Raw genomic sequence first — 461,373 nt, 5'->3', positions numbered from 1 at the left:
GTTCTACGCCGACTCCCGCTACGGCGAATTCTGGGTGGGGGCGCGCCCCAGCCTGGAAGAGGTCTCCACCGCCACGGGGCTGCGCACCGCGCACATCGACACGCTGCGCGACGCCCTGGCCAAGGACGCCGGCCAGGTGCGCCTGCGCGTCGTGCGGGGCGTGGACACTGCGGTCCAGACCATGGTCGACGAGGTCCGCATCCAGGCGGGCCTGCCCGCCGGTGAGGACGCGCGCGCCGACGACGAGAAGTTGGAGGAGCACCTCTCCGAGATCCGCCTGTGCAAGGACGCGTGGGAGATCGCTCAGCTGCGCAAGGCAGTCGACGTCACCCGCGCCGGATTCGACGACATCATCCGGGCCCTGCCCAGGGCGGTTGGCCACCACCGCGGCGAGCGCGTCATCGAAGGAGCCTTCGGTGCCGTGGCCCGCGAGGAGGGCAACGGCCTGGGCTACGACACCATTGCCGCCTCCGGCGATCACGCGAACACGCTGCACTGGATCGACAATGACGGTGAGGTGCGCGAAGGCGACCTGGTCCTGGTCGACGCCGGCGTCGAGGTCGACTCCCTGTACACCGCGGACATCACCCGGACCCTGCCGGTCAACGGCACCTTCACCGAGGTACAGGCCCGCGTCTACCAGGCGGTCCTGGACGCGTGCGAGGCTGCCCTGGCCCGCGCCAATGAGCCGGGCTGCCGCTTCCGCGACATCAACGACGCCGCCATGAAGCTGATCGCCACACGACTGGAGGAATGGGGGCTGCTTCCGGTCAGTGCCGAGGAGTCCCTCGCACCCGAGGGCCAGCAGCACCGCAGGTGGATGCCGCACGGCACCAGCCACCACCTGGGTCTTGACGTGCACGACTGTGCTCAGGCCCGCGCTGAGATGTACATGGATGCCCTGTTGGAGCCGGGCATGTGCTTCACCATCGAGCCGGGCCTGTACTTCCGGGCCGACGACATGCTGCTGCCCGAGGAATTGCGCGGCATGGGCGTGCGCATCGAAGACGACTGCGTGGTCAACCAGGACGGCTCCGTCACACGCATCTCCGAGGACATTCCGCGCACGATCGCCGACGTCGAGGCGTGGATCGCCCAGGTCCAGCAGCGCTGAGGCCACAGGGGCGGGGCGAGGGGTGATCGGCCTCCCGCCCCGCCCTCGTCAGGAGTTGTCCGGGGTCGAGGGCTCTGCGCCGCCCTGGCCCGAAGCGGACGGGCCGCTCTGCCCGCTCGGAGCCTGCTGGCTCTGCTGGACGCGGACGCCGAAACGCGGCTGCTCGTCCGGACGCGACCCGTACTCGGTGGGGCCGGAGGGCTCCGGACGCACCCTCTTGGGCACCAGGCGCATCTGGTTGCCCCGAGTGCCCTGGAGCAGCTGGAAAGCCTGGTCGACGTCGGCTGAGGCCAGCACCGCGTACCTGGAGGCGACGACCTGCGACTGGGAGACGAAGTCCCTCTCGCCACCCGTTGCCGCGTAGCCGAGCGCCGCCAGAGCGATCCCGCCCAGCGCGCCCGCCACCATTCCGACCAGCATCCACAGTGTGGCCGACTGGCCCTGCACGCCGAAGGAGAGCATGAGGCCCAGCAGGCCGCCCCACAGGGCGCCGGGGCTGGCCCCGCCCAAGGCGGCGCGACTCATCGTCAGGCGTCCAGTCACCCTTTCGACCATGTGCAGGTCGGTGCCGACGATGGTGATCGCCTTGACGTCGAAGAACGAGTCCGACAGGTGGTCGACCGCCGCCTGCGCATCGCGGTAGGTGCGGTAGGACGCGACCTCGACTCCCGTGGGCAGTTCCGGGCTCCTGTGGGCGGGTCCTGAGGTGCGACGTGCCACGGGGCGACCTTTCTTCCATCGGTGGGGCCGCGCCGGGTGAACGGCCACTCGACGGACCGACACGCGGCTGGGGCTCGGCCTGCACCGGTTCCTCCAACTCTCAGATCAGCCTAGGCTGTTCCCGTGAGCAGTGCACCAAAGAGCGTGGCGACGACCGGGCGGCGAGTATTCATCGGCAAGCTCGCCGGCACCGGTGTCTTCGACCCGCTCGGGGACCGCGTCGGCAAGATCCACGACGTCGTCGTCGCCTTCCGCCTGTCGACGGTGGCCAATGTCATCGGATTCGTCGTCGAGGTCGGGCCCCGCAAACGCATCTTCCTGCCGCTGACCCGCGTCACCGCAATCGAGCCCGGATCGGTCATCACCACCGGCCTGCTCAACATGCGCACCTTCACCCAGCGTCCGATCGAGACCCTGGTGTTGACCGAACTCTTCGACCGGGTCGTCCACCTCAACGACGGGTCCGGGCAGGTGCGTGTCCTCGACGTCGCGATGGAGCAGCGGCGCCCTCGTGACTGGGTGATCCAGACCCTGCACGTCCAGCGGGTGCGCACCTCCTCCCTCGGTTTCCTGCGCGGAGGCGAGACCCTGACGGTCGGCCTGGCGGAGGTCACCGGTCTGCTGAAAGCCGATTCCAACCAGGCCGCCACCGCATTGCTGCTCCAGATGGAGGACATGAAGCCCGCCGACCTGGCCGACTTCATCCACGACCTGCCCCTTGACCGCCAGATCGCCGTGGCCCGTTCCCTGAGCGACTCGCGCCTCGCCGACGCCCTGGAGGAGCTGCCCGAGGACGACCGGGTCGCCATCGTCTCGCGCCTGGAGGCCGGACGCGCCGCAGACGTCCTGGACGTCATGCAACCGGACGACGCCGCCGACCTCGTCGCCGAACTGCCACAGGAGCACGCGCAGAAACTCCTCGGACTCATGGAACCCGAAGAGGCCGCCGACGTGCGACGGCTCCTGGCTTACGCCGACTCCACCGCCGGTGGCCTCATGACCACCGAGCCCGTCATCCTGCCCCCTGACGCCACTGTCGCCCAGATGCTCGCCTCCGTGCGCCGCGAGGACATTTCCGTGGCACTGGCCTCGGCGGCCTTCGTCACGCGACCGCCTTCGGAGACCCCCACCGGCAAGTACTTGGGGATGGTCCACATCCAACGCGCCCTGCGCGAGCCCCCGCAGACGCTTCTGGGCACCATCGTCGACACCGACATCGAGAAGGTGGCCCCCGACACCCACGTGGCCACGGTGGTGCGACTGCTGGCCACCTACAACCTCACGGTCCTTCCCGTCGTCGACCAGGACGGGCACTTGGTCGGGGCGGTCTCGGCCGACGACGTCCTGGACGAGCTGCTGCCCGACGACTGGCGCAACCTCGAGGACGAGGACACCGACCGCATCATGGCCAGGAGCATCTATGGCTGAGCGTCTGGACACTCCCCGCGAGCGCAGCAGCGGCCTGCGTCTGCCCTTCCCCCGCTTCTCCCAGGAGGGTTTCGGACGCTTCGCGGAGGCCACCGCGCGTTTCATGGGCTCGCCCGCCTTCATCCTGTACATGACGATCTTCGTCATCGTGTGGATCACGGCCAATGTCATTCTGGTCGCCGTCGCGCACTCCTACGCGTGGGACCCCTACCCTTTCATCCTGTTGAACCTCGCCTTCTCGACCCAGGCGTCCTACTCGGCGCCCCTCATCCTGCTGGCCCAGAACCGTCAGGACGACCGTGACCGGGTCCAGGCCGAGCAGGATCGCCAGCGCGCCGAACGCAACCTGACCGACACCGAGTACCTCACGCGTGAGATCGCCGGCCTGCGCCTGGCCTTGCAGGACATGGCCACCCGCGACTTCGTGCGTTCCGAGTTGCGCGGGCTGCTGGAGGACATGCGTGAGGAGATCGCCACCCAGTCCGCTTCTGCGGACGATTGCGAGGGCGAGGATGCGCCCGGGCACGAGGGCGAGGACGCCGGCCACGATCAGTCGGTCTTTGAACCCTCCGCCGACGCCAAGTCCTGAGTCCGGCTCGCCCATGGACGCACTCGGCACCGCCTTGGCCTCCACCACCGCGCGCGCGTGCAGGAAACCGCCTTCGCCACGGCACGGGCGTGCGCCCTCGTCCCTGCCCGAAGGCCACCCCGGTGACGTGATCCACCCGGTCTAGGATGGGCGCATGTCTGTCTCCGAGAAGCTCGTCCTCGACGCCCTGTCCACCGTCCAGGACCCCGAGATCCACCGCCCCATCACCGACCTGGACATGGTCGACGGGGTTCGCATCGACGGAGGCGCCGTCCACGTCAAGATCCTGCTGACCACCGCCGGATGCCCGCTTCGCAACACGATCCAGGCTTCCGTCCAGCAGGCGGTGGGCGCCGTCGAGGGCGTGGAGTCCGTGCACGTCGAGATGGGGGCCATGGACGACGCCCAACGCAAGGCCCTGCGCAAGAAGCTCAACGGCGGGCGCCCCGAACGGGAGATCCCCTTCGCCCAACCCCACTCCCTCACGCGCGTCATTGCGGTGACCTCGGGAAAGGGCGGGGTCGGCAAGTCGTCGATGACGGCGAACCTGGCGGCGGCCCTGGCCGCCCAGGGCCTGAAGGTCGGTGTCATGGACGCCGACATCTACGGCTTCTCCATCCCCCGCATGCTCGGCACCACCCACGACCCGCAGGTCGTCGACGGCATGATCATCCCGCCGATCGGCGCAGGCGGCGTCAAGGTCGTCTCCATCGGCATGTTCGTCCCCGACGGCCAGGCCGTCATCTGGCGCGGGCCGATGCTTCACCGCGCCCTGCAGCAGTTCCTGGCCGACGTCTACTGGGGCGACCTGGACGTGCTGCTCATCGACATGCCCCCGGGCACGGGTGACGTGGCCATCTCCATCGCACAGTTGCTGCCCAACGCGCAGATCCTTGTCGTGACGACCCCGCAGGTCGCGGCCGCCGAAGTGGCCGAACGCGCCGGCTCGATCGCCAGTCAGACCCATCAGAGGGTCATCGGCGTGGTCGAGAACATGTCCTACCTGCCGCAGCCGGACGGCTCCCGCCTGGAGATCTTCGGCGCCGGCGGCGGCGAGTCGGTGTCCCGGCGTCTGACCGCCCATCTGGGCTACGAGGTGCCGTTGCTCGCCCAAGTGCCCCTGGACATCGCCCTTCGCGAAGGCGGGGACCGGGGCGAACCGGTGTCCGTTTCCGAAGGGCCTGCGGCCGAAGTCCTCTCGGGTCTGGCGAAGACCTTGGGGCAGTCGGCGCGCGGCCTCGTGGGGCGCCCTCTCGGCGTCTCACCGGTCCAAAACTGAGGGCAGCGACCGGCATCTCCGGCCCATGCGTGCGTGGCCGACTCCGTCGCCTGCCGTCCCGCAGCCACGGTCCTCGTCCAATGCCGTCGCGCAACCACGCCCGACCTCGTCCCGTGTCGGGGTGGCCCGCGGCCACCGAAGTGCCTCGGGGATACCCTTGTGGGAAGTGGCTCGCGCAGGATGCGGGCAGGCTCTGCACGTGACGGGGAGGCGTGATGGCGGCGGACAAGGCTCAGTCGTGGGTGTACTCGGAGGACTTCGTTGCCGAGAGCGAGCTCATCACCTCAGCCCGTGAGATCGCTGTCGACTTGGGAGCCGCCCCCGTCTCCACAGGTACGGGTGCCGCGCTGCGGATGCTTGCGGCGGTTTCGGGTGCGCGCGCGGTCCTCGAGATCGGCACCGGCGCCGGCGTTTCCGGCCTGTGGCTTCTCGACGGCATGCCGGCCGACGGGGTGCTGACCACCATCGACCACGAGGTCGAGTTCCAGAAGCACGCCAGGCGGGCCTACATGGCTGCCGGGGTGTCGACCCAGCGCACACGTCTCATTGCAGGTCGCGCGCTGGACGTGCTGCCGCGGATGGCGGCCGGCGGCTACGACATGATGGTCATTGACGGCGATGTCATGGAGGCGCCGGACTACGTGGAACACGCGTTGCGTGTGGTGCGCCCGGGAGGAGTCATCGCCCTGGTCCACGCTCTGTGGCACGACCAAGTGGCCGATCCGGCGCGCAGGGACTCCGAGACTGTCGTGTGTCGTGAGCTCATCCGCTTCCTGCGTTCGTCAGGAAGGTTCGTCCCGACCCTGCTTCCCGTGGGCGACGGCTTGGCGGTCGCCATCAAACGCTGACCTCACCCCCTGTTCCTGCCCCGCCCCTCATCGCGAGATTCGGCGTAGTTGAATTGACGGACGAATCTCGTGGGAAGGGGGAGGGGGACGAAAGCGAGGACCCCGCTGAGCCTGGGGCCAACGGGGTCCGGTGGTTGGACGGGCAGATCAGACTGCGGCGGCAAGGGCCTCGGAGAGTTCCTTCGCCTCGTCAGGGGTGAGCTCGATGACCAGACGACCGCCGCCCTCGCTGGGGATGCGCATGACGATGCCGCGCCCTTCCTTCGTCGCCTCGAGCGGTCCGTCGCCGGTCCTGGGCTTCATGGCTGCCATGTGTTGCACTCCTCCTGTGCGGGGTCGCCGCGCACCCACGCGCGACGATGGACACACCAATTCTACCCGGTACCCAAGTACCTGTACCCGGTAGGTGACCCGCGTCTCACCGCGAGCACACCAGATGCCTCCCGCTCGGGTCACACGCCACCACCCGGAGGACGCCGCCTTCCCCGCCGCCACGAGGGCGGCGACGGTCACCGAGCCAGGACCCTCCTGACAGCCTCCTGCGGGTCGTCAACGACCTGCAGCAGAGCATGGTCGCCGGGCGAAATCGTGCCCGCCTTCGTCATGGTCCCGCGGATCCAGTCGACCAGCCCGCTCCAGTAGTGCGAGCCGACCAAGACGATCGGGAAGGAGTCGACCTTGTGGGTCTGGACCAGCGTGAGCGCCTCGAAAAGCTCATCCATGGTCCCGAACCCGCCGGGCATGACGACGAATCCACGCGAGTACTTGACGAACATCGTCTTGCGGGCGAAGAAGTACCGGAAGTTGATCCCGCGGTTCACCCACTGGTTGAGTCCCTGCTCATGCGGCAACTCGATGCCCAGGCCCACCGACGTGCCGCCGGCCTCCCACGCGCCACGATTTGCGGCCTCCATCGCCCCGGGCCCACCGCCCGTGATGACCGCGTAGCCCTCCTCGACCAGCATCCGCCCGATCTGAAAGGCCTTCTCGTAGTCGGGATCGCCCTGAGGGGTGCGCGCCGACCCGAAGACCGAGATTGCCGGACCGACCTCGGCCAAAGCGCCGAAGCCTTCGATGAACTCCGCCTGGATGCGCAAAACCCTCCACGGGTCCTCGTGCAGCCAGTCCGCACCCACCTGGGTACGAAGCAAAGAAGTGTCGGAGGTCTCCGACGGGATCTGCTCTCCGCGCAGGATCACAGGGCCCCTGCGGTAGCTGCCATTGCCGCCCGCCCGCGGGGCGGGGGTCTGGGTGGGTTCAACGCTCACTGTGTCTCCATTTCCCGTGCTCACTGCGCGCCCGACCAGTGGATCAAGGCTCGCGCAGGTGACCGTAGCAGGATGCGCGGTCCTGGGCGTGCGCCGGCGACCTGCGATTCGGTCCGGCCACCACTAGTGTGGTCCGTATGTCCGACTCTGCCGCCCTCGCCGCCGACATCGACCCCCTCGACCTTGCCGCCGACGCCGCCCGCGTCGTGCGCGAACGCACCGGAGTCCCCACCCACGAGGTCGCCCTCGTCCTCGGGTCCGGCTGGTCGGGTGCCGCCGACCTTCTGGGCGAGGTCGTCGCCACAGTGCCCGCACACGAGGTCCCCGGATTTCGCCCCCCTGCGGTCGCCGGTCACGTCGCCACTATTCGCAGCATCCGGCTGGCGGGCTGCCAGGCCCACGCGCTGGTCCTTGGCGCCCGTACCCACTACTACGAGGGGCACGGGGTCCGCGCTGTCGCCCACGCGGTGCGCACCGCCGCCGCCTGCGGGGCCCGCACCGTGGTCCTGACCAACGGCTGCGGCTCGGTGAACCCCGCATGGGGTCCCGGACAGGTCGTGCTGCTGCGCGACCACATCAACCTCACAGCGGCCTCGCCCCTGGAGGGCGCGACCTTCGTCGACTTGACGGACCTGTACTCCTCCCGCCTGCGCGCCATCGCCCACGAAGTTGACCCGACCCTGCCCGAAGGCGTGTACGCCCAGTTCACGGGCCCTCACTACGAGACCCCGGCCGAAGTCCGCATGGCCGGGATCCTCGGGGCGGACCTGGTGGGCATGTCGACCGCCCTGGAGGCGATCGCCGCCCGCCATGCCGGCATGGAAGTCCTGGGAATGTCGCTGGTGACGAACCTGGCGGCGGGCGTCGGCCAGTCGGCGCTCTCGCACGAGGAGGTCCTGGAGGCCGGGCGTGACAACGGCGAGAGGATCTCGAAGCTGCTGGCGGCCGTGGTCGGACGGATCATCTCCAGCCGATGAGCACTCCCCCGTCGCCCCTTCCTCACGGCCAAGGGTCTTCACGCTCGGCCGCGACGGACCCCCACACGACGGGATCCGACACCATGGGAGGGGCGCCCGACGACACCGTCTCGACGAGGGCCTCCGCCGTGCGCGCCGGCATCACCGTCGGCTTGTCGGCGGTCTTCGCCGCGGTCCTTGTCCTGGCCGTCACAGGCGTCATGGTGATGCGCAGCGGCCAAGGTGACAATGCGATGAGCGCCTCCACCGCTCCAACCCCGGATGGTCCCGCTTCGACCCCACCCCCTGCCACCAGCGACTCCGTGTCGACGCAGGTGACGGGGCCTTTGCTGGACCCGGACTGGAGCGAGGGCGGACACAGGGAATGGTCCATTCCGGCGCAGGACGACACCGCATTCCTGGCTCGCGGCAACTTCCTGCTGACCATCGACCCCGCCGAACCGAAGTCGACCCTCAAAGGCTGGGACATCTCGGGCAGCAGACCTCGGCTCCTGTGGGCCACCGAGCAGCTCCTGTCCTCCAGCAGCTGGGACGACGAGAAGACTCGGGCGGTGGCCTTCGGAAACCACGTGATCCTGGGTGGGCAAACCGTCAACATCACCAACGGTTGGGTCACGACCAGCCCGTGGGGGGATGCCGGCATCAAAGTGGTCACCGACGACACGCTGGTGACCGACGACCACAAAGGCACCCTGCGTGGGTGGAACCCTGCGCTGGAGCCCACGTGGAGCGCAACGATTCCGATCACCTCCACCTACAGCAGCAACCGCTTCGACCCTTTGCTCGCCGAAGGGCACGCCTATGTGGGCTTCCTGCCATTCGCCTCCGCAACAGCACCCTTCATCCTCGAAGTCGACACCGGCACCATCACCCTGGTTTCCGGGCCGGGCACCGGGCACCTGGCGACCAGCGAAAGCACGATGTACTTCCAGAGGCTCGTGGACGGCTGGTCCTTGGTCGACACCAGCAGCAAACCCTTCACCGTGTTCATCACCGATCCCCGCGGGAAGGTTGAGCAGTCCTACTCGATCAACGTCAAGGATTGGCGCGACATCGACCCGTTGATGAACGAGAACGTCCCGCCGTCCAAGCCCGCCTGGAAGGACCTGCAGACCGAGTTCGACAGCTCGGGCTTCGACGTCGAGGTCGTCTTCGACCCGGAAAAGTGCGACACGGTCACCGTTGACCGCATGACGGCGTTGAATGCCCCTGACGGGGCGTTCCTGGACCTGGACAAGAAGCCCTGCTCCCTGGCTCACCCACGGTTGACGGGCGACTCCACGCTTTTGGCATTCACCACGGATCCGTCCGCGTACTCCTCGAGCTTCAGGACCCTCACGGCGTTGCTCGAGGTCAGCACCGGACGATTCGTCGACTACGACTTGGGTGCGGGCATCCAAGGGGCCGGCACGGCCCAGATCGCCCGTTCGAATCTGCTGGTGGTCAAGAGTTCCGACAACGAGATCGTCGGCATTGGAGCCAGCGCACACCCGTGAGTCCGCGCCGCCCTCGGGCCCGGACGGCCCTCGTCCTTTCCTGGGGTCCGCCTCGGAGGAACTCACGCGGCCGGGGCCACGACCAGCTGAACTCTGCGCCAGTGTCCCAGCGCGGGCACGGGTGTGCCATCCGGCTCGGTCAGGACCGAGCTCGCCACCCGGTGCACATGCCCGGTGGAGGGCTCGTAGATGCTCAGATGGGCGGCGTCTTCGTCTGATTCCGGCCCGAGGACCAGAACGACGTGCCTGGGCACGAGGCGTGACCACCACTGCCCTGCGTCGCCGGAGTAGAGGAAGACGTCCTGGCCGGCTCGCACGCATCGTTGGACGGCGGCCATCGCCGCTGCTCCCCACGGGAGGATGACATGGCGGGCACCGGTGGCGCGCTCGGCAAGTGCGGCCAGTGCCCAAGGGGACGTGCCCAGGGCTCGTGGCCACGGCAGACCCGTGCGAGAGGCCAGCCGGTGCAGAAGCGCTTGGCGCCTGGCCACCGACTCCAGTGGTGCTCCCAAGTAGTCGGGGTCGCGCCCTGCGCGCGCTGCGACCACTGCAAGCGAGGCGATGCCGCAGGTCGTGGGGTTGGTCTGGACGGGCATGTGGGCGGCGGGAAAGCGTCTGGGAGCGGCTGGAGGGGTGCGGGGCTCAGTCACGGGAACAGCCTTGCGTCACAAGTGCCTCGCCGCAAGTGCACGGGCCCGCAACTCCCGCTTCGCACACAATGTGCGTTTTGGGGCCACCGAGCAGAAGACGAAAGTAGCGGGATTCCGGGGATTTGGACATCCAGCGGCCGGGGCCGCCACCTCCATTGCGTGCGAAACGCCGGGCAGAGGGCGATGACCCCCCGACCCCGCCTGCGGCTGCCCCTTCGAAGAGTCGAAGGGGCAGCCCCACGTCCTGAGCGGGACACCTCGCGCGATGGAAATCGGTCGCGAAAGCGACCGGAGCTCACTTCTCTTCGGCGGCGGCTTCCTCAGCGGCAGCAGAGCGAGCCTTGGCGGCCTCTTCGGCCAGCTCGACGGCGTGGGCCATCTCGGCGGCAGCAGCTGCAGCGGCCTCTTCCTCCGCCTTCTCGGCGGCGGCGGCCTCGGCCTTGTTCATCAGAACCAGGTCCACGTGCAGCAGGGCGCGGCTGACCGGGTGGCGCTGGACCTCGCGGATCTGGGCCAGGTGGGCCTTGCCGTCCAGCTTGACCTCGACGATGGCATGACGGTGGTCGCGCACGATGAGGAACAGCTCATGGCCGGGCAGGTCAATGTGACGGGTCTCGATGCCGTGTCCGTACAGGGCGCCGGGAACCAGGCCTGCGCGACGGGCGCGGCGGGCAGCGCCCTTGCCGAACTCGTCACGGGGCTGCGCAACGATGACCGGGGTCTCGCTCATGGGAATCTCCTGGAGGTGAAAGGGTTCGATTGTCGACGCACCGGCGCGCCAGAACCCTCGCATCCGCCTGGGGAACGAAGGAGCCCTGTCGATGACGGCGCACGGCCCCACCCTTCGAACGGGATGATCCCGCCCGCTACACGTGAGGCCGTCGCCCTCGCCGGAGCAACCCCGCAAGACTACCCTGCGGGTGTCGCCTCAGGCCACTCCGTCGAACAGGGATGTGACGGATCCGTCCTCGAAGACTTCGCGGATGGCCGTGGCCAGCAGTGGCGCGATCGGCAGGATCGTCAGCGTCGGGAAACGCTTCTGCGGGGTGATCGGCAGCGTGTCGGTCACAACCACTTCGGTGGCACCGCATTCGGCCAAGCGACGGGTGGCGGGGTCGGAGAGAATCCCGTGGGTGGCCGCCACGATCACGGACTCGGCGCCCGCGTTGTACAGGACCTTCACGGCTTCGGTGATGGTGCCGGCCGTGTCGATCATGTCATCGACCAGGACGCACTGCTTGCCGGCGACCTCGCCGACGACACGGTTGGCCACCGCCACGTTGGGACGGGTGGTATCGCGCGTCTTGTGGACGAATGCCAGCGGGCAGCCGCCCAACTTCGCCGACCACTTCTCCGCCACGCGAATGCGTCCGGCGTCGGGAGAGACCATGACGACATTGGACAGGTCCACGCGGGTGCGCACGTAGTCCACCAGGACCGGCATGGCCCACAGGTGGTCGACGGGGCCGTCGAAGAAACCCTGTTCCTGGGAGGCGTGCAGATCGACGCTCATCACACGGTCGGCGCCGGCGGTCTTGAACATGTCTGCGACCAGGCGGGCGGAGATGGGCTCACGTCCCTGGTGCTTCTTGTCCTGGCGGGCGTAGGGGTAGAAGGGGGCCACTGCGGTGATCCGCTTTGCGGAGGCACGCTTGGCGGCGTCGATCATGAGCAGCTGTTCCATGAGCCACTTGTTGATGGGCACGGTGTGTGACTGCAGGACGAAGACGTCGGCGCCGCGCATGGACTCGGCAAAACGCACGTAGATCTCGCCGCTGGCGAAGTCGTAGGCGGTGGTGGGCGAGACGCCGCAACCCAGTGCCTCACCGACCTGGTCGGCCAGCTCGAGATGAGCCCTTCCCGAGACGAGGATCAGACGCTTCTCTCCGCTGGTCACCAGACCGGTCATGCCAGGTTCCTTCCCTACTGGTTCGACTCGGGGGGCGGTCAGTCCCTGTCGGACTCACCCAGGACGCTGAAAGGCGTTCCCATGGTATCCCCTGCCACGACCGCCCCCGCACCCCACACTGCCGGGAGGTGAGCCCCATCACCGACGCGCACGTCATCCAGGGTCGTTCCGGGACCGATCTCACAGCGCGCGCCGATCTCGGTGGAGCCACGCAGGTAGGTGGCCGGACGGATGACCGTGTCGGCACCGATGGTCACGTCCACGTCGATCCACGTCGAGGACGGGTCCTCGATGGTGACGCCGGCACGCATGTGCTTCTCGCAGATTCGGCGGTTGAATTCGGCTCCGAGCTGCGCCAGCTGCACCCGGTCGTTGCAGCCCTGGGCCTCCCACGCGTCTTCGAGGACCACGGCACCGGCGGTACGGCCGGCAGGAGCCGCTGCCGCCAGGACATCGGTGAGGTAGACCTCTCCTTGCGCATTGTCGGTGCCGACCCCGGCCAGGGTCCGGGCCAGGAACTCGCCGTCGAAGGCGTAGACGCCGGCGTTGACCTCGGTGATGGCCCTCTGGGCCTCGGTGGCGTCCTTCTGCTCGACGATGGCGATGACCTGCCCGTCCTGGTCACGCACGATGCGGCCGTAGCCGGTCGGGTCGGAGGTGATGGAAGTCAGGACGGTGACCGCGTGGGCGGCACCCTCATGGGTCTCGACCAGGGCGCGCAGGGTCCCGGCCGAGAGCATGGGGACGTCGCCGGAGGTCACGACCACTGTTCCGCCGACCGGCCCGACCTTGGCGGACAGCGCCTCCAGGGCACACAGGACGGCGCGGCCGGTGCCGGGCACGTCATCCTGGTCGGCGACGAATGTGCGGGGCACGACTCGCAGGGCCTCGGCGACCACCGTGTCACGCTCGTGGCGCACCACTGCGACCAGGTGCTCGGGTTCCAGGGCGTCGGCGGCGCGCAGGGCGTGACCGATCATGGACAGGCCGGCGACCGGGTGGACGACCTTCGGCAGGGCGGACTTCATACGGGTGCCCTGCCCCGCTGCCAGGACGATCACTGCTGCTGGACGGGTCATGGTTCCTCCCGGCGTGGTGCCTGTGGGTCCGGACGAGGGCGGGGCGCTCGCCTGCAGCTCCGCCTCCAGGATTCGAACCCGGACAAAGGGCACCAAAAACCCCTGTGCTGCCATTACACCAAGGCGGAAGGTCGTCTTGATTGTGCCACATCTTCGACTCCCCTCGTCCACGTGGGCGCGCGTGGGATCGCAAGTGGGGTGTCCGTCACCCGTGTCGGCCCCTGCGGTGACCGTGCCATTCGTGCCCGCCGGGCGTGCGGGTGCCCAGCGACGGGTTACGGTTTCACCATGGCCGAAAAGCGCACGAGGATGACCGCCTTCGACCGCCGCGAGCAACTGGTGAGCGTCGGGCGTGCCCTGTTCGCCTCGAAGGGCTTCGACGCGACCAGTGTCGAAGAGATCGCCTCACGTGCGAAGGTCTCCAAGCCCGTCGTCTACGAGCACTTCGGCGGCAAGGAGGGTCTGTACGCGGTGGTCGTCGACCGTGAGGTCCAAGCCCTCATGGGCTCCTTGGAGGCGTCGCTGTCCGCGCCGGCCGGGCCCCGGGCGATCCTGGAGTCCGCGGCACTGTCACTGCTCACGTACATCGAGACGCGCACGGACGGTTTCCGCGTCCTCGTGCGTGACGCGCCCTCGGACCGGACCAGTGGCAGCTTCTCCTCGGTGATCGGCGACGTGGCCGTCAAGGTCGAGCACCTGTTGGCACGCCAGTTCGAAGCCTCTGAGATGGACCCGAAGTGGGCCCCCCTGTACGCGCAGATGCTGGTGGGCCTCATCTCCCAGGTCGGGCAGTGGTGGCTGGACGAGCGTCGCATGGACAAGGAGACGGTGGCCGCACACGTGGTGAACCTCGTGTGGAACGGGATGCGGAACCTGCGGACCTCGCCTTCGCTCATCAAAGCGACGCCACGGACCTGACTGGGGTCATGGAGGCGACTACGGTTGCCCCATGACCATTTCTGACACCTCTGCGATCGAGTCGTGGATCGCCGACGATCCCGACGCCACCACTGCCTCCGAACTGCGCGCTCTCCTGGACGCCGCCACTGGCGGCGACGCCGCCGCCGAAGCCGACCTGGCCGACCGTTTCAACGGCCAGCTCACCTTCGGTACTGCGGGACTTCGCGGCCACTTGGGCGGGGGCCCCAACCGGATGAACCGGGCTGTCGTCATCCGCGCAGCCGCAGGTCTGGTGGACGTCCTGAAGCGCCGCACCGGCGGTGACTTCACCCTGGTCATCGGCCACGACGCCCGCCACGGCTCCCACCAGTTCGCCCTGGACACTGCGGCAGTGGCCGTGGCGGCCGGCGGCCGCGCCCTGGTCCTGCCGCGCGCCCTTCCCACCCCTGTTGCCGCCTTCGCCCTGCGCCACCTGGAGGCGGATGCGGCTGTGGTCGTCACCGCCTCGCACAACCCGCCCGAGGACAACGGGTACAAGGTCTACCTGGGCGGCAAGGTGGTGACCGACTCCGGCCAGGGCACCCAGATCGTCCCTCCTTTCGATTCGGAGATCTTCGAGGCGATCCAGAAGGTTCCGTCGGTGGCCTCGGTGCCGCGCGCGGAGTCCGGCTGGGAGGTCCTGGGCGAGGACTTGGTGGAGGCGTACCTGGACCAGGTGACCTCCCTGGTCCCCTCCCCTGCTCCCGAGGGTGCCGACGCCCTGCGAATCGTGCTGACCTCGATGCACGGGGTGGGTGGCGAGACGATGCTGCGCGCCCTGCACATGCGCGGCTTCCACGACGTGCACGTGGTGGCCGAGCAGCACGAGCCGGACCCGGAGTTTCCCACCGTGCGTTTCCCGAACCCGGAGGAGCCGGGAGCGCTGGACCTGTCCTACGCATTGGCGCGCAAGGTCGACGCGGATCTCATCCTGGCCAACGATCCGGATGCCGACCGGTGTTCCGCCGCCGTCCCGGATGCCTCCAGCCCCACCGGTTGGCGTCAGCTGACCGGGGACGAGGTCGGGTCGCTGCTGGGCGAACAGACTGCGCGCCTGCACGAGGGCGACTCCTCCGCCGTTCTGGCCAACTCGATCGTGTCCTCACGCCAGCTTGCCCGCATCGCGGCCGCGCACGGGGTGTCGCACGCCTACACCTTGACCGGCTTCAAGTGGATCTCGCGGGTGCCGGGTCTGGTCTTCGGCTACGAGGAGGCGCTGGGCTACTGCGTGGACCCCGAGCACGTGCGTGACAAGGACGGGATCTCCGCCTGCCTTCGCCTTGCCGCATTCGCCGCGACCTGCAAGGCCCACGGGCGCACCATGACCGACGAGTTGGACGCCCTGGCCCTGACCCATGGCCTGCATGCGACGGCTCCCTTGACGATCCGCGTCGAGGACCTGTCGATCATCGCCACCGGCATGGCGAATTTGCGCGCCAATGGCATCGCTTCGATGGCGGGTTCGCCGGTGGTCGAGTCGATCGACCTGGCATCCGGTTCCGACTCGCTTCCGCCCACTGACGGCCTCTTGTTCCGCACCGAAGCCGGCGACCAGGTGGTGGCGCGGCCTTCGGGCACCGAGCCCAAGCTCAAGTGCTACCTGGAGGTCATCGTCCCGGTCGAGGGCGGCGACGTCGCCGCAGCGCGCAGGGTTGCCGCCGAGCGCCTGGAGGCCATCAAGGCCGACGTGCGCACCGCCCTGGGGGTCTGAGACACGCAGCAGTGCCGCCGTCCTCTGTGAGGGCGGCGGCACTGTCATGTCCGGCCTCGCGGGCCCTTCGTCCGGTCCCGGAGGACGAAGGGAGCCGTCAGAGTCGAAGCGGGTCGGAGCTCAGTCCTCCAGGCCGTCGAGGATCGCGCGCGAAGCCGACAGGCCTAGGCGGTTGGCCCCGGCCTCGATCATCGCCAAAGCGGTCTCGGCGTCACGGATGCCGCCGGAGGCCTTGACCCCCAGGCGGTCCCCCACGGTCCGACGCATGAGTGCAACCGCGTGGGTCGAGGCGCCCCCCGCCTTGTGGAAGCCGGTGGAGGTCTTGACGAAGTCGGCTCCGGCGGCTTCGGAGGCCTTGCAGGCGGCGACGATCTCGTCGTCGGTCAGCGCTGCGGACTCAATGATGACCTTGAGCAGAGCGCCCGCGCAGGCCTCACGCACGGCGCGGATGTCGGCCTCGACACCCTCCCAGTCGCCCTGCTTGGCCAGGGCCAGGTTGATGACCATGTCGACCTCGTCAACTCCGTCGGCAACGGCGCGGGCCGCCTCGGCGGCCTTGACCTCGCTGGTGTGGGCGCCGGAGGGGAAGCCGCACACGCAGGCGACCTTGAGGCCCTCGGTGGCCGCGACGGGAAGCATCGAGGGCGACACGCACACGGAGAAGGTGCCGAGCTCGGCCCCTTCTGCGACCAGGGCGGCAACCTGCTCGGCAGTCGCTTCGGGAGCGAGCAGGGTGTGGTCGATGAGGGCAGCGACCTCGGAACGGCTGGGCATGTGTGTCTCCTTCTGTGTGTCCAATCGGGTGCAGGGCCTTGCGGTGGCCCCGAAGTTGTGCGCGGGTCAGTTCGCCGTGATGCGCTCCAACACCACCGAGCCTCTCGGTTCGGAGGCGTCAGGGCCGATCTCGATGGCGCCGACCAGTGCCTGGCGGGCGCGTTCGAAGCGCTCCGGGGTGCATGTGTGCAGTCGCAGCAGTGGGTCCCCGGCTCGCACGGTCTGCCCCGGCTTTGCCAGGATCTCGATGCCGGCTTCAGCCTGCACCGGGTCCTCCTTGCGGGTGCGCCCGGCCCCCAACCTCCACGAGGCGACGCCGACCGCCAAGGCGTCCAGGCGGGTCAGGACGCCGTTGCCCTCGGCACGGATCTCCTCGGTGTGAGGGGCCACCGGAAGGGCCGCGTCCGGGTCGCCGCCCTGGGCGCGGACCATGTCGCGCCACCGGTCCATGGCGCGCCCGTCCTTGAGGGCGGCCTCCGGGTCGGCGTCGGGCCGGCCCGCCATGCGCAGCATCTCGCGGGCCAGGGCCAGGGTGAGTTCGACGACGTCCTCGGGGCCCCCACCGGCCAGGACTTCGACGGATTCGCGAACCTCCAGGGCATTGCCGACGGTCAGGCCCAGCGGCACGTCCATGTCGGTGAGCAGAGCGACGGTTTCCACGCCTGCGTCGGTACCCAGGTCGACCATGGTGCGTGCCAGTTCGCCGGCACGTTCCCCGTCCTTCATGAAGGCGCCTGATCCGACCTTGACGTCCAGGACCAGCGCGCCCGTGCCCTCGGCGATCTTCTTCGACATGATCGAGGAGGCGATGAGGGGCACGCACTCCACCGTCGAAGTCGTGTCACGCAGTGCGTAGAGTTTGCGGTCCGCAGGGGCAAGCCCCGTGCCGGCCGCGCAGATGACTGCTCCGGGGCCGGTGCCCAGGATGTCCATGATCTCGTCGTTGGACAGGTGGGCCCTCCAGCCGGCAATGGCTTCCATCTTGTCCAGGGTGCCGCCCGTGTGACCGAGGCCCCGACCCGACAGCTGGGGCACGGCCACGTCGAACACGGCGACCAGTGGTGCCAAGGGCAGGGTGATCTTGTCGCCCACGCCGCCGGTCGAGTGCTTGTCGGCCGTGGGGCGGGGCAGGGACGAGAAGTCCATCCTCTCACCCGATCGGATCATCGCATCGGTCCAGCGGGCGATCTCGGCCCGGTCCATGCCGTTGAGGAAGACGGCCATGGCCAGGGCCGACATCTGCTCGTCTGCAACGACTCCGCGCGTGTAGGCGTCGATCACCCAGTCGATCTGGTCCTCGCTCAGGCGCTTGCGGTCCCTCTTGGTCGCGATGACGTCCACCGCGTCGAAAGGTTCGGTTCCCATCTCTTCTCCTTTTGCCCACCCGCCGTGGGCTGGTGCATTTCGTCGACGAGGGCGGCAGCGCCCCGTGGGCCGGGTCGGGGCAGACGAAGTCCCCGTCCGCTCACGCAGGGTCTGCCCCGGTCACCGACTCCAGGTCGCCCCGCCCGAAGCCTCCGGGCAGGACCTCGTCCATGGTCATGATTCCGCTCGGCATGGCCAGCAGTGTGCGGGGTGTCGAGTGTTCGAAGAGCAGCTGCCGGCACCGCCCGCACGGGGCGCAGGGTTTGCGGTCGCCGTCCACGCAGGCGAAGGCGACGATCCGCCCCCCTCCCCCGCGCACCAGGTCGGAGACCAAGCCGCATTCCGCGCACAGGGTGACCCCGTAGCCCGCGTTCTCCACATTGCATCCGCTGACCAGGCGGCCGTCGTCGACCAAGGCGGCCGCGCCCACCCGGAAGTGCGAGTAGGGGGCGTATGCGGCTTCCATCGCCTCGCACGCCGCCTCGTGAAGGCGCTGCCAAGTGGCGGCGTCGACCTCGTCGCTCGCGGGCGGCACGCCCTTGGAGGGGCAGCGGCCACCCTGGTCGGAAGCGAACGCGCCCGGGTCGGGGTCGCCCGCGCCGCCCTCGTCGGGGCAGACGGATCCGCCGATCACGGGTACGGCACCCCCTCTGCGGCCGGCGCGCGGACCGCGCCGACGAAGCCCGCCACGGCCAGGATCGTCACCAGGTAGGGGATCATCAGCAGGAACTCGGTGGGCACCGTGGCGCCGACGGCCTGCATGACATTGCCCATGTTCGTCGCGAAACCGAAGAGCAGGGCCGCGAAAAGGGCTCCCTTCGGGTTCCACCTGCCCAGGATCATCGCGGCAAGGGCGATGAAACCATTGCCGGCCGACATGTCCTTGGTGAACGCCAGACCCTCGCCGATGGTGAAGAATGCGCCGCCCAGGCCCGCGATCGCGCCTGCGAGCAGCGTGTTCTGCCAGCGCATGGCGTTGACTTTGATGCCCACCGTGTCCGCAGCCTTGGGGTGCTCACCGCAGGCGCGGGTGTGCAGGCCCCACTTGGAGCGGAACAGGGCGACCTGCAATCCGATGACCGTCGCGTACATGAGGTAGACGAGGATCGACTGGTTGAACAGGACCGGGCCGATGACCGGGATGTCCTTGAGCAGCGGAATGCCGATCGGCCCCAGGCTCAGCGACTGGTTGAGTTCCGGGGCGTTCTTCAACTGCGTCGAGTAGACGAATGAGGTCACGCCCAGCACCAGCATGTTCAACACGACGCCGACGACGATGTGGTCGGCCCGGTACTTGACGGTGAACAGTGCCAGCAGCACGGAGACGAGCATGCCCGCAACCGGTGCCGCCAAAAGACCAACCCACGCGCTGCCCGCCGCGGAGGCGGCGATGGCCGCCAGGAAGGCGCCGAAGAGCAGCTGACCTTCGATGGCAATGTTGATGATGCCGGTGCGTTCACACACGACACCCGCCAAGGACCCGAAGACCAGGGGCGTGGCGAAGGCCAGGCCGCCGGCCAGCAACGAAACCACGGGCAGGACGGAGGTCTCCTTGCCGGCAACGGTCCACAGGAGGAACGCGGTGACCAGGGCGGCGCCGACGACACCCATCCACAGTCCGTTGGCGACCTTTCGCGCCAGGGCGCGCCGGATGATCTCCTCGGTGGCGATGACCGAGGCGACCAGCAGTGCGAAACTCACCGGACCTGCCGGAACGGAGACCTCGCCGGTCTCGAACCATGTGGTGGCCCCCGAGAAGGACACGCGTGAGGCGCCGCTGACGGTGAAGGCCATGGCCATCGTGCACACGGTCATGGCGCCGGCGACGATCGGGTCACGCCACTGGACGGGCGCAATGATGTCAGTGGTCGCCTGCTCCGGGGCGACCGGAGCGGTGGAGGTGGCGGTGGCCGGGCTCATGCCTGCTCCCCTTCCTTGGAGGCCGCAGCCTTGGCGGTACGGGCGTTGGAGGCGGCGTCGGCTGCCAGTTTCTCGCGGCGCATGCGAATGGCTTCGGATGCGGCGATGAGCAGCACGATGACCGCCTGGGTGATCTGGACGATGTCCACGGGGATCTGGGCCTTGGAAGCCTGCATGACCGAGCCCGCTGCGGCCAAGCCGCCGAAGAGCAGACCCGCCAGGACCACACCGAAGGGCGTCGACTTGCCCAGCAGGGCCACGGTGATCGCGTCGAAGCCGTAGGAGCCCGCCACCGAGTTGGTCACGACCTTCTCGGTGCCCAGTACCGGCGCGGTGGCCGCAAGGCCGGCCAGGGCGCCGGAGATCACCAGGGTCATCATGAGTGTGCGAGGCACGTTGATGCCGGCCGTGCGCGCCGCCTGCGGGTTCGCGCCGGCCGCGCGCAGCTCGAAGCCGAGGGTCGAGCGCTTGAGAAGCCACCAGACGAAGACCGCTGCCAGCAAGGCGATGATGAACCCGAGGTGCAGGCGGAAATTGGGGCCCAGGATCTGCGGGTACTGGGCGGTGGCCAAGGTCCGCTGGGACTTCGAGGGATAACCGCCCTCGCCGTAGAAGAGCTGCAGGTTGAGCAGCCACCCGAGGAACAGGCTGGCCACCGAGTTCAACATGATGGTGACGATCACCTCGTTGGCCTGCAGTTTGGCGCGCAGGATGCCCGGGATGAAGCCCCACAGCGCACCGCCGATCAAAGCGCCCAGGATTGCCAGGATCATGTGGGCCACCGGCGGCAGGTGGTAGTGGAATCCGATGAATCCGCCCAGCGCGGCGCCCATCATCAGCTGCCCTTGGACACCGATGTTGAACATTCCGGCGGTGAAGGACACGGCAATGGCCAGGCCCGCGATGATGAGCGGCACCGAGCGGGTCATCGTGTCCGTGAGGGGACGGATCGCCGTCATGAAGTCCGGCTGGGTCCAGTCGTACAGGGCCCCTCGCACCAGCGAGATGAAGAAGCCGCTGAAGGAATTCCAGAACGCTGCGAGGAAGTCACTGGGCCGGGCGAAGAAGTAGCCTGCGGTCTCCTGGACGCGCGGATCAAAGAAGGCGACGACCAGCGCACCGATGACCAGGGCCACCAGGATGGCTCCCGCAATGGTCGAGGTCGACGGGTTGAAGAAACGTCGCAGCAGCATGGTGACCCAGCTGGGTCCTTCTGCCGCATGGCGGCCACGCGTGGGCGCAGCCCCGGTGTCCGTGGATGTGGACGGAGTGCTCATTCGGCGGCCTCCTCGGTGGTGACGGGGGTCTGTGCTTCGGCAGGCGCGTTCGTGGCGCGGCCTGCCTGCTCCTGGGCTTCGGCCAATGGCACGCCGGCCATCATGAGGCCGAGGACGTCGCGTGGGGTGTCGGCCGGGACGATGCCGACCACACGTCCGCGGTACATGACGGCGATCCGGTCAGCCAGTGCGACGACCTCGTCCAATTCCGTCGACACGACCAGGACGGCCGTGCCCTTGTCGCGTTCGGCGACGATGCGCTTGTAGACGAACTCGATGGATCCCACGTCCAGGCCGCGGGTGGGTTGGGAGACGACGAGGACCTTGAGGTCCTTGGAGAGTTCACGCGAGAGGATCGCCTTTTGCGCGTTGCCGCCCGACAGGGTCGAGATCGGGTCGTCCACGGAGGTCACGCGCACGTCGAATTGTTCGCGCAGCTGCTCGGCGTGAGTGCCCACCGCCTTGAGGTCCATCGACGGGCCCTTGGAGAAGGGCGCCAGGTGGTACTGGTCGAGGATCATGTTTTCCGCGATGGAGAAGGAGGCGATCATGCCGTCCTCGCTGCGGTCCTCGGGCACGTAGCCCAGGCCCGAGTCCAGGCGCTTGCGGATCGTCAGACCCGACAGGTCCTGGCCGTTGACCTCCACCGATCCGGTGTTCGGCTTGATGGAGCCCAGGACGACCTCGCACAGCTCTGTCTGGCCGTTGCCCTGGACACCGGCCACGCACAGGATCTCGCCACTGCGCACCTGCAGGTCGACGTGGTCCAGCGCGGTGTGACCGGCCTCGTCGAGGACCGAGACGTCCGTGAAGGCCAGCAGTACCGACCCGGGGGTGGCGTCGTCCTTGGTGACCCCCAGGTCCACGGCGCGGCCCACCATGAGGGAGGCCAGTTCCGTCTCCGTCGAGGTCGGGGACGCTTCACCGACGACCTTGCCGCGACGAATGACCGTGATGCGGTCCGCGACTGCGCGCACTTCGCGCAGCTTGTGGGTGATGAAGACGATGGAGGTGCCTGCGGACTTGAGCTCCCTCATGATCTCGATGAGCTCGTCGGTCTCCTGCGGCGTGAGCACGGCTGTGGGCTCGTCCAGGATGAGGACCTTCGCGTCGCGGGACAGGGCCTTGATGATCTCGACCCGCTGCTGGGCTCCCACGGGCAGGTCCTCGATCAGGGCGTCGGGGTCGATGTCGAATCCGAATCGGGCCGACAGGTCGATGACCTTCTTGCGGGCGGTGGCCGTGTCGAGCAGCCCGAAGGTGGTCGGCTCGTAGCCCAGGGCCACCGACTCGGTGACGGTGAAGACAGGGACCAGCATGAAGTGCTGGTGGACCATGCCGATTCCGGCGGCAACCGCGTCGCCGGGTCCTTTGAAGGTGACGGGTTGGCCGTCGATGAGGATCCTGCCTCCGTCAGGCTGGTAGAGGCCGTACAGGACGTTCATCAACGTTGATTTGCCTGCGCCGTTCTCTCCCAGCAGGGCGTGGATCTGACCAGGTTCGACGACGAGGTCGATGTGGTCGTTCGCCACGAGCGGGCCGAAGACCTTGGTGATCCCTTCCAGCTCCAGTTTCACATGTGCTCCTCACGGATTGAGCCGGCTGCCGGCGGCGGCGGCGTCGCTGACGGGCGGCTTGTGTGACGGGTTCGGGGGGCCATTGTATCCACGCTGACAGTGCCCCTCATGCAACTGAGGCGCAGGACCGTACGGTCCTGCGCCTCAGTGATTGCCAGGCGTGGGCTGTCGGGTCTCAGCCCTTGTTGCTCGGGGTGTTGACCGACTCGACCTTGAGCTTGCCGGACTTGATGTCCTCGGTCAGCTTCTCGATTTCGCTCTTGAGCTCAGCGGAGACCTTGGCGTCGAAGTCGTGGAAGGGGGCGATGCCGACGCCGCCGTTGGCCAGGGTGCCGACATAGGCCTCGTTGGTGAAGGTGCCTTCCTTGACGGCCTTGACGGCCTCGAAGACCGAGGCGCCGATCTCCTTCATGACCGAGGTCATGACGAACTGCTTGAACTCGGGCTGGGTGAGGTAGCCGTCGGAGTCGACCCACACGACGGACGCCTTGCCGGTCTCCTTGGCCACCGTCAGGGTGCCGCCACCGACCGGGCCGGCGACGGGCATGATGATGTCGGCGCCCTGCTCGACCAGCTGCTGGGAGAGCTGCTTGCCCTTGGCGACGTCCTCGAAGGAGTCGGCGGACATGCCCTCCTGCTTGGCCTTGTCCCAGCCGATGAGTTTGACGGCCGTGCCGTGGGCTTCGTTGTACTTGGCGACGCCGTCGGCGAAGCCGTCGGAGAAGATCGCGGTGGAGGGGATCTTCTTGCCGAGGAAGGTGCCCACGGTGCCGGAGGTGGTGGTGCCCGCAGCAGCGTAGCCTGCGAGGAACCCTGCCTCGGCAGTGTTGAAGAGCAGAGCCTTGGAGTTGGCGGGGTTGTCGGCGAAGGCGGCGTCGACCAGTGCGAACTTGACGTTCGGGTTGGCCAAGGCGGCCTCGTTCATCGAGTTGGCCATGAGGAAGCCGACGCCGATGATGAGGTTGCAGCCCTCCTGGATCTGGGCGGCGATGTTGGGCTGGAAGTCGGCGTCCGACTTCGACTCGGAGTAGGCGACCTCGACTCCCAGCTCGGCCTTTGCCTTCTCCAGGCCTTCCTTGCCGGACTGGTTGAAGGACTTGTCGTCGAAGCCACCCGCGTCGGAGACCATGCAGGCCTTGACGGAGCCGCCAGCTGCGGCGCCCGAGGCCATGGACTCGCCCGAAGCCATGGTGTCGCCGCCGGCAGCTCCGGAGGTGGCGGCGTCGGGGGCTGCGCCACATGCGCTGAGGGCGAGGGCGGTGGCCGCAACGACAGTTGCGATCTTGACGGAGCTCTTCACGGTGTAGTCCTCCTGGAGGGAAACTCGGTCATCAGGGTTGCCGGGAACGGTTCCCGACACTGCCCCGATCGTAGCCGCGCCTTGGCTCGAGCCCCGCCCTCGTGACCCTTTTGCAACCCACGCAGCCACCTCCTTGGGCGGGCGGCACTGGACCCCGGGCACTCGGACGCGCCCGCGAGAGGATTCCTCGACATCGAGGGATCGCGTATCTTGTGGGCATGAGCGAGGAACGCCACGGGCGCCCGAGCGCGGGGGCGGCCCACCTTGGACGCGCGGACGAGGTGGATCGGATCATTGCCTCGTGGGCGACACAGCGCCCCGACCTCGACACCGCGCCGATGCTGGTCCTGTCGCGGGTCACACGTCTGGCGCGGCACCTGGACCTCACTCGCCGCAAAGCCTTTGCCGACCATGGGCTGGAGCCGTGGGAGTTCGATGTCTTGTCGGCCTTGCGTCGCGCGGGGTCTCCTTTTTCGCTGACTCCTGGGGCTCTCATGGGGGAGCTGCTCGTCTCGTCGGGCACGATGACGAACCGGATCGACCGCCTGGAGGCGAAGGGGCTGGTGCTGCGATCGCGCGAGTCGGAGGATCGGCGAAGCGTTCTCGTGGTGCTGACCTCCGCAGGTCAGGAAGTCGTCGACGGGGCGTTGGAGACGCTGCTCGACTGCGAACGCGTGATCCTTTCGGAACTCGACGCAGGTGAACTCGACCTCCTCGCCTCCCTGTTGCGTCCCCTGCTGCTCCCCTTCGAAACCCCCTCCCCCGCCATTCCGTGAGATTCGTCCGTCACCTGGTCAAACTCGTCCGTCATCTCACGGGGATTCGGAGAGGGATTCGGACAGGTCCAGCCAGCGTTCTTCAAGGTCGGCCAACTCGGCCCGATGTCGCGACAACTCCCGGGTGTGCTCCTGCAGACCCACGTAGTCGCTCGGATCATGGGCCGCCATACGGGCGTGGACGCGATCCACGGCGGCCTGCACCTTCTCCATCCGCCGTTCGACGGCGGCCAACTCCTTGTGCGCGACGTGCCGCTGGGCTCCGGTCAGGGCCGAGCCACCAGCAACGGCTCTGTCCTCACTGCCCGCAACCCCGGTCCTACCGAAGGTGCCGGACGCGCGCAGCTCCAGGTACTGCTCCACCCCGCCAGGAAGGTCACGCAGCGCCCCGTCCCCCAGTAGCGCCACCTGGTGGTCGGTCACTCGTTCCAACAGGTAGCGGTCGTGGCTGACGACCACCAGCGTGCCCGGGAAGGAGTCGAGCAGATCCTCCATGGCAGCCAAGGTGTCGGTGTCGAGGTCGTTGGTGGGCTCGTCCAACAGCAGCACATTCGGCTCGCCCATGAGCAGACGCATGAGTTGCAGCCGACGGCGTTCCCCGCCGGAGACCTCCCCCACCCGCGTCCACGCGCGCTGGCGAGTGAAACCCATGCGTTCAGTCATCTGGGCGGCAGTGACCTCCTTGCCGCCGACACCCACCACGAGGGCCACGTCGGCGACGGCTTCGACCACCCGCATGTGTGCCAGTGCATCCAACTCGTGGGTGTCCTGCGACAGGGTGGCCACCCTGACGGTCTTGCCGCGCCTGACCCGCCCTCGTGTGGGCGCAAGGTCCCCGCGCAGAAGGTTCAGCAGGGTCGTCTTGCCCGCACCGTTGACGCCGACGATCCCCACCCGCTCCGCCGGGGCCAAGCGCCACGTGATGTCTCGCAGGATCTCACGAGGCACCCCGTCCGGGCCCTCGAAGGAAACGCTGACGCCTTCGAGGTCCAGGACGTCCTTGCCCAGGCGCGCGGTGGCCGTCTTCACCAATTCGACCGTGTCACGTGGTGGCGGCACGTCGGCGATGAGGGCTTCGGCGGCGGCGATGTGGAACTTCGGTTTCGAAGTGCGCGCCGGAGCCCCTCGCCGCAGCCACGCGAGCTCCTTGGTGAGCAGGTTGGCGCGCTTGGCGGCCGCAACGTCTGCTTGGCGCACTCGTTCGGCGCGGGCCAGCGTGTAGGCGGCGTAGGACCCGTCGTAGACCTCGACGTGTCCGGGCACCTGTGGCCTGTCGCCGCCGGGGTCGACGCCGGGCACGACTTCCCAGATGTGTTCGCACACGGCGTCCAGGAACCATCGGTCGTGGGTGACGGCGAGCAGCGCCCCGGAGGCACCGGGCCTGGCGAAACGCGCATTCAGGTGGGCGGCCAGCCAGGCGACGCCCTCGACATCCAAGTGGTTGGTGGGCTCGTCCAGGCACACGACCTCCGCGTCGGCCGCGAGTACCCGGGCCAAGGCCACGCGCCGACGCTGCCCGCCGGAAAGCGTGGCGACGGGAGTGCCCATGTCGATTCCGCCGAGCAGACCCGCATGGATGTCGCGCACACGCGGGTCGGAGGCCCATTCGAACTCGGCCTTGCCGGGGTGGACCGCCTCGGCCACCGTGTGCCCCGCATCCAAGGTGTCTGCCTGGTCGAGGATGGTGACCTGCACCCCGTCGCGCGTGGTCAGCGCCCCCTTGTCCGGCTTCTGGGTACCCGCGACCAGGCGCAGCAGGGTGGACTTGCCGGCTCCGTTGGGCCCCAGGATCCCCACGCGGGAGCCGTCTTCCAGGGACACGCCCACCCCTGCGAGCAGGTGCCGAGAGCCAGCCAGGGCGCCCATGTCCTGGGTACCGAGAAGATGGGCCATCAGTCGATTCCTCCGACTGTCTCGATGCGCGCGCCGGCCACGGGTCCGCGCGTGATGACGGTGCGCTTCACATGGGGGGCCTGCGACAGTGCCTCGGCAAGGTCGCGGGCGGCGTCCCGGTCTGCGGCCAGGGCGGCGATCGTCGGGCCGGACCCTGACACGAGGGCCCCGAGAGCCCCGGCCTCACGCGCAGCCGCCAAGGTGGTGGCCAGTTCCGGCCGCAGTCCCAGTGCCGCATCCTGCAGGTCATTGACGAGGGCGCCCGCGAGTTGAGCGCTGGTGCCGGTCAGTGTGGCGACCTCCTCCGCCCCGGGTTCGTCGAGCGGGTACCAGCCGCCGGCCGGTCCACCGTCGGCGTCGAGTCTGGCGAAGACTGCGGGGGTGGACAGTCCCCCGTGGGCAAGGGCGAGCACCCAGTGGTGGGCGGGGGCGTCCTCGTCCCCGGGGGTGAGCAGACGCATGTGGTCCCCGCGTCCGGTGCCCAGGCACACTCCCCCGACCAGACATGCGGGGACATCGGCGCCCAGCGTGCGGCCGATCGCCTGGAGGCGGGCGAGGTCCAGGCCCAGGCCCCACACGTCGTTGCAGGCGACGAGGGCGGCCGCCGCATCGGCGGAGCCACCTGCCATCCCTCCCGCCACCGGCACGTACTTGTCGACCTCGATGACCAGCCCTGCGGCGGTGGCGGCCCACGGGCCGCTCATGGCCAGGCGCTGCATGACCTTCGCGGCGCGTACGGCCAGGTGGGCTTCGGGTTCCACGGCGGCCATGACCTCGGTGGTGACCCGGTCGACCTCACCCGTGGGCAGGCGGGCGGTGGTGGACACACGGATGCCCGGAGTGCGCGAGGTCCGCACTCGCACGTGTTCTCGCAGGTCCAGGGCTTCGAAGACGGTGACCAGAGGGTGATGGCCGTCGCCGGTGGGGCGGCCCGCGTGAAGGGTCAGGTTGACCTTTCCGGGGGCGCTGGCGTGGACTTCACGCATCATTGCTCCTTGACGGTGCGGGATCCGGTGGGTGGGGGCAATTGGCCGCAAGCGCGCATGGTCAGGATCTGGCGGCCCAGCGCCACGAAGTCGTCGATGGCCAAGGTTTCTCCGCGAGCACCGGGGTCGATCCCGGCGGCCTCCAGCAGGGCCTGTGCCGCTGCGGAGCCCCCCGCCCACGTGCGCAGGGCGGCACGCAGGGTCTTGCGCCGCTGGCCGAAGGCGACGTCGCACACGTCGAAGGTGGCCAGTCGCAGGGCTTCGTCTCCGCGCGGCAGCGGCCTGCGGTGCAGGCGCACAAGCGCCGAGTCGACCCCGGGCACCGGCCAGAACACTGTGCGTCCGATGGTGCCCGCCCGTTCGACGTGACCGTACCAGGCGGCTTTGACGGAGGGGACCCCGTAGGTGCGTGAACCGGGGGCGGCAGCCAGGCGGTCGGCAACCTCCGCCTGGACCATGACCAGGACGTCGGTCAGGCTCGGCAGGTGCTCGAGCATGGAGAGCAGGACGGGAACCGCGACGTTGTACGGCAGGTTGGCGACGAGTTTCGTGGGGGCGGGCCAAGCCCGGGAGGTCCCGTCAGTATCATTCGGTTCGAGGTCGGCCGGACCGGTCACCGTCATCGCGTCGCGCAGGACCACTCGTAACCGGTCTGCGGCTTCGGGCATTCGCGCCCGGACGGTCTCGGGCAGGGCACGCGCCAGGGGCGGGTCGATCTCGACTGCACGCACGCGGGCACCGACTTCCAGGAGGGCCAGTGTCAGGGAGCCGAGGCCCGGTCCCACCTCGACGACCTCGTCCCCAGCCTCCACCGCCCCGGCCCGCACGATGCGTCTGACGGTTCCCGCGTCGTGGACGAAGTTCTGGCCGAGCACCTTGGTGGGGCGGATGCCGAGGGCCTCGGCGATGGCCTTGACCTCCAGGGGGCCCAGCAGTCCCGACTCGGATGGGGTGGCGCCCTCGGGCAGCGAGGGGTCCAGGCGGGTGCGGGTGGGGTCGCCGTGGCGCCGGTCCGCGGCGCGGTGGGGCGAGGGTCGGTGGGACCGGGAGGAGTTCGCGGGGCTCACGTGGAAATCCTAGACGAGGGCGGGCCCACGCCCATGCGCGGGCCCACGCCCATGCCGATGCGGGGGTGTCGGGGATCATTGGATCCCCGACACCCCCGCTGGTCGAGACGACCTTTCGATGTCGATGTGGATGTGGATGAGCGTGCCGGAGCCCGAGTCGGCGCCGGTGTCGGCCCCGGTGTCAGTGGGCGAAGACCGTCCGCGAGCGCGTCACCAGGGCGGTCAGGCCGGTCAGCACAGCGGTGGTGACGACGATCGCGCCGATCAGGGGTCCCACATTCGACAGGGCGGCCTCGGCGACGGCGCCCACCGCGGTGGAGCCGGCGTACATGGCCTGGGTGACGAATGCCTGGGGCAGGACCAGCGAGACGGCCTTGGCCAAGGACGAGGAGCCCGAGCCCGCGGTGGCCCCGAAGGCGATGATGCTCAGGCCCAGGCACACCGCCACCGGGGCGGCGAAGGACTTGAAGAGCATCGACAGCAGGGACTGCAGCAGGACCAGCGGCACTGAGGCGACCACGACCAACGCGGCGTTGACGACGAAGGACAGGGGCAGGGCGCCCTCCAGACCGACGACCTTGCCGAAGGCCCAGGTCATGACCACCAGGGTTGCCTGGATCGCGGCCACCGGCACCAGGATCACGGCGGCTTTGGTCAGGACCAGCGCCAGGCGCGAGTGACCCGAGGTCAGTGCCACGTTCCACGTGGAGCTGCGGTGCTCGGGGCGCCACACGGCGGCGGTGACCATGGCGACTCCGATGGAGTAGAAGAGCATTCCGTAGAACAAGGTGACCTGACTGGTCATCGAGTCCCAGCCGTTCGTCAAGGTCCCACTGTTCATCCAGTAGTTGACGCCACCGGAGATGACGGCGAGCAGGGGCAGGATGGGGACGAAGACCCACACCATGGAGCGGCGGAGTTTGAGGAGTTCTGCGCGGATCATGTCACATCACCTTTCGATCAGGTCCAAGCGGCGGGTGAGGAACCATGCCGCGCCGGCGGCCAGGGCCAGCATGAGGAAGAAGAACACGTGGTCGGGGGCTGCATAGGTGACGGAGAAGGCGTCCTCGCCACCGTTCATCTGCACGGGAGCAATGACTGCGTAGTGTCCCCAGGGGATGACGCGGGCGAACGGGGCGGGGGCCAGGAGGAGGAACATGGCGGCGAAACCTCCGAGCAGTCCCACGCCGACCGAGACCAGCTGGTTCTCGAAGCGGGAGCTGAGCCACACGTGGATGACGGCCAGGGCCAGGTCGAGCAGCCACAGCATGACGAAGTATCCGATCCAGATGGCCACGTCCAGAGGGACGGAGATTCCTGAGAGGATTCCCAGGCCGACTGTGCTTCCCATCTGCAGGGCGCAGGCCAGGCCGAGGACGCCTGCCAGGACGACCAGCTTGACGCGGCACAGGAATCCCGGGCGCAACCCCACTCCGGCGTTGAAGATCCAACCGCCGCCCGTGTTCTCAACGTCGACCTGCCGACTGACCAGGACGGCCACGAGGATCGGGTGGATGAGGGCGTTGACCATGGTGACGAGCATGAGTTCGGAGGCCCAGGGGAAGGCCGCGGGGTCGTCGGCGATGGCGCGGGCGTGTTCTCCGAAGAGGCCGATTCCCGAAAAGAGGACGGCGGCGCCGACCAGGACGGACATGATGGGCAGGGTGCGCAGGCGTTTCATCTTGGCGAACTCCAAGCGCACGGCGGTGGCGAAACCGGGGGTGCGTGTACGGGTGCTCATCACAGGGTTCCTTCCCGGCCGGTGATGTCCATGAAGACGTCTTCGAGGGATTGGGCGACGCGGCGGACCTCGTGCAGGGGGATTCCGTGCTGGACCAGGCGGGCCACCATGTCGGCCACGTCGTGTTCGTTCAGGCCCGGGACCAGGATTCCGTCGGGGGTGGGCACGCCCCGCAGGCCGAGGGCCAGGGCTTCGCGGACGTGGGAGGTGACCACGAGGACGTCGGGCACGGAGTGGGTGAAGAGCTCGCGGCGGGTGCCCTGGAAGAGCAGCTTCCCTCCGGAGAGGATGCCCAGGACCGAGGCCATCTTGTCGATCTCGTCCAGGAGGTGGCTGGAGACCATGACGGAGACGCCTTCGTCGGCCAGGTGGATCAGCAGTTCGCGGATCTCTTCGATGCCTGCGGGGTCGAGGCCGTTGGTGGGCTCGTCCAGGACCAGCAGCTGCGGGTTGCGGGCCAGAGCCATGGCGATTCCGAGGCGCTGCTTCATGCCCATGGAGTAGGTGCGCTGCAGACGATCCTTGTGGGGGGTGAGTTTGACCAGTTCGAGTGCGCGGGCCACCTGTGAGTCCTCCAGGCCGAGCATCTGTTGGACGATGCGCATGTTCTCGGCTCCGGTGAGGTGTCCGTATCCCGGCGGGTACTCGATCATGGAGCCGATGGCGGGCATGACCTCGGCGCGGACCCGCTCGTCGACGGGGCGACCGAAGAGGTTCACTCGGCCGCGGGTGGGGCGCAGCAGCCCGAGGATCATCTTCATGGTCGTCGACTTGCCGGAGCCGTTGGGGCCGAGGAACCCATAGACGCATCCGGCGGGAACCGCCAGGTCCAGGGAGTCGACGACGGTGCGGGAGCCGAAGGTCTTGGTCAGGTCGTGGGTGGCGACGACCAGGTCGCCTCCGGTGCGGGTCGGGGCTGGGGCGCCGATGACCTGAGCGAAGTTGCGGGGGGCGGTGGCCAGGCCACCGGTGGAGTTCATGTCGTTGTGTGCCATGACTCAACGATCCCCCTCGAACCCACCCGGCCACATCGTGCCGTGGGATGGTTCCCTGGTCGGGGTCTTCCGGGGTGGTGTCATACCTGGGGATGACGAGGGTGCTGTCACCCTGTCCTACCGTGGACGCATGTCCTCCACTTCGCTCGACTGGCGGCGTTGGCTGCCCCGGCCCGCTGACCTGCTGCTCGGGTTGGTCTTTGCCGCCTTGGGCATGCAGAATCCCGCGACCTTCGGTGATCCGTCCTTGGCTTCCCTCCACCTGGTGTTGACCGGCGTGTGCTCACTGGCGGTCCTGTGGCGCCAGAAGGCCCCGGCGGTGACGGTCGGGGTCCTGGCGGCGGCCTTGGCACTGCACGTCGTGTGGTCCCCTCAGTTGACGCTCTTTTCGGTGATCGCGACCTTCACCGTCGCATGGACCGTCTCCAGTCGTTTCGATCCCCCGTGGCGCTGGCCGCTGGTGGCGTTGATCTACGTGGGCACGGTGGTGGACGTGGTCGTCTCCCTGGTCCGATTGGGCCAGCCGCCACTGGGGGTGCGGACGTGGATCCTGCTGGCGTGGGACTTCGCAGCCGTCACCGTGGCGGTCCTGGCGGGCGATCGACGTCGTGCCGCGCGTACGAGGGCGGAGTTGGCGCGCGAACGCATGACGATGCTTGAGTCCCAGCAGTCCACCTTGGCCCAATTGGCCGTGGCCAAGGAACGCACACGTATTGCGCGCGAAGTCCACGACCTTCTGGGGCACACGTTGACCGCCATCACCGCGCAGGCGGACGGGGCGCGGTACGTGTTGCGTCGCGACCCGGACAGAGCCGAGGAGGCCATGGGGACCATTGCGCGCATTGCCCGCGAGGGCGTGGGCGACGTGCGCGCCCTGGTGGATCTGCTTCGCGAGGACGGGGAGTCGGAGTCGACCTCGCCCTCGTCCAGGACGACCACGAATCGGGAATCCCTGACCCCGGCCTTGTCGAGGGGGACTTCGGACCTGCAAGCCCGGACCCCGACCCCGACCTCGTCCCTTGAGGAGGCGAGCACGCAGGAGCATTCCTTCCAGGGCAAGAAGCCCACGACCCAGCCCGCTCCCCCCGAGGTTGCGGGCGCCCCGGCGGCCCTTGGCTCTTCCGCCTCCGACATTCCCGCCCCGCCGGAAGGATTCCCACCTCCTGCCCACAACCACCTGCCTTTCGGCGAGGACCTGGCACACACCGTCCTGACCTGCGGCGTTCCCGTGGAACTGTCGATCCGCGTGACTCCCGGCGCAGAGCCCTCGGGCAGCGACGCGGACGCTCTGCGCGCCATCGCCCGCGAGGCCCTGACCAATGCGATCCGCCACGGTCACCCGCCGATCTCCGTGACTCTGCGGTGCGAGGGCGGAAGCTGCATCCTGCGCGTGGACAATGCGCTGCCCCGCGCCGATGCCGGGGCACATGGGGCGCAGGAGCGGACCCGTACGGGACTGGGATGCTCCTCCATGGCGGCACGCGCCCGCCAGATCGGCGCAGACTTTTCCTGTGGAGCGGTGGAGCATGGATGGAGGACGGAAGTGGTGAAGCAATGATCACCTTGGGTTTGGTCGATGACGAACCGTTGTTCTGCGCGGGTCTGGCAATGATCCTCGACTCGCAGGTGGACATGGAGGTCCGCTGGCAGGCCCTGGACGGCGAGCAGGCGCTGGCGCGGCAGCGCAGCGAGCCCGTGGACGTGGTGCTCATGGACATACAGATGCCGAACATGGACGGGCTGAGCGCGACCCGCGCCTTTGTGGCGGAGGGGCTTGCGGGTCGCGTGGTGGTGCTCACCACCTTCGACACTGACGAGTTCGTCCTGGGGGCCATCGAGGCCGGGGCATGCGGTTTCCTGTTGAAGACCACTCCCCCGGACCGTCTGGTCGAAGCCGTGCGCACCGTGTGTGCAGGCGATGCAGTGATCTCACCGGGGCCGACGCGTCGTCTGCTCACCGCGGTGCGCTCAAGCGACCTGGGCCCCGGCGCTCCCGCCGGTGCCGGTGGCCTTTCCGGGGTTGCAGCGGCTGCCGGATCGGTGTCCACTCACGCCGGCGGGGTCCCGGAGGCGCAGCTCTCGCCCGAGGATGCGCGGAGCCTGGAGGCGCTCACCGAACGCGAAGTGGAGATCCTTGCCCTTGTCGCCAACGGCCTGACGAATCAGGAGATCTGCGACGAGTTGTGGCTGTCGATGCCCACGGTGAAGACGCATGTGAGTCGCCTGCTGGCCAAGACCTTGTCGCGTGACCGGGTACAACTGGTGCTCTTCGCCCTTCGCACAGGGGTGTGCGACCCCTCACGGGTGCTTTCCGCCGGGCATGACTGAGCGGCGTGGCCGCCGGATGCTGACCGGCGCAACGGCCGGGTGGGTTCGTCAGTACCAGCCCACCGAGTCCGAGTGGCCCAAAGCCGCACACGGGGTGCCGTAGCGTCCGGCAATGTAACCCAAGCCCCACGTGATCTGCGTGGCCGGGTTGGTCCGCCAGTCGTCACCGGCCGAAGCCATCTTCGAGCCGGGCAGGGACTGTGGGATGCCGTAAGCGCCCGAGGAGGGGTTCTCTGCGTAGGGGTTCCATCCGGACTCACGCTGCCACAGGACCACCAGGCACTGGAACTCGGAGTCGGACCAGCCGCGGGCAGCGACCATGCCCTTGGCGATGGCCTTGGGGTCCGAACCGGAGTAGTCGCCGGCTGCCTGCGGAGCGGGGGTGGGCGCGGTCGGCGTCTGCCCGTTGTTGGACTCGGCAGCGGCCGGTGTCCCGCCGGTGGCTGCGCGGATCTCCTCCGCACTGGACAGGGTGCCCAGTGCCGCCCGGTAGCGCACCGAGACGGTGCCGTCTTCCTCGGTCTTCTCCTCAAGGGTGGCCTTGGGGTCGATTCCGGCCTCGACCAGCGCCTTCGCAGTGGCCTCCTTCGTGCCGGTCTCGACGACCTGCTTCACGGGGGCGGTCTCGGTGGTGGTGGCCACGACGGCGCGGACGGTCTCCTTGCCGTCGACCGTCTCATGCCAGACGGTGGTGGCGGTGGTGCCTGCCTTGCCGACGGTGGTGACCTGCTTCTCGCCCTCGAACATGGAGTCGCTGGTCTTGGACTCCTCGGTGAAGGCCACCGGCGCCTTTTCGACCACCGTTCCGCGCTGCACCTTGGCAACCCGGATGGTCATGGTGCCCTTCTCGACGCCGACCTTGACCCGGTCGATCGGCGAGACCTCGACCCCGGCGTCGGCCAGGACCTGGCGCACGTCACGTCCGGGGGCTGCGGTGATCTGGCTGATCTTGCCCGCCACCGTCAGGGGCACCCGCCGCGCGGAGTCGACCAGGGGGATCGGGGCCGAGCGTTCGGCTGAGCGGTCCGCCGCCAGGACCACTTGGCCGCCCAGGACTGCGGCATCCCCGAGGATCGCTTCGGCCGATCCTGCGGTGGACCACACCGTGTGCGAGGCCCCGTCGACGGCCACCTGGTAGGGGTGGGCGGTGCGCACGACAACGGTGTCTCCGTCGCTGAGGTCAGCGTGCATCTCCGGCTGGACCAGGTCGTGTGGACCGACCTCGACCCCTGCTGCGGCCAACACTCCGGCGGTGGTCCCGTTCCACGTGGTCACGGGCACGCTGACGCCGTCGACCTCGAGGGTCACCCGGTCGTGGGCTCGGACCACTCCTGCTCCGGCAATGGCGAGCACCGCCACGGTGAAAAGGCTTGCGGTCGACAGGACGACGCGTCGCGACGGGGTGAGGTTGAGGCTCCGGGGCATGCGTTCTTCTTCCGTTGTCTGGCGTGGGGCGCGTCCGGGGACGGCCTTGTCGAGTCTAACCACGCGGTGGTTGCCGAGAACAGGCACAAGTCATGAAGCCCGGCACCGCGGTGGCGAAGGAGGGGGCGTGACCTCACCCACACGCGCCACGTCACCTCGGTGGACGCCGGCGGCCGCAGGTGAGGTCCGCCGACCCGTCAGAGCAGTCCGAGTTTTGCGGCGCAGCCGGGCCACTGCCCCCAACCGGCGCGGGACTGGAGGATCTGGGCGCGCATGGTCTGCTCGGCCGCAGAGGCTTCCGAGGGCCGTCCACTGCCGCCAACGGATTCCCACGTCGACTGAGTGAACTGGTACATGCCGTAGAAGCCGTTGCCCGTGTTCGTCGTCGGATCGCCGCCCGACTCGCACTGGGCGAGCGCCGCCCACACGTCACTGCCGACGTCACTGGGGGCGGGCGCGGGCTGAGTGCCCGACCCGGAGCCGTTGGCAGTGCCCGAAGTGTTCGCCTCGGCCTGCTGGGGCTTCTCCTTGGTGCCCACGGCAATGATCTTCGACTTCGGCTCGGTGCGGGTGCTTCCCAGTGTCGCCTGCACGGTCACCTTGCCGCCGACGGTCTCCCGGTAGACGGAGGTGACCACGGTTCCGTCAACGCCCTCCTGGAGCACCTCAGTGGTGCCCTTGTCCATGTCGGCGTTCTCACGCTCCTCGGTCTGGAAGGCCAAGGGCTCTGTCTTGTTCTCGACTGCCCGGGTCACGCGGGTGACCTCGAGGACCAGCGCCCCGCCCTCGTTGAGGAAGGCGACACGGTCGATTGGTGAAGCCTTCACCTTGCCTTTGGCCAGAAGCTGTTCGGCAGTGTCGGTCACGGCCGCCTCGACGGGCACGTCCTTGCCGTCCACTCGCACCATGACCTTTCCGTCACCTGAGGTCAGGGGCAGTTCGGCGCGGATCTGTGAGCGGTTGGCCGGCATGGCGACCTTCGTCTTCCCAGCGGCGGCGTCAGCGATGACGTCCTTGACCGAGTCGGCGGTGGACCATGCGGTGACCGATGCTCCGTCGACCATCAGGGTGTAGGGCGAGGCCGTGTGCACGACGACGGTCGAACCGTCGACCACCGCCTGGTCCAGTGCCGGGGCCACCTGGTCGTGGGCGCCCACTTGCACGCCTCCGGCGGCCAGGGCGGAGTTCACGTCGGTGAGGAATCCTGAGACGGGAAGGGCAACTCCGTCGACCTCGATGGTCACCTCCCGGTGCGCAAACGCCAGGGCCGTGCCCGCGACACCGATGACGGCAGCAGCGCCCAGTGCACTGGCAGCGATGATGATGCGTCGGGTCGACGTGGACTTCTTCATGGGTTTCCTGACTCCGTTCGAAGCGTGGCTGATGGGCGCTCCCGCGAGAGTCTCGCGGATTGCGCGCCGAAGGGCTCGCGCTCTGACCACGTCAACGGTAACGAATGGATAACAGTCACGCCGAGGTTCGTGAGTGACCTCACAGGCTCCTCGGCGTGGTGGAAGTCGGGGTGCCTCGCGGCCTCACCACATCCCGTACACGGCATCTGTGTTGGCGCTGAGCTGGGCACATGCGGCGCCCTCGTCGATGCCCCACAGTTGGGCGATCGCCCGGACGGTGTGCGCCATGACATAGGAGGCGTTCGGCGAGCCGCGGTGGGGTGCGGGGGTCAGGTACGGGGCGTCCGTCTCGACCAGGACGAGGTCGCGCGGCATTGCCTTCAGGGCCTCGCGCAGCTCCCCGTTGCCGGGGTAGGTGATGGGGCCGGCGAATGACGCGTACCAGCCGTTGGCCGCCAGTTCGCCTGCCATTTCGGCCCCTCCCGAGAAGCAGTGGAAGACGATCGGCTGATCCGGGTGCGCGTCGGTCCGCAGGATCGCCAGGGTTTCGGCGTGGGCGTCACGGTCGTGGATCTGCAGGGGAAGATCGGCCTCGCGCGCCAGGGCAAGGTGCGCCCGGAAGGATGCCTTCTGGGCATGGCGTCCAGGTCCGGCGGTGCGGTGGTGATCCAATCCGGTTTCGCCCACTGCGACCACTGCGGGGTGGTGGAGCCGGGAGGCGACCTCGTTGATGGCCTCGTCCAGGCTCATGGTGTGGTGGGCCTGTGGAATCGGGGTGAGCCCGTCGGGCGAGGGGTCGGCGTGACCGGCGTGCAGTGCCGCCTCGTTGGGGTGGATCGCCAGGGCCACGCGGACCTGTGGGTGCTCGGCGGCCAGGGCGATCATCGGGTCGAAGTCGGGGACTTCGCAGGCGCAGGAGACGATCCGGGTGATGCCTGCGGCCCTGGCCCTTTCCAGTTGGTCCTCCAGTGGCAGCCGCACCCCGTCGGCTCGGGGGATCTGCATCTCGTGGACGGGCAGGTGGGTGTGGTTGTCGATGACGGTGCCCGCCAAGGGCTCCGGCGCCTCGGGCCACGTCCTGGTCTTGCGCTTGCTCACCCCCGAACCCTACCCTCCCCCTCCTCCGCGAGATTCGTCCGTCGTTCGGTGAGATTCGTCCGTCCCTCCACGAGATTCGTCCTGGATTCCGCGAGATTCGTCGGCCATCTTTCGCATGTGCCGGCTCGGCGGACGATGTGCCACAGGGGAACAGAGGATTCTCCCTGGGCCGGATTCTTCGCTTGAAACGCCTCTCTCGACCAGAAAATGGAGGCCGGGGTGGGGCGAAATCGGGCAAGAGGGGAACTTCGCGACATTCGCCTCGTCGAGTCGGACGGCTCGGTCATGGCCCCAGCCCGTGACATGCGCAGGCGTCGACCTCGTCGGAGCGAAGGACGAATCTCACCGAACGACGGACGAATCTCACGAGGTGACGGACGAATCTCGCGGGGGAAGGGGGACGAGGGCGGGGTGGGAAGCACGGAAGTCGTTGACCGGAGCGCCGCTGGCGTAACCGAGGGCGAAACCTGTGATGAGGGCGTAGTGCTTCGGCAATTCGAACTCCGCCTCCAGAGGAGTGCGCCACAGGGCAAGCGACCCCAGCGCACACGAGTCGACCCCTCGCGCCTTGGCCGAGAGGAACAGCGTTTGCAGCATGATCCCGGCATCCATCGCCGAAACCGGCAGCATCTTCGTGTGGACCAGGACGAACCCGATCACCGGGGCGCCGAAGGCCCGGAAGTTCGCCCTCTCGGCCTCGATACGCCCCTCGCGATCCCCACGGGCGATGCCCAGATGCGCGTAGAGCGCCCGCCCGACCTGGTCCGCACGCTTCTTCAGCTCCGGCGGATAGGGGCGCCACAGTGGAAAGTCGCCATCCGGCATGGCGCCCTTGGCCAGCACCGACAGGGCTGCCAGGCGGCCGCCGCGGCGCATCGGCACCACCTTCTCAAAGGCCGCCAAGTACCCTGCCCGCACCCTCTGGGCCACCTCCCCCGTGGCCAGGACCAACTCGTAGGGGCGGGTGTTCGACCAGGAGGGAGTCTGCGCCGCATCAACGAGGATTTCATCCAGCACCTCCTGGGGCACCGGGTCCGGCAGGAAGTCACGCATGCTCCGCCGCGCTTGGGCAAGGTGTCGGAAGTCGTGGGCTGTCGTCATCGGGAACTCCTTCGTCTCCTGGTGCCAGTGCGGACCCACCCGGTCCATGTGCCAGTGTGCCGCCGCTTCACTCGCTCCTCAAGGCCTCCACCGGATCGGCTTTTGCCGCAGCACCTGCAGGCAGCAGGCCCGCCGCCAAGGTCAGCAGCACGGAGATCCCGATGAGGACCACCCCGGCGAGCACCGGCAGTTGGGCGATCCCGGCCACCCCGAGTTGCTGTTCGACGATGATGTTCGTCGGAATGGTCGCCAGAGCCGTGAAGGCGACGCCGATGGCACCGGCCAACAGGCCCACCAGGAAGGTCTCGGCGTTGAACACGGAGCGCACGTCCCCCTTCGAAGCGCCGATGGAGCGCAGGATGCCGATCTCCTTCTTGCGTTCCAGCACGGAGATGTAGGTGATGATCCCGATCATGATCGAGGACACGACCAAGGAGATCGCGACGAAGGCGATGAGCATCGACGAAATCATGTTGACGATCTGCGTCACCGACGTCATGAGCGTGCCCACCAGGTCGGAGTAGGTGATCGCCTTCTTGTCCCTCCCGCTGTCGCGCATCTGCGTGTTGTAGGAGTCGAGGATCGCCTTGACGGCGTCCTTGTCCTCGAAGGACCTCGGATAGATGTCGATGTTCGAGGGGTCGGAGAGGTCTCCCCATCCGAGTTTGGTCAGGTTCGACTCGTAGCTCTCGGTGGATGCGGACATCATCTGCGTGATGTAGGAAGCCAGGTCCTTGGCGTCCATTTTCGAGGTGAAGGCCTGCGCGAAGGCCTTCTGGTCGATCTTCATCGCCGAGGACATGTTCTGCGCCATCGAGCTCATGGTCGACTCGATCCGGGCGGAGATCTGCTCTTGAAGAATTCCCATCATCTGGGTCATGTAGCCGGTCATGGCGCTCTGCAATTGGGTGGAGATCGCCGATCCGATGGTGGCGGCCACCTGCGAGCCGACCTGGGTGGCCAGTTGGGTGGCGATCTGTCCGGCGATCTCCTGGCCCACCTGGGTGCCCACGGTGACCAGGGCGGGGTCCTGGCCCAAGGCGGTGACCAGATTCGACGTGAGTTTGTCCTGGTTGATGACCCGCGGATCCATGAGGGTGGCGCGCAGGCGTTCACGGACCTCGGGTTGGGAGAAGTACTCGATGGCCAAGGTGGCGCTGTCCTTGCCCGCCCCGGCGTGGGCGGACTGGTACTGGATGAATTCGCGCAGGAGTTGTTGGGTGAGGCCACCGATGATCTGCCCGGCTTCGGGTGTGAGAGCCCCGTCGGCCAGCGCCTTGGAAAGGATCCGGTCCCACTTGACATTGGCGAGCTGCGGGAATTGCTTTTGCAGTGAGGCGGTGTCGATGCCACTGAGGTCCATTGCCGACAGGTCGATCTGCCCCAGCCCCGACAGGTCCAGGCTCTCAATGTCCAGGGGAGGCATCTCCAGGCCGACACCTTGCAGGGCCGACAGGTCGATTCCGGACAGGTCGAGCCGGGACATGGAGGCGGCCAACGCGGATTCGTCGAAGGAGAACGCGGCCTGGATCTTCTTCTCGTCGATGGAGAACAGGGAGGCCATGTCGAATCCGGACATGGGTGAGTCGGCGGGATCCGCGAAGGCCTTCCCGTTGAAGACGTTCGTCTTCGGGTTGGCGATCTGTTGGCGGACGATCTGCGAGGACGCTGCCTCCCTCATGACCTCTCGGACGAGGTCCTGCGTGTAGTAGAGGCCCGACCTCAGGGGGGAGGCGTCGGTGTCGGCCTTGACCTGTACGACCCCGGTGACGTGCAGGGGTCGGCCCTTCGCGACGAGGGCGTCGATGTGGGCGGCGTCATCACTGCGGTCGGTCCACACCTTGGTGGCCGCGTTCCACGTGTACATGTCGTGGGCGTGGACCAGGCGGAATTCGACGCCCATGAGTTCGTCGTAGTCGTAGGTGCGTCCGCTCTGGGCAGTCTCGCCCGACTGGCCGCCCTCGTCGCCCGAGGACTGCCCGCCCTGGCCCGACTGCATTGCGACAGAGGGGGCCGAGGGTGCCGCGCCCACGGACTGCCCCGCGTCCAGGGCCCGGGAGCCACCCGGATCCAGACGCTGCACCATCTTGTCGATCTCCGCCGTGTCGCGCAGACCCATGTTGAACTCGAGGACGTCGAAGAGCCTGCCGTCCTTTGGCAGGACCAGGACGAGTTCGTCAGGCCCCTCGGGCCAGTGCCCGGCCTTGACGTCGTAGTCGGAGGAGTACACCGCCGGGTCGACGGGTAACTGCGCGAAGGAGTCCGTGCGCAGGTTTGCGCGGAACATGCGTGGCACAGAGGACGGCAGCGATGCGGCATTGACCAGGGTGGACGGGTTCACCTGCTTGGTCCCCCTACCGGTGTCCGGCAGGTGGATGAGCGGGGTGACGTCGTACTCGTACTCGATTGCGCGCACGTGGTCGCGGATCTGCCCGCCGTTGGCGTCCAGGTAGGTCTTCAGCGAGGCGAGGTCGTTGGAGGAGACTGCCCCCAGGGCGCGCTCCAGAGTCGCCCTGGTGGACACTGCGCCGTCCGAGCCACCGACTCCGCCGGCGCCGCCCCCACCACTGCCGGTCTGGTCCGCGCCGCCTGCCCCACCACTGCCGCCCGCGGCGGCGCCATCGGAAGCGGGTGCGTCGCGGGTGCCGCTGTCGGCGTCCTGCATGATGCCCATGACGGCGGTCAGGTCCATGCCGGTGCGCTGGATGCTCAGCGGATAGGCGGTGAGCATCTCCTCCTCGGTGCGGTCGATGTAGGCGTTGACACCATTGGCCAGCGCGAGGATCGCCGCGATCCCGATGATGCCGATGGACCCCGCGAAGGAGGTCATCAGCGTCCGGCCCTTCTTCGTCATGAGGTTCGTGAAGGACAGGGAAAGCGCGGTCAGGAGGCTCATCGACGCACGGCGGGTCGGGCGGGCTTCACGCAGCTCCTCGGTGCCGGGGGTGAAAGGCGCGGAGTCACGGAGCACCCGCCCGTCGGCCAGTTCGACGATGCGAGTGGCGTAGGCGTGGGCCAGGTCCGGGTTGTGGGTGACCATGATGACCAGTCGGTCACGCGCAACCTCTTTGAGCAGGTCCATGACCTGCACGGAGGTCTGGGAGTCGAGGGCGCCGGTGGGTTCGTCGGCCAGGAGGATCTCCGGGTCGTTGACCAGGGCGCGGGCGATGGCCACACGCTGCATCTGGCCGCCGGAGAGTTGGCCGGGTTTCTTGTGGACGTGGTCGGCCAGCCCCACCTCGTCGAGGGCCGCGAGCGCCCTGCGTCTGCGTTCGCCCCGCCCGACTCCGGACAGGGTCAGTGCCAGCTCGACGTTGGCCAGCACCGACTGGTGCGGGATGAGGTTGTAGGACTGGAAGACGAAGCCGATGCGGTTGTTGCGGTAGGTGTCCCAGTCGCGGTCGCGGTAGTCCTTGGTGGAGATGCCATCGATGACCAGGTCACCTGAGTCGAATCGATCCAGGCCGCCGATGATGTTGAGCATCGTCGTCTTGCCGGAGCCGGACTGGCCCAGGACTGCGACGAATTCGTTGTCCCGGAATGCGAGGCGGACCCCGTCCAGCGCCACCTGGGTGAGGCTGGCCGTGCGGTAGGCCTTGGTGATCTCTCGCAGTTCCAGCACGCTGTTCTCCTGGAGACGGGGGCAGGGTCTCCAGTGTGCGCCGATCGGCGGGCCCGGGCCACCGGGGTCACCCCTGAGCGGACCCTGGTTGCGGGCGCGCCCTTCCGATGACGAGGGCGGGGCGCGGCGGGTCATCGGCCTCGCACACGCCCCGCCCCTGCGGTCCGATCGTCGTTTCAGCGCGCCAGGTACTCGGCGTACTCCTTGGCGGCGGCATCCAAAGTGGCATCGTCAGCGCCCATGGCACCGGCGACGATGAAGGGCTGCTCCCAGACCATGCCGGTCAGCGCACACACGGCCTCGAAGGGGGCCAGCAGGTGTTCCATCGTGTGGCCGTAGACGCCCTCGGGCTGGTAGTTCTCGGCCGGGGCCCCAGTGGTGACGGCAACCATGAGCTTCTTGCCCTGCAGGGCGTTGCCGGTGGAACCGTAGGCCCACCCGTAGGCAAAGACGTCGTCCTGCCACTGCTTGAGCAGCCCGGGGGCCGAGTACCAGTGGAAGGGGAACTGCCAGACCAGGCGGTCGGCGGCGGCGACGGCCTCCTGCTCGGCTGCCACGTCGATGTGGCCGTCCGGGTACAGGGCACGCAGGTCGCGCACGACCACGTCGGGCAGGTCGGTCAAGGCGGCAATCATGCGCGCGTTGGCGCGGGAAGCGGGCATGTCGGGGTGGTCGAGAACGACGAGAGTGGTCACCGGATTTCCTTTCAATCATTTCACGGCGTCTTGGAGCCTACTCCGGCACCTTCCAGGCGTGGCACCCCATGCGTGTCATCGTGTGCACCCCGCCGCTGACGAGGGGCGCTCTCAGCTGAGCAGGCGCTCCCTGTACTGGCGTGCCGCCCAGTCCAGCGCGGCATCTGCAATGACCAGGGTCCCGGTGACGGTGAATGGGTCCAGCCACTTCATGCCCACCAGTGGGGTGATTGCCCGGTACTGGGCGAAGAGCTCGTGCAGGGTGGTCCGGTAGGCGCCGTCCATGGCGTAGCTCTGCGCGGGTGAGCCGACGGTGCAGGCGATGAGCAGCTCCTTGCCGACCAGCCCCATGCCGGTTGACCCGTAGGCCCACCCGTAGCTGAGGACCACGTCCTGCCATTCCTTCATGAGGGCCGGCCCGGAGTACCAGTGCAGGGGGAACTGCCAGACGACCCGGTCGGCGGCTTCGATGGCGGCCTGCTCCGCAGGAACGTCGATCTTCCAGTCCGGGTAGAGGCCGTAGATGTCGCGGATGACGATGCCTTCGATGTCCTGGACCTCGCGCGCCAGCCGCGCGTTCACGCGGGATGTGGACATGTCCGGATGGAAGATGTTGATGACGGTCTTCACGGGAGGATCCCTTCGGAGGCGATGCGTTCTCCTCGACCTTACGAAACTGAACTCGACTTTGTATGAGAAGTGAGGGCTGGACTTCATTGACCCGATCACACTGCCGGCGCCTGGTGTCACCTGTCAGGTGGATTTCCCCGCTCCTGGATGAACGTGATGTCTCAGTTCCCGCTGTGGTACCAGGCCACGGCCAATTGCGTGCGATTGCGCAGACCGAGTTTGGCCAGGATCGCAGAAATGTGGTTGCGCACAGTGCCTTCGCTCATGAACAGGCGCTCGGCGACCTCCGCATTGACCAGTCCGTCGGCGACGGCTTCGACGACCTCGTACTCACGGTCGGTCAGGCTCGCGAACACGGTCGCCCGTCGTGACCGACCCGCGCCCGTCCCCGCACCGGGCGCCAGCTTCGCCGTGCGCTCCAACAGATGGCCCTCCAGAACACTGACCCCCGCCATGACGCCCCGCAGGGCAGGCGCGATCTGCGCGATGTCCTGCTTGACGAGGTACCCGCGAGCCCCCAGCTTGAGGGCGCGGAAGATGTAGTCGTCGTCGGAGAAGGTCGTCAGGAAGACGATTCGTGCCTCCGGATGCGCCGCCAGGATCTGTTCGGCAGCCGTCAGCCCGTCACCACCCGGCATCTGCACGTCCATGAGCAACACATCCGGGCGCAGTTGGTCGTACTTCGCCACCGCATCCGGACCGCTGTTGCCCACGCCGACGACCTCGACATCGGCCTCGACGGACAAGATGGTCACCAGCGACTGGGACACCAGGGCGTCGTCGTCGACCACCAGGACCTTCATGCATTCTCCTTCGGGATCGTCACATGGATGGTGAAGCGGGGCGAGGGAGTGATCCGCAGGGATCCTCCCAGGGCCTCCACGCGATCGCGCATGGAGCGCATGCCCAGACCGGCGCCCTCTCGCACTTCCCAGGCGGTCGGGGTTCCAGGGGCGGGCAGACCGTCATTCGTGACGATCATCCGCCAGAACGCAGGGTAGTCGTCGAGACGGATCCAGGCGTTGTCTGCGCGAGCGTGCTTGGCGGCGTTGGTCAGTGCTTCACGGGCGATGGCGTTGAAGCAGCGGATGATCGGGGACGGCGGCTGTGCCTCCAAGCCGGAATCGATGTGGACGTGTGGGACGGCGCTGTCGCGGGCCAGGACGTGCAAGGTGGTGGACAGGTCCTCGCCCTCGTCGGACAGGGCGTGGACGCTGCGGCGCATGGCCTCCAGCGATTCCTCGACACCGGTGGCGATCTCTCCCAGTTCCGCAACGACCTGCGGCTGGCCCCGGTGGATGACCTCCAGGGCACGGGTGCGAAACAGCAGGCCGGTCAGGCGGTGTCCGACCCCGTCGTGCATGTCGCGCGCAATACGCGTGCGTTCCGCCAGGGCACTGGCACGGACTTCACGGTCCTGGGCCTCCAGCAAACGCGAATGCGTGTCCTTCAGGTGGGACAGTTGTTCGGCCAATTCGTCGCGGACTCGGTGGACGTCCCTTTGCAGCTGTGCGCTGCGCCGGCATCGATGGGCCAGCAGCAGGCCGACCAGGACGGTCGCCGCCTCCTCGCAGACCTGGATGTGGTCACCCCCACGACCAACGCATTGACGTGGGGAAGGAACGGAACCGCCAGCAGCACACTCCGGACGTCCCGGTCGGATCCCACGTCCTTGGCCAAGTCGTATGCGACCAGGGGAATGCCGATCATGGCCACGGGCAGGACAAGGGCCACTGCGCTCCATGCGATGACGGCCACCACGCGCCACTTGGGCGTCAGCAGAGCGTCGCAGGCCGCCGAAATGGTGATCGCACACAGCAGTGTCGCCACCGTCAGCGCATCGACGGGCCCGTGGGAAAGCAACAGCGTCAGGCACACCACCAGCAGCGCCGCTTTGTCCACCATCACATCCACGCCCCCATTGTCTGACAAGCCACGGCCGCCAGCAGCCCTGACAGAAGTCACGGGGGCGCCTGATGGTGGTGACAGCGCACACTTCCGGTCGACATGCGTCAACGGCCAACATGGGCGCCATCGACGCTATGGAAGGAGCGGCCATGTCGGACGCGAATCTGCAAGCACCGCCTCTGGCGGTCCAGGTCAAGGGCCTGGTCAAGCGCTACGGCGAACTGGTCGCCGTGGACACCCTTTCCCTGGACATCGAACGCGGCGAAATCCTGGGCCTGCTGGGCCCCAACGGTTCCGGCAAGACCACGACGATCAACTGCATCCTGCAGTTGCTCACCTACGACAAGGGTGACATCCGGGTCTTCGGCCAGCCGATGCGGGCCGGCGCCTACGACCTCAAGGCACGTATCGGCGTGGTGCCGCAGGACGTCGCCGTCTTCGACGAGCTCACCGTGCGGGAGAACATCGACGCCTTCTGCGCCCTGTACGTCAGTGACTCGGCTCGACGTCGACACCTCGTGGATGCGGCCATTGAATTCGTCGGCCTGGAAAAGTTCACGAAGTTCCGCCCGAAGAAGCTCTCCGGCGGCCTGCTGCGCCGCCTGAACATTGCCTGCGGAATCGCCCATCAGCCGGAGCTCATCTTCTTGGACGAGCCGACGGTTGCCGTGGACCCGCAGAGCCGCAACGCCATCCTGGACGGCATCAAACGCCTGAACGAGCAGGGGGCGACGATCGTCTACACCAGCCACTACATGGAGGAGGTCGAGGAATTGTGCCACCGCATCTTCATCGTCGACCACGGCACGCAGGTGGCGGCGGGCACCGCCAGTGAACTCAAGGCGATGATCGGCACGGGAGAGAGGATCCGCATCGAGGTCCTCTCCCCCAGCCCCGTGCCGGATCCCCTGGTGGGCGCCATCGAAGCACTGGAGCACGTCCGCAAGGCCTCCGTCGACGGTTCCGACTTGCTCATCGAGTGCTTGTCCGGCGCCCACAACCTCAGCGACGTCCTGGAGGTGCTGCATGGAACGGGGGTGACCATGGGCCGGGTGACCTCCGAGCCTCCGACCCTGAACGAGGTCTTCCTGGAGATCACCGGGCGACAGTTGAGGGACGAGGCCTGACATGCGTGCCGTCTTCTCATACGAGTTCTTGCGACTGAACAGGACGGGAGCGGTCCTGGTCTGGGCACTGTTGTTCCCTTTGATCCTCACCTTCATCTTCATGACGATGTTCGCGAACATCGGCAAGACAGTGACCATCGGCCCACAGCCCCTGGGCGTGGTCGACGATGCGGCGTGGCAGGCCGAACCGGGTCTGGGGCAGGTCATGTCGATCTTCGCGGACAAGGACGGGGAGTACCACTTCGCCAACCTCATGTCCTACGACACCGTTGACGAGGTCGACGCAGCCGCCAGGTCCGGCACCACCATTGGTTACGTGGTCGCCGAGGACGGTGTTCCCGTCCTGCACCTGACCAGCGAAGGCAATTCGAAGACGGCGGCCATCGCCCTGCGGCGCGCCTTGGACGTCTACACGCAGACCGCCGCCGAGCACAAGGCCCTGGTCCTGTCCGGGGCATCGCCCCAGCAACTTGCCGTTGCCAAGGACAAGGAGACCTTCACCGAGAGACTCCAGGTGACCCCACCCGGCGCCGACTCCAGTGCGCGCTACTACTTCGCCCTGTTGGCGCTCAGTGCAGGCATGGGCATGTCCATCCCCCTGCGAGCCGTCAACGGTCTCATGGCGCCCAGCGGCGCGTTGGGCGCCAGACGCACCATGGCGGCAGTGCCCCGGTGGAAGACGACCGTCGCAACCTTGGCAGCGGCCTGGGTGGGCGCCTTCCTGTACACGACTCCGGTGTTCCTGGTCATGCGGTTCATCGCGGGCACCCACTTCGGAAGCCACTGGTACCTGGGGTTCGTCGTGATCGCAGCCTCGTCCTTCATGGCTGCCGGGGCGGGCGCCCTGATGGGGACATTCCCCAAGATGTCGGGGACCGCGGTGGCAATCATCACGACTCCCCTGTCGCTGCTGACGGGCCTGTACGGCCCGCCCACGATGAGGATCGCGGATGCCGTCGAAACTCACGCCCCTGTCCTGGCGTGGATCAACCCCCTGTGGCAGGCGACCCACGCCTTCTACGGGCTGCTGTACTACGACACCTTGCGCCCCTTCGCGACCAGTTGCCTGGTCCTGGTGGGCATGGGCGCCCTGTTCCTGGCCCTTGCCCTGGTGCGCATGAGGAGGATGAGCCATGACCACTTGTAAGACTGCCCTGAAGATCGCGGCCGCACACTGGAGGTACGGCCTGGTCTACCTGGTGGCACTCAGCATGTTCGGCGTCCTGTCGGGCTTGGCAAATGCCAATACGGACGACCCGACACAGCTCAAGGAGCACCACACCGTCGTGTCCGTCATCGACAGGGACGAGTCCACGATCTCGAAGGCCCTGCGCGCCCACGTGGAGAACTCCGGTGAGGTCGCGCCCCTGCAGGACGACCGGGTGGCCATGCAGGACGCGGTGGCCAAGGCCCGCACCGAATTCATCCTGGTGATCCCGAAGGGTTTCGGCGACTCCCTGCAAAATGCTGCGACAACCGGAGCCGCCAAACCGACGTTGCAGACCATCGTCAGCCCTGACTCGGCGTACGGGCGCTTGGAAGAACTGACCGTGAACACGTGGGTGGAGCACGCCAAGGACAACCTGCGTGTGGGCGCCAGCGCCCAGGCGGCCGCCGACGCTGCGGACCAGTCGACCTCGGCCACGTCCAAGGCGGTCCTCATCGCCAGCCGCGCCGGCGCCCTGCCGGATTCCTTCGTGGTCATGGCGAAGATGTCGACCTATCCGTTGTTGGCGTTCTCGGTGGTCATGATCGCGACCATGATGGCCTCGCTCAGCCGCCGGGCGACGCGCTCGCGTCTGTTGGCCTCGCCCCAGACGGCACGTGGACGCAGCGTGGGCCTGCTGGCCGCGTGCCTGGTGGTCGGCCTGGTCGGCTGGACGTGGATCGTGGGCCTGTCCACCATCCTCTTCGCCTCGGGGCACGTGAGCGCGGCCAATGTTGCTCTGCTGGGAATCGTCGCCTTGTCCTTGGGTGCGTACACCCTGGTGGGCGTGTCGATCGGATTCCTGCTGGGCCAGTTGGGCACCAGTGTGGAGGCGGCCAATGCGGTGGCGAACATCGGCGGAATGCTTCTCGCATTCTTGTCGGGTGCGTGGGTTCCTGCGGACTTGCTCCCGGCCCCGGTGATCACGGCGTCGAAGCTGACGCCCGCGTTCTGGGCGACCAGCGCGATCCAGGGGGCCCAGGACGCGATCGACGCATCCACCCGGGTGCTGGCTCCGTTGCTGGTCGATTGTGGGATCACCGCGCTGTTCGCCGTCGCCATTGCGGTGGTGGGCATGGCGTTGGGCCGCAGCAGGGGGCGCGCTTCCTTGTGATGCCACTTGACGAGGGCGCCGGGCTGGTCGACCGCATGCGGCACGCATCCCACGACGCCTGCCGCCGCTGACCTCACGCCGCCTGGCGGCTGCGGTGGAAGGTCCAGCCGGCGCCCTGGACGCGGTGCATGAGGAAGCCGACTCCTGTCAGTGCCAGCGCCGCGCCCAATCCCGTGTAGAAGAACGCGAAGAACCATCCGGGGACCATGCCTGTGGCTCTCAAGCCGAATCCCAGGGCGATCATCACGCTCATGACGATCCAGCCGCGAAGGTCCAGGAATCGCCACGGGGCGTGACGTTCGGCCTCCAGGGCGCGGATCCGCGCCGCATTGCGCACGAGGAGTCGACCGAACATCGTGTGGAATGCGGTGAAAACCGCCACCCCTGCCGCGATGAGACCCAGGACCACGAGGATCGAGGAGGAGTTGACCGAGCGTGTGGCGCCCACGCCTATCGCCATGACGTTGGCACCGGCGACGACCCACACGATTCCGGCGACCAGCAGCAGGGACTTCCTGTCGACACGGCAGTCGAGGGCGCCCTCCGCCACTGCCAGTGCCAGGGCGATGACGGCAACGACAGCCACTGCGGCGACTGTGACCGCGGTGTCGGACAGGGCGATGACGGGGATGCCCAGCAGCATCCCGATGACGTACGGGACCAGCCAGAACAGCCAGACGACCACGCTGAAGCGGTGGAAGCCCGCGACCCATTGGCGCTTCCTGCGCCACAGGATGACGCCTGCCCAGATGGTGTGCAGGGCCATGAGGGCCAGTGCCGCCACTCCGGAGGCCGCGTGCAGGGGGCTGGCCGAGGTGCCTTGGGCACCTGCCACAGCGGACATGATCGTGGTGCCCACGCCATCGAACAGCAGGCCGAGGACGAAAAGGACGAGGTGTCGCGGATGAAGGGTTCCTGTGCGGCGCTGTGCGAAGACTCCGATGGTGTACATGACCAGTGCTGTGGTGATGGCTGTGGCGGCGCAGGCAACCATGGGTGTCATCGTTGGACTCCTTCCGCGGAGTGAATTGCGGTACCGGTGTGGCGCGAGGTGTTGGCCCCTGTCGGGGCGTTGCCGCTGGTCGTTGCCACTGGGTACAGGGCATTTTCGATCAGGGCGATGAGGGTTTGGCTGGAGGATCCTTGACGAAGGGCAGCGATCAGATGGTCCGTGACCATGTCGCACAGCGCCTCGGGTGACAGTGGACCGACCAGTCGAGAGCGGTCGACCTGCGGGTCCGCGGCCAGGACCTGCAACAGGCCTATGGAGATGTGGGCGAAGTGTCGGGCTTCTGCTTGGTGCCCGATCAGCCGTTCCTCGTAGGGAAGGCGTTGGATCTCCTCCAGCCAGGTCCGCCGGTAGGTGGCCAGGACCTTGTGCATGGCACCTTCCAGGCGTCGCAGGTAGGCGACGAAGCCTTCGCCGGGTCGCATGTGGCAGAAGTCGGCGACGACTGCCTCGGTGAAGTGGTGGCCGATGACGGCGTTGGTCAGGTCCGTCTTGGAGGGGAAGTGGGTGTAGACGGATCCCACGGCGATCCCGCAGGCGGAGGCGAGTTTGCGCACGGACAATTGGGACAGCCCTTCCTCCTGGGCGATCCGGTAGGCGTGGTCGACCAGGGCCTCGCGGTCGATCATTCGCTTGGGCATCTTGCCTCCCCCTGTCCCGCGCACACGGGGCCGCACCGAAGTGCAACTGAACACTGTTCAGTGAACACTGTTCACTCCCTGTCGTCAACCGATGCCGCCGACCCGACCTTGCCCGCTTCCTGGAGGAGAACGAGAACTCCTTCTTCCAGGACCATGAGCTGCACTACTTCCGCGCGATCGCTGGTCGTCTGGAGAAGCTGCGCGACCAGGCCATGCAGATGCGGGACCTGCACAAGATGCACCTGGACGTCCAGCAGAACCACATCATGACGGTGCTGACGGTGGCCACGGCGATCTTCGTGCCATTGACCTTGATCGTGGACTGGTATGGCATGAACTTCACTCACATGCCGAAGCTGGACACGTGGTGGGGCCACCCGGCGGTGGCGGTTCTGAGAGCCCTGGTCGCCTTGGGGTCACTGGCGTGGCCCAAGCGCCGAAAGTGGCTGTGACATGAGGAAATAGTTGACGGGGACGACAAGGGGCAACGAGGGCGCTGTGTCGCCACCCGATGTCGAAGCGCCGCCACCGACGTTGATGCGCTCCCACCGACGTTGCGACGTCGGTAGGAAGACAGCAACACCGGTAGCAATACAGCAATGTCGATCGCGCCTTGCAGTCCGCGATGATCTCGACCTCCAGCGGCCGCCCTGAGCTCCGAACCACGAACCACCACTCGCCGCCAAGTGTGCATCGTCGCCACACACAAAGACGCCCGCCAGTGCTGGCGGGCGTCGGGCACTGGCTGGCGGGAGACAACCAGGCGGGGTGATACCCATGATAGCCGATTCTGCCGCATGTTCAGCTCAAATGAGACAATGATCGCAGCGATGGCACCTAGGAGGAGTAGGCATGTGCGATGTGTCGCGAGGCGAGAGGTTGATTGCCTACATCGATGGGTTCAACTTGTACCACGGTCTTCATGATCAAGCGCACTGCAAGTACCTGTGGCTCGACGTCGTGGAGCTGGTACGACGCATGCGGCCGGCGGCAGACCTGACCAAGGTCTACTACTTCACCTCCAGCGTTCTGGACGATCCCCCGGCAGCAAGTCGACAGGCGCACCACATCGACGCGATGAAACGCAAGCATCCCGATGTTCTCCAGGTCGTCCAAGGGCGATACCAGAGAAAGACTCGCAAATGCCACAATTGTGAGTTGGAGTATGTGACCTACGAGGAGAAGGAGACGGATGTGAACATTGCCGTTCAGCTGGTTTCCGACGCACTTCAGGGCAACATGGACATGGCACTGATCATCTCCGCAGACAGTGACATGGCACCGGCGATCAGAACTGTACGGCGCCTGAACAGCACTGTCACTCTGGTGGCTGCCTTCCCGCCGAACCGTCATTCCAATGAACTCAAATCCTTGCTCCCGAGCTCGTTCTCGATTGGCGAGAACAAGATCCGGCAGAGTCAACTGCCGGACCAGTTCACGGTTGACGGCATCCAGTTCAGGCGGCCTGCGGAGTGGGTACACGACCCAACTTGGACCTCACCAAGAAAACGGCGAGCGCGACAGCATGGGCAGTGATCGCTTGGAAGCGCTGAAACCTTCGGCCATCACTCGGCACGACCTGCAAACCTGCCATTTGAGATCCAGAGATTATTGGCGGCGGCGCTCCTACCGACGTTGCGGTATTCGTACCGACGTTGCGACGTCGGTAGCAGGACAGCAATGTCGGCACCAGGACAGTGTTCTGGGTTCCAAGGCTCGACAGTCCACCCGTCAGTCCAAGAGTTTCGCCTAGGCGGCCCCGACCTCGCCCTCCGGGCCGGCGCGATCCCGATCCAGCAGGCACGGGACCGTCCCCATGAAGCCAGTGGACGGACGTGAAGCGAACCCGGACCGGTGGGAGTCGGTGGTGGACCGGCAGGGTTGCCACCTCGGACTCGATCCTCTCGACCGGTCGATTCATGAAGGGGTCGAGCAGTTGGTTGGCAAGAGGCTCCCCGGCCCGCCGGCACCCGTGCGGGTCGTCCAGACACGCGATGAATCCGCGGATGAAACCCTCGGGTCACTGAAGATACGGAGCCGGCGGGCCGCGCGCGTCGACCTCGTCGACCAGTTCATCTGCCACCTGGGCGGCGCAGGCCTGCGCGAGGCTGCGCACATCCGGGTGATGCAGGTCGAAGGTCGACTTGTCCATGTCGACTTCCTTGACCAGTGCGGTCACCGTGAACTTCATGGCGGGCCCCTGGGCCGGCAGCAAGGCGAATGCGCTCATGAGGTTGCGTTCACTGCGTTGCCAGCGAAGGTCACCGTCGCGTCTGGTCGAGCGCACGGCCCTCAAGACTTCCTCACGCGCGTGCATCGCCGCATCGCAGACCTCAATGCGGCACATGGCACCGACATCGGCTTGGTCACGAACTCTGCCAGCCCCTACAGGTTGTCCTGGCGGGCCCTTCGGGCGCGCGCCGCATGTCCAGCCGACCGCGCCACCGTCCGCAGCAGCCTCCATTCATGGCGACCATTGCACGGCTTCGTGCTGGCGGGCGATCCGGACCATGCCCAGTCCAGGCTGCGAAGCGTCGTCGACGAGGTCACCAGCGCTCTTCAGGTCAGGTCCCGACCTGTCATGCCTTCACCTCGACACTCCTGCACGACGATTCGCATGAGCCGACCTGCACAGACATCCACCTGGAAGACACAAGGCGTGACACTTTGCGCGCGCAAGCCCTGGAGGATCGAGGCCTGGGTGAGAAAATGGTCGGCACAGGACCCGCGCGCCACGAAGACGCCGCACCCGGACGCAATGTGTGCCCATCATTCTCAGGAGGACAAGTCATGCTCACCGTCACCTTGAACACGGGCGCCGTGATGCCGATGCTCGGATACGGTGTGTTCCAGACCCCGCCAGACGAGACCGCTCGGTGTGTGCGAGATGCCCTGGAAGTGGGGTACCGCCTGATCGACACGGCACAGTCCTACGGCAACGAGGCCGGCGTCGGCCAAGGTGTCTCCGACAGCGGAATCGCACGTGAGGACGTTTTCCTCACGACGAAGATCTCGCCGTCGAACATGAATCACGATCGCGCGGCCGCCTCGCTCGAGCAGAGCTTCAAGGACCTTCGAACCGACTACATCGACCTGGTTCTGCTGCACCAGCCCATCGGCGACTACCCCGGGGCGTACAGGGCTCTGGAAGAAGCCGTCGATGCCGGACAGGTACGTGCGATCGGAGTCTCGAACTTCTACCCCGAGCGCCTGATCGACATCGCCCTGCTCACACGGATTCCGCCGGCCGTCAACCAAGTCGAGACGCATCCTTTCCGCCAGGAATCCGCGGCACACGAGCAGATGACATCCTTGAAGATCATCCACGAGGCGTGGGCCCCCTTCGCCGAGGGACGGGGAGGAATCTTCACGCATCCGACACTCACCCGGATCGGAGCGGCTCACGGGAAGACCGCCGGTCAGGTCGCCCTGCGCGCCCTCATGCAGCAGGGCGTCGTCGTCATCCCGAAGTCCGTTCGTCGAGAACGCATGGTGGAAAACTTCGACGTCTTCGACTTCGTCTTGGACGAGGCCGAGATGCAGGCCTTCGCATCGATCGATGACGGGGCGTTCCCACGCATCTTCGACCACCACGACCCCGGGATGATCCAGTGGCTGGTGGAGGAACGCGTGAAGAACTCGGCGCTGGGAGGCGGCCACCTGTTCTGAGGTGGGCACGAGGTCCGCCTCTGTGGCACGGCGAATGTGCCTCCTCCGATTCCGGCACATGGCCTCCAGGACACCTCCGGCCCTTCCACGCCCCGAAGGCGCCACCACACGCGAAGCCACGTGTGGCCTTTGAAGCGAAAACGACGGAGCCGCACCGGTTTTCGCCGCCTGCCGGTTGGGCCGGTCGGTGCGGTTGATAGGGTCGCTTCGACGCGACACCTTCAGGAGGCTCCTTTGATCACCGCAGTCCTGTTCGACTTCGACGGCCTGTTGGTCGACTCGGAGTCCGTGTTCTTCACCATCTACCGGAACCTTCTGGCCGACCACGGGCACGACTTCACGACGGCCGACTACCTGTCAGCCCACGCGGGAACCCCGATTCCGGAGATCGTCAGCGCATTCCAAAGGATCTACCACCTGCCGCTTTCACATGAGGAGGCGTGCAAGAGGATCGAGGCCGAGGAATTGCGTGTGCGCACCCAGGGGATTGCCCTGAAGCCGGGCGCCGTCGAACTGCTCGACCACCTGCGACTCAAGGGCCTCGCGGTGGCGGTGGCCTCTTCCTCGCCGCGCACGCGCGTGTGGTCGATGCTTGAAGCGCATGGGATTGCGGAGCATTTCCGTACCAGCGCGCATGGCGAGGAAGTCACCCGCAGCAAACCCGACCCGGAGATCTTCCTGCTTGCCGCAAGTCGGCTGGGCGTCCCGCCGGAGAACTGTCTGGTCCTGGAGGATTCAGAGATGGGCATCGAGGCCGGCCACGCCGCCGGCATGACCGTCGTGTGCGTGCCCGACATGAAGACCCCAGACCGGGCCCACCGGGCCTTGACCGCGGCGGTCCTGCCCAGCCTGCGCGACGTCATTTCCTTCCTTGACGAGGGCGGGGCTGGAAGTTCTCCCTCACCCGATCCGGGAAGGTCTGCTGCGCGCGGGTGAGTTCGCGGCGCGCGCCACGCCATGGCCGGTCCGACCTCCACGGGAGGATCTGGGGGGTGGAACACCAGTCCCATGTCGAGACCGAGGATGACCGGGCGGTGACGGTGGTCTTGGTGACGGCTCGGAGGCCGAGGGCGACTTGGATTGCCTGGAGCGCCGACGGCTGCAGCCTGCTGGGCGCGACCGCGGCCCGGAAACCCTCAGGACCTGGCGCTGGCAGACTCCTCGGCGGCCCGACCCGGGACTCCGTAGGGGAACCACTCGGGCATGGGCAAGACCCCCGGGGTGTGGGAGTGAGCAGTCAAAGCATGGGTCGGGATCTGGAAAGCCCTGTCCAAGAAGGGACCGACCACTTCGGCCAAGTCACTGGGCCGCTCGTCCGAAACGAAAAGGACCTCCGGATGCAACTTCTCCGACTCCACCAGGTCCAGGATCGGGCGCGAATCCTCCCACTCGGACTCCACCCAGTACACCGTCCAGTCCGGCCCCAAAGGACCGCGTGCCGACAGGACCAGACGCAGTACCTTGCACCCGGGCGGCAGGGCAGTGACCACGTCCTCGTCAAGATCGATCATGATGCGCGGCCCCGACACGGCGGTCAGTAGTTCCGCAGGGATGTCGCGAGGATCCAAGGCACGACCCACCCACGCGGGCACGTCTTCGTGGACGCGGGCAGGACTCGGGCGTCCCCACCGCGCAAGCCACTCGACGAAACGCCACGTGCTGATCTGCGCACGCACGTCCAGGGCCTCGGGCACCGCCCAACGGAAACGGCACACGGCAAGGAACCAGTCGACCGGCTCGACCTCGCCCAGCAGCAGTCCCTCACGCAGGTACAAGGCGCGCTCCATCACCCGGTCACGCACGGGGTCGGCAGCCAACTTACGGGCCTTGCGAAGCCGCCGGTGGAAGCGGTTCTGGGCGGCCGCGAAATCATCCCCGTCGCGCCACTGGTCACCCGGCCAGTTGTGCAGGCGAACGACCTCGCGACGCAGGGAGAATCGTTCGCCCTGGAGCCCACGCCGCTCCAGCACTGCGTCCCAGGCCACCACCATCGACAGGGCCCGCTCGAATGCGGCAATGACCGGCAAATGAGGAATCACCTGCAAGGACTCTGCCGCCTCGGCGGTGGCTTCCCGCCAGGCGCGGAACTGGGCCAATGTCACCGGAGTTCCCTGGACCTGCTTCCACCGGGCATCCTTGCGGCGCTCCAGAGCCGCCTCGATCCATCCGTCCAGCGCCTCACGGAGTTTTCGACGTGGCACCGTGCGGGCATGAGGAGCCTCCGCGTCGACCCCAGCGGCCAAGTCTTCGATCCGGGCGATTGCGCGCATGAGGATGTCGACGTCTGGAATCTTCACGCCCTTACGGCTGGCAGCCGAGACCGGGTCCAGGAACTGGCCCAGCACCCACCCGACGTCCGGGGACTTTGCGGCGTCGGCGGCGGCCCGGGTGGCGGCAAGCAGCGGGGCGTTGATCCGCGCGACCACGTCCAGGGCCCGCAGTTCCTCGCCGGTGAGTTTGCGCCCATCGGGGGCGCGTTTGCCCGCACCGTGCATGGCGAACTTCGTCCACTGGGACCGCAAGGAATCCGAGGGACGCGCAGAACTCATGGACGCATTGTCCCCCACCCGCGCCAACGTCGGGGCCGAGTTCCGGCGCAGGTACGATTGGCACGTGACCCAGATTGCGCCCCGTCCCGTCCTCGTCGTCGACTTCGGAGCCCAGTACGCCCAGCTGATCGCCCGGCGCGTACGCGAAGCCTCCGTCTACTCCGAGATCGTCCCGCACACCATGCCCGTCGCCGACGTGCTGGCGAAGGATCCGGCGGCGATCATCCTTTCCGGCGGCCCTTCCTCCGTCTACGAGGACGGCGCCCCCTCCATCGACCCGTCGATCTTCGAGGCGGGCGTGCCGGTTCTGGGAATCTGCTACGGCTTCCAGACCATGGCCCAGGCCCTTGGCGGGGCTGTCGGGCGCACGGGCACCCGCGAGTACGGGCACACCGACGCCACGGTTGCCGCGGACTCGTGCCTCTTCGGTGGGACCCCCGCCAACCAGGTCGTGTGGATGAGCCATGGCGACGCCGTCCAAGCCGCCCCCGCCGGATTCGCTGTGACCGCATCGACCGCGCAAACGCCAGTGGCCGCCTTCGAGGACCGCTCACGGCGTCTCTTCGGCCTGCAATGGCACCCCGAGGTCCTGCACTCGGCGCACGGCCAGGCGGCGCTGAAGAACTTCCTGTACGAGGGCGCCGGCCTTGAACCCACGTGGACCGCCAGCTCCATCGTCGACGAGCAGGTCGCAGCCATCCGCGCCCAGGTCGGCGACGCGCAAGTCATCTGCGCACTGTCGGGCGGAGTGGACTCCTCTGTGGCGGCCGCACTGGTGCACAAGGCCGTCGGCGACCAACTGACCTGCTTCTTCATCGACCACGGCCTGTTGCGCGCCGGAGAGCGCGAACAGGTCGAGGGCGACTACGCGCGCGGGATGGGCATCCGCGTCATCACCTGCGACGAGTCGCAGCGTTTCCTCTCCGCCTTGGCGGGCGTCACCGAACCCGAGGCCAAGCGCAAGATCATCGGCCGCGAATTCATCCGTTCCTTCGAGTCCGCACAGAAGCAGGTCATCGAGCAGGTGGGCGCCGAAGGCGGGGAGGTGAAGTTCCTGGTCCAGGGGACCCTGTACCCGGATGTTGTCGAATCTGGCGGCGGCGAGGGTGCGGCCAACATCAAGAGCCACCACAATGTCGGTGGCCTGCCCGAGGACATGACCTTCGAATTGGTTGAGCCGCTGCGCACCCTGTTCAAGGACGAGGTCCGTGCAGTTGGACGCGAACTGGGATTGCCCGAATACTTGGTCAATCGCCAGCCCTTCCCCGGACCGGGCCTGGGCATCCGCATCATCGGCGAGGTCACCGAGGAACGTCTGGACGTGCTGCGGGCGGCAGACCTGATTGCCCGCGAGGAACTCACTGCGGCCGGCCTGGACTCCGAGATCTGGCAGTGCCCGGTGGTGCTGCTGGCCGACGTGCGTTCGGTCGGCGTCCAAGGCGACGGGCGCACGTACGGGCACCCGATCGTCCTGCGGCCCGTGTCATCCGAGGACGCGATGACAGCCGACTGGACGCGCCTGCCCTACGACGTACTGGCCCGGATCTCGACACGGATCACCAACACCGTGCCGGAAGTCAACCGCGTGGTCCTGGACGTCACGTCGAAGCCGCCGGCAACGATCGAGTGGGAGTGAAACTGCGGCCCTGTCACGGGGGCGAGAGCGGCGCAGGCCGTGGAGTCGGGTCCCGGTAAGGGCTCGCGTTGTGCCACCAGGGGTCACCGCCGGCGGGGAAAGCGTGGCGTGGGACTGCCTGGAGCGTCCGGATTGAAGGTTCCTGCGGTTCAGGCGATTGGGATTCCTCCCGCACAGGGGTCGTGCAATGATCCGGTTAACACTGCGACCACGGCAACATGACCACCCGGACACGATCGTGCATTCGTGGATCGTCGACCAGGAAGGGAGAACAGTATGGTGCTCTTCGGGGGTAGGTTGGAGCCGTTGACGTGTGCGATTGGGTTCCTCAATGCGCCTGCTGGTGAGGTTGCGTTGGCGTTGCAGGGGTTCATTGATCGTCTGCCCACGTTGGCAAAGGGCAGGGTTGCTCCGGTGTCGGGCAGCCTGGAGCAGTGTCTTCTCCAGTTGCAGCCGTTGACCATTGGCTATCGTCCTCGGATCTTGTTGGCCCCGACCCGGGCGCCGGGGTGGACGGCCATCTTCGACGCCCATGCTCTCGGGCAGGGCGTGGGCGATAGGACTGCGATGCTTGCCGGCACGATCATGAAGACTCGGGGCTATTTCTTCTGCTCGATTCGTCCGAAGAAGGAGGCGCCGGGTCAGCTCGGAGGGTGCCAGTTCCGTGTGCTGGGGCCTGAGGAGTTTTTGGGGTTCGTGCGGTCGGTGGATCTGATCGAGAACACTCCCGGTCATTGGTATTTCGAGGCCGGTGGGCCTGTGCAGTCTTTCGAGGACGAGGCCGCTTACCGGCGTCGGCGCAAGAGCGAGCGTTTGACCCAGCAGATGTTGGTCGACTACGCGGCTGCGGTGGGGCTTCGCCCGTGGGAGGAGGACTTCTACACCGGGCCCTACTGGATTGCCAGCAATGATCTCACGGCCACGGCGAAGTGCTCCTACACACTGGAACAAGCCCGCCAAAGACTCGGACTGCCCACCGAGTGAGTGGGGAAGGTCGAGCGAAGGGGTCGAGGTACCAAGCCTCTGGAAGTTGTGCATTGGTGGCTTGAGACCACCGATCTCTGACGAGGGGGGCGGACTGCAGCCCACCAATGAAGTGATGGCGATCATGTCTCGGTGACGCTCGGCCCGCCGGTGTCCCAAGGCACCGCACTTCCCCAAGGCATCCGAATCGCAATGTCAGCGCCGATTCCACGTGTTCCACAGGGACGCGTACTCGCCGCCCAGGGCCACCAGTTCATCGTGTGTGCCCAGCTCCACGATCCGCCCCTCCAACATGACGGCGATCCGGTCCGCATCATGCGCCGTGTGCAGCCGGTGCGCGATTGCCACGACCGTCCGCCCTTCCAACGCCCGGCCCAGCGAGGCCTCCACCGTTCGCGCCGCCGTCGGATCCATCAACGAGGTCGCCTCGTCCAACACCACCGTGTGCGGGTCCAAGAGCAGCAGTCGCGCCAGCGCCAGTTGTTGCGCCTGCGACGGGCTGAGCTCCAGGCCGTCGGAGCCGACCTTCGTGGTCGCGCCCTCGTCAAGGGCGGCGACCCACTCCCCGGCTCCCACCGACTCCAGAGCCGCGAGCACTTCCTGGTCAGAGGCATCCGCGCGGGCGATCCGCAGGTTGTCGGCGATCGACCCGACGAACACGTGATGTTCCTGGGTGACCAGGGCGACCTCGCTACGCAGGGCGGTCTCGTCCAAGTCGACCAGCGGCACACCCCCGACCTCGACCGAGCCCGACGAGGGCGGGTGAATCCCCGCAATCAGACGCCCCAGCGTGGACTTTCCCGCACCCGAAGGGCCGACGATCGCCAAGGTCTCCCCCGCCACCAGGTCCAGGTCGACCTCGTGGAGCACCGGGTGTCCGTCCCGGTAGGCGTATCCGACGCTGCGTGCCCGCATGTGGGAGTCAGCCGGCGTCCGGCCCGAGGCCGAACGGTCGCGCTCGACCAGTTCCACGCCGGCAATGCGCCCCAGCGACACCCAGCCCGTCTGGAACTCGCTGGTCCAGTACGTGGCCTCGGACACGGCGTCGACCAGGCCTGCGGACAGCAGAACCACCGTCGAGACGGCACCCACACTGGTCCACCCGGCGCCCACCTGCAAAGCGCCCAGGGCGATCGCCGCGACTGTCGCCCCGTGCAGGGCGGTCATGAGCATGCCGGCCATGAACATTCGTGCCCACGCCCCGTATGACTCCATGCGCCAGATCTCGTCCACCAGGGACAACAGGTGCCCCATCCGCACGCGCCCCATCCCCAGGGCTCGCACCGACTCGGCACCGTCGATCGACTCCGCGACAATGCCCGACAGGCGGGCAAAACGCGCAGAACTCGACCGGTAGACGGGCACCGTGCGACGCAGGTACCAGACGATGATCGGCCAGGCCAGCAGCACTTGGGCCACGAGCATCCACCCCAGTTCGGGTGCCACCACCAGCGAGGTGATGATGCTGGTGGCCCCCGTCACCACCAAGTACAGGATCCGGTATGTGCCACGTTTGACCAGGAAGTCCAACGCCGGCACGTCATGAGTGGTGCGCCCCAGCAGGTCGCCGGTTCCCGCCTCCTCGACCACGGACAGGGGCAGCGCCATCGCCGAAGCCACCAGACGCTCCCTCATCTGGGCGAACACGTGCTCACCCAACGCCATGGCCTTGTACTCCGACAACCAGCCCGCCACCACCGAGACCGCCACCAGCGTCAGAACCAACGCAATGATCCGCGCGGCATCGGAGGAGGCGGACAGGGTCCCGGCCAGTGCCCCGTCGACCACTTGGCCGATGATGACGGGCAGCAAGGCCAGCGCCCCGGAGGCCAACAATTGCAGGACGACCACCAGGGCCACACTGCCCCTGTTGGCACTGAACAGGCCGACCAGGTAGGCGCGAACCGTCCGGTCGTCGGCGATGGGCAGCCTCATCCGCGACCTCCTTCGGTCACGGCGACCACTGTGCCGTCGGCCCCAAGAGCGACCACACGGTCACAGTGCTCCAGGATCAGCGGCGAGGAGGTCACCACCACCGTCGTACGTCCACGGCGGGCCTTCGGCAGGCGGGAGCCGATGCGAGCCTCTGTGTGGGCATCCAGGGCGGATGTGGGGTCGACCAGCAACAGCACATCCGGGTCGGCTGCAAGCGCCCGGGCCAGGGCCACCCGCTGACGCTGACCTCCGGACAGGTTGCGTCCCTTCTCGGTGAGCATCCCGGAAAGTCCCCCCAACGAGTCGAGGGCGTCGCCCGCGTCAGCCGCCCTCAGGGCGTCAAGCAGCACGTGGGTGTCGCCGACCTCGGGCGTGGGGGCGGGGGCTCCGACCTTCGAAGGGTCGCGGACTTCGATGGGCACCACGTCGTGGACGCGGCGCGGCGGGGGGACGGGGGCCGCAGCGCCCAGCAGGTTGTCGCGCAGAGTCCCTTCGAACAGGTGTCCGGCCGAGGCCAGCAAGTGGATGTGCCGACGCACTTCGCCCTCGTCAATGTCCTGCACGGGGATGCCGTTGGCGGCGGCCCCTGCTTGGTCCCCCACGAAGCGGGACAGGACTTGCGCGCCTGCCTCCGGTGTGGGGGCGACCAGTCCGGTGAGCAGCCCGGGCGTGGGGGCGAAGGAGCTGATCCCGTCGACGAGGGTGACGTCCTTCCAGTCGCGCACGGTTTCGTTGGCGGTGTCCGACTCGACAAGGGCGGGGTCCCGCTCGTCGAGGGCGAGGGCGGCAACCGGGCCGCCCGCTTCGACGATCGCGCTGATCTTGCGCATCGACACCCGCGCCTTCACGTAGGTCTTGACCGTCTGGGTCACGGTGCGCATGGGGGAGACGAGGGCGTTCATCCAGGCGACGAAGGCGACCAGGTCGCCGCCGGTGATGGCGCCTGCGGCCACAAGTTGGGCGCCGTGCAGGATCACTGCCCCGTTGATGAGCAGCGGTCCGCTCTGGCTGATGGCGCTGATCAGGGCACTGATGCGGGCGGCCCTGATCGACTGGTCGCGCACCGCGTGTGAGCGGCTGCGGTAGGCGTCGACGAATGCGCCCTCGCCGCCCACGCCCCGCAGGACGCGAAGGCCGGCGACGGCGTCCGTGGTGATGGTGCTCAATTCGCCGTCCGCGTCGCGCGCACGGCTCTGACGTCCTTCGAGGGCAGGAGCCAGCACCGTCGTGATGACCAGCAGCAGTGGTAGTCCGACAAGGACCATCAGACCCAAGGACCAGCTGCGCACCACCATCAGCGCGCCCACGACCAGCACGGTCACCATGGCGCCCAGGGCATTCGGGATCCAGGCGGCCAGCGTTCCGACGACCGTGGTGTCGTGGTCGACGGCGGTGACGACGTCTCCGGGTGAGATGCGTCGGCGGATCTCGCGGCCGCGTAGGGACAGGCTGCGGCCAAGAGAACGGGCCAGTGACATCATGGAGCGGTCCCATGAGTTCGATTCGAAGACCTCGAACAGAGCCCATCCGATGACCAGCATGACCACGGAGGCGGTGAGCCACAGCAGGTCGGGCACGGCTGCTTCGGGTCCGCCCGTGCCGAGTGCGTCCAGGGCGCGTCCGGTGAACAGGGGGACCAGGGTCGAACCTGCGGTCAACGGGATCTGGAGGAGGCAGGCCAGCGCGAGCACCGGTCCGACCGGCCACGCCAAGGCGCGAACAGCAGCCTTCGGGCCTCCGTGGATGTCGGGGATCGAGCGCGGAAGGTCAGCGAAGGGCCATGGGACCGGCTGCGGCATGGGGACCAACACGACCTGCTGATCGGTCGGTTCATGGGCGCTCATTCGCCTCATTCAAACACAGCCCCTCCCTCCCCGCGAGATTCGTCCGTCCATCCGCGAGATTCGTCCGCCGACTCGACAACCTCGACGAGGCCGAGTCTTGGCGTCAGTGGGCGAAGTGACGCACCCCTGTGAAGTACATGGTGATTCCCGCGGCATTGGCGGCGTCGATCGACTCCTGGTCGCGCACCGAACCTCCGGGTTGGACCACCGCCTTCACACCCGCGTCGATGAGCACCTGCAGCCCATCGGCAAAGGGGAAGAATGCATCCGAGGCTGCCACCGCCCCCTCGGTACGACGCTCCGGCGCAGCCGCCAGGACGTCCTCGGCACGCGCACCGCCCGCAGAATCGATCGCCGACGCACCCGCGTCCCCCGTGGAGCGCCCGCCCAAGGTGTTGGCCCGCTCCACCGCCAACTTGCAGGAGTCCACACGATTGACCTGTCCCATGCCGACTCCCACCGAGGCGCCGTCACGTGCCACCAGGATCGCGTTGGAGCGCACCGCGCGCACCGAACGCCACGCGAACTCCAAGTCAGCCAAAGTGGCAGCGTCGGCCGGCGAGCCCGCCGCCAGCGTCCAGGTCTCCGCAGAGTCGCCCTCGGCGTCCACGCCATCACACTCCTGGACCAGGAAACCACCGCTGACCTGCTTGAACTCGTATCCGCTGCGCTCCGGCGGCGTCACCAGCAGCACCCGCAGGTTCTTCTTTGAGCGCAGGACCTCCAACGCCTCGGGCGCGTAGGCCGGCGCGATGACGACCTCGGTGAAGATCGGGACGATCTGTCGGGCAAGTTCCTCACTCACCTCGCGGTTGACCGCGATGACGCCGCCGAAGGCCGAAACCGGGTCACAGGCGTGCGCCTTTCGGTGGGCCTCGGCGATGTCATCAGCCACCGCGATGCCGCACGGGTTGGCGTGCTTGATGATCGCCACACACGGGCGCTCATGGTCGTAGGCGGCGCGCAGCGCCGCATCACCATCGGTGTAGTTGTTGAAGGACATGGGCTTGCCGTTGAGCAGCAGTGCATGTGCGACACCAGGGCCCATGGGCTTCTCAGGCTCCCCCTCGCGCCCCTCCCACGACTCCTCCTCGTCGATCTCCGCGAATTCGCCGTACACGGCCGCCCCCTGGTGCGGGTTCTCGCCGTAACGCAAAATCTCCAAGCGTTCGAAGACGTCACTGACCAGCTCGGGGAACGCTGCCCCACCCTCGTCCTCGTCGACGCCCTCGCCCTGGCCGGAACGTTCCCCCACGCGCAAGGGAAGATCCCCGAAGGTCGCGTCGATGACGACACCCTCGCCCCACCGGCCCTCGGGCTCCTGGTCGCCATCAGAAGCCCCGAAGACGCCCTGCAGCATCTGGGTGAACAGGTCATCCTCGACGCCCAGCTGCTCCGCGCAGGCGTCGTCGAACTCTTCGAGCAGGTCCTCGCGGCCCAGCTCCTTGGCAAACCATCCGGCGATCGCCATGTCGTACGTGGCCGTGTGCAAGAAGGCTTCCGCAGCCAAGTTCTGCCGGACGGCCAAGCACAGGCCCTCACCCTTGGCGGCCTCGGCGACCTCGTCATAACGGTCCGGCGAGGTCACCACAGCCACCGATGGATGGTTCTTCGCGGCAGCGCGCACCATTGAGGGGCCTCCGATGTCGATCTGCTCGACGCACTCGTCGAATTCGGCACCCGAGTCAACCGTGGCCTTGAAGGGGTACAGGTTGCACACGACCAGATCGAAGGCCTCGATGTCCAGGTCTGTCAGCTGCTGACGATGATCGGCTTTGCGTTGGTCAGCCAGGATTCCGGCGTGGACCTTCGGGTGCAGGGTCTTCACGCGTCCTTCGAGGACCTCCGGGAAACCGGTGAGGTCACCGACCGGGGTCACGGGAACTCCTGCGGCGGCAATGCGTTCGGCGGTGGAGCCCGTCGAGACGATCTGCACGCCGGCTTCGTGCAAGCCAGCGGCGAATTCCTCCAGTCCGGTCTTGTCGTGGACGGAGATGAGGGCTCGGCGGATCGGGCGGATGTCGACGGGTTCGAGGTTGTCCAGGCGGACGCTCATGGGGTTCTCCAGGTGGATGCGTTCCGTGCCCCGGCGCCCAGGCGGGCGACGCCACGGGGGCCTGATCCGGCCGCTCCCCGGTGGTGACCACCCTCGCCAGTTGCGACCGTCGCCCAGTCTAGTCGCCCGATTTCGGGAACGAGGGCGGGGCAGGCGCACGCAAACCCGACTTCTGCGGAGCACCCCCACGGCGAGCGGAACGCGAGTGCCCCGGGTCAGCGGGCACCCCGACCCTTTCCCACCCGCGAGCGCCTTCCCCGGATCGACCATCCGCCGCGCACCATCGCGCCGACCGTGTCGACCAACTGCGCGCGTTCAGCGACCTTGATGCGTTCCAGCAGTGTGGCCGCGTCGTCGTCGTACATGACCGGGACGACACACTGGGCCAGGATCACGCCGGTGTCGACGCCCTCGTCGACGACGAACAAGGTGGCACCGGCGACCTTCACCCCGGCGTCGACGGCCTCGGCAGGGGCGCGCACTCCGGGGAATGCGGGCAGCAGTGAATTGTGGGTGTTGAGGATGCGCCCCGGGAAGGCCCTGAGCATCGCCGGTCCCAGCAGCTTGAGGTAGCCGGCGCACACGACCAGGTCGGGGTTGTGCCGGGCGACAAGGTCTGCCAACTCGCGGTCCCACACGTGCCGGTCCGCGCCCCGCTCCAGCGGGTGGACGAAGGTGTCGATGCCGTGCTCCTGCGCCCAGTCGATGCCGGGACACGGCCTGTCGGCACCGACGGCGACCACGGCGGCTCCCCACGCCGGATCGCCGCTTGCCGCCACCAGGTCACGCATGTTCGAGCCCGCACCGGAGACCAGGACCACCAGGCGCGCTCCTGGCCCGAGGGGCGGCACGTGGGTCTCGGTGTTCACGCCGTCCTGGCCGCCCTGCCGGGTCGTCTGTGTGGTCACGGAACCTCCTTGGAGGCGGTCTCGGGCGGGGTGGCCGATGGTTCAGCGTCAAGAGCCATGGCACGTAGGCGTGGGAAGCGGCGTTTGGCGGTGGCGGCGCCGGTGTCCACTTCGGCGCCGCTTGTGGTGTCGCCACCCGTTCCTGGGCGAGGCGCCAGCGGAGTCGGGCGTCCTCCGTCGCTCATTGGTCGCGGTGTTCCTTCCTCGTCGATCCGGGCCGCATCGCCCTGACCACCCCAAGCCGTTTCACCTTGGTCGGCCCACACGGCCCCGCCCTCGTCATCCCAGTCGCCCTCGTCCAGGTGACGCAGGCCGGTACCCGAACGCCACCCTGCGATCCACTCGCCCACCGTCTCGACGGTCCACGGGTGCGAGGCAAGTGTGACCAGCGCGGCGGTCACTGCGACCTCGACGGTGACGGCCGTGGCGAAGTGGACCGGGTCCGGGCCCATCAGCGACAGGCGACCCCCACCCAGGGAGATGGTCGTGGTGGCTGCCCACACCCACATTGCCGGCCAGACCAGCACCACCGCCAACATCCAGGCGCGCACCTCGTCCAGGACGTCCTCGGCCAGCGTGCGCAGGCGGGCGAACACACCAATGAGGATGCCCAGCAGGAGCGGCACCAGGACGAGGGCCCATCCGGGCGCCACCGCCGGCACCGCTCCGAGCAGTGGGACGACGGGGATCGGCGCGACGGGCGCCGCGGTCAGGCCGTGCCACGCGTCCGTCCCGAGCAGGAAACCTGGCCCGGCCAGCCACGACAAGGCCCATGCAGCGGCGCTCGGCGCCAGGAAGACCTGGGCGATGATGCTCATGACGGTCTCCAACTGGGTGGAGGTGAGCAGCAGTTCGTGGATGTCGACGATGCGCTGCCACCCCGTCCACACGGCCACACCTGCTGTGGCGGCGCCCAGCGCCGCCGCAGAGAGGATGACGGCCAGTGCGCGCCGGCCTCCCGAGGCCAGCCATTCGGGCACACGCTCATGCAGGGGTGGGGAGGCCGTGTGGGAGCCGATGGCCCACACGACCGCCACCGCGGACATGACCAAGGCGCCCGGTGCGCCGGTCCACCAGGTGGCGTGTTCGGACAGGGCTGCCGCCAGGCCCAGCGCGGTGACGGTGAATCCGGGGATGGCGAACCAGTGGGATGCGGTCGAGAATCGTCGACCGGCGGCCAGCAGCGCCCGCAGGATCAACAGGACGACCACGCTGCCCAGGGTGGGGACCACCCGGTACGAGGCGCTGCCCACGTCGAATGAGCCGCCGAGCATGCTCACCCACACATCTGTTCCCGCCCGCAGCGCCTGGTCCCAGGTGGTCGAACTCAGCCACGGGTTCGACACCACCGACAGGTAGGCGAGCAATGTCGGCACGACCGCCAGGCCCCAGCCGATGAGAGCGGCCTCGACGCCGGAGAGGATGCCGCGCCCCCACCCGTCGGGCAGTCCCAGACGCACGGTCCGGCGTCGGGTGGGCCCTTCCTCCACGACTGTCGTGGAAGAGGGCGACGCCGCCCGGGTGGTGCCTGTGTCGGCGGGCGGGTCGGGTCTGGCGGTGGTGCGGGGCTCAGTCATCGTGCTCATCCTCCCTCACCCGGGCCGCTCTCGCCCGGAGCCATGCCGCGCCCCCGTCTCGTGGAAGTCGACGGGCCCGTGTCCGAACTCGACACATCCCGCCCCAGTGTGGACGGGCCGACGGACGAATCTGGCGGAACGACCGACGAATCTGGCGGGGAGAAGTTGGGACTTGTGAATGCATGTGTGACCATGGTCCTAGGTGATAGCGTCGCCACTGGATGGCGCTGCTGCCCTCCACACTTCCGAGCGTGGCCTTCACGAATGTGCGCGCCACCCTGACAGAGAACGTCCCTTCCCCCACCGACACTGCGCCCCCGTGGTGCCCCAGCCAAGGAACCCACATGTCAGACCTGACTTTCCAGGCCATCGCGATGATCATCTACCTCGTCGCCATGGTCATGATCGGCCTCTTCGCCTACAACCGCACGAAGAGCCTGGACGACTACATGCTCGGCGGGCGTGACCTTGGCCCCGGGGTCGCCGCGCTGTCCGCCGGAGCCGCCGACATGTCCGGATGGCTTCTCATGGGCCTTCCCGGCGCCCTGTACGCCACAGGACTCATCGAAGGATGGATCGCCGTCGGCCTGACGGTGGGCGCCTGGCTCAACTGGAAGTACACGGCCCCCCGCCTGCGCGCCTACTCGCAGATCGCCTCCAATGCGATCACCGTGCCCTCGTTCCTGGGCTCGCGCCTGCGCGACACCTCCAATGTCGTGCGCATCGTCGCCGGCCTGGTCATCACCGTCTTCTTCACCTTCTACGTCTCCTCCGGCATGGTGGCGGGCGGCTCCTTCTTCGAAGCCTCCTTCGGCATGGACTACCACGTCGGCATGGTCCTCATCGCCGGCACCACCGTCCTGTACACCCTGGTCGGAGGCTTCCTGGCCGTCTCATGGACCGACGTGGTCCAGGGGGTCATGATGCTGATGGCCCTGATCCTGGTGCCCATCGTCGGCATCATGCACGTCGGTGGATTCGGCAACCTCATCGAAGCGGTCAACACGGTCGACCCCGCGCTGCTCTCCCTCACCCACGGAGAAGCGGCCCTGTCCTGGGCGGCAGTCCTCGGCATCGTCTCCGCCGTGGCATGGGGGCTCGGCTACTTCGGACAACCCCACATCATCGTCCGCTTCATGGCCCTGCGCTCCACCGCAGAGGCCAAGCAGGGCCGGCGCATCGGAATCGGCTGGATGTTGCTGTCCGTCATCGGTGCCGGAATGACGGCCTTCGTCGGCGTGGCCGTCTACCAGCACGACAATGCCAAGCTGGCCAACCCCGAAGGCGTCTTCATCGCCCTGGGACAATTCCTCTTCCACCCCCTCATCGCGGGCTTCATGCTCGCCGCCATCCTGGCGGCCATCATGTCGACCATCTCCAGCCAGCTGCTGGTGGTCTCCTCCGCACTGGTCGAGGACATCTACCGCATCTTCTCCAAGCGCACGCTCTCCGGCGCTGACGGCGTCCTGGCAGGACGCATCGCCGTCGGTGTCATCTCGGTGATCGCCGCCGCACTGGCGTGGCCACGCTCGGATTCGATCCTGGGCCTGGTGGCCTTCGCATGGGCGGGCTTCGGCGCTTCCTTCGGCCCGATCGTCATCCTGGCCCTGTACTGGCGCAAACTCACCGCCCAAGGCGCCATCTGCGGCATGGTCGCCGGCGCCGTGGTGGTCGGCATCTGGGGCAACATTTCCGGCGGACCGGCAGGTATCTTCGACCTGTACGAAATCGTCCCCGGATTCCTCCTCAACCTCGCAGTTGCCTACGGGGTCTCCAAGGCAACCTACACTCCGAACCCGGACATCGACGCCGAGTTCGACCAGACAGTCGCCCAGACCAAGGGCATCTGACCCCCGCCCCCGGGCACCCGGTCCACCACCCATCGGGCCGGGTGCCCGACACGACCCATCGACAGGCCCACACACGCACGACCTGCCGCACCACAAATCCTCCGGAGCCGAAACGAAGGGAAAGTCACAATGACCACCTCCGCCACGAGCGACCCCTCCCCCACCACCCCCACGGACTTCCAGGCCGTCGTCGACCGCGCCGTGGCCACCGCCAGCAGGTGGGCGGAGGCCTCCAACAAGTTCCCCATCGACCCTGCGGCGAAGCTCCTGGCCGGCGTCCTCGACGACGAGGGAGGCCTCGACTACACCGTCTCCTTCGTCGACGGCGTGGTGCGCCCCGAGGACGTCGACGTGGCCGGACGCCACCTCACCGAGATCGGCGACCTCAACCCGAGGTTCCTGCCCTGGTTCCTGCGCACGCCCGCCCTCGTCGGAGGCAAGGCCAGCCGATTCGCCCCCAAACTCACCGTCCCGGTGGCCCGCAAGGTCTTCGCGCGCCTGGTCGGCGACCTCGTGGTGGATGTCACCGACGCCAAACTGGGGCCCGCCATCTCCCGACTCAAGGCCGACGGCGCACGCCTGAACGTCAACCTGCTGGGCGAGGCCGTCCTGGGCGACACCGAGGCCGCCAAGCGCCTGGCCGACACCCGCCGGCTGCTCGAACGCCCCGACATCGACTACGTCTCGCTGAAGGTTTCGGCCGTCACCGGCCCCCACAACCCCTGGGGGTACGAGCAGGTCGTCGAACACGCCGTCAACCAGCTGCTTCCCCTGTACCAGTACGCAGCCGCCGCCGGGAACAAGTTCATCAACCTGGACATGGAGGAGTACCGAGACCTGCACCTGACCATCGACGTCTTCAAGCGGATTCTTGATCGCGACGAGCTGCTCGGCCTGGAAGCCGGCATCGTCTTGCAGACCTACCTGCCGGACGCGCTGGACGCCATGAAGGATCTTCAGGAATGGGCCGCCGCCCGCCGAGCCCGAGGTGGCCAGCGCATCAAGGTTCGCGTGGTCAAGGGAGCGAACCTGGCGATGGAGCGCGTGGACGCCTTGATGCACGGCTGGCCGATGACCACGTGGGAGTCCAAGCAGGCCACCGACGCCAACTACGTGCGCATGCTCGACTGGGCGATGACTCCCCAGCGCGTGGAAAACGTGCGCCTGGGCGTCGCCGGGCACAACCTGTTCACCGTGGCCGCCGCCTGGGAGCTGGCGGGCGAGCGCGGGGTGCGCGAGGGCGTCGAGATCGAGATGCTCTCCGGCATGGCCACCCAGCAGGCTGCAGCCGTGCGCGAGGACGTGGGCAACCTGCTGCTCTACGTTCCCGTGGTCAACCCGGAGGAGTACGACGTGGCCATCGCCTACCTGGTGCGCCGCCTGGAGGAGAACGCCGCGGACGAAAACTTCATGGCGTCCATCTTCGACATCGGCACCAACCCCGCCTCCTTCGACAAGGAGAAGCAGCGTTTCCTCGATGCGGTCGACCAGATGCGCAGTGAGGGGTTCTCACGCGTGGGCCCGAACCGTCTCCAGGACCGGAGCGCCGAGACGCCGGAGGACCTTGCCGCCCCGCTCAAGGACCGGGGCGGCCACTGGCGCTTCGACAACACCGCCGACTCCGACCCCTCCTTGCCCGCCAACCGAGCGTGGGCCGGCGCCATCGCCGCGCGGATCCCGACGTCCACGTTGGGGGTGGACTCGATCACGAAGGCGACCGTCTCCACGAAGTCGGCGCTGGTCAAGGTCGTCGACACGGTTCACGAGGCCGCCGAGGCGTGGGCGGCCCTGCCTGCCGGCGAGCGGGCCGAGATCCTGCACCGGGCCGGCGTGGAGATGGGCCGACGCCGCGCGGACCTCATCGAGGTGGCGGGCTCGGAGCTGGGCAAGTCGCTGGACCAGGCGGATGTGGAGGTTTCCGAGGCCATCGACTTCGCCCACTACTACGCAGAGCAGGCGCTTGCCCTGGAGAAGCTGGACGGCGCCGAGTTCACTGCGGTTCGAGTGACCCTGGTGACTCCGCCGTGGAACTTCCCCATTGCGATTCCTGCCGGAGGCGTGCTGGCCGCCTTGGCGGCCGGCTCCGGCGTGATTCTCAAGCCGGCGTCCGTGGCCAAGCGCTGCGGCGCCCTGGTGGCCGAGTGCCTGTGGGCGGCCGGTGTGCCCAAGGAGGTCCTGGCGCTGGTCAGCGTGGGAGAGCGTTCACTGGGCAAGCAGCTGGTCACCCATCCGAAGGTGGGCCGTGTGGTCCTCACGGGCGGCGCGGAGACCGCCGAGCTCTTCCGTTCCTGGGACCCGACGCTGCGCATCATGGCGGAGACCTCCGGCAAGAACGCCATTGTCATCACGCCTTCGGCGGACCTGGACCTGGCGGTCAAGGACGTCGTGTACTCCGCATTCGGGCACGCGGGCCAGAAGTGCTCGGCCTGCTCCTACGTGATCCTGGTGGGGTCGGTCGGTTTCTCGCGTCGGGTCCACGACCAGCTGTTGGACGCGGTGCGTTCACTTCATGTCGCGTGGGCGGATGACCTGTCGGCGCAGATGGGCCCCCTGTCGACCCCGCCGGGAGACAAGCTGTTCAAGGGTCTGACCTCATTGGAGGCGGGCCAGAAGTGGGAGCTGCAGCCCAAGCCCTTGGACGACACGCAGCGACTGTGGAGCCCCGGCATCCGATCCGGTGTGCAGGTCGGCTCCGAGTACCACCTGGTGGAGTACTTCGGTCCAATCCTGGGCGTCATGAGGGTCGACACATTGGAAGAGGCGATCGCCGCCCAGAACATGACCGACTACGGGTTGACGGCCGGCCTGCATTCACTGGACCCGGACGAGATCAACCTGTGGTTGGAGAAGGTCCAGGCCGGCAACGTCTACATCAACCGGGGAATCACCGGCGCGATCGTGCGTCGCCAGCCCTTCGGCGGGTGGAAGCGTTCTGTCGTCGGCGAGGGTGCGAAGGCGGGTGGTCCGAACTACCTGTTGGGCTTCGGCGAGGTCACCTCGGCGCCCCTGTCGACCTCCGAGCCGGTGACGGTGTCGAAGCCGCAGCTCAAGGCGCTGTTGGATGCGGCTGCTGCGACGCTGTCGGGCGATGCGATGGCCTCGCTCAGAGCAGCGGCAGCGGCCGACGAGCGCGCATGCGCCCAGGAGTTCGACGTCTTGCACGATCCGAGCGCCATTCCGGTCGAGCGGAACCTGCTGCGCTACGTACCCACCGCGGTGACGATCCGCGCTGGGGCCGACGCCGAGCTCGGGCAGGTCCTGCGGGTGATCTCGGCCGGCCTTGCAACCGGATCCTTCGTGGGTTCGGGCACCGGGGCGCTGCGCTCGATCCCCGGCGGCGGGGTGACGGAGGCGACACTGACGGTGTCGACGGCCAATCCGTTGCCGGGCGCGGTCGATGCGACTCTGCGCGGCATGGGAGTGGTCATCCGTCAGGAGTCGGCCGAGCAGTTCCACGCCGGTCTCAAGGCCTCGGCCAAGGGGTTGGACGAGCGGATCAGGGTCATTGGCGAGGACGGGGACGCAGTGCGTCGCGCGGTCGAGGGCTCGATCGACGTGGCCGTGTGGGACTCACCGGTGACGAATGCCGGTCGGGTCGAGATCCTGCCCTTCGTCCATGAGCAGGCCGTGTCGATCACCAACCACCGCTTCGGCAATCGCACGCCGTTGACCACGAAGGTGCTGATGGGCTGAGCCCGGCGGCGGGCAACGGTTGGGGTGGCCGGCGAGGACCGACCACCCCAACCGCCGTCAAAGCACCTGACGAACCGGCCGGCTGCCCGCCCCCGCACCGCCCGGCCGCTCCCTGAGTGCCTGCCAGTTCCCCATGCACGACCCCACGGGAAGCATCAGGCGAGTTCAGCCAGGGCCGCGATGTCGATTTTCTTCATCTGTTGCATGCGCGCCATGGCTCCGGGCGCCTGAAGCAGTTCATGGATGTTGTTCGGAGCGACCTGCCAGCTGAGTCCGAAACCGTCCTGCATCCATCCACAGACCTCCGTGTCCGGGTCGGCGCTCATGGTCCACACATGGTCGACCTGTTCCTGCCCCACTGCCTTGACCAGCATTGACGAGCCCATGTTCAACGGCATGTCCAGCTCCACACCCGTGTCCATGTAGGCCACGTGGGTTCCCCCGAGCAGGGCCTCGGAGAACATGACCCGCACGTCCGGACCCGGTTCGGCGCCCACAGCGCCGACCTCGCGCTCACCACCGACTCCGGCCACTCCGGCCCGACTCCCCTGCCCGGGGTAGGGCGCCGCATGCCCCAACCCGGTCATCTCCGGGGCGACACCGGCGAAGACCTGGGCATGATCGGCCCTGGCGCGCAGTGCGGTGGCGGTCTCGAGGCGGTCGAACATGAGGCTCGGAGTGAGGAACGGGCGCGGTTCACCCGCCGGATCGGTGAGCATGAGCTGCCAATGAACACCGAAACGGTCCTTGACCCAGCCGTACAGGGGCGAGTGCGGGTAGGCCTGGAGCGGCATGAGCACTTCTCCCCCATCCGACAGCCCTTGCCAGACACTGCGCAGGTACTCGTCGGCACCCGGCAGCACGCCCGGGTCGAAATTGGTGAGCAGGCTGAGGGCGCCGGTCGGGCGAAGGGATCCTCCGCCGTCGAGAAGGTTGAGGGTGCTTCCGTGGATCGTGAGGTCAGCGGCGACGATCGCTCCCGCCGGGTCCGGCTGGAGGATCCCTTCGACGCGCGAGTCCGTGAACAGGGCACGGTAGGTCTCCAGGGCGTCAGCGATCCGGTCTCCGATGCAGAAGCTGGGCATCACCTGGATCTTCGTGGTGTCGGACTGCGGCATTGACGGGTAGGTGGTCATGGTCGCCTCTTCTCGTTCTGGGCAGCTCGCTGATTGTCGGCCGCAGGGTGAGTGCGCGGGGGCGGTGTCCGCCCCTGTGCGCCCCACAGTGTCCCACAACCAGGGCCACGCCCCGGGCAAGGGGTACAGGCCATCGACCCGTGGGGGCCGTCTCACAGGCGTCAACCCAACTTGGCCAGCTCCTCGCGCGCCAACAGCGCGGTCTGCGAAGGGGTCCGGCCCACGCGCACACCGACAGCCTCCAAGGCTTCGGCCTTGGCGGAAGCCGTGCCCGCCGAGCCTGACACGATCGCGCCCGCATGCCCCATGGTCCTGCCTTCAGGAGCAGTGAAGCCTGCGACGTATCCGACGACCGGTTTGGTCATGTTCTCGCTGATCCACTTGGCTGCGCGCTCCTCGGCATCGCCGCCGATCTCGCCGATCATGACGACCAGGTCGGTGTCGGGGTCCTTCTCGAAGGCCTCCAGGGCATCGATGTGCGTGGTGCCGACGACCGGGTCGCCCCCGATGCCGATGCAGGTGGTGAAGCCGATGTCACGCAGCTCGAACATCATCTGGTAGGTGAGTGTGCCCGACTTGGACACCAGTCCGATTCGGCCCGGGCCGGTGATGTCGGCCGGAGTGATGCCCACGTTGGACTGGCCGGGGCTGATGATGCCCGGGCAGTTCGGGCCGATCAGGCGAGTGCCCTTGGCCAGGGCTCGGGCGACCACTGCCGTCGAGTCGGCCACGGGAATGCCTTCAGTGATGACGACGACCAATTCGATCCCGGCCTCGATGGCCTCCAGTGCCGCGTCCTTGGCGAAGGCCGGTGGGACGAAGATGACGGAGACATTGGCGCCGGTGGCGGCGCGCGCCTCGGCCACCGTGCCGTGGACGGGCACCTCGACGGGGCCATTGACCACACGGTCGGCGGCCGGACCGTAGCCCTCCACCTGGAAGGTGACGGAGGTTCCGGCCTTGCGCGGGTTGACGCCGGCGACCACCTTCGTGCCGGCGGAGAGCATGCGGGTGGTGTGCTTGACGCCCTCGGACCCGGTCATGCCCTGGACGATGACGCGCGAGTCGGCGTTGAGGAAGATCGACATGTCAGTTCTCCTGTTCCTTGTCGCGGGTCACTTGGCGGCCAGTTCGGCGGCGAGGCGCGCGGCGCCGTCCATGGTGTCGGACATGTGGACCAGCGGGTGGGCGGCTGCGGCCAGGATGGCGCGACCTTCCTCGACCTTGTTGCCGTCGAGGCGCACGACCAGCGGCTTCGTGGCCGCCTCCCCCAGGGTTTCGAGGGCGCCGACCACACCTTTTGCCACCTGGTCGCATGCGGTGATGCCGCCGAAGACGTTGACGAAGCAGCAGGTGACCTGGTCGTCGCCGAGGATGATCTCCAGGCCCTTGGCCATGACCTCGGCCGAGGCGCCGCCTCCGATGTCCAGGAAGTTGGCGGGTTTGACGCCCAGGTCCTGTCCGCTCAGGGCGACGACGTCCAGGGTGGACATGACCAGTCCGGCGCCGTTGCCGATGATTCCGACCTGCCCTTCCAGGCGCACATAGTTCAGACCTGCGGCTTTGGCCATGGCCTCGCGCGGGTCCTCGGTGCGGGTGTCGACCAGGGTCTCATGCGCGCTGTGCCGGAAGCGCGCGTTGTCGTCCAGGGAGATCTTGCCGTCCAGGGCAAGGACGTCGCCCGTGTCGGTGGTGACCAGCGGGTTGACTTCGACCAAGGTGGCGTCCTCGTCCCGGTAGGTTTCCCACAGGAGGACGAGGACGGGGGCGATGCGTCCAGCCAGGTCGGTGTCGAATGCCGCCTGGTCCAGGATGGTCAGCGCGACGTCGTGGTCGATGCCGACGTCCGGGTCGAGGCCGTACTTGACCAGGGCCTCGGGGCGTTCGACGGCGAGCGTCTCGATGTCCATGCCGCCTTCCTTGGAACACATGGCCAAGTGCTGGCGGTTGGCGCGGTCCAGGAGGATCGAGAAGTAGTATTCCTCGGCGATTTCGGCGCCGGCGGCAATGAGGATGGTGTGGACCGTGTGCCCCTTGATGTCCATGCCGAGGATCGCCTCGGCCTTCTCGCGAGCCTCGGCGGGGGTCCGGGCCAGTTTGACGCCGCCGGCCTTTCCGCGGCCACCGGTCTTGACCTGCGCCTTGACGACCAGCAGATCCGTTGCGGCGAGCAGCTCGGCTGCGGCCTTTTCGGCCTCGTCGACGGTGGTGGCGCAGATGCCGGGAAGGACAGGAACGCCGTGCTGGGAGAACATTTCCCGTGCCTGGTACTCGTAGAGGTCCACCTCGTGTCCCTTCATGGGTCGTTCTGGGTTCGGCGACGTCACGCAGAACTGCTCGACGTCGAGACATCCAGAGTCAGGCTACCGCCCCGATGGGCCGTTCGTCCCGGTTCCGGGCAGGGGCGTTTCACGCAGGGCGCCCCGCCTCGCGCCCCGAGACGCCCCCTCAGATCTTCTCCATTGGTGCCATGCGCACCAGCAAGCGCTTCTCGCCTGCGGAGAAGGCGACCTTGACGACCATCCGGGGTCCGCCGCCCTCGACCCCCAGGACGGTTCCTTGGCCCAGGGTCCGGTGCAGGACACGGTCGCCGGGCGCCAAGGACAGAAGACCCTCACCTGCCTCGCCAGTGGAGGATCCTCCGCCGGCAGCGCCAGCCCCTGTGCCGTCGGCGCCATTTCCCTTCGGGGAGGAAGGCGAAGTCAAGGGCGAAACTGCCGCCTTGTTCACCTCGGAGGCTCGCGGCGCCAGACCGAAACCCGACTTCATGGACGTGCTGCCGGTGCGCCTGCCGGTGCCGGCGCCGATGACGGCACCGGTGTCTTCCTCCCCCCAGGGGTCGCGTCCGGTGGAGCGCACACTCCACCCACCGGCCCCACTCGACGATCCGCGGCCGTAGGAACTGCCGTGTCCCCCGGAGTAGCCGTGGCCGGCGCGCGCGCGGTCCATGGCGGTGGCTTCGCGCCGGACCTCCACCAGTTCTACGGGGATGTCGTCGAGGAAGCGCGAAGGTGGCATCTCCACCGGGGTTCCCCATGCGCTGCGCAGCGCGGCCCGCGTGAGGTAGAGACGCTGGCGGGCGCGCGTGATGGCGACATACGCCAGGCGGCGCTCCTCGGCCAGTTCGCTGGCCTGGCCAAGGCTGCGCTGGTGGGGGAAGGTGCCGTCCTCCATGCCGGTGACGAATACCGTGGGGAACTCAAGGCCCTTGGCGGTGTGCACGGTCATGAGGGTCACTTGTCCGCTGCGTGCGTCCTCGGCGGGCACCTGGTCGGAGTCGGCCACCAGGGCGACGCGTTCGAGGAAGTCCACCAGGGTCGACTCCGGTGCTGCGGTGACGAAGTCCTTGGCGACGGTGTGGAGTTCGGCGAGGTTCTCCACCCGGGAGGCGTCCTGCGGGTCCTCGCTGCGTCGCAGCTCCGCGAGGTAGCCGGTGCGGTCGAGGATCTCTTCGAGGACGTCGGCTGCCGCTCCCCCGCCTTGGTCCAGTGTGCGGCAGACCTCCAGCAGGCCCCAGAAGGCGGCGACGGACTTTTGCGCCCGGGGTGAAAGCCCCAGGACCTCGAAGGCGGTACCTTCCTCCTCGTTCTCGCCAGGGCGCGGTTGCACCTGCTCGCCGGTGGCGTCACTGATGCCTTCGCCGAGCGGACGCCCCTGTGCGATCCACACGTGCCGCAGCGCCTGCCCGAAGGAGATCCCGTGACTGTCGGCGTGGGCCACCAGGGCTTGTTCCGCCTTAGCGCCGATGCCGCGGCGCGGGACGTTGAGGATGCGGCGCAGGGCCACCGTGTCGTCGGGGTTGGAGACGGCCTGCAGGTAGGCCAGTGCGTCCTTGATCTCACGCCTCTCGTAGAAGCGTGTGCCCCCCACCACCCGGTAGGGGATGCCTTGGCGGACCAGCAGTTCTTCAAGTGCGCGCGACTGGGAGTTGGTCCGGTAGAAGACGGCGATGTCACCCCAGTCGGAGTCGTGTGCGGCCAGGCGGTCGATCTCGGAGACGACGAAACGCGCCTCGTCCCTGTCGGAGTCGGCGGCGTCCATGACGATCAGTGCCCCGTCGCCGGAGGCGGTCCACAGGTTCTTCGGGCGGCGCCCCTCGTTGCGGGCGATGACGGCATTGGCGGCGGACAGGATGTTCTGGGTGGAGCGGTAGTTCTGTTCCAGCAGGATGGTGCGTGCTCCGGTGAAGTCGCGTTCGAATTCCTCGATGTTTCGGATGGTGGCGCCGCGGAAGGCGTAGATGGACTGGTCGGAGTCGCCCACGACGGTCAGTTCGGCCGGGGCCACCCCGTCAGCCCCGGTGCCGACAAGCTGCCTGACCAGCACGTACTGGGCGTGGTTCGTGTCCTGGTACTCGTCGACCAGGACGTGACGGAATCGCCGGTGGTAGTGCTCGGCCACGGCGGGGTTGTCCTGCAGCAGCTGCACGGTGCGCATGATGAGGTCGTCGAAGTCCAGGGCGTTGGCCTGCCAGAGGCGCTTCTGGTATTCGACGTAGGCGGAGGCCACGACCTTCGACACGGGGTCGTTCGGGGCGCAGTCCGCGTACTGGGCAGGGCCCACCAGTTCGTTCTTGAGGTCCGAGATGCGCGCGGCGACCAGTTTGACGCTGAATCGTTTGACGTCGACGTCGGCGGCCTTGAGGACCATCTGGATCAGGCGCTGCGAGTCCTGCGCGTCGTAGATGGTGAAGGTGCTGGTCAGGCCGGCCGCCCGGTGTTCACTTCGCAGGATGCGCACGCAGGCGCTGTGGAAGGTCGACACCCACATGCGGCCGGCATTGGGGCCGACCAGCGCTGCGACTCTCTCGCGCATCTCGGCGGCGGCCTTGTTGGTGAAGGTGATTGCCAGGATCTGGCCCGCGCGGGCACGCCCGGTGGCCAGCAGGTGGGCGATGCGGTGGGTCAGGACGCGGGTCTTTCCCGATCCTGCGCCGGCCATGATGAGCAGAGGTGCTCCTTGGTGGATGACGGCCTCACGTTGTCGGTCGTTGAGCCCCTTGAGCAGGTCCTCCGGATCCGCTCCGGCGGCTCGTCCCCCGTGCGGGTGGTGTCCGTGGGATGAGGGCGGGGCCTCGCTGCGCGCCGAGGTGGCCCCGGGCAGGCCGTAGGCGGTTTCGTCGAGCACGGGCAGGGTGTCGGAGACGCCCTCGTCCTCGTCGAAGGCGGGCGCGTCGGCGGGCACGTACCCGTCCTCGTCCCACACGGGCAGGCCGAGGTCGGGCAGCGCAGTGAAGTCCTCGTTCATCAGGACAACCCTAGCGCCGGGCGCCCACACCTCCGGGTGCCGATCATGATCGACGGATTTCGGTTTCCTCCGGGTCGGCCGGCGGAGAACTCCCTGAACCGCGCAGTCAACGCTTCTTGTACAGGCCCTTGGTGGCGTACACCGGCTCGGAAGTCACCTGGATGCCCAGGGAGCGGAAGATCCCCTCGTCCACCGAACCCAGGATCGTCGAGGCGTGCACATCGCACCCACGCAGCTCTCCCAGCGACTCCAGGGCCTTGCGGGCGTTCGCGTCGCCGTTGGCCGACACCGCCAAAGCGATGAGCACCTCGTCGGAGTGCAGGCGCGGGTTCTTCGAACCCAGGTGGGTCGTCTTGAGGCGCTGGATGGGTTCGATCGATTCGGGCGCCAACAGGTTGACCTCCGGGTCGATGCCTGCGACGACCTTGAGGGCGTTGAGCAGCATGGACGAGGAGTTGCCCAGCAGGGCCGAGGTCTTGCCGGTGATGATGCGCCCGTCCGCCAATTCGATTGCCGAGGCCGGGGCCTTGGTCGACTTGGCCAGTTTCCTGCAGGGCACCACCGTGGGCCGGTCCTCCACCGTGATGCCCAGGGAGGTCATGAGCAGGGCGATGCGTTCGGACTGTGTGGGCTCGGCAAGCTCCTTCTTCTCCTGGACCAGCGCCCGGTAATAGCGACGGATGACTTCTTGTTTCGAAGCCTCACGGCAGGCCTCGTCGTCGCAGATGGACAGTCCCGCCATGTTCACGCCCATGTCGGTGGGACTCTGGTAGGGGGATTCGCCGAGAATCTCGGTGAACAGCCGGGACAGCACCGGGAAGATCTCGACGTCGCGGTTGTAGTTCACCGTCTGCTCGCCATGGGCGGCCAGGTGGAAGGGGTCGATCATGTTGACGTCGTCCAGGTCGGCGGTGGCGGCTTCGTAGGCGACGTTGACGGGGTGGTCCAACGGCAGGTTCCAGATGGGGAAGGTCTCCCACTTGGCGTAGCCGGAGCGGATTCCTCGCTTGTGGTCGTGGTACATCTGCGACAGGCAGGTCGCCATCTTGCCCGAGCCGGGACCCGGAGCGGTGACGACGATCAGGTCCCTGCTGGTCTCGATGTAGTCGTTGCGCCCGTAACCCTGGTCGGAGACAATGCGTGCCACGTCATTGGGGTATCCGGGGATCGGGTAGTGGCGGTGGACGCGGATGCCCAGGCGTTCGAACTTGCGTTTGACGGACTTGGCTTCGCGGTTGTCGTCCGCCCACTGGGTGATGACCACGCTGCCGACCAGCAGGCCACGGTCCCGGAAGGCGTCGATGTGGCGCAGGACCTCGTCCTCGTAGGAGGTCCCCAGGTCGGCGCGGACCTTGCGCCTCTGGAAGTCGCGGGCGTTGACGGCGACGATGATCTCGACCTCGTCGGCCAGTTCGGCCAGCATGACGACCTTGTTGTCGGGGGTGAATCCGGGCAGCACCCTGGAGGCGTGCATGTCGTCGACCAGTTTGCCGCCGAACTCCAGGTAGAGCTTTCCGCCGAACTGGGTGCGGCGCTGTGCGATGTGCTGCGCCTGCAACTCGAGGTACTTCCGGCGGTCGAATCCGATCCTGCGCACGTGCACTCTCCGTCCCTGCGGGGACCTCTCCCCGCACGGACCTCGATCCTATCGCGCACCGGAATGCACCCCAGCGAATCGCCACGGCCCGGTCATGTATGAGTCAACACATTTCCCTGTAGATGTCACGAAAGCGTGCCCCCGGCTTTCCGAGCCACGACCGGAACACGCCGCTCCCACACCCTCGGCCCCGCCGCCCGACGACCCCGTCAGACGATGTGCCTCTGCATCGCCCAGCGGGTCAACTCATTGCGGTTGGACAACTGAAGTTTGCGCAGCACGGCGGAGACGTGCGTCTCGACGGTCTTGATCGAGATGAACAGTTCCGAGGCCACTTCCTTGTACGTGTACCCTCGGGCGATCAGACGCATGACCTCTTGCTCGCGAATCGACAGCAGGTCCAATTCGTCGTCGGCGGCGGCCACCATCGCCGTGCCGAAGGCATCCAGGACGAAACCGGCCAGGCGCGGGCTGAATGCCGCATCACCGCCCGCCACACGCCCAATGGCTTCGACCAGGTCCGGGGTGGAGATCGACTTGGTGACGTACCCGCGAGCGCCCGCACGGATGACGGCGACGACGTCCTCGGCGGCATCCGAGACGGACAGGGCCAGGAATCGCAGGCCCTCGACGTCCTGGCAGCGGCTGGCGACCTCGGCCCCTCCCCCACCCATTCCGCCGGGCAGGTGCACGTCGAGCAGGGCGACATCGGGACGCAGCTCATGGCAGGCGGCAACGGCGCCGTCGACGTCAGCGGCTTCTCCGACGACGACAAGGTCAGCGCCTGAGCCTTCGATCTCGGCGCGCACGCCCGCGCGCACCATCGGGTGGTCGTCGATGACGAGGATCCTCACGGTCATGGTCATACCTCCTGTGTGGCGACGGGGGGTTTCTGGTGGGCGGGAGCCCCTCCGGTGGGGGCAGGTCCGAAGGATGCAGATCCCACAGGACTCGAGTATGCGGTCGGTGCGGCCCCGGGCGCCGATTCGGCGCGTCCGGGCGCCGCCAAGGACAGGTGGACCTCGGTACCGGGGTCCAGGCGCCTGATGGTGGCGCATCCACCGGCCCTTCCCATTCGCCCGATGATCGACCCGCGTACTCCGTGACGGTCCTCGGGAATCGTGGCGATGTCGAAGCCGGGCCCGCGGTCCTTCACATAGGCGTCCACTGCCCCGTGGCGCGCTTCGACGTACACGGTGACGGGCGGGGCGCCGTGTCGCACCGCGTTCTTCGCGGCTTCTGCAGTGGCGGCGACGAGGGCGAGTTCGGCGGGTCCCGGTTCGACGTCGCCGACAGTGACCAATTCGACGGGCACTCCGTGCGTGCTCTCCACCTGGTCCAGGGCCTCGCGCAGTGCCTGGGCAAGGGAGGTGGCGGCCTCGTGCCTGCCGGTGTACAGCCAGGCCCGGAGTTCACGCTCCTGGGCCAGCGCCAGTGCGCGCACACGCGAGGGCTCCTCGGCGCCGGCACGAATCAGGGTCAGGGTCTGCAGCACGGAGTCATGCAGGTGGGCGGCGATTTCGGCGCGTTCGGCGTCGCGGACCTGTTGGACGCGTGAGGCGTTGCGTTCTCGACTGGCGCGCAACCACAGGGGCATGACGGCCACCATCATTCCGCCGATGAGGACTCCGCCGACCACGCCTCCGCGCAGCAGGGCGTCGGCCGGGTCGCCGCCGAAGACCAGCAGTGCCAGACCGCCGAGGACCGAGATGAGACCCGCAGCCACGGAGGCGACGAAGTCCGGCGACTTCATGTCCAGGGCACGTCCCGCCTGGCTCCACACCAGGAGGATGCCGAAGACCAGCAGAACCGCGGACAGGATGTCGCGCTGGTTGCCGGCGGACAGTCGCAGCAGGGCGAAGAGCAGCGCCGCCAGCACCAGCGCCGCCACCCCCGCCGTGAGCAGCCGGTTGCGTTCGGTGATCCGCTCACGTTCGGAGTCCCGAGTCCGAAGGCCCGCACCCAGCAGGCCCGCTTCGGCCCGGCGTTCCTCATAGCGGTCGGCGGGGACCATGATCCACAGCCACAGGTAGAGCAGCACCGAGATGCCCAGAGCCAGTCCTGTCACGACGAAGGCTCCACGTATCCATGTGGCGGACACGCCCAGGTGCCGCGCCAGGCCCGCACAGACTCCCGCCGCCCACGGAGTGGCCATGTCCGGGGAACCTGCCGTCGCCCTCCGCAGGGGAGGGCGGGAGTGTCGCGGTTCGGGGCGGACCCAGTCATTGGCCGGGTCGGCAGTGGCGGCGAGGGCGGTGCGGGGAGCGGTGTAGAGGGGCACGTGGGTGCCAGACCCTGTCAGCGGCGGGGGTTGCGGGGTTGCCTCAGGTGAGGAGGGCGGAGCCGACGCCATTTCGGGGGCAGGACCCCAATGCGGTGCCTCCGAGGCGCCATTCGCCTCTGGTTCCACAGCACGGCCATTCGCTTCCATGGTCCCCATCCTCCCACCCTCGGCGCCCTCGTCCCCGAGGTCCACGGGTCCAATCAGGGGGCGATCAGGGGGACACCCCATGTCGCCGGGGCGCCTCCTGCGGGCACAGTGGTGACATGGACACGAACACTGCGCACCCTGGCGCTTCCGACTGGCGCACGCAAGGCGGCCCGGCCGCTGCAGGGCCGGCCCACTCCGCGGCCCCCCCGCCCCAGGCGGGTGCCGCACCCGCCGACCCGAACTTCCACGCCCACACGCCCCACGCATCGCAGGGCCCCCGCCCCACTGGATTCTTCAACTCGCTGCGATACTCGGGCTGGTACCGATCCGAGCACCGGGTCTTCGGTGGAGTGTGCACCGGCATCGCCGAACACTTCGGATGGGATCCGATCCTGGTCCGTGGCCTCACGGTGATTCTCACACTGGTCCTGTCCCCGGTCGCCATCCTCTACGCGCTGGGGTGGATATTGCTGCCCGCCCAGCGTGACGGGCGGATCGCCCTCGAAACCCTCACGCACGGGGACTTCGAGGCCTCGCACCTGGGAGCCGCGATTCTCCTGCTGGCCGGACTCACGGGGACGACCTCGTTCCTGTCGGCAACCCTGTCCTCGGGCGGGCTCCTGCTGCTGCCCGGCGCATTCGTCCTGGCCGTCCTCGTCGTGGTGGGCGTCGCCCTCTACTTCGCCTTCGACGGCGGTTCACGCACCCCTGTTCCCACTCCCTCGCCCCCCCTCGGAGGTACTGTGCCCCCCACCCAGCGCCCAGCGGGCCCCGTCGGCGCCATGCCGGCGCACAACCCGAACACACACCCCGCGCCCGCAGCCCACGGGGCGGCGCCCATGGCCGGACCCGCCCATCCGGTTCCCGGCGGCCCCACTGCCCCTGGCGCACCGGCCCCGGGTGCCGCCGCCATGCGCGGCGCATCCGGCGTGTACGGTGCACCCGCCATGCACACCATGCCCGCCGTGCCCCCCGTCCACCGGGGCGTCCCGGGACCGCAGGCCTGGGCGACTGCCCCAGGGCCGGCCGCCCCGACGCCGGTCGCCTGGGTCCCGCCGCGGCCGGCCATCGTGACCCCGCGAGTGGTCCCGACCTCGTGGAACCTGGCGGTCACAGGTCTGGTCGTACTGCTCATCGCCCTCACCTTCCTCGGCGTCCGCCTCTCGGTCGACCAATTGAACGCCGGCATGGGCCCATTGGCGCCCTTCGGGTGGAACCTGCCCGGCCAGTTGATCCTGGTCGGCGGTGGCCTGTGCCTGCTGGTCGTCGCCGTGGCAATGCTGATCGCCGCAGTCAAGGACCGTGGGGCAGGTTGGCTGATCGCCCTGTCGGTCTTCGGCATGATGCTGGCCGGATCCACATTGCTCATCGGTGCGGGCTCTTTGCAGTCCCCGCACTTCGTCGAGACCGGCGGCCTGCACGACTTCGAGTCCGCCATCACCTCCCGCGTCGACGCCGACTGGACGGATGAAGAGATCCACACCGCAGTCGTCACCGACGACCTGGTTCTGGACCTGTCGACCGCCCCCAGTGACCTTGACAGGGAGATCACGATCCGTGGCGCCGCAGTCGACAATCTGCGCGTGTTCACCCGCGTGAGCATGCCGGTGCGAATCGTGGCGCACACGGTCGTCGACTCTGTCACCATCACCGACTCCGATGGCGTCACTGCTTCCAGGGCGAACGAGGTCGCCGCCACCCCGAACGGGGCCACCGTGTGGCATTCGGCCACCTGGCGCGAGGGCCGGGGGATCACCGTCCACGTGTGGCCCTTCGTTGATTCGCTGGACGTGACCCTGATCGGCGACGAGGAGGCCTCACCCGCCCCCTTGACCGACGCGCCGTCCGAACCGACCACCCCTGACCGGACCCGACCTGGTCACACGGACCAGTCCCAGTCGACTCGCACGACCTCGCGTGGCGATGCTGCGCAGTCCACCGGACGCTGAAGGAGGAACACACGATGAGCACCAAGAAGACCCCCGATCCGACCACCGAGGACTCCGTGCGCACAGAGGCCGCCACCACGGAACTGCACGTGGACGCGACCACGGAGTTGGCGTCCATGGGGCACGACGAGACGCCGGTCGTCGAAGCGAGCAGCGAAATGGCATCGGCCGCACCCGATCGAACGCCCCTCACCGAGGCGACACCAGCGGCAAGTGCAGGCGCAACCACCGAAACTGCTTCTTCGGCCGCCTCCTCGTCCGCAGCCATGCCGGCGGCACCCGCCCCTGCTTCGGCCCCCTCCACCGTCAAGGTCGAGGCACCGGTGTCCCGACCGGAAGCCCCCGCACGCGGCATCCGCGTGGGCCAGGCCCTGTGGGCATCGGTCGTCCTGCTGACCGGGCTGCTGCTCATCGGCACGGCTTTCCTGCAGCACGTCGACCTGCCGATGATCCTCATCTCCATGGTCGCAGCCTTGGGTGTGGGCCTGATCGTCCTGGCCCTGTTCGTCGGACGTGCGAAGAAGGGCTGAGCCGAGTCACTTCCCTGACCCTTGCAGTCTGCTCGGCATCACGCTTCCAGGACGCCAGGAGCCCCCTCCCGCAGCGGGAGGGGGCTCCGATTCGTGAGGCGCAGTGCGCCGCTCACCTCTGGCGGCGTCGAGAGGCCACCCTCAAGATGGCGCCGCCGGCGATCAGGGTCAGGCACAGGCCCACCGTCAACACCGACTCGGCACCGGTCTCAGCCAGGATGCCCTTGCCACTGGGCTTCGACGTCGACTTCGGATCAGTCGGCTTGCTCGGATCAGCGGGCTTGTTCGGATCGGCCGCAACCGAACGGATGGTCAGCGGGATCTCCGTGGTGCCACTGGTGGGCGTTTGGACCACCAGGCGGTGGGCGCCGACCGGGAAGTCGGTCGGGACCTTCCACACCAAGGACGCGGTGCCATCGGGCCCGGCCTCGACCGTGCCGATGACCACCGGATCGGAGTGGACCGAGACCGTCGCCGTCTCACCAGGCTTCATCCCGGAGATCCGCACCACCAGCTCCTTGCCCACGGTCACGGTGACGGGCTCGGCTGTCACCTTCAGGCCCGGCGCCGGGTCGGGATTCGGCTTCGGGTCCGGGTTGGGCTTGGGGTCGGGATTCGGCTTCGGATCCGGGTTCGGCTGGGGATCCGGGTTCGGCGGGGTGGCAGGCTTCATGGCCACGCGCAGCGGCGCCGAGTCGACTGTTCCGGCCCTGTTCTTGGCCACCAGGCGGTGCAGGACGGCCTGCGTGTCCTCCGAGGCAGTGACGGTCAACGTCGCACCGGTCTTGCCATCGAGGTTGGTCCAGTCGTCCTCGCCGCCGGAGACCGGGCGGGTCTGCCACTGCAGTTCGGGTGCAGGGAAACCCTTGACGGTGGCCGAGAGCTCGACTTCGGTGTCCTTGTCCACCGTGACCTTCTGCCAGGCGCCGTCGTCCGCCGGTTCCACGACGGCGCCGCCGGCCTTGGCGCTGATCGCCGAGACCGTGGGCGGGTCGTTGACCGTCAGTGCCACTGGATCCGAGGTGTCACTGCCCGCCGAGTTGGTCGCCACCACGCGGACGGCGGCGTCATCGTCCTCGACTGCGACGGTCATGGTGAAGGCCTGACCGGTCTGGTCGGCGACATCGACCCAGGTGCCACCCTTCTGCTTCTGCCACTGCAGGGTCGGAGCGGGTTGTCCGTCGGCAGTGGCGGTGAAGGTCACCGTCGTTCCGGGGCGCACGGTGGCGCGCCCGTCCTTCAGCACGAAGTCGGACTCGGGATCGCCCGTGGCCGAGATCGACACGCTCGGCTCAGTGGGGGCCTCGATGACCTCGACCTCGGCCAGGTTCAACTCCGTGAGGGAGCCGGGCAGGGCCACGCGAACCCAGCGGGCTTCGAATCCGCCGAAGTCGACGGTCGACGGGTAGGCACCCTTGCCCTCGACCTTGATGACCTTGTAGGTGTCTCCGTCCTTGACTCCTGCGGCCGCGCGGGCGGCCAAGTCGTCCATGGACATCTCGTCGGGCAACTTGTCGGCCGAGGCGATGACGTAGAAGTCGCGCAAACGTTCGGAGCAGGGTACGCCGGAGCAGTCGTCGCTCTCAGCGCGGTTGAACACGTTCACCGTGCCCACTGCGTAGGTGTCCTCCAGGTCGACCTCCCACCAGGGGTTGTCCTGAGGGGCGGTGCCGGACACGGACGAGTTCTCCCATTCACCGTCGGTGTTGCCGTCGTTGGCGCGCGAGGCCGCTCCGCCCAACCAGCCCTCGGAGGACTGGCGTGCGGGCTTCTTCAGCGCCAGGTTCACCACCGGCTCGGTGACGGTCAGCAGGGCTTCGGACGAGGTCGCCTTGCCTTCCGCATTCGTGGCCTCGACGTAGAACTTGACGCCGTCATCGGCCTTCGTCGAGGTGATGGTGTACGAGGTCGAGGTTTCGCCCTTGATGGCGCTCTTCGTACCGTCGCGTCCCACCCGGTACCACTGGTAGGTGGGGCGAGGACGTCCGGAGGCGCTTGCCGTGAAGGTCGCCTCGTCGCCCTCGACCACGGTGGCGTCCTGCGGTTGCACGGTGAATTGCGGAGCCACTTGGGCAATGCCGTCCTTGTAGCCGGTGATCTTGATCGAACCGAACTTCAGACCCAGCCCATCAGTGTAGTAGACGGGCTTGGCCTGCTTGATGCTCACGCGGGTGACCTGATTGGGCAGCAGGGTGAAACCGGAGAGCGGGCCTTGCGAGAGCTCGGCCCCGGTGACTTCCACGGTCTTGTCGCCGAAGGTCACGGCATAGGTGGTGTCGGCCTTGAGGCCCTCGACTCCGGAGAACTCGACCTCGACGTCACGGTAGGTGACGCCGGCGCGGTCCACCACCCACGCGTCGGCGAAACTCTTGGCTTGGCCGGTGCCGGTGGTGCGCAGGGCGATGTTCTTGGCCTCGACGGTGCCGGCTCCCTGGGTCAGTTCAAGCGTCTGGGTGGGAACCATGCGCGGTTCGCCCTCCAGGTCGACACGGACCACGGAACGCAACTTGTCGGGGGCGTCCCCCTTGAGCGTGACGGTGAGGTCCAGGCCGTTGCGCGTGTGGTCAAGAGCAGTGCCGACTCCGTCGATGGTGACAGAGGTGACCTTGTTGGCCAAGCCCTTCAGGGTCAGCTGGGCCCCCTCCTTCCACGAGGTCGGGAACAGGAACAGCGAATTGCCCTTGCCGGTGACCGCACCCCAGGACTGGTTCGGGAACCACGTGGCGCGGGCCCCGTCGATGGCGTCGGGGTGGCGGGTGTGCCACGCCGCCAACTCGTCCAGAACCTTCTGGTCGAAGGGGTCGAAGGAGCCGTCACCCTTGGGGCCGATGTTGAAGGCGAAGTTGCCGTCGTTGGAGACGACCTTGACCAGGTCGTTGATGGCGGCTCTGGCGTTGGGAAGGATCCGGTCCTCGGCGCGGTTGGCGCGCCCGTCGACACAGTAGGACCAGCAGGCCGGGAAGATGGAGCGGATCGACTCCCAGGGACCCAATGTGAAGGAGCCGTGGACCGCGTTGTCGCCGCCGACCTCGAAGTCACCCTTCTTGTTCCACACGCGCGAGTTGACCACGGTGGTCTCGGGCTGCAGTTCGTGGACCTTGTCGGCCATCTTCTGCGACTGTTCGGCGGTGGGGCCGCCCATGTCGAACCAGAACTCGGCAATCGGACCGTAGTTGGTCATCAGCTCGGTGATCTGGGCCAGGTTGTACTGCAGGTGTTCGTCGGTGATCGGGTTCTGGTTGCCCCACGGCTCTGGCTCGTGCTTCTCCCAGTCGATGATGGAGAAGTAGAAGGCGAGCTTCATGTCGACCTTCGCACATTCGTCCGCCAGCTGCTTCATCGGGTCCTTGCCGAAGGCAGTCTGCTTGACCACGTTGTAGTCGGTGGTCTTGGTGTCCCACATGGCGAAGCCGTCGTGATGCTTGGAGGTGATCATCACGTACTTCATGCCGGCCTTCTTGGCGGTGCGGCACACGTGCGCGGCGTCCCACTTGTCCGCGGTCATCTTCGACGCCTGTGCCAGGTAGTCGCTGCGCGGGATCTTCTCCCATGCCTTGATCTGCTCGGGGTAGCCCATGTGCTGGGGCTTGCCCTTGTACATGCCTTCGTACATCGAGTAGACGCCCCAGTGCATGAACAGGCCGAATTGCAGGTTCTGCCAGGCGGCGATGCGCGGGTTGGACGAGGTCTCCACCAGTGCCGGGGTTCCCTGGACGTCGCCGACGGCCAGGTCGGCCGTCGACGGGGAGGCCAGCGCCGGCGAAAGGGCTCCTCCCGAAATGAGCAGTGCCGCTGTGGCGGCACCACCCAGGATTCGTCGCGCGAGCATACGGCGAATCTCCTTCCGTGTCTGTGCGATGGGTGCGGACGTCAGCGTCCGTCAGGGGCCTCTCCTGCGAAGCCCTCGTACATGCTATGTGTGGGCCTCGGACACGAATTCACACTTCGCAGGTCAACGCCACCCGGATGTGCCCACGACGATCCTCGCCATCGGCCGGCATGCGACCTTGGACCTAAAACGCAATCAACTTTCCGGTCAATTTACCAGGTCAGAGGCCATTCGCACCACCCCGTGGCCTCGATGGAGGGAGCGCGCCCTCAGGCCCCGGTGACGTCGTCGGGGACCATGTCGGCGTATCGTGCCAACTCCTCTTCGACGATGGACTCATCCAGCTTGGTGAACACCGGAGTCGGCTTGGCAATGGGAGTGCCCACCACCACGTCGCGACGCGCCCACGCGGGGAAGCCGGAGTAGTCGCCGGTGATGATCGGGTAGCCGCTGCGCCCCTCGAAGGCGGCGGGCAGCACCTGCGGGTCCAGCTCCTCGACCTCTTCGATGCGGGGCATTGGGGCCACGTCGCCCGCACCACCCATGACGGCGTCCACCGCATTGGCGGCGTGCGGCAGGAAGGGGCTGAGCATGAGGTTCAGGTCGGACACCGCCTGGGCCAGGACCCACAGGACGGTCGCCAGGCGTTGCTGCTGCTCAGGAGCCTTGAGCTTGAAGGGCTCGGTGTCGGTGACGTACTTGTTCGCCTCACCCACCAGGCGCATCGCCGCAGCCAAGGCGGCCTTTTGACGGTGGTGACGAATGAGGTCCCCGACCTCGTCGAATCCGGCGGACAGGGCGTCCAGCAGGACGCGGTCGATTTCCTCCAACTCGCCCGGGGCGGGCACTTGGCCGAACTTCTTGGCGATCATTGACGCAGTGCGATTGACCAGGTTGCCCCATCCGGCCACCAGCTCACCATTGGTGCGGCGCACGAACTCGGCCCACGTGAAGTCGGCGTCGGAGGTCTCCGGACCGGCCGCGCTGATGAAGTAGCGCAGCGCGTCGGCCTGGTAGCGCGAGAGGAAATCGCGCACGTAGATGACGATGCCGTGGCTGGAGGAGAACTTCTTGCCCTCCATGGTCAAGAACTCGCTGGAGACGACCTCGGTGGGCAGGTTGAGTGTGCCCAAGGTGCCGGGCTCGCCGCCCTTGGAGCCGCCGCCGTTGTAGCCCAGCATCTCCGCCGGCCAGATCTGCGAGTGGAAGACGATGTTGTCCTTGCCCATGAAGTAGTAGGACAGGGCCTCCGGGTCGTTCCACCACTTGCGCCACGCCTCGGGCTCGCCGCTGCGGCGCGCCCATTCAATGGAGGCCGACAGGTAGCCGATGACGGCATCGAACCACACGTACAGGCGCTTGGTGGGCTGGTCCTCCCAGCCGGGCACCGGGATGCCCCAGTCGATGTCGCGGGTCATGGCGCGCGGGCGGATGTCGTCGAGGAAATTCTTGGAGAACTTGATGACATTGGGCCGCCACGTACCGGACTTCTCGCGCTCGTCCAGCCACTGCGACAGGGCCTGGGCCAAGGCCGGCAGGTCCAGGAACCAGTGGGTGGATTCGACGAACTCCGGGGTCTCTCCATTGATTCGCGAGTGCGGGTCGATCAGGTCGGTGGGGTCCAGCTGGTTGCCGCAGGCGTCGCACTGGTCACCGCGCGCGCCGGGGGTGGAGCAGATGGGGCAGGTGCCTTCGATGTAGCGGTCGGGCAGGGTACGTCCTGTCGAGGGCGAGATCGCGGCCCGCGTGACCTGCTGGATCATGTACCCGTTGTCGCGGACGACTTCGAACATCTCCTGGACCACCGCATAGTGGTTGCCCGCAGTGGTGCGGGTGAACAGGTCGTAGGACAGGCCCAGGTTGACCAGGTCTTCGACGATGAGTCGGTTGTTGCGATCGGCCAGTTCGCGGGCTGTGACTCCCTCGCCGTCGGCCGCCACCAGGATGGGGGTGCCGTGTTCGTCGGTGCCGGAGACCATGAGGACCTCGTGTCCCGCCATGCGCATGTAGCGCGAGAAGACGTCAGAGGGGACGCCGAATCCGGCGACGTGTCCGATGTGGCGGGGGCCGTTGGCGTAGGGCCATGCGACGGCGGAGAGGATGCGGCTCATGGGGTCCCATCCTAGTCGCGCTCCGACAACCATTGACGAGGGCGGGGCCACCTGCGCCCTGCGCACTCGCGGGAGCACCTGCGGCGGTCGCGCCGCGTGCTACACGCCGGCAGGAGGCGGATCGGGTCACCCGCGACGTCGACTGTGAGGCACTGGAGGTCGCCCCTTTGCGAGGACGCCCGCACAGGACATGGGGGCGGCACGCGACTAGCGTGGGAGGCGGGGCCCGCCCCGGCCCCCGCCGGGGCGGGAAAACCCTTCCGCCCACCCGGTCCCGAGCCGCCACCGAGGAGCAACGCATGGCACGCGCACTCATCGTCGTCGACGTCCAGCCGACCTTTTGCGAAGGTGGAGCACTGCCCGTGTCCGGAGGCAACGCCAGCGCCCGACGCATCGCCTCCTACGTGGCCGCACACCGGGGCGACTACGATCTGCTGGTCACCACCCAGGACTGGCACGTGGACCCGGGCGAGCACTTCTCCGCCACCCCGGACTACGTCGACACCTGGCCCCCGCATGGCGTGGCGGACACCACCGAGGCCGAGTTGCACCCGGCTCTTGCAGACCTCGGGGCGGATGTCACCGTGAAGAAGGGACAGTACAGCGCCGCCTACTCGGGATTCGAGGGAACGACCCAGGACGGGACCACACTGGCAGAGGCCCTGCGCAGCGCCGGTGTCACCTGCGTCGACGTCGTGGGCCTGGCCCAGTCGCACTGCGTGTGCGAAACCGCCCTGGATGCTGCGGCGGAAGGCTTCCGCGTGCGCGTCCTGTCGGACCTCACCGAGCCGGTCTCCCCCGAGACCGGGGCAGCGGCCTCGATGCGCCTGGCGGAGGCCGGGATTGCCGAAGTCCTGTCGACCTCACGCGAAGGCCTGTCATGAGCGTGGCCACACCACTGGCGCCGACCCCTGCCGCACCCGCAGGTCTTCGCCACCGACCCGCAGGCCCCCATGACTGATCGGAGCAGAAGAGATGAGTGAATCGATGCCCCCCTACGGCGCTCCCGTGCCCCCGATGGGCGCGCAACGACCCGTCAAACGCGGCCCGGGACCGATGATCCTCATCGTCGCCGGCATCATCGTGGCCGTCGTCGCCTCGGTGGTCATGGCCCTGGGTCTGACGAACTTCCTCTCGGCGATGCCGAGTACGGACCTCACACGCCTGTCCACCACCGAATCCACCCAGATGAAACTCAAGGCATCGACCCTCTACGCCATCTACGCGCCTCGGAGCAGATCGGCCCAGGCCGATGCCGAATGCACCGCCGTGTCGCCGGGCGGCCTGGAGATCGTCGCAAGCGACCCCTCGGGTTCGATGACCGTGAACGGTCGTGCACAGATTCTCGAATTCACCTCCCAGGAGGCCGGCCGGTACACGATCACATGCACTGTGGCCTCCTCCTACAAGTCGACCTTGGAGATCGGTGAGGGATCGCAGCTGTCCGGGTTCGTCGGCGGGATCTTCGGGTTCGTCGGAGGAATCCTCTTCGGCATCTTCGGTTGGATCGCCGCCGTGCTCATGGTCATCGGTGGCCTCGTGTGGAAGGCGGTCCGCGCCTGATGGAGGCGGGCCCTTTGGCCGGTGCCCGTCGTCACTGACGCGCACCCGCTTGCCGCGGGCCGCATCGGGCAAAGTCACATTTCCTTGTCCCGCCGGGCCAGCGCCGCCTTGTACAGGTCGTTCTTGCGCGCCCCGGTGGCTTCGGCCACCTCGGCGGCCGCCTCTTTCAGGCGCATGCCTTCCGCGACCAGCGCCAGGACGGCACCCACATGGTCCTGGGCATCGCACACTCCTCGCGCTCCTTCGACAACGATGGTGATCTCCCCCAGCACTTCGCCGCGGGTTTGGGCCATGAGCTGGGTGAGTTCACCCCGCAGCACTTCCTCGTGGGTCTTGGTCAGCTCTCGGCAGACGACGGCCCTGCGGTGGCCTCCGAGCACGTCAGCCATGCGGACCAGCGTCTCGTTCAGTCGCTTGGCCGCCTCGAAGAAGATCAAGGTGTGGGGCATCGACGCAACGGAGGTCAGGTGACGGCGGGCCTCCCCGTCCTTGCGCGGCAGGAATCCCTCGAAGCTGAACCGGTCGCTGGGAAGCCCTGACACCGCCAACGCGGTGACCGGCGCGGAAGGTCCCGGAAGCGCCGAGACCGGCACTGCGACCTCGACGGCTCGGCACACGACCCTGTAGCCGGGGTCGGAGACGGTGGGCATTCCGGCGTCCGAGACGATGAGGACCCGCGCTCCGCCCTCGGCCATGGAGACCACTTGGGCGGCACGCTCGCCCTCGTTGTGGTCGTGAAGACTCAGCAGTCTGCCATTGATGCGCACGTCGAGGCGTTTGGCCAGGGCCAACAGACGCCTGGTGTCCTCGGCGGCCACGACCTGGGCCTCTCCAAGGGCGCGCACGAAGCGCGGAGAGGCATCTCGGATGTCCCCGATGGGGGTTGCGGCCAGCAGAATCGAACCCGGAGGCTGGACGTGGCGGTCGTCATTTTCCACCCGCCCATTGTCACATCTCGCGGGAGCGGGCCCGCACGTGGAACGGGACCGACCCCGAAGGGTCGACCCCGTCATGGAAAGCCCTGGAAGGGGCTCGTCGGATCAGGCGATCACTCGCCGATCTTCTCGTCGATTGCGGTGCGCGCGGCGTCGATCTGCTCGTCGAAGCGGCCACCGGTCACCTGCTTGGCGGCGTCGGCCGCCATGTCGAGGGCCTTGTCAGTGGAAGCCTCGTCGCGCAGAACGCCTTCGACGGCGCCCTGTGCCTGCTTGGTGATGTCATCGAGGTTCATGCGGGTCCTCCCCTTCTCTGGGTTGCAGTATCCCAGCAATGGTACAGGCACTTCCCGGGCAACGAGTGACCTGCACGGCCGAGCCCGCACCGGCCGAGGTCCCCCTTGTTTTCGGATGCCCGAAAGGTGTAGCCTCCGGATTATTCGGGCACCCGAAACTTTGGGTGGTCGATGTTGAAAAGCACCGCCGACGAACAGGAACGGGAGACCACACGTGACCCCCTCACGCATCGCACTGACAACCGGCGCATTCTGCGTCGCCTCGACACTGGCACTGACCGGATGTCACACCGGCGGCGCCGGCGCGCAAAGCGGGGGGAATTCCGAGGCGGCCAACACCGTGAAAATCGTCGCCACCACCACGCAGATCTGCGACTACGTCACCCAGATCGCCGCCGACAATTCCTCCACACCGACTCTCGCCCTCGTCAAGAACACCGCCGAGGGCACCACCGAGACCTTCGGAGCGGACCCGTCTTCGGCAGCCTCGACGATCGACCTGACATGCCTGCTCGCCCCCAACGCCTCGGCGCACGAGCACGAACTGACCCCCAAGCAGGCCACGGCGATGGCCGAAGCAGACCTGCTCCTGGTCAACGGAGTCGACCTCGAACACTTCCTCGACGCCGCCGTGGAATCCTCCGGGTTCAAGGGGATCATGGGGGTGACCTCCGGCGTCCTGTCCTCCAAGGACCGTGACGACCTTGACGCACAACTCAAGGCGGAGCAGAACCTGCCCTACAAGGTCGCTCGCGGCTCCAAGACGATCGAAGTCAGCCCGTGGCCCTTCCCGCCCGAGGACGGTGAATCCCAGGCCGAGTTCCGCTTCGACCCGCACGTGTGGACCGACCCGAAGAATGCGGCGGTCCAGGTGGAAAACATCGGAGAGTTCCTCTCCATGACCTCCGAGAAGAACAAGGCGCTCTTCGAATCACAGGTGAGCGCCTACAAGAAGAAGCTCAGTGACCTCGACGCATGGGCCGCCGCGTCGATCGACTCGATCCCGGAACAGCACAAGGTGCTGTTCACCTCCCATGACGCCTTCGGCTACTTCTCCGCCTCCTACGGAGTGAAATTCATCGGCGCCGCCCTGTCGGACTTCAACCACCAGCAGGACGCCACTGCCGATCACATCACCAAAGCCGCAGCCGAAGTGAAGAAGTCGGGAGCCACCGCCCTCTTCGCCGAGAACTCGAACAACTCCAAGTCGATCGAGGCGGTCGCCCGCGCGGCAGGGGTCAAGGCCGTCATCGGCGACGACGCCCTGTACGGCGACTCCTTGGGCCCCAAGGGCTCCGAAGGAGAGACCTACACCGGCTCGATCATCCACAACGTGACCACCCTGGTCACCGCATGGGGCGGCACCCTGGCGCCCCAGCCCGATTCCTTGAAGTGAGCACTGCCATGCCCCGCCCAGTCCTGTCCTTCACCGATGCGGCCCTCGGATACGCCGGGACGCCCGTGGTCCGGCAGTTGCACTTCGACATCCACGAGGGCGAGGCCGTCGCCCTCGTCGGACCGAACGGCTCTGGAAAGACGACCCTGCTGCGGGCCGTCCTCGGGGCCGTCAGGGTGTTGGAGGGCACCGTGGACCTGGGCGACACGCGGATCGGGTACGTCCCCCAGTCCGTCGACGTCGACCTCACCTTCCCGGTGACGGTGCGCGAAGTCGTGACCATGGGACTTGTCGCCAGACTCGGGTGGTGGGGACGCCTTGGGCGTCACGGACGGGCCAAGGTCGGCCAGGCCCTCGAAAGGGTGGGCCTGGCCGACCGCGCCGATCGACGATTCGGCGAGCTCTCGGGCGGGCAGCGCCAACGGGTCCTCTTGGCAAGGGCCCAGGTCGGCGACCCGGGGCTGGTCCTTCTGGACGAACCCTTCAATGGGTTGGACGAGCCGAACCGGGCCGCCCTGCTCGACCAGATCCAACAGATGAAGGCGGAAGGGGTCGCCTTCTTGGCGTCCACTCACGACTTCGACCTTGCCAGGCACGCATGCGACCACGCGCTGCTCCTGGCAGGGCGGCAGGTCGCTTTCGGCGGTGTCGAGCAGGTTCTGGCTCCGGAGGTGCTCGCCCTGGCCTACGGGGGGCACGCCGGCGACGAGGTGGTTCGCGAGCACTCGCTCACGGTGGCCCGCCTCGCCAGCGTCGACCTCACCGATTCTGCTCCCGCCTCCCCCACGCTTGCCGCCCTGGGCCCCACGGGTCCTGCCCCCACGGAAGCCGGCCCGGCCGCTCGCCAGCCGGCAGGACGCGCCTCATGACCTCTCTGCTCCTGGAGGCCCTGGAAGCGCTGAGGAATGCACTTGCCGGCGTTCCCGGCTTCGTCACTGTGGCATCGACCCCATACTTCTTCCGCCCCTTCCTCTTGCTCGTCACGCTGGGGATGACCGCGGGCCTGGTCGGGACCATCGTCAATCTGCGGCGTGTGGAGTTCAATGCGGAGGCAATGGTCCACTCCGTCTTCCCCGGCATTGTCGGCGGCGCACTGTGGGGAGGACTCGAAGGCATCCTGCCCGGCGCTGCGCTGGTCAGCATCCTCGTCGTTGCGGCACTCACATGGACAATGCGCTCAGGAGGAGCAAGTGAGAGCGCCACCGCAGTGGTCCTCACCTCGTTCTTCGCCGTCGGCATCGTCCTGTCACTGCGGGTCGGGGACAGCTCGGGACAGCTGGAGGCGCTCATGTTCGGCCGCATGCTGGAGGTCACCGATGCGCGGCTCCTCCAGGCCCTTGCGGCCTGCTCGGTCGGCATGGTTCTCGCGGCGCTGACATGGCGAGCCCAGGTCTTCGTCGCCTTCGACCCCGACGGGGCTCGCGCCTGCGGGATCCGCGTGACGCTGGTCGACTTGGCCTTGAACACGGCGATCGCCGCGGTGGTGGTCTCGGCCGCATCGGCGGTCGGAGTGCTGCTGGTCATCGGCTACATGGTGGTGCCGGGGGCCGCAGCGCGGCTGTTGTCGTCCTCGCCGCGGACCATGGCGTTGCTCGCAATCCTGGCAGGAGTGGCCGGCGGCTGGCTCGGCCTGTGGCTGGCAACCCTGCCCTCCGCCCGGCTGGTGTCGCCCCAGGCGAGTGTGGCCCTCATGGTCCTGGCCTCCTTTCCCGTGGCCCTGGCCGCTCAGCAGATCCTCCAATTCATTCGACGTCGAGGGCGCTCCCACGCGCGGCCCACCACCCCGCGTGCCGAGGAGGCGCTCAGCGCATGACACCGGTACTGCTGGACATTCTTCGTCTTCCGATCCTCGAGGTCGTGGCGGTCGGCGCCCTGTGTGGGCTGGTCGGTGCCTTGGCCGTCATGCGTGGGCGAGTCTTCTTCGCCGAATCCGTGACTCACGGGACTTTCCCGGGGGCCGTCCTGGGCGTGGTCGTTGGAGCCGCACTTGGGGCCGACCAGCAGTCGCTGTCGGTGTGGCTCTTCGCCGGAGCATTCGCCATGTGCGTGCCCCTTGCGTGGCTCATGCGAGGACTTTCGCGCATCCGGGGCATTTCTCCGCAGGCAGCCGCCGGCATCGTCCTGACTTTCGGATTCGCGTTGGGCTACTTCCTGGCCAAGTGGTTCGCTCCTTTGCCCTTGCAGATCACCTCCTTCCTCACGGGGTCATTGCTGCACGTGAATGTGGCTGATGTCGCGGCCGCCGCCACGGTGCTCGCCCTCGCCACTGCGCTGGTGGTCTTTCGCGGACGTCACTTGGTCGCGCTGAGTTTCGACGAGGACGGATTTCGCGCTCACGGCGGCAGGGTGGAACTGGCCGAGGGCGCCATCCTCGCCCTGGTCGTGTTGACCACGGTGGTCGTCATCCCCGCAGTGGGCACGGTACTGTCCCTGGCTCTGCTGGCCGCTCCTGCGGCCAGTCTCAAGCCGTGGGCGCCTTCGGCACTCAGCCTCGTGGTGTGGTCGCCGCTCCTGGGCGCCGGCCTCGGCTTGCTCGGCCTGGGAGTTGCCGTCATCGCTGACCTGTCCGCCGGCGGCACCATTGCCGTCCTGGCCGGAATCACCTACCTGGGCGCCACAGGAGCCCACCGATTCCGCCTGCGCATCGCCCGCTGAGCGCTGCACTCGCCGCCCGCTCAACCCGCGAGATTCGTCCGCCATCTCGTGATGATTCGGCCATCGTCTCGCCGGCTTCGTCACTCTGGGTGTACTGGACGGAATCCGGAAAACTCCCCACGCGGCGCGTCAAGCGGCCGAAAGGAATCGGAGGGGAAGTCAATTCCCGGCCTTGAGGCAACTAGACCTGGATCGGAACGCTGAAGACGACCGACCACCGCTCGGCCGATCTGTTCACAGTGAAGGTTCCTCCCAAGGTCTCGATCCGACGCTGTGCCCCGTCCAGACCAACCTTCGAGGACAGCTCCGAGCTGGTGGGCACATCGGAACTGATCGCGTTGACGCACATGCATTCGACGGTACGCCCATCGCACTCAACGACCAGCGAGACCGTGGAAGACGGGGAGGCGTACTTCGAGGCATTGGTGATGAGCTCGCCAATGACCCTCACCAACTGCTGATGCACACCCGGGGTGATCATCGGGTTGTCCAAGAGCTCAATGCCTTCCTCGACCAGCGTTGCGCCGCGATCGGCGAGTGAGGCCCGGGACCCCGCGATGGTCTCGGAAAGGCGCGGCGGCGGGGAGGATGCCAGGAGCAGGAGTGCGTCATCCCCCTTTGCGGTGCTCATTGCCTTGAGACCTTGCCGCAACTGCCGTAGGGCGGTGCGGACCGGGAGGATGACGGTGGCCAGCTCTCGTTGGAGGAGATCGTCATCGGGATGCGCCAGCCGGCTCTGCTCGGCGAGCATGACCGCATGGCTCAGGTCGCGGACCACGGTGTCATGGAGCTCGGAGACCACCAGGCGCCGCTGCTGCTCCAATCTCTCCCGGCGATTCCGCTCGCTCGTGGTGACCATGTGGCGATGACGCCGAACGATCTCAGCGCCGACGAGGCAAGGGGTGGCGACGATCCCCGTCAAGATGAGGCCAACGTGGGCGCCAGGGGGCGAAAACGCCATGTGCATGTAGACGACGAAGGCGAGGCCATGGGCCCCAGCCGCCAGATAGGGCACCCAGCGCGGGTATCCCCTGGCGAGGAGGAGCGTGCAGATGAACAAGGGAGTGGAGAGGGCCGCCAAGGCAATTGGCTCCACTCCGAACAAGGCCGTCCAGCCGAGGACCATGCTTGCGCTGAGGCCGGCAGCAGGGTGCAGTGAGGACAGGGGGAGGCATGCCACGAGGAGCGCAGTGAGCCCCAGACCCCGTGGCTGCCAGGAGTCGACCATGACCGGAGAGATGACGAACAGGAACAGAGCGATCCCCGCCTGCATCAGATGCGCTTGCCTCGTGGGCCGCCACACGGGGAAGGTCAGCTCATCGCTTCTGTGAGGACACATGGTGGCACCTCTCGGAGGGGGGGAACGTGATGGTTAAAATTCTCCCATGCATGATGACGCCATCCCCTCTGCGCAAGCCGACATCCGCGATGAGAGGTGCCAAGTGGTGGTCGTCGACGACGATCCGATGGTCCTGCAAGCCCTACGGGCCTACCTGAAAGAGGATGACAGGATCGAGGTGCTCCGCACCTTCAACTCGGCCAAGCAGGCGCTGGCCTTCCTCCGGCACCACCAGGTGCATGTGCTCATCACCGATGTGCGCATGCCGGGTACGGATGGACTGGAGCTCCTCACCACCGTGAAACAGGAGATGCCGGAAACCGCCGTCATCATGCTCACCTCATTCGATGACGATGAGGCCATGAGAACGTCGCTGGACCAACGAGCCAACGGCTTCCTTCTCAAGGACTCCTCCCCCGAGGAGGTGATTCGCGCCGTCCACGCCGCCCGCGACGGCGGCACGACCATCTCCCCGGCCACCGCCTCCCGCCTCGTTGCCCACCACCTGCGCCCCATGGCAGCGCCCCGCCCCGGCATCACCCAAGCCGAGACCGAGGTTCTCGCCCTCCTCTGCGAGGGGTGCTCCAACGCGGAGATCGCGGAGAAACTCTGCCTCTCCGAGGCCACCGTCAAGACCCACATCTCGCATGTCATGAAGAAGTACGGCGTGAACTCCCGGCTGAAGCTCGTCGTGGCCGTGCACCAAGAGGAGATGCGACCTGCCGCCCGAGTCGCTGATGACACCTGAAGCGGATGCCTGACGGCCTTCTGCGCTGCAGCGACATTCGACGGTGTTGCCGCAGCGCAGAAGGAATGGTGCCATTGTCGTCGAGCGCTTGTGTGCTTTGAACCCTCAGTCCTCGGCCAGCGCCGCAACCGGTGCCACCGCGCTCGCCCGGCCTGCTGGGACGAGCGCGGCCGACACGGCGACGAGCAGTGTCACACCAAAGATGCCCGCGAGCGCGACCAGAGGGAGTACGAGGGTGATCCCGCCGTCTTTCAACGCTGCCAAGGTGTCCGCTGCGCCCAGGGCGCTTCCCGCGATGAGCCCCAGGGTTCCGCCGACCACGGCGAGGAGCACTCCTTCGGTGATGATGAGGCGCTTGATCTCCGATCGACTCGAACCGGTGGCGCGCAGGACACCGATCTCACGTGTGCGTTCCAGGACTGAGACATCGATGGTGTTGGCCATGCCGGACAAGGAGATGATGAAGGCCGCTCCGATGACGAGGCACACGATGAAGATCATGCGGTTGATGTTCTCCTCGACTTGTGCCCGGGCCGCCGCGCTTCCCACGACCATGAGGTCCTGTCCCCGGGAAGCCTCCCGGATCGCCTTCTCTGTCGCGCCGGAGGAGTCTTCGCTCGTGCGGATCCACATCATCGAGTCCGTGGGTGTGCCCGCCGTGAGGCGTTGCGCCGTGGCGGGGGTGATCGCCGCGCCCCAGCCCTCACGCACTCGTGCCGTCAGCGTGGACTGGCCGCCGGGTCCGGTGAGGGTGACTTGCGTGCCGTCGGGAATGTGATAGATGTCGCCCACGATGAGTGTGTCATCGGACAGGTCCTCCAGCCCGAGGGTGGATCGAACGACGGTGGCGGCCTGCACTTTGTCGATGCTGACGACGTAGAGCTTCTCCTGCTGTTCTCCCAAGTTCCTGGTCACCTCGATCGAGGGGACGGTGAGCGTTTTCTCAACCCCGTTGACGGATGCAATGGTGGAGGTGAGGCCCTTGACGTCCGTGCTCGGCGTGATGCCGTGGATCTGCACGTCGACGGGCGACCCCCGGTGCACCAGTTCGTCAAAGGACCCGCGCAGGGAGAACAGGCCGACGAAGAGCGCTGAGCCCACCAGCACGCAGACGAAGAACGTGGACGTCGTCGCTGCGGAACGACCGGAGTCGGCAATGAGGTTGCGGATGGCCAAGTGGAGGATCGGAAATCGTCCTGGCGAACCGAGGTTTCCGACGAGTTGGGCGATCGCTGTCGTGAGGAAGGGCAGCATCGCCAGGAAGCCGGCGACGGTCAGGGCGCTTCCGCCGGCTGCGAGGGGCAGCTGCCCTCCTGTGGCCCCCAGTGCGGCGAGGATCCCTCCGACGAGGACGATGACCGCCCCGACGGCTGCGACCCATCGGTGCTTGCGTGCCGCCTGTTTCACGTCGGCGCTCTGTCCGGTCAGGGCCACCAGTGGTGAGATGCGTGTGGCCCTGCGGGCGGGACGCAGTACTGCGATGAGTGCGGTCAAGGATCCCAGCCCGATGGCGAGGGCCACTGAGAGCGGGGAGATCGTCAAGTGCTCTGCGACCAGGTCGGCGAAGACTCCCGAGCGGATCAGGATCGCGGCACTGCCGACTCCGAGCCCGGCCCCGAGGACGGAGCTGATCACTCCGGTCAACAGGCCCGTGCGCACGATGGCGAGCAGCACTTGCCCCCGGCTGGCGCCGACGCAGCGCAGGAGCCCGATGGTGCGGGTCTGTCTTGCCACGAGAGTGGTGAAGGTGGTGGCGATGACGATCATGGCGACGATCGCGCACACCGGGGCCAGCAGGTTGAGGACTGTTGCAATGGTTGTGCTCCCCTCCTCGTTGCTCGCGCGCTGGAAGATCTCCTCATCAGCGGTCTGCACCAATGCCGAGGGCTGGACCGCCTCCACCGCTGCGGCCACTTTCTCGCGCAGATCAGCAGGGCTGTTGCCCGGTGAACCGGTCACATACAGGTAGCGGTAGTCTCGCTCCCCTCCGAGCGCCACGATCTGATCGGTGGTGGCGTAGACGGTTCCGGTTCCAGCGAGGTGGGAATCTGCGCCCGGGGAGATGACGCCGACGACGGACGAGGCCGCGCGCGTGGTCTCCTCGGGGGTTTTGGTGCGGATCGTGTCACCGACGCCAAGCCCCTGTTGCTCGGCCAGGTCGGTACTGACGAGGACTTCACCGGTTGCGGATGGGAGCCGACCGCTGGTCAGGGTCGTGTGCTCGGTGAGAACGGGCACGTCCTGGACCACGACGGTACCGCCGATCGAGTTCGCCAACTGTGGGGGCAGATCGAGTTTGAGGTGAGACCAGTGCGAGCCTCGGACGGAGGAGACACCGTCGATCCCGGAGATCCGCGACACGAGGGCCTCGTCCAGCCCTCCTTCGGTGCTGCTGGGCAGACGCTGGTCGGTGACGACGGCATCCGCGTCTCCCACGGACAGGCGGGCCTGCGACTGCATCTGGGTGCGGAATGAGCCGGAGACGACGAGGGCGAAAGCGATGAGGGCGGCACTCATCATCACTGCGACGAATGCGGCGATGGCGCGCCTCACGTCGAAGATGGCGGGCATCAGCAGCCTCCCGTTCCCGTGACACGGGCGTGGGCGCCGACGTGGCGCGACACGGGGGCGTCGTCAATGACATGGCCGTCGCGCAACCTGATGATGCGCGTGGTCGTTGCTGCCGCGTCCTCGTCGTGAGTGACCATGACGATGGTCTGGCCCAAGGTTTCGCACATGCGGGCGAGGGTCTCCAGGAGGTTGGCGGCAGAGGCGGTGTCCAGGGCACCGGTGGGCTCGTCGGCGAAGATGACATCGGGACGGCCCACCAGGGCGCGGGCAACGGCAACACGCTGCTGCTGTCCACCGGAGAGTTCGTTGGGCTTGTGCGTCAGGCGGTCGCCGATGCCCAGGGTGGTGATGACTGCCTCGAACCAGGCCTTGTCCGGCTTGCGGTGTGCCAGTCGCATGGGCAGCAGGATGTTGTCCTCGGCGGTCAGTGAGGGCAACAGGTTGAAGGACTGGAAGATGAAGCCGAGTTTGTCGCGGCGCACTTGGGTGAGGCGCTTGTCGTTCATGGCGGCCAGATCGATCCCGGTGATGAGGATCTGGCCGGAGGTGGGGGAATCCAGGCCGGCCAGGCAGTGCAGCAGGGTGGACTTGCCGGAGCCGGAGGGGCCCATGATGGCGGCGAACTCGCCTTTTCGGATGGTCAGGCTGACGCCGTCGAGGGCGACGACCCGGGCCTCGCCTTGGCCGTACACCTTCGTCACGCCCCGGGCCTCGATGACGTGGTCTGTTCCTGTGGCGCTGTGCCACCATTCGGTAACGCTCATGTGGCGTTCAACTCCTCGATCAGGTGGAGGATCGGACAACTACGAACGTTAGAGACATTCCTGAACTGCGGGAATACTGCGAACGAGGGGTTTTGCGTCCTGATCTCCGTCTTTCGATGGAGGCTGCAGCACCATTGGTCGGAGCGCTCCTGGGTCTGGCGGGCCGGGGTGGTGGAGCGCATTCATGTGGCAGGTGGATGGGTGAGGCGAGAGCGGGTGGAGGCGATCGTCCTGCTCGCCAGTCGCGCGTCGGTTGGCGGCTCGAGCAAGTGTTCGTCTCCCCTGGAGCCGCCACTCTCCGCCAGATACGACCTTTTCCCGTGAGTGCCGTACGTGATTCGCTCGTCACGGGTCCCATCGCGCGCGTCCTTGGGCTCGGCGATCCTTCTCGCTCCGGGCCGACTCCCTTGGCGCAGAAGGGGCGGCGGCGCACAGGATCTCGTTTGGCTGTTCCAAGACCGGGTTGCGGTGCTTCAACGCACCAGGCCCGGCCGACTTGGGGACCGCAGGGGCATTGGGGTCTTCGCCCCGTTCGTCTTTTGCGATCCGGCGATGCACACGCGACTTGGTGCAGACGAGAGCCATGACCACTTGCGCCCGCAATCGCTTCGGTGCCGCCGGCGCGAAGCGGCGACAGAACGGGTCGGAGGAGTTCGGCCGCGAAGAAGGTCGATGGCGCCGGACTCCACTTCTGCGACAGTGGGGCGCCAGGAGGTCGAGGGGGTGGCCTTGGGCGATCGACACGACGACTGTGCCACACGTCCACACGGGCCCGGGTGGGATGGAACCATCGCCTGCCACCGACCCCTCCAGTGCGCCTGCGTGGTAGAGGTGGGCGGGTTTGTGTCAGCGGCTGCGGCGCTTGAGGGTGAGGGTGGCTCCACCGAGCAGGGCGATGAGCAGTGCGATGGGGGCCAGGTTCTGTGCGCCGGTGTGGGCCAGTGTCGAACTGGTCTTGGCCGGGGTGGTTGCCGGAGCCTTGGTCTGGGGCTTGGCAGGTGCGGTGGGCGCCGGGTTCGGGCTCGGCGAGGGCGCCGGGTTCGGAGCGGGCGCCGGATTCGGGCCGGGAGCCGGGTTCGGGGCGGGGGCGCAGGACAGGCCGGCGGGGTCCACGAAGGTGCCGGTGACGGGTTGGGCCGACAGGAGGATGAAACGTGTCTTGCCGGCGCCGGCCATGGCCGCGTCGTAGGTCGCGGGGTCTTCTTCGCCGTCCTTGTCGAAGTAGTAGAGCTTGGCGCTGAAGTCCTTGCCGTAGTAGTCGGCGGGCTTCTGGTTCTTGGCGGTGAGGTAGTCCTCGATCTTCAGGGAACCACCATCGGCAAGGATCTTCGCCACATCGGCCTTGGGCAGGTGGAAGTCCTGTCCGCCAATGCTCACGACCAGACGGTAGTTGTCCTGACGGTCCTTGTCCCATGCGGTCAGCGTGGCCGTGTTGGCCTTCGCATCGCAGGTGGCGGGGGTGAAGGTCAGGGTCGGAACCACCACGGGGCCACGAGCGCTGAGAGTGTGGCGATCGAGCTTGATGAAGCGTTCCTTGGTCTGTCCGGCAATCACTGAGGCAAGATCGACATACAGTGTGGTCGCGTACTCGCCAGCCTGGTCGAAGTAGTAGACGTCGACGCTGGCGCTCTTGCCGTAGTACTTCTTCGCCTCGTCGGCGCCGATGAGCTCTTCAAGGGTCGTGGTGCCGCCATTGGCGAGGATCTGCTGGGACTTGGCCTTGGGCACAGCCACGGACTGTCCGTCAAGGGTGACGATGAAGCGGTAGTTTGCGTTTGCGGCGCCATCGCCTCCGCTGACCTGGATCTTGTTCGTGCCCGCAACTCGCGTCATCGTGACGACGGGGGCGGCAGGAAGGGTTTGCTTGCAGGCCGTGTCGGGATCCACCAGGGCCGCCTGAGTGTCAGCCAGCTTGATGAAGCGAGTCTTTCCCAGACCAGCGGCCTCGGCGTCGTAGGAGGCAGGAGGCTCTGTCCGGTCCTTGTCGAAGTAGTAGAGCTTGAGGCTCACGGTCTTGCCGTAGAAGTCGGCGGGATTCCTACCGGCCAGGGTCAGGTATTCCTCGACGGGCTTGGTATCGTCGACCAAGAAGGTCGACGTCATTGCCTTGGGAACGAACAGTTGCGTGCCGTCGCCGAAGAAAAGGGCGACTCGCATGTTCTCCATTTCCGCAGCAGACAGTGCGCCGGCACCCGCCACGGTGAGGATGTTGCGCGGAGCATGGCAGGTCGCACCGGTGAAGGTCACCACCGGCGCGGTCGGCACTGCCGCATGGGCGGCAACAGGGACCAGCGCACCTGCAGCCAGGGCGAGCACCAGGCCCCCCTGCACGACGGAACGGAATTTCACGAACAGACTCCTCTGAAGGAGATCCATTGATGGGCTCTCGAAGTCTATCGAACACCTCCTGGACAACCATCGACCACTACAAGAATTCAGGCGCACCAAAAGCCGGACATTCATTCAGGCATTCAGGCATCAAAAGAAGCAAAAGGCGAATTGTCAGAGCCCGCGAAAAACGTTGGAAGTAAGGGGGCGACGAACAGTGCGTCTTGTTCGTGGCATTTCGCGTGCGCATGGCACCACCAGAAGATCGCCTGATGCACCGGGGCGGGTTCATGAGTGGTTTCCGGCCGGCAACACCTGCAAGAGGGTGCACCAAGGCGCTGGGGCCGACACCCGCACATGGACGGTCGCAGTGCGGATCAGTGGCACAGCCAGCAGGTGGAGGTCACGGGAAACCCCTGGCCGGGCCAGGAGCCCGTCGCGGTCCCGATCAGGGCAAAAGGAGGGAAGGTACAGCACTGGACCTTGGAGTGGGGCCACACCTTCGTGCCGTGGACGTCGGCAGGATGCGTACCTGCCGACGTCCGTCCTGGCTGGGGTTTGGTGTTGTTGTGTGGGTGTGGTTGTGGGGGCCCGGAGCGTGTGCTCTGGGCCCCCATGTTGGGTGGTTGTGTTGCGGTGGTGTCCTACTCTCCCACATCCTGTCGGGTGCAGTACCATCGGCGCTGTGGGGCTTAGCTTCCGGGTTCGGAATGGGTGCCGGGCGTTTCCCCCACGCCATGACCGCCGCAATGGTGTCAACCGTGTTCCACGCCCCCTGGTGTTGGGGGGTGTGGGTTGGTCGTGGTTTGTACAGTGGTTGTGAGCGGTGTTGTCCCGTGTCCCCCCACCGGGGTGGGGGTGTTGTTTAGTGTTGGCCAATTAGTACCAGTCGGCTCGCGAGCACCTTGCGGTGCTTCCACCTCTGGCCTATCAACCCCATAGTCTGTGGGGGGCCTTCACAGGAACAGGGTTCCTGTTGGAAACCTCATCTTGGAGCAGGCTTCCCGCTTAGATGCTTTCAGCGGTTATCCCTTCCGAACGTAGCCAACCAGCCGTGCACCTGGCGGTACAACTGGCACACCAGAGGTTCGTCCATCCCGGTCCTCTCGTACTGGGGACAGATCTCCACAAGTTTCCTACGCGCACAGAGGATAGGGACCGAACTGTCTCACGACGTTCTGAACCCAGCTCGCGTACCGCTTTAATGGGCGAACAGCCCAACCCTTGGGACCAACTCCAGCCCCAGGATGCGACGAGCCGACATCGAGGTGCCAAACCATGCCGTCGATATGGACTCTTGGGCAAGATCAGCCTGTTATCCCCGGGGTACCTTTTATCCGTTGAGCGACCACGCACCCACGTGCCATGGCCGGATCACTAGTTCCTGCTTTCGCACCTGCTCGACCCGTCGGTCTCACAGTCAAGCTCCCTTGTGCACTTGCACTCGCCACCTGATTACCAACCAGGCTGAGGGAACCTTTGAGCGCCTCCGTTACTCTTTAGGAGGCAACCGCCCCAGTTAAACTACCCACCAGGCACTGTCCCCAACCCGGATCACGGGCCGAGGTTAGATGACCGCTTGAACCAGAATGGTATTTCAACGACGACTCCACCCCGGCTGGCGCCGGAGCTTCACAGTCTCCCACCTATCCTACACAAGCACAAGCGGACACCAATACCAAGCTGTAGTAAAGGTCCCGGGGTCTTTCCGTCCTTCTGCGCGAAACGAGCATCTTTACTCGTACTGCAATTTCGCCGAGTTCACGGTCGAGACAGCGGAGAAGTCGTTACGCCATTCGTGCAGGTCGGAACTTACCCGACAAGGAATTTCGCTACCTTAGGATGGTTATAGTTACCACCGCCGTTTACTGGGGCTTGAATTCAGACCTTCACACGCCGAAACGTGTTGAGTCTTCCTCTTGACCTTCCAGCACCGGGCAGGCGTCAGTGCGTATACATCGTCTTACGACTTCGCACGCACCTGTGTTTTTGATAAACAGTCGCTTCTCCCAATTCTCTGCGACCCCCCACCGCCGGCCCACGCGCTGGTGATGGACGGTTGGGGGTCCTCCTTCTCCCGAAGTTACGGAGGAATTTTGCCGAGTTCCTTGACCGTGATTCACTCGAACGCCTCGGTATACTCTACCTGACCACCTGAGTCGGTTTGGGGTACGGGCGGACACCACCCTCACGTCGAGGCTTTTCTAGACAGCATAGGATCACCACCAGTACCCCCAAGCGGGGTCCCCCATCAGGCCTCACCCACAAGCCTGCCGGATTTGCCTGGCAGACGGGCCACACCCTTGGACACGGTAAACCATCACCGCGCGGCAGCTACCTTCCTGCGTCACCCCTGTTAACACGCTTGCCTACACACCACCAGGATCCCACGACCCCACCACACCCCGCGTCCCGAAGGACACCAAGAGCACAGCGGAGCAGGTGGTTAGCACAATGGCTTCAACACTTGTCGGTTGGTGTCCGGTACCAGAATATCAACTGGTCATCCATCGACTACGCCTGTCGGCCTCGCCTTAGGACCCGACTAACCCAGGGCGGATGAACCTGGCCCTGGAACCCTTGGTCAATCGGCGCTGGGGATTCCCACCCCAGAATCGCTACTCATGCCTGCATTCTCACTCCCACACGCTCCACCCACCGTCACCAGCAGGCTTCACCGCACGCAGGACGCTCCCCTACCCACCCACACCACCACAGGCAACTACGCTGCCCAGGCGCCACGTGTGGGTGCCACAGCTTCGGCGGTACGCTTGAGCCCCGCTACATTGTCGGCGCAGAACCACTTGACCAGTGAGCTATTACGCACTCTTTCAAGGATGGCTGCTTCTAAGCCAACCTCCTGGTTGTCAACGCGATTCCACATCCTTTCCCACTTAGCGCACGCTTAGGGGCCTTAGCTGATGATCTGGGCTGTTTCCCTCTCGACGACGAAGCTTATCCCCCGCCGTCTCACTGCCATGCTCGACCTCACCGGCATTCGGAGTTTGGCTGACGTCAGTAACCCGCGAGGGCCCATCGGCCATCCAGTAGCTCTACCTCCGGAAGGCAACACACGACGCTGCACCTAAATGCATTTCGGGGAGAACCAGCTATCACGGAGTTTGATTGGCCTTTCACCCCTACCCACAGCTCATCCCCCAAGTTTTCAACCCTGGTGGGTTCGGTCCTCCACGACGTCTTACCATCGCTTCAACCTGGCCATGGGTAGATCACCCCGCTTCGGGTCCAGAACACGCGACACACGCCATATTTCAGACTCGCTTTCGCTACGCATACCCCACACGGGTTAAGCACGCCACGTGCCACTGACTCGCAGGCTCATTCTTCAAAAGGCACGCCATCACCCCACAAGGCTCTGACGGCTTACAGGCACCCGGTTTCAGGCACTATTTCACTCCCCTCCCGGGGTACTTTTCACCATTCCCTCACGGTACTATGCACTATCGGTCACCAAGTAGTATTCAGGCTTACCAGGTGGTCCTGGCAGATTCACACGAGATTTCACGAGTCCCGCACTACTCGGGCACCCAACCCACACCACACGCGCCACGTCCAGCTACACGACTGTCACGCACTACGGTCACCCATCCCAGAGTGTTCACCTCCACGACACGCGCAATGCCCGCCCCCGGCAGAAGACGGAACAGCTGAGCCCCACAACACCGCACACGCAACGCCCGCCGACTATCACACGCACACGGTTTAGCCATCCTCCGCTTTCGCTCGCCACTACTCACGGAATATCTTCTCCTACGGGTACTGAGATGTTTCACTTCCCCGCGTTCCCCCCACCACCCTATGAACTTCAGATGATGGTAACCAGGCACAACCCCGGCTGGGTTCCCCCATTCGGACACCCTCGGATCAACGCTCGCTCGCCAACTCCCCGAGGCATATCGCAGGCCGCAACGTCCTTCATCAGCTCTTGGTGCCAAGGCATCCACCGAATGCCCACAAAAACTAAACAAAACCACAGAACAAAAAGATGCTCACAACCACTATACAAAACACAAACAACCCACCACACGCCCACACGACCACCAACAGCAGCCCCACAAGCACGAGCACACACGCCCAACAGGTGTTGAACGTGAACCCGACAGCGTGTCCGCCCACCCATACCTGCAACCCAAACGCACCCACACCCACCACCACACAGGCAGCGACCAAGCATGAGCACAAGAAACCATCCCACACACAAACGCGCGCAGGACAGCCCCCAACACGGGCTCCCTAGAAAGGAGGTGATCCAGCCGCACCTTCCGGTACGGCTACCTTGTTACGACTTCGTCCCAATCGCCAATCCCACCTTCGACCACTCCCCCCAAACGGTTGGGCCATGAGCTTCGGGTGTTACCAACTTTCGTGACGTGACGGGCGGTGTGTACAAGGCCCGAGAACGTATTCACCGCAGCGTTGCTGATCTGCGATTACTAGCGACTCCACCTTCATGGGGTCGAGTTGCAGACCCCAATCCGAACTGAGACCGGCTTTAAGGGATTCGCTCCACCTCACAGTATCGCAACCCTCTGTACCAGCCATTGTAGCATGCGTGAAGCCCAAGACATAAGGGGCATGATGATTTGACGTCATCCCCACCTTCCTCCGAGTTAACCCCGGCAGTCCCCCACGAGTCCCCACCACAACGTGCTGGCAACATAGGGCAAGGGTTGCGCTCGTTGCGGGACTTAACCCAACATCTCACGACACGAGCTGACGACAACCATGCACCACCTGCACACCACCCCGAAGGCCACCACATCTCTGCAGTGTCGCGGTGCATGTCAAGCCTTGGTAAGGTTCTTCGCGTTGCATCGAATTAATCCGCATGCTCCGCCGCTTGTGCGGGCCCCCGTCAATTCCTTTGAGTTTTAGCCTTGCGGCCGTACTCCCCAGGCGGGGCACTTAAAGCGTTAGCTACGGCGCAGAAACCACGGGTGGCCCCCACACCTAGTGCCCAACGTTTACAGCATGGACTACCAGGGTATCTAATCCTGTTCGCTCCCCACGCTTTCGCTCCTCAGCGTCAGTAACGGCCCAGAGACCCGCCTTCGCCACCGGTGTTCCTCCTGATATCTGCGCATTCCACCGCTACACCAGGAATTCCAGTCTCCCCTACCGCACTCAAGCCAGCCCGTACCCACCGCACGCCCCCAGTTAAGCCAGAGGATTTCACGGCAGACGCGACAAGCCGCCTACAAGCCCTTTACGCCCAATAATTCCGGACAACGCTCGCGCCCTACGTATTACCGCGGCTGCTGGCACGTAGTTAGCCGGCGCTTCTTTACCCACTACCCTCAACTAGAACAAAAACTAGCCTTGACCATGGGCGAAAGAGGTTCACAACCCGAAGGCCTCCATCCCTCACGCGGCGTCGCTGCATCAGGCTTGCGCCCATTGTGCAAAATTCCCCACTGCTGCCTCCCGTAGGAGTCTGGGCCGTATCTCAGTCCCAATGTGACCGGTCACCCTCTCAGGCCGGTTACCCGTCAAAGCCTTGGTAAGCCATCACCCCACCAACAAGCTGATAGGCCGCGAGCCCATCCCCCACCAGAAAAAACCCTTTCCACCCCACCCCATGCGAGGCAAAGTGAATACCCGGTATTAGCAGCCGTTTCCGACCGTTATCCCAAAGAAGAGGGCAGGTTACTCACGTGTTACTCACCCGTTCGCCACTAACCACCCCAAGCAAGCTCAGAGCAGCCCGTTCGACTTGCATGTGTTAAGCACGCCGCCAGCGTTCGTCCTGAGCCAGGATCAAACTCTCCGAACAAAAACACTCGGAAAACCCCACCAACCAACCCCCCAAAACAAGAAAGCCAGCCAACAGGAATCCCAACCAAAAAACAACTCAAAACAAAAAACAGGCATAAACAAACAAACACGCTATCGAGTTCACAAACAACAACCACACAACCGAATCAGCAACTCACAAGCGCTTCTCCGAAAGGCGATCCGTCACCTCCGGGCCGTTCAGGCCGTCTCGGCGACAGGTGAAAACATTACGCAGGTCGGCAGGTGCGGTCAAATCGCGAAGGGGTGACCCTGCTCACTGGCCCGGAAAGGGCGCGATTCCGCCGATTCGATCGTTGTCGGCCGACGCACGTACTGCGATCGAAGTACGGAGATCGACAGAACCACCCGCCGGAACACCACCGGAGACTCCATGAGCGACACCAGAATGTGACACACACGCTTTCCACGGTGTGCCCGCAAGGGCAGGAAATGTATGACGTGGATGAATGCTGCAGAGACTGAACGAGGGCGCCGCGATGCAGGTGCACCGCTGCGCCCTCGTGAAGACGGAAAGGTCATCCCCTGCCGAAGAGCCCTTTGATCCATGACCTGGCGGCCGTGGGGCGCCCAGCCCGGGCTTTGGCGATCTCTTCGCGGGAGTGAGTGCCCCCGCACCACTGCCCGCTGGGGACTCCTGCTTTGACCGCGTCGACATGGCGGCCGCAGCCGGCCCATGTCGTCTTGCCGCAGACCTTGCACGTGACTGCTCTGCACATCGTCATTCCTCCTTGCTGCTCTTCAGCCTTCGAGCAGCCCCTGTTCGCGCCCCTCGGCCCACGCCTGCAGGGTGAGCATGCCGCCCGACAGTGAGACGCTTTCGAGCCCGGCCGCCGCGAGCATCCGATGGGCCAAGTAGGAGCGAACCCCTGACTTGCAGTGCACGGCGACCGGGCGCCCGATGGCGGCGCGGCGCACTTCCTCCATGCGTTCGCGCAGCTGGGTGTGCGGGACCAGCAGGGCGCCCGGAATGCGCGGGCCGGCCTCGGACTCCGCCACCGTGCGCACGTCGAGGATCAGGTGGGTTTTGCGCACGTCGGCCAATTGCCACGGGTACCACAGGGTCAATGTCCCGTCCAGGACGTTCTGGGCCGCGGTTCCGGCCATCATGACAGCGTCCTTGGCGGCGCCGAAGGGCGGCGCGTAGCACAGGTCCAGGTCGGCCAGATCCCCCACGTGCAGGCCCGCCCGCATGGCGGTGGACAGGACGTCGATGCGCCGGTCGACGCCGTCGCGACCGACACCTTGGGCACCCAGGATCCGGCCCTCCTGGTCGAAGTGCAGGACCAGGGCCATCATCTCGGCCCCCGGAAAATACGTGACGTGCTGGTTGGGGTGCAGGTGGATGGTGCGGTGCTCAATCCCCGCACGCTCCAACTCCCGCTTGGAGGCGCCGGTCATCGCCACCTGCAATTCGCCGATGCGCACGATGGCGGTCCCCAAGGGCTTGGGCAGTTCGCGCGCGCTGGCGGCGCCCACCTGCGGGGTCTTCCACGAGGTCGACGCTTGCGCTGCGGGCGCGGTGTCTCCATCCGCCCCCTGTCCGCAAGCGGCCGTTGTGAAGGCGATGACATCCTCGGCCACCAGGCGGCCCGCTCGATTCGCGGGTCCGGCCAGTTGCACGGGGCGCACGGAGGCGGTGACGAAGTGGGTCTGGTTCACCGCATCGCCGATGGCCCAGATTCCTTCGACGTCGGTTCGCCCGCGACCGTCAATGACGAACGCCCCGTTCTGGAGTGCGACACCGGCGGATGCCGCCAGCGCGGTCTCGGCTCGGGCACCCACGGAGACGACGATGACCTGGGCCTCCCAGGTGCGCCCGTCGGCCAGGACCAGGGTGTCGGCGTCGGCTCCGGGTCGGATCTCGGCAAGAGGAGCGTTTTCGACGACCTCGATGCCCAGGCGCCGCAGTTCGGCGCGCGCCAGGGAGGCCATTTCGGCGTCCAAAGGCGGCAGGACGTGGTCGCTGCCTTCGAGCAGTGTGACCTCCAGGCCCGCAAGGCGCAGGTTTTCGGCGGCTTCGATCCCGATGCATCCTCCACCGACGACCACTGCCCGCGTGGCACCGCGCACGGCGGCCTTGAGGCGGACGGCGTCCTCGACGACACGAAGTTCGTGGACGCGAGGCGAGTCGATTCCGGGGATGGGTGGGCGGGCGGCGGTTGCGCCGGGGGAAAGGACGAGGGCGTCCCACCCGATCGTGTGCTTCCCTGCGGCGTTGCGGACGAGGACGGTGCGCGCCTGCGGGTCCACGGAAAGGACCTCGTGTCCCGTGCGCACGTCGAGGTCGAGGGAGGCCCGCAGGGATGCGGGCGTCTGGACGCGCAGTGAGGCCTCGTCGGGGATCTCTCCGCCCACGTGGTAGGGCAGGCCACAGCTGGCGACGGACACGTCCGGGCCCTTGTCGAGGACGATGATCGAGGCGTTCTCGTCGAGTCTGCGCAGGCGCGCGGCGCAGCTCATTCCTCCGGCGACACCTCCGACGATGACGACCTGCATGGGGCCTCCTGGGTCTCATGTGACGGGATCTCCGCCGACATCAGCACTATACCCCTGGGGGTATACAATCGTGCAAGAGCACGGAAGAGGAGTTCTTGGACATGGGACGAACATCCAGGCCGCACGATCACCAGGGCGAGGTCCCGCCCTCGTCGAAGGGCACCACGAACGCCCTCGCCTCACCGCACGCACCGGAACAGGCCCGGGAAACCCGACGCAAGGTCATCAACCGTCTCAAGCGGGCGCGCGGACAACTCGACGGAGTCATCCGCGCCGTCGAAGAGGGCCGCGACTGCAAGGACGTCGTCACCCAACTGGCTGCCGCGACCTCCGCGCTGCAACGGGCCGGCTTCACCGTCATCTCCAGCGCCATGCGCGAGTGCCTCACCGACGACGACCCCGCCCACGACGTCAACGACCTGGAGAAACTCTTCCTCTGCCTGAGTTGAGGACTGGACCACCACCGGGCAACCGGCCGCCACGGTGCCACCGGCCATTCCTCCACGGCCGCCTCCAACGGCATCACCGACAAGCCCGGCCTCTGGCACTGCTCCGATCGAGCCGGCGCCATGCGGACACCGGCCTTGACGGCTCCGCCGCTTCGCCGGGTCGAAGATCGGCGCCTCACAGGTGAAGCGACTCAGCGTTGGACGCGAGCGTTGCCCTCCCACACGCCCCACACCTGCGCCTCGTCGGCGGGAGCCGCGTAGTCGTGGACACTGGTGGCAGCAAGGGCGCCGGTGGCCCACCCGAAGTGGGCGCACTCTCGCGTGGTCCACCCGCGCAGGATGCCGTACAGGACACCACCGATCGACGCGTCGCCTCCACCGATGCGGTCCAGGACGTCAATGTCACGCAAAGGAACCACCTCGAGCAGGCCCTGGCCCCACAGGATCATGCCCCACCTGTGGTGGTTCGCCGAGACGACCTCGCGCAAAGAGGTTCCCACCCACGTGGCCTTCGGGTAGGCGGCGCGGACGCGTTCGATCATGCCGGCGAACTGGTCGATCTGAGCGTCGATTCCACTGCCGCCCACCTCAGGGCCCTCGATGCCCAGGCACAACTGGAAGTCCTCTTCGTTGCCGTAGAGGATGTCGCAGTGCTCGGCGATGGCGTGGAATGCGGCCGAAAGCTCCTCTTCGCGCCCCTTCCAGAACGAGGCGCGGTAGTTGAGGTCGAAACTCACCGCCGTCCCGTGCTCGGCAGCCACACGCGCCAGTTCCACGCACAGGCGACCGGTTTCGGGCGACAGGGAGGCGATCAGACCCGACATGTGCACGATCTTGACCCCGTCGCGTTCGAACAGGGCCTCCAGGTCGAAGTCGGTGGCCGCCAGAGTGCGCCCGACCTCGCCCGCACGGTCGTTCCACACACGCGGGGCGCGTCCGCCGAAGCCGGAGTCCGCAATGTTGAACTGGTGGCGGTACCCCCACGCATCTCCCTGCGGGACCTCGCGGCCTTCGACCTCCATGCCGCGTGCTCGCAGATTCGCCTTGATGAAGGCCGCGATGGGCGATCCCTCCACGAAGTTGGTGAGCACCTTGGTCGGGAGCCCCAAGTGGGAGGCGATCGAGGCGACGTTGGTCTCCGCGGAGGTCGCCTGCAGGAGGAAGAAGTGGTCGCAGGTGTGGGTGGCCTGACGGTTGTCCGGCGTCAGTCGGACCCCCATCGAGGTGGGCACCACCAGGGACCATCGTGCGTCAGCGCGTAGTTCCATCTCCGATCCTTTCCGTCCTTGCCCGGCTCAGGCCTCGACCTCGGGGCGGCCTTCGACGGCCCACAGGGTGTGGAAGGCACCCGGTGCGTCGACACGGCCGTAGGTGTGCGCTCCGAAGAAATCCCGCTGCCCCTGGATGAGGGCTGCAGGCAGGCGGTCGGATCGCAGCGCGTCGTAGTACGACAGGCAGGAGGAGAACACGGGTGCAGGCACCCCGTGCTGAGCCGATGCCACGACCACACGCCTCCAGGACGGCAGTGCCGCGACGATCCGGTCGCGGAACACCGCGGCGGAGATGAGCAGCGGCAGAGCCGGATCGGCTTCGAAGGCCGCCGTGATCTCGCTGAGGAAACGCGCACGTATGATGCAGCCGCCACGCCAGATGCGCGCAATCGCCCCGAGGTCCAGGTCCCACCCGTATTCGGCGGCGGCAGCCTGGATCTCGTTGAGACCCTGCGTGTAGGCGATGAGCTTGGAGGCGTACAGCGCTTGGCGGACGTCCTCGACGAATGTGTCACGGTCAACCGGGTCGGTCGCCGGGATCTGCCCCGGGAGGTCCCGGGCCGCCTGCCGCTGGAGCGGAGAGGCGGACAGTGCTCGGGCGAAGGTGGCCTCACCGATGCCTGTGACCGGCACACCCAGGTCCAGCGCAGTCTGAGTGGTCCATGCGCCCGTGCCCTTCTGGCCTGCGGCGTCCACGACGACGTCGACGAAAGGCTTGCCCGTACGCGCATCGACCTGACGCAGGACCTCCACGGTGATCTCCATCAGATACGAGTCCAACTCGCCGCGGTTCCATGTCGCGAAGACCTCGGCGATCTCGGCCGGTTCCAGTCCCGCCACGCGACGCAGCAGGTCGTAGGCCTCGCCGATGACCTGCATGTCGGCGTACTCGATGCCGTTGTGCACCATCTTCACGAAGTGGCCTGCCCCGTCGGGGCCGATGTGCGTACAGCACGGAGTGTCCTCCACCTTGGCGCTGATCGTTTCGAACACGGGGCCCAGTCGCCCGTAGGCCTCCACCGGACCGCCGGGCATGATCGAAGGACCCCACAGGGCGCCCTCTTCACCTCCCGAAACGCCCACGCCCACGAAGTGCACTCCGCGTTCGCGCAGTGCTGCCTCCCGGCGTCGGGTGTCGTGGAACAGGGTGTTGCCGCAGTCGACGATGATGTCGCCCTCGTCCATGCGTGACGCCAGTTCTTCGATGACGGCGTCGGTGGCGGCACCGGCCTTGACCATGATGATGGCCACGCGAGGGCGTTGCAGGCAGGCGACGAAGTCATCCATGGTCTCGGCAGGGACGAAAACGCCCTCACTGCCGTGGTCGGCGAAGACCTGTTCGGTCTTGTCGGCACTGCGGTTGTGGATGGCCACGGTGTGGCCGTTGCGCGCAAGGTTCCGGGCGAGGTTGCGGCCCATGACGCCCATGCCGGTGACGCCGACGTCGGCGCTTGCCCGAGCTGGGGTGGAGATCGACATCGAATCCTCCTTCATTCGTACGTGAAGCCAGACTGCCCGCCGGGCACGCCGGCGGACGCGGGTTGCCGCCAGTTGCACGAACGAGGGCGCCGCCTGTGGCAACTCATGGAAACCGAGCGCCCGGCAGGCACCCCGATGAAACCCTTGAATCGTTCGCAGCCGTGCAATGAGGCAAATGAGGCAAGGAGAACCCCCTGGTGGATCTGTCCGCACCCCCCTTCAACCTGGCCCCAGAGGACATCGACTGGGTCAATGACACCATCGCATCGATGAGCGACGAAGAGAAGATCGGCCAGCTCTTCGTCAACATGGGCTCGAAGCGCACCGAGGAGTACTTGACCGGCATCCTCGACCGCTTCCACATCGGCGCCGTACGATACAACCCCGGCATCGCCGAAGAAGTGTGGGAACAGAACCACATCCTGCAGACCTCCTCGAAGATTCCACTGCTCATCGCCGCCAACACCGAAGCCGGCGGCAACGGCGCCTGCACCGACGGCACCTACGTCGGATGGGAAGTGAAGATCGGTGCCACCGCCGACCCGTCGTGGGCCTACGAGATGGGGCGGGTCAGCGGCGTCGAGGCCAGTGCGATCGGCTGCAACTGGTCCTTCGCGCCGATCGTCGACCTGGTGCGCAACTGGCGCAACCCGATCGTGTGCACCCGCACCTGGGGCGACGACCCGGACCTGGTCCTGGAAATGTCCAAGGCGTACATGCGGGGAATCATGGAGTCCGGAATCCTGCCGACCGCCAAGCACTTCCCGGGTGACGGCATCGACGAACGCGACCACCACCTCTCCTCCAGCGTGAATTCCCTGAGCTGCGAGGAATGGGACGCCACCTTCGGCAAGGTCTACAGGGGACTCATCGACGAAGGACTGCCCTCGATCATGGTCGGCCACATCATGCAGCCCGCCTACCAGCGCTTCTTCAGCCCCGAGACCACCGACGAGGACCTGCTGCCCGCCACCTTGTCCAAGGAGCTGGTCACCGACCTGCTGCGTGGCCGCCTCGGCTTCAACGGCCTGGTGGTCACGGACGCCTCGCACATGGTGGGTCTGACCGGACGCATGTCGCGCAAGGACCTGCTGCCCCGCGCCATCGCCGCAGGTTGCGACCTGTTCCTGTTCTTCAATGACCCGGATGAGGACTTCGAGTGGATGCTGCAGGGCCACCGGGACGGCGTCATCACCGAGGAGCGGCTCACGCAGGCCCTGCAACGCATCCTCGGACTCAAGGCGCGCCTCAAATTGCACTCGACCCCGCGTGAACAGATCCTCGCCCCCAAGGAAGAGGCCATGGCACGCATTGGATTGGCGGAGAATCTCGCGCTGGCACCGGCCGTGTCGGACCGCGCGGTGACCCTGGTCAAGTCGCGGGAGGAAGGGCTGTTGCCCCTGTCGCCCCAACGGCACCGCCGCATCCTCGTCGTCCCCGTCAGCGGACCCGAGAACCCCATCAGTCGCGCCTTCGGTGGTGGCGGAGGCGCCACGCACCCCGCCGATGTCGTCGCGCGTTTGCTCGGCGAACGCGGCTACGAGGTCACTGTCCACGAATCCCTGCTGAGCGTGCTCGCCGAACTCTCGCCCGAGGAACAGGCGGCACGAGTACGCGACATCTACGCAGGCAAGGCGCCGATCGCCACTCTGACCGACTCCTACGACCTCGTCCTGCTGGTGGCCAAGGTCGACGGAATGATGCAGCCCGCCCAACGTGTGGCATGGCCGGCGACCAAAGGCACTGTGGACATCCCGTGGTACGTCCACGAACTTCCGGTCGTCTACGTGGCCACCGGCGGCCCCTTCGACATGGCCGACGTCCCCCAGGTGCGGACATTCATCAACGCCTACGACGACAAGGAACACACCCTGGTCGCCGTGCTGGACAAGCTCGAAGGACGGTCGCAGTTCACAGGTGTTTCCCCGGTGGACGCGTACTGCGGCTTCCCGGACGCAAGGGTGTGAGGAACAGACCATGACCATCACATCCCACACAGCCACCCAAGCGCTCATCGACTTCGTCCCCACGAAGTCCTTCTTCGTCGGAATCGACTCCGACGGTTGCGCGATGGACGCCATGGACATCAAGCACCAGGAGTGCTTCACCCCCGCCTACATCAAGTACTTCGACCTGCAGGCGGCATCGACTCTGGTGCGGCAGACGGCGCTGTTCGTCAACTTGTACTCGACGACACGTGGCCGGAATCGCTGGCTAGCCCTGGCGCGCCTGTTCGACCTGCTGCGAGAGCGTCCCGAGGTCGCCGCCCGCGGCGTGAAGATCCCCGACGGAGATGAACTCAAACGCTTCATCGGCTCGGGGCTGCCCCTGTCGGACGCCGGCATCGCCCAATTCGCCGCCGCGAATCCCTCCGAAGAGATCGAACGGTGCGTGACCTGGGGCCACGGCGTCAATGAGCTCATCGCCTGGATGGTGCGCGGCTGCGCCCCCTTCCCCGGCGTGCGTGAGGCCATGGAGGCCATGCAGACCGACGTCGACTGCATGACGGTGTCAGCCACGCCGGGCGAAGCCCTTGCCCGCGAGTGGGGCGAACACGACCTCGCCAAGTACGTGAAGGTCATCGCCGGCCAGGAGATGGGCTCGAAGGCGGAGCACCTGCGTCTGGCCGCCAAGGGCAAGTACGAGGACGACCACATCCTGCTCATCGGTGACGCCCCGGGCGACCGGGATGCGGCCTTCGGCGAAGGTGTTCTCTTCTACCCCATCAATCCCGGAGGGGAAGCGGCCTCGTGGAAGCGCTTCCGTGAGGAGGCGTTGCCGCGTTTCCTCGCCGGGACCTACAGGGGTGCCTACCAGGACGCCCTCGTCACCGAATTCGAAGCCCTGCTGCCTGCGGACCCGCCCTGGCGCACGGACTGCCCCACGACGACCTCCAAGGAAAGGACACTGCGATGACGTGGTTCTCGCACACGGGCAAAGGCATCGACCGGGCCACCATCAAAGGGTTGTTGGAACGCACCGTCGAGGAGTCGCAACGGCGCCTCGGAATCGACAGGTTGGATCGCGTGCTGTTGCTGCCTCCCGACATCACTCGCGCCCACGCCGGCCTGGGATGGATGACCGAGCACCTCTACCACCATGTGGAAGCCATGGGCGCCCAAGTGCACGTCATCCCCACCCTGGGCCAGCACGTTCCGCACACGCCCGAGCAGAACCGGTGGATGTTCGGCTCGATCCCCGAGGAACGCATCCACGCCCACGACTGGAAGGACGGCGTCGTCCACGTGGGTACGGTGCCGGGCTCGTACCTGGCGCAGGTCTCCGGTGGCCTGGTCGACTGGGACATGCCGGTGGACCTCAACACGATGCTCATGACCGAGCACTGGGACCTGGTCATCAACTTGGGGCACGTGGTGCCCCACGAGGTCCTGGGTTTTGCCAACCACAACAAGAACTACTTCATCGGCCTGGGCGGCAAGCGGACGCTGGGCGCTTCACACATGCTCTCGGCCGTCCACGGCATCGAGAACAACCTGGGGAATCTGCTGACCCCGGCGCGCAAGTGCTTCAACAAGGCCGAGGACGAGTTCCTGGGTGGCCTCCCCGACGTGTACGTGCAGGTGGTCATGGCCTACGACGAGGGCGGCCATCTGGAACACACGGGAATCTATGTCGGTGACGACCTGGAGACCTACCTGGATGCGGCAAAGGCCAGCCGCGCGCAGAACATCACTGTCTTCGACGAACCCGTCCACAAGATCGTGGCCGTCATGCAGGGCGATGAGTTCCACGCCACGTGGGTGGCGAACAAGGCGATCTACCGCACCCGCATGGCCATCGCGGACGGCGGCGAGCTGCTCATCATCGCCCCGGGCGTGGAGCGCTTCGGCGAGCAACCCGAGGTCGAGGCGCTGATTCGCAAGTACGGGTACATCGGTCAGAAGGAGGTCATCGACCTCTTCAGGACCCAGGAGGACATGCAGGACATTCCTCACGGCACCGCGCACCTGCCGCACAGCTCCCCCGAGGGGCGTTTCACGGTGCGCTACGCGCCGGGGCACCTGAGCCGTGAGGACATCGAAGGCGTGGGTTTCGCGTACATGGACTGTGACGAGGCTCTGCGTCGATACGACCCGGAGGTGATGCAGGACGGGTGGAACACAATGCCCGATGGCGAGGTCGTGTTCTTCATCTCGACCCCCTCCGCAGGCCTGTGGGCCACGAAGGAGAAGTTGGGCACCCGTTTGGAGCAGTGATTCCCAGGGCGGCGGCGCCGCATTGGGCACAAGGCCACGCCCTCGACGTCAGGGACGCCCCTCCCTTGGCCGGGATTCGTCATGAACGGCATGACGGACGAATCTCACGAAGAAGGGGGGGCGGGGGGAGGGCGCGGCGCCGCCGTCAATCCTCTCGGAGCCCCTTGGCCGCCCGGGCAAAGCCCGACGCGTAGTCACCATCGGGCAGCACCAGGGTCTGGTAGGCGTGGTAGATCTCCGGCATACCGGTCCAGGTGCGTTCCGAGAGTTGATTGCGGCTGTCCAGTTCTTCGCGCCAGTGCCCTGGAGAGGCGATGAGATGCTCACGCGCGTAGTCCCACAAGACCCTCTCCCACGCATCGCAGTCGATCTGCGCATCAAGGGAGAGTTCACGCGCGGCCGCGCGGAGCACGACCAGGGCATTGATCGCCTCACACACCACCCAGTGCATGCGCTCGTGGGCGACCGGGCGCCCGTCGAAGTCCGTCGTGTACACGAAGCCGGGAGCACCATCCACCGCCCAGCCATCGGCAAGCGCCTGCCTGATCAGCGCAATCTCCCGCGAAAGGTCAGCCCTACCCGTCCCGTGCCGCTGCTTGGTCACATGGGCCTGGATCGACAGTCGCGCCCACTCGAAGGCATGACCCACGGTGGCGCCGTAAGGACGGAACGGGTCCGCCGGCCGGTCACGGTTGTATTCGGGCTGCGGCTGCCAAGTACTCGTGTAGTGCTCGAGAATCCGCCAGATCCTGCCGGCAGCCCCCTCCAGGACGAAGTCGCAGACGGCCACGGCACGGTCGAGGAATCGGGTGTCCCCTGTCGCGTCATGGACGGCGAGCATCGATTCGACCGTGTGCATGTTCGCATTGATGCCACGGTAGGGCTCGAAGGACGTCCAGTTCCGACTGGCGCTTTCCCGGACTCGACCGTGTTCGGGCTCCCACCAGTACCGCTCGGTCGTGGACACCGCCTCCTCCAAGAGGTCTGCGGCCTCGGGGTGCCCCGCTTGAAGAGCGCCGGCGGCCGCCAGGACCACGAATGCGTGGGAGTAGGCCTCCTTCACGGTGTCCGCCGGGGTCAGGGGGCCGTGCCCCTGCGTGTCGACCGCGCGGAACCACCCCCCGAATTCGTCGTCGTGAAGCGAGTGCGTCAGTGCACCCATCCCGTGGTCGAGCAGTTCCCACGCCCGGGTGTTTCCTCGCAGGACCTCGCAGGCGAACACGTGGGTGAAACGCCCGTTGATCCACAATTCACAGCCGTGGTCGCCCTGGTGACGTCCGTGAGCATCGAGGTAGCCGAAACCTCCCGGAAGGACGGCATTCGTTGCGAAGGAGACGAGGGCGTCGCGTTCACGATGACGCCACTGCGGATCCACTGCGCTCATCCCTTCACCGCGCCTTCCTCGACTCCGCGGAAGAAGTATTTCTGCATCGACGCGAAGATGATGATGATGGGGACGAGGGCGATGATCGTGCCGGCCGCGACGACACGCGGATTCTCCGAGAACGAGGACTTCAGGTACTGCATTCCGACGGTGAGCGTGTAGTTCTCGGGATCGGAGAGCACCACCAAAGGCCACAGGTAGTCGTCCCAGGCGCCGATGAAGGAGAAGAGGGCGACCACCGAGGCCATGCCGCGCACATTGGGCCAGACGACGTAGCGCAGACGCTGCCAGGTGTTCGTCCCGTCGATGATCGCCGCATCGATGAGGGCGCGCGGAATCATTCGTGCCGACACTGCCATGAGCAGGACGTTCATCGTTCCGACGGCTCCTGGCAGCCACACCCCGACCAGCGAGTTGTCGACTCCGAGGGACTTGACCGTCAGGTACTGGGAGGTCAGGGTGACTTCGCCCGGAAGGATCAGTGTGGACAGGAGGATCGCGATGGCGATCTTCTTGCCTCGGAACTCCATGTGGGCCAACGCGTAGCCGCCAAGGGTCCCGAAGACGACATTGGAGATGACGCTGGCAATCGCCACCAGCACCGAGTGCCATGCGTAGGACAGAATCGGAATGCGGTCCGCAACCGTGCCGAAGTTGGCCAAGGTCGGCTCACTGGGAATGAGCTGCGGAGGGAATTGGTAGATGTCGTCCCCTGGTCCCTTGAGCGCCGTGGAGAGCTCCCAGATGAACGGGCCCACGGAAATGACCAGCAGGAGGACCAGGAGCACGTACTTTGCGATGACCAGCCCCGGGGTGACGTGCTCGTAAGGGGCCGAACCGCGTTGGTACCACTTCTCCTGATGGATTCGAGGAGCTCTCGATGCCCTCGTGCCATCGGCGCCACCTGCGGCCAGGGTGCTCATCGTGTCTCTCCCTTCCGTGAGTGCCCGCCGTCCGAGTGCCGGGCTCGCCCTCGTCCCGCTGCCGAAGCGGCAAGGACTGCCGCCTCGCCGGGGGCCTCCTCCCCTGCGGAGGCCGAACGCTGCTTCCAGCGTTTGCGCATCTTGGCCAGACGCTCACGCCCGTCGAGATTGAAGTAGGCGACGACGAGAAGAGGCACGAGGGTCAGCAGGAACAACACCACGGACATGGCCGACGCATAGCCCAGGTCTCCGTTGAGGCCCTGACCGACCCTCTTGATGAGCATGACGATGGACTGGTCCAGGCCACCCGGACCTCCTGTGCCGTTGGAGAGCACGTAGATTTCCGAGAAGACGCGTATGGCCGAGGCGCAGATCAACGCGGCGACGAGGATCATGGCGCTCCGGATGGAGGGGATGACGATGGAGAAGAGCCTCCGCCACCATCCCGCCCCATCCAGAGCGGCGGCTTCCTGGATCTGCGTACCCATGTTGGCCAGTGCAGCCAGGTACACCACCATGTAGTACCCCAGCCCCTTCCACACGGTCAGGGCGATGGCGCATCCGAGCAGCTTCCACCTGTCGATGAGGAAGTGGATCGGCGCGTCCGTCAGCCCCATTGCCTGCAATGACTCGTTGATGATGCCCTTGGAGTCGAACAACCAGGACCAGATGATTCCCGCCACGACGATCGATGCGACGACCGGGAAGTAGGAGGTGGTCCGGAAGAATCCGATTCCGGGGATCTTCTTCACGACCAGAAGTGCAATCAGAAGGGGCAGGATCGTCAGCAGAGGCACGCACGCGGCTGCATAGAGCAGCGAAATGAGCAGGGCCTCCCGGAACTGCGGGTCAGCGAAAAGCCGTTCGTAGTTCGCCCACCCGACAATCGTCACCTCTTGAAGAGGTCGAGCATCAGTGAACGACAGGAAGATCGTGTTCGCGAAGGGCCACAGGCCGAACACCACGACCCAGAGCACTGCTGGTCCGATCAGCAGGTAGGGCGTGTACGAACGATAGGATTTCATGACCCGCTCCGACTCACTTCGTCACAAGTTGGTTGCACTGTTGGACGGCGGTGTCCAGTGCTTCCTTGGCGCTGCGCTGTCCTGTGATGGCTGCCGACACCTGCTGGACGATGATGGTCTCCATCTGGTTCGACACCTCGAGGGGCCCGAGGAGCTCTGCCTTCTGGACGGTGTCACCGGCGACCTTGAGGGCTTCCTTCATCAGCGCCGAATCCTCCGCGGATGCGAAGTCTGCGGCGTTCTTGTTTCCCTCCACGGTGCCGGGCAGGAAGCCCTTGGCGATCTTGACGAAAGCCACCTGGTTCTCGTTGTTGGTCACGTACTTGGCGAAAGCCAGTGCGGCGGCGGGGGCCTTCGACTTGGCGGACACGGAGATGCCCTGGACCAGCAGCTGCGGGGTTTCCCACGGGTTCGTCACCTTCGTCTTGTCGGTCAGTGACGGAGCATTGTCCGCGATTGCCCCGACGAAGGACGGAGTGGACTGGATGTTGCCGAGAACCCCCTTGTAGTAGGCCTCGTTCTTGGCGGCGCCGTTGTCAGAGGCAGTGATGAGTTCCGGAGGGAGTGCGCCCTTGGCGTACAGGTCGGCGTAGCGTTCGACGAGTTTCACGGCTTCGTCCGTGTTGAAGACGAACTCACGCTTGTCGGCGTCCCAGACCGGGATGCCGCGGGCGGCGAAGGTTCCGATGGAGGGCACCGAGTGGAGCAGGGCCACACCCTTGGCCCCTGCCTTCTCCGCTGCCGCGTAGTAGGACGCTTCATCCGTGGGGATCTCGGTGATACCCGCCTTTGCGAGGGCGTCCATGTTCCAGTAGTTGAACATGGTGCCCAGGTACCACGGGTAGCCGTAGGAGCCTTCGAGACCCGCGTCCGTGTACTGGTAGGCCGCAAGACCGCCTTCGACGTAGTCCTTGAGCACGGCCGAGTCGGCCGCGCGCAGGTCCAGGAGCTGACCGGTCTTGGCCAACTGGTATCCGAATTGCGGGGGCACGTTCACGACATCGGGCAGTTCACCGGCATTGGCCTGCTGGAGAAGCTTCTCCTCGTAGCCTTCGCCGGGCTGGTCCAGCCACTTGACCTTGACTTTCGGGTTCTCCTTCTCGAATTCCGCAATGAGTTTCTCGAAGTACGGCGTGAACTTCTCGTTCTTCAGACTCCAGGTCTGGAACGTGATCTCTCCGGCGACTTCACCGGAGGCCGCTGCCGAAGCAGGGGTTTCGGTCGAGGTGGTGGGGCCACCACCTGTGCAGGCTGCCAGGCCGAAAATCATTGCCCCGGCGGCCACGAGTGCAACAAGAGGACGTCCTCGTGTCATTTTCCTTCCCTTTCTTGGGTCACGGCCGAGAAGGCGGAGTGGACGGCAGCTTTGCCGTGCAGGCCTCCCAGCGGCCAACAACGACAGGCGAAGGCCAGGATGGGATCTTTCGCGAGTCGCACAATGGAGACGGTGCTCAAAGCGTCGGGCTCGTCGCACCAGATGGAGAACACTGCTCCTTCGACATTGCGCAGACGGGTGTGTCCGACGCGGTCGAGGAAGAGCGAGGGTTCGAAGTTGTCCCACACCGAGTCGAATGTGGGAAGCAGGTGGAGCTGGTCGCGGCGCAGGACGAAGTACAGGGCATCCGCGTCCCAGTTGACCATGTCGTGGTCGGACAGTTCGCAAGGAGCGGCCATGTGCTGCCCCCATCGCGTCCAGTGGTGCAGCAGCGCGCGCCGATCCAGGTCGACGACACGACGGCCTCGGATCCCGTCGTTCCACACGCCTGAGCGCACGCCTTTGGCGGCAAGACGTTCGACGGTTCGGTTGACGAAATCGATCCACAGGTCGTTCTCGGCCGCGTCCGGGCCGAATCGTTCCTGCGCCGCCGCATGCAGGGCGGGAACTCCCACGCCGAGGTCGAGGAATTCGTCTCCGCCAATGGTGACCTCCTCGGCGCCGAAGAGTTCGACGGCCTCGTCGAGGATGTCCCATGCGAAGGCGATGGCCTCAGGATTGAGGATGTCGAGGGCGCCGCGGATCGGCGTCCCGTCCTGGTCCCGCAATTGCGCCCACTCATTTCCTTCCAAGGCCCTGCCCAAATGCCCGGGCATGTCGATCGAAGGGATGACGGTGATCCCCAGGCGTTGGCCTTCCTCGATGAATCCGCGGATGTCCTCCCGTGAGAAATGGGCTTCGGACATGATCTCGGGGTGGCGCTGGGAGGGAAGGCGGCATCCTTCGTTCTCGGAGAGGTGGAGGTTCATGACGTTCAGCCGCCCCCACGCCATGATGTGCAGCAGGTCGTGGATGTGCTGCGGTTCGAAGAAGTGGCGGGCGGAATCGACGTGCAGTCCTCGACGCGCGTAAGGCGGGTCGAACTCGCCCTGGGTGACGGGCGCGCCGGCCGCCTTCTCGGCGAGAACCTGGGCCGCTCCCCACACCAGACCCGCCTGGGTCGGTGCCGTCACACGGATTCCTGTCACGTCGGCGCAATCGCCGGCCCCTTCGGGCAGACGGGTCACCGTGTACGTGGCCTGCCCGGGCGCGATGAACACGTCGATGCCGGCTTCTTCGGCGGCCGAGAGAGGATCGGGGATCATTGGACCTCCAGGGTGAGTGGTGTGCCTGTTTCGATCGCGGTGGCCCAGGAGTCGAAGAGGGCGCCGTCGGGTGACACTGCACGACGTGCTCCGGGATCGGTGGGAGCGGGAATGGCAAGGGCGTTGGCACCACTGGCCGCAGGCGCGACCTCGGGGTGCTTGACCCAGTCGCGTAGAGCCCGGCCGGCCGGCGTGAGGTGCCCGTCGGCGTCGAAGAGTCCCAGCCCGTACTCGACCTCGGGGAATCTGGTGAGCGAGGGGGAGACGTTTGCCGAGCACCACCAGGTCACCATGCGGTTCTGTGGGACGCAGGACGCATGGGAGAGGGTCTTGCGTACGAAGTCGGGGACCTCGTCCTGGCTGACGTAGGTCAGGGGGGCTCCGATCTCCTGCAGCCACAGTGGCTTGCCCGGAGCCCATGCGTGCGCCACTTCGAGCAGGTAACGGGCGAACAGGGCTAGGCGGGGATGGTCCTTGCCGTGGTGCCGCCCCACTGTGCCGAAGACCCAGGAGTGCACGGTGACCAGGTCGCCCATGGCGATGAGGTCCGGGGTGAAGGGGTGGGTCGGGTCGAAGAAGACGTCGTCGTCGTAGGAGAAGGTGTGGCGGCCGTGGGGCCACTGCGAACGCATCGCCTCGAACATGGCCGTCAGCCAGGATGCGGCCTGCGCGGTGGTCAGCGGCGCGGCCTCGGGGTGCCTGTGGGCGGCGAATTGGACGATTTCGTTGCCCACCGAGAGTCCGGTGGCACCCGGGACGTCGCTCAGACACTGGGCGAACGCCGTCATGAGTCGGGATTCGGCCTCGATGACCTCCGGGTCGGTGAAGATGTTCGATGCGTGCCATGTCCTGGTCCATGCCGGCAGGAAGTCGAAGCTGGACAGGTGCCCCTGCAGGACGTCGACGCTGACTCCGAGCCCGCGTTCGGAGGCCTCACACGCCAGTGTCCGCACGTCCATCAGGGCGGACTCCCTGATGAGGCCAGGATTGGGCTGGACGAGCTCCCACAGGGGGAAGATCCGGATGTGGTCCAGTCCCAGTTCGACGAGGTCGTCCAGGTCTTCGCGCACCTGGTCCACGTCGAAGTCCAGCCAGGAGTGGAACCAGCCTCGGCGGGGCACGTAGTTTGCCCCCACGCTGATGTCACTCACGGTCTCCCCTGTCGATCCGAATGGTGATGATCTGGAAGGGGCTCAATTCGACACAATGGTGTCCGCCTCCCAGGTCTGTCAGTTCGGGTTCGGCCTCCGACTCCCGGTACAGGAGGTCGACGAGGCGGACGCGGGCGTCGGCCTCGGTGTGCAGGTGAACGGTGGAGGATCCACCTCGGGCCTCGTACAGGCGCAGGGCGAGGGAGTTGTCGGTGTGGGGGATGACGCACACCGACTCCACGACGGCTCCGTCCACCGTGAAAGGTGCGGCAACACTGCGCTGCGCCCCGTCGAGGAATCGTTGCCGCAGGTTGAGGTGTTGTCCGTCGGCGACTGCATCCAGGGTGGTGGCCCCCGGGTGCAGGCGGAAGTTCCACTCGAAGGACCCCTGGTCCTGTTCCGGGTCGGGAAAGCGCGCGGACTTGACCAATGTCGCGCGCACGAGGGTCCAGGTTCCACGTCGCCGACCCGAGGTCCCGTCCTGGTGGAGGTGTCGGGTGAGGTCCCACCCGTAGGTGGCGTCATTGGCGATGCTGAGGGCGGCCGTGGCGTGCGCCAGACGCAGCCAACGGTGGGCGCTGACTTCGAAACGGCAGGCGTCCCATGAGGTGTTTTCGTGGATGGGGCGCCTCAAGTGCCCGAATTGGGTTTCGAATTGCGCGTGATCGGTGTGGATGTCCACGGGGAAGGCGAGTTTGCACAGGTGTTCGTGCTCGTGCCAGTCCGCATGGACATGCAGGTCGATGGATTCGGCGTCGGAGTCGAGGATCCAGGCCAAGCGCAATTCGGAGTTGCGGAAGTGGGATGCGGCGCGCACGACGATGCGGTCGGGTCCCTGCTCGATGCCGCATGGTTCGAGGTCGAGGACCTGTCGGGTGCCCTTGTAGAAGGGGTCGATGTCCCACGCGTCCCACATGTTGGGGAAGTCTTGGAAGACTTCGAAGACGCCGGCGCGACCACCGGGCGGGACGAGTTCGGCACCGTCCTTTCCTCGTAGGGACACGAGGGCGCCCGATTCGTCGAAGCGTGCCGTGACCCGGCCATTGGACGCCGTCCTGGTCTCCGGGTCGAAGGTGAGGGCCGCGCTGGCCGTGCCGGTGCGCTGGGCGTCGGCGGCGAAGGGGGCGACTCCGCGCTCGGGAAAGGCCGAAGCGTTGGCCAGATGGGCCTCGTGCGGGCGCGGGGCGTCAGGTGGGTTCACGTGGACTGCGTCGGCCCCGGTCAGAGCGCGCAGGGAGCGGGTGATGACCTCCTCGCACGTGCCAAGGACCCGGCGGTGGAGTCCTGCCGCTTCCTCATTCACCCAGGCGATGGAGGTGCCCGGAAGGATGTCGTGGAATTGGGTGAGGAGCAGGTCCTGCCAGGCCTTGCGCAACTCCTCGTGCGGGTAGTCGACCAGACCTGCGTGGGCCGCCAGGGCGGCCCAGTGTTCGGCCTCGCGGATCACGGACTCACAGCGACGATTCCCCTGTTTGATGGCGATCTGGCTGGTCAGGGTCCCCCGGTGCAGTTCCAGATAGAGTTCGCCGACCCACACGGGCGGATCGGGGTATTCGGCGATCGCCCGGTCGAAGAACTGCTGGGGGGTTTCGTGTTCGATGCGGGGCGCCCCGGCAAGGTTGGCGAATCGCGTGATGCGTTCACCCATGTCCCTGGTGGGGCCTCCGCCGCCGTCACCGTAGCCGTACGGCAGCAGTGAGGCCGAGGCACATCCCTTGTCCTGGAAATTCGTCTGGGCGTGGTGGAGTTGTTCTGCGGTGATCTCCGAACCGTAGGTGTCGACGGGCGGGAAGTGAGTGAAGATCCTGGTTCCGTCGATCCCTTCCCACAAGAAGGTGTGGTGCGGGAACTTGTCGACCTGGTTCCACGAGATCTTCTGGGTGAGGAATCGGCAGATGCCGGCTTCGCGCGCAATCTGCGGAAGGGCCGCCGAGTATCCGAAGGAGTCCGGCAGCCACATTTCCTTGCAGGTGAAGTCCAACTTCTCCCGGAACCAGCGCTCGCCCTCGACGAATTGACGGGCCAGGGCCTCCCCGCCGGGCAGCTGGCCGTCCGCCTCCACCCACATGGAGCCGACCGGAACGATCCGTCCCCGCGCGACGTGCCTCTTGACCCGCTCGAAGAGCTCCGGGTCCTCTTCCTCCAGCCACGCCACGTGTTGGGCCGCAGGCAGGGCGAAGATCATGTCGGCCCCGTCGTCGAGAAGACGGACGACGTTGGCCAGGGTGCGGTTGACCTTGCGTCTGGTTTCACGCAGGGGCCACAGCCATCCGGAGTCGATGTGTGCATGTCCCACTGCCGACAGGTGGTGGGCCGAGGGGGATGCAGGTTCGGCCAGCAGTGGCGCCAGGACGGCGCGCGCTGCTGCCGCGGTGTTCGGGATGTCCTGGAGGTCGAGGACGTCGATGGCGTGGGACAGGGCGAGGAGGATCTGCCATCCGCGCGCGTCCAGGTCTTCTTGGACGGCGATCAATTCGCTCAGGACAGTCATGTCCCAGAACAGGGCGTCGACTTCCGCGTGGCGGACCACCAGGTCGGCCCGAGTCAGGGCGTAGGCCTCTTTGGAGGTCGCCGTGGTCTTGTGCCCCTGGTAGGTGACCTGGAATGGAGGAACGTCGAGCAGAAGCGGATTGGCAGCTGCTTCCACGGTGAATCGGAAGGGCGTTTCATCCTCGGCGGGTGCAGGTAGAGGAACCCACGTGTTGCGCGGATTGAGTGCTTTGACGGTGCGTCCGTCCTCGTCGCGGACCAGTCCCTCACATTGGAATCCCGGCGAGTGGTCCTGCCACCCGAGGTCGATGCGGGCCTCCAAGGTGTCGCCGGGGGCAAGGGCGACCTGCTCACTGGAGGGGATCTGCGCGGTGAAGAGCATCCACGTGGTCTGCCAAGGCGCTCCCCAGGTGTCGCCGACGGCAATGGGGGTGAATTCGTCGAGGGGAACGAGGGCGTAGGGAATCGGTTCGCCGATGACGCCTGCTTCAAGGGGGACGCGCCAAGCGGACACGTCCAACGCGCCGATCACACTCACCGTGGCCGGTGCGAGCTTTTCTCGCAGGGTACGTTCGACACGCTTGTGCAAGATTGAACGGTTGTGATGCATGTCTTCTTCGACCTTTCACGCTCTGCACCAAGGGTAGGCACTAAACCGATTTAGCGCAAGTGCTTCCGAAGAACTCCTGTCGACTATCATGTGTGTGTCGGTTGCACGCACCCCGGGCGCTTCCACCCGCCCCCGGCGCACCCCGACAGATCACCTCATGAACACCGACACGCGCGCCCTCGGCGCCCGACCGTTCAGCACATCACTACCGACAAAAGGCCTGCGGTGAAGAAGACCACGATCAAGGACATCGCCGAGAAGGCCGGGGTCTCCCCCACCGCGGTCTCCTTCACCCTCAACGGGCGTCCAGGGGTCGGCCAGGAGACACGCGAGCGGATCCTCACGGTCGCCCACGAGGCCGGCTGGACACCCAGTCCGCGCGCCCAGGCCCTGTCCCGCGCCCGCGCTGACGCCATCGGATTGGTCATCACCCGACCCGACGACTCCTACGCCTCGGAAGGCTTCTACTTCCACTTCCTCATCGGCCTGCAGAGCGAGCTTGCCACCGCGAACATGGACCTGGTCATGCGGCACGCCTCCTGCCTGGAGGAGGAGATGCAGTTGTACAGGGAGTGGAGTTCGTCCGGACGCGTGGACGGTGTGGTCCTGGTCGAACCGGTCGTCGGGGATCCCCGCTTCGACCTCGTCAAGGACCTTGACCTGCCCGCAGTCGTCGTCGGTCTCGACGCGCCGGGACTGCCCAGCGTCATCACCGCGGACGATGCCCTGATCCGGAGCATTGTCGAACACCTCGTCGCGCAGGGGGCGCGCCGAATCGGTTACGTCTCGGGGGACGCAAGCTTCATCCACACGGTTTCGCGCTGTGCAGCCCTGCACGCCTACGCCGACGAGCACCCACAGGTCCGGGTGTTCGTCTCAGAGGGCACGGACTTCACCGAAACAGCGGGCCGCAGCGCCGCTTCTTCGCTGCTCGAAAAAGATGTCGACGCTTTGATCTTCGACAACGAGATCCTCACCCTGGGTGGACTGGCGGCCACCAATGGGAGCGCTCACGCCGACGTCCTGTTGTTCTCCTGCCAGGACTCGCCACTGTGCCGCGCGACCACGCCTGCGATCTCCGCGGTCGCCACCAGCGCAAGCCGCCTGAGCGCCGATGCAGGTCGCCTCGTCCTCGCCCGCCTGCGCGGTCAGAACCCGGCCTCGATCGTCGAACCGGTGCCGACCCTCGTCCTGCGGGACTCCACCCTGCACGGCCTTCCCCGGCGCCTCCGAGCCGACACCTGAGCGCCCGTTCGCGGGCACGCCGCCGGTCTCATGTGCGGCCCCCACACCCGACACGTGGGCCAAGGCAAATGGGGCGGTGGCCGCTCCTGCCGGAGCGGCCACCGCCTTCGCGAACCCCGGTCCCCCGCCGCTGGAACGAGCCATCCGGGCACCCACCGGGTCGGCTCCCGGCACAAGGGGCGTCAGCTCCCGTGCAGGAGCGGCAGAGCGCACATGAAGGGTGTCGGATCAGGATTGGGCGGGTGCGGGGGCCTGGGCCTCGGCGGCCTCTTTGCGGGCCCGGAGGATCTCGACGTTGTCCAGGACCTTCTTGCGGCCCAAGGGGAACCAGAACCACATGATGACTGCCGTGATCGCGTACAGGATGCCCGGGATCAGCAAGAACAACATGTAGATGCCTGAGACGGCCTCGGGGGACTGGGCCTGGCCCGCCTTGGCGGCCTCGGCGCTGTAGCCGACGGCGCTGACCGCCCAGCCGACGATGTAGCCGGCCAAAGCCTGACCAAGTTTGCGCGACCAGGAGTAGATCGCGTAGATCGTGCCGTCGTCACGTTGTCCGGTGGCCACGTCCTGGGCGTCGAGGACGTCGGTGATGACCGCCCACACGAGGATGTTGTACATGCCCACGCCGATGGAGATGATGAAGAAGGCGGCGATGAAGACGAAGGGGTTGGTGATCCTGAGGATCCAGCAGATGATCGCGACCACGGCGGCGATTGCCAAGGTGACCGCGATGGTCTCCTTCTTGCCGACCTTGGCCGCCAGCCAGGAGGCGACGAGAGCCAGGATGAACACCGGAGCCACCGAGATGATCTGGGCGAGCGACATGAGGTCACCGCGCTGGAAGTAGTCCTTCCACAGGTAGGTGGTGGTCGTGCCCGCGATCTGGCTGCCCACCAGGAAGACGATGGCACCCGCCACAAGCGAGATCAGCGCACGGTTCCTGCCCAAGGTGCCCAGCATCTGGACGAATCCGATGCGCTCCGCAGGTCCGGCGACCTTGGCTTCGATGCGTTCCTGGACGTTGCTCCAACACAGGACGTAGCAGACGACGGCCAGGACGCCGCAGACCACCGCGGCAATGGCCATGCGCGTCGGGTCGATCCTGTTGTCGACGATGACGATCTGAGGCAGGACCGCCGAGATGATGAGGTAGGCCAGGTTTGCGCCGAGGGAGCGGAACACCGACAGGGAAGCGCGCTGACCCGGGTCGTCGGTGACCACCGCGGCCATGGAGCCGTAGGGGATGTTGATCGAGGTGTAGAAGACCGAGCCCCACAGCAGGTAGGTCACGCACATGTAGGCGATGCGCACCCCGTAGGAGGCCTCCGCCATGAAGGGCATGAACATCGACGCGCCCGCCAGGGCCACCGGGATGGACATGCGCAGGAGCCACGGGCGGAAACGGCCGCCCCCACTGGGTTTGAGGACGTCCACCACGCGCCCCATGCCCACGTCGGTGAAGGCGTCGACGATGCGCGCCACGAGGAAGAGGAGGCCGACATGGGCGGCCTCGATGCCCATGATGTCCGTGTAGAACACCATGAAGAACATCATCTGGAGGATGAAGGTGAAGTCGTTGCCGAAGTCACCGAACATGTAGCCGATCTTGTCGCGCCATCCGAAAGGACGGATGGCCTTGCTTGCCTGGATGTTGGTCATCTCTGGTCTCCCTTGACCTCGTGGGACCTCGACCGTCGCACGCCGTTGTGGAGCCTGCGCGTCGATGGGGTCGTTGACGGCCTGCCGCCTTCGGAGGCCTTGGCCAGATTCTTTCCAGAACACACACCCCCTGTAGCACCGTTGCCATGAGTTGCCTCACAATGCGCATGAAGGTCTGCAACAGGTGGCAACAGCCTGGAACGCCCACCCCGTCGTGCTCGAATGGGTGCGTAGGGAACACACCGCAATGACCTCGGCAAAGGAGCTGAGAATGCTACGACCACGCCCGTCCTCCTCCCGCACGATCCACTGCCTCGACGGGATCTGGGACTTCGCACTGGCCACCGACTCCGACGACATTGCCTGGCTGACCGAGGGGATCACCGATCCCCGCCCCATGCCCGTCCCGTCCTCGTTCAACGACGTCACCGTCGACACCGCCATCCACGACCACGTGGGTCCGGTCCGCTACCAGAGGAGCGTCACCGTCCCGCGCACGCTGCCCGACGAGCGCCTGGTCCTGCACTTCGGTTCGGTCACCCACGGCGCAGTCGTCTGGGTCGACGAGGTCGAAGTCGCCCGCCACCAAGGCGGATACCTGCCCTTAGAGGCCGATGTGACCGACCTGGTCGCCGGAAGGACCCACTTCCGCCTGTCCGTGAGCGTCGACAACCGCCTCTCGTGGACGACCATCCCACCCGGCTGGGTCGACACGACCGACGCCGGCCATCAGGTCCAGCGCTACTTCCACGACTTCTACAACTACGCGGGCATCCACCGCAGCGTGCAGCTGTGCACCCGCCCCGCCGTGCACGTCGAGAACGTCCGGGTGAGCACCGACATCGACGGGAGCACCGGTGTGGTCCACTACGAGGTCGACGCCCCAGGTGCACGCGAGGTCCGGGTGAACGTCCTGGCCCCCGCTGGAAGCGTGGTGGCCACGTGCGAGGGCACCACCGGGACGGTGCGCATCGACGACGCCGTCCTGTGGGAGCCCGGCAAGGGCGGCATGCACACCCTTGAGATCCACGCCGACCAGGACGTGTACCCGCAGCCCTTCGGCATCCGCACCGTCGAGGTCCGGGACGGGAAGTTCCTCATCAACGGCCGGCCCTTCCACTTCCGCGGCTACGGTTGCCACGAGGACCGGCCGATCCGCGGCAAGGGCCACGACCACGTCCTCATGTTCCACGACTTCGAGCTCATGGCCTGGCAGGGCGCCAACTCCTTCCGCACCTCCCACTACCCCTACGACGAGGAGGTCCTGGACCACGCGGACCGTGTGGGCATGGTCGTCATCGACGAGACCGCTGCCGTCGGCCTGAACACCGGAATCGCCGGTGGAATCTTCGGAGGCAAGAACTTCCCGACCTTCACCCCGAACACCGTCAGCACCCAGACACGCCAGGTCCACGCCGATCACATCCGGGAACTCATCGCCCGCGACCGCAACCACCCCTGCGTGGTCATGTGGTCCATCGCCAACGAGCCCGAGTCGCACACGCCCGAGGCGCACGAGTACTTCTCGCCCCTGGCGGCGCTGGCCCGCGAAGCCGACCCCACCCGACCTGTCGGATACGTGAATGTGCAGATCGGCGGGCCTGAGGCCGAGACCCTCATCGACGACTTCGACGTGGTCATGCTCAACCGCTATTACGGCTGGTACTGGGACAACGGCGACTTGGCGTCGGCCGAGAAGCACCTGCGCGAGGAAATCGCCGGGTGGATCCGCCGCGCCCCCGGCAAACCGATCATCTTCACCGAGTACGGCCCGGACACGATGCCCGGCCTGCACGACATGCACCGCCGCCCGTGGTCGGAGGAGTACCAGGTGGACATGTTGGACATGTTCCACCGGGTCTTCGACGACGTGGACGAGGTCGTGGGTGAACAGATGTGGAACTTCGCGGACTTCCAGACCACGCCGGGCATCATGCGCGTGGGCGGGAACAAGAAAGGCATGTTCACCCGCGAACGTCAACCCAAGGCGGCGGCCTGGAAGGTCCGCGAGCGCTGGACGCGGATGAGGGACGAATCGGGTCGCTGAGACCCCTGGACGGAGACGAGGACGATGGAGAGCACAACCGAGACGACTCGGCTGGAGCGGGCGGAGGTCACAGGGCGGGCCGGAGGTGTTGCGCCCAGCGGCGCCTCCGCCGGCGGGCGGGTCGAACCCGGAGGCGGGGCGGTGGACAGCGCGCGTGCCACGACGGTGGACCTGTGGGCGCCGCTGCCGGGCGAGCTGGCCGCACGGGCCGAGGCAGTTCGAGAGGCCTTCGCCCGGGTCGGCGCGCGCACCGCAGCCGTGGCCTTTTCGGGTGGGGTCGATTCCTCGGTCCTGGCGGCCCTGACGGCCAGGGCACTGGGCCGGGAGAACACCGTTCTGGCCCTTGCGGTCTCTCCCTCGTTGTCCAGACGTCACCATGACCTGGCCAGGGCGCAGGCCGACCAACTCGGCCTGCGCCTGGTCGAGGTCCACACCCGCGAGTTCGACAACCCGTCCTACCGGGCCAACACCGCCTCCCGCTGCTACTTCTGCAAGTCGGAGACCTACGACAGGATCACCCTGGAGGTCCTCCGCTCCGACGGACTCGACATCCTGGTGACCGGCACGAATGCGGACGACGCCCTGGCGGCGGACCGCCCTGGCACCAGGGCAGCGGCCGAACGGCGGGTCATCGCCCCGCTCCAGATTGCCGGGATCACGAAGTCGCAGGTCCGCGCCATCGCCGCGCAACTCGGGCTCAACAGCGCCGACCTGCCCTCCAGCCCCTGCCTGGCCTCACGCATCCCCCACGGCACACCTGTCGACGCCGCATCCCTGAGGGCCGTCGACACCGCCGAGGACGCGGTCCTGGCCGCAGGGTTCACCACCTGCCGAGTGCGCCACCACGGAGAGGTTGCCCGCGTCGAGGTTCCCGTCGACGAGTTCCACCTGCTGCTGGAGGAAGGAGTGCGTGAGAGGGTCCTGAGGGCCGTGCGCGCGGCGGGCTTCCGCTTCGTCAGCCTTGACCTGGACGGCATCCAGTCGGGCGCCTTCACCCTGCACGTCCTGAATTCGGGTCGGAGCGCCTGATGGAACTGAACCTGGACTTCGACCGACACGCACGGCGCGGATACGCCGAAGCCGTCTACTGCGAGTCGAAGACGCCCGAGCAGTGTCAACACGCGGCCCGCCAATGGGCAGAGCGGGCGCGACGGGTCGGAGACGACTCGGCCCTGGGAACACTGCTCTTCACCAGGGCCGACGACACTCACGCCCGTGCCGTCCTCGCCGAATTGCCCGACGCGCTCCACGACCCGGTGGCCCGTATGCTCGCCTGGCCGCCCACTCCGCCCGAGCCGACAGGGGGCCGTGTCCTTGTCGTGTGTGCGGGCACCTCCGACCTGCCGGTGGCCAGGGAGGCGGCAATGACCGCCCGCCACCTCGGTCGCCGGGTCGAAACCCTGAACGACGTGGGGGTCGCTGGCCTTCACCGGATCCTCGCCCGACGTGAGGCCCTCGAAACCGCCGATGTCATCGTCGTGGTCGCCGGTATGGAGGGCGCTCTGGTGCCCGTCGTGGCGGGACTGGTCAAGGCGCCGGTGGTCGCCGTGCCGACCTCAGTGGGATACGGGGCGACCTTTGGCGGGGTGACGGCGCTGTTGTCGATGCTGAGCTCCTGCGCCCCCGGGGTCGGTGTGGTCAACATCGACAACGGGTACGGGGCCGGGCACCTGGCGGCCCAGATCGCGGCTGTCGGCGCCCTTTCGGGAGGCGCCAATGACTGAGCAGCCCCCCACCTCCGGCCCCTCACCATCGGATGAGGGCGATACCCTCGACACACCGGATCCGCAGGCGAACCAACGCCGGGTCACGATCTACGACGTGGCCCACGAGGTCGGGGTCTCGCCCTCGACCGTGTCCCGCGCCTTCGCGAGGCCCGGCCGGGTCAACGCCGACACGGCAGAGAGAATCCGACTGGCCGCCGAACGCCTCGGGTACCGAACCAGCGTCATCCCCCGCTCCGAACGCGACGAAGCCACGAAGATCCTCGCCTTCGTCGCCGCCGACGCCACGAACCCGGTCTACACGCACATGATGCGCTCCTTCCAGAACGAAGCCCACGAGGCCGGGTACTCGACGATCCTCCTGGACTCGCAGGAGAACAGCGTCCTGGAGCAGGACCTGATCAACCGGATCGTCCCCGTGGTCGACGGGGTCGCACTGGTGGCCTCACGCCTGTCCGACTCCGCCATCGCCCAGGTCGCCAAGGTCACCCCGCTGGTGGCGGTCAACAGGGTCGTCCAGGGCACCACCTCCGTGGTCCCCGACACGCGCGGCGGCCTGCGCCGAGCCGTCCAGTACCTGGAGTCCCTGGGGCACGAACGCCTCACCTACCTGGCGGGCCCGGAAGCCTCCTGGATGGACGGCACCCGGTGGCGGGCCGTCACCGAAGCGTGCAAGTCCTTCGACATGCCCGTGCGTCGCATCGGACCGTGCGTACCCTCCGTGCGCGGCGGACTGGAAGCCTCCCAACGTTGGCGGGACAACCCGACCACAGCCGTCATGGCCTTCAACGACATCATGGCCATCGGCTTCATGAAAGGCGTGCAGGCCCTGGGCATGCGCGTCCCCGATGACGTCTCGGTGGTCGGCATCGACAACTCGATCTCGGCCGTGCTCAACACGCCGACCCTGACCAGCGTGGCCACCAGCGCCACGGAGATCGGCCAGAGCGCGGCATGCACCCTCATCCACCAAGTGACCCGTCGCAGCGCCCGCCTCAACCAGACCTTCGTCGTTCCCGTGACTCTTGTCCAACGCGACTCGGTGTCGTACCCACACTCGCCGGTGCAACCGGTGGGACAGCACCCCCACTTCTGAGGAGACTCCATGAAGCCCCTGGCCCTGCACCCTGACCGGCTCCTGCCGGCAGACCCCGGCACACGCACCATCGCACGCGAACTCTTCGAACTGGTCGACAAGCTGCCGATCATCTCCCCCCACGGGCACGTGCCCGCAGAGTGGCTGGCCGACAACCTGCCCTTCACCGACCCCACAAGTCTGCTCCTGACCCCCGACCACTACACGAATCGGATGCTGCACTCGGCAGCCGGAGTTGAACTGGAAGAGCTCGGGGTGGGTGTGGGAGGCCCCCTGGACGCCGACGCGTCACGGCGCGCCTTCCGCCTGCTGTGCGAGAACTGGCACGTCTTTCGCGGCACCCCCGTCCAGACGTGGTTCGAGTCCGTCTTCCACGACGTCTTCGGCATCCGGGTGCGACCCGGCGCGGAAAGCGCCGACCTGATCCACGACACCATCGCCGAACGCCTGGCGGACCCCGCGTACCGCCCTCGGGCCTTGTACGAGCGCTTCCGCATCGAAACCCTGGCCACCACCGACGACCCGTGCTCGGACCTGGCGGCCCACCGGAAGCTACGTGAGGACCCCACCTGGAAGGGGCGTGTGGTGCCCACCTTCCGCCCCGACGCCTATCTTGAGCCGGCCCGCAGCGACTGGCGCGACCTCACCCGGGCGCTCGGCCGTGCCGCCGACGTCGACATCGTCGACTACCCCAGCCACCTGGAAGCCATGCGACGCAGGCGCGCCCACTTCAAGGAACTCGGTGCCGTGTCGACCGACCACTCCCACGTGGACGCCACCTGCGAGCGCCTGGGCGAAGCCCAGGTGGCCACCCTCTTCGCGCGTGCCCTGGCGGGCACCATCACCTGGTCGGACTCGCAGTTGCTGCGCGCCCACATGCTCAACGACCAGGCGGCCCTGGCCGTCCAGGACGGGCTGGTCATGACCCTGCATCCGGCAGTTGCCCGCAACCACGACAGCTCCGCCTCGACCCGCTACGGCGCCGATGTCGGTGCGGACGTGCCCACCAGCGTCGAATTCACCCGCTCCCTGCGGCCGATGCTCGACGCCTACGGAAACTCGGATGGCTTCCACCTGGTGGTCTTCACAATGGACGAGACGGTCTACTCCCGCGAGCTGGCGCCGCTGGCGGGCTGGTACAGGGGCCTGTTCATCGGAGCCCCCTGGTGGTTCATCGACGAGACCGACGCGATCATGCGCTACCGCCGCTCCGTCACCGGATACGCGGGATTCGCCAAGACCTCCGGGTTCATCGACGACACCCGCGCCTTCTGCTCGATCCCCGTGCGCCACGATGTCTCACGCCGAGTCGACTGCGCCTTCCTGGCCGGCCTGGTCGCCGAACACCGCCTCGCCATGGACGAGGCCGCTGAGACCGCCGTGGCCCTGGTCACCACCCAACCGAAGAAGGTGTTCAAGCTGTGAAACGACTCAATCGCGCCACCCATGGTCGCCCCGCAGCCCCCGTGAGGATCATCCACCTGGGCTTGGGCAATTTCACCCGCGCCCACCAGGCCTGGTACACCGAGCACTGCCGCGACGCCGACCAGTGGGGCATCGCCGCCTTCACGGGCCGCCGTCCCACGGCCGCCGAGCTGCTGGCACCCCAGGACGGCCTGTACACGCTGGTGACCAAGGGGGCCGACATGGACACTTTCGAGGTGATCTCCTCCCTGTCCGCCGTCCACCCGGCCAGCGACACGTCGGCCCTGCTCGGCTACTTCGCGGCTCCCGCGACGGCGATCGTCACCTCCACCGTGACCGAGGCCGGCTATCGTCGTCGCGCGGACGGGTCCCTGGACGTGGACGCCACGGACGTGGCCGCCGACGTGGCGGACCTGCGCGATCAACTGGCGAAGGAGGGTGCGAGCGTCGAATCCCTGTCCTCATGTGCGCTGGCGAGTACGCCGGTGCGTGTGGCCGCCGGAGTCCTGGTGCGCCGCGAGGCGGATGCGGGGCCGCTGACCGTCCTGCCCTGTGACAATCTTTGCGACAACGGCAGCGCTTTCCGCCGGGTCGTCCTCGACGCGCTCACGCAGGTCGCACCCGATGCCCTGGACTGGGTGGAGGCGAATGTGTCGTGGGCCAGTTCGATGGTCGACCGCATCACGCCGGCCACCACCGACGACGACGTGGCGGCCGTGTCCGCCCTGGGCTATCAGGACTCCTCCCCTGTCCCCACAGAGCCCTTCGCCGAGTGGGTCATCAGTGGCGACTTCCCTGCCGGCCACCCGGACTGGGCGGGCGCAGGAGTCACCTTCGTCGACGATGTGGCCCCGTACGAGGAACGCAAACTGTGGATGCTCAACGGCGCGCATTCGCTGCTTGCCTATGCGGGTTCCGCCTTGGGCTGCCGGACGGTGGCCGAGGCGATCGTCCAGCCGACACTGCGTGAGTGGGTCGAACAGTGGTGGCAGGATGCGGGTGCGTGCGTGTCCGTGCCGTGGGAGGCCTACAGGCAGTCGCTGCTGGAGCGCTTCACGAACCCGAGGGTGCGTCACCTGTTGGCGCAGATCGCGGCAGACGGTTCCGTGAAGATCCCCGTGCGATGCCTGCCGGTGCTGCGTGCCCGCCTCGCCCAGGGGGCCACCCCCGCGGGTGCGGTGCGGCTGCTGGCCGCCTGGATCGCGCACCTGCGTGGTGTGGGCGCCCCGGTCAAGGACGTGGCGGCCGAGCAGGTCACCGCACTGGTCGGTGGAACGGTGGCTGAGGACGTCTCCAGTGTCCTGCACTTCCTGGCACCTGACGTGGCAGGTGAGGACAGGGTCGTTTCCCTGGTGGTCGCAGCCTGTGAGGAGATCCTCCAGAAGGCGCGCTGAGAGCGCCTCGCTCCGCTCCTCACTTGGCAATGGCCAGCAGCGCCTCCTCGGCCTCCTTGGTCCACAGGCCGTCGTTGAGCTTGGCGGCGACCTCCGGGAAGTCCTCGGCAAGGTCGGCCACCGGGGTCAGGCCCAGGTCGTGCAGCATCGGGAAGACCATGATCTTGCCGCCCGAGGTGCGGTTCATGACCGCTCCGATGGCGTCGCCGAAGCCCGCCATGCCGGTCACGGCCCACAGGGAGATCGTCGTGTCGATGATGCCGGCCTCGATCTTGCGCAGGACCGTGCGCATGTCGGACACGTCGGAGCCCGAGGTGCCCAACATGAAGATCTTGCGTTCGATGATGCCCTGCAGGTCGAAGTCACCGAAGGTGCCGGCCGCGATTCCCGCGAAGGCGTTGAGAATTCCACCCTCGGCACAGATGTCCACCGCCTGTGAAACCAGCGCCGGCACGGGAACCAGGCAGGTGACGTAGGTGTAGCCGTACTCCAGCGGCTGCGTTCCGGTGTTGATGATGTCCAAGGGCACGCCGTTCTTCTCGGCGGTGGCGCCGACGACCTCCTTGAGGTTGGCCAGACGCTCGTCCGACAGATCGGTGCCCACCACCGACAGCCCCGGAACACCGCAGGTCACTGCGCGCATCGCGTGCATGACCCCCATCGGGCCGGCCGCCCCGATGAATGCGCACTTGTCGCCCTTGCGAAGGTCCCCGTTGGCGGGGATCCACGCGTACCCTTCCACCGGGTCGGAGCCGGTGGTGCCACAAAAGCGCGTGAAGTCGTAGTGGACGCGCCCGATGTCAAGGCTCACCTTGCCGTCGATGCGCGCCCCACCCAGGACCACGCACATGACCGAACGCGAACCCAGCAGCAGCGCAGCCTTCTCAATGGCCCGCGCATCGGCGCCGAAGAAGACGATGTCGTCGAACTCCTGCCCCTCGACCTCGCCCAGGGCGTCGACCGCCACACGGACGACCTCGGCGGGAGTGTGTTCGGCGGTCAGGGCGTCCACGCAACCCTCGCCGACGACCAGCAGGCGGCCACCGTCGGCCACGTGGTTGCGTTCGGCCCACGCGTAGGAGCCTTCGACAGTGGCCCACGGCTCGATGAGGCCGACTGCAGCGGCCGAGGGCCCCTCACTCACGTGAATGAGGAACTCCTCGCCGTCGGGGGAGACGACACAGCGTTCGTCGACGACGACGTACTCCTGCAGGGCTCCGTCGAAGTTGTAGCCGAAGGCGCCATTGGACTTGGCGGTGCGCAGGTGCTTCCAGTCGGCCTGGACCAGCAGGCGGTCACCGACCTTGAAGTGGGTGACCGACTCGCCGACCTCGACCACGCGCACGACGGGCTCATGACCGGGGGTCACGGGGGCGCTGCCCGGGTGGTAGCTGGGGATCTGCGTCAGCGCCTCGGGGGCGATTCCGGCGATGACGTCGGACTTGCGCGGGTGGGAGTCGAACTGGTGCAGCAGCTTCGTGTCGGAGAAGCAGATGCCGCAGGCCTCGACCTTGAGCATCATCTGGTGCGGGCCGACCGGGTCGATGGCCTTGGAGGTGTTGACGACGAACTCCTCCTTGCCGACGATCTGGATCGCGTGCTGGCTCTCGGGGTACTCGGTCATTTCGTCTCCTTCGGTGAAGAGAAGTCTGGGGGTGGTGGGAACCGCGGGTGGTGGACTGTGGCTTCCGGGCCGGGACCGCCGGCAGTGCCCGGCCGGGTTTCGAACCCGGACCCACGTGCCCGGGCGAGTGGGCGGGGTCGGAGGAGAGGGGATGCGGGCGGGCAGGGGCCCTGCGCCCGCCGCAAGGAGGATTCAGTTCATCATGACCTGACCGCCGGTGACGGGCACCGCCTGCCCGGTCTCGTAAGCCTGCTCGACGATGTAGTAGATCGCCCGCAGCACGTCGATGCCGGTGGCTCCGCGACGCATCAGCACCTTCGACTCGTAGAACTCCTTGACCTCCGCCACGGTCTTCGCGCCGGGCACCTTCCCGGAGTTCAGGTACTGGACGAACAGTCCCTTTTCCGGGTCCGACCACAGGGGCCCGTCGTAGAAGTTGCCGGGGCAGATGGCGTTGACCTTGATGCCGTGTTCGACCAGCTCCAAGGCGAAGGACTGGACCAGGCCGATGCCTCCGAACTTCGAGCCCGCGTAGGCGGCGTTCTTGTTGGACCCGACCAGTCCGGACTTGGAGTTGATCTGGATGATGTCGGTCAGCCACGCCGGAGCCGCCTCGTGCTGGCGGGCGATGAGGCCACCCAAGTGCTTGGTCACCAGGAAGAAGGCCACGTAGTTGATGTCGGTCGACAGGCGGAATGCGCGGGAGTCCTGTTCCAGGACGGAGCCTGCACGCACGATGCCCGCGTTGGAGACGACCAGGTCCAGGGCACCTGTGGTCCTCTCGACCTCGGCGGCCATGGCGGCCACGGAGTCCTCGTCGGCCACATTGACGGCGATCGGGTGGGTGACCTCGGCACCCAGCTCCTGGCACTTTGCGGCGGCACCCTCGGCGTTGAGGTCCGCGATGTACACGAAGCATCCCTGCTCGACCAGGCCCTTGGCGATCTCTGCGCCGAATCCTTGGGCGCCGCCGGTGACCAGTGCGACGCGTCCGGAGATCTCGCGTTCGCCGCGCTCGGTGACGCTGACCTCGTAGGTCTCCTCGCCTGCCGCGACGACGACCGGCAGGTCGAGTCCGACAAGGGTGGCCGGGTCCACGGCTGCCAGGTCGCGATCCAGCGTCAGGGTCGGGGTCTTGTCGGTCGCGCGAACAATCACCGGGCGGGCCAGTGCGGCAAGGAACAATCCCCTCACCACGGGTGCGTTGCTCATCGGAGTCCTTTCACTTGTCTTTCGCGAGGGCGGAGCCGCCCTGGCAGGTCATGGGGTCCGGGCGGGCGTCAGGCCCGCGGTGCGGTGGCGGCCAGTTCCTCGACGGAGGCGCCGTCGGCGTAGCAACGGCCGATCGGGGCGTAGTCGGCGATGCGGGCGGCGAGGACCTGCGGAGTCGGGCGTCCCTGTCCCAGGAGGTGCAGGGACGGGTCGACACTGGACAGGGCCTCGTGTGCGACCAGCGCCCACGTGGCCTCGTTGAGGTCGGCGAATTCGGGGCGGCGCAACTCGGGGCAGTTGAATTTCTGGCGCGGCTGGTTGATGTCGACACCGGAGATCTCCAGCATGCCGAACTTCTGGGCCAGTTCGTGGACGCGGCGCAGCTGCTCGGGGGTGTTGCGCGGCGGCATGTAGGTGACCGCACGCAGGCCGCGGTCGGCGCAGGCGGCGAAGAGTTCGTCGAGGAATTCGTCCTCGAACTTCTCGGCCCTCTTGTCTCCGGTGGGCGATGCCGACACGTCACCCAGGTAGGCGTAGGTGGCGATGGCTCCCACCTGGTCGGCGAAGTCGACGACCTCTTCAGTGGTGGGGCATTCGACGGTGGGCTGGATGTAGACGCGGTCCAGGTATTCGGCCTTGAGGAGGCCCAGCAGGTCGTACATGAGGTGCGGGTTGTCCGGGTCCGACAGGACTCCTTCGAGGGCGGGTGGGACGGTCAGTCCCATGCCGGCAAGGCCGCTGACCAGCGCCGGGCCGCGGCCGAAGCCCGCGATCAGGGCGTCCGCGGTGGCGGCCAGCAGGTGACGTTCGGTGATTCCGCCGCCGTTGGCGTACTGGGAGCGGTCGACCATGTCGGTCTGCGGGTCGAAGGGAGCCACGCCCACACCTTCGAGGATCTCATTGAGGGCTGCGGCCATGGCCAAGGTGCGCTCCAGGCGGGCGGCGCGCTTGGGGGCAAGCCACTGGGCGACGGCCTGGCGCGCTTGGGCGGGCACGCCCTGGACGGTCATGTAGGCGATACCTGCAGAGTCCGGGTTGTTGAGTTTGCGCGAGCCCAGGGGGCCTTCCGGGTCGAAGAAGGCGCGGCATTCGAAGCCGGTGACACTGCCCATGCCGAGCATGCGGGTGGCGGCGCTCATCTCGGCGGCTGCGGCGATGGAGTCGTGGTCGACGGAGCCGACGACCCGCAGGCCCGCCCGACGGGCGTTGAGGGCCGCCCCGGCCGGCGTGTAGGGGCTGAAGGAGTAGCAGGTGTGGATGTGGTTGTTCGACTCGGGCGCCCACTCCGGGAAGGTCTCGGTGGATGCGACGGAGCGCAGCGCCTCCAGGCGCTCCTCGGGGGTGAGGGTGGGGTCGTTGGCGGCTTCCGTCATTGGAGTCTTCCTTCCGGTTTCAGGGCTTGGAGTGTCGCGGCGCCTTCGACGCGAATGCGGGGCGGGTGCTGGCCCTGGTCGAAAGGCGGGAACGAGGGAAGGTGGCCGCCCTCGCCGATGGCCGAGGGCGGGCCCGTGGGCCGGGACTGCAGGAGGAGGGGAGTCCCGGCCCACGGGGTAAGGGCTCAGATGCCCAGTCGGTTGCGTCGAGCCTGCTCCGCCTCGGTCTGGTTGATCGAGGGGACGTGGCCCGGCAGCGGGACGATGCGCTCGTGGATGGCGTCGACCATCCACTCGGGTTGCGGGAAGAAGTACGACTCCAACTCGGGGCCGGGGGTGATGCCGTTGCGAGAGCCGACCACCACCACCGGGGCGTCGAGGGCGTCGAAGGCCTGGGCCTGGACGTTCGTCGCAACCGTGTGCAGGAAGTTGCCGCGCTCGACGGCATCGGAGGACAGAAGCAGGCGGCCCGTCTTCTTGACCGCGGCGATCAGCGTGTCGTAGTTGAGCGGAGCGATGAAGCGCAGGTCGATGACCTCGGCGCTCATGCCGTACTTCTCCTGGAGGATGTCGGCCGCTTCGAGGGCCCGGTACACGGTCGCGCCGATGGTGGCGATCGTGATGTCGGTGCCTTCGCGGCGGATGGCCGGCTCACCCTCGGGGGTCTCGTAGTAGCCGGTGGGCACGCCGCCGGGCTCGAAGTCCTCACCCTTGTCGTACAGCAGCTGGGACTCGAAGAAGACGACCGGGTCGGTGCCGCGCAGCGCCAGGTTGAGCATGCCCTTGGCGTCGGTCGGCGTGGTCGGGAAGTAGACCTTCAGACCCGGGATGTGGGCGGTCAGGGCCGTCCAGTCCTGGGAGTGCTGGGCGCCGTACTTGTTGCCCACCGACACGCGCAGGACCAGCGGCATCTTCAGCAGGCCCGCGGACATCGACTGCCACTTGGCCATCTGGTTGAAGACCTCGTCACCGGCGCGGCCAAGGAAGTCGCAGTACATGAGCTCGACCACCGCGCGCCCGCCGGCCATCGCGTAGCCGACGCCGGCGCCGACGATGGAGGCTTCGGCGATGGGGCTGTTGAACAGGCGACGGTAGGGCAGGGCCTCCGTCAGACCGCGGTAGACGGCGAATGCGCCGCCCCAGTCGCGGTTCTCCTCGCCCCAGGCGGCCATCGTCGGGTCGATGGAGAAGCGGTGGACGAGGGCTTCGAAGAGACCGTCGCGGAACTGGAACATCTTCATCTTCGACACCGGTTTGCCGTCGGCGTCGACCGAGGTGCGGATCTTCTTCTCCAGGGCCTTGATGCGCGGGTTGGCCTCCAGGTCGATCTCGGCTTCGCCCTCTTCCATGGCTTCGACGGGTGTGTCGGAGAACATGACGGTCTCGATGTAACCGTCTGCCACGCGGGGGCACTTTTCCTCGTCGGTGGCCAGACGCAGGACCTTGACCAGTTTGTCCGTGAAGGAGGCGGTGTACTCGTCGATGTCGTGCTGGGTGGTGACGCCGCTGGAGATCAGCAGGTCGGAGTAGGTCTTGATGCAGTCGACCTCTTCCCACAGGGCGACCTCGTCCTTGTCGCGGTAGCTGGAGGCGTCCGAGGGCGAGTGGCCGGAGAAGCGGTAGGTGAGGGTGTCCATGAGGACCGGGCCGCGGCCTTCTTCGAGGATCTTCTTCTTGCGGGACACGGCGTCGGCCACGGCCAGCGGGTTGATGCCGTCGACGCGCTCGGCGTGCATGGCCTCGGGGTTCAGTCCTGCGCCCACGCGGGCCAGGACCTCGTAGCCCATGGTCTCGCCGAAGGTCTGGCCGCCCATGCCGTAGAAGTTGTTGAAGAAGTTGAACAGGATCGGCGGGTAGCCACCGTCCTCCTCACGCCACAGGGTGGCGAACTGGTCCATGGTCGCGAAGTTCATGGCCTCCCACACGGGGCCGCAGGCCATGGCGGCGTCGCCGATGTTCGACACGACGATGCCGGGCTTGCGGTTGATGCGCTTGAACAGGGCCGCCCCATTGGCCACCGGGGCCGAGCCGCCGACGATCGCATTGTTCGGGTAGGAGCCGAAGGGCAGGAAGAAGGTGTGCATCGAGCCACCCAGGCCACGGTTGAAGCCGGCCTTGCGGGCAAAGATCTCCGCCAGGGCGCCGAAGAGAATGAAGTTCTCCGTCAGGTCCAGGGTGTCGCCGTGCTCGATCTTCTCGGCGAAGGACAGGGTTTCTCCGTCCAGGAAGCCCTTCATGATGGATTCGAGCTGTTCGGCGGGGATCTGACGCATGGCCGAGTAGCACTTGGCCAGGATCTCGCCGTGGGAGCGGTGCGAGCCGAAGATCTGGTCGTCGGGGGTCAGGACGAAGGACTGGCCGACGTAGGCGGCCTCCTGGCCGATGCCCAGGTGGGCGGGGCCCCGGTGGTTGTATGCGACGCCCTGCCATTCACCGGTCTTCTTGATCGAGTCGAGCATCGACTCGAAGGTGCGCACGACGATCATGTCCTGCAGCATGCGGAACAGGCCGTCCTTGCCGTAGCGGCCGATCTCGGCTCCCAGGTTGAACTCGTAGGTGTTCAGCGGGATTTCCGGCAGCGTGAGGCGGCCGCGCGCCCGGACCTGCGCGGGATCGACGATGAGGGACTTGGTCATTCTTCTTCTCTCCTAGAAGTGGAATGGTGAAACTCGTGGGTGGTGTGCAGCCTGTCGGCGGCGTTCAGAGCTTGACGGCCCAGGCGGCCTCCCGGATGACTTCGGAGACGGTCGGGTGGGGGAAGACGACTTGGCGCAGGTCCTCCACCGTCAGTTCCATTTCGAGGACGGCCTGGGCACCCCAGATCATCTCGGCCGCGTAGGCGCCCAGCACGTGCACGCCAAGCACTTGGTGGGTGAGGGGATCGACGACGATCTTCGCCGAGCCGGGGGCCTTGAATCCGTTCTCTGCGATGAAGCGACCGGACATCTGGGCCGGAACCTTGGCGACCAGGACCTCGCGTCCCTCCCTCTTGGCCTGGGACTCGGTCAGACCCACGCCTGCGGCCTCGGGCATGCAGTAGACGGCCCACGGGACCGTGTGCCAACGCATGACCTCGCCACGCCTGTGCGCCTCGGGGTCCGAGATGTTCGCGGCGGCGATCTCACCCATCCGGTAGGCGGCGTGGGCCAGCAGCGAACGGCCCGTGACGTCTCCGATGGCCCACACATTCGGCAGGTTGGTGCGCATGCGGTCATCGACCACGATGCCACGGTTGATCTCCAGTCCGGCCTCTTCGGCTCCCCACCCTGCGGTGGCTGGGCGGCGGCCGACCGCCATGAGGACCACGTCGGCCTCCAGGGTCGTGGACTGCCCGTTCTTGGAGTAGGTGACCGAGGCCCCGTCCAGGGACTCGACCTTGCAGCCGAGCTCGAAGGTGACGTCGGACATGGCCTTGCGCAGCTGGGCGGCCATGTCGTCATCCATGAAGGGCAGGATCTCCGGCGCCATTTCGATGACGGTGACCTCGGAGCCCAAGGTCGAGAACAGTGAGGCGAACTCGACGCCGATGACGCCGCCGCCGATGACGGCCAGGCGTGCGGGGACCTGGTCCAGGGAGAGGATGCCGGTGGAGTCGACCACGGCCGGGTTGTCGGCTGCGCCGGGAAGGGGCGGCATGGCGGGTACGGAGCCGGTGGCGACGATGACGTGGTCGCCGGTGTAGGTGGTGCCTGCGGCGGTGACCTTTCCGGGGCCGTCGAGGTGGCCGCGGGCGTTGACCACGGTGACGCCGGCCTTGCGTTCGGCCGCGCCGACCCCGCCGACCAGGCCACTGACCACCTGGTCCTTCCAGGCCTGCATACGCGCCCAGTCGAAGGTCACGCCGGTGGCGTCCACACCGAACTGGCCGGCCTCCTTGGCGTGCAGGTAGTTCTTCGCACCGTTGAGCAGGGTCTTGGTGGGGATGCAGCCGACATTGAGGCAGGTGCCGCCCAGGGCGACCTCCTCGATCAGCAGCACCTTCTTGCCCGCGTGGCCCAGGCGCTCGGCAGCCAGGTAGCCGCCGGGGCCGGCACCCAGGACGATGACGTCGAAGCGGGTCTCACTCATGTGTGTCTCCTCGGGTTGTGTGTGCCGGTCTCAGGCCAGGACCGTGACGTCGATGTTCTCGATGGCCGCAGCCAGGTCCTTGAGGAAGCGGGCGCCGTCGGCACCGTCGATGACCTGGTGGTCGATGGTCAGCGAGAAGTTGATGCGCTGTTCGATGCCGACTGAGCCATCCGCTTCGAGCTTGGCGCGCGGGGTGATTGCTCCGACGCCGAGGATGCACACCTCAGGACGGTTGATGACGGGTGTGAAGGTTTCCACCCCGAAGGATCCGACATTCGACACGGTGAAGGTCGACCCGCCCAGGTACTCGGGGGCCAGCGACCCGTCGATGGCACCGGCGGCCAGGCGTTTGGCTTCGGCGGCGAAGTGCTTGAGGGACAGGGCCTGGGCGCTGCGGATGACGGGGACCAGCAGACCGCGCGGGGTGTCGGCGGCGAAACCCAGGTGGACCTGCTCGAAGCGAGTGACCTTGCCGTCGACCAGGTGGGCGTTGAAGGCGGGGTGCTTGAGCAGGGTCTTGGCCACGGCGAAGCACACCAGGTCGTTCAGGGTCACGCGGCTGAGCCCCAAGGACTCGTCGGAGTTCTTGAGCTTCTTGCGCAGCGCCAGCAGGGCGTCGGCCTTGGCCGTGCTGTTGAGTGTGAACTGTGCGGACTCGGCCAGGGAGGCCATCATGCGCTGGGCGACGACCTTGCGGATGCCCTTGAGGGGTTCGGTGCTGGTCGCACCGGGGAAGTCAGCGGCGGGTGCGGTCACGGCGGTGACCGGGGCAAGCGGAGCACTCACCTGCGCGGCGGGTGCGGCACCGGCCGAGGCGATGTCGCCGGTGGTCACACGGCCGCCGATTCCGGTGCCCGCGGCAGCGGTGCCACCAGTGGCCTGCGCCGCGTGCGTCAGGGCCGGGCCTGCGGCGATCACGGCCTGCACATCTCGTTCAATGACTCTACCGTGGGGGCCTGACCCTTCGGTGATCGACGAGGCGTCCACCCCCGAGGAGGAGGCGAGAGTGCGGGCGCGCGGGGAGATGGCCCCGTCGGAGGCCGTGGTGGCAAAGCCGGGTGCGGGGGTCGTCTCGACGGGGGAGGCCGCCTCGACGGTGGGGGCATCAGCGGAGGCGGCGTCGCCCTCGTGCGTGGATCCGCCGGGGACGAGGGCGGAGATGTCCTCACCGGGCTCGCCGACGATGACGAGGGGATCCTTGACGGGGACTTCGTCGCCTTCGGCCCACAGCAGGGCGAGGATCGTTCCGGCCTCAGTGCTGGGGACGTCCATCGTGGCCTTGTCGGTCTCGATGGAGCACAGGGTCTGCTCCACCGCCACGGTGTCGCCCACAGCGACCTCCCACGACATGATGATGCAGGACTCGACGGAGTTGCCCAGCTGGGGCATCACGACGATGGCGGCCATTTGTCATTTCCTCCTAGACGATGCGCATTCGGGTTCGCGCGGTCAGTTCTTCCCTGAAGGTCGCCACCAGGGCGTCATCGGTGATGATGCCGGTGATCTGGTCGATCTCCATGAAACTCACGAAGCCGGCTCGTCCCGCCTTGGAAGAGTCGGCCAGCAGCCAGGTCTCCTCCGCGCGTGAGCGCATGAGGGACCCGACCTGTCCACCTTCGACGAGTTGGGTGGTGAGCCCGCGTTCGACGCTGAAACCGTCGGTGCCGAGGAAGGCGATGCGGGCGTTGAAGGCGTTGATGGAGCGCTCGGCGACGGGCCCGACCAGGGACTCCGACTCGGGGCGGAACTGGCCGCCGGTCAGGGTGAGGATGAGGTTCGGGTTGGAGCGCGCGTTGGCGAAGACCAGCACCGAGTTGGTGACCACGTGGACATTGCGCTTGCCGGTGAGGTGTTTGACGATCAAGGCGCAGGTGGTCCCGGCTTCGATCATGATGTGGTCGTCGTCGCGGACCATGTCGGCGGCGGCCTTGGCAATGCGTTCCTTTTCATCCAGGCGGTCGTTCTGGCGCAGGTGGATGTTGCGGAAGGCCGTCGGGCGCGCGCCGCCGTGGGTGCGGGTGAGGTATCCGCCCTCTTCGAGGTCCTTCAAGGTGGTGCGCACGGTCACCAGTGACACGCCGAGATCGTCCGCCAGTCCCGAGACCGAGACCTCGCCTTCGGCGGCAAGGCGATCGAGGATGAAGTCCGCCCGTTCCTGGCGCCCCATTGTCGATCACCCCCTTGCGATCCCTGAGAACCGGTGTCGGTTCTTCTTCGGTTACACACAGAGTAGTCAATCAAACGAAAGCTCGCAAGGATCCTCGGGGCCGGGTGAAGGCGGTGCCCCAGCATGGCCCGCAGGTCGGACGACAGGGGAAAGTCCCCGACTTTCTGCGCTTTTCATCCCAGATCTGTCGAGGAACCCCCAAGCCACTCGGTTCACCTTGTCACCTCCGACCAATTCGAAAGTTCTCGAAGGAATCCGAAACCCCCGACGAAAGTCCCAGCGCCCCGCCGCTCACCCCCGATGTCGAGACTCGCCCCGAATCGCTTGAAGGACGAATCTCGTCGATCGACGGACGAATCTCACGCAGGGACGGAGGAATCTCAGGAGGGGCTGTGGCCGTTTGCCAGCAGGCTTCGAAGGTCTTCCGGTCGCTGGAACCGGCGGGACCGAACTGGTCCTCCTCTTTCGACAACTGGGCCATGAACTCGTCCAAGGTCGTCGACTCCGGCACGGTCCCCGCCTGCTTCAGGCACGCCAGGACCTGCTGTTCGATGGACATGTCCGAGGTCTGCGCACCAGTGGCATGCAGACGCGCGTAGGCCGCATTGACCCACGTGTTCTCGCGGTCCTGACACTCGATGACCGCCGGGGCGACCCCCACGGGCCGGAACCCGTCGGGTGCATTTCCGGTGACCTGCTCGTCCGACCCGCCCTTGCCGTCACACCGCGAACTGCTCGGCGAATCCTCCACCTTGCCCGGCTGGGACGAGGACGCCTGGTCGACCCGCACACTGACCTGAGCCCCGTTGAACTCGACCTCCACCTGGGCGCCTCGCGACTTCGCGCAGGCCACGAAACGCGTGTTGACCTCCTTCCAGTCGGACTCGCTGATCTGGCCCGAACTCAGTGCCCTCTCCAGGACCTCCTTTTGGAAGGGCCCGATGTCCTGCGCCAGCCCCGCTTTGACGATCTCCTCGAAGGTGCCGTTCGACCCAGCGGGTCCCCCGGTGGCTCCTCCCCCACCGGCCACCTCCCCGCCCTGGGTACCACCCGAGGGCGCGCCGGGAGCCGACGACTCCGCAGGCGAACCCCCCGCACACCCGGCGGCGAGCGCCGCCGACACCACCGCCGCGGCGGCCACCATCGGCACAGGCCTCCTCGCCCACCCCGCACGCCCACGACGCGCGACGTGGACCGACATGTCATGTCCCATGACCTCTCCTTTCCTTCGACGCCCGTGGGGCGCCCCTGTCATCTGGACTTGAACCACGTGAAGATGCGACGCTCCCTGACCAGCGCCGCCGCCACCAGCGTTCCGACCAGCGCCCCGGCGACGCCCATGAGTGGGTTCATGCACGCATGAAGAGCCAGGACCTGGGCCGTCTCTGCCGCCCGCCCTCGTGTGAGGGCCAGTGCGACGGGCACGGCAGGCGCCGCCCCCACCCCCGCCCACACGAGGGTCTGCATCGCCAGGCATGCCATCTGGTCGAGTCGCCGCACCCCCACGTGCAGGGCGGAGGCCAGCTCCAGGCGCCGCATCCATGTGGCCGCACCCGCCAGGACCAGCGCGACGGCGAAAGCGACCAGAGGCAGTCGCGCGGTGGGTCGCGCAAGGAAGTCGCGGGCGGGAACGGTGGGCAGTCCCAGGGTTGAGTTGTGCTGCCTGGTGACCACGTCCGCGTCGGGCACCGGCAAGTCCGCCGAAATCGCCCACAGCAGCGCTGCCGCGGTGGAAGCAGCGACCGGGTGGGCGTCCATCCAGCATTCGTCGAATCCGTGATCTGCGGGGACGAGGGCGATGGCGGCCCATCCCATTCCTGGAGGCCGGCCGTCCTCGGGGTAGGAGTAGGTGCCTCCCACCAGCGCCGTTCCTTGCGAGGTCGGCACCTGCTGGCCGATGCCGACCCCGAGGGTCCGGGCGAGGCCGGTCGGCACCAGCAGGCCCGTGCGGCTCTGGCCGGTGGACGCGGGAAGCATGGTGGCAAATGCGGGGGACGCCTCGTACAGGGTCAGGGGGTTGGAGGGCAGGACCCCCAAGGTGAGGGGCTCCTTGACCTTGCGCAGGGCGCCTGCGGCCCTGACCCCCGGCAGGTGCGTGAGGCCGTCACACACGCGGGCGTCGATTCCTTGGGGGACTTCGACGATCCTGATGGAGGCCCCCACCGAGCGGAAGGTGACCACGGCGTCCACCACCGCTCCCATTGCCCGAAGGTCGGCCACCGTGCACGTCACGGCAACCGCAGCGACCCCCACGGCCAGGAGCACAGCCCGCGCGGTGCCACTGGCGAGGTCGCGCCCGGCTTCACGCAGGATCTCGCGTAGTCGCATGCTCCCCTTCACACGCCCACGCAGGCGCCCTGCCCGGCGTTTGGCCCCCCGCCCCTTCATGCGCTCCGCCGAGGGCCGGGTCCGTCGCCCTTTCACGGCACCCACCCGCCCAGGTCCACGACCTCATCGCACACGGCGGCCGTCCGGGCGTCGTGTGTGGCCACGACGACGATGACCCCCGGTTCGGCCAGGCGAGACAGCGCCGCGTCGACCGCCCGGGCGGTGCGCCCGTCCAACTGCGCGGTGGGCTCGTCGACAAGCAGCAGGTCTGGGGCTGCTGCCATGCCGCGCGCCAACATGAGGCGTTGGGCCTCGCCGCCCGACAGGGTGTGGAAGGGGCGCTCCGCCACATGCGCCAGCCCGACCCTCTCCAGCAGCTCCCGTGCCCGAAGGTCGGCTTCGGAGCGCCTGAGGCCGCGCGCCAGGAAGGGCAGACTCACGTGGTCCAGGCAGGCGCGCCGCTCCGCCGGCCCCACGCACACGGATCGGCACGCCCTGGCACATGTCTTCCTGCCGGCGCACGTCGTCGACGAGGGCGGCCAAGTCGACCTGGTCGTGGGTGGAGATCGAACGCCCACCCAACCTGGACAAGGCCAGAAGCGAGGAAACCAGCCCTTCGAGGTACCGGTTCGCCAACAGGACCTCGTCGATGTCGGGGCGAAGGTCCTCGGGGATGCGGCCCTGGCGCCCCGCCACCTGCAATGTGGTGCGCACGGTGGTCAAGGGGGTCCGCAACTCGTGGGCGGCGTTGGAGACGAAGGACTCCTGGCGGGCGAAGGCATCCTCCAGTCGAGCCACCATCACGTTGACGCCTTCTGCCAGGTGACGGACCTCGTCCTCGGGTCCGTCGGTGGCAAGGCGCCGGGACAGGTTCCTTTCGGTGATTGACGCGGTGGCGCGGGCCAAGGCGTCGATGCGCGCCATGACGGCACGCGTGACCATGTGGGCGGCCAGGATGGTGCAGATGACGAAGACTGCCAGCAGCAGCGCCGACCACAGTTGGAGGCGGGCCAGGATGGTGGCCGAAAATGGGGTGGAGGCCAGCCAGAAGCGCCATTCCTCGCGGGTCTCCAGGCCACCGCCGGTTCCAGTGGTGAGGACCCGGCTGGCAGGGCCGGAATACGCCCCTGCCCCCAGTGCTCCGCCGGACTGCGCCTCGCCCGTCCCGTGGGGCCCCGGGGGCGGGCCATCAGGGGAAGCGGACACCACCACGGGGTTCTCGCTGCGCACCAAGGTGATGTGTTCGACCAGCAGGTTCTGCAGGATCATGTACTGGGCCAACAGCAGCAGCGCCCCCGCAAGGACGAAAATGCCGGAGATGACAAGGACCAGTTGGCGCCTGAGTCCCAGGCGCACCCACCAGGCGCCGAGGGCCCGCCTCACGGCTGCGCCACCCTGTAGCCCACTCCGTGGACGGTGGTGATCCTGTGGGCCCCGATCTTGCGGCGAAGGGAGTGGATGACGGTCTTGACCACGGCTTCGCCCGTCGGGTCGTCCTCGCCCCAGGCGGCGTCGAAGAGGCCGACGGGGCTGACCGTGGCGCCGCCGGCGCGCATGAGTTCGGCAAGGACCTGGAACTCCTTGGGACGCAGATGGATCTCGGTCCCGGCCACCCACGTCCGGTGCGAGGCGATGTCGATGCGCAGGTCTGCGCAGGTCAGGCCACCACCGGTGTCGGTCAGGCGGCGTCCCAAGGCCCGCAGCCGCGCCAGCAGCACGTCGAAGTCGAAGGGTTTGCTCAGGTAGTCGTCCGCCCCCAGGTCCAGGCCCCGCACGACGTCTTCGGACGAGGACGCCGCGGTGAGCATGAGGATGCGGGTGCGCGAGCCGGAGTCACGCAGGCTCCGGGCGACGAAGTCTCCGTGCAGGATGGGCAGGTCACGGTCCAGGACGACGATGTCGAAGATACGGCGCTCCAGGGTGGTCAGGGCGCTGGCACCGTCGTGGACCACCTCGACCTCGAACCCCTCGCCCACCAGGCCACGCTGCAGGGCGTTGGCCAGCGGGACCTCGTCCTCGACCAGCAGGATCCGCATTGCCTCCATGCCTGCGCTGCCCATGTCCCTCCTCCGGTGCCGGGGGCTTCCCGGTCCCATCGACGACGTTCCTCAGGACGATCCTCGCGCATCCCGGGTGGCAGCGCAGTGACATCACTCGCCGGGCTGGCGCACTCCCACTGTCAGCAGCAGGTTGCCGTACAGGCGCTGCTCGCCGGTGGCGACGATGATGCCCACGTCCTCGCTGCGGGCGGCGTCGTAGAAGTCGAAGCGCGAGAGCTCGCCGAATTCGGTGTCGGGCAGCAGGGCGCGGAACTCGTCGTGGATCGGGATCTCGACCTGCTCGGCGTCAGGCGCGGGCACCATGATCTCCGCCTTCTCGATCGGGCAGACCTGCTTGAGGACCTCGGTGATCTGGATGACGTCGAGCATTCCCGGCGCGAAGTTCAACGAGATGAGTTCCGCGCGCGGCCCCACGCCGGTGGTGTGCGGGTAGTTGGCGTCGGCCAGGAGGATCTTCGAGCCGTGGCCGGCGGCCGCCAGGGCGCGCAGGAACTGCGGGTGGGTCATGGGTCCGTAGATCATCGGAGTGTTCCTTTCATTGCGGTGTGCTCGCCCCGCAGGGTCGGGACGGTTCGGGTCAGTCTGGCAGATCGGGTCCACTCGGATCGGGTGAATGGAAATCTGCCGAGGTGAGGGGGCGGATGGGGACGGTGTGGACGAGGGCGGCGCACTCCGCCTTCACAAGGAGGAACTGGAGCGAATCACCAGCTCCGGTTCGATGACGACGTCCTGACCGGGGCCACCCTCGATCATCTGCCGGGCAAGGCGCACCGCCGTGCGCCCCACCCGGTCGAAGGGCTGGCGGATGGTGGTCAAAGGCGGGGCGAAACAGTCGGCGCCGTCCATGTCGTCGAAGCCGACCACCTTGACGTCGCCCGGGATGGACGCTCCACGCTCGTGGATGAGGCGCATTGCTCCCAACGCCAACTGGTCGTTGGCGGCGAAGAGCCCTTGGGGCAGCTGGTCCAGTGAGGTCATCGCGTCGTAGCCGTCGCGGGCGTTCCACGAGTCAGCGGACAGGACCCGTGCTTCAATGCCGGCCTCCCGGCAGGCCTGTTCGAATCCTTCGCGCCGCGTGCCCGAATCCCCCCACGAGGTGGGTCCGGCCAAGTGGACCATGGAATCGACTCCTGCGCGCAGCAGGTGTTCGGTTGCCAGGCGGGACCCGCGCACGTTGTCCACGCTGACGGTGGAGATCCGATCCAGGTTCCTCTCCGAGGCCAACAGCAACACCGTGGGGACGGTGCGCCCCAGTTCGACCGCCATGTCGACGGTGGGCCCCTGGCCGCCGAGGATCACCACGGCGTCCACGTCGAAGGGGGCGATGCGCGAATCGATGACCCCGTCACGCACCCACAGATTCGACATGGACACGTGGAAACCCGCGTCGGCCGCTGCGGAGACCACGGAGAGCAGGGAGCGCCCGTGCCCGTGGAACATGGGGGCCGCCAGGGCCACGTGGAGCACGCCCGTGCGCTTGGCCGACAGGGAGCGGGCCGCGTAGTTCGGCCGATAGTCAACCTCTTTGAGCAGTGCGGTGATCCTTCGGCGTGTGGCGTCGGAGACCTCCGGGTCGCCGCGCACCACACGTGAGACCGTGTTGGTGGAGACCCCGGCAAGTGCTGCGACGTCCGCCTGCGAGACCCTCTTGCTCTTACTGGACATCCGGCGCGTGGACATGGGTCTTTGCCGTTCGGGCGATGACGTCGGGACGTCTGGCGGGATCGAGGTGTCCGAGGGTCTCCAGTTGGGCAAGCAGCGACCCGAGGATCGACGCTTCAACCGGTCCGGCCACGACTCGCATCCCGGCGGCTCGCGCCGTGAGGTCGCACAGCAGGTGGTTGCGTGAGCCGCCGCCGACAAGGTTCAGCTGGTCGGGGCGGGTGCCGGTGATCTTGGCCAAGTCGTCGATGCCGCGCGCGTAGCGGGCCGCGAAGGACTCGATGACCAGGCGCACGTATTCGGCCTCCGAGGACGGGGCAGGGGCTCCGGCCTCGGCAAGGAAAGCGTCGACCTTCTCGACCATGTTGCCGGGCTCGGCGAAGAAGGGGCGATCCGGGTCCAGCAGGACCGATGGCGTGGGGCACTGGCGGGCGGCGGCCACCAATTCGTCGGTGTCGGTGGGGTTGCCTTCGCGTTCCCATTGGCGCTGGAGCTCCTGGAGGATCCACATGCCGGTGATGTTGAACAGAGGACGCACTCCCCCGTCGGAGCGCGACTCGTTGGTCAACCCCAACTCGAAGGCCGCGTCGCTGGTCAGGGCGTGGTCCTCCATGGCCCCCAGTACCGACCAGGATCCACACGACAACCACCAGGCGGCGACGCCCTCGTCAATGGGCAGGGCGTGGACGGCACAGGCCGTGTCGTGGGCTCCGCCACGCACGACCGTGAGGTGCTCCAGGCCCTCCACGGTGCACGGGCCGACGACGGTCAGGTCCGAGTTCAGATCCCCCACCCACCTGCGCTCCAGGCCAAGGCGCTCGAAGACCTGGTTGGACCAGCGCGGGGATCCGGGCTCGCACAGGCCCGAGGAGGAGCAGATGGAACGCGACCACCCCTTGACGCCGCTGAGTTTCCACGCGAAGTAGTCGGGCAGCAGCAGGACCGTGTCGATGCGCTCTGCCAGTTCGGGCTCCTCGACCGTCAGAGCCACCAGCTGGTTGGCGGTGTTGATGGTGGCGGGAGCGATACCGGTCAGGGTGAAGAACTCGCGGTCGTCCAGGCGCCGACGGAAGGCGTCGTGGGTGCGTTCGGTGCGTTCGTCGCGGTAGGCGCGTACGGGCCCGACCAGCTGGTCGTCGGCGTCCAGGGCGGCAAAATCCACGCCCCAGGTGTCCACGGAGACCGAGACCGCGTCGTCGAAGCGCTCGACCGCGGCGCGAAGGCCGGTGACGACCTCGTTCCACATGGTCTCGACGTCCCAGACCAGGCGGCCGTCGCGGCGCTGGGCCTCGTGCTTGAAACGGTGGACCTCCGTGATCTCGATGTGGTCCGCGTCGAGCGTGCCCGCCAGGACTCGCCCGGAGGAGGATCCGAGGTCAACTGCCAGTGCGGTGGTCATGTCCCTTGCCTTCTGTCTCGGTGGGTCGGTGTTCTGGTGGACCGGGGGCGCCCTCGTCCCCTGGGGACGAGGGCGGGGGTGCGGGGGCGGGCCCGAGCGGCCCGCCCCCGGCTGCCGCCTCAGCGGTACAGAGGCCCGAAGGTCTCGCAGGCGCGGTAGTCGGCGCCCTCGGGATCGGCGGTGCCGAACAGCGACCACGCCTTGGGACGGAAGACGCGATCCTCGGGAACGTTGTGCATGTTCACAGGGATGCGCAGCATCGAGGCCAAGGTGATGAGCTGGCCTCCGATGTGTCCGTAGGAGATCGCACCGTGGTTGGCGCCCCAGTTGTTCATCACGTCGTAGACGCTCTTGAACGCGCCTTCGCCGGTGAGGTTGGGGACGAACCACGTGGTGGGCCACTCGGGGTTGGTGCGTTCCTCGATGGTGGAGGCGACCTCGTCGGGCAGCTCGACGGTCCAGCCTTCGGCGATCTGCATGACGGGCTTGCCGGCCACGATGTTGATGCGGCACATGGTCACGGGCATCTCACCGGCGGTGCGGAAGTGGGTGGAGAATCCGCCTCCGCGGAAGTAGCCGGTCGAGGCCGGGTGGAAGGTGGTGGCATCCAGGGTGGCCTTGATGTCTTCATCGGTGACCTCCCACCACGGCTTGATGACGTTCTCGCCGTCACGCCTGGCCTGGCCGGCCCCGTCCAGGGTGGTCGAGCCGGAGTTGCGCAGGTCCAGCAGACCCACGGAGGCGCGGCCCTCGGGCTTCCAGCCGGTGACACGCTCGATGGCTTCGGGGCTCCAGTAGGTGCGCACGTCGGAGAAGATCTGCGGCGTGTTGGTCAGCAGGTGGCCGAAGAGCATCGATGCGCCGTTGAGGGAGTCGTTCTCGGTGGCAAGGACGTTGGGCTGGCGCTTGCCGTTCCAGTCGAAGTTGGTGTTGAGCATCGTCTCCATGACGTCGCCGTTGGGGAAGTGGTCGGTCCACTGACGCTGTCCTTGGAAACCTGCGGCGATGGCACCGTGTCCGCCGGCCTCTTCCTCGAAGCCCATCTCGGCAAGCTTCGGGTTGCCCTGCATGAGGTCGCGTCCGATCAGCGTCATCTTCGTGACGAACTGCCACCACTGGTCGAACTTGTCCGGGAACTGCCATTCCTCGGGGTTCCAGTCCTTGCCCTGGTGCAGGTTCTCGCGGATCCAGGCGTAGGCCTTCTCGTACTCGTCGTGGTCGTAGATGCCCTCGGCGATGCGGCGGGTGAACTCGGACATGTCGATGTACTCGTTGCGCATGCCCAGGTAGGCGCCGAAGAAGTGCGGGTCGACGACGGAGCCCGCGATGCCCATGGACACCGAACCCATCGACAGGTAGGAGCGGCCACGCATCTGCGCGACGGCCAGGCCGGCGGCGGCGTAGTCGATGAGGCGGGTGCGCACGTCCTCGGGGATGGAGTTGTCGTCGCCGTCCTGGACGTCCTTGCCGTAGATGCCGAAGGCGGGGATGCCGATCTGCGCGTGGCCGGCCAGTGCGGCGGCCAGGTAGACGGCTCCGGGGCGTTCGGTGCCGTTGAAGCCCCAGATGGCGTGGGGCATGGTCGGGTCCATGTCGGTGGTCTCGGTGCCGTAGCACCAGCAGGGGGTCACGGTGATGGTCAGGCCCACGTTGTTGGCCTTGAACTTCTCGGCGCAGGCCTGGGCCTCGTGGACGCGGCCGATGGTCGTGTCGGCGATGACGCATTCGACGGGCCGGCCGTCGGGGTACTTCAGGGTGGAGGAGAGCAGCTCGGCAACGGCGGTCGCCATGCCCATGGTCTGCTCCTCGAGGCTTTCGCGCACGCCCTTGCGGCGACCGTCGATGGTGGGTCGGATTCCGATGCGGGGGTGATTCGTCATGTCCCTCTCAATTCCTCGTTGTCATTGGTTCGGGGGGCGGTTCGCCCCTCGGATCGGTGTGTGGGTCGGGGTGGGGCGGGCTGCGGTGCCCGCCCCACCCCGCCGGTGGGTCACTCGTAGAGATTCGGCTTGATCTCGTCGGAGTCGATGTTGGTCTTGTCGAACCAGGCGTAGCCCGAGTCGACGATCTTGGGCAGGGTCTGTCCGTTGATCGCCTGGATGGCGGCCTTGACGGTGGTGTAACCCATCTTCACCGGGGCCTGGGTGACGGCGCCGGCCTGGGTGCCGTCCTTGATCGCGGCGATCTGGGTCTTGCCGGAGTCGAAGCCGATCACGGTCAGCCCCGGCTTCTTGACCTCGTTCTGGGCTTGGATCACGCCGGAGGCTGCGGCCTCGTTGGAGCCGTAGATGCCGACGATGTCCGAGTTGGCCTGGATGATGGACTTTGCGGTGTCAGCGGCCTTGCTGACGTCACCAGCGTACTGCGGGTCGAGCAGCTTGATCTCGGGAGCGTTCTCCTTGATGTAGTCGATGAAGCCCTGGCAGCGCTGCTTGCCGGTCTGCGAGGTCTGGTCGTGGCACACCAAGCCGACGGTGCCCTTGCCCTTGAGAGCGTCGACCATGTGCTTGGCGGCTTCCTGGGCGGCGGCGTAGTTGTCGGTCTGGACGGTGGTCAGCGGGATGTCGGAGTCGACGCCGGAGTCGAAGGCGATGACGGGGATGTTCGCGGCCTTGACCTTCTGCAGGACGGGCTCGGCGGCGCCGGAGTCCAGGGCGGCGAAGCCGATGGCGGCGGGCTTGGAGTCGAGGGCCGCCTGCAGCTGGTCGAGCTGCTGGGTCACCTTGGTCTCGTCGTCGGGGCCGACGAACTGGACCTTGTAGCCGTACTCCTTGCCCGCCTGCTCGGCGCCTTCCTTGACGGCCTGCCAGAAGCGGTGCTGGAAGCCCTTGGAGACCAGGTAGATGGTCTGGGTGCCGTCGCCCTTCTTGACCTCACCGGTCAGCTCGGTGGCGGCGGACTCGGGTGCATCGGCCGACATGGCGGTATCGGTCTTGCCCGACTCGCCGCCGGCGGCGGGGGTTGTGCTCGTCGAGCAGGCGGCAAGGCCCAGGGCCATGGTGCCGGCAGCGGCAACGGCGACGATACGTCCGATGGAGCGCATGAGTTTCCTTTCGTGTGGGCGTGGGGACGGGCGTCCCCGCACTCGTGGTGTGGACGGGTGTCCGTGTCCTTCGGTGGTCCTCCGGACGGTCGGGTTCGGGGTGCGACGCGGGGCCGCGGGGATCTTCGACGAGGGCGGGGCCGGTCGCTGCCCGGGAGGACCCGGGACCCGACCGTCGGCCGCCCCCGACCTCGTCGACGTGTCAGACTGCGGCGGCGCGTGCCCGACGGATGTTGTCGACGAAGACCGCCAGGAGGACGACGATGCCGGTGACGACCAGCTGCCATTCGGCGGCCACACCCATCATCGTCAGGCCCTTCTTCAGCGTCTCCATGAGCAGGGCACCGATCAGGGTGCCGAAGATCGAGGCGCGACCGCCGGCCAGCGAGGTGCCGCCGATGACCACTGCCGCGATGACGTTGAGTTCGAAGCCGACGCCCTCGGCGGGCTGGACGAAGCCGAAGCGCGCGGAGTAGAGGATGGCGCCGAAGGCCATGAAGATGCCGGCCACCATGTAGATCATGGTCTTCCAGTAGCGCACGTTGACGCCGGACAGGCGGGTGGCTTCCTCGTTGGAACCGATGGCCAGGGAGTAGCGGCCCAGCAGGGTCTTGTTCATGAGGAACGCGGCCAGCACGGTCAGCACGATGAAGATGAGGGCCGCGTTGGAGATGCCCAGGGCGGGGATCAGTTGGCCGGTGGACAGGAAGATGTAGCCGGGGTTCTTGATGGAGATCGTCTGGGAGCCGGAGATGATCAGGGACAGACCGCGGGCCACCATCATCATGGCCAGGGTGGCGATGAAGGGCGGCAGGCCCAGGACCGACACGTTGACGCCGTTGATGAGGCCCACCAGGGCGCCGAAGGCGATGATGAGGACCAGGCCGGCGCCCAGGGGCAGGTTGAGCCAGTCTGCCGACAGGAAGACGCCCGCCATGACGGCGACCAGGGTCATGCCGGTGCCGACGGACAGGTCGATGCCGGAGGTGGCGATGATGAAGGTGGCGCCCAGTGCCATGACGCCCATGTAGGCGGCCTGCAGGAGGATGTCGGTGAAGATCGACCACTGTGCGAAGTTGGGCGCCCAGATCATGAAGAAGACGTAGATGACGACCAACGCCAGCATGACGAAGATCAGCTGCATCTGGGACTTGACGGCGGTGACCAGGGAGTTCTGGGGGGCCGCCTGGGTTGCTGCGTTGCTCACGCGAGGGCTCCGTTCGCTTCGGCCTGACCGACGGTGGCCAGTTCCATGATGTTTTCCTGGGTGGCTTCCTCATTGGTGAGGGTGCCGATGATTCGGCCGTGCGCCATGACGGCGATCCTGTGGGACAGGCGCAGGACCTCGGGAAGTTCTGAGGAGATCACGATGATCGCCTTGCCCTGGGAGGCCAGGTTCTCCAGCAGTTCGTAGATCTCGTCCTTGGCGCCCACGTCGATGCCACGGGTGGGCTCGTCGAAGATGAGGACGTCGCAGTCCCGGATGAGCCACTTGGCGATGATGACCTTCTGCTGGTTTCCGCCGGAAAGGTTGCGCATCATCTGGTGGATCGAGGGGGTGCGGGTGCGCAGGCGCTCGACGTAGAACTGGGTCTCCTGGGCGATCTTGGCGCCGTTGAGCACCGTGCCGGAGGAGAAGCGTTCCATGGAGGTCAGGACCGAGTTGAACTTGACGTCCTGGTCCAGCAGGCAGCCGTAGCGCTTGCGGTCCTCGGACAGGTAGCCGATGCCAGCGCGGACGGCGTCGCGGGCGTTGCGGATGTTGACCTTCGTGCCGTGCACCTCGATCTCGCCGTGGACACGCGGGTCGGCGCCGAAGATGCACCGGGCGACCTCGGTGCGGCCGGCACCCATGAGGCCGGCGAATCCGAAGATCTCACCCTTGTGGACCTCGAAGGAGACGTCCTTGAGCAGCTTCTGGGTGGAAAGCCCGGTGACCTTCAGGGCGACCTCGTCGCTGGAGGTGGTGATCTTGGGGCGGGCGTCGGCGGGGACCTCGCGGCCCACCATCATCGAGATGATCTCGCGCATCTCGACGTCCTTGGTGGTCACCGTGCCCACGTACTGGCCGTCGCGAAGGACGGAGACGCGGTCGGTGATCTCCTCGATTTCGGGCATGCGGTGGGAGATGTAGATGAGCCCCGTCTCTGTGGTGACGAAGTCCCGGATGAGGCCGAACAGGGTTTCGGTCTCCTGTGTGGTCAGGGCAGCAGTGGGCTCGTCCATGACCAGGATGCGAGCGTCGTAGGACAGGGCTCGGGCGATCTCGACCATCTGCAGGCGGGCCACGGACAGGTCGCGGCACATGGCATTCGGGTCGATCTCCATGCCCAGGCGCTCGAAGAGTTCGCGGGCGTCCTGCACCAGCTTGCGGTCGTTGATGTAGGTTCCCGAGTGGGATCCCGGACGCCCGATGTACAGGTTCTGGGCGACCGTGAGATCGGGAATGATGTTGAGCTCCTGGTGGATGATGCTCAGGCCCAGGTCGCGGGCGTGGGTCGGTCCCTTGACCTCGACCTTCTCGCCCTGCAGCCAGATCTCACCACCCGGATCCGCAGTGTAGATGCCGGTGAGAACCTTCATCAGAGTGGACTTGCCGGCTCCGTTCTCACCGCAGAGCCCCAGGACTTCTCCTGCGTGAAGATCCATGTCGACGTCGGACAACGCCTTCACACCGGGGAAGGTCTTGGAGATCCCCTTCAACTCCAGTAGTTTCGTCACTTCTCACCCCTTGGGTAACCAGGAACGTCGTCGTGCCTGTGGTGATCGCCCGGACGTCGTTAGCGCTAACGAACCGGCTGCGCGAACGCCTCCTTGCGAACGTGACGTCTACGGTACCCCACCACGAAGAGCGCCCCGCACCACGAGGGGCCCACTGTTACGGAACTGTTATCGGGAAAGCCCCGAGGGTCGCCCACCTGGACCAAGTGGAAGTGTTTGCACAGTTCAAAGGCAATCCAGTGGTCCGATTCGCCGATGTCGGAAGCTTGAGACGGACCCACTCCCCCACCGATGGGCGTCGATCCGGGATGGGGCCCCTGTCCCTTTCGCCTGCTGACGAGGCGGGGCGGGAACGCTCGGAACTGCGAATTTCGGGTTCACGGTCCGGTAACGTTCACGGAATTGTCGGAACTCCCCGCCACGAGGGCGTGGGCGGACCCGGTGGCAGGTGGCACTCCATCGGGCCCCAGCCCGTCGGAGAAGACCACGGCATCGATCATTGGCCTGCGTGCGGCCGGCAAAGTGCGTGCCACCAGTACCCATGAGTTCTTCACCAGATCGCACACCAGGTCAGGCTCCAATGCGATCGAGTCCTCGTCGTCCTCCGGCACCTGGGAGTCCGTGGCCATGCCCTCGTCCCCCGAGGTGGAGGACTCAGGACCCACCGTTGCGCCCGCATCTGCATCCCGGTCCTCGGCCCACAGGGTGATCCAGTGCTTCTTGTTCATGTGGTAGCCCTCCGTGATGTCGGGGCAGGCGGCCACCAGGGCCCGGGCATCCTCTGGCGCGCACTTGAGGTTGACCAGACGGCGCCCTCGTAGTGAACCCAATACGACGAAGATCTTCCCGCTCACCCGCCAGGCCGCCCATCCGGGGCCGAACGGCTGGTCGACGGTGGCCCACTGGAGTTCCTCCGCACTCGACTCGACCAATTCCACCAAGGTGCGCGCATCCATGATGATCCCCTTTCCACTGGCGATCCTCGCACGGGGCAGCCACGACTGGCCCTGTCGGGACCGCCACTGTGCAAGACTGGATCACCACGCAGACGGGGATGCCGCTCATGGCATCCACTTCGACAACCGCCCACAGGAAGGACCAGCAGCCATGGCAACCCCCCACATCGCCGCAGAGCCCGGAGACTTCGCGCCCGCAGTCCTCATGCCCGGTGACCCGAAGCGCGCCAAGCGCATTGCGGACCTGATCCTCACCGACGCCCGCCAGGTCAACGACGTGCGCGGAATGCTGGGATTCACAGGCACGGTCAACGGCAAGCCGCTGTCCGTCATGGGCTCGGGCATGGGTCAGCCGTCCTTCTCGATCTACGCCACCGAGCTGTTCAGCCAGTTCGGTGTCGAACGCATCATCCGCGTGGGCACCGCCGGCGGCATCGCTCCGCAGGTCAGCGTGGGTGATGTCATCGTGGCCACCGGCGCGCACACGGACTCGGCCATGAACCAGCTGCGCATTCCCGGCGTGAACTTCTCCGCAGTGGCCGACTTCCGTCTGGCCAGCACCGCCTGGCAGACCGGCTTGGCCGCCAAGGAGGCGGGCCGGATCACCGGTACCGTTCACGCCGGCACCGTGATCTCACGTGACCACTTCTACTTCACTCCGGAGGGCCAGACCGAGAAGCTGGCGAAGTACGGGGTACTGGGCGTGGAGATGGAGGCCGCCGCACTGTACGGCGTGGCCGCCGAATACGGCAAGCAAGCCTTGGCCGTCCTGACGGTCTCGGACCACCTCTTCGACCACTCCAAGGACATGAGCGCCGAAGAACGCGAAACCCTGTTCCAGGCCTCCCTGGAACTGGCGGTCGCCGCAGCACTGTCCTGACGCCCGGTCCCCCTCGCCCACCCTTTCTCCGTGAGATTCGTCCCTCGTTCCGCGAGATTCGTCCGTCGAGCAACATGGCAGGCGCATGCAAGCCCGAATCAGCGCCGGACTCTCGGGAGAGGGAACGACCTTCACTCGGGGCGGCGGCGGTTTCGCGCGAGGTGCTGCCGTCGCGGCTGAAACCGCGGTGGCAGCACCGGCATGGGGGCAGAACTCATTGACGAGGGCGGCGTGGCATTGATCCTCGACGTTCACGAGGTCGGTGAAATCGCTTTCGGGACAGTCGCTCATCAAAGTGGCAGCATCGTTGGCCATCGTTTCGAGTTGGTCGAGACACCGGGCCCGGATGTCCATTTTGCGTCTGCCCAAGGTGTGCGACGCTGCGCAGTTGACGTTTCACGTCCCTGCAGTGGTTCCCGGTGGCCCGGCCTCGACCCCGCCCAGCTCCTCGGCCAATGGAAACGAGTCGGAAACGCCGCGCATTCCGGCCGCTGTCCCGAAACGCTCGCACGACCCGAGGAGGCGGGAATTGTCGCGCTTGTCCCAGATTCGTTCTCTACTTCTTGGAGTAGATCTCACCACGCCATTTCGCCTGATCGGGAATTGAAATTGCCCCGTCGTCACCAACGATGCCCATGAGAGAGCCTTTTTTGGCGACACCGATCAGGGTGATGTTCGAACCGGACAGCGACCACGAGCAGTCTTTACTCACCTCGAGGTCCAACCCCTTTTCAGGGTCGTAGTCGTCGGTGTACCCGCATTTTCCTCCAGATTCGAGAATCAGCACCGTGTCACCTGCGGTGCCGTAGTACGTCCCCTCAATCGAGGGGCCTGAAGAGCAAGCCGCCAATGCAGAGCCTCCGCACAGGAGAAGAGCGACGACAATGGCACGTTTGATGGAGGATCGAGGTTCTGTGAAGGTGTGGAACATACGGAAAGTAGTATTACTACTTGCACTTTCCCGCAGCGCGATTGGACGCTCCGCGCAGCAGCGAAGGATGGTGCGCCGGCGCGCTCGGCGCGATGACTCACCAGCAGGTGCCAGGGCCTCGCGCGGCACATCCAGGGAACACCTAAACCCTTGAGGCGCGGCCCGCGGGTCCGTTCACGTCAAGAGTGCGACAGCCTTGGCTCGGGGCGGTACGAAGCGTGAGTTCGCGTTGCTCGTCAGGGCTTCGCGAGGACCACGTCCTTGCCGTCCAAGGCCGAGGCCGACGAGCAGATCCCTGCCCACCAAGCTGGCGCAACCCTGCGCGGGCCGACCAAGCAACTCCGCGCCCCCTCCCGACCACAGCCGGGTTGCCTGCCCGAGGTGGACGCATCGGAGCGAGCGCCACACTGACGCACTGACGAACATCACGGGTGATTGCGCCGACGCAGCGAGGAGCGCAGGTCGCCCATGATGAACTCGATGCGCCTGCAACCAACGTCGCCACCTTCGCCAGCACCACCGGACTCGACCGGTTCATCGACCTCGGCGACCAAGTCCAGCTGCACTGACGGGAAACGTTGACCGACCCCCCAGCGGATGCTCAAGCTTGAAAGGTGACCCAAAAGTCACCTATGATCCTCGATGTGACCGCTTCTGACGACGACACAGTGCTTCTCGCCCTGTCCCATCCGGGACGGCGGGCACTGCTGGACGCCCTGCACGAACGTGACGGCCAGAGCGTGACCGATCTTGGGCAAGCCCTGCCGAAGTTGGGTCGACATGCAGTTCTGAAGCACTTGGGCATCTTGGAAGATGCCGGACTGGTCACCTCCCACAAGGCAGGGCGAACCCGCCTCTGCTATCTCAATGCCACCCCCCTGGTCGCCTTGGCGCAACGTTGGCTTGACGACTACGCCCTCGGCTGGGGGCAGGCACTGACTCGCCTCAAGAACGCGTCCGAACGGAGACCCGAAACCATGACCACCGCACCCCTGCACCGCCACGCCATCGTCATCGACGCCACGCCCGAACGTGTCTGGACCGCTCTCACCCAGGAGTGCGCCTCGTGGTTCTTCGCCACCACACTCAACTCGTCACTGGAACAGGGCAGCGACTACACCTACACCTACCCAGACGGTCGAGTGGCCGCCGAGGGCAAGATCATCGTCGCCGACACCAACAGGCGTCTTGAGATGATCTTCTCGCCGACCTGGGATGACGCGGTGACAGCGGAAGCCCCGTTCCGCATGGTGTGGTCACTCACCGCCCAAGGTGGCGCCACCTTGCTCACTGTCGAACACCACGACCTCGACCCGTCCACTGAGACTGCGCAACAGGTTGGGCCCGGCAGCCTGTTCCTCATCTCCAACATCAAGACTTGGATCGAGACCGGCCAGCCCATGCGCAGCTGAGCTTCGCATTCGACGACCACCACGCCATTCCCGCCTTTGGGGCCCAACCGCATTGGTTGGGCCCCAGCTCCACCTTTCAGAGGATCGGGCCTCACGCCAATGCGGCGCTCACACCACCGTCGCTTGATCGTCGACCACTTTGCGTCAGACCAGTACCAACCACCTTGCGAGGTCGCCACCGGTCGGTCCGGTTCGGCTCCGCGCCCAAGCGATCGATCCGGACGACCTGGCCACAATGCGGCGCGGATTCGACCTTGCCTTGTCTGCTTTCAGGTTCGACCGGTGGAAGCACGATGAGTGACCTCACCAACCTGAGCGCTTGAAGGAGGAGGCGCGCCATTGTTGAACCATTGCGCCTCGACAACGTGATCGCACACGTCCCGGACGAGCACGCAGCTACTGCGTGGCGTCACGAGCACATCGGGCTGAGACCATTCCTGGCCAGCGCGGCCACCGCGATGCTCCAACTCCCACGACCACGGCCCTGGCACGGTCCTCGAACATGCCCCTGACGCCATCGGAAAAGCAGCATGTGCTCCGAGGTCGCTGACGCTCGCAGCCCGGTCCGTCGGTTCGATCAACCCACACGAGCGGGACCATGTTTGATTTGGTGATCTGTGTCCTGACGACTCTGCCGCTGTTGCGCCACTGGATGTGCACTTCGAAGGATGACAGCCTGCCGGGGATCATGCAGTGGCACACGATTGTGGGGACGGTGATGACGATCGTGTTGATCGTGTCCGTGCCGGCGTCGCTCGTCCCGGTGGTCGTGTGGGGATTGGGCACGAACTCCCACAACCCGAATCGAAACCATCGACGACAGCAAGGGTTTGAGCCTTGAGTAGGTGGTGGAGCCCATGGGGTATGTGTCAAACTCATCCCCACAGGCGATCGTCTACTGATGGCAGGTCGTCCTGGATGCGGAGGAACTCATCTCACGGAAGAGTGATGATCATCTCAACGTATAGAAAGCACCCTTATGAGCGGCGGCTCAGGCGCAACTACCGGCGCGTCAACTAGGTGCGGGGCGGGAGGCTCAAGCGGCGCCCCTTGGTCCGCCGCTACATCACCCGGCACCTCGCGGCGGATAACGCCGCGAACATCCCGTTCCAGATGCAAGAGCAACCCAAGGACACCGAGAACAACCACCCGCAGAAGGCAGGTCCGCGCTACCTCCTTGCGGCCAGCAATTTGCTGCCGGTGCCGACCGGGTAAAACGTGGTGAGGCGAGAGGCGAAAGCAGCACTTCCGCGCTTCGCCAAGGCGAGCGGCATCAGCGTCGCCCCGAGCGCCTCCGGTTAGGACCCCTTCCGACACTACACCAACATGCTGGCAGCTACGATGGCCTTGCTGAAGGTGGGAGTTGATGGGCACCAAGCTAGATTCGTCGGCAAGCACTACTCTTGTTCGCGGGGCCCACGCCTCCTCTTCCAAGAGGCTATGCGCGGTGTCATCGACTCGGGCGACGAACTGCTGCTCGCGCCGTTATCCATGGGCGAAGCCGTGGTGCAGGACGCCGTGGGCAAGTGCCTGCCGACGTCGAAAGTCGCTACCGCCCTCACCCTGTGGCGCGAAGGGCGAATCTCACCCAGTTCTATTGAAATGTGCAGAGAATTTGCCTACGCGCAACGTGTGATAGCCTAAAAATGTTCTGCTTTAAGCAGATACCGAAGCTAGATACAATTTAGTCATTTTACCTAACATGAGGGAGAGACATGGGCCGTAGAGTCTTAACCGTCTACGAACTAAGCTTCCATGAGAAGTTCAAGCACAAGCCTGCCTCCTTCGCTCCCGCTGATCTGGATGGCGAGGATCTGCTCGACATCTTCGAGACCTGGGTCGCCAGCCTGACACCAGCAAACACCCATAACGAGGACCGTCAGACCTGGGTGAGCATCGCCGATGCTTCGCGCTACGCACCGCGGGTTCTCCTGCTAGATCTGCACGTTGGCGCCTATGGCGAGGCAGGCGAACTCGTGGACGTCGACACGGGCGAGCCGGTGGGAACCATTGACGACAACCATGCGCCTACCGGCAGCAACCGAGCCTTGCTCTTCGTGCCGGAGACAGGCGAGCGCGCGTACTTCCTGTCGGAAGAGTCCTCGCGTGGCCAAGCCGGGGGTCGTATCCGTGAACTCTTCCGCTCCTACTTCAGCAAGTACACCGACAAGATCACAATGGTGATGTCCGCCGTCACCGAAGGTGAAGTGTGGGCCGAGGCAGCACATCTGACCGAGGTTGAGGTGCGAGTCGAAGGCAGGAGCGTTGACGTCGCGGACGGCCCAGACGTGAAGGTAGGAAGGGTCTCGTACGTGGCTCGCCCTGAGCGTCGGAAGCGCTTCCCGGGCAAGCTCCTCAAGAGACTCAAGGATGAGAAGGTCCTCAAGCGCATCATCGCGGTCGACGATCTTCCGCAGGACCGCACGATCTGGGTGACCATGGAACACGACGGACGAACCAAGAAGTTCGAGCTGGGCACGGAGGGCGCCCCCGCCATCAGGGAGCTACTCAACGCCCCGTCCGAACCGACACTGGAGACGGGCGAGCTGGTGAGCCGCTGCGCCGACCGCGTGACGGGCCTCTGCAAACGACACCACACGTCGTGGGACGCGTCGTGGAGTAGACCGACCAAGCAACCACGGGGAGAGTGAGCAGGGTGGGCAGGGCATCCCTATGGAGAGTGCCAGCCGACCATTTTAGAACACTCTACGACAACCGCGTCAGGCGACCTGATTGGTGGAGCATCACGACGCAGGCACTCTTGCCTCTGGCCGCAGGTGTTGTGACATGGAAGCTGGAAGCAAAGATCACGGACGTAAGCGGTGCAGTTTCGGGCATCTCGATCATCGCCGGCCTGCTGTTCGCAATGGCCGTTTTTCTTTTCCAGTTTCGCATCACGTTGGACAGTGACAAGCGCCTGGGCGAGGATGACTTCGCGTTGGTTGACGAGTGCATGGCTAACACACTCTGGGCCATTCTCTGGGGGATGACGCTGGCGGTCTACCTTATCGTCTGCGACGCCGGAAAGTGGATCGGGAACGATTCTTGGGGACCCACGCTCACCGGGATCGCAGTTGGAAGCACACTCCACTTCCTGCTCGTGATCGGCATGTGTCTCAAGCGGCTCCGCCGGGCGTACGAGCGTATCGCGATGAGGCGCCAGTGAGCAGATAACGCTCCCAACGAACGACAGTGAGATTTTTCACTGAGGTGGGTGGTCGCGGTGAGGTGTGGCTTGGAGTGAAGAGAAGAGGGAGTCGTCATAGGCGAAGGCATGTCAAGCCCCGAGAGGCGCAGTAACAGGCAGGACGCATGGAACTGGACCAGATCTCACTCTTTGTCGGCCTCGACGTAGGCAAAAGCGAACACTGGGCTCATGCCCTGTGCCGTGCGGGCAAGAGACTCCTAAACGAGGCTTCGCCCAACAACGAAACCAAACTATGTTGGCCCTCCCAGGACCAAACTAAGCACGGCACAGTCTTGGTGGTGGTAGACCAGCCAGCCACCATTGGAGCCTTGACTGCGATGGTGGCCCAAGGTGAAGCGCCCTGGGTTTCGTTCCGTGGTTAGACGGTCGCGGGTGCGGTCGTCATGGGGTGAGTGTAGGACGCTTCGACTTCCGCGGGGGTGCGGTAGCCGAGAGCTTCGTGCAAGCGGTCATGGTTCCACCAGTGGACCCAGCCCATGGTGGCGATTTCGACCGCCTCGGTGGACTCCCAGATCCTCCGCTGGGAGTGGATCAATTCGGCCTTGAACAGGCCATTGACGGTCTCTGCGAGGGCGTTGTCGTAGGAGTCGCCGACGGTGCCGATTGATGCGGTGACGCCGGCGGTGATCAACGCGGCTGAGTAGGCCAGGGAGACGTATTGGGCTCCGCGGTCGCTGTGGTGGATCACCCCGCTCTCGCTGCGGACTGCGCCGCTGGTCAGCAGGGCATGTTCGAGCGCCAGCAGGGGCAGGCCCTCGGTGTGGAGGGTCGCAGCCACCGCCCAGCCGACGATCTTGCGGGTGCACACGTCGGTGATGAACGCGACGTAGCAGAACCCGGCGAGGATCCGCACGTAGGTGATGTCAGCGACCCACAGGCGGTTGGGCTGCTCCGCGGTGAAGCGCCGTTCGACGAGGTCCGGGCGGGCATCAGGCACCTGGGCAGGTCGTGTGGTGACTGGTTTCCGGCCCCGCCGCACCCCCCGCAGGCCAGCTGCTCGCATCAGGCGGGCGACCTGGTCACGGCCTACGTCCCAGCCGGCGCGGCGCATTGCGTGGTGCATCTTCCGCACCCCGTAGACGCTGTAGTTCTCGCTGTGGATCCGCCGGATCTCCGGCAGGAGGGCCTCATCCCGCAGCGCCCTGGCCGAGGCTGGACGCGCCTTGGCGGCCCGGTAGTCGCGGGACGTGATGAACCCACACTCCGTCGCGCTGAGCACGCGGCAGATGGCCTCGACCCCGAACTGATCACGGTGCTCGTCGATGAACCGGATCATCTCGTCGTGGGGCGGTCGAGTTCCGCGGCGAAAATAGCTGAGGCTGCTTTGAGGATCTCGTTGGCGCGCTGGGCTTCAGCCAGCTCCCGGCGCAGGCGCCGGTTCTCCTCCTCGAGTGACTCGCCACGACCGGTGACTGGTTCGGTGGGGCCGTAGCGGTTGCACCAGATCCGTAAGGTCTCCAGGCCGACCCCCAGCTGGGGCGCGATGGCACGGATCGACTCTGCGCGCGGGCCTCCCTCGCGCGCCTGACGTTCGTAGACCAGCCGCACGGCGCGGTCACGCAGCTCGGGACTGAACTTCTTGGGCATACTCCGATTCTCCTTGCTGAGACTCGGAACAAAACCCAGGACGCTTCAGTCGCTGTCCATGTCGTGGCCGGCGCGTTTCATGGCGTGTCACATTTTGTGCACCTAGTAGGTGCTGTGCCTGTCCGCGTGGATCTCCTTCAGCGCGGGGATGGGGCACTGTCCTGACGATGCCGGGTGCAGACAGGACGGGTTTTGGTCGCACGGCATCCGCGATCCGCACGCGGTGATGAACCTCCTTTGAGGATGATGACTCGGCATGCTGGAGATAAGCTTGGCCTCGAAGCGATCGTGGTGCGTGTCGATGACACGCAATCATTTCCCGGCTCAGGGGTCGAGTTCGGAGGCGCAAAAGCCGAGGCGGCCTTGAATAGTTCATTGACCTGATAGGGCTCGGCATTTTCCCTGTGGAGGCGCATGATTGCCTGTGCGAGTGTCCCGTCGTCATGGTGGTCATTCACGGCTGGGGCATGACACCAGCGACGCAGGGCCTCGTGACATGCCTCGAGTTTTCTTGGCAGTCAGTTGGATCGCTCTGGTCGAAGACGTCGTTTCATCAGGGGTCAAACGATCATTCACCAAACGGGCTACTCAGTACTTGAATTCCTCTAAAGTCTCTTCTCTCTTCGACACAAAACCGTCCTTTTCAGGTTTCACCTCGAAATAAACCAAGACGGTTCAATCGCCAACCAAGCCTTCTTCAACAATCTTCATGTCCAGATGGACGACCAGATCGACGGCAAACAAAGTGAGCCCTTCAACATCTTCTTCTCCCCAGCCGTACAACAGCTCACAACCGCAAGGCAGCAAGGTTTTGAAACAGGAACTCAAAGCGGACAGTTCACTGGTTTGAACAACGACCAACTGGTGGAGTCCAAGGCGCACGTGTCGAACGCATCCCCTGCTCGACCACCTGCTCCTTGCGACGCTGACGGCAGCGGCGTAGCCTCGGACGAGCGACACATTACGCATGTCACTAACGCCACATGAGGGCGCTGCGATTGTCCCGCACCGCTCACGAGCGCGAAAATAGAGGGGCAACCACATACCGCGTCGCTCCTTTGCGAGCCTCTGGGCAGGGGAAAGCGACGGTCCCGTTGGGATAAGCCGGACTGCAATGTCTACCCTGACTGAACGTCGCAAGCGCAGCTGTTACCCGACCGAACCCCTGCGGGAGAGCCATCCGATACGTCTCTCTAAGAAAACAACCTGAAACGCTTCGAGCGCCATCAACTTGCTGGTCACGTTGTGCGCGTTCTTCCCCAAAGGACGCGCAACCATGCCCAGTTTGCATGACGAGAACCAGCTGCTCTCCCTTTCAAAAGCCACCGATCTTGGATAGGGCGGCTACTCCACTCTCCGTAAGCTCATCGCCGAGAACCGACTGCCCGCTGTGCGCCTCGATCGACGCGTGAAGGTGCGCCGAGCCGATCTCGAAGCACTCGTCCATCCGACGAGCACCGATGCGCTTGATCACCACATCAAGGCTCTCGTCGACACCGCTCCGCGACTGTCCGATGACCAGATCGTTCGCCTCCGCCTCGCTGAGAACGAGAGGTGTTAGCTCAAGGGTACTCGCGCTTATCGCACGATCCAGACGCTCACCCCTGTGGTGATCGCGAGATGCATCTTGGAGCGCGAGCTGTCCCATACGGGTCTTCTCGGTAAGTCCGAGGCGACGGCAGCGTTAGTGACATACATGGATCACGGTCCCGACAAAGGACTGTACGTGCTGGCTAAGTGTGAGATCCGTCGTCTAGCTCGCGAGTACAACTACTCTATCTCACCGGGAGACTTGAACTCGGTCGCGGATTTCGTGCGTGACTCGGTTCAGCTCATCACCCCCAGCGCGGACGGTGATGTCGTCACACTCGCTAACAGTCTGTTCGACATTCGAATGAAAGAGCTGCATCCCTTCTCCCACTGGATCGTGCTCACATCGAAGGCCTTTGTCGCCTTCAACGAGAATGCGACCTCGCGCCCTGTGATCGACGGCTGGAGCGTTGACGAGTGGATCCGTGAGCTGGCGAACGACGACCCCGAGGTCGAGCACCTGTTCTGGCAGATTATTTCTGCACTCTTTCGCCCAGGTCATGGGTTCGACAAGGCGGTGCTCTTGTACTCGCCGACAGGCTCGAACGGCAAGGGCACGTTTGTCGAGCTGTTGCGGAACCTCATCGGAGCTGAAAGAGCCGCAACTCTCTCTATCTCGGATTTCGGTGGCCCGTTTCTCCCCGAGATGCTGAGAGGCGCCTTCTGCGTGCTCTCGGACGAGAACGAGGTGGGCGACTTCCTTCGTCGAACCGGGGTCTTCAAGGCGTGGGTGACGCACGACTGGATCCGGCTCAACGTGAAATACGGCGCATGACCAACATCAAGGGGCGAGGACTTGCTCGGCGACATCAGGGTCGAGAACGATGCCGCGCTTCAGTTCGCCGAGGAGTTCCTCCCACAGTTCCGGTGGGACCTGTTGCCGTAGAAGTTCCTCCATGCGATGTATGCGGCGTGGATGAAGAACGAGGTGCCCTCGGGGCACGCCGTCGGATCAAGGGAGTTCAACAAGCGCATGAGCGCTTATGTGGACGCGACTCCTGAGTGCGGCTGGAAGATCCCACGAGGCGACGATGGTAAGCAGAAGACCATTCGTACGCACAACAAGATCCTCGGTGAGGAGCCCCTGGCCGTCGAGTACGACCTGTCGGACTGGTTCGACATGCAGCCGGTGGGACGCTCGATCCGCAAGATCGAGATCCCTCGCAACATGCCGGTCTCGACCCGTGGACTGCTGCGCGCCAACGTCGTCCTCACTGACGACTAAACCGACGAGGACGATCCTCGCGAGTCACAACCGCAGCCGACGACGAACACGCTCGCTCTGTCGAGCGCGTTGACGGCTGCGATCTCACGCGACCCTGACGAGATCGCACGTGAGAGCAACGCGGCAGCAGCGGCGTTCATTACCAGGCAATCGGTCTGACCAAGTACACGAAGTGAAAGGAACGCCATCATGTCGAATCTCGACCAGGAGATCGCAGACGCGCTGGCGAAGGTCGAGCGTCGTCGCAAGAAGAAGCGCGTCGCCGAGGAGAAGGAGCGTGCGCGTTTCGCCGAGGCGGTCATGGCGGTACTCGACGAGATCGAGAATGTCAACGAGGTGATGGTCGGTGAGCTCCTCGAACGAGCGCAAGTGAAGGCCGCCGAGCGAGTCGCGAAGCGTCGTCGCGCTGCCGCTAAGGCAGCGGCGTCTCGCCGTGAGGCGGTCAGCGAAGCGTTGAACGAGTCCGTTCCTCAGCCTGTTTGGGGTGAGGAGCGATGACGGTGTTCGACGCGAGCTTGCTGGGGGGATCCAAGGGGGCGGGCACCGACCCCCTTGGCCAGCACGATGAGGCGTCAGCCGAATCGTCTGCTGGCCGTAGCGCGGTACCACCTAAAAGCTCGTCCCGGAACGGGGCGAGCGATAAGGATGCGCGCTACCAGCCGGAGGTCACCACCACGGACGGGCTCGCAGAGCGGGTTCGTGGTGGTGACCTCAGGATCGCGAGACGCCAGTCTCGCGACACCCGGGTGACTGTGCGGTTCTCCGATGAGGAGCGCACACAACTCGCCCGGGTCGCGCGGCGCTACGGCCTCTCGGAGTCGGGGGCGATCCGTGCCGCCGTCGACATGCTCGACGGCTCGGCCCCACCGAAGGCGATCAATCGCGATGTCTTGCGGTTGATCGGCGAGGTCAACGCCGTGGGCGTCAATGTCAACCAGCTCACCTGTCAAGGGTGGGCCGGGACGGCTCCGGCGGTCGCGCATCTCGACGAGGCGACGACCGCCCTGCTGCGTGTCGCGAAGGAGTTGGCGTAGTGAGTATTACGAAACAGACAACGACGACACGAGCAGCAGCCGCGATCATTTACGCCCACTACGGGAGACCGGCGAACGTCAAGCAGTCACGTGCGGCTGCGTGGCGTTCGGACTTCGGCTCGCCCTTGGACGCCATCGTGAAGATCGAGTCGATGCTCAAGGGCACAGGTCGCAAGAACCAGGCCTTGATGGTCATCCAGTCATTCTCGGCTGACGAGCTCGATCCGTGTGATCCGAGCACGCCGCAGACCGTGTGCGACGCGGCCTACGCTCTCGCGAAGGAGGTCGCACCGAACGCGCCGTGCGATGTCGTGGTTCACCTCGACTCTGACGGGGGTAACCCCCACGCACACGTCACCATCGCCAACGTCGACCTTGTGACCGGCAAGGCCGCGAGAGAGAACGGTCTGGCGCACTGGGTGCTCAAGAAGGCCAACGACAAAATCATGCGTGAGATGGGACTCCAGGTCCTTGAGCCCCACGAGCTCGCACACGATGTGAACCGGTCACGCTCCGGTGCGAGCGCCCAGGGTCTCACCGTCGACGAGCTCGACAAGAGCACATGGAGAGAGTTCCTCGCAGATCGCGTCGACGAGGCGCTGCTCGATCCGCGCTCGGTGGACTTCGAGACCCTGCGTGAGGTCGCCCGCGAGCTGGGCGTCTCGGTCGAAAAGAAGACGAGCGCCAAGAGCGAGGCCGAGGGCCGCGACCCGTCCGTCACCTATGCGCTGATAGACGAGTCCGGCGAGGTCCGTCGCTTCGGCAGATCGAAGGCCGCGTGTACGGCTCGCAGGCTCAGCGCTGACTACTCGTGGGCATCGGTCCACAACACCATGAACCAACGCATGATGAGAGAAGAGGAAATGGAAGATGTCCAGAGCCTTGGACAAGCAGACAGCGAGCTCGACGCCGCCCTCGCAGACCTTCGAGAAGTTGAGCAGGATCGAGGAGTCGCTCCTCGCCTTGGTCGAGTCGCAGAAGACCCTGAGCAAGCGGTTGACGAGCGTCGAGCAGGAGATGATCACTCGTACGAACGCGTTGAAATCATCGATGCAGACCTCGGAGGTCTTGCTGCCCGACTCGCTGACGAGCGACGTGAACGCGATCAAAGAGACGCTGAACAAGCAGAGCGCGACGCTGCGAGCGCTCGGCGAGACCGTCAGCGACAAGCGCGTCGTGAAAACGAGCGACGGCTCCGAAGTGAGCGCCTCCGTGCTACAAGCGCACTCGATGATGAAGACTCTCGAAGCATCCCAGAAGCGGATGACTTCGAGCTTGGATAAACTCGCCGCCTCGGTGAAGTCCAAGAGTCGCGTCACGCTCGACACCGAGAGCGTCGCTGTGGTGATGTCCCGTCGTGTGGACGAGCACTTCCAGAAGGCCGTGCAGGAGCCCGTGGATGCCCTCAGGAGCGATCTTCAGGGGCTCCGTGAGGAGATGACCACGCTCGGCTCTGACAAGCTCTCAGAGGTGCGTACGGCGGTCGAGCACTCGCTCAGCGAGCTCAGTGAAGCCCGACGGAATATCGAGGCCATCGAGCACAGGGTTACATTCGTCGGCATCTCGCGCCTCGCCCTCGCGGTACTGCCTCTGTTCATCTCGCTGCTCCTCGTCGGCGGCCTCGTCTGGGGCATCGGGAGCGTGTTCGGCATCGGCCCGCTGTTCGACTGGGCATGGGCCTCATTCGCTGCCGCCTCGGCATGGTGAGCGAAGGCTCTGATCGCCGCAGCGACGCGCGGTGTGGCAGTGCTCTTCGTCGGGCTTGTCCTGCGGGTGAGCCAGTGGGTCTACGAGGAACTCAGGTAAAGAAGGAGGTGATAACCATGATGCAACCGGTGATCGGCAAGGGCATCAAGCTCGGCAAGTCGCGTCTGACCGAGGACCGATCGAAGCTCACTAAGCGTCGCGACGGCAAGGTCCGTGAGGGAGAGTCGGTCGCGGCGTACCAGCGCCGCGTCCTCGGGCAGATCGAGAGCCTGGACTGGGCCTCGGAGGGTGGTCATGAAGCCGAGATCCGAGAGAGAACAAGACCCCGGTCACCGAAGAGGTGACCGGGACCTTCTTTGGGCGATAGGCGGTCACGAAAGAACCGCAGCAGCAGCGAGCGCTTACTGGGCGATTCCGTGGGCGAAGAGAGGTGCTTTGCTGGGCAGGAATGAACCATGGCGGAAGCTCGGTTAATGGCGGGCCAAAGATGGGCGCTAAGTGACCGTCTGTGCGGCTGATGACGACTCCAGCGCCCGGTAGATCGTCTGGCGAAGCTCTCCTGAGATGTCAGAGCTGGTCTGAGATGCGCAGCCGCTTGCCGAGCGCCTTAACCACCTTCTCCAGCGTCCCGGTGGAGATGTTCACGCCCGTCTCGACGCGTGCGATGGTCGGACGCGAGACGTGGGCTCGGCGTGCGAGCTCGGTCTGGCTCCATCCAAGGGCGCGCCTGGCGTCGCGCACGTCCTGGCCGACGCCGCGAGCGGGGTTGGGTGCACGGCTCATGACGGGGCTCCAATGACGGGTGCGATGGCACGTTCGGCGCGCACGCGCAGGGCGTGACCATAGGCGCTCATGCCGTCCCAGTCGACGACATCCTCGCCCGAGGCGTCGGTGACGACGGGAACCATGATTCGGGTCTTCTCCAGGCGAGCCATTGACACTCCATAGCCCCAGGAGAACTTGCCCATCGCGTTGCGCATCGTGGTCACGAGGAAGAGACCGCTGTCGGCATCGAGGTTCTCGTGCCTGAAGATGAGGAAGTTCTGAGCCGTGTAGAAGGGCGCTGGCTGGTAGAACGTCGACTGCGTCTTGAGCGTCACCGTGATGCAGTTGCCAGCCTCCGGGCGCGAGGTCTGGTCGGCGACGACCGCTGAAACAGAGTTCCCGCCGAGGGTCTGGCTGAGGTAGAGATTGCGGCCCGTGCCGTCGGCAAGGTGAACCTTGTCGTACCACGCCCTGGATGCCGTCATCGAGTCGAACACATCCGTGATGAACATGGGCTCGAACGTCAGTTCCGGGAGTGTGTCGTCGTCAGTGCGGCGAGTCTGGCGAGCGGTGTGTGTGTGTGTGTGTGAGGACGTGATCGAGCAGCTCCGCACCGAGCCGGTCCATGCCGTCCCAGTCAGCCTCAACAGTGCCGTCGGCGTTCGTGATAGCCGGAATCGCGACGGTCTGACGATTAAGCCGTTGCAAGTTTAGCTTCGTGCCATAGGAGTACTTGTTGACACATTCACGTTGAATGATCGCAGCACATACAAGAAGTGCCGGATGCGACACGTGCGGGATACGCGGCTCTAGCGCAATCACATCGTCCGACGCAAAGAACGGCGCCGACTGTAGGCGCGTTTGCCCTACTGAGCCGTTATACACGAGAGTAAGCCAACCACCAGGAAACAGTGGCTTGACGCTGGAGAAGTCCGTAATGCTGTTGAAAGATTCGGAGCCTCCAACGAAAGGGGTCTTTCCCGGCTCTCGATGTGCTGCGATAAGTCTCTTACCCTTATGAGGGCGGAATAAATCTACAATCAACATTGGCTGGAAGTCGAGGGTTTCGAGGACGCTCATTCGCCGGTCTCCTCGTCGCTGGACGGGCTCACGGACGGCGTGATGAGGTCGCCGCGCCCGTGGGCGTGCATGTCGACCTGCCAGGTCACGTAGTCGGCGACGGTGGCGAGAAAGTCCTCGTAGGTGGGTGGCTGGTCGTTGAAGTAGAAGTAGCTGTGCTGCCACTCGTCCTCGGCGGTGACCTCGGAGCGGACGATGAAGCTGGTGTCGTCTTGGACGTCTCCGCGCAGCACCTCCAGCAGGTGCTTGCGACGTGAGGCGACGGTGCCGTCGTCGACGAGGCCACGGTGTGGGGCGACAACCCATCCGTCCTTCTCGAAGTTCACGAAGCGGACCACGTGGTGGTCGGGGTGCTTGCGGCCTGCGGTGAAGATCGCGATGACGGTGTGGGGCGTGTGCCCGGAGTTGGTGAAGGTCATCGGGTTCATCGTGATGGCGGTCTCCAGCGTGTTGTGCTCAAGGATGTAGCGCTTGCGGGCCTTGTCCTCCTTGGTCTTGCCGACCATGGCGGACTGGGGAACGATGACGGCGAGCTTTCCGCCGGGGTTGAGGAACTCCAGGGCTCGCTGGATGAAGGCCAGCTCGGACAGGTTGCGTGTGCTCCTGTCCTTGGCCTGGGAGTACGGCGGGTTGAGTAGAACCTTGGTGAATCCGTGGCCGAAGGCGATACTGCCGTCGGGCAGCTTCACGTCCCCGCGCATCTCGGCCATGGGTGCCTCGAAGATGGAGTCGCGGCGGAAGTTCGCCTTGCCGTCGCCGCGCAGGATCATGTTCGTCGTACCGATGGCGAACAGCTTGTCTTGCAGCTCGATGCCGTAGAGCCTGTTCTTGCGGATGTCCTCACGGAGTGCGGTGTTGTCCCCGGCGTCGTCAAACATGCGCTGCATGGCGGCAATAAGGAAGGACGCCGTGCCTGCGGTGGGGTCGAGCACGTAGTCGGTCGCGTTGACGTCGATCAGCTCTGCCATGAGCGTGGTGACGTGCTCGGGGGTGAGGACAATACCCAGACCCGATCCGTCGCCGCCGCCGTAGGAGATGAACTCGTGGTAGAAGTTGCCGAGCACGTCGAAGGCGGTCATGGAGGGGTCGGTGACGACGTGGTAGACGTCGTTGGCCAGGATGCGCGCCATCCACTTCAGCGGTGACTCACCCAGGTCGCGGTGGGCACGGTTTAGCTGGGGTGCGGTCTTGATGAAGGAGAACTGGTCGAGAAGGGTTCCGATCTTGGCCTGCGGCATGAGCGCCTCGGACTTCATGTACTGCTCGGCTGCGTCGTAGATGATGCGCCCGTCCCAGACCTGGTAGTTGTTGCCCGGCGAGATACTCTGGAGACGGTCAAGGTCGAAGTAGGGGTACTGGAACGCGAGGAGGATTGCGGAGACGAGCGGCGCCTTGCGGTCATTCTCAACGGAGCCGTAGTTGCGCATCCCCTCGTGCAGGCGCTCAGCAGCGGCACGAACATCGTCGAGCTGGACCTCCGCGCGCGGGCGCTGCCCGCGGACCTGGACGGCGTAGTACTCGCCGATCTCCTTCTCAGAGAACACGTCGAGGTTGTCGAGGTCGTCAAGGTGCTTGACGAAGCCGGGAGCGAGGTAGGACACGGCGATCTCGTGGTGGACCTCGCCACCGCCAACACCCACGGCGAAGATGCCCTTGTCGAACGGGATGCCGTTGGCGAGCATGGTCTTCGCGTAGTGGATCGCACCGTTGAGCGCGTAGTCGGCACGGTAGGGATGCTCGGTGGTCGGGTCACCGTCGACGAGGTAGCGCGTGCGCTGGACATCCTTCTTGTCCTCGACCACGACAACGAAGCCACCTGAGACGAAGACGAACTCAGGCTTGCCTTCGGCATTGCCGGAGACCGACTTCGACCCTCCCTTGAGGGCGTCGCGCTTCCACTGCGGACCGCCGTCCTGCTCCCAAGGACGCTCGAAACCGATCTCGCGCAGCATGTCGCGGACGATCTGGTCCGTCACCTTCTCGTTCGCCATGTTCATCCTCTCTCCGCGGGCTTGTTTCTACCTCAGATTGTATCAGATATGTTGCATTGAGAATAGAGCGACACGACCTGTAGAGACGTGGTTTTGCCTGAGAAACGAACCCCCTGGAGGTCGGTGCGACCTCCAGGGGGTTCGTTTGTGAGAGTTCAGTGGGCACGGAAGATGAAGAGGCCTCCGTCGGGGGCGTCGGCGATCGTGTAGTCGAATCTCTCGTTTCACCACCAAGTGTCGAGGTCAAATGCCTCAATCAGCGTAAGAAGAAGAGGTGCTCGGCCAAGACCGTGCGCAAGGACGAAATCGAGCTAAGGGTCGAGGAGATCACCGCCTCATTCGTCGCCGAACCCGAGCTGCTGGCCTCACTCGCTGTTGATCTGGCCGACCACTACCATGCAGACCCACGGGCGCGGTGAGGAGATCCTCAAGGCGCTTGAAGCCCGGCGCAGTGACATGGAGGGCAAGCTTGCCAACTTCGCCAAGGCCATCTCGCAGGGCATCTTTAATGACACCATCGCCGAGGCTATGCGTGCACTTGAAGAGCAAAAGCGTGAACTTGACGCTGCCATCCAGGCCGAGCATGTGAAGGCGACGCTGTTCGAGGACAAGGCTTCAATCAGCGCGTTCTACAAGAGGTTCGCGCAGGCCACCATCGACACCCCCGAGATCAGAAAGCAACTCTTCAGGTACATCGTGGACAAGATGTACATTGGGCGCGACCAGATCGGCATCGCCTCGTACTACCACGACAGCGCAGCACCGATTGAGTTCGAAGACCTCGAAGAGGTGCTCCTCCGTGGCATAGAGCGGGGGAAGTGCGAACCTACGCTCAAAAGCGAGAGTTCGACACTTCCCCCCCGGAGTGGAGCTAAGGGGATTCGAACCCCTGACCTTCTCATTGCGAACGAGACGCGCTACCAACTGCGCCATAGCCCCAAGTGGAACGACGACAGTCTAGCACTGGGTCGTCCCCGAGTGGGAATCAGCCCCGAGAGGCCTGCCTCACTGGGCCCGACGCGCGTCCAGCACGGCGTCCAGATCCAGCGCCACGGCCTGCGAGGCGACCACGTCGATGGTGCTCATTGCGCCGGTGCCGGGGACTTGGGCCTCGACAGGGCGGGCGGGGACTCGAACGTCGACCTTCGGAATGCCCCGCAAGTCGGTGTCGGAGTGCACCCGGCGCCCGGCGACGCGGCCGCGCCTGGCGTAGGTGGGGGCAGGCACGGGGGTGACGGACCAGGTGAGACGCTCGACGCGAGGGGTCGCTCCTGTCGGCAGCGCGCCACTGGTGCCGGTGGCGGCCAGCGGGGCCTCGACCTCCTCCGGCTGCAAGGCGCCGACCTCGTCATCGACGCGTGCGGCCGCGCCCTCGTCCGCCAAGGCCCCCTCGCCATGGCCGCTCACGGGCGCGGACTGCTCACGCAGCACCGGCACGGCCACAGACTCGGGGATCTCGACAGCGGAGGAGGAAACCGGAGGCTTCCTGCGCGCCTGCTCCTTGGCGGCGGCACGCAAGGTACGCAGTTCCTCAAGCTCGGAACGCCCAACCGCCTCGGAACGAACGGCGGCCACCCGGGAAGTCCCCAGGACTGCCGCCAGCGGCACGATCCCGGCGAAGACCCACGGCCACGTCACCGCAGCGGTGGCCGGCACCGCGATCGCAAGGCCCACGGTGAGGACGGCGAAGATCGCGGCCAGCAGCATCCGCCGCTGCCCGGAGGCGGACTCGCGGGACAGTCTGGCCGCACGGCGAGCCCGCAGCGCAGAGATCTCGCGTACGGCGGAGCCGGCAGGGGTGGCGGGGCGAACGGTGCGGGTGCGGGCGGCTCGTGCGGTCCTGCCATTTCCCTGGTGCTGTGCCATGGTCTCCCCATCGTCTGCGTGCATGCGGACTGCGTCGGGCAGGAGGACCGGACGGTCTTCCCGATACGACATGTCGGCCTGGTCCTCCTGCGCGCCCAGGAGGCGCATGTGCGGGGAGAACCTGTCGATCTCCCGCGACTGCGTGATCGCCGTGCGCCTGGCGACCATCTGAGGGGCCATGAGCGCGACGACGACGATCATCGCTGCAATGACGAATCCCCCGTACTCCACCCCTCCACGCTAAGGGGTCGGGCACACCCGTGCGCGTCGGGTTCCGGCGTGTTGGGCATTCAAATAAAAGAGACACGTATTCTCGTTCATCACATTCACATCAGGTGTCACAGACACCCCACAAGCCACGCATTTTTTGATCACATACAGGTCACAATCAGATCACATACAGGTTGCGATCAGGATGTGTTGACGCCCCGTGCCCGCAGCAACCGCTGCAGCCACCCCCCTGGCGGCATCGACTCCACGTCAGCCGCAAAAGCCACATGATCTGCCCACTGCCCGGCGATGTGCAGGTAGCGCACACGCAGACCCTCCTCACGCAACCCCAACCTGCGGCACAGGCCAAGGGAGCGTTGGTTCTCCGGCCGCACGCACACTTCCACCCGGTGCAGATCCAGTTCACCGATGGCCAGGTCCAACATCATCGCCGCGCAGGTCGCGCCAAGGCCGCGCCCGGCCACCTCCGAGGTCACCCAGTACCCCAGGGAACACATGTGCGCCGCACCCCGCTGGACCCCACTCAAAGTGAATTGCCCGCAGATGCGCCCATCCAGCTGCACCATCATGGCCAGTGCCTCACCCGCCACCTGCTTGCGGTCGGTCAGGCGGATGTACTCCGACATGGACGGCAGGCCCTCGGACCTGCTGGGGGGCAAGGTGGCCTCCCAAGGTCCCAGCCACACGTGGTCGGCGCGCCGCACGTCATCGACCCGGGCGTGGTCGCCTCCCAAGGTCGGTCGCATGACCAGCTCCCTCGGATCCTCCAGGCCGGGCAGGTGACGCACCAGAGCGCGCGCCACCGGCGCCTCCTCGACCAGGACCAGGGAGTCCACCGGTCGCGACCACAGGTGGCGGGGCCTGCCCCACAGGCGGGAGAGCAGGGACATCAGTCCAGGACCATGCACTGCACGGTGTCGCCCACGCGGACATTCGTCACGTCCTCGGGAACGACGGCCAGGGCATTCGACTCCGCCAAGGCGGACAGCAGCAGCGAGGCCGGCGGACCCATGACCTTCGCCGTGTACCCACTCTGGGGCCCTCCCGACAGGCGCACGCGCACGAACTCGCGGCGCCCCTGCGGGGAGTACCAACCTCGGTCGACCTTCGCCTTGACACTGGGGCGGGACAGCACCGTCCACCCTTGCATGTGTCGCAGGGCGGGGCGCACGTAGACCTCGAAGCAGACCTGCGCGGAGACGGGGTCGCCGGGCAGGCAGAAGACGGGGGTGCCGCAGCGCCCGTCCTCGCCCCCGACAGTACCCACACCCATGACATGTCCGGGCCAGGCGCCGACGTTGTCGAAGCGGACGGTACCCAGTGAGCCCAGGACCTCGCGCACGGTGTCGCCGGCTCCGTAGGAGATTCCGCCGGTGGTGAGCACCAGGTCGGCGCGCACCAGCTGGTCCTCGATGGTCTCGCGCAGCACCTGGCGTTCGTCGGGCACCGCGGAGACGCGGAAGGTCTGGGCGCCGCAGTCGGCGACGGCGCTGGACAGAGCGTGGCCGTTGGCGTCGAAAACGGTTCCCGGGCGGGCGGGTCTTCCGGGTTCGACGATTTCATCGCCGATGGACAGGATGACCACGCGGGGCCTGGGGTGCACGACCACGCGGGATCGTCCCACGCCGGCCAGCAGTGCCACTTGGCGGGCGCCCACTCGGGTGCCGCGGCGCAGGACGACCCTGCCTTCGGAGACGTCCTCGGCCTTGCGGCGAATGTTCTCTCCGGGGGCGGGGCGGGTCCAGGCGCTCAGGCGCGCCAGCCCGTGGTCGGTGAACTCCAGGGAGAGCACGGCGTCGGCTCCGGCGGGTACCGGGGCGCCGGAGGCGATGCGGATGGCGGTCCCAGGAACCAGGGCGTAGGGCCGCACGTCACCGGCGCAGATCTCTTCGGTGACGTCCAGTTCGACGGGTTGGTCGGGACGGGCTCCGTCGAGGTCGCTGGTGAGCACCGCGTAGCCGTCGCAGGCGGCCAGGTCGGCCACCGGCAGGTCGAAGGGTGCGGTGACGTCCTCGGCGAGGACGCATCCGACGGCGTCGGCCAGCTGGACCTCCAGCGGAGGCTGTTGGTCGACGGCGGCCAGGCAGTCCTGGTAGAAGTCTGCGACAGTGCGCATGGGATTCTCCTGCGTGGGGGCGAGGGCGGGTTCGAGGCCAACCCTCGCCGAAAGGTCATGCCTCGGCGGTCTCGGTGCGGGCCAGTTCGGTGTGGAGGAACTCTCGCAGGGCCGGACCGAGCTTCGGGTGCTCCAGGGCCAGGGCGACATTGGCTTCGAGGTAGCCGAGCTTGTCGCCGGTGTCGAAGCGACGGTCTTCGACGACGACTCCGTACAGACCGCCACCCTGGTCGGCCGGTCGATCGATGAGGCGCGCAAAGGCGTCGGTGAGCTGGTACTCGCCGCCTGCGCCCGGCTCGATGACTTCCAGTTCGTCGAAGATCGCCGGGTCGAAGACGTAGCGGCCGACCACGGCGTATTCGCTCATGACCTCGTCCAACGGCGGCTTTTCGACGACCTTGTCGATGCGCATGAGGTTGCCTTCGGGAACATCCACCCCCTCGGGCACGGCAATGGTGGTCACCGAGGTGGAGGCGTAGGCGGTGGCCTGCTCGGGGGTGACGCGCAGCAGGGCGACCACGGAGCCGCCGATGGCTTCGCGCACGGCGATCAGCTGCTTGAGCAGGACCGAGTCGGGGTGCATGAGGTCGTCGGGCAGCATGACGGCGAAGGGCGCATCGCCCACGTGGCGCTTGGCCTGCAGGACTGCGTGCCCAAGGCCCAGCGGGTGTCCTTGGCGCACGGAGTGGGTGCGGGCCAGGCCGAGATATTCGGTGGCCAGAGAAAGCAGTTCGTCCTTGCCGGCCTTTTCCAGGTCGCCTTCCAGGCCCGGGTCCGCGTCGAAGTGGGCTTCGATGGCTTCCTTGCCGGTTCGGGTGACGAAGAGCATGTCGTCGATGCCCGCGTCGGTGGCCTCACGCACGACGTACTCGATGGCGGGCCTGTCGACGACGGGCAGCATCTCCTTGGGCACTGCCTTGGTGGCGGGAAGGAATCGGGTGCCGCGGCCCGCGGAGGGGACGACGGCATGGCGCACGGGCTGGTGTGTGTCTGTCATGATGGCCACACTATCGGGTCTGGTGGGCGGGAAGGGAGCCGGCAGTGGGCAAGGCGCGGATCCGGCGGGAGCTGCGGGCGGCTCGGCGCGTGCGCCGGGGCCTTGTCGGAATCTCGCGGACGCCGTGGCCCTTGCCCGCCGCCTTCGGCGAGGAGACCCTTGGTCTGCTGGCAAGCTGGAGGCAGGTGCTGGCCACACTGGGACCGGCGATTCCGCCCGCCTCAGCCGTTTCGGCCGATCCCCCCTCCCCTTTCGTCCCGGCTCCCACTGCATCGTCGGCCCCGCGCAGTGGCCTCACGGCCGCCCTCTTCTGGCCCACCCTCGTTGAACCTGATGTCCGCGGGATCGTGGCGAGGGCGGGCAGGTGTCTGCTTCCTGTTCTCACCGACGAGGGCGGGGCGGCGCTGGCCGATCCCATGTGGGGATGGTGTGATCTGTCGGATGCGGGGTTGGTGGGGCCAAGGGCTTCCTCGCAGCTCCACTCCCCCGACCCGCACCTGCCCTTGCAGCCCTCCGCTGCCAGGCTCCCCCCGTCGGTGTTGGCATGCGCGGATGTGGTTCTGGCGCCCGCCCTGGCGGTGGACGCCTCGGGGACCCGTCTGGGGCAAGGAGGCGGGTGGTACGACCGAGCGCTGCTCCATGTGCGCGAGGGCGTTCCCGTGGTGGCGGCCGTCTTCGACGAGGAGGTCCTGCCCGCCGGCACCATTCCGCGAGAGACTCATGACCGTTCGGTGAATGCAGTCATCACTCCGACCCGCGTACTTTTGTTGGACTGAAGTCCGACCTGCCCGCCCAATCACTCTCGCTTTGAACAGGCGTAAATTGCATCGACAAAGATACTCACGCGGCACGCTCCACACGCGAGGCCCATACACCAACTGAGACTTTTGACACCAATTTCTCCAGATCTATACCATGCATGTGCAACCAATGTCAAGGAGGACTCTGATGTCTCACCGCAGCCATTTCCTCAGGACCTGCTTCGCGACCTTCGGTCTCGCTGCCATCGTCACAAGCGTGTCGGCATCGCCCGCATTGTCCACTCCGACCGTTCCGGAGACCTCTCCCGCACCCCCCCACCCCCTCTTCGGCGGAGTATTGGCACGGCGAGGCTCCCCCGGAGCTTGAAGACCTGGCCACTCAACTGCATGACCTGGTCAATGAGAACCCGGATCTGTTCGCCGGTGTCGCGGCTGCTTGGGACCGGCAAAGCGTGAATCTGTACATCGCGGACGACGAGGCCCTGGCAAAGACGCCGGAAATCAACTCATTGGTGCAGGCCCATTCCGAGGTCGTCAACGTCATTCGAAAGCAGTTCTCGCGGACCGAGTTGCTCAACTTCCAGGACCAGGCGATGGAAGCACTGGTCGGCAAGGGGTTGCGCGCAGCGTCAATCGACCCCGTGAACAATCAAGTGGAACTCGACATGCCTGCGGAGGTCGCACGTCGAATCGCCAACGAGGCGTCTAACCACCCCCTCCTCAGCAATCCTTCGGCATATGCGTTCGTCGACCACGGAGACGCAGTCGAAGACCTTGGAGGACTCGATGGCCGCCCATGGCATTTGATGGCGAGCCACTGTGCCGGAACCACGTTCTTGGCGCCGCCTGTCTTCACGGACCCTGCCGACCACTCAAGCACCGGCGATGCGTCAGCCTGTGGTGCGCAGGAGTGGACCAGTGGGCCATGGCGCGCTCAAGCGGGGTGACGACCGAGCACATCCGTCGCCACATCGTGCGAGGCACTGACACGCCGAGCACCTACCTCAACCAACCGACAGTCGGCTTGTTGCCAGAGCCGCCTCACGACTCGAATCCGGATGGAGTTGCCGACTGTGGGGGGCGGAACGGCGGCGTACTCAAATGGAATCCGAACATCAGGGTGCTCTCATGAGAAAGATGTTGAAGCGTGCGCTCGGCCTCACCACACTTGCCGGACTCGGTGTCACCGGCTGTGCAGGAGGCGCACTACCGGCACCGCAGCTGCCTCCGACGTCGGAGACGGTCATGTCCTCGGCCCTGTTCTACCCCTTGACGCGAATCGACGCCGGGGCGACGGAGATCTGTCCGATCGACGACCACGGTCGCTTGATCGTCTTCTCCGAATCGGTGACGGGCCCACCCGATGGCACATCCATCACGGCCGGAAAGGTGACCATTGCCGTGGGTGAAACCTTCGTGGCCTCCCCGTTTGAGGAACTTGGCCAGAAAGTGACTTGCAACGGAACCGAGTACCAAGCGATTCACATCCTGCTGCCGGGCGTGGATCGGATGCTCGACGTCAATTCACTGGAGAGTCAGTAGCGGCCATCCGGGCCACAGAACAGACGAACCCCGCACCAATGGGTGCGGGGTTCGTCGCAAGCGGCATTCGGGCCGAAGTCGCGCGAGTGCTGGTGGAGCCTCGCGCAGCGCCCTCGGCCGGCCCGCCCTGAGTGCCCAAGACGGAGTCTCAGGACCGGGACGCGCTCAGTTCTGGCGTGCCAGCAGGTCGCGGATCTCGGTGAGCAGCTTGGCTTCGTCGGTGGGCTCTGCAGCGTCCTCTTCGGCGTCCTCTTCCTTCTTGCGCATCTCCTTGAACTTGTTCATCGGGACGACCACGGCGAAGTAGACGGCGAAGGCGACCAGCAGGAAGTTGACGATCGCGGTGAGGATGGTGCCCGGCTGGACCTGGGAATCATTGATGACGAAGGCGCCGACCTCGTCGAAGGAGGGCTTGCCGATGACACCGCCGATGATGGCCATGATGACGTCGGTGATGGCCTTGACGATGGGCGAGAACGCACCACCGATGATGACGGCGACAGCCAGGTCAATGGCGTTTCCGCGCGAGATGAATTCCTTGAATCCCTGGATCATGGGGAGAGTCTCCTGTTCACGTGCCTGGCGTGCCGGCGTCTCGCGAGCGGAGAACCAGGCTGAGAGTTCCAGTCCCGGCTTGTCCCAGGACCTCTTCAGTGTCGGCGTCACGAACCACCAGTTCAAGACGCACACCCGGGGACTCGCGCCATGTGGTCGAGTCCACCGTCGAAGAAGAGGCTATTTGAACATCCTCGGAAATCAAAGAAGCTATACAGGCGACTTCGTCACACGCGCGTGGCGCAGCCCACAAATCGACAGTGTCGCCCGCCTCGACCTGCGGCATCCGAATCGGATCCACCACCACACTCAGACGGGTCCACCCCGGCTGCAGATCGCGCCCCGCCGGGGACCCGCGTAGCAGGGACTCCGACAACACCGTGCCTTGGGTGACCGCCACCCCGTCCCAATGCTGTGGCAATGACTGCAACGAGTCCAGGGCGTCGGCAGGTACCGAGTCGGCATCGACCGCCCTGACCTCGACGGCTCCTGCGGTGAGGGCGCCCGCCGCCAAGGGGCGCGCGGCAACCAGGACGCGGCATTCGTCACCGGGCAGTGCCCACAGGGCGACAGCAGTGACCAAGGCGGCCACCGCGAGCCCCAGGACTGCTCGACGCAGAACCGGCCAAGGCACAGGATTCTTCTTCACGGTCCCAATTCATCACCGCAGGAGCCGCCACACCAGAGGCCGCAGGACAGCCTGTGGACATTGGGCAGGGCCTGCCTGCCGACTGTGGACGAGGCCCCACCACCGCCTCCTGGCTGTGGACGCAGGTTCCGCACCATCGGGAGTTGTGGACACCCGTCCCGCCACGGAGCAGCCCGATCACAGGTGCGCGTGCCAATGCGGCGGAACCTCGGCCACCAGACGCGCATCATTGCCCACGCCCTCGACGGGCGAGGCCTCCCCGCCCTCGTCAAGGGGGCTCGGCCCCTCCTCCCAGGAAGGGGGCAGCCCCTTGTCCAGGAGGCGCTGGTCGACCTCGCTCACATGCACCGCCCGCCGACGAGGGCGCCTGGAGCGGCCCTGCGATTCCGACAAAGGCTGCTCAGGCATCGGGGCCGCTCCCCCGGGCCGCGAGAATCCGACGCACGACATTGCCCAACACCGCATCGGTCTGGACGCCGCGACGCGACAAACCGAGGGCACGCCGCAGCTCCTCGACGAACTCCACAGGTGAACGCTCAACCCCGTCGGAAGCCACCCACAGGGCCAGTTCATCCAACTGGTCGTCCCCGTAGGCCGCCAAGGGCAGGCCGCGAGCCACGCTGGGACGGGGTCCGCGCAGGTGTTCGGGGTGGGCCCGCTCGCGGGCAGCCTCGTCCTTGGCGATCCGGGTACGCAAGGCGTCCGCGCGCTCGCGATGAGCCCCGGTCTCCGCCGCGTCATCCGGGCCGGCCAAGGAAGCACCGTCTTCGGCGACCGCGACAGCAGAGCCGCCCTGATCTGCGCTCCGGTCCTCGTCGACGGCGCCCTCCTCCTGGGCGGACAGCCGGGGTTCGACAGCCTCGGTACCGTCGTCGACCTCGTCATCCTCGACCACGACCGGCACCTCGACCGGCGGGGCTGCGGGCCCGTGGGCCTCATCGACGGCGTCCAGAACCGTCTGGACGATCGCTTCGGCCTCCTTGGCCGGATCGATGAACACCGGAAGGGACAACACCATGTGGACCTTCCACCCCTGGGCCTCCAACATCGCGGGGCGCAGACGATCCCTGACGCGCAGCGACGGCTCGGCCACGTAGGTCTCGTCATCCGTCAGGACGGCGACCAACAGGCGGCCCGGGACCTCCGGGTGACCGATGGCCAATGGAATGCGTACTCCCCCCTGGATCCCCACATTGGGTACGACGTCCAGGCCCATGCCGTACAGTCGCTCGGCCAGGTCCACCAGCAGTCGGTCCGGGGCGGTCTCCAGGACCGGCCAGGCGTCCTCGCCCTCGCCCGACTGGCCTTCGGCGATCTCCAGAAGGTCGACCAGCAGCTGCGCCCCTTCGACGGTGATGCGTGAACGGTCGATCTCTCCGGCCCGCAGTGAAGACACCAAGGTGAGGTCCCCGCGGACCGTGCCAAGGGCCCCTGCCAGCAGTTCCAGGCCGCCGGGTGCGGAGATCTCGCCGAAGTCGTGCAGGACACGACCATGCGGGGTCTTGGCGAAGCCGACGGAGATGACCACGCGGTCACGACTCAGCCGCTTGGCGTCCCGCGGCCCCACCACGGTGAAGGGTTCAAGGTTCGCCGAGGAGAAGAACGAGGCCAACGCGGGCTGCCCGACAAGGGCCCGGTCAATGGCCTTGCGGATCCGGTCGGCGTGACGTTCATTCAGGGCAATGACCGCCAAGGAACGTTCGGGCTGTTCGACCGCGTGGGCCAGGACTTCTTCGACGACCTGGTCGACCTCCTGCGAGGTTGACTCCACGCATGAGGCACCGGGCGCCGGCATACCCGACCCCTCGGACCACACGGCCGTCACAGGAGCATTGACAGAGGTCCACGGCACGGGCACCCCCGTGTGGGCAATCCCGTGGCGCGACAGCAGCAGCGCCACCTGGTCGTTCAAACGGTCGGGGGTCACCTCTGCGCGAAGGCGCGGCAACAGTCCCGCAAGCGCCTCCACCGGCCCGCCGGGACGGGCACCGGACACGTCGGCCAGCAGCACCACCTGACGGGCGCGGGCAATGATCGGCACCAGCTCGGCCAAGGGGAGCCGGTCGACGTCGTCCAGGACCAGCAGGTCCACGCGGCGCACTGCCGGCAGCATCCACGGGACGATTGTCGGCACGGTCAGGCTGACCGGGACCATGTGTGCCGTCAGCGCGCTGCGCGAGTGCAGGTCTGGGGCCGACAGGTGGCGGCCCAGCAACACTTCGAGGTCCAGTCGGTGCTCGGGGTTGCGGGCAAGGATCTCGGCGCGAATCCGCCGCAGGGAGTCGATGGCCTTGGGGGTGAGCGAATGCACCTGTTCCAGGTCCAGGCGCCGCCCTTCCTCCAGGGTGTCCTCCAGGTGCAGGGGATCGAAGCCGCCCAGCGCGGGCTCCTCGGCGATCATGAGGCCCAGGACGGAGGCCCACCAGGCCAAGTCCAGTTCTGCGTCGAGAACTTCGGCATCAACCCTCCTGCCCCGCAGGTCCTGGACCAGGTCGTCCAGGCCGGCTTTGGACAGTTGGGTGAGCACGGCGATGCGGGCGGGCAGGGCGCGGGCGGCGTCAGTGTCGGCGGCAAGCCGGTCGAACAGGCGCGCCAGGTCGGCCACGGGCGTACGAGGCAGGTCCGGGTGCGAGGTCGCGAAGGCCGGCGCCAGTTTGTCCAGGTCTTCGCGCACGGAGCGGGTGACCTCAAGGATCTCGTCCATGCGTTGGGGCAGGGTCGGCCACCCGTCGGAGTCGCAGTGTTCGCGCCACAGTTCACGACGCTCCTGGACGACCGACAGGGCTGCGTGCAGGTCCTTCACATGGGCCCCGGGGCGCACCAGGTCCTGGGCCTGCTTGACCAGGCGGACCCTCAGGCCACGAGGCATGGTGATGCCGTGTTCCTTGCGCCATTGGCGTGAGGCGGCGGCGATCGCCATGTCGGCGGCAGGGCGTTCGAAGACGCGCGGCTGGAAGGTGTCGAGGACGTCGCGCACACCCTCGAACATCTCCAACTGTTCCTCCCACTGGCGCAGGGTGTGCGCGGGCCGCACACCGGTCTCGCTGGCCACCGAGTTCATGTGGACGCGCAGGACCGGCAGGGTCTCGGCGGCCAGTCGACTGACCCGTCGCAGGACCTCCTCGACCTGCTCGGCGGAGTTGATGACGATGCCCTTCCACGCACTGTGGTCCGCCAGCACGGAGAACAGTCCCAACGAGTGCGCGCGGTGCAGCAGGGTGCGGGCGCGTTCACCCTGGTCGGAGGCGATGTCCAGAAGGACGTTCTCCCGCAGGCGGACTCGCGTGCGCGGCGCCGGGTGGCTGCTGGTCAGGTCGGTGAGGACCTGCAGGGCGTCGAAGGCGCTGACGCCGAATTCGCGGAAGGGCGCGTGGAGTTGGGCCGTGTGGTCGGCCAGGATCCGGCGGACCTCCACCAGTCGTGTGCGCATGGCGTCGGTGGCCTCGCGGTCCGTGACTGAGGAGTTGTCCTCCAGGGCCGCACGCAGACGCTCCGCCAGGACGCTCGCGGACTGGGCGGAAGAATCGATCCGGGCGCCGATTTCGTCCAAGCCCAGGTCACGCAGGCGCTGTTCGGCGCGAGTGGTCCTGGAAGGGTTTCCTGCCACATGCAAAGCGGTGCGACCCCGCGAAGCGGCATCAGCCAGGATCGCCCCGAGGACACTGGTCTCGTCCGCACCGCCTGGAACGTCGACCACCAGGCTGTGACCCGCGGAAACGGCCTCCACCACGTCCTGCTGACGCGGATCCAGGTCACCCGCGCCGATCTCCGCCCACGGATCACGGTCACCGGGGACAGGCTCGGGCAGGGCGACCTGCAGGTCCTCGCGCGCAACCCGGTCCCCGGCAAGAGCGCGCACGAGGGGCGAGGCCAACAGGGGCGCCGGGTCGCCGAGCTCGCGCAGCAGGGTGCCGGCGGGGTGTTCGAAGATGCCCAGGATGAGGTCCTCGACCAGGTCGAATCGTTCGAGGACGGCTGCGGCCTCACGCACGTGGGCCAGGGCCCGCGAGGCGGAGAAGCCGTGGACGGAGCGGGCGTCCGCGAGGATCTGGTGCAGATCCAGGGTGACGCCGCATTCGGCCAGGGCAGCGGTCAGTGCGGGCGCCAGGACGGTGCCGGGACGCAGGGTGACCACGACGTCCCCGTCCACACGTTCCAAGGCCACAGGACGCAGGAACGTGGGTGAGGACACGCGGCGTCCGTCCTGGGTCCATGCGGCCCGCCCGATCGCCAGGTGCACCGGGCCGATGCCGTGGCGGGCCGTGAGGTCTTCGGCGCGAAGAATGACGGTGTGCGCACGTTCGAGCGCGCGCGCATGCGCCCGGGGTTCGCGCACAAGGTTCGACAGTCGCGTGGGGTGGTCGGCGTAGAGCTGGGCGAGGCCCCCGGGGTGTGCGGAGGTGATGGTGAGCCTGGGCGCGTCGGAGTCGGTGGATGCGCGTGCGACCTCTTCGAGTTCGGCCCTCCAGCGGACGATGGCTTCTTCCAGGACGGGGTCGACGGGCGCCGGAGCGTCCTGCTGGGCGGGACCCGGGGTGAAGCGCATGCGTGTGCGCGAATCGGCTCGACGTTGGAAGAAATTGGCCACGGTGCCACGGTACTTGCGGGCCCGCCTCCGGGTCCCGTGAAGCGCCGGGTCATGTGGAGATTCCTTGCGCATCCGGCCCCGGGGGCGCAACCTTCCAGGTGAGGAGGGCGGGGCCGGTGAGCTGAGTCGAGGACGCTGCGGGTCCGCAGCCCAAGGCCGAGGATGTCAAGTGAGTGCCCCCGAGACGATTCGAACGTCCGACACCCGCTTTAGGAGAGCGGTGCTCTATCCCCTGAGCTACGAGGGCGCGACCTCCCGGTCATGGCGCCGCTGGCGGCGCTCCGTGGAAGTGCAGGGGCAAGCCTATCATCCGCGACGAAGCCCCGGACGGCGGCGTCCGGGGCCATACGTCGAGGCAGTGGGGTCAGCGACGTTCCCACGATCCTGCGGGGGCCGCCTCGGTGTCCTTGTGGCGCGAGGGCACGATCATCACAGGGCACGTCGAGTGGTGCAGAACCGTCTGGGAGGTGGATCCGAGCAAGACTCCGGCAAAGCCTCCACGCCCGCGTGTGCCGACGACCACAAGGTCGACTGCGGTGGAGAACTCGATGAGCAGCGAGGCCGGGGAGCCGTCCAGCGCGTGGCGTGCAACCTCGATGTCGCGGCCCTCAAGCGCGGCGTCCACCGCGCGCCCAAGGCCCTCACGCACGTCACGCAGAAGGGCCGTGCGGTCGACCTGGGTGGGCAGCCACGACATCATCGTGCCGGCGGAGGCGATCGGCACCGCCGAGACGGCTGTCAGGCGGGCGCCCCACGCTTCGGCTTCCTCCACTGAACGGCGCAGGGCGGCCGAAGCCACCTCCGAGCCGTCGACGCCGACGACGATGCGTTCGATGGGGGTGAACTTCTTGCCTGAGGTGTGCTTGGGGACAACCACCACCGGGCACGTCGAGTGCGCAGGCAGGGCGGAGGACACGGTGCCCAACAATCGGTCCGTGAATCCGCCGCCGCCGCGTGAGCCGACGACCACCAGGTCGACTTCCTTGGACATCTCCACGAGGATGCCCGCCGGATCGCCCGGCTCGGTGGAGCCCGAGACCTTCTCCAAGCCGCGTCGCCTGGCGTGCTCGACGGCCTCCTGGACGACCTGCTCTGCGCCGCGTTTGAGGGCCTCGTCATCCAGGACGGTGATCCCTCCGTCGAGGGCGGCGGCGGAGTAGGAGGCCAGTGCGTAGGTGCACAGCACGTGCACGCGCGCTCCGGTGGCTTTGGCCCTGTCGGCGGCCCAGGACGTTGCGGTCAACGACTCGGTGGAACCGTCGACGCCGACCAGGATTACTTCGGTGGAACCCATGGCATCCTCCTCGTGAAGTGAGTCACCTCATTGTGCCCCATGTGGACCTCATCTGGACGGATGTCGACCCACCGAGTTCCGTCCCACCTGCCGAAGTGGCTCGCCTTGCGGCCTTGTGCACACGAAAGAGCCCGGCGGGTCCCTTCGGGGTCCCGCCGGGCTGCTTCCGGCAAAGCCGGCGTGTCGCCTCAGTGCGCGATGCGGATGAAGGCGTCGTAGCCCCAGATCGGCTGGATCTTGGAGACGTCACCCGGGGTGGTGGCCTCGATGACCATGCCGTTGCCGGCGTAGATGCCGACGTGGCCGTAGGCGTGCCAGACGAGGTCGCCGGGCTGGGCCTGGTTGATGTCGTAGATCATCGTTCCGGCGTATCCCTGCTCACCCGAGGTGCGCGGGATGGAGATGCCGGCCTGGGCGTAGACGTACTGCGTGAAGCCGGAGCAGTCGAAGCCGGCGGGGGTGGTTCCGCCCCACACGTAGGGGATGCCCAGCAGGGACATGGCGATCGCGACGATGTCATTGCCTGCGGCGTTGATCGCGGCCTGACGATCAGCGGCTTCCGTCCCGGAGGCCGCCTGGGCACCACCGTTCTGGCCGGCCTGCTCGGCGGTGTTGTCCGTGGCGATGTCCGCACGGACGTCGTCACGGGAGGCGGGCTCAGCCTGGATCGGGGCCGAGACGACCTCTTCGGCGGGAGCCTCGGCAACGACGGCAAGATCCTCGGCGGGGGTCCACGCGACGTCCGGGACGGACACGGTGGTGGGGACCACGGAGGCCTTGATGGTGGAGGGGGCGGTGGACAGGTCACCTGCAGCAACGGGACCGGCGGCGTTCGCTGCGCCGCTGACCACTGCGGTCAGTGCCAGGCCGGTGACCGAAGCGACGGCCACGGGGCGGGTTCCCATGTTGGTGAGCGTTCCGGTGAGCTCGGCGGCCGGGGCGATCGGGCGACGGACCCGGCGGTGACGAGCCTTGTACTTCACGTTCGACACGAAGTCTTCTCCTTGTTGAGCCTACGAGGTCAGCTGTCGGATTCGGACAGGAGAGTCCGGCCCGGTTTCCCGGACTTCACCCCAAGGTCCTTGCGGACCGGTATTTGGTTCCCCCGCGTCAGGCCGGTTCTTCCCCTTGGTCCTCGTGGCCTGACTTCGGTGTCCGAGGAGGGGTGGTCGAGTTCGACCGAGCACAACGATACAACGAGTGGTACCCGGATGTCACGTACGGGTAACGACGAATTCGAGGTTCGTGTCACCAAAGCGTGACAGACGCCTCATTGCAGGTCAACGAACATGTGTGGGCTGAGAGACATCGGAATGTGAGCGCTCTCATGACCTGCACTTCCGTCCTGGGCGACCGGGGTCACACGCACCTCCGTTCCCTGCGCTTCGACCTCCACGAGGGCGCCGGGCTTGAGCCCCAGAGTCTCAAAATCCGAGATGATGTCGGCCTCGGCCTGGATGGGCTCTCCGATGCGCACCAAGGTCCCCCGCACGGGACCGTCGGCGCGCACGGCCACCTCGACCGAGCGACCACGCACATGGAGGTCCGACCCGGGTATCGGGTTGCCGTAAGGGTCGCTGGTCGGGGAGGACATGATCTTGCCCAGGCGCTCCTCCACCTGCTCCGACATCACGTGCTCCCACCGGCATGCCTCTTCGTGGACCTCGGCCCAGTCCAGGCCGATGACGTCCAGCAGCAGGCGCTCGGCCAGACGGTGCTTGCGCATGACATCCGTGGCCAGGGCGCGTCCCCGGTCCGTCAGTTCCAGCCGCCTGTCCCCCAGGACGTGCAGCAGGCCGTCGCGTTCCATGCGAGCCACCGTCTGCGAGACGGTCGGACCGGAATGACCCAGGCGTTCGACGATCCGCGCACGCAGCGGGGTGACGCCGTCCTCTTCCATCTCCAGGACAGTCTTGAGGTACATCTCTGTGGTGTCGATCAGGTCGCCCATGGTCCCTTCCCTGCACGATGGAGCCGTTCACACGTGATGTTGCACAGAATATGGTCAGGCTGTCCTCATTTCGCGAACACCGACGTGCCAGAAGCGCTTTCGGCGCCCTCGTGCCGATCCTGGTGCTGACGGGGCACGGACGCCCTCGGCCCCGGCGCGACGAATCCGCTCACAGAGTGTCACCGAATTCACTCGGGATCGCACGCGCGGTAGATTCCCCACATGGCGCCGACGATCCCCCCTTCGCTTCTTCCCGCCGACGGTCGTTTCGGCAGCGGCCCCTCACGTGTCCGCCCCGAACAGCTCCAGGCGATCGTCGACTGCGGCCTCATGGGGACCTCCCACCGGCAGACACCCGTCAAGAACCTCGTTGCCTCCCTGCGTGAGGGCGTCGCGGAACTCTTCGCCCTGCCACAGGGCTGGCAGGTGGTTCTGGGCAACGGTGGCGCCACCACCTTCTGGGCCGTGGCCGCGACCTCACTGGTGCGAAGGCGCGCCGCCCACGCGGTCTTCGGCGAATTCGGGGCAAAATTCGCCGCCGAGACCGCCCGCGCCCCACATCTGGCCCCGTCGATCCTCGTCGAAGCACCAGTCGGCGGCCTCGCCCTGCTCACGGGCGAGGAGGGCGCCGACGACGAGCACGGACCCGTCGACGTCTTCGCCCACCCGCATCACGAGACCTCCACCGGGGTGTTGTCCCCCATCCGCCAATTGGGCACCGCTGAAACCCTCACCCTGGTGGACGCCACCTCGGTGGCAGGGGGTGTGCAGGTGGACGTGGGCCTGTGCGACGTCTACTACTTCTCACCCCAGAAGTGCTTCGCCTCCGACGGCGGCCTGTGGATCGCACTGGTCTCCCCCGCCGCCCAGGAGCGCGCACGAGAGCTGCACGCCGCCACCGACCGGTGGATGCCGCAGATCCTGGACCTGTCGATCGCCCTGGACAACTCCGTGAAGGACCAGACCCTGAACACTCCGGCCCTGGCCACGCTGGTCATGATGGACAACCAGGTCCGCTGGATGCTCGACCGCGGGGGTCTGGCCGGCATGGAGGCGCGCTCACGGGCCGCCTCCGGCGTCCTCTACGACTGGGCCGAAGCCTCCCCCGTCGCCCGCCCCTTCGTCGAGGAGGCCGCCCACCGCTCCCCCGTGGTGGTCACCATCGACTTCGACGAGCAGGTGGACGCCGCCGAGTTGGCGCGCAACCTGCGGGCCAATGGCATCGTCGACGTGGAGCCCTACCGGGGCCTGGGCCGCAACCAGTTGCGGGTGGCCACCTTCCCCGTCACCGACGAGGCCGATACCCGCGCCCTGGTCGCCTGCCTCGACTGGGCGCTCGAACACTCCCTGTGAAGGCGCCGCTCAGGTGCGGGAGTCCCCTGGCTTCTCGGGAGCACCGGCGTCACTCTGGTCCCCGGGGTTCTCAGGGGCCGGCGCCCCGCCCTCGTCCCAGGGTCTCCCGGGGTCAGAGGCCCTGCCCCGGCCGCCCGTGCCCTGCTCCGAGGGAAGGGAGAAGGGAGCGTCCTGGGCCAACTCCTGCCTGAGGTGGTCGGCGCGGGTCAGGCCCGAGGCGTCGTCGATGACCACCCGGCGGGCCCGGCGGTCCCACCGCAGTCGCAGGTTCCAACGCCGGGCGGCCCACACGGCGGCTGCCACCGCGACCACCATGGACGAGATCGCGCCGACCAGCAGCGACCAGCGGGCGCCGAAGGTCTCTCCGATCCACCCGACCAAGGGCGACCCGAGTGGTGTGGTCCCCAGGAACACCATCGTGTACAGGGCCAGGACGCGGCCCCGGAAGGCTTCGGGGGTGGAGATCTGGACGAAGGCATTGGCGCTGGTCACCAACGTCAGTGTGCACAGCCCCAGGGGGATGCTGATGAGCGCGAAACTCCAGTACGTGGGTGAGAGCGCCAAGGCGAACTGGACCAGTCCGAAGAATCCTGCGGCCATGACCACCGTGCGCAGGCGCGGCACCTGCCGCCGCGCCGCCAGCAGGGCGCCGGTGACCGAGCCGACCGCCATGATCGACGCCAGGGCGCCGTATTCGCCCGCCGCCTTGCCGAAGACCTCTGTGGCCATCATGGCGGATGTCAGCTGGAAGTTCAGGCCGAGTCCCGACACGACGGTGATGACCACCATGACCATGAGGATGTCGGGGCGGGCGCGCACGTAGCGCATGCCCTCGACGATCTGTCCCTTGGCGCGGGCAAGCCTTTCGTGCGGCATCAAGGTGGTGGCGTCGATGATCGCCAACATCGTCACCGGCACCATGAGGATCGCCCCGTTGGCGACGAACACCCAGCCGGTGCCCACCCAGTCGATGACCACCCCCGCCAGGCCCGGGCCGATGATGCGCGCGATGTTGAAGGCCGTGGAGTTCAAGCCGATGGCGTTGGGCAGCAGTTCGTCGGGCACCAATTCGGAGACGAATGCCTGCCGGGCGGGCGCCTCGATGGAGGAAGCGGTGCCGCCGATGAAGGCCAGGACGTACACGTGCCAGATCTGCGCGACCCCGGTGAGCACCAGGACGCCCAGGACCAGCGCCAATACGGCGGTGACCACCTGACAGGCCTGGACGACCCTTCGGCGGTCCGCCCGGTCCGCCAACAGGCCCGCCCACGGGGTGAACAGGACGAACGGCAGGAACTGCAATGCGGTGACGATGCCGACCTGGGTGCCCGAGTGGTGGGAGAGCTGGGTGAGGACCAGCCAGTCCTGCGCGACCCGTTGCATCCATGTGGCAGAGGAGGCCATGACGTTGCCGATGATCCACAGACGGAAGTTCGGGTTCGCCAAGGAGCGGAAGGTCGTGGACACACTCACCTCCTGCGGCGTGGGACGGCGGTCACCGGGACGGGTTCCGGCGGTTTCAGCCTACCGCTCGGTGGGTTGACGAGGGTGCGGCACCCGGCAGATTGACGAGGGCGCAGCGCCCGCCGGTCGGCTCTGCCCGCCCACCGGCGTGGCCACTCGGGTGAGCATCCCGCACACCTCAGCCCAGAAGAGCCGACTGAATGGGGCCAAGGACGAAGTAGAGGATGAAGAGGAGCGTGACCAGCCACATGAGCGGGTGGATCCGTCGGGCCCCGCCCTGCGCCACCTGGATGACCGTGTAGGACACGAAGCCCATGCCGATGCCCACGGTGATCGAGTAGGCGAAGGGCATGAAGGCGATCGTGAGGAACGCCGGGATGGCGATCTCCGGCTTGGTCCACTCGATGTCCATGACCTGCATCATCATGAGGAAGCCGACGAAGACCAGCGCCGTGGAGGCGGCCTCTGTGGGCACCAGGGCCACGGCAGGGGCAAGGAAGGTCGAGAGCAGGAAGAGCACGCCGGTGACCACCGAGGCGAGACCGGTTTTCGCGCCCTCGCCCACACCTGCCGAGGACTCGATGTACGAGGTGTTCGAGGACACACCGCCCAGGCCGCCGGCGACCGCCGCCAGCGAGTCGACCAGCAGGATCTCGCGCGAACGCGGCGGGTTGCCGTGCCCGTCGAGCAACTTGGCCTCACCGCCGATGGCCACCATGGTGCCCATCGTGTCGAAGAAGTCGGCCAGCATCAGCGAGAAGATCAGCAAGATGACGGCCAGCGGGCCGAGTTTGGTGAAAGCGCCCAACATGTCGACCTGCCCCAAGGACCCGAAGCTGGGCAGGGAGACGATGTTGCCGGACAGTTCGGGAACGGTCTGTCCCCACCCGGTGGGGTTGACGACCTTGCCGGTCTCGTCCTTCATGGCGGGGACGTGGGCGAAGGCCTGGATGACCATGGCCAGCACGGTCGAGGAGAGCAGCCCGATGAGGATTGCGCCCTTGACCTTGCGCACGTACAGGACGATGGTCAACAGCAGTCCGAAGACGAAGACGAGGGCGGGCCAACCTGCCAGTGAGCCGTTGATGCCCAGCTGGACGGGGGTTCCGCCCGGGCGGATGATGCCGGCGTCGACCAGGCCGACGAAGGCGATGAACAGGCCGATGCCCACCGAGATGGCGGTCTTGAGCTGCAAGGGGACGGCCTTGAAAACCGCTTCGCGGAAGCCGGTGAGAACCAGGACCGTGATGAGCAGACCCTCCCAGACGATGAGCCCCATGGCCTCCTGGTAGGTCAGCTTCGAGCCGAGCACCAGCGTGAAGGCGACGACGGCGTTCAGGCCCATACCGGCGGCCAGTGCCAGCGGGAAGTTGGCGACAGCTCCCATGAGGATCGTGACGATGCCGGCGACCAGGGCGGTACCTGCGGCGATGTCGGGGAATCCGAAGGAAGGGTTCTCACCCAAGGCATTGGACAGGATGATCGGGTTGACGACAAGGATGTAGGCCATCGCGAAGAAGGTGACGAAGCCGCCACGGATCTCCTGGGCAATGGTGGAGCCCCGCTCGGTGACGTGGAAGAACGCGTCCACGGGGTTCGAGGGAGTCACAGGTGCAGATGCGGATGGGGGGCGTGCAGCGCTCCGGGATTGCGTGGAACGCCTTCTACTCTTTGAGCTCACCTCGAAATCCTGCGCTGGGCGAGCACTTCGGCGCAACAATGCGCACCATGTGGGCACTACAACTTGTGGTCGGGTCACCAGGCGGGCCCGCGTGAGGAGCCGGTCGTGTCCCTCTCACCCGGCGGCTCAGTCGGTCGAAGCGACCGACTGGTCGCGTGCCCCCTCCGGTGCGTCCTCCGGAGGGGCCTGCGTGTGGGCGGCACCCGCAAGGCCCTCGGAGCCGTCCGGGGCCGGGTGGGAGGCGTCAAGGGCCTCGGCCTCCATCGCCCCGTCGTCGATGCGCGAGGGACGCACGATCCACTCCGAACCCTGCTTGGGGGCGTCGGTCTCCGAATGCGCCCCACAGGCGTGGTCCAAACTGACCACGCGGCCGTCATCCTGGGCCCACTCGTTGGCGCACACGCCGAACAGGGTTCGTATGGTGCCGCTCATCTTCATCAGGAAACCGCAGGTCGAGCACGTGTGCTTCGGCACCCGGCCGGCGCCCGGCCCCTGCTCGGAGCCGTACCACCTGTTGACGGCCTGCTCGATGCCCTCCGCGGACAGCACTCGCGCCCGCCCCAGGCCCATCTCCTTGATCTCGGGCAGGTCCGGGTCCTCGCCGGTGTCCTCGAAGCCGGAGTCCAGGCGCTCATCCACGGCCTTGTAGGGCAGCTGGTCGGAACGCCCGAAGTCGCCGGGTCGGAGGCGCTGCTCCCACGGCACCCATTCGGGCGCCAGCAAGGCACCGTCGGAGGGCACCAGGTCGACCTCGCACACACTGACCTGACGTCCGCGCGGCACGCGGGCCAAGGACACTGCCCAGGCCCACCCGACGTAGCCGGGATCCGTGCACTCGAAGAGGTGGGTTCCCAATCGCTCGGCGTCCATGCGGAATGCCACGGGCTCTCCCACGTGTCCGGGGCGCGCGACCTGCTCGGCGGCCCGCCTGGCCACCTCCACCGCACCGGCCAGGGTCGCGTCCTTGCGGATCGACGAGGACTCAGGCATCGAAGTCCTCGGCGACGGCCCGGAGCACCTTGGCTATCTTCGACGCATTGTCCGGGTACTTGCCGGCGCGCAGAGGACGCGAGGAGGCGTCGAGCAACTTGATGAGGTCCTCGATGACGGGGACCATCGCCTCGGGTTTGCGTCGCTGGTTGCGAGCAACGGAGGGCGAGTCGGCCAGGAAACGCACCGAAAGTGCCTGCGGACCCTTGCGGCCGTCAGCCACTCCGTACTCGACACGGGCCCCCTTTCGGGGATTGGGCACGTCCGCGGGCAAGGCGGAGGCGTGCAGGAAGACTTGGGCACCGTCGTCGCCGGCGATGAAACCGAAGCCACGATCCACGTCGAAGAACTTCACCCTTCCGGTGGGCACAGTGCACTCCTTTCCACATGAGGGGCCAAAAGCCGGTTCCCCCAGTGTAGTGGGCCATCCAGCGGGGCGTCGCCCGCCCTCGTGACGAGGGCGCCCCGCCCCGGTGGCGGATGAGGGGGCAGGCGGACCACCCCCTCAGGCGGTGATCACAGGTAGTCGAAGGGGTTGAAGTCGTCGACGTCGATGATGTGGATGCGTGGCAGCTTCACCTGGAAGGCGTCGACGTCGTACTCCAGGTCGAGGATCTGCAGGCCCTTGTCCTTGAGTTCCTGCAATTGGCTGGAGACGAACTCGCGAAAGCCCATCACGGCCACGTTGCGGCCAGCGTCCAACAGGGCCTCGACCTGGGGGACGAAGTCGCCGTCGTGGCTGGCCAGGATGACCGACCCGGACTCCAGTTCGGCGATGGCCTCCAGGGTCCGCTGCACACCCACGTCGACGACCTTCATGTCCTCAGGGCCTGCCAGGGGGATCACGTCGTAGTTCATCGCGGTCAGCGCCTGCACGAATCCCATGGGCAGGAAGCCCGAGGAACCGTTGAGGAAGAACAATCCCTTGGCGCTGCTGCCCCACTGACGGGCGGCGGCAGCCATCACGCGGTCCCAGCGCGGGCGCTCCTCAGGGGCGGGTCTGCGGTCCAGGACCGACAGGCCCAAGGTGGCGTCGATGTTCTCACCGTCGATGACCAGGTACGTCTTTTCTCCATATGGCGTTTCCATACCCCAAGGCTATGTCCTCCAAGCTGCGGACATGGGCAAGGGGAGGGGATGAATTCCCCTCCCCCCGACCCAAGCGGTGACCTCACGGGCTCACTTGACGTCCTCGTCCACCCAGTCGAAGGTCCGCGTCACGGCCTTCTTCCACAGGCGGTAGGTGCGGTCGCGTTCGGCGCGATCCATCGACGGCGTCCAGCGCTTGTCCTCCTGCCAGTTGGCGATGACGTCGTCGGTGCCGTTCCAGAAGCCCACCGCGATGCCCGCCGCGTAGGCGACGCCCAGAGCGGTGGTCTCGGCGACGACCGGGCGGATGACGTCCACGCCGGAGATGTCCGCCTGGAACTGCATGACCAGGTCGTCCACCGTCATGCCGCCGTCGACCTTGAGTTCCTTGAGCGGAACACCGGCGTCGGCATTCATCGCCTCGATGAGTTCTGCCGACTGGAAGGCCGTGGACTCCTCCACCGCTCGGGCGATGTGCGCCTTGGTCACGTAGCGGGTCAGCCCCACGATGGCGCCGCGGGCGTCGTCACGCCAGTAGGGGGCGAACAGGCCGGAGAAAGCCGGGACGAAGTACACGCCACCGTTGTCCTCGACCGTGCTGGCGAGCTCGCCGATCTCGGAGGACTTGACGATGATGCCCAGGTTGTCACGCAGCCACTGGACCAGCGAGCCCGCAACGGCCACGGAACCTTCAAGGGCGTACACGGGCTTCTCGTCACCCAGCTTGTACAGCACCGTGGTCAGCAGGCCGTTGGTGGAGAAGACCGGTTCCTCGCCGGTGTTCATCAGCGTGAAGCAGCCGGTGCCGTAGGTGTTCTTCGCCATGCCCACCTCGAAGCAGGCCTGGCCGAAGGTCGCGGCCTGCTGGTCGCCGAGGATGCCGGAGATCGGCACGCCGGCCAGAAGACCGTTGGAGCGGCCGTGGCCGTAGATCTCGGAGGAGGACTTGATCTCGGGCAGCATCGACATGGGGATGCCGAAGTCGGCACAGATGTCCTCACGCCACTGCAGGGTGCGCACGTCCATGAGCAGGGTGCGCGAGGCGTTGGTGACGTCGGTGGCGTGCACGCCACCGTTGACGCCGCCGGTGAGGTTCCACAGGACCCACGTGTCGGGGGTGCCGAAGAGCAGGTCGCCGGCCTCGGCGCGCTCGCGGGCGCCCTCGACATTGTCGAGGATCCACTTGACCTTCGTGGCCGAGGGGTAGGTGGAGATGTTCTCGCCGGTGATCTGGCGGTAACGCTCGGTGCCCAGGGGGTCGCCGGCGGCGATCTCACGGGCGATGTCACCGGTGCGCACGTCCTGCCAGACGAGGGCGTTGTACACGGGCTCGCCGGTGTTCCTGTCCCAGACGATCGTCGTCTCACGCTGGTTCGTGATGCCGACGGCGGCCAGGTGGTCCTTGTTGATCTCCGCCTTCTGGAGGGCTTCGGCGACGACCGAGCGGACCGACTCCCAGATTTCGACGGGGTCGTGCTCCACCCAGCCCGGATTCGGGAAGATCTGGGTGAATTCCTTCTGGCCGACCGAGACGATCTCGCCCGAGTGGTTGAAGACGATGGCGCGGCTGGAGGTCGTTCCCTGGTCGATCGCCAGGACGAACTTCTCTTCAGACATGTGACGGTGTTTCCCTTCTGTTCACTTCTTCGTGAGGTGGGGACGAGGACGGGGCAGGAGACCCTCGTGTCCCGTCCTCGTCAAGGCACGGACGCGACTCAGGCCAGGCCGGAGGTGAAGACGATGACGGTGCCCAGGACGGCGCCGAGGATCGGGCCGACGACGGGGACCCACGAGTAGCTCCAGTCGGAACCGCCCTTGCCCTTGATGGGCAGGATGGCGTGGGCGATTCGGGGGCTGAGGTCACGCGCGGGGTTGATGGCGTATCCGGTCGGGCCACCCAGGGAGGTGCCGATGACGACGATGATCAGGGCGACACCCAGCGGGCCGACGGCGGTTTCGGTGTAGCCGGAGACGTAGATCCAGATGATGAGGACGGCGGTGCCGATGGCCTCGGTGACGACGTTCCATCCGTAGGCGCGGATCTCGGGTCCGGTGGAGAAGACTCCGAGTTTGAGGGCCGGGTCGCAGTCCTCGTCGAAGTGCTTCTTGAAGGTCAGCCAGCACAGGATCGCGCCGACGAAGGCTCCCAGGAACTGGGCGACGATGTAGATGGCGACATTCGCTCCGGTCACGGCCACGCCGGTGGCAAGTTCGACCTCGGGCTTGAACATGTGGCCGACCACCTTGGCGATGGTCACGGCCGGGTTGAGGTGACCACCTGTGGGGTAGGCGACGTAGACGCCGGCCAGGACGGCCAGGCCCCACCCCCAGTTGATCATGAGCCAGCCGCCGCCCTTGCCCTTGGACTTGGGCAGGAGCTGCGTGGCGACAACGCCGCCACCGAGCAGGAGGAGGATCGCGGTTCCGAGGAACTCGGAGATGAAGATCCGGCCCAGGCTCGGCGCCGCTTCAGCTGCGGCAGCGGGGAGAAGTGTTGCGAGCACTGTGATCTGCCTTTCTCGACGCATCATTGCGTCGGATCAGGAATGTGGTGGTTCGAGCACCGTGCGGTGCCTCGTCGGGCGCGTGCGCGACCGGTGAAAATGCGTCTCGAATGGGCGGGACGTGCGCATTCAGTATCCCGTCGTCATGACGGTTGTCATGACGATTGGGCGATCGTGCACGTTGACCCAGCGACACTTGAACATATGACCATTGAGCGGTGACCTGCGCCTGCTTCCCGTCGGCACGGCCTCTGACCACCCGGGGTTCGGGCGATGCCGGACCCTGCGACGCGCACCCCGACCAGCCCCGTGTCAGAATCGAAGTGATGACCATGCGTGACGAACAGGCCCACGAAGCGGCCTCGATGTACTACCTCCAGGGCCAGACCATGGAGGCGATCGCCAAGCACTTCAGCATCTCCCGGTCCTCCGTCTCCCGACTGCTGGCATACGCCCGCGAGACCGGACTGGTGACGATCCGCGTGGCCCCCGCCCCCGGCAGGCACTCGACCCTGGCCGGCCGGATCAGCGACATGTTCGGCATCACCACCCACGTCACCCCGGTCAGCAGCATCCACACCGAAGTCAACCGACTGCACAACGTCGCCCTCGTCGCCGCACAACGACTGGTCGACCTCATGAAACCGGGAACCACACTGGGCATCGCCTGGGGAAACACGACCACCGAGGTCACCCTGTGTCTGCCCCACGTGCCCTTCCCCGGATCCTCCGTGGTCCAACTCAACGGAGCCGCCACCGCAACCGAATCCGGCGTCCTGTACGCCGACGCCCTCATTTCACGTGCAGCCGCCGCCTTCAGAGCCCGCACCATCCACTTCCCCGTCCCCGCCTTCTTCGACTACGCCTCCACGAAGGAGGCCATGTGGCGTGAACGGGCCATCCGCCGCGTCCTCGACACCATCGCCTCCTGCGACATCGCCCTGTTCGGAGTGGGATCGCTGTCCGCAGCCCTGCCCTCCCACGTGTACTCCGGCGGCTTCCTGGCGCCCGGGGAGATCGCCAAGGCCCAGGAGGACGGAGTCGTCGGAGACGTGTGCACCGTCCTCATCCGCAAGGACGGGTCCACCGACATGGAGCTCAACAGCCGCGCCTCCGGTCCGCCCACCGAGATCCTGCGCAAGATCCCGCACCGCGTGTGCGTGGTCGCCGGAGCCTCCAAGGCGCTGCCGCTGCTGGGGGCCCTGCGCGCAGGAGTGGTCACCGACCTCGTCCTGGACGACGGTGCCGCACGCGCCCTGCTGGACCTTGCCGCCACCAAGGGCTCCAGCGCGCGCACAATGGAACGATGATGACCGAAACCGTGTCGATCCGCCCCGCCAAACCTGCGGATGCGCGGGCGATCGCGGACCTGGTCCACCCCTACGCATTGCGACGCATCCTCGTGTCCAAGGAACTCATCGACTACTTCGAGGACATCCAGGAATTCCTGGTCGCCGTGGAACCCACCACCGGACGCCTCATCGGCTGCGGTGCCCTGCACGTCATGTGGGACGACATCGCCGAAGTGCGAACCCTTGCCGTGACCCCCGACCACCTGCACTCGGGCCTGGGACACAGGCTGCTCACCTCCCTGCTGGCCCGGGCCCGCCAACTGGAACTCCAAAGGGTCTTCTGCCTCACCTTCGAGGTCGACTTCTTCGCCCGCCACGGATTCGAGGTCATCGAAGGGACCCCTGTGGGCCAGGACGTGTACGCGCAGATGTTGCGCTCCCACGACGACGGTGTGAAGGAATTCCTCGACCTGGCGGCCTACAAACCCAACACATTGGGCAACACGCGCATGCTCATGGACCTCACCCGGAACTGAGGCGCGCCCGGGTGCTCGACGCAGTGTCGATTGCGCGCCGCGGACCCGCCTTCGTCCCCGCCCTGGAGGCCCTCGGGTCCGCCCAACCCGTATTTTGCAACTTGGACGATCCGGAATCCGTGTGTCAGCCACCCTCCCAAGACCTTGAGATTGCTTGCCGACCTGCCCCGACGGCGCCACGGGTCTAGGTTTGAGGCAACCGCCTCCGCGCGGGCAATGCCGCCCAGGAAGGAACTGCCGATGAGAATCGCACTGTTCGCCACCTGCATCGGGGACACCATGTTCCCGCAAGCGCCGATGGCCACCGTTCACCTGCTCGAACGCCTTGGTCACGAGGTCGTCTTCCCCGACTCGCAGGGATGCTGCGCACAGATGCACGTCAACACGGGGTACTTCCCCGAGGCCATCCCGCTGGTGAAGAACCACGTGAAGACCTTCGAGCCGGTGCTCGACGGCGAATGGGACGCGATCGTGGTGCCCTCCGGTTCATGCACCGGATCCCTTCGCCACCAGCAGGAAATGGTCGCCAAAGCGCAGGGAATGCCCGGAATGGCGCGACGTGCGGCGCTCATTGCCGAACACACCTTCGACCTGTCCGAACTGCTGGTCGACCTCATGGGAATCACCGACGTGGGCGCCTACTTCCCCCACCGGGTCACCTACCACCCGACCTGCCACTCCCTGCGCATTGCCCGCGTGGGCGACAAGCCCCGGCGTCTGCTCCAGGCGGTGGAGGCCATCGACCTGGTCGACCTGCCCGAAGCCGAGTCCTGTTGCGGCTTCGGCGGCACCTTCTCCGTGAAGAACCACGAGACCTCCTCGGCGATGCTCACCGACAAGATGGCGAACGTCTTGTCGACCAAGGCCGAGATCCTCACCGCCGGTGACTATTCCTGCCTCATGCACATCGCGGGCGGACTCTCACGGGCCCGCGCGGGTGTGCGCGCCATGCACCTCGCGGAAATCCTCGCCGGCACCCGAGACGAACCTTGGGAAGCACCCACCACCACGACGCGACTGGGGGCATGACGACAATGGCCACCAATGACACGACGACCTCGTCGACCATCACCGAAGGACCCCGCGGCTGGGCGCCGTCGGTACCCACCCCTGAAGACCCCCTGAAGTGGGGCGACAACTTCCCCACAGCCGCTGCGCGAACCCTGCGCAACACGCAGATGCGCCGCAACCTTGGCCACGCCACCCGCACGATCCGCGACAAGCGGGCCATGCGTGTGGCCGAAATGCCCGACTGGGAGCAGCTGCGCCTGGCCGGATCCGCCATCAAGAACCGGGCCATGAGCCATCTGCCCGAGCTGCTCGAACAGATGGAGGCCAATGTCATCGCCCGGGGCGGACACGTCCACTGGGCCTCCACCGGCGAAGAGGCGTGCCGCATCGCCCACTCCATCGCCGCGCTCAAGGGCGCCACCGAAGTGGTCAAGGTCAAGTCCATGGTCTCCCAGGAGATCGGCCTCAACGAGTACTTCGCCGAGCGCGGCATCAACGCCTGGGAGACCGACCTGGCCGAGATGATCGTCCAGCTCTCCGAGGACATGCCCAGCCACATCGTGGTTCCCGCCATCCACCGCAATCGCTCCGAAGTGCGCGCCATCTTCAAGGCACGTATGGAGGACGCACCCGAGGACCTCAGCGACGAGCCGCCGGTGCTCACCGCGGCCGCCCGCGCGCACCTGCGCAAGAAGTTCCTTTCGGCCAAGGTGGCGATCTCCGGGGCGAACATGATGATCGCCGAGTCCGGGACGCTGGTCGTCGTCGAATCCGAAGGCAACGGCCGCATGTGTCTGACCGTGCCCGAGACCCTGGTGTCCATCGTCGGCATCGAGAAGATCGTCCCCACCTACCAGGACTTCGAGGTCATCGCCCAGTTGCTGCCGCGCAGCGCCACCGGCGAGCGCATGAACCCCTACACCTCGCTGTGGACGGGAGTCACCCCCGGGGACGGACCCCAGGAGTTCCACCTGATCCTGCTGGACAACGGGCGCTCGAAAGTCCTGGCGGACCCGATCGGACGGCAGGCACTGCACTGCATCCGCTGCGGATCCTGCATGAATGTCTGCCCGGTCTACGAGCACGTGGGCGGACACGCCTACCAGAGCGTCTACCCCGGGCCGATCGGCGCGATCCTCACTCCCCAACTGCGTGGCGCCTTCGACCACCACGACCCGGCGGCCTCGCTGCCATTCGCCTCCTCCCTGTGCAATGCGTGCTTCGACGCCTGTCCCATGCGGATCAACATCCCGGACGTGCTGGTCGAGCTGCGTCACCGCGCAGTCGAGGCCCAGCGCGGCGGCATCCCGAGCTTCTGGGACGTGGCGATGAAGGCGGCGTCGGTGCCGATGTCGAAAGGCTCGCGCATGGGCATGGCCGGCAAGGTCCTGCCTCTGGCGCGCGTCATGGCCGGTCCAGGACAGCGTTTCGTCAACCTGCCGTGGCCGGCGACCGCCTGGTCCGCCACGCGTGACGTGCCGGCCCCACCGGGACAGACCTTCCGCGCGTGGATGGCTGAACGTGACAAGACCGGTTCTGCCCCGAGTGGGCGTGGTGCTTCCGGGCGCGGTGGAGCCTGTGGCTGCTGCGGTCAAGGAGGAAAGTGATGAGCGACGACAAGCGGAAGATCCTGGCGGCCCTGCGTCAGTCCCTGTCCACGTCCCAACATGCGGCGCCCCCGGACACGGTCGAGCGGCTCTACCGGCGCGAAGGCGAGGACGCTCCCGGTTCCGCGCCGGTCCTGGCCGAGTTCGTCGCCGCACTTGAGGACTACTCCGCCGAGGTCGCCCAGGTTCCGGCCTCCGGCGTGGCCGAAGCCGTCGCCACATTCCTTGACGAGGCCGATGCCCGTTCGGTCGTCGTCCCGCACGGCCTGGACGCGTCCTGGGTCAAGGCGGCGGGCGCCTCCGGTCGCGAGTTGCTCACCGATTCGGTGGAGACCCCTGTGGACAAGATGCGCCTGGCCGAGGTCGACGCCGTGGTCACCGCATCTCGGACGGCGGTTTCCCTGTCGGGTGCCATCGCCCTGGACGGCGAGGCAGACCAGGGCAGGCGCATCATCACGCTGCTGCCCGACGTGCATGTGTGTGTCGTCGACGCCTCCACGGTCCAACCGACGGTTCCCCAGGCGGTCAAGATCCTCGGCGAGCATCCACAGCGTCCGACCACGTGGTTGGCGGGAGGTTCGGCCACGTCGGACATCGAGCTGGTGCGAGTCAACGGGGTCCACGGGCCGCGGCGCCTGCGGGTCGTCCTGGTCACCGATCGGTGAACATCGCAGGAGGGCCCTCGCCCGAGCCCCTGCGCGCCCGCGTCATCGTCCTGGCCGGGCCGTCAGGCTCCGGGAAGACCTCCCTGTCGACCCGCACGGGGATTCGCTCCCTGTCGCTGGACCACTTCTACAAGGACGACACGGCGCCGGACATGCCGCGTTACCCGTCGGGCCTCATCGATTGGGACGACCCCGCCTCGTGGTGGGCGGAGGAGGCTTTCGAGGCGCTGGTGGAGATCTGCCGCACCGGTTCGGCGCAGGTGCCGCTGTACGACATTCCGTCGAACAGGCGCACTGCGGTGCGCACCTGGGCCCTTGACGAGGGCGAGAAGGTGTTCATCGCGGAGGGCATCTTCGCAAGCCAATTGGTCGGGCGCCTGCGCGATGCGGGGGTCCTGGCCGATGCCCTGTGCATTGCGCGTTCGCCCTTGCGCAACATGTGGTTCCGCCTGCTGCGCGACTTGGGCGAGGGGCGAAAGGCCGCTCATGTCCTGTTGTGGCGCGGGGTCGTGCTTGCCACGAAGGAGCCGGCGCTGCTGCGCCAGTGGCAGGCCGATGGCTGCCGTCCCGTGCACTCCCTGGACGAGGCCGCCCAAGTCCTGCACACCCTGGCCACCTGACCTCCTCCCCTCTTCCGCGAGACTCGTCCGCCATTCCGTGAGATTCGGCCGTCGATCACCCTGTCGGGGAATCTGCGCACCACACGACCACGAGGGCGGGTCCCACGAAGGACGAGGATGAGAACGGGCCCGGCGGAGGGGCGTTTCCCCTCCGCCGGGCCCTCCCGACTGGCGCGTCAGGCGATGACGCCTGTGCAGACCTTGGCGCCTGCCTCAGCACGGCCGGTCGTCACGGACACATCCTTGATCTGCTTGCGCTTGGAGAAGACCACAGGAGTGATCGGGTCCCGCCCCGACTCACGCACTGCCGCGACGTCCACGCGTATGACGGGCTGCCCCGCCTCCAGCTGGTCGCCATCGGAGGCCAGAGCCTCGAAACCCTTGCCGCCCATTTCGACCGTCTCCAGTCCGATGTGGACCAGCAACTCGACGCCCTCGTCGCTGACCATGCCGAATGCGTGGAGGGTCCTGAAGACCTTGACCAAGCGACCCGACACGGGGGCGCACACCTCAACGGTGGTGGCGTCGGCAGCAGGGATGACGGCGAAACCCTCACCCAGCATTCCCTGTGCGAACACGGGGTCCGGCACGTCACGCACCGCGACGACCTCGCCCGAGAAGGGCACGGACACGGTGAGCTTCTTCTTTCCGAAACCGAACACGGCGACTCCTCCGGTGTCGACTCAGACGGCCTGCTCGCCGCGCAACTCGACAGAGCTGGAGGCAAGGACGCGGGCCACCTCGTCGTAGACGAACTGGACCTGTGTGCCGACGACGACCTGCACCGACTTCTGCGACGGGCGGATGATTCCGGCCACACCAGCCTGCTTGATGACGCTCTCCTTGACCAGCGCATGGTCCTTGACCGTCACGCGAAGGCGGGTCGCGCAGTAGTCGATCGCCTCGATGTTCGCCGCGCCACCCAGGCCCTGGAGAATCTGCAGGGCCGAGTCCGAAGGTTCGACGCCCTCGGCCAACTCGGCGCCCTCGTCGTCGTCCTCACCGCGACCAGGGGTCTTCAGGTTGAGGATCGGGATGAGGAAGTAGAAGACCGTGAAGTAGATGACGGCCCACACCAGGCCCTGGACCAGCAGCATCCACCACTGATTGGCCACAGGGTTGCTCGAGGACAGGAACATGTCGAAGGCGCCGGCGGAGAAACCGAAGCCCGCGGTCCAGTGCATGGCGGCGGACACCGCCACCGAGATTCCGGTGAGGACGGCGTGCACCAGGTACAGCACCGGGACCACGAACATGAAGGAGAACTCGAGGGGTTCGGTCACACCGGTGAGGAACGAGGCCAGCGCTCCGGCCAGCATCAGCGAGCCGACAATCCTCTTGCGCTTGGAGTCGGCACGCAGGTACATGGCCAAGGCCGCAGCCGGCAGGCCGAACATCATCACCGGGAAGAAGCCGGCCTGGTACATGCCGACATAGCCCTGGACCAGGCACTGGGAGCCGTCCCACACACCCGGGCAGGTGGCGGCGTCGGTGGCGGCCTTGGCGGCCTCAATGGTCTTGCCGCCGGCCAGGAAGTCACCGATGTCGTTGATGCCGATGACGTCGAACCAGAAGATCTGGTTCAGGGCGTGGTGCAGACCGGAGGGGATCAGGAGTCGGTTGAAGAAGCCGTAGATGCCGGCGCCGATGGCGCCCTGTCCGACGATCCACTGACCGAAGTGGAAGAGCAGCGAGTACAGGAACGGCCACACGAAGTAGAGGATGCCGGACAGGATCATCGAGAAGAACGAGGTGAGGATCGGCACCAGGTGGCGCCCGGAGAAGAAGGCCAGCGCGTCGGGCAGCTTCGTCTTGTGGAAGTTGTTGTAGACCCATGCGGCCAGGACACCCACGAGGATACCGATTAGGGGGTTGCCGCTGTTGATCTTGCTCCACCCCTCGGCGGCCCAGGCCAACTTCTCCGGTTCGGCAAGCTCTTCCAGGTTCAGACCGCGGTATCCGGCGACGGCCTTCTCACTGAGCAGTGCGGTGACGGTGCTGTAGCCGATGAAGCCCGACAGGGCGGCAGCACCGTTGGAGTCCTTTGCCAGGCCGAAGGCGATGGCCATGGCGAAGATCCATCCGAGGTAGTCGAGGACTGCGCCGCCGGCCTTGATGAGGATGGCGGCAATGATGCTCTTCTCGCCCCAGCCCTCAGGGTCGATGAGGTAGCCGATGCCCAGCAGCAGGGCGGCGACGGGCAGAACCGCCACCGCGCCCATGAGGGCCTTCCCCAGCTTCTGGAGCGGGGCCATGATCGCGTCCATGTGGACTCTCCTTCGAGTTGCGATGCAGGTGTGTTTTCAGGGATTGCGGCGGGCCAGGTCCTGGCGCCAACCGTGCAGGAAGACGGCCGTGTGGGCCGCCTCCCCGTTCTTGAGGGCCACAGGCGTGTTCTGGTCGCCCACAAGAAGTTCGAGGATCGCTTCGGCCTGCTCGTACTCGTCATGCAGGTCACGGCGAATGGACATGAAGGCGGCGTTCGCGCGCAACTCGGCCTTGCCGGCCCTGTCGGCCAGCCGTGCCAAGTGGGCGGTGAGCTCGCGCCGCGAGGTCTCGTCGATGGGCGAGGACGGCCCCACCAGGCGGCGTCGTACGGTTTCGGCGAGGTCGGCCAAGGCGTTGGCCTGGCTCAGGGGTTGTTTGACGGGCGCTCCGGTGGATGCGGCACGCAGGTGCAGGGTGACGAAGGCGGCCTCGTCAATGGGCAGATCCAGGCCGAGGCGCGAATTCACGTGGCGCAGGAGGACTTCGGCGGCGACGAACTCTCGGGGGAAGCGAGCGCTGATCTCCGCCAGCAGGGGGTTCTCGATGGTCTCACCCTCCCTCAGGCGCGCCACGGCGAAGGCCAAGTGGTCGGTGAGCATGAGGTAGACGGAGGGGTGCAGGTTTCCGAGCTGCTCCTCGGCCAGTTCCAGGCCGCCGGAGATGGCGGCCAGCAGGTCGGGACTGATGGAGCTGAGCAGGTTGACGTACTGCATGTGGTCCGGGCCCACGGCCACGTACTGTTCCTGGACGAGGTCGGGGGTGATGCGGTCGCCCGCCTTGCGCCCGAATCCAATGCCTTTGCCGACGAGGATCGTGGGGATGTCGGATCCGTCGGCCACAGCGGCCACGGCATTGTTGTTGAGGGCGTGCGTGACCCGATAGGTGTGCGCCACCTCGTGCGCGCGTTCCTCGGTCACCTGTGCTCCTCCTCGAGCGGGCCTGACGTCGGCGTGTCCAGCCGGCGTCTTCCCCCGGTGATGCCTGCCGCACAGTGACACCCGAAGATCAGAAGATCGGTATCACTGTAAAGCATGTTCGGACGCGTTCACGCCAAATGCGAGGTCGATACCGGAACTGGGGTGCTTCAGGCGAAGCCGAACAGGGGTGGGAAGGCCAGAGCCACGATGCCCGCCCAAGCGCCGAAGACCGGCAGGGCCAGCGACTGCCAACGCTCCAGTGGGCGCGCGGAACCGCCCCGCAGGACCTGCAGGTATCCGACCAGTGCCCCCACCAGGTGCACGAGCAGCAGCAGGTTGAGCACCAGGGCTGCAAGCTTGTTGGGCGAGGCCCCGTATTCCCACAGGCGCCCGGACATGGCCCACAGCAGCAGGACGTCCACGACGATTCCGGCCAGGACCAGGACGACCTGCATGAGGTCCAGGGCTCGCGGTCGCGCGTCATGGGGCCGGGCCGACACGGTGAACAGGACGATGGCTTCGACGACGATCAGCAGTGCGTCGAATGCGATGAGGACCGACCGGTCCACGTCGACGGGGTTGCCGGTGACGGCGACGACCACGAGGTAGCTGACCAGGACCAGCGTCATGACAGGTGTGAAGAGTGCGGTCAGGACCGGGGCGACGTTTTCGGTGGCGGCCTTCTTGAGTTTGACCAGCCATGCGCACACGAGGATCGCTCCGACGGCGCAGGTGACGTAGATCCAGCTGAGGACGTCGGCCAGGCCGTCGGAGGCGCGGATGCCGATGGCTTCGAACATGGCGATGAGAAGGGCCAGGACGACTCCTCCTCCCAGGGCCGTCAGGACGTAGAAGATGATTCCTTCTCCGAGGAATCGCACCCATTCCATCCACGCGTCGAGGTCGCGCCAGCGCGCCCCCAGGTGCACGGTCCCCACGGCGACCAGGATGAGGACCGGCAGGTGGGTCGCGGTGAGTACAAGGGTTTGGCCGGCGCCGACCGTCGGGTACAGGGTGGCTGCCAAGGCTCCTGCGACGAGGAGGAGGCCGGGCAGGAGTGGGGCGAAGCGGTCGCGGCTGCGTGCGGTGAGTCCGAGGAACATGGACAGTGCCGCCAGGGGGATCAGGGTGGCGCCACGTTGGACGGCCTCTCCGGGAAGGCGCAGTGGGTCGACGGCGAGGGCGTGGGTGAGGAGGCCGGCCACCAGGCCGATGCCGAGGGCGAGGGCGAGGTGCCATGGCGGGTTCGCTGCGCCCAGGGCGTCTGCGGCGGTGACGGATGCCTGGTTCCATGCGCGTTCGGGGTGGGCATGGAGGTATTCCTCGGCGACGACTCCTCCGTTGCCGAGGCGGTGGCGTGCGACGAGCATTGCTTCATCCGGGCTGAGGCCCAAGTGTGTGAGGTCTTCGTATTGGCTGCGCAGGTGGTCTTCGAGTTCGTCGAGGTCCCGTGCGGACAGACCACGTGTGCGTGAGAGTTCGTCACGCCAAGCTCGGATGCCTGCGGTGAGGGTGTCATCAGCAGTGTGCACGGCGTTCCACTTCCGTTCCGCCCTCGGGGACGAGGCCCTTGAGGGTGCGTGTGACGAGGTCGAGGGCGTGGGTGCGTCCGTGGAGTTCGGCGGCGCCGGCCTCGGTGAGGGCGTAGTACTTGCGGCGGCGGCCGTTGTCGGCGGTGCCCCAGCGGCTGGTGATGAGGCCTTGGGCTTCGAGACGGTGGAGCAGGGGGTAGAGCATTCCTTCGCTCCAGTCGAGCTGTCCTTTCGAGGCGTGCTTGATGCGCCGCAGGATGGAGTAGCCGTACTCTTCACCACCTGCGAGGACACCGAGGACCATTGGGGTCGCCGCTGCCGCGACGAGGTCCTTGTTGACTCTCATCGCCACCCCCCTTCACCTAGAACTACAAGGTAGTGGACACCTTACGCCTCTAGGTGTGTACTGTCATCCCCAAGGACGCGGCCACTGAGACCCCACAGCGCACGGACGCCGCCCGAGGCTCTGCCCCGGGCGGCGTCGGCGTCCGCAGGTTCGGGCCTCAGAGCCGCTTGACCAGCGGGAAGGTGATGGTTTCGCGAATGCCCTGGCCGGTCAGGGCCATGAGCAGACGGTCAAGGCCCATGCCCATTCCACCGGCCGGAGGCATTCCGTACTCCATGGCCATCAGGAAGTCCTCGTCCAGGACCATGGCCTCCGGGTCGCCATTGGCGGCAGCCAGGGCCTGGGCCTCGAAACGCTGACGCTGGATGACCGGGTCCACCAGCTCCGAATAGGCCGTAGCCAGCTCGAAGCCGCGCACGTACAGGTCCCACTTCTCCACCAGGCCCTTCTTCGAGCGGTGACCTCGGGTCAGCGGGCTGGAATCCTCCGGGTAGTCGCGAACGAAGGTCGGCTCCCACAGGTCATCGCCCACGGCGGCCTCGAAGATCACCTCGGCTACCTTGCCCGGACCCCAGTGGTCGGCCACGTCCTCGCCCAGCTCCTCGGCGATCCTCACCAGCTCGTCCAGGGGGGTCTCCACGGTGAACTCGCGGCCGAGCTTGTCGGCGGTGGCCTCGAACATGGAGATCTCACGCCACGTGCCCGACAGGTCGTAGGTGGTGCCGTCGGCCAGGGTGACCACCTCGGTGCCCAGCGCGTCACGGGCCGCTTTCTGGATGAACTCGCGGGTGCGGGTGGCCATCGTGTCGTAGCTGCCGTAGGCCTCGTAGGCCTCCAGCATCGTGAATTCGGGGCTGTGCGAGGAGTCCGCCCCTTCGTTGCGGAAGTTCCGGTTGATCTCGAAGACCTTGTCCACGCCGCCGACAACCGCACGCTTGAGGAACAGCTCGGGCGCAATGCGCAGGAACAGTTCCGTGTCGTAGGCGTTCATGTGGGTCGAGAAGGGCCGGGCCGCCGCACCGCCGTGCAGGTTCTGCAGCATCGGCGTCTCGATCTCGATGAACCCGGCCTCGTCGAAGTAACTGCGCAAGGACTTCACCACGGCGGCACGCATGCGCACCATGTCTCGGGCCGCGGGCCGCACGATCATGTCCAGGTAACGGCGGCGGATGCGCATGTCCTCCGACAAGGACATCTCAGTGCCGTCCTCGGCCGTGTAGGTCTTGGGCAGCGGGCGCACCGACTTGGCGGCGAGCTTCCATGCGGGCACGGCCTCACCCTCGTCAACACCGGGAGTGAACAGACCCGCAGGGGCCACACCCGGGCAGGCCATGATCGACAGTTCTCCGCGGCGCGAACTGATGACCCGCCCGTGGACGAAGAGGTGGTCACCCAGGTCGACGTCCGCCTTGTAGGCCGCCAAGGATTCCTCGCCGACCTCGGCCAAGGAGAGCATCACCTGGATGCGCCGGCCGGCTCCGTCCTGCAGGGTCGCGAAGCAGAGCTTGCCGCCGTTGCGCGCCAGCATGACACGTCCGGCCAAGCCCACCTGGTCGGTGGTCTCCTCACCGGCTTCCAGGTGCCCGTAGGTGGCGCGCACCTGGGCGATGGTGGTCGTGATGGGCAGGACGACCGGGTAGGCCTCCTGTCCGGATGCCAGCAGGCGTTCACGCTTTTCTTCACGCACACGCACCTGTTCGGGGGTTTCGTCGGCCTCGGCGGTCATGTCGATGTCAGGATTCGGGGTCACGTCACTCACGTGGGCGAGTCTAGTCGGGCGGCCGCATCGACCGGCGCCCGAGCCCCGCGGACCCGCTCACACCGGCGCCCGACGCAACCGTTGACAGCGACGCAAGGTCGCAGTGTTCGATGGAGACATGAAGGTCAAGGAGATGGCCGACCTGGCCGGAACGACGACTCGCACCGTGCGGCACTACCACCATCTTGGGCTGCTGCCCGTGCCGCCCACGCGCGGGATGCCACGCGACTACGGCATCGAACACCTGGCCCGTCTCATGCGCATCCGGTGGCTGGCCGAGTCCGGCATGTCCCTGGAACGGATCGGCCACCTCCTGGCCCAGGAGGCGCACAAGGAAGAGGCGCCCTCGTCCCCTGGCGGGCCCTCCGACGAGGACGGGGCCGCCGCCGCGCACCCGAAGCAGCAGGAGCGGGCCACCTCACGAGCAGACAGCGACCGGAGCGCGTTGGACGACCTGGAAGCCACCTTGTCCGAGATCGACCAGCGCATCGCCCTGCTGCGCCGACAGAGACGCCGGGTCGACCAACTGGTCCAGCGGGTCCGCCGCGGTGAGGACCTCAGCGGTCTGCCCGGCGCCGTCGAAGACTTCTACCGGGACATCATGGGGCGCGTGAGACGCCCCGGCGCGCACCGCCTGGTCCGGGACAAGAAGCACATCGGCACTTTCCTCATGACCAGCGGCCTGTTGCCCACGACCGCCCTGGCCCTGTTCCTCGACGAATTCGGCGAGGACGAGCGCGCACTGTGCGCCGAGCTCTTGGACCGTTTCGACGCCCTGACGGACCTGCCGCCCAACGACCCCACGTGCACGCACGCCGGGCGGGCCCTGGCTGAGGAGGTCGGGCAACTGATCGCCCGACACGCCGCCAGCGGCCTGGACATGGTCCGGATGCTGCCGGGCGGGCGCTTGGGCACACGCATGTGGTCACGCTACGGGAACCTCATGACCCTGACATTCCGTCACCCCGCCCAGAGGGCGCTGGCCGCCAGCATCCTCGCCCACATCGCCACGGACCCCCACTTGGCGCCCGGAATCGCCCCCGACCTGCGAAAGGAATGGACACGTGAGCACCAATCCCATTGAAGTGAGCGGCCTTGTCAAGCGCTTCGGCAAGGTCGCGGCACTGGACGGACTGGACTTGGCCGTCTCCCCCGGTCAGGTCCACGGGTTCCTGGGCCCCAACGGCGCCGGCAAGTCCACCACCATCCGCGTGCTGCTGGGAATGCACCGGGCCGACGCCGGCCGGGTGAGGGTGCTCGGCAAGGAGCCGTGGACCCACGCCTCAGCCGTCAACACCGACGTGGCCTCCGTGGCGGGGGACGTGGCCCTGTGGCCCAGCCTGACCGGAGGGCAGGTGCTGGACACGCTGGCGGGCCTTCGCGGCAGACGCGATCGCGCCCGCGAGGACGAACTGATCCAACGTTTCGACCTTGACCCCTCCAAGAGGATCCGCACCTATTCGAAGGGCAACCGGCAAAAGGTCGCGCTGGTCGCTGCTCTGGCGGCGCCCGTGGAGCTGCTGGTCCTGGACGAACCCACGGCGGGCCTGGACCCACTGATGGAGCGGGTCTTCCAAGAGGTGGTCCACGAACTCACCGCCTGCGGTACGACGATCCTGCTGTCCAGTCACATCCTGGCGGAGGTCCAGCGCCTGTGTTCGGCGGTGACGATCGTCAAGGACGGGCGCACCGTGGAGTCCGGGGACCTTGCCCGCCTGCGTGCCCTCTCGCGCACGCGGGTGCGCCTTGGCGGAGCGGCCGAGGTCCTGCGCCTGGTTTCAGACGAGGCCGCCGCCCGGGGGCTGCCCGCCGATCAGGACGAGGGCGCCCTTCGTTTCGAGGTCGACCCCGCACAGGTGCCCACGGTGTTGGAACTGGTGGTCGCGCACGGCCTCGGTGACGTCCTGGTCGAACCGGCCACCCTGGAGGACCTGTTCCTGCAGCACTACTCGGCGGATTCGGCCTCGGCCCGCTCGCAGAATCCGCTCTCGTCCTCGTCGCTGGGGGCGGCCTCGCCGGACCCGGCCTCGTCGCCGGTGCCCGCGAGCACACCCACCCCGGAGGCCCGCCATGCACGCCGGTGATCTGCGTGGTCTCGTCCGCGCCCTGCGTCTGCTCATGCGCCGCCACTGGTGGCACGCGCTGGCGTGGGCCCTGCCCCTGTGGGCGGTCATGGCCTCGGTCGGCCCCTCCTACGAGTCCCTGTACCCCGATCCGGCCTCGCGCGCATTCCTGGTGCGCGAGGCGCAGAACTCGCCTGCGATGACGATGCTCATGGGTGAGCTGACCATGCCGGGCGCCGTCGGCCAGCTGATCGTGTGGAAGCCCGGCACCTACGTCATCGTGAGCGTCATCGTCATGGCGATCGTCCACACGGCGGGCATGGCGCGGCGTGACGAGCAGGACGGCCTGACCGAGACCCTGCTGGCGGCGGGGGCGGGCAGGTGGACCCCGTTCATGGCAGCCGCCATGTGGATGGGCGCGATGGTGGCCTTCGTGGCCGTGGGCGTGGGGGCGAGCCTGAGCGTCTCGGCGGTGGCTCTCACCTCCCTCACGGCCTTGGGCGCCTGGACCTTCGCCGGCGTGGTCGCGGCGGTCGGCTGGACCTTCGTCGCCCTGACGCTGCTGGTCGCCCAGTTCCTGCGCGACCCGAATGCCGTTCGCGGAACCACCTTCGCCCTCTTCGGCCTCCAGTGGCTCATCAGAATCATCGCTTCGCAGGTTGAGATGCCCCGGCTGCGCTGGTTGTCCCCGATGGCCTGGCGTGACCTGGTCGACCCTTACGGGGCCGACCGGCCTGCTGCGATCGTCGTGGGAACACTGTCGGCCCTGGTCCTGTTGGGTGCCGCCACGCTGGCCCACTCCCGTCGGGAACTGCTCGGCGCCCTGCTGCCGGACCGTTCCGGCAGCGGCGCCCGGTGGAACCTTCGCCGCCCGTGGGGGCTGCGCGCCAGGCTCGGTTGGCGCCACCTGGCGTGGTGGTCGCTGGTCGCCTGCGGGGTGTCCGCCTTCTTCGGGTCCATGACAGGCTCCATGCGGGAGATTCTCTACGAGTCCCCGGAGACGGCCGCCTACCTGGAGGCTTTGGGCGGGACCACGGCGGATGTCGTCGCCACCTTCATGCAGCTGCTCACCCTGCTCACCGTGCTCATGGCCCTGGTGGGGGCGATCCAGCGGGCCGGGTGGCTGGCGGCGGACGAGATGCGCGGCCTGGTGGGCGCCACCTTGGCGCAGGGGGTTTCACGCACTCGCCTGTACGTGGCCCATGTCCTGGACACCTTGGTTGTCGGCGCCTTGCTGCTGCTTCTGGCCGGAGTGGGATTGGCGGCCGCCACCGCACATTCACTGCCGAGCGACCATGCCGCCGAACGCGCCGCCGTGTACACGCTGAGCCAAGGGCCGGGCGTCCTGGCGGCCATCGGCGTGACCTGCGCGTTGGGGGCCCTGTGGCCGCGTCTGACCTCATTGGCGTGGCTGAGCCTGGCCTGGGCCGCGGCGGTCTCCTTCATCGGGGAGCTGTTGGACCTGCCCGAATGGTTGAGGAAGCTCACCTACTTGGGTCTGGTGATCGACGTGGTCGGCCCGGTGGAGACCTCCGACTGGGTGCCGCTGCTCATCCAGGCCCTGGTGGGATTCGGCGGGATCGCCGTCGGCTGGTGGGCCTTCACCAGGTGCGACCTCGTGGGGGCGTGACCAGGCCGGGCACACAACTTGGGCGTGACACGCCGAGGCCGATTCCTTGAACATGACGTGACGTCACAGTGTTCGCTGGCGTCATGCGTATCCAAGAGATGGCCGACCTCGCCGGAACGACTCCACGCACGATCCGCCACTACCACGCCCTCGGCCTGCTTCCCGTCCCCACCAACGCGGGAGTCCACCGCCGATACGGGCTGGAACACCTCGCGCGCCTGCTGCGCATCCGGTGGCTGGCCGATTCCGGCCTGAGCCTGGAGCGGATCGGACAGATCCTGCCCGAAGGGCCCGGCGGCGGGCAGGCGGACATTCTCACCGACCTGCGCGCCACCCGGGAGGAGATCCTCCACCGCATCGAACACCTGCACCACCAGCATCAACGCATCGAACGCCTCATTGCCCGCGTCGAGGACGGCGAAGACCTCTCCCCCTTGCCCCAAGTGCTGGAAGACTTCTACACGGACATGGAGCGCCGCTTCACGGATCTCGGAGCCGCCCACGTCCTGCGCCAGGAAAAGCACATGATGACCCTGCTGGCCACCACCGGGATGATCCCGGCCGGCGTCGGCGCCCTCGTCGAAGAACTCGACGAGGAGGACCGCGCCGCCACCGCGGAACTCATCACGCGATTCAGCGACCTGGCGCACCTGCCGCCGAACGAGCCCGCCAACCGCCGGCGCGAGATCGCCATCGCCGACGGACTGTGGCAGCTGGTCGCACGCCACCGGCACGCTGTCGCGGACCTGCTCCGGACACTGCCCACCGGCATCCGAGGTCGCCTCCTGTGGTCGCGCATCGGCGTCCTCAGCACCATCGGCTACCCCCACCCCTCCCAGCGGGCCCTCGTCGGCGACATGGTCGAACGCCTGGACGCCGACCCGACGCTCGGGCCGCTGATCCGTCGCGTCCTCGGAAAGGAGGATTCATGATGACAGCGCAGACTACGGCCCATCCGATCGAAGTGAGGGGCCTGACGAAGCGTTTCGGGTCCCTCAGCGCCGTCGACCACCTGGACCTGACCGTGCGGGCCGGGAGCGTCCACGGGTTCCTCGGCCCCAACGGTGCCGGAAAGTCCACGACGATCCGCGTCCTGCTGGGCATGTACCGCCGAGACGGCGGGCAGGTGAGCGTCCTGGGCCGGGACCCGGCCGCCCACGCCGCCGCCATCAACCGGAACCTCGCCTACCTGCCCGGAGACGTGGCCCTGTGGCCGAACCTCACAGGCGGGCAGGTGTTGGACGCCATCGGCGCGCTACGGGGTCGGCGCGACCGCCGGCGCGAACGCGAGCTGGTCGAACGCTTCAACCTGGACCCGACGAAGAAGGTGCGCACCTACTCCAAGGGCAATCGCCAGAAGGTCGCCCTGATCGCGGCACTGGCCGCCCCGGTGGACCTGTTCGTCCTGGACGAGCCCACCTCGGGCCTGGACCCGCTGTATGGAGAGGGTCTTCACCGAGGTGGTGTCCACGCTGCGTGAGCGCGGCGCATCCGTGCTGCTGTCCAGCCACATCCTGGCCGAGGTCCAGGAACTGTGCACGCGGGTGACGATCATCAAGGACGGGCGCGTGGTCGAGGACGGGGACCTGGAGCACCTGCGATCCTTGGCGGAGACCCGCATCCGCCTGTGCGTTCCGGAGGCTCGGACGCGCGCAGAGCTGCGGTCGCGTCTGGCGTCCCTGGGCATTGCCGTGCGTGAGGACGGCGAGCACCTGTCGGCCCAGGTGGGGGCGGACGCGGTTCCCATCGTCCTGGGGCTTGCCGTCAGGGAGAGGCTCAGTGACGTGCGTGCGGAGGCCGCCAGTTTGGAGGACCTCTTCCTGCGGCACTACGAGGGCGTGGCGGCCTCGTCGATCGCCTCGCCCGGACCTGCCGAACCGGACGCGGAGTGTCCACGATGAGCGGCCCCGCGACGCCCTCGCCGCTGGCGGGGGTGGGTTCCCTGCTGGCGCTGGCCGCCAGACGCCGCTGGAAGATCGCCCTGGCCTGGATGGTCCCCATGTGGGCTCTGGTGGGGATCATGCCCGGCTCCTACCAGGACTTCTACCCGGCGTTGGCCGACCGCTCGGTGATGATGGACCAGATGCGCCACTCCCCCGGCAGTCGCGTCCTGTACGGCGCCATTCCCGAGCCGGGAACCATCGGGCAACTCACCCAGTGGGAGGCGGGCACCTACATCATGTGGTGCACGGCGATCATGGCCCTTCTGGCGGCCACGGCGCTGAGCCGAGGCGACGAGCAGAGCGGCCTGGTGGAGTTGGCCCGCGGGTCGGGCGCCGGGCGGTGGGCGCCGCCCGTTGCCGCCCTGGCGTGGGTGTGGGGCGCGGTGGCTCTGCTGGCTGCGGGCGTCGGCGGGGTGCTGGTGTGCCAGCGCGCCCAGGTCGCGGAACTCACCTCATCGGGCGCGCTGGCTATGGCCGGAGTCATCTGGGCGGTCGGATGGTTCTTCGCGGGCGTCGGATTGTTGTGCGCCCAGCTTTTCGGCGAGGTCGGTGCCGCACGCACCGCCGGGTTCGCCGTCTTCGGTGCCGCCTGGCTGCTGCGAGTCGTTGCCGACGAGGGCGAAACCCCGTGGTTGCGCTGGCTCACCCCCTTCGGCTGGCGCGACTTGGTGGGCCCCTACAGCGGCGACCACCTGGAGGCGGTGGCCGTCGCGGTGGCGGCCGGCTGCACCCTGGTCGCAGTGGCCTTTGCACTGGATGCGCGACGCGAACTGCTGGCCGGGTGCCTACCCTCCCGGGCGCGTACCCCTCGGCGCCTGCGGGTCCGCGGCTTCTTCACCCTGACCCAGCGGCTTCGCCGAGGTCACACGCTTGCGTGGACGGTGGTTGCCGCATCGACCTCCGCCGTCTTCGCGTTGATGTCCAGCCAGTTGGATGCGATCCTGCACGACAGTGAGGGGACCGTGGCCTGGGTGCGTCAGATGGCGGGCGAGGGCGACACGGTGGTCCAGTTCCTGACACTCATGACTCTGGTGTCGGTGCTGCTGGTGAGCATTGCGGCCGTTTCGCGGGTCATGGCCCTGGCAGGAGCCGAACGCCGGGGTCTGACCGAGGTCGTTCTTTCCGCAGGGTTGTCCCGCAACAGTGTCTTCGTGTCAACTGTGCTGGACGCCGGCGTGCTGGCCGCCTGGCTGCTGGTCGTGTCGGGCGGAGCATTGTCCCTGGTGACCAGCACCCAGCTGAGCGACCAGCATGCGGCGGGCCGGGCCCTGGCCTTTACAGTGACCCAAGGAGTCGGGGTGGCGGCAGCCATTGCCGTGGCCGCCGCCCTGCTGGGCCTCTCTCCCCGCCTGACCTCCCTGGTGTGGGGCGCCTTGGCGTGGAGCATGTTCGCCCGCACCTTCGGAGCCTTCGTGGATCTGCCGCAATGGGCCAGGGATGTGTCCTTCCTGGGCCATGTGCACGACCCGTGGGGTGAGGTTTCGGCGACGCCGATGCTGGTCCAGGCGGCGCTCGCCCTGGGGTGCGTGGTTGTCGGCTGGTGGGCGTACCGGTGTCGCGATGTGCCGAGGGCGTGAGAGTGCGACGATGAGGGCATGAGTGCTGACAACCCCGAGGGCGCCCAGGCCCAGCCCCGGTCGCGGGCCACGACGACGGGCCGGCCCGTCCAACGCTGGGCGCTGATCGCCACATGGACCGCTTTCCTCAGCGCACTGCCGTCAGTTGCGTGGCGACTGGCGATGCTGGCAGGGGCTCCGACCGGGTTCGCCGGCACCGAGACCTACCGCCAGTCCTCCAGCGCCCTCCTCTACGTCCTGGGCTTGGACGTCATCCAGGTCTGTGGGGCCATTGCGTGCCTGGGCCTGGTGCGCCCGTGGGGTGAGAGAGTCCCCGCCTGGGTGCCCGGCATTGGCGGACGCGAGATCCCTCGCCTGCTGCCACTCATCGTCGGCGGCGTCGGAAACCTCATCCTGTACAGGGTCATCTGGCGCCTGGCCATCCACTTCACCCTCGTGTGGACCGGAGTCGAGCAGGGGTGGACGCCCACCGACGGAATGAATGCCACCCAGACCACGGTGATCGCCCTGTGTTACGCGCCGATGCTCGCCTGGCCCGCGGCTCTGAGCATCGCCCTCGTCGGATACGCGCTGCGCAGAAGGAGGCGTCTCCCGGCCCACCCCGCCCCGGACGCGGGGGCGTGAAAGGCGCGCGACCGATGGCCCTCAGGACGCGATGGGGGCTGTGAAGGCCAGGAAGAGCAGCGGCCCCACACCCAGGGCGATGTTCACGATCCAGTGCGCCACGAGGATCGGCGCCAACCGCCCCTGCTTGTGGACGATGATCCCGGCGGTGATTCCCCATGCGACGAACATCAGCAGATGCGCCAACGCACCCGCCGGATTCGCCGCAAAAGCCATGTGCTGGACGCCGAAGAGGACGCCTTGGACGACTACTGCCGCGGCCGCACCCGTGCGAGGCGCAAGCCCTGATTGCAGCCAGCCGCGGTAGATCATCTCCTCCACTGGGGCGTTGACCAGGAAGACCACGGCGTTGACCAGTGCCAACACTGCCAGTGCCGCCCCAGTGACCGGCAGTTCCGGGATGGCGAAGACCTGCTCGAAGTGGCCGAACATGGACGTTCCGTACAGGGCGAACATGAGGGTCATCAGGGTTGCGATCATCGGCACGTAGGCGACCACGAGCCACAGGAGGCCCCATGCGATGTCCCGCATGACCTGGCCGCGGCGGAAGCCGAAGTACTCCCACACGCCGACCCCGTGCTTTCGCAGCACCCGCCACAGCACCGCCGCGCACACGATGTTGACCAGCGGGAAGTAGAGGTACTGCGAGGGCGGGAGGGACGCAGCCTTGCCCGAAAGGGTCAATGCTCCCCACGTTGCGGCAAGCAGCACCGCCATCAGTCCCAAGCGCAGCACCACGTGGCGGAAGGGATTCTCGTGCACTTCGCGCTGCAGGGACTCCATGCGGCCGAGCCTATCGGCTCATGGTCAGGAGCGAGAGCCGCTCGAACGCAGACCCAACTGGCGGGCACGCTCGGACTGTTCGGGCACGGCACCCGCGTCACGGCCCGCCTCGACCAGGCGGTTGTCGGCGTCGACGAAGGCCACACTCGGCTGCCAGGCGCGCACCCGGGACTCGGGCACCTGGCAGTAGGCCATGATGATGACCAGGTCCCCGACCTCGACCAGGTGGGCCGCCGCCCCGTTGAGTTGGACGACTCCCGAGCCGCGCGGGCCGGCGATCGTGTAGGTGGTCAGGCGATTGCCGTTGTCGATGTCGGCGATGTCGACCTGTTGCCCCGGGGCGATGTCTGCGGCGTCGAGCAGGTCCTCGTCGATGGTCACGGAGCCGACGTAGTGCAGGTCGGCGGCGGTGACCTTGGCGCGGTGGATCTTGCCCTGAATCATCGGGCGCATGATTTCGCTGGTCACAGGACACCTTCCGTGGCGCGCAGGGTCAGTTCGGCATTGTCGATGAGTCGCGTGGTGCCCACGCGCGCGGCCACGAGGATGCGTGCCGCCCCATCGGCGGGCGGGGCCGGGTCCTTCGGGGTCTCGACGAGGGCGTCCTCAAGTGCCGGAGCATTGCCTGTGGCCACCAGGATCTCCGTGAAGTCGGCCTCGCTGACGAGGGCGACGTAGTCGATGTCGACCCCGCCCTCGTCAAGAAGCACCTGCCGGGCGGCACCGAGCACGTCCCTGCTGCCCGCTGCCCCGTCCGCGGCCCGCACCGCGGCGGCGAGGCCGCGCGAGAGCGCCCGGGCGCGTACGCGTTCCTCGGCGGAAAGGTAGGTGTTGCGGCTGGACAGGGCCACCCCGTCCTCGTCACGCACGATCGGCACGCCGACGATCCGCACGGGCACGTCCAGGTCCTCCACGACGGTGCGGATGACGGCCAGCTGCTGGGCGTCTTTCTGTCCGAACAGGGCCACGGTGGGGCGCACGAGGTTGATGACCTTGGAGACGACCAGGGCGACCCCTGCGAAGTGGGTGGGGCGGGTGACGCCTTCAAGGATGTGGGCCACGGGCCCGGGGTCGATGGTCACCCGCGTGCCACTCGGGTAGACCTCGGCGGGCTGGGGCGCCCACACGAGGTCGGCGCCGACGCGGGTCAGTGCCTCCATGTCGGCGTCCAGGGTGCGCGGGTAGGCGTCGAAGTCCTCGCCCGGGGCGAATTGGGTGGGGTTGACGAAGATGGAGACGACGACGTGGTCGGCCAGGGTCTTGGCTTGGCGTACCAGTTGGAGGTGTCCGTCGTGCAGGGCGCCCATCGTCATGACCAGCGCGGTCGATCCGTCCAGGCGGGTCAGCTGCGCGGCCAGTTCAGCGCGTGTGCGGGTGAGCACGGGTGTCGTCATGGTCTCCATTGTCCTCCTCATCGCAGCACCCGGCTTCAACGGGCTTCCCACCCTCCCCTGTGAGATTCGTCCGTCACTCCCAAGGAAGCAGCGGATGAGTCATGAAAACCATGACGAAAGCACAACGACGGACGAATCTCACGGAGGCTTGGACGAATCTCACGGGGTGGGGGTGAGGGCGGCAAGGAGCGCGTCGGCGGCGCTCCGGTCCAGGCGCCCCGCATCCACGAGCATCCGCACCGTTTGCCGGGTCATGAACGCATACGTGTCCAGCACCGTGCCGGGCAAGTCCTCCAGATGCGACAGGGCGGAGACGTGTTCGGCCACCGTGCCCGCATCCCCACGCGGTACCGGGCCGGAGATCGCGGCAGTCCCCTCCCGCAGGGCACGGTCCAGGGCGGCGCGGAACAAGGGCTCCACGAACCCTCCGGGCTGATCGATGCCGGCCTGGCGCAGGGTCTCCAACGCCTGCAGGACGATCACCGTCAGGAAGTTCGCGCCGTGAGCAAGACCCGCGTGGTAGGCGATGCGGTCCCCTTCGGCCACCTCCACGGGCTCCCCACCCATCTCGACGACGAGCGCCTGGGCAATGGGCAAGACCATCGGGGACGCCGTGACTGCGAAGGGGGTGCCCTCCAGGCGGGCCACGTCCATGGACGTGCCCGTGAAGGTCATTGCCGGGTGGATGGCCAGCGGGATCGCACCGCACTGGGCCGCCCCGTCGAGGATGTCGGTGCCGTGGGCACCGCTGAGGTGGACGACCAGTTGCCCGCGCTTCCACGCCCCCAGGGACGCCAGCCCGTCCACGAGGGGCCGGATCCTGTCGTCCGGAACGGCCAGGAAGACGAGGTCGGAAGCCGCGACAACCTGGTCGGGAGGAAGGACGGGGACGCCCGGCAGCATCGTTTCAGCCCGTTCCAGGGAGGCCGCGGACGAGGCCGAAACCGCGCAGATCCCATGCCCGACCGCCCGCAGTGCGGAGGCGATGACGGGCCCCACGTGGCCCATGCCGATGACGCCCACGGCCAGGCGCCCCGCCCTGGACGAGGGCGCGGGCCGATCCGCGTCAGCCTGTTTCGGTGTGGAGTCAGGAGCCACCGGCGCCACCAATCGGACCGTGCGCGCTGACGCGCCGCATCCACTTCTCCGGCGGTTCGCTGACCCGCCGGACCTGCGACAGCGCAAGCAGGTCGGCGAGCAAAGACCGCGCAATGTCCTTGTCCAGGTGCGCCACGTGGACCTTGGCGGAACCGTCAACCACATGCATGTGCAGGTCGACGACCTCGAACTTGCGCATGAGTGGCCCTTCGATGACCTGCACCGACTGCAAGCGTTCGACCGGCGCCACGGTGACGGTCCTGTGGAGCCACCCATCGCGCACGACCACGCATGTGCGTGTCAGGCTGAAGGCTCTGCGGGCCCAGGCGAAGGGGTCCAGGATGCGCGCCTTGTCGGGCACGGGGTGGAAGCCGCCGCCTTCGCGTGTGCCCGTGAAGGCGGCATCGATGAAGGCTCGCGGGTCGTCCACACCGAGTTCGGGCACCACCAGCCACAGGGCGTACTCGGCCTGTGCGCGGGTGCCCACCGGAAGCAGCACGTCCGAGGCGCGCTGCTGGTCGTTGTTCTGTCCCTTCGAGTCCTTGCCGTAGCCCGCTTGGGAGATGACAACCCGGTACCAGCCGAGCAGGCGCCACACCAGCCCCTGTTCGATCTTGACTGCGTGGATCCTGCGGGGAGGAATGGTCTGCGACCGCACTTCCAGCAGGCCGCGCCGAATCCGGATGCCATCGGGCGAAAGAGCGACACGGAAGTTGAACTCGCCGGCGAAACGCCCCCACAGGTAGGACCCGACGCCGAGGACACCACCGACGACACCCCACATGGAGTTCAGCGCATGCGGCCCCCACTGGAAGGTTGCCCACACGGTGAAGCCCACCAGGGCAATCCCGAAGACCAGCAGCCCGGTCACCGTTCCGGAGGTGGCCAGGGAGGCGATGAGGCGTCCCGGCGGCACGTCGTAGAGGGGCTGCTCGGGGGCGACGGGCACCACGGTTCGGGGGCCGGTCTCCTGGGGCCTTGGGGCCGGGACGAGGCCGGGGCCGCCGGCCCGGAGTGCGGCGTTCGGATCAGCGGCGCCTTGGGCACAGGCAATGCTCTGCCCGGGCAGCACATGTGGCACTTCCTGCCCCGGTGTCACCGGCGATGACACCTGTCCACTGGCCGCTGGCGCCGTGTGGCCGAGCGGAGCGGCTGATGCACTCTGCGCCGACCCTGCGGGCGGGGTGGCGCCGGAAGCCTTGAGGTCGAGGCCGGCCGCGAGCGCCAGGATGCGCGCCCTGGCGGCGGCAAGGTCTGCGCTCTTGAGGAAACCGACGGCGAAGTTTGAGTTGGCGCCACCTGCGACCTCGATGTTCAGGCGCCCCAGGCCGAAAAGCCGTCCCAACAACGGGTGGACTACGTCGACGGCCTGGATGCGGTCAAGGCGCGCCTGCTTCTGACGCTTGAAGACGATGCCCGTGCGGTACCAGACGGCCTCCGGGGTGACGGCCCACGTGGTGGCTCGCCACAGGAAGTAGGCCCAGACACCGCCGACCAGTGCGGTCAGGGCCAGTGCTCCGACGAAGCCTACGGCCACGACCCCCACACCGATGGAGTCGAAGGCGCCGACTCGTGACAGTTCGGCGAAACTTCCACTGAATTGGTAGGTGGTGAAGGCCAGCAGGGCGGCCAGGAAGCGCCAGGTCTCCAACACGGGCGATATCGGATGCACCCGCTGCCAGGCCTCAGCAGGAACTGCGCTGGGGGTACCACCGGTGGGCGCCGCGCTGGGGGCGCCGTCGGCACCAGCAGCGGGCATGCCACCCGTCGGGTTCGAAACTTCGGGATTCTCCATGTGCCCGGGGTCACGGGGAGGTGTCGCGCTCACGGTCACAGTCCTGCAAGTTCGGCGCTGCCGCGCTGGGCGAGCATGTCACGCAGTCGAGCCGCCTCGGTCGAAGGGATGCCGTCGATCGTGCCGGCGGTCTCGGGTGAGGCGGTGTGCAGGGCCACCGTGGACATGGAGAAGAAGCGCGCGACAGGCCCCTGCGTGACATCCACGTACTGGATGCGCCCGTAGGGCACCACCGTCATGGAACGGAACAAGACGCCCTTTCGGATGAAGAACTCCGATGGTCCCTCGGCCCAGGCCATCGCACGCACCTGCCGGGGCAGCAGCCACACCAACCAGACCAACAGCACCAGGCACCCCACGGCCCCCGACCAGAACACAGGATGGAGCATCACTGCGAGGACGGCCATGACGATCATGGGAATCACGGTCCAGATCCCAGCGGAGATGAGCCTGACCGTCGTCAGGGACCGGGACACGGGGGTGAACTCAATCCCCTGCGGCGCCATCGTGTCATTCACTTGTTCCTCCTGAGAATCGCTGCCTCAATGCTGACACACACCAGCGACAACTCCCCGCCCAAGCTCGTCCACCGAACGCCCAGCAAACGTCCAGACTTGTCCGGCACAATCGCCGCATGGCGCTCAACGACTCCCCGACCGGCGAAGCGAAACTGCTCGTCGTCGACGACGAACCGAACATCCGCGACCTCCTCGCCTCGTCCCTGAGATTCGCGGGATTCGACGTCATTTCCGCCGAGGACGGCGCCGGCGCCTACCACAAGACCGTCGAGGAGAAGCCGGACCTGGTTGTCCTGGACGTCATGCTGCCGGACATGGACGGTTTCACCGTGACCCGCCGCCTGCGCGAAGCCGGCGTCACCGTTCCGGTCCTCTTCCTGACCGCACGTGACGACATGCGCGACAAGATCCAGGGTCTGACCGTGGGCGGCGACGACTACGTCACCAAGCCCTTCGGCCTCGAAGAGGTCGTCGCCCGGATCCGTGCGATCCTGCGTCGCACGATGGGCGGGTCCGAGGACGACGGGAAGCTGCGGGTCGGCGACCTGGTCATTGACGAGGACGCCCACGAGGTCACCCGTGCGGGAGTCCCCGTGGAGCTGTCCCCCACCGAGTTCAAGCTGTTGCGATACCTCGTCATCAACGAAGGGCGAGTCGTGTCCAAGATGCAGATCCTGGACCACGTGTGGGAGTACGACTGGGACGGCGAGGTCGCCATTGTCGAGTCCTACATCTCCTACCTGCGACGCAAACTTGCGGTGGACGGCGCCAGCGGAGAACTGATCCACACCAAACGTGGAGTCGGGTACATCCTGCGCGAGGAGAATTGAGACGTGAACCCGGTCGGGAGTTTGCGCCAAGCGTGGGAAAGAACCTCGCTGGCGACCCGCATGGTCACAGTGATGGTCTCCCTGCTGACCCTGGGCCTGTTCCTCTCCGGCACGGTGATGATCGGACTGCTGCAACGTCACCTGATGAGCCAGGTCGACACACAGCTGACCACCACCGCCACGTCGATGTCACAGACCACGTCTCCACGCACGGCCCCGACCTCGTCGGTGCTGCCCTCGCTCTTCTACATCCGTTACGAACTCGAGGGCGAAGAAGCCCAGACCGCCTACTCGCAGGACACGCTCACCTACGCGGGCACCCCACGCATTCCCACCCTGCTCGAAATCGGCGAACTGGCCGAGACCGACAGCGGGTGGACGCAGCCGGTCACCGTGGACTCCGACATCAAGGACTCCCCGTGGCGCGCCATCGCCGTGCCGCTGGTGCGCGCGGGAACCACGACCCCCATCGGCGTGCTCACCGTGGCTCTGCCGTTGACGGACGTCCAGCACACGCTGCGCAACACCGCCCTGTACGTGTCCACCGCCGGCATCGTCATCGTCTTCGTGGGGGGCACGGCCGCCCACTACCTGGTCCGTCGCTCTTTGTCGCCTTTGCGGGCCATCGAATCGACGGCCGGCAAGATCGCGGCCGGTGACCTCACCCAGCGCATCACGCCCAAGCCGTCGACCACCGAGGTCGGCTCCCTGGCATTGTCCTTGAACACGATGCTCACACGGGTCGAGCAGTCCTTCGCTGCCAGAGAGGAGTCCGAACGACGCATTCGCCGATTCGTCTCGGACGCCTCCCACGAGCTGCGAACCCCCTTGGCCGCGATCAGCGGCTACTGCGAGCTCTACTCCATGGGAGGGGTCCCACAGGAGCGCACCAGTGAAGTGATGGGACGCATCCAGTCGGAGTCCACACGCATGGGCGCCCTCGTCGAGGACCTGCTGACCCTGGCGCGCCTGGACGAGGGCCGACCCCTGGAGTTCAGCGAGGTCGACCTCGTCAAGATGGCCGACAACGCGGTCTTCGACCTGCAGGCCCTGGACCCCACCCGCAACGTCGCCCTCGTCTCCCTGTCCGGACGCCGCCCACCCATGGCCTTGGTGGTCAGGGCGGACCGGGACCGCATCCAGCAGGTCTTCACCAACATCGTCGGCAATGCGGTGCGCTACACGCCCAAGGGCTCGCCGGTCGAGATCGCCGTGGGCACCAAGGGTCAGGTGGCAGTGGTCGAGGTGCGCGACCACGGTCCGGGAATCTCGCAGCAGGAACGCGAAAGGGTTTTCGAACGCTTCTACCGCACCGAGAACTCGCGCAACCGCTCCTTGGGCGGATCGGGTCTGGGCCTGGCGATCGTGGCGGGCATCCTCGGCGCCCACCACGGCCAGGCGAAGCTTTCGCGCACGTCAGGCGGCGGACTGACGGTTCGGATCGAGTTGCCACTGATCCAGGCGCAAGCCCAGCGCGCGTGAGGCATGAGCGCAGAACGTGCTCGCCCGTCCACAGGTGCACTACAGTGGCCCGGTAACATCCGACGGACAGGAGAGTGTCGTCATGGGTGCCAATGCACCTCAATGGCTCTTCGGCTCCTTCGTGGACGCCATGACAGGGATCGGTGCCACCGCACCCGTTCCCGTTCTCGAGGCAGAAGCACGCAATCTCGTCGCTCGTTGGAACGAGCCGGGACGCCACCTCCACAACACCCAGCACCTCATCAATGTCCTGGCGCGCATCGACGAGCTCTCCACGATCGCCCACGACGCCGACGTGCTGCGTGTGAGCTTCTGGTACCACGGCGCTTTCCTCAACCGCGCCCTGGAGGTCCGGATCCTCGGCGTGGACCCCACCGACTTGTGCCACCCCTGCATCGTGCACACGACGGCGCGGCTGACGGAGTTGGGTGTCAGCCAGGACGTGGTCGAACGCATCGGAGAGCTCCTCCAGGCGCTGGTCTCGCACCATGCGGACCGTGGGGACCTGGACGCCCAGGTGATCATCGACGCGGACCTGTCGCTGTTGGCTTCCAGCCCGCAGGTCTTCAAGCGCTACCGTGAGTCCCTGCGCGCCGAGTTCGACGACTTGGACGACCTGACCTACTGGCGTGCGCGCCGATTGGCGGTGCGCCGACTGTTGGCGATGGATTCGATCTTCCACTCCCCGATCGGGCGTTCGTGGGAGGCCCCGGCGCGGGCCAATCTTGAGGTCGAGTTGGCTCGGCTGGAGCAGCGGGTCCGCGAGGCCGATCCGGACGCCCTGTCGCGCGACGACGAAGCCGACGGCCCGATTCCGACTCATTGCCCGGAGATCGAGGCCGACATGAGTTCCGCGGGCGCCTTGATCATCAAGAAGCGTCTGCTGCGCAAGAACGCGTGTCCGACCTCGTCCGCGGAACTGTCTTCCACCGGAGTCCTGCCCGCCATCCGGCCGATGCCGGTCCAGGACAAGGGCGCGGAACAGGGGGACGAGGACGGGGCCTCCTCCTTGGAGACTGCGATTGACGCGATGGACCTGCCCTCCATGTCGACCGACGTTTCCTGAGGGAGGTTCTGGGAGGCTGGAGGTCTTGGCGTTCGCTTCCTGCCGGCGGAGCTGCTGTGCTCCCACCGACGTTGCCGCGCTCCCACCGACGTTGCTGTACTGCTACCGACGTTGCAACGTCGGTGGCTCGGTCACAATGTCGTCAGTACGGCCACAACGTCGGTAGCAGAGCCGCGATGAACTCGGATGCGCTGGAATGGAAGAACCCCCGGACCTCGTGGGTTCCGGGGGTTCGCTCGCGAAGGGCCTGTCAGCGGGTCTCGCGGTGCGCCGTCGACTTGCGGCAACGCGGGCAGAACTTGGCAAGCTCCAGGCGGTCCGGCGTGTTGCGACGGTTCTTCTTGGTGATGTAGTTGCGTTCCTTGCACTCCGAGCACGCCAGAGTGATCTTGGGGCGGACGTCCTGCGACTTGCTCGCCATGGTTCTTCCTCACTTTGCTTGTGCTGCGCACCGGATGTGCCAGGCATGTCATTGATGCTTGGTAGCGGGGGCGGGGCTCGAACCCGCGACCTCACGATTATGAGTCGTGCGCTCTGACCAGCTGAGCTACCCCGCCGCAGCGGAAGCGGCACAAGCCGCAACCAGAGCCCCGAAAGGGAATCGAACCCTTGACCTTCTCCTTACCATGGAGATGCTCTGCCGACTGAGCTATCGGGGCAACGCCGAGAAGCCTAACCCAGTGCCGCTGGCTGATGCAATCGGCGCTGATGAGAAGGACCTCACAGCAGTTCTGGCGAACCAGAACGGTGGCGGGAGAGGGATTCGAACCCCCGAAGCATTCCGCGGCTGATTTACAGTCAGCTCCCTTTGGCCACTCGGGTATCCCGCCGTGCACCACGTTTGCGGTGCCGTGGAAGAATAACAGAGTTCAAGGTCCGCATGCCAATCGCCCGGCACGTGCGATGGGTCTCGCCCGAGGCACCATCGCTCACCCTCACGAAAGGTCTTCCACCATGGCCGACTCCTCCTTCGACATCGTCTCCAAGCTCGACCGCCAGGAGGTCGACAACGCCGTGAACCAGGCCGCGAAGGAGGTCGCCCAGCGCTACGACTTCCGTGGCGTGGAGGCGGCCATCCGCCTGTCCGGCGACACCGTGGAGATGGAGGCCAACAGCCCTGAGCGGGTCATGGCCATCGTTGACGTCCTGCAGTCGAAGCTCTTCCGCCGCGGGGTCTCGCTCAAGGCCCTGGACCTGAAGGATCGCGAGCCCAAGGCTTCCGGCAAGATCTACAAGCTGGTGGCCCCCTTGAAGGAGGGCATCGACCAGGACACCGCGAAGAAGATCACCAAGTTGATCCGCGACCAGGGTCCGAAGGGAGTCAAGGCGCAGATCCAGGGGGACGAGGTGCGCGTGTCCTCCAAGTCTCGGGACGACCTGCAGTCCGTCATCGCACTGCTCAAGGGTCCCGAGGGCGAGAAGCTGGAGGTTGCCCTGCAATTCGTCAACTACCGCTGACGAGGGCGGGGCCACCTGCCATGACCTGACCGTCGAACCTGCAGGGTTCCTCCCAAACTGTCTTCACAGTCATTGTCAATGCTTGTACTGTTGCCCTGTTCATTGTTCTTGTGAAGCATCTGGAGGCCCGTCATGGCGTTCTGGAAGATCGACGTGCCAGCAGCTCGTGCATGCGTCCAGGAGGTGGCCGATTCTGTGGCGCAACTGGAGCAGTCGATCTCTTTGGTGGAACTCCGCGGCACCGAGGTCGCCGCCAGCGTGCCACGCTCAGAGCTGGTGGCCGCCGCCGTCCAGGAGTGGGTCGAGAAATGCGGATGCCCCAGCGTGTCCGAGGTCCAGGCCCGCACACAGACCATTGTCGATGGCACCAACGCCGCGTTGGACGCGTATGCGGAGGGCCAAGCGGCGATGAGCGCGAATGCGTTGTCCCTCTGGCCGGGCTCTCAAGAACACGAGTGGGCTTCGCACGCGCCTCTGGTTCCGTTGACCCCTTCGCCGGACTTGACGCCGCCACCCTCCCAGCATGGTCAACTGTTGTGAGGGGTGACGCATGAGCCTTACCCCGTCGGAGCCCGATGAAGCCGAGCCCCTGTGCGAAGCCGCCAAGGCGTTCGTGGCCGAGTTCACTGCCGTTGCCGATGCGGCCTCCAGGAATTTGCGGATCTGGGCGAATCTGGAGGACCTGTACCGGGCTCCTGAATCCAACGACCTGCGCTTGGGCATCTTCCGTCCTGCGAGAGCCGCAGGTTCGGCCTGTTCGAAGGCGGAGCGCGCAGCCCGGGCGCTGTACGGCTACGCGAACGAACTGGAGGATTTCCGGCGACGCTACGACGACTTGTGCCAGCGGATCGGGCATCATGAGGCCGAGGTGAGCGCCGCCGCCAAAGAGACCCGCACGGTGAAGGTACGCGCCTCATATCAGACGACTGACACGATCACCCTGGCCATCAACGGAGTGGACCAGGCCTTGGTCGAACAAGGTCTGGCGCTGGAAGAGGAGGTTCTGGTCTATGAAAGTGATCTGGAGCAGGCCCAAATCACCTGCGCCAACGCCTTGAACGACGCTTGGGGTGGCCAGGCGTATGTCCAGTCGGACCTGACCTGGTTGGGCGATCCCCATGGGTTCGGCACGACGGTCGAAGCCAAACGTCAGTCGGTCGATCTGGACGGCAACCCGTGGGGCTCACTTGATGCAAAGCGCCTTGCGCAAGGCTCGGGCCACCGCTACTTGCGCAGTGCAGGCATGTGGAACAGCGCAGTTGAAACGGTCGTGGGCCCGTTGCGTCTGATCAACCCCTTTGATCCTGGACGGGCTGCGAATTCATGGAGTTCCCTGTAGCAAACGGCGTGCGATGTCGCCAACCCGGTCACGACCGGCACGGCCGCCGTGTGGACGTGGGCGAGCACGCAGGACATCTGGAAGGCCCAGGCGGTGCTCGCAGCACCGGAAGCCACCCAAGCACGAGAACGCCTTCTGGCGATGTTCCCTGCGGCGCTGCGCCTGGACACTGCGGACAACAACCCTGCAGGCTCCGAAGGAGCCCTCACTTTCGACATGGCTTCCGCCCTTCTGGGCGGCTTGGCCGGCGCGGGGGCAAAGAGCGCCTTGAAAGCCACCGGCTTCGCGCAAAAGGCTGGGCGGATCGCCACCGTGGACCCGCGCTTGTGGAATTCATCCCACGGGATTGGAAAGCATGGGACCCCCGAACTCGGCCAGAAGGTGAATCTCGGTGAGTTCGGCCCCCGGATCGGCAAAGAGTTCAAGACGCTGGTGTCCGCGCCCAATGGCGAGTTCATTGGGCGACGGTTCATTCTCCCGGGCAGACACAAGGAGCCCGTGCATGCCCACGACGGCACTCCTCTGCGTGATTCGACGGGCAATCCCGTCCTGCAGGACCGCGGCGACGGCAAACTCCACTACGCCAGCGACCCGGATGGCACCAAGCGCTCAAGTGCAGGCAAACTTCTCGGTCTGACCAAGAACGAGGTCACCGGTCACAGGCGTTGGAGGACGATCGACGACCCCTACGAGGTCGAGGTCGAACACCCCCAGCCGGATGATCTTGCAAAATCCTACGTCCCTGTCGGGCCCGAATCCCCTGGTCGTTTTCCGAATGAGGTTGTGCACCTTGATTCAGACCTCCGGCAAGTGGACTCCAATGGGGGTACGCATCGAAGGCGGCATCCTGGAGCAGCGCAACGAATTCGGGGACGGCTATTTCGCGATCAGGCGCGGTTCACGCGCGAAGTGGATGGAATATCAGGAGCAGATCGCCGGAATACGTGAATCGACCGGCGAATTCCTGATCGAGTATCGCGTCAGAGGTCCACGTGGCGATGTGGACTTCGACGGGATGGTCGAGCGTCCAAACAGGGATCCATCTCGGGTCTTCCTGGAAGCCAAACGCGGATACGAAATCCTGCACCACAACCCCCATAGCAAATTGGCAAAGGAGATTGCCGAAGGGCCAGAAGAAGAGGCGGAACGGCAAATCGCAGCCGCCGAGGCAAGAGGTGCCGCCATCGAATGGCATGTGTCCACTCCCGAAGGCGCCACAGCAATTGGAGCACTACTCGAGGACAAAGATCTATTTGACATCCAGGTCATTTACACCCCTGAGAGATGAAAGGAGCGATGAGTCTTGCTTGACCGCGAACGGAAGTCCACGTTCATTGCGTGGACGCGGCGGGGTGAAACCCCTGAGCAGATCGCACGCATGATCTTCGCCTATGTCACCGACTTCTCGGCCCGGACAGGCGCAGGCCCTTGGGAGGCCATCCGCAACCAGTGGGACGGCACCCTTCAAGACCTGGCCCGGATTGTGCGCGAACGAGTCCTGACCGACGACTCTGGCATTGCCCACCCCGAAGGTGGTTATAGCCTGGGGCTCTCCTCACATGATGATCGCCTGAACACAAAGTTGTCCGCCAATGCGGGCGAGACAGAAATCCTCCCCTTCCTCACGTCGCCGAGCCTTGTGCACACCTTTTTCGCCTCCACGCTGCCCTTGAGACTCCTGTGGGACGCCTCCATCCGCGCAGGCGTGGCAACCATCAACCCAGCCTTCGCCTACGGACAAGATCGCACACTCAAGCGCCTCGCAAGGCGGGAAAGGCGTGAAAACTGACAACTTCCAGTGGCCCACCGAGTGTGGATCAACGACTGGGTCGGCACCATCACCAACCCCGCCCCCGGAATCACCCTGGAACGCATCGGCAACGGCACACTACTGTCCACACCCCTGGACTGGCCCAACGAGCGCATCCTGGACGCCATCTTGACCACCTACGCCCGCAACAACCTCGACCGAATCCCCCTACCCCAGGACTGAGATCCGCGCCGAGAGAAACGGTCAGGGTCGGCGTCCCCTCACGCCGACAACATCGTCAAGACGGCCTTGACCCGCCGGTGCACCGCAGCATCCGGCAGCAGACCCAGCTTCGCGAAGATCCTCTGCGTGTGCTTTTCCACCGCGCCTTCGGAGATCACCAGCATCTCGGCGATCGACGCATTCGTGCGCCCCTCGGCCATGAGCTGCAGTACCTCACGCTCACGTGGAGTCAGATCCTCCAAGGGATCCCTGCGGCGACCTCGTCGCATGGTGCGAGCCACCACATCAGGATCCAGGACCAACTCCCCCCGAGCCACCCTCAGCGCCGCTGCCAGAAACTCCTCGATCTGGGTGACGCGATCCTTCAACAGGTACCCGATCCCGCCCTCGCCATCCCCCAACAGTTCCGGCAAGTGCGCGGCCACGACGTACTGGCTCAACAACAGGACCGGCGCCCCGGGCCAGCAGGCCCGGATGCGCATCGCGGCACGCAACCCCTCGTCCGCGTGCGAAGGAGGCATTCGGATGTCCGAGATCACCAGGTCCGGGCGCAGGCGCAGCGCAGCCTCGACCAAGGAGTCGCCGTCCCCCACCTCGGCCACCACCTCATGCCCCGCGTCCTGCAGGATCAGGACCAGCCCTTGGCGCAGCAACACCGAATCGTCAGCGATCAGGATGCGCACGGAATCATCGCCTCCACAATGGTCGGGCCGCCCGAAGGCGAGGTCACGGTCAACCGCCGGCGACACGTTGGGTGAGTCCCACCAGTCCATGCCCCTTGGCGGGGTCCGCCCCGCCCACGCCGTCGTCCTCGACCGACACACGCAGCCAGTCACCGTCCAGCCGTGCCCGGACCGCTGCACGAAGCGCCCCCGAATGCTTGGCCACATTCGTCAAAGCCTCACTGACCACGAAGTAGGCGGCCTGTTCGACGTGGGCGGGAAGCTCGGGCAGGTCGACCTCCACCTGCGTGGGCACAGCGGACCTGTCGGCAAGTTCCACCAAGGCTGCCCCCAGTCCCCTTTCGATGAGGATCGGTGGGGCGATGCCTCGCGAAAGCTGCCGCAACTCCTCCAGGGTCGCCTGCGCCTGCTCCATGGCGCTGTCGATGATCTCGCGGGCCTCCTGGCCACCCTCGTCGGGCAGGCGCCTCTTGACCCGGGCCAAGTCAATCCCCAGGCGGACAAGGCGCTGCTGAGGGCCGTCGTGGATGTCACGTTCCAAACGTGCCCGCGCATCGGCCTCGGCCTGGACGACCGCCGAACGCGACACCTCCAGGCGCCCGACCTCACCCGCCCATCCGAGCAGCCCCCTTGCGATCGCCTGACGCAGTGCGGCAAGCCCCCGCAGGACGAAAGGCAAGGACCCACCGAAGAGGATGAACACCACGGTGTAGATGATGCCCAGCCACAGGTACTCCGGCTCCAGGCCCAACAACTCGGCAATGCTCGAACTGCCACGATCGCCCAGGGTACGGTCGAGGATGGACTGGACCAGAAGCCCGAAAGGCATGGAGAAAGTGACGCTGAGCCACATGACTGTCACCACCCAGGCGAACAATCCCACCCAGAAGTCGACCAGGACCCACACGACCTCCAGCCACCGTTGTGAGTCACGCACCATGGTGAGCAGGCGTGTCACCGCACCGGATCCTTCCGGAGCCCGCCTGTGCTCCCCGACGATGGGCGCACTGGAATCGACGAGGGCGGCGCTACGCCGTCCGACCTCGGCGAAAAGGCCGGTCACGGCCAGGGCGAAGGCAAGGATCGGGATCCCCACCCAGATGATGACGGTGCCGACACCCAACGAAACCAAGGTGACGGACACGATGAAGGCGACCAGGAGGATCGGCCACGTGAGAAGAAGGTATGCGGCATCGCGTGCGGCCTGACCGTAGAGGCGGCGAAAGGTTGATTTGAAGTCCATGTCTCGATCCTTCCGCCGGCACCCCGGGCTGCGACAGCCCGCCACCCGGCGTCCTCGGGGTGGGGCTGGCCCCACCCCTGGCGCTCAGTAGCCCGCCATCTTCTCCAGGCGGGCAATGCGCTCCGCCATGGGCGGGTGTGTGGCGAACAAGGATCGCATGACCCCGCCCCTGAAGGGGTTGGCAATCATCATTGCCGCGACGTTCTGGTTGGCGGGGGTCGGCTGCATCGGCATGTGGTCGGTGACAGTCTCCAGTTTTCTCAGGGCCGAGGCCAACGCCAACGGGTCCTGCGTCAGTTCGGCACCGTCCTGGTCGGCGTCGAACTCGCGGGTACGGGAGATGGCGAATTGGATGAGCATGGCAGCGAATGGTGCCGCCAGAGCGGCCAGCATCATGCCGATGGCCGCGCCGATCCCGCCCTCGCGACGATTTCCCCCACCCAGGAAGAAGACCGCTTGGGCCACGGAGGAGATGACACCCGCCATGGCTGCAGCCACGGAGGAGGTGAGGATGTCCCGGTTGTACACGTGCATGAGTTCGTGGCCGAGGACCGCCCGGAGTTCACGCTCCTCCAGGATCTGCATGATGCCCTGGGTGCAGCACACCGCCGCGTGTTTGGGTGAGCGCCCCGTGGCGAAGGCATTGGGGGTCGTGGTGGGGGCGATCCAGATGGTCGGCTCCGGTTGGCCGGCGCGCTGGGCCAGTTCACGCACGATGCGGTGCAGTTGCGGGTATTCGGCCTCGGTGGCTTCGACGGCGTTCATGGAACGCAGTGCCAAGGACGCCGAGTTCCAGTACGACCAGGCGGTGGTGGCCAAGCCGAACAGGGTGAAGCCCCACAGCCACAGGGAGTTCCCGGTGCCACCCGCCACCATGGCCCCGACCAGCATGAGCAGGGCCCACATGCCGCCCAGCAGCACGGTGGTCTTCAGTCCATTGAAATGCTGGTCCCTCATCGGCCCTCGGACGCTCCTTCCGCGTTGCGCGCCAACCCCCGGGTTCGCCGACGCAGGCGCACTTCCACCGTAGTCCGGCAGGGGCACCCCCGGCGCGGCGAATCGGGGACGCCGACGCAGGTCACATGCGGCGACGCCCACCCGGCCCGGTGTAGTCGTCGAAGCGTTCGGGAGCGCTGGGCACATTCATCTCGCCCATGGCGCCGATGTGGTCGGTGGCATTCGGGTCGACCTGGACACCGCGGGAGATGTCCGTCATCACCCGACGGGAAACCACCTTGACGCGTTCGCGCAGGCCACGACCGCCCGGCAGGGCTCCGAAGTCCGCACCGAGCGCCTGCTCGTAGGCTTCGAGCAATTCCCAACCATGCCACGTCGTGTACTCGACGCCACGCCGGTCCAGCAGGGCCGTCATGGCATCGTGACCGACTTCGCTGGTGCGGGCAGACAGGCGGCCGGCCTGGGCATCCTCGACCAGGTGCGCAATGGTCTGCTGGGCGTCGGACTTCGTGGAGCCGATCAGGCCCACGGGGCCGCGTTTGATCCAACCGGTGGCGTACAGGCCGGGGATTGCCCGGTCGGCCTCCATGCCCGCCTCGGGGACGACACGGCCTTCGACATTGGGCGCCACGTGGCGGGCCTGGTCGAAGGGAACCCCGGGGATCTGCGAGGACGCATAGCCGACGGCCCGGTAGACGGCCTGGACCGGCCAAGTGGTGATGACACCAGTGCCGCGCACACTTCCGTCACCGGTGAGTTCGGTGCGTTCCGTGCGCAGGGCCTTGACGTGACCGTCCTCGTCGGCGACGACTTCGACGGGGGTCTGGAACAGGTGGATGTGTATGCGGCGACTGGCGGTGTGGTCCTCCGGGTCGGCCATGGCGTAGTTGGTCAGGGTCTTGACCACTTGGCGCTGTTGGTTGGAGGAACGCAGGGCCTCTTCCGAACCGGCATCGAAGTCGAAGTCCTCCTCATGGACGATGATGTCGACATCGGGCACATGGCCCAGTTCGCGCAATTCCAGGGGGGTGAACTTGACCTGGGCGGGCCCTCGGCGGCCGAAGACGTGGACGTCGGTGACGGGGTTGGCGCGCAGCCCCTCGGCGACATTCGCGGGGATCTCGGTGACCATCATGTCGTCGACGTGCTTGGCCAGGACTCGCGCCACGTCCAGGGCGACGTTGCCGACTCCGAGCACCGCGACTTCGCGGGCCTGCAGCGGCCAGGTGCGCGGGTAGTCGGGGTGGCCGTCGTACCAGGACACGAAGTCGGCGGCGCCGTAGGATTCGGGCAGGTCGATGCCGGGGATGGGCAGGGGGGCGTCGCGGTCGGCACCGGTGGCGATGATGACGGCGTCGTAGTGGTCCCGCAGGTCGTCGATGCTCACGTCGCGACCGATCTCGACGTTGCCGAGCAGTCGGATGTCTCCACGCTGAAGGATCTTGTACAGGGCGACGATGATCTGCTTGATGCGCGGGTGGTCGGGCGCCACGCCGTAGCGGACCAGTCCGTAGGGCGCGGGAAGCCGTTCGAAGAGGTCGATGTTCACCTCAAGTCCCGACTTCGACAGGATGTCCGATGCGTAGATGCCTGCGGGCCCTGCGCCGACGACGGCGACGTTGAGGGTACTCACGTGACTTCGTTCCTCCTGGATGGGCGCACCCAGCGGCGCGCGAACTTTACTGAGGGCATCCTAGTCGGCGCCTCGACCGCGCGGCGAGGCCCGGTTTCAGTGGACGAGGGCGGGATTCCTCTCATCGCACACGACACGTCCGGCCTCCAGTTGGACCATTCGGTCGCACACCTCACGTGCCGAAACGTCGTGGCTGGCCAGCAGGACCAGGGCACCCGAGCGCGCGCAGGTCCTGGCGGCCCGGTGGATGATCTGCCGGGATTCGGCGTCGGCCGCGGCGGTCGGCTCGTCGAGCAGGACGACGGGCGCTTGGCGCACGAGGGCCTGAGCGACCATGACACGTTGACGTTGTCCTCCGGACAGGCGTGAGAGTTGGCGTGAGGCCAGTGCGGTCAGGCCCAGGGTGTCCAGCGCCCGATCGACGGCGCGCGAGTGGGTGGCGGTGAGTCTGGCGAGCAGTCCGAGGTCGGGCCAGTGTCCCATTGCCACGGTTTCGCGCACACTCAGGGGCAGCCGTTCGGGCACCGGCGGCAGTTGTGGGACGTAGGCGGGCACGATCCCGTCCAGTCCGTCGACCCGCCCTTCCCCTGCCGGGAGTTCTCCGACGAGGGCGAGCAGCAGGGTGGACTTGCCCGAGCCGTTCTCTCCGCACAGCAGGGTCAATTCTCCGGAGTACAGGTCCAGGTCGACAGAGTCGATCGCCTTGACCTCGTCACGCCAGACGGACAGGCCCTTGACCCTCACGAGGGGTTCGGCTGGCGTCTCGCGGCGGAGATCATCGGCATGCATGGGCACCCCTCCTGGCTAGTGCGAGTGATTATCATATACAGTATCGGGTGTGCAGCTCATCACCGACCCCCTCCACGGCACATTCTTCGTGAATGCGCTCATGGGCGGCACCCTCACAGCACTCATCTGCGCCCTGGTCGGCACATGGGTCGTCGTGCGCTCCATGGCCTTCCTCGGCGAGGCCGTCTCCCACGGAATGCTGCCGGGAGTGGCCGTCGCCGCATTGCTGCACGTCTCCCCGATCATCGGCGCGGCCGCCTCGGCCCTGGTCATGTCGGCCGGGATCGCCTGGGCCTCCAGGCGCGCACGACTGGCCCAGGACACCACCATCGGCATCTTCTTCGTCATCATGCTGTCCGTGGGCGTCATCATCGTCTCCAAATCGCGCAGTTTCGCCACCGACCTGACCCAGATCCTCTTCGGCGACATCCTGGCCATCGACACCTCCGAGATCTTCATCCTTCTCGGCGCCCTCGCCCTCGTCGCCGTCCTCGTCGCACTGCTCCACCGCCCCCTGACTGCACTGGCCCTGGACAGGACACTGGCCACCTCCCTGCGGATGCGCCCGGCCATGGCAGAGGCCGCACTGACGGTCCTCATCACCGTGGCCGTGGTCGCCTCGTACCGTGCGGTCGGCTCTTTGCTGGTCGTCGCAATGCTCGTCGCCCCGGCAGCCACCGCAGCCCTGTGGGCCCGCTCGATCCCCACACTCATGGCATGGGCCGCCCTGGTCGGCATCGTCTCAGTGGTGGCCGGCCTGTACATCTCCTGGTACGCAGGCACCGCCGCAGGCGCCACCATCGCCACCACTTCCGGCGCCGTCTTCCTCACGACCACCGCCCTGCGACCGGTGCTCGACCGTCGCCGCGCACTTCCCACACCCGACACGAACGGAGTCTCCCGTTGAGGACACACACGCGCGCACTGACCTTCCTCACCCTGCTCACCCTGACACTCGCCGGGTGCGGCGCCGCAGGCGAAGGCCCCGCAAGCGGCGCCGACCCCACGGACGCAGGCGCCTCCGCCCCCCAGTCCGAGACCTCCAGCGTCCACGGGCACGGGCACATCGACGGGGCCACCGAGCTTGAAGAGCCCAAGGCGGGCCTGGTCACCCTGGACAAGGCGAGCGCCGTCAACCTCGTCGACCTCGAAACCCTGGCGCCCACGCCGATCGCCGACGCCGCAGGCGCCACCCACGCCGCCACCGACGGACGCTTCGTCCTGCTCGGCGCCGCCCAAGGCACCTCCACCCTGGTCGACTCCGGTACCTGGACCTGGGACCACGGAGACCACCAGCACTTCTACCGGGCGCCCTCGCGCGACCTCGGCCCCGTGGACGTCTCCGGACCCGCCACCATGGCCTCCACGACTTCGCGGGCCGTCATCGCCGCCGGAACGAAGGCTCTGGTGCTCGACCGCGACGCCCTCGGAAGCGGGCAGGTCAAAACCCTCGGGACATTCACCATCGACGCCGGCGCATGGGCCGGCCCCCTCGCCGGTCACGTCGTCACCGTCCAGGGGGGCAAGGCCGTGGTCCTCGGCGAGGACGGGGCCGCCACCACCGCCTCCGCCATCGCCTGTCCTTCACCGAAAGGCGGGGCCTTCACGCGGGCCGGCCTCGTCCTCGGATGCGAGGGCGGAGTGGTACTGGCCAGCGAGGACTCCGCCGCCAAAGAGGGGACACCACCCTCGTTGGAATGGCTGCCGCTTCCCGCGGGAGCCACGGCAACGGACTCCCCCACCGTCTTCATGACCCGGCCCAGGCGACCGCTGCTGGCCGCCCTGTCCCCCAACGGCCGCCTGTGGTTGCTGGATGCGCGCAAGAAGACGTGGACCGAACTGGCCTCCTCCAGTGCCATCATCGCCGCCACCACCCTGGACGACCGACACGACACCACCGTCGGCGTGGACGGCGATGGGCGGGTCCACGTGTGGTCCGACGCGAAAGAGGCCACGGTGACCGACCCGGTCGTCGACACGGGGCTGGTGACCGTCTCGGGAATCCACGTGAGCAGCAACCGCGCCTACCTGCCCGCCGCAGGAGGCGCCTCCATCATCGAGATCGACCCCGCCGACGAGGCACGCCTCGCCCGCACCATCCCCACGGGCGCCCTCACCACCTTCCAGGAGGTGGGCCTGTGAGCCTTAGCCATCGCCTCATTGGCGCCGCAGCGGCAACGCTGACCGCGTGCCTGACGCTGGCCGGGTGCACGGGAGGAGACGCAGCGGTCGGCAACGCCTCGAAGGCCCACTCGAAGCCCAGCATCGTCGTGACGACGAACATCCTGGGCGACGTCGTCGAACAGGTCGTCGGAGACCTGGCTCAGGTGCACACCCTCATGCCGCGCAATGCCGACCCTCACTCATTCGGCATCTCCGCCCAGGACGCGCTGCTCATGCAGGAGGCCGACCTGCTGGTCACCAACGGCATGGGCCTGGAAGAAGGTCTGGGCAAGCACGTGGAGACGGCCGCAGCAGCGGGAACTCCCGTATTCACCGCTGGGGACCATGTGGAGGTGCTGGAGTACACCTCGGACGACGCCTTCGGGCCCGACCCGCACTTCTGGACCGACCCCACCCAGATGGTGAGCGTCGTCAAAGCCCTGAGCGCCGAGATCACCAAGCGGATCCCCGGAATCGACTCCACGGAGCTGAACTCCAGGACGCAGGCCTACACCACGGAACTCACCGCCCTGGACCAGTGGGCCGCCACCTCCTTCGCCACCATTCCGGCCGCCAAACGCGCCCTGGTGACGAACCATCATGTCTTCGGGTACATGGCCAGACGCTACGACTTCCGGATCGTCGGCGCCGTCATCCCCGGAGGGGCCACCTTGGCGGCCCCCAGCGCGGCGGACCTGGAGGAGTTGGCCACCGCCGTGCGCGAGGCCGGAGTCAGCGCGATCTTCGCCGACACCTCACACCCGGACCGCCTCATCAAGGCACTGGCCGAGCACTCCGGCGTGCAGGTGAGCGTCGTCCCCCTGTATTCGGAGTCTCTGTCCGAAGAAGGCGGGAGGGCCGCGACCTACATCGACATGCTGCGCCACAACACCACGCAGATCACCACCGCTCTGGGCGGCAGCGTGAAGGCAGCGTGAAGTAGGGGCCGGAGCGGCCCTGCCCCGTCACACACCATCTCCCGCCCTGCCGATCGGGGCGGAGTACTGACACAGAATGGAAAGGATTCTCATGTCACGTACGTTGTCCACTTCCTCTCGCGCCACCGCCCTCGTGGCCGGCCTGGCACTGGGCGCCCTGGCGCTGACCGGCTGCGCAGGCACCACGGGCGCCCAGTCGGGTCAGTCCATGGCCGCAGGCGCCATGTCCGAGGACCACGACCACGACCACATGTCCGGCGAGGCCCACGACCACGAGCACGAAGGGGAATTGCACGGATCGGATCGCTTCGTCCTCACCCACGAGGGCGGCATCAAGGTCCTCGACGGCTCCACCCTGGAGGAGAAGGCCGACTTCCCCACCTCCGGATTCCTGCGCCTGAACCCCTTCGGCGACAACGAGCACGTCCTGGTCACCACCGAAAAGGGCTTCCAGGTCCTGTCCACCGGCGCCGGCGGCGGCAAGGCCGCTCTGACGGACCTGGTCTTCCCCGCCGACAAGGCCGGGCACGTGGTCCCCCACGCCGGCAACACCACCCTGTTCGCAGACGGCACGGGAGAGATCACCATCGTCCCCACCGACGCCCTGGGCCACGACGCCGACGAGACCCCCACCGCCCTGCCCAAGGTCGAGACGGTCAAGTCCGAGGCGCCCCACCACGGTGTGGCCGTCAAACTGTCCGACGGATCCCTGGTGCGCACCATCGGCACCTCCGAAAAGCGCACCGGCGCCCTGGTCCAGGACGCCTCCGGCAAGGAGATCGCCCGCAACGAGGAATGCCCCGGCGTCCACGGTGAAGGCGCCGTCAAGGGCGAGGCCGTGGTCATCGGCTGCGAGAACGGCGTGCTCGTCCTCAAGGGTGGCGCCTTCACGAAGCTGGCCAGCCCTGACGCCGCCTACGGTCGCGTGGGCAACGCCTACGTCACGGAGAACTCCCCCATTGCCGTGACCGACTACAAGGACGACAAGGACGCCGAGGGCTACCTTCTGCACCGCGTCGGCATCGTCGACACCACCGCCAACACCTTTGAGGTCGTCGACCTGCCCAAGGGCGTGGAGTACACGTGGCGGGGAATCCGCCGCGACCACGACGGCAACGCGTGGATCCTCGCCACCGACGGCAAGCTGCACAAGCTCGACCTGACCCAGAAGAAGGTCACCGACTCCATCGACGTCATCGGAGCCTGGCAGGGCCCGGACAAGTGGCAGAACGCCCACCCGGCCCTGACCATCTCCGAGGACGTCGCCTGGGTGACCGAACCCGCCAAGAAGACCGTCCACCGAGTCGACCTGGCCTCCGGAGACGTCACCAGCAAGGCCGTGGGAGTGGCGCCCAACGAGGTCGCCTTCGCCAAGCACACGCACAAGCACTGATCGAAGGCTCACTCACCACACCTCCTGCCCCCGGCATCCACGGATGCCGGGGGCATCGCCGCACCCGAACCGCTTCGTCTTCAGCGCCCGTACCGGTACTCTTCTATGGCACGCACTTCAAGGCGTGAATGACTCCCCTCACAGAGACGGACCCCCTGCATGCGATCACTTCGTCGACAGTCCCGATTCGCCCTTGCCCTGGTCGCAGCACTGGGTCTGGCATTGGCGCCGCTGGGCGGGGTCCTGGCTGCAGACACGCCGAGCTCGGGCGCCTCGGACGCTCCGGCCTCCGACGGCGTCGACACTGCTCGACCGGCCCCTGCGGCCTCCCCCACGCTGACCGTCCTGGCCACCACCGACGTGCACGGTCACATCCACGACTGGGACTACTTCAAAGGCGGCAGGCCCGACAAAGGCAAGGATTTCGGGCTGTCCCGGCTCGGCGATGCCATCGAGACCATCCGCGCCGAACGTGGCGCCGACTCCGTCCTGACCGTCGACAACGGCGATGCGATCCAGGGCACCCCCCTGACCTACCTGGCCGCCAAGCAACCGAACCTGCTGACCGGCGGCCCCATCCACCCCATGGCGAGGGCGTTCAACCTCCTGAAGTACGACGTGACGGTGGTCGGGAACCACGAGTTCAACTACGGCCTGGACCTGCTGCGCTCCTACGACGGCCAGTTGGACGCTCCCCTGCTGGGAGCCAATGTCGTCAAGGCCGGTACGACCGAGCCGTGGCTGCCGCCCTACACGATGGTCGACAAGGTCGTCGACGGGCATCGCGTCAAAGTCGGTGTCCTGGGCCTGGTCACCCCGGGCGTACGCATCTGGGACAAGGCGAATGTCCAGGGCGTCCTGGAGTTCCGCGACACGACCACCGTGGCCAAGGAGTACGTCCCGCGTCTGAAGGCCGAGGGCGCCGACGTGGTCGTGGTCCTGGCCCACACGGGCGTGGGCAATGCGACCTCGTGGGTGCCCGAGGACCTGGAGGAGAACTCCGCCCAGTTCCTGTCGACCATGGTCAATGACATCGACGTCCTCGTCATCGGCCACACCCACCAGGATGTTCCCGTCACCGTGTCCACCGCACCGGACGGCGACCCTGTCGTGGTCACCCAGCCGAAGAACTGGGCGGCTTCCCTGTCGGAGGTCCGCCTGCCCCTTGCCTTCGACGCGGACGGCAAAGCCAGCGTCGCCTGGCCCGCCGCAGACGCCTCGGCCACCATTCCTTCGTGGGTGACCCGCCATTCGGCCGCAGACATGCATGACAACGGGACCATCGACACCGACCCGATCCTCACGGCCGACCACGAGGCCACGATCCGCTACGTCAACCAGGTCGTGGCCGACGCGGTGGTGGCCATGCCCGCCGGCACCGCGCGCTACGAGGACACGCCCATCCTCGACTTCATCGGCAAGGTCATGGTGGACACCGTCACCGAGGGCGTAAAGGGCACCAGTGCAGCCTCGCTGCCCGTGATCGCGCAGGTCTCGCCCTTCTCGAAGGATGCGGTCTTCCCCAAGGGCCCGGTGACGATCAAGGACATTGCGGGGCTGTACATCTACGACAACACCCTGCTGGGAGTCGAGGTCACAGGCGCCCAGATCAAGGACTACCTGGAGTACTCCGCCAAGTACTTCAAGCAGCTTCCGCAGGGTGCGACCCTTGATCCGGACACCGACCTCAATGCCGAGTACAACGGCCGTCCGACGCCCGACTACAACTACGACGTGTTGACCGGCGTGACCTACACCATCGACGTCTCGCGCCCGGCCGGGCAGCGCATCCTCAACTTGGCGTGGCAGGGCAAACCTTTGGCGTCGGACCAGAAGTTCGTCCTGGCGATCAACAACTACCGTCAGGCCGGCGGCGGGGGCTACCCGCACGTGACCACCGCACCGGTCGTCTACGACGAATTGGTCGAGATCCGCCAGCAGCTGATCGACCACGCCCAGAAGGTGCGTACCATCGACCCGGCCGACTTCTTCGTGAAGAACTGGACGCTGACGACCCGCTACGTTCCGCCCACGACCCCCACCCCGGCGCCGAACCCTGATCCGAGCAAGCCCAACCCGTCCCAGCCGATCGCCGTGCCGACGCCTGCCGCCACGCCGAAGACTCCCGCTCCGAAGGGCTCGGACCTGGCCTCCACGGGTGCGGACATGACGCTGGGAGGGCTGATGGCGGTGCTTGCAGTCACGGCAGGTACGGGGCTGATGATGGTGGCTCGGCGACGCGTCGGCGAAAAGCACTGAGCCTGCGCGCACCGACGGGTCCGTGCCGATCGCACACCACCGGTGGAGGGGCGACGCCTCGCGGCGTGGGGCCCCCGGGCCGAGGACCCCACACCAGGGTGGAAGCGCCAAGGTGGAAGGCTTCAGGCCAGGCGGTCCACCATCAGATCGGCGAAGGCCTCCAAGGCGGTTCGAGCCTCACCCCGGGGCAGCGCGTCGAGCACGGCAACGGCCCTGTTCGACCACGACCGCGCCATCTCACGGGTTTCCTCCATGACGTCATGGGAACGCAATGCCAGGACCAAGTCACGCAAAGCTTCATCGGAGGACAGGTCCTCGCCGAGCTTCGCGAGGATCTGCCGACCGGCCTGGTCAATGGTCCCCCGCGCCTCACGCCGCCTGAGCAACAGGACCGGCAGTGTGTCCACACCCTCACGCAGATCGGTGCCCGGTGTCTTGCCGGACGTGCCTTCGGCGCAGATGTCGATGACGTCATCGGCGATCTGGAAGGCCACGCCAATGCGTTCGCCGAATTCTCCGACCACGTCGGCGACCTCGGTGCCGGCGCCCCCGTGGAAGGCGCCAAGGTAGCCTGCGGCAGCCACCAGCGACCCTGTCTTGTCGGCGAGGACCTGCAGGTAGAACTCCACCGGGTCATCGCCCTCACGCGGCCCGAAGGTCTCGTTCAGCTGACCGACGCACAGGCGCTCAAAGGTGTGCGCGTGGTGGCGGACCGTCTCCTCGCCGAGGTCGGCCACCATCCGTGAAGCCCGCGCGAAGAGGACGTCACCGGCCAGGATCGCCCGATTGTTCCCCCACAGGTGCTGGGCCGAGGGCACGCCGCGCCTCGTCGGCGCCGAGTCCATGACGTCGTCGTGGTACAGCGACGCCAAGTGAGTGAGCTCGACCCCGGTGGCCGCTGTGAGGACCTGCTCCCCCAGCGCCCGGTCAGGATCGCCCAGTTGGGCGCACACCAAGGTGAGCACCGGACGGATCCTCTTGCCACCGGCATGCGCCAAGTGGCGGGTGAGTTCGTCGATGAGGTCGCGAGACCCCTGGACCGCCTCGAGGAGACGATCCTCGACGGCCTCGAGGCCCGGCGTGATGCGGGCCTCCAGGTCAGGGACGTGGAGATCGGGGGCGTGGACACTCACGGCAGAAGGATGACCACCTGATTCAGCAGGGACAGGACCGGGCTCGGGAAGACGCCCAGCGCAATCGTACCTGCGACACTCAAAATGATCGCAATCATTGACAGCCCCTCGGAACGTGCCACCACCACGTCCCCGGAGGGTTCGGTGAAGAAGAGCAGGCGCACCAGGCGGAAGTAGAAGAACGCGGTCACTGCCGAGCACAACAGGGCCACGGCCACGAACCAGCCGAAGCCCGCGGCGAAGGCGTCGGAGAAGACCACGAACTTGCCGATGAAGCCCGCCGTCAGCGGGATGCCGGCGAAGGAGAGCAGGAACAGCAGCATGGCGCCACCGATCCACGGGTTCGACCGGCCAAGGCCCGCCCAGCGGCGGATGTCGGTGACCTCGCCGCCGATGACGCCCTCGGAGTCCACCGAACGCACCAGCGAGACGACGGCGAAAGCTCCCACCGTGGCCAGACCGTAGCCGATCAGGTAGAAGAGCACGTGCCCGGAGGATCCCTCGACCAGGGAGAAGACGCCCAGCAGCACGAAACCCGCATGGGCGATCGAGGAATAGGCGAGCATCCGCTTGACGTCGAACTGGACCAGGCCGGCGAAGGTGCCCACAAGCATGGTCAGCACTGCCACAGCCAGGAACACCGGCATCAGGTCCCACTGCATGATGGCGGCAATGACGCTGTGGAAGCGCAACATCGCCGCGAAGGCGGCCACCTTGACGGCAGCGGCCATGAAACCGGTGACAGGGGTCGGCGCGCCCGTGTAGACGTCCGGGGTCCACGCGTGGAAGGGGGCGGCGCCCACCTTGAACAGCAGGCCCACCATCACCATGAAGATGCCCGTCAGGGCGAGCCAGTCGGTGCGCACGGAGGTGGAGAGCACATCGGCGACCTTCGAGATGGTCAGGGTTCCGCTGATTCCGTACAGGAACGCCGAGCCCATGAGCATGAAGCCGGAGGAGAAGGCACCCAGGATGAAGTACTTGATGCCCGCTTCCTGCGACAGTTGGCGGCGCCTGCGCGCAGTCGCCGCCAGGATGTACAGCGGCAGTGACATGACCTCGAGGGCCACGAACAGGGCGACGAAGGAGTTCGCAGCCGGGAAGACCATCATGCCGCCCAGCGAGAACAGCCCCAGGGCGAACATCTCGGAGCGCTGGTAGCCCTTCTGGTCGGACAGTTCCTCGTCGTGCGATCCCGGGCGGTCCGAGGGCTGGCCGGCGAATGCGCCGTCTCCCACGGCCGTGCGGTCCGCCATGACGAGGAAGGCGAGGAATGCCACGAGGACGAGGACCAGCTGGGCCCCCAGGGTCAGGGGGTCCTCCAAGTACTCCCCGTCAACCGCGGGCAACTCCGCAGGGGTGATGTCGGCGCGGTGCGCCAAGGCGCCGGTCACCGACATCCAGCGTGAAATCAGCGCCACCGCGGCAGCCAGGGTGACCAGCAGGGACGTGGCGATCACGCAGAGACGACGCACGCCCACGGGAGCGAAGGACTCCAGGAGGACGGCCAAGACCGCACCGCCGATGACGATCATCACCGGGACGAGGCTCAGCCACGCAATCGTGGGCGCCTCGATCACAGCAGAAGCCAGGAGATTCACTTCGAGATCCCTTCGGTCAGGACTGCGGAGGATGTGGCCGGCGCCTGGTCCGCGACAGCGGACATCGGACTGAGCAGATCCTCGGCGACGGGCGTCAAGGCACTGATGACAGGCGCGGAGACGATGCCCAGGATGAACATGGCGGCCACCAGGGGCACCATGACGGACTTCTCACGCGCACCCAGGTCGGGCAGCGAGCCGGTCTCCTTGCGGGGTCCGCCGGTGAACACCCTCTGGTAGGGCAGCAGCAGGTAGATGGCGGCGATGACCACCCCGGTGACGGCGAAGAGCGCCAAGGGGATCGACTTTTGCCAAGTGCCCATGAGAACCATGTACTCCGGGACGAAACCGGACAGGCCCGGCAGAGCCACCGAAGCCAGACCGGAGACCAGCCACAGGCCCGCGAGCACCGGGGTGACGCGCTGCATACCGGAGAAGCGACGCATGTCGCCGGTGCCGGCCCTCTGGGCCAGCCAGCCCGACAGCAGGAACATGGCGGCGATGGACACCCCGTGGGCGACCATGTAGAACATGGCGCCGACCATGGCCGGCAGGGTGCCGATGAAGGTGCCCAGGACCATGAACCCGAAGTGGGACACGGAGGTGTAGCTGACCAGTCGCATGATGTCGTCCTGGCCGATGGCGGCCAGGCCCCCCCAGATGACGGAGACCACGGCGAGGACGCACAGGACGGGCGCGGCCTGCACGGCAGCACCCGGGAAGAGCGACAGGCACAAGGCGAGCATCCCGAAGGTGCCGATCTTGTCCAGTACGCCGACCAGCAGCACCGAGGTGCCCGGGCGGGCCACCGCCGCAGTGTCGGGCAGCCACGTGTGGACCGGAACCATCGGCGCCTTGATCGCGAAGGCGACCATGAAACTGATGAAGACGCCCATCTGGACTGCGGGTGCAAGGTCCGCGGTCAGGGTCACCAGGGTGTCCAGGCGGAAGAAGGAGTCGGTGTGCAAGGCGGCGGGAACCTGCGCCCACAGGGCGACCAGGCCACCGAGCATCACCAGTCCGCCGGCCAGTGAGAAGAGCAGGAACTTCATGGCGGCGGCCTTGCGGGTCGCCTCATCGCCCACTCCGAAGCGTCCGATCATCAGGTACAGAGGGATGAGCATGGCTTCGAAGGCGATGTAGAAGACGACGACGTCGAAAGCCGAGAAAATGAGGACCATGAAGGTCTCGAGCACCAGCACGAGGGCGGCGTAGGTGCCGTCCCTGGCGGGGTCGGCGTCCTCGTCCCATCCGGCGACCAGGACGATGGGCACCAATGCGATTGCCAGGAGCACCATGACGGCCCCCAGGGCGTTGACCCCCAGCGACCAGCTGACGCCCATCTCGGGGATCCACACCCAGGACTCGACCAGCTGGTGGCTGCCGGCCGCGGCCCAGTCGAACTGGCCGACGAAGACCCACAGGGCGACGATGAGTTCGAGCAGCGACACGACCAGCGCGACCGCACGTCCCATCTTCCTCAGGGCCGGCACGGCGGCCAGGAGAAGTGCTCCCACGGTCGGCAGGGCCACGAGGACGCTGAGCAGCGGGAGCTGCGCGTTCACCATTTCAATCATGTGAATGTCCTTCTCTCAGAGCCTGAAGCCGAGGACGACGGCCAGGGCGAGGACGACCCCGCCCAGGACGTAGGAGGCATAGGTGCGGGCATGGCCGTTCTGGGTGAAGGCCACGAGGCGACCCGTTCCGGTCGACACCGCTGCCACGCCTTTCACCACGCCGTCGACGGCCGCGCTGTCGCCCACCGAGGCGACCCGGACCAGAGCCGATCCGGGGACCACGAAGACCGCCTCGTTGACCTTGTCCTGGTAGAGGTCCTCGCGGGCCGCGCGGGTCAGGGCCGATCCGGCCGGAACGGCGGTGGGCACTTCGGAGGCCGCGTACATCTTCCACGCCAGGGCCGCGCCCGCAAGGACGAGGACGAGGGTGCCGATCTGGATCGCAATGACCGGCAGGACCGGCTCGGCGTGGACGACTCCGCCGATGGCGGGCTCCAACCAGGTCGTGAAGACGTTGCCGATGGACAGCAGGCCGCCGATGGCCACGGCGCACACGGCGAGGATGACCAGCGGGGCGGTCATGAGGACGCCGGACTCGTGCGGGTGCACGGGGGCGCCCTCGGCCTCGGAGGTCCAGCGCTTTTGTCCGTGGAAGATCATGAAGAACAGACGCGACATGTAGAAGGCGGTCAGGCCCGCGCCCAGCATGGCGACCATGCCGAAGACCCATCCGGCCCAGGGGGCGGGAGTGCCTCCGAAGTGGTCGACGGCGAAGGCGGCCTCGATGATCTTGTCCTTGGACCAGAAGCCCGAGAAGGGCGGCACGCCGAGGATCGCCAGCCAGCCTGCCATGAAGGTCAGCCACGTGAGTTTCATGGCGGCGGACAGGCCGCCGAAGCGGCGGATGTTCACCTGGTCGCCCATGCCGTGCATGACCGATCCGGCCCCGAGGAACATGAGGGCCTTGAAGAAGCCGTGGGTGAACAGGTGGAAGATGGCGAAGGCCCAGCCGATGGGGCCAAGGCCCGCACCCAGCATCATGTAGCCGATCTGGCTCATGGTGGAGGCCGCCAGCACCTTCTTCATGTCGTCCTTGGCGGAACCGACGACGGCTCCGAAGACCAGGGTGATGGCGCCGACCACGGCCACGGCGGTCGCCGCCACGGGCGAGGCCTGGTAGACCGGGCCCGAACGCACGACGAGGTACACGCCGGCGGTGACCATGGTGGCCGCGTGGATGAGGGCCGAGACCGGGGTCGGGCCCGCCATCGCGTCACCCAGCCATGCCTGCAGGGGGAACTGGGCGGACTTGCCGCAGGCGCCGACCAGCAGGAACAGGCCGATGACGAGCATTGCGGTGCTGCCGGGGTTCTCGGCGGCGGCGTGGCCGATCTGCTCGATGTTCACGGTGCCGAAATTGGCGACCATCGCCATCATGGCGATGAGCAGCCCCATGTCGCCCACACGGTTCATGACGAAGGCCTTCTTCGCGGCCTTCGCATTGTCGGGCACCTGGTTCCAGAAGCCGATGAGCAGGTAGGAGGCCAGGCCCACGCCCTCCCAGCCGACGAAGAGCACAGCGTAGGAGTCGCCGAGGACCAGCGTGAGCATCGCGGCGATGAACAGGTTGAGGTAGGCGAAGAAGCGGCGACGGTCGGCGTCGTGCTCCATGTAGGCCACTGCGTACACGTGGATGAGGGAGCCCACGAAGGTGACCAGCATGACGAAGGTCAGCGAGAGCGGGTCGAGCATGAGGGCCACGTCCACACCGAAGTGCCATGCGGCATCGGCTCCGATCTGGTTGGCGGGGATCCACGTGAACAGGTGCTGGACCATGCGGCGCGACTCGGCGGGCAGGGCGAGCATCTGGGCGACGACGGCCACACCGACGGCGAAGGAGGACCAGGAGGCGGCGGTGGCCAGCCAGTGGCCCCACTTGTCGGTGGCCCGTCCGGCCAGGAGCAGCACGGCGGCGGTGACCGCAGGGATCGCGATCATGAGCCAGGCCCACTGGGCGGTGCCCGTGGCCGCGGTGGCGGCCACGGCGCCCGCGTGGGCGTGTTCGTCAGCCGCGACGAGGGCGGGGAGGAAGTGGATCGTCATGGCGTTACCTCCCTCAGTTCTTCAGCAGGTTGACGTCGTCAAGGCTGGTCGTGTTGCGAGCCTTGAAGATGGACACGATGAGGGCCAGGCCCACGACGACCTCCGCGGCGGCGACGACCATGACGAAGAAGGCCATGACCTCACCGCTGGGCTGCCCGTGGATGCGGGCGAAGGTGACGAAGGCGAGATTCGCCGAATTGAGCATGAGCTCGACGCCCATGAGCGAGATGACCGCGCTTCGGCGGACCAGGACGATGGTGGCGCCGATCGCGAAGAGGATGACGGCCAGGACCAGGTAGTACGCGAGGCTCACTTCTGCTCCTCCTCGGTGGTGGCGACCAAGGGCGCCTCGGTGGCGGGGGCAGCAGGTGCTGCCGGGGCGGCGGGCTGGTCGATGTGGGCACTGGGCTGGGCCAGTCCCTGTGGGGCACGGGCGCCGGGCATGCCCCACGCGCCCGAACGCGGCACCTTGGCCGAGGCGTCACGTGCGAAGTCCGATTCGGCGACGCGCCCGGCCCGCACGAGGGCAAGCGACGCGGCGATCGACTCGTCGACCTGGCTGATGGACCGGTCCAGGCCCTTGACCCGCAGGACTCGGGGCACCGACTCGGTGACCGGGCCCAGGGTCTCGCCGGACAGTGCCGGCACGTCCACGGCGTTGGAGTGGGCGTAGACGCCGGGGGCCGGCAGTTGTCCGACATGGCGCCCACGTTCCTTGAAGGCGCGCATCTTCGCCTCGGCCACTCCCCGCTGGTCGAAGCGGATGCCGAGATGGTCGGAGTGGGTGAGCAGCATGGCGCCGACGGCGGCGGTGACGAGCAGTGCTCCGGCCAGTTCCATGGAGAACCAGTGGTTGGTGAACAGGTCCAGTGCGAGGTTCTCGACGGGGGCGTCCGAATACGGGTCGATGCCGGTTTCGACGACGGCGGTACCCATGTTCGTGTGGCCGAGGACCCCCAGGGACAGGACGACCAGTCCGAGGCCGCCGAACACGGAGGCGACGATCGGGCCGGCTCCCTGCACCTGGTACTCGTCGGAGGCGCCCAAGCCGATCATCATGATGACGAAGAGGAAGAGCATCATGATCGCGCCTGTGTAGACGACGATCTGGACGGTTCCCAGGAAGGCGGCGCCGTGGGCCAGGTAGAGGACCGCCAGACCGATCATCACCCCGACCATGGACAGTGCGGCGTAGGCGGCCTTCTTGAAGAAGAGGACGCCGAGGGCGCAGGCCACCATGACGACGGCCACGCACCCGAAGAGGATCATCTCTGCGGTGGAGGCCATCTGGGGCCAGGTTCCCAACTGGTTCACTGGAGTGCCTCCTTGGAGACCGGATGTGCGGTGGCAAGGCTCGGGTCGTCGGGACGGTGCTCGCGCACCCAGTCGATCTGGGCCTGGGTGGGGCCGGTGACCTCGCCCCGGTAGTAGTCCGCGTCGCTCAGGTCTTCGACCTGCGGGTGCGGCGGGGCCAGCATTCCGTCGGCCAAGGGCACGAGCAGCTGGTCCTTCTCGTAGATCTCGTCCGCACGCCGGTACTCGGTGAGTTCGAAGTTGTGGCCCATGGTCAGTGCGCGGGTGGGGCAGGCCTCGATGCAGTACCCGCAGAAGATGCAGCGCAGGTAGTTGATCTGGTAGACGTTGCCGAATCGCTCACCCGGACTGTACTGGGCCTCGGGCGTGTTGGAGGCGGCCTCGACCAGGATCGCATCCGCGGGGCACGCCCAGGCGCACAGCTCGCAGCCGATGCACTTCTCCAGGCCGTCCGCGTAGCGGTTGAGCTGGTGGCGTCCGTGGAAGCGGGGCTCCACGAAAGGCCCCTCGAAGGGGTACTGCTCGGTGACGGTCTTGCGGAAGAAGGACGACAGGGTCACCCCGTAGCCGGCGACCGGGGCGAAGAACTCGCCCACGGGGCCCTTCGGGTCCTGCTCGTAGCGCAGGTGCTTGTCCGTGGCGTTGTCGCTCATCGCTCCTCCTCGGTGGCGGTCGCGGCAATGGGTGCCCGTCCCGCGCGGGGCGAGGGCGGTGGTTTCTGGCCGGGCATCGGCGGCACCGGGAATCCCTCGGCGAAGGGATCGAACTCCTCGTCCTCATCGGAGGCGTCGCCCTCGTCCTCGGGGCGGTCGAGGAACCACATGACGAGGATGACGACGACGAAGACGCCGGCGATGATCCCCACGAGGACCGGCAGGTCGATGGCCACCCACTGGGTGACGCCGCGCACCAGGGCGACGACCACCAGCCAGCCCAGCGAGAAGGGAATGAGACGCTTCCAGCCGAGCTCCATGAACTGGTCGTAGCGGAAGCGCAGCAAGGTGGCGCGCGTCCAGACCATGAGCCACATGAAGAACCACATCTTGAGGAAGAACCACAGCATGCCCCACCAGCCGTCGTCCATGAACGGCAGGAACTGGCTGATCGGCCACGGGGCGTGCCATCCGCCGAAGAACATCGTCGTGGCCACCGCCGAGACATTGAGCATGTTCACGTACTCCGACAGGAAGTACCAGGCGAATTTCATGGACGAGTACTCGGTCATGTGACCGGCGACGATTTCACCTTCAGCCTCGGGAAGGTCGAAGGGAAGCCGGTTGACCTCACCGACCATGGAGATCAGGTAGATGACGAAGGCGGGGGCCAGCGGCAGACACCACCAGAACTGGCCCTGGGCGGCGACGATCTGCGAGGTCGACATCGTTCCCGACATGAGGAAGACCGAGACCAGCGCCATGCCCATGGACAGTTCGTAGCTGATGACCTGGGCGGAAGAACGCACTGCGCCGTACAGGGGCAGGGTCGAGCGTGACGACCAGCCGCCCAGGACGATTCCGTACAGGCCCAGCGACGCCATGGCCAGGATGTACAGGACGGCCACCGGCATGTCGGCCAGCTGCAGGGGCGTGGAGATGCCGAAGATCGTGACATTCGGTCCCATGGGGATGACCGCGAAGACGCTGAAGGCGCACAGGGCGGCGATCGTGGGGGCCAGGAGGAACAGGAACTTGTCGGAGTTGCGGGTCCACATGTCCTCCTTGAAGAGGAGCTTGCCCGCATCCGCGATCGCCTGGAGCAGTCCGAAGGGGCCGGCGACATTCGGGCCCGGCCTGGTCTGCATGCGACCGACGGTGCGACGTTCCACCCACAGCGCCATGATGACGTTGAGGATGAGGAAGACCAGCAGGAAGACCGCCTTGATGACGGTCAGCCACCAGGTTTCCTGCGAGAAGTCCGCAGGACCGTATTGCTGGGCCGCGAGTTGGATGTTCACCGGGCCACCTCCCCAGAGGCGCTGAGGGTCACCACGGAGCCGGAGGCGCCGAGGGACACGTGGACGAAGGATTCGGGCGAGCATTCCGGCACCCACACGACCGCGTCGGGCAGGTCGGCGACGTGCACGGGAAGGGTGATGGCGCCGCGTTCGGTGGACACCGTGAGTTGCGGCCCGGCCAGGGCCGGCCGGAGTCCCAGCCCAGCCAAGGTGGCCGCGGAGACGAGGGCGACGGGGCGCCGTGCGCTTCCTGCCAACCAGTCGGCACCGGATTGCAGGCGACCCGAGTCGAGCATCGGCTTGTGGGTTGCCAGCAGAGCCTGACCTGCGGCAACACCTGTTGGGGCGGGGGCGGTGACGGCCTCGAAGGGCGCCTTGGAACCGCTCCATGTCATGACGGCGTTGACCTCGTCGTACAGGGCCTCCAGGGTCGCTCCCCCCAGGTCCGCACCGAACTCGCGTGCCAGGCGTGCCAGGACGTCGCGGTCGGTGAGGGACGTGGCCGAGATCGCCTGGCCGAAGGGACGCAGGCGCCCCTCCCAGTTGATCCACGTGCCGTGTTTCTCCAACTGCGGGGCCACGGGAAGGACGACGTCGGCCAGATCGGTGACGGGGCTGCGTGTGACCTCCAGGCTCACCAGGAAGGAAACCCTGCTCAATGCGACCAGGGCCTTCTCGGTGTCGGGCAGGTCGCGCACATCCACCCCGCCGACGACCAGGGCGCTCACGGAACCGTCGGCGGCTCCGGCCAACATGCCCTCCACGTCCAGGCCGCGCTCGGTCGGAAGGTCACCCCAGCCCAGCGAGGCGCCGGCCTCGCCCTGGGGGCGGCCGAAGGGCAACAGACCCGGAAGCAGGCCGGCCTCGATGCCGCCGCGCTCGCCCACGCGGCGCGGCACCCACTGGAGGCGGGCGCCGGTGCGCTGCGCCAGGGCGAGAACTGCCGAGAGCAGGCCCGGGGTGCGGCCGGCCCGTTCACCCACCAGGACGACCCCGTTTGCGAGGGACTCGGCAAGGGCAGCGTTCTGGGCGCCGGCCGCGATGGAGGCGACGACCTCGACCTCGGTCCCGGGGGCGGCGTGCAAGACGGTGGCACCGAGTTTGCGCGAACCGTTGGTGGTCATCGGCGCGACGGTGGCGACCTTCAAACGGCCCTTGCGGGTGCTCTTGTGCATGCGCAGGAACAGGGCGCCGCACTCGTCCTCGGGCTCCAAGGCGACCAGGAGCACCTGCGAAGCCTTCTCGACGTCCTCGTAGGTCACGCCCAGACCCGAACCGGCCACGACGGAGGCCAGGAAGGATCGCTCCTCCTCACTGGTCTCGCGGGCCCGCATGTCGATGGAGTCGGAGCCCACGACCGTGCGCGCGAACTTCGACCACGCCCATGCGTCCTCGAAGGGAAGGTGTCCGCCGGGCAGGAAGCCGATGGTCCCGTCCTGGCCGGCTTCGAGCAGACCCGCGCGAACCCGGTCCAGGGCGTGCGACCACGAGGTCGCAACCAGCCGGCCGTCCTGGCGCACGAGCGGCGTGGTGAGGCGCTCGACGCCGGTCCACTCGAAGGCGAAGCGGTCCTTGTCGGTGATCCACTCCTCGTTGACCAGCGGCTCGTTGCCGGCCATGCGACGCACGACCTGCCCGCGGCGCACATCGACCCGAATGGCGGAGCCGGAGGCGTCGTGTTCGGTGACCGAGGGGGTCGAGTGCAGGTCGAAGGGGCGCGAACGGAAGCGGTACGAGGCCGCCGTCAATGCGCCGACCGGGCAGATCTGGACGATGTTGCCCGAGAAGTACGAGGCGAAGGCACGACCCGACATGTCGGTGTCCGTGTCGGCCAGCGGACCCGCATTGTGGGATCCGATGATGCCTTCCTGGCCGTAGGGGCCGCAGATGCCCGCCGAATCGTTGCCTCCGGCCTCCGGGTCGTGGTAGCCGAGGACCGCGGTGTCGAAGGTGCCGATCTGCTCCCCCATGAAGTGGTGGTGCTCATTGGGCGCGGTTCCGCCGCCTCGACCCTGCAGGTCGATGAAGGGGTCACCGGCGATCTCCTTGCCGAAGCGCACGCAGCGCTGGCACAGGATGCAGCGGTCACGGTCCAGCAGGATGTGGCTGGTCAGGCGCAGCGGCTTTCGGTAGGTGCGCTTGACGTCGACGAAACGCGAGGTCGCCCGACCGTCGCTCATCGCCTGGTTCTGCAGGGGGCACTCGCCGCCCTTGTCGCAGATGGGGCAGTCCAGCGGGTGGTTGATGAGGAGGAACTCCATGACACCGTGCTGGGCGCGTTCGGCAACCTCGGAGGTCTCCTGGGTCTTGACGACCATGCCCGGCGTGACCGCCTGGGCGCAGGAGGGCTGAGGTTTGGGCATGAAGCGGATCTCGCCGGTGTTGCGGTCGGGCATGCCGACCTCGACCAGGCACTGGCGGCAGGCGGCCACCGGTTCGAGCAGCGGGTGGTCGCAGAAGCGTGGGATGCGGATCCCGGCCTTTTCGGCGGCGCGGATGACCAGCGTGCCCGCGGGCACGGAGAGCTTCACGCCGTCAATGGTGACGTCAACCATGGGGGACTCGCTCATCGGGCGCCTCCTCGTGCGAAGACCGTGGATGCCTCGTAGGGGAAGAGTTCCCTGGCGGGCGTGGTCAGACCGGCCTCGAACTCCTCGCGGAACTTGCTGATGCCGGACATGATGGGCGTGGCGGCCGCATCGCCCAGGGCGCAGAAGCTGCGGCCGAAGATGTTGCGGGCGATCTCGTCCAGCAGGTCGACGTCTCCGGGCCGTCCCTTGCCCGCCTCCAGGCGCAGCATGATCTGCTTGAGCCAGTAGGTGCCTTCACGGCAGGGAGTGCACTTGCCGCAGGACTCGTGCTGGTAGAACTCGATCCAGCGGGTGATGACGCGGACCACGGACACCGTCTCGTCGAAGACCTGCAGGGCGCGGGTGCCCAACATGGAGCCGGCGGCACTGACGGACTCGTAGTCCAGGGGTGTGTCCAGTTCTGCCTCGGTGAAGATCGGGGTGGAAGAACCGCCCGGGGTCCAGAACTTCAGCTGGTGGCCGGCCCGGATGCCGCCGGCCATGTCGATGAGTTCACGCATGGTGATGCCGAAGGGCGCCTCGAACTGGCCGGGGTTGGCCACGTGCCCGGACACGGAGAACAGGCCGTGACCCTTGGACTTGTCGGTGCCCATCGACGAATACCAGTCGGCGTCGTGGGAGAAGATCCCCACGACCTGGGCAATGGACTCGACATTGTTGATGACCGTCGGGCGCGCGTACAGGCCCGCGACCGCCGGGAAGGGGGGCTTGAGGCGCGGGTGGCCGCGGAAACCCTCCAAGGAGTCCAGCAACGCCGTCTCCTCACCACAGATGTAGGCGCCGGCCCCCGCGTGCGCGGTGATCCGCAGGTCGCCGAGCACTCCGGCGGCACTGGCCTCTTCGATGGCGTTCATGAGACGCCGGTAGACGTGGACGACCTCGCCGCGCAGGTATACGAAGGCGTGGTCGCAGCCGATGGCGCGGGAGGTGATGGCCATGCCTTCGACGAGGATGTGCGGGTTGGCCATGATCGTCGGAATGTCCTTGCAGGTGCCCGGCTCGGACTCGTCGGCGTTGACGACAAGGTAGCGCGGCCCTCCGTCAGCGGGGGGCAGGAAGGACCATTTGAGGCCCGTGGGGAAGCCTGCACCACCACGCCCCCGTAGACCGGAGGCCTTGACGGTCTCGACGATCTGCGCGGGTTCCATGGCATTCGCCTTCTTCAGACCCTCGTAGCCTCCGCGCGAGAGGTAGGACTCGAGGGTCCAGGAACGGTCCTCGCCCCAGCCCTTGGACAGGACGGGGGTCAGGGTGCTCGGTGCGGACCAGGTGCTCATGCCTGCGGAGCCTCCTTCTGCGCATTTTCGGCCGGGGTCCGGCCAGGGGGAACGGCGACGGGGGCGCTCCATCCGTTGTCGGCCGCGATGCGCAGGCCCAGCAGCGAGGGCGCTCCGGCGCTGGGTCCCTGGTGGACAAGGCCGTCAGGGAAGCCGGCCAAGGTGTGCTCGACCTCCGTGAAGGTGGGGACGCGGTCGGGTCCTCGGGTGGGTGCCACAGGGCGTCCGGCCTCCAAGTCGTCGACGAGGGCGATGGCGCTCTCCACGGTCTGGTTGTCGAAGAACTCCCAGTTCACCATGATGACGGGCGCGTAGTCGCAGGCGGCGTTGCACTCCAGTCGTTCCAGGGTGATGCGTCCGGAGGCGTTGGTCTCGTCCGAGCCGACTCCGACGTGTGCGGACACGGCCTCCCAGATCTCGTCGCCGCCCATGACGGCGCACAGGGAGTTCGTGCACACACCCACCAAGTACTCGCCGTTGGGGTGGCGCTTGTACTGGGTGTAGAAGGTGGCCACGGCGCTGACCTCGGCGCGGCTGATGTCCAGGACGTCGGCGCACAGGGCGATGCCGTCGGCGGAGACGTAGCCGTCCTCGGACTGGACCAGGTGCAGCATGGGCAGCAGGGCGCTGCGGGCGTGACCGGTCGGGTAGCGTCCGATGATCTGCGCGGCCTCGCCGCGAAGGCGGGCTTCGACTTCAGGGGTGTAGGTCATCGGTCGACACCTCCCAGGACAGGATCGATGCTGGCCAGACACACGACGACGTCGGCCAGCTGGCCGCCCTCGGTCATCATGGCCAACGATTGCAGGTTCGCGAAGGACGGGTCGCGGAAGTGGGCGCGGTAGGGGCGGGTGCCGCCGTCGGAAACCAGGTGCACGCCCAGGACGCCCTTGGCGTGCTCGACCTTCTGGAAAACCTGGCCGGCCGGGACGCGGAAGCCTTCGGTCACCAACTTGAAGTGGTGGATGAGGGACTCCATGGACTGCCCCATGATCTCGGCGATGTGCTCCAAGGAGTTGCCCTGGCCGTCGGTGGCCACGCTCAGGCGAGCGGGCCACGCGATCTTCGCGTCCGCCACCATCGTCGGGGCGCCCTCGCAGGCCTCCAGGCGATCCAGCACCTGGTCGATGATGCGGAAGGACTGGTAGCACTCGTCGAAGCGGACGACCACGCGGTTGTAGCAGTCGGACTTGTCGGTGGTGACCACGTCGAAGTCGAATTGCTCGTATCCGCAGTAGGGCTGGGACTTGCGCAGGTCGTAGGGCAGGCCGGCGGCGCGCACGGAGGGCCCGGTCATGCCCAGGGCCATCATGCCCGACAGGGGCAGGTAGCCCACGTCGACGAAACGCTTCTTGAAGATCGGGTTGGCCAGGACCAGGTCCTGCATCTGGCCGATGTCGCGGCGCACCTTGGGCAGTTTGCCGCGGATGTACTCGACCATTCCGCCGGGCAGGTCCTGGGCGATGCCGCCGGGGCGGACGAAGGCGTGGTTCATGCGCAGACCCGTGATGCGTTCGAAGATGCGCAGGATCTCCTCGCGACCACGGAAGGCGATGGTCATCATCGTCGTGGCACCCAACTCGTTGCCGCCGGTGCCGATGGCCACCATGTGGCTGGCAATGCGGTTGAGCTCCATGAGCAGGATGCGCACCAGGTTGGCGCGTTCGGGCACCTCGTCGGTGATGCCCAGCAGCTTCTCGACGGCGAGGCAGTAGGCGACCTCCTGGAAGAAGGGGGCCACGTAGTCCATGCGGGTGCAGAAGGTCACGCCCTGGGTCCAGGTGCGGTACTCCATGTTCTTCTCGATGCCCGTGTGCAGGTACCCGGTGTCGACGCGGGTCTCGCGCACGACCTCGCCGTCGAGTTCGAGGATGAGGCGCAGCACGCCGTGGGTGGAGGGGTGCACGGGGCCCATGTTGAGCACGACGCGTTCGGAGGTGATCTTCTCGATCTCGTCGAGGACGTCCTCCCAGTCGCCGCCCTGGGCGATGACCTCGGGCAGGTCCTCGATGTCGAGTCCGGCGGCGCTGGCGGCCGCCCGGATGTCGTGGTTGCGCACGTTCATCAGTTGTACGACCTCCGCGTGTCAGCAGGCGGCACGGTGGCGCCCTTGAACTCGACGGGGATGCCGCCGAGGGGGTAGTCCTTGCGCTGGGGGTGTCCCACCCAGTCGTCGGGCAGGGCGGTTCGGGTCAGCGAGGGGTGACCGTCGAAGACGATGCCCATGAGGTCCCAGGTTTCGCGCTCCTGCCAGTCGTTGCCCGGGTAGATGTCGACCACGGAGGGCACGTGGGGGTCCGCGTCGGGGCAGGTGGTCTCGATGCGGATGGAGCGGTTGTGGGTGATGGACTCCAGTTGGAGGACGGCGTGCAATTCGCGTCCGGCATCGGCCGGGTAGTTCGCGCCGTTGGTGCCCAGGCACATCTCGAAGCGCAGGTCCGGGTCGTCACGCAGCCACTGGCACACACGGCGCAGGTGCTGGCGCGGGACGTGGACGGTGAGTTCGTCCCGGTCGACGACGACCTTTTCGATGACCTGGGCCACGTCCAGGCCGGCCTCGGTGACGAGTTCTTCGAGGACGTCGACGACCTGGTCGAACCATCCGCCGTACGGGCGTTCGGACTCACCGGGAAGGAAGCTGCGGGTGACCAGGCCGCCGAAGCCGGTGGTGTCTCCCTGGTCCTTGACGCCGAACATGCCGACGCGGGTCGTCATCGGTTCGGCAGCGGCGAAGCCGCGTCGGGAGGGGGCGAGGGCGGCGCCCTCGTCCCCTGCAGCAGCGACGTCGGTGGTGGTGACCTCGTCACTCATGCCAGGAGTCCCTTCATGCGGTGGGTCGGGGTTGCCGCCAGAGCGGCCTGTTCAGCCTTGCGGGCGATCTCGCGTCGGTGGGCGCCCAGCGGCTCGGAACCGATGTGCTCACGCAGGGTGAGGATCGCGTGGAGCAGGGCCTCGGGGCGCGGCGGGCACCCGGGCAGGTACACGTCGACGGGGACGATGTGGTCGCAGCCCTGGACGATGGCGTAGTTGTTGAACATGCCGCCCGAGGACGCGCAGGCGCCCATGGAGATGACCCACTTGGGTTCGGGCATCGAGTCGTAGACGCGTCGCACGATGGGTGCCATCTTGTGGGCGACACGGCCCGAGACGATCATCATGTCCGCGTGACGGGGTGAGGCGCGGAAGACTTCGAGGCCGAAGCGCGCCATGTCGAAGCGGGGGGTGCCGGCGGCCATCATCTCGATGGCGCAGCAGGCCAAGCCCATCGTCACCGGCCACTGGGAGTGCTTGCGGGCCAGTCCCAGGACCTTCTCGACGCTGGTCAGGGCGATACCGGCCGGAATGGCCTCCTCGAGTCCCATGTGCGTTGGCCTCCTTGCTCTCAGTAGTTCAGTCCGCCGCGACGCCATTCGTAGACGTACGGCACGGTGATCAGCGCGATGAAGGTGAGCATGGCGACCAGTCCGAACAGGCCCAGCATGTTGAAGCTCACCGCCCACGGGTACATGAAGACGACCTCGATGTCGAAGATGATGAAGGTCATCGCCACCAGGTAGTAGCGCACGGGGAAGCGTCCCTCGTGCAGGTTGTCGGAGAGCGGGTCGATGCCGCACTCGTAGTTGTCGGCCTTGGTGCGCGACTTCTTGCTGGGACCCAGGAGCGCCGAGGCCGCCAGGCCACCGACAGCCAACAGGAAGGCTGCCGCCACCATGATGAGCAGTGGCACGTAGGGATTCGTCATCGTTCCTCCGGGTCTCGGGTCGAGTGGGTGCGTGGCCCTTGGCGGTGTGTGCTCTTCGGGGTGTTCATGCGCTGGGCACCACTTTCGACAGGGTCGTGATGAGGCGGTCGTCCAGGTCCCCGCCCTTGCGCTCGTAGCCGTCGGACAGCAGTTTGTGCACCAGGGTCATCAGTCGGGGCACCGGCAGCCCGTAGGTCGCACACATGCGCATGATCTTGGGGTTCTCGATGAGGCGCACGAAGACGCGACCCAGCGTGTAGTAGCCGCCGTACTCCTCACGCATGAACTCCGGGTACGCCGACAGGGCCCGGTCCACGCCCACCCGGGTGGAGCGGCCCAGCGCCTGGGCGATGGCGCCGGCCGCCAGTCGACCGGCCTTCATCCCCGGCGCGATGCCCTCCCCGTTGAAGGGTGAGACCATTCCTCCGGCGTCGCCGACCAGCAGCAATCCGTTGGTGTAGTGGGGTTTGCGGTTGAAGCTCATGGGCAGGGCCGCGCTGCGCAGGGGTCCAACCTGGTTGGCGGGGGTGAAACCCCATTCCTGCGGCAGGTGCGAGGTCCAATCGGCGAAGACCTGCTTGTAGGGCAGGGCGGTGGCGCGTGCGTTGGAGGACACCGATCCCAGGCCCACATTCACCAGGCCGTCGCCCAGTGGGAAGATCCACCCGTACCCGGGCAGCAGGTCGGAGGCGCCGGGTTCCCCTGCCCACAGTTCCAGGTGCGACTCCATCCATTCCTCGTCGCCGCGAGGAGAGTGGAAGTAGGTGCGGGCCGCCACGCCCATGGGCTTGTCGGGGTCCTTCTCGATGCCCAGTGAGGTCGACAGGCGTGCGGAGACCCCTCCCGCGTCGACCACCAGGTTGGCGCGCACTTCGGTCTCGACCTGGTCCTTGCCCTTGCCGGTGCGGGCACGCACACCGACGACGCGTCCGGAGGCGTCCTGCAGGGCAGCGGTGACGCTGACCCCTTCGTGCAGACGGGCGCCGCTTCGGACTGCCCTTTCGACCAGGGCGTGGTCGAGGTCCATTCGGGAGCGGGCCATGCCGTAGCCGGGCAGGGACTTCTGGTCGGGCCAGTCCATGCGGACGGTGTGGCCGCCTCCGATGACGGTGAGTCCGCGGTTGCGGATCCAGCCCGTGGTGTCCACTCCCATGAGCAGCAGTTCGTGCACGGCTGCGGGGGTGAGTCCGTCTCCGCAGACCTTGTCGCGCGGAAAGGCGGCCTTGTCGAGCAGCAGGACGTCGACTCCCAGGCTGGCCAAGTGGTAGGCGGTGGAGGCGCCGGAGGGGCCGGCGCCGACGACGACCACATCGGCCGCCGCTTTCTCACCCAGTCCGTGAACCACTGGTCTCCTCCGAGTCGAATGATGTGGCGCCCCGCCATGCACACACAAGGCGGCCCAAGTGGGAAGCCTAACCTGCCCGCCCGTGGCCCCGAACAGGCCCGGGTCTTCCCTGAGATCTCGCGGAAGTGTCGACGGTGGCGGAGCGCCCCACACAGCAAATTGGGTAAAGCCAGGTTTCCCTAATTTCCCTTCGAAAGGAAGGCGCCGAACGGCGCCCTCGCATCGCCTCGCCCAACTTCACCCAAGCGGTCGGAATCCGCGGTGCAAGGCGACGATGCCGCCGGTGAGATTGCGGTAGGCCACTCGGTCCCATCCGGCCTCCAGAAGCATCCGCGCCACACCCACCTGGTCGGGCCAGTCGAGGATGGATTCGGCCAAGTAGTCGTAGGCCACGTCATCAGAGGAGGCGATCCTGGCCATGGCCGGCATGACGTGTCCGAGGTGCCACTCGTACAACCTCCGGAAGGTGCGGTTGGTCGGCGTGGAGAACTCCGAGACGACCAGTCGACCACCCGGACGCACGACGCGGAGCATCTCGCGAAGCGCCCGCACCGGGTCGGGAATGTTGCGCAGACCGTAGGAGATGGTCACGGCGTCGAAGGAACTGTCCGCGAAGGGCAGGTCCATGGCGTCACCCACGACGAATTGGAGCTCCGGGTGACGAAAGCGGCCGACCTCGACCATACCCTCGGACAGGTCGCAGGCGACGACCCGGGCGCCCGTGGCCGCCATGGCCGCGCTGGAAGCCCCTGTTCCGGCGGCGACGTCCAGCAGCCTCTGCCCCGCCCGAAGGGCGACCGCGTTGCGCAGTGCCGCCAGCCACACGTGGTCCATGCCTCCGGTCAGCAGCGTGTTCATGAGGTCGTAGCGGGTGGCCACATGGTCGAACATCGAGGCGATCTGCGAAGGAACCTTGTCGAGTTCGGCGCGCCGCACTGCGGTGGGGGCCCCGCCGTCGGGAAGGGAAGTCATGGGGGCAATCCTCCCATGGCCCCGCGCTCGGCCACCAATGGCCTCACCCGCCCTCGCCGTCGCAGGCACCCAGATACCATTGGTCCATGTCGGACGCACCCGTTACCCCCATTTCCCCTGCCGACCCTGTGGCGACGTTGCCGCTGATCGACGTGCGCGTGGTGCGGCTCCCCAACTCGCACCCCCAGCGCCATGCGCCGCTGGTCGACCTGCTCCCGGCCCCCCGCGACGTGCTGGGATGGACAGGGCCGCGTCGCAGCATCGTCGGGTGGGGCAGGGCCTGGACCGACGAGGTCGTCGGCCGCCACGCGATCCGCGAGGCCGCCCGACACTGGGACCGGGTGAGACGCGCCGCCCTGGTCGAGACCCCCGGGACGCTGCCGGGTGCACCCCTGGCGCTGGGGTCCTTCGGATTCGCCTGGGCCACCCCGGGGGTGCTCGTGGTCCCCCAAGTGTGCGTCGTGGACGGGCCCGAGGGCCGCCACGTGGTGACCGCCGCCGCCGTGGGAACCCTTGACCAGGACGGGAATGCGCATCGTGACGAGGACGCCGCCCCCGCCCTCGACCCCCTGGAGGCCCTGGAGGAGGCACGTCAGCGCCGGGCCGGGAACCCCGTGACCCAGCCCCAAGGACTGTGGACGGCTGCCGGACGCATGAGCCAGTCCCGGTGGACCGACTCGGTGCGCCGCCTCATCCAGCGCCTGCGTACGGGGGTGGCCTCGAAGGTCGTCATGTCGCGCGACATGGTCGTCTCCGCGGCCGCCCCTCTGGACGAGCGTTTCCTGCTCACCCGCCTCCACGACCTCTACCCCACCACCTGGGGTTTCGCGGTCGGCGGGCTGGTGGGGGCCACCCCGGAGATGCTCGCCTCGATGGACTCCGGAGTCCTCACCTCGCGGGTCCTGGCGGGCACGGCTCCCCGCGGTCAGGGCGAAGGGCTGCTCACCGACATGAAGGAACGCACCGAGCACCTGTTGGCCGTCGAATCCGTGGCCCGCGCCCTGGGTCCTCTGGCGGAGACCCTGGAGGTGCCCGACACCCCGACACTGCTGGACCTGCCCAATGTGGCGCACCTGGCCACCGACATCCGCGCGGTCCTGGGGGATGCGAATGTGTTGGACGTCGTGGCGGCCCTGCATCCGACGGCGGCCGTGTGCGGCACCCCCACTCCCCTGGCCTTCGACCTGCTGCTGGCCTTCGAGGAGACGCGCCGCGGACGCTACTCGGGCCCGGTCGGCTGGATCGACGGGGCGGGCGAGGGCGAGTTCGGCATCGCGCTTCGCTGCGGACAGACCGAGGCAGACGGGTCCTCACTGCGGGTCTTCGCGGGCGGGGGCATCATGCCCGACTCGGTGCCCGAGGCCGAACTGGCCGAGACCCGCGCCAAGATGCGGCCCCTGCTGGAGGCCCTGGGAATCTGAGACGACACGCGGCCCCCGCCTCATCGGCGGGGGCCGCCCGGCGTCAGGGGTGCGAATGCCCCGCCCTCGTCCTCACTTGGCCGCCAAGGTCACCTGGACCTCCTGGCGCTTCCCGTCGCGCACGTATGTGACCTCGACCTGGTCACCACCCGAGTAGCGGCGGATGTAGCCGGTGAGCGCCTTCGCGGAGTACACCTCCTTGCCGTCCACGGCCAGGATCACGTCGCCGACCTGGAGGCCCGCCTTTGCGGCGGCCCCACCTGCGGTCAGGTCGGCCACAGCGGCTCCGGCGCGGCTGGCCCCGTCCACCTGCACGGCCCGGGTGCTGATGGAGACTCCGAGGACCGCGTGGTGAACCTTGCCCGTGGTGGCCAGCTGTTCGACGACGCTCTTGACAAGGTCGGAAGGAATCGCGAATCCCAAGCCGATGGAACCGGCCGAGTTCTGGGTGGTCGAATTCGAGGCGATGGAGGAGTTGATGCCGATGACGGCGCCACTGGCGTCGAAGAGCGGCCCACCGGAGTTGCCCGGGTTGATCGAGGCATCCACCTGGATGGCGTTCGTGACGACGGATTCGGGGCTCGCCACCTGCTCCTGACCCACACCCGGATCGGTGGGAAGGCCCCCCAGGCCGCGCCCCTGCGGCTGGGAGGGGGTCTGCGACTCGGAGGAGGCCACCTCGACCGGACGGTCCAGGGCGGAGATGATGCCCGTGGTCGCCGTGTTCGACAGTCCCAGGGGCGCGCCGATCGCCATCACCTCCTGTCCGACGGACAGGCTGGAGGAGGATCCGAAAGTCGCCACCGTCAGGTCCGCGGGCGGATCCTGGAGCTGGAGCAGGGCAAGGTCGGTGCTCGGGTCGGTGCCGACCACCTCCGCCGCGAAGATCCGGCCGTCGGCCAGGGTCACCGAGATCTTCCCGTCGGCGCCGGTGGCGTTGGCGATGACATGGTCATTGGTCACCACCAGTCCCTTGGCGTCGTAGATGACGCCGGAGCCGAGACCCGCCGAGGCCGAGGACTCGACGCTGATCGTCACGACGGCCGGTGAGACCGCCTTGGCCACCGCCTGCCAGTCGGCGCTCTGCCCGGAGGTGGCGACCTTGGGAACCGTCTGCGAGGTCGACTGGGCGTGGGCACCTCCGGAGGCCGGGGAGTCGGTGACCAAGTCGGTGCCCACGCGGGATGCGAGGGAGTTCTGCACGGCCAACGTGCCTCCCACTGACAGGCCGGCGGTCAGGAGCATTGCGACACCGAGGGCGACCCAGCCGGGGCCGCGGTGTCGGCGCGAACCCCTGGGGCGCTCCATGGTGGCAGTGGCCCCAGCGGCGCCCATGGGCGCATCGGCTCGCTCCGATCCGGCAGCGCCCGCCCACTGTCCACCGGGGGCCATTCCTCCGGCGGCCGGTGGCATTCCTCCCACCACAGGCATTGGTCCCGGCACGGGCTGCGCGAAGCCGCTCGACGGCATGGGTGCCGGGGCGGGAGGCGCGAAGCCGCCTTCACGCGAGTAGAGGGGCGTCGAGTGCGACTCCTCGGGCTGCCACGGACGCGGGGCGCCCGGGGCCGGGTTCTGCGGGCGCGTGTGGGCGCTCTCGGAGGGCATCCACGAGGCACCGAATCCTTGGGGTCGTCCGGATTCGTCGGGAACCCGGCGCACGAAGGTCGTCACCTCCGGTTCCTCGTGACCGGTGCGTGCCTGTCCGGCCGCATCGTCCAGGTCCGCCCCGCGAGTGGGGTCCAGATCATCCTGTCGATCAGTCATGGCTCCTACTTTCATGGACTCTGGCAAGTTGATGGAACAAGTGTGGCGCTGCCCCTCAACAGAACACTGGAGGTCGTCTGTGAGTCAGCTGTGAGTACCTCTCCCGTCGAGCAATACTTCCCGCACCGCCGTAAACCCTTGCGGATCAGCCAAGACACGAAGGTGGACGACCTCGATCCCGTGGATTGGCCGGGCCAACACCGAGCGCAGATCGGTGACGCACTCCACTGAGCGGTACGTCGCCCCGTGCGCCCGGCACAGCGGCTCCAGCGCCGTGGGTTGAGCGGTGCGGAACCACCGGTCATGGACGTCCCGTGGCGCCGCCCCGTGCTCCAAGGCGGCAAAAATCGACCCTCCCTGGTCGTCCATGACGACGATGCGCAGGTCGGGACGCTTCTCCCCTGCGGGAACGGCCAGGGCACCCACGTCGTGAAGGAAGGTGAGATCGCCCATGAGGGCCGTGGTCGGCACGCCTGCCGCCAAGGCGACCCCGATCGCCGTGGCCACGGTGCCGTCGATGCCGGCCAGTCCCCGGTTGGCAAGCACGCGACCCGGTCCGCCGCTTCCCGCCACGAGATCCAGTGCCCGCACCGAGTTCGACGCCCCCACCACCAACTGGGGGCAGGCCGACTCCCACACGATCCTGGCCGCCGCGAGCATCCAGGAATCCGCCTCCGCGCCTTCCAGCAGGTCGACGATGCGCCGACCGGCCTCCTGGGATGCTTCCTTCCAGGCGGCCGGCCACGCAAGGTCATCGTGCGGGGCCACTGCGGAGGCCAGGGCGGCCACCACCACATCCGCATTGCCTGCGACATCGGGCCACTGGGCGTGCGACCACTGGATGACCACGCGCACCTCGGGGCGCGCCAACAGCGCTGACACGGCCCTGGACAGCGTCGGCCGTCCCGTGAGGACCACCTGTTCGACGCCTCCGCCAAAGTCCGGGTGGACCAACAGGCTCTGCTGGTGAGGCAGGCACACCTCGGATCCGCGCAGCCCGCTGGAGGGTTCCCCGACCAGTGGGACCCCCGCGGCCCTGGCCCAGTCCAGCGCAGCGGGGTCGGCCTGGTCCCCCGCCAGGACCAGGGTGCGCAGGTCGGTGCGGACCACTTCCTCCCACGCAGTGGGGACGAGGTCTGCGCGGCGCACCTCGGGAACGGGCAGCGGGCCACCCGAACCGGGGCGCGTCATCGCGGCCCCACTCGCCGCCTCGTGGATCCACGCGGGAACCAGCGGGTCACGGAAACCCACGTTGACGTGCACAGGGCCGGGGGTGCCTGTGGGGGCACCCATCGCCAGCGCCACCGCTCGGGCAATGGTCGAGGCGAGGGCGCCGTCCTCGTCAAAGCCCGCAGGGACATCCCACACCCCACGCACGTGCGGGCCGAAGATGCCGGGTTGGACGGTGGTCTGGCTGGCACCGACCCCACGCATCTCGAAGGGGCGGTCGGCTGACAGGACCACCAGGGGCATGTGAGCGTGGTCGGCCTCGGCCACCCCTGCGTGGAGTTCCGCAACTGCGCCGCCTGATGTCGTGACCAGCGCGACGGGGAGCGGGCCGTCCTGGCACCCGCGCGACAGGCCCAACGCGAGGAATGCTGCCGAGCGTTCGTCCACGCGCACGTGGGCACGCAGCCAGCCTTCGGCGACCGCCGTGTCAAGGGCGTAGGCGAAGGGGGCGCTGCGCGAACCCGGACAGGCGACCACGTCGCGCACACCCGCCCCCGCCAGGGCGCGCAGGAGAGTCATCGCCAGGCGTTCACTGGGGTGCGAGCACCCGGCGACCTGGTCAGACGTGTCCATGGTGTCCTCCCGTCCTGGGGTGTGCGGGTCCATCCGTCCTGCTTGTTCACTCATTGAGTTCTTCGGTTGCTTCGTGGGTCAGTCGCCCGGCCGGCACGGTCCTCCCACGTCCAAGTGGCTCGGTCACTCAGGCGCGCCCCACGTGGGCCGACATGAGGTCCAGGCGTGTGAGCCATCGTTCCATCATGCCCTCGGGCAGGGCAGCGGCGCCCACCAGCTCCTCGCAGGGAGTGCGCGGCGCGATGTCCACACACCCGCCGCTCGGCGCAAGGGTGGGGCAAGCCGGGTCGTCGGCCATGAGTTGTGCGGTTGCCAAGCCACAGGCGCGGACACGGCCGGGCAGACTGGCGGCGACCTGCGCGGCGCAGGCCAAGCCGACCGAGGATTCGAGCGCACTGGAGACGACCACGTCAAGGCCGCATTCGGCTGCGATCTCCAGGGCGCGCACGGGGCCGCCGAGGGGAGCCACTTTGACCACAGCCACGTCAGCGGCTCCAATGCGCGCCAGGTCGCGAGCAGCAGCCAACTGGTCGGCGGCTCGGCGCAGCGACTCGTCGGCCGCGATCGGCACGTGGGTGCGGGCGCGCACACGGGCCAGATCGGCAGCCTCCCAGCAGGGCTGTTCGGCGTATTCCAGGCCACCGACCGGTGCGGCGGCCCGGTCCAGTTCACCCAGGGCCGTGACCGCTTGGTCCACGTCCCACACACCGTTGACGTCGACGCGCAGGCCGGCCGGCCGGCCGTGCGCCAAGGCGGCGAGCTCCTCGGCAACGGCCTCGACGCGAGCCACGTCCTCGGCCAGGGGCCGGCCCGGATCGGCCACCTTCACCTTCGCGGTCAGGCAGCCGCCGGAGGCGCGCACGCGCCGGCGTGCGACATCCGGCTGGCACACGGCAATGGTGACGTTGACGGGCACTTCCCGGCACTTGGGACGTGGGATCCACGAGGTCGCGGCGACCAGCGCGCCGGTGAGCCAGCGCGCCGATTCCTGTGGGTCGTAGTCCCAGAAGGGGGCTGCTTCGGCCCATCCTTGCCCACCGTGCAGCAGGAGCCCTTCGCGGTGCGTGACTCCGCGGAACCTGGTGGTCAGGGGCGTGTGGTGCAAGAGCATCCGGTCGATTCCGGGCAATGCGCCCCGCACGTGGGCAGGCAACACGGACAGGGGGATCTCCGCAAGGCGTGCCCGGCAGGCGTTGGGGCCGGGGCGGTGGTGGTCGTTCATCGCTTGAGGCGGGCCGCGGAGCTGCCCGGGGTCATGTCCGCACAGTCGGCCAGCAGCGCTGCGGCGGGCTCGTCGTAGCTCATGCCCACCAGGGTCGAGTCCTGGAAGAGGAAGGAGGTGACGGAGGCCAAGGAGCAGCGCCGCGACAGTGGCGAATGCGCCAGGGGCTTGCCTTCGGCGAATCTGGTGAGGGTGACGATGGGCATCTGGTGCGAGACCAGGACGGCCTCGTGCCCGCGGGCGCGCTGCAGTGCGTCGGAGACGGCGGCGCGCATACGTGAGGCCACCGCCGCGTAGGGCTCTCCCCACGAAGGTTCGAGTGGACGAAGGAAGTGCCGCCAGTTGCTCGGGTGGGCAAGTTGCCATCGTCTGGAGTTGACCGGCAAGCCTTCGAAGACGTTGTCGGATTCGATGAGCCTCGGGTCGGAGTCCACGGGCAGGTCGAAGGCGCGCGCGACGGGGGCGGCACTTTGTTGGGTGCGCAGCAGCGGCGAGGCGATGACGGCGACGACGTCCCTGTCCTGGCGGGCCATGGCTGCGGCAACGGTTCTGGCCATCTCGTGTCCGCGGCGGGTCAAGCGAAATCCCGGCAGGCGCCCGTAGAGGACTCCCTGAGGGTTGTCGACTTCCCCGTGGCGCATGAGATGGATGATCGTCGTCGTCATGACCTGATTGTCCCACCTCAACCCATTCGCACACTTCGCCGCCCCATCCCCGCGAGATTCGTCCGTCCCTCGGTGAGATTCGTCGGTCACTTGTCGAGATTCGTCCATCCCGTGTCCGGCGGTCGGCGCATCGGGCCCTCCTTGGGCCCATTGCGCACACAATGGGCCCTCACGCCGCCCACCTTGCGCGGGTGCCAGGGGTGGCGCAGGAGAGACAAAAGCGGAGGGCAGGGCACGACCGTGAGGTCGGGCCCTGCCCCGAGGTGTCCACACGATGCGCCCGCAGCGCCGAAAGGGCGCTGCGGGCGTCACGTCTCACTTCTTGTTGCGGCGCTGGTGACGCGTCTTGCGGAGCAACTTGCGGTGCTTCTTCTTTGCCATGCGCTTGCGGCGCTTCTTGATGACGGAGCCCATGGGGTTCCTCCCTCGTTCACTCGTTCCTGCGCGGCAGAGGTCCTACCGCTGTTGTCCTCACATGCCCGCGGGGCACATTGCAGACATGTTACCCGCCGATGCCCATAGCCCTGTCATCGCTCTGGTCGACCAGACCAGCACTGAGGATCTGGCCCACTGCGGCCTCGGGGACACGGAAGCTCTTGCCCACACGGATCGCAGGCATCTCGCCCGAATGGATGAGGCGGTAGACGGTCATCTTGGACACACGCATGAGGTCCGCCACTTCCGACACGGTCATGAAGCGCGGGGCGGACTTCTGATCCATCGACGACTCCCAACGAAGAACTGGCGCGAGGCGGCCGGAACCGATCGTCCGCACTTGAGGGGCCTCGTCTCAATGATAAGACTAGGTGGGGCCCCAAGAGCAACTTTTGTCCCACGCGTTTCCCTGAGTCCCACTCGCACCGCACCCCTCCTGGAGCCGGGGAATCACGACGCCCCCAGCCCACAGTGCGCTGAAACCCGGCGCCCCACCCTCATAGTCCTAGGATTGTCCCCGTCCCGAAACTTGGACATCCCTGGCGAAAGAACCGGACGAGCCGAAATGTCACACGCATCACATCCCCGGCGCGGCAAAGGCCTGCGCGATGCGCTGCGCAGACATCTGCTGCCCACACACCACCCTCGTCCTGCGTCCCACGCCTACACACCTTTGCGCCCCGAGGACATGAACCAACCGTCCTCGCAGGTCACTGTTGTCGACGGGCCCACGGTCCCCCAACTGACCCCCACCCGCCTGGAGGCCCTGCGCGCACGCTTCACCTACGAGGCCCGACACTCGCCCGCCCGCCTTGCCGTGGTCGTCTTCGCGCTGATCATCGCGATCGAGACCGCTCTGCTCTCACTGCCCATCGCCTCGGCCAGCGAACGCCCGCCCGCATTCGTCGACGTGCTGTTCACCGCCACCTCCGCCGTGTGCGTGACAGGCCTGACCACGGTGGACACCGCCACCCAATGGACACCCTTCGGGCAAGTGGTCATCGCCATGGGCATCAAGGTCGGCGGCCTGGGAGTCATGACCTTGGCCTCGATCCTCGGCATCGCCGTGTCGCGACACCTGGGACTCACACAGCGTCTGCTGACTGCGCACGAGACCGGCCAGGACGACATGAGCCAACTCTCCGGCCTGCTGCGCGCCGTCATCGTCACCTCGTCCGCGGTCGAAGTGCTGCTCTTCCTCGCCTTCTTCCCCAGGTTCCTGTTGCTGCCCGACCACTCGCTGGTCGACTCGGCCTGGCAAGCGGCATTCATGGCGATCTCCGTGGCCAACAACGCAGGATTCGTCATCCTTGTCGGAGGCCTGGGACCGTACGCCTCCGACTGGTGGATGCTCATGCCGATCATCGTGGGCACCGTGGCCGGCGCCGTCGGATTCCCGGTGGTCCAGGACGTGTGGGCACGCTGGCGCACACCCAACAAGTGGACGCTCCACACGAAACTCACGCTGCTCACCTATGTCGTCCTGGCATTCGCCGGGTCCCTGCTCTTCGCCCTCACCGAGTGGACCAACCCGCAGTCGCTGGGAGGCCTGGACACCGTTTCCAAGACACTCAACGTCATGCTGGCGGGGGTCAACACGCGCTCGTCCGGCCTGACCTCACTGGATGTCGGAGTCATGTACCCACAGACCCACTTCGTCCAGGACCTCCTCATGATGATCGGCGGCGGCTCGGCCTCCACCGCAGGTGGCATCAAGGTGACGACCTTCGCAGTGCTGGTCCTGGCGGTTCTGGCCGAGGCGCGCGGCGACCAGGACATCGAGTCCTTCGGCAGGCGCATTCCGCCGACAGCCGTGCGCGTCGCGGTCTCGGTGACGATCCTCGGGTCGGCCCTGGTCGGGGTGTCGGTGGTGTTGCTGCTGTCAATGACGAACTACTCGCTGGACGTCATCCTCTTCGAATCGGTGTCGGCCTTCGCCACGGTGGGACTGTCGACCGGGATCACCGCGTCGCTGCCACCCATGGCGAAGTACACGCTGGTCGCCCTCATGTTCGCCGGTCGTACCGGGTCGATGACGATGGCGGCGGCCTTGGCCATCCGCGAGCGCTCACGCGTGATCCGCATGCCGGAAGAGCGTCCGATCATCGGCTGACCCGCGCGGTCGACCCTTCCTTCGAAGGGGATGAGGGCGGGGCACGCGACCCGGGGGACGAGGGCGCCGCACGCCGCCCCGCATTGGTGGGACAATGGCCCGCATGGCAGAGGACAAGGACCTTTCGTCGGGCACGCTGGTCATCGGACTGGGACGCTTCGGCTCGGCGGTGGCAGTGACCCTGGAGAAACTCGGCTACGAGATCCTGGCGGTGGAGAAGGACCCGCGGATCGTGCGACAGTTCGCCGGCCGTTTCCCCCTTGTCGAGGCCGACGCCTCCTCCATGGAGGCCCTCGAACAGGTCGGCGCGCGCGAGTTCCGCTCGGCGGTGGTCGGCATCGGCACCTCCCTGGAGGCTTCGGTCCTCATCACGGCGAACCTGGTCGACGTGGGCATCTCGAACATCTGGGCCAAAGCGGTCTCCCGGGAGCACGGCCGCATCCTGCGCCGCATCGGCGCCCACCACGTGGTCTACCCGGAGTTCGACGCAGGTCAGCGCACCGCGCACCTGGTGGGTGGGCGAATGATGGACTACATCGAGATGGAGAAGAACGGTTTCGCCATCATGAAGCTGCGTCCTCCCAAGGAGGTCCAGGGCTTCACCTTGGCCGAGTTGGACCTGGTGGGACGCTATGGCGTGAACGTCCTTGGCCTGCTGCGCCCGGGGGAGCCTTTCGAGTACGCCAACGCCATGACGCGCATCAACGCCGAGGACGTCATCATCGTCTCGGGTGACGGGCGTCTGTTGGAGCATTTCGCGCACCGTCCCTGAGCGCACCACCTCCCGCCCTGGCCGCCCCCCGTGACCGGCGCACACGGATGTGGGTGGCCACCTGTACGGTGTGGTCATGGCGAAGGGGAAGCCCGTTCATCGGTGCCGCGAATGCGGGTGGAGTTCACCCAAGTGGGTGGGCCAGTGCCGCGAATGCCGCGCGTGGGACACATTGGACGAGGTCGTGCCGGACGCGAACTCGCTGCTGGTGCCGGCGCCTCGCACCCCGTCCTCGCCCGCCCTGCCCATCGCCCGGGTCAGGGCCGACCGGGCTCGCGTGCGCCGCACGGGCGAGGGCGAGGTCGACCGGGTCCTCGGAGGCGGAGTCGTCCAGGGGGCGGTGATCCTGCTGGCGGGTGAGCCGGGTGTCGGCAAGTCCACGCTGCTGTTGGAAGTCGCCTCCCGCATGGCCGGTCGGGCGCGTATGGAGGATCTGGGCCCCGTGCTGTACGTGACGGGGGAGGAATCGTGCGCCCAGGTGCGCCTGCGCGCCGAGAGGATCAGCGCCATGGACCCGGCCCTGCTGCTCTCCGACGATGCGGATCTGGCGACGATCCTCGGTCAAGTGGAGACCACCGGACCCAGCCTGCTGGTGGTCGACTCGGTCCAGACGATCCATGCGACCCAGGCCGAGGGCACCCCGGGTGGCCCCACGCAGGTGCGGGCGGTCGCACAGGCACTCATCCGCCTCGCCAAGACCCGCGATGTGCCGGTGCTGCTGGTCGGACACGTGACCAAGGACGGCGGGATCGCCGGGCCGCGCGTCCTGGAGCACTTGGTGGACGTGGTCTGTCAATTCGAGGGCGACCGGCACTCCAGCCTGCGCATGCTGCGCTCGGTGAAGAACCGCTACGGTCCCACTGACGAGGTCGGTTGTTTCGAGATGAAGGAGACCGGCCTGGTGGGTCTGCCCGATCCGTCAGGGCTGTTCCTGTCCAGTCGCGAGATGCCCCGTCCGGGATCGTGCGCCACGGTGAGTCTGGAGGGTCGCCGCCCCATCCCCACCGAGATCCAGGCGCTGGTCACCGACGCTCCGGGGGGTTCTCCGCGCCGGGCCACCTCGGGTGTCGACAGCTCGCGAATGGCGATGGTCCTGGCCGTCCTGCAGGCGAGCACCCGGATTCCCTCACACCAGATGGACGCCTACGTGTCCACGGTGGGTGGCGCGCGCACGAATGAGCCTGCAGCGGACTTGGCAATGGCCATCGCCTTGTACTCCTCGTGGACGCAGCAAAGTGTGGACGCCAACACCGTCGCCATCGGAGAAGTCGGCCTGACCGGCGAGGTCCGATCGTGCACGGGGGTGGAGCAGCGCTTGCGCGAGGCGGCTCGTCTGGGTTTCCGCCACGCCCTGGTGCCCGTGGGGTCCTTCAAGGACCTCAGACCCGTCAAGGGGATCACACCGGTTCCCGTGCCGGACCTGCTCACGGCGTTCGAGGTGGCCCTGGCGTAGACTCCGAGTGTCTGCTGCCCCACGCATCGAGAGGTTGGACAGATGTCGTCGGACACCGCCATGCTGCGCGCCGCCCTCCAGGCCGTTGCCCCCGGGACGGCGCTGCGTGAGGGCCTTGAACGCATCCAGCGTTCCCACACGGGCGCCCTCATCGTCCTGGGGTACGGACCCGAGGTCGAGGCCGTCTGTTCGGGCGGCTTCGACTTGGACGTGGAATTCACGGCTTCTCGTCTGAGGGAATTGTGCAAGATGGACGGGGCGGTGGTCCTGGACATCGAGAACTGGCGCATCCGCAAGGCCAATGTGCAATTGTTGCCCGACCCGGACATTCCCACGGACGAGTCCGGCATGCGGCACCGCACCGCCCAGCGCACGGCCCGCCAGTTGCGTGTGCCCGTCTTGTCGCTGTCGGCCTCGATGCGGATGATCTCGATCTATGCGGGCACCCACCACCACCTGGTGGAAGAGCCCGAAGCCCTGCTCTCGCGCGCCAACTTGGCAGTGGACACCCTGGACCGCTACTGCCAGCGTCTGGACGAGGTCCTGCAGACCCTGACCGTCCTGGAGATGCGCGATGCGGCAACCGTGCGCGACGTGGCCACCGTCATGCAACGCATGGAGATGATCCGGCGCATCAACACCGAGATCAACGGGTACTTGGAGGAGCTCGGTTCGGGCGGACGCCTTCTGGCCCTGCAGGTCGATGACCTGGTGCGTGGTTCTGCTTCCGAACGCGCACTTGTTCTTCGCGACTACGTGCGTGAGCCCGCCGGCCTGGCTTCGGTGGAGGCGCAGCTTTCCGAGATGGCGGCGGAGAAGATCGTGGACCTGTCGGCGATCGCGAATGTCCTGGGCCTGGGCGTCTTCGACGTGGCCGACCTGGACCGCACGATCCTGCCGCGTGGGGTTCGGGCCCTGTCCTTGGTGCCACGCCTTCCGTGGAGTGTCATCAAGGAGATCTCCGAGCACTGGACGACCTTGGCAGAGCTTCGCGATGCCAGCCCCGAAGACCTGCAGGCCATCGAAGGCATCGGCCCGTACCGCGCCAAGCTCATCCAGGAGTCCCTTGAGCACCAGTACGCGATGGCGTCCTCCGGCATCGTCGGTTGGTGAGCCCGGACGACGGCTTCAAACGCTGCCCCCGGCAGACCTCCCGGGGGCATTCGTGCCCGGGCACGGCCTTCACTTGATGTCGAAGACGACGGGATCGCCTGCCACCTGCGTCTCGCCCACGTGCACCAGTGCCGAGTAGGTGCCGGGCCCCGCCACGTCCTGCCCGTCGGCGCCGTCGGCATCGACCGGCGTGCATCCGTCATGGCGGCGCCCGTCCCAGCGCATTGTCCCGGTCCAGGCGCTCCCGGGGCGCAACAGCAGCGGTGTGGCGCTCTGGTCGCGGTCCTGGCAGGCACGCGAGTCGAAGTAGGTGTCCTGCCCGGATGTGATCTGCAGGCTGTATGCCCCGAAGAGCAGGTGACATGCGGACTTGCCGACGTTTTCCAGGGTGACGGTCAAGTCCTGGCCGGCTCCCACGTTGACGCTGGGGGCACCGACGGTCTTCACGTGCAGGTCCTGCGGTGTGCACTCCGGCACGGTGGTCACGCCATTGGCGCCCACCCACCCGTCCTTGGTGAGATGCGTGCCTGCGCCGGAGGGTTCGAAGTCGGCGTTGCTGTGGTCCTGCCACGCCTGGACACCGAGGTTGACCAGTGCCCAGAGCCCCCACATGACGAGGGCCACGACCACGACCAGTCCGGTGCCGGTGACAATGCGTCTGGGCCAGAGGTTGACCGGGGCGGCGCGGCGCTGGCGCCGCTCGGAGGAGGCGCCTTTCCTGGGGCGACCGGTGGGGCGGGGCGAGGACGGCATGCATCCGACGCTACCGGGCGGAGCCGGTGAGGGCGCGTTGACTCGCGGGAGCAGCATGTGGCGCTCACTGCACGGCGGCGAGGGCGGGGCGGCACCTGCCGAAGGTGTGCGTCGGCTTCCTCGACCTGTCAGGCGGGTGAGGTGCTTGCGTCGTCGAAGAGGCCTCGCTCGTCATCGGAGTCGGGATCGCTGGTGTCCACGATGCACCAACGCTCGACGATCACCGCGCACACGCCCCAGCCGAGGGCGGACACAGCGGCAAGCCCCGCCCACAGTGCCGCGTGGACAAGCATCTGCGCCTGCATGCGCGTGAGGCACACGGCGGCCAGACCACCCAATGCGCCTGTCATGAGGGACCCGACCCATGCGCTGGCCCGGGCCAGCGCAGCGACTCGGGCCGCCCCGAGAGGCCGCATCCACGTCTCCTTGTGGGCGCGCAGTCGTTTGACGTGCAGGCCCAGCCACACGAGTACCAGGGCGAACATGACGAAGAGCACCGACATGAACGGGGTCGGCGGCGTCGGAGTCCCTCCGGAGGAGAGCACCACTGCGGTGGCCAAGCCGCTGGTGGCTCCCGTGACCACGGCGATCACGACCAGCAGCACTGGTGCCACGGGTTTCACGGCAAGTCCTCACCTCGGCGTGCCAGGGCGATCTGGCCGGTCACGGTCGGGCGCACAGTGATCTTGCGGTGGACGGAGGTCCCGGTGACCTCTTCCTGGACGATTCCGCGGCGTCCGTCATGCGACATCTCCGGGGTCAGTACCGAGCGTCGGACCGGGGTCGTGGCACTGGCGCGCGTGACGAGGACCGGTGTGGCCACCGAGCGCCTCACGGTGGTCCCCCGGGCGGGCCCGCTCACGCGGGCATTCGCCGAAGCGTCCATGACCTGCGAAGACACAGAAGCACTGTCGTAGTCGGACGGGTTGTCGGTCGAGATGACCGTCACCGACTCCGCATCGACCACTGTCAGCTCGACGCGATCGTCGTGGATGTCCTCGTCGACGATCCGCACAGCGCCCACGGGGAAACTCCATGCGGGCAGGTCCTCGACGCTCTCCTTGCGCGGGCCCGCCTGGGCCTGGCCAGTGCCTGTGGACTCGTCCCAGTTCAGCGCCGAGTACCACTCGGGACGCGCATCGGGCTCGGGCTCGGTGTTGCGAGCCGCACGCAGGGCGATCTCGGACTCGTCCAGCGGGACCCACTTTGGGCGCTGGGCGCCACGGGCCAGACGCGGGTTCTCGGAGCGCTTGCGCAGTCGCGGGGTGACGGACATGACCGAGCTGGCCTGCGCCGCCTGCACGACGACGGGCTCCGGAGGTGCCGGGGCAGGAGGCTCCGCAGCGGGCGCCGTCATCGGTGCGGGCGGCGGGGGCGGAGGCGGCGCGAACTGTTCTCCCGTGTCCACCCGGTCGACCGGCACGGTCGGGACGAGGGCGTCACCGGCGTCCTCCCACGGGATCTGCGCCGCGGGTCCGAGGTCCGGCCAAGGTACCTCGGCCTCGTCGAATGAGGGGGCCACCTGGTCGGGGGAAGGCGTGGGCCGACCGCCATCGAGTCCGGACTCGACCACGCGGGGCAGGGTGTCGATGGACTCCTCGGAGGGCGCGTCCCCCACGTGGGCGGGCGCTGCGCCCACACCCGCCTGGGCGACGGGCTCCACGCCCTCGCCGCCCGGGGCCCCGCCCTCGTCATCGCCGGACCAACGGGCCCAGACCTGACGCCAGACGACCTCTTCCTCAGGAGTCAAAGGCTCCGGCTCACGCTGGGCGGGGTCGGGCAACTGGGTGACCCGCACGACCGGCTCGGCCCCACGGCGCGACGAGGACGGGTCGGAGGCGCCGCGGGCCGCCTCGCCTGCAGGTTCGGAGTCGGGCAGGGAGCGGACCTCGACGTCCAGGGCCTTCGCGGAGTCCACGGAGGTCAGGTGGGCGTCCGAGTCCGCGATGACGGCGCCGGGATCCTCCAGCCAGTCCTGGACGGCGTCGAGGATTCCAGTCAGGTCCGGGGCCTCGGGCAGCAGGTCCGCGACCAGACCGTGTCCGTCCAGACGCGCATCGGGATCGGCCAGCAGCCAGGGCGCCAGGACGAAGGCGCGTTCGTGGGCCCGCGGGTGCGGCAGGGTGAGTTCAGGCGCGTCACTGCGCACGCCTTCGTACTGGATGATGTCGATGTCGAGGGTGCGGGCGCCCCATCGTTCGTGGCGCTCACGCCCGAATTCGTCCTCGAGGGCGCGCACCAGTTCGAGCAGCTCCTCGGGAGGAAGGCTCATGTGTGCAAGGACCACGGCATTCCAGTGGTCCTCCTGCACGTCCTGGCCAGGGGCCAGGACGGCCTTGGTGCGCAGCAGCGGCGAGACCTCGTCCACGCGCACCCCGGGCACACCCACCAGCACTTCGATGACGTCACGCAAGGTCGTCGGCACGTCGCCGACGTTGCCGCCCAGTGCCAGGACCACGGCCTTGTGTTCGCCCTGCGTGACACTGGCCCGGGCGCGTTCGGCGCGGGCGGCCGAACGCGTGCCGGGCGCCGCATGGGAGCCGCGTGAGCGCGCCGAGCGTGAGCGCCGAGCCGACGGTGACGACCCGGGCCCGGCCGCCTCGGCGACGACGGGCATCTCGATCGTTCGCGTGAACTCCGCAGGCAGCGGAACGTCGGGGACATCGGCCAGGACCCGTCCGGTCTCGACGCCCTCGGCCATGGGCCCCGTCAGGGTCACCTCCTGCTGGAGGTCCAGCAGTGAGCGTGCAACCGCAAGCACCTGCGGCGCCTGGGAGCCGGTGATCGTCACGGTCCGGCCGTCGATCTGCTGGGTGACGCGCAGGGCCTCGGGCACCTCATGGGTGACCACCTGCTGGGCCGCCTCGCCGCGGGTGACACTGACCGACACGTCGCGGAAGGACTCGCCGATGGGCGCCTCCGGCTTGTGGACGGTGACCTGGACGCCGCGAACCCGGGGGTCCAACTGGATCCGGCGGGCGATGCGTGTGGCCAGGGTTTCGATGAGTCGCACCGGCCTGCCGCGCACGACCTCGGCGGCAATGGCCGCCGCATCCGCGTAGGAGACGGTGTCGGTGACCTGGTCGCTGTCTTCGGCGGCGCTGAAGTCGACCCACATGCGCACATCGACGCGGAAAGGTTGGGGCGCCGCGCGTTCGGAGTCAAGGACTCCGTGCACCCCGTCAATGCACAGTCCGTCCAAGGTGATGACATCGAGGAGTTCACCCATGGCCCTGCCTCCTTCCCCCCTGTCCCACGAGTCTGGCACTGGGAGCCACCTCGTGCACACGAACGGCCCACACTCCCTTGTGAGAAACCTCCTCCGTGACGGCGTGAGTGGCCGCGTCACGGTCCTCAAGAGGCGAGTCAGCGAGGAATCTCTTGCGAGAAGCACCCACCAGGACGGGGTGGCCCAATGTGTCGAGTTCCTCGATCCGGTGGACCAGAGCCCAGCACTGGTCGTTGGTCAACGAGAAGCCGAGCCCCGGGTCCACGACGATGCGCCGCGCGTCCACGCCGGCCTGCAGGGCCGCATCCACTTGGGCGCGCAGGCGGGAGATGACGGTGGCGACGACATCGGGCCCGTGGTCGAAGTGCTCCTGGGGCGTGCCCGGCAGGGCGTCGTAGCGCTGGATGACGTAGGCGCAGTCGGTGGCGGCCACGGTCGCATTCATGTCGGGGTCCCAGCATCCGCCGGACACGTCATTGACGATCGCCGCGCCCGCGTCGGCGGCGCGGCGAGCGGTCCGGGCGTGCAGGGTGTCCACGGACACGACGATCCCGGCCTCGACCAGGGCGGCAATGACTGTGCCGATCCGCTGCCACTCGGCCTCGGCATCGATGCGGTGGGATCCGGGGCGGGTCGATTCTCCGCCCACATCCACCATGTCCGCCCCGTCCTCGACCATGGTGAGGGCGTGCTCGAGCGCCACGGCCGGGTCCGTCCAACGCCCCCCGTCGGAGAAGGAGTCGGGAGTGACGTTGAGGATGCCCATGACCAAGGTGCGTCCCGACGGCAAGGACACCCCCGCCGGCATCAGCGCTCCGCCGAAGTGCGAGGGCGTCATCGCGGACCCCCGAGGACCAGGGACATCGTCTCGGCTCGGGTCCTCCCGTCACGCATGATGCCGCGCAGCGCGGAGGTCACCGTGGAGGAGCCGGGTTTGCGGATGCCCCGCATGGACATGCACATGTGCTCGGCCTCGATGACGACGATGACTCCTTGAGGCGAAAGGACCTCGTCGAGGGCGTCTGCGATCTGGGCGGTCAGGCGCTCTTGCACTTGGGGGCGGCGCGCATAGCCTTCGACCAGGCGCGCCAGCTTCGACAGGCCCGTCACGCGGCCACCGCGCGGAATGTAGCCGACGTGGGCGCGCCCGACAAAGGGCAGCAGGTGGTGCTCGCACACGGAGTGGAAGTGGATGTCACGCACGAGGACCAGTTCGTCGGTGCCGGCCTCGAAGACGGTGCGCAGGTGCTCACGCGGGTCCTGCCCCAAGCCCGCGAGCAACTCCTTCCACGCGCGTCCCATGCGTTCGGGGGTTTCCTTGAGCCCCTCACGGTCGGGGTCCTCCCCCACCGCCTCGAGCAGGGCGCGCACGGCGGCCACGACGCCGTCCTCGTCGTACATCAGAGCTCCTGGTCCGCCTGGGTCGGCTCCCCGTCTGCGGCGGCCCCGGGCGTCCCCGCATCCGACGAGGCCCGCAGGTGGGCCAGGTCCTCGGACGAACCCACCACCGGCCGGCCGAAGACGGCACCGGGCACGGCCGCCTCGTCGAGGTAGTTCCACACGGGCCGGTCCGGCTGTTTGCGCACGCCCTCGAAGATTGCGGCCAAGGCGGCCTCGTCCAGGGTCTCCTCCTCCAGGAGACGCTGAGCCAGGGTGTCCAGGACGTCGCGGTTGCGGCTGAGGATCTCCCAGGCCTCGCGGGTCGCGGCGTCCAGGAAGGCACGGACCTCCTCGTCGATGACGGCCGCAATGGCGTCGGAGTAGGTGCGACCCGGCCCGCGTCCCATGTCACGACCGATGAAGGGGTCGGTGTCGGCTTGGCCGAGCTTCACATTGCCGACCCGTTCGGACATGCCGTAGTCGGTGACCATGGCGCGCGCGGATTCGGTGGCCTTCTGGATGTCGTTCGACGCGCCGGTGGAAGGGTCACGGAAGACGATCTCCTCCGCGACCCTGCCGCCCATGGCGTACACGAGGTTGTCGAGCAGTTGGTTGCGGGTCTTGGAGTAGCGGTCCTCGGTGGGCATGACCATCGTGTAGCCCAGAGCGCGGCCTCGCGGAAGGATCGTCACCTTGGTGACCGGGTCGGTGTGGTTCAGGGCCGCAGCGCACAGGGCGTGACCGGCCTCGTGGTAGGCGGTGACGGCCTTGTCGTGGTCGTTCATGACGCGGGTGCGCTTCTGGGGGCCTGCGACCACCCGGTCGATGGCCTCGTCGATGGCGCGGTCGTCGATGAGATCCGCATTCGAACGGGCCGTGAGCAGGGCGGCTTCGTTGAGGACATTGGCCAGGTCGGCGCCGGTGAAGCCGGGGGTGCGCTTGGCGACCTGGCGCAGGTCGACCTCAGGGGTCATGGGTTTGCCTGCCGCATGCACCTTGAGGATGGCTTCACGGCCCTTCAGGTCGGGGGCCTCCACGGCGATCTGACGGTCGAAGCGCCCCGGGCGCAGCAGCGCCGGGTCAAGGATGTCGGGGCGGTTCGTCGCGGCGATGAGGATGACATTGGCGCGGTCGTCGAAGCCGTCCATCTCGACCAGCAGCTGGTTGAGGGTCTGTTCGCGTTCGTCGTTGCCGCCGCCGATGCCGCTGCCGCGGTGACGACCCACGGCGTCGATCTCGTCGACGAAGATGATGGCCGGGGACGACTTCTTCGCCTTGGCGAAGAGGTCACGCACACGCGAGGCACCCACACCCACGTACATTTCGAGGAATTCCGAGCCGGAGATCGAGAAGAAGGGGACGTGGGCCTCTCCGGCGACAGCCTTGGCCAGCAGGGTCTTGCCGGTTCCGGGAGGACCGTAGAGCAGGACCCCTCGGGGGATCTTGGCGCCCACGCGGTGGAACTTCTCCGGGGAGGCCAGGAATTCGCGGATCTCCTCGAGTTCCTCCACGGCCTCGTCCTCGCCGGCGACGTCGTCGAAGGTGACCTCCGGGTTCTCCTGGTTGAACTCCTTGGCCTTGGACTGGCCGAATCCACCCATCATGCGTGAACCGGACATGCTCGACATGATCCACCAGAAGGCGGCCAGCAGGATGACGATGGGCAGCAGCATCTGCAGCAGGGTCGCCAGCACGCTGGTCTGCGGGTACAGGGCGTTCCAGCCGCGCTTGGGGTCGAGTTTGCCGACCGTGTCCAGGATGTCCTTGGTCTGGGCGTGGGAGTAGGTGAAGGCGATGTCCTTGCCGAGGTTGCGGTCCTGGTCGCCCTGGCCGGTGGACTTGTGCATCCAGTCCTTCGTCAGGGTGAGGTTGACCTGCTGGGTGCCTTCATTGACGACGACCCGCTCGACGGAGTCGCCCTTGAGGATCTCCAGGCCTTCGGAGGTGTCGACCACGCGGGGTTGGAAGAGCTGCCACAGGAACCATCCGCCGATGAGCAGCACCGACAGGGGCACGGCCACCCATGCCCAGTTGATCCTTCTTGTCTTCGTGTTCTCCGCCACGGACTTCCCTTCGTTGTGCGTACCAGGACCTGCGTGCCTTCCGGGCGTCGTCAGCCTCCGTAGACGTGAGGTGCCAGCGTACCGACGAAGGGCAGGTGGCGGTAGTTCTCGGCGTAGTCCAGTCCGTAGCCGACGACGAATTCATTGGGGATCTCGAAACCGACGTAGGCCACGTCCACGTCGACCTTGGCGGCCTCGGGTTTGCGGAGCAAGGTCGCGATGCGCACGGATGCGGCTCCACGCGACTCCAGGTTCTTGCGCAGCCACGACAGGGTCAGACCCGAGTCGATGATGTCTTCGACGATGAGGACATGGCGTCCGTGGATGTCGGTGTCGAGGTCCTTGATGATGCGCACCACGCCCGAGGACTTCGTGCCCGACCCGTAGGAGGACACGGCCATCCAGTCCATGGTCAGGGGCGTGTGGATCTTGCGCGACAGATCCGCCATGACCATGACGGCTCCACGCAGGACACCGACCACCAGAATCTCCTTGCCGACGTAGTCCCTGTCGATCTCGTGTGCCATCTCCGTGAGTCGTCGGTCGATCTCGTCCTCGTCCACGAGGATGTTCTTGAGGTCCTCACCCATGTCAGTGGCGTCCACCGTGTGCCCTTCTCCCACGTCCACACGTCCCCTGGTCGAGGACGCGACGCCCTCAAGGGTGCCACACCTCGCCGTCCTCCCGCACCGCCGGTCACCTCGGTCGGGGTGCACGCGCGACAAGGACGGCGGCCCCTGTCGCATCCCGTTCGCGCCTGAGTTCCACGCCCGGAAGCTGCAATGGCCCCTGACCGCTCCACCGGGTGACGAGGTCGCAGGCACGGGCCAGGTGGGTGGAGGCGAGATCCCCCGCACGGGCGCCGTTGGCGAGGAGGTGGTCGCGCAGGACCCGCGTGAGGAGGGCATCGGGTGCCCCAATCAGCTCCTCCAGTACCAGGACCTGCGGATTCTGCCCGGTGGCGGCCCTCCTGAGGTCCGCTGCGCGGGCATCGAGGGCGTCGTCGTCACGTGCGAGGAGGCGCGCCGTTCGCGCCAGGGCGGGAACGGGGTCGACTCCGAGGGCCTCGGCCAGGGCGGGCAGGACCTTCTCGCGCACGGCCGCGCGTCTGAGGGGCGAGCCGTCGGCGGCGCGCCAAGGGCCGTCGGCGGCGTTCGTCGGGTCCTCCACCCACGGTAGGGAAAGTGTCACCAAGACCTCACGGAGGTCTGCGCGTCGCAGGTCGAGCAGTGGACGCAGCCACACCGTCCCGTCCTCGTCCACCACGCACGGGGACATTGCCCGAAGGGATCGGGCCCCGGATCCCCTGGCCAGGCGCAGCAGGACCGTTTCGGCCTGGTCATCGGCCGTGTGGCCAAGGAGGATAGGGACGGCGACCGCGGGCCCCGCGCCGCCCCGGCCGCAGTCGGGGTGGCCCGAGCCGGCCCTGCCGATCTGCCGCGCCCGCTCCGACAGTGCCCGCCGCCGAGCCGCACGCGCCGCCCCTTCGGGCCCGCCCTCACGCCCCGGCCTCACCCGCACGCCGTCCGCCTGCGCCCCCAGGTGCCGCGCCCACTCGATGACGAGGGCGGCCTCCTCGGCCGATCCGTCGCGCAGGGCGTGGTCGACCGTCAGACAGTGGACCCTCATGCCCAGGCGTGCTCCCACGTCAATTGCGGCCAGGGCGAGGGCCATGGAGTCGGCTCCGCCGGACAGGCCGACGAGGAGGTCCCGGGCACCGTCACTGCGGAAGGGAAGGAGGGCGCGGCGCACTGCCAGGTCCAGGCGCGACAGGACGCCCGACGGGTTGGCTCCGACGAGGTCACATGCGCGTGGGCGGCGCTCGCCCTCGTCACCGGGCACGGCGCGCCCAAGCGGCGTGGTCGCCGTACTCCGCGACGCTCGGCAGGGCCTCGGGACGCGAGAAGAGGGCTGCCACTTCCCCACCGGCCACGACCTCATGCGCGAAGGAACCCACATCGGCCACGGCGGCGGGCACGTCCGCCCCTCCCCTGGTCAGGGCACGAACCAGGGCCACATGCGCCGGGTCCACACGGAAGGACTCGTGCGAGCGGATCCACCGCAGGGACGGCATGTCCGCCGTGGTCAGTGAATCCATCGACGCACGCGCCACAGCGTCGGACAGGAGAAGGAAACGGGCAAGTTCCTCACCCGAGTCCGGCAGGGTGCGCAACAGGTGCGTGAGGTGGTCATGAAGGTGAGGGGCCAGGAGGTGGTGGAGGGCACCCAAGGACGTGCGCAGGCACACCCAGCGGCACCAGTCCTTCTCATCCAGGGCCAGACGCCGCACCTCGTCGAGGACATTGGGCGCCACCAGCACACGCGTCCCGCGTTCCTCGTCCCAGATCCCGGTCAGGCGGGTGACCACGTCACGTCCGAGCATCGCCGCACCGACCAAGGCACTGGCCCGCAGCTCCAGGCCGGAGCGGTGCCCCATGGCGCCGACCGCGTGGACGGCAACCTTCCACGCACCCTTGCGATCCAGGATCTCCACCGGAGTCCGACGCACCAAAGACACCACCTCGGTCGCAAGGTCCGGGGGAAGGACGCACACCTCGGCCAGACGCGAATCGGACCAGCGCACGGCCTTGCGCAGTCGGGCGACGACGGCCGCTGCGCGCGTCACAGGCACCCGCGGGCCGGCGGAGATCGCAGCACCGGCAACACGTGCGATGAGCTCGCGAGAGGAGGAAACCGACATGTCCTCAGTCTAGAGGCGCCCTCCTCGGCCGGAGTGGCCGCCGGCGTCCACGCGCGGTGGCCACCGAGGTCGCGGCCCCGGTCGTCACAGAGCCGCCAGGGCCGCCACGAAGTTGTCCAGGTGCGGGCGGGTCAGCGCCGCCGCGTCGTCAGGCACCCCGTCATTTCCCACGGCGAAGACCAAAGTGCGCCCGCTCGAGGTGGTCACCACGCCCGCCAGGGAGGAGACGGCGGCCAAGGACCCGGTCTTGGCCTGCACATTGCCCGCAGTGCTGGCGCCCTCCAGGCGGTTGTGCATCGTGCCCTGCAGGCCCGCCCACGGCAGCGACCTGGCCAGGTCCGCAAGCGCCGGCCTGTCGGAGGCCAGTGAGGCGCGAATGGCACCTGTGAGCACCGAACCGGGGATCTTGTCATTGGTGGACAGGCCAGAGCAGTCCTCCAACGTCATTCCCTCGACCGAGACTCCCCCGGCCGTCAGGTCCTTGAGCACCAGGGCCGTGGCACCGGCGTAGGTGGGCTCGGCGCCGGCCGCATGTGCAGCCAGCCTGCAGTACTGGTCGGCCATCGTGTTGTCCGACTCCTGCAGGAAGTAGCGGATCTGCTGGGCGAGTGTGGCCGAGTCGACCCGCGCGAGTTCGGTGGCGGAGGCCGGCGCCGCAGCCGCGCCCGCCATCTCGACCTCGACCCCCGCCGAACGCAGGTGGGCGGCAAGGATCTCGGCGACGGAGAGCTCCGGGTCGGGGACGAAGTTCATGCTGTCGCCGTTGACTCGCCCGGAGTCCACGGCCATGGCGCCCACATGGCCTTCGTAGTTGGCGACCTCCTGGCCCGCCCAGGCCCCCAGGTGCGACTCGCCTGCGAAAAGATCCGTGGCCGGATGCAGGACCACGCGCGTCACACCCTTGTCCTTCAGGGCCGTCGCAGTCAGGTTGGCAAGGTCGCCGACACCGGCGTGGCCATTGGTGGTCGCCGGATTGCCCGCGCCCTCACCGAGCAACAGGTCCCCCTGCCCCCACAGGTACAGGTCGGTGCCCTGCAGGGAGGTGCCGGTCGACAGGCGGGCGGAGGGGTCCAGGTGTGCCAGGGCCGTGAAGGCGGACAGGACCTTGGTGATGGAGGCCGGCGTGTGGGCCTGCGAGCCACCCGAGTCCAGCAGGACGTCTCCCGTGGAGGCGTCCACGACATGGGCCCACGTGCGCCACTTGCCGTCGGCGGCCGCCGCCTGGGCGGCACCCCAAGCGGCTTCGACCGCCGAGGCCGACACGGGCGCACCCTCCGACTGGGCGGGGTCTGCGACGGGCTGTCCGGACTGGGCACTCAAGGTGGGAGGATCTGCGGGACGAACGGCCCCGGCTGCAGTGACGACGCCGGGCGCGAGGTCGCGCCCGTCGAGCACCACGTAGCCCGCTGCAGCCAGTGCCAGCACAGATGCGCCTAGAATCGCTGCAACAGTCCCGCGTCGCATGAGGGCCTCCCGAGGTCGTCGTCCTCGTCAACCCTAGTGCCTGGCCCGGGACGGGACGGCAACGACCCACGCTGCGGAGGCGCGCGGCTGACCAGACAAGGAGCACGACGTGGAATTCGACGTGACGATCGAGATCCCCAAGGGCAATCGCAACAAGTACGAGATCGACCACGAGACGGGTCGGATCCGCCTGGACCGGATGCTCTTCACCTCCACCCGCTACCCCGACGACTACGGCTTCATCGACGACACCCTGGGCGAGGACGGCGATCCGCTGGACGCCCTGGTCCTGCTGGAAGAACCCACGTTCCCCGGCTGCGTCATCCGCTGCCGCGCCCTGGGCATGTTCCGCATGCGCGATGAGAAGGGCGGCGACGACAAGGTCCTGTGCGTTCCCGCTTCCGACCAGCGCGCCTCGTGGAGAACCGACATCGACGACGTGTCCGAGTTCCACCGCCTGGAGATCCAGCACTTCTTCGAGGTGTACAAGGACCTGGAGCCCGGCAAGTCCGTCGAGGGCGCCCACTGGGTGGGCCGGGACGAGGCCGAGGCCGAGATCCGCCGCTCGTTCCAGCGCCTGAAGGACGTCGAGGCTTCAGGTCAGGCCCCTGCGCACTGAGGCCGCAACTGCGGCCGGGCCTGGGGCCACACCGGTTCGTGCGGGTGGCCGGCGGACGCTCAGGCGACGCGCACCGCGTAGGGCATGACTGAACCCCAGTTGTAGATGCCGGTCACACGGACCGGGACACCGAAGGTCGGTGCCTCGATGATCTGGCCGTCGCCCAAGTAGATCGCCACGTGGTAGGGCGTCCCGCCCTCGCCCCAGAAGATCAGGTCGCCGGGGATCGCGGCATCGACGGGCACCTTCGTGCCGGAGTCGTACTGGGCCACCGACCAGTGGGGCAAGTAGATCCCCTGGGTCCGGTAGGCGACCGTGACCAGGCCCGAGCAGTCGTAGCCGGGACCTTCGCCGCCCCACACATAGGGGGAGCCCAGGACCGAGTAGGCGAAGTCGATGGCGCCTTGCACGGCATTGGCATTTCCTGCGGGAGCCGGGGCGGGTGCAGGGCTGCTCGGGGCGGGTTCTTCGTAGCCGTCGTCATCGCCGTCGTCTCCGCCCTGTGCTTGGGCTTCGGCCTGCTCCTGGCGGCGACGGGCCTCTTCGGCGGCGCGCTGACGCGCCTCTTCCTCCAGGCGAAGGCGTTCGGCCTCGGCGGCCTTGCGCGCGGCCTCTTCGGCGGCGCGGCGACGTTCGGCCTCGAGGAAGGCTTCACGTTCCTTGACCAGGGCGACAGTGGTGTTCTGACGCTTGGCCAGTTCGGTGACAAGGGCCTCTCGCTGGATCTCGGTGGCCGCCTTCTGTTCGACCGCCGCGTCAGCGGCGGCCCGGGCCTCGTCGGCGCGGGCCTCGGACTCGGCGGTGGCCTTGGCCTGCAGGTCGCGGGCCTTGGCGGCGGCGGCCTGCATCACTTTGGCCACCTGTTCGAGCGCAGCGACTTCCTGCATCTTGTCGTCGGCGTTGACCGAGAAGGACTTCAGGGTCGACCTGCGGGTCTCGACATCGCGCAGACCGTCGGCACTGACGTAGGGGCTCAGGGAATCCAGTGAGGCCCCACCCTCGCGGTAGGCGGTCTGGGCGATGGAGGCGATCTTCTGGCGCGAGACCTCGAACGCCGACTGTGCGGCGTCGGCCTCGGACTGGGCCTTGTCGGCGGCCTTGGTCGCCTGTTCGAGCGCGTAGAGGGCGCCGTTGTACTCCTCGGCAGCCTTCTGGGCCTCGACGAGGGCGGTGTCGGCTGCCGCTGTCGCATTGGCCAGGGCGACCTCGATCTGGGCAACCGAGAGCCTGGCGGCTTCCTCCGCCGCCTTGGCTCGGGCGATGTCGTCCTCGGAGGGCGTCGCTTGGGCGATTCCGGGAAGGACCATGACGCACGTCGTGAGCAGCGCGACGAGGACGGTCCGGAGCTTGCGTGGTGCCCACGCTCGCGGGTTCTCGGCCACCAGATTCCACCTGTCATCGGATACGAGGGACTGTGCGCCCGAGGACGCACGGCTTCGACACTAGAGCAACAAACGCAACTCATGCAACATTATCCCACTTTGTTCTCAGAAGTCACATTGTCACCAGCCTCCCCATTGGCACCCCGCTCCGCCCTCGCCCCCACCGAAACCCGACCCATCCGGCTTGACCGACGAATCCGGCGGAGAGAGGGCGGGGAGGACGAGGGAGAGGTCACGATGTCCCAGAGTTTGAACGTCAACCGGCGCACGCCTCGCCCACCCCGTAGCGTGGCCGACATGTTCGCTCGAATGCCCAGCTGACTGCACGTCAGCTCTCGCCAGGTCGCGCCGGGGCCAGCCCCGCCCACCTCACGCATGGAGTCCACCGTGCAGTCGCGCCCCACCGGTCGGCCACGATCGCGCCCGACCAGCGGGAGACCCCGACGGCGCAGCGACGACCTCGTCCCCCATCGGGCCACTCCCGCTCCTCACGACAAGACCCACAGGAGCCCCACGATGACCCAGCACTCGAACGCCGCCAACTGGTCCTTCGAAACCAAACAGATCCACGCAGGATGGGACCTGGATCCCGCAACCGGCGCCACCGCCCTGCCCATCCACCCGACCGCCTCCTACGCCTTCGACTCTGCCGAACAGGCCGCCGCCCGCTTCGCCCTGCACGAACTCGGCCCCATCTACACCCGCCTGACGAATCCCACCACCGATGCGGTCGCCTCACGCATCGCCGCCCTCGAAGGCGGGGTCGGCGCCCTGCTGGTCTCCTCCGGCCAGTCGGCCTCGGCCCTGGCGATCCTCGCCCTGGGTGTCTCCGGGAACAACATCGTCGCCTCCCCCTCGCTCTACGGGGGCTCCGTCACCCTTCTCAAGAACACGCTGGGACGCCTGGGCATCGAGGCGCGCTTCGTCGCCGACCCGCGCGACGCCCAGCAGTGGAAAGCCCTGGCCGACGACAAGACCGTCGCCTTCTTCGGCGAGGCCATCCCCAACCCCATTGGCGACATCCTCGACATCGAGACCGTCGCAGCCGCCGCCCACGAGGTCGGAGTGCCCCTCATCGTCGACAACACCGTCGCCACGCCCTACCTCATCAGGCCGATCGAATGGGGAGCCGACATCGTCGTCCATTCGGCGACGAAGTACCTGGGCGGGCACGGCACCGCGATGGCAGGAGTCGTCGTCGACTCGGGCAACTTCGACTACGCCGCCCAAGCGGAGCGTTTCCCCCTGTTCAACACCCCCGACGAGTCCTACAACGGTCTGGTCTTCGCTCGCGATCTGGGGGTGGGCGGGGCGCTGGGCGCAAACCTGGCCTTCCTCCTACGCATCCAGACGCTGGTCAACCGAGACCTCGGGGCGGTCACCTCGCCCTTCAACGCCTTCCTCGTCGAACAGGGCGTGCAGACCCTGTCCCTGCGCATGGAGCGACACTGCGACAACGCCCTGGCGGTGGCCCGCCACTTGGAAGCGCACCCGCAGGTGCGCAATGTGTTCTACGCGGGCCTGGAGTCCTCGCCGCACCACGAACTCCAACTCAAGTACAGCCCGCGCGGCGCCTCCGGCCTGCTGAGCTTCGTCATCGAGGGCGGCGCCGCCGCCGGAAAGGCCTTCGCCAGCGCCCTCGAACTGCTTCCGACCGTGGCCAACATCGGCGACACCAAGTCGCTGGTCATCCACCCGGCGTCGACCACCCACTCCCAGCTCAGCGAGGCCGAGCTTCGAGCGGCAGGGATCGAGGGCGGGACCGTGCGCCTGTCCATCGGGCTCGAACACATCGACGACATCCTGGCCGACCTCGACCTGGGCTTGGCCGCCGCCCGCGCCGCGCTCGAAGGAGGAAATGCCTGAGGGGCGCCGCACTCGAAGCGCCCCGACCTCACCCGACCCCCTCGGGCGCCCCGCCCTCGCCGTCGGCAGACCCGACCACCCGCCTCGCAGGAGAACCGTAGGAGGAACCGCCCATGTCCCACCGACGCAGCCTCCCACCCGCCCCCGTCTCAGGAGGCTGGCACGAAGGCGACCCCGCCGCCTTCCGCCGTTTCGTCGCCCTGGGGCCGTTGCGCCTTGAGAACGGGGAGGTGCTGCCGGAGGTGCGCCTGGCCTACGAGACCTGGGGGAGTCTGGACGAGGAGGGATCGAATGCGGTCCTCATCGAGCACGCCCTGACCGGGGACGCGCACGTCACAGGGCCCGCCGCCTCCGGCCAGCCCACCGAGGGCTGGTGGGGTGAGATCGTCGGGCCCGGCAAGATCATCGACACGGAGAAGTACTTCGTGGTGTGCGCCAATGTGCTCGGCGGCTGCCAGGGGTCGACCGGGCCGTCCTCACCCGCCCCGGACGGGCGGCCGTGGGGCTCCCGCTTCCCGGTCGTGTCCACCCGCGACCAGGTGGCGGCCGAGAAGCGCCTGGCCGACTTCCTCGGGATCCGCAGGTGGTCGCTGGTGGCGGGTGCGTCCTTGGGCGGGCATCGCGCCATCGAGTGGGCGGTGACCCATCCCGAGTGCGTGGAGCGTCTGCTGGTGGTGGCCTCAGGGGCGCAGACCACGGCCGAGCAGGCGGCGTGGGCGCACACGCAGATCCGAGCGATCGAGTTGGATCCGGCCTGGGCGGGGGGCGACTACCACGAGGGCGAGGTCGGGCCGACGGCGGGCCTGGCCCTGGCCCGCCAGATCGCGCACACGACATACCGCTCGCCCGGCGAGCTGGACACGCGTTTCGGCCGTGTGCCCCAGCACGAAGAGGATCCGCTGCACGGAGGGCGCCTGGCGGTGGCCTCCTACCTGGACCACCACGGGGACAAGCTGGTACGCCGTTTCGACGCCGGGTCGTATGTGGCGATCTCGCGTTCGATGATCTCGCACGACATCGGGCGGGACCGTGGCGGGGTCAAGGAGGCGCTGAAGTCCGTGTCCGCGCGAACCTTGGTGGTGGCGGTGGATTCGGACCGCCTGTTCTTCCCCGAGCAGGTGTGGCAGATTGCCGAGGGCGTGGCCGGCGCCTTCTACCGCGAGATCCATTCCGACCACGGTCACGACGGGTTCCTCATCGAGTTCGACCAGCTCACGGCTTTGTTGGATGAGTTCTTGCACCAGAGGATCCCTCGGCGGGCGTCGAGTCTGTTGAGCTGAGGGAGGACGAGGGCGGGCCGGCCTGCGTACTCTGGGGGGATGAGCGAAGTCCCTCCCTGCCCCGCCGACGAGGTCGACGTCCTGGCCCCGTGGGGTCCCCAGGGGCCGCCGCCGGTCGACGTGTGGCGCACCGACATCCTGGGCCCCGGCTTCGAATCGCGCACCCTGCCACTGGAGCCCGATGACGAAGGCGAGTGCGTGGCAACCCTGGTGCGACACCGCCCCACGTGGGAGCCGGAGGCGCAGGCCCCCGAACCCTTCCGTTTCGTCGCCCTGTACGTCCACGGACGCAACGACTACTTCTTCCAGGTCGAGCTGGCCGAGTCGGTGGCCCGCAGCGGCGGTGCGTTCTACGCGATCGACCTGCGAAAGTACGGGCGGAGCCTGCGCCCGGGGCAGACCATCGGGTACGTCGACGACATGGCGACCTACGACGAGGACCTCTCCGAGGCCTTGGAGGTCATCCGTGACGAGGTCGGGTCACTGCCCCTGGTCCTCATCGGGCATTCGACGGGCGGGCTGCTGGTCACCTTGTGGGCGCACCGGCACCCCGGCGCCGTGGCGGGCCTCGTACTCGATTCGGCGTGGCTGGAGATGCACACGATGGCGTCGATCCGCCCGGCGGCACAGCAGGTGTTGCAGCGGGTGGCCGCGTCGAATCCGAAGTGGGAGGTTCCCAGTGGTGAAGGCCCGGACCACTACTCGCGCTCCCTGCGCGGGGGGTGGAGCGAGTCGGGTCTGGCACCGCCCGAGCGCCTGCGCTGTGCGGACCCGGCCGACCCGGGCATCTCCGGGTGGCACTACGCCACCGAGTGGAAGCGTCCTGGCTCCTACCCGGTCTTCGCCGGCTGGTTGGAGGCCGTCATGGCCGGCCACGACCTGGTGGACAAGTCGGTGCACGTGGAGTGCCCGGTGCTGTCGATGATGTCGACCTCGACCTATTTCGGCGAGCAGTGGGGGCCGGAGGTCTTCACCTCTGACGTCGTCCTGGACGTGACAGTCAATGCGGAGCGTTCGGCTCGACTGTCCGACCAGGTGACCATCGCCCGTTTCCCCGGCAGGCACGACCTGTTCCTGTCGGACCCGGATGTGCGTCAGCACGTGTGGGACACGATGGAGAGGTGGCTGCGCGCCTTCGTGTGAGTGCCGGCGCCGCTCAGTGGCGGGAGCGGTGGCCGCGCGCGGGGACCCGGCTGTACTCGCGGACGATTTCCCGGTTGATCTCGTCAATCGATTCGGCCAGCGTCGGGCCGAGACCGTCCACGAGACGCCACTGGCTCCACCCGTCCAGGTCCGCACGGTTGATGGCGGCCATCGCCAACGTGGGGTCCTCGTGGACGACTCCGCCGATGCGGATCGTGCCGTCCGCGCACAGGAGCACTCCCTGCGGAAGCTCCAGCAGCGGCGAGGAGTGCAAGGGGACGTCCTCGGCAATGATCTGGGCAAGGGTGCGCAGCCCGGCGGCGTCCCAGTCGAGCACGGGCACGCCCTTCGCGCGAGCCCGAGCCACCTCCAGACTCTCCCCCGCCTCCTGAGATTCGTCCGCCCCTTCGCCAGATTCGTCGGTCACCCCGTGAGATCCATCCGTCGCTTCGTGAGATTCGTCCGTCGCTGCTGCGAACTCCTCGCTGGCACCGCCCTCGGCGAATGCCGACGGAGCTCCGCTCTCCCGGGCTTCGTCCTCGCCATCCGGGTCCGGCGCAGCGGCCTCGCCCTCGCCCCCGGAAACGGCACCGACACCCGCGTCGTCGCTCGCGTCCTCGATGGGGGCCAGGACCGTGGCCGCCGGAACGGTCACCTCGGACTGTTCCTCCGCCGGGACCTCCGGGGCGATGGCGGCTGCGACCTGCGCAGCCGTGTGGGCGGTGCCGGGTTCGAGGGCGACGGTGATCTCCTGACCCGACCTGCCGAGCAGCAACTGGGTCGCATGACCGTACAGGCGCTGACCGACCGCGTGGACCTCCAGGAAGCAGCGGCCATTCGACATCTGACGCAGGGACATCTCGTGCACCTCGATGCCCGAGGCCGTGAGGATGTCCAAAGCGGGACGCACAGTGGGGTCGATGCCGCCGGCCACCATCACCAAGCGGGGACCCGACCCGGGCGAGGGCGGCATGGAGTCGCGGAAGCGGATCCACCCGGAGCGGAAACTCTCGAGATCACCGGGGTACTCACGCGCCAGTTCCGCCCAGGACAGGGCGGCCGTGTCGGCCAAACGCGCCAGGGAGGCGATGAGCACGTCGGAGTCCAAGTAGTCGATGATCTCGACGGAGACGACCTGCCCGGAGGCGTCCAGCGCGGTCAGTCGCGCGCCGTCCTCGCGAGCATCCGACATGCGCGTGATGTCACGCCATGTGATGGGGAACAGCGGGCGCGAAACGATCTCAAGGACCTGGGCGCACACGGCGTCGATGAGGGCCGTGTTGAATCCGCCGTTCACCCGGCGACCGAATTGGGCCGGGACGAGTCGGCCGTCCTCGAACTCGAAGAGCGCCATCGACCACTCCTGTCTGGACATCACAGAACGCTTCTCAATGATTGTTCCACAGAGGTCGCGGAAGTCCCCGAGAAAGGCGGGCGGGTCGGAATCGGACACCCCGCGTCGACCTCTTCGACCACCTGCGGACGCTCCCACCCCCAACGCTCCCTCCGATGGAAGAATCGACTCCGTGAGCGCCCACACCCCCGCCGCACCCCCGCCCCCTCCCGCCTCCTGGGCCGAGCCCTCGCGCGCACGCGCCTTCGTCAATGACCTGCGTCAACGCATTGACGGCGAGGTCGACGACTCGGCGGGCACACGCGCCAGATACTCCACCGACGCAGGCAACTACCGGGTGCCCCCGTTGGCCGTCGTCATGCCGCGAAGCGTCGAGGACGTCCTGGCGACCCTCGACCTGGCCCGCGAGCGCCACGTGCCGGTCACCTCCCGGGGCGGAGGCACCAGCTGCGCCGGCAACTCCGTCGGACCCGGCCTGGTCATCGACTTCACCCGGCACATGAACCGGGTCCTGTCCGTCGATGCCCAGGCGCGCACCGCGCTTGTCGAGCCCGGCTGCATCCAACAGACCCTCCAGGAGGCCGCAGCGCCCCACGGACTTCGCTTCGGGCCGGACCCCTCCAGCCAGAACCGGGCAAGCATCGGCGGAATGGTCGGCAACAATGCCTGCGGCCCGCACGCCACTGCGTGGGGGCGCACGGCGGACAACATCGTCGCCCTGGACTGTGTGGACGGGCAGGGACGCCGCTTCATTGCCACGACCAGCCACGACGCCACCGTGCCCGAGGTGCCGGGTCTTGCGGCGCTTGTCGACGCGAACTTGGCGCTGGTTCGCCGTGAACTGGGCACCTTCGGCAGGCAGGTTTCCGGATTCTCCCTCGAACACCTCACCCCTGAAGGCCGCAGGAACCTCGCCGCCATGCTGGTCGGCACGGAAGGGACCCTGGTCACCGTCCTGTCCGTGACCGTGCGCCTGGTGCCACTGCCGACCGCACCGGTCCTGGTCGTCCTGGGCTACCCCGACATGATCGCCGCTGCGGACGACGTGCCGTCCCTGCTGGCCCACGAGCCGCTGGCCGTGGAAGGCATGGACTCGCGTCTGGTCGATGTGGTCCGCCGACACAAGGGCCCCGGCGCAGTCCCCGCATTGCCCGAGGGCGAGGGGTGGATGATGTGCGAGGTCGGGGGCCGTGACGCCGAGGACTCGCTGGAGCGCGCCCATGCGTTGGCGGCTGCCGCACGCACCGACGCGGTCGCCGTCTATCCTCCCGGCAGTCAGGCCTCCGCCTTGTGGCGCATCCGCGCCGACGGTGCGGGGTTGGGCGGGCGCACGCCCGTGGATCCTGCGACAGGACATGGGGGCGAGCAGGCTTGGCCCGGCCTGGAGGACGCGGCCGTCCCACCGGCCCATCTGGGCGCCTACCTGCGGGACTTCACGGCTCTCATGCGCGACCACGAGGTCGACGGCCTGCTCTATGGGCACTTCGGCGACGGGTGCGTGCACGTGCGCCTGGACCTGCCCTTGGACAGCGCGGCCGGGGTGGAGCACTCGCGGCGTTTCCTGGAGGAGTCGGCCCGTCTGGTGGCTCGCCACGGCGGGTCCGTCTCGGGCGAACACGGTGACGGAAGAGCGCGTTCGGAGTTGCTGCGCTTCATGTACTCCGCCGACATGCTGGACTTGTTCGCGCAGGTCAAACACCTTTTTGATCCGGAGAACCTGCTGAATCCGGGGGTGCTGACCGCTCCCATGTCCGCCGAGCAGGCCAATGCCCGTCGGGCGCAAAGGCGCGCGGACACGAATTCCGAGCGCGGGAAAGGCGGCGGACTTGGGGCCGCCCTGGTTCAGGACCCTCAACCCGGTGTGGACCTGCTTGACGCCCACCTGCGTCGGCCCGCCGCGCGCCCCATGCCTGCCGAGGGCGGCTTCTCCTTTGCCGAGGACCACGGGGACTTCACGTCCGCCGTCCACCGGTGCACGGGTGTGGGCAAGTGCCGTGCCGGCGTGCCCGGGACCTTCATGTGCCCCTCCTACGCGGTCACCGGCGAGGAGAAGGATGTGACGCGCGGCCGGGCCCGCACCCTCCAGGATGCGGCGAATGGGCAGCTCCTGGCGGCGATCGACTCGCCCGAGGTGCTCGAAGCGCTGGACCTGTGCCTGGCGTGCAAGGCGTGTTCCTCGGAGTGTCCGGCCGGCGTCGACATGGCGAAGTACCGCAGCGAGGTCCTTTTCCGCCGCCATCGCGGCCGCCTCCGGCCGCTGTCGCACTACACGCTCGGCCGGCTGCCGATGTGGACGCGCCTGACCGCCAAGGTGCCGGGCCTGGCGATGCTCTCCAACGCGGTGCTGGCGGTGGGGGCCCTGCGGCGCCTGGCCTTCCGCGCGATCGGCCTGGACCCCCGCCGGCCCATGCCGCCCTTGCAGTCGGGGACCTTCTCGGCGTGGGCGGGCCGGCGAGGGCTCACCTCGCAGATGCCGCCGGTGGGCGACGCGCAGACTCCGACAACGGGCACCGGTACCGGAAGAAAGCGTGGGGACGAGGGCGTGGCCGCCTCTCGTCCTTTCGTCCTGGTGTGGGCGGACAGCTTCTCGCAGACGCTGGATGATGCGGGGGCGCGCAGCTTGGTGCAGGTACTGGAGGCCAATGGTTTCGCGCCGATCCTGGCTCCGGATGTGTGCTGCGGACTCACGTGGATCACGACCGGGCAGCTGAGGGGGGCGAAGAAGAGGCTCACTGCGCTGCTCGACGCGTTGGCGCCCTTCGCGGCCAATGGGATCCCGATCGTGGGTGTGGAGCCCTCGTGCACGGCCGTCCTGCGAGACGACCTGCTGGACCTGCTGCCGCAGGACCCGCGTTCGGCGATGGTCTCGAAGGGGACTTTCACCCTGTCGGAGTTGTTGACGAGCCTGCCTGAGGGGCAGCTGTCGCTGCCTGACCTGACCGGGGTCGAGGTGGTCGCCCAGCCGCACTGCCACCACCATTCGGTGATGGGGTGGTCGGCGGACCGGGCGTTGTTGGAGCGCCTGGGGGCCCGCGTGACGCAGCTTTCCGGTTGCTGCGGGCTGGCAGGCAACTTCGGTATGGAGGCCGGACACTACGAGTTGTCGGTGAAGGTCGCGCAGCGCTCACTGCTTCCTGCTTTGGAGCAGCATCCGGACGCCGTGTACTTGGCGGATGGCTTCAGTTGTCGCACCCAGGCCGCTCAGCTGGCCGGGCGCGGCGGTGTGCATCTGGCGACCCTGTTGGCCATGGGCGGGTCGGGCCTCGGCGCACAGTGACCCCCGCGAGATTCGTCCGTCATCCCGTGAGATTCGTCCGCCGATCCGCGAGATTCGTCCGTCAGGGCCACTTCGACGAGGCCGACCAGGTGTGAGGGCGGGCCGAGTCAGATCATGACCGGACAACCGGCGCAGTGCAGGCGCACCTCAGCGGAGTCTGCCCCACCGCACGCCCCCAAGCCCGAGGCGCACAGGGAATCCGCTGAGTCCAACAGGCCCGTACGGCGGAACTCGTCGACGATGACCTCGGCCAGAGCCACGGAGACACCTGCCTCCGCCGCCGCGGCCCGCACGGTCCTCCCCTTGCGCATCACTTGGTACATGCGCTGACGCGCCCCCACAGGATGTGGAGCGGCCAGCGGCACCGGGCTCTGCGCCCCGCTCTCGTCCCCCGCGCTCACAGGACCAGACGTCCCGCCTGGAAGATGAGCGTCGCCAGCAGCCACGCCGCGCCGAATTGGACGGCCACGGCGGCGGCCGTCCTGCGCCCGCCGATCTGGCGCGCCTGCTCGGCCACCGTTGCCAGACAGGGCGTGTAGGTCAGGACGAAGACCAGGAAGGCGAAGGCCGCAATCGGGGCCGCGTCCCCGGCCGAGGCCGCGAACGAGCCCGTGACCAGCTCGGGCAGGGAGCCCAGGTCCTCGCCACCGTCCTCGGCGTCGCCGCCCTCGACTGCGGGGTCGAGGTTGTAGGAGGTGACGATCGAACTGATGACCGTCTCCTTGGCGACGAAACCCGTCATGAGAGCGCCGGTCAGGTGCCACTCGCCGAAGCCGGCCGGGGCGAAGACCGGTTCGAGAATCTGCGCGGTGCGCCCGTACAGGGACTTGTCCATCGGCAGGTCGGACTGGGCGAAGGAGTAGCCGCCGGCCACCGGGATCGCGCCCATCAACCACACGACCAGCGTCATCACGATGATGATCTTGCCTGCACCGGCGACGAAGGCCCAGGCGCGCATGGCCGTGTTCTTCACGGTGACCAGGACGCGGGGCGCCTGGTAGGCGGGAAGGACCAGCATGAGGGGCGCCTGCGAGGAGTCCTTGGTGATGAAGGGCTTGAGGACCAGGGCCCCCAGGATCACCATCACAAGCGAGAACACGTACATGACGAAGACGACCGAGCCGGTGTGGGCAGGGAAGAAGATGCGGGCGATCATCAGGTAGATCGTCAGGCGCGCCGCACACGAGGTGTACGGGATGACCAAAGTGGTCACCAAGCGCTGCTTGGCGTCGGGCAGGGTGCGGGTCGCCGCGAGCGAAGGCAGGTTGCAGCCGAACCCCATGATGAGAGGCAAGATGACGCGCCCGTCCAGGCCGATCGCGCGCATGACCCTGTCACCGAGGAATGCCGCGCGCGCCATGTACCCGGAGTCTTCGAGGATCGAGATCAGCAAGAAGATGACGAACATCAGCGGCAGGAAGCTGGCGACCACGCCCAAGCCCGTCGACAGGCCGCCGACCAGCAGTCCCTGGACCCACGTGTCGTGCAGGCCGACCCCGAACAGCAGGGCGTCCAGCGCGTTCGCAAGCGACCATGCTCCCTCGTCCTGGCTGGTGAAGAAGCCGTCGAAGAGGTCCTGGACGGGACCCACCCACTCGCCGGCGACTTTGAAGAGCAGCCACATGAGGGCGAAGAAGACCGGGATGCCGACCACGGGATGCAGGAGGAAGCGGTCGATCTTGTCCGACAGGGACAGGGTGGTGCTGGCCTTTCGCACGCCGAAGGCCTCGGTGTCGACCCGTTCGACCCACGAGAACAGGTCGTCGGCCTCGTCCTGGGGACTGCGGTGCAGGGCCGCGGCAGCGCTGGCCGTCGAGTCGGGGGCCATGCACCCGCCCGCGGGTCCGCCGTCCTGCCCGTGGGAGCAGCCGCAGCCACTGGGGTTCAGCGCCAGCAGGTCTCGTCCCCGGTCGCCCACGGCCGCCTCGGCGGCGCCTGCGCGTTCAAGGGCTGCCAAGGCGGCAGCTGCAGCGACCTGGTTGTACCCGGGGGCGTCGGGAACCGGCCTGATGTGCTTGACACGAGGGCGGCGACACAGGGCCAGACGCACCATGTCCTCCAGGCCGGCCACCCCGGCGGAGGTGCGCGGGTCGATGATCATGACGGGTACGCCCAGGCTGGCGGACAGCGCTGCGGAGTCGATGGACTCCCCTTCGCGTTCTTGCACGTCGGCCAAGGTGATGACGGTTGCGACGGGGCGTCCGGTGCGGGCGACCTGCGCGACCAGGTACAGGGAGCGGGTCAGTGCGGTGGCGTCCAGGACGACGAGGGCGAGGTCGACGCTGCGTCCCTTGGCGGCGTCGGTGAAGGACCCGGGGGCGCCGGCGAGTGTGTCGACCACGACCTGTTCGTCCGGCGAGGTCGCAATCAGCGAGTAGGTGCCGGGCAGGTCCAGGAGTCGCGCGCCGAGGGCCGACCAGGTTCCCTGCATGACCTCGACCGTGGTGCCGGGGGCGTTGACCACTGCCTGCCGCGCACCGGTGAGGGTGTTGAACAGGGTCGACTTGCCGACATTCGGGTTGCCGATGAGCAGGACGGTCGGGTTCTGGGGGGTGTCGGCGTTTTCCTCTTCGACGAGGTCCGTGCCCCTGCCCGGTCTGCACTTGGAGCAGCTCATGCGAGGGTCTCCACCTCGATGAGTCGGGCCGAGTGGGAGTCGACTGCGATCCGCGCTCCGGCGATGTTGACGACGACGACGCCGAAGGCAGCGCGGTTGGTGAGGAAGAACTCTGCTCCGGGGCGAACTCCGAGTTCCTGCAGACGCAGGGTGTGGGCCGGGTCGACACCAAGGGACACGAGGCGCCCCCGTGTGCTGGTCTTGCATGAGGCCAGGTTCATGTTTCCCAGTTTAGGCGTCGCTTGGTTCCGTTTCCTTTCGCGGCTTGGCCTGCGGGCCCGGCCTCCACCCGGCACCATCGGAGGCCTCGATGCCCCGCTCCCCCATGATGACCCGTTCCCATCGCGGCGACACATTCCGGATGGCGGCCCATGCGCCCAGACGCTCCCCGTCCACGCACCCGGGGCCCGCGACGAGCAGTGCAGTGGACAGAGCCTCGGCCATGACACCGGATTCGCACACGATGCTCACTTGACGAATGCCTGAATTCCCTGGACGGCCGCTACGGGGATCGAAAGTGTCGTGTGTGAAGTGCGTGAGGATTCCCTGGCCGGTCCTGCGAGCGGGCAGTTCCGTCCTCGTGGAGGGGGCCCAAGGGGCGTGACCGCCCGAGGTCGACAGGCAGGCGTCGGTGAGCGCGAGGTGACCGACCGCCTCGTTCTCCGCCGCACCGACGGCGCGCAGACCCACGCGCCACGGGCGACCGTGCGGGCCCGGGCCGTGGGCAGTGATCGAGGAGGTCCCCACGGACACGAGGACGCTTCGCGCCCCCGCCTCCCGCACGGCGTCCCGCACGGCGTCCGCCGTCGCCCCTTTCGCGATCCCGCCCAGATCGAGAAGGGGGCGCTGCCATGGCTGCCCTGCACGGTGCGGATCCACCCGGGGCCCGCCGTCAGGCTCCTGGCCCGCAGCTCCCGTGTCGCGCCCCTGCCCCGGTGCAAGGCTCCACCGTCCGGCATCGTCCCGGTGCAGCAGGGAGGGATCGCACAAGGCGGCTGCGCGTCGACACTGCGATTCGGAGGGAGGGCACGGGAGGGTGCCCGTGCGAAGGAAGTGTCCGCGGGCCGCCTTGACATCCCACAGACGCACCAATGCCCCGGCCACGGGCGTGAAGGCGCCTCCGGTGGCCGCCGCCAGGGCACGGGCGTCGTCAAGAAGCCGGTCGGTGCGTTGGTCGACCCGGCACGGACCCGAGTGCGCGTTGATGCGGGAAATGTCGGAGTCCGGACGGAAGACCGACCACAGGGACTCGCACTCGGCCACTGTCCGGCAAGCCACCTCAGTGATCCGCCGCAGGTCACCTCCCGAGCCGGTCAGGTCGATCCGCGTGCCCATTGCCGGGAAGGACACGCGCCACTGGGCCTCGTCCCCGTCCTGGTCGACACCGAAGGCCACCACCGGTGAGGCGTCCACGGCTACTTGTCCGTCCCGCCCAGGTCCTTGTCCAGGTCGGAGTCCCCCGTGCCGGTCGAATCCTTGAGGCCCGGGATTTCCACCTCGTCAGCACCCGAGTCGTCGACCCCCTGGGCCTTGGAGATCGCGCGGATGGCGGCTTGCATGAATTGCCTGTGGGCAACCGTGGCCCCCGAGATGACGTCGACCTTGGTCGGATCGTCCTTGTCGGTGAGTTCTTGCGAGTAACGGGCATAGGACTCCACCGCCCGCTGGGCCTTCTCGTAGTAGTCCTTGTTGAAGACCTCACCCGAGGAGTCCTTGCCGTAGTCGCCGTCCTTGTCCGAACCGTCGGCCTTGAGGGTTTCGAAGGTCGTGTTCGTGATCTGGCCTCCGGCGACGGTGATCGTGATGACACCGACGGCGCCCTGGTCGTCCGCATTGGAGCGTCCGCTCCACTGCCCGTCCTTCATCGGCACGCTCATGTCGATGTCGTACGAGGCCGAGCAGGCCGCCAGGAGCATTGCGCCAAGTCCCACGATTCCGGCTTTCACGGCTCTGCTTGTGGTGCTCATCGCAGGTCCACCTTGTCCTTCCCGGTTGCGCTGACGGTGTCGTGGTCGTGCCATGTCTCCTTGAGGATCCGCCCGTGGTCGAGGGCGATCTCACGCTGTCCCTGACCTGCGACGAGGGCGTCGTGGGTGACGACCATGAGGGTCGTGCCCTCCTTGTGGAGTTGGGCGAACAGGTCCAGGACGATCCGCTCATTGGTCTGGTCGAGGTTGCCGGTCGGCTCGTCGGCGAGGATGAGTTTCGGGTAGTTGATGAGGGCGCGCGCCACGCAGACCCTCTGCTGTTCACCGCCGGAGAGCTGGCGGGGCAGGTGGGTGGCACGGTCGGCCAGGCCGACACGGTCAAGAGCCTCCATCGCCTCCTTCTCGTCGGGCATCGAATGGTAGTACTGGGCGACCATGATGTTCTCCAGCGCTGTGAGGTGCCCGATGAGGTGGAACTGCTGGAAGACCAGGCCGATGGTGGAGCGGCGGATCTCGGTGAGTTCGTCGCCGGTCAGGTCGGAGATGTCCCGGCCGTCCAGACGCACCCTGCCCTTGGAGGCGGTGTCCATGCAGCCGACGATGTTCATCAGCGTGGTCTTGCCCGAGCCGGAGGGGCCGACGATGGACACCCATTCCCCGCGCCCGATCTTCAGGGACACGTTGTCCAGGGCGTGCAGGTCACCGTAGATCTTGGAGACTTCGTCGAGGTCCAGGAGCGGCGTCATCTGTTCTTCGGTCATGGTCTTCTCTCATTCTCCGCGCAGGACGAGGGCGGGGTCGACGGCTGCGGCGCGGCGCACCGGGGGCAGACAGGCCAGGACGGCGACACCCACCGAGGCCAGGAGTGTGACGACGCCGATGAGTGGCGGCAGGGAAATGCTCCTGTGGAACACGTTGAGGCTGATGGATGCCGCCAAGGTGTATCCGAGGGCGACACCGACCACTCCGCCGACGAGTCCGAGGAGGGCTCCTTCACCGATGAACTCCGCCGTGATGGAACGCGAGGTTGCGCCCAGGGCTTTGCGCAGGCCGATTTCATTGCGTCGTTCGGCGACGATCGCCACCATTGTCGTCGACACGCCGATCAGGGTCAGGACCAGGACGATGCCAGCGATGATCGCCAGGAGCGAGCGCAACATGGAGATGACACCGGAGTCGGACTGGGCAAGACGTTTGACGGGCTGTGCATTGACTGCGTCGACCTGCGCGTTGATGTCTGCGACGATCCCGTCGAGGATGTCGGCTTCCACCGCGATCGAGTACTCGGCGACGGAGGGGCGGATTCCCCTGCCCGTGAGCCCGGAGATGTCCTGGCCGCTCGCGTACATGTAGGAGTCCTCGTTGCCGCCGGTCTTGAGGATTCCGACCACGGTGAAGTCCTTGTGCGGTTGGGAGGAGGCGATCTGGGCCAAGGGGCCCGCGGCCGTGCCGCTCTGGGGTGAGGCCGGGGAGGAGGAGTTGGTGGCTCCGCTCTGGGGTGCGGATTGGGCGGGCGAGGCGGAGTCGTTGACGAGGGTGAGTGTGATGGTCTTCCCGACCGAGGCTCCGACGGTGTCGGCGACTTCCTCGCCGACGAGGATCTGTCCGGGCTGGGTGGGCCATTGGCCATCGACGTACCAGTAGGGGTTCATCTGGCGCACGGCGTCGAGTTCGACCCCGGCGGCGACGAAGGGTTGGTCGTTGACGAGGACGACCTCGTAGTCGAAGGCCGCGGAGCCGACCAGGGCGGAGGCGGGCACGATCTTGGACACCTGGTCAAGAAGTTCCGGGTCCAGGGCCTGTGAGCCCGATTCGGGAGAGACCACCATGTTCGCCCCGTAGGCGCGGACTTCACGGGCGAGTTGTGCGGGCACTTCGGTGGCGATCGTGGCCAGACCGGACAGCGTGGTGGCGCCGATCGCCACGGCGAGGACGGCGATGAGGACGCGCGAGCGCCTGCGGACGATCGAAGACAGGACCATCCGCCAGAACATCATGCGACGGGTCATGACTTCACCTTCCGTGGAGGACTTCGGCGGCGTTGAGTCGCAGCAGGTGACGGATCGCCGGGATCGAGGCTCCAAGGACCACCAGCAGGACCAGGACCAGGGCCGCTGCGGCGACCACCGGCGTGATGGAGACGAATGAGGAGAAGACGATGTGTCCGATCACCTGCGCCAAGGCGATTCCTGCGGCGTAGCCGAGGACTCCGCCCACGAGTGCGACCAGCGTGATTTCGGCGAGGAAGAGGGCGATGATCGACCTGTTCTTCGCGCCGATCGCCTTCATCAGGCCGATTTCGGCGGAGCGTTCCATGACGTTGGCGGTCACCAGGTTGGCGATGGCAAGGGCGGAGGCCACCAGGGCGAGGACGGTGACGAGGACCATGAGGAGTTGTGTCTTCTCCAAGATGGTGCCCTCGGATTCGGCGACCTGCCGCACGGGTCTGGCCATCGAGTCGGTCATCACCTCTTCGATCTGGTAGGCGATCGACGAGACGTATGCGGTGCAGTACCAGGTTTCCCTTTCGGACACGGACAGGGAATCGGGGTTCTTCGCGGCCTTGCGCGCCAAGTCGTTGTCGGGAGTGGTCAGGGCGGACACTTCGACCGAGGCGACGGCTCCTGGAGCTGCGAGGAGTTCTTGGGCGAGGTCCAGATGGGTGTAGACGCCCGAATCGGCCTCGTCCCCTGCATCGAATATCCCCCGCACGGTCAATTCGACCTTGCGGCCCTCACGTTCGACGGTCAGGGTGTCGCCGATGGACAGGGAATGGGCCTTGGCGTAGGCGTGGCCCACCATGGCCCCGTGTGGGTCGGCCTCCTTCACCCATTCGCCGGTCACGCCCCACCACGCACGCAACTTGTCCAGCCCGGTGTGGACCTTTTCTTCCGTGGCCAAGGACATGTGGTGGTCGAACCATGTTCCTGTGAGGGTCAAGGACTGACCTGTGGCATCGGTGACCTGGACGGGGAGCAGAGGAGCGAAGTCCAAGATGTTGTAGGTCCAGAAGATCTCCTTGATCCGGCCCAGTTCGTCCTCGCGCAGATGCGCCTGGGTCGGGCTCTCGGCGCCGTAGAGGTCCTGGAGGACGGCCGCCCCTTGGGGGCGTACGACGATGTTCGCGCCGTAGGACTTGAGTTCCTGGTTGACCTTGTCGCCGACGTCGAACATGACGGAGAGCATCGAGGTCGCAACCGCCGTGCCCAAGGCGATGGTCACGGCGATGAGCAGATGACGGTTGCCTCGGCGCGTGAGCGCCCGCATGAGCATTCTCAGGAACATGGGACGCTCCCCTCCCGCAGGTGCGAGGGCGAAGCCGTGCGGGCCGGGCTCATGCGAAGATGCTCGCATTCGCTTCCAGGACCGACAACGGTACTGTCAAGGTCCCGTTCGACACTTCGTACTCGATGGGGATCGGATTGCAACCGCCTTTGAAACCGATGGTGGCGATGTTCATCGCGACCTCGCAGAGTTTGCAGATGATCTTTCCGTCCTTCTCGTAGTACCCGCTGGCGCCACAGATCTCGCAGGCGTCCAGCCCGACTCCGAAGGATGAGCCCGCCTTCTGGATGACGATGAACCGGACTTCGACACCCGAGGAGGTCGTGTGGGCGAAACGGTGCAGGTGCCCGTCGGAAATGTCCTTGACATCGACGACGGCTTTGCCGTCGACCACTGTGAAGGGCTCGGGCGCGGACAATTCGACCTCTGCGGAGGCAATGGCGACTCCGACGGTGACGAGCAGCGCCCCGCACAGGTAGCCGCCCACGGCGGTGCCGGCGATGAACTTGCGCATCCTGGCCTGGGCTCGCCTCAGTCGCCTCTGGGCGGGGTTCTCGCCCTCGACGGGCTCGGTGCGACCGCTCCTCCACAGCAGGAAGGCCACCACGCCGAGTGCGCCCATGGCGCAGACGGGGAAGATCGCCTCGTGGTTGATGGTCCACGACAGTGCGGTGAATGCCGAGTTCGACATCGTGATGATCCGCTTGGCCTGGAGGATGCGCACGATGAGCAGGACGTGGGTCAGGGCCAGTACAGCGGTGACCACGACCATTGGCCACATGGTTCGCGCCTGGGTCGTCAAGCGCCAGGCGAAAAAGCCGAGCAGCACCGCGACCCCCCAACCCAGTCCGTATCCGACGAAGGTGAGCAGGGCCTGGGTGGACAGGAGTTCGTTGGTCCCGGAGGTCAACAGGACGGCGGGTGCCATTGCGGTGGGCGCAGCCCTGAAGACGATGGCGGCCAGGTAGGCGCCACCGACGACTTGGGTCGCCGTGTCCAGGGCGACGCTGTCGGCTTCGGCACGGCGACGCAGCAGGGTCAAGGCGATGAACGCGATGACCAGGACGATGGCGACGGGCAGGGTCCACAGGGCCACGACCTGGCGGTTGACCGCCTTGGGCAGGACCGTGTTGACCACGGTCAGGGCCAGTGAGGCCACGACCCCCAGACAGATCCCGCCGCCGATGACCCACCTGCGCACCGCCGTGGCGCCACGGCCCTTGCCGCGTACGGGGATCAGAGGGATCACCGTCCCTGCCGCGAGTGCGGTGAGAAGCACCACGAGGGCGATCTGCCCCATCTGCTCGATCATCGTTCGTTCCCGTCCTGTTGTCCGCCGAGCGGCGGCTCGTGTCGCGTCAATTGTGGCTCATGCATGAGCCGTGGGCCGAAGGAGACCCTCCGGCCCACGGCCTCATCGCGTCACCACTCGACGGCAGTGGGATCCCACTTCCAGTCCTTGAACTCGGCCACGATCGGCTCGGTCCAGAAGCGGCCCTTGACGCCGGTGGTCTCGTCGGTGTGGAGCAGCCAACCGTTTTCCTCCGGCGAGTGGACGATGAACTGCACCGTGTAGGTTCCCGCATCGAGCTTGGGAAGGTTCAGGCCGTAGTGCGGGCCGTCCGAGGCGTTCATCGGCATGAAGGTGCCTTCCAGGACTGCCTTTCCATCCTTGCCGAGGACCTTGTAGTCGACCTTCAGACCGGGGATGAAGTCACCGACGCCGTAGCCGAGATCATTGCCCTGCACTGCGGAGATGTCGGCTTCGATGTGCATCGAGGCGTCCTTTGCCGGGGTCTGGATCTGCGGCTCCATGTCGACGGGCTGGAAGTAGACACCCGAGATCTTCAACGGGCCCGAGAACACGTCGTCACCCAGCGGGAACTCGTCGAAACCTGCGTCCTCGCCGGGCGCGGCCGCAGCGGAGGAGGAGGACTGAGGAGTGCTCTGCGGTTCCGTTCCCGCAGTTCCGGAGGAGCAGGCGGAAAGGCCGGCCACCAGGGCAAGAGCGGCCGCGGCCGCACCGATGCTTGTCAGCGATTGCTTCACGAGTCGTTCTCCATGTCTGTGTGTTCGTGGGTTTGGGCATCGGAGTGCGCTTGCAGGGCCGAGGCGTGGCGTTGACGCCATTTCCCCCAGAAGTACAGACCGACGATGGTGGCGAGAACCAGTGCCTGTCCGCACAGGTTCTCCACTCGGGGGTAGATCCCCAAGAGGTCGATGGTCGGGAAGCCGTCCACGTAGGTCAGTGGAAGGACGTCGGCTTCCTGGAGTTCCTTGATGCCCGATCCGGTGAAGGTCACGGCCATCAGTGCCAGAAGAAGTGAGGTCACCGCGAAGAAGGGGCGCAGTGGAATGCGCAGCGCAGCGAAACGGATGAGCAGGAAGACGATGACGAGGGCGACGGCTCCAACGGCGACACCGATCCACACGTGTCCGATCGCCTCATCGGCCTGGGAGACGATCGGGACGTAGAAGAGGATCGTCTCGGCGCCCTCGCGCAGCACGGCGAGGAAGGCGATGGCGGCAAGTCCCAGCAGTGAGCCACGTGTGAGGGAGGCGTCCGTCTTGTCCTTGATGTAGCGGTCCCAGGCTTCGTTGCTCGACTTGGAGACCATCCAATTCGACACCCAGATGAGCATGGCGACTGCGAAGAGGGCGGCGACTCCTTCGAGGATCTCCTGGTTGGCGCCCGCCAGGCCGGCGAAGGAGGAGAAGAGGATGGCAAGGATGACGGAGAAGACGAGGGCGAGGCCGACTCCCAGCCACACGACCCTGGCCTTGTTCCGGTGGCCCGCTTTGGTCAGGTAGGCCAGGATCGCCGCGACGACGAGGATGGCTTCCATCCCCTCTCGCAGGATGACCAGCAGGGACGGCAGGAAGCCGGACAGCCAGGGGTTGGCGGTGCGCGATGCGGAGCCGGTGTAGCCGTCGAGGGCGTTCGCGTCCTCGCGCAGGAAGTTCTTCAGAGTCTGCAGGTGCGCCTCGACCGCGGCGTCGTCATGGTCGCTCATGGCCTTCTTGACCAGGGAGAACTCCATCTCCACGGCGGAGACCCGCTCACCCGAGACGCGCGCCATGACCTGCTTTTCAAAGCCCAGGGTCTCGTAACGGCGGTAGTAGGCGGTGTTCACCCCGTCCTTGCCACCCTGGACGTCACCCTTGAGGTAGGTCGCATGAGCATCGTCGAGGATCTGCGCCATCTCCTTGGCGACCTGTCCCCAGGCGCCCGGGCTGTAGTCGTCGGCAGAACCGGTCGCGGACACGCCGTCCAGAAGGGCGGCGTCCTCGATGAGCTGCTTCTTGAGGATCTCGAGGTGTTGGGCGACGGCGGCGTCGTCATGGTCGCTCATGGCCTTCTTGACCAGGGAGAACTCCATCTCCACGGCGGAGACCCGCTCACCCGAAATGCGCGCCATGACCTGCTTTTCAAAGCCCAGGGTCTCGTAACGGCGGTAGTAGGCGGTGTTCACCCCGTCCTTGCCACCCTGGACGTCACCCTTGAGGTAGGTCGCATGAGCATCGTCGAGGATCTGCGCCATCTCCTCGGCGACGTCCGTCCACGTGCCGTGGTCGGCCTTCGCGGGGGAGGCCGGCAGCAGAAGCAGGAGGACCGTGGCCACGGCGGTCAGGATCCACACGGATCCCCATCGCGGCCTCGTGGACACCATTCCCATCACCTGCAGACCCTCCTTGAGGTCACTAGTCGTCTCCGTCCGCCGTTGTTCCGGCGGACGCTTCCACGGCATCAAGCACCCTGATGTGCCCGATCAGTCTAGGGTCATCTCGATGAGGTGTAAATAAAGACCCTGAGGTTTGCCTAATTCCCTTCGGGTGAGCCGCCACCACATGCGAGACAGCGCCCTGGTCCCTCATGGACACCCGGCGCCACCCGCGACTCAGCGCCCCAGGACCCCGCCGTCCATCGTCAGCACCAAGTCTGCGAAGGACAGGGCGTCGTCCTCGTGCGCGACCACGCACACGGCGGCACCGGCGTCGGCACACTCGCGCAACAAGGTCAGCGCGGCGACGGCATTGGCCTGGTCGAGGCCGGCCGTCGGCTCATCGGCAATGACGACATCCGGACCCATCACGAGCGCCCTGGCCAACCCCATGCGACGCAGCTCTCCGCCGGAGAGCTCATTGGGGAAAGAATCCGCCAATGCCGACAATCCGAGCGCCTCGATGAGCTCCCGCGCCCTGGAGGTGACGGCCTCACCGGCCTCGGCGGCGTGGATGACCGAGGGAAGCAGCACGTTCTCCAACACGGTGAGACTGCGCAGAGCCACATTTCCCTGCGGGAGCATGGCGATCCGCTCATTGCGCAACCTCGAACGGGCCGCGTCGTCCAAGGCGTACAGGTCCTCGCCCTCCACGCTCACAGTGCCCGAAGTCGGCTGCAGCATTCCGCCGAGCATGAGGGCCAAGGTGCTCTTGCCGGAACCGGATCTGCCGCGGATGAGGGTCAGCTCCCCGCCTGTGAGCCGGAGATCCACGGTGTCCACTGCGGTGAAGAGTTCGCTGGAACGCCCTCGTCGAAAATCCTTGCGCACCCCGCGCACATCCATCATCGTCATCACTCCCCCTCCTTGAGGACCGTGCCCGCATCCCACCTGTCGATCCTCCTGAGCGAGAGCCACGACGCCAGGGCGGCCGCAGCAAGGACCGAGCCGAGCGCCCCAAGAGCAAGTGCCACCCACATCGGCGGTGACGGCAGGAGGAATCCGATCCCGAGGGTCTGCCCCACCAGCGTCTGGAAGGCACCGAGCACCACCGCAGTCATGGCGATCCCCACGAGGGCGCCGGCGCCGTCCACCATGAGCGCCTCCGTGACGACCATCCGCGCCAACTGCGTTCGCGTGGCTCCCATCCCCTTGAGTGCGGCGAACTCCCTACGTCTCTCGTGGATCATCGCGGTGAAGACCAGCACGGTCATTGCCGCCCCGATCGCCCAGATGACGACCATGAACACCCAGATCGTGTGCGAGGTCCGCCCGATCGTGTCGGAGATTCCCGTGACCATGTTCTTCGCGGTGGCGACACTGACGCCCGTGACATGCTGGCGAATCCTCTCGGCCACGACCTCGATGTCCGCGTCCGGGGCGACATCGACCATCACCGCCGAGATGACCCCGCGCGGATCGACGTCGTGGTACTTGTTCAGTCCCTTGCGCACCGAGGCCTCGATCAGCGTGCGACCGGTGGAGAAGTTCGCGTAGACCGCATTGTCGAGCGTCGAGCCCGTGGCCTCGAACTGGCCGACGGCCTGGAGCCTGATGCCGTAGATCTCGAAGCGCCCGTCCTCGGGAACCGTGACATTGGCTCCCACCACCACGTCCTGGTCGCCGATGTCGGGTCTTCCCGTGGTCTCGGCGATCCAGGGTTGGACCACGAAGTCCGTGGCCGGGTCGAAGGCGAAGACCTGGTAACGCCCCGAGCAGCAACTCGCCCGCGCCGAGGACAGGAAGAGTTGAGGTGATGCGGCCTCGACCCCTTCGACTGCGCCGACCTTGCCAAGGGTGTCGGCGCCCATGTAGAAGTACCCCGGTTCGGCCTCGAGCAGGAAGGTCTGCGCCGAGAACTGGTTGTCGGCGTCACCGGGTGTCACGAGGATGTCGGCGCCGAGCCGCGCTTCGACCGTGGCAAGACCTTGGCGAATCCCTTCGACCAGTGTCGCCCCGCCGAAGACCACTGTTGCCATGAGGAGCGCAAAGACGACAAGGACGCCGGTGCGCGCCGGGTAGGCGCGCAGATTGCGTCCCGGGAGCTGTCTCATCGTGAGCATCGTCTTGTCCTTTCCGACATCCACACCGACGGCCTACGCCGTCAACTGCATCGACTCGCGGGTGGCCTTGAGTGTCCTCGTCGTGCACACATGTGCACTCAGCCAGCCGACCAGGACGGTCAGCGCCAGTGCGCCGGCCGATGCCGCCACCAGACGCATCGGGGACAACAGTTCCGGTCGCGGGACGAGGCCGGGGACGACGAGGAGGACCACACTGGCGAGCGCCACCCCCGCGAGGGCACCGACCACGTCGACGATGAGCGCTTCCCTGACCATGACTCGTCGGACCAGGCCGTTCGAAGCTCCGACGTGACGCCACACGCTCATCTCACGGCGGCGTTCGTTGAGCATGAGGGACTGGGCGAGGCCCACTGCGCCCAGCAGGATCACCCATGTCGCCGAGGCGACCGCACTGATGATCCCCGAATGCTTGGCGATCGAGGAGGAGGTGCCCACCACAGCGGTGTCGGAGTGGACGGCGTTGACCCGCCGGATGTACAGGTTGATCCAGTTCGTGACCGACTCGGCGTCGCCCTGGTCGTGCAGACGCAGCAGAGCCACCGAGTAGTCGCGGCGGGGGTCCACGTCGGCGACGGAGGTCACGCCGGCGGCCCGCGCATGCGCGATGACGCTCTCCAGGGTGCTGATCGGCACGAAGACCGCCCGGTCGAGTTCGGTCCCGGTGCGGTGCAGACGCGAATCGATCGGCCATTCCTTGCCGAACAGGATGACGGTGCGCGCATCGGTGCCCACCGCGTCCGCACCAACGGCGACACTCCCGTCAGGCACCACGTGCTCGGGCCCCTTGTCGAGCCACGGAGCGACGGTGAAGTCCGTGGACGGGTCGAAGCCGACGATCGACACGGATTGGCCGTCACCGGTGTCGTCGGTGAGGTAGATCTGGTGGTCGACGCGCTCGATGTCGCCATTGGTGTCCAGCAGCGCCAAGCCCGAACGTTCCCTGTGGAAGGGAATCGGGGTGCCGAGCATGTTGACGCAGGCCTTGTCCAATTGCAGGAATCCTGCCGAAGGGTAGACCAGGACGTCGGCTCCCAGTCGGTCGCGTGCCAGGTCGAGATCTGCGCGCAGGTTCGCGATGAAGACGATTCCTGCCAGCGCGCACGCGGACTGGGCCAGGACCAGGAGCATGAGGACCATCGAGCGCAGGAGGTGGGCACGGATGTTCCTCAGGGGCACCACGGCCAGGCGGAGGGGGCGTGGGGTCATTTCGCGGCACCCGCGGTGGTGTCGAGCCACAGGGCGGGGCGGATCCCGTGGACGAGGTCGGCGTTGCCGCCCGAGACGAGAGGCTGCCCCTGGCGGTCGACGTACTGGAAGGCGAAGTCGTAGGTGCCCGGAGAACGCAGCCACCAGTCGACGTGCCCGTCCTGGTCCCCGGGAAGGGTGCTTCGGACGGCGAAGGACGCGGCCGCCGCGCCGATGAGGTCTTGTTCGACGGCATTGGCGATGTAGATCGACGCCTCCGTCTCACTCAAGGCGAAGACGTGGTCCATGGTCGTGTGCCCACCGGCGGTTCCCGTCTTCGACTGGTTCGCATTGTCGACCTCGACCAGAGGAATCAGGCCACGTTCGGCCTCGGTGAAGGCGCTGCGCAGGAATTCCGTGTTCATCCAGGCGCGCACGTCGCTCGTTTCCCAGGTCACGGGTTCGAAGGGTGTGCGGTGGTGGGCACGCGCATCCAGGCAGTCCAGGCTGAGAAGCAGCAGGCGGCCTTCGATCCTGTCCAGGACGATCCACCGGATGGGCTCGACGCCATTGGTGGTGTCGCCGTCCTGTTCGAAGGAGCCGAAGTCGACGATCTCTCCCTTGGTCGCCCCCTTGAAGGGAAGCGCCGGATCGGCGGCGACGAGGGATCGGGCTCGTTGCGCGCTGTCCGCGTGGTCACCGAGCTCGGTGAAGATTCGCAGCGCGCTCTCACGCTCCCCCGTCTGCTCGAGCCTGAGCCCCTCCCGGTAGGCGCGCTCATCCAGGTGGGCGCGCAACGCAAGGAAGGCGAGGATCGCCACGAGCAGTCCCGTGGCGGCGAGTGCAACCTTCGCGCGCATGGTCATGGGTGTGTTCTCAGTGTCCGAGCAGGCAGGGTCGCCGCCTCAGGCGGCGACGCACTGGCGATCCTTCCAGGCGATCACGGCGGCGCCGACACCGGTCAGGGCGATCAGACCCGACATGACGCGCGTGAAGGGCTGGAAGACCGTGTAGCAGCGCATGGTCTTCATCATGCACATGGGGCACAGGGTTCCCGGAATGAAGAAGACGACGACGGTGAGCACAAGGGCGAGTGCCTGGAGGGCCAGTCGCACGATCCTGTGTTTGAGCGCGGTGGAGGCCCCGAAAACGACGGCCAGGGCCAGGCCTGCACCCACGACGGAGTTCTGGCACTGGTGACAGTGCATCCACGTGCCGTCCTCGCGGCGGTCGCATGCGGAGAAGACGGTGGCCGCACCGAGGGAGAGCAGGAGAGCGAGAACTGCGGGGGTGAGCGCAACGGCCAACTTCTTCGTGGACACGAGACCTTCCTTGTCATCCGATTGTCATGCTGTGGTGGAGCACCGCCTGAGATAGTCAACACACTTCTTACCTAATTGTCAATCGGCGGAAATGGTGAAAGGGCCGCCCTCGCCAACCGATCCGGTCGACGAGGGCGGCCCCTCACGCTGTCGCCGCCACGCCCGAAGGCAGCGCGGTCATGCGGGTGTCACCCCACATCACTCATTCCGACAGACCCACTGCGGCACGGCCCGCCTCCAAGCGGGCCACCGGCACGCGGAAGGGCGAACAGGACACGTAGTCCAGCCCCACCTCGTGGAAGAAGTGGATGGACAGCGGGTCACCACCGTGCTCACCGCACACGCCCAGCTTGATGTCGGGCTTGGTGGAACGGGCACGACGCACGCCCTCGGCCACGACAGTACCCACGCCGTGGACGTCGATGGACTCGAAGGGGCTCACACCGAAGATGCCGGACTCGATGTAGCGCGGGAAGAACACGCTCTCGACGTCGTCACGCGAGAAGCCCCAGACGGTCTGGGTCAGGTCGTTGGTGCCGAAGCTGAAGAAGTCGGCCTCGGTTGCCAGGTCCTCCGCAGTCATCGCAGCGCGCGGCAGTTCGATCATCGCACCGATGGTCACACCCGACAGATCCACGCCCTTGTCGGCGGCCACTGCGGCAATGATGGCCTCGCCCTCCTCGCGGATCAGTTGCAGCTCGCGGATGGAACCGACCAGCGGAACCATGATCTCCGGGTGGGGCGCCTTGCCCTGGGCGACCAGGTCGGCGGCGGCCTCGCACAGGGCGCGCATCTGCAGGGCGAACAGGCCCGGCAAGTAGATTCCCAGACGCACGCCACGCAGGCCCAGCATGGGGTTCTGCTCGTGCATGCGACGCACCGTCACCAGCATCTCCTCGTCAGCCGGATCCACGGCCTTGCCGGTGGCCCTGGCCACGGCGATCCTGACCTCCAGCTCGGAAAGGGAGGGCAGGAACTCGTGCAGCGGCGGGTCGATGAGGCGCACAGTCATGGCCTTGCCGTCCATGACCTCGAGCATCTCCAGGAAGTCCTGCTTCTGCAGGGTCTCCAGCTCGACGAATGCGGCGGCGCGCTCGGGTGAGCCCTCCTCCGAGAGGATGAGACGCTCGACGATCGGGCGGCGGGCACCCAGGAACATGTGTTCCGTGCGGCACAGGCCGATGCCTTCGGCGCCGAACTCGATGGCGCGGCGGGAGTCCTCGGGGGTGTCGGCGTTGGCGCGCACACGCAGGCGGCGGACCTTGTCGGCGTGGGAGAGCAGCTGGTCGACGGCCCGGATGAGTTCCTGCGTGCCCTCGTTCTCGCCGGCGGCGGCCAGACCCGCCTCCAGGCCGTGTGACAGGTAGGTGGTCACGGGCGAGTCGGTGACGGCGACCTCGCCGATGAAGATCTCGCCGGTCTGGCCATCGATGGCGATGGTGTCGGCGGCGGTGAGGACACGCTCGCCAATGGTCACCGTGCCGGCCTCGGCGTCAATGTTGAGCGCCTCTGCGCCGCACACGCAGGTCTTGCCCATGCCGCGGGCGACCACGGCGGCATGCGAGGTCTTGCCGCCGCGCGCGGTGAGCACACCCTCGGCGACGACCATGCCGGGCAGGTCGTCGGGGTTGGTCTCGCGGCGCACGAGGACGCACTTCACGCCGGCGGCAGCGGCGGCCTCGGCCTGGGCGTTGTCGAAGACGATCTTGCCCACGGCGGCGCCGGGCGAGGCGGCCATGCCCTTGGCGACGAGTTCCTTCTCGGCGGAGGCGTCGAATTGCGGGAACATGAGCTGGGTCAGCTGGTCGCCGGTGACGCGGGACAGGGCCTCGTCGCGGGTGATGAGCTTCTCGTCGACCAGCTGGATGGCCACCCTGAAAGCGGCGGCTGCGGTGCGCTTGCCCACGCGGGTCTGCAGCATCCACAGCTTGCCGCGCTCGACGGTGAACTCGATGTCGCACAGGTCGCGGTAGTGGGTTTCCAGCTTGCGCATGATGGCACGAAGCTCGTCGTAGACGGCCTTGTTCTGCTCACCCAGGGCCGACAGGGGCAGGGTGTTGCGGATACCGGCGACGACGTCCTCGCCCTGGGCGTTGGTCAGGTAGTCGCCGTAGACGCCGGAGTGGCCGGTGGAGGGGTCGCGGGTGAAACACACGCCGGTGCCTGAGTCCTCGCCCATGTTGCCGAAGACCATGGTGCACACGTTGACTGCGGTGCCCAGGTCGTGGGGGATGCGCTCGCGGCGACGGTAGATGCGGGCGCGCTCGGTGTTCCACGAACGGAAGACGGCCTCGGTGGCCAGGTCCATCTGCTCGCGGGCGTCCTGCGGGAAGTCCTTTCCGGTGGCGTCCTTGACGATGCCCTTGAAGATGTCGACCAGTTCGCGCATGTCCTCGGCGGTCAACTCGGTGTCGGCGGTGACTCCGCGCGCTGCCTTGAGGTCGTCGATGGCGTTGAGGAAGAGGTCGCCGTCGATGTCCAGGACGGTCTTGCCGAACATCTGGATGAGGCGGCGGTAGGAGTCCCACGCGAAGCGCTCACTGCCGGAGACGGTGGCAAGCCCGTTGACGGAGACGTCGTTGAGGCCGATGTTGAGGACGGTCTCCATCATGCCGGGCATGGAGAACTTGGCGCCTGAGCGCACGGAGACCAGCAGCGGGTCGGAGGCGTCGCCGAGCTGGCGGCCCATCTGGTCCTCGACGCGGCGCAGGGCGGTGGTGACCTCGGTCTCCAGGGACTCGGGGACGGCTCCTTCTCGCAAGTACGCGCGGCAGGCCTCGGTGGAGATGGTGAATCCCGGGGGAACCGGCAGGCCCAGCTTGGTCATCTCCGCCAGATTGGCACCCTTGCCTCCGAGCAAGTCCTTCATGGACTTGTCACCCTCGGAGAAGTCGTACACGTACTTGACCATTGCAGCCCTCTTCTTCCCTGTGTCGGCATGCGGCCCGTCCTTGGACCGTCCCTTCGGGAGTCTAGCAAGGCAGGGACCTAGGTCACCATTTGCGGCGTGTGGGCGGCGCGAGCGGGCACGGTTTCAAGTTTTGGGGACTTCTGGCGCTTGCAAAGCGGACGTCAAGGGGGGACGAGGACGGGGCGCATCGACTCCCGCGAGATTCGTCCGTCAATCCGTGAGATTCGTCCGTCGAGGCGTTCACATCGAGTTTCGGCGGGCCACCAACAGCCTTGAGGAGGAGCGCTCAGCGCACCCGGAACTCGATCGTCACACCTTCGCCCACATCGATGAGGTCACCATCGGTCAGCGGCACGGTGCTCATGGGGACGACATCTTCCTCCGCGCCATTGACTCGACACAGCAGCGTCCCATTCGTCGACCCCAGGTCCATGACGGCCCACGCGGAAGGAGCAATGGAGATGACAGCGCAGTGCGAGCGCGAGATCGCCGTCATCGGGCTCGGAACCCTCAGCGGGGTCGCCCGGGCGCGGCCAGTGAGGGCATGAGGGTTCGGGTCACGGCCGATGACGACGTCACGGTCGAGCTCGACCGGCGCCGAGCCCGCGTGCATGAGGAAGCCGGCCCGGGGCATCGGGACATCGGTGGAACGGCTCCGGACGGCGACGCCCGCTTCCGATTCCGCCTCGGCTTCCATCTGCCGGAAGGCGCTTCGGGCGATCGCTGCTTCGAAGGCCTCCGGTCGCCGAGGCGTCCCTGCGTGCACCGGTGCGAGGGCAGACATGCCGACCGAGGCAGCATCATGCGTCCACGGAGCACCCCAAGGCCGGGGCGAAAGCGGGGTTTCGACCGTGCCGAAGGAGCCGGCTGCCGGAGGCTGCGGAACCGGAGCCTCGAAGGGACCGGCCGGAGCCGAAACCTGCGCAGGAAGGGTTCCGATGCAGATCTGCGCAGCCGGCGCACTGCCGAAGGCAATGTGCCGCCACTCGCCCTCGACCACCCCCGGAACGCTCAGGACGATGCCGTCGACGGAGTCCGGCTGGATGGCCTCGCCCCACAACTGGCCGCTCAGGGACACGGGCGCCCCACCCATGCAGATCGATGCGGTGGCCGCGCCACGGGTGGTCAGGTACCACCTCGGATTGGCCGTGTCCAGGAAGGCCAGGTCCACCGGAGCACTGGCGACCTGACGCAACCAAGTCCCGATGTCCGCCTGCCCGATGACGGCCTGGTAGGCCCCCGGCGCCAAGTGCTCCGGGACCAGTGCGAGGCCGGTGGGGCCACTGACCATCATGGCTCCGTGCCCGCGGGCAGAGTAGGAACCGGTCTGCAACATCACTGACCACCTTCAGTTCCGGGTCGACGGGTCGTGACTGTCGGGATGCGGGTCGCGACGGTGACGGGGTGCGTACGAATGGAGGGATCGGCCCCAAAGTCGACTCGGTGGGGACTCGGCCAGGTTCACCAACTCGGTCGCGTTCGTCTGCGGGTCCCCTTCCACCGGGTCGCCCTGTCGAAGTCTGGCACGTGGTACCCCGTTCACGCACGCCCGAGTCTCATTCCCTTTGCCTTCCCCTTGCGCGCACGACATGCGACCGTCTTACAATTGAGACCGTTCGAGTTCGGCCACATCGAGGAGTTCCCGTGAGCAGCACCGAGATCTACGAAGAGCGTGTGAGGGAGGCTCAACGGATCATCGCCGAGATCGCGGTCCCACACACCACATCGGCTGCCTTGAACTACGACTTCATCGCAGCTTCTCAGAGTCCATCGTTCGGACAACGGTGGGGCGAAGAACCTGCCGCCGTGGCATGCAGGGATCGTTACGCCAAGAGCGCCATGGCCCTGTTCCAGGAGACCACCGCCCTGACCCGTCAACTCCAGTCCCTGCAGGTCACTTTGGGTAAGATCCTGCAGAACCTGCAGGAGGCCGACATGACGGGTGAAGAGTCGGCCCAGATGATCAATGACGGGATGGGAGCGGCTGAATCCCCTGACCAGAGGCCCAAACCGCCTCGCGACCACCCCAGCTCAGGACCCAAAGTCCCCGGACCCCGCTGACCCGTACCAACGCTTCACCCACACCCATCTGAAAACACGAGACCCGGAGGGCCCACAATGGTCGCTTCACCCAACTACGACCGACTGGTGAAGGTCGCGGGACTGGACTTCACCAGTGACTCCGACGACACTGCCCAACTGGAAAAGGCCGTCAAGCTTCTCGAAGAGGTGAGGGGGATCATCCGGGATCTGGGCACCAGCCGTCCCTTCGAAGGTGACACCGCTGGCGCCTACATCACGTGGCTCAACAAGGAGATCGACAGCATCGGGAAGCGCCTCTCCCAGACGCGACTCATCCATGAGCACCACGTCCAAGCACGCTCGATCATGAAGAGTGCTGCCGCCGAGTGCAAGGGTCTGTCCGGCGACCTCCTGTCTCCTTGGGAACAGAATCTGATGACCGTCAGCGACGTGACGTCGATGTCGTGGGGGGGCCTCACGGTGCCCGTGAGCGTCTACATGCGCTACCTGGAGAACGAACGCAACACCCAGCGGGAGGTCATTGCGACCAGGATCCTGAAGACGATGGCCACCCGATTGAACGGCGTCACATTCGATGTCAATGCCGTCAATGACTCGGGCACTGAGAACAGAATTCCAGGAAGCCATTCGAGGTCGCAGGCCCCCGGTGGTGGTGGCTCAGGAGCCGGCGGCGGAGGAGGTGGCGGTGGCGGCACCGCCCCCACGTCATCCAGCCCGCACAACCTCGTCTCACTGCCCAGACACCCCGCCCAATGGGACCTGGACGGTGACGGTCGACCCGACACGTGGGACCGGAACCACGACGGCAGGCCCGGCCATGAGGACAATGGGAACTGGGGCAAGTGGCGCGCGCAGTGGCTGGAACAGCACAAGGGCCATACCGACGCGACCACGGAGTGGCTCAGGCACCATCCCACAATCCACCGGGACGGCATCGTGGACCTGTCAAGGCCGGCTCACCCCATCGGTCCCGACGGGCCGACACGTGACGGGTACGTCCCCCCGAAGATCGACCAGCCGGATCACCCGGCATGGCGCAAGGGGTTCACCGTGGGCGGCATACCCGGCCCCAATGCCGGCGGCGCCGTCCTGGCCGGGGCGGCCGGTCTGGGTGTCGGCGCCTTGGCAGCCGGCGTGGGTCGCGCGGCCCTGGGCGGCCTCGCCCCGCTGGGCGGCTCGATCGGCGCAGCGGGCCTGGGTGGCCTCGCCCCGCTGGGCGGCACGATCGGCACAGCGGGCCTGGGCATGGGTTCCGCTGCAGGCGCGGCCCACATTGGCGCCGGCACCTCCGGCGTCATGGGCGCGCCCATCGGTGGCGGAGTCCGCGGTGCTGCTTGCAAGAAGGACCGTCGTTCCTTGATCGGCTACCAGGTCGTGCGTGTCGAGGACGAGGAAATGGTCGCCGTCGACCAGAGCGCTTTCGGCGCCGGTGATGTCAGCTCGATCTCGATCGTGGACACCCAGTCCGAGGACGGCCGCTGGTGAGGATCTCCCGGGTGCTCGGTCGTTTCGCGGCGACCGGCGCCGCCTTGGCCTGTGGGCTGGTGGCGCTGACCCCTACCGCCTCGGCCGACGACTCCGTGTTGGAGCAGCCCGCATACGACGCCCTGCGCATCCAGGAGCTGCGCGACCGTGGGGTCGACGGCACGGGAGTGACCATTGCCGTTCTGGAGTCCGGTGTCGACACCACAGTGCCGGAGCTGCGCGACGGCCAGATCGAGGTCAAGGCACCCGGCTGTCCCTTCACATCCGCCCCGGCGTCCGTCGAGCACGGAACCATGGTGACGTCCATCCTCAAGGCCCCCGGATGGGGACTGGCCCCCAAAGCGAAGGTCGTCGTCTACAGGGACCCCAGAAGAGGTGACACCGAACCCACGTGCGACCCCGAGGATTTGACGGCGGAGGCACTCACGAATGTCGTGGCCAGGGCAGTCGATGACGGCGCGGACATCATCAACATGTCCTACGGCGGTTGGGATGTCACCTACGAGCACCTGTTCGACTACGCGATCCGGCACGGGGTCATCGTGGTCATCGGCGCAGGAAACGATGCCAGCCGAATCCCGGCAATCGACATCGCGTCCAGGAACGGCATCGTGGTGGTCACCTCCATGAGTCCCATCACCCGAGAGTTCTCCGATTTTTCCAGCTTCGGCAAGTCGGTGACAGTGACCGCCCCCGGCGAGGATCTGCGGTGCCGGTCCTACGATGCCAACGGAGCCATGACGGTGGTCAAGGAGGGCTGCAGAGGGACCTCCTACGCGGCTCCCTATGTCGTCGGCGCACTCGCCTTGGCCAAGCAGGCCCACCCGCAGGCAACTGGCAACCAGCTCATGCAGTCCCTCATCAAGACAGCGGCGAAGGACCCTTCGGGTTGGGACGAGCACTTCGGCTGGGGACTGGTGAACATCCGCGGCATGCTGGATGACGACCCGTCGAAGTACCCGGATGAGAATCCCTTCCTCGATCGCGATCCCGATGTCGCTCCGAATGCGCAGTCGCGCGCGGTCTATGACGCGGGACTGGTGTCGCCTCACTGGGCGGCGCTGGGAAAGGACTACGTCTACCGCGGCGGGGACTCACTCATCGCGGACACCTACTCGGACCGTGTCGCGATGGGCACCTCCCCCGCCTTCCACACGAAGCGACCGGCAGGTGCCCCCGTGGACGGGAAGCTCGGATACCAGGACTGACCCACCCGGTCATCGCAGGACCCGGACAGCACGCCCCTCCACAACGGACCGCCATCCGTCTTGCTGGGATTCGCTGTGTCAGCCGAAGGGACTCTTGTGCGGCGAGAGCTCCAGGATGGTGTCCCCACTCTGCTGACCGGAGGTCTCCAGGGTCAAGATGACGGCAATGTTGCGGTTGTCCGCACTCACGCGCCACTCCGCGTAGGTCTTGCAGGTCTTGTCCGTGCAGAAGTCCAGGATCTCCGCGGTGCCCCGCCAGTGGGTGGCCCTCCCGATGAAGGGCAGGACTTCGGGATCCGCCGTGACGGTCCCGTCCTGATTCAAGGTGAAGGACTTCTGGTAAGCCTTGACCGAGCCCGAGGCGATGTACATCGGGCGTCCGACCATCCACTTGACAACGGAGTCACCACCGCCCTGCGAGGACGTCCTCGTGGTCGAAGACTCCCCACCGTCAGCACCCGGCCCGAGCGGCGGCGGCAAGGGCGCGGGAAGCATCCCGCAGCCCCCCAGTACCGAGATCGACAGACTCAGCAGGGTCACGGACGTCGCCGCTGCGAACAACCTCTTCACACGCACCGGCGTACCTCCATCCCCTCCGGTCCTCCATGGGTTGCCGGATGTACGACAAGAACTGCACAAATCCTAACGATCCACAGCGGCACCGGCCACCGGGCAGGACTCCGGCCCCGTCCGAGTCACTCGACCGGGTCGGACCACACCATCTGGGCGTTGAACAGACCCGCATCGCGCGACACCACTTGGGCGCGCCCTGGAACCGATTTGCGCGCCTTCACGCGGCCGATGATCGGGCCCTCCTCCGGGCGGCCGGACAGAAGGATGCCCGTGCCCCCCAGGTCGTTCATGCCCTGGATGATGGGGTCGAAACCGCGACCGGCACCGCCCATGCGTCGCGACACGATGACGTGCAGGCCGACATCCTGGGCCTGGGGCAAGAGGGCCCCCAAGGGGGCCAACGGGTTGTTGCCGCCGGTGGCAACCAGGTCGTAGTCGTCCACCAGGACCCAGACCTCCGCCCCGGTCCACCAGGAGCGGTCGCGCAGCTGCTCGTTCGTCACCGAGTCGCCCGGCAGACGCGTCCTCAGGTATTCGACCAGGCCCTTGATCTGGCGTTCGGTCTCCTCCTTGGTCGTCATGTAGGCGACCTGGTACTCCTTCGGGACCTGACCCAACAGCGAACGACGCGGGTCGACGAAGCAGATCTGGGCCTCCTTGGGCCCGTGGGTGCGGACGATCTCCTGGGCGATGGAGCGCAGGAAGGTCGTCTTTCCGGACTTCGGATCGCCGTAGAGGTACATGTGGCTCTCCTGGCGCGGGTGCAGCAGGAAGGGCCCCATGCGGGACTCCTCCACACCCAGAACCAGCGCCTTGCCGCTGTCGGCGCCGTTCATGACCTCCGCCGAGGTGATCCGGTCGGGCAGCATGCGCAGCTTCGGACCTGGCGCTGGAGCCGACTTCGCGATCGTCTCCAATGCGGCCATGACGCCCGGCCCCAAGGAGGCCGGGTCGTGGTCGCCGTCCACCCTGGGCAGGGCGACCAGCACGTGGTGCGCGCCGGCCTCGAGGCCGCGGCCAGGCCGCCCATTGGGCACCGAGGCCGCGACCTTGCGGTCGATGCGGGTGTCCGTCGTGTCACCCAGACGCAGCTCCAGACGCGAGCCGAAGGAGTCCTGGACCTGCAGACGCAGGTCGCTCCAGCGGGAGGTCGCCACCAGGAGGTGCACGCCGAAGGTGAGCGCCTTTGCCATGAGGGCCTGGATGCGCATGTCCAGTCCGTCGATGTCGGTCTTCATCGACGCCCAGCCGTCGACGACGAGGAAGACGTCGCCGTAGCCGTCGTCGAAGCGCCCTTGGGCTCGGCCCTGGCGGTAGGTGTCCATCGAGTCGATGCGATTGGCGCGGAAGTACTTCTCGCGGTCGGCCACGATGCCTTCGATCTCGGCCATCATGCGGTTCGTCGTGTCCAGGGTGTCACGTGTGGACACACCCGCGACGTGCGCGCCCTCCGTGAAGGGGCTGAAGGTGCCGCCACCCAGGTCCAGGATGTAGAACTGGACCTCCGAGGGGGTGTGGACCAAGCTCAGCGCCATGACGATCGAGCGCAGGACGGTCGACTTGCCGGTCAACGGACCGCCGACCACCGCGAAGTGACCATTGGCCCCGGAGAAGTCGAATTCCAGGACCTCGCGCTTCTGCTCCAGCGGCAAGTCGATGATGCCCAGCGGAATGCGCAGGGTCCCCTTCGCCCTCCACGAGGGCGAGACCAGGCCGATTCGCGGGTCTGCGACCAGGTCGGGCATGAGGGAGTCCATCGTGTCCGGCACGTCCAATGGGGGCAGCCACACCTGGTGGGCGGGCACGCCCTTGCCTTTCATGCGCTCCACGGCGATGTCCATCTCGGTCATGCCTTCCCAGCGTTCGTCGCCGGGCTTGAGGACGGCGATCTCCGGGACGGAACCGGTCGACGCCACGGGTGCCTCAAGCTGCAGGACCGGGGCAGTGGTGAAGGGAAGGACCTTGACCGCCGCCTTGGCGGCGGCCTGGCGCACGGCGACCTCGTTCTTGCGTGGCGGCGGTGGGGCCGCCACATAGCTGGCGCGGAAGCGGATCATCTGCTCGGTGCCGGGCTTGAGATAACCCACGCCTGGGAAGGGCGGCAGGTCGTAGGCGTCGGGGACACCCAGTACGTCACGGGACTCGCTCGCGGAGAAGGTCCTCAGACCGATGCGGTACGACAGGTGCGAGTCCAGGCCCTTGAGGCGCCCGGATTCCAAGCGCTGCGAGGACAGCAGCAGGTGGATGGACAGCGAACGGCCCAGTCGGCCGATGGCCACGAACAGGTCGACGAACTCGGGTTTGGCGGTGAGCAGCTCGGAGAATTCGTCCAGGATGATGAACAGCGCGGGCATGGGAGCCCCGTCGTGCTTGCCGGCGATGCGGTCGGCCTCGTAATCGGTGACATTCGCGTAGTTCCCGGCGGCGCGCAGGACCTCTTGGCGGCGGACCATTTCGCCGCGCAGGGCGTCCTGCATGCGGTCGACCAGGGTCAGTTCGGACTCCAGGTTCGAGATCATCGCCGAGACGTGCGGCAGGTCCGACATTCCGGCGAAGGTCGCGCCGCCTTTGAAGTCGACCAGGACGAAGTTCAACTGTTCGGGCGAGTGCGTGAGGGCCATCGCCAGGACGACCGTGCGCAGAACCTCCGACTTGCCCGAACCGGTGGCGCCGATGAGCAGGCCGTGGGGGCCCATGCCCTGCTGGGCGGATTCCTTGATGTCCAGGTTGACGGGGACGCCCTCGGGGGTGACGGCGAAGGGGATGTTCAGGCGGTCACGGCCCTCACGGCGCTTCCACTGCACGTCGGGGTCGAAGTCGCGGATGTCGCCACAGCCCAGCAGTTCGGTGAGGTCCTGGGAGCGTTTCGGGTCCGAGCGCCCGACGGGAGCTTCGGCCTCGACGCGTTCCTTCTGCGACCAGGAGGTCAGGCGACGGGCGACGGCCTCGGCCTGGGCCACACCCATCCGGTCCGGCACGGCGAGGATCGGCTTCTGGTCGACCAGCAGCAGTTCCATCTGCCCGGGGCCGGCCTGGGCGTCGGGGTGCAGGAGCAGGCGAAGCATGTTCCGGGAGGTCATCGGACCCCAGGCGGTCATCGTCTTGAGGGCAGTGACGCCGCTGATCCCGCCCACGCGTCCGAATGGGGACGAGGTCGGGATGTCGACCCCGTCGACCACGAGAAGCAGGTGCGGCCATGTGGTCGCCTCGTCGCGCGGTCGGAAGTTGGGGCGCGAGATGAACTCTTCGCCGAGCAGTTCTGACAGCTCCAGCGGGTCTGAGGTGACCATGCGGGCCGGCCCGAGGGCATCGGTGGTCTCCGTGGACCGGGCGTGGGGCAGCCACTTGACCCACTCCCATTCCTTGCGGCGCTCCTCGGAGCACAGGACCGCGATCTTCAAGGCGGTCGGGGGCACGAAGGTCGCCAGGTGCATGAGCATGGCCCGTCCCTGCGACTGGGCCATCTCCAGTGGGCCGGCGAGTTCCACGACGGAGAACTCGCCGATGAAGACGCCGAAGGCGAGGTCGTCGACAGTGGAGTGGGTCTCCAGGAATCGGGACATGGCGGAGTGGCAGACGATGTCGGGCTGGGCGAGTGGCGGAATCTCCGGCTCCCCCAGTTCCATGGCCAGGTTCTGGGTCGAGGATCCGAGGCGCACGTTGAGTGTGTCGGGGCCGATGCCCTCGCGCTCCCACATGCGGGAGGCCTCCTCCGCGACAAGGACGAGGGCGTCCGGGGCGGGCAGGTACCAGTTGACGAAGCTCCTCTGCTTCTTCGCGACGGTGCGCACAGTGGTGCGGGTCTCGGCCAAGTAGGCCAGGTACTCGCGCCGCAGGGTGTCAACCTTCCGCCGATGGCCGCCGATCTGGCGGTGGATGTTGAAGGCGACCAACGAGAGCATCGCGAAGACCATGGCGCCGGCCATGAGCAGCATGCGAGGATTCGAGCTCTGGGACATGGCCATGAAGACCATGACGCCCATCGAGCCCATCATCGGCAACGCCGTTGCCAGGATGTTGCCGGCACCCTGGGCTTCGGGCTGGTCGGGCGGCCCCTGCAGGTCGATCCGGCCGTGCGGCATCTCCGGTGGGGACACGGTGGTCTCACGTTTCCTCAGGTCAGCCATGCCTTGATCTTCCGATTCGAGAGGTCGCAAGCATCCTCCGACAGTGACATCGGCAATGCCGTCCCATACTATCGTCGAGTCCACGAATGAGGATCCCGAAGGTTCCTTCGACAAAACGTTCCCAGGGAGGCTTGCATGGTCGCGCAACTCGCATCCGCGACCCTGCTCGACGGTCCCTTGCGTCAAGACCTGTCCGTCCCACAGGGAACGACCGTGGCTGGACTGCTCTCGATCCTCAAGGTCGACACCTCCGGGGGCCTGGTCCGCGTGACCCGGGTGGACGGGACGCCGGTGGACCCCTCCAGCACCATCGGGGTGGACCTGCCCTCCGGCGTCCTCCTGGCCTTGTCCGGCGGTCGGGCGAACAGTGAAGCCCTCACCCGGGCGGCCGGCAGGGTCGTCAGTCCATGGGTTCGACCCACGGTGGCCACTCTCACACTTTCCGTCCTCGTCGCCGTGCTGGTCATCACCACCCTGTTGGCCCCACTGTTCGCCTGGTTGCCGCTCTCCTGGCCCGTGCGCGGGGTGGGGGCCGCCCTGACCCTCGTACTGTCCGTAGGGGCCCTCACCCGGCAAGTCGTACGGGACTCCGCAGCAGGGGTGCTGGTGGGCACGGCCGCGCTGGGAACCATCCCGACCGTGGTCCTGCCGGTGGGCTGGGAGCTCAGTGGCCAACTGGTCCTGCTCTGCTGCGCATGGGGCGGCCTGCTGGCAGCGGTCGCACTGTGGGTGTTCCATCGCACAGCCACCACGGTGACCTGCGTGGGCCTGTGGGCGCTGGTCGCCGTCGTCGGCACGGGCACTGCACTGACCGGCGCCTCTTCGCAAGCCGTGTGGGCCGTCACATTGGGCCTGTGCGCCCTCGGCCTGACCATTGTGCCCTCGTTGTCCTTCCGCATTCCCGACACCCAGTTGCTCGACCTGCCCCTGGTGACGACCAGCGCCCCGACCGTGCGCGCACCGAAGGTCTCCGCACCGGCCAAGATCACCCCCGCCAGGATCCGCCGCTCCCTTGACGAGGCGCACGGGCGCGCGAACCTGTTGGTCATCGCCCTGTGCGTCCTGGCCCTGGCCGCAGCGGTGGATGCCGCCGCCCTGGTCGATCCGACGACATGGCAGGGGCGGTGCGCCCTGGCCCTGTACCTGAGTTCCGCGGCCGCCCTGGCCCTGGTCCCCCGCAGTCTGCGCAGTCCCCTGGGGCGGATCGCCCCACGCGCGACGGCCGTGGCCATCGTTGTGGTGGCACTGACCTGCCACGGGATGACGTCCACCCTGGGCACTGGCGTGGTGGCCGCCATCCTGGTCCTGTCGGGGACGGCATTTGCGTTGGCCAACGCGTTGGCCGGTCCGGACGGACCGACCGCATTGGTCCGACGGCTCGGGGACATCGTGCAGTCGTTCTCACTGCTCCTGGCCCTTCCGTGCGCGATCTACGCATCCGGTGCCTTCACCCGTGTCTGGCAGGTGGCCTCATGACATCCATGACGATCTCCGCTCCTGGGCTGCCCGGCGCCTCCCCCGCTCCGGCGTCCTCGCAGCTCCAACTCCGGGGAGCATCCTCCGGAGCCCTCGTCACCACACTGTTGGTCGACACCCTCATCGTCGGCGCATGCGTCGCGTTGGTGTGGTTCCTGCGTCCGTCGATCGTCCTGGCCACCTTGACGGTGCTCGAAGTGGCAATGGTCCTCACCTTGGCCAGGGCAACGACGGGACGAACTCCCGGAGCCCTGGTCACGCGGACCGCGGCAGTGGCCGCAGGGACGACACACGCCCCCGGTCTCAAGCGCCAGCTGTGGCGAACCACGCTGTCGGCCCTGCTTCACCTGACCGTCATCGGTCCCTTGGTCTCGGCTGCCATCGGACGGGACGGCCAGGACTGGATGGATCGGATCTGCGGGACGCGCACCGTCGACCTCAAGGCCAAGGCGGTCGTCGCGCCGACCTCGGCATCGCAAGTGGCCCCCTCGGGCCCCATCGATCCCAGGATGGTGGCTCAGGGCCCCGCCGCCATGGTCCGGGCCGCAAGCTGGGACGCCCCGCAGGGACGATCCCCCCATGGGCGACCGGCGCCCGTTCCGTCACCCGGAGCCCCTGCGGCAACCGTCCGCCCCGCATCGTCCACTTCAGCCCCGTCCACTCCCACCGCCCCCCTTGACACCCGCCCTTCCGCCCAAGCGCCCCAGCATCGCCCCACGCTTGCGGCCGCCGCGCACCCGGCGGCGATTCGTTCAACACCGGCCGCATCCGGAGAGCCACGCGCGCCCTACCCGAGCGCTCCGCCCCAATCCGCGCCCGCAGCGACCTCCCCCGGCCAGTCGGCGCCGCCGACGGGCCTGCCGATGCTGGACCGCAGCGCTCCGGCATCGGCCGCTGCGCACCGGGCTGCCGCACCCGGAACGCCACGTGCGCCCTACCCGAGCGCTCCGCCAGTGCCGAACCTGTACCAGCAGGAACCGGTGCCCGCACTCCTGTGGGTCGTCGTCGACTCGGGCCAGCGCGAACCCTTGGACGGGATCCTCGTCATCGGCCACACGCCTGCAGCCCTGTCGCCGGGTGAAAGGGCGGTCGTCGTGGCGGACACCACCGGTTCTGTCTCACCCACCCACCTGCGCGTGGGACGCGGTCGCGGGTCCGTGTGGGTCGAGGATGCGGGGTCCGCCCACGGCACCATCGTCCGCGGCGCAGGGGGCGCGCAGATGACCCTGGTCGCGGGTCGTCGGGTGAAGATCCCCGTCGGCTCGGTCCTGGTCATGGGGGAACGCACGATCACGGTCACAGACCGCCCCTGAGGCGCGCACGGCCACGGCCTTTCTGGAACAGGAGAAGGGCGGAAGGGATGAATCCCTTCCGCCCTCTCTTCCCCGGTCCACGATCCGGGGACGACGCGAGTCCGGGTCAGCTGAACAGCGATGCGTTGCGGCGATCAGTGGCGGAGAAGTCGTCGGAAGCGTCCACGACCGCTCCGGAGACGGCAAGCAGGATCTTGCGCATGTTCATCATGCCTTCGGTCCACTGCTCCTTGTACTGGAGGTAGGCCTGCTGGGCGTCACCTTCCCATTGGGTCATGAGAGGCTGGAGTTCGGTATCCATGCTGTCCAGGGCGGCTTCGATGCGGTCACCGCCGGTGGTGAGGTCTGTTGAAGCGGTCTGCAGGGCTGCGTGATTGACAACGATTGGCATTTGTCAGTTCCTTTCAGAGGTCCGGGATCAGCCGAGGGTGGCCTGGAAGTGGGTGAAGGCGTCGCTCTGACCGGTGTCGGTGGAGTCGAAGTTCTTCTGCGAGCCGCGCAGGTTCTCCGCAAAGCCGGTGAGGGCGCCCGTGACCTTCTTGGCCTCTTCGTCCCAGCGGACCATCAGCTGCTGGAAGGCCCCCGCCGATGCTCCCTGCCATTTGCCGCCGATCGACTCCATCTGGCCGCGCAGTGTCGAGATCAACTGCTGCAGTTCCGCCTGGGTGCTTTCCACGGTCTCTGCACCCTTGAGGATCGCACCGTCCTGTGCCGCAATCTGTTGTGCCATGTGTATTTCCTCCATGTCGTGACGACGGCCGGTCGGCCGGAACCCTATGGCAACGACAGCTTAAGTGATCCCGGTCAAGTCCGCTACAGGAAACTGTACAAGCGTTTGTCGCGCCCCCCACGTGTCCCGGTAGCCTGTTCCCCGGGGACACTTCCCACACCCGACGAAGGAAAGGACTGTTGTGGCCGCCTCGACATCGGCACTGCTGCCCATCACCTTGAATTCTGCGGGTCAACAGGCGGATCTGTCCGTTCCGCCGGACGTCGCCCTGGCTGAACTGGTTCCCGCCATGGTGCAGGCCTTGGGGCCGTTGGATGCCGCGAATGCCTCGCAGGGTTATGCGGTGCTCTCGGGGGCCGGACACGAACTGCAGCAATCCCTGTCCCTCAAGGATCAAGGCGTGAAGCCCGGCACGGTTCTCACGTTGGAGGCGAAGGGCTCGGGCATCGGCGACCAGCGCTACGACGACCTCGTGGAGGCGGTCGGCGCGACTGTCGCCGAGGAGCAGAACCCTTGGGAACGCAGCCACTCGATCCAACTGTCCGCCCACGCCTCTGCGGTCCTCATCCTGGTCGCCGCCCTGCTGCTGGTCACAGGATCCTCCTTCACCCTGCTCACGTGGGCCGTCGCAGGTGCCGGGGCCGTGCTGACCGCCTTGGCGGCAGCCGTTGTCGCACGCTCGGGAAGCCCCGTGGGCGGGGTCTCCCTGGCCCACACGGCCCCCGTGCTGTTGGGCGCAGCAGCCTTCTCCTCGGCGGCTGAGGAGTGGTACAGGCTTCCGCTGTTCCTGGCCGGAGTCGCAATCACCGCTGGCAGCCTGGTCGTCCTGGCACTTCCCGCAGCCCAGCGCTCGTCCGTGGCCGCTCCCTTGACGACCGGCCCCGCATTGCTGGCGTGCGGCGCATTGACGACCTTCGCGCAGATCCCACAGGACCGTGCGGCGGCACTGGTCCTGACCGCCCTGGTCGTCATCCAACTCGCAGCCCCGTGGATGGCCGTCGCACAGCTGCCCGTCGAGGTCGGAACTGCGAAGGACCGCACGCCCATCGACCCCTCCCTGGTCGCCGACCGCGTGGCCTCGGGCCACCAGCTGGTCCTCTCTCTCAAGGTGGGGGCGGCCTTGGCCTCGGCACCCCTGTCCTTGCTGCTCATGGACTCCATGCAGGCGCTGGCCCTGGTCGCGTGCGCGGGCGTCGCCCTCATGCTCTCGACCCGCTCCCTGCGTTCACATGCAGAGGTCCTCGTGGGCGTGCTCAACGGCATGGTCCTGACCGTCGTCGCTGCAGTCGGCACGACGACCTCCGCACCGACGACCCTGCCGTGGGTTCTCGCGGGCACCATCGCGGTCGCAGTCCTGTTGCTCGCCGCGAACGTCGTCTCGCCGAAGCTCCGGCCCAATGTGACCCGCCTCGCGGACGCGGCGGGTGTCCTGGCACTCTTGGCCCTTCTGCCACTGGCGGCCCTCGTCTGGGGCGTGCTCTGATGGCATCGAACAGGGAAATCCTGGAGGCCCAGGGCTACAACCGCAAGCGTTTGGTCACGGCCTTCTCGTCGGGCGTGCCGGGCGGGCGTGAGTTGACCACCAGGTCCCCCTTCACCCCGTTGATCGTCGGCGCCGCCCTCGTCCTGGTGATGCTCGCCATCGCCGCCATCATGGGTCGCTTCGCCCCGGTCCTGCCGGCCAACTGGGAGAACTCCACCCTGATCGTCGTCAAAGGAACCGGCGCCCGGTACTACACGATCAACGGGACGCTGCGCCCGGTCACGAACATCACCTCCGCGAAGCTCTTGTCCGAGCCGGGCGACTACAAGACCAGCGAGATCGACGCAGGCACCATCGACGGCATCGCCCGGGGCACCCAGGTCGGTGTCTTGGGCGTTCCCGATGACGTCCCGAAGGCCGCGTCGTTGCACTCGGACCTGTGGACCACCTGCGCGACCCCCTCCGGCACCCACACCTGGGTGGCAACCACACCGTCGGGCGCAACCTCCCGCGACGCGACCGTCGTCACCAGTGCGGGCCGCACGTGGCTCCTGTCCGGCGGAGTCCGCCACGAGGTCGCCGCCGACCAGGTGGGCCCCGTCCTCTTCACCCTGGAACTCGACGGTCGCGCACCTCGCGAGGTGACCGCACAGTGGCTGGACACCTTCGAGGAAGGCTCCCCGCTGACACCCCTGGAGCTCGAGAATCCGGGGGCCGCCGTTGCAGGCTTGCCCCCTTCCCTGGGAACCGCCAAGCTCGGCAGCGTCATCGAGGTTTCGGGGGATGCCACCCAGCAATCGGCCCGCGCCTACCTGGTCGTCGGCGACCGGACGATCACCCCGCTGACCGACTTGGCGCTGCGCCTGTACCGCATCTCGAAGGCAGGGCAGGCCGTCGGAAGCCCCTTGAAGGCCACAGTCGCCGACGTCGCGGATCTCACCGTCACCGACAAGACGCCCTACCCTGCGGACTGGCCGGCGACTGTCGCCGACTCGGTTCCATTGGACGACTTCGCATGTTCCCAGCTGGTCAAGGACGACTACGGGAAACTGCGGACCACCCTTGTCTCCCTGAGCTCCGCCGACCTGGCCCGCGCGCTCCAGGGCACTGAACAGCAGTCCGGCCAGCAGTCCGGGGCGGCGGCCACGGAAAACGGGCAGTTGCCCGCAGGGGATTCCGTCACGGTTCGAGGCGGCTCCGGCGCACTGGTCCAGGCGAATGCGGGCGGAACCCTCGGGGCGGTGATGCTGGTCTCCGACGCCGGCACCATCCACGGCTTCGGCGAGGACCCGTCGACGACACTCGGGCGCTTGGGCTACACGCAAAGCGATGTCCTGCCGATCCCGGCGGCGTGGACCGCGCTGATCCCCGAAGGCTCCCCCCTGGACCCGGCAGGGGTCTGGGCCACGGTGGGGCGGCAATGACACGTGCTTTTCCTGCTCTGGCAGCAGTTCTGACCGCAACCGCCCTGTCGGCGGCGGCCTTGCAGGCCCCTGCACGATCTGCGATGCTTCCCGCCGCCGAAGGCACAAGGGAGTGCACTCCGGGCCTCGCCCAGTACGTGGCGCAGCCCCCGGACGCCTTCGCCCAGATGGGCATTGAAGCGGCGTGGGAGTTCTCCGACGGGGAGGTCGTGGTCGCCGTCGTCGATTCGGGTGTCGCCGCGTCGAATGCGCACTTGGGCAGTGCGGTGTTGCCCGGACTCGACCTGGTCGAGCGCGGAGATGGGCGCACCGACGTCTTCGGGCACGGCACGGCCATCGCGGGTCAGATCGCTGCCCGCCCCGTCTCCGGTTCCGGGCTGGTCGGAGTTGCCCCGAAGTCCAAGATCCTGCCCGTGAGGACCTACGTCGACATGCAGGACCAGTCGATGAAGGCAGGCAAGGGCCCTGATCCCAGACGCACTGCAGAGGGGATCAAATGGGCTGCGGAGCAGGGCGCGAAGGTCATTGTCGTCGCCCAGTCGACCACGCAGGACACACCTGCCCTGCGCGACGCCGTCCGCTTGGCGACGGCTCACGGGGCGTTGGTCGTCGCCTCCGCCGGGAATGCCTCCGAGAACGACGACGGGGCCTCCATCCGCTTCCCCGCAGGCTACCCGGAAGCCTTGTCGGTCACCGCCGTGGGGAGGGATGGACTGCCCTCCCAGGCGGTCGTCCACGGGTTGCATGTGGAGGTCGCCGCCCCGGGGCAGGCGGTTCTCACCACCTTCCTGGACTCCGGCGACTGCGTCCTGGCGGGCGAACAGGCCTCGACGTCTTACGCGACCGGCTACGCGGCCGGGGTGGCCGCCCTGGTCGCCGCCGCTCATCCACAGGAGGCCCCCGCCGACTGGGAGTACCGCATGCTGGCGACCGCACTGCGCTCTTCGCGTTCCCAACGCGAGAAGAACCTGGGTTGGGGCCTGCTGGCCCCGCGTGAGGCGATCAACTTCGTCAACGACGGACGACTCCAGGGCCCACACAATCCTCGTTTCCCTGCACCGGCGAAGCAGGTGGCGCCCCTGCTTCCACAGCCGGTCCCGCAGGACCCGCCGCCCGTCGACCCCTTCCTGGTCGTTGCCGGCATGGCCGGCTGCTCCGCGGCGCTCACACTGGCCGGGGTGCTCGCATCACGCCTCATTCGCTGCGGACGTACTCGATCTGCACAGGACGGTTGATGGAATCCCCCGCCCTGAGCATTCCGGGACGCATCCCCTCACCCAGCCCAACGGGTTCGCGCGCAAATGGGAGACAGATGCACACCACCCCGAACCGATAGTGACGCTGAAAAAGGTCAGAGGACCGAAGACATAAAGTGGCTCCAAGTTGCAGTGACTGCGATCACTCTGTTGATCGCAACGGGAACAGGTTAGACCAACCCGACCGCCTACGACTACGTCGGCAGCCAGCGTCTCACTGTCGTGTGCACACCATTGGGGCCGGCGCTGCCGCCACTGGCAGGCCCGGAGGACATCATCACCATCATCGCCCCCCTGGTCGGCCCTGAGGAGGAAGCGCAGATCGAGGCCTGGAAAGTGGAGAACGGTCACAAGTGCGAGTTCGAGCGGACGAACCGCTTGGGACTCCTGCTGATCGTCCTTGTCCTGGATTCAACGACCCTTCTTGCCCTTGGCGCGGGGTCATCCTCCAAGGACCAGAGACCGTGTCTCTGACGGAGCCGCATGCATTCGGGGCGACTTCGTCGAGCGCATGGAGCTGTCGACGCCGTATCATTTTTCGACCCTCCCGACTGAGGTCTTCGCATCAGGACAGGATGGGGTGGTAGCCAGTGTTGAGGTTGAGGACGACCAAGGCGGTGGCGGCGATCTTTGTGATGGCGCGTGGATCGAGGCTGACTCACTGGAGGGCTTTGAAGCTCTTGAGCAGGGCATCGGCTCCCTCGGCAGGGGCCCGAAGGGCCCCGTGCACCATGTTGCGCGTCTGCTGGCCCACGCTCAGCGCCTTGCATTTGAATGGCGTTGACGCCAACCAGCGCCTTGGTACCCCTCGTCGGCCAGGGTCGTCACCCCCCCCTTGCGGGCCGCCTCGTGCAGGGCTGGCATGACTGACGCGCGGGCGGCTGTGATGTCATGGGTGGAGCCGGGCTCCACGGGCGAGACCCACACGGGGTAGCCGGTGTGGTCAGTGAGCACCTGGACATTGCCGCCGAAGGCCTTTTGCTTGCCCGAGGACCACAGGTAGGTGCCACAAGCGCTCTTGGCGGCGACACGGCCGGTGGGGATCAGGGTTCCGTCCACACACGTACGGCTCGCCCGATCTGACAAGGATGCGGCTCATGGCCAGCCGGTCACTGTGCAGGCAGTGGCCCGCAGGACTTCAATGGTGACACGATAGGACAGCACGCGGGGGATCCCCATTCAGACGATCTTTTCGTCAGAACCCATCCTGGACGGGCCCCCGCACCCCAACAAGCACCCCCCAACCATCACAGGGCACCCGCCAGCCACCCCGATGAGAGGACCTCACAGCCTTACCCGTCCCTCGTCCGCTGCCACCAACATTCGAGACGCCAAGAGCCTCGGTATTGACGAATCCGCCAACATCCGTTAGCCTCTACTCGGATGAGCAGGGGTTCGGTTAGTCTTTGCGGCATTCCCATTCCAGCATTCGACCTGCGTAGATAGGCCTACAGAGAGAGCAAATGATGGATCTGGATGAGAGTCTCGTTGAGGTTGTGCGCTCAACGATGGAGGCTGCGGAAGTCATGCGCCTCATCAATGAACGCGCCCCTGAACGTTCGACAGGAACAGACGAGGCGGACATCGTGACTGCGACTGTCGATCGTGACGGTCATCTTGTCGGAATGGAGATTGCAGAGAGGTGGCAGACCAAGCTCACGCTCGGTTCTCTCTCGGCGCACATTATGGCCGCGCTCAAGGATGCTCAAACTGCACGCTTCTCCGCCGCGTCGCATTCCTCCGCCCCGTTCAATATGCCGAGCGTCACGAAGAAGGAAGCGTCTGAGTTCCTCGAAAGCAAGATGGCGGAATCCACTGCAGGGCTCTCATTCGGCCCGACGGTCGACATTGCGGACCTCGCTGAGGACTTCATCGCACATTCTCAACAAATGCGCGCGCGACAGGACGCGCCACCCGAGCGAATGATTGGCAACGTACGAGTGTCCAAGCATGCTGGGCTGATCGCGTCCATCGAGCTCAATGAGCAATGGGCGCTCGGACGGAGCCCGGAAATCATCATCAATGCGATCATGATGGAGGTGCGGCGGACGGAACCCGAAGGCCCGGAAGATGACATTCTATTCGCCGCAATGTCCGCCATGAGCCGACTAGCAGAAGGGAACTGATGTGGATCCTGAACTCAAAGCATGCACCGAGGCGATCGATTCCGAGGCCAGCATATGGAGAACGCAGGCGGCCGCCTGTTCGGGCGTCGGCACGGCAGGAAACGCACTGAGGCTCACAGGCTTGAAGGCGGGAATATTCTTCCTCATCGTATCCCAATACAACGAAGTATGCGATTTTGTTTCTGCTCAGGGCGCGCGAGCGAACACTTTGATGACAGCGGCAGCTGATGCCTTGAACCGAAATGCGACCGCTTATCGGAATCGCGACGCCGATACCGCCGCTTCAATTGAAGGCGCATATTAGAAGGGAGCGACCCCATGAGTTTCAACGTCGGAACGTACGAGGCCACCATCAACGAACTCAATCTGAACGTTGAGCGCGTCAGCACGAAGAGCGAGGAATTACGAACAGCTGTTGTCTCGGCACTCGATTCGCCTTTGGTCATGGACTGGATGGCCGATCTTGTCGTCAAAGCTTCCAACTCCATCGTCAACGCAACCAAGGCTCTCCTGAAGAAAGTCGGAGAGTTCCTCGAGGGAGCCGCCGCACCGGTTCTCTTCTTCAAACGTGCTTACGACTGGGTGACAGACGTCAAAACGCCCATGATTGACATTTCCGACGCCACGAGCCCAAGCCATCTCATCAGCACCGAGAAGTGGAAGGGCGCCGCGCGCGACGCTTATATTCAGGCGGTGTCCGACCAGCCGGGCGCGGCTAAGGCCATTGCAGGTGTCGGTGGAACCATGGCCACACAACTTCGAATCATCGCCGCTGCGGGCTGCACTTTCTATATTGCTGTCGGCATTATTGTCGTCAAGTTCATCTCCGCACTCATTGCAGGTATCGCAGCTTGTGGCACAGTTGTATTGTCTCCTCTGGGCTTGGGGGTCATCGCTTTGGACTGCGGAGTCACAGCGGCTGAGTTGATTGCCGCAGGTACCCTCCTCGGCGTGACACTCGTGGCATGCGGAGCCTCGATCATCGAGATGAAGAATGTGCTTGCAGATTTTCCAGGTCAAGAGTGGCCACTTGCCGTTAAGGAATGATTGGTATGGATCTCCTCGCACCGGCCCTACTTTACGGTCTCCCCATTGCCGCAATCTTCGCGATTGGCGCATGGTCGGTCGTCAACAACAATCCTCGTAAGAAGGCACAACGGGATCACTACCGTACGACGTACGGGCTCTCGCTCGAGCGAATGCTCGCCGAGAGCCCCGTTGACCGAGCCGAGGTCCGCAAACTGCGCGACTCCTCGAAGTCCGGCGAAATGGCCGCAGTTCACTACGTCATGCAATGGGATCCCGTCCCGCTCGACGTCGCAGTCCAGTTCGTGCGCGCACTGTAGAGGCCCGACGGCTCAATCAGCCGCCTCTGACCCGACTTGCGCCACAACGGCCCCACCGAAGCCATCAATCGTCGCCTCGAACACCTACGCGGCATCGCCCAAGGGTTCCGAAGCCGCGCCAACCACATCACCCGAAGCATCCTCGAAACCGGCGGCTTCAGACCCCATCTACAACACCCCTGAAACGCGAAGAGCCCCTGAACACGAATGGCCCTCGAAGGTGCGAGAAATCCCTTCCACATCTCGCCCACCGCCAACCAGTACGACGCCACCCGCGCGGTCGAGCTGGCCTTGGCCGACCACGGGAAGCCGTTCGGCCGCCCTCTGCCCCACGCTTGCCCGACGGACCCTGACACGGGCAACGTGGTCCCGGTGGCGACCATCGTGACCGACAACGAAGGTTCGCAGTTCTCGTTCCGCTTCGAGACCTTCATCGCTTCCCCCCCCCCCCCCCCCGCAGTTGCGGTACGTGCGCTCCCCGGGCTAGAAGCGGGTCACGCGAGCGCCGCTTCGACACGCTCGAGGATCGAGCGGTTCTAGCTGGACCAGATCGACGACGCCATCAAACTGGCCCAGCGGGCCGAGGACTGTCGCGCCGAGTACAACAACCGCGCGTCTCCACCAGGCGATCGCCACAACGTCCCAAGGAGGCACACTTGGGCCCGACCCACTCCACCACCTCCAGCATTCGAACCCGAAGACATCCGGCCCAACATCGAAGCACTCATCAGCCCCCTGAAGCGTGCGGCCATCGACGCTTCCATGCCGACTGGCCTCTTCTGCACTCGGACCGACACCTCCTACCAGCACCGACCCCGGTGAGAACCCTCATATGGACTGGATCACCCGCCCGGATGCCAATGGCGAGGGCGGCGGAAACTGGTCGACCTCCGCACCGTTCGTTCCGGGCTCCATCAATGAGCAGATGGATGCCCGCTACAAGGAGCGGTTCGACACGATTCACGCAACCATTGACGAACTCATGTTCCCGTTCCTGCGCCTGGCAGAACCGAGCAAGTGCGACACTCACATCGAGAATGCTCGCACTGCATGCAAGAGCCTGTCATGTTCACCGAGTGTCGGGGAAGACAAGACTCCCACTGGCGCAAGTGAGATCACAGAACAGCTGGCGGGCATCGCGCAGGCCCTGGACAAAATGTCCGGCGAAACGATCGCAGCCTTCAAACAGAAGTTCCTCCTCAAGCTCAACCGGACCATTGCCAGCCTCCATGGAGCCTCAGTCGCATCCAGTTCAACCCTCAAGGCTGAACAGGAAATCTTCGACAAGGCGAACAAGGCCGTGATCGAGGCGGTGACCAGTGCGACAGCGGCTTTCATTGCATCCTCGGACAACACCGCAGCAGAGATCAAGGTGACCCTGAAGATTCTCGGTTTCGCCGTGACGGCTGCCAAAGCATTCACGGGGGATGGAGTGGGTGTCGGCCTGGACCTCGCGGATCTGGGAATCGACATCGGGGAATCGGCTGCCGGCGGCGAGGACTTCGCGATGGACACGAACGGGAACTACGAATCGGTGCTCTCCACGTTCCAACAGTCCCTGGAGGCGATCAAGAAGGACATCCTCGACAGCGAGACCTTCATCCAGGGCTACTTGGACAAGTGCAGCACCCAGATCGACACCGACCACGAGTCCTACGACCTCACCGTCCCCCCCCGATCAACAGCACGGACGTGGACGCGGGTCGCGTGGTCATCATGGATCAGAATCTGGTGAAGGAGATCTACCACAACTACCTCCCGACCATTTCTGCGGATCTCACCACTGCAGCGGATGATCTGAACAAGTTGAAGATGGAGGTCCGTCGATACTCGGGTATCGGCGTGGGGAGCAATGGCCCCAGCCCTGAGTTCACCGTGCTCCTCTACAAGATCTGGACTGCCGTCAAGGACTTGGCCGCCGACGTCGACCGCGGTGCCGCGAATCTTGAGGCTGCTGCCGCGGACTTTGCCACCAATGATGAGAAAACGGCGGCACGTCTGGACGAGACAGCCGGCCAGGTCCAGGCACCCACGGGTTACGACCGCTGGCCGGACTCCTGAGTTCTCCACTTCGTTGGAGCGCCCACATCTGTGAGCAACCGACCTGACTCGTGCCAGCTTGGTGCATCGGCAGACCGGTGGATTTGATGACATCGGCGCCTTGGTCGGTCATGAGCCTTGGTCCACCAACGGCGTCATGTGCATTCGAGCATGTCGAAGAGCCGGCAGAACCTCGCCCTTGACATGCCCGGCTCTTGATCTGCTCTTTCAAGACCGCGTCGCGCTCGGCTCTCATCGTTGGATGCATCGATGTCCAACATCGGCGGTCGAGCTCCGCCCGGGCGAAATACGTGCTCGCTTGTCGAAGGATCTCGTCGGCCCGATGCAGCTGACGAACTTCCCTCTCCTCCTCTTTGAGCCGCTGAGCATCCCGGCTGGTCGCCCCGCCCGTTGGTCTGAGTCGACCTCGGCCTTCCCGACCCGGATCCCCAACATCTCAGCATTGACGTCCAGCTCACCGGCAATCCTGGCACCGGTCAACCCGAATTCGTCGCAATGGGCAACACTTGTGCAGCTGCAGGCCGCAAAGGCGGGGGCCCGCCGCTCCACGCGGCGGGCCCCGACAGCCTCAACGGGAAACGCTCAGCGCACCCGGAACTCGATGGTCGTGCCCTCACCCACGTCGATGAGGTCACCATCGCTCAACGGCACGGTGGTCATCGGGATGACGTCCTCCATCGTCCCGTTGCCGCGCCGCAGCAGCGTCCCATTGGCCGACCCCAGGTCCATGAGGGCCCAGGCGGAAGGACCGGTGGAGATGACGGCGCAGTGTGAACGCGAGATCTCGGTGGCCGGGCTGGGAACCCGCAGCGGAGTCGCCTGAGTACGGCCGGTGAGGACGTGTGTGTTCGGGTCACGGCCGATGACGACGTCACGGTCGAGCTCGACCGGCGCCGAGCCCGCGTGGACCAGGAAGGCCACGCGCGGAGCCTCCGCGGCGGAGCGTCGCCGCGGCAGTACCGAATTGGCGTCACCCTCACCCGGCGCGTAGCTGTCCGAGGGACCTGCCGACCCGAAGGCCGGGTTGGCGTGCGCAGGAGCCTGCTGGGGCGAGGAGTGCTCCTGCGCCCACAGGTCGGAGGGGACCCGCTGTGCGGGAGGCGGAGGAGGAGGCGTGCCCCACGCCTGGGAGGGGGCCTGTCGGGCGGGCTCACCCCACGCCGGCGAGGAGGCCTCGGCCTCGGCGGCAACACGCGCCTGCGCGGCCTCGGCGCGCGAATGCAAGTGCAGCGGATTCGCGGCCGTGGGGATCGGGCCGCTCTGGGTGGAAGGCGCCGACTCTGCGCGTGAGGGGCCGGCATCAATCGGCGTTCCCGTCGCAGTGGCGGAGGCCCGGGAGGAGGCGAGCGGAGCAGGTGCGAAAGGCTCCACGGGTGCCGCATGTGCGGGCGGCACCGCGCCGGGGGCCGGCGGCTGGGCGGCCGCCACCGGCTGGATGGACACCGGCCGGAAGGCACTCTGGCGGGACTCCACCGACTGGCGCTCCACAGGGGTGTGGGGACGCGCGAAGTCGTGGGGAGCCGAGTCGGCGGGAATCGGGCCGGCCGAGCCGGTGCCGCTGGTCGGAGCCTGGCCGACAGGTGCACCGAAGGCTGCGGAGGGGGCCGAGGGCGAAACCGCGGAGGACGAACCCGCACCGGGTTCCTCTGAATCGGGAATCGTAGCGCCGAAGACGGACCCATGGGCCGCAGCCGCTGCAGACGGGCGAGCGTCAGCCGCAGATGACGCAGCCGACTCAGGGGCGCCCGAGGGCGCGGGCGTACCGAAAGCCGGGGTCGACGGAGCGGCCCCGGTGGGGTGGAAGCGGTTCATCGGCGGCACCGGCGCACCGAAGGCCTCGGCGGGAGAAGGCGGTGCGGCGAAGGCGCCGGGCTCGGGAGCCCCACGCAGGGACGCGGGCAGAGCGCCCACGCACACCTCGTTCGCCCGCACCCCGGAGGCGCTGACGTTCTGCCACGAATCGCCGTCGGTGCCGGGAACACGCAGGACGATGGCGTCCAGAGCCTCCGGGCGGACGATCTCGCCCCACAGGTGCTCGCGCTCCACAGCGGGCCCACCGCCGGCGGGATGCAGGGTGGCACTCGCACGCCCGCGGGTCGTCAGGTACGAGGTCGGACCGGTGGTGTCGATCAGCGCGAAGTCCGCGCCGGAGCTGGCCGCCTCGTGCAGCCACGTGCCGATGTCCACCTGACCATTGACGGCCTGGTGCGCACCGGGGGCGAGGTTCTCGGGGACCAAGGCGATTCCGGTGGACCCGTGGAGGACCACTGCTCCCTCACCGCGAGAGAGGTACGTGCCGATCTGCAACATCATTGACCACCTTCGGTTCTGGGTCTGCGTGCTGTGTCCTTGGGAACGGGAACCACCGACATGACGGGTCGGGTGGCCACATGTGCGTGCTGTCCGAGATCCGAACGCACCACACTGTCCGCCCGCACCACCAGGGCGGTGGCGTTGTCACGTGTGCCCCGCGTGAGGGCGAGGTCGACGAGTGCCGTGGCAGTCGTCTGGGGGTCGGGGCCGGAGGTCACCACCTGGGCGATCTCCTCGTCCGACAGGACCCCGTGGACCCCGTCGGAGCAGATGACCACGTGGTCGCCCTCGTACATGGGGGTGACGGTGTAGTCGGCCTTGGGCAGGCCCGGCATCGACGCACCCAGAGCGCGGGTGACGACGTTGGAGGGGGGCAGGACCACGGGCACCCCGGTGGCAGCCGCGTAGTCGCGGGCCTCCTGGGCCGCGGAGTGGTCCTTGGTCAGGAGGCGCGCCACCCCGTGTCCCACCAGGTAGGTGCGCGAGTCCCCGATGTTGAACACCAGCCAGTCCGGGCCGTCCTGGCCCCACACGCACAGGACTCCCGTCAGAGTCGTCCCCGGGGCCAGTGCGGGGTCGGTGTGTGAGGCAAGGGCGGCCACGGCCACGGCGGACTCCGTCACGGCGGCATCCACGTCGGGCAGGCCGGGAAGGCGGCCACCGAGGGTGCTTTCGCAGAGCATGTCACGCATGGTCTGCAGGGAGGTCCGGGAGGCGCGGTCCCCGCCTGCGTGCCCACCCATGCCGTCGGCGACGGCGAAGAACGGGGGAGCCGCGATCCACGAATCCTCGTTCAGTGCGCGCACAGGACCGATGTCGGAGGCCGCACCCCACCGGGTCTGGGCCACCGGGACGGTCCTACTTGCCTCCACACGTCCTCCTCGTCGAAGGGTTCAACCCTTTGTCATCTCCACCGAAGTGTGCCACGCGACCACACCCACGCGCACGCCAGTCGGCGAAGCGACCATCCAGCGCGACACATTGTGAGGAACGACTATTCTCGAAGCAGTGCAAATGAGGCGGCCGACGACGGTGCGCCACGGCGCCGCGAGAACACTCGTGAGCACGAGGACGAAGAGGAGGCCCCATGTCGAAGGCCCTCACCGCTTCCCCGTCGAGGACACCGCGCGTTTCGCCCCCACCTGCGTCGAATTGGGCGCGCCTTTGTGCCTATCTCGTCGATCTCTCCTGCGTGACGATGCCCGCACTGTTGCTCCACGGTTCCGCTCCCATGTGGGTTCCCATGGCACTTGGTGCCCTCGTCACGCTGGTGTTGACCGTGACCCGCGCCCTGGACGGACACACGCCGGGAACAGTGCTCACCTCGACCAGGGCTGTGGAAAAGGACTCACTGTCGGCTCCGGGACTGCCCCGGCAATTCGCGCGCACCGCGGTCCTGGTCCTTCTGCACGTGACGGTGGTCGGCCCGGCAGTTGCGGCAGCGTTCAGCCAAGGGGGTCGCGACTGGATCGACAGGCTGGTCGGCACCGGCGTCATCGCCGTCGACCCTGCGCAGACGGTGCCCAAACTCACCCTGCTGCGGCGCCCTGCCGACCGGAAGCCACCTGTCTCGACCACGCCCCGGACTCCGGTCCCCCCTCCCCCGGCCAGTCGCGAAGACAACCACGTACCTCCGCGCCCCACCGAGGTCGCTGCCAACGCCGCCCTGCGCACGGCTCCGCACAGCCCCACACCCGCCGGAATCAGCACCCGGAACGCGCCCCAGGTCGAGCCCGCCCCCGTGGAGACGCTCCAGTCCCCCGCCCTCGTCGCCGTTGGCGGTGCAGCCCCCACACCCGCCCCCGCTCCGCTCGGCGTTGCCGCGGCCCCCGTCCTTGCCGCCGTGGCTGCCCCCACTCACGGAACGATCACCTCGGTGCGGATGGCACCTGCGCGTACGGCGACCCGCGACCTGCCCACGGAGGCCGCCCCCGAACGGGCGCCTGCGGTGGCGACCGCGCCGATACCCACTCGCCGGTCACGGGCCGCCCGTGCACGGACACGACCGGCCCCGCAGGCCTTCCCCCAGTCCACGCCGGGCGTTGCCCCCGCACCTCCCACTCGTGACGGCACCCCCACGCACCTGCTCCCGACCTCGTCCAGGTCGATCTCGGGGTCGGTGACGTCACTGCCGTCCACGTTCCGGATGCTCCCGGCCGACCAGTGGCCCCAGCGCGGCTCCTCCTGGTCGACTCCCAGGGTTGCTGCCTCCGCCCACCAGGACGCCCTTCGTGACGACGCCCCCACTTCCGGCGTGCTCCGCCAGACCGCCGGTCTTCCGGTGACACGCGATCCCGACGCGCCGGTCTCGTGGGGTGCGGAGCCGCCGACGACACCCGGACTGTGGGTGGTGGCCGATTCGGGTCAGCGGGAAAGGGTCGACACAATGCTGCTCATCGGCCGCTCCCCCAGTTCCTCGGACCCCTCCGCCAAGCAGGTCGTCGTCCCCGACACGACACGGACCCTCTCACGCACGCACTTCGCCATCGGCCCGACCAAGAAGGGCGCATGGGTGGAGGATTCCTTCTCCGCCAACGGCACCCGCCTGCGCTCCCCCAGTGGCCGCACGGTCGCACTGCCTCGCGGCAAGCGCATCGAAGTGCCCATCGGCACGGTGGTCATCGCCGGGGAACGTCAATTCACACTGGTCTCCGACGCTCCTCGGTGACCAGGACGCGCCCTGTCAGGGAACCTGCACGCAAGCCCGCACCGGCGTCGACTGGCGCCCGTCATCCCCGACGGCCACGACCTCCAGGCAATTCTGCCCCGCAGAGGCCTGGACGGTCGCCGTCGTGTTCTTCGCACCCTTCGTCACCTCGTCGCTGCCCGGACGCGTCGCCGTGTAGATGTAACTCTTCGCCTTTCCGGCAGTCACGACCCCGGGTTCGGGCGACGCGGTGGCGCCCGGACCCGACTGGGCGTCCTGATCCGCGGACTGCTCGTCCTCGACGGTCGAGCCTTCACGCCAGGTCCACACGACCTCCGAGCCCTTGACCTGGCCCTGCAGGCCACTCACAGGCGCGGGTGCCGGCGTCTCCACCGGCGGCTGCCCGCCCGAGGCCGCAGCCTCGGGCACCCCTGCCGGGGTCGCCGAACCGCCTCCTGCCAGTGAGATCTGCCCCCCGTCGGTGAGCAGGCTGACGACCAGTGCGGCCGACACCAAGGCGCCCACGCCCACCAGGGCGACGACGACCAACGGGTGCGTCCCATTGCGGGCGCCGGAGCGGCGGGCACGTTCCTCCCATTCGGGCAATTCGTCGATGGAGGTCACGCGCCGCTCCGAGGTGGCCGAGGTGCGCCACACGTCCATGACCGGCACCGGCGACTCCGAGTCGAAGTCGATGGAAGGGATCGAATGCAGTCGCGTCCTGTCGGCGTCGACCGAGGGCATGCCCCTCAGCCGGGTGCCGTCCGGACCTCCCTCGGGCACGTGGCCGGGGCCGGTGCCGAATTGGGGGGCCTCGTCACGCAACTCCATGACCGTCACGGGGCGGCCCATGATCTCCTGGACGTGCTGCAGTGCCCGCCCCAGTTCAGCGGCACTCGCCGTGCGCTCGACCGGATCCAACGCCATCGCGGCCCGCAGCGCGGCCTCCAGCTCCGCAGGGGCGTCCGCCCTGCCCAAGGCCCGCATCCGACCCGAACGCACCCGGGTGGCGATGGAGGCCACCGTGTTCTCACCGATCGGATCCTCGAAGGGGCTGCGTCCCGACAGCAATGTCCACGTGGTCGCCGCCAACGCCCACACGTCCTGTGTGGGATGGGCGTGGGTGCGCGGGTCCTGCTGTTCGGGCGGGGCCCACAGGACGGAGAACCCGTCCAGAGCCCCCGGTTCCAGTGCGCCCATGGGTGAGGCCACCCCGAAGTCGCACAGCACCGGCTTGCCGTAGTTGTCCATCATGATGTTCGCCGGCTTGATGTCACGGTGGACCAGGCCGCAGCGGTGCAGCATCTCGACGCCACCGCACAGGCGAATCATCGTGTCCAGCGCCTTGTCCAGACCCATGGGCCTGGTGCGCACCTGCTCGGCCACGTCCGCCACGGGGCAGTACTCCATGACCAGGTAGGGTCTGCCGTCCGTGGTGGTGCCCACCGCGTAGAGCTCGACCACGGCAGGGTGGCCCGCGACCGAAGCCATGGCATTGGCCTCGCGACGAAGCTCGCGAGCACCCCTCTCGTCCTGCACTTGGCGGACCACCTTGACGGCGACGTCACGGGAGGGAACCTGCTGGCGGTACAGGTGCACGTCGGCGAAGCCGCCCGCCCCCAGGGCGCGCACCCACGTGTATCCGGAGATCGTCGGGCCGGAACCCGGCAGTGGTGGTGTCATCGCCGTGCTCCCTTCCTGCGTCCCTTACGACCTCGTTGCTCCACCTGTGGCGTCTCGGCGCTGAATGCGTCGTCCAGCTCGCGAGCCCCGGCGCGTCGCGCCCGGTCCTTGCGAGCTTCGCGGCGGGCTCGTCTTCGTCTGCGCAGCGCCTTGAGGGACAAGGCGCGACGCAGCGACGCCCACCACGAGGTGTCGCGTCGGAGCTCGCCACGAAGTTGGTCGACCTCGAACCAGGCATTCAACGCCCCCTCTGCGGACGGGTCGTCCTCGGCGAAGTCTGCTCGGTCCGCAGCCATCGCGACGACAACTGTCCGCGGGATGACCATACCGGCTGGAAGCAGGTGCTGTCCTCGTCTGTCCTCGGATGCGCCCCGGGCCGTGTTCCGGGAGACCTTCGTGCCGGGCCTGCCCTGGTTGCGCCACAGGACGTCGGTGAGCAGCCACGCCGCCTCCTGTCGCGTGAGGTCCGGGGCGACCTTGACCCCCGCATCGGCGGCCATGTCGACGACTTCGGCCCAGGATCCGGCAATGGACGAGGCCGGGGTCCCATTGCGTCGTCGACTGCGCAGACGCGCCTTGGCCGCGAGGATCGCGAGGACGGGCAGCAGGAGCAGCAGCGAGATGCCTCCGACTCCCCCTATGAGCAGCCACGGAATCTGGTCGTCCTCGTCCTGCGAAGGATCGGTCCCCTTCTGCGAAGTGGCCGGGGGAAGTTCGGCGGGTTCCTCCGGTGGCTCGGGCGGCTGGAGGACCTGCGGGCGTGGAATCGACCGGGGTTTGGGCGTCTGCGTCTGGGGGGTCTGGTCCCGAGGCGGGGTCGGGTCGAACACGGCCCAGCCGACGCCGGCGAATTCGACCTCGACCCAGGCATGCATGTCCAGGCCCTTGAGTTCGACATCGCCGGAGTGCCCCTGCCCCGGGTAGGCGCCCATGACCACGCGGGCGTTGATCCCCTGGGAGTGCAGCATGAGGGTCATGAGGACCGCGTACTGTTCGTCGTCGCCGATCAATTCGACGGCGTCGATCATGCGTTGGAGGCGGTCCGCACGGTGACCCGCCCACGAGTTGCCCGAACCCTCGTTGGAGAAGAAGCCCTTCTCGGACAGGTGACGCTCGATGGCTCGCGCCTTGTTGAGCGCCCCCTGCTCCTTGGCGGCGATCTTCGCGGCCAGTTCGGACACTCCCGAGGGCACTCCCGTGTCGGATCCCTGGAAGGGCACGGCCTCCACTCCGGCCAACTGCCCGTCCGACCAGTTCGGCGGGACGACAGTGTCCAGGATGTACGTGCGCTGCCCCACCGGTCCGGTGGTCAGTGCGGCGTCGGCCCACATGTCGTAGTGCAGGCCGTCCTGCTGGAGCTCGGCGCCGGGGCCGCTGAAGGTGAAGCTCTTGGCCACGCCTGTGGTGGGCACCCACGGTCCCACAAGTCGCAGGGCTTCGACGCTGATCTGCGCGGCCGTTGAGCCCGCCGGCGCGGTGCGGGCCGGCAGGGAGTCGCCCACGGGCACGAAGCCGGCACCCGGGTGGACTCCGACCGGCGCAATGCCCAAGGTCTTGCCGTCGTAGGTGTCCATGACGCCGATGCGCACCCGCGTGTTCTCGGGCAGACCCTTGGCACGCATGATGACCTCGTTCTCGAGGTCGGTGGTGTAGTGCCTGAAGGCGGACAGCGGCGTCGGGTACTCGCGCACGTCCAGGGGCGGGTCGACGAGGTCGCGCAGCACCGTGCGCGACTGCCACGGCCCGAAAGCGCTGGTCGCGGGCAGGGCGGCGAGGCTCACCGCCGCGACGGTCAGGGCGGCCAGCGCCACGCGCGTACCTCCGTGGACCGCCGAGCGGGAGATTCCGGTCGAGGCCGAGGCTCCCGTGGTCGAAGCGTGGTCCGAGCCCCGCCGACCCACGCGGATGTCCAGGCCCTTGTCGAAGCGTCGCCGTTGGGCGGCCCACGACCACCAGATGAGCACGCCCGCGAACCACGCCAGGACGGGCCACAGGGCGGGCTGACTTCCGGACACACCCCATGCGGTGGCCACGAAGGCCATGAGCAGCATCGGCACGGTCCCCAGCAGCGCCTGTCCGTGGCGCAGGGTGAGAACTCCGGCCGCGGTGGCGCACACGAGTCCCGTCACCCACGGCAGGACGGCCGGCCCGTCGTAGGCGGAGGCCGGTGGGGCAAGGGTGAGCAGGTCCTTCCACGAGTGGACGACCTGGAGGACGAGGAATTGCAGGGTGCGTCCGGTGGGGACCACACCCCAGCGCGTGGTCGAGGGCAGCGCGGCCGCCCCTCCCAAGGCGAAGTGGGCGACCAGGACGGCGGCGGTCACCGACAGCAGGTCCCACCTCCACCGTTGGGCCATGAGCGCGATGAGCAGGCCCGCGACGACGCCTGCGCCTGCCGCGCGCACACCCGCCCACTGGCCGAAGACCGGTTCGAAGGCCAGGACCAGAGGAGCGAAGAGCAGAACCAGGACCAGGACCGTCCATGCGGGCAGGCCGCTTCTGACGGGCTGGAGTGCAGGCATCGGCCCGTTGGTCCGCTTCGACGTCCACGAGGGGATGCGGCCCGAGGACACGGAGACGGGAGGAGCTTCCACGGGCTGACTGTCCAGTGGGGTGGGTGCACTCATGACAGCCCCCCTGCCGCGACGATGCGTTGAAGGTCGTTCAGGGTCGGGCAGTCGACGAGTTCCGCCTCACCCACCCGGCGCTTGCTCATCGGGGAACCCGGCTTGACGCGCAGGACGGCGCACACGGTGTCCACCGCGCAGACCCGGCCGATGTGGGCGGCCTCGTCGTCGGTGGTCGTGGGCCCCACGACGACGGTGAGGACGGACGCGCCCGGGCGGGCCGCCTGGACCTCGCGCAGGCGTCGCACAAGGTCCACGGATTCGCGTGAGACATTGACTTCTGCGAGGTCGTCGAGCATGTGCACGGGTGAGGCGGTGGAGATCCACCCGTGGGTCGTCGCGAAGCTGACCTTCCGCGAGGCCCCCACCCCGACCAGGCCCAAGGACGCCGCAAGCGAGACCCCCAACTCGAAGTCCTCGCCGCCCCACTGGGAGGCGTTCGTGTCCAACAGGATGAGGTGGTGGGAGCGGCGGGTCTCTTCGAAGACCCTCACGACCAGACGCCCCGTGCGGGCCGTCGTCGGCCAGTGGACGTTGCGCCTGGCGTCGCCGGGCACGTAGTCGCGCAGGGCGTGGAAGGACACGTCGGAGGAGGACAGGCGGGCCGTGGTCACGCCCTCGACGTCGACGAGGGCGCCGGTGGCGTCGAAGGGCAGTCGGGTCGTACGCGGGTGCACGTGCAGGGTCAGGGGCCTGGACCAGTGGCGTTCGCGTCGCAGAAGGCCCAGCGCGTCGGAGCGTACGGTACGGGGAGGTCCGATGACGATGACCCCACGACGGCGGGTCACCACGGAGAAGACCTCGTCCCACGTGGCTTCACCCGCCAAGCTCGGCACGACGAAACTCACGGCGGAGGAGCCCACGGGCAACTCGACGATGCCCGACGCACTGCGCCCTCGTCGCACATTGCGCACCTGGACCTCACCGACGACGCTCTGCCCGGCCACGATTCTGGCCTGGGGCAGGCGGACGTCCACGGCGTGAGGGCTGGGGACGAAGACCCACAGGACGGCGATGAGCAGGGCGAGGCCGCACACCACGGCCATGACGTGGGCTTCGACCCACCCGAAGACCTGGACGACGAGCACGCAGGCGAGGGCGCAGGCGATGACCGCCCACCCCACAGGAGTCACCCAGCCCACGCTGCGTCGGATCCACCGCAGGAGGGGGGATCCGACCAGTGAGGACACGGCCCGCGAAGCGGCACCTGCGAGGTCACGCACGGCCACCGGTTCACACACCCACTGCCGGCGCCGGGACGGAGGACAGGGCCCGAGCGATGACGCCCGCGGTGGTCGCACCCGAGAAGGAGGCATCCGGGTCCAGGACCACGCGGTGGCCCCACACGGGTGAGGCCAGCGCCTTGACGTCGTCGGGCAGCACGTAGTTGCGTCCCTGGGCGGCGGCCCACACGCGGGCGCAACGCACCATGCCGATGGCGCCACGGGTCGACACGCCGAGCAGGCTCGCCTCGTCCTCGCGGGTGGCTTCCGCCAGGGCCGCCACGTAGTCCAGGACCGCCCGGTCCATGTGGTTGCGGGCCGCCACCCCGGACAGCAGGTTCACCTGCTCACCCGAGAGCAGCGGTCGCAGCAGCTTGGAACGGTCGGGGGCGGCCGCCCCGTCGAGGATGTCCACCGTTGCCGCCCGCGAGGGGTAGCCCACGGAGGTCTTGATGAGGAAACGGTCCAGTTGGGCCTCGGGCAGCGGGTAGGTGCCCGCCTGCTCGATCGGGTTCTGCGTGGCGATGACCATGAAGGGGCGAGGCGCCGGGTGGGTGACGCCGTCGACCGTCACCTGGGCCTCCTCCATGACCTCCAGCAGGGCCGACTGGGTCTTGGGCGAGGCGCGGTTGATCTCGTCGGCCAGGACGATCTCGGCGAAGATCGGTCCGGCGTGGAAGCGCCACTGCCCGCTCTGCTGGTCGTACATGTTCACGCCGGTGATGTCGCTGGGAAGCATGTCCGGGGTGAACTGGATGCGCGAGTTCGACCCGTTGATGGTGGCGGCGATCGCGCGGGCAAGCGCCGTCTTTCCGGTGCCGGGCGCATCCTCGAGCAACAGGTGCCCGCCGGCGAACATGGTCGTCAGGGCCAAGCGGATGACGTGCTCCTTGTCGAGCAACGCCTTCGCCACTGACTGGACCAGACCGTTGAAGGTCTGCGAGAAGCGTGTGGCGTCCTCGGCAGTGATGCTCATCTGGTCGTTCTCCGTTCGTCGGTCGTGTGGTGATGGGGATGGGATGTGGGTCATGGTCGCCTGCAGGACAGCCCGGCGGCGCCGACGGCCCCGTCATCTGCCGAGGCGATGCGCACATCCGTGCGCGCGCCTTCCGTGTTGGCGGGAACCTGGAAGTTCACCACCGCACGGGTGGAGCTGTCGGTGGCCGAACACCGCAGGGTGTCGGTGGCCTCCCAGTCCTTGGAGGACACGGTCAGGACGACACATGTGGCCGGGTCCTCGCCCTGCTTGACCTGCTCTGGTGTGCACGCCGCCCATCCGCCCCAGGCGCTGCCGTCACGGGGCGGGGTGGTGGCGCGGGCGGATCCGGTGACGGAGGTGTCGTGTTGGCCCACCGCCCTGCCCTGGATCTCGTAGGTCGTGTTCCAATGGCCTTCGAGGACGAAGGACCCTTCGGTCTGGCTGTAGTAGGGGCCGTAGGAGCCACCTGCCCCGCCCTGGACGGTGAAGGTCACATCGGGGTTGGGAGCCCATGAGGGCCCCTTGTCGACGAACCAGTTGACGGTGACCCGATCCCCCTGGACGTGCGTGGAGATGCGCAGCCCGTTGAGGGGACCCCACGCCTGGGCGTCGGCGGACACGTGGGGTCCGGCGACTCCGCCCGCGTTCTGGCGGACCATGACGGTGACCGCCGCGTCGGTGCCCACGTCGATGACGGAGGAGTTCAGGCGCCGCCACGAGGCACCGTCGGTGCTCCATTCCAGGGAGATCTCGCTGGCGCTGAACCCGTGTCCGGCCTGCTTGGAGACGGTGACCTGCAGTTGCCCGTGCGCGCCGGTGGCTGCCACCTTCAGCCCCGTGGGGGCCTTCGGCTTGCCCTTGATCGGCAATTCCTTGCGCGTCCAGTCCGACCAGAGACCGCCACCGTTTCGGGCGCGCACCCCGATGTGCACGGATGGGGCCGCCGGGACCCGCACCGCGTAGGACGTCGCCGGACCGGTCAGTGAGATGACCCGCGAGCCGACCTCCAATTCGACGGCGTCGTAGGCGGCCCCGTTGACGGCACCCAGTGCCCAGGAGATCGCCAGGTCCATCTCGGCACCCTGGTCGTCGCCCAGGGTCGCCACGACGCCGACGTTCGTGGGTGCGCCCGGTCTGCCGTAGGGGATCACCTGGTTCGACGGTGGCGAGTCGGGTCCCGGATCCGGATGGCTGTTCCGCGCCTTGACGGTGAAGTGGTAGGTGACCCCGGGCTTCAGGTTGTCGATCGTCGCCGAGGTCGCAGCCCCGACCTCGTCCTGACGGACCCCGTCACCCACCACGGTGACCACGTAGCCGACGATGGGCGACCCGCTGTTGTCCGGGGCGAGCCACGTCAGCTGGGCGCTGGACTCGCCGGCCACCGCCTGGACACCGGTCACTTGGCCGGGTTTGACGTCGACGAGGACCTCCGCGGAGTAGCCCGACCAGTCGGAGTCCCCGATGGCGTTGGTCGCCTTGACCCTGAAGGAGTAGCTCTGCCCGTTGGCCAGCCCCTGGACCAGGCAGGACCCGGAGGAGCATTCGTGCAGGCCGGTTTCCGGCGAGGTCGACACGGTGAACTTCGTGATCGGCGAGTTGTTGTCCTTGCCGGGGATGAAGTTGACCAGGGCGACTCCGGCGGCGGGAGAGGTGACTTCACCGATGGTCGGGGCGTCCGGGCGGTCCTTGACGGCCAGGCGGACCCGACCTTCGACCGCACGGTCGGCGTCGTTGGTGGCGTCCAGAAGCCTGTAGGTGACCACCATGTCGCCGTGGTAGCCGGCGGCCGGTGTGATGGTCAACGTGGTGCCCTGCGGGTCGACCGTGCCCTCGCCCTGCTGCACGGTGGCTCCGGTGACCTTGATCGGGGTCTCCGGGAAGGGGTTGATCGTGTACTGGGTCAGGTCGATCGTCTGGGGGGCGCCCGCACTGGCCGCTTCGACGACCGCGTCGGAGACCTGGATCTTGGGCCGTGTGGAGGCCACGACGGTCACGGGGATGTCGGCCAGGACCGCGCCGGACCCGTCGTCCACGGAGACCGTGACTGCTCCGGCGGCACCCTTGGGAGTGTCCACGCCGACTTGGGTGGACAGGGTGTGCCCTTCGAGGCCGACGACGACGGACTCCGGCGCCTTGAGCAGCGTGTAGGTGAAGCCCGTGGGGTCGGCCCCGTCGGGGTCGTTGACCATCAGGGACAGGTCCGTGGGGGTGGCTTCCTCACCGGGGGCGACGCTGATCGGCGTGGGCTGCAGTGTCGGCGGCTTGTTGCTCGTCGAGGTGATGACCAGTGGAATGGCGACGATGGCGGACAAGGCCGAGTCGTCGTCCGCAGCGCCGTCCCTGACCTCGAAGGAGACCGAGGCCTTGCCGGAGTAGTCCTTGGCGGCCCGCAGACTCACGTGGGTGGCGTCGGTGACCCTGGCACCCGCGTCGATGCCCGTGGACACCTTGAGGGAGGCGGCGTTGACGATGCGTGGGGACCGTCCCGTCCGCACGAGGACGTAGTCGGTGACGTCGATGGAAAGCTCCTCACCGGCGCGCACTTCGATGGGTACGCGGGTCTCGTCCACCACCGGATGGGTGCGGTCCAGGCCCGCAACGGAGACGACCGCCGATGCGCTCAGACCATCGGGGTCGGTCACCGTGTAGACCACCAGTCGGCGGGTCGGCTCCGGCGTGATGACCAACTGCTTGCCGGAGACGCGGACCCCGGCGGCCTTCGTCGAGACCGTGAGCTGGGAGGCGTCGCCGTCGGGGTCCTCGTCATTGTCGAGGACCGAGACCGTCACGGGCCCGCCGTCCTGGGGCAGGTCCGACACGGAGACCACGTCGTCCCGGGCGATGGGCGCCTGGAGGATCGCGTCCTCGGAGACGTTGACTGTCAAAGTGCCGCGCCCGCTGCCTCCACGCCCGTCGGTGACCAGGTAGGACACGACGTAGGTGCCGGATGTGGCCGGGGTGGTCATGACCACGGTGGAGCCGTTGACCCGGGGCTTGAGGGTCGGGTCGTTGGTCTGGAGCGAATCCTGGAGGATCATCGGATCGCCGTCGGCGTCCAGGTCATTGGCCAGGACCGCCACGGCCAGTCGCCGGTTGGGTTTGGCCAGGACGACGTCGGGCACGGCGATGGGCGCCTGGTTGTACGAGGCCGGAGGGGCGATGCCCACGCGCACACGCGCCGTGGCCTGCTTTCCGCGACGGTCCTCGACGATGTAGGTGAAGACGTCGGTGCCCGTGGCGCCGGTCGAAGGCGTGTACTCCAACCAGTCGACCCCCAGGGCCACGGTGCCCTTGGTCGGCGACTGCTCGATGCCGACCAGGGTGACGGAGTCGCCGTCGGGGTCGATCCCGTGCAGGGGCACGGGGATGCGGGCGGTTTCACCGCTGGCCGCCCACGCGGTCAACGGCTTGGGTTGAGGCTGGGCATTCGCGCCGTCCCGGGACAGGACCTGGAAGGTGACGGTCGAGGACGCCGAGTTGCCGGCCGAGTCGTGGACCGTGTACCCGACGTGCATGACGCCGGGTTTGGTGCCGGCCTCCAGGCGCACGAGGTTGCCCGTGACGAAGGGGGTACCGACCTCCGGGTCGGGTTCGAAATCGAGTTTCGTGTCGACCTTCATCGCCAGACCCGCAGGTGAACGGTCGTTGGCCAGGACCTGGACCGATCCCACATCACCGACGCGGACCTTGGCGCTGTCGGCCCGCAATTCGGGGGGCTGCTTGGAGTCCAACGCCTTCGTGGGAACCACTGTGACCAGCGCCGTGGCGGTGTTGGTTCCGTTGGAGACGGTGTAGGGGAAGGACACGGCCTTGTCGAGTCCGCCGGGCGCGGTGATGCGCAGCAGGTGCCGGTCCACCAGGGTCACTTCGAGTCCGCTGGCCTCGTCCGGGGAGATCTGTTGGACGACGAGGACGCCGCCACCCGGGTCGGTGTCGTTGTTCAGTGGGGCGACCAGGGCCGAGCCGCCGGCGGGCAGGACGACGAGGTCGTCCTCGGCGACCGGGACCGCCTTGTCCGCCAGATCGACGACGTCGACGCGGATGATCCCGAGCACGGTGGCAGGACCGTCGGTCACCGTGTAGGTGAACTGGTAGGAGCCCGGCGTCTGTGCCGTGAAGGAGAGGGTGGACAGGTCCAGGTCGGGGGTCAGGACGGTTCCCGCCGGAGCGCTGGCCACTGCCGCCAGTGACAGGGTGTCGCCATTGGAGTCGGAGTCATTGGCCAGGGGCTCCAGTGTGATGGTCTCGCCCTTTCGGGCGACGTAGAAGTCCGCATTGGCCACGGGCGGGATGTTTCCGGGGGCTTGCACGTTCACGGAGAGGACGTCCTTGCCGACATCCGTGCCGTCGGAGACCTGCAGGTCGATGGTGTGGAGGCCGGGCGTGGCCCCGAGGTCACGGATGACCAGGGTGCCTTCCTCATGGAACTGGACGTCGAGGCCCTCGGGTGCGGCGGCGCCAGCCAGGAAGATCGGGTCGCCGTCCGGGTCCAGCCAGTCGGGCAGGACGTTGTACTCGATCTGGGCGTTGGCGCCGAGTTTGACGTTGGCGTCGCGTTGGCGTTCGGGGGCTCCGTTGACGTCCCAGGGATGCACGTCGACGGTCACCGTGGCCGTGTCGACGGCCTGGCCGTCGGAGGCCTCGTAGGTGAAGCTGGTCGTGGCGCCCGCCTGGTCGGGGACCCCGGTGATCTGCAGGGCCCGGCCACCCCGGGTTCTGGCCACGGTGCCGAAGCCGGGTGTGGTCACCGGGCGTGCGGTGAGCACGTCGCCGTCCGTGTCGGAGTCATTGGCCAGGACCGGCAGGGTGGCGGTACGCCCGGGGCGCACGCCGAAGGAGTCGTCCTGGGCCTCTGGTGGCGTGTTCTTCTCGCGCGTCTCAGGGTCGGAGATCTGCTCGGAGACGTCGGGGTTGACCTCTTTGTCGTCGTTCTTGTCCAGTTCGTTCTCGACCTGGTCCCAGTCCTGCATGAGGACCATGTTCTCCTCGGGCAGCCACACGGCTCCTTGACGCACGTCGTTGAGGACGATGCGGGTCCTGTTCGTGCGGAAACGAGGCTCTGCGGCGCCCTTGAGGGTGTCGACGACCATGGAGACGTTGGCCGAGGGATCCTGGCAGGTGCGCAGGTAGGCGCCGGTGGTGGACCAGGCGCCGTAGGTGCATCCGCGATGGACGACAGGAGGCGCCGGCTTGCCCGTGCCTCCACTCCGGGATGCGGGCACCGAGGTGAGCGCACCCCCGTCGAGGGGGACGCTGAACAGGGCGGTTCCGCTGGCCATCACCACCGAGGTCGCTTCAGGGCCGGGCTCTTGCAGGACGACGTCGTTGGAGACGCCTTCCTTGGACAGGTCCCTCACGGTGCCGTCGGGCAGGCGCAGGTTCAGTGAGGAGCGGTCCAGGAGGATCGGCTGGTCACCGACGGTGGTCAGTGACAGGTCGGCGTCCTTGGCGATGCCCGCCAGGGTCGTGGTCTCAGTGCGGTTGATCTCGCCGTCGACGCGCACCGAGGTCAGTCTTCCTGCGGGGGCGGAGGCGGCGAAGACCTGCCCCGAGTGTGAGGTGGTGACCACTCCCGCGTCGAGGTCGGTGGCCAGTGCCGTCTCCTCGGTGTAGGCGGTCGACGAGGGGTTGGCGGCCTGGGTGATCCACAGGTTGCCTTCGGCCGGGTCGATGACACCGACGCGATCCCCGCCTTGGACGGAGGCAGCTCCTTCGGGCAGCGAGGTGGCGGCACCGAGGCCCACCTTGGCCACGTCGACCGGGGTCAGTGAGTGGGCCGTGCGATCCTGCAGGGTGACGAGGTCGGCGGTCTGGCCCAGGTCGAACTCCACGGTCTGGGTGCGCAGCGCCGCGTCGAGGGTTCGGGACTCGTAGTTGAGGTGTCCCACCAGGCGCTTGGAGGCGTTGGTCACCCAGATCCCTCCGTCGTCGACATCGACTTCGGTGGTGGTGACGCCCTGGTGGACGATGGCCAGCACCGACAGCACGAGGGCGCAGACCAGCACGAACACGGCGGGAGCCCGGCGAGCGAGACTTCGCATCGCCTGCCGTGTGTTGCGGGGAGCCATTGCCACCTCATTGCGGGATAGGACAGCTGACGAATCCCAGTTTCTCACGAGGAAATGGCTGGCGGCCAAACGTACATGCAACCACGGTGACGTACCCCACGCCCGCAAGGCGGGCCGCATGTCGTCACCCGAGTGTGCCCGCACAGGATTCGACGAGTGACTTTCCCCACTCGCCCCGGCCGTGAAGCGACCTGGAGCCGCGAAACACCCGGGGCCAGGAACGGCCGGAGCCCCGGCACAGGCCGGGGCTCCGGGGGGCGGCCGCTCCTTGAAGGGGGAGGACCACATGGTCGATGCGCGCCAGGCGCCGCACCTCACTGTCCGTTGAAGGTGAACTCCCTGTCCGGACCCTCTCCCGTGACACCGACGGTGACGACCTGCCCGGGCGTGATCTCTCCGAAGAGGATCCTTTCCGACAGGGCGTCCTCGATGTCCCGTTGGATCGCCCGTCGCAGCGGTCGCGCACCGAGCACAGGATCGAAACCGCGGTCCGCCAACAGTTCGCGCGCCGCATCGGTGAGCTGCAGTCGCATGTCCTGCGCCTCCATGCGCTCGGCCAGCTTCGCGATCATCAGGTCGACGATCTGCGTGATCTGCGCCTTGTCCAGCGGCGGGAAGACGACGACGTCGTCCACACGGTTGAGGAACTCGGGGCGGAAGTGCTGTTTGAGCTCCTCGTTCACCTTCGCCTTCATGCGCCCGTAGTCGTGGGTCAGGTGGTCGGAGGCCTGGAAGCCCGTGAGCACGCCCTTGTTGATGTCCCGGGTGCCCAGGTTCGTCGTCATGATGATGACGGTGTTCTTGAAGTCCACCTTGCGGCCCTGCGAGTCGGTGAGTCGCCCCTCCTCCAGGATCTGCAGCAGCGAGTTGAAGATGTCCGGGTGCGCCTTCTCGACCTCGTCGAAGAGGACGACGGAGAAGGGACGACGACGGACCTTCTCGGTGAGCTGCCCGCCCTCGTCGTAACCGACGTAGCCGGGGGGAGCACCGAAGAGGCGCGATGCCGTGTGCTTCTCGGAGAACTCGCTCATGTCCAGCTGGATCAGGGCGTCCTCGTCGCCGAAGAGGAACTCTGCCAGCGCCTTGGCCAGCTCGGTCTTTCCCACACCTGTGGGGCCGGCGAAGATGAACGAGCCGCCGGGACGCTTCGGGTCCTTCAGGCCCGAGCGGGTGCGACGGATCGACTGGGACAGGGCCTTGACGGCCTGCTCCTGGCCGATGACGCGCTTGTGCAGCTCATCCTCCATGCGCAGCAGCTTCGCGGACTCCGTCTGGGTGAGTTTGAAGACGGGAATGCCGGTCGACATTGCCAGCACCTGGGCGATCTCGTCCTCGGTGACCTCTGCCAGGTCCTGGCTCTCGCCACCCTTCCAGGCGGCCTCACGCGCCTTGCGCTCCTCGCCCAGTTTCGACTCCTCGTCACGCAGGGATGCGGCCTTTTCGAAGTCCTGGTCGTCGATCGCGGACTCCTTGTCACGACGGATGCTCGCGATCTTCTCATCCAGTTCACGCAGCTCCGGCGGCGCCGTCATACGAGAAATCCGCAGGCGCGCCCCGGCCTCGTCCATGAGGTCGATGGCCTTGTCCGGCAGGAAACGGTCCGACACGTACCTGTCCGCCAGCTCCGCCGCCGCCTCGATGGCGGCATCGGTGATGATGACCCGGTGGTGGGCCTCGTAGCGGTCGCGCAGACCCTTGAGGATGCCGACGGTCTCCTCCACCGAGGGCTCCTCGACCTTGACCGGCTGGAAACGGCGTTCCAGGGCCGCATCCTTCTCGATGTACTTGCGGTACTCGTCATTGGTGGTCGCGCCGATGGTCTGCAGCTCGCCCCTGGCCAGCATGGGCTTGAGCATCTGGGCGGCGTCGATCGAACCTTCGGCGGCTCCCGCACCCACCAGAGTGTGGATCTCGTCGATGAACAAGATGATGTCGCCGCGGGTGCGGATCTCCTTGAGGACCTTCTTCAGGCGTTCCTCGAAGTCACCGCGGTAGCGCGAACCCGCCACCAGCGAGCCCATGTCCAGACTGTAGATCTGCTTGTCCTTGATGGTCTCGGGCACGTCGCCGGCCACGATGGCCTGCGCCAGTCCTTCGACCACGGCGGTCTTGCCGACACCCGGCTCTCCGATGAGGACCGGGTTGTTCTTCGTGCGGCGCGACAGGACCTGCATGACGCGCTCCATCTCGGTGCGCCTGCCGATGACCGGGTCCAGCTTGCCTTCGCGGGCGGCCTGGGTGAGGTTGCGTCCGAATTGTTCGAGGATCGCCGAGTTGGCCCGCTCGGGCGAGCCGGGACCACCCACGCCCGCCCCGACGGACTCGCGGCCTTCACCGCCCTCGCCCCTCTGGTAGCCGGAGAGCAGTTGGATGACGCTCTGGCGCACCTGGGCCAGGTCCGCACCGAGCTTGGTGAGGACCTGGGCGGCGACGCCCTCGCCTTCCTTGAGAAGTCCCAGCAGCAGGTGCTCGGTGCCGATGTAGTTGTGGCCCAACTGCAGTGCCTCACGCAGGGACAATTCGAAGACCCGCTTGGCGCGCGGGGTGAAGGGGATGTGTCCTTCGACGGGCTTTTCTCCCTCGCCGATGACGTCGATGACGGCGGCGCGCACGTCGTCGCGCTTGATCTCCATCATCTCCAGCGCCTTGGCGGCAACGCCTTCACCCTCGGTGATGAGGCCGAGGAGCAGGTGCTCGGTCCCGATGTAGTTGTGGCGGAGGCCGCGGGCCTCGTCCTGGGCAAGGACGACGACACGTCGCGCCCTGTCGGTGAACCTTTCGAACATCGGTTCCCCTTTCTTCTCTCCTGCGGCGGTGGCCGCCTGGCGGGGGCGCGGGTTCTCGTCCCGGCCCGTCCGTGCGGGCACGGTCCGGGGACGAGGACGTACTGCGCCCCTTGTCCGGCATCCAGACTAGGGGGCGCCCGCAGCTCGCGGGCCGATGTTCACCCAGGGCGTGAGGGGAGCCGTGTGATCGGGGTCAGCGTGGAGGTTCTGCCGTCTTCGCTCGAATCCGATGGCACATTTCGGTCAGTCGCCTCACCGTCCGGTCCAGGCTGGGGCTGCGTTCGCACGCTCGTGCCACATCCCAGTGGTGCTCGGCGAAATCATTGATGCGACTGGCGTACAGGGGGCCGTTTGCACCGTCCTTGCGGACCATGTCTTCCTTGACCGAGCGCGAAGTCGAATCCGCCACCAACGCCAGCAACGTCCTCTTGGCGTGCGGAAGTTCATCAGGTTCAGCGGCGATGGACCCGGCTCGGATCTTGAAGCGGCGAGCGAAGGACATGTGGTCGGCCATCAACCACGCCTCAGTCATCGAGCGCGCGATCCGCAATTCGAAGGACCCGTCGTGGGGGCGGTCGGCGATCAGGAGCGCACGCAGTTCCACCGGGCACGCCGAGTCTGCGTCACGGAAGACCACCCATGGCCTGTGCGGACCCATGCGCGCCAGACCAGGGATGAGTCCATCGAGATTCGACTTTCCGTCCTTGACGAGGGGAGGTCCGGCCAACTCGAAACCGCAGTGCCGAAGAACAGAGCGCGCCATGCCGACATCCGATCGCCCTTCAACGGCGACCGACACGTACGGGCGCCCGGATTCGTCCATCACTTTGACCGCACCGCACGGGTCAGACCCGTCAGGTCCTCTGGAGCGGTCAGGCGTCCCACGACATCCGATGTGGGCACGTCGAGTCGCAGATCGGCAACCGCATCGTCGATGTCGGACAGGAGGTCCCCTGTGGTCCCGTCCCTGCCCACTCGGAGGACCAGGATTTCGTCCGGTTGGATGCCTTCGTCATCGAGCAGCTCCGGCGCGTGGGTCGACAGGATGATCTGCAGGTCACTCGACCTGCGCGCCTGCGCCAAGGTGGAGGGCAGCTCCCTGACGATCGCCGTGTTCAGCGAGAGTTCCGGCTCCTCCAAGAGCAGGATTCCCGGATTCGCCGGCATTTTGATGATCGCCCACAAAAGTCCGATGAGTCGCAGTGTCCCGTCGGAGAAGTCGGCCTCACTCTGGCGAGAGGGCTTCGAGCGCCAGTTCTTGTAGCCGGCCACAAGGTGTGGACGGCCACTGGCATCGACGTCAATGCTCAAGGATTCAAACCCTGGAACAGCAGCGCTGAGAGCGCCTTGCATTCGGCGAAGCCATGCCTCTCGCGTACGCTGCGACTTGATCGCATTCATCTGGGCGATGAAGTCCGAACCGAAGGGGTCCGCCTCCACCGGGGGGATTCGTGACGGGTCCCGGATGATTTGGGGGACCAAGTGGAAGTACTGGACCTGCGAGAAAAAGGTGGCAATCTTCCTGAACGCCTGGTTGGCCGAGATCTGTTCAATGTGCGTCTGAACGAGTCTTTCCGGGTCGTCCCGATCGGCCTGGTCCGGGCGGTCGAGGATTCGTTCACCATTGAGTTCGACGATCTCACTGTCGACGATCGGGCGGTTGAGTCCGCCGCTTTCCCCCCTTATCGACAACTTGTAGGTCCATTCGTCCTCGCCGTCCTCCATCGAGACCTTGATGACGAGGCGCCCTTTCGCGTGATTCCTCGCGAAAAGACTTCGGACCTTTGACAGTCCTCCCCGCTTGTCCACGGCATCGGCCAACCCCCCACCGCGGGAAGCGATGTCGGAGAGAAAACGGAACAGATCCAGCAGGTTGGACTTTCCTGACGCATTCGGTCCGACGACGAAGAGTCGCCCACCGATGTCGAAGTCGAGGCTCTTGAAGTTGCGCCAATTCTTCGCGGAGACATGTGTCGCCTTCATGGTTCTCCGTCCGTGTGACCGTCACTCGCCCATCAAGCTACCACATGCGATTCACGTCACAGATGCAGGCGGACTTCAGGCCTCGACAAGGACGGTGAAGGGCCCGTCATTGACGAGTTCCACCCGCATCATGGCCCCGAAGCGTCCCGTGGCCACCTCGATGCCGCGAGCGCGCAGGTGCGCGACGACCTCGTCGACAAGGGGCTCGGCCTCTGCTGCGGGGGCGGCCTGCGCCCACGAGGGGCGCCGCCCCTTGCGCGTGTCACCGTAGAGGGTGAATTGGCTGACCACCAGGACCGCCGCACCGGATTCCTGCACGCCGACCTCGCTTCCGTCGGGCCCGTCGAGGATCCGCAGTTCCGCGATCTTGCGGGCGATCGTTGCCGCCTGTTCGGGGCCGTCCCCGCGTGCCACCCCCACCAGGGCCAGCACGCCCGGCCGCTCCATGGCGCCGACCACCTGCCCGTCCACGCTCACGCCGGCTCGACTGACCCGCTGCAGGACGGCCCTCATCAGCGGGCCCCCATGCCGGAGGCGCCGCCGAATGCGCGCACGTCAGGGCGACGCAGGGCGCCTTCGCGCAGCTCAGCGCCGGGGCGCTCGGCAGGCGAGGCGGCGGCGCGTCCGTCGATGGGGATGATGAGTTCCTGTGCGGCGGCGATCCCGCCCAAGTCCAGGACGAGGTCGCCCGGAACGTTGCGCGCCAACAGGGCCAGGGCAATCGGCCCCATGTCCGCGTGCCGGGCCACGGAGGTGAGCGTGCCGATGCGGCGTCCGGAGCGCTCAATGGCGGCACCGACCTCGGGCAGGTCCCCGCGCGACCCGTCCAGTTGCAGCATGACGAGGCGCCTCGGGGGGCGCCCGAGGTTGAGGATGCGGGCCACGGACTCCTGCCCGCGGTAGCAGCCCTTGTGCGTGTGCACCGCGGTGCGCAGCCAGTCGACCTCTGCCGGCACGGTCCTGGAGTCGACCTCGTACCCGAGCCGCGGCCTCCAGCAGGCGATGCGGATGGCTTCCCACGCCAGCAGGCCCGCAAAACGGCGCTTGTCGGCGCCTCCCAGCCAGGCCTCGGCCAAGGCTCGGGCGCTGTCACGGTGGACCAGGTGCAGGAAGACCTCCACGCCGGCGGCGGGGTGGGGACCCTGGTGGTACTCGGTGCCTCCAGGAACGACCCCGGGCCACGGGTCGGCCCAGGTCGACGCGTGCCCGGCAGCGCCGACCACACCTTCCAGGGAGGCGGCGCCCACGGTCCCCAGGACCACCATCGACTCATCCACGGCAACCTCGACCCGCAGCATGAAACGCATGGAGTCCAGCCAGGCGGCCAGCGCCGGCGCCGCGAATCCTTCGGTGACCAGCCACGTGGAAGCCCCGTCGTCCACGACTGCTGCGGCGTGTTCGACATGCCCCTGGGGGTCCAGGATGAGCAGCTCACGCGAGTCCGCCGGGCCCATGCCTTCAATGACCTGGCTGGTCAGGGAGGTGAGCCATCGCTGCCGGTCCGGCCCGTCGACGCGGACGATGCCCAGGTCCGAACGGTCGACCAAGCCCCGCCCGGCCTCCAACGCCCACTGTTCACCCGCCGGGTCGCCATGGTGCAGGGGCACGGCGACACTCGGCGTGGGGGCCTTCGCGTGGGTCGGGTCACCCGCCCCGCCCTTGTCGAGGACGGCACCGGGCCAGGTGGCCAGAACCGAGGACGAGGACGGATCCATCTCGGCCTCACTCATCGGCCGGCCCGGCCACGCGCATGAGGCGCCCGGAGATCTCGACGGCCGGATCGCTCCCCTCGACGGTGCGTTCCTGGGTCCACAGCAGTTCCCCGGCGACCAGGCCGTACATGCGTCCCTCGTGCTCGACGGGCAGGGCGGCGCTCCCGCGTGCCACCGCGTCGGAGGCCATCTGGACCCGCGGCCCCACGCACACCCCGGACCACAAGGTGCCAAGGCCCTTCGTCGTGGCGCCGGTGGCGGTGAATTCGCGCGGTTCGACCTCGCCGGGGGGCGGGAGCACCCCGCTTCCAGGCTCGACCCTCACGTACAGGGTCTCCTCCCACAGGAGGTCGCCCGAGGTCAGGTGCGACATGCCGATGGCGGCGTCCCAGGTGGCGTCCAAGGCGCTCCCGTCGGACTCGGCGGCCCACACGGTGGTCGTCACTGCAAGCTGCGTGCCGACGAGCTCTGCGCGGACCTTTTCCAGGACGGGCACATCCGTGACGGAGCCGGTGGCCTCGCCGGCGTCGTCGGGAAGGGCAGCCTGATCCGCCACCGGGTCCGGGGTGAGCATCCCCCACCCCTCCCACTGCCCCAGCATCCACGCCAAGGGGGCAACATCGATGGGCATGTCCTGCGGAATCACGATCATGGCAACAGCCTAGGGCCTCGCCTGCCGGTCAGACCCCGCCGATGTGCACCAGGACGTACAGCGGCAGGGCGGCGACCAGGAATTTGACGATGCCGCGCGTGACGTGGGCTCGTGGCGGGTGGGGTCCCGCGTGTGCGCCCAGCAGACCGTCGACGACGATGACGACGAGGGCGACGGCCAGCCCGGCAGTCGCCCCGAGCAGCAGCGCGGCGCACATCGACGGAGCGTTTCCCGCCAGGATGGGCAACAGGACCGGAAGTGTTCCGGTTGCTCCTCCCCACAGCCACAGTCCCACGGCACTTCCAGCGCCGGCCACCAGTGAAGTGGCCACCGCCATCAGTGACTGGATCCTGTACGTGGCACCCACCTGGTCGGCCGCCACCACGCAGGCCACGACGATGCCGGCAACCGGCACGAAACCCCTCCACTGGCTGGAACTGGCCAGCCACACCCAGGCGGCGCCGCCGGAGGCGAGCAGAGCGCCCGTCATGGAACTGGCGATTGCGGCCGTGGTCGACGAGGTCGCCCAGGTGCCCACCTGGCGCTCGGCCTCTCCGTCACCCGTGGCGGGCTCACGGAGCAGACCTCGCCTCCTGCCCCACGGGGCCGCCTCGCCCTCGCCGCCGGCCAGTGAGTGGTCGGTGGGTCGTGGCGCCGTGAGGACTTCGATGCCGATGAGGACCAGCAAGGACAGCCCCATGGCCTGGGAAGCGCTCCACAGGTCGCGGCTGGCCGCCACCGACAGTGCGGTGGCCGCTCCGACCAGGACGATTCCCACCTGGCCGGGAAGGTGGACCGGAGTGCGCGTCAGGGCAGGCCAACCCCGGGCCAGGACAATGGTGGCCAGGCACACTAGGGCGGTGATCGACCACGAGAAGTGCGGCAGGACGCTGGCAACCGCCCCTGCCATGACCAAAACGATGACCACCAGGGCGGACAGGAAAGGGCCTGTCAGGGCAGCGCGGGCCCGCTCGGGGCCGGGCTGTTGAGCGGAGGCGTGACCGGCCCCGTGGCGTCGGCGCAAGGGGCCGTCGGACGAGAACGCGTCAGATCGCTGCACCAGGCAATCCTCCCACAGTCCGCACACGCCTCAGGACATCCGCACCATGCCCGCGTTAGGATGGTCCTGCATCGAGTCGGTAAGCCCCGGGCTCCACACTCAGCCGCCACGAGCGGCCTTCGCGCCGACAGGCGCTTCCGGCTCGATGCCCCAGTCGCCCTGCGTCCACAGGGAGAAAGTGCATGGACTTGTTGGTGGGAGCATTGCGCCAGACGGCGGCCATCGTCTTCTCCGCCTTGCGGATCCTCCTACGGCACTGGCCCACGCTGTTGATGATCTTCATGGTGGGCGCCGCTGGCCATGGCGCATTCCTGTGGCTGGCCGCATTCGCCTCGAAACTCAGCCCCCTGTTGGCCAACTTCGTTTTGCCTCTGGCGTCCCTGTCCTCACTGATCGCCCTGGTGTTCATGCTGCGAACCGTGGCACCTTCACTGCCCACCTTGGGCGAGGAAGGCACGGCGCGCTTCCGTGACGACTTCTCGATCGCGATCCAGGTCCTGGTCCCCTTCTTGGCGATCTACGCCTCCCAGGGGATCCTGCGCGCCGATGTGCGCACCTACTTGGCGGACGTGACCTCGGAGGAGTGGCTGACCAAGGGCCTGGACGCCAACTTCGTCGGCCGCGCGAACTTCGGGAACGAAACCGCCCTGCTCGTCCTGGCCGTGGCCGCACTGATCACCCGCAAAGTCTTGGACGCCGTCCTGGAGAAGCGCCCGACCACACTTCTGCGTGGCGCGCGCGGATACCTCGAAGCCCTGTGGCTGACGACCCTGGCCTGGACCTTCGCCTCGAACGTCGACGCGGTGACCGACTGGATCCTGGAACGCGCAGCCGTGTCCGACCTCGTGGCCCTCCACGATGCGGCGATGGTCTACTTCGGCCCTGTCGGAGAGGCCGTCAACATGGTCATCGGCGGCCCAGCGGGGGTCCTCAAAGCAATGGGCGCCCTGGTGGTGGTGCCCGTGTCCTGGTTGGCCGTCGGCGCCACCGTCTACGGGGCCTCCCTGCCGGACCCGCAGGATCTGCTGGTGCCCCCCGAAGCCGTCAACGCCCGCATCAACCGGATCCCGAACCCCATCAGGCGCGGCTTCGCGCAGGTCATCGAACCGGTGGTCAGCCCGGTCCTCTCCACTCTCAAGGCGATCAGTCGTGTGGCGGTGGCAGGTTTCCTTCCAATGGTGTTCCTGTGTCTGACCATCGCAGGTGCGGCGAAGTTGCGCCTGCTGGTTGTCGAGGTCATTCGACTGGCGCTGGGTCCGCACCCGATCGCATTCTGGGCGACCTTCTCCCCTCTCATCGACATCCTGGCCCAAGCCGTCTACAACCTCGTCATGGTGGTGCTGTTGGCTGCCACGGTGGATGTCGTGATCCGCAGCACCAGGGCCGCCGCCGAGGAGGCCAAGGCCGAAGCGGCGCAGAAGGCGAAGGCCGACGCATTGGCCGACGAAGGCATCGATCCTGTGGACCCCGCAGCTCCTGCGCCCGCCATGCGGTGATCTTCTCCTCTTCCCGGGTCCCGGTACGACTCGTCCGCTTGTCGACTGCCCACTTCGTCGACTGTTCAGTGGGAAGGCAGTTCAACCACGTGGGTCTGCGGTCTGAACTGCCACTTCACGACCAGATGAGTCGGTGTGAGCGCTTCGGGGACGGCCACGTAGAGGTCCTTGGTCCACTTCTGCGGACGCTCGTCGCCGCTCGACATCGGCATGGGAGTTCCGTCGACGTTGACGCCGGGTCCCGCCTTGCCCGCAGGTGCGCACTTCCCATCCGGGCGGCCCAGAATTCTGCTCTTGGCGGCGAAGGTGGCCAGTCCCTCGTCGAAGGTCCGTCCTTGCGCGTCACGAAGGCTCAGCTCGCACCCGGCAAGGTCCATGTCCGTCGGCGCAGAGGCTTCGACGGCGACATGCCACAACTGCACGCCCTCGATGGTACGGCGCGGGCCCGAGAATGGCCCCTCTTCGGGCTGCTCCGCAACCTTCTCCACCAGGACGGGAGTGAAGGCGGCAACCTGCCCGGTGGCGCCGGAGGCCTGATCGTCGGAGGCCAATGTCAGTGATCCGGACTGGACGATTTCGCGCTGTTCGAACCAGGGACGGTACAGGACCACGTAGCGGTAGGAATTCGCTGCTGCCGCCAGCGCGATTGCGGGAATCAGCAGCGCCAGCCCCCACGCATTGAGCCTGAGCCAGGACATCATTGGTCCTCCCAGTAGGTGGCGTCAGTGAGTTTCACACCGGACTGTTCCCGGTCGAGCAGGGCGGAGCCGTCCACGATGCCCAAGTCGATGACGGCAAGATCGTCGCCCCCCGTGATGTCCCCACGCGGAGTGGGGATCAAGAGTTTGGCCCCGGCAAGGTCCCGCTCGGGGATCTCGAATGCGACGACGCAGCGCACCGGGACGCCGGTCTGGGACGGGCCACAGGAGTTGCGTGTCACCGATTCCGCGTAGAGCCGACCTGATGTCGTTCGCACCTGCATGTTCGAGAGCCTCACCGGGTCCCTGGTGGACATGAAGACCACATCCGCCACCAGGAACACACCCGTCGTGCGGTACCGGTCATCGTCCTCGGAGACGACGGATGAGGCCGCACGCACGGATCGCACGCGCAATTTCACCTCGCGCATCTCCACCTGGTCGTCGATGCGTGCGTGGTGTTCGAAGGGCTTGTCGAGGATGTCGTCGGTGGAGGGCAGGACGGTCTCGAGCCATGAGCCGAAGGCCAGGGCGGCCACGACAAGGACCGACAGCAGCGCGCCAGCCGGGCTTCTCCAATTCACCTCACTCCACCCTTCCGTCGGCGGCCACCTGTACGTCCTGCAGGGCAACCGGTCTGCGATCGGCCCAGATCCAGGAGCCGTCCAGACTGGACTCCCGGTAGGTCAGAGCGTGGTATTCGATGCGCAGCTCCGTGGCCCGCGGGGTCGACACGGGCAGCGACCACACCAACCAGTAGTCCTGGGGCATCGCCGGTTGGAAGTTCTTCACGGCTCCGTGGTCAACCGCCCTGTACACCGTCGGGCCACCGAAGGACCCGTCCTTCGTCGCGATATTCGAGAAGAAGGGCGACTGGGGCGCCAAGTCCTGGCCGAGGATGCGCACGGTCATCGAATCCGACAACTGGACCGTGGGAAGCGGCATGTGGGCGGTGGTGTCGATGCGGGCCTTTGCGACCAGGTACAGGGTGTCGCGCAGCGAGGAATCCTCCAGGGGCGCAGCGTCATCACTCCAGAACATCTGCGTGACCTCGACCTTGAAGGGGGTGGCTGTCACTGACTGGCCGGCGTCGACCACGGGCGTGCGATCGGCCGCCTTGGCCAGGACGGAGTCCATGCCGCCCGTCACCCACGTCCAGGCGACGACGAGTGCGGCCAGCAGTGCCAGCGCATTGCGGGCGGTGGCGACCTTGCCGAAACGCTTGTACAGCAGCGCCGCCTTGGTCAACGAGGACTCCTCGGGGGCGGCCGCTTCCTGGGTGCCTTCAGTGGGTTCGGCGACCTCTGCATCGCCGGTGGGCTCCGGCGCGCGGGCCTGCGGGGCGGACTCGATCGCGGAGGTCGGCTCCGCAGCTTCGTGTGCACGATGGCGAGGGGAAGGACGGGAGTCCGACCCGGCTGGCACCTGTTCGGGGGATTCCGGGATCCGCGCATGGCGCGGAGCCGGTCGCCGGGTGCGGTCCATGCGAGTCACCTCTTCCAGGTCCTCGTCCAGTGGGTCTCAGTCCAGGATCGGGGTGCGCACGATCGTCGCCTCTCGACCGGGGCCCACCCCGATGGAGGAGATCGCGCAGCGCGAGAGCTCTTCCAGACGTGTGACATAGGCCCGGGCGTTGGCAGGCAGGTCCTCGAAGGAACGCACGCCGGTGATGTCCTCCTCCCAGCCGGGAAGGTTCTCGTAGACGGGCACCGCGTGGTGGAAGCCGCTCTGGTCCAGCGGCATCTCCTCGGTGCGCACGCCGTCGACCTCGTATGCCACGCACACGGGGATCGTCTCGTAGCCGGTGAGCACGTCCAATTTCGTCAGGCAGATGTCGGTGAGCCCGTTGACGCGGGTCGCGTGGCGCACGACTACCGCGTCGAACCAGCCGCAGCGGCGCGGGCGGCCCGTGGTCACACCGAACTCGCCGCCCTTTTGCCGCAGGGCCCGGCCGACCTCGTCGGTGAGCTCGGTGGGGAAGGGGCCTTCACCCACTCGGGTCGTGTACGCCTTGGCCACGCCGACGACTGCGTCAATACGGGTGGGTCCCACACCGCTTCCGGTCAGGGCTCCCCCAGCGGTCGGGTTGGAGGAGGTGACGAAGGGATAGGTGCCGTGGTCGATGTCGAGCATCGTGGCCTGGCCGCCCTCGAAAAGGACCGTCTTGCCTTCGTCCAATGCGTTGTTGACCAACAGGGAGACATCCACGACCATCGGACGCACGCGGTCGGCGTAGGAGAGCAGTTCCTCGATGACCGTGTCCGGGTCGACCGGGTCCAGGCCCATCGCCGTGAGGGTCAGGTTCTTGGACTTGAGGGCGCTGCGCACCTTCTGCCCCAGGATCGACGGGTCGAAGAGGTCCTGGATGCGGATGCCGATGCGGTTCATCTTGTCGGCGTAGGTGGGGCCGATGCCGCGCCCCGTGGTTCCGATCTGGCGCTCTCCCAGCGACTTTTCCACTGCACGGTCCACCAGGCGGTTGTAGCTGGGGATGATGTGGGCGTTCGCGGAGATCAGCAGGCGCGAGACGTCGACGCCGCGGCTGGTCATCGCTTCAAGCTCTTCGAAGAGGACCTCCAGGTCGACCACGACGCCGTTGCCGATGACAGGGGTGACGCCCTTTGAGAGGATGCCGGCGGGCAGCAGGTGCAGCGCATACTTCTCGCCGTCGATGACGACCGTGTGCCCGGCGTTGTTGCCACCGTTGAACTTGACGACGACGTCGGTGCGTTGACCGAGCTGGTCGGTGGCCTTGCCCTTGCCTTCGTCGCCCCACTGGGCGCCCAGAACGATCACGGCTGGCATCGAATGCTCCTGGCTCGACGGGAGAGGACCCTGCGGCCCTGGAAGGACGGGGGTCCTACCGATGAAATCCTAGACGGGGCACGTGAGTTGCGCTCACCCTCGTCCACCGGGGCGGAACCGTTCCGGTGAGCCGCGTGTGGAGCGGTGTCGGGTCCTGCGAAGGCTCCCCTGGATGGGTGCGGGCAGGGACGAGGGCGGACGGAGATGCGCGCAGAGGGCTCCGGGCGGAAAATGGTGGTCGGCACCGATCGAGCGGGAAGGAGACGCCCAACGCATGTCCAACCTCTTCGACATCCTGCCGACCAGGCGTTTCATCACCGCGTGCCCGCCCGAGCAGAGCCTGGCCATTGCGCGCGAGCACCTGCTGGGCCACGGGTGGATCCTCGACGACTGGGACCTCGACCGAGCCATTGACGGCGAGGGCAAGTGGAGTGGCACGATGTTCCGATGGGGTGAGGTCCCCCATGCGACGATCTCGGCGGAGACGATCGAGCGCTTCCCCTTCCTGCTGTCACTGGAGTGGGTGCGTCGCCAACACGACGTCCTGCGATTGGCTGTCGCGGGCAAGTGGATGCCGACGGGCGACGTCTCGGAGGTGCTGTGCACGCACTTCCCGGACGTCGGGGACCACTCGACGCACTGGGTCGCCCGCAAGGCGGAACTGTTGCGGCCAATGGAGTCGATGGTGGTGCCCCTCAAGCGCGCGGGGGTCCTGCGCGATGGGATGGAGACCATTGCCACCGGCCAGTTGGAGGCGCCGAACCCCTTCAACATGGATCGTCGTGTCGCCTTGAGGGAGGCCATGCGCACGCAGGTGCGCACCTCCCACTGAGGTCGACAAGGACGCCGCCTTCACGCCCGACGGCCAAGACCCCGCCCCGGTCACCCGTCACCCGCCTCCGCTCCCTTGCGCGGACGTCCCCGCCCTCGCATGGGAGCAGCCTTCACGTCCCGACCCGCCTGCTTGAGCGCCCGCCGCAGAATGACCTCGATCTGGGCGTTGACCGACCGCAGGTCGTCGGCCGCCCACGCCGCAACGGCAGCGTGGACGGCCGGGTCCAGGCGCAGCAGGACTTGCTTGCGCTCGTACTTCTGGGCCACGCCAAGCCTCAGTAGAGTGAGCCGGCGTTGACGATCGGCTGCGCCCGGCTGTCCGAGCACAGGACGACCAGCAGATTCGAGACCATCTGCGCTTTGCGTTCGTCGTCCAGGTTGACGACGTCCTGCTCATCCAGGCGGTTCAGCGCCTGCTCGACCATGGTGACGGCGCCCTCGACAATGCGCTCGCGGGCGGCGATGACGGCTCCGGCCTGCTGGCGCTGCAGCATGGCTTGGGCGATCTCCGGGGCGTAGGCCAATGAGGAGATTCGCACCTCGACGATCTCCAGGCCGGCCATGGCCACGCGGGCGGCCACCTCCGCCGCCAGTTCGGCGCTGACCTGTTCGGTGCCCCCGCGCAGGGAGGTCTCCCCCGGGCCGGGCTCGTCATAGGGGTGGATGGTGGCCACATGACGCAGGGCGGACTCGGCCTGGGCCTTGATGAACTCCTCGTACTCCTCCACGGCGAAGACGGCGCGGGCGGTGTCGGCCACCTGCCACACGACAATCGCGGCGATGGTGACGGGGTTGCCGTCGGAGTCGTTGACCTTGAGCTCGCTGGTCTCGAAGTTGTGGACCTTGACGGAGACCTTCTTGCCTCTGGACAAGGGGGTGACCAGGACCAGGCCGGTGCGGCGCACGGTGCCGACGTACTTGCCGAAGAACTGGCGCACGCTGGTCTGGCCGGGGCTGACCACGGTCAACGCGGTGAACAGGAACATGAGCACGACCATGCCGGCAATGCCGCCACCGATGACGGCCGGTGCGGCGGGGTCGTCGGTGTCGGCGAGGACTGCACCGTGCACGATCCCGGTGACGGACAGGGCCACTGCGGCCAGCAGGAGCAGCAGGACGAGGAATGCCGCACCTCCGCCAGCCGACCATGCGGGCTTCTCAGAAATGTCGACGCGTGCGGTGATGGTGCCGGGCTGGTCCCCTCCGGGCCCTGCAAGGCCGGGGGTGTCAGCCAATGCGGACGAAGTGGTCCTTTCAGCCATGATTGCTCCTTCGAGGGCGCCGTCCGAGGGGGACCTGCGGAGGCTTCGGCGCTCCAATAGCAAAATGATAGCTATTTTTTGGGGTGGCGCAAGAGGCACCCCATCGACCACCACCTCGCAGGAGCCCCACCCGGCGATTGGTCACAGGGTGTCGTGGTCGTCCATCGGCAGGGAGGGGCGGGTCATTGCCGCGTTGGCGTGCTGCAGGAGGAAGTCACGGGTGACTGTTCCTTGAACCATGGCACTGACCACCTCGCAGCCGGGGCGCGCCAGGGCCTGCACCATCTCGATCACCAATTCGGCGTCCTCGTCCTGGCCGGCCCAGCGGCACTCGTTCATGAGGTCCGTCAGGCCCGTGAGCATGTTGACGTAGGCCAGGTCGGTCTGCCAGTAGCCGATCGGCTCCAGCGGGATCTCCTGGATCCGCACCCAGTCGGCGAACTCCGGGGCAAGCAGCGGGCGCCGCTCAGCTGCGGCCGAGGGCAGCAGGTCACGGAGCTTGCGTTGTTTGGTGACCATGTAGTTCGCCTGGTAGGAGTACTCCAGACCGGGGGCGATGTCCTGGTCCGTCATGGCCTCCTCGGCCATCTCCAGTGCGTGTCGGGACTCGATCTCGGCAAGAAGGTCCGCATACCCCTTTGCGGCGACCATGTTGGACGAGGGCGTGAAGGTCGTGCGCGCGCCACAACCCGCGCAGGGCAGGTACACGGCCTGCGTGTAGAGCTCGGGCACGGCCACCGGCGCGGAGCACTGCGAGCAGTGGAAGGCATCGGCAGCGGCCTGCCAGTCGGCCACTGCGGCCTCCCACGCGGCGCGGATCTGCTCGTCATCGCTGGCCGTGAAGGCCTTTTCCGCGATGGAGTGGAGGTGCTCCTCCCAACGGTCGAGGCGTTCCTCCAGGGACGCGTAGAGTCGCTCCACCGCCTCCTCGTCAACGTCCTGGTAGGGACCGAAGTGCTGACCGAAGGCCGCATGGGCCTTCGCGGCGAACTCGTCCATGTCCAAGGTCACGCCGTCCTGCAGGTTCTGCGCGCTGCGGATCGACTCCTCGTCGCCTGCGCTGCGCAGCTCGTTGACAGCGGCGGCCGCCTCGGAGCAGACCTCGTGTGCTCGTTGGGTGAGACGGTCCAGGAAGGTGTCGAACCTGGGGACCAGTGCTTGCATACTGCTCAGCGCTGTGCTCATCCGTGTGTTCTCCTCGATTGTCGTATCCGGCCTGCGTCGCCCCTTCACACCCGCGTCGTGGGCGGTGACGCCTCGTCGCGCCGCCCGCCTCACATGCGAGAGGATCCTGTTGCGCGGCCTCTTGATTCCTCCGCCCTGCCCGCGCCGCCGGGGCCGGAGGGATCCGGGCGAGCGCATGCGGCTCCTGCCATCGACCGGTCCTTGGCAGCGGCGGCCGCTCGGCGCCGCATGTGTTCGACGAGGTCGACTGCGGGGATGTGGCGCGTGCCCGCACAGTGGACGCCGGAGGCGGCGCCGCGCGAGAGCAGCAGGGCACCTCGGTTCTCACGGACAACCGATTGCACGCCGGACTTGATGCGCCCGTCCGGATCCGGATGGCACCACAGGACCGGTTGTGGGCCAGGATCAAGGCACTCGACGATCTCGATCCAGGGCAGCCCCATCGTCACTCCGTTCTCCGGCCCCGGAAGGGAAGCTCGTCTCCCCCAAATTGCATCCGAGGCGGATTCGCCGATGATACACAACTTCTTATACACGCACTCGGTGGGGAATCGGCCCGCCCTCTCGTGAACGACCACGCCCGACCTGCGATTTCGCAGGTCGGGCGGATGTGGTGAAGAGCGGAGCCGGGTCAGCCACGTGAGGCGGCAGCAGCCCGGAGCGAGGCGACCTCGTACAGGGCGATGCCGGTGGCGACGGCCGCATTGAGTGACTCCACGGTCGAGGAGATCGGGATGGAGACCACTTGGTCGCAGGTCTCGCGCACCAGCCGCGACAGACCCGCGCCTTCGGCGCCGGTGACGAGAACCAGCGGGGACTCCGCCAAGGGCAGACCACGGAGTTCGGCGTCACCTCCCCCGTCCAGGCCGACGATGAAGAATCCCGCCTTCTTGCACTCCTCCAGGGCACGCACGAGATTCGTCGCCCGGGCCACGGGCACCCGTGCGGCCGCGCCTGCCGAGACCTTCCACGCGGTGGCGGTCACTCCGGCGCTGCGACGCTCGGGGATGATGACCCCGTCGCCGCCAAAGGCTCCGGCGCTGCGCAGAACGGCCCCCAGGTTGTGCGGGTCGGTCACCTGGTCCAAGGCGATGAGCAGCGGCAGGTCGATCTGCTGCTGGGAGTCGGCGACGAGGTCCTGGACCTCGGCGTACTGGTATTCCGGGACCTCGGCAGCGACCCCTTGGTGGACGGCTCCGTCGGTGGCCACGTCCAAGTCGCGTCGGGTGACCTCGAAGGCCGGGGCCCCCATGGACGAGGCCAGGCGGACGACCTCTTCGACACGGTCGTCCTTGACATTGCCGAGGACGAAGACGCGCGAGAAGGGCACTCCGGCCCGGGCGGCCTCGGCCACGGGGTTGCGTCCGGCGATCAGTTCGTGGCCGGCGGGGATGCGGATCGAGGACTTGGCGCGGGCGCGCGCAATGGCGGCCTCCTGTTCCTCACGCTTTTGACGGGCGAGCTTGCGCTTGTGCGCGGGATGGTAGGTGCGGTCCTCGGCCTTCGGCGTGGGGCCTTTGCCTTCCAGGCGCCTGCGGGAGTGCCCGCCGGTGCCGACCTTGGCCCCCTTTTTCGAGCCCGGCTTGCGCACGGCGCCCCTGCGCCCGTCATTGCCTGCCATGATTCCTCCGCTGCTCGCCGATGGCGGGAGTGCCCGCTCGTTCCAGTGTTGGGGCGACGAGGGCGCAGCGCCCTTCCGGGAGTCCGCCCGTGTGCTGCGACCAGCCTACCGTCAGGGATTGTGGCCACGAAGCGCCGATACGTGGGGTTGGTCTCGACCCGGCGGATCGGACACCAAGGTCAGAGTTCACCGTCGTCGCAGGCTTGTTGGTACCACGCGAAGAAGCCTCCGGGCCGAATTGGCCGGCGAAGAGCGCTGAATTCGTCTCCCTCGTGCGCCTTCAGCATCTGGTCACAAAGCCCACTGTAGGCCTGCGCGCTTTCGACGCGCCCCTCCTGCACTCCGCGCGAAATTGCCCAGAGAACACCATGAACCTCGAGCTTCGGTGTCCACGTTTTGATGACTCGCTGCGCTTCGCGATCATCGACGATCGCGACGGCATCCTCGGTTTGAGCTGTGGCTGTGACCCAGCCGTTCAAGCTCCTCCACAACGCCCGGTGGAACAAGATGTCGGCGTTCCGGCCCTGCAGCATCAAGAAGCCAATCCACATGGCCACACGCTGAAGCGTGGAGAAGCCCCGTCGCGTCCCACACGGAGGCGCGCTCACTCACCTCGGACCTCGTAGACTCCGAGTGTCATCTCAGAGGCCCGGCGCCCCGTGGTGATGAGGCACTTCTCGACCGCTGTGACGCACGCCATGACCCACTTGCTCGCCAGTCCCGGTGGCGTGACATCCTCTTCGGGCTTGTGGCCCACGGCCCCGTAGAAGTCGTTGTCAACTGGGATCGCAATCGGATCAACCTTTGAAAGATCGACGTCGGCCTCTTGAGCACTCGCAATGACCAAGGACCACGAGACCCTGTAGTCCACAGCCAACTTGACCATGTCATTGCGCGAAGGAGACCTGTTCTTCCGCACCACGGCCGACGGAAGGAGCAGCTCGGCCGCGAAAGCATCGACGAGCGCCTCAGCGTCAGGATTCCGCAAGTAATGGCTCGACCGCTCACAAGTGTCGCCGCTGACATGGTGGCCGATTTCGTGGGCGACAGTTGCACGTCGTCGTCCCGGATCAAGATGTTCTCCGATCAGGGCAACACCGAGTCCGGCTTCAGGAGTGAAGGAGAGTCCATCGATGTCCGCCTCGGTTGTGCGGCACCACAGTCCGAGATCGGCGGCGACGTTCGACATGGACCCCAAGGGCCGGTCGCCGACACCGAGGAAACGCCGCACATTCTTCGCAAGTTTGCGCGCATCGTCCCGGGAGCTCAAACCACGCGCATCGAATGGAAACTTCACTGCTTCGATCAGGTCACACTCATGAAGCTGCTGAAGGTCTCTCCACGCCCGATCGATCTCCACCTCCGCGCGGAACTTCGCCCGCTCTGATGCCGTGGCTTCTTCCACGATGGATTCCCCGGCTGCCATCACTGTGGGCTCTGGTTGCGAAAGCAGGTCGAGAAGCGTGGTGTCCAAGGCTGAGGCGATGCGCAGCAACTCGATCGCCGACACCTTCCTCTCACCCGATTCGACGCGAGTCAACGCAGTTCGCTCCAGGCCACACTGGCGAGCAAGGACTCTCTGGTCCAGTCCCCTGCCCGTACGGAAAAGCCGGATCCGTGTTGGCAGCACCCGTCATTGGGCCGCCTCATTGGACATCTGGACCCGCCCGCACACCTCACGCCAAGTGCCAGCTGGCCCCGTCACGTCCGTCCTCCAGGACGATCCCCACGGCCGCCAGGCGGTCGCGCAGGGCGTCCGCGCGCGCCCAGTCCTTTGCGGCACGCGCTTGGGCGCGTTCACCGACGATGGCCTGCACCAAGGCATCGAGGGCCTCGCGCTCGGCAGAGCCCACTCCCACTCCGAGTCCCAGACCCGACCTCCACTGGGCCGAAGCAGGATCCAGACCCATGACGTCCAACATCGAGCGCACCAGCACCTGCTCGCGCCGCACCGCCGTCACGTCACCGGCGTCGATGGCAGAATTGCCCAGCTTCACATGTTCGTGGAGAACCGCCACAGCGCCTGCGACATTGAGGTCGTCGTCCATGGCAGAACTGAATCCCGCAGGCAGGTCGGAGGGCGCCAGGGCGACCTCGTCAAGGTCGGCCTCGCCCGCAACGTCGATCGAACGCGCGACGAAGCCGGAGAACTTCGCCCACGCGGCGGCCGCTGCCGGCAGGGTCTCGGGCCCCCATTCGATGGCACTGCGGTGATGGACGGTGGACAGCGCCCAGCGCACGGCCACCGCCGGATGCTCGGCGGTCAACGATTCCAGCGACAAGACATTTCCCAGCGACTTCGACATCTTCTCGCCCTTGGTGGTCACCCACGCATTGTGGACCCACAAGCGCGCGAATCCCCAGCCTGCGCCGTGCGACTGCGCCTGTTCATTCTCGTGGTGGGGGAAACGCAGGTCGATGCCGCCGCCGTGGATGTCGAACTCGTCACCTAGGTAGCGCCTGCTCATGGCCGAGCATTCCAGGTGCCAGCCGGGCCTGCCCCTCCCCCAGGGCGAATCCCAGGAGGCAGTGGCGGGTTCGGTGGGTTTGGCGGCCTTCCACAGGGCGAAGTCCCGAAGGTCGCGCTTTCCGGCCTCGACTGCCGCGTCGATCTGCGCGTCGTCCTCGGTGGTGCGCATGTCCTCCAGTCGCTGGCGGGTCAGTGAGCCGTAGTCGGGCAGGGAGTGCACGTCGAAGTAGACATTGCCGTGCCCGTCGTCGTAGGCGTGGCCCCGTTCGACCAGGCGGCGGACCAAGTCGATCTGGTCGGGTATGTGGCCGGTGGCGCGCGGCGCGATGGAGGGGGGCAGCAGGCCGAGGGTCCGGTAGGCCCGGTCGAATTCCAGCTCGAAGCGGTGGGCCCATGCCCACCAAGGGGCCCCGGCCTCGGCGGACTTGGTGAGGATCTTGTCGTCGATGTCGGTCACGTTGCGCACGTAGGTGACGTCCAGGCCTCCTCGGCGCAGCCAGCGGACCATCGTGTCGAAGGCGACTGCGCTGCGCAGGTGGCCCACATGGGGCGCGCCCTGCACCGTGGCGCCGCACAGATAGATCCCGACGCGTCCCGGGGTGACCGGATCGAGTCTCCGGAGCCGTGCGGTCTTGGAGTCGTGCAGGTGCAGGGTCATGCCCAGATCCTATCGGGGGCGGCCCAGGCGCGATCCAGGCGTCGACGCGTGGTCCTTCGTGACAGGGGTCGAGGGCGGGGCCGGCGCGTGAAGCACGTGGGCGCCACATCCGCCACTTCCGCCACGCATTTCGTGGGCACGTGACGAGCCGCTGCCACCGCGCCGTCCGTCGGGTCTTCGCCCCATTCGTCACCGTGGGTGGCCCGTCCCACGTGTACGTCGCCGTGTTCGCCCCACACAGTTGCGCGGCATTTGCTCGCAGCGCAACACGGGAGTTGCTGGTCGAGGTGTGGAACGAATTCGCCATGACCCACATCTCCTGGCCGGCGCTGGTGCCGGCCGCCGTCGACGTCACCATCGGCGTGTGCTTGGCCGAGACGGATCCGCAGCCCCGTGTGCGTTTCGGCGGCGCGACAGGTCACCTCAGGCGCCGGGACGCACCCGGGTGGCGATCAACTCTTTGAGTGCCTCCACGTCATTGTCCAGGTCGACGACCCTCTGGTGCGCGTCCTCGATGCCCTGGAAGCGCTCGGGCACAGGCGGCAGGTGGCCGGTGGCCTCGTGGATGGTCTCGGCGAACTTGACCGGCAGTGCCGTCTCCATGACGACCATCGGCCCCTCCACGCGCCTCTTCCACTGCCGCGCCACGTGCACTCCGTCGGCGGTGTGCGGGTCCAACAAGTAGTCGTCCTCGGCCTCGACCCGCGCGATCTGCGCCAAGCGATCGGCATGTGAGGACGAGCCCGAGACGAACCCGAAGTCGCTTCGCACCCGCGCGAACTCCGGTGCATCGGACAAGTCGATGGCCCCGTCGCGCTCCAGCTGCTTGCCGAAGAGCTCCGCGACCCGCTGGGAGTCCCCACCCAACAGGTCGTGGACGAAACGCTCGAAGTTGGAGGCCTTCGAAATGTCCATCGACGGGGAGGAGGTCGCCAAGGTTTCACTGCCCGGACGAGGCCGGTACACACCCGTGCGGAAGAACTCGTCCAGGACGTCGTTCTCATTCGTGGCCACCACGAGTGTGTCAAGGGGGATTCCCATGGAACGGGCAATGTGGGCGGCGCACACATTGCCGAAGTTGGCGCTGGGCACACACACGGAGATCGTCATCGTGTCGGCGTCCGCACCCGTACGGGGCGCCACCTGACCGGAGACCCTCAGCCACGTGGCCACGTAGTAGGCGACCTGGGCAACGACCCGCGCCCAGTTGATGGAGTTGACGGCGCCGATGTGCCACTCCTGCTTGAAGTCGGCGTCCATGTTCACGGCCTTGACCAGGTCCTGACAGTCGTCGAAGACGCCGTCCACGGCCACGTTGATGATGTTCGGATCCGGCAGGGAGTACATCTGGGCCCTCTGGAAGGCCGTCATCCGACCCGCGGGAGTCAGCATGACAACCGACAAACCCTGGCGGCCGCGCAGCGCGTATTCGGCGGACGACCCGGTGTCACCGCTGGTGGCGCCCACAATGGTCAGCCAGTTGCCGCGTCGCCCCAACTCGTATTCGAAGAGTTCCCCCAGCAGCTGCATCGCCATGTCCTTGAAGGCGGCAGTGGGGCCATTGGACAGGTGGGCCACCCACAGCCCGTCCTCCACTTCGGTGACGGGCACGATGTCCGGGTGGCTGAAGGCGGGGGTGCGGTAGGCGCGCGCGCAGATGGCCTGCAGATCCTCGCGGGGAATGTCGTCGACGAAGAGGGCCAGCACCTCGGCGGCCAGTGCCGCGTAGCCCTGTTCGGCCAACAGGGTCCGCCATCTTGCGCGCGTGTCGGCATCCACCTGCGGATACGTCTCTGGCAGGTAGAGTCCGCCGTCCGGGGCAAGGCCCTCCAACAGGATGTCGCAGAAGGACTCGCCGGACTGGCCGGGGGTGTGCCGGGTCGACAGGTAGCGCATGGACCGATCCTATCGACGGCCCGTACCCGCACGAAAGGACTGTCCACCGAGGTACCCTCGCCCGGGCGCATAGGCTTGGCCCATGAGTGACTCCCGCATTCCCTTCCGCGTCGGCCAAGCCATCGACGTGCACGCCTTCGCCACGGACCCGCAGGCCGTACAGGACAAGACCCTCATGTTGGCGTGCCTGGAGTGGCCGGGAGAAACCCCTCTGGAGGGTCACTCCGACGGGGACGTGGCCGCGCACGCCGCCTGCGACGCACTGCTGGGGGCCTCCGGCCTGGGTGAAATGGGCACCGTCTTCGGCACGGATCGGCCGCAATGGCACGGGGCCTCGGGCGAGGCCTTCCTGCGCGAGGTCGTCCGTATGCTCGACCAGGAGGGTTGGGCCATCGGCAATGTCACCGTGCAGGTCATCGGCAGGCGTCCTCGCATGGCCGCTCGCCTGCCCGAGGCCTGCGCCCGGATGAGTGGGATCGTCGGTGCCCCGGTCCAGGTGAGTGCGACGACCACCGACGGTCTGGGGTTCACCGGGCGGGGCGAGGGTTTGGCGGCGATTGCCGGCGCCCTGGTCGTCCGCCGCTGACGAGGCAGGCAGTCCTCGTCCCTCCTGGCTCGCAAAGGCGCGGGCAGGTGCGCGGCCGGCTCCCTCGCACGGTGCCCCGCCGCGCCTCACTCCGCCATGTGGTTCAGGTGGGCGGCCTCGACCTTGACCGGCAGAGTCAACGCCAGACCCGCCGCCAGCACCGTGACGATGCCGAGGATGCCCCAGTGGGTGTACTCGACCCCGGCGCCCATGACCAGGGCGCCCAGGGTCAGGGAGAGCAGGTACATGGCGGGCGCCATGAAGGACACGGCGCGTCCGGTCGTGGCGTACAGGCCGAAGATCTCGCCCTCGCGGCCATTGGGGATCATACGGGCCAGCAGTGAGCGCGAGGCCGACTGCACGGGCCCCACGAAGACGGACAGGATCAGCCCCAGGATCCAGAAGACGATCGGGCCCCTCTCGTGCAGGATGAAGATGCCCGTGCCCGAGGCGATCATCGACACCAAGGCGATGACGATGACCCACTTGGGTCCGAGCAGGTCGTCCAGGAAGCCGAAGGCGAAGGTGGCCACACCCGCCACCACATTGGCGGCAATGGCGAAGATGAGGATGTCGCCCGCGCTGAAGTCGAAGACAGTCTTTCCAATGATCGCCCCGTAGGTGAACACTCCTGCCATGCCGTCGCGGAAGACGGCCGAGGCGATCAGGAAGAACAGCGTGTGCGGCGCTTCCCTGCGCAGGGAGCGCACAGTGGCCCAGAGCATCCGATAGGAGTCCAGCAGGCTCTCCTTGGACGTGGCGGTGGCCCTGTCGATCCGGGAAGGCTTGGGCGGGTGAAGGATCACCGGCAGGGAGAACACGGCGAACCACAGGGCTGCGGTGAGCATGGTGACACGCACGTTCATGCTGTTCTCGCCCGTCACCCCGAACCAGCCGACCTCGGGAGAGATGAAACCGACGTAGGTGATGAGCAGCAGGACGATGCCTCCCAGGTAGCCGGCACCCCAACCGATCCCGGACACGCGGCCCATGTCCTCCTTGTGGGCGATGTGGTTGAGCATCGCGTTGTAGCTGACGGAGGCGAATTCGAAGAAGATGTTGCCAAGACCCAGCAGGCCGATGCCCAGCCACAGGGCGTTGGTGGCTCCCAAGGGGCTCTGCGGGTAGATGAAGAACATGGCCAGCAGGCACAGGACGACCATCCCCGTGAACCAGGCCAGCCAGACTCCGCCCTTGCCGCGCCGGTCCGCACGCTGTCCGGTGATGGGGGCCAGTGCGGCAATGACCAGTCCCGCCAGTGTCAGGCCAAGGGACAGGTGCGAGGACGCGGTGGCTTCGTCGGTGAAGTTGCCGTCCGTGGTCAGGTAACTGGAGAAGACGAAGGTGGTGGCCACCGCATTGAATGCCGCCGAGCCCCAGTCCCACAGGGACCATTCGACGACTCGACGGGTCAGCAGCTTGCGTTTGGCCGGCGCGGCCTGAGGGGCGGGTGCGCCCGCGTGCGCTGCGGAGTCGGACATTCGCTGCTCCTTCGAGCCTCACAGGACTTGATCGCCATGACGCTATCACGCGTGCAGGTGGCGCCAGTGAACACGGGTGTATCCGACTTCGAAGAAGATCCGGTCCGCCGGTCGTGCGACGAGGACGGAGCCGCCTCGACGGCTGGGAGCGTCAGCGTGCGGGGGAGAGCATCTCGGCCAGGGCGAGGTCCACCGTGGTGGTCACCTTGAGACTGTCGGCAGATCCGAGGACCACGTGCACCTGCCCTCCGGCCGCTTCGACCAGGCCCGCGTCATCGGTGGCGGCGGTGGTTTCATTCGACCCGCGAGCCTCCGCGTCGTGGTGGGCCTTGAGGAGCACCCGCCCCTGGAAGCCCTGTGGGGTCTGGACACTGACCAGACGGGAACGGTCGGGCGTGACCAGGACCAGGCTGGAGGCCCCGTCGGCGGGGCTCTGGTCGACCTGCTTGAGGGTGTCGGTGACGGGCATGGCGGGGATCACCGCGTCGTGTCCGGCCCGCACGGCGGCGATGACGCGGGCGGTGACCGAGGCGGGGGTCAGTGGCCGGGCGGCGTCGTGGACCAGGATGACCGAATCGGCAAGGTCACTGTCGTCTTCGGCCAGAGCATCCAGGCCGTTTTTCACCGACGCCTGGCGCGACAGGGGCGAACCGGCGACCACGCGAACTGCCACGCCCTCGTGACCGGGGCAGACGCCATCGGGGAAGAGGTCGTGGAATGCGTCCATGTCCGACTCGGGGGCGGTGACGACGACACGGTCGACCCCGCCTTCGGCAAGGCCGCGGGCGGCCAGGACCACCATGGGGGTGCTGCCGACGGGCACCAGGGCCTTCGGGCCGTCACAGCCGAGGCGCGTACCGGAACCTGCGGCGGTGAGAACCGCGAGGACTCGACGGGCGGAGCTCATGACGAACTCGGCGGCGTTCAGTCCTGGGAGGTCGTGGGCTGGGCGGTGCCTGCGGCGTCCTCCGCTGCCGCCGCATCCTCGTCCATGCGGCCTTCGGCCAGGATTTCATCGAGGCGCTGGGCGGCGGCGGCCTTGTCGATGTTGCGCGCCAGGGCCAACTCGGAGGTGAGGATCTGGCGGGCCTTGGTGAGCATCCGCTTTTCGCCGGTGGAAAGCTTCTTCTGGTCGTCGCGGCGGGTCAGGTCGCGCACGACCTCGGAGACCTTGACGATGTCGCCGGTGGCGATCTTCTCCTGGTTGGCCTTGTACCGGCGCGACCAGTTGGTGGGCTCTTCGACGTAGGGAGCGCGCAGGACTGCGAGAACCTTTTCCAGACCCTCCTCGTCGACGACGTCACGGACCCCGACCAGGTCGACGTTCTCGGCGGGAACCTTGATCGTCAGATCGCCCTGGGACACGCGCAGGGTCAGGTAGGTCTTCTCCTCGCCTCGGATCTGACGGGTCGCGATCTCCTCGATCGTCGCCGCCCCGTGGTGCGGGTAGACGACAGTCTGACCGATGGCGAAAGACATGAGGACCCCCTGAATTTTGTGCGCAGCGGGTTCCATACTAGCATCTGCCCCTCGCCCGGCCCGAATGAGCCTGACACTGTCAGGGCCGGTGGCGGGTCGGAGGCCAAAAGACCGGGGCCCCGACCGTGATGGTCGGGGCCCCGGCGCCGCGCGTGGGCGGCTGGGTCACTTGCCCTGGTTGGCCACGGCGGCAATCTTCGCCTCGGCCTCGGGATCCAGGTAACGACCGCCCTTCTTGACGGGCTGCAGGGTCTCCTCGTCCAGCTCGTAGACCAGCGGGACACCGGTGGGGATGTTGACACCGGCGATCTCGTCGTCGGAGATCTGGTCGAGGTGCTTGACGATGGCGCGCAGCGAGTTGCCGTGGGCGGCAATCATCACGGTCTTGCCGGTGCGGATCTCGGGGACGATGGTCTCCTCCCAGTAGGGCAGGAGGCGCTCCAGGACGTCCTTGAGGCACTCGGTCGCGGGGATCGGTTCACCGGCGTAGCGCGGGTCGGTGTCCTGCGAGAACTCCGAGCCGGCCTCGATGGCGGGCGGCGGCACGTCGTAGGACCTGCGCCACTGCATGAACTGGTCCTCGCCGTACTCGTCGCGGATCTCCTTCTTGTTCTTGCCCTGCAGGGCGCCGTAGTGGCGCTCGTTCAGACGCCAGTGACGCAGGACCGGGATCCAGTGGCGGTCCGCGGCATCCAGTGCAAGGTTGGCGGTCATGATGGCGCGACGAAGCATCGAGGTGAACAGGACGTCGGGCAGGACGCCAGCCTCCTTGAGCAGCTCGCCGCCGTGCGCGGCCTCGGTGCGTCCCTTGTCGGACAGGGGCACGTCAACCCAGCCGGTGAACAGGTTCTTCGCATTCCATTCGCTCTCGCCGTGGCGGAGCAGCACCAATGTGTAGGTCATGGCCCCATTGTTCCATTGGCGACACCTCTTTGTCATGGGCCCGGGCACTGCGGCGTCGATGCCCACCGAGGCCCGGGAGTCCGGGCAAGCGGACACTTGCCCCGGACATCGCCCTCTCAATGTCACCGATTCGGGATTCCTCCACCCCGCCGGGGGGACGAGGGCGGGAATGCGCGCCCCGGGCACTGCGCATTCCGGACGCGACGAACCCTGGATTCATCGACGCGACGTCGGTGAATCCGGGGCCCTCGCACCTCGGGTCAGGCGTTGGCCTTCTCGAAGGCTTCGACGATCTCCGCAGGAATACGACCACGGTCGGAAACCTTGAGGCCCTGCCCGCGGGCCCATTCGCGGATCTGCGCAGTGCGCCCACCCGTTCCGGCAGACTTGCGGCCACGGGTGCCGATGGCCCGTCCACCGACGCGACGTGCGGCACCGATCCACTCGGCAAGCTCGGACTCGAACTTCGCCAGATTCTCCGCCGACAGGTCGATCTCGTAGTTGACGCCCTTGAACGAGAACGGGATGGTGGATTCTCCCACGGATCCGTCAATGTCGTCGATGAGGACCACCTGGGTCTTCTTCATGCTCTCTTTCCCCTTCCAGAATGCTTCCCCGGGCATTGAAGCCGCTATTTCGCGACCATTACCCACAAGCGTAGAACACATTGCGTCAGAAAGCATCCTCAAATTGCACATTCTTCACACGGCACCGCATTTCCCACCTTTGGCCGCACGATCCAGCGGAACGTCGAGCGCGCCTGCGCCCCGCCCTCGCCAAAGTGTGCCCCCACCCCGCCCCGCCCCACCCCGCCAATGACAATGACCGGAAGAGGGTGTCCAAGGAGTGTGACACCCCTCTCCTTGCCCCAAGTAGTTGAATTCTGCAATACTTGCTCCCGTAGCGACCCTCAGGAACCGACCCCAGGAGCCTCCCGTGCAATTCGGCATCTTCACCGTCTCCGACCTGACCACCGACCCCACCACCGGCCACACGCCCGACGACGCCGAGCGCATCGCCGCCACCTTGACCATCGCCCGCCACGCCGAAGAGGTCGGCCTCGACGTCTTCGCCCTGGGAGAGCACCACAACCCGCCGTTCTGGTCCTCCTCCCCCACGACCACCCTGGCCGCCATCGCCGCAGCCACCACCACCCTCAAACTCTCCACCGCCACCACCCTCATCACGACGAACGACCCGGTCAAGATCGCCGAGGACCACGCGATGCTCCAGTACGTCTCGGGCGGACGCAACGACCTCATGATGGGCCGCGGCAACACCGGCCCCGTGTACCCGTGGTTCGGCAAGGACATCCGCGACGGCATCGCCCTGGCGGTGGAGAACTACGCCCTGCTGCGCCAACTGTGGGACCAGGAGGTCGTCACCTGGCAGGGACGCTTCCGCACGCCACTGCGCCAATTCACCGCGACCCCCCGCCCCTTGGACGGCATCGCCCCCTTCGTCTGGCACGGCTCGATCCGCTCCCCCGAGATCGCCGAGCAGGCCGCCTACTACGGGGACGGCTTCTTCCACAACAACATCTTCTGGCCGCCCGAGCACACCGCCCGCATGGTCGCCCTGTACCGCGAGCGCTTCGAACACCATGGACACGGGCCGGCCGAACGCGCCATCGTGGGCCTTGGCGGCCAAGTGTTCATGCGTCCGAAGTCCCAGGACGCCATCGCCGAATTCCGCCCCTACTTCGACAACGCCCCCGTCTACGGCCACGGCCCGTCGATGGAGGAATTCATGCGGGACACTCCGCTGACCGTCGGCTCACCCGCCCAAGTCATCGAACGCACGCTGGCCCTGCGCGACCTTGTCGGCGACTACCAGCGTCAGCTCTTCCTCGTCGACCACGCGGGGCTGCCTCTGCGCACGGTCCTGGAGCAGATCGACATGCTCGGTGAGGTGGTCGAACAGCTGCGCCCCGAGTTCGAGGCCCTGCGCGCACCCGGCGTCCCCTCCGACCCGCCCACCCATGCGGCCCGCCTCCAGGCGCGCGTCGGCGTGGGTGCCGCGTCCTCGGTGACCGCCCATCTGGAAGACGCCGGACGGATCCGCGAGGAGGTGCGGGCCGGCCGTCCTTGGTCCGCCAGGTCCGCCGAATCCACCGGAACCTCCGAGAACGAGGGCGAGGTCGCGCGATGACCCGCCATGTGACCATCGTCCACGCCGGAACCTCCGAGCACGCCTCCACGGCTCGCCTGGGCGCCCTCGTGGAGGAACATCTGCAAGAGGTTGCGGCACAGTTGGGACTGCTCGTGGAAGTCACGTGGGTGCACCTGCGCCCGCTGGCCCACGACATCATGGACCACCTGCTCACCGGGTTCCCCGGGGCGGCGCTCGCCGGCGCCCACGAGCAGGTCGCCCTGGCGGACGGCCTGATTCTGCTGACCCCCACCTACCAGGCGTCGTACTCGGGCCTGTTCAAGTCCTTCGTCGACACCCTGCCCGAGGGCGGCCTCGAAGGAAAACCCGTTCTCCTGGGGGCCACCGGCGGGACGCCACGCCACGCCCTCGTCACCGAGATCGCCATGCGCCCACTGGCCACCCACCTTCACGCGGACCCTGTGCCCACCTCCTTGTACGCGGCCACCGAGGACTGGGGCGCCCACGCCGGCGACTCCGACGGGCGGGCCGGCGAGGCGCTGGGGCGCCGCGTGGCCCGTGCCGCACGTGAACTCGTCACCCGCCTGCCCGTCGAGAGCCGCGACGGGTCCGCATCCATCACGCCTGACCATCGAGCCACTGCGACGGAGTCGTCCCGGCAGGACGCGACCGGGCAAATCGGCGAGGCTGCGAAGTGGCCCGGTTTCGTCGACTTCGAGACCCTGCTGGGAGGAGGCCGTTGATGGGTTCTTCGCGCGCCCACGTCTGGGAGGTCTACTTCACGACCACCGCGCGCCTGGCCAGCCGGATCGAGGCTGAACTCAAAGCCGCACACCACCTGAGCATGCCCGAGTACAACGTGTTGCTGTCCGCGCAACGCTCCGGCCCTGAGGGCATCCGCCTGGGAGAACTGGCCAGGCAGGTGGTCTTCAGCCCTTCCCGACTCACGCACACCGTCAAGCGCCTCACCGAACGCGGGCTGGTGCAGCGGCTCGCCTGCGAGTCGGACAAACGCGGCGGGCTCATCTCCATCACCCCCGCCGGGCAGTCCCTCTGGCGCGAGGCCGCCGACCTGCACAAACGTCTGGTGCGCAACCTCGCCCTGGACGAGATGAGTCAGGAAGAGGCCGACACCCTGGAGGCCGTCTTCACTCGGATCGCGCAACGCCTTGAGGACCCGAGCCACGGCACCACCAAGGCCTGAAGGATTCGGGCAACCTGGTCAAGGTTCGAGAGCATGGCCGGGGCGTGTGCGGTGCTGATCCGCTGCTCCTGGCCGACGCGCAGGTCGGATCGGGCTCGTTCAAGCCAGGTCGATCCAGCCTGCGGTGTGGCGCCGCACCTGCGCAGCCAGGGCCTGCACACACCCCTCGGAATCGTTGGCCCACTGGATGTAGTGGAAGTCGCCGCCGCCGGCCTGAGTGAAGGTCTCACGGTTGAGTTGGTCGATCTCTTCCAGGGTCTCCAGGCAGTCCGCCATGAAGCCCGGGCAGATGACATCCACTCGGGAACAGCCCGCCGCGCCCAGATCCCTGACGGTGTCGATGGTTGCCGGGCCGATCCACTCGGCACGGCCGAAGACGGACTGATAGGTGATGACGACGCCGCCCTTCGGTACTGCCAGGCGCTCGGCCAGCAGCGCCGATGTCGTCTCACACTGGCTCCGGTAGGGGTCCCCGCCCTCGTGCATGGCCACAGGGATCGAGTGGTAGGAGATGATCAGACGCTCTCCGGCGGCGAAGGCGGGGCTGCCGGCCTGCTCCCAGTGTTGCTCGACGGAACGCGCCAAGGCGTCGATGTAGGCGGGGTCGTCCTCGAAGCTGCGCACACACCGCATCTCGACCACGTCGCGGGTGCGCAGCGTCCAGCGGGCGACCTCGTCCAGGACCGAGCCGATGGTCGGCCCACTGTAGTGCGGATACGCCGGCAGGACCAGGAGGCGGCGGTGACCGTCGGCGTGCAACTGGTCGAGGACCGAGGCGATCGACGGGGAGCCGTATCGCATGGCGACACGCACGTCGACCTCGTCGCCGAGGACCTCGTGGAGGCGCTGGCCCTGACGAAGCGTCCAGTGCATGAGCGGCGAGCCGTGCTCGGTCCAGATCTTGCGGTACTGGGGCGCAATGGCACCGGGGCGCATGGTGAGGATGAAGGCTTCGAGGATTGGCCGCCACAGCAACGGGTGCATTTCGACCACGCGGCGGTCGCTGAGGAACTCGCGCAGGAAGGGGCGGATGGCGGAGGGGGTCGGGGCCTCGGGAGTGCCCAGGTTCACCAGAAGGACGACCGGGCGTCGTGCCGGGTCAGAGACGGTTTCTGACACTCCTGTCATCTTTTCTGACACGACCTGGGTTTCTGTCATGACGAGCACTGTACCCGAGAACTCACCCTCACCCCGACACCCCGCGAGATTCGTCCGCCCCTTCGCGAGATTCGTCCATCCTTCCGCCTTCGAGGGCGAGGGAGAGGGCGGGGCCGCGAGTGCGTGAAGAACGCCCGCCACTGTCACCCCCGACGAACACTTCGCCCTGAAACACCCACATCGGCGGGCTTGGGCCCGTTCCTACCGACGCCGCAGCCCCCTACCGACGCTGCACCGTCGGCAGCAGGGTCACAACGTCGGCAACAACGCGGCACCGACACCACACCTGCGGACAGCCGGCACACATGTCAATGTCCCCCCACCCGCATTCGCAGGTGGGGGGACATCCAGCTCGAGCCGCCTGTGGGAATCGAACCCACGACCTATTCATTACGAGTGAATCGCTCTGCCGACTGAGCTAAGGCGGCGGTGCCTGCTGTTCCGGCAACGGGCATTCAGGCAACGTCCACACTCTAGGGGGCCGGAAGCCGACTCGGCAAACCCGCCAGCACCCCTGGTGTCATGGTTCGCCTCACACAGGCCCCGGCCCCGCCCTCGTCAATGACGAGGGCGGGGCCCGTGCAGGTCAGTCGGTGCACTTGAGGTTGTCCTCCGGGACCTTCCCGTCCACCAGGTAGCCCTCGACTGCGCGGGCCACACAGGCGGAGCCGTCCTTGGAGTAGGCGCAGTGGTCCCAGCCCTCCCATGTGACCAGGACCCCCTGCGAAAGCTGTTCCGCCAGAGCCTGGGCCATGACGTACGGGGTCGCAGGGTCGTGCGTCGTTCCGACGACGACGATCGGCGGGGTACCGGGCGCAGTGATCTTCCTGCGCGGAGCATGGGAAGTCGGCCATGCATCCAGGCCCGCCGAGGACCAACCCGCCTGCTCGCCGAAGAGGGGCAACTCCTTCTTCAAGGCCTTGGCCTGCTTCTCCCACTCGGCGGGCGTGCCCGAGGGCGGGAAGTCCAACATGTTCACCGCGATCAGCGCATCCGAGCCCATCGAGTCGTAGGTGCCGTCCTCGTTGCGCTCGTTGAGGAGGTCGGCCACGAGCAGCATCTGCGAACCATCCCCTTCCCTGACCGCTTGGGTGAGCGCCTGGGTGAGAACCCCGTAACTGTCCACGGAGTACATCGTGCCGATGAGTACGGTCATCGCAAGTCCGCGCGTCAGAGGACGCGAGGGGTCGGCGGTGGGCAGCGGCGAGGCGTCAAGGCTGTCGAGGAACTTCTTCAGCTGCCCCTTGACCTCGGCCGGAGTGCCAGCGAAGGGGCAGTTGGGGCCCGTCTGGCAGTCCTTCGCCCAGTTCTCTACGGAAGCCTCGAAGCCCCGGTACTGCAGCTCGTTGACGGTGTTGACATCGATCGAGGGGTCGAGGGCCCCGTCCAGGACGAAGCGCCCCACCTTGTCCGGGAAGAGGTCGGCGTAGGTGGCCCCCAGGAAGGTCCCGTAGGAGAAGCCCAAGTAGTGCATCTTGTCCTGGCCGAGGACGGCGCGCACCATGTCGAAGTCCTTCGCGGCCGACACGGTGTCGATGTGCTTGAACAGGTCGCCCGTGTACTTCTGGCACCCGTCGGTGATCTCAGTGATCTCCTCGGTGGCCTTCTTGATGATGGCATCGGTCGACTCGGGCATCTTGAAGGGCTTGCCCTGATCGTCCACTCCGGCGTTCGCCTGGTCACGCTCCTTGTCGTTCCTGCACTGGACAGGGGTCGACTTGCCGACTCCGCGCGGGTCCACGGCAACGATGTCGAAGTTCTCGACCAGGGAGTCGCCCATGCTGCGGGTCACCCGGGTCACCAAGGATCGGACGGCGTCACCGCCGGGACCACCGAGGTTGTAGAAGAGGGCGTCAGCGCCGTCCTTGCCGTTGCGGTGCACCGCAATTGCCAAGGTGATGTCCTCTCCGGCCAGGTTGTCCCAGTCCAGGGGGACACGCAGGTGGCCGCACTGGTACTTGTCCGGATCCTTGGGTGCGGAGTCGTAGTCGGTCATGATGTCACCGAGACGGCACTGGCCCCACTGGATCTTCTGCCCGTAGTAGCCCTCCAGAGTGTCCCCTGGATCGGGCAGGTCCTCCGCCTTGACCACGCCGGAGGTTGCGGCGCCCGACTGACTCTGCGCCTGGTCGCCCCGGTGGTCTCGGTCGTCGGGCATTGCGAAGTCCCGCAATGCTCTGGCCCCGGTGAATGCGATGACGGAAACTTCGATGACGGCCACGATGACCGCGATCACGGCGATGACCATGGGAAGGGCGGAGGGCTTCGGATGCATGGCCCCAACCATAATTGAGGATCGCCGAAGATGGCAGAAAGACTCTCTTGACCCTGCGAATGTTTGTACAAAAGGCGACCTTCGTCCTCGCCGCCCCCCCTTGCCGCAGGTGAGGGCGCCCCACCCTCGCCTATTCCTGCGGGCGCAGAGAAACCGCCATGGCCTCCAAGGCCAGCAGCGGAGCGACATTGGCCGACAACCTGCGTCTGGCCGTCTCGATGGCACTGATCCGCCGGATCGTCTGGTGCGGCGACGAAGAGGCCGCAAGCTCCTGGACCACGTCGGCCATGTCGGTGTTCACCAGTTCCTGGCCGGTGTCGAGTTGTTCCATGAGGACGTCACGGTAGACGGCGAGCAGATCGACCAGCGCCCGATCGAGTACGTCCTGGACGGAGCGTTTGGCTCGGCGCTTCTGCTCTTCTTCGAGTTCACGCAGGCGCGCCCGCGTGTGTTTGGTGACTCCTTGTTCCGAGTCGGCGCCGAGCTGGCGCATGAGGGTCGCACGCTCGCGGGCATTGCGTTCATCCACCTGCGCGGCGGTCTGCTCCTGAGCCACCTTGAGCAGGCGGTCGGCGGCCATGACGGCCTCGCCGACGGATCGCACCCGCACCGGCGCGGTGATGATGTGGCGGCGACGCTCGCGCATCTGCGGATCCTTGGCCAGGGCCCTGGCCAATCCGATGTGCGACTGGGCCGCGCGCGCCGCATCGAGGGCGTCATCCGGGTCCACCCCGTCGCGACGCACGAGCAGGTCCGCCACCGCCGTGGCCGAGGGGATGCGCAGCCCCAGGTGCCGACAGCGTGAGCGAATGGTCGGGATCATGTCCTCCGGGCTGGGCGCACACAACACCCACACGGTGCGCTCCGGCGGCTCCTCGATGGCCTTGAGCAGGACGTTCAAGGACTGTTCGGTGATGCGGTCGGCGTCCTCGACGACAATGACCCGCCAGCGCCCTTGGGTGGGGGCCAGTTGCGCACGTGCGACGAGATCGCGCACCTCTTCCTTCTTGATCTGGACGGCTTCAGTGGACACCAGACGGACGTCCGCGTGAGAGCGCGCCAGCGTGGTGCGACAACCCGGGCACTGGCCGCAGCCGATGGGCTCCCCCGCGCACTGCAGGGCGGCCGCGAAGGCCAGGGCCGCCACGGATCGCCCGGACCCGGGTGGGCCCGTGAGCAGCCAGGAGTGGGTCATTGCCCACGACGAGGGCGACGCGGTGGCGCCTTGCGGGGACAAGGACGTCTCACGTGTGTCACGGGTCCCAGGAGACGAGGGCGCCCCGGCCCGCTCGACCACTGCGCGTGCGGCCGCAGCGGCTTCGGCCAGGACCGCGACGACCGCGTCCTGGTCGACGAGTTCGGCCCACACGCTCACAGGAGCTGGTCCTCCGGCCCGCCCCACAAAGTGGCCTGCGACTCGGTGACGAGCAGCCCGACCATCGACGCGGCCTGCGGCTCATGGGCCACGTGCGGCTCGTCCACCGCGCGCTGCTGCGAAGGCGCCTCGAGCGGCTCAGGCCCGCCCGCCTCGTCCTCGTGCCCCTGGAAGGACTGGGAGACGGCGCCCTGCCCTTTGGGGAAACGCTCCTCCAGGACCCCGCGAATCTCGGAAAAGACCTCGTCGCGGGTCCCCACGGCGTCGATGACGACGAAACGATCGGGTGAGGAGTCCGCCAGTCGCAGGTACTCGTGGCGGACCCTTTCATGGAAGTCGGTGGACTGGCGCTCGATGCGGTCCGGCTCTTTGCTGCGGCGCCGGGTCCCGACCTCAGGCGGAAGGTCCAGCAGGAAGGTCAGGTCAGGAACCAGGTCCTGGGTGGCCCAGGAGGACAGGGCCCGGATCTCGTCCACACCGAGGGCGCGGGCCGCCCCCTGGTAGGCCAAGGAGGAGTCGATGTAGCGATCCCCCAGGACGACCTCTCCCCGCTCCAGGGCAGGGCGGATCATCGTGGCCACGTGGTAGGCGCGGTCAGCCGCGTACAGCAGGGCTTCCGTGCGCGGGTCGACGTCCTCGGGCCCGTTCTGGACCAGTCGACGCAGCTCGGCGCCCAACTCGGTCCCACCAGGCTCACGGGTGACCAGGACGCGGTGCCCCCGCATCTCGAACCATTCCTTCACCCGTTGGATCTGGGTGGTCTTGCCGGCGCCGTCCCCACCTTCAAAGGTGAGGAAGAGCCCGCGGACCACCTGCGCTCCACGCGTTGCCTCGACCATGCGCCAATCCTCGCACGCCCCACCCGCGGCTGCGTGCACCCACCCGGGCACACGTGGGACAGCTCATGTTCCGCACTCGTCGCGCACACCCCGGGCTCCGGCCGGTGCACTCCGACCGTCAGGACTTCGTCGAGCGGGTTTTCGTGGGCTTCTTCGCCGTCGAGGTGCGCGAGGTCGTCTTCTTGGCAGCGCCGGCGCGCGTGGTGGTCTTCTTTGCCGCCCCGCGTTTGGGAGCCGGGCCCTTGGCGCGTTTGTCAGCCAGCAGTTCGAAGGCGCGGGCCTGCGTCAAGTCCTCCACGGACTCGGCCCGCGGCACCGTGACATTCGTCTGCCCGTCGGTAACGTACGGGCCGAAGCGCCCGTCCTTGACCGTCACCTTGCGTCCGGAGACTGGATCTTCACCGAACTCGCGCAGCGGCGGCTTGGCGGCGCCGCGACCTCGTGTGCGCGGCCGGGCGTAGAGCTCCAGCGCCTGCTCCAGGGTGACGGTGAACAACTCGTCCTCGCTGGCCAAGGAGCGCGAGTCCGAGCCCTTCTTCAGGTACGGTCCGAAACGCCCGTTCTGCACGGTGATGACCTCTCCCGAGGCCGGGTCCGTGCCGACCTCACGCGGCAGGGAAAGCAGTTTCAGGGCGTCGTCGAGGCTGACGGTGGCCAGCGACATGGATTTGAGCAGCGAGGCGGTGCGCGGCTTGGGGGCGGCAGCCTTCTTGCGTCCCTTCGCAGGTGTCTCGGCTTCGGCTTCACCTTCGGGCAGGATCTCGGTGACGTAGGGGCCGAAGCGCCCGTTCTTGGCCACCAGCATGTGGCCGCTGGCCGGGTCGATGCCCAGTTCACGCCCGTCATCGGCCGCCTGCGCGAAGAGCTCGTCGATCTTGGCGGCGTCGACCTCGTCGGGGGCAACGGTCTCCGGGACGTTGGCGCGGCTTCCGTCCTCCTTCTCCAAGTAGGGGCCGTAGCGGCCCACCCGCAGGGTCACTCCCCCGCCCAGGTCCAGGCTGTTGACCGCACGCGCATCCACATCATCGCCCAGAGCGGCGACCTGGAAGCGCAGGCCGTCGGCGTCCCCCTTGCCGTCCGCACCCAGGTAGAACTGCCGGAGGAACTCCGTGCCATCCTCTTGACCTGCGGCGATGCGGTCCAGATCGGCTTCCATCGACGCCGTGAAGTCGTAGTCGACCAGGTTCGCCAGATTCTCCTCAAGCAGGCGGGTCACCGAGAACGCCAGCCAACTGGGCACCAGGTACTGGCCGCGGTGGGTGACGTATCCGCGGTCGCCGATGGTCTGGATGGTCGCCGCGTAGGTCGAGGGGCGACCGATGCCCAGTTCCTCCATGGTCTTGACCAGCGTGGCCTCCGTGTAGCGGCCGGGAGGTTGGGTGCGGTGCCCCTCGGCACTGGCGTCGACCACCTGCGCGCGGTCGCCCTCGGCCACGTCGGGCAGGACCTTCTCGGCCTCGCCGGAGTCCTTCTCCTTGTCGTATCGGCCCTTGTCGCGCCCCTCCTGGTAGGCCAGTCGGAAGCCGGGGCCGGTGATGACCGTGCCCGAGGCCGATGCGATGACGTCGTGGCGCCCGTCCTGGTCCCCCACACCGGTGAGGACCCGGATCGTGGCGGTGAATCCGACGGCGTCGGCCATCTGCGAGGCGATGGTGCGCTTCCAGATCAGGTCGTACAGGGCCAGCTGCTGGGCGCTGAGCTGCTCGGCCACCTGTGCGGGTGTGCGGAAATGGTCACCGGCGGGGCGGATCGCCTCATGCGCTTCCTGCGCGCCCTTGGCGACCTTGCCGTACACACGCGGCTCGGGTGCCACGGCCTCGGCCCCGTACAGTTCCGTCGCCTGGGCGCGGGCGGCGTCGATCGCCTGCCCGGACAGGGCGGTGGAGTCGGTTCGCATGTACGTGATGTAGCCGGATTCGTAGAGGGACTGCGCGGTGCGCATCGTCGAGGACGCGTTCCAGTGGAGTTTGCGCGAGGCTTCCTGCTGCAGCGTCGAGGTGGTGAAGGGGGCGGCGGGGCGGCGCCGGTAGGGCTTCTGGGTGACCGAGTCGATGGTTGACGAGGCCGAGGCCGCCAGCAGGGTGGCCAGGCGGGTCGCGGCGACCTCATCCAGGTGCAAGGCGGAGGCCTTGACGGCCTTGGGGGTCAGCTGCCCCTTCTCGGAGAAGTCGGAGCCGGTGGCCACGGGCCGACCGTCGACGTGGGTGACGCGGGCGGAGAAGGTCTCGTCCTTGGCGCTGATCCGGGTGTCGATGCCCCAGTACTCGGCGTCGACATGGGCCATGCGTTCGCGTTCGCGGTCCACGACCAGGCGGGTGGCCACGGACTGGACGCGTCCGGCGGACAGGGAGGGGCGGACCTTGCGCCACAGCAGGGGCGAGACCTCGTAGCCGTAGAGGCGGTCGAGGATGCGGCGGGTCTCCTGGGCGTCGACCAGCGAGGAGTCGAGTTCGCGGGTGTTGTCCAGGGCGCGTTGGATGGCTTCGCGGGTGATCTCGTGGAAGACCATGCGACGCACGGGCACCTTCGGTTTGAGGACTTGCAGCAGGTGCCAGGCGATGGCCTCCCCCTCACGGTCCTCATCGGTTGCCAGGAAGAGTTCGTCGGCTTCCTTGAGGACCTTCTTGAGTTCGGCAACCTTCTTCTTCTTGTCGGGGTTGACCGCGTAGTAGGGGGTGAAGTCGCCCTCGACATCGACGGCGAAACGCCCGTAGGGGCCCTTCTTCATGTCGGCGGGCAGGTCGCGGGGCTGGGGCAGGTCGCGGATGTGTCCGATGGAGGCGGTGACGTGGAAGTCCGGGCCCAGGTAGCCCTCGATCGTCGTGGCCTTCGCCGGGGACTCCACGATGACCAGCTTCGATGCTCCCATGTCGGCCAGTGCCTGCCTTCCGTGTCGGTGGGTGACGCCTTGCCGAACCATACAATGCCCCACCCACGACAGGGCAAGGGCCATCCACCTGCTGTCCATCCTCCCCTCTCGCAAGAGGCGGAGGGGCGTCTTGTCAGGGCAGGCGCAGCATCCCGGCTCGCAGCAGGCGACGCACGACGGGCAGGACCTGCTCGCGCACCTCGCGCAGGTCCTGCTCCGTCAACACGGCCACGGCCCGGATGATCTGCCCCACCGTCAATTCGCCGTCGCTGGCACCCACCACTGCGGACACGGCGGTGCCCACTTGGATCGACTGCCCCATTGCGCCGCCTTGGTGCAGGATGAGCACGCGCGGATCCGCTTGGCCGGGCGTGTGGTGGCGCTCCTCGGCGACGTCCTCGGCGCGCACGAGCGCCAGTTCCTCCACCTCCGTGTCCAGGTGCACGGATGCCAGCGCCGCCTCGACCTCGTGCCCCAGGGGAATCGTCCCGCCCTCGACGAGGTCGAAGACGCGGGCCCCGCCCTCGTCCCCGGAGGTGGCTCGCTCCCCCGAAAGCCGCCTGGCGCACAGGAACCCCATGCCCACCGCGCCGACCCCGGCAGACTCGAAATCGGCGACCCACGCCGCGTAGTCGGCTTCGTAGTCCTCGCGCGCAACCAGCCGGCCGCCGGAGTCCCGCAGCCACATCTCGGCGTACTGGGTGGGGTCCAAGGCGTCGCGCTGGACCACCCACGCGTCCACGGGCAGGCCCTCCAGCCACCCTTCGACCCGCCCGGACCACTGGGTGGCCGGGTCGGAAGCGGCCGGAATCTCCCAATTCGCCAGCATCTGCACGGTGCCGCCGGGTGACAGGTGGCCGGGCGCCTGGCGCACGACGGCGGCCACCAGGTTGTCACGGTCCATCCCGCCGTCCCGGTACTCCAGCAGGCCCCTGCGCCGCACGGATTGCGGGGTGATGACGAAGGGCGGATTCGAGGTGATCAGGTCGAAGACTTCTCCTGCGACCGGTTCGAACAGGGACCCTTGGCGCACGTCCAGGTCCACGTCGTTGAGGGCCGCGTTGAAACGAGTGATGTCGCAGGCTCGCCCCGACAGGTCGGTGGCCACCACCTGGTCGGCGTGGGCGGCCATGTACAGGGCCTGGATGCCGCACCCGCATCCCAGGTCCAGCGCGCGAGCAACCCGTGTGCGCAGGGTGAGGCGCAGCAGCGAGGTCGTGGCCCCGCCGATGCCCAGCACGTGGTCGGGGTGCAGGGGTCGCCCTGTGGTGAATTCGCTGAGGTCGGACAGGATCCACCAGTGGTGGTCGCGCCGGCGGGAGACATCGCGCGGCGCGTCCGGGTCGGGCAGTGTGGCCGCGTGCGGGCGCAGGTCGAACGCGGCGACCAGGGCTCCGGTGCCCTCCTGGCAGGTGCGGACCAGTCCGAGTGCGCGCGCCCCGTCGATGCCGAGGGCGGGCAGGGCGGCGGCGACCTGGGCGGCAGGCAGTGTGTCCCCGAGCATGAACAGTCGGGTGAGGGCGGCGGCAGGGTCACTGCTGCGCCGCAGTGCGACGAGGGCGGGGATGCGCTGTTCCCGGGCCAACGCGGCGGCGGCGGCAGGGCCCATCAGGGCCTCGACCCGGTCCAGGTACCACCCGGCAGCGGCGAGGTCGCTGCGAAGAAGGCCGATCGCCTCGGGGTCGAGGGCAGGTGTTGGAGTGGGCGCAGTCGGGGGCGCGTCGCCGGGGTCGTGCGCACTGGCTGCTGAATCGCCGTGTCGGTTTGCCGGGTCGGGCTGTGTCCTCATGCCATCAGGGTACGAGGCCGTTCCCGCCGGCGAGACGACACCCCCTGCGAAGGAAGGCCGAGGCGCGGCACGGGCCGCAGGATGCGGCACCGTGACCTGTACGGGGCGTCCTTGCATGCGTCAACGGCCTGACGCACAGGAGTCGGGTCGACACCCACAGCCTCAGCGAGCCAGATCTGGCCGGGTGCGCGCATGAACCGGTTGCAGCTGCGCTTGGCTGATCCGTTCGAAGTCCTACGCGTGCACGCGCCGGCTCCTTTTGTGGCCCGGGCGTGGAACCAGTCCAACGGGTTCTCTTTCTGGGAGCCGCACCGGACCCCATTCCGGTCATTGCCACCCAGCTCGTCCGAGATCGGAAAGTGCTCGAGCGTACGAGAAATGATACGCGCAAATTCGAGGACGCCACAGTCCTCAAGCGTCCATTTCACTCTCACCCGATCCGCTGCATCACCGCCACAACCTTGAAGGAGGCCTGTGAAAGACAATTCGAGTTTTGGTCCCAAGAAGGGCCGCGAACGCGCGTCCGCCAAGCAGAGTTTCAATCGTCTCGACACTCGACTCGTCCGCTTCAAGGTCCGCGCGCAAGGCGTCGACGAGGTCGGCATCCAACCCGAGCACGGGCAAAAAATTGGCCTCCATCTGCATGGATGTCCGGCCATGGGCGCTGGCGCGAGTCGAGGTCGACGTCACGGCCCCAGCCCACCGACCCTCCCCGATCCATGAGTCACCGCAGAGCCTCGCAAGCCCATGCACATCCCGGTGCTCGAAGCACGCACATCTTCAACCTGTGAAATTGCGCGGCCATACCATTCCACCCCGAAATCGAAGGGAAGGGCCGCCCACCAAGGCGGACACATGCCACGCGATTCGACGCTACCCTCGAAGAATCCCATCATCAATGGAGGTACCCCATGCGCACCCACGATTCCCACTTCGCTTCACCGCGCCGGTCGAGCGCCACCAGATTCCTCTCCGCTCTCACAACGGCTTTCATTCTCCTGGCGGGCGCCGGAGGCCTCGCAGGATGCCACGAGGACGAAAGCGACAAGCCCGCGCCTCTCGTGACCGTTCCCGACTCGACTTCGTCCTCCAGCTCGGACACCGACATGCAGTCGACAAAGGACGCCGACAAGAGGGCCGAAGAGGAGCGCTTGCGGAAGGAGGCCGAGGAGAAGGCCCGCCTGGCCGCAAAGGAGGCCGAGGCGCAGAAGAAGGCGGAAGAAGAGGCAGCCCGACGACAGGCCGAAGAACAAGCTCGAATCGCCGAGGAACAGGCTGCTGCCGAGCGCGCAGCGGCTGAAGAAGCCGCCAGGCAGCAGGCAGAGGAAGCGCGCGACCAGGAGGTCAACAATTTCGTCAGTACGCCGCAGCCATCGGAGAGGGTCTACTACCACAGTTGCAAGGATGCGCGAAATGCCGGCGCTGCCCCGCTGTACCGGGGAGACCCGGGCTATCGCGACAAGCTCGACCGCGACCAAGACGGCATCGCCTGCGAATAGGCGGATGCGCGGGCCGGAGCCGGCGGCGCAACCCTGACGAGGGCGAGGTCGGAGACCGGCGCGCCGAGACAGCCGACCCCGCCCTCGAAGGGGAGGACAATGGGTGCTGCGGCAGCCGCCCGGCTGCCCCGCCCCACACATCGAAAGAGCGACGATGCGAGCCCTGCGCAAGACGGTCGCCGGCCCCGGACTGGAGCTGTGCGAGATCCCCGAGCCCACCCCCGGTTTCGGGGAGGTGAAGATCCGCGTCCAACGCGCAGGCCTGTGCGGCACCGACGTCCACCTGTTCAACTGGGACGGCGGCGCCCCGGGGTCCCTGACTCCTCCGCAGACGCTTGGGCACGAGTTCTGCGGGGAGATCGTCCAGGTCGGTCCGGGCGTGGCCGAAGGACGAGGGCGGGACGAGTTGCACGTGGGTCAGCGTGTGAGCGTCGAGGGCCATGTGGTGTGCGGCCGTTGCCGCAACTGCCGTGCGGGCCGCAGGCACATGTGCATCCGCACCATCGGCATGGGTGTCAACCGTGACGGAGGCTTCGCCGACCATGTGGTGGTGCCGGCCGGCAATGTGTGGGTCCAGCCCGACATGATCGACCCGGAGCTCGGCGCCCTCTTCGACCCTTTGGGCAATGCCGTCCACTCCTGCCAGCAGATCGAGATGACCGGCCAGGACGTCCTGGTCACCGGCGCGGGCCCCATCGGCATCATGTGCGTCGCCCTGGCCAGACATGCGGGTGCCCGACACGTGGTGGTCACCGACATGCAGCCGGGCCGCTTGGCCTTGGCCGAACGGGCCGGGGCGGATGTGGCCCTGGACATCCGCGAGCGCACCCTTGCCGAGGTCATGGCGGAGCTGAACATTCGCGAAGGCTTCGATGCCGGCCTGGAGATGTCCGGCGCGCCCGGAGGCCTGGCCACACTGATCGAGCACTGCACGCACGGGGCCACCCTTGCCCTGCTGGGGCTGCCCAAAGGCGCCTTCCCCGTGGACTGGAGCAAGGTCATCACGCGGATGCTCACCATCAAAGGCGTGTACGGGCGGGAAATGTTCGACACCTGGTACCTGGCGACGTACATGATGGAGACCTCGCAGGCCCTGCGCGATTCGGTGCGTTCGATCATCACGCACCGCTTCGCCCCCGAAGAGTGGGAGGACGCCTTCGCCGCCGCAGCCTCCGGGACGGCCGGGAAGGTGATCCTCGACTGGGAGGCCTGAGCCGCCCTCGCCCGTCCAGATCCTTCACCCGAGACGACTGAACACCACACCAGGAGCACCACATGGACACCTTGACCCCGAAGCTCGAGACCACCCTGCAGGAGATCCGCGAGACCGGACTGTGGAAGGGGGAAAGGGAGATCCTGGGCCGCCAGGGTTCGCACGTGGAGACCGCAGCGGGCCGGTCGTTGAACTTCTGTGCGAACAACTACCTGGGGTTGGCGGGCGACCCGCGCCCCGCCGAGGCGGCCAAGGCCGCCCTGGACCGGTGGGGTTTCGGCATGAGTTCGGTGCGCTTCATCTGCGGCACGCAGGACCAGCACCGCGCCCTGGAGCGCGAGATCGCCGAGTTCCTGGGTACGGAGGACTCGATCCTGTTCTCCTCCTGTTTCGACGCCAACGGCGGCATTTTCGAAGCCCTCTTCGGCCCGGGTGATGCGATCGTCTCGGACGAACTCAACCACGCCTCCCTCATCGACGGGATCCGCCTGTGCAAGGCGGCCCGTCACCGCTACCGCAACGCGAATCTGGAGGACCTGCGCGCGAAACTCACTGCGGCGCGCGAGGCGGGCGCCGACCAGGTCGTCATCGTCACCGACGGCGTGTTCTCCATGGACGGCTCCTACGCGCCCCTGCCGGGCATCTGCGACTTGGCCGAGGAGTTCCGCGCCCTGGTGATGGTCGACGACTCCCACGCCACCGGCTTCGTCGGCGAGGGCGGACGCGGCACCCCTGAACTCTTCGGTGTGCGCGAGAGGGTCGACATCCTCACGGGCACACTCGGCAAGGCACTGGGTGGCGCCTCGGGCGGCTATGTGGCCGCAGGCCAGGCGATTGTCGACATGCTCCGCCAGAAGGCCCGACCCTACCTGTTCTCCAACACCTTGGCCCCCGCGGTGGTGGCGGGCTCGCGCGAGGCCCTTCGCATCGCCGCCGGCGCCCACGCAGAGCGCGAGCACCTGGTGCGGATCGCCGCCCTGTTCCGCGAGCGCATGGGGGCCGCCGGTTTCGAATTGCTGCCGGGCACCCACCCGATCCATGCGGTGATGTTCCCCGGCGAGGACGGCGCCCGCACGGCAGGCGCAGTGGCTGCCCGGATGCTGGACTTGGGCGTGTACGTGACGGCATTCTCATTCCCGGTGGTCCCGCGCGGCAAGGCACGCATCCGCGTGCAGCTCAGTGCCGCGCATTCCGAGGACGACGTGTTGGCCTGCGTGGAAGCCTTCACCCGCGCCCGCGACGGGGTCAGCGCCACCTGACCTCGCGGCGCAGTGAGGCGAACAAGTCGTTGTCGCTGCAAGGACCGAGCCGCGAGGACCTTTTCGTGCAGCTGCACTCCCACCGACGTGCCATTGGACTCTCTGCAACGTCTCCTGGGTCGGGCTGGCATGATTGGAGCGGCTGCGCGCACGAGCCTGTGGGCGGCCACCCCACCTCCCACTGACAGGAGTCTCCATGGCCGGCGGCCTCATTGCCCTGCTTGACGACATCGCCACGATGGCGAAGCTTGCCGCCGCCTCGATCGACGACGTCGCGGCAGGCGCCACGAAGGCATCGGCCAAGGCCGTCGGAGTCGTCATCGACGACACGGCAGTGACCCCCCAGTACGTGCGGGGCCTGACTCCTGAGCGCGAACTGCCGATCATCAGGAAGATCGCAAAGGGTTCGCTGATCAACAAGCTCCTCATCATCTTGCCGGTCGCTTTCGTGCTCACGTGGGTGGCACCGTGGTCACTGCCGGTCCTCCTGCTCGTCGGCGGCTCCTACCTGTGCTTCGAGGGCGCGGAGAAGGTACTGGCCAAGTGGCACCTTCTGCCCCACCACGAGGCTCACGGCGCTGACGAGGGACCTGCCGGCGTCGAGGAACTCGAGAAGAAGGTGACGTCCTCGGCGATCAGGACGGACCTCATCTTGTCGGCGGAGATCATGCTCATCTCCATGGCGGAGCTGTCCTCCGAGTCGTTCTCCATGCGTGTCGCCATCATGATCGCCGTCGCCTTCTTCATGACCTTCTTCGTCTACGGGCTGGTGGCAGTCCTGGTGAAGATGGACGACTTCGGCGCCCACCTGGCGCGCAAAGGCGGTTCGCGAGAGGCGATGGGCCGCAGGATCGTTGCCGTGATGCCTAAGGTCTTCGACGTCATCGGCATTGTCGGAACCGTGGCGATGCTGTGGGTCGGCGGGCACATTGTCATCACGGCGCTGGCGAACCTCGGGTTCGAGCCGCTCCACCACCTCGTCGAGGTCGCGGTCGAGGCCGTCGCGGGCGCAGGCGGTGCTCTCCAGTGGATCGTCGAGACGGCTCTGTCGGGCGTTTTCGGACTGCTGCTCGGATCGGTCGCAGCCTTCGCCCACCTCGGGGTCCGCCGCATCCTGCCGAAGAAGAAGGCGGCCGAGGCTCCAGCGGCCGCGGCCGAAGAAATGCCGGCTGCGCAGACTCCCGGGATCTGATCCCTCTCAGCCCGTCGATCTCCGCCGCGACATCGGTCGAGGAAGCACCGGCTCGCTACAGTGGGGGCACAAGCAATGGCAGCGACGCTGACACATTCCTCTGGAGGCCCGTCATGGCGCGACCAACGAACAAGGCCGACCTGCTCAAGGCTGCGGCTTCGCGCTTCACCGAACTCGATGAGCTCCTCGATTCCATGGACTCCGACGAACTGCGGTCGACATTCACGTTCGAGATCGCCGGCAAGAGGGAAGCTCATTGGAAGCGCGACAAGAACGTCCGCGATGTCATCGTTCATCTGCATGAATGGCATGCGCTCCTCGTGACGTGGATCGAGGCGAATCTTTCAGGTGATGGAAGGCCCTTCCTCCCCGCGCCGTACACGTGGGCGGCCTACGGGGACATGAACGTCGCACTGTGGAAGGAACATCAGGGGACTCCGCTCGACGAGGCACGAACACTGCTCGACGAGTCTCATGCGAGAGTCCTGCGCCTTGTCGAAGGATTCGGCGATGACGAGCTCTTCGTGAAGAGGCACTTCACCTGGACCGGGTCGACGAATCTCGGTTCCTATTGCATCTCGGCGACATCGAGCCACTACGAGTGGGCGTTGAAGAAGCTGCGCCTTCATCACAAGACGTGGAGAGCCTCGTACTCCCAGGATCAGGACGAGCGGGGCGCAGGTCACCTTCTCCCCGCAAGAAAATAGGACCTTGGACCTGTAACCTGATTGGGAAGCCGCCCTGTCCAAGTCGACGGCATTCGACATCACCAAGGAGTGACCATGACCGCCTACACGCTTCCCGAACTGCCCTACGACTACGCCGCCCTCGAACCCCACATCTCGGGCCGCATCATGGAGCTGCACCACGACAAGCACCATGCCGCCTACGTCGCCGGCGCCAACGGCGCACTGGCCGCCCTGGAGGCCGCGCGTGAGGCAGGCGACCACGCCGCCATCAACCTGCACGAGAAGAACTTGGCCTTCCACTTGGGCGGCCACACCAATCACACGATCTTCTGGCAGAACATGACCGGTGAAGGCGCCTCGCGCCCCGAGGGCGAATTGGCCGCAGCCATCGACGAGTTCTTCGGCTCCTTCGAGAAGTTCCAGGGACAGTTCGCCGCCGCAGCCCTGGGCCTGCAGGGCTCCGGCTGGGGCGTTCTCGCATGGGACGCTCTGGGCCAGCGTCTGGTCACCTTCCAGCTGACCGACCAGCAGGGCAACATCCCCGTGGCCACGGTTCCGTTGCTCATGCTGGACATGTGGGAGCACGCTTTCTACCTGGACTACGTCAACGTCAAGGGCGACTACGTCAAGGCGTGGTGGAACGTCGTCAACTGGGCCGACGTGGCCGCCCGCTTCGAACGCGCCCGCGGCTTCGCGGGTCTGGTCACCCTCTGACCTCGACGCACACCTGATGCGGCCCTCAGGGTCGCACACCCCGCCCTCGTCATGTCGAGGACGACACATGCGTCCTCGGGCGTCGTGGCGCGGATCAGAACTTTCCGCCGCCCCCACCGTGAGTCGCACCCGAGGAGGAGACGTGGGTCGTGGATCCCCCGGAGGAGCCGGAGTACGAGGACGAGGGCGGGGGTTTCGGCATGCTCGTCACATGGGTCCCGACAAGGACGTCCTCCTGGCCGATCAACTGGAAGGCCGGACTGTTCACGTAGGAGCGCGCGGTGGTCACGATTCCTTCGTTGCGCATCTTCGACACGAAGAAGCCCTTGACCACTCCCCTGCTGCCGATGAAGCCGAGCAGGACGCCGGGCACACCCGCCATGAACCATGAGGCCACCAGACTCTCCAGGGTGGTGCGCGCCTTGTCGACGGGGTGTCCCTGGTCCGCGGCCTTCATGTAACGGTCGCACTCCTGGACGAAGAGGGTCGCGGCCTCACCCCAGTTGGAGTCGCCAAGGTCCGGTTTGAGCTCCTCGTACAGGACCGAGATGCCCTTGTCGGTGAAGGTCTGGATCGAGTCCCCCCGCGTGGAGAACCACACGTCACGGGTGGTGGGGGCGACCAGCATGAGAATGCCGGATCGCTGAGGCCCCATGCCGAAGCCGTTGTCGTCGAAGTAGTCGTCCGCCCTGGCTGCGGGGGTCTTGCCCTCAAGTTCCGCGAAGAGGATGACGACGTCCTCGCCGTAGGTCTTGCGCACTGTGAGGATCTGCTGTTCCAGGGCCTGCTCTTCCTGGTCGGTCAGGGCGTCGACCTCGTCAATGACGTGGTCCGTGGACGCGTGAGCCCACGGGGTCGCCAGGAGGACCCACGCTGCGACCACGAAGGTGACCAGTGTGGCGCGCACCCATGCGCGCATTCTCCCGCCACCGGAGGTAATGGTGGTCCTGCGATTCATGTTCACTCCTGCCCCCTCACAGTGCGCCGATGAGCAGCCACGCAAGCGTGGTGACCAGAATCGTTATGCCGAGGAAGAAACCCCAGTTGAGGGCGCGCAATTTGCCCTTCGAGATCGGGAAGGTCCCCACGACCTCGCCGGTCTGTCCGTTGATGGCGAAGGGGTGGTCCTTGCCGTCGTAACCGATGACGATCAGCCACACCGGCAGCAGCACGTACCAGATGGCACTGCGATCCACCTGCACATTGGAGTCGACGACGCGGGCCGAGTCGTATCCGCGGACGCAGTCCTCCAGGAGGCGCTGGAGGGATTCGTGTGCGCGGGTGTCGGCCCGTTGGACGGTGGCTTCAGCCTCGATGTCGTAGGCGGAGGCCGCGTACCCGGACAGGTACGGGGTGGCGAAGGGTTGGCACTCCTCCGCCCGGAAGGGCTCGACCCCTTCCGACCTGGCCGCCTCGAGTTTGGAGGTGCCGCACACGGGCAGGGCCCGGAAGTCGACGCTGCCACTGCGTTGGACGAGGTATTCGCGGACCTCGGTGTGGATGGCCCGCGAGTCCTCCCATTGGCGTCGTTTCTCCGCCCGGAAAGTGATGGTGCCGTGCACGGTGCCGTCGTGGAACCAGTAGGGCAGGTAGGCGCCCGTGGCTTGAGACAGGTAGTGTTCGTCCCGGAAGGTCCGGGGCAGCAGGAATTTGCCTTCGGTGGCCTTCTTGAAGGCGGCCAGCATGGCCTTCTTGTCGAGGGCGAAGGGGATGACGAAGTCCGGCACTCGGGTGCGGGCCAGCCGGTCGGCGGCGATGAAGGTGTTGTTGCAGAATCCGCAGCGCGTGGAGATGGTCTGCGGGTCTGCGATGATCTCGGCGCCACAGGAGTTGCAGATCATCGGTTGCATTCCGGCCAGGTCGCCCGGTTCCAGGTAACCGGCCTGACCTCCGGCCCAGTGCCCCTGCGCGGGCGGGTCGGAGGCCGGGTCCTGCGAGGCGGCCGGATCGTCGGGCGCGTCCATTGGGGACGAGGGCGGGGTCGGCGTCTGCGGTGAGCCCGTGGACACGCCGACAGTGGCTGGTGTCCGTGCGCTCCGCGCCTGTTCGGCGCGGGCCTGGTCGAGGTTGAAGCGCTCCACCTCGGCCACCTCGAAGACGGACAGGCAGTATCCGCACTTCATCTTGCCGCTGCCGGCGTCGAATTCGATCGGGGCCGCACAAGCCGGGCACTTGTACTGAATGTCGGCCACGTCGCTCCTTCCGTGAAGGGGGCCGAATGGACGGAGGTGGGACACCCTTCCGATGTTGGACAGCCTATCTGCCCGCAGAGGCGGGCGCGGGCGCGTGGCGAGCGTCATAATGGTTCTGACACGCCACCAGCACCTGCGAGGTGGATGACCCTGTGCGCGCCTCGCGTGCGCCGAACCCATGTGAAGGGAGCCCGATGGGACTCATCAAGGCCACCGTTGGATCCGTCATCGGAGCAGCAACCGGAGCGATCGAAGGCGAGTTGAACGACCAGTGGCTCGAGGCATTCGAGCCCCAGGACATGGGCGAAGGGGTCGTCTTCGCAAAGGCGGGCAAGGTGCGTCCGGGTGACTCGCGCAGCCGCAACCGGGGCACCGCGGATGTCATCACCGACGGCTCTGCGATCCATGTCTACGACCGTCAGGCGATGATGTTGGTCGATGGCGGTCGCATCACCGACTTCACTGCCGAACCCGGCATCTACGTCGTCCAGAACGGCGGCCGTCCCACAATCTTCGCCGGGGACCTCAAGGGCACGTTGATGGACACGTGGGAGCGTTTCAAGTTCGGCGGGGCCACGCCGCAGAAGCAGCAGGCCTTCTACGTCAACCTGCAGGAGATCAAGGGCATTCGCTTCGGCACCCCGAATGCGCTGAACTACTTCGACAACTTCTACAATGCGGAGCTCTTCCTGCGGTGCCACGGCACCTTCTCCATCCGCATCGCGGACCCGATCCTGTTCTACCAGCAGGTGATTCCGCGTGACGCCGTCCACGTCCACATCGACGACATCAAGGAACAGTACATGTCGGAGTTCCTGGAGGCCCTCCAGAGCTCCATCAACCAGATGAGCGTCGACGGGATCCGCATCTCGCAGGTCTCCTCGAAGATGCGCGAGTTGTCGAACTACATGCGCGACACCCTGGACCAGGACTGGTTGCAAGGCCGCGGCATGGAGATCGTCAGTGTGGGCATCGCCTCGGTCTCCTACGACGAGGAATCCCGCAAACTCATCGACATGCGCAACCAGGGCGCCATGCTGGCCGACCCGTCCGTGCGTGAGGGCTATGTCCAGGGTGCGGTGGCCCGCGGCATGGAGGCGGCCGGTTCGAATGAGGCCGGCGCCGGCGTGGCCTTCATGGGCATGGGTATGGGTATGCAGACCGGCGGCGGTTTCATGGGAGCCGCCTCCCAGTCGAATCAGCAGCAGATGGCGGCCCAGCAGCAGGCCTGGCAGCAGCAACAGTGGGCGGCCCAGCAGCAGGCCTGGCAGCAGCAACAGTGGGCGGCCCAGCAGCAGGCGCAACAGCAGTGGGCCGCCCAGCAGGCGCAGGCCGGTCAGATGCCACCCCAAGGGTGGGCACCCCAGGGCCAACCCGGCCAGATCCCGCCCCAGCAATGGGCACCCCAGCAGTGGGCCGCACAGGGCCAACCCGGCCAAATGCCACCCCAAGGGTGGGCACCCCAGGGCCAGCCCGGCCAGACGCCACCCCAGCAATGGCAGGCTCAGGGCGCGCCGACGGCGCCCTCGTCCCCTGTTCCCCCGGCGCCTCCCGCAGCACCCGTCGCGGATGCATCCACCGGGCAGGTCGAGCCCGCACCGGGTGACACCCACAGTGCCGACCAGAACCGTGCCAACCCCCAGGACGGCACGGAAAAGGGCCAGTGACCCCCGTCACGACACCCCCGCCCAGCGGCCCCGCCACAGCGGTCTCCATGAGGCCAAGCGCGGCGGGGCCGCCGTGTCGGAGCCTCCTCGACGGACCTTTTGGGACAATGGGGCCATGGTTCCGGACCGCTCGACGACGCCTCCTGCCCCTCAGGTGACGCTTCCGTCACCCAAACCGTGGTGGCGCAGGCACGGAAGTTTCCACTCCCCCGGCCCGGGCACCTCGGTGCTCCTCGACGCGCGGTCTGTGCGCCTGGTCGATCCGGCCACCGGCGACACCCTGGTCGACGACATCCACCTGGGGTTGCGTGCGGACAGCTTGGTCGCCCTCGTCGACAAGGACGGGCGGCGCACCCGGCCCCTGCTGCTCACGCTTTCCGGAATCCAGGAATCCACCTCCGGGACAGTGCGAACCCCCGTGTCGGCCAGGCCGGGCTTCGGACGCACAGGGGCCAGCGCCTTCATCGGACGCACAGGGGCCGCCGACCCCGACCTCACCGTGCGCCAGAACCTGCTCATGCCCCTGGCCGCGGCGGGTGTCGTCACCGACTCCGCCCACTTCGCCAGGACAGTGGCCGCCTGTGGACTCCAGGATTGCCTTGACGCCCTGCCCGAGAGCCTCGGACAGGTCGCTCGCCTGCGAATCCTCGCCGCACGCGCCGTCCTGAGCGGGTCAAGGGTGCTCTTCTTCGAGGACCCGATGGCGGGTGGCGGTGCCCAGGACCAGCGGGAGACACTTGCCCTTCTGCGCGCCCTGGCGACTGCGGGCCGCTGTGTCGTGATGTCCACCACGTCACCACAGGTCGCGGCCGTGGCGGACCGCGCGGTCCTTGTCGTGGGAGGCACCGTGCATGCCGACGTGGCCCATCCCGACGCCGACACCGTCGCCGAACTGCTCACACCCTTGAGCGAGGGGCCCTCGGCACTGGGCGATCCGGCCGCTGACCCACCTGCCGTCGAGGAGGCGAGCGCCGACTCGGCCGCCAAGAGTGCTGAGGACACTGCAGAGACCATGGGCGCCGCAGAGAGTGTGGACACCGCGGCTTCCAATGCGGCTCCGGATGCCACGGACACTTCTGCGGACCACGGCGCCCCGGGCGTCAGTGCCACCGAAGCCCCGTCGACGGGCCTTGCCGATGGCGCGGACCAAGGCGCCGCCGAGACTGCGAAGGCGGGTGCTGGCGGCCCTGCGGGTGAGGGCCTCGGCACAGCTGATTCACAGACAGATGCAGGCGCTGCCTCCGAGGCGGAGGACAACGACGGCACCGGACTCCGCGCCATCCCCGGCCTCGACGACGATCCGCACTCCTCCCACGTCGTCCTGGAGGCCGAATGCCAGGACGTCGCCCACGTGCCCCCGGGTGCCGTCCACGACGCCCTGCGCGCGCACGACGACGGAGCCGACGCCGAGCACCCCCGGACGATCGCCGGCGCGGTCGCCCGCGCGAAGCGTCGCGCCAGCGCCGAGACGGCCTCCCCGGAAGCAGCGCCCCGGCCTCGTCCCACGGCCGAATCGCCCGCACGCAGCGTCTCGGCAATGGAGGGCCCCCGCGAGGCCGTCCCGGCCAACACCATCGAAGGGGCTCTGGCTCGCTTGGCGGCCCGCTCGCAGGTGCACGCGCCCGCCTCGGACGTCGTGGAACGAGCCCAGCAGATCCTTGAGGACCTGCCCGGCCCCCTCCCGGACACGCCTGCCGCCGCTCCGGAGGCGACAGCGCCACGCGAGCACCGGGACTGACCTCGCCCGAGCGCCTTGATCGCCCGCCTTTGGCGACACCCGACCAGCCCTTGGCGTGAGACACTTGGTGGGCCTGAGTCACATCACGGAGGAAGCGAGAGCAGACGATGTCCTACGAGCAGATCCCGCTTCCCGGCGAAAACGCCGGGAATCCGGTCCCGCCCGCGCCGCCGACGAATCCGACCCAGGTGTGGACGCAGACGTCCTCGTCCGCGCGTCCCGCCACCATCGGGGCTTTGCTGGCGAACATCTCGACTCAGATGACAACGCTGGTCAAGGGCGAGTTGGAGCTCGCCAAGGCCAAGGCGGTGTCCTTCGGCACCAAGTACGGAGTCGGCGCAGGACTGCTCGGCACCGCAGGCGTGCTGGGCCTGTACGCCCTCGGCTGGTTCTTCCACACGATCGAGGTCGCTCTTGCCGCAGCCTTGCCCGCCTGGGCCGCATCATTCATCGTGCTGCTGATCATCCTGCTGATCGTTGCGGCCCTTGGCGTGGTCGGCGCCCTTGCGATCAAGAAGGCCAAGGAGGAGTCCGACCAGTTCCAGGTCGACATGAAGGAAAGCCTCGCGTCCAATGTCGACGCCGTGAAGAAGGGACTGGGAAAGTGAACGAGAACGCCAGAGCGCGCACCCCCCAGGAGATCGAGGCGGAACTGGCCGCGACGCGCGAGGAGATGACCCGCACCGTTGACGCCCTGGTCGGACAGTTGCAGCCCGCCTACCAGATCGAACAGGCCAAAAGGGCTCTGGCGGACAAGGCGCAGACATGGCAGTCCGCCGCCCGCACCTGGTTGCAGGACTTCGGCGTGAAGGTCTCCGAGACGATCGACCAGGCGCGCGAAGGACAGCCCGAGGCCGTGAAGAAGGTCGGCGCGGCGGCTGCGTGCGCCCTTGTTCTCGCCGGTCTGCTGGCCATCCGCTTCACCCGCAGACGCTGAGGTTTCTCGCAGATCACAGGCACTTCTGCCACCCTCCTCATCGGCGAGGCCCACATGATGGACCCTCCCACGCGGCGGTGGACACAAGGGATGGACCGTCAAGATACGGTTATGATGTCCTCACGAACAATTTTGACCAGACAAGGGCACCGCTCCGGCGGACCCGCACGACGTGGAGGGGGTCGACCCCATGGGGCGCGGCCGTCAAAAGGCAAAGCAGATGAAGGTCGCTCGGCGGTTGAAGTACTTCAGCCCCGACACGGATCTTGACGCACTCCAACGTGAGTTGACGTCCGGGAGCGAGTCATCCGACGACAAGGATTCCTACGAGGACCCCTACGCCGACGAGTTCGAGGACACCTACGCGGACAAGTACGCCGACACGTACGAGGACGACAAGGCCGATGACCTTCTCGACGAGGAGTCGTGGACCCGCCCCTCAGGCACCACAAGCCGCTGAGGTTCCGCTCCACTCCTGAGCGCCCTCGCCCTCCTCACCCTCGCCCCTCGCGAGATTCGTCGGTGGTCCCGCGAGATTCGGTCTTCAAGGGGGACGAGGGCGACCCTCGACACCGGACACGTCGGGTGCGCTTCGACATTCGTCGACTGTCGAAGCAGGACGAGGGACGGTCCGCCGCACAGTTCAGGGCGCGCAGGAAGAAGCGCCGGGCGCAGTAACGCGATGCGGCAGTCACGCGGTGCGGTATCCGCCGTGAAGAGCCACCGCCCCGCCGTCAGCTCCCTTGGCGCCCTGGACGATGCGCGAACCCTCGGGCAGCACGACCCCGCCCTCGTCGTCCATGACCGTGCCCAGCACCCAGGCCTCGACGCCCGCCTCGCGAACCATTCGCACGACCTCGTCTGCCCCGGCCTCGCCAACCACCGCGACCATGCCCACACCAAGGTTCAGCGAGTCCTCGAGCGCCTCCCACGAGACCTCTCCCCCACGGCGCACCCAGTCGAAGACCGGCGGCACCACCCAGGAGCCGCGATCCGCTGTGGCCACGAGGCCGCGCGGCAGCACCCGCGACAGGTTCGCGCCCAAGCCTCCGCCCGTGACGTGCGACAGCGCATGGACACCGCCCTCGCCCACCCCGAGCGCGTCGATGAGGTCCAGGCACAGTTTCGTGTACAGGCGGGTCGGCTCCAGAAGCTCCTCACCCAGGCTCCGACCGAACTCGGCCACATGCGCCTCCAGCGGCAGTCCGACACGGTCCACCACCGCGCGAACCAGTGAGTACCCGTTCGAGTGCAGGCCCGAAGACGCCATGGCAACCAGTACGTCACCAGCCACGACGCGCTCGGCCCCAAGGATGCGCGAGGCGTCGACGACTCCCGTGGCCGCACCGGCGATGTCGTAGTCGTCCGGATCCATGACGCCGGGGTGTTCGGCGGTCTCACCGCCCACCAGCGGGCACCCGATGGATTCACAGGCCTGCGCGATGCCGCGCACGATGTCGGCGATCCGTTCGGGAACCACTTGGCCGCACGCGATGTAGTCGGTCATGAGAAGCGGGCGGGCACCGACCACGACGATGTCATCGACGACCATGCCCACCAGGTCCTGCCCGATGGTGTCGTGCACGCCCATCTGGCGCGCCAGTGCAATCTTCGTGCCGACACCGTCGGTGGAGGTGGCCAGCAAGGGGCGCTGCATTCCGAGCAGTGCGGAGGCGTCGACCAGGCCCGCGAATCCGCCGGCCGCGCCGAGCACCGTGGCGTCGTGCGTGCGCGCCACGGCGGCCTTCATCAGCTCGACGGCGCGGTCTCCGGCGGCGGTGTCGACTCCGGCGCTGGCGTAGTCGAGGGGGGTCTGCTGGGTCATGGGATCCTCCGGGGCGGGTGGTGTGGGAACGAGGGCGGGGTGGGCGGGTGGCAAGGGTCGGGGGGCGAGGGCGGAGCGGTGCGGGGACGAGGAGGACGGACGATTCTCACGAGGGAAGGTTGTCGCCGGTGGTGGTGGCTCCTGCGGGGATCGACTCCGGGTAGTCGCCGTTGAAGCACCCCATGCACAAACTGGTGCCCTGGTTCGTCGCCTTGACCATCCCCTCCAAGGACAGGAAGGCCAACGAGTCGGCGCAGATGTGCTCACGCATCTCCTCCACCCCCATCGACGAAGCCAGCAGCTCCTCCCGCGTCGGGAAGTCGATGCCGAAGAAGCACGGCCACTGCACAGGAGGGGAGGAAATGCGCACGTGGACCTCGGCGGCTCCGGCCTCGCGCAACATGCGCACCAAGGCGCGCTGGGTGTTGCCGCGCACGATCGAATCATCGATGACGATGAGCCGCTTGCCCTCGATCACCTCGCGCAAGGGGTTGAGCTTCAGGCGAATGCCCAGCTGACGCAAGGACTGGGTCGGCTGGATGAAGGTGCGCCCCACGTAGGCGTTCTTCACCAGCCCCTGGGCGAAGGGGATGCCCGACTCCTGCGCGTAACCGATGGCGGCCGGCGTACCGGACTCGGGCGTGGGGATCACCAAGTCGGCCTCGACCGGATTCTCGCGCGCCAGGAAAGCACCCATCTCACGCCGGGCGGCCACGATCTGCCTGCCGCCGATCCTCGTGTCCGGGCGCGACAGGTACACGTACTCGAAGACACAGGTGTTCGCCCGGGTGATGGCGAAACGAGTCAGGCGCACCCCCGTGTGGTCGACGGCGACGAACTCGCCCGGCTCGATCTCACGGACGAAGGTCGCGCCGCACAGGTCCAGCGCGGCGGTCTCGGAAGCCAGGACCCAGCCTCCACTGTCCAGCCTGCCCAGGACCAGCGGCCGGTACCCGTGCGGGTCGCGCGCGCCGTAGAGCGTGTGCTCGTCCATGAAGACCAGCGAGAACGCCCCGCGCAGCCGGGGCAGGACCTTGAGCGCCGCGGCGACCAGGGCGCCGCCGGCCGCCCTGGCCTCGGGGACGAGGTCCGGGGCCACCACCTCCGGTGCAGGGATCCTCTTGGCGGTGCCCACGAAAGGAAGAGGGCCCGGCAGACGATCAGCCAGGCCCAGCAATGCGGTCACGACAGAGGTGTCCGTGGTGGCCCCACGGGTGACGTCGTCGCCGTCGTCGGCGACCGAGAGAGCCAAGTGACGCAGTTCCCCGGTGTTCGTCAGGTTCCCGTTGTGGCACAGGGCCAGGGTGCCCGTCGGTGTGGGCCCCAGGGTCGGTTGGGCGTTGCGCCACGTGTCCCCGCCAGTGGTGGCGTATCGGACGTGCCCCAACGCGATGTGTCCTTTGAGACCCTGCAGGGTCTGCTCGCTGAAGACCTGGTTGACCAGTCCCTTGTCCTTGTAGACGAGGATCGACTCGGAGTCGGTGGCGGCGATTCCCGCGGACTGTTGGCCGCGGTGCTGCAGGGCGTACAGGGCGAAGTAGGTGAGTCGGGAGACGTCCTCTCCGGGGGCCCACACCCCGAACACGCCGCACTGGTCGTGGGGGTGGTCGTCCTCGAAGATCTCCTGTGTGCTCATCGGCGAATCCGTCAGAACCTGAGGTGAGGTACGCACGGTGTCACTGTCTCACACCGGCAGGGCGCCGGGCCACCTCGTCCACGAGGGCGACGCCAGCGCGCCGTCGCCCTCGTCCTGGCTCTCGCACACGCGTGGGACAATGGGCGCATTCCCCACCCACCCGCCGACCCGCCGACCAGGAGGTGGAATGGCCACGCCGATCCTCACAGTCGTCAGCTGGGTGCTCGCCCTTTTCGTCAGTGCCTTCGGTCTGCTGTCCCTGGGCCGCGGCACCTGGCACCTGTGGCGGCAGATCTCCGCCGGTCACAGCGAACCCGGTCGCTTCGCCCACTTCGGGCGGCGAGTGCGGTCGCTGGTGACCACGGTGCTCACCCATCGCGAGTTCCGCTCGCGCCCGTGGGTGCGGGCGGCGCACTGGCTGGTCATGGTCTCCTTCGTCCTGTTGTTCCTCACCCTGGTCTCGGCCTATGCACACCTGCGCGACCAGTTGTGGCAGCTGCCCCTGATCGGCCGCTTCCCGCTGTGGGAGTGGATGGTGGAGGCGCTGGCCTGGGCGGGAAGTGCCGCCATGGTCCTCCTCATGGTCGTACGCGCACGCGCCGGGTACGGCAGCGTCGAGGAGGCTGCCCTGTCCGCCTCGGGCAAGGGCGAGGGTGGGACCGCCGGCTCCTTCACCTCCCCACGGGGCGGGCGCGCGGATGCGCCGGCCTCCCGTTTCCTCGGTTCGACCAAGTGGCAGGCGCTCTTCGTCGAGTGGGTCGTCCTGCTGGTGTGCGTGTGCGTGGTGCTGTTGCGCGGACTGGACCATGCGCTGACCGCATCCCTTCTCGCACACGAGGACGCCGCCACGTGGTGGCACTTCCCCCTGACCGGCTGGATCGGGACGCTGCTCGGCCCGTCGGGCCTGGCACTGTCCGTGACCACTTTGGCCAATGCCATCGTCGTGCTGTCCCTGTTCAAGATCTGCGTGTCGATGGTGTGGATGATGGTCGTCGGCGCCCAGACGTCCATGGGAATCGCCTGGCACCGTTTCACCGCCTTCTTGAACCTGCTCACCAGGCGCAGTCCCGACGGGCGCAAGTCCTTGGGCCCTGCAGCGCCGATGCTGGTGGAGGGGCGGATCGTCACCTCACCGGAGGTCTTCGACGACCTTCCCGAGGACGCGGTCCTGGGCGCCGGTTCCACGGCCGACCTGTCGTGGAAGGACCGGCTGGACCTGTACTCGTGCACGGAGTGCGGCCGGTGCCAGGAACTGTGCCCCGCGTGGAACACGCGCAAGCCGTTGTCCCCGAAACTGCTCATCATGTCGATGCGCGACCATGTCGAGTCGGCCTCACGCCTGGAGATCACCCAGCGCGAGGTGACCGACGGGGAGGTCCCCGGGGGCCTGGACCACCTGGAGGAAATCGAATCCGAGGGCCGTATGCTGCTGGAGAAGGGCGCTGAACCGAGCCCTCACTCCTTCGACCTGGTCCAGGCCCTGTCGGCTGCCGGGGCCACCGGCGAGACCGGGGTGGCGCCTGTGGCGGGTCCGCTGGTGCCCGACGTGGTCAGCGAGGAAGTCCTGTGGGACTGCACGATGTGCGGCGCATGTGTGGACCAGTGCCCGGTGGACATCGAGCACATCGACCACATCCTTGACCTGCGTCGCCACCGGGTCCTCATGGAGGCGGCGTTCCCGCGTGAGCTCGGACGGGCCTTCCGCGGCATGGAGTCCAAGGCGAACCCCTACAACCAGCCGGCCCGCAAGCGCATGGACTGGGCAAAGGGACTGGACTTCGACGTGCCGGTGGTCGGTGTGGACGTCGAGTCCGCCGACCAGGTCGACTACCTGTTCTGGGTGGGCTGCGCCGGCGCCTTCGACGACAAGGCAAAGGCCACCTCGGCTGCTGTCGCCGAGCTGCTGCACACGGCGGGGGTGAGCTTTGCGGTCCTGGGTTCGGGCGAGTCCTGCACGGGTGACCCGGCGCGCCGGGCCGGCAACGAGCCCCTGTTCCAGATGCTGGCCGCTCAGGCGATCAGCGCCTTGGAGGAGGCCCGTGCGCAGCGCATCGTCGTGAGTTGCGCCCACTGCTTCAACACGATCGCCGGAGAGTATCCGGAGTTGAATGGGCATTTCGAGGTCGTGCACCACACCCAACTGTTGAACCGACTGGTGCGCGAAGGAAAGCTGCGTCCGGTGGCCGCTCCCGAGGAGCAGCGTCGCACGGTCACCTACCACGACGCCTGCTACCTGGGGCGCCACAACCGCGTCTACGAGCCGCCGCGCGAACTGGTCAGCGCCCTGCCGGGAGTGGACTTGGTGGAGATGCCTCGCAACCACGAGCGCGCCATGTGCTGCGGGGCAGGCGGCGCCCACGCGTGGTTCGAGGAGACCCGCGGCATCCGCATCGCCGACGCTCGCATGGTCGAGGCCGCGCAGACCGGCGCCGACGTGGTTGCCACCGCCTGCCCCTTCTGCTCCCAGATGTTGGGCTCGGCCACCGGGTCCTCGGCGGGTTTCGCCTCCACCGCCGCTTCGGAGGAGGGCGGGGCTGCGGGGGGCGCATCCGTGCGCATGCCCGAGGTCCGCGATGTGGCAGTCATGCTGCTCGAATCCGTCAGGCGCGGCCAGGGTGGCCCGTCGGAAGCGGACAAGGGCGGCGCACCGGCCGATCGCTGAGCGTCGGTCAGGGACGCAAGCCCGCAGCCCGCATGAAGGCGTGAGCCCTGCGGTGCCCATCGGCCAGCGGCGCGCCCCACCGGTTCCACGCGTGGACGCCGAGGCCCGCGGACAGGACTCCCACTGTGAGGCTGGTGGTGGCCCCGAGGACGCTGACTGCCCCTGTGAGGACGAGCAAGGCCGAGATGGTCAGGTCCAGGACGGTGGCAACGCCTGCCACCAAGGTCAGGCGGCGTTCGCTTGTCGCGGACACTGCCACCGTTGCGGCGGCGCCGGCGAAGGCCAAGGCACTCACATGCATTCCGGAGGACCACAGAGTGGCCATGCCGACCAGCCCGTTGACGACCCACGCGAGGCCCATTGCCACCAGCACCGCCCAGGGCTTCACCGCGTCGGAGCCCCGACGCAGCACCACATGCGTGGCGCCCACGCACGCCGCCGCCCCTACGGGGCCAAGGAGCAGTTGGACCAGGGTCGAGGACAGCGTCCACAGTCCACCGCCGACCAGTGAAGTCGCGACCACCACGGTGGCGACCGGCCGCGCAGCGACCATCAGGGGGGCCAGCACCATGACCAGGCAGGTCAACACAAGGGCCGCCACCAGTGATTGGGCTCGCCACGGCAGGGCGCGAAGTCCGTCGGCGCGCCGAGTGCTTTCCTGCGGCCACCCGGGGGCGGGTTCGCCGCTGCCGGTGGTCGCGTCGAATGTCCTCGACGTGCCCGCCGAGGGCGCAGTGCGGTCCGCGCGTTGGGCGTAGGGGCCGGCCGGGGGCGTCTCGTCCTCGAAGACGAGTTCCACCTCGACGATCTCTGCGTCCTTTTCCACCACGGTCATCTCGCCCCCTTCCGGCTGTTCGCATCTCCGATTCCACCCATGGGAACTGGAAACTTGCTGGAAACAGTCTGTGACGGGGCGATGGTCACGGTCCTGCCGTCACGCCCTGGGCGAAAACGCGGACCCTGGTGGCCGTGTCGCAGTGGTCCTGGACGACAAGAGGGGCCGGTGAGGAAATCGCCCCCGTCAGCCAAGACCCACCAGGAAGCCGTCCTCGTCCAGGATGGCTCCACCGACCGCCCCTTGGACCAGGGCGGCTGCGCGTTCGATGTCGGCGGCGGCCCGTACCCGTTCCAGGCGTGCGGCGCGGGTCAGGCCGTGCCGTGCGTCCGGCACGGCGCTGGAGGTGGCCGAGGACGAGGGCGCACCCGAGACTCCCTCGGCAGGCAACCAGCGCAGTTTGTACTCGATGATCGGCCCGGACGCCCAGGTCTCCCAGCGCAGCGCCTGGGGAACGACCTCGCCGGCGGGACGCACCTCAAGGGCCATTCGGGACTTGTTTCCGACGGGAGTGACCAGCGAGTATCCGTCGAGCAGTTGTCCTGCCTCCAGGTCGCGCCGTCGGTCCGACTCGATGGCCCGGGCGACCTCGGCGGGCACTTCGGGCAGGCCTTCGCGCACTGCGTCCACACGCTCAAGGTCCCTGCGCTTGGGGATGGCGTGTCCGCGTTCGGGGACGATGTCGCGGGCGTCGATCGTGTCCGGGAACTCGGTGACGAGAAGGGCCAGCGCCTCTTCGGGGTCGAGCCAGCGCGGCGCATGCACGGTCAGGGAGACCGCCGAATCCGGGTCGGGTTCGATGAGCACGCCGGAGCCTGCGATCCGAATGGTCCCTGCCAGCCGCCGGGCCATCCGCTCCATGGTGAGCAGCATCTTGGCTTCGACCCCACAGGGAACCCCTTTCGGGAAGGCGTTGGCCCACCGGTCGAAGAGGTTGGGGCGCGGAGGGAACTGGGCGCGGTTGGGCGCGCACACGAGCAACCACACCGTGTCCTGTTCGGCGGGAATCCCGAATTCCCTGCGCAATTCGGTGGGCAGGGACCAGGGGCCTTCAAGTCGGGCTCCGCCGCTCAGCCGCAACGTGCCGGGGGCGGTCCAACCGGCCCCTTCCCACACCGACACGGCCAGCGCTTCGAGCTCATCGGGCTCCACCGTGGAGTTGACGGCCAAGAGGTGGTGGCCTGTGGCGGTGTGGCGGTCGATGGGAGCCAGGGGTGCCGTGCGTTCCAGGGGGGCCACCAGCGCGGCGGCCTGGTCCGCGGCGACATCCCCTTCGGTGCCGACGCGGAAGGCGTGGTCGTGGACGACGTGGGCGCCGAGGGCGTTGGTGGTGGTGTCGGTGAGGATCACCGAGGACGAGGTCGTCGTCGAGGTCAGTGGGTCGAAAGCGACCACGGGTGTGGCCCCGGTGTTTCCGAGGGCGGGAAGTTCTCCGGTGCCGTTGGCCCTCCCCGGCGTCTTTCCGGCAGTGGAGGTGGTCGAGGTCGGGGCTTCTGCCCGGGCCATCCTCTCCTTGAGGGAGCGGCGCACCGGCGCACCTGTGGTGTCGGGGGTGGAAGTCATCTTTCGATCCGTGTCCTGGTGAATCGCATGTGTGAACGGGATGCTGTGGGACCGCGCTGGCCCTGGTAGTGCGAGCCGATGGTTCCCGACCCGTAGGGGCGGGCTGCCGGGCAGGACAGGTCGAAGAAGCAGAGTTGTCCGATCTTCATCCCGGGGTGCAGCAGGATCGGCATGGTCGCGGTGTTCGACAGCTCCAGGGTGACGTGTCCGCTGAAGCCCGGGTCGATGAAGCCCGCGGTGGAGTGGGTGAGCAGCCCCAGGCGTCCGAGGGAGGATTTGCCTTCGAGTCGTGCGGCGATGTCATCTGCCAAGGTGACCATCTCGTAGGTCGATCCCAGGACGAATTCGCCCGGGTGCAGCACGAAGGGCTCGTCCGGGCCGACGTCGACCAGGCGCGTGAGTTCGGACTGGTCCTGGGCAGGGTCGATGACGGCATAGCGGTGGTTGTCGAAAAGGCGGAAGAGCCTGTCCAGGCGCACGTCAATGCTGGCAGGCTGGACCAGTCCACGGTCCAGCGGGTCCAGGGTGATCCGTCCGCAGTCCAGTCCCGCTTCGATGTCACGGTCGCTGAGCAGCATGTTCCGATTCTTCCACAGCCTGCGCTGGGCCTCGCCTCCGCGGGTGCATGGATGAGGGCCGTGGGGTTGTGCCCTGCCTGCACAGGACGGCGACAGCCTTTCGTGCGCGCATGGAGGTGGGGCCGGTTGCCGACGCAGACGCGTCGGCAACCGGCCCCGGTCTCGCAGTGTTCGACTCAGACCAGCGGCTGGCCGTTCGAGTCGGTGCCGTACATGCCCTTGCGCAGGATCACCATGATCAGGGTGACGAAGACCCAGATGCTCACGGCGAACAAGATGAGCATGCCCAGGCCCGAGATGACGACTCCGGCCATGTTGGGCTGACCGGTCTCCACGTTGATGCCCATGATGCCGCCGATGAAGATGAACGCATAGCCGACGACGAGCGCGACGATCTTGTAGATGGCGATCTTGACGTGGCCGAGGTAGAAGTCGGCTCCGCCGATGCCTCCGAGGAAGAAGGCGAGCAGCATGGCGACGACATGGGACTTGGCAGGGGGCTGTCCGGGAACGGGGGCGGTCATGATTCACTCCTTGCGTGATGGGATGACGTTCACGGGAGACTGTATAGGAACTGGGAGGTCGGTTCCAGTGCAACATGTCACAGGGGGCCTCGCAAACACTCCTTGACCTGCACCTGGACACGGCGAAGGGGGCGGCCCGCCCGGGCCGCCCCCACCTTTCGATGCTCGAACTGTGGTCAGTTCTGGACCAAGGGTGTGCCATTCGCATCGGCGGCGTAAGGAGCCTTCTTCATGGCAATCATCGCCAAGGTGTAGATGTTCCAGACGAAGCCGGCCATCATGACCACGAAGCCCACCAGGCCGAGCAGGCTGAAGAGGATGTTGCCGACCAGGTCGCCGAGGAAGTACGTCAGCGGCGCGATGAAGATCACAATGTAGCCACCGACGACCAAGCCGATCTTCATGAGTGCGACCTTCGTGTAGCCGAGGTAGAAGTCGGCCGCGGCCACACCTGCAAGGAAGATGGACAGGAGCAGTGCGACCATCCAGGACTTCGGCTGCGGGCTGGTCGAACCCACGTAGAAATTGGCGAGGAAGGCGGGTGAAACCTGCGTGCTCTGCTGGTACTGCGCACCTGCGCCGTAGGGGGCCGTCGGCGGCTGGCCGTAGGGAGCGGCTTGGGGCTGACCGTACTGCGGTGCAGCGCCGTACTGCGCGCCGGCGGCGTACTGGGGAGCCGCACCGTACTGCGGAGCCCCACCTTGGGGAGAGCCCTGCGGAGCCGGAGCTCCGTACTGGGGAGCTGCACCATAAGGCGAAGGCTGCTGGGCCGGATCAGCAGGAGCACCGTACTGCGGAGCCGCACCGTAGGTCGGAACGGCTCCGTACTGGGGCGGCTGCCCCTGCGCAGGATCGACTCCGGGCTGCCCGTACTGGGGCGCCTGGCCGTAGGGAGACTGGGGCTGTTGGCCCGGCTGAGTGGGATCGGGGTAGCTCATGTGGAGTGCTCCTTCAGAAAGTCACTGTGTCGCTGGCAATTGTTCCATGATCCACACCAAGGGCAAGCGGAGTGTGGCCTGCACCACGGGATGATTGTTCGTCGGACAGACATCGGGGCACGGACCAGCCGGTCCGGGCCCCGATGCGAACGATTGCCACTGGGTGTGCGATCGGTGGGTCAGCTTGCCAACGGCACGCCGCGGGCGTCGTAAGCATAGCTCCCCGAACGCGTGAGGATGAGAATCATCTCGATGAGCGACCAGATCCACGAGATGAAGCCCAGGAATCCGAAGCTCAGCAGGGTGATGAGCAGCTGTGCGACACCCTTTCCGGTGTTGCCGAGGTAGAAGTTGTGGACCCCCAGGGCTCCGAGGAAGAAGGCGAGAAGAGCAGCGGCGATCATGGACTTCGGCTGCACGCTCGGGTCGTAGACCGGCTGCTGACCTGCTGCGGGCTGGGTCCACGCCGCTTGGGGGGCACCGGCCTGACCGTAGGGCTGTTGCCCGTATGCGGCTTGGTCATAGGGCGCCTGCCCGGGTGCGCTCTGGCCGTACGGGGCCTGCACGTAGCCGGCCTGGGGGTCGAATGCCGGAGCCGGGGCGCCTTGGTCCACGGCGGACTGCCCGTACGGCGCCTGAGCGTATGAGCCCTGGTCGAAGGCCGTTGGCGCCGCAGTGGGCTCACCAGCCGCAGTGGGCTCACCAATGGTGGGAGCGGCATCGGTTGGGGTGGCTTCTGCCTGGAAGTCAGTTGTCGGCACCTGCTCGGCGGCTGCCTCGAGTCCCTGCCCCAAGTCGGGCGCCTGCTGTTCGGCGGGCACCTCCGGAAGCGCCCCTTCGGGCGTCGAGGGCTGGACGGGATCGTTCGAACTCACGGGGTTCCCCTTCGGGTCTTGGAAGAAACTACCTGTCCATGGTGTCACACTCGGCCAACGCCCGGTATGGGGGTCCGCCCTGAAGCCACCCTGATGGGTTGACGACGACCTCATAGGATCTGGACACACCTTCCGGACATGGATCGGGAGGAAGACGCGAAGGAGGCAGGGTGCCGGATGCAGACGAGGACGGCGGAGGTGCCGGCCTGCGCGACCAGGTTGCCGCGACACTGTCCCGGTGGTTCGCCCGTGAAGGCCGTGATCTGCCGATGCGCCGACCGGAGGTGTCCCCATGGGCAAGTCTCGTCTTCGAGGTCATGAGCCACCAGACGCCGATCCCCCGCGTACGCCCGATCTGGGAGCAGTGGATGCAGCGCTGGCCCACCCCCGCCGACTTGGCGGATGCGTCACCCTCGCAGGTCCTGGTCGCTTGGGACCGCCTGGGGTACCCGTCTCGCGCCCTGCGTCTGCGCGAATGCGCAGAGGCCATCCGACGCCGACCCGGGGGCGAGGTCCCCGCCGACATCGACGAGCTGCTGACCCTGCCAGGTATCGGCCCCTACACGGCCAGCGCCTTGGCGGCCTTCCAATTCGAGCAGCGTGTGCCGGTGCTGGACACGAATGTGCGCCGCGTCCTGCACCGGGTGTTCCTGGGTGAGCGATCGGCGCCTTCCGGGCAGCCCTCCACGGGCGAGGTCGCCCACGCGACCCGCCTGCTTCCCGAGGATCGTCGCGAGAGTTCCCAGTGGAACCTGCATCTCATGGAGTTCGGCGCCCTGGTGTGCACCCAGCGCCGCCCCGCGTGCAACCGGTGCCCATTGAGAGCCCGGTGTCGGTGGGCGCGGGCAGGGTTCCCGGGGCAGGTGGCGCCGCTGCGCACCCAGGCGTGGGCGGGGACGGATCGTCAGGCGCGAGGCAAGGTCATGGCGGTTCTGCGCGCACGCCACGCGACGGAAGGCACCGCGGGACTGTCCCGGACCGAGGCCCTGGAGGCCGCGACCCTGCCGGGGGCCGACCCCGCTCAGGCACAACGGGTGTTGGAGGCTCTGGACGCCGATGGGTTGGTGAGGGTGGATCCGGGGACCGGGGCGGTCACCTTTCCCTGACCCGGGGCCCGGATCGCGTGAGGTCCGAAGGCGCGGCGGCCCCCTTCGGTCAGACTTCCAGAGGCCCGGTGAGGTAGCGGTTCAGGGTCGGACCGGCCAGGCGGACGATCGTCTCCGGATCGGCGTCGGCCAAAGGACCGAAGGCCACGATGTAGCGGGCCATGACGATGCCGAGGATCTGCGATCCGGCAAGGGTCAGGCGCAGGCGAAGTTCAGCCTCCGTCCTGGCCCCGCTGCCCTCGGTCATGGCGAAGAGTTCGCCTCCGAGGAAGTCCAGGAGGATCTGCCGGGACTCCTCGTCGGTTCCCACCGAGCGGATCAGCCCGATGTAGGCCCGCCCGGCCTCGGTGTCGTCGAGGAAGTTCAGGACGGTCCGCAGGTAGGCCTCACCCAGTTCGGCGCCGCCCATGACGGCCTCGAAAATGGTGTCGGCCAGGCCGGAGGACACGAAGACCTGCGACATCACCTCTTTGGCCAGGCCCGCCTTGGAACCGAAGTAGTAGTGGATGAGTTTCGGCGCCACTCCGGCCCTGGCGGAGATTCCTCGAAGGGTCGCCGCATGCACCCCCTTTTCGCTGAACTCCGCCACCGCCGCATCCACGATGGCGCCGCGCAGGTCGGCGGTCTCGCCCCTGGGGCCGCGACGAGGGCGACCCGCGGTCGGCGGTGTGGGGTGCGCGCCGTTGGCGTCCTTCCCCATCGCTCACCCCCTTCCCCGTGTGCGGGCCCGACGGATCCGCGCATGTGCCTTCAGTTGATTCTTCCATTGACGAGGGCGGAGTGGTACCCTGATTTCGTCACGTGGCGAAATCAGGGTGAGGGGGTCTCATGAACGCCATGATTCTCAAGGAGTTCCGCGAACTCCGCCGCGACCGCAGGACCCTCGCGATCCTCGTGTTCATGCCATTCATGCTGCTGCTCGTCTTCGGATACGCAGCGAACTTCACCGTCGAATCCACCTCCGTCCTCGTCACCGGGCCCGCCGCCAACTCCCTGGCCGAGGAACTCAAGGACAACCAGGCCGCCCGCGACGACCTCGTCATCACCACCACCGAAGCGGATCTGGAAGAGTCCGCCATCGAAGGGCTCATGCGCAGCGGCCAGTACGTGGCCGTCGTGCGTGCGGAAAAGAGCGACACCTCCACCCCCATCGCCGCCCGCACACACCTGTGGGTGGACGGCTCCCAGCTCTTCGCCGCACAGGCCGCCACCGCTTCCTGGATGCAGGTCCTGTCCCAGGACGTCCAAACCCGGATCGAGGACCTGCGTGCCCAGGCCGAGCAGGCCCGCGCCACCGCCGAGGACGCGCGCGCCCACCTGGACGAGGTCCGCGCGGAGGCCCCCCGCGTGCGCGAACAACTCGAACGCCTTCAGTCCTCCGCCGCGCAGTTCCGATCCCTGGCCCAAACCCTGCAGGTCCTGCGAAGCGACCCCACCGCCCTTGCCCGCGGCACAGTGCCCCTTCCCGACCCGCAGGCCCTGGCGAACCTGCCCGACCCCACGCAGATCGTCGACCTCATGGCCTCCGGGAAACTGCTCGAACTCACCGACCTGCCGGAACTGCCCGAGTTCCCCGACACCAGCGCCCTGGACATCAGCAGCCTGGACACGGACCAGATGGTCACCACCGTGTTCAACCCGGACCTGAAGACCTCATGGGTGATGATCCCGGCCCTGATCGGCCTGATCCTGGCCTTCATCGGCATCATCGTCACCGCCATCGGACTGACCCGCGAGCGCGAGGCGGGAACCATGGAACAGCTTGCCGTCATGCCCCTGTCCCCCGGCGCCATCATCGGCGGCAAGGTCGCCCCCTACCTTCTGCTGGCCCTGCTGGATGCGGGCATCATCACCGTGGCCGCGGTGTGGATCTTCGGTGTCCCCTTCCGCGGGTCACTGCTGCTGTTCTCACTGCTGTCCTTCATCTTCCTCTTCGTCGTGTTGGGGATGGGCATCCTCATCTCCTCGATCTCACAGAACACGGGGCAGGCGATCCAGGTGGCGATGATGACCGTCATGCCGCAGACCCTGCTCTCCGGCTTCGTCTTCCCGCTGGAATCCATGGCCGAGTGGGTGCGGTGGATCGGCTACTGCCTGCCGCTGACGTGGTTCGCCAAGGCCTCCACCGCGATCATGCTCAAGGGGGCCGGCCCGGCCGAAGTCGCCATGCCACTGGGAATCCTGTGCGTCATGGCCTTCGTGGTCTTCGGCGCAGCCATCATCCGCATGACTCGCAGCCTTCGCCGAGGAGGGGCCACACAATGATTCGCCTCGACGGCTTGACGATCACCCACGGGCAGGTGGTGGCCGTGGACCACCTGGACGCCACCTTCGACGCGGGCACCGTCTTCGCCCTCGTCGGAGGGGACGGTGCCGGCAAGTCGACGCTGCTGCGCACCTTGGCCAGGCCCCAGGGGCGCCGCCTGCCCGGGATCACATGCCCCGCGCAGCTGACCCAGGCGCGCATCGGCTACCAGAGTGCGGGCTCCGGAGTGTGGCCGAACATGTCGGTGCGCGAGAACCTGGAATTCGTCGCCGCCACCCACGGGTTCACGCGCACGCAGGCCGCAACCCGCACCACGGAGCTGCTCGAGGCCACCGATCTGGCCGGGGCGGCCGACCGTGTCGGCGCGCACCTGTCCGGAGGCATGCGACAAAAGCTCGGGGTGGCAATGGCCATGTTCCACCGACCCGACCTGCTGCTCCTGGACGAGCTGACCACGGGTGTGGACCCGGACTCGCGCAAGGTCGTCCAGCGACTCATCCGTGAGGCGGCCCAAGACGGGGCGTGCGTCGTCGTCTCGACGACCTACTTGGACGAGGCCGAAGGTGCCGACCAGGTCCTGCTGCTCGACGGCGGCCGCCTGCTGGCCAGCGGCACGGCCGGCCAGGTCATCGCCCTGACTCCGGGCAGCCTGTGGGCCAGGCCCGCCTCCCCCGGGCAGGCCCCCGACCCCGACCCCCGGGTCTGGCAGCGAGGACACACCCAACACGAGTGGACCCCCGCCGGCCCGTCGGCTCCCAAGGGCGCCGCCTCCGGCGCTCCGCGGGTGCTCAACGGAGCCGAGGCCGCCCACGTGGACCTGGAACTCTCCACGATTGCCTTCCTGCTGGCAGAAAAGTCGGGGGATGCCGACGCGAGCGGTACAGGCGGCAAGGACGAGAACGCGGATGCGGCCGCAAAAGGCAGGACACGAAAGCCCGCCACCCTTGCCCGACGGGCCACGGCGGATGGCAACGAACCTGAAGGCGCACCCCCGGGCCAGGACCGGGGTGCGCGCCAGCCGATCGTCCGCGCCAACGGCGTCGTCAAGACCTTCGGTGGCCTCACCGCGCTGGACGGCGTCGACCTGGAGGTCCGACCCGGGCAGGTCGTCGGCCTGGTCGGAGGCAACGGAGCAGGAAAGTCCACGCTCATCCGCCTGCTGCTCGGCCTCGACCGACCTGACCGGGGCACCGTGGAATTGCTGGGCGGGGCCCCCACTCGTCGAGCCCGCAGCACCGTCGGCTACGTCCCCCAGGCCCTGGGCATGTACAGTGCACTGACCGTCCTGGAGAACATGCAATTCATGCACTCGGTGTTCGCGGGCCGCCACAAGGCCGACCTGGCCGCCCTCGTCCCCGAAGGGATCGACCCGGACACAGCGGTGGGAGATCTGCCTCTGGGCGCCAGACGCCGGCTGGCCGTCGCCTGCGCACTCTCGCACGACCCGCAGCTGTTGGTCCTGGACGAACCCACCTCCGGCATGGACTCGCTCTCACGCGCGCACCTGTGGAAGGAACTGCGGCGAAGCGCGGCCCGCGGAGTCGGGATCCTCGTGACCACCCACTACCCGCAGGAGGCCGCCCAATGCGACGTCCTGGTGCGCCTGGAGGCCGGCCAAGTGGTGTCCACCTGACCGGCCCCGGGCATGGATTCAGGAACGGATCGCCTCGATCGGGCGGATCCTGACGGCGGCAAGAGCCGGGATGATGCCGCACAAGGCGCCCACCGACACCGCGATCCCGAGCCCCATGACGGCCGCCGACATCGGGAATGCCGGCACGTCCTGCAAGTAGATGCCCAAGTACTCGATCGGGATGTAACGCAGCGCCACCGCGCCGACGCCCACACCCATGATGCCCGCCACGAAGGTCGCAACCACCGACTCCATGAACACCGCGAAGAAGACGCGCAACGCGGAGGCGCCCATGGCGCGGCGGATGCCGATCTCACGGATCCGCTGACGCACCGTGACGATGGCGACATTGAGCAGGCCCATGGCGCCCAGCAGGATGACGATCCCGCCGATGACGCTGACAACCATGCGGAAGCCGGCCAGTTGCTCCTCATCACTGCTGCCCCCCGCCTGGCCGCCGTCTCCGCTGACCGTCCACCCCTCACCGAGGACCGAGGCCAGCGCCTTCGGCAGGGTCGAGCGGGCCCTGTCGGCCTGGTCCGGGCCGCTCCACACGAGCATCTCGGGGTAGGCTTGGTCGGTGCTCGGCTTGATGACCTGCCACGCCTCGTAGGGAAGGTAGATCTCCGGAGCCTCCCACTCCGAGGAGGACTTCACCACGCCCACCACCCGGTAGGTCAACTGCGTGTCGTCATTTGCGGTGAGGACCCACGGCCTACCGTTGTCCAGCTCAGGGCTTCCGAATTGCTTCCACAGGTTCTCGTTGATGACGATCGGGGTCAGACGCGGCAGGGAGTCCGAGGGCTGCAGCCAACGGCCCGCCAACAGACGCAGACGGAAGATCACGTTGTAGTCCGGATCCACTGCGGAAACCGTCGGCTGCTGGAATCCCCAAATGGGTGTGGGCACCGGCTTGTCGCGGAACATGCCGGTCGCCTCGACCTGCTTGAGTTCGCGGAACTCCAGACGGCCCTGCACCTTGCGGGACCAGTAGGGGATCTTGAAGCGCTCAGCCACCTGACGCATCGCCGGACCCACCGGATCGTTGATCTTGCCGGTGTCCGCCGTCGAGAGCGCACTCGACGTGTCCGTGTCGCCCTGCGAGTTCTGCGTGCCTCCCGCCACCGAGTCGATGAAGTCCTGGGTGATTCTGTCCTGGACATTGGTCTGCTCCGGTGACTCGGCGTCGCCGTCGGCGGCGACCTTTTGCGGTACGAGGTGCAAAGTCACCTGGCGACCGCTGTAGGCCTCCAGGATCTCCTTTTGCGACTGGACCATGAGGTCGCCCAGCGCCATGACCACCGAGAGCGCGGCCACCGCCGCGACCACGCCGACCAAGGACAGGATGACGCGGGTCTTCTGGACCTTGACCTCGCCCCAGGCTTCGACGAGGGGACCGAGGATCATGTTGAGGACGATCACTGGGCACCTCCGTGGTTCGCACGCCCGGATGACCTGGGCACAGTCGTGTGGGGGTCGTCGGCCGCACCCTCGTGTGGGCCGGTCTTCGGCGGGGTGATCGCCACCCGCCCCGAGGGCGCAGCGGGACCCTGGCCCTGCCCGTCGGGCGAGGCGGCCCCGCCCTCGTCGGCACCGGCACCCTGGCCGGGTCCCCGGTCCACCACGGGCGCGGGAGGCGGCCCGGGAAGGACGCCGTCGGAAGTCTCTGCGGCCCCACCCGAGAAGTGCAGAAGCGAGGACACGTCGCTCAAGAGGTGCAGCCGCCCCTCCCCCAGCTGCATGACGCGGTCCGCGCGCGCGGCCACGTTGAGATCGTGGGTGATGGTGATGAGCGCCGCATTGTTCTCCTGCGCCACCGTCTCCAGCAGCTCCATGATGACCGAGCCCGTGTTCGGGTCGAGGGCGCCGGTCGGCTCGTCGGCGAGAATCACCTTCGGCTGACGCACCAGGGCGCGGGCGATGGCGATTCGCTGCTGCTCACCGCCGGACATCTGGCCCGGGTAGGAGTCCAGGCGGTCCCCCAGCCCCACTCGCTCCAGCATCTCCGCACAGAGCTCTCGACGGCGCCAGAACATCGTGCCCATCGAGTAGAGCAGAGGCACTTCGACATTCTCCAGCGCCGTACGCGCAGCGAAGATGTTGAACTGCTGGAAGACGAAGCCGAAGGTGTCGCCCCGCAGTCGGGCGCGGCGGCCCTCGCCCAAGCGCACGGCGTCACGCCCGTTGATCGTGTACGAACCGGAATTCGGCTTGTCGAGCATTCCGATGATGTTGAGCAGCGTCGACTTTCCCGTACCGGATCGGCCGACGATCGACACTCTCTCACCCGCATCCACCGTCAGGTCGACCCCACGAAGGATGTGCAGGTCGGACCCGTCGGGCAGGACCACGGAGCGCGTGATCCCCGCAAGTTCCACGTAGGACATCGATCAGCCCTGACCCTCGCTCGCGCCGCCGAAGGGTTCACCCTCGACAGGGGTGCCTCCACCCTCGCCCCCGGTCACGCCGCGCTGCTTGTCCAGCTCTTCCTGCTTCTGGTTCGGCACGAACTCCAGGACCTCGTCGGTCTCCGCCAGGCCCTCGGCGATCTGGACGCGTTTGCCGTCGGTCAGGCCCAACTTGACCGGGACCTTCGTCGGCTCGGCGCCGTTCTCACCCGGCTTGTAGACGAAGCCCGTCTGGAAGCGGCCCTCGACGGCGCTGATCGGCAAGGTGAGGACGTCTTTGGCACTGCCTGCAACCAGTTCGACGCTGACCTGCAGGCCGGGGAAGACCTTCTGCTCCGCCGGGATCGCACACGTGGCCTTCACGCCGGTGGAGTCCGTGGACTCGGCAGGGGCCTGCGGCTGCTGGGGCTGCCGGGCCTGCTGGTTGTCGCCGTTGGCCTTGGGGGTCCCCAACTTGACGCCTGTGCACTGGAAAGGAGCCGGCCCGTTCTTGATGGTGATCGTCGCCGTTTCGGGCGCCGACTGGATGCGGTACAGCTGGTCGGCGCTCAATGGCGCCACGGCCGAGAAGGTCGGGGGCTGCACCGTGGCGACCGTGTCACCGATCGAGAAGTGCTGGCCCGTCAGGGCGCTCATGCGCAAGGTGCCGGCGCTGGGCGCGTAGATCGTGTCGTAACGGTAGGTCGGCTCCGGGGTGGTCTGGATGGGTTCGCCGGACTGGTTGACCTCACGGGAAGGCTCGGGCTGGATCGCCTTGCGGATCTCCAACAACGGATCCCCCTCAGCCACCACTGCGCCATCGGAGACGTGGACGACAGTCACCTCGCCGTCCAGAGTGGCGCGCGCGGTGGTTGCTGCGTCGGCTTCGATGGTCCCCTGGAGTTTCAAGGTGTTCGTGATGTCGCCCTTCTCCGGGGTGATCGTCAGCTCCCCGAAATTCGCCGACGGGTCCAGGGACTGTGCGCTCTCCTGCATCTGGGCGGGGAAGAACGCGAACTTCACCAGGGCGATGGCAATCACCACCCAGATCAGGGTCTTCACGATCGACATCACTGTGCCGAACCTGCCCGGCTGAGCGGCCATCTGCAACTCCTCAACTTCACGGTTTGGGGTCTCTGAGCAACGTTGACTCGATCACGCTAGCCCAGCACCACTGTCGGGAACGAATTCCAACAATGAATTCAGGGTCAAATCAGGGGCGCCTCAGGGGCGTCCCCGCCGGCTCTCGCCGGCGACCCGGGGGCTCCGACGCTTCGCGTGGACGTCCCCGCTGACATGCCGCTATCATGGTCGGCGTATCCCGTCAGCGGGAGGCCTGCGGGCGTAGTTCATCGGTAGAATGGAAGCTTCCCAAGCTTCAGAGGCGGGTTCGACTCCCGTCGCCCGCTCAGAGAGTCCACTTCCGCCCCAAGGGCCGTCGCCACGCGACGGCGGAGGCCTTCCCACATGCCACGCGTAGGATCGGGGGAGTGAGCCCACGCCCTGTCGTCGCTGCCGCGATCCTCGATTCCCTTGCACGCCCGACCCGGCTGCTCTGCGCGGCGCGGGCCCATCCGCAGGCCCTGCGTGGCCAGTTCGAATTGCCCGGCGGCAAGGTCGAGGAGGGCGAGGCCCCCGTGGCGGCCTTGGTTCGGGAGATTCGGGAGGAACTGGGCTGCGACCTCGTGCTGGGTGCGCAGGTGCCGGGGCCGGACGGGCAGTGGTGGCCGATCCTCCAGGGGCGCCGGATGGGTGTGTGGTTGGCCGAGGTGGCCCCCGATTCCCCCGCCCCGCGCGCGGGCAAGGACCATGTGGAACTGCGGTGGGTGCCCATCGGCGAAGTCGACTCCCTGCCTTGGCTGGCTCTCGACCTGCCGATCGCCGAAGCAGTCTCCACCGCATGCCGCACCCTCCTCCCCTTTCCATGAGATTCGGCGGCCGCCCGGAACAATGGGCCGCGTGACGACAGGTGGGCCACATCTGTCAGAATGTCCCCATGCCGAAGATCATCGGGACCACCCTGAGCGACCACCGTGAACTCACCAAGACGCGCCTGTTCGACGCCCTGAGCGAGCTCATGTCCCAACAGAGCTTCGACACCATCACCATGTCCCAGATCGCCCGCCGCGCCGGCGTGGGACGCACCGCGGTCTACAACCACTTCGCGGACAAGGAAGTCCTGCTGCTGGCCTTCATGCGCCAGACCACCTCCGAATTCGCCACCCACCTGCGCCAAGCCCTGGCGGACCAGGACGACCCGGTCGCCAAACTGCGCATCTACCTGCACTCCCACCTGGAGCTCACCGACAAGTTCCACCTGGCCTCCGGCATCAACCTGCGCTCGCAGATGTCGGCCACGAACTCCGAACAACTGCACGAGCACGCCGACATCGTCGGCCAGATCCTCCGAGACATCCTCGAAGAGGCCATGTCGACGCAGGTCATCCCCACCCAGGACCCGGCGCTGCTCGTCGCCCTCATCCACTCCACCCTTGCCGGCCAACACCTGCCCGCCGAACGCAAGGCCCGGGCCGCGCGCATCGCCACAGTCGAAACCTTCGTGCTTCGCGCACTGGGAGTCAGCCCCGACCTCGTCCCCGTACCCGCACCCACGGACGAGGACGACGCCCTCGCCCCCACGCAACCCCACGCGAGCGGCTCCCGCTCCAGCGCCTTCCTGCGCTGCCCGGTACGGCACTGACCACGGCCACTGGACCGGCCCGGACCCAACCTTCCACTCGTGCGGCCGGCGAACACGGAATAGGATCCTTGAGGCCGTCGTTGACACGAAGGACAGAGCCCCGAACCCCGATCCGAGGAAACGATCCATGGCAACCGTCGCCCTGACCAACGAGAACTTCGAGAAGACCGTCACCGAGAACTCCATCGTCCTGGTGGACTTCTGGGCCACCTGGTGCGGGCCCTGCCGCGGCTTCGCCCCGGTCTTCGAGGACGCCTCCGAGAAGCACCCCGACATTGTCTTCGGCAAGATCGACACCGACGCCGAGCAGCAGCTGGCCATGGCAGCGCAGATCTCCTCGATCCCCACGATCATGGCCTTCCGTGACGGCATCGCCGTCTTCCGCCAGTCCGGTGCCCTGCCCGGCCCCGCCCTGGAGGACCTCGTCAAACAGATCCGTGAACTCGACATGGACAAGGTCCGCGCCGAGATGGCCTCCGCCTCCGAGGGCTGACGCCACAACCCCGGAAACCCGCTGACGCACCGGACGCACCGGACACGAAAAGGACCACCCGACGATGAGCCCACCAGCAATCGCCGGGTGGTCCTTCGCCGTGGTCCTGGCACTGGCCCTGTGGGCGACCTGGCTGCGCCTGCGCCGCAGTGAGCGGGCGCGCCGTGCGGCCGAGGAAGAACTGCGAGTGCACACGAACCGCCCGGCCGTCATCGCCCACGAGATCCGCACCCCGCTGGCCCTGATCCGGGGCGCCGGTGAGCTGCTCGAAGAAGGCCTGGCGGGCGACCTCAACGACCAGCAGTCCCACTTCGTCCACACGATCACGCAGAACACCCAGCAGGTCATCGACCTCACCGAGTCGATCATCACCGACCTCAAACTCTCCACCGCCGGCTCCCTGGTCACCGAAGTGGTCGACGTGCGGGACATCGTCGCCACCACCGCCCGCGAGATGCGCCGCATCACCGCCACCCCCATCCACGTCGACGCCACCGGCGGAGTGCTGGCGATCCGTGCGAATGCGCCCATGCTGCGCCAGGTCGTGTGGAACCTCATGAACAACGCGTTGCGCCACGCCCACCCCGACACGACTGTCACCGTCTCGGTCAGCGGCACTGAGGACGGCGGCGCCCAGATCACCGTCGAGGACCGCGGCTCCGGCATCCCCGAGGACGAACAGCAGGCGATCTTCGCCCCCTTCGAGACCGGCTCCACCCATCAGGGGGGCTCCGGCATCGGCCTGATGGTCTCCCAACGGATCGTCAAGGCCCACGGAGGCCGAATCCTGGTCGACTCCTTGCCCGAACGCGGTACCGTCGTCCATGTGGTCCTGCCGGGAGGAGGGCAATGAGTCCGCACGCGTTGGCCGTCGACGATGAACCGCAGATGCTCTCGATCATCTCCTTCGCCCTGGAGACCCAGGGCTTCACGTGTGCGACCGCCCCGAACACCGCCCGGGCCTGGGACTACATGCGCGCACACCGGGTCGACCTGGTCATCCTGGACGTCATGACGCCAACGGGGTCGGGGATCGACCTGACCCGACGCATCCGCGGGGCGGGTTCGCATGTGCCGATCATCCTGCTGACCGCACTGGGCGACGAGGAGGACCGGATCGCGGGCCTGGAGGCGGGAGCCGACGACTACGTGACCAAACCCTTCAGCCCGCGCGAGGTGGCCCTGCGCGCCCAGGCGGTGGTGCGCCGCACGCTGCCGGCGGAGGAACACCGGTCGCTGTCCCTGGGGGATCTGCGCATCGACAGCGAGATGCAACGGGCCACATGGCGGGGGGCCGCGATCTCCCTGAGCCCGACCGAACTGCGGGTGCTCACCGTGCTGGCGGCCCATGCGGGCGCCGACGTGGCGTGGCGGGACCTGCTCAACGAGGCGTGGGCGACCAGTGACGCCGCCGGCGCCCACGACATGATCAAGTCGACCGTGTACCGCCTGCGCCGCCAGTTGGAGCGCGCGGGGATGGATCCGGGTGTCGTCCAGTCGGTGCGAGGGCGGGGCTACCGTTTGTCGATCCCGTCCTGAGGGCTCGTCCCCAGCGAGGACGGAGGCAGGGCCGCAGCACTTGGTGACAAACCTGTTCCCGAACGTCACCGTGGAGCACACCGACTGTCACCGTCCCAGGGCCACGATCGAAGGGTCCCACTGGGCTCTTCCACGAAGGAGACGACGATGTCTTCCAAAGGCCGTTCACTCGGCTTCCTGTCGGCGCCGCCCGCAGCGCCCCCTGTCGCCGCTGAACTGGTGCCCACGATGTACCGCAACTGGCGCATCAGCGCCTTCATGGGCATCTTCATCGGCTACGCCGGCTTCTACCTGATCCGGAACAACGTTTCCCTGGTGTCGGCCATACTCAAGGAGCACGACATCATGAACGCCGCCGGCATTGGCGTGGTCGCCAATGCCGTGCTCTTCGCCTACGGCCTGTCGAAGTTCTTCATGGCGATGCTCTCCGACCGCGCCAACGCCCGCTACTTCATGCCGATCGGCCTGGCACTGTCGGCAGTGATGAACCTGCTCATCGCCCATGTCCCCGTCCTGTCGGCCTCCATCGGCGTCTTCGCGGTGATGATGTTCATCAACGGCTGGTTCCAGGGCATGGGCTGGCCTCCCAGCGGCCGCGTCCTCGTCCACTGGTTCTCAACCTCGGAACGCGGGTGGATGACCTCGATCTGGAACTGCGCCCACAACGTCGGCGGAGCCGGAGTCGGTCTGCTGTCCGCATGGGCCCTGGAGCACTTCGCCACCGACGCGGCCGACTGGCGCCCCGCGTTCTCCGTGCCGGCCATCGCCGCACTGGGGGTGGCCGTCCTCGCCTTCTTCCTCATCCGCGACCGCCCGGAGGCCCTGGGTCTTCCCACCATCGAGGAGTTCCACGACGATCCCGCCAAGGTCGAGACCACCGGCGAGGAAACGGGCTGGCTGGACATGCTCTTCAAGCACGTGCTGACCAACCGGGTCGTCGTCCTGCTGGCTGTGACCAACGTCTTCATCTACACGCTGCGCTACGGCGTCCTGTCCTGGATCCCGGTGTACCTGACCGAACAGATCCACGGGGTCAACGTCAAGGAAGGCATCCTCGGCTTCGCCATCTACGAGGGCGCCGGCATCATCGGCACCCTGCTGTGCGGCTGGGTCTCCGACAAGGTCTTCAAGGGTTGGCGTTCCGGCGCCGGAATCCTGTTCCTCACGGGTGTCGGCATTGCGCTGCTCGCCTACTGGCTCATGCCCCACAGCGCACCGATCGGCGTGTTCTACCTGCTGATCGCCATCATCGGCGGCCTGATCTACGGCCCGGTCATGCTCATCGGATTGCAGGCCATCGACTTGTCACCGAAGAATGTCGCAGGTACGGCAGCGGGCTTCACCGGCCTGTTCGGCTACCTGTTGGGCGCCTCACTTGCCTCCTCCGGCGTCGGCTACCTCATCGAGTTCTTCGGCTGGAACGTCGCCTACGGCTTCCTGGTCGCAGTGGCCGTCGTCGCCGTTGTCCTCATGTTCGTCGTCGGCAAGGACGAGCGTCGACTCATGGTCGAACACCAGACGCGCGACTGAACCGACCTGCTGGCCCTCCACGCGCCGGCGGCCCCCTTTTCGGGAGCCGCCGGCGTTACGGTGGACGGATGAGCCGCCCGAGAACCCACCGAGTCGCCTCCTTGGGCGGCCTGCTGGTGCTTCTCGGCCTCGTCCTGACCCCTCCCCTGCTGCTGCTCACGGACCACCGCGCCGACCTCGTCGTCCTGTGCTCGAACACCGCATCCGTGTGCCGGACCCTGGCGAGCACCTACGAGGAGGACACCGGGCACACGGTCGAAGTGGTGCGCATCCCCACCTCGGAGGCGCTGGCACGGCTCACGGCCACACGCGGCGAATCCGAGTTCGACGTGTGGCTGGGAGGCCCCGCCGAGGCCCACGCCCAGGCCGAGAGACTCCACCTGCTCCGTGCCGCCCCCGCAGTGGACACCTCCGCCCTGCCGCCCGCCTTCCACTCCGAGCGCTGGTTCGGCGTCTACGGCGGAATCCTGTCCCTGTGCCTGTCCCCCGAGGCCGGCCCCATCACCTCCTGGGAACAGTTGGCCGCCTCCTCCACGCCCCTTGCCCTTCCGGCGCCCCTGACCTCGGGCACGGCGGCGACCCTGCTCAACCTGCATGCCGAGCGTCTCGGCGGAGCCGACGCCGCAATGGCCTACCTGGCCCGCCTCGACACCCACACCCTGACCTACGCCGACTCCGGGACCGACCCGGCCCACCTGGTCGCCATCGGCCGAGCCCCTGCCGCCGTCACCTTCGACAACTACTGCCGCCTCGAGGCCGAGGCGGGGCGCCCCGTGGCAGTCGTCCATCCCTCCGACGGGACGGGATTCGAGATCGGCGCAGTCTCACTGCCCCAACGCGCCACCCCCTCTCCCCTTGCCCAGGACTTCCTCGCGCAGGTCGTCTCCGACCGTGGCCAGGCCCTGGCCGCAGGGGTGGCCGGCCAGTCTCCCGTGAGCACCCGCCTGCCCAGCAACATCAGCGCCCGCCTCGACGCCCTGGACACCACCGTCCACGGCATGGATCCGACGCTGTCCTCCCTCAGGCGATCGGCATTGATCCGCGAGTGGACCGACCGGGTCTACCTGCCGGACAGGGGCCCCGGGGGTGACGAAGGCGGGCTCGCCGCTCCGCCGTCCGACCGCCCTGCGTCCCTCCGGCCCGCCGACGAGGCCACCGGCGTGGGCACCTTCGGGGCCGCGCCCTCGCCCGATGCCGACCTGATGATCCAGTGGAGCGACCTGGTGCCCACGGGTGTGCGCACGGGCTGCACCGCCCTTGCCGCAGGACTTCTCGCCACACTCCTGGGAGCCGTGCTCGCCCTGGCCGCACGAGTGTCCTCACCCGCTGTGGCGCTGCTGGTGCCCGTGTGCCTGCTTCCGGCCCTGGTCCCGGCGGGCGTCGTCGAGGAAGCGCTCATCGCCTTGGGCGCACCCCCGTTCTCGCGCGCAAGCCTGGTCCTGGCACTTGCCCTGAACGCAACACCCTTCGCGGTCCTCGTCCATTGGTTCGCCCTGTCCTCCTTCACGCGCATCGAGATGCAGGCCGCCTGCGACCTGGGGGCGGGCCCGTGGTCGATCACCCGGCGCCTGCTGGCGCCACGACTGGTCTCCGCAGCGGCGCCCGCCTTGGCAGTGACGACTCTCATGGTCGCCTGCGACACGTCCGCGACCAGCGCACACGGCGGCGCCGAGCCCTATCTCGCCCCCTTCGCACGCGCGGCACTCAACTCGGGAATGCGTTCGTCCATTCCTTTGGGCATTGCGGCCCTGTTCGCGGGCGCCGCCCTGGTGACCGCCGCGCTGGTCGTCAGGGCCGTGTCGCATCACGCCTCACGACCGGCACCGGTGGAAGAGGCCCGCACCCCGTCGGCACTCCTGCGCCCCATGAGCGCCCTGGTCGCTCTTCCCGTCCTGGCACTGGCGGTCCTTGACGGCGCGGCACTGGCGATGGTCCTCCTCGGATTCGCACGCAGCGCACTGAGCGGGTCCTTGGCCCGAACCGCACCCGAGGCGCTGCGCGAATCCGCTCTTGTGCTGCTCGTCGTCATTCCCGTGTCCGCCTTGATCGGCTTCCTCACCGCGCGGGTGCGCTGGCAGCACCCGCGCCTGGTGGCCTTTGCCTTCCTGTCGCTGCTCTTCGCCTCGCCGGTGGCGGGTGGGGTGCTCATCCACTCGGTGCACTCCTACCCGGTGTCAGTGGGGCAGCGCACGCTGCTTCCGCCCTTGGTCGGCGCGGGCTCACCCGGTGGCGGCCTTGTCGCCGTCCTGCTGGCCAACCTCATCCTGTCGGTTCCTGCGGCGCACTTCCTCATGAGTTTCGCGCTGGCAGGCACGCGGGAGGCGGCGGCCGTGGGCCGTGACGCGGGCGCCTCGGCACTGCGGGTGACCCTGGACATCCTCATTCCTGCGGCACGAGGGCGCCTGGTCGCGGCCATCGCAGCCCTGAGCGCCCTCATCATGTGCATGAGCGCCCCGTCGGTGTTCGTCGTGCCCATCGGGTCGGCCTTCCCGCCGGTGGCACTGGTGCCCTTGGGCAGTCATGGCGACCCGGAGGGAGTTTTCGTCCTGGGCGCCCTCGGCGGCGCATGCGCATTGGCCATGATCGGGACGGCCCTGGTCGCCGTCGCGTCGACCACTCGGAGAATGCCCCATGTTCGCTGAAGCCGGCCCCGCCCTCGGCCACGGGGCCACGCCGCACCCCGGGGCGCCCTCGACCCCGGGGCAGATGCGCCCGGAGCCCCCGGCGCCGGTGCGCCTGCGGGTCCACCGCCTCGCCCTCCACCGGGCGGGTCGGATCCTGGCCGACCTGTCCTTCGAGGTGCGCGCCGGGGAGATCCTGGCCGTCGTCGGACCGTCCGGATGCGGCAAGTCGACCCTGCTGCAGGTGCTCGCCGGCCTGGTCCCGTGCGATGCGGGAAGGATCGAGGTCGATGCCGTCGACATCAGCAACCGGCCAGCTCAGCAGCGGCCCACGGGCCTCGTCTTCCAGTCGGGGGCGCTCTTCCAGCACATGACCGTGCGCGACAACATCGCCTTCGGCTTGGACGGCTCCAACCTGTCGCCGCGCCACCGGGCGGACCTGGTCGATGCCACCATGGCGCGCATGGGGGTCGCCGACCTTGCGCGTCGGCGCCCGCACCAGCTTTCGGGCGGCCAGTCCCAACGGGTCGCACTGGCGCGGACCCTGGTGCGCCGCCCGCCCGTGCTGTTGCTGGACGAGCCCCTGGCCCACGTCGGCGCGGCCGTGGCCTCGTCGATTCGTGCGGCCCTGGTACGTGAAGTGGGGCGCCTGGGCTCGTCGGTCCTGTACGTCACCCACGACGTCGAGGAAGCCTGCTTGGTGGCGGACCGGATCATGCTGCTCGACCAGGGTCGGTGCCTGCAGATCGGCGCCTCTCGCGAGCTCTACGCACGTCCGGCCTCCCCGGAGGCTGCTCACCTCATGGGAATCCCGAACATCCTGGCCGCCACAGTGGAGTCGGTGGCGACTTCCTGCCCGGACGGGTCGGGGGCGGCGGGTGACAGGAGTGACGTGATCGCCCTCGTCCGCTGCGGCACAGCGGCCTTCCACCTCGCCGCCGGGCCCGGGGTGGCCCGGGGTCCCGCCCTCGTCTCCATTCCCCCGGAGGACATCGAGATGCACCGGGCCCCGGCCCACTCCGTCATCGGCCGCCACGGGCAGGTGATCGGCGCCTCCTTCGTGCGCTCGCACATGTCCTACGACGTGGAGACGCAGATGGGGACCCTGGTCGTGCGTCATCCCGACACCTCCTCCCCCTTCGATGTGGGGGCTCATGTGGATGTCGAGTTCCGCGGGGGCTGGGTCCTTCCTTCGGCCCGTTGACGAGGGCGGGTGCCGTGACCCCCGCCGAATCGTCGCCTCGCCGGCGCTCAGGCGCCCTGGAGCTCTTCGGCCAGGATCTCCGCGATCTGGATGGCGTTCAAGGCGGCGCCCTTGCGCAGGTTGTCGCCGGAGACCACCAGGACCAGACCTCGCCCGTCCTCGACCGTTTGGTCCTGACGGATGCGGCCCACCAGGACCTCGTCGCGTCCGGCGGCTTCCAGCGGGGTCGGCACGTCGACGAGGCGCACACCCGGCGCATCTGCCAGGATCTCGCGGGCGCGGTCAGGGGTGATGGCGCCCGTGAACTCGGCGTGGACGGTCAGGGTGTGGCCGGTGAAGACTGGGACGCGCACGCAGGTGCCCGAGACGCGCAGGTGGGGTGCATGAAGGATACGGCGCGACTCGTTGCGCAGTTTCTGTTCCTCGTCGGTCTCCTCCGAGCCGTCGTCGACCAGGGCGCCGGCCAGAGGCACGACGTCGAAGGCGATGGGCGCCGCGTAGACCTGGGGTTCGGGCAGGCAGAGGGCGGCTCCGTCCAGGGTCAGGGCTGCGAGGTCCTGTTCGGCACCTGCGGTGAGCTGGCCGACAAGCTCTTGGACGCCCTTCAGTCCGGTGCCGGAGACCGCCTGGTAGCTGGAGACCATGAGGCGTTCGACTCCTCCGGCCTCGTCGAGGAGAGGCTTGAGGACGGGCATTGCCGCCATGGTCGTGCAATTCGGGTTGGCGATGATGCCTTTGGAGCGGTGGCGCACGTCCTCGGGGTTCACTTCGGAGACGACCAGCGGCACCTCCTCGTCCATGCGCCAAGCGGAGGAGTTGTCGACGACCACGGCGCCTGCGGCGGTGAATTTGGGCGCGTACTCGCGCGAGGCTGTGGCTCCGGCCGAGAAGACGGCGATGTCGATGCCCGACAGGTCCGCGCTTGCCACGTCCTCGACCGTGATTTCGGTGCCCTTCCATGCCAAGGTGGTGCCCGCCGAGCGGGCGGAGGAGAAGAAGCGGATGGAGGTGGCCGGGAAGCTGCGTTCCTCCAGCAGGGCGCGCATGACGCGGCCGACCTGTCCGGTGGCGCCGACAACGGCAACTGTGAGGTCACTCATGGGGTTCTCCTTGATGTTCCTGTGTGCGTGGACGTCCGTGTTTCGCAGCCAGAGCCGGAGCTGGGGGCTGAGAGTCGGGGGGGGGACCCGGGGGCCGGGGTCGGGAGTGAGAGTCGAGTCAGGGGCGGAAAGTGAGAGTCGGGCTGGGGACCGAGAAGCGGACCATGTCCATCCACTCCCCTCCGTGAGATTCGTCCTTCAACGAGGGCACTTTGTTCGACCCTCAATTTCAGGGGCATCCGACAAGGACGAATCTCGCAGGAAGTCGGACGAGTCTGGCAGGAAGTGGGACGAATCTCGCGGGAAGAGGGACGAATCTCAGGGTCAGCGGCCGGTGCCTCCGTAGACGACGGCCTCGGACTCGGTGGCGTCCAGGCCGAAGGAGGTGTGCACCGCCTGCACCGCGCGATCCAGGTCCTCCAGCTTCGTCACCACCGAAATGCGGATCTCCGAGGTCGAGATCAAGTCAATGTTGATGCCGGCCTCCGACAGAGCGGCGAAGAGCCTGGCCGAGACACCCGGGTTCGTCCTCATACCCGCACCCACCAGCGAAAGCTTGCCGATGTTCGGGTTGTAACGCAGCTCGTCGAAGCCGAGCTCGCCACGGTGGGCCTCCAGAGCCTCCAAAGTCTTGCGGGCGTCACCCTCGGGCAGGGTGAAAGTGATGTTCGCCTTGGTCGGATCACTGACCGGCACGTTCTGGACGATCATGTCGATGTTCGCGCCGGCCTCGGCCACGATGGCGAAGATCCGCGCGGCCGCACCCGGCGTGTTCATCACATTGGTGACGGTGATCTTGTCCTGGGAACGGTCGTGGGCGATTCCGGAGATGATCGGCTGTTCCATGGGCTCCTCCGTGGGATCGTGCAGGGCGGCGGCGGGCACGAGGCCCTCGAGGTCGGGGTGGGCGGGATAGTCGGAGATCCACGTGCCCTCCTTCTCGGAGAAGGAGGAGCGCACGTGCAGGGGCACGCCGTAACGGCGAGCGAACTCGACGGCCCGAAGGTGCAGGATCTTCGCGCCGTGGGCGGCCAGTTCCAGGGTCTCCTCCTGGCTGATGGTGCGCAGGCGGTGGGCCTTGGGCACGATGCGCGGGTCGGCACTGAACAGACCGTCGACGTCGGTGTAGATCTCGCACACGTCGGCCTTCAGCGCCGCAGCCAACGCCACGGCGGTCGTGTCGGAGCCGCCGCGACCCAAGGTGGTGGTGTTCTCCTCCTCCGAGGCGCCCTGGAATCCGGCGACGATGGCCACCTGCCCGTCCTGGATCGTGCGGGCCACGCGTTCGGGCACCATGCCGATGATCTGCGCACGCCCGTGGTGGGAGTCGGTGCGGATGCCCGCCTGGGCACCGGTGTAGGCGGCTGCGGGCACACCCAAGGTGTTGACCGCCATGGACAGCAGCGCCATGGAGATGCGCTCACCTGCGGACAGGAGGATGTCCATCTCGCGTTCGGGGGCGTCGTCGGTGATGGCTGCGGCCGTGTCGAGCAGCTCATCAGTCGTGTCACCCATGGCCGAGACGACCACGACCACCTTGTGGCCGGCATTGTGGGTGTCCACGACCCTCTGGGCCACGCGCTTCATGGCGGCCACGTCCGACACGGACGAGCCACCGTACTTCTGGACGATGAGTGCCACGGATTCCTCCTTCGTCGCGGGCGGCGCGACTGTGGCCATCCTAGGTTTCACTCCCGGGCGGGCCGTTGGCGACCGTCATGTGAACACAGGTTTCCTCGCCCTCGGGGAACGAGGGCGACCCCACACCCCACTCAGTCCAGGATTCGGGATGCACGTCCGGTCAGTGGACCACATTGGTCCTTGCTTTCCCCACAGGGATAGGTTCGTCCGGAAGGTCGCACGACGGCGGCCCGCATGGAACTGCCCGATCAGCACGAAGGAACGTCCGATGAAGCGCACCGTCCTTGCTGTCGCCGCTGCGACCACCGCCCTCGTCCTTGCCGCATGTGCGGGCGGCGGAAACGCCACCCAATCCGCCACCACCCGACAAAGCGGCACCTCGGGGACGGCCGGCCCAGCCGGATCCACCGGCCCCTTCCGCATCGGCATCACCCAGATCGTCTCCCACACCTCCCTGGACGCCGCCCGCGACGGATTCAAGAAGGCCTTCACCGACGCCGGCATCGAGGTCGAGTGGGACGAGCAGAACGCCCAGGGCGACCAGGCCACCGCCGTGTCCATCGCCTCGAAGTTCGCCACCGACAAGCCCGACCTGGTCCTGGCCATCGCCACGCCCACCGCCCAGAGCGCGGCCACCGCCATCACGGACGTGCCCGTCCTGTTCACCGCCGTCACGGACCCGGTCTCGGCCCAACTGGTCGCCTCCAACGAGGCCCCCGGCGCCAACGTCACCGGCACCACCGACATGAACCCCGTGGCGGACCAGATCGCCCTGATCAAGAAGTTCAAGCCGGAAGCCAAGACCGTCGGCATCATCTACTCCTCGGGTGAGGTCAACTCCGAGGTCCAGGTGAAATTGGCCAAGGAAGCCGCCAAGAAAGAGGGACTTGTCGTCTCCGAAGCCACCGTCACCAACTCCAGCGAGGTCCAGCAGGCCGCACACTCGCTCGGCAAGGTCGACTCCCTGTACGTGCCCACCGACAACACCGTGGTCTCCGCGCTGGCGGGCGTGGTGCAGGTCGCCGAGGACCTCCGGGTGCCCCTCATCGTCGGCGAATCCGACTCGGTCGCCAACGGCGGACTGGCAACGGTCGGCATCGACTACACCCAGCTCGGCCGCCAGACCGGCGAGATGGCCATCCGCATCCTCACCCGGGGCGCCGACCCGGCGACCATGCCCGTCGAGGCACAAAAGGAATTCACGATGACCATCAACGAGACCTCTGCGGCAGGCATGGGGGTGACGATACCGGAGGCCCTCAAGTCCGAGGCCACCCTCGTCAAGTGAGACCCCGGGGCGCGCACCCTCCCCTCCCGTGTGACGAGGGCGTGGCCGGACCCCGTCCCGACCTCGCACCCCGCCCTCGTCCCGCACCCACGACCCGACCGTGCGGCCCGGGCCGCGCACCACCGAAGGAGCCCACACCGTGCTCGTCGCACTGGACCTCGGTCTCATCTACGGCCTCATGGCGCTGGGGGTCTATCTGACCTTCCGCGTCCTGGACTTCGCCGACCTGACAGTCGACGGATCCTTCACCACCGGAGCCGCAGTCACCGCCGTCATGATCACCAATGGGCTCAACCCATGGGTTTCGACCTTCGCGGGATTCGCGGCAGGATTCACCGCCGGCACCATCACCGGGCTGCTCAACACCAAAGGCCAGATCCACCCGCTGCTTGCCGGAATCCTCACCCAGATCGCCCTGTACTCGATCAATCTGCGCATCATGGGCAAGGCGAATCTGCCGCTGCTGCGCGGCGTGGACACGCTGGTCCAGCCGCTGCGCCAGGCGAAACTGCTGGGGTCATGGACCTCGGTCGCCGTCTTCGCCGCAGTCATCGCCCTTGTCATGTTGGCCTTCAACTGGTTCCTGTCCACCCAGGTGGGTCTGGGGATGCGTGCCACCGGCGACAACGAAGGCATGGCGCGGGCGCAAGGAGTCAACACCGGCGCCATGAAGGTCCTGGGCCTTGCCCTGTCCAACGGCCTGGTGGGCCTGTGCGGCTCGATCGTCGCCCAGTACCAGGGTGTTGCCGACATCTCCATGGGCATCGGCCTGATCGTCGCGGGCCTGGCATCGGTCATCATCGGCACGGCGATCATCGGGTCGCCTCGCGTGTGGGTGATGTCGCTGGCCGTTGTCATCGGCTCGCTCATCTACCGCGGCGTCATCCAGGTGGCGCTGACCGTGCCCGGCTTCGACGCCAATGACATGAAACTTCTCAGCGCCGTCATCGTCCTCGCGGCCCTGCTGCTGCCCCGGTGGGGACTGTTCGCGCGGATCCGGGCCAAGCGCCGCTCCAAGACGCTGGTCGCCGAACCCGACATCGTCCCGCCCGCCGAAGAGGCCGACTCCACAAAGGCGGTGCTGTGATGCTGCAGGTCAAGAACGTCACCAAGTCCTTCTTCCCGCACACCGTCAACGAGAGGATCGCCCTGCGCGACGTCTCGCTGCACCTGGAACGCGGCGACTTCGTCACCATCATCGGCTCCAATGGGGCAGGCAAGTCCACCCTGCTCAACGTCGTGTCCGGCCGCTACATGTGCGACGTGGGTTCGGTGTGGATCGACGGCAAGGACGTCACCCGACTGAAGGACCACCAGGTGGCCCACATGGTGGGGCGGGTCTTCCAGGACCCCATGGCGGGAACCGCACCCCATCTGACCATCGAGGAGAACCTGGCCCTGGCCCACATGCGAGGGCGCCGCCGCGGACTGGGCATGGCCTTGACCTCCAAGCGGCGTCAGTACTTCCGTGAGGTCCTGGCTCCCCTGGAGCAGGGGCTGGAGAATCGTCTGACGACGAAAGCCGGGCTGCTCTCCGGCGGACAGCGTCAGGCACTGTCATTGACCATGGCGACCTTCTCGGAGCCGGACGTCCTGCTGTTGGACGAGCACACCGCGGCCCTGGACCCCAAGCGCGCGGCACTCATCACGCATCTGACGCAGGAGGCCGTCTCCCGACTGGGCCTGACGACGCTGATGGTCACACACAACATGGAGCAGGCCCTGTCGATGGGCAACCGGCTCGTCATGATGCACGAGGGTCGGATCATCTTCGAACTCTCCGGACAGCAGAAGAACGATGCGACGGTCGACTCGCTGATGGCGGAGTTCGAGAAGCTCCGCTCGGGTGGCGCTGGCCTGTCGGACCGGACGCTGCTGGCCTGAGGGGCCCTCGCCCCTGCAATCGCGGTGCTTCCACCGACCTCGCCACGAGGGCGGCGGCGTGTCCGGATTCAGCCCGCCGAGCGCGGCAGGCGCACCTCGAAACGCGTGCCGGTGGTCGGCGCGACCCGGGCGGCCTCGTCCCCGGGGACGTCATCGGCGCTGAGTGTCGACATCGAGACCCGGCCCCCCAGCGCCTTGGTGATGGAGGAGACGATCGACAGGCCCAGGCCCGAAGAACCCTTGCCGTCCTTGCGGGTGCGCGACCCGTCACCGCGCACGAAGCGGTCGAACACGGTGGGACGCAGGGCCTCGGGGATTCCGGGCCCGTCGTCCGCCACCCACAGGAGGACCGATCCAGCCGGACCACAGCCCACCTTCCACGTGGCCGTCCCATCCGGAGCCACCACCTGGTCCACTGCGTCCTGTGCTGCGACCGCACGCACGCCGATGCGCACCGTGGTGCCGGCGGGAGTGTGCACGCGCGCATTGTTCACCAGATTCGCCAGGACCTGACGCAGGGCGGCCTCGTCCCCGTCGACCACGCACTGCTCGGACTCCTCGCCCTCGGGCAACTCAAGGACCCACGAGTGGTCGGGCCCGGCCGCATGAGCGTCCATGACGGCATCGACCACCAGGGGCACCAAGTCAACCGGCAGGGAGGCCAGCTCGCGGCCGGCGTCCAGGCGTGCCAGCAGCAGCAGGTCCTCGACCAGCCCGGACATTCGCGCGGACTCCGAGGCAATGCGCCCCAAGGCGGTTTCGGCGTCCACCGAGTCCCGTTGGAGC

Annotated in this window: 391 protein-coding genes, 8 tRNA genes, 3 rRNA genes, 3 pseudogenes, 1 riboswitch and 1 other annotated feature (2 of these 407 only partly in view); of the genes and pseudogenes, 151 read left to right on the top strand and 254 right to left on the bottom strand. The window is 67.3% G+C overall.

The features are described 5' to 3' along the window. Positions 1 to 1,114 carry the 3' portion of an aminopeptidase P family protein gene (locus I6B53_RS02965; protein ID WP_216764775.1) on the top strand. The gene continues 443 nt to the left of window position 1, outside the view, so 1,114 of the gene's 1,557 nt are visible here — the last part of the coding sequence; the start codon falls outside the window, past its left edge; its stop codon occupies positions 1,112 to 1,114. 48 nt (positions 1,115 to 1,162) lie between these two features. Here the strand turns inward: I6B53_RS02965 and I6B53_RS02960 are convergent, their stop codons facing one another. Next, on the bottom strand, positions 1,163 to 1,834 hold the full coding sequence (locus I6B53_RS02960) for a general stress protein (RefSeq protein WP_216764774.1): 672 nt from the start codon (positions 1,832 to 1,834) through the stop codon (positions 1,163 to 1,165). Between the two features lie 123 nt (positions 1,835 to 1,957). On the opposite strand from I6B53_RS02960, the gene I6B53_RS02955 reads away from it, so the two are divergent. The 4 genes from I6B53_RS02955 (at position 1,958) to I6B53_RS02940 (ending at position 5,978) form a co-directional block, all read left to right on the top strand. Further along, positions 1,958 to 3,262 (top strand): CBS domain-containing protein, encoded by a 1,305-nt coding sequence (locus I6B53_RS02955; protein WP_216764773.1) that lies wholly within the window; start codon positions 1,958 to 1,960, stop codon positions 3,260 to 3,262. Beyond that, positions 3,255 to 3,851, top strand: a complete 597-nt coding sequence (locus I6B53_RS02950; protein WP_216764772.1) for a DUF1003 domain-containing protein — start codon at positions 3,255 to 3,257, stop codon at positions 3,849 to 3,851. Before I6B53_RS02955 ends, I6B53_RS02950 begins: the two co-directional genes overlap by 8 nt. Positions 3,852 to 4,005: 154 nt before the next feature. After that, on the top strand, positions 4,006 to 5,130 hold the full coding sequence (locus I6B53_RS02945) for an Mrp/NBP35 family ATP-binding protein (RefSeq protein ID WP_216764771.1): 1,125 nt from the start codon (positions 4,006 to 4,008) through the stop codon (positions 5,128 to 5,130). A 215-nt stretch (positions 5,131 to 5,345) separates the two neighbouring features. Then, positions 5,346 to 5,978 (top strand): O-methyltransferase, encoded by a 633-nt coding sequence (locus tag I6B53_RS02940; RefSeq protein ID WP_216764770.1) that lies wholly within the window; start codon positions 5,346 to 5,348, stop codon positions 5,976 to 5,978. Between the two features lie 147 nt (positions 5,979 to 6,125). Here the strand turns inward: I6B53_RS02940 and I6B53_RS02935 are convergent, their stop codons facing one another. Both I6B53_RS02935 and I6B53_RS02930 read right to left on the bottom strand, forming a co-directional pair. Next, positions 6,126 to 6,290, bottom strand: a complete 165-nt coding sequence (locus I6B53_RS02935) for a DUF3117 domain-containing protein (protein ID WP_216764769.1) — start codon at positions 6,288 to 6,290, stop codon at positions 6,126 to 6,128. Positions 6,291 to 6,487: 197 nt separating this feature from the next. Next, positions 6,488 to 7,246, bottom strand: coding sequence for a TIGR00730 family Rossman fold protein (locus tag I6B53_RS02930; RefSeq protein ID WP_216764768.1), 759 nt, complete (start codon positions 7,244 to 7,246; stop codon positions 6,488 to 6,490). Between the two features lie 137 nt (positions 7,247 to 7,383). On the opposite strand from I6B53_RS02930, the gene I6B53_RS02925 reads away from it, so the two are divergent. Next, positions 7,384 to 8,223 carry a purine-nucleoside phosphorylase gene (locus I6B53_RS02925; protein WP_216764767.1) on the top strand — a complete coding sequence of 280 codons (840 nt, stop codon included), beginning with the start codon at positions 7,384 to 7,386 and terminating at the stop codon, positions 8,221 to 8,223. A gap of 83 nt (positions 8,224 to 8,306) precedes the next feature. Then, positions 8,307 to 9,719: a hypothetical protein gene (locus I6B53_RS02920; RefSeq protein WP_216764766.1), complete on the top strand. Its 1,413-nt coding sequence runs from the start codon at positions 8,307 to 8,309 to the stop codon at positions 9,717 to 9,719. Between the two features lie 62 nt (positions 9,720 to 9,781). Here the strand turns inward: I6B53_RS02920 and I6B53_RS02915 are convergent, their stop codons facing one another. The 5 genes from I6B53_RS02915 to I6B53_RS02895 all read right to left on the bottom strand — a co-directional run bounded on the left by I6B53_RS02915 (position 9,782) and on the right by I6B53_RS02895 (position 13,485). Further along, the gene (locus tag I6B53_RS02915; RefSeq protein ID WP_216764765.1) at positions 9,782 to 10,369 is read right to left on the bottom strand and encodes a hypothetical protein; all 588 of its coding nucleotides are present in this window, start codon (positions 10,367 to 10,369) and stop codon (positions 9,782 to 9,784) included. Positions 10,370 to 10,664: 295 nt separating this feature from the next. Beyond that, positions 10,665 to 11,099 (bottom strand): hypothetical protein, encoded by a 435-nt coding sequence (locus I6B53_RS02910; RefSeq protein ID WP_216764764.1) that lies wholly within the window; start codon positions 11,097 to 11,099, stop codon positions 10,665 to 10,667. 198 nt (positions 11,100 to 11,297) lie between these two features. Further along, positions 11,298 to 12,278, bottom strand: coding sequence for a ribose-phosphate diphosphokinase (locus I6B53_RS02905; RefSeq protein WP_216764763.1), 981 nt, complete (start codon positions 12,276 to 12,278; stop codon positions 11,298 to 11,300). 38 nt (positions 12,279 to 12,316) lie between these two features. Next, the gene (locus tag I6B53_RS02900) at positions 12,317 to 13,357 is read right to left on the bottom strand and encodes a bifunctional N-acetylglucosamine-1-phosphate uridyltransferase/glucosamine-1-phosphate acetyltransferase (protein WP_216764762.1); all 1,041 of its coding nucleotides are present in this window, start codon (positions 13,355 to 13,357) and stop codon (positions 12,317 to 12,319) included. Positions 13,358 to 13,414: 57 nt separating this feature from the next. Continuing rightward, a tRNA-Gln gene (locus I6B53_RS02895) sits at positions 13,415 to 13,485 on the bottom strand. A 160-nt stretch (positions 13,486 to 13,645) separates the two neighbouring features. Here I6B53_RS02895 and I6B53_RS02890 point away from each other — a divergent pair. Both I6B53_RS02890 and I6B53_RS02885 read left to right on the top strand, forming a co-directional pair. Continuing rightward, entirely contained in the window at positions 13,646 to 14,275 is a 630-nt protein-coding gene (locus I6B53_RS02890; RefSeq protein WP_216764761.1) for a TetR/AcrR family transcriptional regulator, read from the top strand. 31 nt (positions 14,276 to 14,306) lie between these two features. Beyond that, positions 14,307 to 16,007: a phospho-sugar mutase gene (locus I6B53_RS02885; protein WP_216764760.1), complete on the top strand. Its 1,701-nt coding sequence runs from the start codon at positions 14,307 to 14,309 to the stop codon at positions 16,005 to 16,007. Positions 16,008 to 16,127: 120 nt separating this feature from the next. Here I6B53_RS02885 and deoC read toward each other — a convergent pair whose 3' ends face one another. The 7 genes from deoC to I6B53_RS02850 all read right to left on the bottom strand — a co-directional run bounded on the left by deoC (position 16,128) and on the right by I6B53_RS02850 (position 24,280). Beyond that, on the bottom strand, positions 16,128 to 16,781 hold the full coding sequence (gene deoC / locus I6B53_RS02880) for a deoxyribose-phosphate aldolase (protein ID WP_216764759.1): 654 nt from the start codon (positions 16,779 to 16,781) through the stop codon (positions 16,128 to 16,130). Between the two features lie 66 nt (positions 16,782 to 16,847). Continuing rightward, entirely contained in the window at positions 16,848 to 18,146 is a 1,299-nt protein-coding gene (locus tag I6B53_RS02875) for a thymidine phosphorylase (protein ID WP_216764758.1), read from the bottom strand. 100 nt (positions 18,147 to 18,246) lie between these two features. Next, positions 18,247 to 18,681 (bottom strand): cytidine deaminase, encoded by a 435-nt coding sequence (locus tag I6B53_RS02870; RefSeq protein WP_216765310.1) that lies wholly within the window; start codon positions 18,679 to 18,681, stop codon positions 18,247 to 18,249. 95 nt (positions 18,682 to 18,776) lie between these two features. Continuing rightward, complete coding sequence (locus I6B53_RS02865) at positions 18,777 to 20,066, bottom strand: ABC transporter permease (RefSeq protein WP_216764757.1); 1,290 nt, start codon at positions 20,064 to 20,066, stop codon at positions 18,777 to 18,779. Then, positions 20,063 to 21,343, bottom strand: coding sequence for an ABC transporter permease (locus I6B53_RS02860; RefSeq protein ID WP_216764756.1), 1,281 nt, complete (start codon positions 21,341 to 21,343; stop codon positions 20,063 to 20,065). The genes I6B53_RS02865 and I6B53_RS02860 overlap by 4 nt, the downstream gene beginning before the upstream one ends. Beyond that, entirely contained in the window at positions 21,340 to 22,920 is a 1,581-nt protein-coding gene (locus I6B53_RS02855; RefSeq protein WP_216764755.1) for an ABC transporter ATP-binding protein, read from the bottom strand. The genes I6B53_RS02860 and I6B53_RS02855 overlap by 4 nt, the downstream gene beginning before the upstream one ends. Positions 22,921 to 23,095: 175 nt before the next feature. Then, entirely contained in the window at positions 23,096 to 24,280 is a 1,185-nt protein-coding gene (locus I6B53_RS02850) for a BMP family protein (RefSeq protein WP_253953948.1), read from the bottom strand. 158 nt (positions 24,281 to 24,438) lie between these two features. Between I6B53_RS02850 and I6B53_RS02845 the strand changes: the two genes are divergently transcribed. Beyond that, a complete protein-coding gene (locus I6B53_RS02845) occupies positions 24,439 to 24,996 on the top strand; it encodes a MarR family winged helix-turn-helix transcriptional regulator (protein WP_216764754.1) in 558 nt (185 codons plus the stop codon). 36 nt (positions 24,997 to 25,032) lie between these two features. On the opposite strand, the gene I6B53_RS02840 is transcribed toward I6B53_RS02845, so the two are convergent. The 6 genes from I6B53_RS02840 to I6B53_RS02815 all read right to left on the bottom strand — a co-directional run bounded on the left by I6B53_RS02840 (position 25,033) and on the right by I6B53_RS02815 (position 31,678). Then, positions 25,033 to 26,889, bottom strand: coding sequence for an ABC-F family ATP-binding cassette domain-containing protein (locus I6B53_RS02840; RefSeq protein WP_216764753.1), 1,857 nt, complete (start codon positions 26,887 to 26,889; stop codon positions 25,033 to 25,035). Further along, positions 26,889 to 27,878, bottom strand: a complete 990-nt coding sequence (gene ispE / locus I6B53_RS02835) for a 4-(cytidine 5'-diphospho)-2-C-methyl-D-erythritol kinase (protein WP_367880392.1) — start codon at positions 27,876 to 27,878, stop codon at positions 26,889 to 26,891. Before ispE ends, I6B53_RS02840 begins: the two co-directional genes overlap by 1 nt. Next, positions 27,875 to 28,855 carry a 16S rRNA (adenine(1518)-N(6)/adenine(1519)-N(6))-dimethyltransferase RsmA gene (gene rsmA, locus I6B53_RS02830; RefSeq protein ID WP_253953998.1) on the bottom strand — a complete coding sequence of 327 codons (981 nt, stop codon included), beginning with the start codon at positions 28,853 to 28,855 and terminating at the stop codon, positions 27,875 to 27,877. Before rsmA ends, ispE begins: the two co-directional genes overlap by 4 nt. Positions 28,856 to 29,123: 268 nt before the next feature. Beyond that, positions 29,124 to 29,885 carry an ABC transporter permease gene (locus tag I6B53_RS02825; protein WP_216764751.1) on the bottom strand — a complete coding sequence of 254 codons (762 nt, stop codon included), beginning with the start codon at positions 29,883 to 29,885 and terminating at the stop codon, positions 29,124 to 29,126. Between the two features lie 6 nt (positions 29,886 to 29,891). Continuing rightward, on the bottom strand, positions 29,892 to 30,683 hold the full coding sequence (locus I6B53_RS02820) for an ABC transporter permease (protein ID WP_216764750.1): 792 nt from the start codon (positions 30,681 to 30,683) through the stop codon (positions 29,892 to 29,894). Next, positions 30,683 to 31,678, bottom strand: coding sequence for an ABC transporter ATP-binding protein (locus tag I6B53_RS02815; RefSeq protein ID WP_216764749.1), 996 nt, complete (start codon positions 31,676 to 31,678; stop codon positions 30,683 to 30,685). Before I6B53_RS02815 ends, I6B53_RS02820 begins: the two co-directional genes overlap by 1 nt. A gap of 130 nt (positions 31,679 to 31,808) precedes the next feature. Between I6B53_RS02815 and I6B53_RS02810 the strand changes: the two genes are divergently transcribed. Together I6B53_RS02810 and I6B53_RS02805 are read left to right on the top strand one after the other, a co-directional pair. Then, the gene (locus I6B53_RS02810) at positions 31,809 to 33,236 is read left to right on the top strand and encodes a sensor histidine kinase (RefSeq protein ID WP_216764748.1); all 1,428 of its coding nucleotides are present in this window, start codon (positions 31,809 to 31,811) and stop codon (positions 33,234 to 33,236) included. Then, complete coding sequence (locus tag I6B53_RS02805) at positions 33,233 to 34,006, top strand: response regulator transcription factor (protein ID WP_216765307.1); 774 nt, start codon at positions 33,233 to 33,235, stop codon at positions 34,004 to 34,006. Before I6B53_RS02810 ends, I6B53_RS02805 begins: the two co-directional genes overlap by 4 nt. A gap of 48 nt (positions 34,007 to 34,054) precedes the next feature. On the opposite strand, the gene I6B53_RS02800 is transcribed toward I6B53_RS02805, so the two are convergent. From I6B53_RS02800 to I6B53_RS02755, 10 genes are all read right to left on the bottom strand, one after another. Beyond that, entirely contained in the window at positions 34,055 to 35,431 is a 1,377-nt protein-coding gene (locus tag I6B53_RS02800; RefSeq protein WP_216764747.1) for a ubiquitin-like domain-containing protein, read from the bottom strand. A gap of 197 nt (positions 35,432 to 35,628) precedes the next feature. Continuing rightward, entirely contained in the window at positions 35,629 to 36,783 is a 1,155-nt protein-coding gene (locus tag I6B53_RS02795; protein ID WP_216764746.1) for a resuscitation-promoting factor, read from the bottom strand. A gap of 183 nt (positions 36,784 to 36,966) precedes the next feature. Further along, complete coding sequence (locus I6B53_RS02790) at positions 36,967 to 37,881, bottom strand: TatD family hydrolase (protein ID WP_216764745.1); 915 nt, start codon at positions 37,879 to 37,881, stop codon at positions 36,967 to 36,969. A 363-nt stretch (positions 37,882 to 38,244) separates the two neighbouring features. Next, entirely contained in the window at positions 38,245 to 38,982 is a 738-nt protein-coding gene (locus I6B53_RS02785) for a nitroreductase family protein (RefSeq protein ID WP_216764744.1), read from the bottom strand. A gap of 67 nt (positions 38,983 to 39,049) precedes the next feature. Next, positions 39,050 to 42,604, bottom strand: coding sequence for an ABC transporter ATP-binding protein/permease (locus tag I6B53_RS02780; protein ID WP_216764743.1), 3,555 nt, complete (start codon positions 42,602 to 42,604; stop codon positions 39,050 to 39,052). Positions 42,605 to 42,780: 176 nt separating this feature from the next. Next, positions 42,781 to 43,299 (bottom strand): NAD(P)H-dependent oxidoreductase, encoded by a 519-nt coding sequence (locus I6B53_RS02775; protein WP_216764742.1) that lies wholly within the window; start codon positions 43,297 to 43,299, stop codon positions 42,781 to 42,783. A 111-nt stretch (positions 43,300 to 43,410) separates the two neighbouring features. After that, complete coding sequence (locus I6B53_RS02770) at positions 43,411 to 43,929, bottom strand: NAD(P)H-dependent oxidoreductase (protein ID WP_216764741.1); 519 nt, start codon at positions 43,927 to 43,929, stop codon at positions 43,411 to 43,413. 161 nt (positions 43,930 to 44,090) lie between these two features. Beyond that, a complete protein-coding gene (locus tag I6B53_RS02765; RefSeq protein ID WP_216764740.1) occupies positions 44,091 to 44,732 on the bottom strand; it encodes a response regulator transcription factor in 642 nt (213 codons plus the stop codon). Then, on the bottom strand, positions 44,729 to 45,403 hold the full coding sequence (locus tag I6B53_RS02760; protein WP_253953947.1) for a sensor histidine kinase: 675 nt from the start codon (positions 45,401 to 45,403) through the stop codon (positions 44,729 to 44,731). The genes I6B53_RS02765 and I6B53_RS02760 overlap by 4 nt, the downstream gene beginning before the upstream one ends. Then, positions 45,379 to 45,843 (bottom strand): hypothetical protein, encoded by a 465-nt coding sequence (locus I6B53_RS02755; protein ID WP_216765478.1) that lies wholly within the window; start codon positions 45,841 to 45,843, stop codon positions 45,379 to 45,381. The genes I6B53_RS02760 and I6B53_RS02755 overlap by 25 nt, the downstream gene beginning before the upstream one ends. 128 nt (positions 45,844 to 45,971) lie before the next feature. On the opposite strand from I6B53_RS02755, the gene I6B53_RS02750 reads away from it, so the two are divergent. Genes I6B53_RS02750 through I6B53_RS02740 form a run of 3 tightly spaced genes read left to right on the top strand, consistent with a single transcriptional unit; the run spans position 45,972 to position 49,285 of the window. Next, positions 45,972 to 46,964 carry an ABC transporter ATP-binding protein gene (locus I6B53_RS02750; RefSeq protein WP_216765305.1) on the top strand — a complete coding sequence of 331 codons (993 nt, stop codon included), beginning with the start codon at positions 45,972 to 45,974 and terminating at the stop codon, positions 46,962 to 46,964. Between the two features lies 1 nt (position 46,965). Then, the gene (locus I6B53_RS02745) at positions 46,966 to 48,111 is read left to right on the top strand and encodes an ABC transporter permease (protein WP_216764739.1); all 1,146 of its coding nucleotides are present in this window, start codon (positions 46,966 to 46,968) and stop codon (positions 48,109 to 48,111) included. Next, positions 48,098 to 49,285, top strand: a complete 1,188-nt coding sequence (locus I6B53_RS02740; RefSeq protein ID WP_216764738.1) for an ABC transporter permease — start codon at positions 48,098 to 48,100, stop codon at positions 49,283 to 49,285. The genes I6B53_RS02745 and I6B53_RS02740 overlap by 14 nt, the downstream gene beginning before the upstream one ends. A gap of 73 nt (positions 49,286 to 49,358) precedes the next feature. Here I6B53_RS02740 and I6B53_RS02735 read toward each other — a convergent pair whose 3' ends face one another. After that, the gene (locus tag I6B53_RS02735; protein ID WP_216764737.1) at positions 49,359 to 50,288 is read right to left on the bottom strand and encodes an HsmA family protein; all 930 of its coding nucleotides are present in this window, start codon (positions 50,286 to 50,288) and stop codon (positions 49,359 to 49,361) included. Then, positions 50,285 to 50,935 (bottom strand): TetR/AcrR family transcriptional regulator, encoded by a 651-nt coding sequence (locus tag I6B53_RS02730; RefSeq protein WP_216764736.1) that lies wholly within the window; start codon positions 50,933 to 50,935, stop codon positions 50,285 to 50,287. Before I6B53_RS02730 ends, I6B53_RS02735 begins: the two co-directional genes overlap by 4 nt. A 53-nt stretch (positions 50,936 to 50,988) precedes the next feature. On the opposite strand from I6B53_RS02730, the gene I6B53_RS02725 reads away from it, so the two are divergent. Continuing rightward, complete coding sequence (locus I6B53_RS02725; RefSeq protein WP_216765304.1) at positions 50,989 to 51,387, top strand: CorA family divalent cation transporter; 399 nt, start codon at positions 50,989 to 50,991, stop codon at positions 51,385 to 51,387. Between the two features lie 400 nt (positions 51,388 to 51,787). Then, positions 51,788 to 52,471: an NYN domain-containing protein gene (locus tag I6B53_RS02720; RefSeq protein WP_216764735.1), complete on the top strand. Its 684-nt coding sequence runs from the start codon at positions 51,788 to 51,790 to the stop codon at positions 52,469 to 52,471. Positions 52,472 to 52,955: 484 nt separating this feature from the next. Here the strand turns inward: I6B53_RS02720 and I6B53_RS02715 are convergent, their stop codons facing one another. Next, positions 52,956 to 53,282: a hypothetical protein gene (locus tag I6B53_RS02715; protein ID WP_216764734.1), complete on the bottom strand. Its 327-nt coding sequence runs from the start codon at positions 53,280 to 53,282 to the stop codon at positions 52,956 to 52,958. A gap of 443 nt (positions 53,283 to 53,725) precedes the next feature. On the opposite strand from I6B53_RS02715, the gene I6B53_RS02710 reads away from it, so the two are divergent. Together I6B53_RS02710 and I6B53_RS02705 are read left to right on the top strand one after the other, a co-directional pair. Next, entirely contained in the window at positions 53,726 to 54,604 is an 879-nt protein-coding gene (locus tag I6B53_RS02710; RefSeq protein WP_216764733.1) for an aldo/keto reductase, read from the top strand. Between the two features lie 234 nt (positions 54,605 to 54,838). Then, positions 54,839 to 55,540, top strand: a complete 702-nt coding sequence (locus I6B53_RS02705) for an HAD family phosphatase (protein ID WP_216764732.1) — start codon at positions 54,839 to 54,841, stop codon at positions 55,538 to 55,540. Positions 55,541 to 55,740: 200 nt separating this feature from the next. Here I6B53_RS02705 and I6B53_RS02700 read toward each other — a convergent pair whose 3' ends face one another. Beyond that, positions 55,741 to 57,153: a hypothetical protein gene (locus I6B53_RS02700; protein WP_216764731.1), complete on the bottom strand. Its 1,413-nt coding sequence runs from the start codon at positions 57,151 to 57,153 to the stop codon at positions 55,741 to 55,743. Between the two features lie 64 nt (positions 57,154 to 57,217). Here I6B53_RS02700 and guaA point away from each other — a divergent pair, with 64 nt between their 5' ends. Together guaA and I6B53_RS02690 are read left to right on the top strand one after the other, a co-directional pair. After that, entirely contained in the window at positions 57,218 to 58,789 is a 1,572-nt protein-coding gene (gene guaA, locus I6B53_RS02695) for a glutamine-hydrolyzing GMP synthase (RefSeq protein WP_216764730.1), read from the top strand. Positions 58,790 to 59,095: 306 nt separating this feature from the next. Continuing rightward, positions 59,096 to 59,773 (top strand): hypothetical protein, encoded by a 678-nt coding sequence (locus I6B53_RS02690; protein WP_216764729.1) that lies wholly within the window; start codon positions 59,096 to 59,098, stop codon positions 59,771 to 59,773. A 195-nt stretch (positions 59,774 to 59,968) separates the two neighbouring features. Here I6B53_RS02690 and I6B53_RS02685 read toward each other — a convergent pair whose 3' ends face one another. The 5 genes from I6B53_RS02685 to I6B53_RS02665 all read right to left on the bottom strand — a co-directional run bounded on the left by I6B53_RS02685 (position 59,969) and on the right by I6B53_RS02665 (position 68,093). Then, positions 59,969 to 61,708 (bottom strand): ABC transporter ATP-binding protein, encoded by a 1,740-nt coding sequence (locus I6B53_RS02685; RefSeq protein ID WP_216764728.1) that lies wholly within the window; start codon positions 61,706 to 61,708, stop codon positions 59,969 to 59,971. After that, entirely contained in the window at positions 61,705 to 63,552 is a 1,848-nt protein-coding gene (locus I6B53_RS02680; protein ID WP_216764727.1) for an ABC transporter ATP-binding protein, read from the bottom strand. The genes I6B53_RS02685 and I6B53_RS02680 overlap by 4 nt, the downstream gene beginning before the upstream one ends. A 103-nt stretch (positions 63,553 to 63,655) precedes the next feature. Next, complete coding sequence (locus tag I6B53_RS02675) at positions 63,656 to 65,608, bottom strand: bifunctional phosphoribosylaminoimidazolecarboxamide formyltransferase/inosine monophosphate cyclohydrolase (protein ID WP_216764726.1); 1,953 nt, start codon at positions 65,606 to 65,608, stop codon at positions 63,656 to 63,658. 215 nt (positions 65,609 to 65,823) lie between these two features. Then, positions 65,824 to 66,516: a phosphoribosylglycinamide formyltransferase gene (gene purN / locus I6B53_RS02670; RefSeq protein WP_253953946.1), complete on the bottom strand. Its 693-nt coding sequence runs from the start codon at positions 66,514 to 66,516 to the stop codon at positions 65,824 to 65,826. After that, positions 66,513 to 68,093 (bottom strand): DUF6350 family protein, encoded by a 1,581-nt coding sequence (locus I6B53_RS02665; RefSeq protein WP_216764725.1) that lies wholly within the window; start codon positions 68,091 to 68,093, stop codon positions 66,513 to 66,515. The genes purN and I6B53_RS02665 overlap by 4 nt, the downstream gene beginning before the upstream one ends. A 344-nt stretch (positions 68,094 to 68,437) precedes the next feature. Here I6B53_RS02665 and putP point away from each other — a divergent pair, with 344 nt between their 5' ends. Then, positions 68,438 to 69,943 carry a sodium/proline symporter PutP gene (gene putP / locus I6B53_RS02660; protein WP_216764724.1) on the top strand — a complete coding sequence of 502 codons (1,506 nt, stop codon included), beginning with the start codon at positions 68,438 to 68,440 and terminating at the stop codon, positions 69,941 to 69,943. Between the two features lie 129 nt (positions 69,944 to 70,072). Next, a complete protein-coding gene (locus I6B53_RS02655) occupies positions 70,073 to 73,636 on the top strand; it encodes a bifunctional proline dehydrogenase/L-glutamate gamma-semialdehyde dehydrogenase (protein WP_216764723.1) in 3,564 nt (1,187 codons plus the stop codon). A 155-nt stretch (positions 73,637 to 73,791) separates the two neighbouring features. Here I6B53_RS02655 and I6B53_RS02650 read toward each other — a convergent pair whose 3' ends face one another. From I6B53_RS02650 to I6B53_RS02620, 7 genes are all read right to left on the bottom strand, one after another. Then, on the bottom strand, positions 73,792 to 74,772 hold the full coding sequence (locus I6B53_RS02650; RefSeq protein ID WP_216764722.1) for a VOC family protein: 981 nt from the start codon (positions 74,770 to 74,772) through the stop codon (positions 73,792 to 73,794). Positions 74,773 to 74,933: 161 nt separating this feature from the next. Then, positions 74,934 to 75,860, bottom strand: coding sequence for a succinate--CoA ligase subunit alpha (gene sucD / locus I6B53_RS02645; RefSeq protein ID WP_216764721.1), 927 nt, complete (start codon positions 75,858 to 75,860; stop codon positions 74,934 to 74,936). A gap of 27 nt (positions 75,861 to 75,887) precedes the next feature. After that, positions 75,888 to 77,057 (bottom strand): ADP-forming succinate--CoA ligase subunit beta, encoded by a 1,170-nt coding sequence (sucC, locus tag I6B53_RS02640; RefSeq protein WP_216765302.1) that lies wholly within the window; start codon positions 77,055 to 77,057, stop codon positions 75,888 to 75,890. Positions 77,058 to 77,220: 163 nt separating this feature from the next. Further along, positions 77,221 to 80,019 (bottom strand): ATP-dependent helicase, encoded by a 2,799-nt coding sequence (locus I6B53_RS02635; RefSeq protein ID WP_216764720.1) that lies wholly within the window; start codon positions 80,017 to 80,019, stop codon positions 77,221 to 77,223. A gap of 106 nt (positions 80,020 to 80,125) precedes the next feature. Beyond that, the gene (locus I6B53_RS02630) at positions 80,126 to 81,616 is read right to left on the bottom strand and encodes a DUF1846 domain-containing protein (protein WP_216764719.1); all 1,491 of its coding nucleotides are present in this window, start codon (positions 81,614 to 81,616) and stop codon (positions 80,126 to 80,128) included. A 209-nt stretch (positions 81,617 to 81,825) separates the two neighbouring features. Continuing rightward, positions 81,826 to 82,476, bottom strand: coding sequence for a response regulator transcription factor (locus tag I6B53_RS02625; protein WP_216765301.1), 651 nt, complete (start codon positions 82,474 to 82,476; stop codon positions 81,826 to 81,828). 2 nt (positions 82,477 to 82,478) lie between these two features. After that, a complete protein-coding gene (locus I6B53_RS02620) occupies positions 82,479 to 83,897 on the bottom strand; it encodes a PspC domain-containing protein (RefSeq protein ID WP_367880391.1) in 1,419 nt (472 codons plus the stop codon). A 266-nt stretch (positions 83,898 to 84,163) separates the two neighbouring features. On the opposite strand from I6B53_RS02620, the gene I6B53_RS02615 reads away from it, so the two are divergent. Both I6B53_RS02615 and I6B53_RS02610 read left to right on the top strand, forming a co-directional pair. After that, on the top strand, positions 84,164 to 85,996 hold the full coding sequence (locus tag I6B53_RS02615) for a PspC domain-containing protein (RefSeq protein WP_216764718.1): 1,833 nt from the start codon (positions 84,164 to 84,166) through the stop codon (positions 85,994 to 85,996). Positions 85,997 to 86,010: 14 nt separating this feature from the next. Continuing rightward, on the top strand, positions 86,011 to 86,526 hold the full coding sequence (locus I6B53_RS02610; RefSeq protein WP_216764717.1) for a hypothetical protein: 516 nt from the start codon (positions 86,011 to 86,013) through the stop codon (positions 86,524 to 86,526). 112 nt (positions 86,527 to 86,638) lie between these two features. Here the strand turns inward: I6B53_RS02610 and I6B53_RS02605 are convergent, their stop codons facing one another. Beyond that, positions 86,639 to 90,355: an alpha-L-fucosidase gene (locus I6B53_RS02605; RefSeq protein ID WP_216764716.1), complete on the bottom strand. Its 3,717-nt coding sequence runs from the start codon at positions 90,353 to 90,355 to the stop codon at positions 86,639 to 86,641. 269 nt (positions 90,356 to 90,624) lie between these two features. Then, positions 90,625 to 92,466: a methionine--tRNA ligase gene (metG, locus tag I6B53_RS02600; RefSeq protein WP_216764715.1), complete on the bottom strand. Its 1,842-nt coding sequence runs from the start codon at positions 92,464 to 92,466 to the stop codon at positions 90,625 to 90,627. A gap of 299 nt (positions 92,467 to 92,765) precedes the next feature. Here metG and I6B53_RS02595 point away from each other — a divergent pair, with 299 nt between their 5' ends. Both I6B53_RS02595 and I6B53_RS02590 read left to right on the top strand, forming a co-directional pair. After that, the gene (locus I6B53_RS02595) at positions 92,766 to 93,350 is read left to right on the top strand and encodes an isochorismatase family protein (protein ID WP_216764714.1); all 585 of its coding nucleotides are present in this window, start codon (positions 92,766 to 92,768) and stop codon (positions 93,348 to 93,350) included. A gap of 91 nt (positions 93,351 to 93,441) precedes the next feature. Continuing rightward, positions 93,442 to 94,029, top strand: a complete 588-nt coding sequence (locus tag I6B53_RS02590) for a hypothetical protein (protein WP_216764713.1) — start codon at positions 93,442 to 93,444, stop codon at positions 94,027 to 94,029. 74 nt (positions 94,030 to 94,103) lie between these two features. On the opposite strand, the gene rsmI is transcribed toward I6B53_RS02590, so the two are convergent. Further along, positions 94,104 to 94,967, bottom strand: coding sequence for a 16S rRNA (cytidine(1402)-2'-O)-methyltransferase (gene rsmI / locus I6B53_RS02585; RefSeq protein ID WP_253953945.1), 864 nt, complete (start codon positions 94,965 to 94,967; stop codon positions 94,104 to 94,106). 110 nt (positions 94,968 to 95,077) lie between these two features. Then, on the bottom strand, positions 95,078 to 95,260 hold the full coding sequence (locus I6B53_RS02580) for an Rv0909 family putative TA system antitoxin (protein ID WP_216764711.1): 183 nt from the start codon (positions 95,258 to 95,260) through the stop codon (positions 95,078 to 95,080). 274 nt (positions 95,261 to 95,534) lie between these two features. On the opposite strand from I6B53_RS02580, the gene I6B53_RS02575 reads away from it, so the two are divergent. Genes I6B53_RS02575 through I6B53_RS02560 form a run of 4 tightly spaced genes read left to right on the top strand, consistent with a single transcriptional unit; the run spans position 95,535 to position 99,311 of the window. Continuing rightward, complete coding sequence (locus I6B53_RS02575) at positions 95,535 to 96,656, top strand: metal ABC transporter substrate-binding protein (RefSeq protein WP_253953996.1); 1,122 nt, start codon at positions 95,535 to 95,537, stop codon at positions 96,654 to 96,656. An 8-nt stretch (positions 96,657 to 96,664) separates the two neighbouring features. Then, the gene (locus I6B53_RS02570) at positions 96,665 to 97,525 is read left to right on the top strand and encodes a metal ABC transporter ATP-binding protein (protein WP_216764710.1); all 861 of its coding nucleotides are present in this window, start codon (positions 96,665 to 96,667) and stop codon (positions 97,523 to 97,525) included. Then, positions 97,522 to 98,469 (top strand): metal ABC transporter permease, encoded by a 948-nt coding sequence (locus I6B53_RS02565; RefSeq protein ID WP_253953944.1) that lies wholly within the window; start codon positions 97,522 to 97,524, stop codon positions 98,467 to 98,469. Before I6B53_RS02570 ends, I6B53_RS02565 begins: the two co-directional genes overlap by 4 nt. Then, the gene (locus I6B53_RS02560; RefSeq protein ID WP_216764709.1) at positions 98,466 to 99,311 is read left to right on the top strand and encodes a metal ABC transporter permease; all 846 of its coding nucleotides are present in this window, start codon (positions 98,466 to 98,468) and stop codon (positions 99,309 to 99,311) included. Before I6B53_RS02565 ends, I6B53_RS02560 begins: the two co-directional genes overlap by 4 nt. 181 nt (positions 99,312 to 99,492) lie before the next feature. Here the strand turns inward: I6B53_RS02560 and I6B53_RS02555 are convergent, their stop codons facing one another. Beyond that, the gene (locus I6B53_RS02555; RefSeq protein WP_253953943.1) at positions 99,493 to 100,437 is read right to left on the bottom strand and encodes a histidine kinase; all 945 of its coding nucleotides are present in this window, start codon (positions 100,435 to 100,437) and stop codon (positions 99,493 to 99,495) included. Between the two features lie 259 nt (positions 100,438 to 100,696). On the opposite strand from I6B53_RS02555, the gene I6B53_RS02550 reads away from it, so the two are divergent. After that, complete coding sequence (locus tag I6B53_RS02550; RefSeq protein WP_216764707.1) at positions 100,697 to 101,398, top strand: response regulator transcription factor; 702 nt, start codon at positions 100,697 to 100,699, stop codon at positions 101,396 to 101,398. Between the two features lie 105 nt (positions 101,399 to 101,503). Here I6B53_RS02550 and I6B53_RS02545 read toward each other — a convergent pair whose 3' ends face one another. From I6B53_RS02545 to I6B53_RS02510, 8 genes are all read right to left on the bottom strand, one after another. Further along, positions 101,504 to 103,969 (bottom strand): FtsX-like permease family protein, encoded by a 2,466-nt coding sequence (locus I6B53_RS02545; RefSeq protein WP_216764706.1) that lies wholly within the window; start codon positions 103,967 to 103,969, stop codon positions 101,504 to 101,506. Further along, entirely contained in the window at positions 103,969 to 104,733 is a 765-nt protein-coding gene (locus I6B53_RS02540) for an ABC transporter ATP-binding protein (protein ID WP_216764705.1), read from the bottom strand. Before I6B53_RS02540 ends, I6B53_RS02545 begins: the two co-directional genes overlap by 1 nt. Before the next feature lie 846 nt (positions 104,734 to 105,579). Continuing rightward, positions 105,580 to 107,082, bottom strand: a complete 1,503-nt coding sequence (locus I6B53_RS02535) for a hypothetical protein (RefSeq protein WP_216764704.1) — start codon at positions 107,080 to 107,082, stop codon at positions 105,580 to 105,582. A 610-nt stretch (positions 107,083 to 107,692) separates the two neighbouring features. Further along, positions 107,693 to 107,810: ribosomal RNA gene (rrf, locus tag I6B53_RS02530) — 5S ribosomal RNA — on the bottom strand. Positions 107,811 to 107,921: 111 nt separating this feature from the next. Beyond that, positions 107,922 to 111,049, bottom strand: a 23S ribosomal RNA gene (locus I6B53_RS02525). Between the two features lie 270 nt (positions 111,050 to 111,319). Beyond that, a 16S ribosomal RNA gene (locus I6B53_RS02520) occupies positions 111,320 to 112,855 on the bottom strand. Together the 16S, 23S and 5S rRNA genes form the textbook arrangement of a ribosomal RNA operon. 538 nt (positions 112,856 to 113,393) lie before the next feature. Then, entirely contained in the window at positions 113,394 to 113,594 is a 201-nt protein-coding gene (locus I6B53_RS02515) for a hypothetical protein (protein WP_216764703.1), read from the bottom strand. Between the two features lie 22 nt (positions 113,595 to 113,616). After that, positions 113,617 to 115,374, bottom strand: a complete 1,758-nt coding sequence (locus I6B53_RS02510; RefSeq protein ID WP_216764702.1) for an FAD-dependent oxidoreductase — start codon at positions 115,372 to 115,374, stop codon at positions 113,617 to 113,619. Positions 115,375 to 115,598: 224 nt separating this feature from the next. Between I6B53_RS02510 and I6B53_RS11265 the strand changes: the two genes are divergently transcribed. Continuing rightward, positions 115,599 to 115,823 carry a metal-sensitive transcriptional regulator gene (locus tag I6B53_RS11265; RefSeq protein ID WP_367880403.1) on the top strand — a complete coding sequence of 75 codons (225 nt, stop codon included), beginning with the start codon at positions 115,599 to 115,601 and terminating at the stop codon, positions 115,821 to 115,823. A 191-nt stretch (positions 115,824 to 116,014) separates the two neighbouring features. On the opposite strand, the gene I6B53_RS02500 is transcribed toward I6B53_RS11265, so the two are convergent. After that, complete coding sequence (locus I6B53_RS02500; protein WP_216764700.1) at positions 116,015 to 117,091, bottom strand: sugar kinase; 1,077 nt, start codon at positions 117,089 to 117,091, stop codon at positions 116,015 to 116,017. Between the two features lie 27 nt (positions 117,092 to 117,118). After that, positions 117,119 to 118,651: an NADP-dependent phosphogluconate dehydrogenase gene (gndA, locus tag I6B53_RS02495; RefSeq protein WP_367880390.1), complete on the bottom strand. Its 1,533-nt coding sequence runs from the start codon at positions 118,649 to 118,651 to the stop codon at positions 117,119 to 117,121. 119 nt (positions 118,652 to 118,770) lie between these two features. Between gndA and I6B53_RS02490 the strand changes: the two genes are divergently transcribed. From I6B53_RS02490 to I6B53_RS02480, 3 genes are read left to right on the top strand one after another with little or no spacing between them, the layout of a single operon-like run. After that, positions 118,771 to 120,540, top strand: a complete 1,770-nt coding sequence (locus tag I6B53_RS02490; RefSeq protein ID WP_216764698.1) for a glycoside hydrolase family 3 protein — start codon at positions 118,771 to 118,773, stop codon at positions 120,538 to 120,540. A 10-nt stretch (positions 120,541 to 120,550) separates the two neighbouring features. Continuing rightward, complete coding sequence (locus I6B53_RS02485; protein WP_216764697.1) at positions 120,551 to 121,489, top strand: HAD family hydrolase; 939 nt, start codon at positions 120,551 to 120,553, stop codon at positions 121,487 to 121,489. Next, positions 121,486 to 122,790 carry a lactate racemase domain-containing protein gene (locus tag I6B53_RS02480; RefSeq protein WP_216764696.1) on the top strand — a complete coding sequence of 435 codons (1,305 nt, stop codon included), beginning with the start codon at positions 121,486 to 121,488 and terminating at the stop codon, positions 122,788 to 122,790. Before I6B53_RS02485 ends, I6B53_RS02480 begins: the two co-directional genes overlap by 4 nt. A gap of 145 nt (positions 122,791 to 122,935) precedes the next feature. On the opposite strand, the gene I6B53_RS02475 is transcribed toward I6B53_RS02480, so the two are convergent. The 7 genes from I6B53_RS02475 to I6B53_RS02445 are packed head-to-tail and all read right to left on the bottom strand — an operon-like array spanning position 122,936 to position 132,953. After that, entirely contained in the window at positions 122,936 to 124,174 is a 1,239-nt protein-coding gene (locus I6B53_RS02475) for an AGE family epimerase/isomerase (RefSeq protein WP_216764695.1), read from the bottom strand. Next, positions 124,171 to 125,097: a carbohydrate ABC transporter permease gene (locus I6B53_RS02470; protein WP_216764694.1), complete on the bottom strand. Its 927-nt coding sequence runs from the start codon at positions 125,095 to 125,097 to the stop codon at positions 124,171 to 124,173. Before I6B53_RS02470 ends, I6B53_RS02475 begins: the two co-directional genes overlap by 4 nt. Next, a complete protein-coding gene (locus tag I6B53_RS02465) occupies positions 125,094 to 126,122 on the bottom strand; it encodes a carbohydrate ABC transporter permease (protein ID WP_216764693.1) in 1,029 nt (342 codons plus the stop codon). Before I6B53_RS02465 ends, I6B53_RS02470 begins: the two co-directional genes overlap by 4 nt. A gap of 13 nt (positions 126,123 to 126,135) precedes the next feature. Continuing rightward, the gene (locus tag I6B53_RS02460; RefSeq protein ID WP_216764692.1) at positions 126,136 to 127,437 is read right to left on the bottom strand and encodes an extracellular solute-binding protein; all 1,302 of its coding nucleotides are present in this window, start codon (positions 127,435 to 127,437) and stop codon (positions 126,136 to 126,138) included. Next, the gene (locus tag I6B53_RS02455; protein WP_216764691.1) at positions 127,434 to 128,702 is read right to left on the bottom strand and encodes a family 20 glycosylhydrolase; all 1,269 of its coding nucleotides are present in this window, start codon (positions 128,700 to 128,702) and stop codon (positions 127,434 to 127,436) included. Before I6B53_RS02455 ends, I6B53_RS02460 begins: the two co-directional genes overlap by 4 nt. Continuing rightward, a complete protein-coding gene (locus tag I6B53_RS02450; RefSeq protein WP_253953942.1) occupies positions 128,699 to 129,853 on the bottom strand; it encodes a hypothetical protein in 1,155 nt (384 codons plus the stop codon). The genes I6B53_RS02455 and I6B53_RS02450 overlap by 4 nt, the downstream gene beginning before the upstream one ends. Continuing rightward, positions 129,846 to 132,953, bottom strand: a complete 3,108-nt coding sequence (locus I6B53_RS02445; protein ID WP_216764690.1) for a glycoside hydrolase family 38 C-terminal domain-containing protein — start codon at positions 132,951 to 132,953, stop codon at positions 129,846 to 129,848. The genes I6B53_RS02450 and I6B53_RS02445 overlap by 8 nt, the downstream gene beginning before the upstream one ends. A gap of 225 nt (positions 132,954 to 133,178) precedes the next feature. Between I6B53_RS02445 and I6B53_RS02440 the strand changes: the two genes are divergently transcribed. Then, complete coding sequence (locus I6B53_RS02440) at positions 133,179 to 134,198, top strand: LacI family DNA-binding transcriptional regulator (RefSeq protein ID WP_216764689.1); 1,020 nt, start codon at positions 133,179 to 133,181, stop codon at positions 134,196 to 134,198. A 228-nt stretch (positions 134,199 to 134,426) separates the two neighbouring features. Here I6B53_RS02440 and I6B53_RS02435 read toward each other — a convergent pair whose 3' ends face one another. Continuing rightward, positions 134,427 to 135,860, bottom strand: a complete 1,434-nt coding sequence (locus I6B53_RS02435; protein ID WP_216764688.1) for an MFS transporter — start codon at positions 135,858 to 135,860, stop codon at positions 134,427 to 134,429. 184 nt (positions 135,861 to 136,044) lie between these two features. Here I6B53_RS02435 and uidA point away from each other — a divergent pair, with 184 nt between their 5' ends. Genes uidA through I6B53_RS02405 form a run of 6 tightly spaced genes read left to right on the top strand, consistent with a single transcriptional unit; the run spans position 136,045 to position 143,546 of the window. Next, complete coding sequence (uidA, locus tag I6B53_RS02430; RefSeq protein WP_253953941.1) at positions 136,045 to 137,907, top strand: beta-glucuronidase; 1,863 nt, start codon at positions 136,045 to 136,047, stop codon at positions 137,905 to 137,907. A 24-nt stretch (positions 137,908 to 137,931) separates the two neighbouring features. Beyond that, entirely contained in the window at positions 137,932 to 138,936 is a 1,005-nt protein-coding gene (gene larE, locus I6B53_RS02425) for an ATP-dependent sacrificial sulfur transferase LarE (protein WP_216764687.1), read from the top strand. Continuing rightward, positions 138,936 to 139,631 carry a nickel pincer cofactor biosynthesis protein LarB gene (larB, locus tag I6B53_RS02420; protein ID WP_216764686.1) on the top strand — a complete coding sequence of 232 codons (696 nt, stop codon included), beginning with the start codon at positions 138,936 to 138,938 and terminating at the stop codon, positions 139,629 to 139,631. The genes larE and larB overlap by 1 nt, the downstream gene beginning before the upstream one ends. Next, the gene (locus tag I6B53_RS02415; protein ID WP_216764685.1) at positions 139,624 to 140,727 is read left to right on the top strand and encodes a LacI family DNA-binding transcriptional regulator; all 1,104 of its coding nucleotides are present in this window, start codon (positions 139,624 to 139,626) and stop codon (positions 140,725 to 140,727) included. Before larB ends, I6B53_RS02415 begins: the two co-directional genes overlap by 8 nt. Before the next feature lie 9 nt (positions 140,728 to 140,736). Continuing rightward, positions 140,737 to 142,152, top strand: coding sequence for a glucuronate isomerase (gene uxaC / locus I6B53_RS02410; RefSeq protein WP_216764684.1), 1,416 nt, complete (start codon positions 140,737 to 140,739; stop codon positions 142,150 to 142,152). Next, entirely contained in the window at positions 142,149 to 143,546 is a 1,398-nt protein-coding gene (locus I6B53_RS02405) for a mannitol dehydrogenase family protein (RefSeq protein WP_216764683.1), read from the top strand. The genes uxaC and I6B53_RS02405 overlap by 4 nt, the downstream gene beginning before the upstream one ends. 19 nt (positions 143,547 to 143,565) lie before the next feature. Here the strand turns inward: I6B53_RS02405 and I6B53_RS02400 are convergent, their stop codons facing one another. The 20 genes and pseudogenes from I6B53_RS02400 to I6B53_RS02310 form a co-directional block, all read right to left on the bottom strand. Next, positions 143,566 to 145,170: an alcohol dehydrogenase catalytic domain-containing protein gene (locus I6B53_RS02400; RefSeq protein ID WP_216764682.1), complete on the bottom strand. Its 1,605-nt coding sequence runs from the start codon at positions 145,168 to 145,170 to the stop codon at positions 143,566 to 143,568. 192 nt (positions 145,171 to 145,362) lie between these two features. Next, complete coding sequence (locus I6B53_RS02395; protein ID WP_216764681.1) at positions 145,363 to 146,382, bottom strand: SDR family NAD(P)-dependent oxidoreductase; 1,020 nt, start codon at positions 146,380 to 146,382, stop codon at positions 145,363 to 145,365. Between the two features lie 68 nt (positions 146,383 to 146,450). Then, complete coding sequence (locus I6B53_RS02390) at positions 146,451 to 147,755, bottom strand: PHP domain-containing protein (protein ID WP_216764680.1); 1,305 nt, start codon at positions 147,753 to 147,755, stop codon at positions 146,451 to 146,453. Positions 147,756 to 147,940: 185 nt separating this feature from the next. Beyond that, on the bottom strand, positions 147,941 to 150,391 hold the full coding sequence (locus I6B53_RS02385; RefSeq protein ID WP_216764679.1) for a thiamine pyrophosphate-dependent enzyme: 2,451 nt from the start codon (positions 150,389 to 150,391) through the stop codon (positions 147,941 to 147,943). Between the two features lie 64 nt (positions 150,392 to 150,455). Continuing rightward, positions 150,456 to 151,823, bottom strand: a complete 1,368-nt coding sequence (gene lpdA / locus I6B53_RS02380) for a dihydrolipoyl dehydrogenase (protein WP_216764678.1) — start codon at positions 151,821 to 151,823, stop codon at positions 150,456 to 150,458. Between the two features lie 30 nt (positions 151,824 to 151,853). Then, positions 151,854 to 153,230: a dihydrolipoamide acetyltransferase family protein gene (locus I6B53_RS02375; RefSeq protein ID WP_216764677.1), complete on the bottom strand. Its 1,377-nt coding sequence runs from the start codon at positions 153,228 to 153,230 to the stop codon at positions 151,854 to 151,856. A 13-nt stretch (positions 153,231 to 153,243) separates the two neighbouring features. Next, entirely contained in the window at positions 153,244 to 153,990 is a 747-nt protein-coding gene (locus I6B53_RS02370) for a DeoR/GlpR family DNA-binding transcription regulator (RefSeq protein WP_216764676.1), read from the bottom strand. A gap of 220 nt (positions 153,991 to 154,210) precedes the next feature. Beyond that, a complete protein-coding gene (locus tag I6B53_RS02365; RefSeq protein ID WP_216764675.1) occupies positions 154,211 to 155,203 on the bottom strand; it encodes a hypothetical protein in 993 nt (330 codons plus the stop codon). 38 nt (positions 155,204 to 155,241) lie between these two features. After that, positions 155,242 to 156,318, bottom strand: coding sequence for a hypothetical protein (locus tag I6B53_RS02360; RefSeq protein ID WP_216764674.1), 1,077 nt, complete (start codon positions 156,316 to 156,318; stop codon positions 155,242 to 155,244). A 92-nt stretch (positions 156,319 to 156,410) separates the two neighbouring features. Beyond that, positions 156,411 to 156,668, bottom strand: coding sequence for an ABC transporter ATP-binding protein (locus I6B53_RS11030; RefSeq protein ID WP_253953940.1), 258 nt, complete (start codon positions 156,666 to 156,668; stop codon positions 156,411 to 156,413). A 238-nt stretch (positions 156,669 to 156,906) separates the two neighbouring features. Then, positions 156,907 to 157,260 (bottom strand): annotated as a pseudogene (locus I6B53_RS11025) (histidine kinase dimerization/phospho-acceptor domain-containing protein); the annotation flags it as partial. A 437-nt stretch (positions 157,261 to 157,697) separates the two neighbouring features. Beyond that, positions 157,698 to 158,378, bottom strand: a complete 681-nt coding sequence (locus I6B53_RS02350; RefSeq protein ID WP_216764672.1) for a response regulator transcription factor — start codon at positions 158,376 to 158,378, stop codon at positions 157,698 to 157,700. 90 nt (positions 158,379 to 158,468) lie between these two features. Next, positions 158,469 to 158,900 carry an RbsD/FucU family protein gene (locus tag I6B53_RS02345; protein ID WP_216764671.1) on the bottom strand — a complete coding sequence of 144 codons (432 nt, stop codon included), beginning with the start codon at positions 158,898 to 158,900 and terminating at the stop codon, positions 158,469 to 158,471. A gap of 156 nt (positions 158,901 to 159,056) precedes the next feature. Beyond that, on the bottom strand, positions 159,057 to 160,058 hold the full coding sequence (locus I6B53_RS02340; protein ID WP_216764670.1) for a LacI family DNA-binding transcriptional regulator: 1,002 nt from the start codon (positions 160,056 to 160,058) through the stop codon (positions 159,057 to 159,059). Then, on the bottom strand, positions 160,033 to 161,439 hold the full coding sequence (locus tag I6B53_RS02335) for a rhamnulokinase family protein (protein ID WP_216764669.1): 1,407 nt from the start codon (positions 161,437 to 161,439) through the stop codon (positions 160,033 to 160,035). Before I6B53_RS02335 ends, I6B53_RS02340 begins: the two co-directional genes overlap by 26 nt. Positions 161,440 to 161,558: 119 nt before the next feature. Next, positions 161,559 to 163,319 carry an L-fucose isomerase gene (locus tag I6B53_RS02330; RefSeq protein WP_216764668.1) on the bottom strand — a complete coding sequence of 587 codons (1,761 nt, stop codon included), beginning with the start codon at positions 163,317 to 163,319 and terminating at the stop codon, positions 161,559 to 161,561. Positions 163,320 to 163,429: 110 nt separating this feature from the next. Then, positions 163,430 to 164,482 carry an ABC transporter substrate-binding protein gene (locus I6B53_RS02325; RefSeq protein ID WP_216764667.1) on the bottom strand — a complete coding sequence of 351 codons (1,053 nt, stop codon included), beginning with the start codon at positions 164,480 to 164,482 and terminating at the stop codon, positions 163,430 to 163,432. Positions 164,483 to 164,684: 202 nt separating this feature from the next. Then, a complete protein-coding gene (locus I6B53_RS02320) occupies positions 164,685 to 165,689 on the bottom strand; it encodes an ABC transporter permease (RefSeq protein ID WP_253953938.1) in 1,005 nt (334 codons plus the stop codon). After that, the gene (locus I6B53_RS02315) at positions 165,686 to 167,203 is read right to left on the bottom strand and encodes a sugar ABC transporter ATP-binding protein (protein ID WP_216764666.1); all 1,518 of its coding nucleotides are present in this window, start codon (positions 167,201 to 167,203) and stop codon (positions 165,686 to 165,688) included. The genes I6B53_RS02320 and I6B53_RS02315 overlap by 4 nt, the downstream gene beginning before the upstream one ends. Positions 167,204 to 167,580: 377 nt before the next feature. Next, positions 167,581 to 168,159, bottom strand: a complete 579-nt coding sequence (locus I6B53_RS02310; RefSeq protein ID WP_216764665.1) for an MmcQ/YjbR family DNA-binding protein — start codon at positions 168,157 to 168,159, stop codon at positions 167,581 to 167,583. 151 nt (positions 168,160 to 168,310) lie between these two features. Between I6B53_RS02310 and deoD the strand changes: the two genes are divergently transcribed. Then, positions 168,311 to 169,039 carry a purine-nucleoside phosphorylase gene (gene deoD, locus I6B53_RS02305; protein WP_216764664.1) on the top strand — a complete coding sequence of 243 codons (729 nt, stop codon included), beginning with the start codon at positions 168,311 to 168,313 and terminating at the stop codon, positions 169,037 to 169,039. Positions 169,040 to 169,595: 556 nt separating this feature from the next. Here the strand turns inward: deoD and I6B53_RS02300 are convergent. Both I6B53_RS02300 and I6B53_RS02295 read right to left on the bottom strand, forming a co-directional pair. Then, positions 169,596 to 169,970: a hypothetical protein gene (locus I6B53_RS02300; RefSeq protein ID WP_216764663.1), complete on the bottom strand. Its 375-nt coding sequence runs from the start codon at positions 169,968 to 169,970 to the stop codon at positions 169,596 to 169,598. Between the two features lie 425 nt (positions 169,971 to 170,395). Continuing rightward, positions 170,396 to 170,575 (bottom strand): hypothetical protein, encoded by a 180-nt coding sequence (locus I6B53_RS02295; protein WP_216764662.1) that lies wholly within the window; start codon positions 170,573 to 170,575, stop codon positions 170,396 to 170,398. 39 nt (positions 170,576 to 170,614) lie between these two features. Between I6B53_RS02295 and I6B53_RS02290 the strand changes: the two genes are divergently transcribed. The 6 genes from I6B53_RS02290 (at position 170,615) to I6B53_RS11260 (ending at position 174,952) form a co-directional block, all read left to right on the top strand. Further along, positions 170,615 to 171,382: an SRPBCC domain-containing protein gene (locus I6B53_RS02290; protein WP_216764661.1), complete on the top strand. Its 768-nt coding sequence runs from the start codon at positions 170,615 to 170,617 to the stop codon at positions 171,380 to 171,382. Between the two features lie 598 nt (positions 171,383 to 171,980). Then, the gene (locus I6B53_RS02285) at positions 171,981 to 172,223 is read left to right on the top strand and encodes a DUF6112 family protein (protein WP_216764660.1); all 243 of its coding nucleotides are present in this window, start codon (positions 171,981 to 171,983) and stop codon (positions 172,221 to 172,223) included. Positions 172,224 to 172,822: 599 nt separating this feature from the next. Further along, a complete protein-coding gene (locus I6B53_RS02280) occupies positions 172,823 to 173,026 on the top strand; it encodes a hypothetical protein (RefSeq protein ID WP_216764659.1) in 204 nt (67 codons plus the stop codon). Between the two features lie 71 nt (positions 173,027 to 173,097). Beyond that, a complete protein-coding gene (locus I6B53_RS02275; protein ID WP_216764658.1) occupies positions 173,098 to 174,033 on the top strand; it encodes a hypothetical protein in 936 nt (311 codons plus the stop codon). 29 nt (positions 174,034 to 174,062) lie between these two features. Further along, complete coding sequence (locus I6B53_RS02270; protein ID WP_216764657.1) at positions 174,063 to 174,548, top strand: hypothetical protein; 486 nt, start codon at positions 174,063 to 174,065, stop codon at positions 174,546 to 174,548. Positions 174,549 to 174,694: 146 nt separating this feature from the next. Then, positions 174,695 to 174,952 (top strand): transposase, encoded by a 258-nt coding sequence (locus I6B53_RS11260; protein WP_216764656.1) that lies wholly within the window; start codon positions 174,695 to 174,697, stop codon positions 174,950 to 174,952. On the opposite strand, the gene I6B53_RS02260 is transcribed toward I6B53_RS11260, so the two are convergent. The 3 genes from I6B53_RS02260 to I6B53_RS02250 all read right to left on the bottom strand — a co-directional run bounded on the left by I6B53_RS02260 (position 174,949) and on the right by I6B53_RS02250 (position 177,825). Beyond that, positions 174,949 to 176,177 (bottom strand): IS3 family transposase gene (locus I6B53_RS02260; RefSeq protein ID WP_216764655.1). Its coding sequence is split into 2 segments (ribosomal slippage): positions 174,949 to 175,901 and positions 175,901 to 176,177, totalling 1,230 coding nucleotides; the frame shifts between segments, so codons are not numbered across the junction. The genes I6B53_RS11260 and I6B53_RS02260 overlap by 4 nt on opposite strands. After that, positions 175,772 to 175,905, bottom strand: a sequence feature (AL1L pseudoknot). It overlaps the preceding gene by 134 nt. A 675-nt stretch (positions 176,178 to 176,852) precedes the next feature. Further along, positions 176,853 to 177,059, bottom strand: a complete 207-nt coding sequence (locus I6B53_RS02255; RefSeq protein WP_216764654.1) for a hypothetical protein — start codon at positions 177,057 to 177,059, stop codon at positions 176,853 to 176,855. Positions 177,060 to 177,492: 433 nt separating this feature from the next. Beyond that, positions 177,493 to 177,825, bottom strand: a complete 333-nt coding sequence (locus I6B53_RS02250; protein WP_216764653.1) for a hypothetical protein — start codon at positions 177,823 to 177,825, stop codon at positions 177,493 to 177,495. A gap of 48 nt (positions 177,826 to 177,873) precedes the next feature. Here I6B53_RS02250 and I6B53_RS02245 point away from each other — a divergent pair, with 48 nt between their 5' ends. The 7 genes from I6B53_RS02245 to I6B53_RS02215 all read left to right on the top strand — a co-directional run bounded on the left by I6B53_RS02245 (position 177,874) and on the right by I6B53_RS02215 (position 182,077). Beyond that, positions 177,874 to 178,542 carry a DUF5906 domain-containing protein gene (locus I6B53_RS02245; RefSeq protein WP_216764652.1) on the top strand — a complete coding sequence of 223 codons (669 nt, stop codon included), beginning with the start codon at positions 177,874 to 177,876 and terminating at the stop codon, positions 178,540 to 178,542. 141 nt (positions 178,543 to 178,683) lie between these two features. Next, a complete protein-coding gene (locus tag I6B53_RS02240; RefSeq protein ID WP_216764651.1) occupies positions 178,684 to 178,992 on the top strand; it encodes a hypothetical protein in 309 nt (102 codons plus the stop codon). Between the two features lie 189 nt (positions 178,993 to 179,181). After that, positions 179,182 to 179,490, top strand: a complete 309-nt coding sequence (locus I6B53_RS02235) for a hypothetical protein (protein ID WP_216764650.1) — start codon at positions 179,182 to 179,184, stop codon at positions 179,488 to 179,490. Further along, positions 179,487 to 180,026 (top strand): hypothetical protein, encoded by a 540-nt coding sequence (locus I6B53_RS02230; RefSeq protein ID WP_216764649.1) that lies wholly within the window; start codon positions 179,487 to 179,489, stop codon positions 180,024 to 180,026. Before I6B53_RS02235 ends, I6B53_RS02230 begins: the two co-directional genes overlap by 4 nt. Further along, positions 180,026 to 181,309: a relaxase/mobilization nuclease domain-containing protein gene (locus tag I6B53_RS02225; protein ID WP_216764648.1), complete on the top strand. Its 1,284-nt coding sequence runs from the start codon at positions 180,026 to 180,028 to the stop codon at positions 181,307 to 181,309. The genes I6B53_RS02230 and I6B53_RS02225 overlap by 1 nt, the downstream gene beginning before the upstream one ends. Continuing rightward, positions 181,257 to 181,733: a hypothetical protein gene (locus I6B53_RS02220; protein ID WP_216764647.1), complete on the top strand. Its 477-nt coding sequence runs from the start codon at positions 181,257 to 181,259 to the stop codon at positions 181,731 to 181,733. The genes I6B53_RS02225 and I6B53_RS02220 overlap by 53 nt, the downstream gene beginning before the upstream one ends. A 116-nt stretch (positions 181,734 to 181,849) precedes the next feature. Next, positions 181,850 to 182,077 (top strand): hypothetical protein, encoded by a 228-nt coding sequence (locus tag I6B53_RS02215; protein WP_216764646.1) that lies wholly within the window; start codon positions 181,850 to 181,852, stop codon positions 182,075 to 182,077. Positions 182,078 to 182,300: 223 nt separating this feature from the next. Here the strand turns inward: I6B53_RS02215 and I6B53_RS02210 are convergent, their stop codons facing one another. The 4 genes from I6B53_RS02210 to I6B53_RS02195 are packed head-to-tail and all read right to left on the bottom strand — an operon-like array spanning position 182,301 to position 185,569. Next, positions 182,301 to 182,516, bottom strand: coding sequence for a helix-turn-helix transcriptional regulator (locus I6B53_RS02210; RefSeq protein ID WP_253953937.1), 216 nt, complete (start codon positions 182,514 to 182,516; stop codon positions 182,301 to 182,303). Continuing rightward, positions 182,513 to 183,010 carry a restriction endonuclease subunit S gene (locus tag I6B53_RS02205; RefSeq protein ID WP_216764645.1) on the bottom strand — a complete coding sequence of 166 codons (498 nt, stop codon included), beginning with the start codon at positions 183,008 to 183,010 and terminating at the stop codon, positions 182,513 to 182,515. Before I6B53_RS02205 ends, I6B53_RS02210 begins: the two co-directional genes overlap by 4 nt. A gap of 34 nt (positions 183,011 to 183,044) precedes the next feature. Continuing rightward, the gene (locus I6B53_RS02200; RefSeq protein ID WP_216764644.1) at positions 183,045 to 183,578 is read right to left on the bottom strand and encodes a restriction endonuclease subunit S; all 534 of its coding nucleotides are present in this window, start codon (positions 183,576 to 183,578) and stop codon (positions 183,045 to 183,047) included. Continuing rightward, entirely contained in the window at positions 183,575 to 185,569 is a 1,995-nt protein-coding gene (locus I6B53_RS02195) for a class I SAM-dependent DNA methyltransferase (protein ID WP_253953936.1), read from the bottom strand. The genes I6B53_RS02200 and I6B53_RS02195 overlap by 4 nt, the downstream gene beginning before the upstream one ends. A 158-nt stretch (positions 185,570 to 185,727) precedes the next feature. Between I6B53_RS02195 and I6B53_RS02190 the strand changes: the two genes are divergently transcribed. Beyond that, complete coding sequence (locus I6B53_RS02190) at positions 185,728 to 185,988, top strand: hypothetical protein (protein ID WP_216764642.1); 261 nt, start codon at positions 185,728 to 185,730, stop codon at positions 185,986 to 185,988. A 447-nt stretch (positions 185,989 to 186,435) separates the two neighbouring features. Here the strand turns inward: I6B53_RS02190 and I6B53_RS02185 are convergent. The 5 genes from I6B53_RS02185 to I6B53_RS02165 all read right to left on the bottom strand — a co-directional run bounded on the left by I6B53_RS02185 (position 186,436) and on the right by I6B53_RS02165 (position 190,779). Beyond that, a tRNA-Ala gene (locus I6B53_RS02185) sits at positions 186,436 to 186,508 on the bottom strand. Between the two features lie 66 nt (positions 186,509 to 186,574). Then, entirely contained in the window at positions 186,575 to 187,666 is a 1,092-nt protein-coding gene (locus I6B53_RS02180) for a hypothetical protein (protein ID WP_216764641.1), read from the bottom strand. Positions 187,667 to 187,845: 179 nt separating this feature from the next. Further along, a complete protein-coding gene (locus tag I6B53_RS02175; RefSeq protein ID WP_216764640.1) occupies positions 187,846 to 188,556 on the bottom strand; it encodes a GNAT family N-acetyltransferase in 711 nt (236 codons plus the stop codon). Then, entirely contained in the window at positions 188,556 to 189,782 is a 1,227-nt protein-coding gene (gene glp, locus I6B53_RS02170) for a gephyrin-like molybdotransferase Glp (RefSeq protein ID WP_216764639.1), read from the bottom strand. The genes I6B53_RS02175 and glp overlap by 1 nt, the downstream gene beginning before the upstream one ends. Positions 189,783 to 189,837: 55 nt before the next feature. Further along, on the bottom strand, positions 189,838 to 190,779 hold the full coding sequence (locus I6B53_RS02165; RefSeq protein ID WP_216764638.1) for a UTP--glucose-1-phosphate uridylyltransferase: 942 nt from the start codon (positions 190,777 to 190,779) through the stop codon (positions 189,838 to 189,840). Positions 190,780 to 190,823: 44 nt separating this feature from the next. Between I6B53_RS02165 and I6B53_RS02160 the strand changes: the two genes are divergently transcribed. The 3 genes from I6B53_RS02160 (at position 190,824) to I6B53_RS02150 (ending at position 193,082) form a co-directional block, all read left to right on the top strand. Next, on the top strand, positions 190,824 to 191,555 hold the full coding sequence (locus I6B53_RS02160; RefSeq protein WP_253953935.1) for a 5-formyltetrahydrofolate cyclo-ligase: 732 nt from the start codon (positions 190,824 to 190,826) through the stop codon (positions 191,553 to 191,555). 437 nt (positions 191,556 to 191,992) lie between these two features. Further along, positions 191,993 to 192,487, top strand: coding sequence for a hypothetical protein (locus I6B53_RS02155; RefSeq protein WP_216764637.1), 495 nt, complete (start codon positions 191,993 to 191,995; stop codon positions 192,485 to 192,487). Between the two features lie 181 nt (positions 192,488 to 192,668). After that, positions 192,669 to 193,082, top strand: a complete 414-nt coding sequence (locus I6B53_RS02150; RefSeq protein ID WP_216764636.1) for a hypothetical protein — start codon at positions 192,669 to 192,671, stop codon at positions 193,080 to 193,082. Between the two features lie 165 nt (positions 193,083 to 193,247). Here I6B53_RS02150 and mscL read toward each other — a convergent pair whose 3' ends face one another. From mscL to I6B53_RS02110, 8 genes are all read right to left on the bottom strand, one after another. After that, positions 193,248 to 193,637, bottom strand: coding sequence for a large conductance mechanosensitive channel protein MscL (gene mscL / locus I6B53_RS02145; RefSeq protein WP_216764635.1), 390 nt, complete (start codon positions 193,635 to 193,637; stop codon positions 193,248 to 193,250). A 16-nt stretch (positions 193,638 to 193,653) separates the two neighbouring features. Further along, positions 193,654 to 194,286, bottom strand: a complete 633-nt coding sequence (locus tag I6B53_RS02140) for a hypothetical protein (protein ID WP_216764634.1) — start codon at positions 194,284 to 194,286, stop codon at positions 193,654 to 193,656. A 177-nt stretch (positions 194,287 to 194,463) separates the two neighbouring features. Further along, positions 194,464 to 194,694, bottom strand: coding sequence for a toxin (locus I6B53_RS02135; RefSeq protein ID WP_216764633.1), 231 nt, complete (start codon positions 194,692 to 194,694; stop codon positions 194,464 to 194,466). Beyond that, positions 194,687 to 198,874 carry a prevent-host-death family protein gene (locus tag I6B53_RS02130; protein WP_253953934.1) on the bottom strand — a complete coding sequence of 1,396 codons (4,188 nt, stop codon included), beginning with the start codon at positions 198,872 to 198,874 and terminating at the stop codon, positions 194,687 to 194,689. The genes I6B53_RS02135 and I6B53_RS02130 overlap by 8 nt, the downstream gene beginning before the upstream one ends. Positions 198,875 to 199,048: 174 nt before the next feature. Next, positions 199,049 to 199,121 (bottom strand) — tRNA-Arg (locus I6B53_RS02125). A gap of 117 nt (positions 199,122 to 199,238) precedes the next feature. Further along, positions 199,239 to 200,168 (bottom strand): universal stress protein, encoded by a 930-nt coding sequence (locus tag I6B53_RS02120; RefSeq protein ID WP_216764632.1) that lies wholly within the window; start codon positions 200,166 to 200,168, stop codon positions 199,239 to 199,241. A gap of 188 nt (positions 200,169 to 200,356) precedes the next feature. After that, entirely contained in the window at positions 200,357 to 201,160 is an 804-nt protein-coding gene (locus I6B53_RS02115) for a C40 family peptidase (RefSeq protein ID WP_253953933.1), read from the bottom strand. A 3-nt stretch (positions 201,161 to 201,163) separates the two neighbouring features. Further along, positions 201,164 to 201,332: riboswitch (cyclic di-AMP (ydaO/yuaA leader) on the bottom strand. A gap of 106 nt (positions 201,333 to 201,438) precedes the next feature. After that, entirely contained in the window at positions 201,439 to 202,119 is a 681-nt protein-coding gene (locus I6B53_RS02110) for a metal-dependent transcriptional regulator (RefSeq protein ID WP_216764631.1), read from the bottom strand. Between the two features lie 222 nt (positions 202,120 to 202,341). On the opposite strand from I6B53_RS02110, the gene serC reads away from it, so the two are divergent. After that, entirely contained in the window at positions 202,342 to 203,472 is a 1,131-nt protein-coding gene (serC, locus tag I6B53_RS02105) for a phosphoserine transaminase (protein ID WP_216764630.1), read from the top strand. 9 nt (positions 203,473 to 203,481) lie between these two features. Here the strand turns inward: serC and I6B53_RS02100 are convergent, their stop codons facing one another. From I6B53_RS02100 to I6B53_RS02070, 7 genes are all read right to left on the bottom strand, one after another. Further along, positions 203,482 to 204,939 carry an MFS transporter gene (locus I6B53_RS02100; protein ID WP_216764629.1) on the bottom strand — a complete coding sequence of 486 codons (1,458 nt, stop codon included), beginning with the start codon at positions 204,937 to 204,939 and terminating at the stop codon, positions 203,482 to 203,484. Positions 204,940 to 205,114: 175 nt separating this feature from the next. Further along, positions 205,115 to 206,545: an NCS2 family permease gene (locus tag I6B53_RS02095; protein ID WP_253953932.1), complete on the bottom strand. Its 1,431-nt coding sequence runs from the start codon at positions 206,543 to 206,545 to the stop codon at positions 205,115 to 205,117. Between the two features lie 198 nt (positions 206,546 to 206,743). Beyond that, positions 206,744 to 207,607: a DUF3027 domain-containing protein gene (locus I6B53_RS02090; RefSeq protein ID WP_216764627.1), complete on the bottom strand. Its 864-nt coding sequence runs from the start codon at positions 207,605 to 207,607 to the stop codon at positions 206,744 to 206,746. Continuing rightward, complete coding sequence (locus tag I6B53_RS02085; protein ID WP_216764626.1) at positions 207,600 to 207,977, bottom strand: cold-shock protein; 378 nt, start codon at positions 207,975 to 207,977, stop codon at positions 207,600 to 207,602. The genes I6B53_RS02090 and I6B53_RS02085 overlap by 8 nt, the downstream gene beginning before the upstream one ends. Positions 207,978 to 208,123: 146 nt before the next feature. Beyond that, positions 208,124 to 208,696 carry an NYN domain-containing protein gene (locus I6B53_RS02080; RefSeq protein ID WP_216764625.1) on the bottom strand — a complete coding sequence of 191 codons (573 nt, stop codon included), beginning with the start codon at positions 208,694 to 208,696 and terminating at the stop codon, positions 208,124 to 208,126. A 90-nt stretch (positions 208,697 to 208,786) separates the two neighbouring features. Beyond that, complete coding sequence (gene glpK, locus I6B53_RS02075; RefSeq protein WP_216764624.1) at positions 208,787 to 210,313, bottom strand: glycerol kinase GlpK; 1,527 nt, start codon at positions 210,311 to 210,313, stop codon at positions 208,787 to 208,789. 98 nt (positions 210,314 to 210,411) lie between these two features. After that, the gene (locus tag I6B53_RS02070; RefSeq protein WP_216764623.1) at positions 210,412 to 211,200 is read right to left on the bottom strand and encodes an MIP/aquaporin family protein; all 789 of its coding nucleotides are present in this window, start codon (positions 211,198 to 211,200) and stop codon (positions 210,412 to 210,414) included. 326 nt (positions 211,201 to 211,526) lie between these two features. Between I6B53_RS02070 and I6B53_RS02065 the strand changes: the two genes are divergently transcribed. The 6 genes from I6B53_RS02065 to I6B53_RS02040 all read left to right on the top strand — a co-directional run bounded on the left by I6B53_RS02065 (position 211,527) and on the right by I6B53_RS02040 (position 216,931). Continuing rightward, positions 211,527 to 212,510 (top strand): sugar-binding transcriptional regulator, encoded by a 984-nt coding sequence (locus I6B53_RS02065; RefSeq protein ID WP_253953931.1) that lies wholly within the window; start codon positions 211,527 to 211,529, stop codon positions 212,508 to 212,510. Next, positions 212,507 to 213,028, top strand: a complete 522-nt coding sequence (locus tag I6B53_RS02060) for an amino-acid N-acetyltransferase (protein WP_216764622.1) — start codon at positions 212,507 to 212,509, stop codon at positions 213,026 to 213,028. Before I6B53_RS02065 ends, I6B53_RS02060 begins: the two co-directional genes overlap by 4 nt. 240 nt (positions 213,029 to 213,268) lie before the next feature. Further along, positions 213,269 to 214,057, top strand: a complete 789-nt coding sequence (locus I6B53_RS02055) for a (Fe-S)-binding protein (protein ID WP_216764621.1) — start codon at positions 213,269 to 213,271, stop codon at positions 214,055 to 214,057. Next, positions 214,054 to 215,646, top strand: a complete 1,593-nt coding sequence (locus tag I6B53_RS02050; RefSeq protein ID WP_216764620.1) for a LutB/LldF family L-lactate oxidation iron-sulfur protein — start codon at positions 214,054 to 214,056, stop codon at positions 215,644 to 215,646. Before I6B53_RS02055 ends, I6B53_RS02050 begins: the two co-directional genes overlap by 4 nt. Then, the gene (locus I6B53_RS02045; RefSeq protein WP_216764619.1) at positions 215,646 to 216,311 is read left to right on the top strand and encodes an LUD domain-containing protein; all 666 of its coding nucleotides are present in this window, start codon (positions 215,646 to 215,648) and stop codon (positions 216,309 to 216,311) included. The genes I6B53_RS02050 and I6B53_RS02045 overlap by 1 nt, the downstream gene beginning before the upstream one ends. Beyond that, positions 216,308 to 216,931: a uridine kinase gene (locus I6B53_RS02040; RefSeq protein WP_216764618.1), complete on the top strand. Its 624-nt coding sequence runs from the start codon at positions 216,308 to 216,310 to the stop codon at positions 216,929 to 216,931. Before I6B53_RS02045 ends, I6B53_RS02040 begins: the two co-directional genes overlap by 4 nt. A 176-nt stretch (positions 216,932 to 217,107) precedes the next feature. Here I6B53_RS02040 and I6B53_RS02035 read toward each other — a convergent pair whose 3' ends face one another. The 6 genes from I6B53_RS02035 to I6B53_RS02010 all read right to left on the bottom strand — a co-directional run bounded on the left by I6B53_RS02035 (position 217,108) and on the right by I6B53_RS02010 (position 223,720). Then, entirely contained in the window at positions 217,108 to 217,593 is a 486-nt protein-coding gene (locus I6B53_RS02035; protein ID WP_216764617.1) for a PTS glucose transporter subunit IIA, read from the bottom strand. Positions 217,594 to 217,614: 21 nt separating this feature from the next. Beyond that, positions 217,615 to 219,198, bottom strand: coding sequence for an N-acetylglucosamine-specific PTS transporter subunit IIBC (nagE, locus tag I6B53_RS02030; protein WP_216764616.1), 1,584 nt, complete (start codon positions 219,196 to 219,198; stop codon positions 217,615 to 217,617). Between the two features lie 36 nt (positions 219,199 to 219,234). Next, on the bottom strand, positions 219,235 to 220,116 hold the full coding sequence (locus I6B53_RS02025) for a PRD domain-containing protein (protein WP_216764615.1): 882 nt from the start codon (positions 220,114 to 220,116) through the stop codon (positions 219,235 to 219,237). A 167-nt stretch (positions 220,117 to 220,283) separates the two neighbouring features. Further along, a complete protein-coding gene (locus I6B53_RS02020; RefSeq protein WP_216764614.1) occupies positions 220,284 to 221,648 on the bottom strand; it encodes a permease prefix domain 1-containing protein in 1,365 nt (454 codons plus the stop codon). Next, complete coding sequence (locus tag I6B53_RS02015) at positions 221,635 to 221,994, bottom strand: PadR family transcriptional regulator (protein WP_216764613.1); 360 nt, start codon at positions 221,992 to 221,994, stop codon at positions 221,635 to 221,637. Before I6B53_RS02015 ends, I6B53_RS02020 begins: the two co-directional genes overlap by 14 nt. A 157-nt stretch (positions 221,995 to 222,151) precedes the next feature. Then, positions 222,152 to 223,720: a lysine--tRNA ligase gene (locus I6B53_RS02010; RefSeq protein WP_216765288.1), complete on the bottom strand. Its 1,569-nt coding sequence runs from the start codon at positions 223,718 to 223,720 to the stop codon at positions 222,152 to 222,154. A gap of 151 nt (positions 223,721 to 223,871) precedes the next feature. Here I6B53_RS02010 and I6B53_RS02005 point away from each other — a divergent pair, with 151 nt between their 5' ends. The 7 genes and pseudogenes from I6B53_RS02005 to I6B53_RS01975 all read left to right on the top strand — a co-directional run bounded on the left by I6B53_RS02005 (position 223,872) and on the right by I6B53_RS01975 (position 231,590). Further along, positions 223,872 to 224,837, top strand: a complete 966-nt coding sequence (locus I6B53_RS02005) for a MerR family transcriptional regulator (RefSeq protein WP_216764612.1) — start codon at positions 223,872 to 223,874, stop codon at positions 224,835 to 224,837. Further along, positions 224,818 to 225,837 carry an ABC transporter ATP-binding protein gene (locus I6B53_RS02000; protein ID WP_253953930.1) on the top strand — a complete coding sequence of 340 codons (1,020 nt, stop codon included), beginning with the start codon at positions 224,818 to 224,820 and terminating at the stop codon, positions 225,835 to 225,837. The genes I6B53_RS02005 and I6B53_RS02000 overlap by 20 nt, the downstream gene beginning before the upstream one ends. Further along, positions 225,824 to 227,446: a Tat pathway signal protein gene (locus tag I6B53_RS01995; protein ID WP_216764611.1), complete on the top strand. Its 1,623-nt coding sequence runs from the start codon at positions 225,824 to 225,826 to the stop codon at positions 227,444 to 227,446. Before I6B53_RS02000 ends, I6B53_RS01995 begins: the two co-directional genes overlap by 14 nt. An 83-nt stretch (positions 227,447 to 227,529) precedes the next feature. After that, positions 227,530 to 228,378, top strand: coding sequence for a MerR family transcriptional regulator (locus I6B53_RS01990; RefSeq protein WP_216764610.1), 849 nt, complete (start codon positions 227,530 to 227,532; stop codon positions 228,376 to 228,378). Further along, a pseudogene (locus I6B53_RS01985) lies at positions 228,375 to 229,347 on the top strand (ABC transporter ATP-binding protein). Before I6B53_RS01990 ends, I6B53_RS01985 begins: the two are co-directional and overlap by 4 nt. Then, positions 229,344 to 230,966 carry an ABC transporter permease gene (locus I6B53_RS01980; protein WP_216764609.1) on the top strand — a complete coding sequence of 541 codons (1,623 nt, stop codon included), beginning with the start codon at positions 229,344 to 229,346 and terminating at the stop codon, positions 230,964 to 230,966. Before I6B53_RS01985 ends, I6B53_RS01980 begins: the two are co-directional and overlap by 4 nt. An 18-nt stretch (positions 230,967 to 230,984) precedes the next feature. Beyond that, positions 230,985 to 231,590 (top strand): hypothetical protein, encoded by a 606-nt coding sequence (locus I6B53_RS01975; RefSeq protein WP_253953929.1) that lies wholly within the window; start codon positions 230,985 to 230,987, stop codon positions 231,588 to 231,590. Between the two features lie 21 nt (positions 231,591 to 231,611). On the opposite strand, the gene I6B53_RS01970 is transcribed toward I6B53_RS01975, so the two are convergent. From I6B53_RS01970 to I6B53_RS01945, 6 genes are all read right to left on the bottom strand, one after another. After that, positions 231,612 to 232,373 (bottom strand): type II CAAX endopeptidase family protein, encoded by a 762-nt coding sequence (locus I6B53_RS01970; protein ID WP_216764608.1) that lies wholly within the window; start codon positions 232,371 to 232,373, stop codon positions 231,612 to 231,614. A 24-nt stretch (positions 232,374 to 232,397) separates the two neighbouring features. Continuing rightward, the gene (gene panD / locus I6B53_RS01965; RefSeq protein WP_301554141.1) at positions 232,398 to 232,826 is read right to left on the bottom strand and encodes an aspartate 1-decarboxylase; all 429 of its coding nucleotides are present in this window, start codon (positions 232,824 to 232,826) and stop codon (positions 232,398 to 232,400) included. Between the two features lie 11 nt (positions 232,827 to 232,837). Further along, positions 232,838 to 233,767 carry a pantoate--beta-alanine ligase gene (gene panC / locus I6B53_RS01960; RefSeq protein WP_216764607.1) on the bottom strand — a complete coding sequence of 310 codons (930 nt, stop codon included), beginning with the start codon at positions 233,765 to 233,767 and terminating at the stop codon, positions 232,838 to 232,840. Positions 233,768 to 233,926: 159 nt separating this feature from the next. Then, positions 233,927 to 234,865, bottom strand: coding sequence for a Rossmann-like and DUF2520 domain-containing protein (locus I6B53_RS01955; protein ID WP_216765477.1), 939 nt, complete (start codon positions 234,863 to 234,865; stop codon positions 233,927 to 233,929). Continuing rightward, on the bottom strand, positions 234,855 to 236,693 hold the full coding sequence (locus I6B53_RS01950) for a PH domain-containing protein (protein WP_216764606.1): 1,839 nt from the start codon (positions 236,691 to 236,693) through the stop codon (positions 234,855 to 234,857). The genes I6B53_RS01955 and I6B53_RS01950 overlap by 11 nt, the downstream gene beginning before the upstream one ends. A gap of 2 nt (positions 236,694 to 236,695) precedes the next feature. Continuing rightward, positions 236,696 to 237,178, bottom strand: coding sequence for a PH domain-containing protein (locus I6B53_RS01945; RefSeq protein WP_253953928.1), 483 nt, complete (start codon positions 237,176 to 237,178; stop codon positions 236,696 to 236,698). A gap of 116 nt (positions 237,179 to 237,294) precedes the next feature. Between I6B53_RS01945 and I6B53_RS01940 the strand changes: the two genes are divergently transcribed. The 3 genes from I6B53_RS01940 (at position 237,295) to I6B53_RS01930 (ending at position 240,556) form a co-directional block, all read left to right on the top strand. Continuing rightward, positions 237,295 to 238,008 (top strand): response regulator transcription factor, encoded by a 714-nt coding sequence (locus tag I6B53_RS01940; protein WP_216764605.1) that lies wholly within the window; start codon positions 237,295 to 237,297, stop codon positions 238,006 to 238,008. A 60-nt stretch (positions 238,009 to 238,068) separates the two neighbouring features. Further along, positions 238,069 to 239,490, top strand: coding sequence for a cell wall metabolism sensor histidine kinase WalK (locus tag I6B53_RS01935; protein WP_216764604.1), 1,422 nt, complete (start codon positions 238,069 to 238,071; stop codon positions 239,488 to 239,490). Positions 239,491 to 239,572: 82 nt separating this feature from the next. Then, on the top strand, positions 239,573 to 240,556 hold the full coding sequence (locus I6B53_RS01930) for a hypothetical protein (RefSeq protein ID WP_216764603.1): 984 nt from the start codon (positions 239,573 to 239,575) through the stop codon (positions 240,554 to 240,556). 250 nt (positions 240,557 to 240,806) lie between these two features. On the opposite strand, the gene rpmG is transcribed toward I6B53_RS01930, so the two are convergent. The 4 genes from rpmG to I6B53_RS01910 all read right to left on the bottom strand — a co-directional run bounded on the left by rpmG (position 240,807) and on the right by I6B53_RS01910 (position 241,386). Beyond that, entirely contained in the window at positions 240,807 to 240,977 is a 171-nt protein-coding gene (gene rpmG / locus I6B53_RS01925) for a 50S ribosomal protein L33 (RefSeq protein ID WP_005963462.1), read from the bottom strand. A gap of 59 nt (positions 240,978 to 241,036) precedes the next feature. Then, a tRNA-Met gene (locus tag I6B53_RS01920) sits at positions 241,037 to 241,113 on the bottom strand. Positions 241,114 to 241,142: 29 nt separating this feature from the next. Continuing rightward, positions 241,143 to 241,215: transfer RNA gene (locus I6B53_RS01915), tRNA-Thr, on the bottom strand. A gap of 89 nt (positions 241,216 to 241,304) precedes the next feature. Continuing rightward, positions 241,305 to 241,386: transfer RNA gene (locus I6B53_RS01910), tRNA-Tyr, on the bottom strand. A gap of 124 nt (positions 241,387 to 241,510) precedes the next feature. On the opposite strand from I6B53_RS01910, the gene I6B53_RS01905 reads away from it, so the two are divergent. The 7 genes from I6B53_RS01905 to I6B53_RS01875 all read left to right on the top strand — a co-directional run bounded on the left by I6B53_RS01905 (position 241,511) and on the right by I6B53_RS01875 (position 245,346). Continuing rightward, a complete protein-coding gene (locus I6B53_RS01905) occupies positions 241,511 to 242,014 on the top strand; it encodes a YajQ family cyclic di-GMP-binding protein (RefSeq protein ID WP_216764602.1) in 504 nt (167 codons plus the stop codon). Between the two features lie 132 nt (positions 242,015 to 242,146). Continuing rightward, positions 242,147 to 242,554, top strand: coding sequence for a DUF6507 family protein (locus I6B53_RS01900; protein ID WP_216764601.1), 408 nt, complete (start codon positions 242,147 to 242,149; stop codon positions 242,552 to 242,554). A gap of 10 nt (positions 242,555 to 242,564) precedes the next feature. Continuing rightward, complete coding sequence (locus tag I6B53_RS01895) at positions 242,565 to 243,353, top strand: hypothetical protein (protein WP_216764600.1); 789 nt, start codon at positions 242,565 to 242,567, stop codon at positions 243,351 to 243,353. A gap of 93 nt (positions 243,354 to 243,446) precedes the next feature. After that, entirely contained in the window at positions 243,447 to 244,301 is an 855-nt protein-coding gene (locus tag I6B53_RS01890; protein ID WP_216764599.1) for a hypothetical protein, read from the top strand. Beyond that, entirely contained in the window at positions 244,267 to 244,641 is a 375-nt protein-coding gene (locus I6B53_RS01885) for a Tox-REase-5 domain-containing protein (RefSeq protein ID WP_216764598.1), read from the top strand. The genes I6B53_RS01890 and I6B53_RS01885 overlap by 35 nt, the downstream gene beginning before the upstream one ends. A 15-nt stretch (positions 244,642 to 244,656) precedes the next feature. Next, on the top strand, positions 244,657 to 245,142 hold the full coding sequence (locus I6B53_RS01880; protein WP_216764597.1) for a hypothetical protein: 486 nt from the start codon (positions 244,657 to 244,659) through the stop codon (positions 245,140 to 245,142). A gap of 9 nt (positions 245,143 to 245,151) precedes the next feature. Further along, positions 245,152 to 245,346 (top strand): hypothetical protein, encoded by a 195-nt coding sequence (locus I6B53_RS01875; RefSeq protein ID WP_216764596.1) that lies wholly within the window; start codon positions 245,152 to 245,154, stop codon positions 245,344 to 245,346. Between the two features lie 38 nt (positions 245,347 to 245,384). On the opposite strand, the gene I6B53_RS01870 is transcribed toward I6B53_RS01875, so the two are convergent. The 5 genes from I6B53_RS01870 to I6B53_RS01850 form a co-directional block, all read right to left on the bottom strand. Continuing rightward, on the bottom strand, positions 245,385 to 246,029 hold the full coding sequence (locus tag I6B53_RS01870) for a response regulator transcription factor (RefSeq protein ID WP_216764595.1): 645 nt from the start codon (positions 246,027 to 246,029) through the stop codon (positions 245,385 to 245,387). A 49-nt stretch (positions 246,030 to 246,078) separates the two neighbouring features. Next, positions 246,079 to 247,272 carry a sensor domain-containing protein gene (locus I6B53_RS01865; protein ID WP_253953927.1) on the bottom strand — a complete coding sequence of 398 codons (1,194 nt, stop codon included), beginning with the start codon at positions 247,270 to 247,272 and terminating at the stop codon, positions 246,079 to 246,081. A gap of 84 nt (positions 247,273 to 247,356) precedes the next feature. Next, positions 247,357 to 248,229 (bottom strand): zinc metalloprotease HtpX, encoded by an 873-nt coding sequence (gene htpX, locus I6B53_RS01860; protein ID WP_216764594.1) that lies wholly within the window; start codon positions 248,227 to 248,229, stop codon positions 247,357 to 247,359. A 121-nt stretch (positions 248,230 to 248,350) separates the two neighbouring features. Further along, complete coding sequence (locus tag I6B53_RS01855) at positions 248,351 to 249,862, bottom strand: FAD-dependent oxidoreductase (protein ID WP_216764593.1); 1,512 nt, start codon at positions 249,860 to 249,862, stop codon at positions 248,351 to 248,353. A 96-nt stretch (positions 249,863 to 249,958) separates the two neighbouring features. Continuing rightward, positions 249,959 to 250,651: a metal ABC transporter ATP-binding protein gene (locus I6B53_RS01850; RefSeq protein WP_216764592.1), complete on the bottom strand. Its 693-nt coding sequence runs from the start codon at positions 250,649 to 250,651 to the stop codon at positions 249,959 to 249,961. A 49-nt stretch (positions 250,652 to 250,700) separates the two neighbouring features. Here I6B53_RS01850 and aztB point away from each other — a divergent pair, with 49 nt between their 5' ends. The 5 genes from aztB to I6B53_RS01830 all read left to right on the top strand — a co-directional run bounded on the left by aztB (position 250,701) and on the right by I6B53_RS01830 (position 257,404). Continuing rightward, entirely contained in the window at positions 250,701 to 251,558 is an 858-nt protein-coding gene (gene aztB / locus I6B53_RS01845) for a zinc ABC transporter permease AztB (RefSeq protein ID WP_216764591.1), read from the top strand. Continuing rightward, positions 251,555 to 252,793: a hypothetical protein gene (locus I6B53_RS11020; protein ID WP_253953926.1), complete on the top strand. Its 1,239-nt coding sequence runs from the start codon at positions 251,555 to 251,557 to the stop codon at positions 252,791 to 252,793. Before aztB ends, I6B53_RS11020 begins: the two co-directional genes overlap by 4 nt. Continuing rightward, on the top strand, positions 252,790 to 253,752 hold the full coding sequence (gene aztC, locus I6B53_RS01840; RefSeq protein ID WP_253953925.1) for a zinc ABC transporter substrate-binding protein AztC: 963 nt from the start codon (positions 252,790 to 252,792) through the stop codon (positions 253,750 to 253,752). Before I6B53_RS11020 ends, aztC begins: the two co-directional genes overlap by 4 nt. A gap of 91 nt (positions 253,753 to 253,843) precedes the next feature. Continuing rightward, complete coding sequence (locus tag I6B53_RS01835) at positions 253,844 to 255,145, top strand: hypothetical protein (protein ID WP_216764589.1); 1,302 nt, start codon at positions 253,844 to 253,846, stop codon at positions 255,143 to 255,145. 159 nt (positions 255,146 to 255,304) lie between these two features. Beyond that, positions 255,305 to 257,404 carry a bifunctional UDP-sugar hydrolase/5'-nucleotidase gene (locus tag I6B53_RS01830; protein ID WP_216764588.1) on the top strand — a complete coding sequence of 700 codons (2,100 nt, stop codon included), beginning with the start codon at positions 255,305 to 255,307 and terminating at the stop codon, positions 257,402 to 257,404. Between the two features lie 122 nt (positions 257,405 to 257,526). Here the strand turns inward: I6B53_RS01830 and I6B53_RS01825 are convergent, their stop codons facing one another. The 17 genes from I6B53_RS01825 to I6B53_RS01745 form a co-directional block, all read right to left on the bottom strand. After that, positions 257,527 to 258,537, bottom strand: a complete 1,011-nt coding sequence (locus I6B53_RS01825) for a polyprenyl synthetase family protein (protein ID WP_216764587.1) — start codon at positions 258,535 to 258,537, stop codon at positions 257,527 to 257,529. Next, a complete protein-coding gene (gene nuoN, locus I6B53_RS01820) occupies positions 258,534 to 260,138 on the bottom strand; it encodes an NADH-quinone oxidoreductase subunit NuoN (protein WP_216764586.1) in 1,605 nt (534 codons plus the stop codon). The genes I6B53_RS01825 and nuoN overlap by 4 nt, the downstream gene beginning before the upstream one ends. Next, positions 260,135 to 261,706 (bottom strand): NuoM family protein, encoded by a 1,572-nt coding sequence (locus I6B53_RS01815; protein WP_216765283.1) that lies wholly within the window; start codon positions 261,704 to 261,706, stop codon positions 260,135 to 260,137. Before I6B53_RS01815 ends, nuoN begins: the two co-directional genes overlap by 4 nt. A gap of 24 nt (positions 261,707 to 261,730) precedes the next feature. Continuing rightward, positions 261,731 to 263,758 carry an NADH-quinone oxidoreductase subunit L gene (gene nuoL, locus I6B53_RS01810; protein WP_216764585.1) on the bottom strand — a complete coding sequence of 676 codons (2,028 nt, stop codon included), beginning with the start codon at positions 263,756 to 263,758 and terminating at the stop codon, positions 261,731 to 261,733. Positions 263,759 to 263,771: 13 nt separating this feature from the next. Continuing rightward, on the bottom strand, positions 263,772 to 264,071 hold the full coding sequence (nuoK, locus tag I6B53_RS01805) for an NADH-quinone oxidoreductase subunit NuoK (protein WP_216764584.1): 300 nt from the start codon (positions 264,069 to 264,071) through the stop codon (positions 263,772 to 263,774). Continuing rightward, a complete protein-coding gene (locus tag I6B53_RS01800) occupies positions 264,068 to 265,045 on the bottom strand; it encodes an NADH-quinone oxidoreductase subunit J (protein WP_216765282.1) in 978 nt (325 codons plus the stop codon). The genes nuoK and I6B53_RS01800 overlap by 4 nt, the downstream gene beginning before the upstream one ends. Before the next feature lie 23 nt (positions 265,046 to 265,068). Further along, entirely contained in the window at positions 265,069 to 265,725 is a 657-nt protein-coding gene (gene nuoI / locus I6B53_RS01795) for an NADH-quinone oxidoreductase subunit NuoI (RefSeq protein WP_216764583.1), read from the bottom strand. Continuing rightward, the gene (nuoH, locus tag I6B53_RS01790) at positions 265,722 to 267,026 is read right to left on the bottom strand and encodes an NADH-quinone oxidoreductase subunit NuoH (RefSeq protein WP_253953924.1); all 1,305 of its coding nucleotides are present in this window, start codon (positions 267,024 to 267,026) and stop codon (positions 265,722 to 265,724) included. The genes nuoI and nuoH overlap by 4 nt, the downstream gene beginning before the upstream one ends. Beyond that, a complete protein-coding gene (locus I6B53_RS01785) occupies positions 267,023 to 269,596 on the bottom strand; it encodes an NADH-quinone oxidoreductase subunit G (RefSeq protein WP_216764581.1) in 2,574 nt (857 codons plus the stop codon). Before I6B53_RS01785 ends, nuoH begins: the two co-directional genes overlap by 4 nt. Continuing rightward, the gene (gene nuoF / locus I6B53_RS01780; protein WP_216764580.1) at positions 269,593 to 270,894 is read right to left on the bottom strand and encodes an NADH-quinone oxidoreductase subunit NuoF; all 1,302 of its coding nucleotides are present in this window, start codon (positions 270,892 to 270,894) and stop codon (positions 269,593 to 269,595) included. The genes I6B53_RS01785 and nuoF overlap by 4 nt, the downstream gene beginning before the upstream one ends. Then, positions 270,891 to 271,607, bottom strand: a complete 717-nt coding sequence (gene nuoE / locus I6B53_RS01775) for an NADH-quinone oxidoreductase subunit NuoE (RefSeq protein WP_216764579.1) — start codon at positions 271,605 to 271,607, stop codon at positions 270,891 to 270,893. The genes nuoF and nuoE overlap by 4 nt, the downstream gene beginning before the upstream one ends. Further along, positions 271,604 to 272,959 carry an NADH-quinone oxidoreductase subunit D gene (locus I6B53_RS01770; protein WP_216764578.1) on the bottom strand — a complete coding sequence of 452 codons (1,356 nt, stop codon included), beginning with the start codon at positions 272,957 to 272,959 and terminating at the stop codon, positions 271,604 to 271,606. Before I6B53_RS01770 ends, nuoE begins: the two co-directional genes overlap by 4 nt. Further along, a complete protein-coding gene (locus I6B53_RS01765; RefSeq protein WP_216764577.1) occupies positions 272,959 to 273,705 on the bottom strand; it encodes an NADH-quinone oxidoreductase subunit C in 747 nt (248 codons plus the stop codon). Before I6B53_RS01765 ends, I6B53_RS01770 begins: the two co-directional genes overlap by 1 nt. Beyond that, positions 273,702 to 274,256 carry an NADH-quinone oxidoreductase subunit B gene (locus I6B53_RS01760; RefSeq protein ID WP_216764576.1) on the bottom strand — a complete coding sequence of 185 codons (555 nt, stop codon included), beginning with the start codon at positions 274,254 to 274,256 and terminating at the stop codon, positions 273,702 to 273,704. Before I6B53_RS01760 ends, I6B53_RS01765 begins: the two co-directional genes overlap by 4 nt. A gap of 20 nt (positions 274,257 to 274,276) precedes the next feature. Next, positions 274,277 to 274,636: an NADH-quinone oxidoreductase subunit A gene (locus tag I6B53_RS01755; RefSeq protein ID WP_216764575.1), complete on the bottom strand. Its 360-nt coding sequence runs from the start codon at positions 274,634 to 274,636 to the stop codon at positions 274,277 to 274,279. 64 nt (positions 274,637 to 274,700) lie between these two features. Further along, positions 274,701 to 275,981 carry a geranylgeranyl reductase family protein gene (locus I6B53_RS01750; RefSeq protein ID WP_216764574.1) on the bottom strand — a complete coding sequence of 427 codons (1,281 nt, stop codon included), beginning with the start codon at positions 275,979 to 275,981 and terminating at the stop codon, positions 274,701 to 274,703. A 237-nt stretch (positions 275,982 to 276,218) separates the two neighbouring features. Beyond that, on the bottom strand, positions 276,219 to 276,953 hold the full coding sequence (locus I6B53_RS01745) for a demethylmenaquinone methyltransferase (protein ID WP_216764573.1): 735 nt from the start codon (positions 276,951 to 276,953) through the stop codon (positions 276,219 to 276,221). A gap of 86 nt (positions 276,954 to 277,039) precedes the next feature. Between I6B53_RS01745 and I6B53_RS01740 the strand changes: the two genes are divergently transcribed. Next, a complete protein-coding gene (locus I6B53_RS01740; protein WP_216764572.1) occupies positions 277,040 to 278,374 on the top strand; it encodes an isochorismate synthase MenF in 1,335 nt (444 codons plus the stop codon). A gap of 72 nt (positions 278,375 to 278,446) precedes the next feature. Here I6B53_RS01740 and I6B53_RS01735 read toward each other — a convergent pair whose 3' ends face one another. The 6 genes from I6B53_RS01735 to I6B53_RS01710 form a co-directional block, all read right to left on the bottom strand. Next, entirely contained in the window at positions 278,447 to 280,138 is a 1,692-nt protein-coding gene (locus I6B53_RS01735; protein ID WP_253953923.1) for a S1C family serine protease, read from the bottom strand. Positions 280,139 to 280,222: 84 nt separating this feature from the next. Continuing rightward, positions 280,223 to 281,941 carry a 2-succinyl-5-enolpyruvyl-6-hydroxy-3-cyclohexene-1-carboxylic-acid synthase gene (menD, locus tag I6B53_RS01730; protein ID WP_216764571.1) on the bottom strand — a complete coding sequence of 573 codons (1,719 nt, stop codon included), beginning with the start codon at positions 281,939 to 281,941 and terminating at the stop codon, positions 280,223 to 280,225. Between the two features lie 127 nt (positions 281,942 to 282,068). After that, positions 282,069 to 283,163 carry an o-succinylbenzoate synthase gene (locus tag I6B53_RS01725; RefSeq protein ID WP_216764570.1) on the bottom strand — a complete coding sequence of 365 codons (1,095 nt, stop codon included), beginning with the start codon at positions 283,161 to 283,163 and terminating at the stop codon, positions 282,069 to 282,071. After that, positions 283,160 to 283,828 (bottom strand): histidine phosphatase family protein, encoded by a 669-nt coding sequence (locus tag I6B53_RS01720; protein WP_216764569.1) that lies wholly within the window; start codon positions 283,826 to 283,828, stop codon positions 283,160 to 283,162. The genes I6B53_RS01725 and I6B53_RS01720 overlap by 4 nt, the downstream gene beginning before the upstream one ends. Positions 283,829 to 284,143: 315 nt before the next feature. After that, positions 284,144 to 284,242, bottom strand: coding sequence for an AURKAIP1/COX24 domain-containing protein (locus tag I6B53_RS01715; protein ID WP_003792170.1), 99 nt, complete (start codon positions 284,240 to 284,242; stop codon positions 284,144 to 284,146). Positions 284,243 to 284,330: 88 nt separating this feature from the next. Next, a complete protein-coding gene (locus I6B53_RS01710) occupies positions 284,331 to 284,549 on the bottom strand; it encodes a helix-turn-helix domain-containing protein (protein WP_216764568.1) in 219 nt (72 codons plus the stop codon). Between the two features lie 402 nt (positions 284,550 to 284,951). On the opposite strand from I6B53_RS01710, the gene I6B53_RS01705 reads away from it, so the two are divergent. The 4 genes from I6B53_RS01705 (at position 284,952) to disA (ending at position 289,714) form a co-directional block, all read left to right on the top strand. Next, the gene (locus I6B53_RS01705) at positions 284,952 to 286,376 is read left to right on the top strand and encodes a TrkH family potassium uptake protein (protein ID WP_253953991.1); all 1,425 of its coding nucleotides are present in this window, start codon (positions 284,952 to 284,954) and stop codon (positions 286,374 to 286,376) included. 103 nt (positions 286,377 to 286,479) lie between these two features. Next, entirely contained in the window at positions 286,480 to 287,148 is a 669-nt protein-coding gene (locus tag I6B53_RS01700; protein WP_216764566.1) for a TrkA family potassium uptake protein, read from the top strand. A 76-nt stretch (positions 287,149 to 287,224) separates the two neighbouring features. Then, complete coding sequence (radA, locus tag I6B53_RS01695) at positions 287,225 to 288,601, top strand: DNA repair protein RadA (RefSeq protein ID WP_216764565.1); 1,377 nt, start codon at positions 287,225 to 287,227, stop codon at positions 288,599 to 288,601. Between the two features lie 42 nt (positions 288,602 to 288,643). After that, positions 288,644 to 289,714, top strand: a complete 1,071-nt coding sequence (disA, locus tag I6B53_RS01690) for a DNA integrity scanning diadenylate cyclase DisA (RefSeq protein WP_216764564.1) — start codon at positions 288,644 to 288,646, stop codon at positions 289,712 to 289,714. A gap of 69 nt (positions 289,715 to 289,783) precedes the next feature. Here disA and I6B53_RS01685 read toward each other — a convergent pair whose 3' ends face one another. The 10 genes from I6B53_RS01685 to dacB form a co-directional block, all read right to left on the bottom strand. Next, positions 289,784 to 290,467 (bottom strand): hypothetical protein, encoded by a 684-nt coding sequence (locus tag I6B53_RS01685; RefSeq protein ID WP_216764563.1) that lies wholly within the window; start codon positions 290,465 to 290,467, stop codon positions 289,784 to 289,786. 128 nt (positions 290,468 to 290,595) lie between these two features. After that, positions 290,596 to 291,090: a DUF3180 domain-containing protein gene (locus I6B53_RS01680; protein ID WP_216764562.1), complete on the bottom strand. Its 495-nt coding sequence runs from the start codon at positions 291,088 to 291,090 to the stop codon at positions 290,596 to 290,598. After that, positions 291,087 to 293,696 (bottom strand): 2-amino-4-hydroxy-6-hydroxymethyldihydropteridine diphosphokinase, encoded by a 2,610-nt coding sequence (folK, locus tag I6B53_RS01675; RefSeq protein ID WP_216764561.1) that lies wholly within the window; start codon positions 293,694 to 293,696, stop codon positions 291,087 to 291,089. The genes I6B53_RS01680 and folK overlap by 4 nt, the downstream gene beginning before the upstream one ends. Beyond that, positions 293,689 to 294,534: a dihydropteroate synthase gene (folP, locus tag I6B53_RS01670; RefSeq protein WP_253953922.1), complete on the bottom strand. Its 846-nt coding sequence runs from the start codon at positions 294,532 to 294,534 to the stop codon at positions 293,689 to 293,691. Before folP ends, folK begins: the two co-directional genes overlap by 8 nt. Beyond that, the gene (gene folE / locus I6B53_RS01665) at positions 294,531 to 295,100 is read right to left on the bottom strand and encodes a GTP cyclohydrolase I FolE (RefSeq protein ID WP_216765279.1); all 570 of its coding nucleotides are present in this window, start codon (positions 295,098 to 295,100) and stop codon (positions 294,531 to 294,533) included. Before folE ends, folP begins: the two co-directional genes overlap by 4 nt. Then, positions 295,097 to 297,139 (bottom strand): ATP-dependent zinc metalloprotease FtsH, encoded by a 2,043-nt coding sequence (gene ftsH, locus I6B53_RS01660; RefSeq protein ID WP_216764560.1) that lies wholly within the window; start codon positions 297,137 to 297,139, stop codon positions 295,097 to 295,099. Before ftsH ends, folE begins: the two co-directional genes overlap by 4 nt. Before the next feature lie 50 nt (positions 297,140 to 297,189). Next, positions 297,190 to 297,744: a hypoxanthine phosphoribosyltransferase gene (gene hpt / locus I6B53_RS01655; protein WP_216764559.1), complete on the bottom strand. Its 555-nt coding sequence runs from the start codon at positions 297,742 to 297,744 to the stop codon at positions 297,190 to 297,192. Between the two features lie 91 nt (positions 297,745 to 297,835). Beyond that, on the bottom strand, positions 297,836 to 298,981 hold the full coding sequence (gene tilS, locus I6B53_RS01650) for a tRNA lysidine(34) synthetase TilS (protein ID WP_216764558.1): 1,146 nt from the start codon (positions 298,979 to 298,981) through the stop codon (positions 297,836 to 297,838). Next, a complete protein-coding gene (locus I6B53_RS01645; protein WP_216764557.1) occupies positions 298,971 to 299,840 on the bottom strand; it encodes a zinc-dependent metalloprotease in 870 nt (289 codons plus the stop codon). Before I6B53_RS01645 ends, tilS begins: the two co-directional genes overlap by 11 nt. 84 nt (positions 299,841 to 299,924) lie before the next feature. Further along, positions 299,925 to 301,304 carry a D-alanyl-D-alanine carboxypeptidase/D-alanyl-D-alanine-endopeptidase gene (gene dacB / locus I6B53_RS01640; RefSeq protein WP_216764556.1) on the bottom strand — a complete coding sequence of 460 codons (1,380 nt, stop codon included), beginning with the start codon at positions 301,302 to 301,304 and terminating at the stop codon, positions 299,925 to 299,927. Between the two features lie 109 nt (positions 301,305 to 301,413). Here dacB and I6B53_RS01635 point away from each other — a divergent pair, with 109 nt between their 5' ends. Next, the gene (locus I6B53_RS01635; protein ID WP_216764555.1) at positions 301,414 to 301,923 is read left to right on the top strand and encodes an inorganic diphosphatase; all 510 of its coding nucleotides are present in this window, start codon (positions 301,414 to 301,416) and stop codon (positions 301,921 to 301,923) included. A 59-nt stretch (positions 301,924 to 301,982) separates the two neighbouring features. Here the strand turns inward: I6B53_RS01635 and I6B53_RS01630 are convergent, their stop codons facing one another. Further along, positions 301,983 to 303,305: a C40 family peptidase gene (locus I6B53_RS01630; RefSeq protein WP_253953921.1), complete on the bottom strand. Its 1,323-nt coding sequence runs from the start codon at positions 303,303 to 303,305 to the stop codon at positions 301,983 to 301,985. A gap of 516 nt (positions 303,306 to 303,821) precedes the next feature. Between I6B53_RS01630 and I6B53_RS01625 the strand changes: the two genes are divergently transcribed. From I6B53_RS01625 to I6B53_RS01615, 3 genes are all read left to right on the top strand, one after another. After that, on the top strand, positions 303,822 to 305,171 hold the full coding sequence (locus tag I6B53_RS01625) for an O-acetylhomoserine aminocarboxypropyltransferase/cysteine synthase family protein (protein WP_216764554.1): 1,350 nt from the start codon (positions 303,822 to 303,824) through the stop codon (positions 305,169 to 305,171). Between the two features lie 113 nt (positions 305,172 to 305,284). Next, positions 305,285 to 306,451, top strand: a complete 1,167-nt coding sequence (locus I6B53_RS01620; RefSeq protein WP_216764553.1) for a homoserine O-acetyltransferase — start codon at positions 305,285 to 305,287, stop codon at positions 306,449 to 306,451. Between the two features lie 39 nt (positions 306,452 to 306,490). Continuing rightward, positions 306,491 to 307,594 (top strand): alpha/beta fold hydrolase, encoded by a 1,104-nt coding sequence (locus I6B53_RS01615; protein ID WP_216764552.1) that lies wholly within the window; start codon positions 306,491 to 306,493, stop codon positions 307,592 to 307,594. A 13-nt stretch (positions 307,595 to 307,607) separates the two neighbouring features. Here I6B53_RS01615 and I6B53_RS01610 read toward each other — a convergent pair whose 3' ends face one another. Further along, positions 307,608 to 308,969 carry a hypothetical protein gene (locus I6B53_RS01610; RefSeq protein WP_253953920.1) on the bottom strand — a complete coding sequence of 454 codons (1,362 nt, stop codon included), beginning with the start codon at positions 308,967 to 308,969 and terminating at the stop codon, positions 307,608 to 307,610. Between the two features lie 16 nt (positions 308,970 to 308,985). Between I6B53_RS01610 and I6B53_RS01605 the strand changes: the two genes are divergently transcribed. Further along, a complete protein-coding gene (locus I6B53_RS01605; RefSeq protein WP_216764551.1) occupies positions 308,986 to 312,225 on the top strand; it encodes an FAD-binding and (Fe-S)-binding domain-containing protein in 3,240 nt (1,079 codons plus the stop codon). 107 nt (positions 312,226 to 312,332) lie between these two features. Here the strand turns inward: I6B53_RS01605 and I6B53_RS01600 are convergent, their stop codons facing one another. From I6B53_RS01600 to I6B53_RS01515, 18 genes are all read right to left on the bottom strand, one after another. Next, complete coding sequence (locus I6B53_RS01600; protein WP_216764550.1) at positions 312,333 to 312,548, bottom strand: hypothetical protein; 216 nt, start codon at positions 312,546 to 312,548, stop codon at positions 312,333 to 312,335. A gap of 74 nt (positions 312,549 to 312,622) precedes the next feature. Beyond that, the gene (locus I6B53_RS01595) at positions 312,623 to 314,842 is read right to left on the bottom strand and encodes a ferrous iron transporter B (protein WP_216764549.1); all 2,220 of its coding nucleotides are present in this window, start codon (positions 314,840 to 314,842) and stop codon (positions 312,623 to 312,625) included. Further along, entirely contained in the window at positions 314,839 to 315,063 is a 225-nt protein-coding gene (locus I6B53_RS01590; RefSeq protein ID WP_216764548.1) for a FeoA family protein, read from the bottom strand. The genes I6B53_RS01595 and I6B53_RS01590 overlap by 4 nt, the downstream gene beginning before the upstream one ends. Before the next feature lie 10 nt (positions 315,064 to 315,073). Next, positions 315,074 to 316,255 carry an FAD:protein FMN transferase gene (locus tag I6B53_RS01585; protein ID WP_216764547.1) on the bottom strand — a complete coding sequence of 394 codons (1,182 nt, stop codon included), beginning with the start codon at positions 316,253 to 316,255 and terminating at the stop codon, positions 315,074 to 315,076. A 2-nt stretch (positions 316,256 to 316,257) separates the two neighbouring features. Continuing rightward, on the bottom strand, positions 316,258 to 316,809 hold the full coding sequence (locus I6B53_RS01580; protein ID WP_216764546.1) for an FMN-binding protein: 552 nt from the start codon (positions 316,807 to 316,809) through the stop codon (positions 316,258 to 316,260). Next, complete coding sequence (locus I6B53_RS01575; RefSeq protein ID WP_216764545.1) at positions 316,806 to 317,531, bottom strand: ABC transporter ATP-binding protein; 726 nt, start codon at positions 317,529 to 317,531, stop codon at positions 316,806 to 316,808. Before I6B53_RS01575 ends, I6B53_RS01580 begins: the two co-directional genes overlap by 4 nt. A gap of 9 nt (positions 317,532 to 317,540) precedes the next feature. Beyond that, a complete protein-coding gene (locus I6B53_RS01570) occupies positions 317,541 to 318,779 on the bottom strand; it encodes an ABC transporter permease (RefSeq protein WP_216764544.1) in 1,239 nt (412 codons plus the stop codon). 4 nt (positions 318,780 to 318,783) lie between these two features. Continuing rightward, entirely contained in the window at positions 318,784 to 320,055 is a 1,272-nt protein-coding gene (locus tag I6B53_RS01565; protein ID WP_216764543.1) for an ABC transporter permease, read from the bottom strand. A 49-nt stretch (positions 320,056 to 320,104) separates the two neighbouring features. Further along, entirely contained in the window at positions 320,105 to 321,367 is a 1,263-nt protein-coding gene (locus I6B53_RS01560; protein WP_216764542.1) for a DUF2318 domain-containing protein, read from the bottom strand. A gap of 110 nt (positions 321,368 to 321,477) precedes the next feature. Beyond that, a complete protein-coding gene (locus I6B53_RS01555; protein WP_216764541.1) occupies positions 321,478 to 322,104 on the bottom strand; it encodes an iron transporter in 627 nt (208 codons plus the stop codon). Then, the gene (locus I6B53_RS01550; RefSeq protein ID WP_253953919.1) at positions 322,101 to 323,726 is read right to left on the bottom strand and encodes an FTR1 family protein; all 1,626 of its coding nucleotides are present in this window, start codon (positions 323,724 to 323,726) and stop codon (positions 322,101 to 322,103) included. The genes I6B53_RS01555 and I6B53_RS01550 overlap by 4 nt, the downstream gene beginning before the upstream one ends. Positions 323,727 to 323,954: 228 nt before the next feature. After that, the gene (locus I6B53_RS01545) at positions 323,955 to 324,632 is read right to left on the bottom strand and encodes an ABC transporter ATP-binding protein (protein WP_253953918.1); all 678 of its coding nucleotides are present in this window, start codon (positions 324,630 to 324,632) and stop codon (positions 323,955 to 323,957) included. Further along, on the bottom strand, positions 324,632 to 325,840 hold the full coding sequence (locus I6B53_RS01540; RefSeq protein ID WP_216764540.1) for an ABC transporter permease: 1,209 nt from the start codon (positions 325,838 to 325,840) through the stop codon (positions 324,632 to 324,634). The genes I6B53_RS01545 and I6B53_RS01540 overlap by 1 nt, the downstream gene beginning before the upstream one ends. Before the next feature lie 33 nt (positions 325,841 to 325,873). After that, positions 325,874 to 327,067 (bottom strand): FtsX-like permease family protein, encoded by a 1,194-nt coding sequence (locus I6B53_RS01535; protein WP_216764539.1) that lies wholly within the window; start codon positions 327,065 to 327,067, stop codon positions 325,874 to 325,876. Beyond that, positions 327,064 to 327,912, bottom strand: coding sequence for a DUF6273 domain-containing protein (locus I6B53_RS01530; protein ID WP_253953917.1), 849 nt, complete (start codon positions 327,910 to 327,912; stop codon positions 327,064 to 327,066). The genes I6B53_RS01535 and I6B53_RS01530 overlap by 4 nt, the downstream gene beginning before the upstream one ends. Positions 327,913 to 327,951: 39 nt before the next feature. Beyond that, entirely contained in the window at positions 327,952 to 328,368 is a 417-nt protein-coding gene (locus I6B53_RS01525) for a DUF4418 family protein (RefSeq protein ID WP_216764538.1), read from the bottom strand. Between the two features lie 202 nt (positions 328,369 to 328,570). Next, entirely contained in the window at positions 328,571 to 331,279 is a 2,709-nt protein-coding gene (gene ppdK, locus I6B53_RS01520) for a pyruvate, phosphate dikinase (protein ID WP_216764537.1), read from the bottom strand. A gap of 286 nt (positions 331,280 to 331,565) precedes the next feature. Next, complete coding sequence (locus I6B53_RS01515; RefSeq protein WP_216765273.1) at positions 331,566 to 332,615, bottom strand: FHA domain-containing protein; 1,050 nt, start codon at positions 332,613 to 332,615, stop codon at positions 331,566 to 331,568. Between the two features lie 308 nt (positions 332,616 to 332,923). Between I6B53_RS01515 and I6B53_RS01510 the strand changes: the two genes are divergently transcribed. From I6B53_RS01510 to I6B53_RS01500, 3 genes are read left to right on the top strand one after another with little or no spacing between them, the layout of a single operon-like run. Further along, positions 332,924 to 333,340 carry a hypothetical protein gene (locus I6B53_RS01510; RefSeq protein ID WP_216764536.1) on the top strand — a complete coding sequence of 139 codons (417 nt, stop codon included), beginning with the start codon at positions 332,924 to 332,926 and terminating at the stop codon, positions 333,338 to 333,340. A gap of 57 nt (positions 333,341 to 333,397) precedes the next feature. Then, entirely contained in the window at positions 333,398 to 334,807 is a 1,410-nt protein-coding gene (locus I6B53_RS11210) for a hypothetical protein (RefSeq protein ID WP_216764535.1), read from the top strand. Beyond that, positions 334,804 to 336,015, top strand: a complete 1,212-nt coding sequence (locus tag I6B53_RS01500) for a S8/S53 family peptidase (RefSeq protein ID WP_216764534.1) — start codon at positions 334,804 to 334,806, stop codon at positions 336,013 to 336,015. Before I6B53_RS11210 ends, I6B53_RS01500 begins: the two co-directional genes overlap by 4 nt. A gap of 78 nt (positions 336,016 to 336,093) precedes the next feature. Here I6B53_RS01500 and I6B53_RS01495 read toward each other — a convergent pair whose 3' ends face one another. Beyond that, on the bottom strand, positions 336,094 to 336,555 hold the full coding sequence (locus I6B53_RS01495) for a hypothetical protein (RefSeq protein ID WP_216764533.1): 462 nt from the start codon (positions 336,553 to 336,555) through the stop codon (positions 336,094 to 336,096). A 155-nt stretch (positions 336,556 to 336,710) separates the two neighbouring features. After that, positions 336,711 to 340,715, bottom strand: coding sequence for a type VII secretion protein EccCa (gene eccCa, locus I6B53_RS01490; RefSeq protein WP_216764532.1), 4,005 nt, complete (start codon positions 340,713 to 340,715; stop codon positions 336,711 to 336,713). Positions 340,716 to 340,850: 135 nt separating this feature from the next. Between eccCa and I6B53_RS01485 the strand changes: the two genes are divergently transcribed. Continuing rightward, positions 340,851 to 342,191, top strand: a complete 1,341-nt coding sequence (locus tag I6B53_RS01485; protein WP_216764531.1) for a hypothetical protein — start codon at positions 340,851 to 340,853, stop codon at positions 342,189 to 342,191. After that, positions 342,188 to 343,504, top strand: a complete 1,317-nt coding sequence (locus I6B53_RS01480; RefSeq protein ID WP_216764530.1) for a hypothetical protein — start codon at positions 342,188 to 342,190, stop codon at positions 343,502 to 343,504. Before I6B53_RS01485 ends, I6B53_RS01480 begins: the two co-directional genes overlap by 4 nt. 106 nt (positions 343,505 to 343,610) lie before the next feature. Here I6B53_RS01480 and I6B53_RS01475 read toward each other — a convergent pair whose 3' ends face one another. Then, the gene (locus tag I6B53_RS01475; RefSeq protein ID WP_216764529.1) at positions 343,611 to 343,895 is read right to left on the bottom strand and encodes a WXG100 family type VII secretion target; all 285 of its coding nucleotides are present in this window, start codon (positions 343,893 to 343,895) and stop codon (positions 343,611 to 343,613) included. 27 nt (positions 343,896 to 343,922) lie between these two features. Then, entirely contained in the window at positions 343,923 to 344,234 is a 312-nt protein-coding gene (locus I6B53_RS01470) for a WXG100 family type VII secretion target (RefSeq protein ID WP_216764528.1), read from the bottom strand. A gap of 181 nt (positions 344,235 to 344,415) precedes the next feature. On the opposite strand from I6B53_RS01470, the gene eccD reads away from it, so the two are divergent. The 4 genes from eccD to I6B53_RS01450 all read left to right on the top strand — a co-directional run bounded on the left by eccD (position 344,416) and on the right by I6B53_RS01450 (position 348,871). Continuing rightward, on the top strand, positions 344,416 to 345,717 hold the full coding sequence (gene eccD, locus I6B53_RS01465) for a type VII secretion integral membrane protein EccD (protein WP_216764527.1): 1,302 nt from the start codon (positions 344,416 to 344,418) through the stop codon (positions 345,715 to 345,717). Continuing rightward, complete coding sequence (gene eccB / locus I6B53_RS01460; RefSeq protein WP_216764526.1) at positions 345,717 to 347,141, top strand: type VII secretion protein EccB; 1,425 nt, start codon at positions 345,717 to 345,719, stop codon at positions 347,139 to 347,141. The genes eccD and eccB overlap by 1 nt, the downstream gene beginning before the upstream one ends. Then, positions 347,138 to 348,376: a S8 family serine peptidase gene (locus I6B53_RS01455; protein ID WP_216764525.1), complete on the top strand. Its 1,239-nt coding sequence runs from the start codon at positions 347,138 to 347,140 to the stop codon at positions 348,374 to 348,376. Before eccB ends, I6B53_RS01455 begins: the two co-directional genes overlap by 4 nt. A gap of 243 nt (positions 348,377 to 348,619) precedes the next feature. Then, the gene (locus I6B53_RS01450) at positions 348,620 to 348,871 is read left to right on the top strand and encodes a hypothetical protein (RefSeq protein WP_216764524.1); all 252 of its coding nucleotides are present in this window, start codon (positions 348,620 to 348,622) and stop codon (positions 348,869 to 348,871) included. Between the two features lie 282 nt (positions 348,872 to 349,153). Here the strand turns inward: I6B53_RS01450 and I6B53_RS01445 are convergent, their stop codons facing one another. Then, positions 349,154 to 349,456 carry a transposase family protein gene (locus tag I6B53_RS01445; protein WP_216764523.1) on the bottom strand — a complete coding sequence of 101 codons (303 nt, stop codon included), beginning with the start codon at positions 349,454 to 349,456 and terminating at the stop codon, positions 349,154 to 349,156. Between the two features lie 404 nt (positions 349,457 to 349,860). Here I6B53_RS01445 and I6B53_RS01440 point away from each other — a divergent pair, with 404 nt between their 5' ends. The 7 genes and pseudogenes from I6B53_RS01440 to I6B53_RS01410 all read left to right on the top strand — a co-directional run bounded on the left by I6B53_RS01440 (position 349,861) and on the right by I6B53_RS01410 (position 353,930). Then, on the top strand, positions 349,861 to 350,523 hold the full coding sequence (locus tag I6B53_RS01440; protein ID WP_216764522.1) for a hypothetical protein: 663 nt from the start codon (positions 349,861 to 349,863) through the stop codon (positions 350,521 to 350,523). 1 nt (position 350,524) lies between these two features. Further along, positions 350,525 to 350,827 carry a hypothetical protein gene (locus tag I6B53_RS01435; protein ID WP_216764521.1) on the top strand — a complete coding sequence of 101 codons (303 nt, stop codon included), beginning with the start codon at positions 350,525 to 350,527 and terminating at the stop codon, positions 350,825 to 350,827. A 14-nt stretch (positions 350,828 to 350,841) separates the two neighbouring features. Further along, positions 350,842 to 351,570, top strand: coding sequence for a hypothetical protein (locus I6B53_RS01430; RefSeq protein WP_216764520.1), 729 nt, complete (start codon positions 350,842 to 350,844; stop codon positions 351,568 to 351,570). 152 nt (positions 351,571 to 351,722) lie between these two features. Next, complete coding sequence (locus I6B53_RS01425; protein WP_216764519.1) at positions 351,723 to 351,869, top strand: hypothetical protein; 147 nt, start codon at positions 351,723 to 351,725, stop codon at positions 351,867 to 351,869. 45 nt (positions 351,870 to 351,914) lie between these two features. Continuing rightward, a pseudogene (locus I6B53_RS01420) lies at positions 351,915 to 352,052 on the top strand (ISL3 family transposase); the annotation flags it as partial. 649 nt (positions 352,053 to 352,701) lie between these two features. Continuing rightward, positions 352,702 to 353,604 carry a hypothetical protein gene (locus tag I6B53_RS01415; protein ID WP_216764518.1) on the top strand — a complete coding sequence of 301 codons (903 nt, stop codon included), beginning with the start codon at positions 352,702 to 352,704 and terminating at the stop codon, positions 353,602 to 353,604. Next, on the top strand, positions 353,586 to 353,930 hold the full coding sequence (locus I6B53_RS01410) for a hypothetical protein (protein WP_216764517.1): 345 nt from the start codon (positions 353,586 to 353,588) through the stop codon (positions 353,928 to 353,930). The genes I6B53_RS01415 and I6B53_RS01410 overlap by 19 nt, the downstream gene beginning before the upstream one ends. A gap of 582 nt (positions 353,931 to 354,512) precedes the next feature. Here the strand turns inward: I6B53_RS01410 and I6B53_RS01405 are convergent. Continuing rightward, the gene (locus I6B53_RS01405; protein WP_253953914.1) at positions 354,513 to 356,243 is read right to left on the bottom strand and encodes an FHA domain-containing protein; all 1,731 of its coding nucleotides are present in this window, start codon (positions 356,241 to 356,243) and stop codon (positions 354,513 to 354,515) included. Then, complete coding sequence (locus tag I6B53_RS01400; protein WP_253953913.1) at positions 356,240 to 357,115, bottom strand: PP2C family serine/threonine-protein phosphatase; 876 nt, start codon at positions 357,113 to 357,115, stop codon at positions 356,240 to 356,242. Before I6B53_RS01400 ends, I6B53_RS01405 begins: the two co-directional genes overlap by 4 nt. Before the next feature lie 371 nt (positions 357,116 to 357,486). Here I6B53_RS01400 and I6B53_RS01395 point away from each other — a divergent pair, with 371 nt between their 5' ends. After that, on the top strand, positions 357,487 to 358,911 hold the full coding sequence (locus I6B53_RS01395) for an FHA domain-containing protein (RefSeq protein ID WP_216764516.1): 1,425 nt from the start codon (positions 357,487 to 357,489) through the stop codon (positions 358,909 to 358,911). A gap of 15 nt (positions 358,912 to 358,926) precedes the next feature. Here I6B53_RS01395 and I6B53_RS01390 read toward each other — a convergent pair whose 3' ends face one another. From I6B53_RS01390 to I6B53_RS01335, 12 genes are all read right to left on the bottom strand, one after another. After that, the gene (locus I6B53_RS01390) at positions 358,927 to 360,573 is read right to left on the bottom strand and encodes a serine/threonine-protein kinase (RefSeq protein ID WP_216764515.1); all 1,647 of its coding nucleotides are present in this window, start codon (positions 360,571 to 360,573) and stop codon (positions 358,927 to 358,929) included. After that, a complete protein-coding gene (locus tag I6B53_RS01385; RefSeq protein WP_253953912.1) occupies positions 360,570 to 363,200 on the bottom strand; it encodes a transglutaminase family protein in 2,631 nt (876 codons plus the stop codon). The genes I6B53_RS01390 and I6B53_RS01385 overlap by 4 nt, the downstream gene beginning before the upstream one ends. After that, on the bottom strand, positions 363,197 to 364,423 hold the full coding sequence (locus I6B53_RS01380) for a DUF58 domain-containing protein (RefSeq protein ID WP_253953911.1): 1,227 nt from the start codon (positions 364,421 to 364,423) through the stop codon (positions 363,197 to 363,199). The genes I6B53_RS01385 and I6B53_RS01380 overlap by 4 nt, the downstream gene beginning before the upstream one ends. 10 nt (positions 364,424 to 364,433) lie before the next feature. After that, entirely contained in the window at positions 364,434 to 365,399 is a 966-nt protein-coding gene (locus I6B53_RS01375) for a MoxR family ATPase (RefSeq protein WP_216764513.1), read from the bottom strand. Between the two features lie 50 nt (positions 365,400 to 365,449). After that, a complete protein-coding gene (locus tag I6B53_RS01370) occupies positions 365,450 to 371,470 on the bottom strand; it encodes a fibronectin type III domain-containing protein (RefSeq protein WP_216764512.1) in 6,021 nt (2,006 codons plus the stop codon). Between the two features lie 314 nt (positions 371,471 to 371,784). After that, the gene (locus I6B53_RS01365) at positions 371,785 to 374,256 is read right to left on the bottom strand and encodes an ATP-dependent Clp protease ATP-binding subunit (RefSeq protein ID WP_216764511.1); all 2,472 of its coding nucleotides are present in this window, start codon (positions 374,254 to 374,256) and stop codon (positions 371,785 to 371,787) included. A 193-nt stretch (positions 374,257 to 374,449) separates the two neighbouring features. Further along, on the bottom strand, positions 374,450 to 375,079 hold the full coding sequence (locus I6B53_RS01360; RefSeq protein WP_253953990.1) for a hypothetical protein: 630 nt from the start codon (positions 375,077 to 375,079) through the stop codon (positions 374,450 to 374,452). Then, a complete protein-coding gene (locus I6B53_RS01355) occupies positions 375,079 to 376,239 on the bottom strand; it encodes an AAA family ATPase (protein ID WP_216764510.1) in 1,161 nt (386 codons plus the stop codon). The genes I6B53_RS01360 and I6B53_RS01355 overlap by 1 nt, the downstream gene beginning before the upstream one ends. 75 nt (positions 376,240 to 376,314) lie before the next feature. Then, positions 376,315 to 376,752 (bottom strand): D-aminoacyl-tRNA deacylase, encoded by a 438-nt coding sequence (dtd, locus tag I6B53_RS01350; RefSeq protein WP_216764509.1) that lies wholly within the window; start codon positions 376,750 to 376,752, stop codon positions 376,315 to 376,317. Beyond that, on the bottom strand, positions 376,752 to 377,969 hold the full coding sequence (locus I6B53_RS01345; RefSeq protein WP_216764508.1) for a folate-binding protein YgfZ: 1,218 nt from the start codon (positions 377,967 to 377,969) through the stop codon (positions 376,752 to 376,754). Before I6B53_RS01345 ends, dtd begins: the two co-directional genes overlap by 1 nt. After that, positions 377,962 to 378,603, bottom strand: a complete 642-nt coding sequence (locus tag I6B53_RS01340; protein ID WP_216764507.1) for a heme-binding beta-barrel domain-containing protein — start codon at positions 378,601 to 378,603, stop codon at positions 377,962 to 377,964. Before I6B53_RS01340 ends, I6B53_RS01345 begins: the two co-directional genes overlap by 8 nt. Before the next feature lie 28 nt (positions 378,604 to 378,631). After that, the gene (locus I6B53_RS01335; protein WP_216764506.1) at positions 378,632 to 379,663 is read right to left on the bottom strand and encodes a hypothetical protein; all 1,032 of its coding nucleotides are present in this window, start codon (positions 379,661 to 379,663) and stop codon (positions 378,632 to 378,634) included. Positions 379,664 to 379,845: 182 nt separating this feature from the next. Here I6B53_RS01335 and I6B53_RS01330 point away from each other — a divergent pair, with 182 nt between their 5' ends. Beyond that, the gene (locus I6B53_RS01330) at positions 379,846 to 381,159 is read left to right on the top strand and encodes a hypothetical protein (protein ID WP_216764505.1); all 1,314 of its coding nucleotides are present in this window, start codon (positions 379,846 to 379,848) and stop codon (positions 381,157 to 381,159) included. A 65-nt stretch (positions 381,160 to 381,224) separates the two neighbouring features. On the opposite strand, the gene I6B53_RS01325 is transcribed toward I6B53_RS01330, so the two are convergent. From I6B53_RS01325 to I6B53_RS01310, 4 genes are read right to left on the bottom strand one after another with little or no spacing between them, the layout of a single operon-like run. Continuing rightward, positions 381,225 to 381,860 (bottom strand): hypothetical protein, encoded by a 636-nt coding sequence (locus tag I6B53_RS01325; RefSeq protein ID WP_216764504.1) that lies wholly within the window; start codon positions 381,858 to 381,860, stop codon positions 381,225 to 381,227. Beyond that, positions 381,857 to 382,441 (bottom strand): hypothetical protein, encoded by a 585-nt coding sequence (locus I6B53_RS01320; protein WP_216764503.1) that lies wholly within the window; start codon positions 382,439 to 382,441, stop codon positions 381,857 to 381,859. The genes I6B53_RS01325 and I6B53_RS01320 overlap by 4 nt, the downstream gene beginning before the upstream one ends. Position 382,442: 1 nt before the next feature. After that, the gene (locus I6B53_RS01315; RefSeq protein WP_216764502.1) at positions 382,443 to 383,342 is read right to left on the bottom strand and encodes a hypothetical protein; all 900 of its coding nucleotides are present in this window, start codon (positions 383,340 to 383,342) and stop codon (positions 382,443 to 382,445) included. A gap of 36 nt (positions 383,343 to 383,378) precedes the next feature. Beyond that, on the bottom strand, positions 383,379 to 384,662 hold the full coding sequence (locus I6B53_RS01310; RefSeq protein WP_216764501.1) for an adenylosuccinate synthase: 1,284 nt from the start codon (positions 384,660 to 384,662) through the stop codon (positions 383,379 to 383,381). A gap of 274 nt (positions 384,663 to 384,936) precedes the next feature. Between I6B53_RS01310 and I6B53_RS01305 the strand changes: the two genes are divergently transcribed. Next, entirely contained in the window at positions 384,937 to 385,494 is a 558-nt protein-coding gene (locus I6B53_RS01305; protein ID WP_216764500.1) for a hypothetical protein, read from the top strand. 50 nt (positions 385,495 to 385,544) lie between these two features. On the opposite strand, the gene I6B53_RS01300 is transcribed toward I6B53_RS01305, so the two are convergent. From I6B53_RS01300 to cysS, 8 genes are all read right to left on the bottom strand, one after another. Beyond that, positions 385,545 to 385,763 (bottom strand): hypothetical protein, encoded by a 219-nt coding sequence (locus I6B53_RS01300; protein WP_216764499.1) that lies wholly within the window; start codon positions 385,761 to 385,763, stop codon positions 385,545 to 385,547. A gap of 8 nt (positions 385,764 to 385,771) precedes the next feature. After that, entirely contained in the window at positions 385,772 to 386,758 is a 987-nt protein-coding gene (locus I6B53_RS01295) for an SPFH domain-containing protein (protein WP_216764498.1), read from the bottom strand. A gap of 141 nt (positions 386,759 to 386,899) precedes the next feature. After that, positions 386,900 to 387,943, bottom strand: coding sequence for a hypothetical protein (locus I6B53_RS01290; protein WP_216764497.1), 1,044 nt, complete (start codon positions 387,941 to 387,943; stop codon positions 386,900 to 386,902). Between the two features lie 89 nt (positions 387,944 to 388,032). After that, the gene (locus I6B53_RS01285) at positions 388,033 to 388,386 is read right to left on the bottom strand and encodes a hypothetical protein (protein WP_216764496.1); all 354 of its coding nucleotides are present in this window, start codon (positions 388,384 to 388,386) and stop codon (positions 388,033 to 388,035) included. A gap of 188 nt (positions 388,387 to 388,574) precedes the next feature. Next, entirely contained in the window at positions 388,575 to 389,564 is a 990-nt protein-coding gene (gene rlmB / locus I6B53_RS01280; protein WP_216764495.1) for a 23S rRNA (guanosine(2251)-2'-O)-methyltransferase RlmB, read from the bottom strand. Positions 389,565 to 389,743: 179 nt separating this feature from the next. Further along, positions 389,744 to 390,115, bottom strand: a complete 372-nt coding sequence (locus I6B53_RS01275) for a hypothetical protein (protein WP_216764494.1) — start codon at positions 390,113 to 390,115, stop codon at positions 389,744 to 389,746. Positions 390,116 to 390,168: 53 nt separating this feature from the next. Next, positions 390,169 to 391,194 (bottom strand): ImmA/IrrE family metallo-endopeptidase, encoded by a 1,026-nt coding sequence (locus I6B53_RS01270; RefSeq protein ID WP_216764493.1) that lies wholly within the window; start codon positions 391,192 to 391,194, stop codon positions 390,169 to 390,171. Positions 391,195 to 391,240: 46 nt separating this feature from the next. Continuing rightward, complete coding sequence (gene cysS / locus I6B53_RS01265) at positions 391,241 to 392,692, bottom strand: cysteine--tRNA ligase (protein WP_216764492.1); 1,452 nt, start codon at positions 392,690 to 392,692, stop codon at positions 391,241 to 391,243. A 140-nt stretch (positions 392,693 to 392,832) separates the two neighbouring features. On the opposite strand from cysS, the gene I6B53_RS01260 reads away from it, so the two are divergent. Further along, positions 392,833 to 393,156: a hypothetical protein gene (locus I6B53_RS01260; RefSeq protein WP_216764491.1), complete on the top strand. Its 324-nt coding sequence runs from the start codon at positions 392,833 to 392,835 to the stop codon at positions 393,154 to 393,156. On the opposite strand, the gene thrC is transcribed toward I6B53_RS01260, so the two are convergent. Then, positions 393,116 to 394,588: a threonine synthase gene (gene thrC / locus I6B53_RS01255; protein ID WP_216764490.1), complete on the bottom strand. Its 1,473-nt coding sequence runs from the start codon at positions 394,586 to 394,588 to the stop codon at positions 393,116 to 393,118. The two genes, I6B53_RS01260 and thrC, sit on opposite strands and share 41 nt — an antisense overlap. 82 nt (positions 394,589 to 394,670) lie before the next feature. Here thrC and ispF point away from each other — a divergent pair, with 82 nt between their 5' ends. After that, positions 394,671 to 395,174 (top strand): 2-C-methyl-D-erythritol 2,4-cyclodiphosphate synthase, encoded by a 504-nt coding sequence (ispF, locus tag I6B53_RS01250; protein WP_216764489.1) that lies wholly within the window; start codon positions 394,671 to 394,673, stop codon positions 395,172 to 395,174. Positions 395,175 to 395,260: 86 nt separating this feature from the next. Here the strand turns inward: ispF and I6B53_RS01245 are convergent, their stop codons facing one another. From I6B53_RS01245 to I6B53_RS01225, 5 genes are all read right to left on the bottom strand, one after another. Continuing rightward, positions 395,261 to 396,655: an MFS transporter gene (locus I6B53_RS01245; RefSeq protein WP_216764488.1), complete on the bottom strand. Its 1,395-nt coding sequence runs from the start codon at positions 396,653 to 396,655 to the stop codon at positions 395,261 to 395,263. A 151-nt stretch (positions 396,656 to 396,806) separates the two neighbouring features. After that, entirely contained in the window at positions 396,807 to 397,562 is a 756-nt protein-coding gene (locus I6B53_RS01240; RefSeq protein ID WP_216764487.1) for a 2-C-methyl-D-erythritol 4-phosphate cytidylyltransferase, read from the bottom strand. 17 nt (positions 397,563 to 397,579) lie between these two features. Beyond that, positions 397,580 to 398,134 (bottom strand): CarD family transcriptional regulator, encoded by a 555-nt coding sequence (locus I6B53_RS01235; protein ID WP_216764486.1) that lies wholly within the window; start codon positions 398,132 to 398,134, stop codon positions 397,580 to 397,582. Positions 398,135 to 398,299: 165 nt separating this feature from the next. Continuing rightward, positions 398,300 to 399,037 carry a phosphoglyceromutase gene (locus I6B53_RS01230; RefSeq protein ID WP_216764485.1) on the bottom strand — a complete coding sequence of 246 codons (738 nt, stop codon included), beginning with the start codon at positions 399,035 to 399,037 and terminating at the stop codon, positions 398,300 to 398,302. A 260-nt stretch (positions 399,038 to 399,297) separates the two neighbouring features. Then, entirely contained in the window at positions 399,298 to 399,624 is a 327-nt protein-coding gene (locus I6B53_RS01225; protein WP_216764484.1) for an Lsr2 family protein, read from the bottom strand. Between the two features lie 349 nt (positions 399,625 to 399,973). Here I6B53_RS01225 and I6B53_RS01220 point away from each other — a divergent pair, with 349 nt between their 5' ends. The 3 genes from I6B53_RS01220 to I6B53_RS01210 are packed head-to-tail and all read left to right on the top strand — an operon-like array spanning position 399,974 to position 402,353. Further along, complete coding sequence (locus tag I6B53_RS01220) at positions 399,974 to 401,188, top strand: CE1758 family FMN-dependent luciferase-like monooxygenase (RefSeq protein WP_216764483.1); 1,215 nt, start codon at positions 399,974 to 399,976, stop codon at positions 401,186 to 401,188. Beyond that, positions 401,185 to 401,892: a CE1759 family FMN reductase gene (locus I6B53_RS01215; RefSeq protein WP_216764482.1), complete on the top strand. Its 708-nt coding sequence runs from the start codon at positions 401,185 to 401,187 to the stop codon at positions 401,890 to 401,892. Before I6B53_RS01220 ends, I6B53_RS01215 begins: the two co-directional genes overlap by 4 nt. Then, positions 401,892 to 402,353, top strand: a complete 462-nt coding sequence (locus I6B53_RS01210; RefSeq protein ID WP_216764481.1) for a MarR family winged helix-turn-helix transcriptional regulator — start codon at positions 401,892 to 401,894, stop codon at positions 402,351 to 402,353. The genes I6B53_RS01215 and I6B53_RS01210 overlap by 1 nt, the downstream gene beginning before the upstream one ends. Before the next feature lie 99 nt (positions 402,354 to 402,452). Here the strand turns inward: I6B53_RS01210 and hemH are convergent, their stop codons facing one another. From hemH to I6B53_RS01175, 7 genes are all read right to left on the bottom strand, one after another. Then, on the bottom strand, positions 402,453 to 403,481 hold the full coding sequence (gene hemH / locus I6B53_RS01205) for a ferrochelatase (RefSeq protein ID WP_216765268.1): 1,029 nt from the start codon (positions 403,479 to 403,481) through the stop codon (positions 402,453 to 402,455). A 385-nt stretch (positions 403,482 to 403,866) separates the two neighbouring features. Next, positions 403,867 to 403,939: transfer RNA gene (locus I6B53_RS01200), tRNA-Thr, on the bottom strand. A gap of 158 nt (positions 403,940 to 404,097) precedes the next feature. Next, on the bottom strand, positions 404,098 to 405,786 hold the full coding sequence (locus tag I6B53_RS01195; RefSeq protein WP_216764480.1) for an alpha/beta hydrolase: 1,689 nt from the start codon (positions 405,784 to 405,786) through the stop codon (positions 404,098 to 404,100). Between the two features lie 130 nt (positions 405,787 to 405,916). Beyond that, positions 405,917 to 407,161, bottom strand: a complete 1,245-nt coding sequence (locus I6B53_RS01190; RefSeq protein WP_216764479.1) for a DNA polymerase III subunit delta' — start codon at positions 407,159 to 407,161, stop codon at positions 405,917 to 405,919. Next, positions 407,158 to 408,000: a dTMP kinase gene (gene tmk, locus I6B53_RS01185; RefSeq protein ID WP_216764478.1), complete on the bottom strand. Its 843-nt coding sequence runs from the start codon at positions 407,998 to 408,000 to the stop codon at positions 407,158 to 407,160. The genes I6B53_RS01190 and tmk overlap by 4 nt, the downstream gene beginning before the upstream one ends. A gap of 118 nt (positions 408,001 to 408,118) precedes the next feature. Next, positions 408,119 to 410,869, bottom strand: coding sequence for a type I DNA topoisomerase (topA, locus tag I6B53_RS01180; RefSeq protein ID WP_216764477.1), 2,751 nt, complete (start codon positions 410,867 to 410,869; stop codon positions 408,119 to 408,121). A 133-nt stretch (positions 410,870 to 411,002) separates the two neighbouring features. Beyond that, a complete protein-coding gene (locus tag I6B53_RS01175; protein ID WP_216764476.1) occupies positions 411,003 to 412,658 on the bottom strand; it encodes a methyltransferase in 1,656 nt (551 codons plus the stop codon). 1,106 nt (positions 412,659 to 413,764) lie between these two features. On the opposite strand from I6B53_RS01175, the gene I6B53_RS01170 reads away from it, so the two are divergent. The 6 genes from I6B53_RS01170 to I6B53_RS01145 all read left to right on the top strand — a co-directional run bounded on the left by I6B53_RS01170 (position 413,765) and on the right by I6B53_RS01145 (position 419,224). Then, positions 413,765 to 414,157 carry an excalibur calcium-binding domain-containing protein gene (locus tag I6B53_RS01170; RefSeq protein ID WP_216764475.1) on the top strand — a complete coding sequence of 131 codons (393 nt, stop codon included), beginning with the start codon at positions 413,765 to 413,767 and terminating at the stop codon, positions 414,155 to 414,157. A 154-nt stretch (positions 414,158 to 414,311) separates the two neighbouring features. Further along, positions 414,312 to 415,370, top strand: a complete 1,059-nt coding sequence (gene tdh, locus I6B53_RS01165) for an L-threonine 3-dehydrogenase (RefSeq protein WP_216764474.1) — start codon at positions 414,312 to 414,314, stop codon at positions 415,368 to 415,370. A gap of 62 nt (positions 415,371 to 415,432) precedes the next feature. Next, on the top strand, positions 415,433 to 416,629 hold the full coding sequence (locus I6B53_RS01160) for a glycine C-acetyltransferase (protein WP_216764473.1): 1,197 nt from the start codon (positions 415,433 to 415,435) through the stop codon (positions 416,627 to 416,629). A 196-nt stretch (positions 416,630 to 416,825) separates the two neighbouring features. Beyond that, positions 416,826 to 417,821 carry a DUF808 domain-containing protein gene (locus I6B53_RS01155; protein WP_216764472.1) on the top strand — a complete coding sequence of 332 codons (996 nt, stop codon included), beginning with the start codon at positions 416,826 to 416,828 and terminating at the stop codon, positions 417,819 to 417,821. Positions 417,822 to 417,934: 113 nt separating this feature from the next. Beyond that, the gene (locus I6B53_RS01150) at positions 417,935 to 418,528 is read left to right on the top strand and encodes a ClbS/DfsB family four-helix bundle protein (RefSeq protein ID WP_216764471.1); all 594 of its coding nucleotides are present in this window, start codon (positions 417,935 to 417,937) and stop codon (positions 418,526 to 418,528) included. A 75-nt stretch (positions 418,529 to 418,603) separates the two neighbouring features. Further along, entirely contained in the window at positions 418,604 to 419,224 is a 621-nt protein-coding gene (locus tag I6B53_RS01145) for a superoxide dismutase (protein WP_216764470.1), read from the top strand. Between the two features lie 94 nt (positions 419,225 to 419,318). Here the strand turns inward: I6B53_RS01145 and I6B53_RS01140 are convergent, their stop codons facing one another. Beyond that, positions 419,319 to 420,182 (bottom strand): TPM domain-containing protein, encoded by an 864-nt coding sequence (locus I6B53_RS01140; protein WP_216764469.1) that lies wholly within the window; start codon positions 420,180 to 420,182, stop codon positions 419,319 to 419,321. A 16-nt stretch (positions 420,183 to 420,198) separates the two neighbouring features. Then, complete coding sequence (locus tag I6B53_RS01135) at positions 420,199 to 421,416, bottom strand: ATP-binding protein (protein WP_216764468.1); 1,218 nt, start codon at positions 421,414 to 421,416, stop codon at positions 420,199 to 420,201. A gap of 194 nt (positions 421,417 to 421,610) precedes the next feature. Between I6B53_RS01135 and I6B53_RS01130 the strand changes: the two genes are divergently transcribed. The 5 genes from I6B53_RS01130 (at position 421,611) to I6B53_RS01110 (ending at position 426,218) form a co-directional block, all read left to right on the top strand. Further along, on the top strand, positions 421,611 to 423,083 hold the full coding sequence (locus tag I6B53_RS01130; RefSeq protein ID WP_216764467.1) for an SPFH domain-containing protein: 1,473 nt from the start codon (positions 421,611 to 421,613) through the stop codon (positions 423,081 to 423,083). Positions 423,084 to 423,198: 115 nt separating this feature from the next. Then, positions 423,199 to 424,821, top strand: coding sequence for a hypothetical protein (locus I6B53_RS01125; RefSeq protein ID WP_216764466.1), 1,623 nt, complete (start codon positions 423,199 to 423,201; stop codon positions 424,819 to 424,821). 107 nt (positions 424,822 to 424,928) lie between these two features. Further along, the gene (locus tag I6B53_RS01120; protein ID WP_216764465.1) at positions 424,929 to 425,429 is read left to right on the top strand and encodes a phage holin family protein; all 501 of its coding nucleotides are present in this window, start codon (positions 424,929 to 424,931) and stop codon (positions 425,427 to 425,429) included. After that, positions 425,426 to 425,758: a DUF3618 domain-containing protein gene (locus tag I6B53_RS01115; RefSeq protein WP_216764464.1), complete on the top strand. Its 333-nt coding sequence runs from the start codon at positions 425,426 to 425,428 to the stop codon at positions 425,756 to 425,758. Before I6B53_RS01120 ends, I6B53_RS01115 begins: the two co-directional genes overlap by 4 nt. 190 nt (positions 425,759 to 425,948) lie before the next feature. Continuing rightward, entirely contained in the window at positions 425,949 to 426,218 is a 270-nt protein-coding gene (locus I6B53_RS01110) for a DUF3073 domain-containing protein (protein WP_216765267.1), read from the top strand. A gap of 231 nt (positions 426,219 to 426,449) precedes the next feature. Here the strand turns inward: I6B53_RS01110 and purM are convergent, their stop codons facing one another. Together purM and purF are read right to left on the bottom strand one after the other, a co-directional pair. Continuing rightward, positions 426,450 to 427,583 (bottom strand): phosphoribosylformylglycinamidine cyclo-ligase, encoded by a 1,134-nt coding sequence (gene purM / locus I6B53_RS01105; RefSeq protein ID WP_216764463.1) that lies wholly within the window; start codon positions 427,581 to 427,583, stop codon positions 426,450 to 426,452. A gap of 106 nt (positions 427,584 to 427,689) precedes the next feature. Beyond that, positions 427,690 to 429,219, bottom strand: a complete 1,530-nt coding sequence (gene purF / locus I6B53_RS01100; RefSeq protein ID WP_216764462.1) for an amidophosphoribosyltransferase — start codon at positions 429,217 to 429,219, stop codon at positions 427,690 to 427,692. Positions 429,220 to 429,406: 187 nt separating this feature from the next. Here purF and I6B53_RS01095 point away from each other — a divergent pair, with 187 nt between their 5' ends. Next, positions 429,407 to 431,881: a (Fe-S)-binding protein gene (locus I6B53_RS01095; RefSeq protein WP_216764461.1), complete on the top strand. Its 2,475-nt coding sequence runs from the start codon at positions 429,407 to 429,409 to the stop codon at positions 431,879 to 431,881. A gap of 7 nt (positions 431,882 to 431,888) precedes the next feature. On the opposite strand, the gene I6B53_RS01090 is transcribed toward I6B53_RS01095, so the two are convergent. The 6 genes from I6B53_RS01090 to I6B53_RS01065 form a co-directional block, all read right to left on the bottom strand. Next, a complete protein-coding gene (locus tag I6B53_RS01090; RefSeq protein WP_216764460.1) occupies positions 431,889 to 432,716 on the bottom strand; it encodes a hypothetical protein in 828 nt (275 codons plus the stop codon). A gap of 186 nt (positions 432,717 to 432,902) precedes the next feature. After that, complete coding sequence (locus I6B53_RS01085; protein ID WP_216764459.1) at positions 432,903 to 434,279, bottom strand: hypothetical protein; 1,377 nt, start codon at positions 434,277 to 434,279, stop codon at positions 432,903 to 432,905. Further along, complete coding sequence (dcd, locus tag I6B53_RS01080; RefSeq protein ID WP_216764458.1) at positions 434,276 to 434,857, bottom strand: dCTP deaminase; 582 nt, start codon at positions 434,855 to 434,857, stop codon at positions 434,276 to 434,278. Before dcd ends, I6B53_RS01085 begins: the two co-directional genes overlap by 4 nt. Positions 434,858 to 435,033: 176 nt before the next feature. Beyond that, a complete protein-coding gene (locus tag I6B53_RS01075) occupies positions 435,034 to 435,381 on the bottom strand; it encodes a TM2 domain-containing protein (protein WP_216764457.1) in 348 nt (115 codons plus the stop codon). A 176-nt stretch (positions 435,382 to 435,557) separates the two neighbouring features. Continuing rightward, complete coding sequence (locus I6B53_RS01070; RefSeq protein WP_216764456.1) at positions 435,558 to 436,319, bottom strand: TM2 domain-containing protein; 762 nt, start codon at positions 436,317 to 436,319, stop codon at positions 435,558 to 435,560. 179 nt (positions 436,320 to 436,498) lie between these two features. Next, complete coding sequence (locus I6B53_RS01065) at positions 436,499 to 437,194, bottom strand: TM2 domain-containing protein (RefSeq protein WP_253953910.1); 696 nt, start codon at positions 437,192 to 437,194, stop codon at positions 436,499 to 436,501. A 170-nt stretch (positions 437,195 to 437,364) separates the two neighbouring features. Between I6B53_RS01065 and I6B53_RS01060 the strand changes: the two genes are divergently transcribed. After that, positions 437,365 to 438,300 carry an A/G-specific adenine glycosylase gene (locus I6B53_RS01060; RefSeq protein WP_367880388.1) on the top strand — a complete coding sequence of 312 codons (936 nt, stop codon included), beginning with the start codon at positions 437,365 to 437,367 and terminating at the stop codon, positions 438,298 to 438,300. A gap of 49 nt (positions 438,301 to 438,349) precedes the next feature. Here I6B53_RS01060 and I6B53_RS01055 read toward each other — a convergent pair whose 3' ends face one another. Further along, positions 438,350 to 439,000 (bottom strand): TetR family transcriptional regulator, encoded by a 651-nt coding sequence (locus I6B53_RS01055; RefSeq protein WP_216764454.1) that lies wholly within the window; start codon positions 438,998 to 439,000, stop codon positions 438,350 to 438,352. 128 nt (positions 439,001 to 439,128) lie between these two features. Here I6B53_RS01055 and I6B53_RS01050 point away from each other — a divergent pair, with 128 nt between their 5' ends. After that, positions 439,129 to 440,565: an ABC transporter permease gene (locus tag I6B53_RS01050; RefSeq protein ID WP_216764453.1), complete on the top strand. Its 1,437-nt coding sequence runs from the start codon at positions 439,129 to 439,131 to the stop codon at positions 440,563 to 440,565. Further along, entirely contained in the window at positions 440,562 to 442,199 is a 1,638-nt protein-coding gene (locus tag I6B53_RS01045; protein ID WP_216764452.1) for an ATP-binding cassette domain-containing protein, read from the top strand. Before I6B53_RS01050 ends, I6B53_RS01045 begins: the two co-directional genes overlap by 4 nt. 18 nt (positions 442,200 to 442,217) lie before the next feature. Here the strand turns inward: I6B53_RS01045 and I6B53_RS01040 are convergent, their stop codons facing one another. The 3 genes from I6B53_RS01040 to I6B53_RS01030 are packed head-to-tail and all read right to left on the bottom strand — an operon-like array spanning position 442,218 to position 445,690. Then, the gene (locus I6B53_RS01040; RefSeq protein WP_216764451.1) at positions 442,218 to 443,621 is read right to left on the bottom strand and encodes an ABC transporter permease; all 1,404 of its coding nucleotides are present in this window, start codon (positions 443,619 to 443,621) and stop codon (positions 442,218 to 442,220) included. After that, a complete protein-coding gene (locus I6B53_RS01035; RefSeq protein ID WP_216764450.1) occupies positions 443,618 to 444,586 on the bottom strand; it encodes an ABC transporter ATP-binding protein in 969 nt (322 codons plus the stop codon). The genes I6B53_RS01040 and I6B53_RS01035 overlap by 4 nt, the downstream gene beginning before the upstream one ends. Before the next feature lie 3 nt (positions 444,587 to 444,589). Beyond that, positions 444,590 to 445,690, bottom strand: a complete 1,101-nt coding sequence (locus I6B53_RS01030; RefSeq protein WP_216764449.1) for an efflux RND transporter periplasmic adaptor subunit — start codon at positions 445,688 to 445,690, stop codon at positions 444,590 to 444,592. A gap of 234 nt (positions 445,691 to 445,924) precedes the next feature. Here I6B53_RS01030 and I6B53_RS01025 point away from each other — a divergent pair. The 9 genes from I6B53_RS01025 to I6B53_RS00985 all read left to right on the top strand — a co-directional run bounded on the left by I6B53_RS01025 (position 445,925) and on the right by I6B53_RS00985 (position 454,674). Beyond that, positions 445,925 to 445,995 (top strand) — tRNA-Gly (locus tag I6B53_RS01025). Positions 445,996 to 446,076: 81 nt separating this feature from the next. Next, positions 446,077 to 446,514: a (deoxy)nucleoside triphosphate pyrophosphohydrolase gene (locus tag I6B53_RS01020; RefSeq protein ID WP_216764448.1), complete on the top strand. Its 438-nt coding sequence runs from the start codon at positions 446,077 to 446,079 to the stop codon at positions 446,512 to 446,514. A 68-nt stretch (positions 446,515 to 446,582) separates the two neighbouring features. Then, complete coding sequence (locus I6B53_RS01015; protein ID WP_216764447.1) at positions 446,583 to 447,287, top strand: TetR/AcrR family transcriptional regulator; 705 nt, start codon at positions 446,583 to 446,585, stop codon at positions 447,285 to 447,287. Positions 447,288 to 447,414: 127 nt separating this feature from the next. After that, the gene (gene trxA / locus I6B53_RS01010) at positions 447,415 to 447,780 is read left to right on the top strand and encodes a thioredoxin (protein ID WP_216764446.1); all 366 of its coding nucleotides are present in this window, start codon (positions 447,415 to 447,417) and stop codon (positions 447,778 to 447,780) included. Between the two features lie 64 nt (positions 447,781 to 447,844). Continuing rightward, a complete protein-coding gene (locus I6B53_RS01005; RefSeq protein ID WP_216764444.1) occupies positions 447,845 to 448,633 on the top strand; it encodes a sensor histidine kinase KdpD in 789 nt (262 codons plus the stop codon). Beyond that, positions 448,630 to 449,319 carry a response regulator transcription factor gene (locus I6B53_RS01000; RefSeq protein WP_216764443.1) on the top strand — a complete coding sequence of 230 codons (690 nt, stop codon included), beginning with the start codon at positions 448,630 to 448,632 and terminating at the stop codon, positions 449,317 to 449,319. Before I6B53_RS01005 ends, I6B53_RS01000 begins: the two co-directional genes overlap by 4 nt. Positions 449,320 to 449,466: 147 nt before the next feature. Then, complete coding sequence (locus tag I6B53_RS00995) at positions 449,467 to 450,849, top strand: MFS transporter (RefSeq protein WP_216764441.1); 1,383 nt, start codon at positions 449,467 to 449,469, stop codon at positions 450,847 to 450,849. A gap of 68 nt (positions 450,850 to 450,917) precedes the next feature. Continuing rightward, a complete protein-coding gene (locus tag I6B53_RS00990) occupies positions 450,918 to 453,491 on the top strand; it encodes an extracellular solute-binding protein (protein WP_216764440.1) in 2,574 nt (857 codons plus the stop codon). Further along, positions 453,481 to 454,674 carry an ABC transporter ATP-binding protein gene (locus tag I6B53_RS00985; protein ID WP_216764439.1) on the top strand — a complete coding sequence of 398 codons (1,194 nt, stop codon included), beginning with the start codon at positions 453,481 to 453,483 and terminating at the stop codon, positions 454,672 to 454,674. The genes I6B53_RS00990 and I6B53_RS00985 overlap by 11 nt, the downstream gene beginning before the upstream one ends. A gap of 47 nt (positions 454,675 to 454,721) precedes the next feature. On the opposite strand, the gene I6B53_RS00980 is transcribed toward I6B53_RS00985, so the two are convergent. Further along, positions 454,722 to 455,774 (bottom strand): aspartate-semialdehyde dehydrogenase, encoded by a 1,053-nt coding sequence (locus tag I6B53_RS00980; RefSeq protein ID WP_216764437.1) that lies wholly within the window; start codon positions 455,772 to 455,774, stop codon positions 454,722 to 454,724. 324 nt (positions 455,775 to 456,098) lie between these two features. Next, positions 456,099 to 457,415 carry an aspartate kinase gene (locus I6B53_RS00975; protein WP_216764436.1) on the bottom strand — a complete coding sequence of 439 codons (1,317 nt, stop codon included), beginning with the start codon at positions 457,413 to 457,415 and terminating at the stop codon, positions 456,099 to 456,101. Between the two features lie 268 nt (positions 457,416 to 457,683). Here I6B53_RS00975 and I6B53_RS00970 point away from each other — a divergent pair, with 268 nt between their 5' ends. From I6B53_RS00970 to I6B53_RS00960, 3 genes are all read left to right on the top strand, one after another. After that, positions 457,684 to 458,703, top strand: coding sequence for an ABC transporter substrate-binding protein (locus I6B53_RS00970; RefSeq protein ID WP_216764435.1), 1,020 nt, complete (start codon positions 457,684 to 457,686; stop codon positions 458,701 to 458,703). Between the two features lie 139 nt (positions 458,704 to 458,842). Continuing rightward, entirely contained in the window at positions 458,843 to 459,790 is a 948-nt protein-coding gene (locus I6B53_RS00965) for an ABC transporter permease (protein WP_216764433.1), read from the top strand. After that, a complete protein-coding gene (locus I6B53_RS00960) occupies positions 459,790 to 460,587 on the top strand; it encodes an ABC transporter ATP-binding protein (protein ID WP_216765265.1) in 798 nt (265 codons plus the stop codon). The genes I6B53_RS00965 and I6B53_RS00960 overlap by 1 nt, the downstream gene beginning before the upstream one ends. Positions 460,588 to 460,655: 68 nt before the next feature. Here the strand turns inward: I6B53_RS00960 and I6B53_RS00955 are convergent, their stop codons facing one another. Next, positions 460,656 to 461,373 carry the end of a cell wall metabolism sensor histidine kinase WalK gene (locus I6B53_RS00955; protein WP_253953909.1) on the bottom strand. Its footprint extends 1,115 nt past the window's final position, so 718 of the gene's 1,833 nt are visible here — the last part of the coding sequence; the start codon falls outside the window, past its right edge; the stop codon is at positions 460,656 to 460,658.

The organism is Schaalia sp. 19OD2882, from assembly GCF_018986735.1.
GTDB lineage: Bacteria > Actinomycetota > Actinomycetes > Actinomycetales > Actinomycetaceae > Pauljensenia.
This window is presented reverse-complemented; position numbering and strand designations above follow the sequence as displayed.

Coding starts and splice junctions, on each gene's coding strand:
- I6B53_RS02325 (WP_216764667.1), bottom strand. CDS start 164,482: ATGCGCTCCATCGGACGTATCGTCGCCGTTGCCGCTGCCGGCACCATG.
- I6B53_RS02580 (WP_216764711.1), bottom strand. CDS start 95,260: ATGAACCTCGATGACATCACCAAGCAGGCACAGGGCGCCGTCGAAGGC.
- I6B53_RS02795 (WP_216764746.1), bottom strand. CDS start 36,783: ATGAAGAAGTCCACGTCGACCCGACGCATCATCATCGCTGCCAGTGCA.
- I6B53_RS02330 (WP_216764668.1), bottom strand. CDS start 163,319: ATGACGAATCACCCCCGCATCGGAATCCGACCCACCATCGACGGTCGC.
- ispF (WP_216764489.1), top strand. CDS start 394,671: ATGAGTGACTCCCGCATTCCCTTCCGCGTCGGCCAAGCCATCGACGTG.
- I6B53_RS02235 (WP_216764650.1), top strand. CDS start 179,182: ATGTCGAATCTCGACCAGGAGATCGCAGACGCGCTGGCGAAGGTCGAG.
- I6B53_RS01090 (WP_216764460.1), bottom strand. CDS start 432,716: ATGACCGTGGTGGAAAAGGACGCAGAGATCGTCGAGGTGGAACTCGTC.
- I6B53_RS00980 (WP_216764437.1), bottom strand. CDS start 455,774: ATGAGTGACCTCACAGTTGCCGTTGTCGGCGCCACCGGACAGGTCGGC.
- I6B53_RS02205 (WP_216764645.1), bottom strand. CDS start 183,010: ATGTTCATCACGGATGTGTTCGACTCGATGACGGCATCCAGGGCGTGG.
- I6B53_RS01395 (WP_216764516.1), top strand. CDS start 357,487: ATGGCACTTGGTGCCCTCGTCACGCTGGTGTTGACCGTGACCCGCGCC.
- I6B53_RS01545 (WP_253953918.1), bottom strand. CDS start 324,632: ATGACGATGATGGATGTGCGCGGGGTGCGCAAGGATTTTCGACGAGGG.
- I6B53_RS02010 (WP_216765288.1), bottom strand. CDS start 223,720: ATGACCGCCGAGGCCGACGAAACCCCCGAACAGGTGCGTGTGCGTGAA.
- I6B53_RS01990 (WP_216764610.1), top strand. CDS start 227,530: ATGCGTATCCAAGAGATGGCCGACCTCGCCGGAACGACTCCACGCACG.
- I6B53_RS01275 (WP_216764494.1), bottom strand. CDS start 390,115: ATGTGGATTGGCTTCTTGATGCTGCAGGGCCGGAACGCCGACATCTTG.
- I6B53_RS02890 (WP_216764761.1), top strand. CDS start 13,646: ATGGCCGAAAAGCGCACGAGGATGACCGCCTTCGACCGCCGCGAGCAA.
- I6B53_RS01405 (WP_253953914.1), bottom strand. CDS start 356,243: ATGATGTTGCAGATCGGCACGTACCTCTCTCGCGGTGAGGGAGCAGTG.
- I6B53_RS01245 (WP_216764488.1), bottom strand. CDS start 396,655: ATGTCCGACTCCGCAGCGCACGCGGGCGCACCCGCCCCTCAGGCCGCG.
- I6B53_RS11210 (WP_216764535.1), top strand. CDS start 333,398: ATGGTCGCTTCACCCAACTACGACCGACTGGTGAAGGTCGCGGGACTG.
- I6B53_RS02060 (WP_216764622.1), top strand. CDS start 212,507: ATGATGACCGAAACCGTGTCGATCCGCCCCGCCAAACCTGCGGATGCG.
- I6B53_RS02350 (WP_216764672.1), bottom strand. CDS start 158,378: ATGGGCAGCGCAGGCATGGAGGCAATGCGGATCCTGCTGGTCGAGGAC.
- mscL (WP_216764635.1), bottom strand. CDS start 193,637: ATGATCCAGGGATTCAAGGAATTCATCTCGCGCGGAAACGCCATTGAC.
- panD (WP_301554141.1), bottom strand. CDS start 232,826: ATGCGCCCGATGATTCAGGGCAAGATCCACCGCGCCAAGGTCACCGCC.
- I6B53_RS02885 (WP_216764760.1), top strand. CDS start 14,307: ATGACCATTTCTGACACCTCTGCGATCGAGTCGTGGATCGCCGACGAT.
- I6B53_RS01425 (WP_216764519.1), top strand. CDS start 351,723: ATGCTCGCCGAGAGCCCCGTTGACCGAGCCGAGGTCCGCAAACTGCGC.
- I6B53_RS02045 (WP_216764619.1), top strand. CDS start 215,646: ATGAGCGACGACAAGCGGAAGATCCTGGCGGCCCTGCGTCAGTCCCTG.
- I6B53_RS02345 (WP_216764671.1), bottom strand. CDS start 158,900: ATGATCTACGGACCCATGACCCACCCGCAGTTCCTGCGCGCCCTGGCG.
- I6B53_RS02750 (WP_216765305.1), top strand. CDS start 45,972: ATGGAAGGAGCGGCCATGTCGGACGCGAATCTGCAAGCACCGCCTCTG.
- I6B53_RS02925 (WP_216764767.1), top strand. CDS start 7,384: ATGTCCGACTCTGCCGCCCTCGCCGCCGACATCGACCCCCTCGACCTT.
- I6B53_RS02650 (WP_216764722.1), bottom strand. CDS start 74,772: ATGACCACCTACCCGTCAATGCCGCAGTCCGACACCACGAAGATCCAG.
- thrC (WP_216764490.1), bottom strand. CDS start 394,588: ATGCGCTACCTGTCGACCCGGCACACCCCCGGCCAGTCCGGCGAGTCC.
- I6B53_RS02150 (WP_216764636.1), top strand. CDS start 192,669: ATGAGAAAGATGTTGAAGCGTGCGCTCGGCCTCACCACACTTGCCGGA.
- I6B53_RS02365 (WP_216764675.1), bottom strand. CDS start 155,203: ATGGGACATGACATGTCGGTCCACGTCGCGCGTCGTGGGCGTGCGGGG.
- I6B53_RS01045 (WP_216764452.1), top strand. CDS start 440,562: ATGATTCGCCTCGACGGCTTGACGATCACCCACGGGCAGGTGGTGGCC.
- I6B53_RS01365 (WP_216764511.1), bottom strand. CDS start 374,256: ATGTTCGAAAGGTTCACCGACAGGGCGCGACGTGTCGTCGTCCTTGCC.
- I6B53_RS01195 (WP_216764480.1), bottom strand. CDS start 405,786: ATGCATCCGAAGCCCTCCGCCCTTCCCATGGTCATCGCCGTGATCGCG.
- I6B53_RS02210 (WP_253953937.1), bottom strand. CDS start 182,516: ATGAGCCGTGCACCCAACCCCGCTCGCGGCGTCGGCCAGGACGTGCGC.
- I6B53_RS02470 (WP_216764694.1), bottom strand. CDS start 125,097: ATGAGCACCCTGGCCGCAGGTGGCGCCGATGGCACGAGGGCATCGAGA.
- I6B53_RS01330 (WP_216764505.1), top strand. CDS start 379,846: ATGGACTTGTTGGTGGGAGCATTGCGCCAGACGGCGGCCATCGTCTTC.
- dcd (WP_216764458.1), bottom strand. CDS start 434,857: ATGCTGCTCAGCGACCGTGACATCGAAGCGGGACTGGACTGCGGACGG.
- I6B53_RS02005 (WP_216764612.1), top strand. CDS start 223,872: ATGAAGGTCAAGGAGATGGCCGACCTGGCCGGAACGACGACTCGCACC.
- I6B53_RS01145 (WP_216764470.1), top strand. CDS start 418,604: ATGACCGCCTACACGCTTCCCGAACTGCCCTACGACTACGCCGCCCTC.
- nuoF (WP_216764580.1), bottom strand. CDS start 270,894: ATGAGCACCTGGTCCGCACCGAGCACCCTGACCCCCGTCCTGTCCAAG.
- nuoE (WP_216764579.1), bottom strand. CDS start 271,607: ATGACCTACACCCCTGAAGTCGAAGCCCGCCTTCGCGGCGAGGCCGCG.
- I6B53_RS01235 (WP_216764486.1), bottom strand. CDS start 398,134: ATGTCTTTCGCCATCGGTCAGACTGTCGTCTACCCGCACCACGGGGCG.
- nagE (WP_216764616.1), bottom strand. CDS start 219,198: ATGGACGCGATCATGGCCCCGCTCCAGAAGCTGGGGAAGGCCCTCATG.
- I6B53_RS02460 (WP_216764692.1), bottom strand. CDS start 127,437: ATGACACGAGGACGTCCTCTTGTTGCACTCGTGGCCGCCGGGGCAATG.
- I6B53_RS02220 (WP_216764647.1), top strand. CDS start 181,257: ATGATGAAGACTCTCGAAGCATCCCAGAAGCGGATGACTTCGAGCTTG.
- I6B53_RS01225 (WP_216764484.1), bottom strand. CDS start 399,624: ATGAAGAAGACCCAGGTGGTCCTCATCGACGACATTGACGGATCCGTG.
- I6B53_RS02375 (WP_216764677.1), bottom strand. CDS start 153,230: ATGGCCGCCATCGTCGTGATGCCCCAGCTGGGCAACTCCGTCGAGTCC.
- I6B53_RS02635 (WP_216764720.1), bottom strand. CDS start 80,019: ATGAACGAGGACTTCACTGCGCTGCCCGACCTCGGCCTGCCCGTGTGG.
- I6B53_RS01735 (WP_253953923.1), bottom strand. CDS start 280,138: ATGACTGATCGACAGGATGATCTGGACCCCACTCGCGGGGCGGACCTG.
- I6B53_RS01390 (WP_216764515.1), bottom strand. CDS start 360,573: ATGACACCACCACTGCCGGGTTCCGGCCCGACGATCTCCGGATACACG.
- I6B53_RS02625 (WP_216765301.1), bottom strand. CDS start 82,476: ATGACCGTGAGGATCCTCGTCATCGACGACCACCCGATGGTGCGCGCG.
- I6B53_RS01160 (WP_216764473.1), top strand. CDS start 415,433: ATGGACACCTTGACCCCGAAGCTCGAGACCACCCTGCAGGAGATCCGC.
- I6B53_RS02465 (WP_216764693.1), bottom strand. CDS start 126,122: ATGAAATCCTATCGTTCGTACACGCCCTACCTGCTGATCGGACCAGCA.
- tdh (WP_216764474.1), top strand. CDS start 414,312: ATGCGAGCCCTGCGCAAGACGGTCGCCGGCCCCGGACTGGAGCTGTGC.
- I6B53_RS11260 (WP_216764656.1), top strand. CDS start 174,695: ATGGAACTGGACCAGATCTCACTCTTTGTCGGCCTCGACGTAGGCAAA.
- rpmG (WP_005963462.1), bottom strand. CDS start 240,977: ATGGCGAGCAAGTCGCAGGACGTCCGCCCCAAGATCACTCTGGCGTGC.
- I6B53_RS01015 (WP_216764447.1), top strand. CDS start 446,583: ATGCCGAAGATCATCGGGACCACCCTGAGCGACCACCGTGAACTCACC.
- I6B53_RS01310 (WP_216764501.1), bottom strand. CDS start 384,662: ATGCCAGCCGTGATCGTTCTGGGCGCCCAGTGGGGCGACGAAGGCAAG.
- I6B53_RS02165 (WP_216764638.1), bottom strand. CDS start 190,779: ATGACAGACACACACCAGCCCGTGCGCCATGCCGTCGTCCCCTCCGCG.
- I6B53_RS01940 (WP_216764605.1), top strand. CDS start 237,295: ATGGCGCTCAACGACTCCCCGACCGGCGAAGCGAAACTGCTCGTCGTC.
- nuoL (WP_216764585.1), bottom strand. CDS start 263,758: ATGACGATCCACTTCCTCCCCGCCCTCGTCGCGGCTGACGAACACGCC.
- disA (WP_216764564.1), top strand. CDS start 288,644: ATGTCGTCGGACACCGCCATGCTGCGCGCCGCCCTCCAGGCCGTTGCC.
- I6B53_RS01580 (WP_216764546.1), bottom strand. CDS start 316,809: ATGAGCACCACAAGCAGAGCCGTGAAAGCCGGAATCGTGGGACTTGGC.
- I6B53_RS02340 (WP_216764670.1), bottom strand. CDS start 160,058: ATGTCCACGCGCCGGATGTCCAGTAAGAGCAAGAGGGTCTCGCAGGCG.
- I6B53_RS01030 (WP_216764449.1), bottom strand. CDS start 445,690: ATGGCCGCTCAGCCGGGCAGGTTCGGCACAGTGATGTCGATCGTGAAG.
- I6B53_RS01740 (WP_216764572.1), top strand. CDS start 277,040: ATGTCGGACGCACCCGTTACCCCCATTTCCCCTGCCGACCCTGTGGCG.
- I6B53_RS01595 (WP_216764549.1), bottom strand. CDS start 314,842: ATGAGCTGCTCCAAGTGCAGACCGGGCAGGGGCACGGACCTCGTCGAA.
- I6B53_RS02710 (WP_216764733.1), top strand. CDS start 53,726: ATGCTCACCGTCACCTTGAACACGGGCGCCGTGATGCCGATGCTCGGA.
- I6B53_RS00995 (WP_216764441.1), top strand. CDS start 449,467: ATGTCTTCCAAAGGCCGTTCACTCGGCTTCCTGTCGGCGCCGCCCGCA.
- I6B53_RS02565 (WP_253953944.1), top strand. CDS start 97,522: ATGACCTCTCTGCTCCTGGAGGCCCTGGAAGCGCTGAGGAATGCACTT.
- I6B53_RS01615 (WP_216764552.1), top strand. CDS start 306,491: ATGAGCGAAGTCCCTCCCTGCCCCGCCGACGAGGTCGACGTCCTGGCC.
- I6B53_RS01645 (WP_216764557.1), bottom strand. CDS start 299,840: ATGTCGGTTTCCTCCTCTCGCGAGCTCATCGCACGTGTTGCCGGTGCT.
- I6B53_RS02920 (WP_216764766.1), top strand. CDS start 8,307: ATGGGAGGGGCGCCCGACGACACCGTCTCGACGAGGGCCTCCGCCGTG.
- I6B53_RS00970 (WP_216764435.1), top strand. CDS start 457,684: ATGAAGCGCACCGTCCTTGCTGTCGCCGCTGCGACCACCGCCCTCGTC.
- I6B53_RS01715 (WP_003792170.1), bottom strand. CDS start 284,242: ATGGGCTCCGTCATCAAGAAGCGCCGCAAGCGCATGGCAAAGAAGAAG.
- dacB (WP_216764556.1), bottom strand. CDS start 301,304: ATGCGACGCGGGACTGTTGCAGCGATTCTAGGCGCATCTGTGCTGGCA.
- I6B53_RS01515 (WP_216765273.1), bottom strand. CDS start 332,615: ATGTTGCAGACCGGTTCCTACTCTGCCCGCGGGCACGGAGCCATGATG.
- I6B53_RS02395 (WP_216764681.1), bottom strand. CDS start 146,382: ATGAGCAACGCACCCGTGGTGAGGGGATTGTTCCTTGCCGCACTGGCC.
- metG (WP_216764715.1), bottom strand. CDS start 92,466: ATGAGCCGCATCCTCTCCGCCGTCGCATGGCCCTACGCCAACGGCCCC.
- I6B53_RS01980 (WP_216764609.1), top strand. CDS start 229,344: ATGAGCGGCCCCGCGACGCCCTCGCCGCTGGCGGGGGTGGGTTCCCTG.
- I6B53_RS02390 (WP_216764680.1), bottom strand. CDS start 147,755: ATGACGGAAGCCGCCAACGACCCCACCCTCACCCCCGAGGAGCGCCTG.
- I6B53_RS00960 (WP_216765265.1), top strand. CDS start 459,790: ATGCTGCAGGTCAAGAACGTCACCAAGTCCTTCTTCCCGCACACCGTC.
- cysS (WP_216764492.1), bottom strand. CDS start 392,692: ATGACCCTGCACCTGCACGACTCCAAGACCGCACGGCTCCGGAGACTC.
- I6B53_RS02740 (WP_216764738.1), top strand. CDS start 48,098: ATGACCACTTGTAAGACTGCCCTGAAGATCGCGGCCGCACACTGGAGG.
- I6B53_RS02475 (WP_216764695.1), bottom strand. CDS start 124,174: ATGAGCGCAGTGGATCCGCAGTGGCGTCATCGTGAACGCGACGCCCTC.
- I6B53_RS02945 (WP_216764771.1), top strand. CDS start 4,006: ATGTCTGTCTCCGAGAAGCTCGTCCTCGACGCCCTGTCCACCGTCCAG.
- I6B53_RS02570 (WP_216764710.1), top strand. CDS start 96,665: ATGCCCCGCCCAGTCCTGTCCTTCACCGATGCGGCCCTCGGATACGCC.
- deoD (WP_216764664.1), top strand. CDS start 168,311: ATGGCAACCCCCCACATCGCCGCAGAGCCCGGAGACTTCGCGCCCGCA.
- I6B53_RS02555 (WP_253953943.1), bottom strand. CDS start 100,437: ATGGTCCTCGGCTGGACGGCCTTGTTCGGAGTGGAGCCAATTGCCTTG.
- I6B53_RS01685 (WP_216764563.1), bottom strand. CDS start 290,467: ATGCCGTCCTCGCCCCGCCCCACCGGTCGCCCCAGGAAAGGCGCCTCC.
- folP (WP_253953922.1), bottom strand. CDS start 294,534: ATGACGCCCTCGCACTTCGGCGGAGCGCTGATGCCGGCGGGGGTGTCC.
- I6B53_RS02825 (WP_216764751.1), bottom strand. CDS start 29,885: ATGATCCGCGCAGAACTCCTCAAACTCCGCCGCTCCATGGTGTGGGTC.
- trxA (WP_216764446.1), top strand. CDS start 447,415: ATGGCAACCGTCGCCCTGACCAACGAGAACTTCGAGAAGACCGTCACC.
- I6B53_RS01720 (WP_216764569.1), bottom strand. CDS start 283,828: ATGACGACGACGATCATCCATCTCATGCGCCACGGGGAAGTCGACAAC.
- I6B53_RS01125 (WP_216764466.1), top strand. CDS start 423,199: ATGGTTCCGGACCGCTCGACGACGCCTCCTGCCCCTCAGGTGACGCTT.
- I6B53_RS01210 (WP_216764481.1), top strand. CDS start 401,892: ATGGGTTCTTCGCGCGCCCACGTCTGGGAGGTCTACTTCACGACCACC.
- menD (WP_216764571.1), bottom strand. CDS start 281,941: ATGGACACGTCTGACCAGGTCGCCGGGTGCTCGCACCCCAGTGAACGC.
- topA (WP_216764477.1), bottom strand. CDS start 410,869: ATGGGAGCATCGAAGCTGGTCATCGTGGAGTCCCCGGCGAAGGCCACG.
- I6B53_RS02300 (WP_216764663.1), bottom strand. CDS start 169,970: ATGTTCCACACCTTCACAGAACCTCGATCCTCCATCAAACGTGCCATT.
- I6B53_RS01605 (WP_216764551.1), top strand. CDS start 308,986: ATGATTGTTCCACAGAGGTCGCGGAAGTCCCCGAGAAAGGCGGGCGGG.
- I6B53_RS01710 (WP_216764568.1), bottom strand. CDS start 284,549: ATGGATCAGAAGTCCGCCCCGCGCTTCATGACCGTGTCGGAAGTGGCG.
- I6B53_RS02215 (WP_216764646.1), top strand. CDS start 181,850: ATGATGCAACCGGTGATCGGCAAGGGCATCAAGCTCGGCAAGTCGCGT.
- I6B53_RS02050 (WP_216764620.1), top strand. CDS start 214,054: ATGACGACAATGGCCACCAATGACACGACGACCTCGTCGACCATCACC.
- I6B53_RS02285 (WP_216764660.1), top strand. CDS start 171,981: ATGTTTGATTTGGTGATCTGTGTCCTGACGACTCTGCCGCTGTTGCGC.
- I6B53_RS01745 (WP_216764573.1), bottom strand. CDS start 276,953: ATGACTTCCCTTCCCGACGGCGGGGCCCCCACCGCAGTGCGGCGCGCC.
- I6B53_RS02685 (WP_216764728.1), bottom strand. CDS start 61,708: ATGAGGCTGCCCATCGCCGACGACCGGACGGTTCGCGCCTACCTGGTC.
- I6B53_RS01285 (WP_216764496.1), bottom strand. CDS start 388,386: ATGGGGCTGCCCTGGATCGAGATCGTCGAGTGCCTTGATCCTGGCCCA.
- I6B53_RS01530 (WP_253953917.1), bottom strand. CDS start 327,912: ATGACCATGCGCGCGAAGGTTGCACTCGCCGCCACGGGACTGCTCGTG.
- I6B53_RS02110 (WP_216764631.1), bottom strand. CDS start 202,119: ATGGGCGACCTGATCGACACCACAGAGATGTACCTCAAGACTGTCCTG.
- I6B53_RS02275 (WP_216764658.1), top strand. CDS start 173,098: ATGGGCCGTAGAGTCTTAACCGTCTACGAACTAAGCTTCCATGAGAAG.
- I6B53_RS01575 (WP_216764545.1), bottom strand. CDS start 317,531: ATGACCGAAGAACAGATGACGCCGCTCCTGGACCTCGACGAAGTCTCC.
- I6B53_RS02940 (WP_216764770.1), top strand. CDS start 5,346: ATGGCGGCGGACAAGGCTCAGTCGTGGGTGTACTCGGAGGACTTCGTT.
- I6B53_RS02385 (WP_216764679.1), bottom strand. CDS start 150,391: ATGACCAAGTCCCTCATCGTCGATCCCGCGCAGGTCCGGGCGCGCGGC.
- I6B53_RS01850 (WP_216764592.1), bottom strand. CDS start 250,651: ATGCATGCCGATGATCTCCGCCGCGAGACGCCAGCCGAACCCCTCGTG.
- dtd (WP_216764509.1), bottom strand. CDS start 376,752: ATGAGGGCCGTCCTGCAGCGGGTCAGTCGAGCCGGCGTGAGCGTGGAC.
- I6B53_RS01535 (WP_216764539.1), bottom strand. CDS start 327,067: ATGACCCCACGCCCCCTCCGCCTGGCCGTGGTGCCCCTGAGGAACATC.
- I6B53_RS02400 (WP_216764682.1), bottom strand. CDS start 145,170: ATGACCGAGTACCCCGAGAGCCAGCACGCGATCCAGATCGTCGGCAAG.
- I6B53_RS02800 (WP_216764747.1), bottom strand. CDS start 35,431: ATGCCCCGGAGCCTCAACCTCACCCCGTCGCGACGCGTCGTCCTGTCG.
- I6B53_RS01700 (WP_216764566.1), top strand. CDS start 286,480: ATGGCAGAGGACAAGGACCTTTCGTCGGGCACGCTGGTCATCGGACTG.
- I6B53_RS02745 (WP_216764739.1), top strand. CDS start 46,966: ATGCGTGCCGTCTTCTCATACGAGTTCTTGCGACTGAACAGGACGGGA.
- I6B53_RS01360 (WP_253953990.1), bottom strand. CDS start 375,079: ATGGACGAATCCGGGCGCCCGTACGTGTCGGTCGCCGTTGAAGGGCGA.
- I6B53_RS02765 (WP_216764740.1), bottom strand. CDS start 44,732: ATGAAGGTCCTGGTGGTCGACGACGACGCCCTGGTGTCCCAGTCGCTG.
- larE (WP_216764687.1), top strand. CDS start 137,932: ATGGAGAGCACAACCGAGACGACTCGGCTGGAGCGGGCGGAGGTCACA.
- I6B53_RS01970 (WP_216764608.1), bottom strand. CDS start 232,373: ATGGAGTCCCTGCAGCGCGAAGTGCACGAGAATCCCTTCCGCCACGTG.
- I6B53_RS01005 (WP_216764444.1), top strand. CDS start 447,845: ATGAGCCCACCAGCAATCGCCGGGTGGTCCTTCGCCGTGGTCCTGGCA.
- I6B53_RS01290 (WP_216764497.1), bottom strand. CDS start 387,943: ATGAGCACAGCGCTGAGCAGTATGCAAGCACTGGTCCCCAGGTTCGAC.
- sucD (WP_216764721.1), bottom strand. CDS start 75,860: ATGTCGATCTTCCTCAACGCCGACTCGCGCGTCATCGTCCAGGGCATG.
- I6B53_RS01815 (WP_216765283.1), bottom strand. CDS start 261,706: ATGGTGAACGCGCAGCTCCCGCTGCTCAGCGTCCTCGTGGCCCTGCCG.
- I6B53_RS01430 (WP_216764520.1), top strand. CDS start 350,842: ATGAGTTTCAACGTCGGAACGTACGAGGCCACCATCAACGAACTCAAT.
- I6B53_RS01835 (WP_216764589.1), top strand. CDS start 253,844: ATGTCACGTACGTTGTCCACTTCCTCTCGCGCCACCGCCCTCGTGGCC.
- I6B53_RS02715 (WP_216764734.1), bottom strand. CDS start 53,282: ATGTGCCGCATTGAGGTCTGCGATGCGGCGATGCACGCGCGTGAGGAA.
- I6B53_RS02515 (WP_216764703.1), bottom strand. CDS start 113,594: ATGTGCAGAGCAGTCACGTGCAAGGTCTGCGGCAAGACGACATGGGCC.
- I6B53_RS02605 (WP_216764716.1), bottom strand. CDS start 90,355: ATGCTCGCGCGACGAATCCTGGGTGGTGCCGCCACAGCGGCACTGCTC.
- I6B53_RS01485 (WP_216764531.1), top strand. CDS start 340,851: ATGGTCGCGCAACTCGCATCCGCGACCCTGCTCGACGGTCCCTTGCGT.
- rlmB (WP_216764495.1), bottom strand. CDS start 389,564: ATGGCAGGCAATGACGGGCGCAGGGGCGCCGTGCGCAAGCCGGGCTCG.
- I6B53_RS02500 (WP_216764700.1), bottom strand. CDS start 117,091: ATGGAACTACGCGCTGACGCACGATGGTCCCTGGTGGTGCCCACCTCG.
- glp (WP_216764639.1), bottom strand. CDS start 189,782: ATGCGCACTGTCGCAGACTTCTACCAGGACTGCCTGGCCGCCGTCGAC.
- I6B53_RS02785 (WP_216764744.1), bottom strand. CDS start 38,982: ATGACGACAGCCCACGACTTCCGACACCTTGCCCAAGCGCGGCGGAGC.
- I6B53_RS02865 (WP_216764757.1), bottom strand. CDS start 20,066: ATGAGCCCGGCCACCGCCACCTCCACCGCTCCGGTCGCCCCGGAGCAG.
- I6B53_RS02610 (WP_216764717.1), top strand. CDS start 86,011: ATGAGCACCAAGAAGACCCCCGATCCGACCACCGAGGACTCCGTGCGC.
- I6B53_RS02840 (WP_216764753.1), bottom strand. CDS start 26,889: ATGGCCCATCTTCTCGGTACCCAGGACATGGGCGCCCTGGCTGGCTCT.
- radA (WP_216764565.1), top strand. CDS start 287,225: ATGGCGAAGGGGAAGCCCGTTCATCGGTGCCGCGAATGCGGGTGGAGT.
- I6B53_RS01765 (WP_216764577.1), bottom strand. CDS start 273,705: ATGAGTGACGAGGTCACCACCACCGACGTCGCTGCTGCAGGGGACGAG.
- I6B53_RS02675 (WP_216764726.1), bottom strand. CDS start 65,608: ATGAGCGTCCGCCTGGACAACCTCGAACCCGTCGACATCCGCCCGATC.
- I6B53_RS01540 (WP_216764540.1), bottom strand. CDS start 325,840: ATGCTCACGATGAGACAGCTCCCGGGACGCAATCTGCGCGCCTACCCG.
- panC (WP_216764607.1), bottom strand. CDS start 233,767: ATGACGACACCCGTGCTCACCCGCACACGCGCTGAACTGGCCGCGCAG.
- I6B53_RS01070 (WP_216764456.1), bottom strand. CDS start 436,319: ATGAGCTACCCCGATCCCACTCAGCCGGGCCAACAGCCCCAGTCTCCC.
- I6B53_RS02015 (WP_216764613.1), bottom strand. CDS start 221,994: ATGAGAGTCAACAAGGACCTCGTCGCGGCAGCGGCGACCCCAATGGTC.
- I6B53_RS02735 (WP_216764737.1), bottom strand. CDS start 50,288: ATGACACCCATGGTTGCCTGCGCCGCCACAGCCATCACCACAGCACTG.
- I6B53_RS01935 (WP_216764604.1), top strand. CDS start 238,069: ATGGTCACAGTGATGGTCTCCCTGCTGACCCTGGGCCTGTTCCTCTCC.
- I6B53_RS01375 (WP_216764513.1), bottom strand. CDS start 365,399: ATGAGCATCACTGCCGAGGACGCCACACGCTTCTCGCAGACCTTCAAC.
- folK (WP_216764561.1), bottom strand. CDS start 293,696: ATGGGTGAACTCCTCGATGTCATCACCTTGGACGGACTGTGCATTGAC.
- eccCa (WP_216764532.1), bottom strand. CDS start 340,715: ATGGCTGACCTGAGGAAACGTGAGACCACCGTGTCCCCACCGGAGATG.
- I6B53_RS02590 (WP_216764713.1), top strand. CDS start 93,442: ATGAGTGAATCGATGCCCCCCTACGGCGCTCCCGTGCCCCCGATGGGC.
- I6B53_RS01075 (WP_216764457.1), bottom strand. CDS start 435,381: ATGACCGCCCCCGTTCCCGGACAGCCCCCTGCCAAGTCCCATGTCGTC.
- I6B53_RS01475 (WP_216764529.1), bottom strand. CDS start 343,895: ATGCCAATCGTTGTCAATCACGCAGCCCTGCAGACCGCTTCAACAGAC.
- I6B53_RS01470 (WP_216764528.1), bottom strand. CDS start 344,234: ATGGCACAACAGATTGCGGCACAGGACGGTGCGATCCTCAAGGGTGCA.
- I6B53_RS02230 (WP_216764649.1), top strand. CDS start 179,487: ATGACGGTGTTCGACGCGAGCTTGCTGGGGGGATCCAAGGGGGCGGGC.
- I6B53_RS01625 (WP_216764554.1), top strand. CDS start 303,822: ATGACCCAGCACTCGAACGCCGCCAACTGGTCCTTCGAAACCAAACAG.
- I6B53_RS01440 (WP_216764522.1), top strand. CDS start 349,861: ATGATGGATCTGGATGAGAGTCTCGTTGAGGTTGTGCGCTCAACGATG.
- I6B53_RS01975 (WP_253953929.1), top strand. CDS start 230,985: ATGAGTGCTGACAACCCCGAGGGCGCCCAGGCCCAGCCCCGGTCGCGG.
- I6B53_RS01725 (WP_216764570.1), bottom strand. CDS start 283,163: ATGAACGACCACCACCGCCCCGGCCCCAACGCCTGCCGGGCACGCCTT.
- I6B53_RS01565 (WP_216764543.1), bottom strand. CDS start 320,055: ATGTTCCTGAGAATGCTCATGCGGGCGCTCACGCGCCGAGGCAACCGT.
- I6B53_RS01560 (WP_216764542.1), bottom strand. CDS start 321,367: ATGATCGAGCAGATGGGGCAGATCGCCCTCGTGGTGCTTCTCACCGCA.
- I6B53_RS01230 (WP_216764485.1), bottom strand. CDS start 399,037: ATGACCTACACATTGGTGCTGCTCCGCCACGGCGAGAGCGAATGGAAT.
- ppdK (WP_216764537.1), bottom strand. CDS start 331,279: ATGGTCAAGTACGTGTACGACTTCTCCGAGGGTGACAAGTCCATGAAG.
- I6B53_RS01340 (WP_216764507.1), bottom strand. CDS start 378,603: ATGATCGTGATTCCGCAGGACATGCCCATCGATGTTGCCCCCTTGGCG.
- I6B53_RS01000 (WP_216764443.1), top strand. CDS start 448,630: ATGAGTCCGCACGCGTTGGCCGTCGACGATGAACCGCAGATGCTCTCG.
- larB (WP_216764686.1), top strand. CDS start 138,936: ATGGAACTGAACCTGGACTTCGACCGACACGCACGGCGCGGATACGCC.
- I6B53_RS01110 (WP_216765267.1), top strand. CDS start 425,949: ATGGGGCGCGGCCGTCAAAAGGCAAAGCAGATGAAGGTCGCTCGGCGG.
- I6B53_RS01240 (WP_216764487.1), bottom strand. CDS start 397,562: ATGAGCTCCGCCCGTCGAGTCCTCGCGGTTCTCACCGCCGCAGGTTCC.
- I6B53_RS02545 (WP_216764706.1), bottom strand. CDS start 103,969: ATGCCCGCCATCTTCGACGTGAGGCGCGCCATCGCCGCATTCGTCGCA.
- I6B53_RS01155 (WP_216764472.1), top strand. CDS start 416,826: ATGGCCGGCGGCCTCATTGCCCTGCTTGACGACATCGCCACGATGGCG.
- I6B53_RS01305 (WP_216764500.1), top strand. CDS start 384,937: ATGTCCAACCTCTTCGACATCCTGCCGACCAGGCGTTTCATCACCGCG.
- I6B53_RS01170 (WP_216764475.1), top strand. CDS start 413,765: ATGCAGTCGACAAAGGACGCCGACAAGAGGGCCGAAGAGGAGCGCTTG.
- htpX (WP_216764594.1), bottom strand. CDS start 248,229: ATGAGGGACCAGCATTTCAATGGACTGAAGACCACCGTGCTGCTGGGC.
- I6B53_RS02445 (WP_216764690.1), bottom strand. CDS start 132,953: ATGCATCACAACCGTTCAATCTTGCACAAGCGTGTCGAACGTACCCTG.
- I6B53_RS02905 (WP_216764763.1), bottom strand. CDS start 12,278: ATGACCGGTCTGGTGACCAGCGGAGAGAAGCGTCTGATCCTCGTCTCG.
- purM (WP_216764463.1), bottom strand. CDS start 427,583: ATGACCCAGCAGACCCCCCTCGACTACGCCAGCGCCGGAGTCGACACC.
- I6B53_RS02435 (WP_216764688.1), bottom strand. CDS start 135,860: ATGACCAACATCCAGGCAAGCAAGGCCATCCGTCCTTTCGGATGGCGC.
- I6B53_RS02080 (WP_216764625.1), bottom strand. CDS start 208,696: ATGGAAACGCCATATGGAGAAAAGACGTACCTGGTCATCGACGGTGAG.
- I6B53_RS01410 (WP_216764517.1), top strand. CDS start 353,586: ATGGATCAGAATCTGGTGAAGGAGATCTACCACAACTACCTCCCGACC.
- I6B53_RS02875 (WP_216764758.1), bottom strand. CDS start 18,146: ATGGGAACCGAACCTTTCGACGCGGTGGACGTCATCGCGACCAAGAGG.
- I6B53_RS01610 (WP_253953920.1), bottom strand. CDS start 308,969: ATGTCCAGACAGGAGTGGTCGATGGCGCTCTTCGAGTTCGAGGACGGC.
- I6B53_RS02665 (WP_216764725.1), bottom strand. CDS start 68,093: ATGACTGAGCCCCGCACCACCGCCAGACCCGACCCGCCCGCCGACACA.
- eccB (WP_216764526.1), top strand. CDS start 345,717: ATGGCATCGAACAGGGAAATCCTGGAGGCCCAGGGCTACAACCGCAAG.
- lpdA (WP_216764678.1), bottom strand. CDS start 151,823: ATGAGTGAGACCCGCTTCGACGTCATCGTCCTGGGTGCCGGCCCCGGC.
- I6B53_RS01385 (WP_253953912.1), bottom strand. CDS start 363,200: ATGAGTGCACCCACCCCACTGGACAGTCAGCCCGTGGAAGCTCCTCCC.
- I6B53_RS02815 (WP_216764749.1), bottom strand. CDS start 31,678: ATGGCACACAACGACATGAACTCCACCGGTGGCCTGGCCACCGCCCCC.
- I6B53_RS02200 (WP_216764644.1), bottom strand. CDS start 183,578: ATGAGCGTCCTCGAAACCCTCGACTTCCAGCCAATGTTGATTGTAGAT.
- I6B53_RS01215 (WP_216764482.1), top strand. CDS start 401,185: ATGACCCGCCATGTGACCATCGTCCACGCCGGAACCTCCGAGCACGCC.
- I6B53_RS02510 (WP_216764702.1), bottom strand. CDS start 115,374: ATGCAGGTCGTCATCGTCGGAGGTGTCGCCGGAGGAATGAGCTGCGCC.
- I6B53_RS00990 (WP_216764440.1), top strand. CDS start 450,918: ATGAGCCGCCCGAGAACCCACCGAGTCGCCTCCTTGGGCGGCCTGCTG.
- I6B53_RS02280 (WP_216764659.1), top strand. CDS start 172,823: ATGCGCGGTGTCATCGACTCGGGCGACGAACTGCTGCTCGCGCCGTTA.
- I6B53_RS02655 (WP_216764723.1), top strand. CDS start 70,073: ATGACCACCTCCGCCACGAGCGACCCCTCCCCCACCACCCCCACGGAC.
- I6B53_RS01085 (WP_216764459.1), bottom strand. CDS start 434,279: ATGACTTCCACCCCCGACACCACAGGTGCGCCGGTGCGCCGCTCCCTC.
- uxaC (WP_216764684.1), top strand. CDS start 140,737: ATGAAGCCCCTGGCCCTGCACCCTGACCGGCTCCTGCCGGCAGACCCC.
- I6B53_RS01055 (WP_216764454.1), bottom strand. CDS start 439,000: ATGGGGAAGGACGCCAACGGCGCGCACCCCACACCGCCGACCGCGGGT.
- I6B53_RS01865 (WP_253953927.1), bottom strand. CDS start 247,272: ATGGACTTCAAATCAACCTTTCGCCGCCTCTACGGTCAGGCCGCACGC.
- I6B53_RS02370 (WP_216764676.1), bottom strand. CDS start 153,990: ATGGGGCGCCAGGAACGGGCGGACTTCATCCTCGATCGCCTTGCCGCC.
- I6B53_RS02700 (WP_216764731.1), bottom strand. CDS start 57,153: ATGAGTTCTGCGCGTCCCTCGGATTCCTTGCGGTCCCAGTGGACGAAG.
- I6B53_RS02360 (WP_216764674.1), bottom strand. CDS start 156,318: ATGCGACTACGCGAGATCCTGCGTGAAGCCGGGCGCGACCTCGCCAGT.
- I6B53_RS02250 (WP_216764653.1), bottom strand. CDS start 177,825: ATGGGACAGCTCGCGCTCCAAGATGCATCTCGCGATCACCACAGGGGT.
- I6B53_RS01455 (WP_216764525.1), top strand. CDS start 347,138: ATGACACGTGCTTTTCCTGCTCTGGCAGCAGTTCTGACCGCAACCGCC.
- I6B53_RS02540 (WP_216764705.1), bottom strand. CDS start 104,733: ATGAGCGTTACCGAATGGTGGCACAGCGCCACAGGAACAGACCACGTC.
- I6B53_RS02805 (WP_216765307.1), top strand. CDS start 33,233: ATGATCACCTTGGGTTTGGTCGATGACGAACCGTTGTTCTGCGCGGGT.
- I6B53_RS01600 (WP_216764550.1), bottom strand. CDS start 312,548: ATGTACCAAGTGATGCGCAAGGGGAGGACCGTGCGGGCCGCGGCGGCG.
- nuoI (WP_216764583.1), bottom strand. CDS start 265,725: ATGAGCGACAACGCCACGGACAAGCACCTGCGCTACGAGCAGGACCCG.
- I6B53_RS01705 (WP_253953991.1), top strand. CDS start 284,952: ATGAACCAACCGTCCTCGCAGGTCACTGTTGTCGACGGGCCCACGGTC.
- I6B53_RS02135 (WP_216764633.1), bottom strand. CDS start 194,694: ATGCCTGAGCAGCCTTTGTCGGAATCGCAGGGCCGCTCCAGGCGCCCT.
- I6B53_RS01295 (WP_216764498.1), bottom strand. CDS start 386,758: ATGGCTGAAAGGACCACTTCGTCCGCATTGGCTGACACCCCCGGCCTT.
- I6B53_RS01770 (WP_216764578.1), bottom strand. CDS start 272,959: ATGAACGTGCGCAACCACGACATCCGGGCGGCCGCCAGCGCCGCCGGA.
- serC (WP_216764630.1), top strand. CDS start 202,342: ATGGCGCCGACGATCCCCCCTTCGCTTCTTCCCGCCGACGGTCGTTTC.
- I6B53_RS01905 (WP_216764602.1), top strand. CDS start 241,511: ATGGCCGACTCCTCCTTCGACATCGTCTCCAAGCTCGACCGCCAGGAG.
- I6B53_RS01415 (WP_216764518.1), top strand. CDS start 352,702: ATGGACTGGATCACCCGCCCGGATGCCAATGGCGAGGGCGGCGGAAAC.
- I6B53_RS02560 (WP_216764709.1), top strand. CDS start 98,466: ATGACACCGGTACTGCTGGACATTCTTCGTCTTCCGATCCTCGAGGTC.
- I6B53_RS01620 (WP_216764553.1), top strand. CDS start 305,285: ATGTCCCACCGACGCAGCCTCCCACCCGCCCCCGTCTCAGGAGGCTGG.
- I6B53_RS02730 (WP_216764736.1), bottom strand. CDS start 50,935: ATGCCCAAGCGAATGATCGACCGCGAGGCCCTGGTCGACCACGCCTAC.
- I6B53_RS01345 (WP_216764508.1), bottom strand. CDS start 377,969: ATGAGTGAGGCCGAGATGGATCCGTCCTCGTCCTCGGTTCTGGCCACC.
- I6B53_RS01355 (WP_216764510.1), bottom strand. CDS start 376,239: ATGAAGGCGACACATGTCTCCGCGAAGAATTGGCGCAACTTCAAGAGC.
- I6B53_RS02720 (WP_216764735.1), top strand. CDS start 51,788: ATGTGCGATGTGTCGCGAGGCGAGAGGTTGATTGCCTACATCGATGGG.
- I6B53_RS01995 (WP_216764611.1), top strand. CDS start 225,824: ATGCACGCCGGTGATCTGCGTGGTCTCGTCCGCGCCCTGCGTCTGCTC.
- I6B53_RS01755 (WP_216764575.1), bottom strand. CDS start 274,636: ATGACGAATCCCTACGTGCCACTGCTCATCATGGTGGCGGCAGCCTTC.
- I6B53_RS02310 (WP_216764665.1), bottom strand. CDS start 168,159: ATGGATGCGCGCACCTTGGTGGAATTGGTCGAGTCGAGTGCGGAGGAA.
- I6B53_RS02485 (WP_216764697.1), top strand. CDS start 120,551: ATGACCATCACATCCCACACAGCCACCCAAGCGCTCATCGACTTCGTC.
- I6B53_RS02245 (WP_216764652.1), top strand. CDS start 177,874: ATGGATCACGGTCCCGACAAAGGACTGTACGTGCTGGCTAAGTGTGAG.
- I6B53_RS02055 (WP_216764621.1), top strand. CDS start 213,269: ATGAGAATCGCACTGTTCGCCACCTGCATCGGGGACACCATGTTCCCG.
- I6B53_RS02595 (WP_216764714.1), top strand. CDS start 92,766: ATGGCACGCGCACTCATCGTCGTCGACGTCCAGCCGACCTTTTGCGAA.
- I6B53_RS01885 (WP_216764598.1), top strand. CDS start 244,267: ATGGAATATCAGGAGCAGATCGCCGGAATACGTGAATCGACCGGCGAA.
- I6B53_RS02480 (WP_216764696.1), top strand. CDS start 121,486: ATGACGTGGTTCTCGCACACGGGCAAAGGCATCGACCGGGCCACCATC.
- I6B53_RS02935 (WP_216764769.1), bottom strand. CDS start 6,290: ATGGCAGCCATGAAGCCCAGGACCGGCGACGGACCGCTCGAGGCGACG.
- I6B53_RS02240 (WP_216764651.1), top strand. CDS start 178,684: ATGAAGAACGAGGTGCCCTCGGGGCACGCCGTCGGATCAAGGGAGTTC.
- I6B53_RS02550 (WP_216764707.1), top strand. CDS start 100,697: ATGCATGATGACGCCATCCCCTCTGCGCAAGCCGACATCCGCGATGAG.
- I6B53_RS01095 (WP_216764461.1), top strand. CDS start 429,407: ATGGCCACGCCGATCCTCACAGTCGTCAGCTGGGTGCTCGCCCTTTTC.
- I6B53_RS01590 (WP_216764548.1), bottom strand. CDS start 315,063: ATGAACCTGGCCTCATGCAAGACCAGCACACGGGGGCGCCTCGTGTCC.
- I6B53_RS02900 (WP_216764762.1), bottom strand. CDS start 13,357: ATGACCCGTCCAGCAGCAGTGATCGTCCTGGCAGCGGGGCAGGGCACC.
- I6B53_RS01930 (WP_216764603.1), top strand. CDS start 239,573: ATGGGTGCCAATGCACCTCAATGGCTCTTCGGCTCCTTCGTGGACGCC.
- I6B53_RS01175 (WP_216764476.1), bottom strand. CDS start 412,658: ATGAGGACACAGCCCGACCCGGCAAACCGACACGGCGATTCAGCAGCC.
- I6B53_RS02810 (WP_216764748.1), top strand. CDS start 31,809: ATGTCCTCCACTTCGCTCGACTGGCGGCGTTGGCTGCCCCGGCCCGCT.
- I6B53_RS01900 (WP_216764601.1), top strand. CDS start 242,147: ATGGCGTTCTGGAAGATCGACGTGCCAGCAGCTCGTGCATGCGTCCAG.
- I6B53_RS02845 (WP_216764754.1), top strand. CDS start 24,439: ATGAGCGAGGAACGCCACGGGCGCCCGAGCGCGGGGGCGGCCCACCTT.
- I6B53_RS01150 (WP_216764471.1), top strand. CDS start 417,935: ATGGCGCGACCAACGAACAAGGCCGACCTGCTCAAGGCTGCGGCTTCG.
- I6B53_RS01140 (WP_216764469.1), bottom strand. CDS start 420,182: ATGAATCGCAGGACCACCATTACCTCCGGTGGCGGGAGAATGCGCGCA.
- I6B53_RS02195 (WP_253953936.1), bottom strand. CDS start 185,569: ATGGCGAACGAGAAGGTGACGGACCAGATCGTCCGCGACATGCTGCGC.
- I6B53_RS01550 (WP_253953919.1), bottom strand. CDS start 323,726: ATGGTGTCCACGAGGCCGCGATGGGGATCCGTGTGGATCCTGACCGCC.
- I6B53_RS01315 (WP_216764502.1), bottom strand. CDS start 383,342: ATGGACCGCACCCGGCGACCGGCTCCGCGCCATGCGCGGATCCCGGAA.
- I6B53_RS01570 (WP_216764544.1), bottom strand. CDS start 318,779: ATGACCCGTCGCATGATGTTCTGGCGGATGGTCCTGTCTTCGATCGTC.
- I6B53_RS02065 (WP_253953931.1), top strand. CDS start 211,527: ATGACCATGCGTGACGAACAGGCCCACGAAGCGGCCTCGATGTACTAC.
- I6B53_RS02860 (WP_216764756.1), bottom strand. CDS start 21,343: ATGAGCACTCCGTCCACATCCACGGACACCGGGGCTGCGCCCACGCGT.
- putP (WP_216764724.1), top strand. CDS start 68,438: ATGTCAGACCTGACTTTCCAGGCCATCGCGATGATCATCTACCTCGTC.
- I6B53_RS01480 (WP_216764530.1), top strand. CDS start 342,188: ATGACATCCATGACGATCTCCGCTCCTGGGCTGCCCGGCGCCTCCCCC.
- I6B53_RS02950 (WP_216764772.1), top strand. CDS start 3,255: ATGGCTGAGCGTCTGGACACTCCCCGCGAGCGCAGCAGCGGCCTGCGT.
- I6B53_RS02680 (WP_216764727.1), bottom strand. CDS start 63,552: ATGAGCGCCCATGAACCGACCGATCAGCAGGTCGTGTTGGTCCCCATG.
- purF (WP_216764462.1), bottom strand. CDS start 429,219: ATGAGCACACAGGAGATCTTCGAGGACGACCACCCCCACGACCAGTGC.
- deoC (WP_216764759.1), bottom strand. CDS start 16,781: ATGCCCAGCCGTTCCGAGGTCGCTGCCCTCATCGACCACACCCTGCTC.
- I6B53_RS02175 (WP_216764640.1), bottom strand. CDS start 188,556: ATGTCCCTGCTCTCCCGCCTGTGGGGCAGGCCCCGCCACCTGTGGTCG.
- I6B53_RS02455 (WP_216764691.1), bottom strand. CDS start 128,702: ATGATCCCCGATCCTCTCTCGGCCGCCGAAGAAGCCGGCATCGACGTG.
- I6B53_RS02090 (WP_216764627.1), bottom strand. CDS start 207,607: ATGCCTGAGTCCTCGTCGATCCGCAAGGACGCGACCCTGGCCGGTGCG.
- hemH (WP_216765268.1), bottom strand. CDS start 403,481: ATGACAGGAGTGTCAGAAACCGTCTCTGACCCGGCACGACGCCCGGTC.
- I6B53_RS02335 (WP_216764669.1), bottom strand. CDS start 161,439: ATGACCACCGCACTGGCAGTTGACCTCGGATCCTCCTCCGGGCGAGTC.
- I6B53_RS01035 (WP_216764450.1), bottom strand. CDS start 444,586: ATGTCCTACGTGGAACTTGCGGGGATCACGCGCTCCGTGGTCCTGCCC.
- I6B53_RS01370 (WP_216764512.1), bottom strand. CDS start 371,470: ATGGCTCCCCGCAACACACGGCAGGCGATGCGAAGTCTCGCTCGCCGG.
- I6B53_RS01830 (WP_216764588.1), top strand. CDS start 255,305: ATGCGATCACTTCGTCGACAGTCCCGATTCGCCCTTGCCCTGGTCGCA.
- I6B53_RS02910 (WP_216764764.1), bottom strand. CDS start 11,099: ATGAGCGAGACCCCGGTCATCGTTGCGCAGCCCCGTGACGAGTTCGGC.
- I6B53_RS01120 (WP_216764465.1), top strand. CDS start 424,929: ATGTCCTACGAGCAGATCCCGCTTCCCGGCGAAAACGCCGGGAATCCG.
- I6B53_RS02120 (WP_216764632.1), bottom strand. CDS start 200,168: ATGGGTTCCACCGAAGTAATCCTGGTCGGCGTCGACGGTTCCACCGAG.
- I6B53_RS01050 (WP_216764453.1), top strand. CDS start 439,129: ATGAACGCCATGATTCTCAAGGAGTTCCGCGAACTCCGCCGCGACCGC.
- tmk (WP_216764478.1), bottom strand. CDS start 408,000: ATGGTCGAGGCAACGCGTGGAGCGCAGGTGGTCCGCGGGCTCTTCCTC.
- I6B53_RS02615 (WP_216764718.1), top strand. CDS start 84,164: ATGGACACGAACACTGCGCACCCTGGCGCTTCCGACTGGCGCACGCAA.
- I6B53_RS01895 (WP_216764600.1), top strand. CDS start 242,565: ATGAGCCTTACCCCGTCGGAGCCCGATGAAGCCGAGCCCCTGTGCGAA.
- I6B53_RS00985 (WP_216764439.1), top strand. CDS start 453,481: ATGTTCGCTGAAGCCGGCCCCGCCCTCGGCCACGGGGCCACGCCGCAC.
- I6B53_RS01130 (WP_216764467.1), top strand. CDS start 421,611: ATGGGACTCATCAAGGCCACCGTTGGATCCGTCATCGGAGCAGCAACC.
- glpK (WP_216764624.1), bottom strand. CDS start 210,313: ATGTCTGAAGAGAAGTTCGTCCTGGCGATCGACCAGGGAACGACCTCC.
- ispE (WP_367880392.1), bottom strand. CDS start 27,878: ATGATGCGTGAAGTCCACGCCAGCGCCCCCGGAAAGGTCAACCTGACC.
- I6B53_RS01785 (WP_216764581.1), bottom strand. CDS start 269,596: ATGAGCGAGTCCCCCATGGTTGACGTCACCATTGACGGCGTGAAGCTC.
- I6B53_RS02820 (WP_216764750.1), bottom strand. CDS start 30,683: ATGAGCACCCGTACACGCACCCCCGGTTTCGCCACCGCCGTGCGCTTG.
- I6B53_RS01800 (WP_216765282.1), bottom strand. CDS start 265,045: ATGGCCTCCACCGCAGAGATGATCCTCTTCGGGTGCGTGGCCGTCGTC.
- I6B53_RS01760 (WP_216764576.1), bottom strand. CDS start 274,256: ATGGGACTCGAGGAGGCCATTCCGGCCGGTATCGCCCTGACCAGCGTC.
- I6B53_RS02415 (WP_216764685.1), top strand. CDS start 139,624: ATGACTGAGCAGCCCCCCACCTCCGGCCCCTCACCATCGGATGAGGGC.
- I6B53_RS01325 (WP_216764504.1), bottom strand. CDS start 381,860: ATGATGTCCTGGCTCAGGCTCAATGCGTGGGGGCTGGCGCTGCTGATT.